This window comes from Microcella sp., assembly GCF_019739195.1.
Lineage (GTDB): Bacteria > Actinomycetota > Actinomycetes > Actinomycetales > Microbacteriaceae > Microcella.
This window is the reverse complement of the sequence record NZ_JAHHDS010000003.1, coordinates 907,923-1,361,785: the sequence shown is the minus strand read 5'-3', so window position 1 is coordinate 1,361,785 and position 453,863 is coordinate 907,923. Positions and strand designations below refer to the sequence as shown.

Genomic DNA, 453,863 nt, shown 5'->3' with positions numbered 1-453,863 from the left:
CGACGCCGGCATCGCCATCGCCACGGCGAAAGACGGCGAGAAGCTCACAAAGAAGATCTTCGGCGACAAGGTCGTGTGGGTGCCGTGGCGACGCCCCGGCTTCCAGCTCGGGCTCGACATCGCCGCCATCAAGGCCGCGAATCCGCAGGCGATCGGCTGCATCCTCGGCGGCCACGGCATTACGGCGTGGGCCGACACGAGTAAGCAGTGCGAGCAGAACAGCCGCTGGATCATCGACACCGCGCAGGCCTATCTCGACGCAAAGGGCAAGAAGGCGCCGTTCGGTCGCGCACGCAAGGGGTACGCAGCCTTGCCGACCGAGGAGCGCCGCGCGAAGGCGGCCGCCCTCGCGCCGACCATTCGTGGTCTCGCGAGCCACGACCGGCCTATGGTCGGCCACTTCAGCGACGACGCGCGGGTGCTCGACTTTCTCGCGAGCGCGAACGCTGCGAAACTCGCGCAGCTCGGCACGAGCTGCCCCGACCATTTCTTGCGCACCAAGGTCAAGCCGATGCTGCTCGACCTGCCGGCCGGCGCGAGTGTCGAGGCGAGCATCCAGCGCCTGAATGAACTGCACGAGGCGTATCGCGCCGACTACACCGCCTACTACGACAAGCACGCGACACCCGAATCGCCAGCCATCCGCGGCGCCGACCCGCTCGTCGTGCTCGTGCCGGGCGTGGGCATGTTCAGCTTCGGCGCGAACAAGCAGACGGCGCGCGTCGCCGGTGAGTTCTACCTCAACGCCATCAACGTCATGCGCGGCGCCGAATCGGTGAGCACCTACACCCCCATCAGTGACGCCGAGAAGTTCCGCATCGAATACTGGGCGCTCGAAGAGGCCAAACTGCAGCGCATGCCCAGCCCCAAGTCGCACGCCACGCGCGTCGCCTTCGTGACGGGTGCCGCGAGCGGCATCGGCAAGGCCATCGCCACGCGACTCGTCGCCGAGGGGGCGTGCGTCGTGATCGCCGACCTCGACCTCGAGAAGGCACAGGCGGCGGCGGCTGAGCTCGGCTCGACCGACGTCGCGATCGGCGTGCAGGTGAACGTCACCGATGAGGCTCAGGTCGAGCAGGGCATCCGGGATGCGGTGCTCGCGTTCGGCGGCATCGACCTCGTCGTCAACAACGCCGGGCTGTCGCTCAGCAAGCCGCTGCTCGAGACGACCGAGGCCGATTGGGATCTGCAGCACGACGTCATGGCCAAGGGCTCGTTCCTGGTCTCGAAGGCCGCCGCGCGCGTGCTCATCGACCAGGGGCTCGGCGGCGACGTCATCTACATCTCGAGCAAGAACTCGGTATTCGCCGGCCCCAACAACATCGCCTACTCGGCGACGAAGGCCGACCAGGCGCACCAGGTGCGACTGCTCGCGGTCGAGCTCGGCGAGCACGGCGTGAAGGTCAACGGCATCAACCCCGACGGGGTCGTGCGCGGTTCGGGCATCTTCGCTTCGGGTTGGGGAGCCAATCGCGCGAAGACGTACGGCATCGATGAAGAGAAGCTCGGTGAGTTCTACGCGCAGCGCACCATTCTCAAGCGCGAGGTGCTGCCCGATCACGTCGCCAATGCGGTCGCGGTGCTCACGGGCCCCGACCTCTCGCACACGACCGGCCTGCACATTCCCGTCGACGCGGGCGTCGCCGCGGCCTTCCTGCGCTGACCATGACTCTCGTGCATGTCGCGGCCGTCGACCTGGGAGCCACGAGCGGTCGCGTCATGCGCGCCGTCGTCGGGCCCGACCAGCTCGAACTCATCGAGGTCGCACGCTTTCCGAACGGACCGGTGCTGCGCGACGACGGGTATCACTGGGACATCGAAGCGCTGCGCGGCCACATTCTCGCGGGGCTGCGCCAGGCCTTCGCCGACGACCCCGCGATCACGTCGATCGGCATCGATTCGTGGGCGGTCGACTACGCACTCATGGCGGGTGACCGGATGCTCGCCGAGCCCTTTCACTACCGCGACGAGCGCACCGCGCGCGGTATCGCCGCCGTGCACGCGGTCGTGCCGCCCGACGAGCTCTACGCGGCCTCGGGCCTGCAGCACCTCTCGTTCAACACGGTCTTCCAGCTGGCAGCCGACGGAGAGGCGCTCGCCGAGGCTGACCGCTTCTTGCTCATCCCTGACCTTGTCGCCTTCTGGCTCACGGGCCGCGCGGTGGCCGAGTCGACCAATGCGTCGACCACGGCGCTGCTCGACCCGCGCACGCGCGAGTGGAACGACGCGCTCATCGGGCGCGTCGGCCTGCCGCGCCGCATCTTCCCCGAGCTCGTGAACCCGGGCGACGACCTGGGCGAGTTGACCACCACCATGTCCGCCGAACTGGCCGCGCCTGCCGGGGTGAGGGTCACGGCCGTCGGATCCCACGACACGGCGTCGGCCGTGGTGGGCGTACCGATGACGCGGCCCGATGCCGCCTACATCAGCTGCGGCACCTGGGGGCTCGTGGGGCTCGAGCTCGAGCATCCCGTGATCACCGATGCCAGCCGCGAGACGAACTTCACGAACGAAGGCGGCGTCGATGGCCGCGTACGGTTCTTGCACAACGTCATGGGCCTGTGGCTGCTCACCGAGACCATGCGCGCGTGGGAGGCCGAGGGTGAGCCGGTCGATCTCGCGCAGCTGCTGGCCGAGGCTGCTGCCCTCACCGAGCCTGTGCCCGTCTTCGACGCCAACGATCAGCGCTTCATGCCCCCCGGTGACATGCCCGCGCGCATCGCCGCGGTGCTGACCGAGAAGGGCGAGGTCGTGCCGTCGAGCCGCGCCGCCCTCGCCCGGTGCATTCTCGAGAGCCTCGCCGTCGCCTTCGCTGAAGCGGTGCGCGACGCTGGCCGGTTGGCTGATCGTGAGGTCGGAGTGATTCACCTCGTGGGCGGCGGATCGCTCAACACTCTGCTGTGCCAGCTCGTCGCCGATCGGGCTGGTCTGCCGGTGCTCGCGGGCCCCGTCGAGGCGACGGCGCTCGGCAACGTGCTCGTGCAAGCGCGCGCGCAGGGGCTCGGCGGGTCGCTCGAGCAGTTGCGCGCGCTGGTGGCACAGATCCACCCACCCCAGCGGTTCGAACCCCGCCACTGAGCACTACTGCGCCGTGTAGCCGCCGTCAACCAGGTGGTACGAACCGGTGATGAACGACGCGGCGTCGGAGGCGAGGAACGCGACGAGGTGCGCGACCTCCTCCGGCCGACCGAGTCGACCGATGGCGTGCTGCTGCTCAAGATGGCTGAGCGCGTCAGCGTCGAGGTTCGCCTCGACGAGCGGCGTCTGGATGAAGCCGGGCCCGACCGAGTTGACGCGCACGCCCTGCTGGGCGTACTCGAGCGCGGCGTTTTTTCGTCAGCCCGACAACGCCGTGCTTCGCGGCGACGTAGGCCGACGACTGAGCAAAGCCCACGCTGCCGAGAATTGACGCAATGTTGACGATCGAGCCGCCGCCGCAGTCGATCATCGCCGGCAGCTGAGCTTGCATGCCGTAGAGCACGGCGCTGAGGTTGATGTCGATGACCTTCTGCCACGAGTCGAGCGGGTAGTCGCCCGTGGTGGCCGAAGCCCCGCCGATGCCCGCGTTGTTGACGGCGATCTTGAGTGGTGCCGCGTTCGAGGCCATCTCCACGGCCCTTGTTGCCGTCGCCGGGTCGGAGACATCGCCCACGTGCGCGAGAGCTGTGCCCCCCGTGTCGGTGATTTCCTGCACCACGGTGTCGACGGCGTCAGAGTTCACGTCGCTCACGACGACCGCAGCGCCACTTTCAGCGAGCACGTGAGCGATCGCGCGGCCGATGCCCGATCCCGCTCCCGTCACGATCGCCGATCGTTCTGCCACGTCGTACTGTGCCATGTCATTCCCCTTCGTTCGAGCGGGCCGGTTCACTGCGCGTGCGTCGCGCCAGATGCCTTGCTCCTGCTTGCAGCAGTGAGCAGTTTCCCGGCCCCGTGACCAGCGACGTTATGCGGCGTGCGGCCATCGCGCACCCCCGTTGACAGCGAGGGGAACCGTGCTAGGGGCGGTCATGTCGTCAACCGCCTACGCTCGAGATCATGAACGTGTCATCGGCGATGGTTCGCCCCGGCATCGTGTTCGGCGTCGCCGCCCTCGTGCTCAACGAAGGCGCGACTGACGAGAACGCCCGCGAGGTCATCGCTGCCGCCGTCGACAGCGGGGCCGTCGCGCTGGACACCGCGCGAGCATACGCACGTGTCGATGATGACGGTGTCGGCGAGCGGCTGGCCGCCGAGGGACGCCGGCTGCGGCCCGGGATGCCGATCATCACGAAGGCGGGCCACTATCGAGCCGGTCCGTCGGCCTGGAGCAGCGATGGCACCGCCGAACGGATGCGCGCCGACGCCGCGCGCAGCGTCGAGCTGCTCGGCGGCCCGCTCGACCTTCTTCTGCTGCATCGCGCCGATCGCGCCGATGATCTCGAAGACTCGGTGCGCACGCTCGCCGCGCTGCGCGACGAAGGCGTGGCGAGGGCGATCGGACTCTCGAACGCCTCGGTCGAGGTGATCGACCGAGCTCTCGCGGTGGCGCCGATCGACGCGGTGCAGAACCGGCTGGGGCTCGGCGTCGATCCGTTCACCGAGTACCACCACTGCCTCGACGCCGGAATCGACTTCTTCGCCTACGCTCCATTCGGTGGCCCACGGGCCTCGCCACTGGCCACGCGCGTGCCGAAGGTGTGGATGCTCGCGGCGGCGCGCGGAGTGTCGGTGCACCGACTGGCCCTCGCCGCGGTGCTGGACGCGCTGCCGGGTCTGTGGCCGGTGATCGGCTCGACGAGGGTGGAGTCGGTGCGCGACGCGATGGTCGCGTCAACCGAAGAAGTCGACGACGAACTTCGGCAGGCCTTCGTCGACGACCTCGCGTCGCGCGGCGTTCCGGTGCCGAACTCGTAGTCTGACGGCATGGTCGCACTGCCGGCACGTCCCGCCCCGATCGTGACGCTCACGATCAACCCCGCGCTCGACGTGAGCACGATGACAGAAACAGTGCGCTCCGAGCACAAGATGCGCTGCGGCCCGAGCCGGGTCGACCCCGGCGGCGGGGGAGTCAACGTCAGCCGCGTGATCGATCGGCTCGGCGGCCACTCGACAGCGATCTACGCGGTCGGCGGCCCGACTGGCCAGGCCTATCGTCAGCTGCTCGAGGCCGAGGGCATCACGGGCAAGGCCATCGCGATCGCCGGATCGACGCGCGAGAATGTCACGGTCGACGAGACGTCGACCGGAAGACAGTTCCGGTTCGTGCTGCAGGGTCCTGAGTTGGCCGAGGCCGAGTGGCGGCGATGCCTCGACGCTACCGATGCCGCGATGCAATGGGGAGGCTACGTCGTGGCGAGCGGCTCGCTCGCGCCCGGCGTGCCCGACGACCTCTATGCCCGCGTCGCGCGTCGTGCACGCGAACTCGGAGTTCGCTGCATCGTCGACGCGTCAGGGCCATCGCTGGCCGCCGCGCTCGACGAGGGGGTCTACCTCGTCAAGCCCTCGGGCCGCGAACTGGGCGAGCTCGTCGGCGCTGAGCTCACCTCGATCGCCGACAAGACAGCGGCTGCTCAGCAGCTCGTCGCCGAGGGCAAAGCCGAGGTCGTCGCGCTCACTGTCGGGGGTGAGGGCGCCGTGCTCGTCACGGCCGACTCAGTCACGCACCTCGTGTCGCCCCCGATCACGGTGAAATCGACCGTCGGCGCCGGCGACAGCTTTCTCGCGGCGCTCGTGCTGCGGCTCGCGCAAGGGCACGACCTGGCCGCTGCGTTCAGAGCGGGCGTCGCCGCTGGGGCGGCGACCGCGACGACCGAGGCCACCGAGCTCTGCCATCGCGCCGACGTCGAGCGCTTCGAGGTGCAGCTCGCAGGCTGAGCAAGCCCCGAAACATCGCCGCAACACGCCCCGACTAGGCTGACGCAATGGCCGACCTCTTCGACGGGTACGCGGCGACCGCCGCCCGTGCGGGCTCGGCCGTCGCCTTCGACGAGATGTTCGCGGCCGACAGCGAGGTGCGGCTGCCGTACCGGCAGATTCACGCAGCACTCGCCCAGATGAGCACCGACGAGCTGCGCGGGCGCACCGAAGCGCTCGCCGATTCGTACCTCGCCCAAGGCGTCACATTCGATTTCGCGGGCGAAGAACGCCCCTTTCCATTGGATGCTGTTCCGCGCGTCATCGACCGCGCCGAGTGGAGCCACCTCGAGGCGGGAGTCTCGCAGCGCGTGCGAGCGCTCGAGGCCTTCCTCACCGACATCTACGGCGCACAGCGCTGCATCGCCGACGGGGTGATCCCCGCGCGGCTCATTTCGAGCTCGAGCCATTACCACCGCGAGGCCGCCGGCATCGAGAGTGCCAACGGTGTTCGCATTCAGGTGAGCGGCATCGATCTCATCCGCGACGAGAACGGCGTCTGGCGGGTGCTCGAAGATAACGTGCGCGTACCGAGCGGCGTGAGCTACGTCATCTCGAACCGGCGCGTCATGGCGCAGACGCTGCCCGAGCTGTTCGTGTCGATGCGCGTGCGCCCCGTGGGCGACTACCCGAATCAGCTGCTCAACGCGCTGCGAGCATCCGCCCCCTCGGGCGTCGACGAGCCGAACGTCGTCGTGCTCACACCCGGTGTCTACAACTCGGCCTACTTCGAGCACACGCTGCTCGCGCGGCTCATGGGCGTCGAGCTCGTCGAAGGCCGCGACCTGTACTGCTCGGGCGGGCGCGTCTTCATGCGCACGACGGCGGGGCCGCAGCGCGTCGACGTGATCTACCGCCGGGTCGACGACGAGTTTCTCGACCCACTGACCTTCCGCGCCGACTCGATGCTCGGCACGCCGGGCCTCATGCTCGCCGCTCGCCTGGGCAACGTCACCATCACCAACGCGGTCGGCAACGGTGTGGCCGACGACAAGCTCGTCTACACCTACCTGCCCGACCTCGTGCGCTACTTTCTCGACGAAGACCCGATCATTCCGAACGTCGACACCTGGCGGCTCGAAGACCCGGGCGCCCTCGAAGAAGTGCTCGACCGCCTGCACGAGCTCGTCGTCAAGCCCGTCGACGGCTCGGGCGGCAAGGGCCTCGTGGTCGGCCCCGCGGCCAGCCGCGATGAACTGGAGGCACTGCGCGGCCGGCTGCTCGCCGACCCGCGCGGGTGGATCGCTCAGCCCGTCGTGCAGCTCTCGACCATTCCGACCCTGGTCGATGAGGGCGTGCGCCCCCGGCACGCCGACCTGCGCCCGTTCGCCGTCAACGACGGCCGCGAGGTCTGGGTTTTGCCCGGTGGCCTCACGCGCGTCGCGCTGCCTGAAGGGCAGCTCGTCGTGAACTCGAGCCAGGGCGGCGGCTCGAAAGACACCTGGGTCGTGGGTCAGTTGCCCATGGTCGCCGACAGTCATGACGTGCAGGGCATCGTCGCCGAGCAGGCCACGGTGACCCAGTCGATTCCGATTATCTACGACGCCTCGGCGCACGTGCCCGACCACAACCCCGCCGACGACCCGCGTCGCGCGCAAGAGCAGCAGCAACAACAAATCAAGAAGAGCTTGCGCGCTGGAGCTGGGGCGAACGCATCGCGTTCGCGCGACGCCAGCGCCGACGAATCTGCGATTCGTCGGTCGTCACGTCAGGGAGGGGGATCGTCATGCTGAGCCGAATTGCCGAGAGCCTGTTCTGGATCGGGCGCTACGTCGAGCGCAGTGACGGCACCGCCCGCATCCTCGACGTGCACCTGCAGCTGCTCCTCGAAGACCCCTGGATCGACGAAGACACCGCCTGCCGTTCGCTGCTCAGCGTGATGGGCAGCGACGCCCAGCCCGACAACGCGCTCACGCGGGCCGACGTGCTGAACATTCTCGCCGTCGACCGTTCGCATCCCGCCTCGATCGCCTACTCGCTCGGCGCCGCACGCGAGAACGCCCGTCGCGCTCGCGAGGTCGTGAGCACCGAGCTGTGGGAGGTGCTCAACACCACCCGCGCGCGCATGCCGCGCAAGGTCGCGCCCGAGAAGGTGCACGAGTTCTTCGGCTGGGTGCGCGAGCGCTCGGCGCTTGCCGTGGGCATCGTCGAGTCGTCGACGAGCCGCGACGAGGCCTACTCGTTCTTCACGCTCGGGCGCTCGCTCGAGCGCGCTGACATGACCGCTCGACTGCTCGCGACCCGCTCGCTCACCGAGGCGAGCGGACCGTCGTGGACGACGATTCTGCGCAGCGTCGGCGCGTATGAGGCGTACCTTCGCACCTACCGTGGTGTGCCGAGCGCCAAGAACGCCGCCGAGTTCCTGCTGCTCGACCGGCTCTTCCCGCGCTCGATCCTCTTCGCCGTGACGCGCGCCGAGAAGAGTCTGCGCGACATCGAGCCGCGCAGCGACCGCGCCGGCATCGGCGACCTGGCGCTGCGCCAGCTCGGGCAGATTCGTAGCGAGCTCGAGTATCGGCCGATCGCCGACATTCTCGACGACCTGCAGCGCCACATGGATGCGGTGCAGTCGGCGACGAGCGCGACGAGCGAGGCCGTGCGTCAGCGCTACTTTCCGACCAACGCGGCGCCGAGCTGGGTGGCCGAGAAACTATGAACCGTCTGCGCGTTCGGCACATCACCGGCTTCCACTACGAGGGCGAGGTGACGGCGTCGTACAACGAGGCCCGCATGCTGCCCGCGAGTGGCGACGGGCAGCTCGTGCTGTTCTCGCACCTCGACATCAGCCCGACCTCGTCGCAGCACCACTACGTCGACTACTACGGCACGCGCGTCACCGCGTTCGAACAGCTGGCCCACCACCGCGAGCTGTCGCTCACCTCTGACTGCCTCGTCGAGTTGCGTGCGCGCCCCTCCACTGCAGGAACCGTGAGCTGGGATGCTCTCGCCGACCTCGTCGAGCGCACCGTGCAGAACGTCGAGAGCACGGTGCAGACCCGGCTCACGACCCCGCCCGACGAGGTGGCCGAGCGCGCTCGCGAGCTCGCGAGCGCGGCCTCCGACCCCGAGTCGGCGGCCCGCGCGATCTGCGACTTCATCCACAGCGAGGTTGAGTACATGCCCGGCGTGACGGGCGTGCACACCACGGCCGCCGAGGCCTGGCAGCACAAGCGCGGCGTGTGCCAAGACATCACGCACCTCGCGCTCGGAGCCCTGCGCACCGTGGGCATTCCCGCCCGCTACGTCAGCGGCTACCTGCACCCCGTGCCCGACGCCGAGATCGGCCAGACGGTCGCGGGCGAGTCGCACGCCTGGGTCGAGTGGTTCGACGGCGCCTGGCAGGGCTACGACCCCACCAACGCCATCGACATCGCCGACCGCCACGTCATCGTCGGCCGCGGCCGCGACTACCGCGACGTGCCGCCTCTGCGGGGCGTCTACGCCGGGCCGTCGAGTTCGAAGCTCTTCGTGACGGTCGAGATCACGCGCGAGGGCTAGCCCTAGGTCTTGCGCATCTCAGCCTCGACGATCGCGATCTCCTGCGTCGCCGTGTCGAGGTCGCGCATGCGCGCGTCGTAGTCCTCGCGCTCCCGGTCGTCGCCGTCGTAGCGCACGCGCAGTCGCCACCACGGTTCATCGGCCGGGGTGCGTCGAATGCGCAGATTGCGCGTGCTGCGCATCCATGCAACGGCGATGATCGCCGCGGTGAGGCCCGCGAGGGCTCCCACCCCCATGGCCCAGCGCGCGCCGAGCTCGTTGGCGACGAGCCCGAGCACGGGGGCGCCGATGGGGGTGCCGCCCATGAAGATGGTCAAGTAGAGCGCCATGACTCGACCACGGATGCTCGCTCGCGTCGTCGTCTGCACGTAGGCGTTGGCGCTGGTGATCATGGTCAGCGCGAAGAAACCGATCGGAATCAGCGCGAGGGCGAAAAGCTCGAACGTGGGCATCACTGCGGCGATCGCCATGAAGCCCGCGAAGCCCAGCGCGGCGAGCGTGATGACTCGCAGCCTCGGGCGTTCGCGTCGAGCTGTCATCAGCGCCCCCGCGACCGAGCCGATCGCGATGACCGACGACAGCAGCCCGAAGTCGGCGGCTCCGCGGTCGAACTCGATGCGCACCATCGTGGCGGTGAAGATCGCGAAGTTGAACCCGAAGGTGCCCACGACGAAGACCATCGCGAACACCACGACGAGATCGGCGCGCTGTGTCACGTAGCGGATGCCCGCTCGCAGCTGCCCGCGCCCGCGACCCTGCTTCTTCATCGGGTGCAGCTCGCCTGCGCGCAGCAGCCCGAGTGCCACGAGCATCGCGGCGAAGGTGACGACGTTGATCAATATCACCCAGCCCGCACCGACGAGCACGGTGAGCAGACCAGCCACAGCAGGTCCGATCAGGCGGGCCGTGTTGAACGATGCCGAGTTGAGGGCCACGGCATTGGGCAGTTCGGCCGTGCCGACGAGCTCGCCGACGAAGGTCTGGCGGGCCGGAGCGTCGATCGCCGTGGCGACGCCGAGGCCGAGGGCGAGCAGATAGACCATCCACAACTCGGCGACGCCCAGCACGATGATGAGCCCGAGCGCGAGGGCCAGCAGCGCCTGCGCGATCTGCGTCATGGCGAGCAGACGCCGACCCGGAATGCGGTCGGCGATGACGCCCGCGAAGGGGCCGATCACGAGAGCGGGCCCGAACTGCAGCGCCATCGTGACGCCCACGGCGGCGGCATCGTTCTCGGTGAGCTCGGTGAGCACGAACCAGTCTTGGGCCGTGCGTTGCATCCAGGTGCCGATGTTCGAGATCAGCGCCCCGGCGAACCAGATGCGGTAGTTCACGCCCGCCAGCGAGCGGAACATCGCGTTCACGCGTCAGCCAGGCGATCGAGAACCGGACGCGCTGCCTCGAGTGCTGCGCGCTCGGAGGCGGTCAGCTCTTCGAGTCGAGAGTGGAACCACTGCCGCCGCAGCCGCCGCGTCTCGGCGATCACGTGCTCGCCGGCCGGGGTCAGCGTGACGCGCACCTTGCGCGCGTCGTCGTCGCTCGGGTCGCGGCGCACGAAGCCGCTCGCCTCGAGGGCGTTGAGGGTGCGGTTCATCGAGGGCGCGCTCACGCGCTCCGCGGTGGCGAGCTCACCCGGCGTTGTGGCTCCGTCGGTGCGCAGGCGCCACAGCACACCCAGTTGCGTGTCGCTGATGCTCTCGCCGGCGCGCTCGGCTCGTATGCGGCGGGCGAGGCGCTGGATGACCATGCGCAGCTGCTCGTCGGCGTCAGTCTCTTCGTTCTCTTTGCTCACTATCGTTAGCATAGCTCATGAGCCTGGCGAACAACCTGTGTGCGACGAGCGCTCGCGCCTAGGATCGAGCGCAGGAGGCCACTACCCATGCCGAAGATCACCGCCGAGCGCCAGCACCGCACCTTCACCGACCAGCACGGTGTCGTCGTGCATTACTACGTGTGGGCGCCGGGCAAGCCGAAGGGCGTCGTGCAGCTTGCGCACGGAGTCGGCGAGCACGCGCTGCGCTACGAGCTACTCGCGCAAGATCTCGTCGCCGCCGGCTACGCGGTCTACGCCGACGACCACCGCGGCCACGGCGCCACGGGCGTCGAGTACTGGAAGGGCGACCTCAGCAAGATCGGCAAGCTCGGGGTGGGTGGCCTGCGCGCCACGCAACAGAACCTGCTTGAGCTCACCGCGCTGGCGAAGGCCGAGCATCCGACTGTTCCCTTCACGATGCTGGGCCATTCGTGGGGCTCGCTTATGGTGCAGAACCTGCTCAACGAGGGTCAGCACCCCTACGACGCCGTCGTGCTGACCGGCACGGCATTGCGCACTCCCTTCGACATGAACGGCGGCGACCTCAACGCGCGCCACAAGCACCTCGGCACCACGGGGGCCGAGTGGCTCAGCCGCGACCCTGCCGTCGCCGAAGCCTTCGTGGCCGACCCGCTCACCACTGATGCGAAGGTGTTGCAGCTGTTCGGCGTGCGCGACGGTCTGCGGCTCTACGGCACGCCGAAACGCGTGCAGCCGCCCGTTCCGCTGCTCATCATGGTCGGCGACGACGACCCGCTCGCCGGCGAGAAGAGCGCCAAGAAGCTCGCCGACGCCTACCTGCGCAAGGGCGAACTGACCGACGTCGAGCTCATCGTCTACCCCGGAGCCCGCCACGAGGTCTTCAACGAGACCAATCAGCAAGAGGTGCGCGACGACCTCATCGCGTGGCTCGACAGCCGCCTCTTCGCCTCCGACTGATCCGCAAGGCGCGAAACTCGCTCTCCGTCCCGCTGCCGAGTCCGCTCCGCTGCGGAGCCCTGCCGAAGGGGTGCCCCGCGCCATCCGCGCGCGCACAGCAATGACAGCCGCGGCGCTTCCACAACTACGGAAGGGGTGAAGAAAGTTCGCCCGTTCCGTAGTTGTGGAAGTCACGGGACGGTGCTGCGGCAGAGCCAGAGCCAGAGCCAGAGCCAGAGCCAGAGCCAAGCGACAACGTGAGCGCTACGGTCGATCCGGCAACGAGATCGCCGTCAGCACGATGACGCTCGGCTCGAGTGCCGTGACGCTGTGCACGCCGTTCGGGATGCGCGCGAGCGTTCCCTCGCCGACGTCGATCGAGCGGGTCGCGTCGGTCAGACGGATGCGACCGCGCACGACCTGCAGCACGGCCTCGCCCGGATTCTTGTGCTCGGGCAGCTCGCCGCCCTCGGCGAAGCCGATCGCCGTCACGCGCAGCTGCTCGTGATCGAGGTCGATCTTCTGGGCCGCGCGCCGCTGCGGGCTCTCGGCGGCTTTCGCGAGCAGAAAGTCGGCCAGCACGGCAAGTTCCATCGCGATCGGGTCCATCCCCGCACCCTACGCTGATGGGCATGAGTCGCGCCCTCGCCCCCTTCATCGACGTCGCCGAACTCGACCGGCTGCTGGCTGCACGCGCCGTGGTGATCGTCGACAGTCGCTGGTACCTCGACGGCCGCTCCGGTGCCGAGGCGCACGCCGCCGGGCACGTACCGGGCGCCGTCTTCGTCGACCTCGATCGCTCGCTCGCGGGCCCGCCCTCGGCCGACGCGGGCCGACACCCGCTGCCCGAACCCGATGTCTTCGCACGCGGCATGAGCGAGGCCGGTATCGGCGACGAGTCGATCGTCGTGGTCTACGACGACGCGGGGGGAGTGATCGCGGCGCGGCTCGTCTGGATGCTCCGGGCTCTCGGGCTCGAGGCCGCCGTGCTCGACGGGGGAGTCGACGCGTGGCAGCGAGCGCACCCGCAGGACGAGCTCGAGACAGGGCCGGTCGACCCGGTGCCAGCATCCTTCACCGAACGCTCGTGGCCCGCGCACCTGCTCGCGACGATCGACGAGACCCAGGCGGCGGCCGCGGAGGGCACCGCGCTCGTGCTCGATGCGCGCACCCTCGACCGCTACCGCGGCGAGACCGAGCCGGTGGATGCTCGCCCCGGGCACATTCCGGGTGCGGCGAGCCTCTCGTGCCGTGACAACGTGGCCGCCGACGGCACGCTGCTTGATGTCGACACTCTGCGCGGCCGCCTGGCGGCGATCGGTGCCGATGAGCGCCCGGTCATCAGCTACTGCGGTTCTGGGGTCACGGCGTGCCACACCCTATTGGTCGTCGAGCATGTCGGCCTCGCGCCCGGCCGGCTCTACCCGGGGTCGTGGTCGCAGTACGCAGCAGACCCGGCTCGGCCCGCAGCCACCGGCGAATAGGCTGACAGCATGCACGCTGAATTCAAGGTGCCGGGCGGCAAGCTCGTCGTCGTCGACCTCGAAGCGGTCGACGGTCGCATCAGCGGCTTCCGGCTCGCGGGCGACTTCTTCGTCGAGCCCGACGAGGCCATCGCGGCCATCGAGTCGGCCGTCAACGGGCTGCCCGTCGACACCGACGCCGCGACGATCGCACGCGCGGTGCGGGATGCTCTGCCCGACGGCGCCGTGCTGCTCGGCTTCAGCCCCGAAGCGGTCGCGACGACCGTGCGGCGCGCGCTCGCGAGTGCCACGAGCTTCGCCGACTACGACTGGCAGCTGCTGCGCGGCCCGGCGCTCGCTCCGCTACAGCAGATGGCCGTCGACCAGGTGCTGTCGGAAGAGGTCGGCGAGGGCCGACGCGGTGCGACCCTGCGCATCTGGGAGTGGAGCAGCCCAGCCGTCGTCATCGGCTCGTTCCAGAGCGTCAGGAACGAGGTCGATCACGACAACGCCCAGAAGTACGGCTTCGAGGTCGTGCGGCGCATCTCGGGCGGTGGGGCGATGTTCATCGAGCCTGCGTCGGCCATCACCTACTCGCTCTATGCGCCCATCGAGCTCGTGCAGGGCATGAGCTTCGCCGACTCGTACGCCTTTCTCGACGAGTGGGTGATTCAGGGGCTGCAGGGTCTCGGCATCGACGCGAGCTACCAGCCGCTCAACGACATCACGAGCCCGCTCGGCAAGATCGGCGGCGCCGCGCAGAAGCGCCTCGGCGCGGGTGCCGTGCTGCACCACGTGACCATGGCCTACGACATGGATGGCGCGCGTATGGCCGAGGTGCTGCGCATCGGCCGCGAGAAGCTCAGCGACAAAGGCATCGCGAGCGCCGCGAAGCGTGTCGACCCGCTCAAGTCGCAGACCGGTCTGCCGCGCGACGAGGTCATCGAGCGGCTCATCGCGACCTTCCGAGGGCAGTACGGGCTCACCGACTCCGCGCTCACCGACGACGAGCTCGCTCGAGCGCAGGCGCTCGCCGACAGCAAGTTCTCGACGCCCGAGTGGCTCAACCGGGTGCCGTGAGGCTGGTTCGGTGACGTCACGATCGCGAGCCCTCGCGCTCATTCTGCTGCTCGCCGGCGTGCTCGTCGGCGGCATCGTGCTGTCGGCGATCACGGGTCAGCTGGCCATCACGCCGACCGAGGTCGCGGGCTCGCTGCTGCGCGCGATCGGCATTGACACTGTGTGGGCGCCGACCGACCCCATCATCGAGAGCACGCTGTGGGTCGTGCGGTTTCCGCGCATTGTCATGGCGCTCGTCGTCGGAGCGGCGCTCGCCGTGGCCGGTGCCGTCATGCAGGCCATCTTCGGCAACCCGCTCGCTGAGCCGGGCGTCGTAGGCGTCTCGTCAGGAGCCGCTCTCGGGGCGGCGACGGCGATCGTGCTCGGCGCATCCGTTCTCGGCGGAGCAGGGGTCGCGCTCTTCGCCTTCCTCGGCGGACTCGTCGCGACACTGCTGGTCTACGCAGTGTCGCGGGCGGGAGGCCGCACCGAAGTCGTCACCCTGCTGCTCACCGGCATCGCGGTGAACGCGATCGCGCAGGCCGGCATCGCCTTCGTGCTGTTCGTCGCCGACACGGCGAGCCGCGAGCAGATCGTCTTCTGGCAGCTCGGCTCGCTCGGCGGCTCGCTGTGGTCACAGGTCGCGATCGTCGCGAGTGTCACGGTCATCGGCGTTCTGCTGTCGTTCGCGCTCGCCCGGCGCTACGACCTGCTGTCGCTCGGCGAGCGCAACGCGCGGCACCTCGGCGTCAACGTCGAGCAGCTGCGCCTCGTCTCGATCGTGCTCGTGGCGCTACTGACCGGCGTGGCCGTCGCCTTCACGGGCATCATCGCGTTCGTCGGGCTCGTCGTGCCGCACATCATCCGCATGATCATCGGGCCGGCGCACCGCGGGCTCATTCTGGCGAGCGCCGTCGGCGGCGGGGCGCTGCTCGTGCTCGCCGACCTCATGACGCGCACCCTCGTGTCGGGTGCCGAGCTGCCCATCGGCATGCTGACGTCGCTCGTCGGCGGGCCATTCTTCTTCTGGCTGCTCTACCGCCAGCGCCGCCGCAGCGGGGGGTGGGCATGAGCGCCGAACCCGGCACGGCCGTCGTCATCGCCCGCGGTCTGCGCGTGCGCCGCGACGAGCGCGAGATTCTCGCCGACATCGACCTCGAGGTGCGCACAGGCGAGGTGCTCGCGCTCGTCGGGCCCAACGGCGCCGGAAAGTCGACACTGCTCTCGGTGCTCAGCGGCGACCTGCAGCCGGCGGCCGGCACGGTCGAGCTCGACGGCCGCCCGATCGGCTCGTTTCGTCCGCTCGAGCTCGCCCGGCGCCGTGCCGTGCTCTCGCAGGCCAACGTCGTGAGCTTTCCGTTCCGCGTCATCGAGATCGTGCAGATGGGGCGCAGTCCCTGGATCCGCACCGCCGAGCTCGCCGACGACCAGCAGGCCGTGCTCGAAGCCATTCGGGCGACCGACATCGAGCACCTGCTCGGTCGCCGGTTCACGACGCTCAGCGGCGGCGAGCAAGCGCGCGTTTCGCTCGCGCGGGTGCTTGCTCAGCGCACGCCGGTCGTCTTTCTCGACGAGCCGACCGCCGCGCTCGACCTGCGGCACCAAGAAGACGTCATGCGCCTCGCGCGCGAGCTCGCCGGCCAAGGCCGCGCGGTCGTCGTCGTCGTGCACGACCTCTCGCTGGCGGGTGCCTACGCCGACCGCATCGCACTGCTCGACGGTGGGCGGCTCGACGCCGTCGGCACGCCGACCGAGGTCATGACGGCCGATCGAGTCGGGCGTGTCTACGGGCTCGACGTGCAGATTCACCGCCTGGGAGCATCCGACCGCCCCATCGTGCTGCCGCTGCGCGACTGAGCACGCCGACTGTGCCCGTCTCGCATGACGGTGCTCATCCCGGGCGGGCACGCTCTAGCGCCACGGGCACTCTCGGTAGGCTCGACGAATGATCGAGTGGTGGGGGTGGGTGCTCATCGTGCTCGGTGTCGGCGTGATGGGCACGATCGCCCAGCGTCGCGGGTGGATCGACCTGCGGGGTGACGCGTCGCGTCGCGGTGGCTCGGGCGGCGGGCTCGTCGGCATCGGCGATGAGGTCTTCAACCCCACGCGCCACGAAGCGTCGATCGAGCTCGACCGGCAGACCACCTTGCCCGCGCCCGCGCCGATTCCCGGCGACGGCGATCTCGGAGTGATCCAGACCGAGGGCGACCCGGATGCCGGTGACGGCTACGAAGGAACTATCCGCCTCTAACGCGCTCGCCCGCAATCGCTGTGCGAGGTGAGGGTGCTTAGCGCGTCGTGAGCTCGGCGTACTCGGGGTGGCGGCGCATCCAGGTGACGACGAAGCCGCAGACGGGCTGCACGCGGTCAGACGTCTCCTCGCGCAGGTGGTCGAGAATGACACGCACGACCTCGCCTCCGACGCCTTTGTTGCGCATCATGGGCGGCACTTCGGCGTGCAACAGCCTCAGCGTCGTGCCGGCGTGCTCGTAGATGATGAAACCCTGCAACTCGTCGCCCTCATAGACGGCGTAGCGGTCGGCATCGGGTTCGTGGCGAACGGTGAGACTCATGCGGGCACCCTACTCGGTCGACTTCTGCTCCCACCGAGGCGGCTCGGCTGCGGGCGGGGCAGGCTGCTGAGGCGGGGCGGGCGGCGCTGACCTGCGACCCGACAACAGCTTCCAGATCGCGAGCCCGGCACCTACAAGCACCGCGGCGTCGTCGGCGAGGCCGAGCGGCCCGAGCACGAGCTCGGGCAGAATGTCGATCGGAGACGCGCCGTAGGCGATCGCCCCCAGGGCGACCAGCACGGCAGAGAGAATCGCGCGGCCTCGGCTCATGCCACCACGCTACCTGTCAGGCGCTCGCGCGCACGACGACCTCGGTCGGCATGATGTGCCGGCGCGGCATCGTCTCGCCGTCGAGCAGGCCCAGCAAAATACGCGCCATACGCTCACCCTGCTCGACCGAAGGCTGCCGCACGGTCGTCAGCGGAATCTCGCTCGCGAGAGCGGCGGGCGAGTCGTCGAAGCCCATGACGGCGACTTGGTCGGGCACCGACAGGCCGCGTTCGCGCAGCACCGTCACGGTGCCCATCGCCATGAGGTCGCTCGCGACGAAGATCGCGTCGAGGTCGGGGTGGGCATCGAGCAGCTCGCGCGTCGCTCGAACGCCACCGGCCAGAGTGAAGTCGCCGCGCACGACGGCGGTCGACTCGAGCCCAGCATCCGTCAGTGCCTTCTGCCACCCCGCCAGTCGATCGATGCCGGCGGGCATGTCTGCCGGGCCGGCGACCGTGCCGATGCGCCGACGCCCGTGCTCGATGAGATAGCGCGTGCCGTCAGCCGCTGCGATGGCGTTGTCGACGTCGACGTAGTAGCTGTCGGTCGACTGGGGATCGAGCGGACGACCGCCGAAGACGACGGGGATGCTCGCGCCGAGCTCGGCGAGCAAGTGGTCGTCGGTGTGATGCGAGACGACGAGAGCGCCGTCGACGTTGCCGCCGAGCAGGTAGCCCACCGTCTTGTCGAACTGGGCACCCGAGCTCGCCAGGTGCAGATTGAGAACGTAGTGGTTTCGTCGAGCACCCTCGAGATGCCGTGCACGATCGCGGCGAAGTAGGGGTCGCCGAAGAAGCGCGTCGTGTCTTCGGGAATCACGAGGGCGATCGCCATCGAACGCCGGTTCGCGAGCGAGCGCGCCGCGCGATTCGGGGTGTAGTTGAGTTCGGCGATCGCGGCGTTGACGGCGGCGAGTGTCTCTTCGGTGACGCGCGGCGACCCGTTGACGACACGCGAGACCGTGGCACGCGAGACGCCAGCCCGCTCGGCGACCATCTCGAGGGTGGGAGCACTGCGAGCGGTCATGCTGCACCGCCGGTTGCCATGGTCTGAATCCTAGTCAGCGGTGGCAGAGAGGTCGCGCGCCGCGATGATGGCGCGATAGGTCTTGCCGCTCGTCTTCACCGTGCGCTGCTGGGTCTCGTAGTCGACCCGCACGAGGCCGAATCGCTTGTCGTAGCCCCAGGCCCACTCGAAGTTGTCCATGAGCGACCAGTAGAAGTAGCCCTTGACGTTCACTCCGGCGTCGATCGCATCGGCGACCGCGTCGAGGTGCGCAGCCAAGAAGTCGGCCCGCTCGACATCGTCGACTGAGCCGTCATCGGCGACCACATCGATGTAGGCGGCGCCGTTCTCGGTGACGTACAGCGTCACGCCGGCGGGCTTCGCATACTCGTCGTCGATGCGCGTGAGCAGGCGGGTGAGGCCTTCGGGCTGCACCTCCCAGCCCATGGCGGTCGTCGGCAGGCCGCGCGGGTGGGTGAAGATGCCATCACCGACCGGGAAGGGCGAAAGTTTTTGCCGCTCTGACGGGGCGGCGGTCGAGAGCGGAACGTCAGCCGGGGGCCGGGCGCTCACGGCGTTGCCGTGGTAGTAGTTGATGCCCAGCGCGTCGATCGGGGTCGAGATCACCGCGAGGTCGCCGTCGAGCACCGGCAGGCTCAGGCCCCGCTCGTCGAGGTCGGCGAGCAGGTCGGCCGGGTACTCGCCGCGGAAGATCGGGTCGAGGAAGAGCCGATTGTGCTGCGCGTCGATGCGTCGTGCTGCGTCGAGGTCGGCGGTGTCGCTCGGGTCGACCGGGTCGGGCACGGTCATGTTGAGGGTGATGCCGAGGCTGAGCGTCGAATCAAGCTCGCGCAGTCGCTGGGTCGCGAGACCGTGCCCCAGCAGCAGGTGGTGCGCAGCATCCATCGAGGCCTGCGGATCTTGCCGACCCGGCGCATGCTCACCGCTCAAGTAGCCGAGAAACGCCGAGCACCACGGTTCGTTGAGTGACGTCCAGTTCTCGACGCGGTCGCCGAGCACCGAGTGCACGTCGGCCGCGTAGTCGGCGAACCGCAGAGCCGTGTCGCGCGCGGGCCAGCCGCCGCGCTCTTCGAGGGCCTGCGGAAGATCCCAATGGTAGAGCGTCAGCCACGGCGTGATGCCGGCGGCCATCAACTCATCGACGAGTCGGCTGTAGAAGTCGAGCCCCGCGGCGTTGGCGGTGCGGCCGTCGGGCTGCACGCGCGCCCACGAGGTGCTGAAGCGGTAGACCTGCACGCCGAGATCGCTCATCAGGGTGACGTCGCCGCGGTATCGGTCGTAGTGCTCGCAGGCGCGCTCGCCGCTCTCGCCGCCGACGACGGCGCCCGGCACGCGGCTGAACTTATCCCAGATCGAGTCGGCGCGACCGTCTCGGTGCGTGGCTCCTTCGATCTGGTACGCCGCGGTCGCGACGCCGAACAGAAAGTCGGCCGGAACCGGGCGCGACGATGCGACCGTCGCAGGCGACGTGGTGGTGTGGGCGGTCATCCCTTGATAGCTCCCTGCATGATGCCGCTCACGAGGTGACGGCCGGCGACGACGAACAAGATCAACAGTGGGATCGTCGACAGGATAACCCCGGCCATCACGACCGAGTAGTCGACGAAGTAGTTGCTCTGCAGCAGCGAGAGCGCCACGGGCAGCGTCGGGTTCTGGCGGTCGAGAACGATGAAGGGCCAGAAGAAGTTGGTCCAGGTGGCGATGAAGATGAACAGCGCCAGCATCGCCGCAGCCGGTCGTGCCGCGGGCAGCGCGACCGACCAGAACGTGCGGATCATGCTCGCTCCGTCGACGCGCGCGGCCTCGATGAGCTCGTAGGGCAGCGCCTGCGCGAGGTACTGCGTCATCCAGAAAACGCCGAAGGCACTCACCACTGCGGGCAGAATGACGGCCCACAGAGTGCCGGCGAGCTGCAGCTGGCTCATCGCGATGAACAGCGGAACGACACCCAGCTGGGTCGGCACCGCCATGGTCGCAATGACGAAGATCAGCAGACCGTTGCGACCGCGGAATCGCAGCTTGGCGAACGCGAAACCCGCGAGCGTCGAGAACAAGACGACGGATGCTGAGACCACGGTCGAGACGATGATCGAGTTGCCGATCGCACGCCAGAAGTTGACGCTGTCATCGGCGAGCACCGAGATCGCGTTGTCGATGAAGTTGCCTCCTGGCCACCACACGATGTCTTGCTGCGTGATCGTGGTGGAGTCGCCCGAGCCGATGAGGAATGACCAGTAGATCGGAAACATCGAGCCGAGCATGATCGCCGTGAGAAAGCCGTAGGCCTTCCAGCCGGGGCGCTGGCCGTTGACGAGACCGCGGCGGCGGCGACCTGCGGGACGCCGCTCCAAGAGTCCGGTGCCGGTCATGATGCCTTCGCAATCGATCGGGTGATGGCCACGTTGAGCAGCCCCACAATGATGATGATGAGAAAGAGCAGCCAGGCGACCGCGGCGGCGCGGCCGAAGTTCAGCTGGCCCCAGCCGAGGTTGTAGAGGTAGATGGTGATCGTCATCCACTGGCTGCTGGCGCCGCCCTGACCGGTCTGGTCGTACAGGCGCGGCTCGTCGAAGATCTGCAGGCCGCCGATCGTCGAGGTGACGATGACAAAGATCAGAGTCGGGCGCAGCTGCGGAATCGTGATCGAGAAGAATTGCCGCACGATGCCTGCGCCGTCGATCATCGCGGCCTCGTAGTAGTCGCGCGGAATCGCTTGCATCGCCGCGAGCAGGATGAGGGCGGTGTAGCCGGTCCAGCGGAAGTTCACCATGGTGGCGATCGCGAAGTGGCTCGCGAGCACATCCGAGTGCCAGCCGATGGGGTCGATGCCGATCTGGCCCAGCAGGTTGTTGACGAGGCCGTACTGGTCGCCGAACATGTTGCTGAAGATGAGGGTGACCGCGACAGGGGCGACCACATACGGCAGCAGCACTCCCATGCGCCAGAAGGTCTTGGCGCGAATGTTGCGGTCGAGCACGGCGGCGATGAAGAGGGCGAGAGCGATCTGCGGCACGGCGGAGATGAGGAAGATCGAGAAGGTGTTGCGCAGCGCGATCCAGAACGGCGGGTTCGAGAGCACGAAGGCAAAGTTGTCGAAGCCGACGAAGTCGCCTTGGCCGCCGATGAGGTTCCACTCGTGCACCGAGACCCACGCCGTGTAGAGCAGCGGGAACAGGCCGGTGATGGCGAAGAGGATGAAGAAGGGCGAGATGTAGAGGTACGGCGAGACCTTGACGTCCCAGCGTGAGAGCGTCTGCGAGACGGCGATGCGCCGGACCGAGCGCTCCTTCTTCTTGATGGGCGCGGAGAGGCCCGTGTCAGGTGCCGACTGGGTCGCGGGCGCAGACTGCCCGGCCTCGGTTCGGGGGGCTGATCGCCCGGTGTCGGTCGTGGTCATGAGCGCTCCCGGCGGTGAGTAGAGCTAGACGAAGAGGGTGAGACGGAGACGGGGGCCGAGCGCGGTCGAGCGCGCGGCCCCCGTTCCTGTCAGGTGGTGGCTAGAGCGCGTTCACGTCAGCGACGAACAGCTCCCACGAGCTCTCGATGGTGTCGGTACCATCGACGTCGACGCGGGTCAGCGCGCGCTGCAGCGCATCGTTGATCGGGAAGTACTTCACGCTCTTGAAGGGCGCGACGCCGATCGCGTTCGAGCGGTCGATCAAGATCTGGCCGACCGGAGCGTTGTTGAAGTACTCGTTCGTCGCCGCCTGCAGCTCGGCCGACTCGTACGCCTCGACCTGGCTGGGGAACGTGCCAGCCGCAGCGAACGCAGACATCTGCTGCTCAGGGGCGGTGAGCCACGCGGCGAGCTTCGTCGCGGCCTCGATGTTGGCGCCCTGGGCGGGAACGGTCAGGTACGAACCGCCCCAGTTTCCGCCGCCGCCGGGGAAGACGTTGGCGACGTCCCAGCCGGTGACGTCGGGTGCGTTGCCCGAGATGACACCGAGCATCCAGCCGGGGCAGAGCATCGTCGCGAACGCGCCGTTGGCGAGACCTGCGAACCAGTCGTCGCTCCACTGGCCGAGGTGCGCCGACAGAGTCGAGCTGGCGTTGAGAACATCCGTGTAGATCGCCTCGACCTCGGGGTTCTCGGTGGCGATGACGGTGCCGTCAGCCTCTTCATAGGCGAACTCGACCTGGTTGATCATGCCCTGGTAGGTGGCACCGGCCGAGTCGAACCAGGCAGCGCCCGATGCGTCGACGTATTCCTGACCGACCTCGAAGTAGCGGTCCCAGTCGCCCTCCAGCAGAGAGGCAACCTCGTCGCGGTCGGTCGGCAGACCGGCGGCGGCGAACAGATCGGAGCGGTAGCAGACGGCCTCGGGGCCGATGTCGGTGCCGTACGCGACGAGGCGGCCATCGGCATCCGTCGCAGCGTCGGTCTTCCACTGCACCCAGCGGTCGGCGAGCTCGGGGTCGGAGAGGTCGGCGAGACGGTCGCTGTACTGCATCATCTCGGCGAACCAGTCGACCTCGACGGCTTCGACATCGGCCAGGCCGCTGCCGGCGCCCAGCTTCGTGAAGAAGTTGTCGCGAGCGTCGTTCGAGGTCGCCGCGCGGTTGTGCACGATCGTGACGCCGGGGTTCTCGGCTTCGTACTGCGCGAACATCTCGTCGGTGTAGCCGAAGTCGTTGAACGTGGCGACCGTGAGGGTGATGTCACCCCCCGCTTCAGGGGTCTCGGTCGAGCTGCTGCAGCCCGAGGCGATGAGGGCGAAGGCTGCGGCGCCGGCGAGTGCGGCGGCCGCTGTGCTGCGTCGTGAAAGATTCACGGTCACTCCTTCGTGTGCGTGGTGGGTTGAAGTGAGAGCGCTCTCATGCGGTGGTCGTGAGAGCGCTCTCACGTTGAGGGAACACTACGCAGGAGTGGTCTGGAATGTCAAAGAAATTTCCATATTGATGTGAAATAGCTGGTCAGAGGCTTCTCGCCGCGCAGGTGCTGCGGCATCAATCGAACGTCTGACGCCGCAAAGAGAACCGCTCTTCCGGGCTAGGCTCGTGCGGTGACCCGAAGAATCCGTCTGCGCGCCGTGGCCGCGATCGTGACGGTCCTCATGCTCGGCGGGTGCGCATCCCAACGCGAACCGATCCCGGTACCGACGACGCCCACCCCCACGCCGACGGTCACCCCGACGCCGACTCCCACGCCGACGCCGACCCCGACGTTCGACGCGACGCGCTACTCGATCGACGACCCCGCGTCGCTGTGGGTGGTCGTCAACAAACTGCGGCCGCTGAACCCGGAATCGTACGCGCCGGGCGACATCGTGCGCGTGCCCGTGCCCTACGCGAACGAGCCGTTCTTGCGACAGGAGGCCGCCGATGCGGTCGTCGCACTGTTCGCGGCCGCCGAAGCCGAGGCGGGGCTGCGCCTGCAGGCGCAGAGCGCCTACCGCAGCTACAACGTGCAAGTGCGGGTCTACAACGGCATCGTCGCGTCTCGCGGGCAGGCCTACGCCGATGTGCGCAGCGCACAGCCGGGCCACAGCGAGCACCAGACCGGACTCGCGATCGATATCAGCTCGCTGCCGGCGGTGTGCGCACTCGACCCGTGCTTCGGTGACACCGACCACGGCCGATGGTTGGCTGCCAACGCTCATCGCTTCGGATTCCACTTGCGCTACCAACCCGACATGACACCGATCACGGGCTACAGCTACGAGCCGTGGCACTTCCGCTACGTCGGCGTCGAGCTCGCGACCGAGCTGCACGAGACCGGCGTGCGCACGCTCGAAGAGTTCTTCGGGCTGCCGCCCGCCCCGACCTACGCGGGCTGAGCCGCCCTTGCCAGGTGGCGCCCGACGGGTCTAGCTTTCGCGCATGGACTACACGCGCAGCATCACTGTCGCAGGAGAACGCGAGGCGGTCGCGGCGCTCTTCGTCGACTATTCGACGTGGGCCGAGTGGCAACCCAGTCTGCTGTCGATCGAGGTGCTCGAGGGTGCGCCGCCCGCGCAGGGTGCCCGCTCGCGGCTCACCTTTCGTCGCGGCAAGAACGGCGCGATGGTGATGACCGAGACCGTCGAGCTCAGTGAGCTGCCCGAGAGGTGGAGTGTCGTCTACGAGGTCGCCGGCGTGCACAACATCTGCGAGACCCGATTCGAGAAGGTGGATGCTCGCACGACGCTCGTCGAGCAGCGCAACCTGTTCCGCTTCACCGGATTCATGCGCGTGGTCGGCCTGCTCTTCGCGCGCAGCTTCCCTGCCGAGACGCAGAAGTCGCTCGAGGCCTTTCGAGACTTCGCAGAGTCACGAGCAAAGTCGTAGCGCACGGGTTCGTCGACAGCATCGCGCGGCCCGGAATCGCTGGAGATACGACGTTATACTTCACCTATACCAGCGATCAGCGGCACGACAGGAGCACCCGTGGTCACGACTCCCGAGGGCTTCCTGGCTCAGCCGATTCTGACGTCGCCCGGCCAGCCGCTCAGAGTCGCCGTTTATTCGCGACTCTCCCTCGGCATTAGGTCGGGTGTTCTGCCGGCCGGCAGCATCCTGCCTCGTGAGACCGAGCTGGCCATCGTGCTCGGGGTGAGCCGCACCGTCGTGCGCGAGGCACTCATGCTTCTCGAGGAAGACGGTCACATCGTGACTCGACGCGGAATCGGGCGCTTCGTCGCCGATGCGCTGCCTCGCCCCGGGCTTGAGCGTCTGCAGTCAGTCGAAGCGCTACTGGGCGACCACGACCTCGAGGTGCAGGTGATTGCCTTCAACGTTCAAGAGCCCACCGACTTCGTCACCGACTACGTCGCCATCGAGCCGGGCGGTCAATCATGGTTTCGGGAGTCGGTGTTGTTGCGGGAAGGTCGGCCGCTTGCGCTCGTGCAGGAATACACGGCCGATGAGCCGCAACTGGCCGGGGTCAGCGCGGCGCTCGCCGCTGCGTTCCGCCGGGCACAACCCGACGGACAAACGCTCATTCGGTCGCTCATCGAGAGCCTCGGCGCAGATCTGGCGCCCGGGCTGTGCGTGCTAACTGCGAGCATCGCCGGACCCACGAGAGCTTCGCACCTCGGCATCAAGGCCAGTGACCCTGTGCTGCTACTGACCCAGACCGCGCTCGTCGGCGGCACTCCCGTCATTGTGGCGAAGTCTGCCTTCACGCCTGAGGCAGGCCACCTCTCCGTCGCGCAGAACGGCACGAGCCGCTAGAACGACGTGCTGAGCGAGACCGTCGACCTTAACGCCGCACGCGCCAGTTCCGCGTTGAATGCACCAGTGCAAGCACGGTCAGAGCGAGCGCAAGCGTTCCGCCGAGAGTGAAGGCGGCCTGCGGGCTCGCTGATTCCACGAGGGCACCGCTCGCCGCCGTCACGAGAGCTTGTCCGACGACGAGGCTGCTCTGCAGGGTGACGAGAACCGTGTTTGTGCGGTCGGCAGGCGCTGCGATGGCGCCCAGGCTGAAGAGCGCGACCAGTGATGCGCCGACGCCGCACCCCGAGACGAAGAGGGCGATGACGGTGATCACCAGGTCGCCGCTGAGCAGCAGCAGCGAGAGCCCGACGACCGAAAGCAGTGCTGCCGCGACCCATCGGCTTTCGAGGGTGACGCTGGCGGGAAGGGCGATCATGGCCAGTGCAGTGGCGATGGCTCCGACGCTCATGGCACCGTACAAAAGACCCGTCTGCTCGACGGCGCCGAGCTGCTCGAGCAGGCCGGTGAGGCCGGTGAGAGTGGCCCCGAAGATTCCTCCCACTGCGAGCATTGCGAGCACCAGTGTCACGAGCTCGGCAGTCAGGAGCGCTGAGATCGGCGTGGCCGGGGGGCGCAAACCTTTCGCGGCAGCGCTGCTGTCGAGGTCTGAGGTTGGCTCCGTCTGCGTCCGGCTCGCGGGCACCAGCCTCGCCGTCGGATGCACGGCGAAGAGGGGGATCACGGTCGCCGTCAGCACCACCGAGAGCACGAGGGGGGCCCATGGGGCGATCGCGGCGCTCGCCAGGCCCACGATCACGGGGCCGAGCACGAACGAGGCCTCGTCGGCCATCGACTCATAGCTCATCACGACAGAGCGAGCGCGTTCGCGCATCGCGACCGGCGCATCGCCCGCGGCCCCGAACAGACGCGCCCGCGAGAACGGAGCCACCTGCGGCGTGGTTGCCCCGAGCAGTGCCGCGCCGGCGATCAGCACGAACACAGAGACAGTGCTCTGCACCAGGAGCAGAAAGGTCAGAGCAATGACCACGCTGCAGGCCGCGAGTGTCAGCAAAACAGCCCGTTGGCCCAGTCTGTCGGCGAGGGCGCCTGACAATGGGCCGACGACGGCGGTGCCGAGTCCGGCGCTCGCCGCGAGCACTCCGGCGAGCGCGAGCGAACCCTGCTCGACAGCGGTGATCGTGAGTACTCCGACGATCATCATTGCGAAGGGCAGTCGGCCGACGAAGGCGAGCGGAAAATAGGGTCGCCCGACTGCTCGGCCCAGCATCCGGAATACGCGGGGGGTGGTCGACGGCACGGTCATGACGGTGCTCCGGTCACGATAAAGGAAGGACGGGGAGATGGCGGGGCAAAGCACGAGAGCGCCCGGTCGTGGAGGACGACCGGGCGCTCTCTGCATGCATCAGCCTCAGGGCGAGGAGGGCGAATCGACGACGAACTCTCCGTCGATGATGGCCTGCTGCAGAGCCTCAACCTCGGCGATCAGTGAGGCATCGAGCTTCGACTCCCACTCGTGGAATGGGGCGATGCCGACGCCGCCGTTCTCGAGCGTGCCCACGTAGGGGTCAGACGAGAAGCCGCCCTCGAATGCCGCCAGGGTGACCTCGCGCGTCGCGGTGGTGAGGTTCTTCATGACCGAGGTCAGCATGTAGGCGCTGTACTCGGGTGCGGTTACCACGGCGTCAGAGTTGACTCCGATGATGGCCGCGTTCGTGCCCTGCTCGTCGACTGCGTCGATCGAGGCGATGAAGAGGGTGCCAGCGACGGGCATGATGACATCGGCGCCCTGGTCGAGCAGGCCGAGCGTGATGTTCTTGGCCTGCAATTGGTCGTCGAAGCTGCCGACGAAGAGGCCGTTCTGCGCCTCGCGGTCCCAGCCGAGCAGCTGCACGTCAGTGCCGTGAACCTCGTTGTAGTGCTCGATGCCGATCTGGAATCCGTCCATGAAGACGGTGACCGAGGGGAAGGGCATTCCGCCGTAGGTTCCGACGACACCCGTGGTCGAGGCGCCTGCGGCGACATAGCCGGCGAGTGCCGCGGCCTGCGCGGTGTCGAAGAGCACCGGCTTCACGTTGTCGAGCACGAGCGGGCTGAAGTCGTCATTTGCGACAGCGCTGTCGATGAGGGCGAAGTTGACGTCTTCGTTGACAAGCGCGCTGTCACGTGTCGCGTTTGCCAGGGCGAAGCCCACCGTGACGATGAGGTCGCAGCCTTCGTCGACGAGCGTGCCGATGTTTCCTGAGTACTGATCCTCAGACGACGATTCGGCACCGCGGGCTTCGACGCCGATCTCGGCCGCAGCCTCTTGCACGCCGGTGAAGGTCAGCTCGTTGAAGTCGTTGTCGTCGAAACCGGTGAGGTCGCTCACTGCGCAGGGCAAGAAGTCGGGCGCTTCGGCCTCGTCGGTCGTGCCGGGCTCAGGAGCCGCGGCGCACGCGCTGAGGGCGAGCGCGATGAGGGCGGTGCCGCCGATGATGGCGAACCGGGTGCTGTTCTGGGTGCGTCGGTACATGGTGTGGTGCCTCCTCTGGTGCAGGCGTCGTTGGTGCGGGGAGGAACGGAAGAGTGGATGCTCTCCCGGTTGTATGAAGTTATACCTCATACCCTGTCGACTGACAACAGGTCATGCGAGGTCAGAAGCGCTCATTCGAGCCGAGCCCGAAGTCGCGCGCGATCAGCGTCGTCGACGAAGGCGGCTTCGACGCTCGTTCGGTCGAGAGCCTGCAGATCTTCGCCCGACCAGTCGAACTGGCGTTGCAGCAGCGCTCGTTCGTAGGCCAGGTCGGTGCCCGTCTGCATCGGATTGTCGTCACCCAGCACGAGAGGCACCCCCGCTCTGCGGAAGGCCGCCTCGGGGTGTTCGTCGAGGCTCGCAATGGCGCCCGTGTAGACGTTCGATGTCGGGCAGATCTCGACGATGACGCCGTGATCGGCGCACCAGGCGAGCACGTCAGGATCATCGACAATGTGTGCTCCGTGGCCGATGCGTGTGGCCCCGAGCAGCTCGACTGCCTGACGAGCTGCCGAAGCAGGGCCGGCTTCTGCCGCGTGGCACGTGATGCCGAGACCGGCTGCACGAGCGATCGAAAATGCCCCCTCGAAGGGTTCGAGCGCGGGGTAGAGCAGCTCGTCGCCAGCGAGATCAAACCCGACGACGCCCCTGCCGGCGGCGCGCGCCGCTGCATGCGCCACGACTTCGTTCGTCTCGGCGTCGTGATGTCGAAGTGCAGCCAGCACCAGACCCACGCTGATGCCGGTGGACTCGGCTGCCTCACGCAGGCCCTCGCATGCTGCACGCACGATGTCGTCGAGTGCGCGCTCGTCGTCGGCATGCGTCGCCGGCCCGAAGCGCAATTCGAGGTGGTCGTGCCCGGTGCCCGCGGCATCGATGACGGCCTCGCGAGCGATGCGTCTCACTGACTCTGTCGAGCGGAAGAACGGATACGTCGCGGCGACGCGCTGGAGGTACTGCGTGAGGGTGCCTGGTGCATCGAGCGCAATGGCACGCTCCCAGCCGTCCGCAGGTGCAGACAACCCCTCCGACGCCGCCAGTTCAGCGGCGGTGCTCGGCCGCACGCGACCCTCGAGATGGCTGTGCAGATTGATGAGCACGATCAGAGCTCCAGCCGCACCGCTGTCTCGAGCGCGGCCTCGATGCTGCGCATCCACCCCTCTTTGAGGGCTTCCTTGACGCCTGAGTAGAGGCTCGTGCCATCGATGAGATTGCTCGACGTCGAACAGATCATTCCTGACCTGACACCGCGCAATCGAGCGACGACGTAGAGGGCAGCGCTCTCCATCTCGACATTGAGCACGCCGAGCCGGTTGAGTTCGGCAATCCACTCAGGGGTCTCGGCGTAGAAGGCGTCATCGCTCGCGTTGATGCCCGAGTGCACCGCGGCAGGGGTGCCCGCCGTGAGTTCACGTGCCACCTCGGCCAGCGTGAGTGCGATCTGCAGATCGGGCACAGCGGGAAAGCCGTGGTGGGCATAGGCGGCGGTGGTGCCGTCGTTGCGCAGAGCACCTTCGCTCACGAGGAGGTCGCCCGGCTTGACCCCGGGTTGCAGACCCGCTGACGAGCCGACGCGGATGAACGAGGTGACGCCGACGCGAATCAGCTCTTCGACCGCGATCGCCGTCGACGGGCAGCCCATGCCCGTCGAGGTGGCCGTGATGTGACGACCCTTGTACCACCCGGTCATCGTCATGTGCTCGCGGTTGTGCGCCACGGTCTTCACATCGGTGAGAAACTCCGCGACGAGCGGAACGCGAAAGGGATCGCCGGGCAGCAGAGCGACGCTCGACACTTCTCCCGGGGCGATAGCGATGTGGTACTGGCGCTCACCGACGCCGGCGGCGTCCTTGTCGACGACTGCGGACTGCGACATGGGGTTCTCCTGACTGGGCGCACCGTCGCGCCAAGTAGGAGGTTATACCTCTTACCTCAACTCTGCCAAGCGGTCCACGATCAGCTCGACGATCGGGCGGGGGGTGGCGAGAATGAGCCGCACGTGGCCAGCACCCGCCGCACCGCACGCGCGCCCGTCGGTCACGGCAAGACCCGCACGCTCACGAATCGTCGTGGCGGGGTCGTCGCCCAAGCCGAGCCGAGACACGTCGAGCCAGGCGATGTAGCTGCCCTCGGGCATCCGATAGCCGACCTCGGGCAATCGCTCGGTCAGCAGCTCGCCCAGCAGGCGGCGGTTCGCGTCGTAGTAGGCGACCGTCGCGTCGAGCCAGTCGCGCCCGTCTCGGTAGGCAGCGGTGTTGGCGATCACCCCGAGCGTGCTCGCACCGTGGCCAGCCATGGGGCCGAGCGCCTGCCAGATCTGCTCGTCGGCGTCATTCGTGGTGATGAGCTGGGCAGCCTTCGTGCCGGGCAGGTTCCAGGCCTTCGAGGCGCTCGTCGTCGTGATGCTGTGCGCCGCCGCCGCGTCGCTCACGCTCGCGTACGGCACGTGCCGCGCGTCGCCGAACACGATCGGCGCGTGAACCTCGTCGGCGAACACCCGCGCACCGTGGGCTTCCACAACGTCGGAGAGGGAAACGAGCTCGGCTCTCGTGAACACACGACCGCCGGGGTTCAGCGGGTTGCACAGCACGACGAGTCCCGCTCCCGCAGCGAGCTCGCGGTCGATCGCCTCGAGGTCGAGCACTTCGCGCTGACCGTCGACGGCCAGGGGCACCTCGATGACGGCGCGGCCGTGCATGCCAGGCACCGTCAAAAACGGCATGTATGCCGGTGTCGGCACGATGACGGCCGAGCCCGGTCGGGAGTAGTGCACGATCGCGGCATCGAGTCCTGCGATGACGTCGCCGACAGCGTGCACGCGGCTCGGCGGCACGCGCCAGTCGAAGCGGTCGAGCATCCATTCAGAGGTCGCTCGACCGAGCTCGGCCCCGACCGGGCGCGGCAGGTAGCCCATGGTGCCCGCGTCAATCGCGGCGTGCAGAGCCTGGGTCACCGCGGGTGCGGTGCCGAGGTCGCTCTCGGCGACCCACGCGCCGATCGTTTTCGGGAAGTAACTCCACTTCATGCTGCCGCGGGCATGCAATTGCTCGACGGTGAGTGCGTCCCACTCGGCGAAGAGCGCCGCACGATCACCCTGCTCAGTCAAGGGCACCATCCACGATCGCCTTCGCCTCCTGCTGCACGAGCCGCAAGTGGTCATCGCCGGCGAACGACTCGGCGTAGATCTTGTAGACGTCTTCGGTGCCGCTCGGGCGCGCGGCGAACCACGCGCGCTCGGTCACGACCTTGACCCCGCCGACGGCCGCGCCGTTGCCGGGGGCCTCGCTCAGGCGAGCCGTGATGGGGTCGCCCGCGAGGGTCTCGGCCGTGATGGCTCCTCCATCGAGTTTGCCGAGCGCTGCCTTCTGCGCAGGCGTGGCAGGAGCATCCACGCGCTCGTAGACCGGAGAGCCGTAGCGCTCGGTGAGTCCGGCGTAGAGATCGGAGGGCGTCGATCCGGTGACGGCCGTGATCTCGGCGGCCAGCAGGGCCAGCAGAATGCCGTCTTTATCGGTCGTCCAGACGGTGCCGTCGCGGCGCACGAAGCTTGCCCCCGCGCTCTCTTCGCCGCCGAACGCGACTGAGCCGTCGATGAGGCCGGGCACGAACCACTTGAACCCCACCGGAACCTCCCACAGCCTGCGCCCGAGACCGGCGACGACGTGGTCGATCATCGTCGACGAGACGAGCGTCTTGCCGATCGCGGCCTCGGCGCGCCAGTCGGGGCGGTGGGTGACGAGGTATTCGATCGCGACGGCGAGGTAGTGGTTGGGGTTCATGAGCCCGGCGTCGGGCGTGACGATGCCGTGACGGTCGGCGTCGGCATCGTTGCCCGTCAGCAGGTCGAAGTCGTGGCGCCGCGCAAGCACGCTCGCCATCGCGCTGGGGCTCGACGGATCCATGCGAATCTTCTCGTCCCAGTCGAGCGTCATGAAGCCCCACTGCGGGTCGACGTTCGGGTTGACGACGGTGAGGTCGAGGCCGTGCTTCTCAGCGATGAGCGCCCAGTAGTTCACACTTGCGCCGCCCAGCGGGTCGGCTCCGATGCGTAGCCCGCTCGCGCGCACGGCGTCGAGGTCGAGGATGCTCGCAAGGTCGGCCACGTAGTGCTCGCGGTAGTCGTACCGCTCGGCCGTGAGCTGCGCCTGCCTGCGTACCTCGCGGTTGCCTCCGGCAATGATCGCGTTGGCGCGCGTGGCGATCCAGCCCGTGGCGTCGCTGTCGGCCGGGCCGCCGTGCGGCGGGTTGTACTTGAAGCCGCCGTCGCGCGGCGGGTTGTGGCTCGGGGTGATGACGATGCCGTCGGCTTTCGCGGTGGCGTCGCGGTTGTACCGGATGATCGCGTGGCTCAACGCTGGGGTCGGCACGTAGTCGTCGTGGGTGTCGATGAGCGCGGTGACATCGTTCGCGGCGAGCACCTCGAGGGCCGTCTGCATCGCGGGCGCGCTGAGAGCGTGCGTGTCGGCGCCGACGAACACCGGGCCGGTCGTGCCCTGCGCAGCGCGGTACCCGACGATGGCCTGCGTGATCGCGGCGATGTGGGTGTCGGTGAAGGCTCCGTCGAGGCTCGAGCCCCGGTGGCCGCTCGTGCCGAACACGACGCGCTGCGCAGGATCATCGAGGTCGGGCCCTCGATCGTCATAGGCCGACAGCAGTGCGCTCAGGTCGACGAGGTCGGCGGGCTGGGCGGGTGTTCCGGCGCGGCTCATGAGCCCATCCAACCACCGGGTCGACAGAGCGGGCAGGGTGGATGCGCGGCAATAGACTGCCGATCATGAGCGCGCACCCCGATCAGACCCCGGTGTACAGCTACCTGGGCCCGGCCGGAACCTTCACCTGGCACGCGCTCGCGCAGGTGCCCGAGGCCGAGGGTGCCGAGTGGCGCAGCGTCAGCAACGTGGGCGAGGCGCTCGACGATGTCATCGCGGGCCGCAGCGTCGGCGCCATGATCGCCGTCGAGAACTCGGTCGAGGGCGGAGTGAGCGCCACACAAGACGCCCTCGCGACGATCCCTGGCCTGCGCATCATCGGCGAGTACCTCGTGCCCGTGAACTTCGTGCTGGTGGCCCGGCCCGGGGTGACTCTCGCCGACGTGCGAGTGGTCGCCGCGCACCCGGTCGCCTACGCGCAGTGCCGTCGTTTTCTCGAGAGCGCGCTGCCGACCCACGGCCACATTCCTTCCGCCTCGAATGTCGCCGCGCCGCAGAGTCTGCTCGAGCTCGATTCGCCCGCGCAGGCCGCGATCGCGCCGCCGGGCATCACCGAGCTGCTCGACCTGGTCGAACTGGCCGACAGCATCGGCGACAACCCGAATGCGGTCACGCGCTTCGTGCTCGTCAGCCGCAGCCGCGAACTGCCGCCGCGCACCGGTGCCGACAAGACGAGCGTCATCGCCGAGCTGCCCGACGACGCCCCGGGCCGCCTGCTCGAGATGCTCGAGCAGTTCGCCACGCGCGGGGTGAACATGAGCCTGATCGAGTCGCGCCCCATCGGCGACGCGCTCGGCCGCTACCGCTTCGTCATCGATCTCGACGGCCACGTGCACGACGAGCGCGTCGCCGACGCCCTGCTCGGCCTGCGGCGTTTCAGCCCCAACGTCATCTTCCTCGGCTCGTATCCGAGAGCGGATGCCCGCCAAATCGAGGTCGTCTCGCAGTACGGCGACGACGTCTTCACGGATGCTCGCGACTGGTTGCGCGCCATTCTCAGCGGCGAGCCCGACGTGATCTGAGCGGCCAGGTCTTCGCAAAACGTAAGCCGTTGTCGGTGGTCGCCGGTAGCCCTATAAGTGGGGACCGCCTGGCCGGGTGCGAATCCTGAGTTTCTCCTTAGTCTTGAAACCTGGTCAAGATATGAGGAGTATGACGAATATGTCTCGCACCCCACCTCATCGCATTGATGCGAAGCGGGTGGGCGCTAGAGTCGGCGTTCAGGGTGGTCACGGTGTCACCTACTCGCCTGCCTACGCATCACCCTGGCCGATGATCGTCGGAGTCGCCGCGGTACTCGCGAGCGTGGGCCTCCTCTTCGTGGGTGTCTCGGTAGGCAAGCCGACAGTCCTTCTCCCTCCCTGGTTCGCCCTGACGCTGCCGCAGGCCGACGCTGCGTACTTGGGCTGGGTTGGCTATCTGCTGACACCGGTGATCCCGATTTGCGCGCTCGTCATTGATCGAGTTCTACAGGGCCGTGGTCTGTCGAATCCACAGTTCATTCCTCGACCGTGGTTCGGAACCACTCTGAAGCTTGCTGCCGCTCTCGGAATCGTTGTCTCGCTCTGGCACATCATCACCGTGGCGGTGCCCATCGTCGAATGGGTCCAGGAGTTCAGTTCATGACCGCGACCACTTGGCGCCGCGGGCGCATTCTTCACTCCGTGACGGCAGGGACGCTTCTTGCTGTCGCGTTAGCGGCCTGCGTCGGCCCGTCTGTCGAGAGCCCCACTGTGGAGCGTTCGGCGCCCCCGCCCCCCGTCACGGATGCTCCTCTGAACAATGAGGAGGCAGCTCTTCAGGACTTGCGCGGCTGCCTGGCGGTGAACAACGTTCTCAACGTCTTCTACCTGCTCGACGACTCGGGATCATTGGCTGACACAGATCGTGGTGAACTCAGACGACCCGTCCTTGCTGACAGCCTTCGATCCCTCTTGCAGTTGACGTCGGATGACAAGGTTTATTGGGCGGCCGGGAGCTTCAAGGACGTGTTCACCCCGCTATCTGATTGGTCAGTTCTCGAGTCTCCCGACGATGCCAACCGCTTGGCTGAGGTTATTCCGCCAACGGACGGGGGATGGACAAATTGGGAAGATGGCATCCGAGGTGCCAGTCAGAGTCTCGCGGCCCAACAGCAGGTGGCTCCCGGCTGTTCGATGTTGATCTGGTTCACCGACGGTGAAATCAACCTCGGCGATGGCGTGAATGGCGACAGGACCCTGGCGGCTTTCGATGCCTTGTGCACGGGAGTGGGCGGCGAACGTGGACTGCTGCAGCAGCTAAGGGGGCGCCAGGTCGTCGTGTTTGGGGTCTTCCTGAATCCCAATCCAGATTCGGCTGAACAGCTAGTAAGGGTGGTTGAGGGATCCGCCGAGGGAGGTGCCTGCGCGGAAATCTCTCCGACGGATGTTCGTGGTTCAGTTACCAAGGTCACTGAGGCGGGTGACTTGGCCGACGTGTTTGATCGACTGTCGATACTCGTCGCAGGTGGTTCGCCGAGCAGCATTTCAAACGATCTGAATGACGCGGGGGAGTTCGTCATCCCAAAGGGCGTCAGCAGGTTCATTCTCCGCTTCCCGGGCAACTCAACCTCGTGGTCCTTGGCGATGCCGAGCGGAGAGTTGCTAGCGCGGGGTGACCTCTCGAGTCCTGGCGGGGTCACGGTGACAGAGAGTTCCAATTCCACGAGTTCTGCAGTCGAGGTGTCGATCGATGCGGCATACGAAGACGACCCCGCACTCGGCACCTGGAAGGTCGTCGGGCATGAGGAAGGGAGCGCGTCGCTCTACCTTTTCAGCGATCTTCGTGTCGAGGTGGATCGACTGGGGGGAGGCAACCTTGGCGTGGTCAGTGGCGAAGGCGCTGTCATCACGGGAGCGATTCTCGACAGAGATGGAAACCCCGCCAACCTGAGTCTCTACGAGTACGACTGGATTATTCAGGAGCGGCTCGAGGATGAAGAGCGCCCAAGAGCGCTGCCCAATGAGATCTCGGGTGGTGAAGGCGCACAGTTCACCATCGACTTCGGCGCGACTTCGGCTCGACCCGGTGCGGAACCGGTCGTGGACATTTCGCTCGTGAATCTCCGCACTGTTGACGGCGCTGTTGCTCTTGACGGTCCGATCGCCTCGCTGCGATTGACCGTTCTGGATCCTGACCAGGTGCCTGCAGACCTCAGCATTCGCTTTGGCGGGCCCGCGGGTTCGGCGCGTGAACCTGCCCATGGAGAGATCCTGGCCAATCCGCCTGCGGACGGTGGGGTGGTGGACGTGATCGTTCGCGATGCTGCCCCACTCGCGATCCAAGACGAGTTCGGCCGAGAGTTCGCGATCGAGGAGCCCTCGACTGCTTGCGAAAGCGGGGGAAGCGTCTGTGGTCAGTTCGGCCCGGACCAGAATCCGGTCACTTTCACCTTCGGAATCGTGGAGGGTGAAGACCCGGAGTTCTCGGTCGTGAGAGGTGAGCTTCTCGTTGAACTCCAGGTGCCGGTCGATGAGACCAGCGGCCAGAACGTGCGGGTGATTCAGTCCGTGCCGTTCGAGTTGCAGACGGAACGGCGGATCAACCTCGGCTTGCTTATCGGGCTGCTCGCTCTTCTCCTCCTTGTCGGAATCGCTATCCCGGTGGCCCTCGCCTGGCTACTCAAGCGCGGTCTGGTGGGGCTCCAGCACGGTCGCCTCCTCCAGCGTGCCGAGTTCCCGGTGGTGATCAAAGACGGCACGGTCACGATGCCGGAAATTGACCTCTCCGATGAGGCGAGCCTTGCCAGCGCGTTCCGTAACCTGCCGCCGAACGAGCGAGTGCGGACCCACACAGACGCTCGACTCGGCGCCTTCGCCGTGCGGGTGCCCCTCAGCCCGCTGCAGCCAGCCTGGTTCAGCCTCATAGCCCCGGCCGGAACCCGGCTTATCGCCAAGCAGGGCGGTGTCGCACCGCGTCACCTATCGCCCAAGCTCGCCGAAGGGACTCTCGTGGCCGGCAATGGGGTGTTGTCGAGCGCGTGGGGTGTCGCCATCGATGAGCGCGAACTGCGGAGCCGTGGGGCTGACGGTGCTGTAGCCGGCGTCCTCGTCGTCTATCTCCAGCCTGTGCTCGGACAATCTGGCCAGTACGCGAAGCGGCTCCTGGAGATCATGACCCTGACGGACTGGCGCGCACGCGTTCGGGAACTCGCTCAGGCCATAGCGAGCAGTCAGCCGGAGTCCGCGGAGGGCCCGCCGTCAGTCTCCACTAACCCGGAGGAACCACGCAGCTCATCTCGACCATCCTCCGGCGGGGATGCTGCGCCGGAACCAACAAGCGGTCCACCCCGTCCGCCAGGACGGAGTGCGCCTTCTAGCCCGGCAGCTCCGACTCGGTCAGAGTCCCTTCCTCCCCGAACCCGGGGCAATGATTCGCCCCCGTCCATGCCCCGCCCCCCTGGGCGTTAGGTCGTCATCGCTCCACCCCGAAAGGCAGTCCATCCATGCTTCGTCCCTTCCTCCTCATCGGTGTCGGCGGTTCCGGCGGCAAGACCCTTCGTGGTCTCAAGTACCAGCTCGAACTCGTTCTGAGACAGAAGGGATGGAACGGTGGGCTTCCGCAGGCCTGGCAGTTCATCCACATCGACACCCCCATCGCGCAAGACGGCCAGGACTACCCGGCTCCGTTCCTGCCGGCAGAGCAGTACAAGGGTCTCGTCTCGGGCGGCATGAACTACGGGTCGGTGTATAACAGCGTCTCCCACGGCGGCAGCATTGCAGATGCTTTGCTCAACGACGTCAAGCGCCAGCTTCCTGACCCGACGCGGGTCCGGGTCGCGGTGGACAAGGGAGCCGGGCAGTATCGAGCGGTTGGTCGAACCGTTGTCTTGGCAGCCCCGCGAGAGGTCGAAGTCGCCGCTCGCGACGCGATCAGTCGCATGAACGACGCGACGGCACTTGGTGAGCTGCAAACCCTGGGGGAGAAGCTAAACGCGCGGTCTGATGGTGGACGGACGGCGAGCCCCACGGTGGTCGTGGTGTCGTCAATCGCGGGTGGTTCGGGTGCCGGCCAGTTCCTCGATGTCATAGAGATCGTCAAGTCAACGGTCAAGCAGTATCCCTGGTCGAATCAGTTCTTCTCGTTCCTCTACGCCCCCGATGTCTTCGACCAGCTGGATGTGACGACAGGAATGCCGGGCAACGCCTTGGCGGCCATCAGTGAGGCGATGAACGGGTTTTGGACGGAGACACCGTCGGAGGCCACCCTCGAGATGTTTCGGGCCAAGGGCATCGCCCCCGCCTACGGGACTGCAATGTCCCGAGTCGGAGCTGCGTATCCGTTCATCATTGGTCGCCGCAACTCCAAGGTCACCTTCGCGAACCAAGGCGAGGTCTACTCCGCGGTCGCGACGAGCCTGGCCGCCTGGATGACGGATGACCACATTCAGGACTCTATCGGCGCATACTCGACGGGCAACTGGCAGGCGCGAGTGAGCGCCTCGGTTCTGCCCGACACGACGCGACTCATGCGTCCCGCTGACCAGTCGCCTCCTTTCTCCACCCTCGGCTTCGGTCGCGTAACCCTTGGCCGTGAGCGATTCCTGGAGTACTCCGCGGAGCGCATCGCACGCTCAGTGGTCGACCGCATCCTGGAAGCTCACGTCGAAGAGGATCGCCAGTTTCTGCAACGCACCGAAGCGGAGTGGATCGACGTCAAGGCCGCGGAGGCCTACGAGGGCTTCATTCGCACACTGGAACTCAACGAAGAGACGGACGAGTTCAACGACGTCATCGACGCCCTGCGCGACAAGCAGGGTCTAGAAGAGCTCGTCACTCGCATCCGTGCGGCGGTAGAACAGCAGGTGACCGTCGGGCTCGATAAGAGCGGAGGCCTTGACCTCAACACCTGGGCAGAACGAATGGTTGCTTCCTTCCAGGGGCTGGTGGATTCCTACCTCGCACAGGACAACGGTAACCGGCAACGTCGACTCGACGAGTGGGTTGAGCGGATGCCAAGCCACATCGCTCGGACGGTCTCCTTATACGTCGCGGACTATGGTCTGCCCGTCGTCGTGGAGCTCCTGCGCCGACTGAGCCGCGACTTGGGGAGCGCTGCGGAGGGTCTTCGTGGTGAGAGCGGCAACTACCGCATGTGGTCGGAGCGGCTCGACTCGTTCGTCAGCGAAGACCTGCGAATGGCGCCGAATGCTTCATCCATTCGTCCTGAGCATCCTGCCGTGCAGAAGGCATTCCAGACTGTGGGTGATGGATTCGAGTGGGCTTCGGAAGCTCGGCTGCGCGAGTCGGGTGCGGCACTCATGGAGGAGATCCGCAAGGACGTTGTCGACCCTCTTCGCGCTCATCTGGCGGGGACCCACAAGCAGCTTCTCGAGCGGACCAGTGCAAAGCGGACCCTGGATGGTCGTGAGAACGATTTTGAGTTCTGGCCGCGCCGAAACGATTCGATCGTCCCCCGCAAGTTTGAGCCTGCTCCGAATGAGCGGTTGCTCGTCGAACACGCGGAATACCCTTCCGAGTTCGAGCGGCTGGTCACCGCGACGACACAACGCGAACGATTCTTGGACGCGATTCTTACGGTCATGTCGGAGGTTACGGTCGGCTTCGACGATCCGGCACTGTCTGCTGAGGAGCGCTGGTCGTTCGTGAGTGTGAGCCAGTCGTGGCAGCCGGCCACCTCCGCGGATCCGCGGCAACGGACGCAGGCGACCCGGAAGCCGAGGTTCGAGACTGAGGGGGATCCGGAGGCGTACCGTGACCGTTCCCGAAGCTGGATTCTCCGGGACGGCAAGCCATTCGGGGCCTACATTCGTGACACGCTCAACGCCTATCTCGACAAGGACAACTCCACCCCTGACGTCTATGCACGCCGCGTCGCTACCTTCCGCGAGCAGTTCACCGCTGCCCTGGGCGCGAGTGAACCCCTCGTCAAGCTGAACCCCACACTTCTCAGCGAGATCCACAACAAGTCGATTGATGAGCCCCCGCAGCTTGTCTTCGGCGCCATTCCCTTCGCCGAGGGGACGGACATGCACAGCCTGACGAAGGGAATCTTGGCCGCGCAGGGGCTCTGGAACGACAATATTTCGCCTGACTGGTTTGCCGATCAGCAGGTGGAGTCGATCGAGATCTTCGCGATGTCGGCTTTCCCATACCAGCCCGTCGTCATGGATTCGGTGATGGAGCCAATCGCTCGAACGTGGCTCGCCCAGAGTTCGACTATCGATAGTCGGGAAGCGTTTTGGAAGTTCAAGCGAGCACGCCTGCTTAGCGAGGCTGTGCCGGCGGATGCAGCCGTGCTCGCGTCCATGCTGCGGGGGTGGTATGTCGCGAAGGCGCTCGGCTGGCTCGAGCGCACGAGCATCGATTCCGCTCGAGGACCCGAGCTCAAGGTGTGGGACGCCTCCGCTCGGAAGCTTTCCGCCTTCCCGTACCCCTTGCTGCACCCCGGGATTGCGGAACCGCACGACTATCCGGGCGTTGTCATGGAGTCGCTGATGGTCGCGATGGTCGCCTGTAGCGCCCAGTCGTCTACCATTCCGTTGCGTCCCTATCAGGCGCTCATGGACTTGGGGGGGTCGGACAGAACCCTGTCGGACACGCTCCGGGACTGGCTGCAACTTGGTTCCCTCCCAGAAAAGTCGCCGGTTCCCGATCCCGCACGTGCGGGATCCACGGCCGGAACGCTCGAGGAGAGGCAGGAAGCGCTGCGTGCCTACCTTGACCAGGAACTGGCCGATTTCGGTGATCAGGTCATGCGTCAGGACCCCGACACGTCGGCATACGACTACCCCGTCAGTTGGGAGATTCGCGGTCAGATCGCGGATGCGATTCAGAGCGTTCGATCAGCGGTTCTGGTCACACGAACCGTCAACATCGGGACCTGATCGCTGTGGACTCAACCTTCTGGCCGTCGAGCACGGTCCCGATCGTTCTGCTTCCGGGCGGTGACCAGGGACAGCGGGTCTTGGCTCTGGCTCGTAATTGGGTTCAGTTGGGTCTCTTGGGCCCGGCCCTCTGGGTGGCGCCTGAGGATGTCACGCTCGAGCCCGGCGCACCTCCCATCATCTTCGCCCGGGTCATGCGCTTGGGGCCGAACCGTGAGCTTCTCGACCTGCGGCGCGACCTGTTCGAGGTCTTAGCTCGTGATGAGCTGCGCCAGGTTCGGGTGCTGAAGGTGCGGTCGACGACTCCGCGGCGAGAACTCGATAAGGCGCAGGATGCGATCGCGGAGTCACTGAATCGGTATGTCAAACACTCCGTCCCGTCCGCTGATCCGAACCAGAACATCTCCGACCAGCAACTTCTGCTCTCGGAGGCGACACTGATCTGTGCTCCGACCGAGTTTCAGGTTACGCAGCGCGTCGCCTGGGCGACAGACGATCCGGGCCTGATCGTCGTCGCCTCACCCGAAGACAGGTCGAGCCCGTGGTCGGGCGACGCGTTTGTTCGAGACAACGATCGATTCGTTGGCTTTTGTCTCATGCACATCGCAACGGTCGGCGGGCTCTGGAACGCTGCACCGGTCGGAACCTTCGACCTGTTTAGTCAAGAGGCCTCGATGTATCACAGCATCTGGGTGTCTCGCGTGTTTGTGAACGCCGTGCTGATGGACGGCTTTGCGAACCGCGTCGCCGCGGGGGTTCTCGCGGATGCCGGAGATGGCAACTCCGACATCGTCGACGCCCTGACCTCTGTTCCCCCTCCGGGAACGGCTTTTATCACCGATGAGCGGCGCAGCCACTACGTCGATCGAGTGGTTGAGGGCATCTTCCAGATCGACAAGGGGCGATTGGATTACTCTCCAGTCGCTGCGTACGAGACCCGCGCACGCGACCGGATGACCTTGCGGGGCCAGGCCGTTTCGTTCGCGTCCTTCGCGCTCGACAAAGTCGTCGCGATGCCGAAGTGGGCGATCCGGGCGATCGTCGGTCGAGTCTCTCGATCGGCAACGGAGACCTTCCACTCGTCCGAAGGTCTGGCCGTTGTCGGTTCAGATGTCGAGCAGTACGACATCCGTGATCGAAACCTCGTCGCACATCGCGACCGCGTGGCCGCAGAGGTCTCCGCTGCGCGCAGTTCCGCGGCAGCCTTTGATGAGATCGCGGCAATCCGCTCAACGCCGAGCCTCTGGGCTCGGCTCCGAGAGATGATGTTCGGAGTTCTGGATGGCTCTGCGGACCTCACGGAGATTGGCTTCACTCCGATCGAAGACAAGACCCCGATCTTCGCTCGCGTCAGCGACCTCGTGCAGCCTACGCATGATCGCTGGCGGTTTCCGAGCGATGACCGGCCCGACGATATTCCCCCCAGTGTGGGGCTCGAAGACCTGGAGTCGCTTGGTGCCGTTCGACAGGCAGTCATCCGGTGGGCCCAGTCTGCAGAGTCGCTGATCGCCGCCCGTGAAGCCGAGCGTCACGAGGCGATCGCCGATCGGGATTCTCTGCAATTGAGGTCAGAGGAACTCGCTGCTGTCTTGTTCGAGCACGAGTTGGTGGAGTTTGACGAGCACGGTTTGGCGGTCGTCATCAAGGGCAAGCGTGCGCCGAGCCCGAAGAAGGTCGACGGGGCAGTCGAAGAAGGAGCGCTGGATCTCGTCGCACTCAAGAGAGAGTTCAGTGAGTTGCCTGCTCGGCTTGCCGCCTCAGAGCGACGGATTACCGCTGCTGACCTTGTCGTAACGTCTGCTCACGACGAGCGACAGGCCCGACACGCCGTTCTTGCGAGCTTCGAACAGTGGATCGCTGGCCACGAGACGTCGATCTACGGTCGGATCGTTGCTGGCATGACTGAACGTCGTGAACGTGCGGCACAGGACCTCGCCTCGGCAGAGGATGCGCTCCAGAGCGTTGAGTTGCCGGAACCCGGTCGCTTGATCGCCTTGCGAAAGTCCTTCCATCGCCGTTTCGGAACTGGTTCGTTGATCACGGCGGGCTTCGTGCTCGTGTACTTCGCCGTCGATGCTCTCGTTCCGTCCTTGCGGAGGTTGAGCTGGTGGCCTGAAGCATGGCAGGTGATCGCGCTTGGCGCTGCTGCCATCGTCATTATTCTCATCGCCATCCTGCTTCAGTACTACCGACAGTGGTCACGAGTCGAGAGGCTGATCGTCGAGGTGGGAGACCGACTGGAGTGGGCGGCGAACGCGTCACGAAATGCTCGGCGCGAGCTTCGCCGATTGGAGGTGCTTCACCGGCAAGCCCAAGAGTGGCTTCAGCTTCTTGCCGATGCACTCCACCACCCCTGGGCCGTTCGTGAATCGTGGTTGGCGACCGATGCGCCGAGCATCGATCGCTCCCAGCTCCCGTATGCAATGAGACTCGCGATCGCCCGTGACGACGACCCCGTGACACTCGGGCGCATGAAGAGGGAAGCCTCCCGCGCTCTGATGGTCAAAGGATGGCGCGCTCGTGCGTTCTCACGACTCCTGGAAGAACTTCGGTCACGCCTCGGCTACGACGCCGCAACCCTGGGCATCGACAGCCTCGATGCAGACATGCCCCATGCGTCGAATCACTCGCGTCGAATCCTCATGGAGCACGCGAATGACCCTGAGCTTCTCCAGTCGCTTGCTCAGAGCTACTTGCGAGAGATCGTTGCTGAAGTGCAGGGAGTCTCTTTGAGTCACTCGAACCCTCGGGTGAGCCCCGTCGCCGCGGACCCTCTCGAGGGCGATGAGTCGAGTTCTGCACGCGACGCTCTGCGCCGAGAAGTCCCCGTCGAGTGGGACTCCTTCCTGCTCGATTCGGTTGCTGGTCGCTCGAACCCGGTCACTCCAATCGGGTCACTCGGCATTGCAGAGATGGCCCTGGCCGACGCGCATCACGAGAACGTGCGGAGCTACCTGCTCGTACCCGATCGGTTGAGCGGGGATGCCCAAGCCGCGGGCTCTCGATCCCCACTCGACGTCACGGCCTACACCGACTCCGACGTACGCGCACTCGACTTGGTGTTGCGGGTTGACGTGGCCGGGCCCATTCCCGTCACCGCTGCTCGTTTGTGGGAGAAAGCCAACAGCCGTCCTCGAACAGACGGTGGCGCCCGCGCCACGAGCGCGCGAGAGGGTCTGTGACGTCGCCGATGGGCTCAGGCCCCCCGCGCCCGCCGGGGCGCTCACGGCCGCCAGGCCCCGCCTCGCACAGCCCCTTCCCCCCGGGCCGCTCTGGCGAACCGCGTAGGTCCTGGTGGCACGGCCTGGGCTTTGTGCACGGCGTGGTACTGGGTGCGGCAGGAATGGCTGCCCTCGTCGCTCTCGTCGCACTTCTGGCGTGGGGCCTGTCGATAACGGGTCAGGCTGCGCCCATCGTGGTGGGTTCGATTTCTCCGGATCGTTCCGACCCGACGGGTCCGCCGGAGAGTGTCGCTCCTCCTGAGCGCCCTCCGACACCGGCGGCGCCTCCCTCTGAGTCAAGCGATGCCTCAGCGCTCTTGAGCGCCCTTGCGACTCTCGACGAACCCGCCGCGGGCAATGTAGTCGGGTACGACCGCACCCTGTTCGGACAGAGCTGGTACGACTCCGACCGCAATGGCTGTGACACCCGTAACGACATCCTGCGGCGGGACCTGAGCGACGTCATGATCAAGAGCGACTCGAATGGCTGCAAGGTGCTAAGGGGCGGCCTGATTGATCCATACTCCGGCGACGCCATGACCTTTGTGTCTGGGGCGGACACGTCTGTCTTGGTCCAGATCGACCACGTCGTGCCGCTCGCATGGGCCTGGGACAACGGCGCGAGCACCTGGACAACAGAGCAACGACAGGACTTCGCGAACGATCCTCTGAACCTCCTGGCGGTGAGCGGGCAAGCCAACCAGGAGAAATCGGCGTCGGGCCCCGCATCCTGGATGCCCCCGAACCGCGACGCGCACTGCGTGTACGTGACGATCTTCACCAAAGTGCTCGTTGAGTACCGTCTGTCGGTGCCGAGCGACGATCGCACAGTTCTCACCCAGGTGCTCAGCGGCTGCTAGCTATCAGCTGCGCGGCACACGCACCACGAGCGAGGCGGGCGCGACGCGCACGTCGATCGCCGTGACCTGCCCCATCTCTTCGCCGTCGATCTCGAAGTCTTCGGGGCCATCGAAGGCAAGAGTCATGTGGCGGCCCTGGAAGTAGCGCAAGGCGCGCACACGCTTGTCGGCGGCCATGATGCGCCGACCCACCTTGCTTCTCTGCAGCACGCCGTTCTCCCAGACCACGGCGTAGCTCACGCGCATCCACCCCCACAGATTGCGGGGGCGCATGGCGACGACATCGAGCAGGCCATCGTCGATCTGCGCTTCGGGCAGCAGCAGCACGCCGCCGGGCAGGGTGCCGCAGTTGCCGATGAGCAGCGTGTGCACGGTCGTCGAGCGCTCAGCACTGGCGTCGAGGGTGTAGCGCAGCCGCACGGCGTCGACGTCGCGGGCGATGCGGGCGACAGCTTCGACGTAGGCGAGCCAACCGACGCGCTTCTTGAGTTCGGGGTTGGTCGCACTAATCATCTTGGCGTCGAGACCGATGCCGATCATCACGACGAACGCATGCTTCTCTATCGTGCCATCAGCGCGTGTGATCTCAGCGATGCCGACGTCGATGGCCTGGTCGACACCCTCTGCGGCCATGCTCACGGCGTCGGTGAGTCGCCCGATGGGCACATCGAGGTTGCGGGCGAGCAGGTTACCGGTGCCTGACGGTACGAGAACCATCGGGATGCCCGAGTCGAGCAACCCTTCAGCGACAGCCCGCACGGTGCCGTCGCCACCGGCGGCGAGCACGGCGCTGACGCCCGCCTCGATCGCCTCGCGAGCACGGCCCTGACCCGGGTCGTCGACGCTTGTCTCGAGCCACAGCGAGGGTCGCCACCCTGCCGCCGCTTCCGCGTCGGCGATCGCCGACCGAAAGGCGCGCATGTCAACCTTCGTCGGGTTGACGATGATAGCGATGCGGTCGCGGTCAGCTGCGCGGTTCTCGCTGGTGGCCGCCGCAGCGGGGGTGCTCATGCGGTCAGAGTAGAGCATCGCGCCCTGAGAGCAGGGGGCTTGCGTTAACCAGTGCGTGCCAGACTAGAGGCGTGATCGACCCCCAGCTGCTGCGTGATGACCCCGACCTCGTTCGACGCTCGCAGCAGGCACGGCAGGCGAGCGTCGAGCTCGTCGACGACGCAATCGCCGCCGATGCTGAGCGCCGTGCCGCGATCACCGCTTTCGAGGCGCTGCGCGCCGAGCAGAACGCCTTCGGCAAGACCGTCGCGGCCGCACCGAAAGACGAGAAGGCCGCCCTTGTCGCGCAGGCGCAGCAGCTCGCCGCCGACGTGAAGGCTGCCCAAGCGGAGGCCGCCGAAGCCGAGGTTCGCTTCGAGCAGGTCGTCGGGAGCATCCAGAACGTCATCATCGACGGGGTTCCGGCAGGCGGCGAAGACGACTTCGTCACGCTGCGGGAGGTGGGCGAGAAGCCCGCGTTCGACTTCGCGCCGCGCGACCACGTCGAGCTGGGCGAGCTGCTGCGGGCCATCGACATCGAGCGGGGCGTGAAGGTCTCGGGTTCGCGCTTCTACTTCTTGACCGGCATCGGCGCTCGTTTCGAGCTCGCGCTCATGAACTACGCGCTCGACACGGCACTCGAGGCAGGGTTCACGCCGCTCATCACGCCCACGCTCGTCAAGCCCGAGATCATGCGCGGCACCGGATTCCTCGGTGCGCACGCCGACGAGATCTACTACCTCTCCGACGACGAGCTCTACCTCACCGGCACGAGCGAGGTGGCCCTCGCGGGGTACCACGCCGACGAGATTATCGACGTCTCGGCCGGCCCCCTTCGCTACGCCGGATGGTCGACCTGCTACCGGCGCGAAGCCGGTAGCTACGGCAGAGATACCCGCGGCATCATCCGCGTGCACCAGTTTCAGAAGCTCGAGATGTTCAGCTACATCGACCCGGCTGACGCCGAGGCTGAGCACGAGAGACTGCTGGCGCTGCAGGAGGGCATGCTGCAGAGCCTCGGCCTCGCCTACCGGGTCATCGACACGGCCGCGGGCGATCTCGGCTCGAGCGCCGCGCGCAAGTTCGACGTCGAGGCCTGGGTGCCGACGCAGGGCGCCTATCGAGAGCTGACGAGCACGAGCAACTGCACGACCTACCAGGCCCGTCGCCTCGAGACGCGGCACCGCGGCGAGAGCGGCAAGACGAGCCCCGTCGCGACCCTCAACGGCACCCTCGCGACGACGCGGTGGCTTGTCGCGCTGCTCGAGACGCATCAGCAGGCAGACGGCTCGGTCGTCGTGCCCGAGGTGCTGCGGCCCTACCTGCGAGGCCTCGAGACCATCGAGGTGCCGTCGTGACGAGCCCGCGCATGCTCATCGCTCTCGACATCGACGGCACGGTGCTGCACGAAGATGGCACGCTGCCCGACGAGGTGGTTGCCGAGGTGCACCGGGTGCGTGACGCAGGGCATGAGGTCATGCTCTCGACGGGCCGCTCGGTCGCGATGACGTTGCCCGTGCTCGACCGGCTCGACATCACGCCCGACTACGTCGTCGCCTCGAACGGCGCCATTCTTCTCAAGCGCGACCCCGATGCGCCCATGGGCTACCGACGTCACCACGTCGAGACCTTCGACCCCACTGAAGTGCTCACGCGCATCCGCCCGCATTTGCGCCACGCGAACTACGCCGTCGAAGACGAGACGGGCCTCTACCGGTACTCCGGTTGGTTCCCCGACGGTGCGCTCGGCGCCGTGAGCGAAGAAGTGCCGTTCGAAGAACTCTGCGCCGAGCCAGCCACGCGCGTCGTCGTTATCTCGCCCGGCCACGCCATGGAGGAGTTCCTCGCCGTCGTCGAGCTCATGGGCCTGCACCAGGTCAGCTACAACGTGGGCTGGACGGCCTGGCTCGACATCGCCCCCGACGGCGTCAACAAGTCGACCGCTCTCGAGCGGGTGCGCACAGCGCTCGACATCGCTGGTGAGAACGTCGTGTGCATCGGCGACGGGCGCAACGACATCGAGATGCTCTCGTGGGCTGTGCAGCACGGTGGGCGAGGCATCGCCATGGGGCAGGCGCCCGACGATGTCGTCGCGGTCGCGTCAGAAGTCACGGGCCGCGACACCGAGAACGGGCTCGCTCAGGCGCTCGCCACGATCTGAGACGGATGCTCGCTCTGAGTTGTGGGCAGATGCATAGCCACTGAGATCAGGGGTATCGAGTCGCTGTCGGTTACGATGGAAGACTGATATCCGAGGAGGGCTGTCCGAGCGGCCGATGGAGCCAGTCTTGAAAACTGGTGGGCAGAAATGTCTCGTGGGTTCGAATCCCACGCCCTCCGCTCGAGATGGCCTTCACGCACGCCTCAGGGGGACGACATGAGCGAACCGATCCGCGATCGGACAATCCGCTCTTTGCCGACCGCTCCCGTGCGCCACGGGCGCCTCAAGCGCTCTCGTGCGTGGTCGACAATTCTCGCCGTTCTCGGCGGAGCGATGGCTGTCGTGCTCGTGAGCGGCGTGTCGGTCGCGGCGATCACTGTCGCTCAGTTCAACGCCAATATCGACGTCGTCGACCTGGTGGCGGCCGAGGGTGAAGAGCCCCGGGTGATCCCGACCGTTGGCGAGTGGGAGGGCGGCTTCAACGTTCTGCTTGTCGGCATCGACAACGAGCCCGGCCAGTCAGATGGTGGCGCGCGACGAGGGGCGACCCTGAACGACGTCAACATTCTGGTGCACGTCGCAGAAGACCAGCAGTCGGCCGTCGCCGTCAGCATCCCCCGCGACATGGTCATTCCGATTCCGTCGTGCCCTGACCCCGAGGGCGGTCGCCCCTCAGGCGCCATGTCGGCCCAGCCGATCAACGTCGCCTGGTCGTACGGCGGGCTGAACTGCGTCGTACTCGCGGTCGAGAACTTGACCGGTCTGTCGATTCCCTACGCCGGTGCCATCTCGTTCGGTGGGGTCGCGCAGCTGTCGACCGCGGTCGGCGGCGTCGACGTCTGCGTCGACGGACCCATCAAAGACCGCTACACCGGCCTTGACCTGCCTGCGGCGGGAACGTACACGCTTGTCGGGCGAACTGCCCTGGCTTTCTTGCGCACCCGGTACGGCGTCGGCGACGGCAGCGACCTGGGCCGCATCAGCAACCAGCAGGTCTACCTGTCGTCGCTCATGCGCAAGGTGCAGAACGAGGGCGTTCTCACCGACTTCACGAAGCTGTACGGCATGGCTCAGGTCGCGACCTCGTCGATGCAGCTGTCGTCGAGCCTCGTCAGTCTCGACACGATGGTGTCGATGGCCCAGGCTTTGCGCAACGTGCCCATCGAGAACATCGTTTTCGTGCAGTACCCCACTCGGTATGGCACGGCAGAGCCGTTCCTCGGCAAGGTGCAGCCCCTGGCTCGACAGTCAGAGGCATTGTTCGAGCGCATCCGCAACGACGAACGCTTCGCCCTAGAAGAGGGCAACACCGGTGTCGGGTCGACACTCGACCCGAACGCGCCGGTGGCGGAGCCCACGCCCGAGCCGGAGCCGACCACGCCGCCGAAGACCGGCAAGGTCGAGCCGGAGGTCGAGCCGTCACTGCCGCCGATCGAGGTAGCGCCCCCGGCAGTGCTCGAAGGAGTGCAGGGTCAGACGGCGGCCGACTACACCTGCTCGGTCGCCAACTGAGTGCGCCGCGGCCTCGCGGCAGGCGACTATAGTAGGTACGGCTTCACCAGGAGACGTCGCATAGTCCGGTCGAGTGCACCACCCTGCTAAGGTGGAGACCCCGTTAAGGGGTCCGAGGGTTCAAATCCCTCCGTCTCCGCTCCACGCCCCGGCTTCTCGCTGGTAGGCTGGCAAGGTTGCTCCGGCAACCACCGCCGACTCAGGTCGGCATGCGCCCGTAGCTCAATGGATAGAGCATCTGACTACGGATCAGAAGGTTGGGAGTTCGAGTCTCTCCGGGCGCGCCACATCATCGAAAGTCGCCTGTTCACGTCACGGGTGCGCGGGCGACGCAGTCGTCGCATTACGAATGTGGCGATCGCGCGAGGCTTGCATCTCAAGGGTGAATTTGATTCTCTTTCTGCGAAACCATTCGCCCTATGTCCGGAGCGCCCCATGCGTGCCACCTTTCTTCACCCCAGTTCGATTCGCCGAGGGGGAGCGCTCATGTCGACGGCGTTGGTCCTGGCGCTCATCGCGGCCACGGGTGCCGTCGCGCCTAGTGCGCTCAGTGCACCGCGAAGCGACAAGGTCTCGATCTGCCACCGCACCAACTCTGTGACGAACCCTTACCGTCTCATCACCGTGAGCACCAACGCGGCGGGCGCGACGGGCAATGCGGGCCACATGAGCCACGACGAGCAATTTGGGGAACACCCCCTCTTTGACCCGGAGGTCGACTACCCCGCCAACCAAAAAGACTGGGGAGACATCATTCCGCCGGTGCTGCGCCGGAATGGAACCTGGACCGAAGGACTGAATTGGAGCCCGGCGGGACAAGCGATCCATGGGGGGACTGGCGAGTATGCCGAGCTGGGACTCTGCCGCCGTCTCTCGGCCAAAGAGTTCTACGACGGGGAAATGGAAGCGTGGCGCTCGGACAACCCCGGTGCCAGCACCGAAGACGAGCAGCGTGCCCAGCGCTCGATTCTCGCTGATCTCGATGAACAGAACTCTTTCGAAGACGCGGCAGTGAAAGCCGATCTGGGCATCGACTCGTTCAGCACGATCGACCCGGCGGCCATGCCTCCAGGCTTCAACGCTCTTCCGCGGGTTCCCCGGGGGCCTCGACCCCCGGCAGAGCTGCCGGGGAAGCGGGGTGCGCAGAAGATGGCCGTGCTGGTCTGGTTCGACACCAACCGCAACGGAGAAGTCGACGACGGCGAGCAGCCCGCGCCCAACATCGGCGTCTCGGTCGACCCGGTGGTCGACGCGGCACCCGCCGGATTCGGCCTCCCCTTGACGCTCGTGATGGCCACCGGTGACGACCTGACCACGGACGAAGACGGACTGGTCTACGTCGAAGAACTGGATGCGGGGCAGTGGTACGTGACGGTCGACGCGCCGGAAGGCAATGAGGTGACCTACGATTCCGAGGGGTCCGCAAGTGATGGCGAAGCACAGGTCGACGTGCCGCCAGATTCGGAGGGCTTCGCCTGGGCAGGGCTCGCGCCCACTGAGGATCCCATCGACGGCGGCACGGACGGCGGCACGGAAGGCGGCACGGACGGTGGCACTGACGGTGGTACCGAAGGTGGCACTGACGGCGGCACGGACGGTGGTACCGACGGCGGCACGGAGGACGGCACCCTCGCCTCGACCGGCTCGTCGGCGGTGGCTCCTCCACTGATGGCCCTCGCGGGAGCACTGCTGCTCGCGGGCCTCGCGCTCGTCGGTTTCCGAGGCGCGGCTTGGCGGCGCAGAGGCGCCCGGTAGCCTGAGGCGGTGAACTCCGCCCTGCAACTGTCAGACGAGGTGGCCGCGGCGCTCGCCGAGCACCGCCCCGTCGTCGCCCTCGAGTCGACCATCATCAGTCACGGGCTTCCGCGCCCGCGCAATCACGAGGCGGCGCTCGAGTTCGAGAGCATGCTGCGCGAGACCGGCGTGACGCCCGCTACCGTCGCCGTGCTCGACGGGGTGCCGCGCATCGGCCTCGACGCCGACGGAGTGCGGCGCATCGCCGACGACGACCTCGCCAAGGCGAGCGTGCGCGACCTGCCGATTCTCGCCGCGCGGGGGGCGAGCGGCGCGACGACCGTTGCGGCGACGGCGCATCTCGCCGCGATGGCGGGCATTCGCGTCTTCGCGACGGGCGGCCTCGGCGGCGTGCACCGAGGCGCGAGCGAGACCTTCGACGAGTCGGCCGACCTCTCGACCCTCGCTGTCACACCCATCACGGTCGTCTCGGCCGGGGTGAAGAGCGTGCTCGACATCGCGGCGACGCTCGAGCGCCTCGAAACCTACTCGGTGCCCGTCATCGGGCTCGGCACGACGGTGTTCCCGAGCTTCTGGCTGCGCGAGAGCGCCTACACACTCGACTGGGCGGTCGACAGCCCCGAGCAGGTGGCCGACGTCATGGCGGCGCACGACGCGCTCGGGCACGCCCAAGGCATCGTCGTGGCCAACCCGATTCCCGCAGAACAGGCGTGGCATCGCGACGAGCACGACCGCGTGCTGGCGACGGCCTTCGCCGAGGCCGAGGCACAGGGCATCCGTGGCAAGGCCGTCACTCCCTTCTTGCTCGGGCGCATCGTCGAGCTGAGCGAGGGCCGCAGTCTCGAGGTCAACCTCGACCTCGCACGCAACAACGTGCGCGTCGCCGGTCGCATCGCCGCGGCCTGGGCCGCTCGAGCCTGAGGCGGTGGCGGTGACCGGTTCGCGCGCCCTCGTCGTCGGCGACGTTATCGACGACATCATCGTGGTGCCTACCGGCCCGGTGCGGCCCGACACCGACACGACCGCGCGTATCTCGCGGCACGAGGGTGGCTCAGCGGCGAACACGGCGGCGTGGATGGCCCACCAGGGCGCCCCGGTCGACTTCGTGGGCTGTGTCGGGCCGGGCGACCGCGAGCGGCACGAGGCCGTGCTGCGCGACTGGGGTGTTCGATCGCAGTTGAGCGAGCATCCGTCGCTGACGACCGGCACGATCGTGATCGTCGTCGAGGGCGAGCAGCGCACGATGCTGACCGACCGTGGGGCTAACGCAGGGCTGCGCGTCGACGCGGTCACCGATGAGCTGCTCGCCGACGCGGGCGTGCTGCACCTCACGGGCTACAGCCTTGTTGACGCCTTCAGCGCCGACGACCTGGCGAGGCTCATCGATCGGGCGCACGCGCATGGAGTGCTGGTGTCTCTCGACCCGGGCTCAGCCGGCTTCATCGCCGACTACGGCATCGATGCGTTCAGAGCCGCCCTGCGGGGTATCGACGTTCTGCTGCCCAACCTCGCCGAAGGGCGCCTGCTGGCTGGGCTCACCGACGAGAACGTCCCCGCCGACGCGGGGCTGGCCGAGACCCTGCTCGACCTCGCACCGGCCGTCGTGCTCACGCACGGCGCGGGGGCCGTGGTTGTCGCGCGTCGGGGGGAGCCGACCGCGAGTATTGACGTCGAGGCTACAGAGGCCGTCGACCCCACCGGTGCGGGCGACGCCTTCACCGCGGGACTGCTGACGTCGCTTCTCGGCGGCGCCGACCTGGTCGAGGCCGCCCAAGCGGGCGTGCGCGTCGCGCGCCTCGCAATCACTCGGCCGGGGGCACGGCCTCCGCAGCGATGAGCGGAGGGCGCGGTGCCGTTGCCACGGCCCCCGCGCACGCGATGATGACGGCCGCGATGGCGGCGAGCTGTAGCGCGTCGAGAGCCTGCCCGAGTACGAGCAGGCCGGCCACGGCGGCGACCGCGGGGCCGAGGCTCGACAGCACGCCGAACACCCGCGTCGGCATGCGCTTGAGGGCGACGAACTCTAGGGCGTAGGGCACGGCCGAGGTCATCACCGCGATGCCGACGAACACGAGCAGCAGCAGAGGCTCGACGGCGACGGCAGCCGTCGCCGGGGCTGCTCCGAACGGCACGACGATGATCGCCGCCACGAGCATCGCCATGGCGAGCCCGTCGACTCCTCGCGCGCGCGGGCCGAGGCGGGCTGAGGCGACGATGTAGAGCGCCCAGAACACGGCGGCGCCGAGAGCGGCGAGTACACCGGCGAGCGCGAGAGAGCCGCCGCCCTCGCCACCGCTGAGCCAGAGCCCGACAATGCCGAGCGCCGCGAGACCGACCCAACTGAGGTCGCGCCAGCGCCGAGTGCCGGCGACCGCTACGGCGAGCGGGCCGAGCAACTCGATGGTGACGGCGACGCCGAGAGGGATGCTCGCGATGGCCTGATAGATCAGCAGGTTCATGCCGGCCAGACCGAGACCGAGCATCCCGACCCCGATCCACGTGCGCTGATCCCAGCCGCGCACCCGCGGACGCACGGCGACCAGCAGGATTGCGGCGGCGAGGCCGAGCCGTAGGGCGGCGGCGCCGAGCGGGCCCACTTCGCTGAAGAACGACCCCGCGATGGCGTTGCCGAACTGCACCGAGACGATGGCGAGCACTGCGAGCACTGCGGGGTGGATCACGGGGGAGGTGCGCACGTCAGCGAGTATGCCGCAGTGAGGGTTCAGAGCCTGCACCCCGCGGTGTCGACACGACAACGCCCCGCCCGGCTCACCCGAAGAGCCGTGCGGGGCGTCGTGCTCAACCGCGAACTAGTCGGACGAACCGACGCTCGCGGGGCTGTCGACCGAGGCGGGCGAGGCCGGCGATGCGGGGCTCGCGGGCGACGCCGGGCTCGGCGGGCTGGGCGGAGTCACGGGCGACGCGGCCGAGACCGGGCTGACCGGTGAGGGGCTGGAGTCGAGAGCGCTGCTCGTCGGCGACGGGCTCGGCGAGGTCGTGGGGTCGGGCGAGACGATGCTGTCGCTCGAGACCGAGAAGAGCAGGGCGTTGCCCTTGGTGTCGTCGTCACTCTCGCCGACCACGATGCCCGGAACAGAGAGGTTCGTCGCACCCGCCACGAGCGGCAGTGCGTTAGCTGTGGTGACCGCGCCAGCGGCAACGACACCGAGGCCGAGCGCCGAGGCTGCGCCGATGGCGATCCAGTTCTTGGCTTCCATGAGTGTTTCCTTTCGAGCTGTGGGGGAGTCGGGCGATGCGCCCGGTGCTCCGTCGATAACCACACTCTGTCGAGCCTGCATGAGATGACCAGGAGCAGTGCATGAGAGCACTCTCATCTTTGGCTCAGGCTTTCGCGGCCTTCACCGCTTCATAGGCGGCGAGCGCCTCGGCGCGAGACGCCTTCAGGTCGACGATCGGCTCGGGGTAGCCGGGGGTGCCCGCTTCGGGCACCCAGCGGTTCACGTAGACCCCGCGGGGGTCGAACTTCTCGGCCTGCAACACGGGGTTGAAGATGCGGAAGTACGGGGCGGCGTCGGCGCCCGAACCAGCGACCCACTGCCAACTCGCGGCGTTGCTGGCTTCGTCGGCATCGACCAGGGTGTCCCAGAACCACTCCTCACCCGTGCGCCAGTCGACGAGCAAGTTCTTCGTCAGGAACGAGGCGACGATCATGCGCACCCGGTTGTGCATGTAGCCGGTGGCCCACAGTTCGCGCATGCCCGCATCGACGATCGGGATGCCCGTCTGGCCGTGCCGCCACGCCTCGAGCTGGCCTGCATCGGGCTGGCCCCAGGGGAAGGCGTCGAATTCGCGCCGGAAGTTCTGGCGGCCGAGGTCGGGTCGAGCGAACAGAATCGCGTACGAGAACTCTCGCCAACCAATCTCGCTGAGAAACTTCGCTCGGTTCGCCGCCGCCTCGGCCGCGATCGACTGGTGCACGCGGGCCCACACCTCATGGGGGCTGAGCTCGCCGAACCGCAGGTGCGGGCTCAGCCGGCTCGTGGCCTCGACGCCGGGCTCGTCGCGCCGGTGGTAGAGCGGCAGGCCGTGCTCGATGAAGTGCTCGAGGCGCTCGTGCGCACCCGTGGAACCCGGGGTCCAGGTGGCGCGCAGCCCCTCAGCCCAGTCTGGCCGGGTGGGCAGCAGAGTCCAGTCGTCGAGCTCATCGCCGCCTACGGCGAGGCCGTCAATCGCCGTCGGCGCGGGCAGCGGCGGCCGCGGGTCGCCCGACGCGAGGCAGGCCCGCCAGAACGGCGTGAAGACCTTGTAGGGGTCACCGGAGCCCGAGGTGATGCGCCAGGGCTCGAAGAGCAGAGAACCCGCGAAGCTCGCCACCACGACGCCCTCATCGGTCAGGCGCGACTTGAGCGCAGCATCCACCTCGCGCATCGCGCCGTAGCGACGATTCCAGAAGACGGCGTCGGCGCCGGTCTCGCTGACCAGCGCGGGGATGACCGCCTCGGGCGCTCCGCGGCGCAGCGTCAGTGTTCCGCCGAGTGCGGCGAGATCGGCCGCGAGGGCCGTGAGGCTGCCGTGCAGCCACCAACGACTCGCGCCGCCGAGCGGCCGCGCGTCGGGTGATTGCTCTTCGAGCAGGTACACGACCACGACAGGTCCTCCGCGCTCGACCGCTGCGGTCAGGGCCGGGTTGTCACTGACACGCAGGTCGTCGCGCAGCCAGACGATGCTCGCATTCGTGCTCATGACTGCCACAGTACGGCGGGCGTCGGTACGATCACTGCGAGAAGCACTGTCTGTCACCACTAGGTCGCCCCCCATGTCTGATCCGCCCGCACGTCCCCCGAATGAGCCGACGCCGGCCTTCGGGCCGCTGCCCGAGTACGCGGTCGACGGTGACCCGCGCGCAGCGCAGTCACGCGAGGCCCTCGACCTGGCCGACTCGGCGGGCGTTCGCGTTCTCATGGCCGGCGGCGTTGCCTACGTGCAGCTGGGCCTGATCTCGCCCCGCCAGTCGCTGGCACTCTCGCTCATCGTCGACCCGGAGGGTGTCGATGCCCTGCTCACCGCGCTGGGTCGCGCAGGGTGGCAGCGCCTCCCCGGTGCCCCGGACCCGCTCCTGCCCGCGGCGGTCATCACGCTGCAGCACAGAGCGTCCGGTGCGCGACTCGACCTCTACCCGCTCATTCCGGGCTTCGTGCACCACCCCTCGTCGGTGTTCGCACAGCTTTGGGCGTGCGGCGGGCCGATTCGCGCGTTCGGCCGCGAGGTCATGGCGGTCGACCGCCTGAGCATGATGATGCTCGCCGTGCACAGTCGGCTGGGGCCGCGGTCGGGTGGGCCCGGTCTCGAGGAGTACACCGATTTCTTCTTCCAGCAGTTCGCCGTCGTGATCACCGACGACGAGCGTGAGCGACTGCCCCTACTGGTGCGCGCCGTCGGCGGCCAGGCCGTCATGCGCCCTTTCCTCGAGCGCCTCGGCCTGCCGTCGGGTCAGGCGCGCCTGCCCTCAGCCGCGTACACCGAAGCCCGGTTCGGCATGGCGGGGCTCGGCACGGCCGCGCGGGTGTTCATCGGGGTATGGGATGCGCCCGTGGGCCAGCGACGTCGCGTCGCGCGCGACACGCGGCGAGCATCCCGCTGGGTGGGGGCGCATTTGCTCACGGCCGCACCGGCGCTGATGCGACAGCTGCCGCAGGCGAGGCGAGCCCGCCGGTCCCGAGTCGAGCGAGCCCTCGCGGGCGGCTAATCAGCCTCAGTCGCGCAGTCGCTGACAGAGGTTCGTCAGTTCGGCAAGCTCGTCCGGGGTCAGGCGCGTACCGACCCGACGGGCAATCGCGTCGGCGTGGATCACGGCGACACGCTTGAAGAGCTCGTAGCCCTCGGGTCGCAGGGCGACGATCGTGCCTCGTGCGTCGGTGGCGTCGGGCAGCTTGTCGACGAGCTGGCGAGCGGCGAGGCGGTCGATGAGGCGGCTCACGCTGGGCTGGCTCAGCAAGAGGTGCGGAATCAGATCGCGGATGCGCATGCGACGTTCAGGCGCACGAGAGAGGTTGAACAGCACGTCGTACTCGGTGAACGAGATCTCGCTGGTCGGAAACTCGGCGCTCAACGTGCGCAGCACCGACACCTGAGCGCGGAAGAGCGCCTCCCAGGCGTCGACTGCCAGAGCCTTCTCGGTCATGCGATTACTCTACGTGCGCGCGTGAGCATGTGTCGGCACGGAGGTGGAGAGCCCATGTCCGAACATGGTGAAGGGCCGGTCGCCGAGGCGAGCGACCGGCCCTCTTCCCTTGCACCAAGAGTGTCCTGCAATCACATTCCGCGCCCCCCGCCACAGCAAACGGTTGACGCACTTGAAAGATATAACGGAAAGGTAACGCTGTCTAGTTACCAGTTCGTTATTTTTCAGAATCTTCGTGATCTATCGCCTTCTGCCAGCAGATCTCTACCCTGAGCGCATGACACGCCTCGTTCTCGCGTCGGCTTCGGCCCTGCTGCTCGCCGCTCTCGCCGGCTGCGCTCCCGCCGCTCCTGTCGATGAGCCCACGCCCGAGCCCACCGTTGCCGTCGTGACCCCCACGCCGACGGCAGAAGCCCCCACCGTTGTCGACGCGATCGTGCTCAGGGCAGAGAGCATCGAGATCGTGAGCGAGGGGCAGGTGCTCGACGAGCTCTCGGCACTCGACGTCGAGCAGACCGTCGACGGTCTCACCGACGTGTTCGGTGAGCCCGACTACGAAGCATTCCCGGCGAGCGAGTGCAGTCTCGAGTTCGAGCGGTGGATCTGGCTCGATGGCATCCGGCTCGACGCACCGACGACGGGCATCGGGGTCTTCAGCCTGCGCCTGTTCGCTGAATCTCTCACGGGGGCGGAGGGCCAGACGGTCGCTCTGCAGGGTCCGGGTGGCGAGCAGGTCGGCGATGACCTCTCGGCCTTCATCGCCTCGAGCAACCCGAGCTATGTCGAGACCTACGAGTCGAGCGACATCGTGCTGCTCGAGATCGGCTGGCTCGACTCGGGCTACACCGCCGGGGTCGCCGCCTTCGCCGACAGCGGCATCGTGCAGAACATGGGTCTGCCGATCGCGGTGAACAGCAACATCGACTGCTGAGCGGCCGGCGTCAGAAGAAGTCGGGGCTCGGCGTCGACGCGTAGCGGATCGACACGTCGGCGTGCCGGTCGAACCGGTACCCCGAGCCGCGCACGGTGCGCACGATGTCTTCGTAGCCGCCGAGCTTCGACCGCAGTCGGCGCACGTGCACATCGATGGTGCGCTCGTTCGGCACGTCGTCGTCGCCCTCGGCGCCGTCGGCCCATAGCGAGCCGATGAGCTCGGCACGCTCGATCGTGCGGCCCTCGCGCAGCACGAGGTACTGCAGCAGCTCGAACTCTTTGTAGGTGAGGGAGGCGCTCTCACCGTCGAGCAGTACCCGCTTGCGCGAGATGTCGATGACGACGCCGAGCGAGGGGGGCTCGGGCGGCGCCTCAGCCGTGCGGCGGTAGCGCGCGAGCGCGGCGGGGTCTTGCAGTGCGAGCCGCACGACCTCGACATCGCGACCTCCTGCACCGGTGGGGGCGAGAGCCACAGCGGCGTGGGTCTCCGACCCAGGAGCGAGCTCGGCGGTGACCTTCTTCAACTCGGTGACGAGCCGACCGAGGTCGATGCCGGCGGCGGCGGCCTTGGCCTCGTCGAAGCCGACGTAGAGCACGAAGCCACGGGCTTCCGTGCCCTCGGGCACGGCGCGCAAGCGCGGGGCGGCGGGTTCGAGCGCGGGCGGCGCGGGCGCGGCGGGCGGGGGAGCGGGGCGGGAGGAGAGAGAGGCGAGAGACATCGTCGAGACGCTTTCTGCAGAATCGAACGGCTCGTCGCCCGTCGGGGCGTCGGCGGTTCGGGATGTGGAGTCGAGGGTGCGCGCATCTCGAGCCGGAGCATCCGGCCCCGATGCGGGGAGGGCCCGCTCGTCGTTCTCACTCATCGTGAGACGAGGGTACGGCGAATCAGGGGCACTCGGGCGGGTGGGCAGCCGATCAAGCGCACATTCGACAGCACGCGTCAGCGCTCACCGGCATCATCATGCCGGCGGTCTCCGCAGCCTCAGAGGCGGTCAGGAGCTTCGCGGTGACGGTCATGCCGCTCAGTATTCCCGAGCGCGCTGTAGACCGTCAAGTCGATGCGGGGTCAGCCGACCGTGCCGTAGAGACGGTCTCCGGCGTCGCCGAGGCCCGGAACGATGTAGCCCTTCTCGTTGAGCTTCTCGTCGAGCGCGCCGAGCACGATCGTGACGTCGCGGCCCTCCGTGGCCTTCTCGATCATGGCGAGACCTTCGGGCGCGCCAAGCAGGCACACAGCCGTGACGTCGTCGGCTCCGCGCTGGAATAAGAACTCGATCGCGGCGAGCAGCGAGCCGCCGGTCGCGAGCATGGGGTCGAGCACGAAGCACTGCCGGCCCTCGAGGTGGTCGGGCAGCCGCTCGGCGTACACGCTCGGCTCGAGAGTGTCGTGGTCACGCACCATGCCGAGAAAGCCCACCTCGGCACTCGGCACGAGCTTCACCATGCCCTCAAGCATGCCGAGCCCCGCGCGCAGAATAGGCACGATGAGAGGTCGCGGCTCGCTGATCGCCAGCCCGACGGTCTCGGTCACAGGAGTCGTGATCGTCACCTCGTGCGTGCGCACGTGCCGGGTGGCCTCGTAGGCGAGCAGCGTCACGAGTTCTTCGGTGAGCGCCCGGAAGGTCGCCGAGGGGGTGTTCTGATCACGCAGCACTGTGAGCTTGTGGGTGATCAGAGGGTGGTCGGCAACGTGTACTCGCATAGGCTCAATCTAACGGAAGGGCGGGGCATGACCACGGTCTCTGACGGCGATCGGGCCGCGATGCACGCCGCCCTCGGCGAGGCTCGCGGCGCTCTGCTCTCGGGCGATGTGCCCGTCGGCGCTCTCGTGCTCGACGCCGCCGGCGCCGTCATCGGCCGGGGCCGCAACGAGCGTGAGAAGCACCGCGACCCGACCGCGCACGCCGAAGTGGTCGCGTTGCGCGAGGCGGCCGCCGCCATCGGCGACTGGCAGCTGAACGGATGCACGCTCGTCGTCACCCTCGAACCGTGCGTGCTGTGCGCCGGCGCCATCCTGGCCGCACGCATCGACCGAGTGGTCTTCGGCGCGTGGGACGCGAAGGCCGGCGCCGCGGGCAGCGTCGTCGACCTGCTGCGGGAGCGCCGGCTGCCCCACCGCGTCGCCGAAGTCGTCGGTGGTGTGGAGCAAGAAACGAGTGCGGCGCTGCTGCGCGAGTTCTTCGCTCAGCAGCGCCGCGACGGTGCTGTCAGTACCTAGCTCACCAGGCTCTCGTCACCAAGCTCTGCTCACCAAAACACCGCGAGGGCGGTGTTGATGAGGGCGAGCCCACCCGCGGTGTGGAAGAACGGCAGCAGTTCGCGGCCGCCGCCCCCCTCGGTCTTGCGCTGCTTGAGGAACCCGAGCAACGCGACCACGAACACGATGAGGGCGATCACGAGCTTGACGGCCACCTTGACGTGGTCGACCTCGAAGTCGAGCTGGGCGGCACGCATCTCGGCGAGGCCCACCAGAACCAGGCCGGTCACGAGCTGGGTGATCGCTCCGCCGAGCACGACCGGGAAGGCGTACTGGCCCTTCCACCGCGCCTGCAGCAGGAACGGGCCGATGATGGCCGCGAGGCCGACGAAGTGAGCGACGAGGAAGAACGAGCGCAGAACATCCATGAATTCCATGGAGTGACCCTCCCTGAGAGACGTAGTGGATCGCGCGCGAGTGCGCGGTCTTCTCAGGTTATCGGTCGTGCTGACCGCGCGAACCTAGTCGGCGCCGCGAATGACGAAGATGTCGGTGGGGGGGTTGGCGTCGTCGCGAGGTGCGGCGATCTCGGGCTCGAGAACGACGTCAACGACCTCGGGGGCCTCGGTGCGGATCGCGGCGCGAACTACGCCCGAGATGGCGACCACGTCGGCGACCGAGGTGCTGGGGCCGAAGCCGAGGCGAGCGATCACAACAGGCGCGCCGCTCGCGGCGGTGACGACGTCGACCGTGCCGACGCTCTGTACTCCCGGCGCTGCCAGCAGCACCTCACGAATCGTCGATGCGAGCATGTCTGCCTCCTCGGCCGTCAGTTCCCCGTGCTGCGACTGCTCTCCAACCTACACTCGTGGCATGACCGAAATGTTGCCCCGCATCGCGATCCTCGGCTCGGGCTCGATGGGAGGCGCGATTCTCGCCGGGCTCCGGCAGCCCGGCGTCTCGGTGGAGGGGCTGCGAGCGACGACGCGTTCTGACGCGACGGCCGCTGAGTTGCGGTCGCAGGGCATCGAAGCCCGTGGCGTCGAGCACGACGCAGACGCGAACGCCTGGGCGGTGACGGATGCCCGTCTCGTGCTGCTCGGCGTCAAACCCGCTCAGATCACCGGTCTTCTGGCCGAGATCGCGCCGAGTCTGCACCCGGAGGCACTCGTGGTCAGCGTGGCTGCCGGGGTCACGACCGAGGCGATGCAGGCGGTCGTGCCGAACGCCGTCGTGCGGGCCATGCCGAACACGCCGGCTCTCATCGGCCGCGGCGTCACCGGCATCAGCGGCGGCTCGCGCGCCACGACCGCGCATCTTGCACTCGCCGACGACCTGTTCCGCACCGTCGGAACGGTCGTCGAGCTACCGGAGTCGCAGATCGACGCGCTGTCGACCATTAGCGGTTCGGGCCCGGCCTACGTCTTCCTGCTCATCGAGGAGTTCACTCGCGCCGCCGAGGCGATGGGCTTCGACGACGACGTGGCCTCGCTGCTCGTGCAGCAGACGGTGCTCGGGGCAGCTCTGCTGCTCGAGTCGACAGGCGACGAGCCCGCTGAGCTGCGGCGGCGGGTGACGAGCCCGAAGGGCACGACCGAGCAGGCGATCGCCGTGCTGCAGCAGGCTGACCTCGCTGACCTGTTTACGCGCGCGGCTGAGGCCGCTCTGCAACGAGCAAGGCAACTGGCCGCCGAGTCATAGACGCCACATAGAAAGGTCATAGAGAACGGCCTCACGGTAGGGGCATCGACTCGCGAAGCATCGCGGGTCACCGACCGCGAGGGAGCATCCCCATGACCGATCAGAACACCACGCCGGTACCCGCCGACGACCCGACCCCGCCGACCAGCCAGGCCCCAGAGCCCGAGCGCTCGCGGGCACCTCGCGCGCTCGCCATCACCGGCATCGCTCTCGCCGGCGTGCTCGGCCTCGGCCTCGTCTTCGCCGCGGGTGTCGGCGTCGGCCGCCTGCTGCCCGACCACCGCGGGCCGATCACCGTCGAGGTGCGCGGCCCGGGAGGCGGGCAGGTGCAGGAGCGGGTCGAGCAGCGCATGGACGAGCGCATGGACGAGCGCGGCGAGCGTCGCGATGCTCGCTCCGACGAGCGTCGAGAGCTGTTCGAGCAGTGGCTCGAAGAGCAGGGCATCGACCCGAGCGCGCCCGTCGAGCCGAGCGAGTAGCGACCCGACCACCCGAGCCCGGCATCGACCGGCGAGCGTCTCGACTCAGTTGTCGAGCGAGGCGAACCGGTCGATGTCGCTCTCGGTGCCCGACACGATGATGAGATCGTGGTTCGAGACCACCGTGTGCTCGGTCGCATAGGTGAACGGCTTACCGGGGCTCTTCACGCCGACGACCGTGATGTTGTACTTCGTGCGCACTTGAGAATCGGTGAGCGAGAGGCCACGAATCGGCTTGGGCGGGTACATCTTGACGAGCACGAAGTCGTCGTCGAACTCGATGAAGTCGATCATGCGGCCCGACACCAGGTGTGCGACGCGCTCGCCAGCCTCGGCTTCGGGGTAGATCACGTGGTTCGCCCCGATGCGCGCGAGAATCTTGCCGTGCGACTGGCTGATCGCCTTCGACCAGATCTGCGGCACCTTGAGGTCGACGAGGTTTGCCGTGATGAGCACGCTCGACTCGATCGACGAGCCGGTCGCGACAACGGCGATGCTGAACTCGTCGGCGCCGATCTGGCGCAGAGCATCGAGTGATCGAGCGTCGGCCTGCACCGCGTGCGTGACGCGTTCAGCCCACTTCTGCACGAGGTTCGGGTCTTCATCGACGGCGAGCACTTCACGGCCAAGCCGCTGAAGCTGACCGGCGGTGGCGGCGCCGAAGCGGCCGAGCCCGATGACGAGAACGGGTGCGTCGTGGCGAATGCGCTCAACCAACGATGGGCCTCTCTTCTGCTCTGCGGAACAGTTGTCGCTTCTGACTCGCGGCCAAGGCCGCGGCGAGGGTCACTGTACCAACGCGCCCTGCCCACATCGTGGCTGCGAGCACGTACTTCGCCGAATCGGGCAAGTCGTTGCTCGTCAGGCCGGTCGAGAGCCCGCAGGTGGCAAAGGCCGAGATGACATCGAACAGCACGTAATCGAGTGGGGCCTTGGTGATGTGCAGGATGGTCACAGTCGAGATCGCCACGATCGTCGCGCCCCACAGCACGATGCTCACGGCGAGACGCAGCACGTCGTTCGGAATACGGCGATCGAAGGCTTCCATGTCGTCGACGCCGCGCGCTTCGGCGACGGCCGCGAAGAACAGCACGGCGAGCGTTGTGACCTTGATGCCGCCAGCGGTCGAGGCCGAGCCGCCGCCGACGAACATGAGCATGTCGAGCACGAGCAACGTTGAGCCGTTCATGGCGCCGATGTCGATGGTGCTCAGCCCGCCCGAGCGCGTCATGATCGACGTGAAGACGGCGGTCATCGGTCGCACGGCACCGTCTTGCCCGCCGAGCGTCGCCGTGTTCGCCCACTCAAGCAGAAGAATCGCGATCGCTCCGAGCACAATGAGAATGAGCGTGGTGACGAGCGTGATGCGGGCGTGGATGCTCAGCCGGGCCCGCGACCGCGCCCAGCGAGCGAGCGCGAAGATGACCGGAAACCCGATGGCGCCCAGAAACACGGCGATGGCGAGCACCGAGAGCATCCACGGGTCGGAGGCGAACTGCTCCATGCCGTCGGCGAAGGGCACGAAGCCCGTGTTGGTGAAGGCCGAGAGCGAGATGTAGAAGCCTTGCCACAGGGCCGTCCACACGTCGAAGCCCATGAGCAGCAGGCGGGGCACGACGAGCGCGGTGATGGCGAGCTCGATGATGATGGCGCTGAGCGCGACGGTCGCGAGCAGCGAGCCGATCTCGCCGAGCCGTACGGCCTGCGACTCAGAGACAGGGCCCGCATGACCTCGGGCCGGGTTGGTGTCGCTCGCCGCGATGAGCCTGGCCCGCAGCCCGATGCGGCGGGCGACCACGAGGCCGAGGATGCTCGCCATGGTCAGCACGCCGATGCCGCCGATCTGCATCGCGAGAATGATGACGACGTTGCCGAAGGGCGACCAGTAGGTCGACATGTCGACCGTGACGAGGCCTGTCACGCAGATGGCGGAGACGGCGGTGAAGACGGCATCGGCGAGGGGGGTGCTCGAGGCTTCGCCCGCGCGTGCGATGGGCAACGTCAGCAGCACGGTCGTGATGATGATGAGCCCCGTGAACACGAGGATCGCAAAGCGCGCCGGCGAGGCGGTGGCCGCTTCGGCGAGCGACTTCCACCCTCGCGCAAGCGGGCTCGTCGCCTCTTCGCGACGGTTGCCGCGAATGCGATTGCTCGTAGCCATCGACGCTCCTCACCGGCCCGCAGACCGCGTGTCATGGTACTCCCGGCCGAGGCTGACTAGCCTGGTGTCATGGCCGACATCTTCGACGTGATCGCCGACGCTACGCGACGCGAACTGCTGCAGCACCTGCTCGATGCTTCGCTCAGAGACGATACCGGCGCTGGCGAACTCAGCGTGGGTGAGCTCGTCGAGCGCATGGACGCGACGCAGCCCACCGTGTCGAAGCACCTCAAGGTGCTGCGCGACCACGGGCTGGTGACCGTGCGCGAAGAGGGCCAGCACCGCTACTACGCGGTCGACGCAGGCCCGCTCGAAGAGGTCGAAGACTGGGTCATCTCTTTCCTGAGCGCCGGGTTCGACCCGAACGATGACACTCAGTCGCCCGTCTTCGCGGCGTGGGCCGGCACCGAGGTGACGACCGCGGGCAGCACTGTCGGGCGGGTTGCCGCCGACGCCTCGCACCGCGCGCAGTCGGTCATTCACGGGGCGCAAGAGAAGTTGCACGACGTAGGCGAGGCCGTCACGAAGCGGCTCCCCTGGAAGCACAGCGACTGACCTCCCCCGTTCGCGAAAGTCAGCACTCGACCACGTTGACGGCGAGACCGGCAAGGCTCGTCTCCTTGTAGCGGTGGCTCATATCGGCGCCAGTCGATCGAAGCGTCTCAATTGCCACGTCGAGGCTTACAGAATGGCCACCGTTGCCGAGCAAGGCAAGCCGTGACGCGGTTCGCGCGGTCGCGGCGGCTATTCCATTGCGCTCGATGCACGGAATCTGCACGAGGCCGCCCACTGGGTCACACGTGAGCCCAAGATGGTGCTCCAGCGCGATCTCGGCTGCATTCTCGACCTGCTCGGGTGTGCCTCCGTGCAAGCTAGTGAGTCCAGCAGCCGCCATGGCACATGCCGACCCGACTTCTCCCTGACACCCCACTTCGGCACCAGAGATCGAGGCGTTGCGCTTGATGACGTGCCCCACCACCGTCGCAGTCAGCAGGTAGGTTCGAACGGATTCCGGCGCCAGCGGCCCCCACCTTCGCTGCACGTCCTTGAGCACGGCCGGCACGATACCGGCTGCACCGTTCGTCGGAGCCGTGACGACTCGAGAGCCGGCAGCGTTCTCCTCGTTCACGGCCATTGCATAGACCGTGAGCCACTCCTCCGAGTCGAGCGCGGCGCGTTCGTCAAGTACGGCACGAGCGTCGGCCGCCCTGCGGGGAACTTTCAGGCGACCGGGCAGCACCCCACTGGTAGCGAGTCCACGTTCGATCGACGCATCCATTGCGTTCCAAATCGACGCGAGTGCGGCATCTACTTCGGAGGGACTGAGGCCTCGTGCCACTTCATTGGCCATGGCGAGCTGCGTGATGGTCAGGCCTCTCTGTGCTGCGTGCGACAGCACGTCGTCGAAGCACCTCATCGGGAACACGACCGCCGTCTCAACCGAAGTGGAGGTTGTGGTTCCCGCTTCCCTGATGAAGCCGCCACCTACTGACAGAAATACCCGCTCATGCACGACTGTCGAGCCATCTCGGGCGGTGAGCCGCATGCAGTTCGGGTGTTCAGGGTGGCGCCATGCCGGCTCAAGACGGATGCTGCTCCGACCGATGAGCGCTCCGCCACCCTGTAGAGGAGACGTTGGATCGTCTGCGAGGCACTCCCACCGTGCGACCAGGGCCTCGGGATCGCACGTTTCGGGTTCGAGTCCATCCAGGCCGGCCAGCACGGCAGCGGGTGTGCCGTGCCCGACGCCCGTCGCGCCGAGCGAGCCGCCGAGCGTGCACTCGATGGTAATCGAGGTTCGAAGTAGACCATGGAGTTCTAGCTCGCTGCGAAAGCTCCGGGCAGCGCGCATCGGGCCGACAGTGTGAGAGCTGGATGGTCCGATGCCGATCGAGAACAAGTCGAGCGCTGACGTGTAATCGCCAGCCGGGCTCATGATTGCCCCGCCTGCAGTGTGCGGTGGTGCAGTGCGTCTGCCGCGAACGTCGAGGCGAGCACCTGGGCACCGAGAATCATGGTCTCAAGGGCCACCTCGCTCGCCGAGTGCTGTGCGAAGTCCGCAGTATGCGAGACGACGACATCGCCAGGAATCGCTAGGTACGCATGGAGTGTACGAACGGTATGCGAGACGTCACCCATGTCGGTCGAACCGCCCGGGTGCTGCTCGGCGCGGACGTCGCGGCCGAGGTGCGAGAGCTCGGCATCCCAGAACTGCGCGAGAATCGGATCCTGACGCAGCTCGCGGTAGGGAACTTCGGCATCCTCCACGGCTAGCGAGCATCCGGTGGCGATCGCGGCTCCCTCCAAGCAAGCGCGCAATCGCGATTGCAGGGCAGAGAGCTGCACGCCGCTCACAGAACGGGCCTCGACAGTCATGTGAGAACGGTCGGGAATGATGTTCGACTCAGTGCCGACACTCACCACGTTCGCGTTGAACCGCACGTCGGGCCCGGTCTGCTGGCGAAGCAAGCCGAATGCGACCGAAGCAATGGTGGCCGCATCGGAAGCGTTCACGCCTTCTTCAGGGCTCGCCGCAGCATGACTGGACCGCCCGCGGAACTCGACAGACCACCGAGCCACCGCAGACATCATTACGTACTCTGCTGATCGATCGTATGGTGCTGCCCATGGGTGCACCAGTCCCGTGACGTCGACGTCATCCCACGCTCCACGGTCGAGCAGCGCAATCTTGCCGCCCCCATGCTCTTCGGCCGGAGTGCCAAACAATGACACACGCACACCGAGCTCGCTCGCAAGCTCTCCTAGCGCGATAGCAGCGCCTATGCTCATCGCCGCGATCAGGTGGTGGCCGCATCCGTGCCCGATCTCTGGGAGTGCGTCATATTCTGCGCAGAGGGCGATGTGTCTACCCTCTCCAACACTTGCGCGCAGCGCCGTTTCCAGGCCGAGCCAACCCCGTTCGACGTGCCAGCCGCGTTGCTCGAGATAGTCAGCAATCAACCCGGACGCCCGACGTTCTTGGAAGGCGAGTTCTGGCTCCCGGTGAATGCTCAGACTCAATTCGCGGAGGTGCCGCTCCTCGCGACGGCAAGACGACGCGATCATCGCGCGGATGTCGTTCAGGTCACGGTTCATGGCTCTTGGCGACAGGCGGGAACTTCGGCCTTTTGTCCCGAGGAATGTGCTTCACGAGCGCGAGCGTAGTCGGGAGATGATTGCGCAAACTGGGCCTCGCAAGTTCTCGGGCACAGTAGGCAGGAATTCGCCCGTCGCGACTGAGAAGTTCGGTGGGACGCTGAAACCATGAGGAACACAATGAAGTGTGTGATCGAGCGTCACCCTCGGCCGATGCGCCGACGCGTGGCAGTCGTACTGCTCCGGGCACAGGCGCTGGTCGCCGCGATTGCCCTGGCAGTGACGATCTCTCCGTCAGCCGCGCACGCGGCGTCGGTCGAGACCACCGACACAATCAGTTCTACGATCGGGTCCACGAATGTGACCCCAACGTGGGGCCCGCAAACGCCGAAGATCGTCTACGACGGCAGCTGGTACTACACAGTCACGTTGGACGGCAGCGGCACGTCGTACCCCTGGCTCGCGCGCATCTGGAAGTCGAGCGATGGTGAGACTTGGACCCTTGCGCAGACACTCGGTTCACGCGTCTATCAAGCGCCCGGACTGATTCTCGATTCAGGCAACCGTCTCTGGCTGTATGTGCCGTGCTTCACCGGGGGCGAGTGCTACCCCGGTGTCACCACGCTCTCGGGCGGCTCGAATCAGTACGTCTACCTGCAGCGCTTGCAGTTCACCTCGAAGCTCGGTGACGGCTCGTTCAACTTCTCGAGTTGGAACGATCACTCCATCAGAACGACGACGGCCGAACGATATTATGGTGGCCTCGCGATCGACCCCAACCGTCGATACATCTACCACGCGTACTCGGTGAACGGATGGGGCCTGAAGTTCAGCACTTTCGACACGTGGAACAACACCGAGACGACCAGTTCGATCGCAACCCCCGGTTCGAGCCCACAAGAGGCCTACCTCTATCCACGAGTGCGGCCCGGAACAAGTGCCGGTGAGGTGTGGATGCTCTTCACCCAGAACTACGTCGGCATCTCGAGCACCTCGAACTTTGGTGTCCAGCTCTGGCGCAGCGCCGACGGCGGAGCCACGTGGAGCGCGTTCATGGTGGCCTCGTGTCCGTCGCCCGACGACGAGAACTGGTGTGATGCCGCTGACCTTGTCATCGACTCGAACAACGTGCCGCATGTTCTCTACTTCACGCTGACGAACGACGAACCGCACCTGTACTACTGGAAGGGATCAGCCGGCAGCGTTACGCTCACGGGCAGCCCGACCGACTTGGGGCCGTACGACAACCACTCGCAAATAGCGGGCGTCGGAACCGGTGAGAAGTTCGTGTTCGGCCACGAGTTCGCCGGAATGAGCAACGACCTGGTCATGCTGCGCGACAATTCGGGCGGCGGCTGGACCGACGAGTCGTTCGACATCTCGGGCTTCGGTGACATCTACTCGCCGAACCTGTTGCGCCCTGAGTCAGGCACCTTCCACTCCCAGGGGTCGGAAGTGTTTTCGATGATCATGGCGGCGTCGGCGAGCGGCACGAGCTCGCCCTACACAAGCCTGCTCTTCACGACGGTGGAGGTCGACTAACGAGAGCAGCAGGAGCGCTTGCGCGCTCGGTCGCGAGGCCCCGCCTCAGAGCCGAGCGTGCAAGCGCTCCGTCGTTTCGAGCAGCGGAGAGATCCACTCGTCGATTTGATCCGGGGCCACCGGCGAGAGTGCGTGCAGCGCGAAGTTGCCGTCGCGCTGTGCAGTGAGAAAGCCCGCTTCACGCAAGATCGCGAGGTGACGCGAGGCGCAAAACCGTGAGACCTCTGCCAGCTCGGCGACCTGCGTAATTGACAGGCACGCGCCAGGGTCGTGAGCATTGGCCGCGACGAAGAGCGACATGATGTGCAGGCGCTCGGCGTGGGCCAGGGCTCGGAAGACCGCGGGCAGCGGTGCCGGAGCATCCTTCGGATCAGCCGTCATCATCGTCGGCATCGGGTGGGGGCGACGGTGCCTAGAGCGCCGCGAACGCCTGCTCGACCGCGTCGAGCGCGTGCTCGACATCGGCGACGCTGTGGGCGGCCGACAAGAACCACAAGCCTCGCGGAACGATGTTGACCCCTCGGCTCAGCAATTCGCCGTGGAAGCGGCGTCCGAGCGGCAGATCGGTCTGGGCGAAGTCGCGGTAGTTGCGAACCGCGGGCTCTGAGGTGAAGTAGGTCTGGAACACCTGACCGGGCCCGTCGACGAGCACGTCGACCCCTGCCGCTTGAGCGCGCTCGCGGATGCCCTGCATCAACATGCCGCCGAGCGACTGCATGTGGGAGTAGACCTCATCGCGGTGATCACGTAGGTGCGTGAGTGTGGCGACCGTCGCGGCCATACCCACCGGGTTGCTGTTGAACGTGCCGGCGTGTGAGACCGTGCCGCCTGCGACCACCCCCATGACCTTCGCTGAGCCGGCAATAGCGGCCACAGGAATACCGCCCGCGATCGCCTTACCGAAGACGGCGAGGTCGGGCGTGACGCCGAAGTACTCTTGCGCGCCACCGGGCGCGAGGCGGAAGCCCGTGATGACTTCATCGAAGATCAGCACGATGCCGTACTCGTCGCACAATGCCCGCACGGCCTCGAGGAAGCCGGGGGCTGGAGAGATGCATCCGGTGTTGCAGAGCAGCGGCTCGAGCACGATCGCGGCGATGTCGTCGTGGTGCTTGACGAGCAGCGAGGTGAGCGCGCCCAGGTCGTTCCACGGCGCGATGACGAGATCGAAGCCTCCCGACATCTGCTGACCACCAGTACCGGGCACCACGTGCGGCGTATCGGCAGGGCCCGCGAGCTCGAGTGCAGGGTGCAGGCTGAAGAGGGCCGGGTCAAGCCAGCCGTGATAGTGACCCTCGAACTTCAAGACCTTCGAGCGACCCGTGTAGCCGCGAGCGATGCGCCACGCGCCGAGGGCGGCTTCAGACCCCACCGTGTTGAAGCGCACGAGCTCGGCGCAGGGCACGAGTTCGGCAACCAACTCGGCCGCATCGACTTCGAGGGCGTGCTGGCCTGCGTACGTTTGGCCGAGCGCGACTTGCGTCGACACGGCGTCAACGATCGCTGGCGCACTGTGGCCGAGCACGAGCGGCCCCTGGCCGAGCACAAAATCGACATAGTCGTGCCCGTCGACATCGGTGAGATGGCTGCCGCTGCCGTGACTCATGTACACGGGTAGGGGCATGCCTCGGCGAGCATCGCTCGACACTCCGCCGGCGAGCACCTGAGATGCGCGGGCGGCGAGGCTCGCGCCGATGGGAAAGTCGGACAACTTCAGTGCATTCACGTTCGCTCCTGTCAGACAAGCGGGTGCTGCTCGGTGCTGCCGAGCTGTTTCGCCCATCCTCAATCACATCATCCGGCGGGGGCCAGAGCAGCGGCACAGTGTGCAAGATGCGGTTCGGGGTGCGCACGTTTTGTCCTCTCCCGGCCACGAAACTGTCGCCTACTGTTATCGAAACCTCCAGCTGGGAGGTATCGAGCGAAAGGGTCATCGTGCTTAAGGTCGGCGTTATCGGAACCGGGATCATGGCGCGTCAGCACGCGCAGATCGTCGACGCCTACCACCGCAGTGAATTGCTGGCCTGGGGCAGCCGCGGCACTCCCACTGATCTGCCTGTCGAAGCGCCCGTCATGACAGCAGACGCCCTGCTTGCGCTTGACGAGCTCGACGCGGTCATCATCGCCACCCCGGACTTCGCGCACGCCGAACTTGCCGTTCGAGCAGCGGCCGCGGGCAAGCACGTGCTCATCGAGAAGCCGCTTGCCACGACCGCTGACGATGCGCGGCGTATCCGCGATGCCGCTCGTGATGCGGGCGTCGTGGCTACCACCCTCTTCAACCACCGCTGGGTCCCCGCCTACTCGCAAGCGCGTGCCTTGAGTCGCGACAGCCAGTTGGGTGCGCCCGTGCTCGCCTACGCGCGCAAGAACGACACCATCTACGTACCCACCGAGATGATCGACTGGGCCGACCGCACAACACCCTCGTTCTTTCTCTCGAGCCACGACCTCGACCTCGTGCTCTGGTGCTTTCAGGATCGAGTCGTCGAGGTGTATGCCACCGCCGTGTGGGGGGTGCTGCGCGATCGCGGAGTCGAGACTCCCGATGCGGTGCACGCCCAGCTCAAACTCGCGGGCGGCGGGGTCATCACCCTCGAGGCATGCTGGATCCTGCCAAACACCTTTCCGACGATGACTGACTCGTTCATCGAGCTCATTTTCACGGAGGGCACGATTCGACTCGATCGGGTCACAGAGCAGATCGAGATAGCGACGAACGATGCCTTTCGTTACCCCCGCAACCAGTTGCTCTCGAACATCGACGGCAAGCTCACCGGTTCGGTGGCAATGGCGATTCATGACTTCATCGACGCCGTCGTCGACGATCGACCCGCGCTCGTCACCGTGGACTCTTCGGTGCACGTCACAGAGGTGCTGGTCGCCATCGACGAGTCGTGCCGCACGGGTCAGCCCGTACGCATGATAGGCACCGCGTCATCCTAAAGACCAGGGCACATCTATCCCGTATTGCATCGAAAGGAGACACCGGTGTTTAGACCTTCTAAGCACGGCGCAATTGCTGTGAGCGTGGCCGCACTACTGGTTCTATCCGGCTGTGTCTTCGGCGGCGGGCCAGACGAACCATCTGGCTCGACCGGCGAAGAACTCAGTGGCAACGTGGAGATTGTCAGCTTCTACCCCGAGGGCACCTCTGAATACGACCGCATTGCCGGCCTCGCGGCAGAGTTCGAAGAGCTCAACCCCGGCGTCACCACCACCCTGACCTTCGGTGGCGGTCAAGACGTTCCGCAGATCCAAGCAAGGTGGACGGCGGGCGACCCGCCCGAGGTCAACCTCGGATTCCTTGAGGCAAACACCGAAACCGGTGGAGCCTACGTCGAGGCCGGGCAGGTGCTCTCACTGTCTGACGCCATGGCTCAAGAGCTACCGTCGTACGGTTCGACGTGGCAAGACGCCGTGCTGCCGGGCGTGCTGCCTCTGCTCACTGTGCCGGCTGACGGCAACGTGTACGGTGCTCCCGAGTCGGTGACCACGCTGCAGTTCTTCTACAACGAGGCGATCTTCGAGGAGTACGGCATCGAGGTTCCACAAACGATCGATGAACTCGTCACCGCTGCCGACACTCTGCGCGAGGCCGGTCAGACGCCGTTTACCGTAACAGGCACGTTCCTCGCCTACATGCAGATGTATTGGGACTACTTGGCCCTGCGTCACATCGGCTACGACAACGTACGCGCCGCCATGAACGGCGATGTCGAACTGGCCACGCTGCCGGGTGCGGCTGAGGCAGCAGCAGCCCTCGAAGACCTCACGCAAGAGGGCAACTTCGTCGACGGCTTCCGAGGCATCGACTTCACGTCGGCGCAGGTCAACTTCTTCCAGGGCAACGCCGCGATGATCCTCATGGGCTCGTGGTTGCTTGGTGAGATGGCCGACTCGATTCCTGAAGGCTTCGAAGTGGGCACCTTCCCCTTCCCCGCCGTTGATGGCGCGGCAGTCGACAGTTCTGGCATCTTCGGCTTCGTGAACACTTACGTCGTCGCCGCCGAGTCGGAGAACCCGGAGGCAGGCGTCGCTTTCCTCCAGTTCCTCGCCGACAAGGAGAACCAGATCGCCATGGTCGAAACCGCCAAGTCGATCTCGGCATACAGCGGTGTGCCCGCGCCGGAAGGCTTCGAAAGCGTGACAGCAGCGCTCGAGGAGGGAGCGACGTTCGCCCCCTCGTACATGGGCATCTTCGGTGACACCCCTGAAGTACAGGCGGCGTACCAAGAGCCGATCGCCAAGCTCTTCTTCAATGAGATCAGCGGCGAGCAGATGCTCGCCGAGATGTCAGAGAGGCTCCTGGCCGCGAACGGCTAGCACCAGACCTGCCGGCCCGGCCCGCCCTGGGGGCCGGGCCGGCAGCACCCCGACGAGACGCTGACGAGGAGACCGGAGAGCATGACGAAGAAACCCAGCAAGTACAGCTTGCTGGAGCGCCAGCGACGCAAACTGATCCTGCCGTTCCTGCTTCCCGCTCTGCTCGTCTACGGAACCTTCACGCTTTACCCTGCCGCCACGACCTTCGTCGTTTCAGCGCTCGACTGGAACGGAGTTACGGCACCCGAGTGGGTCGGCCCGGCCAACTATCTGCGACTCGGCGACGACGGTCTCTTCATGCGCAGCGTCGGCAACACAGTGCTGTTCACGGTGCTCGGCGCGCTCATCCTGTTTCCCGTCGCGATGTTCCTGGGCTACGTGACCCAGCGCATCCGCTTCGGCGGCGTCTACCGCTTCATGATCCTCGCGCCTATCGCGCTCTCGGTCACCACTGCCGCCCTCATGTGGAAGTTTCTCGTCGACCCCACCTTCGGGGCGATCCCTGAATTACTGAGGTTCGTGGGCCTCGACGATCTTGCGGGCTTCGAAGTGCTCGGCAGGCCGCAGACCGCGATGCTCATGGTGGTGCTCGTCTCGATCTGGCATGGCGTCGGCATCTGGATGCTCTACTTCTCGGCCGCGTATGCCCGAGTTCCCGAAGACGTGAAAGAGGCCGCGCGCCTCGACGGTGCCTCGGCGTGGCAAGTCTTTTGGCACATCGTCTGGCCGCTCATTTGGGAGGTCACTCGCACGCTGCTCATCCTCTGGGTGATTCAGGCCTTCCAGACCTTCACTTTCGTCATCGCCCTCACGAACGGCGGTCCGCTCGGTGCCACTGAAGTGGTCGGCACCTACCTGTACCGCGTTGCCTTTGGCTCACGCGAGTTTGGCTACGCGGGTGCGATCGCCGTCGCACTGTTCCTGACGATCCTCGTGCTGACGCTCGTCTCGCAACGGCTGACGCGTCGAGAGAGGACCACCTACTGATGTCGACCAACAGCCCCCTCGCCACCGCCGACTTCATCGCTCGCCAGCGACCGGTGCGCCGCAAGCCTGCTCGCACGACCGGCGGTCGCATCGGCCTGCACCTCGTGCTGGTGATGTACTGCTTGACGTCGGCTGCGGCGTTCGCGTGGACGGTGATGGTCTCGCTTAAGACCAACCCAGAGTTCTTCTCCACGAGCCCGTGGCAGCCCCCGAGCGAGCCGCAGTTCAGCAACTTTGCCGACGCGTGGAACGGCGCCAAGATCGGCCAGTTCTTCGTGAATAGCTTCTACGTGACGGCGGTGAGCGTGACGGTGAGTCTCATCATCGCGGCCATGGCCGCGTACGTTCTCGCGACCATCTCGTTCCGCGGCCGCGAGCTCACGCGACTCGTCTTCCTCTTCGGGCTCATGATGCCGCCGTTCCTCGTCATCATCCCGCTCTACGCACTCCTAGGAAACCTCGGCCTTCTCGGCTCACTCAACGGCCTCATCCTCGTGTACATCGCGATCCAGATTCCATTCAGCGTCTACTTGTTGACGAGCTTCTTCTCGTCGTTGCCTATGGAACTCGAAGAGGCCGCGGCGCTCGACGGAGCCAGCTCGTTCCGTACATTCTTCTCGGTGGTCGTGCCGCAGATGGTTCCGGCACTCGCGAGTGTCGCTCTGCTCAACACGCTGACAATCTGGAACGAGTTCTTCTTTGCGCTCGTGTTGCTCTCTGACCCCTCGGCGTGGACCATTCCGGTAGGTATTCTCGGTCTCTCGGTCAACGCCACCTATAGCGCGATGTGGGTGCAGCTCTTCGCCGGCCTCGTCATCACGATGATCCCGATGCTCATCCTCTTCTCGATCTTGCAAGAGCGCATCGCGAAGGGCGTCGCGATCGGGGGCATCAAGGGATGACATCGTTCGTCGCCGACTTCAGCGTCGTGGAGGAGATCGGGCTTGCTCGTGCTCACGAGCTCGTTCGACTCACCTTCCCCGTCGCGACTGCAGTCGCGCGCGAGCTCTCAGCTTTCGCGGCCGCCACCGCTGACGGCGCGCCATTGCCTGTGCAGCCGTTGGCAGCGAGTCGCGACAGCGACGGCTGGATTCGTGAGGCCGTCATCGCCGTGCCGGTGTCGGTGGGTGCTCGCGGTGCCACCGCTATCTCCGTCACAGCGCTCGACTCTGCGACGGCTCCCGACCACGGTGCCGCTGTCTCGACGACGGCGTTGACAGAGAAGGTCGTTCTTCATCACCCGCAGTTCAGTGTGTCGACGGGCGACTCGCTACTGGTCATCGAGGGCTCCGAGGTCGGCCGACGCACGGTGTCGTCGTCGATCGGGATGCCCGACGGCTCGAGCGCGTGGGCTCTCGTTGATCCCTCCACGGTCGTGGTGCACCACGAGGGGCCTCTTCTCGCCGAGCTCACCATCTCGGGTGACTTTGTCGACGAGTCACAGAGGCCGACGGGCTGGCGATTCCGCGCGAAGATCTCTGCGGCGGCGAGCCAGTCGACCGCGACGGTGCAGCTGCAACTCATCAATGCGTCGGGCTCGAGCGATGACGCAGAGCTAACGCACTGGGCTTTGCAGGTACAAGGCGAGCCGGTTTCGGAGCTCACCTGCGGTGCTTTCGATGCTGTGTATCGCGGTCAGGTTCCTGCCACGATTCGCGCGAACGGGGTCGGGCACGCTCGCGGAGTGTTTGCCGTCGCCCAACTCGAAGGAGGCACCGCCTGGCAGTTCGCGGGTGCCGATGACTACTGGTCTTCGTGGGAATGGTCAGAGCTGCAGGGCATCACGCCGACCAATTGGGTTTCTGCGCATTCTGAACACCCCATCACGGTGGCGGTGCAGCGCTTCACCGAGAATCATCCCGGCGAGATCCGCGTCGACCACGAAGGCGTGACCGTCGCGTTCTGGCCTGAAAGCGCGGCACCGCTCATCATGACCGAGGGGTCGGCGAAGACCATGACTGTCTCGGTGACCGCCGGCATCGACTCGACGGCGGGAGAGCGGCTCGACATGCCGCTTGTGCCCCACCCCGGCCTTGCCGCACGTCGATTTGACGTCTACGAGGTGCTCGCTCTCGACGCCGCCGCGCGCCCGATGCTCGAATCGCACATTCGCGAAGAACTATTCAGCTGGTACCAGTCAGGTCAGTCGCTCGGATTCCATGACTACGGCGACGGTGTGCAAGGAATCACCACGGGGCCGCGCACCGGATACAGCGCCAATAATGAGCACGACGCTCTGCTCGCTCTCGTGCTGCAGTACCTGCGCTCGGGCGAGCGCGCCTACTTCGAGTCGGCCAAGGCCTACGCCGATCACCTCATCGACATCGATCGCATTCACAGCAGCTCGCAGTTTGCTGCCGAGGTCGGGGGCTTGCGCGCCCACGGTCGCGCACACGTGCACCGTGTAGCCGCCCACACCGTGAACGGGCAGGTGCTCACAAGCATCGATACGGGCCACATGTGGACAGAGGGTCTCGTGCTGTTGGGCCAGCTCACGGGAGACGAGCGTTACCTCGAGGCCGCGCGCGGGGTCGGCGAGTGCATCCTGCGTCTGCACGAACTCGGCTGGACCAGACCGCAACCGGGCCCACGCAACGCAGGGTGGCCGTTGCTCGCTCTCTCCGCACTCGCACGACTCGATCACGAACCACGCGTCATCGCCGCGATTCGCGACATCAGCGAACTGGCCCTCAGCGCCCAGTCGGCCGACGGCCGGTGGCTCATGCGGCTTGGTCACTTGCGCGATTACTGCGCGTGGCAGAACGCGGTTCTCATCTCGGGGCTGTTGCGCGGCGCCGAAGTGACCGGCGACGCCGTAGCGCGCGACGGAGCAATCGCCGGTGCGCGTGCGCTCATCACGACCGGCCGTAATCCCGACGGCACCTTCGTGTTTCTCGGTCGATTCGACTACCGCTGGGCCAACCGGTCAGCCCTCATCAGAGAAGCTCTCGCGCTGGCGTGGGATCACGATGCTGACGACGACTACCTACGCGCGGGACTCGATGGCGGCGACCGCTGGTATCGTCCGCGCGGTTCGGGCCCGGCTCTCAGTAACGACATCGCCGAGTGGCGCGGGCACTTGCCCTTCCTCGAGCGCGCCCGCCGCGCCGGCCTGCTCGGGGACATGGCGGGGGGTGCGTCATGAGCCTGCGCATCGACTTGTGGGTCACGCTCGGAGCCTGGCCGACCGACGACCACGCTGCGTGGTCGACGGCCGACGTCGATCTCTATCTCGATGCCGTGAAAGCCGACGTCGTCGTAGCTCGGTCGAGCACCTCCGTGCTGTACAACGCGCCCGAGGGTAACGCGGCCATCGTGGCACTTGCGGCAGAGCATCCTCGCGTTCTGCCCTCGTTTGTGCTGACCCCGGAACACTGGGGGGCCACAGCAGAGCTCTCCGACCTCGGAGGTGATCTGGCCGCTGCGGGTGCTCGAGCGTTCTGGTTGAGCCCTGGGCGACACGGTTGGTCACTGACAGGTCGCGAATCCGACGGCCTGCCTGCGCTGCTGAGCGCAACTGGGCTACCCGTTCTCATCGAGCTCGACGACACCGATTGGAACTCGATCGATCAGCTCTGCTCGCGCGCACCCGACGTCGACGTCATCGTCACTGGTCTCGGCTATCGCACGATTCGACAGGCCTTCGCCGTCATGGATGCTCACCCGCGCGTGCACGTCGATCTCTCGTACCTCGCTTGCAGCGATGGCATCGAGCGGTTTGTGCGACGGTACGGTGCCGACCGTGTGGTCATGGCAACGGGAGCCCCGGCGAAAGACCACCGTGCACCGTGGTTCGTGCTCGAGCACTCTGACCTCAGCGACGACGAACGCCGACTGGTCGGTGGCGACACGGCCGCGCGATTGCTCGGACTTGACGACGTCAACTCCACGGTGCCGAGCGCTCCGACGCACCTGGCGCCAGCTATCGATTTCCACGCCCACATTGGAGCCTGGCCCTCGAGTTGGATGCCCGCGATAACTCACGAGGCAGTGCTGCATTCTGCCGCCCGCGTCGGCATCGTGCACAGCGTGATCTCGCACCTCGAGGGCATCTGGGTGGATGCTCGCCACGGCAACGAGCGAGCGATCGCCGCCGCACGGCAGCATCCCGAAGCGCTCTCGGTGCATCTCGTGGCTAACCCCCACTTTACCGACCACGCCGAGGTGCTGCGAGACCAGCTCGCCGATCCCGTCGTGCGCGGTATCAAAGTGCACCCCGACACTCACCTCTGCCCAATCGACGATGAACGATATGGGTGGATCTGGCAGCTTGCCGTCGAGACGAACACTCCCGTGCTCTCGCACGGCTTCGGAGGAAGTCCCTGGAGCGATCCGTCTCGATTCGGTGCGGTCGCAGAACGGTTCCCCGATCTACGCTTGGTCATCGGGCACTCGGGCGCCAACACCGACGGCTTTCGCGCCACGATCGATGTCGCGCAGCGACACCCTAATCTCATGGCAGAGATCTGCGGCTCGTGGTTGACCGGCCGGTGGTTGTCGACCCTCGTGCGAGAGCTCGGTGCCGAGCGAGTGCTCTTCGGCACCGACTCGTGCCTCATCGACCCGCGCTACAGCCGCGGCCGTGTCGAGTCTGCCGATCTATCGCAGCACGACCAGTACCTCGTGCTCGTCGGCAATGCCGCTCGACTGCTCGCTCTCTCCCCAACACCACCGACACCGACCACCTGACTCACCCCAATCTCGTCTCCACGGAAGGAACAACCATGCAACTCGCTCGCGTGCGCACCGACGCCGGCATCATTGCCGTCGCCAGGATCGCCGACGGAAACCTGGTGGCGCTCGCCGACACCGTGGCTGCTGACCAGAACGATTTGGTGAGCATTCTCAACACGGTCCCTCGTGCTCAGCTCGATGAGCGAGTGCGACAGGCAGAGGCCGCCGGCGATGTCGTTGCCCACGAAGACGACGCGCACTTCGAACTGCCCGTGCAAGACCCTCAAAAGCTCATCGGCATCTCGTTGAACTATGCCGCCCACGCGGCGGAAGGCAACCTCGAAGTACCGACCGAACCGGTCGTGTTCTTCTTGCCGCCGTCGTCGCTCGTGCCACACAACCACCCGGTGGCGTTGCCGCCCCAGTCGAAGCGCGTGGATTACGAAGTCGAGCTCGCAATCGTCATCGGCCGTTCGGCGCGCAACGTCACGGCCGAGCAGTGGCGCGATTACGTGGCAGGCTTCACGATCGTCAACGACATCACGGCGCGTGACCTGCAAATCGAGGCGATGGATCGCAACCACCCGTGGGATCTCACTAAGGCGTTCGACACCTTTTCGCCCTGTGGGCCATACCTCGCCACTGCCGACGCGATCGACGACCCCAGCAATCTCTCGCTCTCGCTGTCCATTGGCGACCGCGTGTTGCAGGACTCGAGCACAAAGCACATGGTGTTCGGCGTTGGCCGCCTCATTGAACTGCTGTCGTCAGTCATGACGCTCGAGCCGGGAGACATTATCGCGACCGGCACGCCCTCGGGCATCGGGCCGGTCGAGCACGGCGAGACCATGGCGGCGGCTGTGCAGGGAATCGGCGTTCTGCGCAATCAAGCGCTGCGCGCTTCCTGACTGATGCCGGGGCGAAAGACGGTGGCCGCCCCGGCATCACCCTTCGGGCAGGTCGAGTTCAGGTCGACCGATGCGCTCGCGATACTCCCGCGGCGAGAGGCCGGTCGACTTCTTGAACAACTCGCGGAACCTACGAGCTGAGCCGTAGCCAACACCGTGTGCGATGACCTCGATGGGCAGATCGGTCGTCTCAAGCAGTCGTCGACCGTGCTCAGTGCGAAGATTGGTGACGTATTTGAGGAAGGTCGTCTGCATCTCTCGCTGAAACAGGTGGCTGATGTAGAACGGGCTTGCGTGCACGGCCTTCGCGACGTCCGAGAGCTGCAACTCTGCAGAGGCGTAATTCTGACGCAGGTAAGTCTCGACGGCGTTCATGAGCGGTGAGCGTTCGTCACTCGAGTGTTTCGAGATGACGCGGCGCAAGTATGAGCTCAGCCACAAGGTGAGATACGAGAGATCGTGTGCCTCTAGCAAAATGCCTAGCTCGGTGAAAGCCTGACGCGAGTCTTCAAGGTTCTTGCGAACGCGGTCTTCGGCCTCACCGCCGATGTCAGCGGCGGCGAGTGAATTGTCGGCGACGAAGATCATCGCGGCCACCGTCGCTTGTCGTACGAGGTCAGGTGAGCTACCCGACGAGGCGCTCACAAACTCGATCCATCCAGTTGCGGCTTGTACGGCGCGTTCGGCGTCGGCGGTTCTGATGCACGCGAGCAACTCGCTCTGGAATCGGTCGCGTGCTCGCGACAAGGCGGCGAACTCCGCTTCGGAGGAGAACACCGGGTGGTCTTCATATACCGAGTTGCCCCCTTCGACGAGCTTGCGCTCCATCGCGCGGAAGGCGCTCTTGAGACTCATGTCGAACTTGCTTTCGCCCGAACGAGCTTTGCCGACGCCAGCCGTGACCGTCAGCAAAGAACCTGTCGAGGCGGGAACGACCGCTTCGATGAAGCTCGTGACGAGCTGCGACAACTCTTGAGCGTCATGGGAATGGAACGAGACGACCCACGCGTCGGGGTCGATGGGAATGACGACTGCCGCTTTAGGACCGGCGACTGCGTGCGCTACCGAGCGGACGACGGTATCGAATGCGTCGACGACGGCTCTGAGCTCGGCCTCACCTTGCTCGGCCCGCATTTGTTCGTAGTCGTCGAGATCGAGGGCGACGACTTGCACGAACTCAAATTCGTCGAGCCGACGCAGCACGCTCGTCGAAGAGGGGCCTAGCAATGAAGATGTCAGCACGGCGAACCTCTCGGGAGGGCACGGGTGCCTTGGATCATACCAACAGGAATCCTCGCCGATTCGGCTCAGCATGGGCTAAGGAACGCTTGAAGGAGAAGTGTGCAAGACGCGACTCCAGCAGCGCAGGATTCAGCATGGTGGCGGAGCGTGAAAGCCGCGAGTCTGGTCGAATATTGCGATCACCGATGAGCGGTGCGCGACCATGACCCGAGCGAGGGGATGCAGCTTCCTTGACCGTCTATCGAGACTTGTACGAGCGGCTGGCCGAATGGCGGCGGGAGATCTTGACGCGAATGGATCGACCATCCGAACTGCCGTTGTTGCCCCCAGTCACGCGCGTAAACCTCGCGCGAGAGTTCGGTGCGCGCACCTCGGTGTCGAGCTTTCTCGGCACACAGAACGTCGCAGAGGTTTCCTCGGTGTATGCGCGGCCTGAGCCGCACGAGACACAGTGGTTCGGAACGATTCCGTTCACCTACGAGAACCCCGAGCACCCCGTGCTGCGGTCGCTACGTGAGCGATACGACCTCGAAACAGTCGCGGGCGAGGGTAGCGATGTCGAGAAGGCACGACGGCTGCGCATTTGGCTGAAGTCGCTATGGCAACATGGCATCCCCGAGCGGATGCCCGAGTGGAACGCATCGCTCATCTTGCATCGGGCATCCACCGGCGTCGACCACTTCATTTGCATTCACTACTCGGTCTCGCTCGTGCAGTGCGCGCTGGCGCTCGGCATGCAGGCGCGCATGGTGAACCTTCACCGCGGCATCGCGGACTCGTACCGCATCGGCGATGAAGCCATCGCTGACCCGCCCGTCGACGAGCACGTCGTGGCCGAAGTGTGGTGCGAGGAGGCCGGCACGTGGGTGCTCATGGATGCCGACTTCGACTGCGATTACGAGATCGATGGTCGGCCGTGCTCCGCGTGGGACATTCACACCGCGTTCGCCACCGGGCGTCTCGACCAGCTCACGGTCAACCGTGGTCCTCGCTCTGCGGCCTTCGCGGCCACGGGTGAAGTGCGCACAGACGACGACTTCTTCTTCAGCACCGAGTTGCCGTCGTATTACGCCCACGTGTCGCTGCTCATGCGCAACGACTTCTTGACCGACCCGAGCGGACCGGTGCCGATTGCGCACCCTGTCGACGAGATTGCTACGCCGATATTGTGGCACCGAGGTTCAGACAACGCCCTCCAACCCCACCTCATGGGCCCAGTTGTCGTTGCGCAGCCCTTTACGAACGAGGCGCCTGTGCTCACAGACGGCAATTTGCGGACTGCATGGGCATCTGATGACTCTGGACGTGCACAGACCGCTTCGATACGTTTTCCGGGTCCTCGCGCCGTTGGTCAGATCGCGATCCACTGGGGCGAGCGAGGCGACTTCTATGAATCTAGCCAGGTGTTCCGAATCGAAGTGGAGTCGATTGACGGAGGCCGTGAAGTAGTTCTTCATGAAGCGGCAGGGCAAGAGAGGCCCTACACATTTGTGGAGTTCCCCGGCATGCTCGCCATCGGGATACACATCGTGCAGGCCGCAGGTGGCGGATCGCCTCGATACCCGAACAGGCTATGGCTTCGTCAGCTCGAAGTCTTCGGTCCAAACGCAGCCGTGTAAACGCAGTCCTGAAATCCCACGACTCCTTTGAGATGTCTGCCGATCTGTTCCTCGACGAGCGTGGAGAACAACCAGGCGTTGAGTCCGTAGGTGATGCACTGCCCTTCTGACCTAGCAACATGGTGAATCGGTGAATCGGTGAATCGGTGAATCGCGGGTCCGACGACGTCGTGGCCCTGATGGGTGACAAAGCGCGTCTTTACACGAGTCACACCAGCCCCTACCCTGAACGGCAGGCACTCGCGCCACACCGGCGTGCCGCCCCCGATGCCCGAAGGACCCCGTGACTATGACTCGCGACCTGTCTGATGTGCGGTTTCTCACCGTCGCCGAAGTGGCCGACATGATGCGCGTGTCGACCATGACGGTCTACCGCATGGTCCACGCGGGCGATCTGCCCGCCATCCGCTTCGGGCGCAGCTTTCGCATCCCTGAGTCGGCGGTCGCCGCGGCCATCGAGACGCCCATCGCCGACGTCGGCTAGACTCGCTCGGTACTAGACACGGTCCTGAACGGGCCGTTGCTCCCGTTCAGTCGACGATCAGAGGATTTTCTATGGGTTCAGTCATCAAGAAGCGTCGCAAGCGTATGGCGAAGAAGAAGCACCGCAAGCTGCTGCGCAAGACGCGTCACCAGCGTCGCAACAAGAAGTAGGGCATCCGCCCCGAAAGCGCTCGACCTCTCGGTCGGGCGCTTTTGTCATGCTGGGGATGCTCAGGGGCGGTCGCGCATGACCGGCCAGCCGCGCGCCGCTGCGTAGCGGGCCAGCGCGGCATCGGGGTTCACGACCTGCTGATGCCCGACGAGCTCGAGCAGGGGAATATCGTTGCGCGAGTCGCTGTACGCCCAGCAGTCTGAAAGCCTCACGCCCTTTTCGCCTGCGATGCGCCCGGCCGCGTCGGCTTTGTGCCCGGCGTGCATGACGGGGCCGAGCAGGGCCCCCGTGAACACGCCGTCGACGCTCTCGATCTGGGTGCCGATGGCTCCGGTGAGCCCGAGGCGTTCGGCGATCACCCGTGCGCACGCTTCGGGGGTGGCGGTGATGAGCCACACCTCGTGCCCCTGCGCGAGGTGCTCATGGGCACGCGCGACGACAGAGGGGTGCAGCAGCGAGTGCAGGTGTTTGTCGTAGGTCTCGACCGCGATGGCTTCGAGCTCGAGCACCGAGTGCCCGGCGACGAGTTCGAGTGCCCGATCGCGCACGGCCAGCTGGTGTCGGTAGTTCTCGCCGACCGACGTGAAGCGGGCCTGCTGCCAGGCGAATCGGGCCAGGTCGCGCCAGCCGAGATGCCCGCGCTGCCACGCGACGCGCCCCAGGTGGTACACGCTTGCGCCGCGCATGAGCGTGTTGTCGACGTCGAAGAACGCGATGACGGGCCGGTCGGCGCGCGCGAGCGCAGCGGAGCCGGCGCCATCGTCGGGGGTAGACATCCTGACAAGCATAGGCAGGTGTCTAGGGTGGTCGTGTGCCCCCGACGACCGTGACCCTGCTGAGCAAGCCGGGCTGCCATTTGTGCGACGACGCTCGCGAGATCGTGCATGCCGTGATCGCCGAGTTCGCGGACGCCGAGCTCGTCGAGAAGTCGATTCTCGACGACCCGCAGCTGCACGCCCGATACTGGGACGAGATTCCGGTCGTGCTCATCGATGACGACGTGCACACCATCTATCGGGTCGATGTCGACCGACTGCGAGCGGCGCTCGCCGAGAGGAGCCGCTGATGTGCGGTCGCTACGCCAACACCAAGAGCGGTGACGAGCTCGGTGCCTACTTCGAGGCCGACGAGGTCGACGATGTGGCCATGCCGCCGAGCTGGAACATCGCGCCGACGCAGCAGGTGCCGGTCGTCGTCGACCGAGTGCCGAAAGACGATCCCGACGGGATGCCCTCCCGCTTGGTCACCTCGGCGCGCTGGTCGCTCGTGCCGCGGTGGGCGACCGAGCTCACCTCGAAGTACCCCACGTTCAACGCGCGCAGTGAGACGGTCACCGAGAAGAGCACGTTTAAGAACGCCGTCGTCCGTTCGCGCGCGATCCTGCCCGCCGACGGCTACTACGAGTGGCACACAGTCGGTACGACCAAGACTCCGCACTACATCACCGACCCCGAAGCCGGTGAGCTCGCGTTCGCCGGGCTCTACTCGTGGTGGCGTGCTCCTGTTGCCGAGGGTGCCGAGCCGGGGCCGTGGGTACTCACGGCGACGATGCTGACGCGGGCGGCGCACGGACCCGCGGCCAGCATCCACGACCGGGCTCCGGTCATGCTGCCGCGCGAGGTGTGGGATGAATGGCTCGACCCGACGGTCGAGGGTGATCAGTCGCTTGTCGACATGATTGTGGCCGAGAGTGAGACGGTGCTCGAGCGGCTCGAGTTTCACCCGGTCGCGCCCCTGCGGGGCGACGGACCGCAGCTGATCGAGCCTGTCTAGCAGCTGCCCCAGAGGCCCAGGCGGGCATCCTGTGCCGCGCGCTCAGCGGCTTGCAGCTCGTTCCAGTAGCGGTCGTTCGGCTCGAACAGCACGGCGCGCGCGAAGCCTTGCGCGACGAGCTCGAGGTTGATCGAGGTGCCGTCGGTCGCGAAGAGGTAGAGCAGCTCGCGGTCGTACTGGTCGCGCGGGTCGCGGTCGTAGGTGTAGCCGAGCGTGCTGCCCGGTGGGGCGAACGCGGCGAGAGCGGCTTCGGCCTCGGGCCCGAAGCACTCGACCTCGGGGTAGACCTCGGGTGTGTCGATGCCGATCAGCCGCACGCGCAGCTCGCGGCCGTCGACTTCGAGCCTCAGCGTGTCGCCGTCGGTCACCGAGACGACGGTGCCCGTGCCGTCGGTCTGCGCGAGTGCCGGGGGAGTCGTGCTCTCGTTTTCGCCCTGCAGGCACCCGTCGACCCCGGCAACGAGGCCGATGATGAGCGCGGCCGCACTGAGTCGACGCGGCCACCGGTGCATGCTGTGAGGCTACCCGGCGACCCCTGACACCGCGCCTCGACCGGCCTACACTGGCGGCACGGCGAAGGAGCAGCCATGGCGACGAAGCAGTCAGACAGTATCGATCCACGATTCGACCCAGCCTTTCAGCGCGGCGGGTCGGGCTCGGCACCGGCACCGCGCGCCGACGTGCCGCTCGCCGCTCCGGTGCTCGACGACGGTGTCGCCGTCGCGGGCGCTCGCACGGTGCGTGACGGTCTTCCCTCCGCTCGCCGCGACCCCCTCGCCTTCGACGCCGTCAGTCCCGATGAGCGACACTTCGAGATCATCGTCGCCGGCAACCCGTGGTTGCGTGCCCTGTGGCTTGTCGGCGGGGTCACGACCCTACTCGGCTTCGTGCTCACCTTCTATGCCGAGTTCGCGTTCAGCGTGCCACCTGCATCGGGCATCTACGACCCGAGCGTGTACATCGTGCCGAGGGTGGCCGAGGCGATTGCGCTGCCGCTCGTGATCGCGGGCGTCGTCGCGCTCGTCGCGGCCACGACTCTGCGGCTCGTCGCCTGGCGGCCGAGCGGCGCCCGGGTCGTCGAGACCGATCAAGTCGGCAGCTAGCGCTGGCAGCTCGGGCAGAACCACGTGATGCGCTCGGTCAGCACGTCATCACCGAGAAGACCGCGACGGATGCGCGTGCCGCAGCGTCGGCACGGCTTGCCGTCGCGGTGCGCAACCCAGAGACGCTCGCCCCGCCGTGTGTTGCCCGTCGTGGTGCGCTCGTCGCGATCGCGGTTGGCGCGAATCAGACGCACACCAAGATCGAGGGCCGCCTCGACGTCGACGTCGCCGACCGGGGTCTCGGGCAGCACTCCGCGCAAGAAGAGCAGCTCGTTGCGGTAGTCGTTGCCGAAGCCGGCCACGTTGCGCTGGTCGAGCAATGCGAGCCCGATGGCCCGCGCTGGGTCTGCGGTGAGCCGGTTCAGCGCTTCATCGCGATCGAAGTCGGGGCCGAGAGGGTCAGGACCGAGGTAGCCGACGACCTCGTCCTCCGCGTCGCGTGCAACGAGATCGAGCTCGCCGAGCGCGAAGCCCACGACCTGCCACGGCGCACCCTCGGCCGCTGTCGTCTCGAGCACCATGCGGGCCTCGAACGCCGGGCGGCGCCAGCGCTCGCCGAGCCTCATCACGTGCCACGCGCCCTCCATCTTGAGGTGAGAGTGCACGGTGACGTCGCCGATGCGCATGAGCAGGTGCTTGCCGCGGGCGACGATCTCGTCGACGCGCTCGCCGCTGAGGTCGGCGGTCGCGAAGCGCGGCACGCGCACGTCGCTGCGCAGCACGGTCTGCCCCGCGAGCGCGGAGTGCAGTCGTGCGGCTGCGCGGTGAACGGTGTCGCCTTCAGGCACGTCAGCCCCCTCAGATTCTGATGCGCAGGCCCTGCGGGGTGGCGACGAACCCCGCGGCCTGCAGTGCCTCGGCGAGCGGCGTGCCGAACGCGCTCGCGCCGTTGACGCGCTCGACCCGCAGTGATCGCAACCGGGCGCGCACGACGGCGGCCAGCTCGGCGGCCGCGGGTTCGAGCACCGCAGGCTCATCGGTGAAGGTGAGCACGCTCTTACCGCCGCGCTCGAGGTAGAGAGCCAGGTGCCCGTCGACGAGAACCACGAGCGCACCCGCTTTGCGGCCGGGCCTGTGCGCTGTCGACCCCGCGGCCGCGTCGGGCAGGCTCGCGGGCCACGGCAGCGCGGCGCCGTAGGGGTTCGCGGGGTCGGTCGCGGCGAGCACGAGAGGTGCGAGGGCGGGGGCCGCATCCGCGTCGCGCGAGAAGGTGCGCACCCGGTCGACGGTGGCGGGCGTCGCGAACTGGGCCGCGCCGAGACCCTCGACGACGTAGCCGCGCCGCACCGAGCCCGCTTCTTCCATGCGGGCGAGCACTGAGTAGGCGAGCGCGAAGCCGCCGCGCAGCCCCTCGGCCTGCACGGCGCCCCGCGTCACGACGCCGTGCCGGTCGAGCATGCGGTCGACCGCGAACGCGGTGCGCCGTGTCGCGTCGGCCTCGCGGTCGGGCAGCAACGACCAGCGGCCCGCGGCGGTCGGCGGGCCCGCAGCGGCGACGGATGCTGGCCGCGCGTAGCCCCGATACCCGCGCGTGCGCGGCGCGGGCCTGCGGGTTGCCGAGCTCCCGCCGAGCGTCGCCCGCAGCGGAGCGAGCGTGTCGTTCGTGAGGTGCCCTGCCCACACCAGCTGCCATAGCTCGGCGACGACCGCGGCGTCGTCGCCCCCGCTCTCGCCGACTGCGGCGGCGAGTTGCCGGTAGAAGTAGCCTCCGCCGCCCGCGAGGGCGTCGAGCATGCGCTGCTGGCGGTCGGTGAGCTCGATGTCGTCGGGTTCGGGCAGGCTCAGGGGCGCCGCTCCGGCAAGGTGCAGACTCACCCAGCCGTCGCTGCCTGGCAAGCTGCCGCCGCCGGCCCAGACGACCTCGCCGCTCGCGCAGAGCTCGTCGAGCCACGCGGGTGAGTAGTCGTGCACGCGGCTCGGCAGCACGAGGGTCTCCCACGTGCTCGCGGGCAGCGCGGCCCCTTGCAGTTGCTCGATCGACTGCAGCACGCCATCGATGCCCTGTAGCGCCGGCCGTCGAGACGCGGTGCCGGGGCCGGCCGAACCCACATGCTGCCAGGTGGGCAGGAATCGACCGAGGGTTCCGTGACTGACGGGCTCGATCTCTTTGCGCAGTGCCGCGAGGCTGCGTGAGCGCAGGCGCCGTAGCACCTCGGCGTCGACCCACTCGGTGCCCGAGGCGCCTGGGCGAAACTCGCCTTCGATGATGCGCCGATCGGCGGCGAGCCTGCGCAGGGCATCCGTCGCCACCGCGATGCCGACGCCGTAGCGCGTCGCCGCGTCGCTCGCGGCGAAGGGCGTGTGCGTGCGGGCGTAGCGCGCCATGAGGTCGCCGATCGGGTCGGGCACGGGGTCGAGGAAGGCGCTCGGCACGCCGTGCGGAATCGGGGTGCCGAGCGCATCGCGCAGGCGTGCGGCGTCTTCGACGACGGCCCAGCGCGCATCGCCCGCGATGGTCGCGGCGAACACCCGATTGGTACGGGCGAGCTGCTCGAGCGCGGTGGTCACATCGACCTCGTCGAGCGTGCGGTCGTCGACCTCGGCGACCGAGAGCGGACCCAGGATGCGCAGCAGGTCGACGACGCCCTCGAGGTCGCGCGCGCGGCGATCGGGCGCGAGGCGCTGCATTTCGGCCTCGGTCTGCTCGATGACGGCGGGGTCGAGCACCTCGCGTAGCTCGGCGCGACCGAGAAGCTCGGCGAGCAGTGCGGGGTCGATGCTGAGCGCTGCGGCGCGGCGCTCGGCGAGCGGGCTGTCGCCCTCGTAGAGAAACGCCGCGACGTAGCCGAACAACAGGCTGCGTGCGAAGGGCGAGGGCAGGTCGGTCTCGACTTCGATGATGCGGATGCTGCGCTGGGCGATGCTCGCGGCGACCTCGATGAGCGACGGCAGGTCGTAGACGTCGCTCAGCACCTCGCGCACCGTCTCGAGAATGATCGGAAAGTCGGCAAACTCGCGCGCGACCTCGAGCAACTGGCTCGCGCGCTGGCGCTGCTGCCAGAGCGGACTGCGTCGCCCGGGGTCGCGGCGCGGCAGCAGCAGGGCGCGCGCCGCGCACTCGCGGAACCGCGAGGCGAAGACCGCCGACCCGCCGACCTCTGCCGTGACCAGGTCGTGCAGTTCATCGGCCTCGAAGAGGAACAGCTCGGCCCCGGGCGGCTGCGCCTCGGTGTCGGGCAGCCGCACGACGATGCCGTCATCGGCGGCGATCGCGGCGCCGTCGTAGCCGTGCCGCTCGCGGATGCGCGCCGAGATCGCGAGCGCCCAGGGCGCGTGCACGGCGAGGCCGTAGGGCGAGTGCAGCACGACGCGCCAGTCGCCGAGCTCGTCACGGAACCGCTCGATGATGAGCGTCTGCTCGCTGGGCACCTGCCCGGTGGCTGCGGCCTGCTCGGTCAAGAGCGCCTCGAGGTTCGCGACCGCGCGATCGTCGAGGCCAGCTGCGGCGAGGCGCTCGCGGCGGGCATCCGTCGATGCGGCCGCGAGTTCGCGCGTCGTGCGCCCGACCGCGCGGCCGAGCTCGGCGGGGCGACCGAGCCCGTCGCCCTTCCAGAACGGCACTTTGCCGGGCTGCCCGTAGGCGGGGGTCACGATCACTTGGTCGTGCGTGATCTCGTGAATGCGCCAGCTCGTCGTGCCGAGCGCGAAGACGTCGCCGACGCGAGACTCGTAGACCATCTCTTCGTCGAGCTCGCCGACGCGGCGGCCGACGCCCTCGCCCGCGATGAAGACGCCGAACAGGCCGCGATCAGGAATCGTGCCGCCGCTCGTCACCGCAAGTCGCTGTGCGCCCGGCCGACCGGTGAGTGTACCCGCGACGCGGTCCCACACGATGCGCGGCCGCAGTTCACTGAAACGGTCGCTCGGGTACCGGCCGCTCAGCAGATCGAGCACGGCGTCGAAAGCGCTGCGGGGCAGGGTCGAGAAGGGCGCGGCGCGGCGCACCTGGTCGAACCATTCTTCGACGTCGCAGGGCTCGAGGGCCACGTGCGCGACGGTCTGTTGCGCGAGCACGTCGAGCGGGTTCGAGAGCACGTGCAGCTCTTCGATGAGGCCCGCGGTCATGCGCTCGCTCGTGACCGTGGCGTGCAGCACGTCGAGTCGGTGCTTGGGCACGAGCACGCCGCGGCTGATCTCGCCGACCTGGTGCCCGGCGCGGCCGACGCGCTGCAGGCCGCTCGCGACGCTCGGCGGCGCCTCGACCTGTATGACGAGGTCGACGGCGCCCATGTCGATGCCGAGCTCGAGACTGCTCGTCGCCACGACGCAGCGCAGTCGGCCGGTCTTGAGAGCCTCTTCGATCTCGCCGCGCTGCTCTTTGCTGACCGAGCCGTGGTGGGCTCGGGCCAAGAGCGGTTCGGCGCCCCCCGTTGAGCCGGCTTGGGCCATCACAGTGGCAGGGACCCCGCGCTCGGGCAGGTCGAGGCCGAGGCGAAGGGAGTAGATCTCGTTGAGTCGCGCCGTCAACCGCTCGGCGAGCCGCCGCGAGTTCGCGAACACGATCGTCGAGCGGTGCTCGAGCACCCGGTCGACGATGCTCTCTTCGACGTGCGGCCAGATCGACGGCGCCTGCGGCGCACCCGAGGTCTCGGTCGGGTCGTCGCCGCCGATCACGGGCGGCTGCGTCATGTCGTCGACGGGCACGACGACGCTCAGGTCGAAGGTCTTCGCCGCCGGCGGCTGCACGATCGTCACGGGGCGACCGCCGCCCAGGTAGCGCGCAACCTCCTCCGGCGGTCGTACCGTGGCCGAGAGTCCGATCCGCTGAGCAGGGCGAGCCAGGCGGGCATCGAGCCGCTCGAGGGTGAGCGCCAGGTGCGCGCCGCGCTTCGTGCCGGCGACGGCGTGCACCTCGTCGATGATGACGGTCGTCACCCCCTCGAGCGTCTCGCGGGCGCTCGCCGTGAGCATGAGGTAGAGGCTCTCGGGAGTGGTGATGAGAATGTCGGGCGGCGACTTCTGCAGCGCGCGGCGGTCGGCGCTCGGGGTGTCTCCGCTGCGCACACCGACCGTGATGGTCGGGGCGGTGCCCCCGAGACGCAGCGCGGTCTGGGTGATGCCGATGAGCGGTGATCGCAGGTTGCGCTCGACGTCGACGCCGAGCGCCTTGAGCGGGCTGATGTAGAGCACGCGGGTGCGGTGACGGGCGTCGTCGGGCGGCGGCTCGGCCGCGAGCCGGTCAATCGACCACAAGAACGCGGCGAGAGTCTTGCCCGAGCCGGTCGGCGCGATGACGAGCGCGTCACCGCCGGTCGAGATGGCATTCCAGGCTCCGAGCTGCGCGGGTGTCGGGGCGGGGAACGCCCCCGAGAACCACTCGCGCGTGGCGGGCGCGAACCGCCCCAGCACGTCGTCGGCAGCCGGTTCGATCATCCGCCCATTCTGGCCCTGCCCGCTGACAGCCCGCCCGCGGTCAGGCGTATTGAGCGCGCATGAACGTCAGCACGTCCGCGAGCTCGGGCTCACTCACCGAGTGCCCGACACCCTCGTAAATGCGCTCGGTGAGGGTGACGTGGTGGGGCAGCCACCGCTGGGTCGCCTCGACGAACGAGTCGGGAATCACCGTGTCGTGCGTGCCCCGCCCCCAGAACACCGGCGGTGCGAGCTCGGCCAGCCGTGCGTCGGCCGGCGCTTCGCCGGGCACGACGAAACCCGCGAGCGAGACGGCGAACGCGAAGCGCTCGGGCGCGTGCCGCATGAGGTGGATGCTCATCGCCCCGCCCTGCGAAAACCCCAGCAATCCGACAGAGGTCGCGCGCACCCCGTCGAGCCAGTGCAGAAGGCCGCGCGCGGCGGCGTCGGCGCCCTCGGATCTGCTCTCGTTCGTCGCGCCGTTCAACTCATACCAGGCGTAGCCAGGGCCCGCGCGAAGGGGCGCGCGCACCGAGGCGATGACGGGCTGCAGGGGCAGGTGCGGCGCGAGCCCGAACAGATCGCCCTCGTGCGAGCCGTAGCCGTGCAGCAGCACGAGCAGCGGGCGATCGGCGCGTTCGGCTTCGGCAGCCGACCACAGCACAGCGCTCTCATCGATCAACTGCATGAAGCTCATGGCTCCATCGTGTCAGGTGCGCCCGCGAGGCCGCCGAACGGGTCAGAATGGGGCATGGCCTCTGTGCGCACTCCTGACCCGAACCCGGGCTGGCTTTCTGACGACGAGCTCGAGCAGATTCGGCAGCGACTGCCCCTCGTCTACGTCGAAGCGATTCCGGTGCGCGTCGACGGCATGGGCTCGGTGACCGAGGTGGGGGTTCTGCTGCGCGTCAACGACGCGGGTAGCATCACGCGCACCCTCGTGAGCGGCCGGGTGATGTACGGCGAGACGCTGCGCGACGCGCTCTTTCGCCACCTCGAGAAAGACCTCGGGCCCATGGCCTTCCCGCAGCTTCCGGCCTCGCCCACGCCTTTCTCCGTGGCCGAGTACTTCCCGTTCCCGAGCCCGACGCGGTTCAGCGACGATCGGCAGCACGCGGTCGCCCTCGCCTACGTGGTGCCCGTCACGGGCACCTGCGAGCCGCGGCAGGATGCGCTCGAGCTCACCTGGATGACGCCCGACGAAGCGGCATCGCAGCGCGTGGCAGATGAGCTCGAGGGCGGCCGGGGCGCACTCTTGCGCGCGGGCCTCGCGTCGGTCGGTGTGCTGCCCTAGCGGGCACCTCTGTGCCCCAAAAGTGAAGGTTCGTACCCCCCGAAGTGGGACACGAATGCCCCCCTGCCGGGGTACGCGCGCGTCGAATCCTGCGAGATAGGTTGAACGTGGTTCGCTTAGTGGCGAGCCGTCTTCACGTCTTCGGAACAGTGCCCCCGTCACGCGTCTCCGGAGTCACCCGGGGGGGAAACGCACACCATGACTACGTCTTCATCACGCCGCACGCGCCGACTGCTGCCGGGTATCGCGGCACTCGCGCTCGTCACGCTCTTCACGCCCTTCATTGCGTTCCAGCCCGCCGTGGCTGCCGAAGGCGACCCTGACGAGCCCGTACTCATCCAGTTCGAAAAAGACGCAATTCCCGCTGCACCGACAGCAGTCGCCGCCGGCGGAACCATCACGTACCAGTTCACGATCAACTGCTCGTCGCTCGAAACCGACTGCCTCGATCTGACCCTCGCCGACACGATTCCCGCTCCGCTCGTGTTGCAGTCGGTCACCATGGCGACGCAAAACCCGCCGATCGACATCCAGATCTCGGGCAACGACTTCACCGTCGAGGTCATCGACGAGTTGGGGGGCGGCTTCACCGGCATGCAGGCCGGTACGGGCATCCAGCTCAATGCCACCGCGACCGTTCCTGCCGACCTCTCGGCCGATTTCGACGGCGAGCTGCTCGACAACACCGCACAGGTGACAGTGACGAACCGAGCCGATCTCACGCTCGACCCGCCGCGGCCGAACCTCGTCGAATCGAGCGCGCAGGTGCTGCTCACGGTGCCGCGCGTGCTCGGCTCTGACACCACCAAGACCGTGACGCCCGAATCGAGCCCTGCGGCCCTCGGCCGCGCGGCCGAGTTCGCGCTGGGCGCGACCAATACGAGCAACGGCTCGGTCGACGAGCTGGTCATTCAAGAGCCCGCCGACACCTCGTCGACGATTCTTGACTACATCGAAATCACGGGTCTGAGCGATCTTGATCTGCCCGCCGGCGCCGACCGCGTGCGCATCGACTGGTTTGACGGCACCGACTGGAACACCGGCACGGCGGCCGCGACGGCCGCGCTACCGGTCGGCGTCGACACCGCCGACATCCGCGGAATCCGCATCGCCTTCTCGTCGAGCACGGGCCGCGTCGACCGCGGCGCAGTGGGTGGCATCACGATCGAGGGCGAGCTGACGTCGACGGCCGCCGCACTCGTATCGACCCTGACCCTCACCAACACCGCGAGCTCGTGGGTGCGCTTCGACGCGACGACAACGACGCCTGAGCCCGCCGCCGACACCATCCGTCTCGACCCCTCGAGCGTTTCGCCTATCGCGACGAAGCTCTTCGAGAACCCCTACGTCGTCGGCGGCGCGCTCGAGCGCGCCACCATCGGCGGCCAGAACGGCGGCGACTTCGCGCTCAAAGAGCTCACGCTGACCGAACCGGCGCCCGGCACGACCTCCCTCGCCGACCAGGGCCTGAGCTTCGACAGCTGGATCACTGCTGACATCGAGTGGCCCGTGAGCGCGACGAGCGCCGAGGTGAGCTACTGGTACGAGGGCGACGCAGACTTCAGCGCGCCGATCGTCACCACGACCGTCGACACCCTTCCGGCACCCACGGATGCTGCGCTCGTGCAGAGCATCCGCGTCAGGTTCCTCAGCACCGCACCCGGGGGCATGACGCCCGGTCAGTACGCTTCGTTGCCGTTCCTCGTGCTCACCGACCCGGTCGTGAGCGATGTCACCACCACGAACCAGGTGCGCGTCGATGTCGTCGCACTCGACGACCAGACGGCATCGGCCGTCGCCTCCGACGACCTCACGCGCCGCACTTCGCGCGTGAACACGCTCGTCGAGAAGAGCATTACGCCCGACACGATCTACGGCATTGCCGGCGCGACGACTCTCATCTCGCTGCCGAGCAGCATCACGCCCTTGCCGGCCACGGCGGTCGACCCCACCTCATCGACCGTGGGCTCGGTCTCGCTCGTCATCACCGACCCGGTCGACACGGGCACCGACGACTTCTACAACTACTTCGACCTCACCGACATCGTCGCAACGGCCGTGCCCGCCAACACGACCCTCACGGTCGAGTACTTCGACGGTGCCACCTGGAACGCGCTGCCCGGTGCCGCCGGGCTCGTCGGCCCGACCTTCCTGACCACTGTCGTCGATCCGGCGCTGCGCCCTGACATCGAGGGTGTGCGCTTCACGTACCAGCACGCCAACTACGACACGGTCGGCACTCTGCTCAACCCGGGTTTCAGCGTGCAGCCGAACCTGCGGTTCGCTCTGCGCGACGAGTTGCGTGACGGCACCGGCGAGGCCGCGTCACCGACGCGCGTCGACACGATCGAGATTGACAACACCGTGCAGTCGCGGGTCTCGAACCCCGTCGCGACGCCCTCTGAGGCCACCGACGAGGCAGACGCGCCGATCGAGTTGTTGCCGACCGATGACGGCAGCGGCACGGGCACGGGCAACATCTCGGCGATTGCCAAGAACTGGCAGCCGGTCGCGAGCACGGGCTTTGAGGCCGTGAACGCGCGCAGCGCCGACCAGGCGACGGCGCGCATCACATGGGGTACCGCTGGCACCTTCTTCGACTCGGTCGTGCTCTCTGACACCGCGAGCGACCCGGCGACGACGCCGGTCGCCGACACCGTTTTCGAAGCCTTCGATCTGGTGCGCATCCCCGCGATCACGAGCGGCATGGATGCTCTGCTGACCTTCGACCGCGTCGTCGCCGTCGAGCTCTACGTGCCTGGTTCGGGCTGGGTCGGGGCAGCGGGCGACCCTTGCCCCGCGGCCTGCGACGGAACCTTCCCCGGCTACACCCTCAGCGACGCCGAGAGCGCGGCCGCGACCGGCGTGCGCCTGATCGTCGAGGAGAGCCCGACCCGATCGTCGCGCGTGGGAACCAATCCCGCAGCGCCGCCAGTCGGCTCGGGCGTCGCCCCCTCAATGGGTCTCGACCGCCGCTTCGACCTCGTCTTCGAGGTGCGCGACGTGCGTCGCTCCGACACCGACGTCGCGGTGCTGGGCTCGACCCGCGAGGCGCTCTACAACACGGGCGCTTTCGGTGTTGTCGACAACACCGTGCGTTTCGACGGGCGTGACACCGACGCGAACGTGCTGCTCACGCGCACCGCAGGCGACACGATTCTGATCTTCGACCAGCCGCTGACGATCGAGGTCACGAAGAGCTGGGTCGACGGCCCGCTCGGCACCCCGCCCGACGGTACGCCGCAGGCTCTCTACCCGCGCGCTCGCATGACGATCGACGCCGAGAACACCTCAGTCTCGCGAGTCGACGAGCTCTCGATACTCGACCCCGTCGCCGGCACCGACCCCTTCGAGTCGGTCAACCTCTACGACATCGTGTCGCTCACCGTGCCGAGCGGCGCCACCGACACGGTCGTGGTGCTTGAGCGCGAGTCGGGAGCGTTCGACTCGTACACCCGCACTGCCGCGCTCGCGCTCACCTCGACGCAGCTCGCCGACGTCGTCGGCATCGAGGTCGTGCACACGGGCCGCATCGCGGTCGAGGGCACGACCCGCCTCGTCGTCGACACTCAGTTGCGAGAAGATCTGCGCAGCACGCCCGGCACACGCGTCGACGGCGTCAACAGCGATGTTGTCGCAAACACCGTGCGCGCCACCATCACCGACCCGGGCGGACTCTCCGAGCCGCCCGTCGGTGAGACGGTCAACACTCTCACCGCTCAGGCCAGCGCGCAGGTGCGTGTCGAAGACCTGTCGTACGGTGTGACGGCCACCAAGGGCATCCAGGCCGACACGACGGCGACGCCGACCGTTCCCGCCACTCAGTTCGACGGTAACTCGCGCGTCGCGACGATCACGCTGACGGGTCAGCCCTCAGGCAACGTGCGGTCGACCGACATGGTCTTCGAAGACCTCTCGCCCTCGTTCTGGAATGCCTACAACTTCAACGGCTTCGGTTCGCATTCGTTCGCGAGCCCGCTCAACCGCGTCAAGGTCGACGTGCTCGTCGGAGTCGACTACGTGCTCGGCGGGCCCGACGGCATCTCCGTCGAGTGCAACGGCTCGGCCGTGCTCGACGCGTGCTGGGTCGAGGGCGCGTTCGGCTCGACTCTCGCTCTGCCGACGCTGCCGCCCGGCGCGACCACCGCCGACATCCGCGGCATCCGCTTCCACTACACCCGGTCTGACGGTGCCGCGTGGGAGCGCCCGTACAACCCTCTTCAGACGGTGCGCTTCACGGTGACGCGCCGCGACCTGCTCGTCGAGCCGAGCACCGAACCGGTTCCGTCGACGCTCTACATCTACACGGCCCCCGCACCGGGCGAGTCGCAGATCGGCGTCTTCACGAACGACGTCACGGTGACCTCGTGGGCCGATAACAGCCCGGATGCTCCGCTCTGGCAGGCGACTGACGACGACACCCGGCAGATTCTCTTCCAGCACCGCCCGGCCGAGGTGCGCGTCGTCAAGACGCCGTTCGGGCCGCTGACGCTCGGCGCACCAATCCCCTACGAGATCGAGGTGCGTAACCTCGGCACGGGTCAAGACAAAGACCTGGCCGAGCTGCAGATCGTCGATCTGATTCCCGTCGACGCCACCGGGCCGATGCTCGTGCTCGGCACCGACCCCGAGACGAACACGACGTTCGACCCCGAAGACCTCATCACCCTCACGGTGGTCAACGCATCGGGCCAGCCGGTGACCGCGCCGTCGTTCACGGCTGCGCTGGGGGCGAGCGGCCCGGGTGGCCAGCCCCTCACGATCACACCTGACCCAGCATTCGTGCTGCAGAAGGGATGGACCCTGACGATCGACGCACCACTGCTGTTCCGCCAGTTCCTCGAGGCGGGCTCGGTCGACTCGGGCTTCGTGCTCAACAGCGCCATCGTGACGAGCGACCAAGAGTTCGACCGTTGCGAGTACTCGACCAACGGCGTGCTCGAGCTCGACCCGCAATTGCAGGTCGAGAGCTGCACGGCGACGACCAAGGTGTGGGCTCTCCCGAGCGCTCCCATGAACATCGTCAAGGGCGTCAAGGGTGTCGAGGCCGGTCCGCTCGACGAGGCTGGCCTGCCCGTGATCAATCCCGACACCGGTGAGCCGTTCGACGACCTCGGCATCATCCGCACGGTCAACAACGGTGTCGACTGCAGCGACCCGACTCTCGCCGTCAACGGCGAGGAGTACTACCGGTACCCCTGTGTGCCGATCACGCGCCCGGGTGGCACCGAGGAATGGGTCGGCAACTTCTTCAACGCCGGTAACGTGCGCGTGTTCGAGATCGTGTCGATCGACGTTCTCCCGCGTGAGAACGACCGCGGCGTCATCATCAACGATGCCCGCAGCTCGCGTTGGGCGCCGACTCTGACCGAGCGCCCGCGCCTGGTCGGCTGGCCCGACGAAGCCCTGACGGTCTACTACACCGACCGCCTGAACCTGGCTACGCCCGCCTGCAACGGCGCCGACATCCAGTTCGAGCTCGGCATGACGCCGAGCTCTGACCCGCCCATGGTCGAGCAGTACTGGCCGTGCATCACCAGTGGCTCGCCCGGCGGGCTGCCTGATCGCTCGAACGCGACGACCGGCTGGCAGGTCATGCCCGCCGTGCCCGACGCCGCGCTGCTCGAGAGCGTCATCGCGCTCAAGTTCGTCATCGACCTGACGGTCGGCGTCGACGTCGCCGACCAGGGTCTCGTGCCCGGTGACGACGTGTCGATCGTCTACCGCTCCGAGACGGCGCGCGAGCCCGTGCTGCGCGAGACGAACGCCAACCTTGCCCGCGACTCGATCGCGTACAACTCGATCGCAGGGGCCGCGCGCGGCCGCGACGGCGACAACGACCTGCCCTACCGGTTCGTCACTGAGCCCCGCAAGGTCGGAGTGGCGCTCGCCACCGGTGCGATCGATCTCGCCAAGATCGTCGACGGCGGCGCTGCCGCCTTCGCTCCGGGTGACTTCGACATCGAGGTTGCCTGCTCCGTCGACGGAGTGCCCATCTCGCTGCTCGACAGCACCGGTGCGAACCGTTCGCCGTTCACCATCACCGGCAATGCCGCGTCGACGCGCATCCTCGGTATTCCGTTGTATGCCGAGTGCGACATCAGCGAGGTCGGCACGACGGGTGCCACGACGACGACGGCGCTGCCCGACACGGTCACGGTGCGGTCACTCGACTACAGCCCGTCGACCGTGTTCAACCCTCGCCCCGCCTTCGCCGAGCGCGACCCCATCGAGTTGAGCGAGGTGACCAACACCTACGAGCTCGCCAGCCTGACCGTGTCGAAGTCTGTGAACATGAACGGTGCGCTCAACGCTGCGGGGCTGCCGGTCATGCAGACCGACTTCCGGTTCAGCATCGCGTGCACCTTCGATCGCGGCAACGGAGCCCAGGCGATCACTGTGGCCCCGTCGACCTTTGTGCTCAACGACGGCCAGTCGCGCACCTTCACTGGGCTTCCCGCCGGTGCCGTATGCACCGTGATCGAGACGCAGGCCAGGGGCGCCACGGTGACCAAGACCATCACCACCGGCGGGTCGTCATCGCAACCGAACGCGACAACGGCAGTCGTCACCCTCTCGCCCGACACCGAGCTCGGTGCTTCCACCAACGCGGTCGCCTACACGAACAGCATTCCGGTCGGTTCACTGACCGTGAACAAGGTGCTCACCGGAGCCGGCGCGGCGCAGTACGGTACCGGCACCTTCACTGTGCTCGTGAACTGCACCCGCACTGCCGCGACGACCGTGCTGCCGCCCGGGGCGGTCTCGCCCTCGGTCTGGTACGGATCGTTCACGTTGAGCGTCGCCAGCGGTCTCAGCCGCACGATCAACAACATCCCTGTGGGCTCCAACTGCACGGTGACCGAAACCGGCAGTGCAGGAGCAACAGAGGTGATCACACAGGGCGGCGTCAACGTCACCGCCTCGCCGACGCAATCGCGCTCGGTCACCAACCGCTTCGCCTTGGCGTCGATCACCGTCGGCAAGACCGTGCTCACCGACGCGGTCGACGCTGAAGGGCAGCCGGTCTACCCCGTAGACCCGTTCTCGTTCGAGGTGGACTGCACCTTCCAGGGTGCGACGGTGCTCGCCGCCGGGTTCAGCGCCTCACCGATGGAATTCGAGCTGCGGCACGACGAGACTCGCACCCTCACGGGTCTTCCCGCAGGTGCCTCCTGCACGGTCACCGAGACGGAGGATCACGAGGCCGATTCGACGTCGATCTCTCGCACGGTCGGCGCGACGTCGACCTCGATCGACGGCACGATCACGACGATCGACTCTCTCGCCGAAGACGGACCCAGCGCGGCCGCGCGCAACAGTGCGCAGTTCACCAATCGCTACGGCGTCACGAGCTTCACGATCTCGAAAGACGTCATCGGAGGCGGTGGCACGCAGTTCGCTCCCGCGACCTTCACCGCCAACGTGGTCTGCACCGAGCCGACCGTCGGCACCTCGTTCGACGGTGACGTCATTGTGCCGGCGAATGGTTTCGTGACGATCGAGAACCTCGTCGACGGCTCAACCTGCACGGTGTTCGAAGTCGATGTGCCCGCAACGGGCGCCGACGCGCACCGCATCGTCGACTCTGAGGGCGAGTTGATCACAGGAGAAGACATCGTGGTCACCACCGCGGCGCCCGGCTCGGTCACTCTCGAGAATTACTACCTCACGGGCGAGCTCGAGGTCACCAAGACCGTGCTCGGCGCGGGCGCGACCTACGGCGACGGACCCTTCGAGGTCACACTGGTCTGCGAGCGCGACGGCATCGCGGTCGACATCGCGGGCGGCGCGACCCGCGAGCTGCTCGCCGACGGCACAGCGAGCTACACGCTGCTGCCCTCGGGAGCCGAGTGCACTCTCACCGAGACTGACCCGGCAGGGGCGACGTCGAGTCGCATCCTCGATGAGAACGGTGCCGAGCTCACCGCCGATGTGGCGACGGGCGTCACCTTCACGGTGACGGTCGACGAGACGCAGCTGGTCGACGACCAGCCTCAGCCCGCCCTCGAGGTCGAGAACACCTTCGAGCTGGCCGGTCTTTCGGTCACCAAGTCTGTCTCGAGCGAAGCGGTCGACGCCGACGGTGCGGCGATCGACTACGGTCCCTTCCCGGTCTCGGTCGCCTGCACGTTCGAAGGCGACGCCGTCTTCGGTACCGGCTACAACGTCGACTCCCCGATGCAGCGCGATCTCGCCGATGGCGAGACCTGGTCGCTCGCCGGGCTGCCCGACGGCGCCGACTGCACCATCACCGAGACAGACACGATGGATGCGGCTGACACGCGAGTCGTCACCGCCGTCAATGGCGGCAGTTCAACGACGTTCCTCGGCGACTCCGCCATCGTGACGCTCGGTACGGTGACGACGGCAGAGATCGAGAACGACTACACGGTCGGCTCGATCGAGCTCGCCAAGTCGGTCGTCGGGGAGGGTGCCTCCGAATGGGCGGATGCTCCCTTCGAGATTGACGTGACGTGCGTGCTCGACGACAGCACCGGCGAGCGCACCGTCTTCAGCGACTCGTTCACGTTCGTGCAGGGTGATGACCCGGTGACGATCGAGAACCTCGCGACGGGCGCGCTGTGCACGATTACCGAGACCGCGTTCGGCGGAGCATCGTCGACGACGGTGACCATTGACGGCAGCAGCGTCGACGGCCTGAGCGCCGATGTCGTGGTGGCCGACGAACTGATCGAAGCCACCGTGACGAACACCTTCGCCCTCGGCGAGGTGCAGGTCGAAAAGCTGCGCGACGGTGACGGCGCTGCCACGTGGGGTGCCGGCCCGTTCGAGGTCGAGCTCACCTGCGTGCGCGACGTCGACGGCGTCGAGCAGTCGGTTGAGGTGCCTGGCGGTGCACTGCGCGAACTCACGTCGGAGGGCTTCTACCGGGCGACCTACACCGACCTGCCTCTCGATGCGGTGTGCTCGCTCGTCGAGACCCGCACGGCAGGAGCGACGAGCACGAGCGTCGACGTCGACGAGGTGACGGTGTCGGCTGAGCCGGTGGACTTCACCGTGACGAACACGTTCGACGTGGGCGCCGTCGAGGTCGAGAAGACCTTTGCGGGCGATGGCACTGGCATCTTCGTCGAGGGTCCGTTCGAGGCGACGCTCGCGTGCACGCTCGAGATCGACGGCGTGGTGACCGAGCTCGAGATTCCCGGCGGAGCCACTCGAGAGCTCACCGAGCTCAACGGCTACCGCAACGGCTGGGATCAGATTCCGGCGGGCGCCGAGTGCGCCGTCACCGAGTCGCGCACGGGCGGCGCGACGCGCAGCGACACCACCGACGGTGAGTTCTCGGTCGCGGCTGGAGAGACCCACACGGTCCGCATCGAGAACACGTTCTTGCTTGCGGCGTTCTCGATCACAAAAGACGTGACCGGGCCTTTCGCAAACGAGGCGCGCGACGCGGTGTTCCTCATCGAGACCTCCTGCATGTGGGATCGCGACGGAGTGCTTGTTCCGCTGCTGCCGAGCGGTTGGCCGATCGTCAACGACGACCTGGGCGGCACCGACGAGGTCGACGCGGAAGACGATCGCGATGTCGCGCCACCGACGACGGTGACCTCCGAAATTCGCGACGGCACGACGGTCATGTTCGAAAACCTTCCGGCGAACTCCGTGTGCTCGATCACGGAGGTCGACAGCGGCGGGGCGTCGGGGCAGTTGGTCTGGCTCGGCGGCGTGCTGCAGCTCGGCGACCTGACGCTCGCCGACGGCCTCAATGACTCGACCTTGTCGAACGTGTTCATGATCACGCTCGCCGAGACCGGCGTGGTCGTCGAGATCATGCTGTGGCTCTGGGTGATCGCGGCACTGCTCTTCGGCGGCCTGGTCATGATGACCATTGCTCGCCGACGGGCCGCAGCTCACTAGGCCCTCTGACGCTCGGCGCGAAGGCGCAGAGACGGCCGGGCCCCGGAGGAGCGGATGCTCTTCCGGGGCCCGTGAGCCGTGCTCGGTGCTGCTGGGGCGCGGGTCAGCGTCCGCGGCGTTGGCCGCCGGTCGAGTTCGACCGCACGACCTGGCCGACGCGGATTCCGCCTGACGAGCCGCCGCTGGGTGCCGAAGCGCGGCGCGAGCCCTGACGGGCGCGCGCGGGTGCCGCGCTCGGGGCGTCGGTGCTGCGAGCGGCCGGTGCGGCGCCGCTCGACGCGGTGCGCGTCGGGGCGACGTCGGTGCGGCGCTGGCTCGAGCGCTGGCCGCCCTGCGACGAGCGCTGTCCGCTGCGTTGGCCACCCTGACCGCCCTGGCCTGAGCGGTTGGCGCGCTTGCGCTGAGCGTTGGCGCCTTGCGAGCTGCCGCCGCCCTCGGGCTGGCGCTTGAGCACGGCCGGAAGCTCGTGCTCGGCGACGCGTGGGGCGACGTCGCCGATGAGGCGCGTCACGGCCGGCGAGGTCGCGGTGACCTGCTGGGGCTGCACGCGAATCGAGGCCTTGCGCAGCAGGTCGGCGGTGTCGCGGCGCTGCTCGGGCAGCACGAGCGTCACGACGTCGCCTGCGGCTCCCGCGCGAGCGGTGCGCCCCGAGCGGTGCAGGTATGCCTTGTGCTCGGTGGGCGGGTCGACGTGGATGACGAGCTCGATGTCATCGACGTGAACACCTCGTGCCGCGACATCCGTCGCCACGAGCACGCGCACGCTACCGTCGCCGAACGCAGCGAGGTTGCGGTCACGCGCCGGCTGCGAGAGGTTGCCATGCAGGTCGACGGCGGGAATGCCGTCGGCCGTGAGCTGCTTCGCGAGCTTCTTGGCGGTGTGCTTGGTGCGCATGAACAGGATGCGACGGCCGCTGCCCGAGGCGAGCGCGGTGATCATGCGCTTCTTCTCGTCGGTGCCCGAGAGCTCGAAGACGTGGTGCGTCATGTCGGCGACGGGCGAGTTCGCCTCATCGACCGAGTGCGTGATGGGGTCGTGCAAGAACTGCTTCACAAGCTTGTCGACCCCGTTGTCGAGGGTCGCGCTGAACAGCATGCGCTGACCGCGCACGGGCGTGGCCTTCAAGATGCGGGTGACGCCCGGCAAGAAGCCGAGGTCGGCCATGTGGTCGGCCTCGTCGAGCACGGTGACCTCGACAGAGTCGAGCGAAACAAAGCCCTGCTTCATGAGGTCTTCGAGGCGGCCGGGCGCTGCGACGACGATGTCGACGCCGCGTTGCAGCTGTTGCACCTGCTTGCCCTGCGAGACGCCGCCGAAGATCGTCATGGCGCGCAGGCCGTAGGCTTCGGCCATCGGCTCGATCACGGCGAGAATCTGCGTAGCGAGCTCACGGGTCGGCGCGAGCACGAGGCCGAGCGGCTTCATGGGGCGACGGGCCGGGCCTGTGCGCATGCCGAGGCGCGCGACCATCGGAATCGAGAAGGCCAGGGTCTTGCCCGAGCCCGTCTTGCCGCGGCCGAGCACGTCGCGACCCGCGAGGGTGTCGGCGAGCGTGTCGACCTGAATCGGAAAGGCCTCGGTCTTGCCCTGAGCCTCGAGAACCTCGACGAGCGGATAGGGAACGCCAAGCGCGCTGAAGGTGGTGGTGGAAGAACTGCTGGTCATTCTGGTGGTGCCTTTCGAACAGGGGTGATCCCCGGCATCCGCGACCGAGTGGTCAGGATGCGGTGGGTGCGCCTGGGTTCAGTAACCCCGTGCGCGCCATCAGGAATCGAAGTGGCGACGGCGGCAATGGCCGACATCGTTCGCCGTGAGAAAGTATCGAACCGTCTGGATGCGCGAGTCGGTGCGCGTGCAGCGGGAAGAGGAAGCGTTCTACGACGCAGGAGAGCTGAGAACAGTTCTGCCTATGGCTCCACCGTAGCAGGTCGCCCCGACGGCATGGCTGCGCGAAGCGACGCGCGCGAGAATAGAGACATGAGCGACGAAGCGCGTGACCGGTGGAATGAGCGGTACCTGGCACGGCCGCGCGTGTGGAGCAGCTCACCGAACCCTGTGCTGGTCGACGAGGTCTCGAGCCTCGCGACAGGGCGTGCGCTCGACATCGGGTGCGGAGAGGGGGCTGATGCCCTCTGGCTGGCGGAGCGCGGGTGGCAGGTGCTCGGCATCGACGTGTCTGACGTGGCGATCGACCGGGCCCGCGATGAAGCGCACTCGCGCATGGTGTCGGGAGGGCTAGGGCTCGCGGGCAGCGCGGAGTTCCGGCGTGCCGACCTGCGCGAGTGGGTGCCCGAGCGTCGCGCCTTCGACCTCGTCATCGCTTTCTTCGTGCACCTGCCGGTCGACGAGCGCGACCTTGTCTTCGCGCGGCTTGCAGACGCGGTCGCGCCGGGCGGCACTCTGCTGCTCGTGGGACACGCAGTGAGCGACGCGACATCGGGAGTGGGGCGACCCGCTGCTCATCTGCTCGTCGACGAATCCGATCTGCTGCCCTATGCCGCGGGGTTCACGACCGCTGAGGCCAGCACGCGCGCTCGAGAGGTCGACGGCCCCAGCGAGACGGCGCCGATCACGGTGCACGACATTGCGCTGGTCGCGCGGCGCTGACCACGGCATCGTCTGACGACCGGCCTCAGAGCGTGAGCCGTCCGTCGCCGTAGCGCTCGCCGACGGGGATCTCGACCTCGATGACGTTGCCGGGTGGCGCGAGGGGACACGCCCAGGTTTCGTCGTAGGCGCATGACGGGTTGTAGGCGAAGTTGACGTCGAGCACGAGTGACCACGGCGCTCGGCCTCCGCCGAGGTCGGCGCCCTTGACGGTGTCGAGCAGGTAGCGCCCACCGCCGTAGGTACCGCCGGGCATGCGCGAGAGGGCGTCGCGCACGGGCACGAACAGTCCGCCGCCGTAGGAGGCGAGCCGCCAGACGTCGAGCGAGCCGACGCCGGGCACCTCGACGAGCCCGAGCCGCTCGAACGGCACGACCCCGTCGGTGCCGGTCTCGACGTCGATGCGCGCTGGCTCAGCATCCTGAATCACGCACTCGAACCGCCACGCCGGGTCGTAAGGCTTGACGCGTAGCCCCGTGAACGACTCGCGGTCGGCGGGTAGCAGCGGCGAGGCGGGGTGGTGGGCGAAGAGCTCGTCGCGCGTGCGCCGCCAGTGGTCGTGCGCGGCAGGCAGGTCGGTCGCGGAACGCAGTTCGGCATAGAGCGCGGCCGTGCGGCGCCGCCAGTCGGCGACGGCGAGGGCGCTCACGGCGCGGTCTGGGGTGCTGGATGCTGCGCTCACGACGCGCCATCCCGTGGGCTCGGCGTTCCGAACTGCACGGCCCACCCCGGCGCGAGCCGTCGCAGCTTCTGCGCGCGCAGCTGCCAGAAGATCCAGAACCCCAGCCACGCGAACGGCGTCAGCACGCCGGCGCCGACATCGAGGGCATCGCGAAATCGCGTGCGGGCATCCGGCGCGGAGGGGTCGGGGCTGATCGCCATGCGGTGATGCCAGCTGGTGACGACGCTCATCGCCCCACCTAGAGGGCCGCCTTCATCGTGCACGATGCGGGTGCCGTCTGCGCGGGTCTCATCGCGCAGCCGGATGAGCTGAGTGCCCATCGGCAGCACTCCGAGCAGACGCAGCCGAACCCGGTGCTCGGTGTCAGCCCAGCGCTCGGGAAACCCAACGGGCTCGAGCGAGTCGGCCTTCGTGAAGGGCCCCGACACGGCGCGGAACACGGCGGGGGAGTGCACGGCCTCCCACGCCGCATCGGGCGGGCAGTCGAGCAGCAGATCGAGTCTCACGCGCATGCGCTCAGTCTGCGGCACGTCGATACGATCGACCTGTGACCGGCCCGCACGACGACGACAGCCCCGACGCCCAGCACCGCTACCAGGTGCGGTTCGACGTCGGTCTCGACGGCGCTCGCCGCATCGGCGCCAGCGCCCACCTGCTCGTCTGGTGCGATGGTCTCGCGACCGAACCCGTGCCGACGGATGCCCTTCCACCGCACCTCGAGATCATCGATGCTCGGTGCGGTGCTGCGGCGTCGATCGCCCAGCGCCTGCTCGCGCTTCAGGCTGCACGCGGCGAGCGCACGATGGTCGCGGTCGTCGCGGCGGGGGCGCCCGTGGAGGCTCCGGAGGGCATCCCCGTCGAAGACCACTTGCTCGCGGGTGCCGTGATCGACGCGCTCGGCGCGGTCGGCATCGATGCCACGAGCCCCGAGGCCGCCGTCGCGGCGGCGGGGTACCAGGGCCTGCGCGGCGCCGTCGCCCACATGCTCAGCGCGTCGGTCGGAGGGCGGATACTCGCTCTCAGCGACGGACCCGAGGCGGTGGCGGCGGCCCGGGCGCGCTGGGAATCGACCGAACTCGTGGTGCTGCGGGAATTCGACCTGCCAGCCTGAGGTTGTGCACAGCACATCGACCGTCTCGACCGCAGGAGGACCCATGAAGGCTCACGTCAACGGCACCGTCATCGCCGAGGCCGCAGAAGACGACCTCATCAAGATTGAGGGCAACTGGTACTTTCCGCCGTCGAGCATCGTCGAGGGCTTTCTCTCGCAGAGCCCGACGCCCTACACCTGCCCCTGGAAGGGCGAGTGCCAGTACTTCACCGTCACGGTCGACGGCCAGGCGCTGCAAGACCGCGCCTGGAGCTACCCGACCCCCTACGCGAGCGGCATCGAGCGCGTCGGCAAAGACTTCTCGAACTACGTTGCGTTCTGGAAAGAAGTCACCGTCAGCGAGTGACTCACCCGCGCGCGGTGCGAACGCCAGGCAGAAGACCAGCCTGATCGCGCCACGTGATGATGTGTGCGCGGCTGAACCCGCGCGAGCATCGACCGCATGAAACATCTGTTCTCGGGCGGCGAAACCGCACGAACTCGTGACCTCTCGGGCACGAGCCGCGCCAGCGCGCCCGGTCGTCAGCGATCGGGCCGTCGTGCGTTGTGCCGCCGACGTAGCCGAGATCGCGCGCGATGCGCCGCCATTCGGCCCCGTGCCCCGTGCCCGGCCCGGCGAGTGCGTGCGCGACTTCGTGCAGCAGCGTCTGGTGAATGGCGTCGTCGTCGAACCGCTCGGCCAAGTGACGCGAGACCGAGATGCGCTTGCGCCCGAAGTCGCACAACCCCGCTCGGCGCGTGGCGCGGTCGAAAGCGAAGCTCCACGACTCGTCGAGGTGCAGCGCGATGAGGGCTTCAGCCCAGTGCCGCACCCGGTTCAGCTCGCTCACGCCCACGATGGTAGGCGGTGCCACCGACAATGGACGCGACCGCTCACCCGCGCGGCGTGAGCGATACAGCGATGAGCCGGTCGTCGTCGGCGCCCGGGCGGCCGTTGGCGTCGGTGTTGCTCGTCACGATGAGCAGTCGGTCGTCGTCCACCCCGACGGCGTCGCGAATGCGACCGAGCTCGCGCACGAAGAATGCCGTGCTCGAGCCGGGGGTATCGATGTCGATTGCCCACAGCCGCTGCCCGCGCAGCGCCGCCAAGAACAGTGTGTCGCCCACGATGCCGAGCCCGCTGGGGCTCGCCTCGCTCGTCGCCCACTGCTGCACCGGGTCGGTGAATCCCGAGCGGCCGCCGATGCCCTCAACCACGGGCCAGCCGTAGTTCGCGCCCGGCTCGATTCGGTTCAGCTCATCCCACGTGTTCTGACCGAACTCGGCCGCCCACAGCTGCCCGGTGCGGTCGAACACGAGGCCCTGGGGGTTGCGATGCCCGAGCGAATAGACGTGCGAGTCGGCGAAAGGATTGTCGGCGGGCACGGCACCGTCGGGCGAGAGCCGCAGAATCTTGCCCGCGAGCGAGCTGCGATCTTGCGCGCGCTCAGTCTGCTGCGCATCGCCCGTGGTCGCGTAGAGCATCCCGTCAGGACCGAACGCGAGTCGACCGCCATTGTGCGTTCGCGCTTTCGGGATGCCCGCGAGCAGCACCTCGACACCGCCGAGGCCGTACGTTCCGGGTGCACCGGTGAGCGGCATGCGCACGATGCGGTTGTCGTTCGCAGCGGTGAGGTAGGCGTAGAGGTACGGAGTTTCGGTGTCGCGCGCGGCGATGCCCAGCAGCCCGCCCTCGCCGCCGGGCACGACTCCAGGCACGCTGCCGACCACGCGCACGGCGCCATCGGGCAGGAGTTCGAGCACGCGGCCAGTGTCACGTTCGCTCATGAGCGTCGAGCCCGTGGGCAGCGGCGCGATCGACCACGGCGTGCGCAGCCCGGTCACGAGCACCTCGAGCTCGCCGGTGGGCGATACCGTGCCGAGCGGCGCGGGGGGCTCGGTGGGCTCGCTGAGGGGTGGGCGCGGTTCAGATGTTCCGACTCCCGTGGGGGTGCGCGACCCCTCGGTCGCCACGCAGCCGCTCACGGTGAGCGCGGCCGCCACGACGAGGGCGAGCGAGCGATTCAACGGTCGACCCATGAGTCCTCCCCAGACGGACGGTGACCCCCATTCTGGGAGCGGCCCCTGTGCGCCCGGTGAACATTGACAGGTCTACTCTGTACAGTCAGGGACAATCTGAGGAAAGGTCGGCCGTGAGCATCTACGACGCGTTGGGGGGCGAACCCACCATCAGGGCCGTCGTCGACGACCTCGCCGATCGTCTTGCGGCCGATGATCTGCTCGGCCCGCTCTTCGACGGCGTCGACCACGAGGCGCTGCAGCGACACCGCGTCAGCTACCTCGCGGCGGTGCTCGGGGGGCCCGAGCAATACCTCGGGCAGAGCATGCGCGATGCACACCGGCCCTTCCGGCTCACCGATGCGCACATGGAGCGCTTCTTGCAGCTGGCGCGCGAAGCACTCGATGCCGCCGGCATCGCGCCCGAGGCCGCACGAGCGATGCTCGACCTGCTCGACCGGCTGCGGCCCGTGATCGTCGACCCGAACGCGGTCGGCGAGGTCAGTCGCCCCGCTTCTGAGTCGTGAACAGTCCGAGTGACGGTGAGGGCGAGGGCACGGCGGTCTGATCGCTGACGACGGATGCGCCTGCGATCCAGCGCGTCAGGTCGGCGCCTGCGGTGACCGTGGCCGGGTGAGGTCCCCGCGCCATGAGGCGGGGCATCCACTCGAGCGGCAGCTGCGAGGCAGAACCGATCAACACGACGTTGCCGAAGCGGCGCCCCTTCAGAACTCCCGTTTCGGCGAGAGCGGCAACATCGGGCAGAACGAGCTGCAGCGTCGCCGCCTGACCGCGGGCGAACGCGAGCCCCGGCCCGTCGGCAATATTCACGGCGATGATGCCGTCGGGCGCGAGAAATACCGCGAGCTCTCGATAGAACTCGACGCTCGTGACGTGGGCCGGAATACGGGCGCCGGCGAACACATCGACCACGATGAGGTCGACAGCGCCGTGCAGGGCGGCGGGCAGGCGCGCGAGCAGAGCGCGAGCATCCCCGTAGCGAACCCGGATGCCCGACTGGCGGGGCAGCGGCAGGTGCTCGCGCACGAACGTCACGAGTTGCTCGTCGAGCTCGAGCACCTGCTGGCGCGAGCCCGGCCGGGTGGCGTGTACGTAGCGCGGCAGAGTGAGCGCGCCGCCGCCGAGGTGCAATGCCGTGAGCGGCTGCCCGGGCTCGCCCCACTCGTCGATCACGTGTCCGATGCGCTGCACGTACTCGAAGAACAGGCGCGAGGGGTCATCGAGGTCGACGTGCGACTGGGGCGTGCCGTCGACGATGAGCGTGTAGCTGCCGTCGGCCCACCGGTCGGGCTCGATGACGGCCGACATGCCGTTCGCGAGTCGCAACTGCACGGCACCCGTCATGCTCGACAGCGTGCCATATCGAGCGCCCGTGCCGGCAACGCGCGAGGCGTTCAGAGGCCAAGCTGGGCGGTTATAGCGCAGCGATCCGAATTGGTCAAGAATCTGACTGGACACAGCACGGCGAGCGCGCCTAGTATTGAGGTTTGCGCTCCCATGTCTGATCGGCCGTCAAATAGCGGACGTCGATCGTGCCCCGAGTATAGCGGCGGGGTGGATTCCTCCATGAGAAGAATCCCCACGGGTTTCGGCGCGTTCACTCGACCGCACTCACCTGTCGACGATCGACAGAATCCGGGCCTCGACGCCCACGGAGGTTAGTTCCTTGGCTGCTGCTCGCACCGCTAAGACCCAGTCCCTCAAGAACGGCCGCACCGCATCGCGCGTGTCGTTCGCCAAGATCAGCGACACGCTGACTGTGCCCGACCTTCTGGCGCTGCAGACCGAGAGCTTCAACTGGCTCGTCGGCGGCGACGGATGGAAGGCGCGACTCGAAGAGGCGCAGGCCGCCGGCCGCACCGACGTGCCGTCGCGGAGCGGCCTCGACGAGATCTTCGAAGAGATCTCGCCGATCGAAGACCTCGGCGAGACCATGCAGCTCTCGTTCACGAACCCCTACCTCGAAGAGCAGAAGTACTCGATCGACGAGTGCAAAGAGCGCGGCAAGACCTACGCCGCGCCGCTCTACGTCGAGGCCGAGTTCATGAACCACATGACGGGCGAGATCAAGACCCAGACGGTCTTCATGGGCGACTTCCCGCTCATGACCGAGAAGGGCACCTTCATCATCAACGGCACCGAGCGCGTCGTCGTGTCGCAGCTCGTGCGCTCGCCCGGTGTCTACTTCGAGCGTCAGCTCGAGAAGACGACCGACAAAGATGTCTACACCGCCCGCATCATCCCCAGCCGCGGTGCCTGGCTCGAGTTCGAGATCGACAAGCGCGACCAGGTCGGCGTGCGCATCGACCGCAAGCGCAAGCAGTCGGTCACGGTGTTCCTCAAGGCCCTCGGCCTGACCACCGAAGAGATCCGCGAGAAGTTCGCCGGGGTCGACTCGATCGAGCAGACGCTCGACAAAGACCCGATCCTCACCAAAGAAGACGCGCTCAAAGACATCTACCGCAAGCTGCGCCCGGGCGAGCAGGTTGCCGCCGAGGCCGCGCGTGCGCTGCTCGACAACTTCTACTTCAACCCCAAGCGTTACGACCTGGCGAAGGTGGGCCGCTACAAGCTCAACCGCAAGCTCGGTCTCGACGCGCCGCTGAGCGACTCGGTGCTGAGCGTCGACGACATCGTCGCGACCATCCGCTACATGGTGTCGCTGCACGAGAACAAGACGACCATGCCCGGCGTTCGCGCGGGCAAGCCGGTCGACCTGCGTCTCGATGTCGACGACATCGACCACTTCGGCAACCGTCGCATCCGCGCCGTCGGCGAGCTCATCCAGAACCAGGTGCGCACCGGCCTCAGCCGCATGGAGCGCGTGGTGCGCGAGCGCATGACGACGCAAGACATCGAGGCGATCACGCCGCAGACCCTGATCAACGTACGACCCGTCGTCGCCGCGATCAAAGAGTTCTTCGGCACCTCGCAGCTGAGCCAGTTCATGGACCAGAACAACCCGCTCGCGGGCCTCACCCACAAGCGCCGTCTGAGCGCCCTCGGCCCGGGCGGCCTCTCCCGTGAAAGGGCGGGCGTCGAGGTGCGCGACGTGCACCCCAGCCACTACGGCCGCATGTGCCCGATCGAGACGCCGGAAGGCCCGAACATCGGTCTCATCGGCTCGCTCGCGTCGTTCGCGCGCATCAACTCGTTCGGCTTCATCGAGACGCCGTACCGCCGCGTCGCCAAGGGCAAGGTCAGCTCGACGATCGACTACCTCACCGCCAGCGAAGAAGACGACCACGTCGTCGCGCAGGCCGGTGCGCCGCTCAACAATGACGGCTCGTTCGCCGACGATCGCGTGCTCGTGCGTCGCAAGGGTGGCGAGGTCGAGCTCGTTCCTGCCGAGCAGGTCGACTACATGGATGTCTCGCCGCGTCAGATGGTCTCGGTCGCGACGTCGCTCATCCCGTTCCTCGAGCACGACGATGCCAACCGCGCGCTCATGGGCGCCAACATGCAGCGTCAGGCCGTGCCGCTGCTCCGTTCCGAGTCGCCGCTCGTCGGCACCGGCATGGAGAGCTATGCGGCCGTCGATGCTGGCGACGTCATCACCGCGACGGCTGCTGGCGTCGTCGCTTCGGTCTCGGCCGACTCGGTCACCGTGCAGCTCGACGAGGGCGGAACGCAAGACTACGTTCTGCGCAAGTTCGACCGCTCGAACCAGGGCACGAACTACAACCACCGCGTCGTCGTTAGTGCGGGTGACCGCATCGAGGTCGGCGAGGTCATCGCCGATGGCCCCGCGACCGAGAACGGTGAGCTCGCGCTCGGCAAGAACCTGCTCGTCGCGTTCATGTCGTGGGAGGGCCACAACTTCGAAGACGCGATCATCCTGAGCCAGAACCTCGTGAAAGACGACACGATGTCGTCGATCCACATCGAGGAATATGAAGTGGATGCTCGCGACACGAAGCTCGGAAAAGAAGAGATCACCCGCGATCTGCCGAACGTCAGTCCCGAGCTGCTCGCCGATCTCGACGAGCGCGGCATCATCCGCATCGGTGCCGAGGTTCGCCCCGGCGACATCCTCGTCGGCAAGGTCACGCCGAAGGGCGAGACCGAGCTCAGCGCCGAAGAGCGTCTGCTGCGCGCGATCTTCAACGAGAAGTCGCGAGAGGTGCGCGACACCTCGCTCAAGGTTCCCCACGGCGAGCAGGGCACGATCATCGGCGTCAAGGTGTTCGACGCGCAAGACGGTGACGACGAGCTCGGCTCGGGCGTCAACCAGCGCGTGGTCGTCTACATCGCCCAGAAGCGCAAGATCTCCGAGGGCGACAAGCTCGCCGGCCGCCACGGCAACAAGGGCGTTATCTCGAAGATCCTGCCCGTCGAAGACATGCCCTTCCTCGAAGACGGCACGCCTGTCGACATCGTGCTCAACCCGCTGGGCGTTCCCGGTCGCATGAACTTCGGCCAGGTGCTCGAGATCCACATGGGCTGGGCGGCATCGCGCGGCTGGAAGATCGAGGGCAACCCGGCGTGGGCCGAGGGTATTCCGGCGAACGCTCGCGAGGCGGCACCCGGCACCAAGATCGCCACGCCGGTGTTCGATGGTGCTCGTGAAGACGAGATCGCCGGTCTGCTCGACTCGACCCTGCCTAACCGCGACGGCGTGCGCATGATCGACTCGAGCGGAAAGGCGCGCCTGTTCGACGGCCGCTCGGGCGAGCCGTTCCCCGACCCGATCTCGGTCGGCTACATGTACATCCTCAAGCTCCACCACCTCGTCGACGACAAGATCCACGCGCGCTCGACGGGCCCCTACTCGATGATCACGCAGCAGCCCCTGGGCGGTAAGGCCCAGTTCGGCGGCCAGCGGTTCGGCGAGATGGAGGTGTGGGCCCTCGAGGCGTACGGTGCGGCCTACGCGCTGCAAGAGCTGCTGACGATCAAGTCCGACGACATTCTTGGCCGCGTCAAGGTGTACGAGGCGATCGTCAAGGGCGAGAACATCCAGGAGCCCGGTATTCCCGAGAGCTTCAAGGTGCTCATCAAAGAGATGCAGTCGCTCTGCCTGAACGTCGAGGTGCTCTCGGCCGACGGCACGCCCGTCAGCCTGAAAGACACCGATGACGAGGTCTTCCGCGCTGCCGAAGAACTGGGCATCAACATCTCCACCCGCTTCGAGTCCTCGTCGATCGACGAGATCTGAGCCGGCCGGTATTCACGAGACACTGACGAGACGTTAGAGAAGAGAAGAACTAGTGCTCGACGCAACAACTTTCGACTACCTCCAGATCGGTCTGGCAACGGCGGACGACATCCGCAAGTGGTCGCACGGCGAGGTCAAGAAGCCTGAGACCATCAACTACCGCACGCTGAAGCCGGAGAAGGACGGCCTCTTCGGTGAGCAGATCTTTGGGCCCTCCCGCGACTGGGAGTGCTCGTGCGGCAAGTACAAGCGGGTGCGCTTCAAGGGCATCGTCTGCGAGCGCTGCGGCGTCGAGGTCACGAAGTCGTCGGTGCGCCGTGAGCGCATGGGCCACATCGAGCTCGCCGCTCCGGTGACGCACATCTGGTACTTCAAGGGTGTGCCCAGCCGCCTCGGCTACCTGCTCGACATGGCGCCGAAAGACCTCGAGAAGGTCATCTACTTCGCCGCGTACATGGTCATCTCGGTCGACGAAGACGGCCGTCACGCCGACCTGCCCGGTCTCGAGAACGAGATGCGTCTCGAGATCAAGACCCTCGAAGGCCAGCGCGACAGCGGCATCGCCGCCCGCATGCAGAAGCTTGAGACCGAGCTCGCCGAGCTCGAGGCCGAAGGCGCCAAGGCTGACCAGAAGCGCAAGGTCAAGGACGCCGGCGAGAAAGAGATGGCCCAGCTGCGCAAGTCGTTCGACGAGCAGATCGGGCAGCTCGAGCGCGTGTGGGAAGACTTCCGCACCCTCAAGGTCGGCGACCTCAAGCCGGAAGACGGCGTCTTCCAAGAGCTGCAAGACCGCTACGGGCTCTACTTCGAGGCGCACATGGGTGCCGAGGCGATCAAGAAGCGCCTCGAGGCCTTCGACCTCGCCGCCGAGAGCGAGCTGCTGCACGAGCAGATCGCTGGCGGCAAGGGCCAGAAGAAGATCCGCGCGATCAAGCGACTGAAGGTCGTCAACTCGTTCCTGCAGACGGGCAACTCGCCTGCGGCGATGGTGCTGGATGTCGTGCCGGTGATTCCGCCGGAGCTGCGCCCGATGGTGCAGCTCGACGGTGGCCGCTTCGCGACCTCCGACCTGAACGACCTCTACCGTCGCGTGATCAACCGCAACAACCGCCTGCGTCGCCTGCTCGACCTCGGGGCTCCCGAGATCATCGTGAACAACGAGAAGCGCATGCTGCAAGAGGCCGTTGACGCACTGTTCGACAACGGTCGCCGCGGTCGCCCCGTGACGGGCACGGGCAACCGCGCGCTCAAGTCACTCAGCGACATGCTCAAGGGCAAGCAGGGCCGGTTCCGCCAGAACCTGCTCGGCAAGCGCGTCGACTACTCGGGCCGCTCGGTCATCGTGGTCGGCCCGCAGCTCAAGCTGCACCAGTGCGGTCTGCCCAAGCTCATGGCGCTCGAGCTCTTCAAGCCGTTCGTCATCAAGCGCCTCATCGACCTGGGCCACGCTCAGAACATCAAGAGCGCCAAGCGCATGGTCGAGCGGTCGCGGCCGCAGGTGTGGGACGTGCTCGAGGAGATCATCCGCGAGCGCCCCGTTCTGCTGAACCGTGCCCCGACCCTGCACCGTCTCGGCATCCAGGCGTTCGAGCCGCAACTCGTCGAGGGCAAGGCCATCCAGCTGCACCCGCTCGTCTGCGCGGCGTTCAACGCCGACTTCGACGGCGACCAGATGGCCGTGCACCTTCCGCTCTCGGTCGAGGCTCAGGCCGAAGCCCGCATCCTCATGCTCGCGTCGAACAACATCCTCAAGCCGTCTGACGGCCGCCCGGTGACGGTTCCCACGCAAGACATGATCATCGGTCTGCACCACCTCACGACCGTGCGCGAAGGCGCTGCGGGCGAGGGCCGGGCGTTCTCGTCGGTCTCCGAGGCGATCATGGCCATGGATCAGGGTTCGCTGCACCTCAACGCGCCCGCGCGCATCCGTCTGCTCGGCGAGAAGTTCGCTGACGGTCGCGAACTGCGCGAGACCACGCTGGGCCGCGCGCTCTTCAACGAGCTGCTGCCGGCGGACTACCCGTTCGTCGACGACGTGGCCGACAAGGGCACTATCTCGCAGATCGTCAACGATCTGGCCGAGCGGTACCCGAAGACGATCGTTGCTGCGACGCTCGACAAGGTGAAAGACGCCGGCTTCTACTGGGCCACCCGCTCGGGTGTCACCGTGGCGCTGAGCGACGTCGTCACCCCGCCGAAGAAGAAGCAGATCGTCGCGGAGTACGAGAAGAAGGCCGCGAAGATCCAGGCCCAGTTCGACAAGGGCCTCACGACCGATGACGAGCGTCGTCGCGAGCTCGTCGAGTTGTGGACCGAAGGCACCAAGGCGGTCAACGACGAGATGCGGGCGAACTTCCCGGTCGACAACACGATCAACCGCATGGTGACCTCGGGCGCCCGAGGCAACTGGCTGCAGGTCGGCAACATCGCCGGTATGCGCGGCCTGGTGTCGAACCCGCGCGGTGAGATCATCGCTCGACCGATTATCAACTCGTACCGCGAGGGCCTGTCGGTGGCCGAGTACTTCATCGCCACCCACGGTGCCCGCAAGGGTCTCGCCGACACCGCACTGCGCACCGCCGACTCGGGCTACCTCACCCGTCGTCTGGTCGACGTGGCGCAAGACGTCATCATTCGTGAAGACGACTGCGGCACCGGCAAGGGCCTCGACTTCCCGATCGCTCACGAGGTCGACGGCGGATGGGTTCGCGACGACAACGTCGAGAACCTGGTGTTCGCGCGCACGCTCGCGGCCGACGCGGTCAGCGCTGCTGGCGAGGTCGTCGCGCAGGCTGGCGCCGATGTCGGCGACGTGCTCATCGACCAGTTGGTCGAGGCGGGCGTCAGCGAGATCAAGGTGCGCTCGGTGCTCACGTGCGAGTCGGCGGTCGGCGTCTGCGCCGCCTGCTACGGCCGCTCGCTGGCCACTGGCACGCGAGTCGACCTGGGCGAGGCCGTCGGCATCATCGCGGCCCAGTCGATCGGCGAGCCCGGCACGCAGCTCACCATGCGCACCTTCCACACGGGCGGCTCGGCCTCGGCTGACGACATCACGCAGGGTCTGCCCCGCGTGACTGAGCTCTTCGAGGCTCGTACCCCGAAGAGCGCGAGCCCCATCGCCGAGAGCGCCGGTCGCATCTCGATCGACGACTCCGGTGCTCAGCTCAAGATCGTGCTCACGCCCGACAACGGTGACGACGAGGTGGCCTACGCCGTCTCGCGCCGCTCGAACCTGCTCGTCGAAGACGGTCAGCACGTCGAGCTGGGTCAGCAGATCTTCGAGGGTCCGGTCGACCCGAAAGAGGTTCTGCGGGTCAAGGGCGTGCGCGCCGTGCAGCAGCACCTCGTCGAGGGTGTGCAGGGCGTCTACCGCTCGCAGGGTGTGCCGATTCACGACAAGCACATCGAGGTCATCGTGCGGCAGATGCTGCGCAAGGTCACCGTCGTCGACCACGGCGAGACCGACCTGCTGCCGGGCGAGCTCGTCGACCGCTCGAAGTACAACACGCTGAACCGTGCCGCGCTCTCCGAGGGCAAGAAGACCGCCTCGGCGCGTCAAGAGGTCATGGGCATCACCAAGGCCTCGCTCGCGACCGAGTCGTGGCTCTCGGCGGCGTCGTTCCAGGAGACGACCCGTGTGCTCACTGAAGCCGCCATGCAGGGCAAGCGCGACCCGCTGCTCGGCCTGAAGGAGAACGTGATCATCGGAAAGCTGATCCCGGCCGGCACCGGTCTGCCGAACTACCGCAACGTGTCGGTCGAGGCGACGGAGGAGGCGAAGGCCGAGCGGTACCCCAACCGCATCTTCGCCGACGACTCGAGCTTCACCGAGGCCGACCTGTCGTTCGTCGACTTCGACTCGTTCTCGAGCGACGACGTCACTCCGGGCACGTACAACTAGCGGTACTCACACCGAGAGGCTCTCGAGCCTGAGTGCGCCCGCGGAACCTCGGTTCCGCGGGCGCACTCGTTCGGGGGGGCACCTACGTCGGCGAGTGTGAGGTTGAATAGACCTCATGAACCAGACTGCGGCAGAGACCCGCGCTCGCGCGATCGCACGGGGCCGCGAGCTGATACGCGAGAGGCTCGACCAGGGCTTCACCCTCGTCGAGCTCATCGTCGTGACGCTCATCATCGGCATCCTGGCGGCGATCGCCGTTCCGGTGTTCCTTTCCACGCTCGAGCAGGCCCGCACCAGCGCGCTCCAGGCGGCCATGGCGACCACACGGCTCGAGTTCGCCTTGGCGCTCGTCGAGCGGGGAGCACTGCCCGAGGGCGCAGAGCGGGCAGCGATCCTCGCCTCTCACGGAGATCCGGAGATCTCCCTCGACGTGACTGCGACCGGCACGGAGTTCTGCCTGGGCGGTCGGCATGCGCTCGTCGGCGAACCGTGGGCCAGCACGCAGACAGTCGTGCCCACACGGGGCGCCTCGTGCGGCGCGGGCGGCGCCATTGTGCTTCCCTAGACCGAACCCGAGCGCACGCCGGTACGAATGACATGCAGACCCGGCCGGGGCGCTGTGGTTGATGTTAACAATGTGACTGGTGTGGACTACCCCCGAATGCGGGACTATTGTCGCCAGTACGGCGTGTCATACCTTTGCGGTCAGGCAGTCCGTGCAAGCGACCCCGTGGGGGCGTCTGCATCCAGGGGGGAGGGTTTGCCGTGGTTTCCGTCAGTGAAGTGCTCATCATCCGTGGGCTGCTGCCTATTGAGACACTCGACAAGGTTCGTGACGAGGGCGACGACGTCGTCGTCGGCGACTTCATCGAGCGCGGACTCGTCACGCCATCACAGGTCGCATCGGCCAAAGCCGAGGTCGCCGGGCTTTCTTTCGTCGAACTCGCCGAGTACCCCGTCGATCGCGCCGCGGTCGCTCTCGTGCCCGCGCAACTGTGCCGGCGTCACAACGTGCTGCCCATCCACGCCACCGCCACGACCATCACCCTCGCCATGGTCGAGCCGGGCGACGTGCTCGCCATGGACGACGTTCGTGCGATCGCCCGGATGCACGTGGTCGCGGTCGTCGCCGAGAAAAGCGACCTGCTGGCCGCGATCAACCGCTTCCACCGCGCCGACAACGAGCTCAGCGACCTGACCACCGCGATCGAAGAAGAGTCGGCGCCGTCGACGACCGATGAGGTCGCGCTACGTGATGCCGATCCCGACGACGCGCCGATCGTGCGGTTCGTGAACCTCATCATCGGTCAGGCGATCCAAGACCTCGCCTCTGACATCCACATCGAGCCCGGTGAGTTCGAGATGCGCGTGCGATACCGCATCGACGGCGTGCTGCACGACGTGCAGAAGGCTCCCAAGAACATTCAGAACGGCGTCATCTCGCGTCTGAAGATCATGAGCGACATCAACATCGCCGAGCGGCGTCGACCGCAAGACGGCCGCATGTCGGTGCAGCACGGCGGGCAGGTGATCGACCTGCGTGTCGCGACGCTGCCCACGGTCTGGGGCGAGAAAGTCGTCATGCGTATTCTCGACAACAACGCGACGCGCAAAGACATCGGCGACCTCGGCATGCTCGAGCGCAATCTGACGGTCTACCGCAACTCGTATTCGAAGCCGTACGGCATGATTCTTGTCACCGGGCCGACGGGTTCGGGAAAGTCGACCACGCTCTACACGACGCTGCACGCGGTCGCTCGACCCGAGATCAACGTCATCACGGTCGAAGACCCGGTCGAATACCGCATGGAGGGCATCAACCAGGTGCAGGTGAACCCTAAGGCGGGCCTCACCTTCGCGAGTGCGCTGCGTAGCATCCTCCGCTCCGACCCCGACGTCGTGCTCATCGGTGAGATCCGCGACCAAGAGACGGCGCAGATCGCCATCGAAGCGTCGCTCACCGGCCACCTCGTGCTCTCGACACTGCACACCAACGACGCGCCGAGCGCCATCACGCGTCTCATCGAGATGGACATCGAGCCCTTCCTCGTCGGTTCGGCGCTCGACTGCGTCGTCGCCCAGCGACTTGCCCGCAAGCTCTGCGACCGCTGCAAGCAGTTGCAGGAGTACGAGGTCGAGCACCTCGACAACCTGGGGTTCGGGCGCCGAGAAGACGAGTTCAGCCCCCGGCTCTACCACGCGGTCGGGTGCTCTGCCTGCTCGGGCACCGGCTACCGCGGCCGGCTTGCACTGCACGAGGTGATGATGGTGACCGAAGAGATCGAGCGGCTCGCCGTGGCTCGTGCATCGAGCGTCGAGATCATGCACACCGCCACAGCCCAGGGCATGCTCACGCTGCGGCAAGACGGGTGGGCGAAGGTTCGTGCCGGGCTCACCTCGATCGAAGAGGTTCTGCGCGTCGTCGCGTGACGATCTGCACCCGTCCTTGCATCTCGCACTCACGAGGGAGACATCATGACCGACACCACGGGCTTCAGCGCCGAGCCGAATGTGGCTCCAGCCTCGCAGGGCCGACGGGTCTGGTCGGTGACGGCCGACGTGAGCGCACCAGTCGGCTCGGCAACCGCTGCTCCGCCCGCTGGTACTCCGGTCGTGCCTTCCGAGTTCTCGCCGTTGCCCGAGCTCGCGGTCGGTGCTCCGCACCTCGCACCTCCGCCGCCCGTCGGGCAGCCCGTCGCGGCTCCCGCTCCGGCGGCCGTCGCGAGTTTGCCCGCGCCAGTCTCCGCGCCCCCGGTCGGTCTCGCGGCTCCCGCACCGACGTCGAACGCCGCGATCGTGGATGCTCCGCCTCCCGCTGGAGCCGTCATCTCAGCCGCGCCCCCGCAGGTGGCCTCCGGCACCGTGCTCGCGGGCATCCACCCTCTGCTGCTCGAGGCCCTCGACGACGTGATCGCGCGCGGTGCATCTGATCTGCACGTCGCGGGGGGCGCACCGCCCATGGTGCGACTCGACGGTGAGCTCAAGCCCGTCACCAACGCGGGCGTCTGGACCCGCGATGACGTCACCCAGATTCTCGAGAGCGTCATGAACGATCGGCAGCGCGAGGCCTTCAGCCACGAGTGGGAGCTCGACTTCGCCATCAGCCCGCGCGGCGCCGAGCGCTTCCGCGTCAACTACTACAAAGACCGCGACGCCATGGCCGGCGCCTTCCGTCTGATCCCCACTGAGATCAAGTCGCTCAAGCAGCTAGGAGTGCCCGGGGTCGTCTCGAAATTCGCCACGCTGCCGCGCGGCCTCGTGCTCGTCACGGGCCCGACGGGGTCGGGCAAGTCGACGACGCTCGCCGCCCTCATCGACCTCGTCAACAAGTCGCGCGCCGACCACATCGTCACGATCGAAGACCCGATCGAGTTCGTGCACCAAAATCAGCGCGCGCTCGTCAATCAGCGCGAGGTCGGCAGCGATACTCACTCGTTCGCCGACGCGCTCAAGCGTGTGCTGCGGCAAGACCCCGATGTCATTCTCATCGGCGAGCTGCGCGACCTCGAGACCGTCTCGACGGCACTCACCGCGGCAGAGACCGGCCACCTCGTGTTCGCGACCCTGCACACGCAGTCGGCCGCGCAGACCATCGACCGCATCATCGACGTCTTCCCACCGCACCAGCAGAGCCAGGTGAGGTCGCAGCTGGCACTCACGCTGCAGGGCGTCGTCTGTCAGACACTGCTGCCGAGGGCGACGGGCCAGGGTCGCATCATCGCCACCGAGATCATGATGACCACGGGTGCCATCGCCAACCTCATTCGCGAGGGCAAGACCTACCAGATCACTTCGGCGCTGCAGGCGGGTCGCGAATCGGGCATGCACACAATGGACCAGCACCTCGCCGACCTCGTCAACAGCCACATGGTGACCCACGAGGCCGCGCAGTCGAAGATGCAAGACCCTGAGAACTTCAACCGCCTCGTGCACCGCACGGGCGCAGGAGGCGACGGCGCCGCGAGCGCTCCGTTCGCCGATGGATTCGGAGGACACCGCTAGTGGCCAGCGCTCTCACCTACGCCTACACCGGCCGCGATTCCAGCGGCAAGCTCGTGAAGGGCCGGGTTGATGCTGCGGGCGAGGCCTCGGTCGTCTCGCGACTGCGCACGATGGGCATCGCGCCCGTTTCGATTCAGCAGGTCACCGGCGGAACCGGACTCAATCGCGACATCTCGATGGGCGGTCTGTTCGACAAGAAGGTGACGATCAAGGATCTCGCCGTCATGAGCCGCCAGCTCGCGACGATGATCGGCGCCGGCCTGCCACTGCTCAAGTCGCTCACGATTCTCGCCGATCAGTCAGAGAACCCGAAACTCGCCTCGACGCTCGACGAGGTGCGGGGCGCGGTCGAAGAGGGCAGCACATTCTCTGACGGGCTCGCCAAGCATCCGCGCATCTTCCCGCCGATCTTCGTCAACCTCGTGCGTGCCGGCGAGGTCGGCGGTTTTCTCGAGACCTCGCTCGAGTCGGTCGCCAAGAACTACGAGAAAGAGGTCGAACTCAAGGCGACGATCAAGTCGGCGCTCACCTACCCCGTGGTCGTGCTCATCATGGCGCTGCTCGCCGTGGTCGGCATGATCCTCTTCATCGTGCCGGTGTTCGACGACCTCTTCAACGACCTCGGGGGAGAGCTGCCGCTGCCGACGAAGATTCTCGTGAGCATCTCGCAGAACATGATCTGGCTCGGGCCACTCGTTGTCGTCGGCTCGATCGTCGGCGCCATCTGGTGGCGCGCGAACCGGCAGACCCCGAAGTTCCGGTCGGTCTGGGAGCCCATGCTGCTCAAGATGCCGGTCTTCGGCGATCTCTTCAAGAAAATCGCCATTGCGCGATTCACCCGCAACTTCGGCACCATGATCGGCTCAGGTGTTCCGATTCTGCAGGCGCTCTCGATCATCGGCTCGACCTCGGGCAACTGGCAGATCGAGCAGGCCGTGCAGTCGGTGCAAGACTCGGTGAGGCAGGGCCGCACGATCGCTGCGCCGCTCGCGCTGCAACCGATCTTTCCGAGCATGGTCACGCAGATGATCGCCGTCGGTGAAGACTCTGGTGCCCTCGAGACCATGCTCGAGAAGATCTCCGACTTCTACGACAGCGAAGTGCAGAGCACCACCGAAGCACTCACCTCGCTCATCGAGCCGCTCATGATCGCCTTCCTGGGCGTCATTCTCGGCGGCATGATCGTGGCGCTCTACCTGCCGATTTTCGACATCTTCAACCAGATCTAGTCGCCACGCCGAGGTGCCCCCCGCACTGGGGATGCCGCCGCGTGAACCACCAATGCACACTTACTCGTGGGGGGCCGGTTTCATGTTCCGTGGGGGGCCCACCTATCAACCTTCACTTGATGGGAAAGGAAACGGACACATGTCCATTCGCACTGCACTCGAGAACCGTCTCGACCGCATCGAGAAGAACGACAAGGGCTTCACCCTGATCGAGCTGCTCGTTGTCGTCATCATCATCGGCATCCTTGCCGCGATCGCCGTTCCGGTCTTCCTGGGCCAGCAGGGCCAGGCACAGGACTCGGCTGCCATCTCCGACCTCGCCACCGCGAAGGTCGCCTACGTGAGCTCGCTCGTCGAGAACCCCGAAGGCGACGCTGACGCGGCCGCTCTCGCCGCTCTCGGCATGCCCGCGACCGTCACGGTCGCCACGGCCGGTCGTGAGTTCTGCCTCGAGCGGACCAGCGACAACGGCGATGTGGTCTTCAGCGTCGACAGCGGCACTGATGGGCCCGCCGCGGGCGAGTGCCCGGCAGGCTAGGCCTGGAGAACAGCACTCTCTGACGACAGGTGGGGTCGCCCTCTCGGCGCCCCCACCTGTTGTCCTTGGCTTTGAGTTGTGAGACCAAGCCGACAAGTTAACAAGCAAATTTCGCATCACACGATCGGGGGGATCATGACGATGGAGCGCAACCGCTCTCGCCGTGATGACGCGCGCGCTTCGCGCCTCTCCGACACCTCGACAGACGCCGGCATCGGCCTCATCGAGATCATCATCTCCATGTTCCTCATCTCACTGCTCGCGATCGCCTTCATCCCCGTGATCGTCTCGGCGCTGCGCGCATCCGAGCTCAACTCGAGCGCCGCGACCGCGACACGCCTGGTCTCGCAGGCTGTCGATGCAGCTCGCTCGCGCGGCGCGGCCGATTGCGCCGCCGCCCAGCTACTCAACGCCGTCACCGAAGAGGTCGACGCCCAGGGCGTCACCATTCGCGTCACCACGACTGTTCCGCCGGTCGGCACGTGCGTTGACGGCAGCGCGATGACCGTTACGGTCGTCGCCGTCGACGACGCCGACGACTCGCTGTTGGCGGATGCCCGCACTCAGATTCTGCTGGTGAGCACGCCATGACGCCCCGGCTGCGCCGAAACGACGCGGGGTTCTCGCTCATCGAGCTGCTCGTCGCCATGGGCCTCTTCGGCATCATCATCACGATCGTCGGCAGCGTCATCATCAGCGCGATCACGGCCGACCGCACGGTGCGCGAGGTGACGGGCTCGACGACCGACGGCCAGCTCGTCGTCAACATCGTCGAAGAGACCGTGCGCAACTCGACGGCCGTCTCGGTCACGACCGCGGCCGATGGTGTCTCCACTTTCGCGACGGCCCGTACGACAGCGGGCGGTACTGCGCGCTGCCAGGCGTGGTTCTACGATGACGAAGTGGGCGCAGTCTTCGAACTGTCGAGTTCGACGGCGGTGACGGCACCGAACCCTGGGGCCGTCGGCACCGAATGGATTCAGGTCAGTGCGGGGATCACGCCTCTTGACGACGGCGCGGGTGCTCCGGTGCCCGTCTTCGCGCTCGCCGGCACCCGTGGACTCTCCGTCAGCTTCTCGGTCGACGGGGGTTCCGGCACTAGTTCGCTTTTCATCACGACCACTACCGGTCGTGCACCGCAATCGAATGTGAGTCCGCAATGCTTCTGACATCGCCTCTCCGCCGCTCTGGAACGCGCTCTGACGATCGCGGCAACGCCATGATCGCCGTCATCGGCCTGCTGGCCGTGACCTCGATGATCACGATGACCGTCACCGGTGCCACCGTGCAGGCCCTCAGCTACACCTCGCTCACCCGAGCGGGAGTGCAGTCGAACGCCGCGGCCGAGGCCGGCGTTGACGCGATGCTCGCTCAGCTCTTCGCCGATGCTTGCCCGGCGACCGGTGAGCTCACCGCGACGCAGGGCTCTGTCGACCCGAGCCTGGCCGGCCCCGCTGCCGACGAGCTGTTCTTCGTCGCCACGGTCGCACAACGCATCAGCACGTCGGCGAGTTGGACTCCGGGTTGCCCGGCAGAAGCCACCACGCAGATTCGCATTCAGTCGACCGGCTTCGCTGCGGACCTGGGCGTTGCCGAATCGGCGTCAGCCGGCGACGCCTCTGCTGTTCAGGCTGTCTACGAATGGACTCCGGGGGCCAACTCTGCCGCTGTGACCGGTGCCGCCGTCTTCAGCTACGGCGTTCCTGGGCTCTCGAACAGCCTCGAGTTGTTGTCGTTCAACGGCAACCAGGCGAACGTTATTGTGGCCGAGGGCAACATCGTGTGCAGCAACAGCGTCTATGTCGAGGGTGACATCGTCGCGGCGAACGGCAACATCTCGCTCAACAATACGTGCGGAGCTGGAGGCAATGTCTGGGCTTCAGGCACTGTCACGCTTCAGGGCAACAAGACCATCGGCGGTGATGTCATCGCGGCAGGTCCGGGAACCACGACCATCGACCCCAGCACGACGATCAATGGCGGCGTATACGCCCGCGGCGAGATCGACAGCTGGGGCCAGCGCTGCTCGACCGGCGCGACCGGCTGGGATGCCGCGGGCGATGCCTGCTCGGTCGCCCGCAACACCGGTGCCGACCCTGTGTTCTACAACCGTGCCGATGTCGTCGCTCCGACGCCGCCAGTGTGGGTCGACGTCAACTATGTCGCCAGCGACTGGCAGGGCCGTGGGTGGAACGTGGTGAACTACACCGGACCGTGCACCATCGACAACCGAACCGCGAGCGACAGTCGCGTCGTTGCTTTCAGCAACTACACGACCCCGACGGTCATCGACATGCGCAGCTGCGGCACCGTGATCTTCTCGTCGAGCGCCAAGCTCGACCTCACGATGCGCACAGACTTGACGTTCATCGTTCCGCACAACGTGAACCTTGAGAACTTCTCCGTATTCTCGCAAGGCAACCTCGACCGGGCACTGCGATTCATCACGCCCGATACCGTCGGGAACGGAGTTCCGACAACGACAGGCTGCGGCCGCTTCGACATCAACAACCGCAACGTTGTGCAAGACTCCATCGCCATTCTCATCTACAGCCCGTGCACCATTCAGAACAGCAATCAGCTCACCTGGCGCGGACAGTACTACGGCGGTCGCGTCACCTTTTCGAACAATAGTGAACTGACCTACGTACCCATCGGTATTCCTGGCTTCGATTTGGGCAATGGCGCAGGCGGGCCCGGCGGCGGGGGTGCCGCTGGCGGCACGCCGACGGCTGGCGCGCCTGGCGCGCTGATCGAGTACACCGACATCGACGTTCCGGCCTGACCGGGTCGCCGTGACCATCATCGTGCCGGCGATCGCCGGCGTGCTCGGTGCCGCCATCGGGTCGTTCCTGAATGTCGTCATCTACCGGGTGCCGGCCGGGATCTCGGTCGTGCACCCGCCGAGCGCATGCCCGTCATGCTCCGCACGCGTGCGGCCCTATGACAACATCCCGATCGTGTCGTGGGTCGTGCTGCGCGGGCGCTGCCGCGATTGCGCGGCCCCGTTCTCGGGGCGCTACGCGCTCGTCGAACTGGTCACGGCTCTCGCGTTCGCGGGAATCGCGGCGTGGCAGCTTCCGACCCTGCTCGCCGCGCCCTCGACGGCGTTGACGGCCTCCGGTGCTGTGGTCATGCTCGCCCTGCTCTACTTCGCCGCGATCTCGATCGCGCTGGCGGCCATCGATCTCGACACCCACCGCTTACCGAACGTCATCGTGCTTCCCTCGTACGCGGTGTTCGCCGCTTTGCTGGGTGCGGCCGCGATTGCGACGGGCGATCTCGAGGGCGCCGCGCGCGCAGCCGCCGGCGCGGGCATCCTCTTCGGGGGCTATCTGCTGCTCGCGCTCATCTCGCCTCGAGGCATGGGCATGGGCGATGTCAAGCTCGCTGGCGTCATCGGCCTCGTGCTCGGATGGTTCGGGTGGTCGGCGCTCGTCGTCGGCACGCTCGCAGCTTTTCTGCTCGGAGCGCTGGTAGGGGTCGCGCTCATCGTGGCACGGCGGGCGAGTCGCAGCACAGGAATACCCTTCGGGCCGTGGATGCTGGGAGGAGCCTGGGTAGGAATTCTGCTGGGTGAGCCGATCGCGCGGGGATACCTCGCGCTGTTCGGCCTGGAGTAAGGGGGCGCACATGGTGAACGGGGTAGTGGGTGTCGACATCGGCAGCTCGTCTCTGCGAGCCGTCGAGATCGACGACGCGGCGAAGGCGAGGCCGACGCTGCTGCGCGTTCACGAAGTGCCTCTTCCCGAGGGCTCGGTGAAGCGCGGCGAGATTCTCGAGGTGCACACTGTCGCATCGGCGTTCAAACGCCTGTGGGCCGCCGGCGGGTTCAAGACCAAAGACATCGCGCTCGGCATCGGCGGGCAGAGCGTCATCGTGCGTGATCTCGCGGTGCCTCGCATGCCGCTCGCGCAGATCAAAGAGTCGCTGCCGTTTCAGGTGCAAGACCTCTTGCCTGTGCCGGTCAACGACGCCGTTCTCGACTACTACCCGATCGGCGAGGGCCAGAACGAGTCGGGGGCCGTGGTCAACGGCCTGCTCGTCGCCGCCTTCAAGCAAGCGGTCACAACGAACGTGACCGCGGCCACCATGGCGGGACTCAACCCGGTCAGTATGGATCTGCTGCCGTTCGCGATGACGCGAATGCACACGGTCTCGAGCCCGACCAAAGGTTTTGCAGTACACATGAACATCGGCGCCAATGCGACGTCGATCGTGATCGTGCAGGCCGGTGTGCCCCTCTTCGTGCGCATCGTTCCCGCCGGGGGTGACGACGCCACCCGCGCGCTCATGGCGCGGCTCTCGATTCCGCGAGAGCGGGCCGAGTTGCTCAAGCGCGAACTCGGGCTGACGACGGCGGGCAGCACCGACGAAGAACGCGTGGCCGCTGAGGTGATTCACGAATCGACGAGCGAGCTGCTCACGGCGGTGCGCAACACCTTGGCCTATTTCGCAGGTGTGCGCACGGGAGTGGTCTTCGACCATCTCTCGGTCGCGGGCGGCGCCACCCGCATGCGCGGGTTCGCGAGCGCGTTGGCCGAGTCGACGCGCATCTCGGTCGTGCCGGTGAACCCGACAGCTGGAGTTGCGGTTGCGCGCGGCCTGCGCGGCGCCGAGAGCGATGATCAGATGCAGGCCTGGGTTACGGCCATCGGCCTCGCGGTGGGGAGCGCAGCATGAGCCGCCGCGACAGCCGTGAGACGGGCGCGCTCGTCTACGGGGGAGTGCCACGCGCTCACCTCATGCCGCCCGAGGTGGCGCTGCAGAAGAAAGAGCGCGGTCGTCGACGCGGTCTCATCACGGCGGTCGTCGCCGTGCTCGCCCTCACGGTAGCGGGCGTCGTGGGCTCGTTCTTGGTCGCCGCCAATGCTGAGGCGCAGCTCGCCGCAGAGCGTCGCACCACCGAGCAACTTCTCGCTTCGCAACTCGAATTCACCGAGGTCACCCTCGTACTCGGCCAGCTGCAGTCAATCGCTGACGTACGGGGTGAGCTCGCCAGCGTCGAAGTGCTGTGGCGCGACGCACTGCAGCCCTATCTGAGCGTGCTCAGCGACGAGGAAGCCGTCGATTCACTTGCCTTCTCGTCCGACTCACCGGCCGAGCCGCCGCTCGGCATCACTGGTCCGCTGCGTTCTCCGCGCGTGGCCACCGTCACGATGGTGGTGCTTACTGCTGAACTGCCCGTGCCGTACGTGTGGTATCGCGAGTGGGAGCTCATCGACACGTACGCCGACGCGAGCATTGACTCGATCGTTCGAACTCAACGAGGCTACGAGACGACCGTCACCATCAACCTCAATGACGTCGCACTCTCGAACCGGTTCTCAGAAGAAGAGGTGACCGAATGACGACGGCATCGACACGCATCTGGACCTTTGCGACCGCGATTGTCATCATCATCGTGATCGCCCTCGGGTGGTTCCTTGGCATCTCGCCAAAACTCGCAGACACTGCCCGGTTCGACGCAGACCGGCAGAGCGTCGTCGCACAGAATGATGTGGCTCGAGCGACCCTCGCCCAATTGCAGGCAGACTTCGAGCAGATAGACACCCTGTTGCTTGAGCTGGAGGAGCTGCGGGCGGAGTTCCCGACCGACGCCGCCTACGACGACGCAGTCGAAGAGCTTCTCACGACGATGCTCTCGGCAGGGCTAAGTCTCGAGAACATCGCGCTCAACGAACCCGCTCCAACATCTGCCGGGGTTCTGGAGGACGGCGACGAGCCGCCTGCTCCAGAGGTCGACGGCGACGGAGTCCTGCCGACGGGATCGCTTCTGCGGATCTCGGTCTCGGTCACGGTCCGCGGAGAGCTCGCGCGAATCTTGTCGTACATCCAGGCACTTCAAGAGTCTGCGCGCTTCGCCATCGTGTCGACGGGCAACTACGGCCAAGATGCCGCGGGAGTCGGGGAGATGACGTTCTCGATGATCATCTACGCGGTGAGCGGCGAAGACCTGCTCGATGTGCAGCCGGAGCCCGAGCCGGAGCCCGAGCCAGAGCCGAGCGCGTCGCCGACACCGGAGGCGACAGACCCGGCCGGCACGCAGCCGTCGGCCGAGCCGACCCCCTCTCCGTAGCGTCAGAACTGCGGTGTCGGGATGCTCGGAGCGGGCATCCCGACACCGCATCTTGGTAGGGTGGCGCGTTCGTATTCCCTGTGAAAGGACGCGTCATGGCCACCCAGTCTTCCTCCGAGCCCACCGACGATCAGACGACGGAGCCCGCGGCGACACCTGCTGAGTCGCCTGCCGAGGCCCAGGCCGAGCCGACGGCCGTGGCCGCTGACGAGTCGACCGAAGTGACGAGCCCGAGCCCCGCGCCGACGACCGAGGTCGTCGAACCGGTGGCCGTTCCCGCTGCGGAGACGACCCCCGCGGCACCCGCTCAGCCGACCGTGGTGTTCGTGCAGGCACCCCAGCCCCCGAAAAAGCGCGGTGCTCGTGGCGTCGGCGCGCTGGTCGCACTTCTGGGTGCCGCACTGTTCGCCGTCGCCTACGCCATGCTCGTGCTGCTGATCGCAGTCATCGGGTCGCCCGCCGGCCTCGCTCCCGCGCTGCAGTACCTCTCGTCGGTCACGTTCTACTTGCCGGTGATCATCTTCTTCTTGTCGTACCTGCTGCTCGTCATCATCGTGAATCGCGGCGGCTGGTGGGCGCATGTGCTCGGTGGCTTCATCGTGGCCATCGTCGTGTGGGTCGGCTTCGTCGGCGCCGCCCTCATCTCGGCGAGCGCGATCGGCGCCTCGGCGGCCGAGGTCAACAGCATCGTGCTGCAGCAGCTCACGAATCCGCTCGGATTCGCCGCCGCGATCGCCGCGCGTGAAGTACCGATCTGGGTCGGCGGGCTGGTGTCGAAGCGAGGCAGAACCGCTCGGGCGCGCAACGCCGAGGCTCGCACCGCCTACGAGCAAGAGCTGGCCGAGCACCGGGCCACTCTGAACTCCAACACTGCCGTTTGACCACATCACTCCAGAGGTCTACCCTTAGCAGTGTGTGTGCTTTGGCGCACGCCTGTGTCGTGCCGTGAGAGCGGAACTCCAGGCGGCTGACGCGCACGCAGAGGGTCACTGACGCATCGAACGCTCCGGCGGGCGGGCACACACCCCCACGGCATATTCGTCACCCGGCGAGCACCTTCGTCGGGCCGGACGGATTCGCGTGAGCCTGACCGCACTCAGCAGTGCAGTCAGGGACTTTCCAACCGCAACCGCTGTCACCGTGCAGCACAGTCAAGGAGCAGTTTTGCCCACTATTCAACAGCTGGTCCGCAAGGGCCGCTCGCCGAAGGTCTCGAAGACCAAGGCGCCGGCCCTCAAGGCCAACCCTCAGCAGCGCGGCGTCTGCACGCGCGTCTACACGACGACCCCGAAGAAGCCGAACTCGGCTCTGCGCAAGGTCGCTCGCGTCAAGCTCAGCAACGGCACCGAGGTCACCGCCTACATTCCCGGCGAGGGCCACAACCTGCAGGAGCACTCGATGGTGCTCGTGCGCGGCGGTCGTGTGAAAGACCTTCCGGGCGTGCGCTACAAGATCGTGCGCGGCGCCCTCGACACTCAGGCGGTCAAGAACCGTAAGCAAGCGCGCAGCCGCTACGGAGCGAAGATGGACAAGAAGTAATGCCTCGTAAAGGTCCAGCACCCAAGCGCCCCGTCGTCGCAGATCCGGTCTACGGCGCGCCGATCGTCAGCCAGCTCGTCAACAAGATTCTTCTTGACGGCAAGAAGGGCCTCGCCGAGCGCATCGTCTACGGTGCCCTCGAAGGCGTGAGCGCCAAGAACGGTCAAGATGCCGTCGCGACGCTCAAGAAGGCCCTCGACAACGTGCGACCCACCCTCGAGGTGCGTTCGCGTCGTGTCGGTGGCTCGACCTACCAGGTGCCCGTCGAGGTCAAGCCGCACCGCGCGAACACCCTCGCGCTGCGCTGGCTGACTTCGTATGCCAAGGCTCGTCGCGAGAAGACGATGACCGAGCGCCTCATGAACGAGATTCTCGACGCCTCGAACGGCCTCGGTGCCGCGGTCAAGCGTCGTGAAGACACGCACAAGATGGCTGAGTCGAACAAAGCCTTCGCGCACTACCGCTGGTAAACCGAAGGTTTGCCAGCCGGGCTGAGCGCGCAGCGGGGCCATTTCTGGCCCCGCTGCGAAGGCCGGGTGGCGGCCCGTCCCGGGCCGACACGGTGTAAAGCCATCACATTGACGAAATACTGAAAGTAAGGACATCCCTGTGGCACAGGACGTGCTCACCGACCTGAACAAGGTCCGCAACATCGGCATCATGGCGCACATTGACGCCGGCAAGACGACCACCACCGAGCGCATTTTGTTCTACACGGGCATCACGCACAAGATCGGTGAGGTGCACGACGGCGCCGCCACGATGGACTGGATGGCGCAAGAGCAAGAGCGCGGCATCACGATCACCTCGGCTGCCACGACCTGCTTCTGGAACAAGCACCAGATCAACATCATCGACACCCCCGGCCACGTCGACTTCACGGTCGAGGTCGAGCGCTCGCTGCGCGTGCTCGATGGCGCTGTCGCCGTCTTCGACGGCAAGGAAGGCGTCGAGCCCCAGTCAGAGACCGTGTGGCGCCAGGCCGACAAGTACGACGTGCCGCGCATCTGCTTCGTCAACAAGATGGACAAGCTCGGTGCCGACTTCTACTTCACCGTAGACACGATCGTGAAGCGCCTCGGCGCCAAGCCCCTCGTCATTCAGCTGCCGATCGGCTTCGAAAACACCTTCGAGGGTGTCGTCGACCTCGTCGAGATGCGCGCGCTCACGTGGCGCGGCGACTCGAAGGGTGACGTCGAGATGGGCGCGAAGTACGAGATCGAGCCGATTCCGGCCGACCTCGTCGACAAGGCCAACGAGTACCGCCAGGCGCTGCTCGAAACCGTCGCCGAGTCTGACGACGTGCTGCTCGAGAAGTTCTTCGGCGGCGAAGAGCTCACGGTCGCCGAGATCAAGGGCGCCATCCGCAAGATGACGGTCGCCTCGGAGATCTACCCGGTGCTCTGCGGCTCGGCGTTCAAGAACCGCGGCGTGCAGCCCATGCTCGACGCCGTGGTCGACTACCTGCCGAGCCCGCTCGACGTGCCGGCGACCGTTGCGCACGACCCGCGCGACGAAGAGGTCGAGATCATCCGCAAGCCTGACTCGACCGAGCCCTTCGCGGCGCTCGCGTTCAAGGTCGCGGTGCACCCGTTCTTCGGTCGCCTCACCTACGTGCGCGTCTACTCGGGCAAGATCGACTCGGGCGCTCAGATCATCAACTCCACCAAGGGCAAGAAAGAGCGCATCGGCAAGATCTTCCAGATGCACGCCAACAAGGAGAACCCTGTCGACTCGGTCACCGCGGGCCACATCTACGCGGTCATCGGCCTCAAAGACACGACGACGGGCGACACGCTCAGCGACATCCAGCAGCAGGTCGTGCTCGAGTCGATGACGTTCCCCGAGCCCGTGATCGAGGTCGCGATCGAGCCGAAGACCAAGGCCGACCAGGAGAAGCTCGGCACGGCCATCCAGAAGCTCGCCGAAGAAGACCCGACGTTCCGCACCGAGCAGAACATCGAGACCGGCCAGACCGTCATCAAGGGCATGGGCGAGCTGCACCTCGACATTCTCGTCGACCGCATGAAGCGCGAGTTCAACGTCGAGGCCAACGTCGGCAAGCCCCAGGTGGCCTACCGCGAGACGATCAAGCGCACGATCGAGAAGTACGACTACACCCACAAGAAGCAGACGGGTGGCTCCGGTCAGTTCGCAAAGATCCAGATCAGCCTCGAGCCTCTCGAGGTCACGCCCGAGACGAGCTACGAGTTCGTCAACTCTGTCACCGGTGGCCGCGTTCCGCGCGAGTACATCCCCTCGGTCGACGCGGGCATCCAAGACGCGATGCAGGTCGGCGTGCTCGCCGGCTTCCCGACGGTGGGCGTCAAGGCGACGCTCCTCGACGGTGCAGCGCACGACGTCGACTCCTCGGAGATGGCGTTCAAGATCGCCGGGTCGATGGCCTTCAAGGAGGCCGCTCGCAAGGCGAACCCCGTGCTCCTCGAGCCGCTCATGGCGGTCGAGGTGCGCACCCCCGAGGAGTACATGGGCGACGTCATCGGCGACCTGAACTCCCGTCGCGGCCAGATCCAGTCGATGGAGGACGCAACGGGTGTCAAGGTCGTTCGCGCCCTCGTGCCGCTGTCGGAGATGTTCGGGTACGTCGGAGACCTGCGGTCGAAGACCTCCGGGCGCGCCGTCTACTCGATGACGTTCGACAGCTACGCGGAGGTCCCGAAGGCCGTCGCCGACGAGATCGTCCAGAAGAACAAGGGCGAGTAATCGCCCGACCTGCGAGGGCTCGCCGAGCCTGAGTACGATACATACACACCAAATCGCGCGGTGTCTGAAACCCGGATGCTGAGCAAACAAGTCCTGAGGAGGACCCACAGTGGCTAAGGCCAAGTTCGAGCGGACCAAGCCGCACGTCAACATCGGAACCATCGGTCACGTCGACCACGGCAAGACCACGCTCACCGCCGCCATCTCGAAGGTGCTTGCAGACAAGTACCCCTCGGCGACCAACGTGCAGCGTGACTTCGCGTCGATCGACTCGGCTCCGGAAGAGCGTCAGCGCGGCATCACCATCAACATCTCGCACGTCGAGTACGAGACGCCGAAGCGTCACTACGCGCACGTCGATGCCCCCGGCCACGCCGACTACATCAAGAACATGATCACCGGTGCTGCGCAGATGGACGGCGCGATCCTCGTGGTCGCGGCGACCGACGGCCCGATGGCCCAGACCCGTGAGCACGTGCTGCTCGCCAAGCAGGTCGGCGTGCCGTACCTCATGGTGGCGCTCAACAAGAGCGACATGGTCGACGACGAAGAGATTCTCGAGCTCGTCGAGATCGAGGTTCGCGAGCTGCTCTCGAGCCAGGGCTTCGACGGCGACAACGCTCCCGTCATCCAGGTCTCGGGCCTCAAGGCGCTCGAGGGCGACGAGAAGTGGACCGAGTCGATCCTCAAGCTCATGGAAGCTGTCGACGAGTCGATCCCCGACCCGGTGCGCGACAAGGACAAGCCGTTCCTCATGCCCATCGAAGACGTCTTCACCATCACCGGCCGTGGCACGGTCGTGACGGGTCGCGCCGAGCGCGGCACCCTCGCGATCAACTCCGAGGTCGAGATCGTCGGCATCCGCCCGACGCAGAAGACCATCGTCACGGGTATCGAGATGTTCCACAAGCAGCTCGACGAGGCGTGGGCCGGCGAGAACTGTGGCCTCCTGCTCCGCGGCACCAAGCGCGAAGACGTCGAGCGCGGCCAGGTCGTCGTGAAGCCGGGTTCGGTGACCCCTCACACGAACTTCGAGGGCACCGCGTACATCCTCTCGAAGGACGAGGGTGGCCGTCACAACCCCTTCTACACGAACTACCGCCCGCAGTTCTACTTCCGCACCACCGACGTCACCGGCGTCATCACGCTGCCTGAGGGCACCGAGATGGTCATGCCCGGCGACACCACCGACATGGTCGTTGAGCTGATCCAGCCCATCGCCATGGAGGAGGGCCTCGGCTTCGCCATTCGTGAGGGTGGCCGCACCGTCGGCGCCGGAACGGTGACGAAGGTTCTCAAGTAGAACTTCTGCACTGCTCGTGAGCGGGGTCGCACCTTTGGGTGCGGCCCCGCTTCGTCGTTGTGGGCCCGGCGCCGGCGTGATCAGAGGGCCCGCCACAGCTGGCGCGGTGCCAGTACGCTCGTCGCACGTGTCAGGCAGACGAGGCAGAGAGACGAGGCAGACATGGCGTTGAGAGTCGTGCGCGAGGTGCTCGTGCTGGTCGGCTCGACCGTGCTGGTCTTCGCGCTAGTGGTGCTCGTGATCTATGGCGCGTTCGCGTCGCTCGAGTTCGGTGAGCTGCTCAGCGTCGTGCCCGAGTTCGTGTTCGGCTTCGCCGGCCCCGGGCTCGCCCTCTGGGCGGCGCTCGTCGCAGTTGGCGCGGCCCTGCTGAGACACCGCGGGCCGTGGTGGCGCATCGGCGCGCATGCGCTGTCGGCCTTCATCGCCGGAATCGCGAACGTGGCGATCGTGGTCGCTCTCGGCGAGGCGTCGGATGCTCAGGGCGGGTTCGTCGGAGCCCTCGGGCTGCTCGGCTCGGCCCTTTTCGTGCCGCTCGCCATGCTGGCGACGCCGATCGTCGTGCTCCTGCTCGACCGCGGTCGGCCGACTGCGCCGGCGCCGCTCTCGACTACGAGCGACCCTGCAGACGCGCGCTGAGCGCGGCCGCGGCGGAGCGCACAGCGTCGGCGAGAGCATCCACTTCCGGGGCGGCGACGGCCTCGGCGCGGTAGGTGAGGCCGAGCGCGGCAGCCGGGTAGCCGGTGCGGTCGATGCCGGTCGCGGCGACCGAGGCGTAGCCCGCGGTGATCTCGCCGTCTTCTGACGCGAGGCCGCTCTCTCGCGCTTGCGCGAGGATGCGGTCGAGCTCAGACAGGGTGCGGGGGCCGACGCCGCGGCGCGTGATGAGGGCGTCGCGGTGGGGGAAGAGCGCACGCACCTGCGGCGCGGGCAGCGCTGCGAGCATGGCGCGACCCGTGGCGGTGAGGTGCGCCGGCAGCCGCACACCGACGCGCACGACCGTCGTCGGTGCGCGCGCCGCTGAGGCCTGGCCGACATACGAGACGTCGCCGCCGGCCAGTACGGCGAGCTGTGCGACGACCGGCACGGGTGACTCGCGCACCAGTCGGTCGAGCAGCGGGCCGCCGAGGCGCGCAAGCCTGCTGGCGCTGAGCACCGAGCCGCCGATCTCGGCGACGAGGGCGCCGAGGCCGTAGGCCCGGGCCTCGGGGTAGTGCACGACGAACCCTTCGTCTTGCAGCACGCGCAGCAGCTGGTAGACGCTCGACCGCGGCAGCTGCAGCTCGCGCGCGAGAGTCGAGGCGGGCACGGGGTCGTTGTGGTGCGCGAGCAGCGTCACGATGCGCAGAGCCGCGCGGGCGGCGGGAACGTCGGGCACGAGCATCCCCTATCTGTCTGATATGTCAGACAGATTATCGCGTCAGGCCGATGCGCGCCGGAAGCGCAGCGCGTTCACTGGGGTCATGCAGATCACGCTCGGCCGTCGCCCCCTCAGTCTCGACGAGGTCGTCGCCGTCGCCCGCGGCGGAGCGACGGTCGTCATCGACACTGAAGCGCTCGCCGCGATGTCCGCCAGCCGGGCAATCGTCGAGGGCCTCGCCGACGACGTCGAACCGCACTACGGGGTCTCGACGGGGTTCGGAGCGCTCGCGACAACGCACATCCCGGTCGCCAAGCGCGCCGAGCTGCAGCGCTCGCTCGTGCGCTCGCACGCGGCGAGCAGCGGCCCCGAAGTCGAGCGCGAAGTCGTGCGCGGCACGATGTTGCTGCGCCTGCAGACCCTGACGACTGCCCGCACGGGCGCCCGCCCCGTCGTCGCCGAGACCTACGTCGCGCTGCTCAATGCCGGCATCACGCCCATCGTGGGCGAGTACGGCAGCCTCGGTTGCTCAGGCGACCTCGCTCCGCTCGCGCACTGCGCGCTCGCCGTCATGGGGGAAGGGGAGGTGCGCGATGCCGCCGGCACCCTGATGCCCGCCGCTCAGGCCCTCGCGGCCGCCGGCATCGAGCCAGTCGAGCTGCGCGAGAAAGAGGGCCTCGCCCTCATCAACGGCACCGACGGCATGCTCGGGATGCTCGCTCTGGCCCTCGCCGACCTCGACCGCCTCGTGGCCACCGCCGACCTCGCCGCGAGCATGAGCGTCGAGGCTCTGCTCGGCACCGATCGCCCCTTCGCCTCGGATCTGCACAACCTGCGCCCCCACCCGGGTCAGGCGACCAGTGCCGAGAACATGCGCGCCGTGCTGAGCGGCTCGGCCGTGGTGAAGAGCCACCAGACCGATGCCTGCACGCGCGTGCAAGACGCCTATTCCTTGCGCTGCGCACCACAGGTGCACGGCGCCGTGCGCGACACGATGGCGCACGCGGCGATGGTGGCGAACCGTGAGCTCGCGAGCGCGATCGACAACCCCGTCGTGACGCTCGACGGCCGTGTCGAGTCGAACGGCAACTTCCACGGCGCTCCGCTCGGCTACGTGCTCGACTTTCTCGCGATCGCCGTCGCCGACCTCGCGAGCATGAGCGAGCGCCGCACCGACCGCTTTCTCGACGCGAGCCGCAACCAGGGGCTGCCCCCGTTTCTCGCCCACGACCCGGGTGTCGACTCGGGGCACATGATCGCGCAGTACACGCAGGCAGGCATCGTGAGCGAGCTCAAGCGGCTCGCCGTGCCGGCGAGTGTCGACTCGATCCCCTCGAGCGCGATGCAAGAAGACCACGTGGCGATGGGCTGGTCGGCCGCCCGCAAGCTGCGCCGCTCGATCGACGGACTCACGCGCGTCGTCGCGATCGAACTGCTGACGGCCGCGCGGGGGCTCGACCTACGCACGGCCGCGCTCGGCGTCGACGCAGCCCCGGCCACGGCCGCCGTCGTGAGCGCACTGCGCGAGCACGTCGCCGGCCCCGGCCCCGACCGCTACCTCGCCCCCGAGATCGAGCATGCCGTGCGGCTCACGCACGACGGCACGCTGCTGGCCGCCGCCCGCGCGGTCACCCCCATCGTCTAGACCCGCCGACAGGAGAACAGCCATGACCCTCACCGACGCCACGAGCATGAGCGCAGCATCCGGCGCAGCGCCAGCACCCAGCGGCCCCCGCCCTGTGCGCGCGCACCGCGGAACCCAGTTGCACACCCTCGGCTGGCAGCAGGAGGGCGCCCTGCGCATGCTGCAGAACAACCTCGACCCCGCGGTGGCCGAGCACCCCGACGAGCTCGTCGTCTACGGCGGCACGGGCAAGGCGGCGCGCGACTGGGCGAGCTTCGACGCGCTGACCCGCACGCTCGCCACGCTCAAGGGTGATGAGACGATGCTCGTGCAGTCGGGCCGCCCGGTCGGAGTCATGCAGACGCACGAGTGGGCCCCGCGCGTGCTGCTCGCCAACTCGAACCTCGTGGGCGACTGGGCCAACTGGGACGAGTTTCGGCGTCTCGAAGCCCTCGGCCTCACGATGTACGGCCAGATGACGGCCGGCTCGTGGATCTACATCGGCACGCAGGGCATTCTGCAGGGCACCTTCGAGACCTTCGCCGCAGTCGCCACGCAAAGGTTCGGAGGAACTCTTGCCGGCACGATCACCCTCACGGGCGGACTCGGCGGCATGGGCGGCGCGCAACCGCTCGCCGTGACCATGAACGACGGCGTCGCGATCTGCGTCGACGTCGACCCCAGCCGCATTGCCCGGCGGCTTGAGCACCGCTACCTCGACAAGCAGGCCGATTCGCTCGAACACGCGCTCGAACTCGCGGTGCAGGCACGGGATGCCCGGCGCGGGCTCTCGATCGGTGTGCTCGGCAACGCGGCCGAAGTCTTTCCGCGCCTGCTCGCCATGGGCGCCCCGATCGACATCGTCACCGACCAGACCAGTGCCCACGATCCGCTCGCCTACCTGCCGCTGGAGCACTCGGTCGACGAGTGGCACACCGCCCGCGAGCGCGACCCCATCGGCTTCGCGGCCGCCGCCCGGGCGTCGATGGCGCTGCAGGTTGAGGCGATGGTCGGGTTCCAGCGTGCAGGCTCCGAAGTCTTCGACTACGGCAACAACATCCGCACTGAGGCGAAAGCCGCGGGGTACGCCGACGCGTTCTCGTTCCCCGGCTTCGTGCCCGCCTACATCCGCCCGCTCTTCGCGCAGGGCAAGGGTCCGTTCCGCTGGGCGGCGCTCAGCGGCGACCCGGCAGATATCGCTGCGACCGACCGTGCGGTGCTCGAGATGTTCCCCGAGAACGAGAGCCTGCAGCGCTGGATTCCGATGGCGCAGCAGCGCGTGCACTACCAGGGCCTGCCCGCGCGTATCTGTTGGCTCGGCTACGGCGAGCGCGATCGCGCGGGTGAGCGCTTCAACGACATGGTCGCATCGGGCGAGCTCAGTGCCCCCGTTGCGATCGGCCGCGACCACCTTGACTCTGGGTCGGTCGCGAGCCCGTACCGCGAAACCGAGTCGATGAAAGACGGCTCAGACGCGATTGCCGACTGGCCGCTGCTCAACGCCCTCGTCAACACGGCGAGCGGAGCGACGTGGGTGTCGATTCACCACGGCGGGGGAGTCGGCATCGGCCGCTCGATCCACGCTGGCCAGGTGGTCGTCGCCGACGGCACGGCGCTCGCCGGAGAGAAGGTGCAGCGCGTGCTCACGAACGACCCCGGCATGGGCGTGATTCGCCACATCGATGCGGGTTACACCGAGGGCGAGCCGATCGTCGAGCAGTTCGGCGTGCGCATTCCGATGCGCGAGGGCGGCGCCGAGTGAGCCTGTACGGCACGAGTGTGCCCGACCCGGGCGGGAACACTCGCGCGCAACAGGCACACCAGCTCGCACACGACCCGCTCTGGCCCCGCGCGGGCGACTGGCCAGTGTGGACGCCGGGCTCGCGGGCGGACGCTGTCGTGGTGGGCATCCCGACCTGGCGCACCTCACTATCGCCGGGCCAGGCGCACACGACGCCCGCCGCGATTCGGGATGCTCTCCGGTACTACTCCGCCGACGCACTCGCACGGCCTGACGGTTCGAGCGTGACGGTGCGTGACGCTGGTGATGTGCCCGAGCCCGACGGCGCCGGTGAGGCGGCCGCGACCGCGCGGGTTGCCGAGCTCGCGAGCACAGCATCCCTCGTGATCGTTCTCGGCGGCGACAACGCTGCCACCGTGCCGGCCGCCCTCGGAGCCTGGGGCGCGGGCATCGCGACCGCGGGCCTCGTCACGCTGGATGCCCACCACGACCTGCGCGACGGCACCACCAACGGCTCGCCCGTGCGGCGGCTGCTCGAGGCCGGGCTCGCGGGCGAGCGGGTCAGCCAGCTCGGCATCGAACCACTCGCGAACTCACGGGCCTACGCGGCGCGAGCTGCCGAGCACGGCATCTCCGTCGTCACCCGCGCAGAACTGCTGCGCACCCCGATCGAGGCCGCGATGTCGACAGCGCTCGATCGCGCGGCCTCGGCGGGCGGCCCCGTGCACGTCGACCTCGACCTCGACGTGTGCGACCGCAGCGTCGCGCCGGGCTGCCCGGCGAGCGTGCCCGGCGGCCTCAGCGCGATCGAGCTGCGCACGGCGGCGCGGCTCGCGGGCGCGCATCCCGCAGTGACGAGCATCGACCTCGCCGAGCTCGACGCCGCACGCGACACTGCCGACCAGCGCACCGTGCGCCTCGCCGCACTGTGCGTGCTCGAAGCGCTCGCGGGGCTGGCGAGCCGCCCGATGATCCCGAGCGCGGCAGGATGACACCATGAGCGCCGCGACCAGCACCGTCATCACGAACATCGGCCAGCTCGTCACCCTCGACCCCGCCGACCCCGAGCGGCCGATCCGCACGGGGGCCTCTCTCGTGATCGCTGACGGCCACGTGGCGTGGATGGGCGACACGGTCGATGCCCCCGCTGCCGACACCCGCATCGACGCCGACGGCGCGGCGGTCATCCCGGGCTTCGTCGACAGTCACAACCACCTCGTCTTCGCGGGCGATCGCGTCGACGAGTTCGAGGCGCGCATGGCTGGCCGCCCTTACACGGCGGGGGGAATCCGCACGACTGTCGCCGCCACCCGCGCCGCGAGCGACGTCGAGCTGCGCGCTCGACTCGCGCACCTCATCGCCCAGGCGCACGCTCAGGGCACGACGACGCTCGAGATCAAGAGTGGCTACGGGTTGACGGTTGCCGACGAGGCGCGATGTCTGCGGCTCGCCCGCGAGGTCACCCCCGAGACCACCTTTCTCGGTGCGCACGTCGTGCCGGCCGAGTTTGCCGACGAGCGCGAGACCTACGTCGACCTCGTGTGCGGCGACATGCTCGCGGCGTGCGCACCGCACTCACGCTTCATCGACGTCTTCATCGACTCGGGGGCGTTCACCGTCGACGAGGCGCGGAGCATTCTGCAGGCGGGGCGGGATGCTGGCCTCGAGCTTCGTGTGCACGCCGGCCAGCTCGCGCCCGACGCAGGAGTCGCCCTCGCGGTCGAGCTCGGCGCCGCGAGCGTCGATCACTGCACCTTCCTCGCCGACGACGATGTGGAGCTGCTCGCGGCAAGTGCCCGCGACGGCGCTGGCACCGTCGCGACCCTGCTGCCACTAGTCGAGTTCTCGACGAGGCAGCCGTATCCGGATGCCCGCCGTCTGCTCGACGCGGGCGTCGCCGTGGCGCTCGCGAGCGACTGCAACCCGGGGTCGAACTTCTCGAGCAGCATGCCCCTCGCGATCGCCCTGGCCGTGCGCGAGCTCGGCATGACGCCCCTCGAGGCGCTCGACGCCGCGACGCGCGGGGGCGCACGCGCGCTGCGCCGCACCGATGTCGGGCACCTGGGGCTCGGCGCGCGGGGCGACGCGGTCATCCTCGATGCGCCCGACTATCGCCACCTCGCCTCCCGGCCAGGCGTTCCTCTCGTACGGCGGGTGATTCTCGCCGGGGCGATCACGATCGATCGACCCGGGCCTTTCGGCCTCTCGCCGGCATGACAGCGCACCGGTAGGCTCTGGCCACGCGACCGGCAGACCGTGTCACGTCGACTCATCGAAAGGCTGGTCATGGTCCGTCGCATCGTGCTCGAGATCATTCTCATCATCGGCATCGCGATCGCGCTCGCGTGGCTGGTGCTCGCGGCCTTCGCGCTGACCGATAGCGCCGACCCCGTCGGCACGCTCGTCGATCAGACCCCCCGCGTGCTGTTCGGTCTGCTGGGCATCGCGCTCGGACTGTGGACCGTGCTCCTCGTCATCGGGGCGATCGTGCAACGCCGCCGCGCGGTCGGCTGGCGCATCGGCACGCACATCGTGTCGCTGATCGCGGCGCTCGTCGTCAACATCGGCGTGCTGACGGTCGTCAGTGTCGTCTCGGGCGGCGGGCAGGGTGAAGACTGGGGAATTCTGGTCGTCGCGATTGCCGTGGCGGCCGGTGGCCTGCTGATGGTGGCAGGAGTCATCTCGGTGCTGCTCGTCGAGCTCGTCATTCTGCGGCCGAAGAAGGCAATGGAAGCTGCTGCGACGGGCCCGGAGACCGCCGAGTAGGTCGATTTCGCGCCCCACCGGCGTGTCGCGCGTCAGCGCGACACGCCCGGGTTGCAGCAGGTCGCGCGCTGTGGCAGACTCTTCAAGTTCCACACGCCGCGTTTTCGTGCGCGGCTCACTGCCAGGCAGTGCATAGGACGAGCGTCGCACCGAGTGATCGGTAGCGGGTCGTGATGAGCCTAGGCCGCGGGCAGCAGAACACAGCTCACACCCCCTGCACCCTCTCCAAGGGAAACCTTGTGTGCGGATGCCGTGCGTTGCGAGGGCGACACGCCCGAGCGCGGGGGTCGGTGTGAGCAGGCGACAAGCAAGCGTTCGTTTGACAGAAGAACAGTGGTGCGACAGCGATTGCGCTCCGCGTGAGGTGCGCCCGTCAGGGGTGCATCACGTCTAAGAAGGAAGAGAGTTGAGCATGGCGGGACAGAAGATCCGCATCCGGCTTAAGTCGTATGACCACGCTGGTCTCGACGCATCGGCGCGCAAGATCGTCGACACGGTGACCCGTGCCGGCGCCACGGTCGTGGGCCCCGTGCCCCTGCCGACGGAGAAGAACGTCATTGCCGTCATCCGGTCGCCCCACAAGTACAAAGACAGCCGCGAGCACTTCGAGAAGCGCACGCACAAGCGTCTCATCGACATCATCGATCCGACGCCGAAGGCGGTCGACTCGCTCATGCGCCTCGACCTGCCCGCCGACGTCAACATCGAGATCAAGCTCTAAGGAACCCGGATATGTCTGCAATCAAGACGACCAAGGGTCTGCTGGGCACGAAGCTCGGCATGACGCAGGTGTGGGACGCGAACAACAAGCTCGTGCCCGTCACCGTGGTGGAGATCGCCCCGAACGTGGTGACGCAGGTGCGCACCCCCGAGATCGACGGCTACGCCGCCGTGCAGATCGCCTACGGCGCCATCGACCCGCGCAAGGTCACCAAGCCCCTCACCGGCCACTTCGAGAAGGCCGGCAGCACGCCGCGCCGCCACCTCACCGAGGTGCGCACGGCTGACGCCGCCGAGTACACGCCGGGCCAGCTGCTCGCTGTCGACATCTTCGAGGCCGGCCAGCTGGTCGACGTCGTCGGCACGAGCAAGGGCAAGGGCTTCGCCGGTGTCATGAAGCGCCACAACTTCAAGGGCGTCTCGGCGTCGCACGGTTCGCACCGCAACCACCGCAAGCCGGGCTCGATCGGCGCTTCGTCGACCCCCAGCCGTGTCTTCAAGGGCATGCGCATGGCGGGCCGCATGGGTGGCGACCGCGTCACGGTCATGAACTTGACGGTCCACTCCGTCGACCTCGAGAAGGGTCTGCTGCTCGTCAAGGGCGCGGTTCCCGGTGCTCGCGGTCGTCTCGTATTCGTCCGCAACGCCGTGAAGGGAGCGTAATCGCCATGGCTACCTCGCTCGACGTTCTCGACGCCGCCGGCAAGAAGACCGGCTCGGTCGACCTGCCCGCCGCCGTCTTCGACGTTCAGACCAATGTTCCGCTACTGCACCAGGTCGTCGTCGCGCAGCTCGCTGCCGCACGCCAGGGCACTCACTCGACCAAGGGTCGTGGCGAGGTCTCGGGTGCCGGCCGCAAGCCGTTCAAGCAGAAGGGCACCGGTCGCGCTCGTCAGGGCTCGATCCGCGCGCCCCAGATGACCGGTGGTGGCATCGTGCACGGCCCGACGCCGCGCAGCTACGCCCAGCGCACCCCCAAGAAGATGATCGCCGCGGCACTGCTGGGTGCGATCTCCGACCGGGCTCGCGGCGAGCGGCTGCACGTGGTCGAGTCGTTCGGCACCGACGTGCCCTCGACGAAGGCCGCAGCATCCGTCATCGCTCTGCTCACCACGGGCCGCAACGTGCTCGTCGTGATCGAGCGCGACGACGAGGTCAACCTCAAGAGCGTGCGCAACCTCAAGAACCTGCACGTCATCACCCCCGACCAGCTCAACGCGTACGACGTGCTGGTCAGCGACGACATCGTGTTCACGAAGGCCGCCTTCGATTCGTTCGTGGAGTCGAAGACCAAGAAGGAAGAGGTCAGCGCATGAGCATCCACGCTGCCGCTCAGAACAAAGACCCCCGCGACATCATCATCGCGCCGGTCGTGAGCGAGAAGAGCTACGCGCTCATCGACGATGGCAAGTACACCTTCATCGTCGACCCGCGGTCGAACAAGACCGAGATCAAGCTCGCCATCGAGAAGATCTTCAACGTCAAGGTCGCCACGGTGAACACGCTCAATCGCACGGGCAAGACCCGCCGCACCCGCTTCGGCACCGGCAAGCGCAAAGACACCAAGCGCGCCATCGTCACGCTGAAGTCGGGCTCCATCGACATCTTCACGGCCGTCGGCTAGGCACGAAGGAATAACGACAATGGCTATTCGCAAGTACAAGCCCACGACCCCGGGTCGCCGCGGCTCCTCGGTCGCAGATTTCGCCGAGATCACGCGCTCGACCCCTGAGAAGTCGCTGCTGAAGCCGCTGCCCAAGACGGGTGGTCGCAACAACTCCGGCCGCATCACGACGCGTCACATCGGTGGTGGCCACAAGCGCCAGTACCGCATGATCGACTTCCGTCGCAACGACAAAGACGGCGTCAACGCCAAGGTCGCGCACATCGAGTACGACCCGAACCGCACGGCGCGCATCGCACTGCTGCACTTCGTCGACGGCACCAAGCGCTACATCCTGGCGCCCAACAAGCTGTCGCAGGGCGACATCGTCGAGTCGGGCCCTTCGGCCGACATCAAGCCCGGCAACAACCTGCCGCTGCGCAACATTCCGGTCGGCACGGTCGTGCACGCGATCGAGCTGCGCCCCGGTGGCGGCGCGAAGATGGCGCGCTCGGCTGGCACCTCGGTGCGACTCGTCGCGAAAGACGGCCCCTACGCCCAGCTGCGTCTGCCCTCGGGCGAGATCCGCAACGTTGACGCGCGCTGCCGCGCGACCGTCGGCGAGGTCGGCAACGCCGAGCAGTCGAACATCAACTGGGGCAAGGCCGGACGCATGCGCTGGAAGGGCGTGCGCCCGACGGTTCGCGGTGTCGCGATGAACCCGATCGACCACCCGCACGGTGGTGGTGAGGGCAAGACCAGCGGTGGTCGTCACCCGGTGAGCCCTTGGGGCCAGTCGGAAGGCCGCACTCGTCGCCCGAAGAAAGAGAGCGACAAGCTCATCGTCCGCCGCCGCACCGTTGGCAAGAAGCGCTAGTAGGAGTCGAGAACTATGCCTCGCAGTCTCAAGAAGGGTCCGTTCGTCGACGACCACCTGCTCAAAAAGGTGTTCGCGCAGAACGAGGCCAACAGCAAGAACGTCATCAAGACCTGGTCGCGCCGGTCGATGATCGTGCCGGCCATGCTCGGCCACACGATCGCCGTGCACGACGGACGCAAGCACATTCCCGTGTTCGTGACCGAGACCATGGTCGGGCACAAGCTCGGCGAGTTCGCGCCCACCCGCACCTTCCGCGGTCACGAGAAGGACGACAAGAAGGGTCGTCGCCGGTAACCCGGCGGCGTGAAGAGGAGTACAGACATGGTGGAGTCGATCGCCCGTGTGCGACACATCCGCGTGACGCCTCAGAAGGCTCGTCGCGTCGTCGACCTGATCCGCGGCAAGCAGGCCCTTGAGGCCCTGGCCATTTTGAAGTTCGCGCCGCAGGGCGCGAGTGAGCCCGTCTACAAGCTCGTCGCTGCGGCCATTGCCAACGCGCGAGTCAAGGCCGATGCGGCGAACACCTTCCTCGACGAGCAAGACCTCTACGTGTCTCGCGCCTTCGTCGATGAGGGAACGACCCTGAAGCGGTTCCAGCCGCGCGCTCAGGGCCGTGCGTTCCGCATCAACAAGCGCACCAGCCACATCACCGTCGTGCTCGCCACGCCGGACGAGCTGGTTGCCGCGGGCTCGAGCACCGGCAAGAAGAAGGCGAGCAAGTAGTCATGGGCCAGAAAGTCAACCCGTACGGTTTCCGTCTCGGAATCACCACCGACCACGTGTCGCGCTGGTTCTCTGACAGCACCAAGCCCGGTCAGCGCTACGCCGACTACGTGGCGGAAGACGTCAAGATCCGCCGCATGCTCACCACGAGCCTCGACCGCGCCGGCGTCGCCCGCATCGAGATCGAGCGCACGCGCGACCGCGTCCGCGTCGACATTCACACCGCCCGCCCGGGCATCGTGATCGGTCGTCGTGGTGCCGAGGCCGAGCGCATCCGCGCCGACCTCGAGAAGCTCACCGCCAAGCAGATCCAGCTCAACATCCTCGAGGTCAAGAACCCCGAGGCCGAGGCTCAGCTGGTCGCCCAGGGCATCGCCGAGCAGCTCAGCGCCCGCGTCGCCTTCCGTCGCGCGATGCGCAAGGGCCTGCAGGGCGCGCAGCGTGCCGGCGCGAAGGGCGTGCGCATCCAGGTCTCCGGCCGCCTCGGCGGTGCTGAGATGAGCCGCTCCGAGTTCTACCGCGAAGGTCGAGTTCCGCTGCACACGCTGCGCGCGAACATCGACTACGGCTTCTACGAGGCCAAGACCACCTTCGGCCGCATCGGTGTGAAGGTCTGGATCTACAAGGGCGACATCACCAACAAAGAACTCGCTCGCGAGCAGGCTTCACAGAAGTCGACGCGCCCCGAGCGACGTGACTCTGACCGCGGCCCGCGTCGCGATGGCGGCCGACCGGCCACCACCAAGGCGCCCGCCACGGCCGGAGCGGAAGGCTAAGGACAATGCTGATTCCCCGCAAGGTCAAGTTCCGCAAGCAGCACCACCCCAAGCGGAGTGGTCACGCGACCGGAGGCACCGAAGTCTCGTTCGGCGAGTTCGGCATCCAGGCCCTGACTCCCGCGTACGTGACGAACCGGCAGATCGAGTCCGCTCGTATCGCCATGACGCGCCACATCAAGCGTGGCGGCAAGGTGTGGATCAACATCTACCCCGACCGCCCGCTCACCAAGAAGCCCGCTGAGACCCGCATGGGTTCGGGTAAGGGCTCGCCCGAGTGGTGGGTCGCCAACGTCAAGCCGGGTCGCGTCCTCTTCGAGGTCGCGGGTGTCGACGAGCAGCTCGCTCGCGAGGCCATGACCCGTGCCATTCACAAGCTGCCCCTCAAGGCACGCATCATCAAGCGCGAGGGAGGCGACGCGTAATGGCGATCGGATCGAAAGAGCTGGCACCTGTCGAGCTCGACACCTTTGAAGACGAGCGTCTCGTCGACGAGCTGAAGAAGGCGAAGGAAGAACTCTTCAACCTGCGCTTCCAGGCCGCGACGGGTCAGCTCGAGAGCCACGGACGCCTTCGTGCGGTGAAGCGCGACATCGCGCGCATCTACACGATCATCCGTGAGCGCGAGCTCGGCATTCGTGCGACCCCGGCTCCGGTCGAGGTTCCCGAGAAGCCGGCGAAGAAGACTGCCAAGGCAAAGACCGAGGCCGCGGACAAAGCGGCTGCAGACGACGCAGCTTCGGACAACACCGAGGAGAAGAACTGATGGCGACGACTGAGAAGAAGACCACCGACGCCGGTCACGAGTCGGCTGCCCACGACGTTCGCGATGCTGACGCTCGCGGCTACCGCAAGGTGCGCCGCGGCTACGTGACGAGCGACAAGATGGAGAAGACCATCACTGTCGAGGTCGAAGACCGCGTCAAGCACCCGCTGTACGGCAAGGTCATCCGCCGCACCTCGAAGGTCAAGGCGCACGATGAGCAGAACGCCGCCGGTATCGGCGACCTCGTGCTCATCTCCGAGACCCGCCCCCTGTCCGCCACGAAGCGCTGGCGCCTCGTCGAGATTCTCGAGAAGGCCAAGTAGGCCTTCGCCTGCTTGACCACTAGGAGTAAGAAATGCTTCAGCAAGAATCCAGAGTCAAGGTTGCCGACAACACCGGCGCCAAAGAGCTCTTGACGATTCGCGTTCTCGGCGGCTCCGGCCGTCGCTACGCCGGTCTGGGCGATGTCATCGTCGCGACCGTCAAAGACGCGATCCCCGGCGGCAACGTCAAGAAGGGCGACGTCGTCAAGGCCGTCATCGTGCGCACCGTCAAGCAGACGCGTCGCTCCGACGGCTCGTACATCAAGTTCGACGAGAACGCCGCCGTCATCCTCAAGGCCGATGGCGACCCTCGTGGTACCCGTATCTTCGGGCCGGTCGGCCGTGAGCTTCGCGACAAGAAGTTCATGAAGATCGTCTCGCTCGCACCGGAGGTGCTCTAACTCATGGCCAACATCAAAAAGGGCGACCTCGTGCAGGTGATCACGGGCGCGACCGAAGACCGCGGCGGAGACCGCGGCAAGCAGGGTCGTGTCATCGAGGTCATCGCCGAGAAGAACCGCGTCATCGTCGAGGGCGTCAACTACGTCACCAAGCACGTGCGCGTCGGCCAGACGCAGCGCGGCACAAAGACCGGCGGCATCGAGACGCAAGAGGCTCCGATCCACATCTCGAACGTGGCGCTCGTCGACCCCAAGACCAAGAAGCCCACGCGCGTCGGTTTCCGCGAGGAGACCGTCGAGAAGAACGGCGTCAAGAAGACCGTGCGCGTGCGGTACGCCAAGAAGTCAGGTGAGAAGTTCTGATGACTGATACTGCAACCGCGCCTGGCAAAATCCAGCCGCGCCTCAAGCAGAAGTACCGCGCCGAGATCACAAAGGCTCTCACCGAGCAGTTCGGGTACACCAACCCGCACCAGGTGCCCGGGCTCGTGAAGATCGTCGTGAACACCGGTGTCGGTGAGGCCGCTCGCGACTCCAAGGTGATCGATGGGGCCATCAAAGACCTGACGGCCATCACGGGTCAGAAGCCCCAGGTCACGAAGGCGCGCAAGTCGATCGCACAGTTCAAGCTGCGCGAGGGCATGCCCATCGGTGCGCACGTCACGCTGCGTGGCGACCGCGCCTGGGAGTTCATGGACCGCCTGATCACCCTCGCCCTGCCTCGCATCCGCGACTTCCGCGGGCTGAGCGAGAAGCAGTTCGACGGCAACGGCAACTACACCTTCGGTATCCAGGAGCAGAGCGTGTTCCACGAGATCGACCAGGACAAGATCGACCGCGTGCGCGGCTTCGACATCACTGTCGTGACGACGGCGAAGACGGACGACGAGGGTCGCGCTCTGCTGCGCGCGCTCGGCTTCCCCTTCCGGTCGTCAGAGACTGCTCAGTAACATCCCATCCGGCCCAGCAGGGCCACGATCGCCTAGGTCGGCCCCGGTGTACCGGGAGTCGAAACCGGACGAGAATAGGAACAACGCATCATGACGATGACAGATCCGGTCGCAGACATGCTGACCAGACTGCGGAACGCCAACTCGGCGTTCCACGAGACGGTGTCGCTCCCCAGCTCGAAGCTGAAGACGCACATCGCCGAGATCCTCAAGCGCGAGGGCTACATCGCTGAGTGGGCCGTCGCTGACGCCCGCGTCGGCTCAACCCTTACGCTCTCGCTGAAGTACGGCCCGAACCGCGAGCGGTCGATCGCCGGCATCAAGCGCGTCTCCAAGCCCGGCTTGCGCGTCTACGCGAAGTCGACCGAGATCCCCACCGTTCTCGGTGGCCTCGGCGTGGCGATCCTGTCGACTTCCTCCGGTCTGCTGACCGACCGTGAGGCGATGAAGAAGGGCGTGGGTGGGGAAGTCCTCGCCTACGTGTGGTAACCCGCCATGTCACGAATCGGACGCATGCCCATCGACATCCCCGGTGGTGTCGAGGTGAAGATCGACGGCCAGGCCGTCACCGTCAAGGGCCCGAAGGGTGAGCTCGCGCTCACTGTCGCGAGCCCCATCGAGGTGGCCATCGAGGAGAACCAGGTCGTCGTGACCCGCCCCGATGACGAGCGCAACTCGCGCTCGCTGCACGGCCTCACCCGCACACTCATCGCCAACCAGATCATCGGCGTCACTCAGGGCTACTCCAAGGGCCTCGAGGTCGTCGGCACCGGTTACCGCGTGCAGGCCAAGGGCGAGGGCGTCGAGTTCGCGCTCGGCTTCTCGCACCCCGTCACCGTGAACCCGCCTGCGGGCATCACCTTCACGGTCGAGGGCAACAACAAGCTGACCGTCAGCGGCATCGACAAGCAGGCCGTCGGCGAGGTCGCGGCCAACATTCGCAAGATTCGCAAGCCCGAGCCCTACAAGGGCAAGGGTGTGCGGTACGCCGGCGAGATCGTACGCCGCAAGGCCGGAAAGAGTGGTAAGTAACCATGGCTCTCGGAACTAGAGGAAAGAGCAAGACGGCCGCCAAGGGCCGCCGTCACGCCCGTCTGCGCAAGCGCATCACGGGAACGACCGATCGTCCGCGCCTCGTGGTCACCCGTTCGGCGCGCCACGTCTTCGTTCAGATCGTCGACGACAGCAAGGGTCACACCCTGGCGAGCGCGTCGACGATGGAAGACGACCTGCGCACGTTCGACGGAGACAAGACGGCCAAGGCCCGCAAGGTGGGCGAACTGCTCGCCGAGCGCGCGAAGAAGGCCGGAGTGGCAGACGTGGTGTTCGACCGCGGAGGCAACCGATACGCCGGTCGCGTCGCAGCGATCGCCGATGGAGCGCGAGAGGGCGGACTCAACCTGTGAGCGAGATCGAGAAGGAGCAGCCCGTGGCGGCAGAAGCCCCCGTGGAGACGGCAGCGTCGTCAGAGCCGAGCACCGAGCCTCGCGAGGCGCGTCGTGGCGGGCGTGAGCGCAGCCCGAACCGCGACCGCGGCCAGCGCGATGCCGAGAAGAGCCAGTTCCTCGAGCGCGTCGTCACGATCAACCGCGTGTCGAAGGTCGTGAAGGGTGGTCGTCGCTTCAGCTTCACCGCCCTCGTGGTCGTCGGCGACGGCAACGGCATGGTCGGTGTCGGCTACGGCAAGGCGCGCGAAGTGCCCACCGCCATCTCGAAGGGCGTCGAAGAGGCGAAGAAGAACTTCTTCCGCGTGCCTCGCGTCGCTCAGACGATTCCGCACCCGGTGCAGGGCGAGGCCGCAGCCGGCGTCGTGCTGCTGCGCCCCGCCGCGGCCGGTACCGGTGTTATCGCCGGTGGCCCGGTTCGCGCCGTGCTCGAGTGCGCCGGCATCCACGACGTGCTGAGCAAGTCGCTCGGCTCGTCGAACACGATCAACATCGTCCACGCCACGGTGGCAGCGCTGCAGCAGCTCGAAGAGCCGCGCGCCGTCGCCGCCCGTCGCGGACTCGAGTTCGAAGATGTCGCTCCGGCGCGTCTCGTGCGCGCCGAGGCACTCGCTGCCGAAGCCGCATCCGGAAAGGGTGGTGCGTGATGGCTGCGCAGCTCAAAGTGACCCAGATCAAGTCCGTGATCAGCGAGAAGCAGAACCAGCGCGACACGCTGCGCAGCCTGGGTCTCAAGCGCATCGGCGACATCGTCGTGCGTGAAGACACCCCGGCCAATCGCGGCTACGTTCGCACGGTCGCCCACCTGGTGACTGTCGAGGAGATTGACTAATGGCAGAAGAGAAGAAGCCCGCCGCCGACAAGGCGCCGGCCAAGAAGCCCGCGGCTGCGAAGCCTGCGGCTGAGAAGAAGGCTCCCGCCAAGGCACCTGCGAAGGCTGCTGCTGACAAGGCTCCGGCTAAGGCGGCTGCTGACAAGGCTCCCGCGACGAAGGCTCCGGCCAAGGCTGCGGCCGCGAAGGCGCCTGCGAAGGCTGCTGCTGACAAGGCTCCGGCCAAGGCTGCTGCTGACAAGGCGCCCGCGACCAAGGCTCCGGCGAAGACTCCGGCCAAGGCCGCACCCGCGAAGAAGGCCGCGTCGGCAGACGTCGCGCGCCCTCAGGTGCTCAAAGTGCACCACCTTCGCCCGGCTGCCGGGTCGAAGAAGGAGCGCACCCGCGTGGGTCGTGGTGAAGGCTCGAAGGGCAAGACCGCCGGTCGTGGCACCAAGGGCACCAAGGCCCGCTACCAGGTCAAGCCCGGCTTCGAGGGCGGCAACCTCAACTCGGTGATGCGCGCGCCCAAGCTGCGCGGATTCACGAACCCGTTCCGGGTCGAGTACCAGGTCGTCAACCTCGACGCGCTCGCCGCCCTGTACCCCAAGGGGGGCGATGTCACGATCAGCGACCTCGTCGCCAAGGGTGCCGTGCGCAAGAACGAGAAGGTCAAGGTTCTTGGGCAGGGAGACATTGCGGTTAAGCTCAATGTGACCGTCGACAAGGTCTCGCGCTCTGCCGAGCAGAAGATCGTCGCTGCCGGCGGTTCGATCCAGTAGGTGATGGGTGGCCCTTCGGGGCCACCCTCACCTGCGGGTCCGGCCCACTCGGGCCACAGCATCCGTTCGCCGCCGGGCGGTCGGATGCTCATGGTTTTTCTACGGGAGGTCTCGTGTTCAGAGCTATCGGGCGGATCTTCCGCACGCCCGACCTGCGCCGCAAGATTGGCTTCACCCTCGGGATCGTCGCCCTCTTCCGTCTGGGTTCATTCATTCCTGCGCCGTTCGTCGACTTTCAGAACGTGCAGATCTGCCTCGCCGGCAATCAGGGTGCGACGGGGCTCTATCAGCTCGTCAACCTGTTCAGCGGCGGCGCCTTGCTGCAGCTCTCGATCTTCGCGCTCGGCATCATGCCGTACATCACGGCGTCGATCATCACCCAGCTGCTGCGCGTCGTCATCCCCCACTTCGACACCCTGCACAAAGAGGGTCAGGCGGGCCAGGCGAAGCTCACGCAGTACACCCGCTACATGACGATCGCTCTCGCGGTGCTGCAGTCGACCACCCTCATCACGGTCGCTCGCGCCGGTGCGCTCTTCCCCACCACGAGCGGTGTTCCGCAGTGCAGCGACCTCATCACGAACGACGCCTGGTACGCCATTCTGCTCATGGTTATCACCATGACGGCCGGCACCGGACTCATCATGTGGCTGGGCGAGCTCGTCACCGAGCGCGGCATCGGCAACGGCATGTCGCTGCTGATCTTCGTCTCGATCGCTGCGACGTTCCCGTCGGCGTTGTGGGCCATCGCGGTCTCTCAGGGCTTCGAGATCTTCCTGCTCGTGCTCGCGCTTGGCCTGCTCGTCATGGGCGCCGTCGTGTTCGTCGAGCAGTCGCAGCGGCGCATTCCCGTGCAGTACGCCAAGCGCATGGTGGGCCGCCGCACCTACGGAGGCAACAACACCTACATTCCGATCAAGGTCAACATGGCGGGCGTCGTGCCGGTCATCTTCGCCTCGTCGTTGCTGTACCTGCCCGCGCTCATCGCGCAGTTCAACCAGCCGGCCGCGGGCGAGACCGCCCCTGAGTGGGTTGTCTGGATTCAGAACAACCTGGTCTCAGGCGACAACCCGATCTACATGGTCGTGTACTTCTTGCTCATCGTCGGCTTCACGTACTTCTACGTCGCGATCACCTTCAACCCTGAAGAGGTCGCCGACAACATGAAGAAGTACGGCGGCTTCATCCCGGGTATTCGCGCGGGTCGCCCGACGGCCGAGTACCTCGACTACGTGCTGACCAGGGTCACCCTGCCGGGGTCGCTCTACCTCGGTCTCGTGGCGCTGATTCCGCTCATCGCCTTCGCCGCTGTCGGAGCGAACCAGAACTTCCCGTTCGGTGGTGCGAGCATCCTCATCATCGTGGGCGTCGGCCTCGAGACGGTGAAGCAGATCGACGCGCAGTTGCAGCAGCGGCACTACGAGGGCCTGCTGCGATGAGCGCCCGCCTGCTGCTGATCGGCCCGCCCGGTGCGGGCAAGGGCACGCAGGCGCAGCGTCTCTCAGAGGCGCTGGGCGTGCCGGCCATCTCGACGGGCGACATCTTCCGTGAGCACTTGCGCAACGAGACCGAGCTGGGCCTCAAGGCGAAGGCCTACATGGATGCCGGCGATAACGTGCCCGACAGCCTCACGAACGATCTCGTGCGTGACCGGCTCTCGCAGCCCGATGCCGCCGAGGGCTTCCTTCTCGACGGCTACCCCCGCACGACCGACCAGGTGCGCGCGCTCGATGAGTTCCTCGCCCAGCACGACACGTCGATGGATGCTGTGGTCGAGCTCGTCGCGGAGCCCGATATCGTCGTCGAGCGACTGAAGAAGCGTGCTCTCGACCAGGGCAGGGCCGACGACGACGAGGCCGTGGTGCGCCACCGCCTCGAGGTGTACGCCCGCCAGACGGCGCCGCTCATCGACGTGTACGACCAGCGCGGCCTGCTCGCCAAGGTCGATGGCATCGGCGAGATCGCCGAGGTCACCGCGCGCATTGAGCACGAGCTCGCCGCGCGCGGCATCCTGTTCACCGCCTGACGTGCTGAGCGCTCGCTGCTGCGGTCTCGACTTGCTCTGCGAGCCCGATATCACCTAAGCTCGACCTTTGGTGCTTTCGGCACGCCTTCGGCGTGTCATCGTCGTCTCCGCCGTGCAGACGGGGCGATCGTCTGGGGCACCGTGTCATCCGCACGACCGGTACGAATCACACTTATAGCGACGAAGAGGCAATGGCCAAAAAAGACGGTGTCATCGAGATCGAAGGCTCGGTGGTCGAAGCGCTGCCCAACGCGATGTTCCGCGTCGAGCTGACCAACGGCCACAAGGTTCTCGCCCACATCTCGGGCAAGATGCGCCAGCACTACATCCGCATCCTTCCTGAGGACCGCGTGATCGTCGAGCTGAGCCCGTACGACCTGACCCGTGGCCGCATCGTCTACCGCTATAAGTGACGGTTCGACCGCATAAGGAACGGCCCGGGGATCCACCCGGCGCACGAGGCCAGCGAGAGAAAGCACAACCATGAAGGTCAACCCCAGCGTCAAGCCCATTTGCGACAAGTGCAAGGTGATCCGCCGTCACGGCAACGTGATGGTCATCTGCGAGAACCCGCGGCACAAGCAACGCCAGGGCTAGGGCTCACGCCCCCACGAAGCCACAACTAAATACGAACACCAGGCAGTTCCAGATTCCGCCACGGCGGAGGACACCCAGGGCGGGAGGCCCCGGCACCGGAACTGCTCCACACCTCTCACCCACCTGAAGGAGCCATCATGGCCCGTCTTGCCGGAGTCGACATTCCGCGCGACAAGCGCGTGGAAGTCGCCCTGACCTACATCTACGGAGTCGGACGCACGCGTTCGCTGCAGACCCTCTCTGCCACCGGGATCGACCCGAACGTGCGGGTCAAAGACCTCACCGACGACCAGCTCGTCGCACTGCGTGACCACATCGAAGGCACGTTCAAGGTCGAGGGTGACCTGCGCCGTGAGGTCGCCGCCGACATTCGCCGCAAGGTCGAGATCGGCTCGTACGAGGGCATCCGCCACCGCCGCGGTCTGCCTGTGCGCGGTCAGCGCACCAAGACCAATGCGCGCACCCGCAAGGGCCCGAAGCGCACCGTCGCCGGCAAGAAGAAGGCGCGCTAACCGCGGCCCCGCCGCCTCCGCGCAATTCGACAGGTTTAGGAGAACACCATGGCAGCACCCAAGACGGCCGCGCGCAAGCCCCGCCGCAAAGAAAAGAAGAGCATCGCCGTCGGCCAGGCTCACATCAAGTCGACCTTCAACAACACGATCGTGTCGATCACCGACCCGAGCGGCGCCGTCATCAGCTGGGCATCGTCCGGCCAGGTCGGCTTCAAGGGCTCACGCAAGTCGACCCCGTTCGCCGCTCAGCTCGCCGCCGAGTCGGCAGCGCGTCAGGCGCAAGAGCACGGCATGAAGAAGGTCGACGTCTTCGTCAAGGGCCCCGGCTCCGGGCGCGAGACGGCGATCCGCTCACTGCAGGCCGCCGGCCTCGAGGTCGGCTCGATCAGCGACGTGACGCCGCAGGCGCACAACGGCTGCCGGCCGCCCAAGCGTCGCCGCGTCTAGCCCCTCTGTGATTCCTATGAAGCGGTTCATAGGAATCACGCTGGCGTGCGCCGTGGGGCGCACGCCATCCAGAACCGCAGTAGTTCTTAAATAACTCAACACACTCGACGAGCCAGCCACTCGTCGCGCCACAAGTGTCATATGGCGGACACTTTGCCGAAAGGAATCAACAGTGCTCATCGCACAACGTCCCACTCTGACCGAGGAGAGCGTCTCCGAGTTCCGGTCCCGCTTCATCATCGAGCCGCTGGAGCCCGGCTTCGGCTACACGCTCGGCAACTCGCTGCGTCGCACCCTGCTCTCGTCGATTCCCGGCGCTGCCGTGACGAGCATCCGCATCGATGGCGTGCTGCACGAGTTCAGCACCATTCCCGGTGTGAAAGAAGACGTCACCGAGATCATCTTGAACATCAAGAACCTCGTGGTCTCGAGCGAGCACGACGAGCCGATCACCGCCTACCTGCGCAAGCAGGGCGCGGGTGAGGTCACCGCCGCCGACATCTCGGCGCCGGCCGGTGTTGAGATTCACAACCCCGAGCTCGTCATCGCGACGCTCAACGACAGTGCCAAGTTCGAGCTCGAGCTCACGATCGAGCGCGGTCGCGGCTACGTCAGCGCCACCCAGAACCGCAGCGAGTTCAGCGAAGCCGGCCAGGTTCCGGTCGACTCGATCTACTCGCCCGTGCTCAAGGTGACCTACCGCGTCGAGGCGACTCGTGCCGGTGAGCGCACCGACTTCGACCGTCTCGTGGTCGACGTCGAGTCGAAGCCCGCCATCACCCCGCGCGACGCGATCGCATCGGCCGGCCGCACGCTCGTCGAGCTGTTCGGTCTCGCCCGCGAGCTGAACACGCAAGCCGAGGGCATCGAGATCGGCCCCGCGCCGGTCGACGCCGTGCTCTCGACCGAGCTCTCGATGCCGATCGAAGACCTCGACCTCTCGGTGCGCAGCTACAACTGCCTCAAGCGCGAGGGCATCAACACCGTGAGCGAGCTCGTCGCGCTCTCGGAGACCCAGCTGATGAACATCCGCAACTTCGGCCAGAAGTCGGTCGACGAGGTCAAGGACAAGCTCGTCGAGATGGGCCTCTCGCTCAAGGACGCGGTTCCCGGGTTCGACGGCGCTCACTTCTACGGCGGCTACGACGACGAGAAAAGCAACTAGGCGCTGCGGCGCTTCGTTCTCGCCCCTTCCCGTCACTGATACGAAAGAACACACACCATGCCTCAGCCCACGAAGGGACCCCGCCTCGGCGGCGGCCCCGCCCACGAGCGCCTGCTTCTCGCGAACCTCGCGACGGCACTCTTCACGCACAAGCGCATCACCACGACCGAGACGAAGGCCAAGCGCCTGCGTCCACTCGCTGAGCGCCTCATCACCTTCGCCAAGCGCGGCGACCTGCACGCCCGCCGTCGCGTGATGACGATCATTCGCGACAAGAGCGCCGTGCACGAGCTCTTCACCGAGATCGCGCCGCTCATGGCCGAGCGCGAGGGCGGCTACACCCGCATCACAAAGGTCGGCTACCGCAAGGGCGACAACGCCCCCATGGCCGTGATCGAGCTCGTTCTCGAGCCCGTGAACCCCAAGCCCAAGAGCGCGAAGAAGACCGCGGCTGCTGCCGCGGCCGCGGCGCCCGCCGAGAAGCCCGTCGTCGACGAGGTCGTCGCTGACGACGCGGCGGCTGACGAGGTCGTTGTCGACGAGGTAGTGACCGACGAGGCCCCCGCCGACGAGACGGTCGACGAGGCGCCCGCGGCCGACGTCGCCGACGAAGCGCCCGCCGACGAGGCCGCTGACGAGGCGCCTGTCGACGAGGCTGAGGCGAAGTAGCCAGCTCGAATCACGATCGCGTCACGGCCCCCGCTCGAGAGAGCGGGGGCCGTACGCTTTTCTGCGTGACCGATGAGAAGCCCGAGCTGCGCGACCGCGTACCGGCGCCCGACAACATCGCACTGCCCGAGGGGCCGGAGGGCATCCACTGGCGGTCGCTGACCACAGACGACGCCGCGACGCTCACCGACCTCGCCGAGCGCATCAGTGCCCGCGATCACCCGACCTGGAGCGAGTCGCTCGACGAGCTCGACGAAGAGCTCGGCCACTCGTGGGTCGAGCCCGCTCGCGATGGCGTGCTGGCGCTCGACGCCGACGGTCGCGCTGTGGCGTGGGGGCTCGTGACTTCGCCTCCCGATCCTGAGACGGTCATGCGGGTCTTCCTCTCTGGCGGAGTCGATCCCGCGCACCGCGGGCGCGGCATCGGTCGGCGGCTGCTCGCCTGGCAGCACGCCCGAGCGCAGCAACTGCTCTCGCAGAGTTCGAGCACCCTGCCCGCCTGGGTCATGAGCTACGCCGCCGACCTGGCGCCCGAGCACGGAAGACTGCTGCAGCGAGTTGGCTTCGAGCCCGCGCGCTACTTCACGACGCTCGAGTGCCCGCTCGGGCAGCAGGCACCCTCCGTCGCGCTGCCGGAGGGCGTGACGGTCGAGCCGTTCTCTGCAGTGCTGAGCGAAGCGGTGCGCGCGGCGAAGAACGCCTCGTTCGCCGACCACTGGGGCAGCCAGCCGACGAGCCGCGAAGGGTGGGAGTCGATGCAGACGCTACCGAGCTTCAGGCCCGAGCTGTGCCGCATCGCCCGCGTCGGCGACGCGGTGGTCGGGTTCGTGATCACCGAGATCAACGAAGACGACTGGGAACGCCAGGGTGCCCGCAGCGCCTATATCGGGCTCGTCGGCACCGTGCGCGAGTGGCGCGGGCGTGGCCTGGCGAGCGCCCTGCTCGCCGACGTGCTGCAGGCATACCTTGCGGCCGATCTCGAACTGGCCGTGCTCGACGTCGACACCGAGAACCCCACGGGAGCCCTCGGCGTTTACACCCGCCTCGGGTTCGTGCCCACGGCTCGAGACGTCGCCTACCGCGTCGTCTACTGACCTCGTCGCGTCAACGCGGACGCCACAGCTCGGGATTCTCGTCGTAGTCGATCAGTTCGGGCAGCGAGGCAAGGTAGAGCAGCGCGCTCTCGACGGCGCTGGCGTAGACCCGACCACCGGCTGACCCGGGGTGTACCTGGTCGCGCGCGAGCAGGTTCAACTGCGGTGCGATCGCGCGGCGCCAGTCAGCGACGACGACATCGCGGTAGTCGGCCGCGAAGGCGAACAGGTGACTGTTGACGACAGGAATCCAGTCGCGCGGCGCCTGGGCACTGACGAGCACGAGCTGCCGGTCGGGCCCGATGATCGACCGCACCTCGGCCAAGGTCGACGGATCGATCGACCCGTTGGTGCCGAGGTGCAGGATGACGATCGGGCGCAGCGCGTCGCGAGCCGCGAGCGACCGCACGATCTCGGGCGCCTGCCGCATCTGCCGCGAGACGACCGCGTCGATGGCGATGCCCGGCCACCGAGCCTGCAGCTGGGGGGCCGCCGCGAGCATGACCGAGTCTCCGATCGCGACGATCTGGTCGCCTGTCGCCAGCTTCGCGGCCGTGCCGTCGACCGGCGCGCGCTCTGACAGCGGGATGCGCAGAGGCTGCGCCGCGGCGGCGTCGAGAGCGGCCTGCCCGGCGGCGATGAAGGCGGCGGCCTCAGATTGCGCGGGTGCGCGCACCACCGCGGTCGCTGTGCCGGCGACCAATCCGGCGAGAGCGAGCCCGCTCGCCACGACCGTGACCACGCGACGGGGCCTCGGCCAGGTCGCGACGATGGCGCGCACGCGGCGCTGGCGCACGGGCTGCTCGAGCAGTCGGTAGCTCAGAGCGGCGAGGCCGATCGAGATGACGAGCGCGCCGAGCCCGAGCAGCCAGGCCTGTGGCCCCCCGCGGTCGACGAAGGGCAGGGCTGCTCCGAGCAGCATGAGCACGGGCCAGTGCCACAGGTAGAGCCCGTACGAGCGTTCGCCGAGCCAGCGGGGGAGCGGAGCATCCAGCACCGTCGCCGCTGACCCGCGCGGGTGCTCGGCGCTCACGATCAGTACGCCGGTGAGCAACACCGCAGCCACGAGCCCGCCCTGGTAGGTGGCGACCGAGTCGATCGACAGCACGACGCTCAAGGCCACCAGACCCAGCACGGAGAGCAGGGCGGCCGCATCGGCGGCCCAGCGGGGCACCCGCGTGACGGATGCCCGTTTCGCGATAGGCTCGCGGGCCACAGCCAGTCCGGCCCCGAGTAGCAGCCCGAAGCCGTGCGTGAGCGTCGAGTAGTACGCCGCCGAGGCGGGGGCCGGATCGATCGCGGGATCACCGGCGAGCAGCGCCATCGCTGCGGCAGACGCGACCGCGAGCGCGACCGGCAACGCGACGCGCAGGTGCCGCAGAGGCAGGGCGAGCAGAGCGATGACCGCCAGGGGCCACAGCAGGTAGAACTGCTCTTCGACCGCGAGCGACCAGAAGTGCCGGAAGAGCTCGGGGCTGGTCTGATCGAGGTAGGTCGAGCCGTTCGCAATCGACCACCAGTTGCTGCTGAAGGTGAGGGCTCCGGCGAGCTGCCAGCCGATGCCGACGAGAATGTCGCCGCCGATCAGGGCCGCCACGCTTGCCGAGAGCCCGACCACGACGATCAGGGCTGGCAGCAGCCGCCGGGCGCGCCTGGCCCAGAACCGGCGCAGCCTGACGCGACCCTCGAGACGATGCTCGGCGATGAGGAGCGCGGTGATGAGGTACCCGCTCACGACGAGGAAGATGTCGACGCCGAGAAACCCTCCCGGAGCGAGACCCGGAAACAGGTGGTACGCCAGCACGAGCGTGATCGCGAGCGCTCGCAGGCCGTCGAGACCCGCAAGCCGGGTGCCGTTCGCGGGGCTTGTGCTGATCGCAGACATCGTGAGAACAGTCTCTCGCGTTAGCGAGGAGGTGCGGATGCGCCGCTCTAGGATGATCGGTTGTGGAAACGGTGCGCCTGCGACTCGATGTCGCGTACGACGGCGCGGCTTTTTCGGGCTGGGGGCGGCAGCCGCGACTGCGCACGGTGCAGGGTGAGCTCGAACAAGCGGTCGCCACTCTGCTGCGCCACCCCGAGCACGAGGTGCGCCTGGTCGTGGCCGGCCGGACCGACGCGGGCGTGCACGCGATCGGTCAAGTCGCTCACATCGACCTCAGTGCTGACCAGTGGCGGGCGCTCGCGGCGTCGAGGCGGGCCGGCTCGGTCGAGGAGTCGCTCACCAGGAGGCTCAACGGCCTCATCAGCCGGCACGGGGCCGATGTCGTGGTCACCGGCGTCGCGCTAGCACCCGAGGGCTTCGACGCGCGCTTCTCGGCGCTCTGGCGCCGCTATCAGTACCGGGTCGCGGATGCCCGCAGCCTCCGTGATCCGCGTCGTCGCGGGCACACCCTCTGGCACACGGCCGACCTCGACCTCGAGGCCATGGATGCCGCGAGCCGAAGCCTCACGGGCCTTCATGACTTCGGGGCGTTCTGCCGGCCGCGCGAAGGCGCCACGACCATTCGCACGCTGCTCGACTACGGCTGGTCACGAGATTCCGACGGCGTGCTCATCGCCGACGTGCGGGCGGACGCGTTCTGCCACTCGATGGTGCGCGCACTCGTCGGCTCGGCCATCGAGGTCGGCAAGCACGAGCTGGGGCTCGACCAGCTGCACGCCGTGCTCGAGGGGGCGAGGCGCGAGAACGGTTTCTCGGTGGTCGCGGCGCGGGGCCTCACACTGATGGAGGTCGGCTACCCGCCCGACGACGAGCTCGCGGCACGGGCCGAGCTCACGCGCGCGCGTCGGGAACGCGCGGGGCGCTCGGCCGAGCCCTCAGATTGACCGACCGGCCTCGCGTGCACTAGTGTCGACCCTTGGTGTCCGTCGCCGACGGGCATCCGGTTGAGCCCTCCACCTCGGCGTTCCGCACGATCCGTGCGAGAACTCCTCCCGGAGCGGGATTCACGAACTACTCGACACGAAAGCCGTGATTGTGACGCGCACTTTCAGCCCCACGCCCGCTGACGTTCAGCACAACTGGGTCGTCATCGATGCCAACGATGTCGTCCTGGGCCGTCTCGCCAGCCACGCCGCCGCCCTGCTGCGGGGCAAGCACAAGCCCACCTTCGCCCAGCACATGGACATGGGCGACTTCGTCATCATCATCAACGCCGAGAAGGTCGCGTTGACGGGGTCGAAGCTCACTCAGAAGAAGGCCTACCGCCACTCCGGCTACCCGGGCGGACTCACGGCCACGACCTACTCCGAACTGCTGGAGAAGAACCCCGTGCGCGCCGTCGAGAAGGCCATTCGAGGCATGCTGCCGAAGAACTCGCTGGGCCGCGCCCAGATCAAGAAGCTCAAGGTCTATGCGGGTGCCGAGCACCCTCACGCTGCGCAGCAGCCGACGACCTACACCCTCGACCAGGTCGCTCAGTAGCGACCGCGCAGACGCTAAAGGACACGCATCGTGGCAGACGTTACGAACACTGACGAAACGAACATCGACGAGGTTGCTCCCGAGTCGTACACCACCGAGTCGGCTGCGCCCGTCGAGACGGCCGCGCCCCGCGCCGTGCTCTCGGTCGGCGGCCAGGCCGTCGGTCGACGCAAGCAGGCGATCGCCCGCGTGCGCATCACTCCCGGCGCTGGCACCTACTCGGTCAACGGGCGCACGCTCGAGCAGTACTTTCCGAACAAGCTGCACCAGCAGCTCATCAACGACCCCTTCACGGTTCTGCAGCTCGGCGGCGCGTACGACGTGATCGCCCGCATCACCGGCGGTGGCCCCTCGGGCCAGGCTGGTGCGCTGCGCCTCGCGATCGCCCGCGCGCTCAACGAGATTGACCGCGAGAACAACCGCGCCATCCTCAAGAAGGCCGGCTTCCTCACGCGCGACGCGCGCGTGATCGAGCGCAAGAAGGCCGGTCTCAAGAAGGCGCGCAAGGCTCCTCAGTACTCGAAGCGCTAGTCGCCCGGGTTCTGGTCGAACGCGATGGGTCGACTTTTCGGCACTGACGGGGTTCGAGGGCTGGCCAACGGTGATCTCACCGCTGACCTCGCCCTCGGGCTCTCGCAGGCAGCCGCGCTCGTGCTCACCTCCGGTCGGCACGCTGAAGAGTTGCGCGCAGCGGGCAAGAGGCCCACGGCGATCGTCGCCCGCGATCCGCGGGTCTCAGGGCAATTCCTCACGGCAGCAGTCTCGGCCGGGCTCGCGAGCTCGGGCATCGACGTGCTCGATGCGGGTGTCATTCCGACTCCGGCGGCGGCCTTTCTCGTCGGCGACATCGGTGCCGACTTCGGCGTCATGATCTCGGCGTCGCACAACCCGGCTCCTGACAACGGCATTAAGTTCTTCTCGTACGGCGGCACGAAGCTGCCCGACGCCGTCGAAGATCGCATCGAAGACGCGCTCGCGGGCGAGAAGCTCGCACCGACCGGTGCCGGCGTAGGCCGCATTCAACGCTTCGCCGACGCCGAAGACCGCTACGTGCTGCACCTGCTGGGCACCCTCGACGTCTCGCTCGAAGGGCTGCATGTCGTCATCGACTGCGCACACGGAGCCGCGGCCGGCATCTCGCCGCGCGTCTTCGCCGATGCTGGCGCTCGCGTGACCGTGATCGGCAGCGACCCCGATGGGCTCAACATCAACGATGGCGTGGGCTCGACGCATCTCGACCCGCTGCGCGCGGCGGTCGTCGAGCTCGGCGCCGATCTGGGCATCGCTCACGACGGCGACGCTGACCGGTGCCTGGCGGTGGATGCTCACGGCAACATCATCGACGGCGACCAGATCATGGCCATCATCGCCCTGTCGATGCACGCGCGCGGGGCTCTCGTCGACGACACGCTCGTCGCCACCGTGATGAGCAACCTCGGCCTCAAGCGCGCGATGCAGCACCACGGCATCCGCATGATCGAGACCAAGGTCGGCGACCGCTACGTGCTCGAGGCGCTCGCCGAGCACGAGCTCAGTCTCGGCGGCGAGCAGTCGGGGCACATCATCTTCAGCGAGCACGCGACGACCGGCGACGGCATTCTGACCGGCCTGCAGATCGCGGCCGAGATGGCTCGCACGAAGAAAACGGTGGCCGAGCTGGCCGGTGTCATGACCGTGTTCCCGCAGGTGCTCATCAACGTGCGCGGCGTCGATCGCGCAGCGCTCGAAGGCCACGAGGTCGTCGCTGAGGCGGTCGCGGCCGAAGAGGCGGCACTGGGTGACAGCGGTCGCGTGCTGTTGCGGGCGAGCGGCACCGAGCCGATGGTGCGCGTCATGGTCGAGGCGGCCGATCAGGCGACAGCAGAAGCGGTGGCTGAACGCCTCGCCGCTGTCGTGCGCGAGCAGCTCGCGGTCTAAACGACCTTCGGCGTCGCGATGACCTCGACGTGGGTCATGGTGAGCATCGCGTCGTCGTGCTGCGCCCACTCGCGCCACGCCTCGCTGATGGTTTGCAGCTCTGCCTGCGTCGCATGCCCGCCGTCGAGGGCGTCGCGCGCGAACGACGAGTGCAGCACTCGCTCAGCCCACGCTCCACCCCACCAAGCCCGGTCGACCTCGTCGCTGAAGAGCCAGACGGTCGCCGTGGTCTCGACGGCATCGAGCCTGGCGGCGTGCGCCCAGGCCTTGAGATGTCGACCCGCGTCGGGCTCGCCCCCATTGCCCCGGTGCACGCGCTGATAGAGGTCGAGCCAGAGCGCGAGACCGGGCAGCAGCGGAAACCAGCTCGTCACGGCGTAGTCGACCTCGCGCGCGGCGATCGTGCCTCCCGGCGCGGTGACCCGCGCCATCTCGCGCAGCATCGCGACGGGGTCGGCGACGTGCTGCAACGTCTGATGGGTGTGCGTGATGTCGAACGCGCCGTCGTCGAAGGGCAGCGCGAAGGCATCGCCCTGCACGAACGTCGCGGTCGAGCCGACCTCGACCGCGTGCGAATGGGCCGCCGCGATCGCGTCGGGTGCGGCGTCGAGACCGACCACACGCCCGGGAGAGAGCCGTTCGGCGAACTCGGCCGTGATCGTGCCGGGCCCGCACCCCACATCGAGCAGAGATCGACCGGCGACGAGGTGCGGCTCGAGGTACGCGGCCGAGTTGGCGATCGTGCGCCAGCGATGCACCGAGAGCACGCTCGCGTGGTGACCGTGGGTGTACTTCGCGGAGTCGGCCGAGGCCGAGTCAGGTGTCTCAGCCATCAGATCTTGCGCAGCAGGATCGTCTCGACGCTGTGGTCGCTCGCCTTGCGCAGCACGAGCGACGCGCGCGCCTTCGTCGGCAGGATGTTCTCGATGAGGTTCGGCTCGTTGATCTCGCGCCAGATCTCCCGTGCCTTAGCCCGCGCCTCATCAGGGGCGAGCGCGGCGTAGCGGTGAAAGTAGCTGCGCGGGTCGGTGAAGGCGCCGCGCTGCAGAGCCATAAAGCGGTCTTCGTACCACTGCGCGATATCGCTCGTGCGAGCATCCACATAGATCGTGAAGTCGAACAGATCGCTCACCGCGAGCGATGCGCCCGGCCCCGGCGGCTGCAGCACGTTGAGGCCTTCGACAATGAGGATGTCGGGGCGGCGCACGATGATCTCGGCACCGGGCACACGGTCGTAGGTGAGGTGGCTGTAGACGGGCGCCCGCACTTCATCGGCGCCCGCCTTGACCCGGGCGACGAAGCGCAGCAGCGAGCGGCGATCGTACGATTCAGGAAAACCCTTGCGGTGCAGGATGCCCCGTCGTGCGAGTTCGGGGGTCGGCAGCAGAAAGCCGTCGGTCGTCACGCGCTCGACGCGCGGAGTGTCTTCCCACCGCGACAGCAGCTCGCGCAGCAGGCGGGCGATCGTCGACTTGCCGACCGCGACCGAGCCCGCGACGCCGATGACGAAGGGGGTGTGCTGCCCGGGCTCGCGCAAGAAGCTGCGGGTCGCCGCGTGCAGGTCGCGAGCGCCGACGGCGTAGAGGCTGAGCAGTCGGCTCAGCGGAACGTAGACCTCGGCGACCTCGCGCATGTCGAGCGAGTCGCCCAGGCCGCGCAACTGCACCAGCTCGGTCTCACGAAGCGGTTGCGGCGTCTCGGGGGCGAGCGCGGCCCAGCGCCGCCGGTCGATCTCGTCGAACGGGCTCGTCTCGCGCGCGAGGGTGTCGCGCGGTGCGCTCGGCTCGGCCATCGCCCCCACAGTACCCCCGCGGGGCATCCCTTGTTCCTGACCGGCCCGCCGGGGCGCGAGCCCTAGAATGGTCGGCTATGTGCGGAATCGTGGGGTATGTCGGAACCCGGGGCAGCGTCGAGGTGCTGCTGGGCGGTCTCAAGCGACTCGAGTATCGGGGTTACGACTCGGCGGGTGTCGCCGTCATCGACGACGCCGGGCACCTCGATACGCGTAAGCACGCGGGCAAGCTCGGCATTCTGAGCGCCGATCTCGATGCGTCGCCGCTCACCGACGGCCAGACCGGTATCGGTCACACGCGCTGGGCGACCCACGGCGGGCCCACCGACGAGAACGCCCACCCGCACCTCGGCGACGGGGGCAAGCTCGCGCTCATTCACAACGGCATCATCGAGAACTTCTCCGAGCTCAAGACCGAGCTGCTCGCGAGTGGGCACGAGTTCAGCTCTGAGACCGACAGCGAAGTCGCCGCACTGCTCGTGGGCGACGCGTTCCGCGAGACGGGCGACCTGACCACGGCGATGCTGCAGGTCGTCAACCGTCTCGAGGGCGCTTTCACCCTGCTCGCCGTGCACGCCGACCAACCCCACGTCGTCGTCGGCGCTCGCCGAAACTCGCCACTCGTGATCGGGCTCGGCGAGGGCGAGAATTTTCTCGGCAGCGACGTCGCCGCCTTCGTCGAGTACACACACCGCGCGATGGAGATCGGGCAGGACCAGCTCGTCACCATCCGCCCCGACAGTGTTGACGTCGTCGACTTCGCCGGTCAGCCGGTCACCCCGAGCACCTTCGAGGTGAACTGGGATGCCTCGGCCGCCGAGAAGGGCGGCTGGTCGAGCTTCATGGCGAAAGAGATCAGCGAAGAGCCCGAGGCTGTCGCGAAGACCATTCTCGGCCGTGTGCACGACGGTCTCGTCGACCTGCCCGAGGTCGTCGCCCTCGGCGAGGGCGCGCTCGCGAGCATCGACCGGGTCGTCATCATCGCGTGCGGCACCGCCGCCTATGCGGGAATGGTCGGCAAGTACGCCATCGAGAAGTGGGCGCGCGTACCCGTCGATGTCGAGCTCGCGCACGAGTTCCGCTACCGGGAGCCGGTGCTGTCGCCGAACACCCTCGTGGTCTCGATTAGCCAGTCGGGCGAGACCATGGACACGCTCATGGCGGTCAAGTACGCGAAAGAGCAGGGCGCCCGCACCCTGTCGATCTGCAACACCCAGGGTGCGACGATTCCGCGCGAGTCTGACGCCGTGGTCTACACGCACGCCGGCCCCGAGGTCGCGGTCGCCTCGACCAAGGCCTTCGTCGCGCAGATCACCGCGATCTACCTGCTGGGCCTGCAACTGGGCCAGGTGCGCGGCACCCTCAGCCCCGAGCAGGCTCGCGAGCTCGTCGTCGAGCTGCAGGCCGTGCCGGAGAAGCTCGCGTCGGTGCTCGCAACGGGAGAGCGCATCGCCGAGCTCGCGCACTGGATGGCCGACACCCGCTCGGTGCTCTTCCTGGGCCGCCACGTCGGCTACCCGGTAGCCCTCGAGGGCGCGCTCAAGCTCAAAGAGCTCGCCTATATTCACGCAGAGGGCTTCGCCGCCGGAGAACTCAAGCACGGGCCGATCGCCCTCATCGAGCCCGGGCAGGTGGTGTTCGTGATCGTGCCGAGCCCGCGTGACCCAAGCTCGCTGCACGCGAAGGTCGTCTCGAACATCCAAGAGATCAGGGCTCGCGGAGCCCGGGTCATCGCGATCGCTGAAGAGGGCGACGTCGCGGTGCTGCCGCACGCCGACGAGGTGATTCGCATTCCGCTCGCCTCACCGTTCTTCGAGCCGCTGCTCGCGGTCGTGCCCCTGCATATCTTCGGCATGGAGCTTGCTGCGGCGAAGGGTCTCGACGTCGACCAGCCGCGCAACCTCGCCAAGTCGGTCACGGTCGAGTAGTCGCACGACGAGAGGGCGGTCGAGGCGCATGGCGATCGTGGGCGTGGGAGTCGACATCGTCGACCTCGCTCGGTTCGAGCGCGCGCTCGACCGCACGCCGCGCCTGCGCGACCGCCTGTTCACGACGGACGAGGCCTCGCTGCCGTTGCGGTCGCTCGCGAGCCGGTTCGCGGCGAAAGAGGCCTTACTGAAGGCCCTGGGCGACACGGTTGGCGCACGATGGCACGACATGCGCATCGTGAGCGATGCCGAGGGCAACCCCGACCTCGTCGTGACCGGGCGGGTCGCCGACATCGTCGCGGCGCGCGGCATCGCCTCGCTGCACGTCTCGCTCTCGCACGACGCGGGGGTCGCGATCGCCTTCGTGGTGGCCGAATCATGAGCTCACCGCTGCGCGAAGCACGCATCTCTGCCGCGGCGATCGGCGCGAACGCCGCACTGCTGCGGCAGCGCGTCGCGACGCGGCACGCCATGGCGGTCGTCAAGGCCGATGGCTACGGCCACGGCGCCATCACGGTGGCGCATGCGGTGCTCGATGCAGGCTTCGACCACCTCGGCGTCGCCGATCTCGACGAAGCATTCGAGTTGCGCGCGGCCGGCATCGACGCTCCCGTGCTCGCGTGGCTGCACGGGCCGGTGATCGATGCGGCTGCTGCTGCCGAGGCCGGCATCGCGATCGGGCTGAGCTCGCTCGCGCAGCTCGAGCAGGTCGCCCGCGCAGGGCACCGTACGGCGGTGCACCTCAAGGTCGACACGGGTCTGAGCCGCAACGGCGTGGCCGAGGCCGACTGGGGCCCGGTCGTCGAGCGGCTCGCGGCGGCGGTCGCCGACGGCAGTGTGCGCCTCGAGGGCGTCTTCAGCCATCTCTCGAACACGTCGGCCGACGACGATCGGGCGCAGATCACCGCCTTCGAGCGATTTCTGGATGCTGTGCGCAGCGTCGGGCTCGACCCGGGCATCCGTCATCTCGCCGCGTCGGCGGGTGCTCTCGACCACCCGGCCGCGCGCTATGACATGGTGCGTTTCGGCATCGCCCTGTACGGCATCGCTCCCGAGCCGCACCTGCGCGGTGTGGTGCCGCTGCGGCCCGCCATGCGGCTGAGTTCTGAGGTCGTCGGGGTCAAGCGTGTGCCGGCCGGCAGCGGGGTCTCGTACGGCTACCGGCATCGCACGAGCGCGGCGACGACGCTCGCGCTCGTGCCGCTGGGCTACGCCGACGGCGTGCCGCGGGCGGCCGTCGACGCGCCCGTGCGCATCGGTGATGCCCTGCTACGCGTCGTGGGTCGCATCGCCATGGACCAGCTCGTCGTCGACGCCGGCGATGCCCCCGTCGCGGTCGGCGACCGCGCGGTGCTGTGGGGCGACCCCGCGCAGGGCGACCCTCACGTCGATGAGTGGGCCGATGCGGCCGGCACCATCGCCTATGAGCTCGTGACGCGTCTCGGCCGACGTGTGCACCGCACTCTCGGTTGATGCCCATGACCATCACTCTCACAATCACCGACCCCGAGTCGATGGCCCGCCTCGGCGCGGCGATCGCTGCCGGCCTCACGGCGGGCGACGTCGTGCTGCTCACGGGCGAGCTCGGCGCCGGCAAGACGACCTTGACCCGCGGTCTCGGTGACGCGCTCGGAGTGCGAGGCACGGTCACGAGCCCGACCTTCGTGCTCGCCCGCACCCATCCGCGCGCCGAGGGTGCACCACTCGTGCACGTCGACGCCTACCGGCTCAGCGGAGCCGAAGAGCTCGACGATCTCGATCTCGACTTCGAGAAGTCGATCGTGGTCGTCGAGTGGGGTGCCGGGCTCATCGAGCACCTCGTCGACGAGTGGCTCGCCGTGACGATCGCGCGACCGACGGGCGCGACCGCGCACGCGGTCGGGGAAGCGACCGAGCCCATCGAGCCCCGCACGGTCACGATCGAGGGCGTCGGCCCGCGCTGGAGCGACCTAGGCTGGCTGCATGCTGCTGGCGATTGACACTTCGGCGGGCACCGCCGTCGCGCTCGTCGCCGACGATGGCCGCGTGCTCGCCGAGCGCTCGACCGCCGACACCCGCCGGCATGCCGAGGTCATCGGCCCCTTTCTCGCCGAGGTGCTCGCGGCCGAGGGCTCGACGCCGCTGACGGGAGTCGTCACGGGCATCGGCCCAGGGCCCTATACGGGGCTGCGCGTCGGCATCGCGGCCGCGCGGGCGGTCGCGTTCGCGCGCGGAATCCCGCTGCATGCCGTGCCCAGCCACGATGCTGTCGCGCTCTCGCTCGTCGAGGGCGGAGTGGCGGCGGGCCGCTTCAGCATCGTGACGGATGCGCGTCGTCGCGAAGTGGCCGTGACCATATACAGCGCGGCGCTTCCGCTGCCGCGCGAGATCGAGCCCGCGCACCTGGTGCCGCGCATCGACTGGGTGCCCGAGGAGGGCGTTGCGGCCTACGAGGTGACCGAGATTCCCGCCGCTCCGCTCGCCCACGCAGCTCTCGCGCGCATGGCTGCCGGTGTCGCGCCGCTCTCGCCGCGGCCGCTCTACCTGCGCCAGCCCGACGTCACGCTCTCGACGCCCAAGCGGGTGAGCTGATGAACGACGTCGTCATCCGCGATGCCGACCTCGGCGACCTCAACGCCATCATGCGACTCGAGACAGAGACCTTCGCGACCGACGCCTGGAGCCGCGACGTCATGGCCGCCGAGCTCGCCTCGCCGAGCACGCAGTACCTGGTCGCCGAGTCGGGCGGCGTGCTCGTGGGCTATGCCGGTCTGAGCGCACCGGCGGGGTCTGAGCAGGCCGACATTCAGACCATCGCGGTCGACCCGACCCACCGACGGCTCGGCATTGGCCGTGTGCTGCTGCGGCAACTGCTGGCACTGGCGCAGTCGCGCGGGGTTGTCGACGTGCTACTCGAAGTGCGGGCCGACAACCCGGGCGCCCAGCGGCTCTACGAGCTCAACGGCTTCACCGCGATCGCCGTGCGCCCCCGGTATTACCAGCCCGACGACGTCGACGCCATCGTTATGCGGTTCGAGGTGGGGTCATGAGTGTTGTCGTGCTCGGCATCGAGACGAGCTGCGACGAGACGGGCATCGGCATCGTGCGGGGCACGACGCTGCTCGCCAATGTCATCTCATCGTCGATGGACGAGCACGCGCGGTTCGGCGGCGTCGTGCCCGAGGTCGCCGCGCGCGCCCATCTCGAGGCGATCGAGCCCGCGCTGCGCCAGGCGCTCGCCGAGGCTGAGGTGACGCTCGCCGAGATCGATGCCATCGCCGTCACGAGCGGCCCCGGCCTCTCGGGCGCCCTCATGGTCGGGGTGGGCGCGGCGAAAGCGCTCGCGGTGGCTCTCGACAAGCCCTTCTACGCGGTGAATCACCTCGTCGGTCACGTCGGCGCCGATGTGCTGCGTGCTGAAGGCGAAGGCGAGATCGAGCTGCCCACGATCGCGCTCTTGGTGTCGGGCGGCCACACGTCGCTGCTGCTCGTGCGCGACCTCACGAGCGATGTCGAGCTGCTCGGCGAGACGATCGACGACGCCGCGGGCGAAGCCTTCGACAAGGTCGCGCGGCTGCTCGGTCTGCCGTACCCCGGCGGGCCGCACATCGACCGGGTGGCATCCGAGGGCGACCCTGCCGCCGTGCGGTTTCCCCGCGGGCTCACTCTGCCGAAAGATCTTGAGCGGCACCGCTATGACTTCTCGTTCTCGGGCCTCAAGACCGCCGTCGCCCGGCACGTGGAGAAACTGCGGGATGCGGGCGAGCCGGTGCCGGTGGCCGACATCGCCGCCTCGTTTCGCGAAGCGGTCGCCGATGTGCTCACTGCGAAAGCCGTTGCAGCCTGCCGCGACCTCGACGTGCCCCGACTGCTGCTTGGAGGGGGAGTCGCGGCGAATGCGCGGGTGCGAGCCCTCGCCGCCGAGCGATGCGCCGCCGAGGGCGTAGCGTTGCGCATCCCGCCCCTGTCGCTCTGCACCGACAACGGCGCCATGATCGCCGCACTCGCTGCGCAGCTCATCGCTTCGGGCCACCCGCCGTCGCCGCTCGACGTGAGCGCCGACTCGACCCTGCCGGTCACGATCATTCAGGCGTGAGCGCTCTGAACTCCCCGTGGTGAGTCGTTGACACCCTGGGGTGACGCTGAAACGATAGGGGCCGTGCCCGCTCGGGCGCAGCCCTCAGCCGTACTGGAGAGAATTCATGTCTGACGTCACCCCGCCGCCCCCCGCACCGGAGCCCACGCCCTACGCCTCGGCCCCCGCCGGCCCCAAGACGAACACCATGGCGATCATCTCGCTCGTGCTCGCGTTCTTCATCTCCCTCGGCGCGGTCATCACCGGCCACATCGCCCTGGGCCAGATCAAGCGCACGGGCGAGGGTGGGCGCGGCCTTGCGATCGCCGGCTTGATCCTCGGCTACCTCGGCCTGCTCGTCGGCCTGCTCGTCATCATCTTCTGGGCGAGCATCTTCGGCATCGCTGCATCGACGGGCAACCTGACCGTCAACTAGACGATCGGTCTCTCGGGCCCGCACTCACGGTGAAACCGGAGTGCGGGCCCGTATCCTTTCAGCGACCCACCGATCGTCCTCGACCCGAACGGCATGCCCACGATGACCGACGACACCGCAGCTCGCCCCACCAACCGCCTGGCACCGGTCGCGCTCATCCTCGCCATCCTCGTTCCGATCGCGGGGGCAGTGCTCGGCCACCTCACGTTGCGGCAGATCGCGCAGACCGGCGAGCCCGGTCGCGGCATGGCGCTCGCGGCGACGATCATCGGCTGGGTCGGCACGGTCGCCTGGTTCGTGTTTTGGGGCGTGTTCCTCTCAACCCTCCGGGGGCTCACGGCCTGAGCCAAGGGCCGGTCGATACGCTGGGGGCAGCATCGGGGTGCATCGACGCCCCGCCGCCCGCGTGAGATAAAGGAGTTCTTGTGGCCCGATCGACTGTTCCTCCGCCCCCGCCGGCTCCTGACGGCGAGGCTGGCGCCCCGGTTCCCGGAACCGCGGCCGCGAAGCCCGCCGCAGCGGCGAAGTCGGCGGCCGCGAAGGCCCCTGCCGCCAAGAAGGCCCCCGCTGCCCAGAAGGCTCCCGCTGCCCAGAAGCCGGCAACGTCACCGAAGGCCCCGACGACGACTGCCGCCGCGAAGGCCGATTCGCCTGCTGGTGCTCCCGCGGTCGCCCCGCCGCCCGCCGCCGGCATGGCAGCGGTCGAGCCCGCCCGACCGAACCCCTATGCGGCACCGCCGGTCGCCCCGCCGCCCGGCGTCGTGCCCAGCCCCTACGCGGGCGCTCCCGCTGCTCAGCCGTCGACGCTGAGCGTGCTGTCGCTCGTCTTCGGCGTCATCGGGCTCGTGCTCTCGCTCTTCCTCGTCGGGCTTCTGCCGGCGATCGCGGGAGTGATTCTTGGGCACATCGCGCTCAAGCGCGAGCCGCACGCGCGCGGCATGGCCGTCGGCGGTCTTGTCACCGGCTACGTCGGCGTCGCCATCTCGGTGCTCTGGGCGCTCATCATTCTCGTGCCGCTGCTGCTGGTGTGGATCGCGGTCGGTGCGGTCGGGGTCACCGGCGGTCTCACCGGGGGCTTCTAGCGGCCACGAGCGCGATCGACCGCGCGATCAGTCGCAGCGTTCGGCGAGCAGCGCCGTGCGGGTGCCCGCGATGCGGGTGAGCACCAGCACGGCAGAGGCATCACCGCGCAGCTTGAGGCGCGGGCGCAACTTCGCCGGGTCGATGTCGATGCCCCGCTTCTTGATCTCGAGCGTGCCGATGCCACGGGCGGCGAGTTCACGCGCGAGCAGCTTCTCGTCGAGCGGAAAGCGTTCGAGCACGCGGAACGCTCGGGCGAACGGCGTCGGCTCGAGCCGGTCGGCGGTGATGTAGGCGATGGTCTCGTCGAGCATCCGCCCCCCGAGGCTGCGCGCGAGATCACCGATCAACCGGGCGCGGATGACGGCCCTGTCGGGCTCGTAGAGGTAGTCGCCAAGCTCGCCGACCTCGACGTCGGCAGAATCGGCCTCGGCCCGTAGTTCGGCGGGCGGCTGGTCGCCGCGCAGCACGAGCGCGGCCCGCGCCACCCCGGGTCGGGCCAAGACACCCGACCAGAGCACGAGCTCGACGACGTCGCCGTCGACCGAGATCCACAGCGCTTCGAGCCCGGCGGGCAACAGGTCGCGATGCATGCCAGGAGCGAGCTTGATGCCCGCCGGTCGCTGGGCGGCGAGGGCGAGCGCCTGATCGAGGCTCGGTGACCAGTCGTCGGGCGAGGTGAGCCGTGAGACCCCGTCGCGCCGTGCAGGGTCGAGCCAGATGCCGTCGATGCCGTCGAGTGACTGTTCGAGAGCGTCGCCGTGCACGACGCGCGCCGAGTCCCACGGCGCAAGGTTGTAGGCGGCGATCGCGGCCGTGACCTCGTCGCGCTCGACGGCCGTGACCCGCAGGTCGATCGCCGCCATCGCCATGGCGTCGCCGCCGATGCCGCAGCCGAGGTCGGCGATGTGCTCGAGACCGGCTGCCGAGAAGCGACCAGCGTGAAGGGCTGCGACCGTGAGCCGCGACGCTTGCTCGAGGCCGTCGGGCGTGAAGAGCATCCGCTCGGCGAACGGGCCGAACTTGGCGACCGCGCGGCGACGCAGCCGGTACTGCGTCAGCACGGCGGCGACCCTGGCGGCCGGATGCCCGGCGCGACGCAGGCGCGAGACGAGTGCCACGGCGCCGCTCAGGTCGTCGCTCGGCTCGAGGCTGTCGAGCAGCTGCAGCGCCTCGGGCGTGAGCAGTTCGCGCAGTTCGCTCGCATCCATCCCCCGATGATGCCACCTGCCGTGCTGACCGTCGTTGGCACTCGGATTGCGTGAGTGCTAACCGCTTGGGTACAGTAGACCTGGCACTCGCACGTCGAGTGTGCCAACCCCCTCATCGTCGTAAGAAAGAAGAGGTCAACCGTGTCGGTCAGCATCAAGCCGCTCGAAGATCGCATCGTCATCAAGCAGGTCGAGGCAGAGCAGACCACTGCGTCGGGTCTCGTCATCCCCGACACCGCCAAAGAGAAGCCGCAGGAGGGCGAGGTCGTCGCCGTGGGCCCCGGCCGCATCGACGACAACGGCAACCGCGTGCCGATCGATGTCGCCGTCGGCGACCGCGTGCTGTACTCGAAGTACGGCGGCACCGAGGTCAAGTACGGCGGCGACGAGTTTCTCGTGCTGTCGGCGCGCGACGTTCTCGCGGTCGTCGTCCGCTAGTCGACCCGCAGCTCGTCGAACCCCCGGCTCGCCTCTGGCGAGACCGGGGGTTCGTGCGTTGCTGACGGTGAAGAGCGCCCTCCGCGCGCGGCTACAGTGAGCCTGTGCCAGAGAACCGTCTATCGTCGTCGGGGCTCGCGCTCGCCGTCTCGGCCTACGGCCTCTGGGGCTTCCTGCCGATCTATTTTCTGCTGCTGAGCCCCAGCGGCGCGCTCGAGATCGTGGCCTGGCGCGTGGTGCTCTCGCTTGTCTTCTGCCTCGTGCTGCTACTGCTCACGCGCGCGTTTCCGGCCTTCGCCGCGCTGCTGCGTGACCGGCGCATCATGCTGCTGAGCCTCGTGGCCGGCATCCTCATCGCCATCAACTGGCTCGTCTACGTCTATGCATCGACCAACGGCTTCGTCGTCGAGGCTGCTCTCGGCTACTTCATCAATCCGATCGTCTCGATAGCGCTCGGCGTGCTCTTCTTGCGCGAGCGGCTGCGCATCGGCCAGTGGGTGGCCGTGGGCATCAGTGTCGTGGCCGTGCTGGTGCTCGCGATTGGCTACGGCCAGCCGCCCTACATCTCGCTCGCCCTCGCGTTCTCGTTCGGGCTCTACGGCTTTCTCAAGAACCGCATGGGCGGCCGGGTGTCGGCAGTCGGCGGTCTCACTCTCGAGACCGCGTGGCTCGTGCCCGCCGCGATCGGCGCGCTGGTCTGGGTGCAGCTCGCCGGGGGAGGCATCACCGCGGGGCAGGAGGGGCTCGCGCACGGCGTGCTGCTGAGTCTTGCCGGGGTGGTCACGGCCGTGCCGCTGCTGCTCTTCGCCGCCGCCGCTCGACGGCTGCCGCTCAGCGTCATGGGGTTCATTCAGTACTTCGCTCCGCTGCTGCAGTTCGTCTTCGGCGTCGCCGTGCTGCAAGAGCCCATGCCGCTCGAGCGCTGGATCGGCTTCGCACTGGTCTGGCTGGCCCTCATCGTGCTGAGCACCGAGGCCGTCGTGCAGCGCCGCCGGGCGATTCGCGAGCGTCGTGCCGTGCCGCTCGACACCGTACCGGTGCAGACGGTCTAGCCGCGCTCAGTCGAGATCGCGCAGGGCGGCGTCGAGCTCGGTCGCGAACCGATCGACGTCGGCGCGCGAGAACGGCAGCGGAGGGCGCAACTTGAGTGCTGCGTTGTCGCGCCCCGATGCACTGATCAGAATGCGCCTCTCGCGCAGCGCGCTCACGATCGCCACTGCAGCCTGCGCGTCGGGGGCACCCGTCTCGCGATCGACGACATCGACGGCAAGATAGAGCCCCTGCCCCCGCGCGGCTCGCAGGCGATCGTGTTGCTGCACGAGCTCGCTCAGACGCGCGAGCAACTCGGCGCCGATGGTGGCCGCATGCTCGGGCAGGTTCTCGTCGTGCAGCACCTGCCACGTGGCGCGGGCAGCGGCGACCGAGACGGGCGTGCCCGCGAAAGTGTTGAAGTAGCGCACCCGCTCGCCGAAGGCACTCATGAGCTCGCGCCGAGCGACGAGTGCGGCGACGGGCAGCCCGTTGGCCATGGGCTTGCCGATCGTGACGAGATCGGGCGTCAGGTCGTGGTGCCGATAACCCCACAGTCCCGGCTCGCCGCTGCGCTGGCCGAGTCGTCCGAAGCCGGGTTGCACCTCATCGGCGATGAGCACTCCGCCCGCGGCGTGCACGAGCCTCTGCACCTCGGCCAGGGCCGAGCGCGTGCCGGGCGAGGGCGCGAGAAACCCGTCGCTCGCAAACGCCGTGTCGACGATGAGCGCGGCGACACCGTGGCCCGCGGCCCGCAGCTCGGCGATCGCGGTGCGGGCATCCGCCACCATGACGGCACCGTCGTCGACCGGAGGCCGCACGGTGCGCACCCACGGCGCGAGCGAGTCGGTGCCTCCGAGCGAAGGCGAGATCGCCGCGATCTCGGTCGTGACGCCGTGGTACGCGTTCTCAGTGACGACGATGCCGCGGTGCCCGGTGGCCTGCTTCGCGACGCGCAGGGCCAGGTCGTTGGCCTCGGAGCCGGTGCAGACGAGCGTGAGGGTGTCGAGCCCGTGGGTGAATGAGTCGAGCAGCAGCTCGGCGTAGTCGATGAGACCCTCGTGCAGGTAGCGCGTGTGAGTGTTGAGCAAGGCAGCTTGCTCGGCGATGGCGGCCGTCACGCGCGGGTGCGAGTGCCCCACCGAGGGCACGTTGTTGTAGACATCGAGATACTCGTCGCCGTCGCGCGTGTAGAGCTTGGTGCCGCTGCCGCGCACGAACTCGATCGGGTGGTCGTAGAACAGCCGGTAGCCGGGCGAGAGCACCGCCTCGCGCCGGTCGACCAGTGCGCGGGTGCGCGGGTCGAGGGCCGCTCGGTGCTCGGGTCTGAAGTAGGTGGCAGGGCCGATCATGGGCTCGTTCTCGATCATGCGGGGGCTCCGATCGTGCTCGGGATGCTCGCACTGAGCTCGCGAAGATCTCGAGCGATGGCGCTCAGGTTGCGGCTCGCGTAGTCCGCGGCGGCCGGGTTCGCGGCGGCGATCGCCGAATTCAGGATTCCACGCTGGGCGAGGCGCAGCAGCACCAGCTCGGGCAGCAGCGCGCGCTCGTCATCGGTGAGCGGCTGCACGGCCGCAAAGCCGGCGACGTAGGCCTTCGCGGCGCCCCACGGTTCGACCGTCGACGGCGCTCGACCCCGCGCGTACGAGGCGGCGACGGCGAGATCGGCGACGCGCGGGGTGCGCGTCATGTCGCCGAAGTCGAGCACGCCCGTCACCGCGAAGGGCTCAGCAGACACCAGCACGTTGTCGCCATGGAGGTCGTTGTGGGCGAGCACGGCGGGGAGGGTGTCGAGGCGCGGCAGCACCGTACGACGCGCGCCGTCGAGCACCCGAAGAACGTCGTTTCGCAGCGGCCCGTCGGCCAGGTCGTCGGCGCGCGGGGCGTAGAGCTCGAACTGCGTGAGATTCCACGCTGTCTCAGACCCCGTGAGCGTGGGGTCGGCGTCTCCGATGGAGGCGACCGCCGAGGCGAAGCGGGCGTGGAAGCTTCCGAGTGCATGCAGGTCTGCGAGCGAGCGAGTGCGCGCACCGAGCAGCTCGCCGTCGAGATAGCTGAGCACGCGCACCGATCGCGCTTGGCCGGCATCGTCGATCACCCGGTGCACGAGCTCTCCATCGAGGCCGGGCAGCACGCGCTGCACCGGCAGGTCGGCGTGGTCATGCCACAGAGTCTCGAGCACCGTGACCTGATCGAGCAGCGAACGGGGGTCGTCGAGGGGGTGGGCGAACTTCGCGACGAGGGAGCCGCGCTCGGTGTCGACGCAGAAGCTGTCGTCGCGTTCGGTCGCCAAGCGCTCGATATGCGCCGCTGCGATCCCGTGGCTCGTCGCCAGCAGGGCCGCCGCGCTCGCCTCGCTCAGGCGCGAGAACGCTGCGGTCAGTTGACGGGGCGACGGCGCGGTCACCGCTTCAGCCTAGAGCGAGAGAGATAGGGTGCCCCCGTATCGTCGGTCAGCAGCAAGGAGCAGCCTCATGATGCGTTTGCCGGTTGTCGCCGCCGCGTGCGTCGTTGTGCCGATGCTGCTGGCCGGGTGCGCCGAGCCGCGCCCGCTGCCGACTCCCACGCCGAAAGCGACCGAGAGCGTCGGTCCTACGGGCGATGGCGTGCTGCGCATCGGTGCCCTGCTGTCGATGAGTGGCGATGTCTCGAGCATCAGCGCCGGCATGATCGCCGCCATCGAGGTCGCCGTGCGCGATGTCAACACGGCCGGCGGAGTGCTCGGCACCCAGGTCGAGACCTTCTATCGCGACGCGGGCGCAGCGGACGACGAGAGGCTCGAGTCGGGCTTCGCCGACCTTGTCGCCCGCGGCGTCGATGTCGTCATCGGCCCCGCCTCGCCCGTGCTGCTCGAACGGCTGCTGCCGTTGGCTGACGAGGCTGGCGTCGCCGTGATCGCGACGGCCGCCGCGAGCCCGACGGCACGCTCGGCCGAGCCCGGTGGCTCTCTGCTGCGCACCGTTCCCGCCGTCGATCGCGAAGTGGTGGCGATCATGCAGTCGGTTGTCGACGGCGGTGTCGAGACGGTCGCGCTCGTCGCGGGGTCGGATGCTCAGGGCCAGTCGGTCGTCGACGCGGCCCGCGCGGCGCTCGCCGGGTCGTCGACCGTGCTTGCCGCGGTGGAGCGCGCCGACGCCGCCTCGAGCACCGCGCGGCTGTCGTTCAGCGTTGCAGCGGGCGAGCCCGATGCGGTCGTGCTGGCGACAACAGGCCTCGCGAGCGCTCAGGTCGCCGAACTCGTCGCCGCGATCGTGCAGCGCGGAGTGCCGGGCGACCGGCTCTGGTTCACCTCCGCGACGACTGCCGATTACTCGGCATCGCTCGAGGCGGGAGTGCTCGAGGGCGCTGCCGGAGTGCGCACGGGGGCTGAGGTCGATGAGCAGCTCACCGCACGTCTGCTGCAGTCAGACCCCCGACTGCGGGTGCTGCGCTTCGCCCCGGAGACCTACGACGCCGTCGTGCTGGCTGCCCTCGCGGCGACGGTCGCCGACGATGACGGAGGCTCGTCGATCGGCCGCGCCGTCGCCGAGGTGACGGGTGGTGAGGTCGTCTGCACCAGCGCAGGCCAGTGCTTTGACGCTCTGCTCAACGGCCGCACGATCAACTACGACGGGCTTTCGGGCGAGCTGGGACTTGATGACGCGGGCGATGTCGTCTCCGCCACCCTGAGTCTGCTGCGCTACGACGCCGACAACCGACCGCAGCCGGAGGGCGCGGTCACGCTCGGCGAGTAGACGCGCGCGCGAGAGCAACGGAATTCGTCGTGCACTGCCGGGCCTAAGCACGGAAATCGTCGCGAGAGAGTCACCCACCGCGCATTTCCGGGTGTTACAGGGATGTAACCCGAATGAGTTGTGAATGGAGTCTGGGCACCGTACGGTGGCAAGACGGCCGTGCTTCTGCGCGGCCTCTTCCTGAACACCTTTCAACGCAAGGAGCAACATGAGCGTATTCACTTCCGGCTCAGGCCGCCGCTCTCGTTCTCTCTCGTCCATCCTCGGTGGCATTGCCATCGTGGGTGCCAGCGCACTCGTTCTGAGTGCCTGCGCGACGGCAGAGCCCGAAGAGCCGGCCGGTCCCGCCGAGCAGCTGACCCTCAAGATCGGCACCATCCTCCCGCAGAGTGGCGCGCTGGCGTTCCTCGGCCCGCCGGAGGAGGCAGGCGTTGCTCTTGCCGTGCAAGAGATCAACGAAGCCGACCTCGGCATCACGGTTGAGGCCATCTACCGCGACTCGGGTGACACCACGACCGACACCGCCACCGTCTCGGTGACCGACCTCCTTTCGCAGGACGTCACGGCCATCGTCGGCGCAGCGTCGTCGGGCGTCTCGTTCACCGTGATCGACCAGATCACCGGTGCGGGCGTTGTGCACTTCTCGCCGGCGAACACCTCGCCTGACTTCACGAACTACGACGATGGTGGCCTCTACTGGCGCACCGCCCCCAGCGACCTGCTGCAGGGCGAGGTGCTCGGCAACCTGATCGCCGAAGACGGCGCTGCCACGCTTGGCATGCTCGTTCTCAACGACGCCTACGGCACCGGCCTCGCGGCCGCGCTCGGCGCGACGTTCGAGGCTGCCGGTGGCGAGGTTGTCGCCGAGGAGCTGTTCAACGAGGGTGACACGAGCTTCGACGCTCAGGTCTCCGCGCTGACCGCAGCCGCTCCTGACGCGATCGCCGTCATCACCTTCGACCAGGCAAAGGTCGTCGTGCCCGCACTCGTGGGCGCCGGCTACCCCGGAAGCCAGCTGTACTTCGTCGATGGCAACCTCGCGAACTACACCGAGGACTTCGAGCCCGGCCTCGTCGAGGGCGCCAAGGGCACGCTGCCCGGCCCGGCACTGGCAGACGGTTTCCGTGACCGCCTGCTCGAGGTCGACCCCGACCTGACCGAGTTCGCGTACTCGGCCGAGTCGTACGACACGGTCATCCTGCTCGCGCTCGCGGCTCTCGCCGCCGGCTCGACTGAGGGCGTCGACATCGCGTCGAAGCTCCAGGAGGTCTCGGGTGGTTCCGGCGATGGTGAGAAGGCGACCGACTTCGCGTCGGCCGCGCAGATCATCCTCGACGGCGGCGTTGTCGACTACGACGGTCCTTCGGGCCCGATCACGTTCGACGAGAACGGCGACCCCACTGAGGCGACCATCGGCATCTACCAGTACGCTGCCGACAACACCTTCAGCCGCATCAACTAGTCACGACTAGCTGCAGCTGAGAGGGGCCCCGACTTCGGTCGGGGCCCCTTCTTCGTGCGCCCGGCGTGCGGCGAGCATCCCCGCACCGACGATGACGGCCCCGCCGAGCATCCCGCACCGCCGACGACGACGGCCCCGCCGAGCCGAGTGGCTCTGCGGGGCCGTGTGCGCCGTTCTGCGGGCTTCTATTCCTGCCCGAGGGTTCCGAGGTACAGACCGATGACCTTGGGGTCGTTGAGCAGCTCACGGCCCGTGCCGGTATAGGCATCGGTGCCCTGGTCGAGCACATAGCCCCGATCGCAGATCTGCAGGCAGCGGCGGGCGTTCTGCTCGACCATGATGGTCGTGACGCCCGCCTTGTTGATCTCTTTCACGCGCAAGAACGCCTCGTCTTGCCGCACCGGCGAGAGGCCGGCGCTCGGCTCGTCGAGCAGGATGACCTCGGGGCTCATCATGAGCGCGCGGCTCATCGCCACCATCTGTCGCTCTCCGCCCGAGAGCGAGCCAGCGCGCTGACCGAGACGCTTGCCGAGCTCGGGGAAGATGCTCACGACGAACGCGAGGCGATCGGTGAGCTCTTTCGGCTTCTGGAAGAGCCCCATCTCGAGGTTCTCTTGAATGGTGAGGGTCGGGAAGACGTTGTTCGTCTGCGGCACGAAGCCGACGCCCTTGGCGACGAGCTTGTTGGCCTTCATGTTGGTGATGTCGTCGCCGTAGAGCGAGATGGTGCCTTGACGCACCTTCACCAGGCCGAAGATCGACTTCAGCAGCGTCGACTTGCCAGCGCCGTTAGGGCCAATGATGCCAATGAGCTCGCCGTCATAGGCCGTGAGCGAGCACTCTTCGAGAATGTTGATGCCCGGCAGATAGCCCGCAGTGACATTGTCGACGTGCACGACGACGTCGCGCGTCTCGTTCGTCACGGCGGCCTCAGTGCTTGTGTTCGTCGGCGTCGTCATCGGCCAGCTCCTTGATCGCAGAAATCACTCCGGTGTCGAGATCGCCCAGGTCTGAGTCGTGGTGCGAGCCCAAGTAGGCGTCGATCACCGCGGGGTTCGCCATGACTTCGTGCGGGTCGCCTTCGGCCACCACCTTGCCCTCGGCCATCACGACGACCCAGTCGGCGATGTGACGCACCATGTGCATGTCGTGCTCGACGAAGAGCACGGTCATGCCCTCGGTCTTGAGGTTGAGAATGTGGTCGAGCAACGACTGGGTCAGCGCCGGGTTCACGCCGGCCATCGGCTCGTCGAGCATGACCAACGTCGGTTGGCTCATGAGGGCCCTGGCCATCTCGAGCAGCTTGCGCTGCCCGCCCGAGAGCCCGGCCGCGTAGTCGTTCTTCTTCTCGTCGAGTTTGAAGCGCGCGAGCAGCTCGAGCGCACGCGCCTCGATCTCGGCCTCTTGCTTGCGCCAGAACCACGGGAACAGCGCGCGGGCGAGGTTCTCGCCGCTCTGGCCCTTTGCTCCGAGCTTCATGTTGTCGAGCACGGTCAGCAGGCCGAGGGCCTTGGTGAGCTGGAAGGTGCGCACCTGGCCCTTGCGGGCCACCTTGAAGGCGGGGATGCCCGAGATGCCCTGCCCGTCGAACGTCCACTCGCCCGTGTCGGGCTTGTCGAAGCCCGTCAGCAGGTTGAAGAGCGTGGTCTTACCGGCGCCGTTCGGGCCGATGAGGGCCGTGATCGCGCCGCGCGGAATCTCGAGGTGCTCGACATCGACCGCCGTCAAGCCGCCGAAACTGCGCTTGATGTGGTCGGCGACGATGATGGGATCGACCTTCTTGACACCGGGAGCTGCCTCACCGACGTGCAGGTCGACTGACTTGATCGGGGCGCCGTTGGCGCCAGCGCTACTTGACAAAGGCCAGCTCCTTCTTGTTCCCGAAGATTCCTTGTGGTCTATAGATGACTATCAGCATGATCGCGACGCCCACCAGGATGAAGCGAAGCTGACCAGCCTGAACGTTCGACAGGAACGGCAGCCATCCGACCTCGACCGCGCGAGCGATGAAGCCCGAGAAGAACGACAGCAGCACCCAGAAGATGACCGAGCCGATGATCGGGCCGAAAACCGTTGCGGCACCGCCCAGCAACAAGATCGCGTAGATGAAGAACGTCAGCGACGTCTGGTAGTTCGAGGGCACCACGGCGCGAGGCAGGATGAAGATCATGCCGGCCAGGGCGCCGAACACGCCGCCGATGACCAGCGACTGCATCTTGTAGAAGTAGACGTTCTTGCCGAGCGCGCGCACAGCATCCTCGTCTTCACGAATGCCCTTGATGACACGGCCCCAGGGGCTCTTGAACAGGCGCCACGTGATGAAAGCAGCGAGGGCGACGAGGCCCCAGCCGAAGATACGCACCCACCAGTCGTACTCGTTGTAGACCCACGGGCCGAAGCCGTAGGTGCCCTCGGGAATCGGGTTGAGCGCGGCGAACCCGCCCTTGTAGCCCTGCAGGCCGTTGGCAGAGCCCGTCACGTCGACGAACGTGTTGGTCGTGAACAGCAGCCGCACGATCTCCGCCGCCGCAATCGTCACGATCGCGAGGTAATCGGCCCGCAACCGCAGCGTGGGTATGCCGAGAATCAGGGCGAAGACGATGGAGGCCACCACGCCGGTGAGGATCGCGGCCCAGACCGGCCATCCGAAGGTCAGCGTGGCAATGGCGAAGCCGTACGCGCCCAGCGCCATGAAGCCCGCCTGACCGAAGTTCAGCAGGCCCGTGAAGCCGAAGTGAATCGCCAGCCCGAGTGCGGCGAGCGCGTAGGCAGCCGTCGTCGGAGAAATGATCTCCTGCGCGGCGTTGGAGAAGAGAAGGATCCAGTCGATCATGGTCAGCCCCTAGCCGATTCGTTCTTTGCGTCCGAGGATGCCCTGAGGCCGCACGAGCAGCACCAGGATGAGAATCACCAGCGCTCCGACGTACTTCATGTCGGAGGGAATGATGAGGGTCGACAGCTCGACGAACATGCCCACAATGAGCGCGCCGACGAGGGCGCCGAAGGCCGTGCCGAGACCGCCGAGCGTGACGGCGGCGAAGGTCAGCAGCAAGATCTGGAACCCCATGTCCCAGCTCACACCGGGGCGGAAGTACGCCCAGAGGATGCCCGAGAGGCCGGCGAGCGCGCCCGCCATGACCCAGACGATGCGAATCACCCGGTCGACGTCGATGCCGCTCGCGGCCGCGAGCGACGGGTTGTCGCTCACTGCGCGGGTCGCCTTGCCGATGCGCGTGCGCAGCAGGAAGTAGCCGACGGCGAGAAGCACGATGACACTGAGCACCATGCTGCCGACGTCGATCCATGACAGGCCGAAGACACCGATCGAGAAGGTCGTGTCTGTCGCGCCCGGCAGCTGTTGCGTGTCGCCGCCGACGAAGAGCTGGTAGACGTAGCGCACCGCGAGTGAGAGACCGATCGAGACGATCATCATCGGGATCAGGCCGACGCCTCGGCGTCTCAAGGGTTTCCAGAGCGCCGCATCGTTCACCCAGCCGAACGCGGCACTGAGCGCGATGGCGATCGGAATGGCGAGCCAAATGGGTATGCCGAACCCGATCGAGAAGAGCAGGGCCATGAGCCCGCCGAAGGTTACGAGTTCGGCGTGCGCGAAGTTGCTGAGGCCCGTCGTGCCGAAGACGAGCGAGAGGCCGATCGCGGCGAGGGCGAGCAGTAGGCCGAAGTTGAGGCCGTTGAAGATGCGCTCGATGACCTGGTCGAACAGGCTGACGGTGTTGCGCTCGCCCTGCCCGATGAAGAAGTTGGCGATCGCGACACCCGACTGGCCCACGTTGATCGTGCGCACGTTGGGCTGCTCGAGGTCTTCATCGATGACCGCGATGCCCTCGGGCAGTGTGTCTTCGTTGAGCGTGACGGTGTACTCACCCCGCTCGGGAACGCCCACGGCCCAGCGGCCGTCGTCGCCCGAGACGACCTCGACGCGGAAGCCTTGCCCGTCAACGACGAGCTGCACGTCGGCAAGAGGCTCGTCGGCGAGTTCGACGAGGCCGCTGATGCGGTTGTCGTACTCGTCGAGGCCGATCTCTTCGGCGGCAGCCGGTGAGACGGCCGAGAAGGTGAGGGCGGCCACAATGGTCGCGAAGAGCACCGCGGAGAACCGTCGGGATGCGTGTCGAGTACTTGGTCTGCTAGCAGCGTGTGCCACGAAACCTCCAGGTTGTTTCGGGTCAGGGCGGGTGGGGCCCAGCGGGCCAGCAGGCCCGATTCGTCCACGGTGACGATACGGCGCGATTGTTGCCGAGGTGTTTCCGGCGACGACCGATACCGCTCAGCCATTATGGCCACGGAATACGTTTCGACCTAACTCGCTTAGAATCGAGTACCGGTCTTCAGTGTGGCATTCCGGTTCATCTGCACCACCTTTCGCGCGTGCTTTCCAGCACCCCGGACGCAAAGGACGTCATGGACCAGCCCGACCCCTTCGGCTTCATCGGTCTCACCTACGACGACGTGATGCTGCTCCCTGCGCACACCGACGTCATTCCCAGCGAGGCCGACACGACCTCGCAGCTGACCCGCCGTATCCGGGTTCACGCGCCCCTCATCTCGGCCGCGATGGATACCGTGACCGAGGCCCGCATGGCGATCGCCATGGCGCGGCAGGGCGGCTTGGGCATTCTGCACCGCAACCTCTCGATCGACGAGCAGGCACAGCAAGTCGACAAGGTCAAGCGCTCCGAATCGGGCATGATCACGAATCCGGTCACCACCACGCCTGACGCGACCGTCGCCGAAGTGGATGCTCTCTGCGGGCAGTTCCGCGTCTCCGGTCTTCCCGTCGTCGAGGGCGACGGCTTGCTCGTCGGCATCATCACCAACCGTGACATGCGCTTCGTCTCGCGATTCGAAGCCGACTCCACCCTCGTGCGCGATGTGATGACGAAGGCTCCGCTCATCACCGGGCCCGTCGGCATCAATCAAGACGACGTGCTCGCGATCTTCGCCCAGCACAAGATCGAGAAGCTGCCCCTCGTCGATGACGCCGGGCGCCTGCACGGCCTGATCACCGTCAAAGACTTCGACAAGAGCGAGCAGTACCCCAACGCCACAAAAGATGCCGAGGGACGCCTGCGGGTCGGGGCCGCCATCGGCTTCTTCGGCGACGCGTGGGATCGAGCCGGGCAGCTGCGCGACGCCGGCATCGACGTGCTCGTGGTCGACACGGCCAACGGTGACAGCCGCGGCGTGCTCGAGATCATCGCGCGGCTGAAGGCCGACCCAGCTTTCGCGCACATCGACGTCATCGGCGGCAACGTCGCGACTCGCACCGGAGCCCAGGCGCTCATCGACGCGGGCGCCGACGCTGTCAAGGTCGGGGTTGGCCCTGGCTCGATCTGCACCACGCGCGTCGTCGCCGGCGTGGGCGTTCCTCAGATCACCGCGGTGTATGAGGCCTCGCTCGCGGCCCGCCCGGCCGGAGTGCCCGTCATCGCCGATGGCGGTCTGCAGTATTCGGGCGACATCGCCAAAGCCCTCGTCGCTGGCGCCGACACCGTGATGCTCGGCTCGCTGCTCGCGGGCACCGACGAGAGCCCTGGCGACCTGATCTTCGTCAACGGCAAGCAGTTCAAGTCATACCGCGGCATGGGCTCACTCGGGGCGCTGCAGACGCGCGGCACCAAGACCTCGTACTCGCGCGACCGTTACTTTCAGGCCGACGTGCCGAGCGACGAGCAGCTCATCGCCGAGGGCATCGAGGGCCAGGTGCCCTACCGCGGGCCCGTCTCGTCGGTCGTCTACCAGCTGCTCGGCGGCCTGCGGCAGTCGATGTTCTACACCGGCGGTCGCACGATCGACGAGCTGAAGAACCGCGGCAAGTTCGTGCGCATCACGGCTGCCGGGCTCAAAGAGTCGCACCCGCACGACATCCAGATGGTCGTCGAGGCGCCCAACTACCGCCGCTAGCCCGTGCCCGGGCGGCGTTGCCGCACGCGCGGCCCGGCGCGAGCATCCGTCGTCGCTTCGCACGAGTTGCGACACTTCGCACTGCCTGACATGTGCGAGGTGTCGCAAAGGGTGCGACGTACGGGCGCGCGTCCCTCAGGAGGTGCTCGAGGGTGGGTGCTGTGCACACTCGGCCGCCTCACGCGCGCAGTGGCCGGTGGGCGGGGCATTGTCACGGCATGACCGACATCATCGCCGACGCTCTCGCTCACGCCATCGTCGTCGCCGAGGTCGACGATCCGTCCCGCGCCCGGTGGCTACAACGAGCGACTAGGCACGGCGAGGTCGTGCGGCTTGTTCGAGGCATCTACGTGCCGCGCGAGGTGATCGAGCGCCTCGACCCCGGAGATCGCGAGCTGTTGCGCGCTGTTGCCGCCGCCACTCGAGGGCGCGTACGACAACCGCTGTGCGGCATCTCCGCAGCGCGGGTCTGGGGCGTGCCGATCCTTGAAGACCAGTTCTCTCCGGAGGTGATTGCGCTGGGGTGGGATGACCGCGCTACCCGTCGAGCCTCCGATCTGAGGTACTGGGCCACACCAGACGACGGGTACCGCATCGTCGAACATCGAGGGGCACGTGTCACTGATCTGCCGCGCACGATCGCCGAACTTGGTGTGCGTTCGTCTTTCGCACGCACTGTCGCGGCGATCGACTGGGCGATCAGAGTGCGGCGGCGCGGCGGCGCGGCTGCGACGACTCTCGAGGAGATACGAGCGGCGGCGGATGCGCTCGCCCTGGTGCGCGGCAGGGCTCGTCTCGAGCGCGCACTCGCGTTCGCTGACGGGCGGTCGGAGTCGCCGGGCGAGTCGTGGATGCGCACGCTCATCCATCAGCTCGGCTTCGAAGTTCCCGACCTGCAACACGAGTATCGGCTCGCCGACGGGCGGCGCTTCCGCTCCGACTTTCGGTGGCCGTCGATTCACCTCGCGGGTGAGTTCGACGGGCGCCTCAAGTACCGAGCGGGCGAAGCGTGGGGTGGTCGCACCGCAGAGCAGGTCGTCATCGAGGAGAAGGAACGCGAGGATGCGATTCGGGCGACAGGAGACGGGATGCTCCGCTGTGTGCGCGACGATCTGCGAGATCCGCGCCGCCTGAGGCACAAGCTGGAGGCTGCCGACGTGCCTCGGCGGGCGCCACGTGCGCGCTTCGCACCGGAAGCGACAGTTCGTACGAGTTGAACCGTGCGAACTGTCGCATTCAGTGCGAAAAGCGGCGCACGGGTAGGGGTCGGGCACCGCGGTGCTCGGCGGCGGCGGCGATGGAGGCGGCGGCGACGATGGAGGCGGCCACGGCGACGCGGCGGCGGGCGACGGGCGGCTACGGGGCCGCGGGCGTGGTCGGCACGCGGGCCCCGGTCTCGTGCGAGCGGATCACCGCGTGCGCGAGCTCGAGCGCACGGCGACCCGCCGACGCGGGGATCGGCGGGGGTGAGCCCGCGCGCAGGGCTGCGAGCACAGCATCCAGATGCCGGTCGGCAGTGCGCTCGAACGACCGTGCCTCGTCGTCGAAGTAGCCCGGCCGCCACACCCGCTCGGTCTCGTCGCCGACCGACTGCAGGGTCAGCGCCCGCACGGTGTCGTGGATGACCGCGCGACCCGCCGTGCCGTTGAGCTCCACGCGCTGGGTGTCGGGGTAGGCGTACGACGAGTCGTACGAGCCGAGCATGGTGCCGACGGCTCCCGAGGCGAATTCGAGGGCGATGGCCACCGTGCTGAACGCGCCGTAGGTCATCGTCGTCATCTGCGCGGCGACTGAGACAATCGGCCCGCACAGGTGCTCGAGCGTGTCGAAGCCGTGGCACTGCGTCTCGATGAGGTTGGCGTGCGGCGACGGCCCCCGGTTGGCCTCGCCGCCGAAGCGCCAGGTCGCGAACACGAGCTCGCCGAGCTCGCCGGCCTGCACCGCCGCCCGCGCCCGCTGCACGGGTTCGGCGTAGCGGTGGTTGAAGTTGATGCCGAAGAAGATGTCGCCGGCTGCCTCGAGCAACTGATCGGCCTCTGCGAGGTCGAAGACGAGCGGCTTCTCGACGAGCAGCGGCACACCCGCGCGCAGCAGCTCGAGCGTCGGAGCGAAGTGCTCTTCGTTGGGCAGGCTGACGGTGACGAGGTCGGGATGCTCGGTCTCGAGCATGCGCGCGATCGAGGTGTAGGCGCGCGTGCCGTACTCGGCCGCGCGCGCCTCGGTGCGATCGGGGGTGCGACCCACGATGCCCACGAGCTCGGTGTCGACCCGCTCGGTGATCATGCGCGCGTGCTGGGCGCCCCAGCCGCCGGCTCCGACGACGGCGACCCGCAGCGGTGCGTCGTCGCGCGACCCGGGTCGTTCGATGCTGAGCGCGCTGCCTGTCACGGTGACTCCTCTGTCAGCGGCGATCGAGTGCCGCCGTTCGCCACGCTACAACCCTGCCCGCCGATAGAGTGGGCGAGTGATGGAGATCGAGATCGGGCGGGCCAAACGCGGGCGCAGGGCGTACTCGTTCGACGACATTGCGGTGGTGCCGAGTCGGCGCACCCGCGACCCCGAAGTCGTGTCGCTCCACTGGAGCATCGACGCGCTCACCTTCGAGATTCCGGTGATCGCAGCGCCGATGGACTCGGTGGTGAGCCCGCAGACCGCGATCGAGATCGGGCGACTCGGCGGCCTCGGCGTGCTCGACCTCGAAGGCCTCTGGACCCGCTACGACGATGCCGAGGCGAAGCTCGAGCGCATTCGCGAACTCGCCGACGACGGCGCAACGGCCGAGATGCAGCGCATCTACGCAGAGCCGATCAAGCCCGAGCTCATCGCCACCCGACTCTCAGAGATTCGTGCTGCGGGCGTGCCCGTCGCCGCGGCACTCAGCCCGCAGCGCACGCAAGAGCACCACCAGGCCGTGATCGACGCGGGGGTCGACCTGTTCGTGATCCGCGGCACGACGGTGAGTGCCGAGCACGTCAGCAACACGGTCGAGCCCCTCAACTTGAAGAAGTTCATCTACGAGCTCGACGTGCCCGTCATGGTGGGCGGCGCCGCGACCTACACGGCTGCCCTGCACCTCATGCGCACGGGTGCGGCCGGGGTGCTCGTCGGGTTCGGCGGCGGGGCTGCGTCGACGACGCGGCTCAGCCTGGGCATCCACGCCCCGATGGCGACCGCGGTCAGCGACGTCGCCGCCGCACGTCGTGACTACCTCGACGAGTCGGGAGGGCGCTATGTGCACGTCATCGCCGACGGCGGCCTCGGCACGAGCGGCGACATCGTCAAGGCGGTCGCCATGGGCGCGGACGCCGTCATGCTGGGTACCGCGCTTGCGCGGGCGACGGATGCTCCGGGCGGCGGGTGGCACTGGGGGCCCGAGGCGCATCACCCCGAGCTTCCGCGCGGCCGCCGCGTGCACGTCGGCCAGTTCGCACCGCTTCAGCAGCTGCTGTTCGGGCCGAGCGCGACGGCCGACGGCCAGGCGAATCTCATGGGCGCTCTGCGACGATCGATGGCGACGACCGGCTACTCAGATCTCAAAGAGTTTCAGCGGGTCGATGTGGTCGTCGCCCCCTATACGGCGGGTCGCTAGCGCCCCGGTTGCCCCCACCCTCAGGAGGATTCATGGCTCGCACGGTCACCCGTTCATCGAAGCTCGGCCCCGAAGAGCGCTCGGCGGCCATCGAACGGCTGAAGGCCAAAGAGCTCGACGTGCTCGTGGTCGGCGGCGGCATCGTCGGCACGGGGGCTGCGCTCGACGCCGTGACCCGGGGCCTCAGCACGGGCATGCTCGAGCAGCGCGACTGGGGCAGCGGCACCTCGAGCCGGTCGTCGAAGCTCGTGCACGGAGGAATCCGGTACCTCGAGCAGCTCGACTTCAGGCTCGTGCGCGAGGCGCTCATCGAGCGCGGGCTGCTGCTGCAGCGGCTCGCCCCGCACCTCGTCAAGCCGGTCAAGTTCTTGTACCCGCTGACGAAGCCGATCATCGAGCGGGCCTACATCGGTGCGGGCATGGCCCTCTACGACGTGTTCAGCTACACCGGCGGGCGCCCGCCGGGGGTGCCGCACCACCGTCACCTCTCGAAGCGCCAGGTGCTCAAGGCGGCGCCGAGCCTCGCCGACGACGCGTTCACGGGCGGCCTCACGTACTACGACGCTCAGGTCGACGATGCGCGCTACGTGTCGACGCTCGCGCGCACGGCCTCTTTCTATGGTGCCCACGTGGCGAGTCGGGTGCGGGTCGAAGGCTTCATCAAGGTCGGCGAGCGCGTCGTCGGCGTGAAGGCGCACGACCTCGAAACCGGCGAGCACTTCGAGGTCAAGGCTCGTCAGGTGGTCAACGCCACGGGCGTCTGGACCGACGACACGCAGGCGATGGTCGGCGAGCGCGGTCAATTCAAGGTGCGGGCATCCAAGGGCATTCACCTCGTCGTGCCGCGCGATCGCTTCCAGTCGACCGTCGGCCTTCTGCTGCGCACCGAGAAGAGCGTGCTGTTCGTGATTCCGTGGGGACGCCACTGGCTCATCGGCACGACCGACACCGACTGGAACCTTGACAAAGCGCACCCGGCCGCCACCGCCGCCGACATCGACTACGTTCTCTCGACGGTCAACGAGGTGCTGCGCGTCAAGCTCACGCGCGAAGACGTCGAAGGCGTGTTCGCGGGGCTGCGTCCGCTGCTCTCAGGTGAGTCGGACGAGACTTCGAAGCTCAGCCGCGAGCACATTGTCGCGCACACCGTTCCGGGCCTCGTCGTCGTGGCAGGCGGCAAGTGGACGACCTACCGCATCATGGCGAAAGATGCGATCGACGAGGCCACGGCGGCGCTCGACGGCACGATCGCGCCGTGCGTGACCGAGCACATCTCGCTGCTCGGCGCCGAAGGCTACCAGGCTGCGTGGAACAAGCGCCGCAAGATCGCCCGCGCCTTCGGCGTGCACACTGTGCGCATTGAGCACCTGCTCAACCGCTACGGCGTCATGACTGACGAGCTGCTCGAGCTCATCATGGCGCGACCCGAGCTGCAGGAACCGCTGCCGGGCGCTGACGACTACATCGGTGCTGAGGTCGTCTACGCGGCGACACACGAGGGCGCACTGCACATCGAAGACGTGCTCGCACGCCGCACCCGTATCTCGATCGAGGCATGGGATCGCGGCGTCGCGGCCGCGCCGGTGGTCGCCGAGCTGATGGCCGCCGAATTGGGGTGGGATGCTGAGCGCACGCAGTGGGAGATCGACCACTATCTGCGCCGCGTGGCCGCTGAGATTGCGAGCCAGGAGCAGCCCGATGACGTGAGCGCCGACCGCGTGCGGCTCGAGGCGCCCGATGTCGTCGCCTCGACGCGCCCCTGAACGCCTTCACAGGGTGACTTCGCGAGGAATTGTTGTGAATGTCGGTGTTGTCGCTTAGCCTGACGGAAGTTCAGGAGCGACGACGTTTCGCTTTCTCTCCTGAGTGAACGATACCTACCCGACGACAGCCAACCCGAACCCGCGGCTGTCAGCCCCCTTGGAGAAGACACCCGTGACCCGAACACGCCCCTTCGGCGTGCGCGCGCTCAGCAGCATCGCTGCTCTGTCGCTCGCCGCCACCGGCTTGGCTGTCATCGCAGCCAGCCCCGCAGCAGCAGCGCCCGCCGTCGTTTACGACTCGATTCCCGACCCGATGCCGCCCGCCTACTCGAGCCTGGGCTTCCAGGCCACGAGCACGAGCGCGTTCGGCGACTACATCCAGCTGGGCGGTGGCAACCGCATCATCACCGAGGTGACGGTCGGCCTCACCAACTGGTCCTGCGAGAACTGGGAGTCGGGAGCAAATCCCTGCGTGACCACGCCAGGTTCAAGCTTTGATCACCCCATCACGCTCTCGCTCTACGAGGTCGACAACTCAGGGGCGACCCCTGCCGTGGGCGACCTCATCACGACGGTCACCGAAGACAAGACCATTCCGTTCCGTCCGTCGGCGAACGCCGAAGAGTGCGGTGACAACCGCTGGTACAGCGACGTCACGGAGACCTGCTACAACGGCTTCAACACGTCGGTCACCTTTGACGGGCTCAACGAGCTGGTCAGCAACGACGTGATCGTCTCGATCGCCTACAACACGCAGTCGTACGGTGCCGCTCCGTTGGGCGTGAACGGCCCCTACAACTCGCTCAATGTGAGCCTCGTCAACGCGGCTCCGTCTGTCGGCGCGGTCGAGACCTACGACGAGATGTTCTGGGATTCCACCTACCTCGGCCGCACCCCGGGCCTGACCATCGACACAGGCTGGGCCAGCTTCTTCGGGCTCGCGCTCGAGATCACGGCTGACAGTGTTCCCGCGATCGACCCGCTGAACGAGGTCACCGTCTTCGAGCGCGACGTGAAGCCGAACGAGACGTCAGAGACCTACACCGAATGGCACGAGGGCCAGACGAGCGACCGCTCGACCGTTTTCGCGGATGGTCTGCACCTCGGCATCGGAGGTCCGTCGACGGTGATCAAGGGCACAGATCTCAGCGACCCTGCTGCGGTCACGATCACTCGCGACGACCTGCGCACACTCATCGAGCGTGCAAGCGTTGAGGTCGTCAGCGGAACGGTCACGTACCAGGTTCCGGTCTTCTTCGGCAACCCGCTCGCGCCGAGCTTCACGACCCTCCGGTCGACCAGCCTGAGCGCAGGCAGCAACTCGTTCTCGCAGGCCGACACGTGGGCGACCACGCGGCCCTTCGGTGACTACGTCGCGCAAGAGGAGGACTCACTCGGTGAGCTCATCGACGCACTGTTTGCCGCTGCCTCGGCAGCCGGTGGCGGCGTCGCACTCGGCGGTTACGGCGTTCAGGCTGACAGCCTGGCCGTCGTCGAGAGCATCGTCTGGGACGACACGCGCTACACGTTCTTCCAGCCCGTGATCGAGGCGTGCGTGCCGACGCTCGGCACCGAGGTGACCAACCTCGCGCTCGGAGGCTGGGACTTCTCGCAGACCCGCACACAGGGCACGAACGTTTTCACCGACGACGGACTGATCGTCAGCACGTTCGGCGATGCGGGAAGTCCTGACCAGCGCAAGGCGGCCGGCTACGTGCCGATCGACATCGCGCTAAGCGAGGTCGGCAGCGTCGAGCTTGACATCGCTGACGGCTTCACCGGTGTGCGCCCGAGCCTGCAGTTGGGCTTCGATGCCGACGGCAACGGAACCCGCGACGCCTACCTCGTCGGCGAGCCATGGGTGTACGGCGGCGGCGATTGGACCACCGAGGTCAACGGTGACTGGGCAGACGCCGGTTTCTGGGTGACGGGATCGAACGCGTTCGGCATGCCGGGCGGCTTCGGCTACCCCGGGTTCGGCACTCTCGACGAGTGGTTGATCGCCAACCCTGAGGCGAAGATCACCGAGTACGGCTACAGCCTGGGTTCGGGAGTGACCGGTTCGGCGACCATCGAGTCGATTACCGTCGGGTGCGTCACGACCCCGTTCGGCTTTGACCTCGAGACGCTGCCGGCGCCGACGACTGAGCGTCTCTTCGGTGCAGACCGCTACGCCACCGCCGTCGAGGTGTCAGCGTCGGTCTTCGCCGACGGTGAGCCCGACACGGTCTTCATCGCGACCGGTGAGCAGTTCGCTGACGCACTCAGCGCCGCGCCCGCCGCGGCGAGCGTCAATGCGCCGCTGCTGCTCGTGCCGGCCAACGCACTGCCTGCCGTCGTGAGCGCCGAGCTCGAGCGGCTGAGCCCGTCGACCGTCGTCATCGTCGGTGGCACGGGCGTGGTCTCTACCGCGGTCGAGAATGCCATCGAAGCGCTCACGTTCACCCCGACGGTGCAGCGCGTCGCCGGCATCGATCGCTACGCGACCTCGAGGGCGATCGCTGAGGAGTTCTTCACCTCGGCGCTCAACGCGTTCGTGGCGACCGGACTCGAGTTCCCCGACGCGCTCGCCGCAGGACCCGCGGCGGCAGAGCTCAACGGCCCGGTGGTGCTCGTACCCGGCAATCAGGCCGCGGTCGACGCCGCGACCCTGTCGGTGCTGAATGGTCTCGGCACCGAGACCGTCTACATCGCCGGCGGAATCGGGGTGGTCACCCAGAGCATCGAAGATCAGCTCGAGGCACTCTCATCGGTCACGGTCAACCGCCTCTCCGGGGTCGATCGCTACGCCACAGCGGTAGAGATCAATGACGCGATCTTCACGACCGAGTCGGTCGCCTACCTCGCGACAGGGCTGATCTTCGCTGACGCACTCGGCGGCGGAACGGCCGCGGCGAATCAGGGCGCTCCGCTCTACATCTCGCCGGCGGACTGCATGCTGCCCGATGTGCTGGCGACGATCGTGAGTCAAGGCATCTCGACGATCTACGTGCTCGGCGGTCCTTCCGTGCTGAGCCTCGACGTCGAGAACCTCGTGCTCTGCAGCGTCGACTAGCGCGAGCGACGTAGCGAGCGGGGTCCCTCTCAGGAGGGGCCCCGCTCGTGCTTTGTAGACTGAGAGCGTCGCGCGGCGCTTGCCCCGACACCCTCGCCAGGAGAAACCGCCATGACGTCGACCGCTGCGCCGGGCTTCTGGCAGATCGCCCGGCGGCCGCGCTGGATCGCCGCGCTCGCGCTCGCCTTCGGCGTCGCGGCCGCGTTTGCCGCACTCGGCCAGTGGCAGCTCGAGCGCTCGCTCGAGACGGCCATCGTCGACGAGCGCGACACCGAGACTCCCGTGCCGCTCAACTCGATCGCCGAGCCGCAGACGGTCATGACGACCGAGGCCAGTGGCCGCGTCGTCACGGTGTCGGGCACCTGGGTCGACGGCGACGAGGTCGTCGTGACCGGGCGCCTGAGCGGAGCCGGCGATGCTGGCGGGGCAGACTCCGGTGCGGAGGGCGAGCCGGGTGACTGGGTGCTGCGGCACCTCGTGACCGAGAACGGCGCGAGTCTCGCCGTGGCTGCGGGATTCGTGGAGCCCGGGGCGAGCATCCCGAACCTGCCGAGCGGTGCGCAGGATCTGACCGGCCGGTACGTTCCGAGCGAGTCGCCGCAAGTGAGCGACTTCGAAGCGGGTGAGCGCTCGACGATCGCTGTTGCTGAGCTGATCAACCTCTGGAGCGACGTCGACACCGTGTACTCCGGGTACCTCGTGCTCGAGACGCCGCCGCCGGGTCTCGAGGCGATCGCCGCCCCTCCACCGACGGCCGACGTGTCGCTCAACCTGCTCAACCTCTTCTACGCGATCGAGTGGGTCATCTTCGGAGGCTTCGCGGTCTACCTGTGGTGGCGTCTCGTGAAGGATGAGCAGGAGAAGCTCGGGCTCGCCGCGGCAGGGTCGTCACCCGAGCCGAGCCCTCAGCCCGCGCCCATAGACTGAGGTCATGGCGATCGGCCCTCAGCCCCGGGATATTCCCCTCATCACGCGCACCGTCTCGATCTTCAAGGTCTCGTCGATCGTCACCGGCATCTTTCTGCTCGGCCTCGTTGTCATGATGGTGACGCGGTACGGGTTCGGTCGAGACATTGAGCTGGGCGGCGAGAGCGGATTCCTCGCTCTGACCCCGATCGATACGCTCACGGGCTTCAACGTGTCGATCTTCCTGCTCACGGTGCACGGCTGGCTCTACGTGCTCTACCTCGCGTGCAACTTCGTGCTGTGGCGCGTCGTCTACCTCGGGTCGGTGCCGTGGGCGTTCTTGCGCTTCCTGTGGATCGCCATGGGGGGCATCGTGCCGTTCTTGTCGTTCTACTTCGAACGGCAGGTTCCCCGTGAGGTCGCGCAGATCGTCGCCGCGATCGAAGCCCGGCACGTGAGCTCGGAGGCCACCGCATGAGCGATACCGACCAGCGCCCCGTGCTCGTCGTCGACTTCGGCGCGCAGTACGCCCAGTTGATCGCGCGTCGCGTGCGCGAGGCCAACGTCTACAGCGAGATCGTGCCCCACACCATCACGGCGGCTGAGGTCGCAGCGCTCAACCCCGCCGGCATCGTGTTGAGCGGCGGCCCTTCGAGCGTCTACGAACCGGGTTCTCCGAGTCTCGACCCCGGCATCCTGCAGCTGGGAGTGCCCGTCATGGGCATCTGCTACGGCTTTCAGGTCATGGCGCAGCAGCTCGGTGGCGAGGTCGCGAAGACCGGCCGCCGCGAGTACGGCGCGACCACGATGACCGTTCACGGCGACGGCGGTGCTTTGCTCGCTGGCCAGCCCGAGAGCCAGACCACGTGGATGAGCCACGGCGACTCGGTCGCGAAGGCGCCCGAGGGCTTCGCGGTGCTGGCGAGCACTGACGACACCCCGGTCGCGGCTTTCGCGAGTGACGAGCGCCGGCTCTATGGCGTGCAGTGGCACCCCGAGGTCAAGCACTCAGAGTTTGGCCAGCGCGTGCTCGAGAACTTCTTGCACCATGCGGCGGGGATCGCCGCCGACTGGAACAGCGGCAGCGTCATTGCCGAGCAGGTCGAGCGCATCCGCGCGCAGGTCGGTGACGCGCGCGTCATCTGCGGGCTCTCGGGCGGTGTCGACAGCGCCGTGGCGGCTGCCCTCGTGCACGAAGCGGTCGGCGATCAGCTCGTCTGCGTCTTCGTCGATCATGGTCTGCTGCGCGCCGACGAGCGTCGCCAGGTCGAGGAAGACTACGTAGCCGCGACGGGCATCCGTCTCGTGACCGTGGATGCTCGCGAGCAGTTTCTTGACGCGCTCACGGGTGTCACCGACCCCGAGACAAAGCGCAAGATTATCGGCCGCGAGTTCATCCGCACCTTCGAGAACGCGGCCGAGGCGCTCGTGCTCGAGGCGCAGGGCGAGGGCGAGGCGGTGAAGTATCTCGTGCAGGGCACGCTGTACCCCGACGTTGTCGAGTCGGGCGGCGGTACCGGCACGGCCAACATCAAGAGCCACCACAACGTCGGCGGGCTGCCCGACGACCTCGAGTTCGAGCTCGTCGAGCCGTTGCGCACGCTCTTCAAAGACGAGGTGCGCGCTATCGGCCGCGAGCTGGGGCTGCCCGAGCCGATCGTGGCACGGCAGCCGTTCCCCGGCCCCGGGCTGGGCATCCGCATCATCGGCGAGGTGACGCAGGAGCGCCTCGACCTGTTGCGCGAGGCCGACGCGATCGTGCGCGCCGAGCTCACCGCAGCCGGGCTCGACACCGAGATCTGGCAGTGCCCGGTCGTGCTGCTCGCCGACGTGCGCTCAGTGGGAGTGCAAGGCGATGGGCGCACCTATGGCCACCCGATCGTGCTGCGGCCCGTGTCGTCAGAAGACGCGATGACGGCCGATTGGACCCGTGTGCCCTCCGACGTGCTCGCCCGCATCTCGAACCGCATCACGAATGAGGTCGACGGTGTGAACCGGGTCGTGCTGGACGTCACGTCGAAGCCCCCCGGAACGATTGAATGGGAATAGCAACGCGCTTTGCGAGGCCCTTTCGGGCCTCGCAGCGTTGCTATTCCAGCGGCCGTCTCGGCCGCGATCTCTTGAGCGCCGAGCAACCTGAACGCCTCTACTGAGCAACCGGTTGCCGTCTCGGCGCTCGGGTCACCTAAGCCCCCGGCAGCCGACCTGCCGCGGACGCAGTGTGCCTCCCGCGGCACATGCCGCGAGCGGCACACAGCCTTAGCGGCACATCTCGCACCTTGAGCGGCGGCGGGGGCGGCCTGATCGGTGAGCGTGTGGAGGGTAACGGTCGCATTGAGTCTGGGCCGGTGGAGCAGTCGTGGCACTAGGTAGCGACCACGCAACACGACCCGCACCAACGAGAAAGGGCCGCCCCGAAGGGCGGCCCCATCCTGAATCGGATGCTCGATGCGAGCTGTCGACTACTCGCCGCGCAGAATGGCGAGCAGGCGAAGGATCTCGAGGTACAGCCAGATGACCGTGACCATGATGCCGAAGGCGGCCTGCCAGCCCCAGACGGCCGGCGCGCCGCGCTGAACCCCGGTCTTGATCGACTCGAAGTCGAGCACGAGCGAGTACGCCGCGAGCAGGATCACGAGAATTCCGAGCCAGAAGCCCAGCGGCATGCCGAGGAAGATCGTGTCGCGCAGACCGAACATGCTCTCGGTCACGCCGAAGATCATGAGGCCGAAGTTGATGAGCGAGAAGGCCGCGTAGCCGATGATCGCCACCATGAAGATCTTCGTCGCGCGCTTCGTGGCTCGGATCTTGCCGCTCGCGAAGAGCGCGAGCGTGATGCCGACGACCGCGAACGTGCCGAGCACGGCCTGCACCACGATGCCGTCCCACATGGTGTTGTACAGCATCGAAATGCCGCCCACGAAGACACCCTGCACCGCGGCGTAGGCGAGAACGAGGGGCGGCGACGGCTGCTTCTTGAAGATGTTGACGAGCGCGAGCACGAAGCCGATAATCGCGGCCGGGATCGTCAGTGCGGGAATGATCCAGCCCACGGCAGCGCCAGCCAGCAGCACCACGAACGCGATCACGGTCTTGACGATCGTGTTCTCGTACGTCATGCGGTCCATCTGCTCGGGCGTCGCCGACGAGCGGGCGTACAGCTCGTCGAGCTGCTGCGCCGAGGGCTCCTGGGTCCACTGAATCGCCTTGGTGGCGCTCTGCGTGAAGGCAGGGGAGTTCGAGAATGCGGGGTTGGAAGTGGCCATGGCGAGAAGTCTAGAGAATCTCGCCCCGAAAATGCTCTGCAGACCCTATGTCGATGCCGCGACAGGGATGCGTCGTGCCGGCCGTGCCAATGCCCACGCCCACCACGCAGAGCCGACGAGCACAATCCCCGAGATCGCCAGCGAGAGCAGCATGCCGTCGTACTCGCCGAACAGCCCGACGGCGGCGACGCCGTTGAGCAGCACGGGGCCGAGCGCCAGGTAGCTGCGCGCCGGTCGGTGACGCACGATGAGCCAGAAGATGAACGGAACGGTGAGAGTCCAGACCGACTGCGGCCCCGTCAGCAAAAGCCACACGACGAGCGTGCTCGGCAGCAGGGGCACGAGCCGCCTCCATGCCGTCGCCGGCATGATCAGCCAGCCGATGACATGCGCGGTCGACCCGATGATGAGCGGTATCAGGTCTTCGGTGCGGGCAGCCTGCAGGTGCACGAGCCCGCCCGCAATGAGCACGAGCCCGCCGTTCACCCGCCCCCGGTAGGTGCCCCACCGCAGCGGCAGCCGAGCTGCAGGTTCGACCCAGGCAAGTGCGGTCATCCGTTCAGCACGCGCCAGACGACCACGCCGATGACGATCGCTCCGACGAGCCAGACGTAGCCCAGCCCGACCGCGATCCACGCGATGACGGCTCCGCGCTCGGTGCCGCGCGATCGACCGATCTGCGCCGCGGCGATGTGCCCGAACAGCGCGGCGAGCGGGCTGAGCATGACGGCGAGGATGAGGGAGGCGACGGCGAGCGTATTGAGCTTCGGCCGCGGGCGCGCCACCGGCGGCGCCTCGTGCGGCAGGCCCGCGTACGGCATGGGCTCGAACCGCGGTTCGAACTCATCCGTGCGGGCCTCGTCTGCGGGGGCGCTCATGCTCTGACGGTATCGCGTAGCGTGGTCGCCGTGAGTGAGCCCGCTGCCGCGTCGTCAGCGCATCCGGATGCGCGCCCGCTCGTCATCGCCCACCGCGGCGCCAGCGGCTATCGCCCCGAGCACACCGAGTCGGCGTATCGGCTCGCGCTCGCGCTGGGGGCCGAGGCGATCGAGCCCGATGTGGTCGCGACGCGCGACGGCGAGCTTGTGCTGCGGCACGAGAACGAGATCTCGGGCACGACCGATGTCGCCGATCACACCGAGTTCGCCGACCGGCGCACGACGCGCGAGATCGACGGTGAGCGCATCACGGGCTGGTTCACCGAAGACTTCACCTGGGCCGAGCTGAGCACGCTGCGGGCTCGAGAGCGGCTGCCGCAGGTGCGTCCGGCGTCGGCGCGGTTCGACGGGCGCTTCGGCCTGCTGCGCCTGCGCGACCTGCAGCGGCTCATCGACGAGGCACCGCCCGCCCCGGGCACGGGTCGACCGGTGCGCCTCGTCGTCGAGGTGAAGCACGCCACCTACTTCGCCGGGCGCGGCCTGCCACTCGATGAGCTCGTCGAGGCCGAGCTGCGCGGCTGGGGCCAGCGGGGCCAGCTCGTCGTCGAGGCATTCGAACAGACCGTGCTCGGGCAGCTACGGGCCCGCGGCCTGCCCGCCGAGTACGTCTACCTGCTCGAGAAGTCGGGCAGCGCGGCCGACCTCGTCGCGCGCCACGGAGCGGCGGCGATCTCCTATGCCGGCCAACTCACCGACGCCGGGTTGGGGCGCATCGCCGCCGCAGGCATCGACGGGGTGAGCGTCGACACGGCGCTACTCGTGAAGGCCGAGCCGCGGGGCGCAGGCCAGCCCGGCTCGCCCTGGACGCCCGTCGGCAACGGCATCGCAGCATCCGACCTCGTCGATCGTGCGCGCGCCGCGGGGCTCGCGACGTACACCTGGACCCTCCGCGCCGAGAACCGCTTCCTGCCCGCCCCCTGCCGCATCGGCGCGAGCGCGGCCGCGCCCGGCGACTGGATGACGTTCTTCCAGGCCGTCATGCGCACGGGGCTCGACGGCGTCTTCGCCGATCAGCCCGACCTCGCGCTCGAGGCCCGCGCCGCGCTCTGAGTGCCCGCGGCGACGGATGCTCGCAGCAAGCCCGTCGGCGGCCAGACCTAGACTGGGGCGGTCATGAGCACCCCTGCCAGCGCCTCTCTCGCCGATGCTGATCCGCTGCTCGACGGGCTGAACCCGCAGCAGCGCACGGCCGTGCTCAGCCGCTCGAAGGCGCTGCTCATCGTCGCGGGCGCGGGGTCGGGCAAGACCGCCGTGCTGACGCGGCGCGTCGCTCGGCTCATTCGCGATCGCGAGCTCTGGCCGAGCCAGATTCTCGCCATCACCTTCACCAACAAGGCGGCGGCCGAGATGCGCGAACGCGTCGAACTGCTCGTCGGCCGCGAAGCAGCCCAGGGCATGTGGATCTCGACGTTCCACTCGGCCTGCGTGCGCATTCTGCGCCGCGAGGCCGAGCAGTTCGGGTTCGGCGCGGCCTTCACGATCTACGACTCGGCCGACTCGCGCGCGCTCATCAAGCGCCTCGTGAAAGACATGCAGGCCGACACCTTGGGCTTCACGGTGAGCGGGGTCGCGGGCAAGATCTCGCGGCTCAAGAACGAGCTCATCGATGCCGAGGGCTACAGCCGCCAGCTCAACCCGAACGACCCGACCGAGGTCATGTTCCTCGAGCTGTTCCGCCGCTACAGCGCCGAGCTGCGCCGGGCGAACGCGTTCGACTTCGATGACCTCATCGCGCAGACGGTCTACCTCTTCCGGGCGTTCCCGAAAGTCGCGGCGCTCTACCAGCGCAGGTTCCGTCACATTCTCATCGACGAGTACCAAGACACGAACCACGCGCAGTACGCGCTCATCCGCGAGCTCACCCGCCCGGTCGAGCCGCAGCACGTACCGGCCGATACGCGCGTCGAGCTGGAACCCGACGGCGGCATATCCGCGGCCAGCCTCACGGTCGTGGGCGATTCCGACCAGTCGATCTACGCCTTCCGGGGTGCCGACATTCGCAACATCGTCGAGTTCGAACGCGACTTCAGTGGCGCCGAGGTCGTGCTGCTCGAGCAGAATTACCGCTCGACGCAGACGATTCTCGATGCCGCCAACGCGGTCATCGCGAACAACTTCGACCGCATCGCGAAGAACCTCTTCACCGCCGTCGGCGCGGGCGACAAGATCGTCGGCTTCACCGGGTACAGCCAGCACGATGAAGCTCAGTTCGTCGCCGATGAGATTCAGACCCTGCACGAGGCCGGAACCCCCTACAGCCAGATCGCGGTGTTCTACCGAACCAACGCTCAGACGCGAGCGCTCGAAGAGATCTTCATCCGCTCTGCCATTCCGTACCGAGTGCTCGGCGGCACGAAGTTCTACGAGCGGGCCGAGATCAAAGACATGATGGCGTATCTCATCGCCGTCGCGAACCCGGCCGACGGCCTCGCGATGCGGCGCATCCTGAACACCCCGAAGCGCGGCATCGGGCCCGCGACCGAGACGGCGCTCGCCAACCATGCCGACGAGCTCGGCGGCACGATGCACGACGCGCTGCGCGACGCCGCCGCCCTGGGCCTCGGGCCCAAGGTGACGGGCGCGATTCTCGATCTCGCAGGCCTGCTCGACGAGGTCTCAGAGAAGATCGAGACGATGCCGGTGCCGGATGCCCTCACGACGATCATCGAGCGCACGAAGTATCTCGAGCTCTTGCGCGGCAGCCGCGACCCGCAAGACGAGGCGCGCGCCGAGAACGTCGAAGAGCTCGTGGCAGTCACTCGCGAGTTTCAGAAGAACAACCCCGAGGGTCGACTGATCGACTTTCTCACCGAGGTGGCGCTCGTCGCCGCGGCCGACGACCTCGACGACTCGAGCGGCACGGTCTCGCTCATGACGCTGCACACCGCGAAGGGGCTCGAGTACGACGCTGTCTTCATCACCGGGGTCGAAGAGAACCTGCTGCCGCACCAGATGAGCGCTGCTGAGCCGGGTGGCCCCGCCGAAGAGCGGCGGCTCTTCTACGTGGGCATCACGCGCGCGCGCAAGAAGCTGCACCTGAGCCTGGCGATGACGCGGTCGACCTTCGGCGACACGACCGTCTCGAGCCCGAGCCGATACCTGCAAGAGATTCCGACCGAGCTCATCGACTGGCGCGACTCGCCCGGCATGGGCACGCGCTCAACCACCCGCAGCATCGGTGCGGGTCGTGACCGGTTCAGCTACGGAACCTCGCTGCCGGCGGGCAAGCCCAAGACCGAGTGGGCGAACCGCGTCACGGCGACCGTGCGCGACAACGGCGACCTCACGCTCGCGGTCGGCGACCGCATCCGCCACGTCGACTTCGGCGACGGCAGTGTGAGCGCCGTCACGGGCGTCGGGCCCAAGAGCATCGCCGAAGTGCAGTTCGACACGGCCGGGCGCAAGCGCCTGCTCGTCAAGATCAGTCCGATCGAAAAGCTGTAGCTTTTCGACTGCCTATCTGTTCAATGCACCTCCGCATTGAACCCGATCGAACGGCTGTAGCCGTTCGAGCCCGTTTATCTGTTCGACGCTCGTTCGCGTCGAACCCGATCGAAAAGCTCTGAGCCCATTGGTGCGCCGCCGCTCCTGCGGCGCACGACGCTCCGCGCGCCGCACATGCCGCCGCGCTGCGCGGCCCGCGCCAGGGATAATGGGGGCATCAGCCGACAAGGGGAGTCGCGATGGACATCACAGTGGTGCACCACCCGTTCGGGGTAGCGGAGGTGGGTGTCGCTGGCCGCCTCAACATGGTCACGGCCGCGCGACTGCGCGAGGCCATCCAGGGCGCCGTCGACGACCACCACCCGAACGTCGCGGTCGACATGTCCCGCGTCGTCTTCCTCGACTCGTCGGGTCTCGGCGCGCTCATCGCGAGCCTCAAGGCCGTGCGGGCCTCAGGCGGAGACCTGCGGCTTGTGAGACCTGCCGAGCAGGCTCAGCTCGTGCTCGAGCTCACGAACATGGGCTCGGTGCTCGCGAGCTTCGACTCGGTCGATGCCGCCTTCCCGCATGACTGAACTCGTCTCTCGCACAGTGCGGCTCAGCAGCCCTCCTGACTCGGTCGACACCGTGCAAGATCTGCTCGCGACGATCTGGGCGCAAACACCCGGGCTCGACGACGCTGACCGCATGGCGGCCGAGCTGGCCATCGTCGAGCTGGCGGCGAACGTCATCGAGCACGCTAACGGGGGCGGCGACATCGCCTTCTCGCTCTCGATCGTGGTGTTCGAGGACCGCATCGAGGCCACCGTGACCGACAGCGGCTCTGTCGAGCGGGTGAATCTCGACGATCGCGCCATGCCCGAGTCGATGGCCGAGCGCGGGCGAGGGCTTCCTCTTATGCAGATGCTCAGCGACAGTGTCGAGCACCACCGCGTGGAGGGGTCGAATCACTGGACGGTCGTGCGGGCTCGACGCGCATCGAGCCCGCGTGCTCGGCGTTCGATGCCGTCGATCTCGATCGCCGGAGTCATCGACGAGATGGCTCGTCAACGCGCTCTCGACGACATGGGCATTCTCGACACGCCTCCCGAAGAGCGCTTCGATCGTGTGACGCGCCTCGCCGCGCAACTGTTCGGGGTCGAGTCGGCGGCCGTGAACATGATCGATCATGACCGTCAGTGGTCCAAGTCGCTGACGGGTCTCGGCTCAGAGGAGATTGCCCGCAGCGAGTCGATGTGCACGATCACTGTGCAGTCTGACGAGGCGCTCGTGGTGCCCGACCTCCTTGCTGATGAGCGCTTCGCTGCCAAGGCGAATCCTGACACTCTGAGGTTCTACGCGGGCTTTCCGCTCTACGCGCCCGGCGGCGAGCGCATCGGCGCGTTCTGCGTCTACGACTCGCAGCCGCGCCACTTCTCGGCGCGCGAGACTGAGATGCTGCGCGACCTCGCTGCGTGGGTGCAGCAAGAGCTGACGGTGAGCCAAGAGCTCAGCCGAGCATCCGAAGTGCAGCAGGGCCTGCTGCCGCAGAAGCTGCTGAGCATGCCGGGGTGGCAGATCGCGGGTGTCTGCATTCCCGCGCGAGCCGTCGGGGGCGACTTCTATGACTGGTACCCGGTGGGCGAAGGGGCGGCTTTCACGCTCGCCGATGCCATGGGCAAGGGCATCGCGGCGTCGATCATCGCCGCGACGGTGCGCGCAGTGCTGAGGTCGGCTGCCCGGTTCGCCGATGTGGTCGGCGCGGTCGACGCGGCCTCGGCGGCGCTCTCGATCGATCTCGACAACGCCGGCGTTTTCGTCACGGCTTTTCACGCGCGCCTCGACATGGATTCGGGCACGCTGACCTACGTGGATGCCGGCCACGGCCTCTCGATCGTGTCGCGCGCCGACGGCTCATCGCAGCGGCTCACGTCGACCGCGCCGCCCCTGGGCGTCGACCCCGAGACAGAGTGGACGCAGCAGACGGTCGATCTCGACCCGGGCGACACCCTCATCGTCGTGAGCGACGGTGTGCTCGACCTCTATGACGGCACGCTCGCCTCGCTCGACAACCTCGTGGCGCTGGCGATGCTCTCGCGGGATCCGTGGGAGATCATCGAGGCGATCCGCGCCCGCGCTCGCGGTTTCTCCGCCGACGATGTGACCGTGCTGATCGTGCGGCGCGACGACGCCGGTTGAGGGCGGGGTCGACTTGGTCGCCGGTCGAGGCCTTTGCTGGGCGGCGGTAGAGTAGAGCCTGCGATTTCTCTCGACATCGAGAGATCGATCGCATCAGCCCTTTTTTCGCACGCGGATGGGACGAACAGCGTGGATCTTTTCGAGTATCAGGCCCGAGACCTCTTCGAGAAGCACGGTGTTCCCGTGCTGCAGGGCATCATCGCCGACACCCCTGAAGAGGCGAGGGCGGCAGCCGAGTCGATCGGCGGCGTGACCGTCGTCAAGGCGCAGGTCAAGGTGGGCGGCCGCGGCAAGGCCGGCGGCGTGAAGGTCGCCAAGACCGCGGATGACGCCGAGGCAGCAGCCCGCGACATTCTCGGCCTCGACATCAAGGGCCACGTCGTCAAGCGCGTCATGGTCGCGCAGGGAGCCGACATCAAGGAGGAGTACTACTTCTCGGTGCTGCTCGATCGCGCCAATCGCAACTACCTGGCGCTGTGCAGCTTCGAGGGCGGCATGGAGATCGAACAGCTCGCCGAAGAGCGCCCCGAGGCGCTCGCGCGCATCGCGGTCGACCCCGGTGTCGGCATCACGCTCGAGAAAGCCCGCGAGATCGCGGTCGCCGCGAAGTTTCCGGCCGAGCTCGTCGACAAGGTCGCCCCCGTCTTCGTGACGCTCTACGACGTGTACGTGAAAGAAGACGCGACGCTCGTCGAGGTCAACCCGCTCGTGCTCACGGGCGCCGGCGACATCGTGGCGCTCGACGGCAAGGTCAGCATCGATGAGAACGCCGCATTCCGTCAGCCGGGTCACGAGGCTCTGGAAGACAAGGATGCTGCTGACCCGCTCGAGGCGAAGGCCAAGCAGCACGATCTCAACTACGTGAAGCTCGACGGCGAGGTCGGCGTCATCGGCAACGGCGCCGGGCTCGTCATGTCGACGCTCGACGTCGTCGCCTACGCGGGTGAGGCTCACGGCGGCGTCAAGCCGGCGAACTTCCTCGACATCGGCGGTGGAGCCTCGGCCGAGGTCATGGCCGCGGGCCTCGACGTCATTCTCGGCGACCCGCAGGTCAAGAGCGTGTTCGTCAACGTCTTCGGCGGCATCACGGCGTGCGACGCGGTGGCCAACGGCATCGTTGCGGCGCTCGAGATGCTCGGCGACACGGCGACCAAGCCGCTCGTCGTGAGGCTCGACGGCAACAACGTCGAAGAGGGCCGCCGCATTCTCGCGGCCGCCAACCACCCGCTCGTGACGCTCGCGAGCTCCATGGACGAGGGCGCCGACAAGGCTGCTGAACTGGCTGCGAAGTAAGGGATACGCGAACAATGTCGATCTTCCTCAACAAGGATTCGAAAGTCATCGTGCAGGGCATCACGGGCGGTGAGGGCACGAAGCACACCGCCCTCATGCTCAAGGCTGGCACGCAGGTCGTCGGCGGTGTCAACGCCCGCAAGGCCGGCACGACCGTGACCCACACCGCGGCCGATGGCTCGACCGTCGAGCTTCCCGTCTTCGCCACCGTCGCCGAGGCCATGTCGGCCACGGGCGCCGACGTCTCGATCGCCTTTGTGCCGCCGGCGTTCTCGAAAGACGCCGCGTTCGAGGCGATCGACGCGGGCATCCCGCTGCTCGTCATCATCACCGAGGGCATCCCCGTGCTCGACACCGCCGAGATCTGGGCGCACGCTCAGGCGAAGGGCAACGCCACGCGCATCATCGGCCCGAACTGCCCCGGCATCATCACGCCGGGCGAGGCGTTGGTCGGCATCACGCCCGCCAACATCACGGGCAAGGGCCCCATCGGCCTCGTGTCGAAGTCGGGCACGCTGACCTACCAGATGATGTACGAGCTGCGCGATCTGGGCTTCTCGACCGCGATCGGCATTGGCGGCGACCCCATCATCGGCACGACGCACATCGATGCTCTCGCGGCCTTTGAGGCCGATCCGGAGACGAAGGCGATCGTCATGATCGGCGAGATCGGCGGCGACGCCGAAGAGCGCGCGGCCGACTTCATCAAGTCCAACGTCACGAAGCCTGTAGTCGGATACGTCGCTGGCTTCACGGCTCCTGAGGGCAAGACCATGGGTCACGCTGGCGCGATCGTCAGTGGCTCGGCGGGCACCGCCCAAGCGAAGAAGGAGGCCCTCGAGGCCGCCGGAGTCAAGGTCGGCAAGACGCCGAGCGAGACGGCAGCGCTCATGCGTGAGGTCATCGCGGCGCTTTAGCCGTAACGAAGAACGACGGCCCTGCCGCTCCCCTGGATGGGGCGGCAGGGCCGTCGCCGTGTGCGGCGCGCGACGAGCGTGTATCGCGCCCCGCACGCTCTATGCGCGATCGCTCCAGGCTGCGTACGGCTCGTCGCGCTCGTACTCCCGCAACGGTCGACGGTCAGGTGCACGGCGGTACCCGTCGCGATGCACGGCGCTCACCGTGCCCGCGATCGCTCCCACCGCGAGAGTGAGGAGAAGGATCAGCGAGGTCATGGCTGAAAATCTATGGTCGCCAAGACTGAGCCACGAGTGGCAGAAATGACACAGTTCAGTGATTTCATGCCATCCTGGTGCGGGAGGTGGTGTCGCCATGCTCACGTCCGTGGTCGCTTTGGCGATTCCCGGGGTAGCGCCATTCGAGTTCGGCGTTCTGTGCGAGGTGTTCGGACTCGATCGCACGGCCATGGGTGGCCCGGCCTTCGACTTCTGCGTCGCCACCGCCGAACCGGGCCCCGTGCCGACGAGCATGGGCTTCGACATCGTTGTCGAGAACGATCTCTCAGTCGCGGCGCACGCCGACCTCATCGCGGTCTCCGCACGCAGCATCGGGCCCGTCGACGAGCGGTATCTCAAGGTCATCAGAGCGGCAGAAGCTCGCGGTGCGTGGGTGCTGAGCGTCTGCAGCGGCTCGTTCGTACTCGGAGAGTCGGGCATTCTCGATGGCCGACGCAGCGCCACGCACTGGATGTACGCCGATGAGATGCAACGCGCATACCCTCGCACCACGGTCGATGCTGATGTGCTCTTCGTCGAAGACCGACGGGTCATCACAGGGGCGGGCACGGCTGCCGGCATTGATGCCTGCCTGCACCTCGTGCGGCGCGAGCTCGGTGCCGCGGCGGCAACAGTCATCGCTCGCCGCATGGTCGTGCCGCCGCAGCGCGATGGCGGACAGAGCCAGTACATCGCCCCGCCTCCTCGCCACGCAGACGAGTCTCCGTTCAGCCGACTGACCGAATGGATGCTCGATCATCTCGACGACGAGCTCACGGTAGACCAACTCGCCCGTCAGGCCCACATGTCGAGCAGAACCTTCTCGCGCCGTTTTCGCTCAGAACTCGGCACGAGCCCCGCGGCGTGGCTCAACCGGCAGCGCACCCTGCGCGCGCAGCACCTGCTCGAGCAGAGTCAGCACTCGGTCGACGAGATCGCGCGGCTCTGCGGCTTCGGCACGGCGTCAGTGCTGCGACACCACTTCCTGCGCACGCTGCACACCACGCCACGCGATTACCGTCGAGCGTTCGGAGCACACGCCGTCGATGAGGGCGAGCGCACTCGAGCGTCGTAGCGACGGCTATTCGCGGCGCTCGTGCCGCACCGGCAGCACATGCGCGGGCGGAGCATCGCCCACGGGCGGGAACTGGCACGTGAAGCGACCCTCGTACCCGAAGAGGAAGCCGAAAGCGCGGTTGCGTACCTCGAGCCGGATGACGAACTCGCCGGTGTCGTCGTCGAACGACTCGTGCAGGTCGGCGCGGCCCGAGAACAGCATCGGAAAGCGGAACGCGAGGGGCCCGGCGTAGAAGCGCTGAGCATCTGATCGCAAGCGCAGCGAGCCGTCGGGCTCTGCGGTCAGCTCGAGGTCGACCGCGAGGTGCTGGTGGGTTCCGAGGTAGTCGACGACGCGCCCGTTCTGACCGAGGATCATCGTTGCGTCGAATCGCCCGGGCTTGCCGGGTCGGTCGGGGTAGGCGAAGGTGCGCACGAAGGTCACCGTCTCGCGCCCGAACGGGTCGACGTACGGGTAGTTCTCGACCGTGAACGGCACCTCATCGCCGGGGTAGGGGGCCAGGATGTTGCGGATGCGCCCGATGTGCATGAACGGAACCGTCCACCACGGCCCGCGCCTGATGCGCGTCATGACGCCGCGCCCGACGCACGCGTAGCCGCCTGCGAGGCTCACGCCGAAGCGGCGCTGCAGCATCGGATGCAGGCGGTCGAAGTCGCCACCCATGGCGGTGGCGAACATGCTGCGCGCGGTGCCGGTCGACGTCACGGTGCGTCCAGGGTCGCGAGCGAGGCGGGGGCGTCGGCCATCGCGGTCGGCCTCCCGATGCTCCAGAGGCAGTCGGATGCTCGCGGTCGGTCGCGCGCCCCCGGCAGCGCCATCTTCCACAGCGGCCAGCGCTCGGGCGGCTCATCGGCCTCGGCCCACCGGCGCAGGCGCGCGAAGCTCGCGGCGGTCATCCACGCCACGAGTCGCCGCACGACGAACCTGTCGAGCAGGGCGCCCCAGCCTGGTTCGTAGTCGTAGCCGGTGATGAACCGCACCCCGCCGTCGACGGGCTCGTAGCGCCAGTAGCCGCGGCCATCGCGCAGGGGCGAGAGCCTATCGGTCGTCGTGAATCGCAGGGCCGAGGTGCGGGCGCCGTCTGAGCCCTCGCGCGAGCCGAGCGAGATGCCCGTGCCTCGAATCGTGCGCACCAGCAGGCGGCGCTCGTACGTGAACCGCCACAGGCCGTCGCCGCCCTGCTCGGTGGGCACGATGCGGCTGAAGCGGGCATCCCACCGCGCATGTAGCTCGGGGTCTTGCGTGAGCTTCCACACCCTCTCCAGGTCCGCGTCGATGAGTGCCTCAACGCGGATCGAACGATTGCTCACGGGCTCAGTGTGTCACGCGCATGCGTTCACGCTGATGCTGCGCACCAGGCCTTCTCGACACCCCTCGCGCAGGGGTCCCGCATTCGGGGGGTGTCGTTCGCAGAGCGAACTCCTCCCGTTGTGAACACGATTCAAGGCCAATACCGTGGCGTGACCTGAACTCGCTTCGCCGACTGGGCGAAGTGCGGTCGTGGAGCGCTGCTCACGAGCGATCGGCGTACATCAACGGAGAGAGAATCCCATGGCGTCGACCCCCCGGCCTTTCCTGTCTCTTGTCCGCCCGGTTCGCCCTCTCGCAGCCTTACTCGCTGTGCTTATCGGAGTCTCGCTCATCGCACCCGCCGCGACGGCTCCTGCGTGGGCTAGCTCTGGCTCGATCACGAGTGTCGCGCCCGATCAGGGCACGACCTTGGGCGGCACAGCCATCGAGATCGTCGGTACGGGCTTCGGTGACAGTGGCACTCCAGTTGTGACGATCGGCGGCAACCCCGCCACATCAGTCGTGCGGCACAGCGACACGCTCGTCACCGCCGTGACACCCGCGGGCAGTGCCGGAGCAGCGACCGTGGCTGTAACTCCTCAAGGCGGCGAGCCGATCACGCGCGTCGGAGCCTTCGAATACCGCTCGAGCTTCGCCGCGCCCACCATCACGACCGTCGCTCCGAGTGAGGGCTCTGCGCCCGGCGGCGAGCTCGTCACGATCGGTGGTTCGGGTCTCTACGCCGTCACCCACGTGCGCTTCGGCTCGGTCGAGATCGATCACTGGTCGTTCGTCGATCGCGGCGCGAACGGCAGCTCGATCACGATCCGTGCGCCCCAGCGTGCACCGGGCACTGTCGATGTCGCCGTCGTCACCTCGACCCAGGTCGTGCAGCGCGACGACGCCTACCGCTACCTCCAGCCCACCGTGACCTCCATGACTCCGACCTCGGGCCCCGAGACCGGTGGCACGCGCGTGACCATCACGGGTGCGGGCTTCGGCGTCACCGGCACGCCGAGCGTGACGATCGGTGGTGTTTCGGCAACCGCGATCACACGGGTCTCGAGCACGAGCATCCAGGCCACCACTCCCTCGGGCGTCGTCGGCAGCGCCCCCGTTGTCGTGCGCATCACGGCCGTGAGCCCCGCGCTGACGGCCACCGGTTCGCTGAACTACACCTACGCGGCGGTGCCGACCGCCCCCACGATCACCGCGGTCACCCCGAACCGCGGCCCCCTCGCCGGTGGCGAGAACGTCACCATCACGGGAACGAACTTCACCCCTTCCACTACGGTGACCTTCGGCGACAACGCTGCGGCCGTGCAGTCGGTGGTGGCGGGCGGCACCTCGATGGTCGTGCGCGTGCCTGCGGGCGCCGCCGCCGCCGCGGTGTCGGTGCGCGTCACGAACGCAGCGGGCGCAGCGACTCTGCCGCGCGGGTACACCTATGCGGCAGTGCCCTCGATCTCGTCCGTCTCGCCGAGCACGGTGCTGATCAACGGCGGAGGGCTCATCACCGTGGCGGGCTCGGGTTTCGGTGCGAGCGGCACCCCCGTGGTGACCGTGGGCGGCCGGCCTGCGACGTGCGTGGTGCGCACGAGCGACACCCAGCTCACCGCGGTTGCGCCTGATGGCTTTGCCGGGCCGGCCACCGTCACGGTGGCGCCTGACACACGGGGCGGCACAGCCACCCTGACCAACGCCGTCACCTATGCCGCGGCCACCACGACACCGACCATCTCGTCGATCTCGCCCTCGAGCGGCATCACCGCCGGCGGCACAAGCGTCACGATCAGCGGCACGGGCTTCGGCAGCACGACACCGGTGGTGCGCTTCGGCACTGCGTGCGCAGCGGCGATCATCTCGCACAGCCCCACGAGCATTGTCGCCGTCGCGCCTCCCGGCACGCTCGGCGCCGCCGACCTCAGCGTGACCATGCAGACCGGCCGAGTCGTCTCGACCGATGGTTTCACCTACACCGCGCCCCCCACCTTCTCAGCCGTCTCGCCCAACTGGGGCTACTCGGCCGGGGACGCCTCCGTGACCATCGTCGGTCGCGGCTTCGGCGAGGGTACCCCTGCCGTGACGTTCGACGGTGTGCCTGCGACCGTCACGAGCAGCACCGACGAGTTCATCTACGTGACCGTTCCGCCCGGCACCGTCGGTGCTGCCGATGTCGTCGTGACGCCGCAGGGCGGCACGCCCCTGCCCAAGCTCAACGCCTTCACCTATCGTGCGGCGCTCGTGCAGTCGCTGCTGCCCGAGGCGGGTCCCGAGAGCGGCGGCACCACGGTGACGATCACCGGTGAAGGCTTCGGCTCGGGAACGCCGAGCGTGACGTTTGGCGGGGTGCCCGCGACGAGCCTCCAGTTGCAGTCCAGCACGCGCATCACGGTCGTGACTCCCGCGGGAACAGGAGCCGCCGACGTGCGCGTGACGCCCGCGCAGGGCTCCGGAAACGGTGTGCTGAGCGCCGGCTACCGGTACGTGCCCGAGATTCGCACCCCCATCATCACGTCGTCGCTGCCGGTGCGCGCACCGCAGTCGGGCGGCACCCTCGTCACCGTGCTCGGCGAGCACTTTCTCGGCAGCAACGATGTGGCGGCAAGCGTCTGGTTCGAGCGTGGCGGAGTGGTGTACGCCGTCAGCGACCTCACCGTCGTCGATCAAGGACGCGTGACTTTCCGTACCCCTGCGCTGGCGTCGGGCGTCTACCAGTTGCGGGTCACGACGAACGAGGGCTTCGCGCTTCTCAACTACGCCCTCACCGTGCCCTACCCGCCGGTGATCGACAGCTGCAGTGCTGTCTCGCCGCGCTACCTCTACCTCGATGAGAACCCCGGAGACGTGACCGTCACGGGTACAGGTTTCGGCGATGGCACGCCCGTCGTGACGATCGGTGGCGTCATCGCCGAGGTCGTCAGCAGCACCGACACCTCGGTGCGCTTCGAGGTGCCTCCGTCGCTCGCACCGGGCAACCCGACCGTCGTCGTCTACCCGTCGACGGGCGCGGGGGCCTTCGAGATCGCCTCATGCCTCACTGCCTACGCGACGCTCACGATCGACCCTGACGACACGACCATCAACTACGGCGACCCGACCCCGGTCTTCACGTCGACGACGAGCGGACTGCGGGGCGGCGACACCATCGCCTCGGTGCGCTACATCTTCTCGGGCGAGTACTACTACTCGACGACGCCTCCGACTCGCGCCGGGGTGTACACGATCACCGTCGACGACGTGACCCTCGACCCGGGCCGTCGCGCCGACTACTCGCTCGAGCGTCTTTCCGGCACCTTCACGATCATCGGTCAGTCGGCCACGGTGCGCACGACGATCGCCGACCGCGTCTACGGTTCGACCGAGTCGATCACGACCACGGCGACGGGTCTCATCGAGGGCGACGAGCTGCACGGCGTCGAACTGGTCTACCAGGGCACTCTGCGCTCGGGCAGTTCTTTCGGTCCCACTCTCGCGGCGCCGACCGGTGCCGGTGACTACACCGTGACCCCGCGCAACGCCGATGTGGGCGAGAACACCGACAACTACGACTTCCTCTACATCGGAGACAGCTTCCGCATCGACCCGCGCCCGATCACGATCACGATCGACGACGTGCAGAAGCAGTACGGCCAGGTCGACCCCGAGTTCACCTACCAGATCACGACCGGCTCACTCGTCGAGGGAGACGTGCTCGAAGACCTGCTCGTTCGGGATGCAGGAGAGGATGTGCGCCCGGCGAACCTCGGCTACCGCATCACGGGTGACGCCGATGCAGGACCGAACTACCTCATGACCATTGTCGATGGCCGACTCTTCATCACTCCCAAGCCCATCTCTGTGAGCGTCGCCGATGCGGTGAAGTACTACGGCGATGACGACCCGCAGTTCACGGTCATCGCGCAGGGCCTCGTCGGCGATGACGAGCTCGAACTCACCATCTCTCGCGACCCGGGCGAAGACGTCGCGTTCTACGACATTCACGCCGACGGCGAGAGCCCCACGCTCAACTACGAGATCGTCGAGACCGAGTCGGGCCAGTTGCGCATCGACCCGCGACCGATCACGGTCGGCATCAACGACCTCACCCTCACGTACGGTGACCCGATCACGGGCTGGTCGCCTCGAGTGCTCGCGGGGTCGCTCGCGTTCAGCGACACCCTGGGCACGGTGACGGTCGAACTGCCCGAGGCGACCGCGACCCCGCGCGACGCTGGTGACTACACCGGCACCGCGACGGCAGTGCAGATCGTGGGCGGCAACGCCGCGAACTACGACATCACCTATGGCACTGGCCTGCTCACGATCGATCCGAAGCACGTGTTCGTGCAGGTCGGTTCCGCAGAGATCGCCTATCTCGACCCTGAAGCCGAGATCGGCGTGACGGCAACCGGGCTCTTGCCGGGGCATGATGTGATCGGCGCCACGTTCCTCTACAGCGAGGGCGAGGGCGAGTCGAGTGCAGCGCAACCTACCGCGGTGGGCGAGTATGCGATCGAGCTCGACTGGATCGACTTCGGCACTGCTGCCGGAAACTACGACGTATCGAGCACTGGCGGCTCGTTCACGATCACGCGCCGTGCCCTGCAGGTGTCGGTCGCTGACGCCAGCAAGACCTATGGCCAGGTCGACCCCCAACCGGTGGTATCGCTCGCGGGCGACTCGATCGAGGTCGAGCTGTCTGGCGACGATCGCGATGCTGTCGAGGCCTCGGTCTCGCGCGCGGCAGGCGACTATGTCGGTTCGTACGACTACCTGGTGGATGCTGATGCCGAGTCGAACTTCGTCATCGAGATCATCGACGACGGTGCTCTGACCATCACGCCCAAGGCCATCTCGGTCACTGCCGAGGCTGCCACGAAGGTGTACGGCGACGCCGACCCGACGTTCGTCGCGGTCTCGAACGACCTCGTGGGCGACGACGAGCTGACGGGCACTCTCACTCGTGCCACGGGCGAATCGGTGGGCGCCTACCCGGTGCAGCAGGGCACGGTCGACAACGAGCGCAACCCGAACTACACGATCACGTTCACCGACGGTGAGTTCGAGATCACGCAGCGCGCCATCACCGTCGCCGTGGTCGACGACGTGATCACCTACGGCGACGACGTGCCCGCGTTCACCATCGAGGTCGTCTCGGGCGCCCTGCTCGAGGGGCACACGCTCAACGGTGCTGCGACCGCGCTGTCTCCCGAGATCTCGGGCCGCGCGGCAGTCGGCAGCTACACGGTGACGCCCTCAGAGCTTGCGCTCACCGGAGGCGCCGTCGCGAATTACGCCGTCACCTACCAGGCGGGCACCCTCGAGGTGCAGCAGCGCGAGCTCACCGTGACGGTAGAAGACCAGACCATCGGCTTCGGCGAACCTGTCGCTGCTGTCACGATCGTTTCTACTGGCCTGCAGGCCCCCGACGTCGTTTCTGACTTTTCGGTGCAGTTCCGCGGTATCGAGGGCACTGAGTACGGGCCGAGCACCACCGCGCCCGAAGCTGCCGGCACGTACGCGATCGAGCTCGTCGATATCGAGGTGGGCGCTGAGACCGCCAACTACTCCATCACCGCTGTCGACGGCACTCTCACCATCGAACCTGGGCCGCTCGTCATCATCGTGAATGATGCCAGCAAGGTCTACGGAGACAGCGACCCGCAGTTCACCGTTGACTCGAGCGCCGTGACGGGTATCTCTGAATCTGACGTGGCGGCCATCGAGGCGGCGCTCGTGCGCGTCGAGGGTGAGAACGTCGGCGAGTACGCGATCTCGATCGAAGCGGATGCTGCACTCAACTACGAGGTCGAACTCAGCAATGAGGCACCGACTCCGGTGTTGCGCATCACCGCGAGGCCCATCGTCGTCACGATCGACAATGCAGAGAAGCAGGTCGGCGACAACGACCCGTTTGAGTTCACCTACTCGGTCGACGACCTTGTCTCTGGCGACTCGCTTTCGGGTGCTCCTGAGCGCACGGGTACAGAGGTCCGCGGCACGCACCCGATCACCGCAGGCACGCTCGACGCCGGTACGAACTACACCATGACCGTCAACCCGGGCACCTTCACGATCACCACGCGGTCGATCACGGTCGCGGTCGGTGACGAGTCGATCGCCTACGGCGACAGTCTGCCCACGTGGCAACTCGAGGTCGTCTCGGGCAGCCTGCGCGACGGTGACGACATCGTCGACGCTCTCATCGACTTCGAAGGCGAGGGCGGTGGGCGTCTCGCGCACGGCACCTATACGGCGACGCCGTCGTCGCTCGAGTTCTCGGGCACCGGTACGAGCGAGGAAATTGCCGCCGACTACGTCATCGAGTACGAATCGGGCACGCTCACGGTGACGCCGCGCGAGATCACGATCGCGATCAACGACGCAGTCAAGATCTATGGTGACGCCGACCCCGCGTTCACGGTCGACGACAGTGCGTTGCTCGATGGTGACTCGCTGACGGGTGCTGCTCAGCGCGACGAGGGCGAAGCGGTGGGTGATTACACCATCGGCTCGGGCACCCTCAGCGCTGGTGAGAACTACGACGTCACGTGGACCACGGGCACGCTGACCATCAACCAACGCGCGATCACGATCACGGCCACCGACCGCGAAAAGGTCTACGGAGAGGCCGACCCGGCGCTGACCTGGAGCCTCACCGACGGCACGATCGTCGAGGGAGACACCCTGGAGGGGCTGCTGCAGCGCGCTCGGGGTGACGACGTCATCGACGGCGGCTACGCAATCACGGGCGTCGACGGCGCCGAACCGAACTACGACACCACCGTCATTCCCGGCACCTTCACCATCACGCCCGCGACCATCTCGATCGCGATCGACAACGCCGAGAAGGAGTTCGGCACCGACGACCCGACCTTCACGTACGAGGTCACGGGACTCCTCGACGGCGACACGCTCTCGGGTGCTCCCTCGCGCGATGAAGGTGAAGGCCGCGGAACGTGGACGATTCGCGTCGGCACTCTCGACGCGGGCGACAACTACGCGATCGGCACGGTCACGAACGGCACGCTGACGATCACGCCTCGCGCGATCGTCGTGGGGGTGCTCGACCGCGAGATCGACTACGGCCAGGCCGATGGCGCATTCACGCCGACCATCATCGAAGGCGGGCCGCTCGTCGGCGACGATGACCTCACGAGCATCGTCGCGACCGTCGAGTCGGCGGCAAGCCCTCGGCCGGTGGGCACCTACGACGTCAGCACGAGCGACGCGGTGATCGCCAATGGCGACGCTGCTGACTACGCGATCGAGTACCGTTCGGGCACCCTCACGGTGAGCCAGCTCGCGATCACGATTTCGATTGCTGACGCAGAGAAGCAGTACCTCGCCTCCGACCCCAGCATTGACATCGACGACAGCGCGCTGCTCGAGGGCGACGCGCTGAGCGGTGCTGCTACCCGCGAGGAAGGTGAGTTGGTCGGCGAGTACGACTACACGCAAGGCACCTTGGATGCTGGTCTCAACTACGCCGTGACCTGGCAGTTCGGCGCGCTCACGATTGTGCAGTTGCCCGTCGTCATCGACATTGCCGATGACAGCAAGGTCTACGGCGAGGGCGATCCTTCGAGTTTCGACTTCACGGCGCCCGAGGGAGTCGCGCTTTCTGCGGGCGACCTTGAGGCAATTGCAGCCCTGATCGGGCGCGAGAGCGGCGACGATGCCGGCGACTACGCACTGCAGCTGTCGGGCAGCGACGCGGGCAACGTGACCGTCACGGGCGATACCGCGACCTTCACGATCGACCCGAAGCCCATCACGGTATCGGCCGTGGCTGACTCGAAGATCTACGGCGACGATGATCCTGCACTGCAGGCTCAGTCGGCCGGGCTCGTCGGCAGTGATGAGTTGGCGGGAACCCCGAGTCGCGCTGCGGGCGAGGGTGTCGGTGGCTACCTCATCACGCAGGGCACGGTCGAGACCGCGTCGAACCCCAACTACGTCATCACCTGGAGCTCTGAGGCTGAACTGACCATTGAGCAGCGGCCTCTCGAGCTGACGATTGATGATGGCGACAAGGTCTACGGCGAACCAGACCCGAGCTTCACGACGCAGATCACCAGCGGCTCGCTCGTGGGTACTGATGCGATCACGGGTTCGCCGGTGCGTGAAGTCGGTGCCGATGTCGACGACTACGTGATCGCCCGTGGCACGGTCGCCGTGTCGGCAAACTACGATCTCACCGTCGTTTCGGGCACCTTCACGATCACCTCTCGCCCGATCTCGATCGACATCGAGGATGCCGAAAAAGAGTTCGGCGACGATGAGCCCGAGAGCTTCGCGTGGAGCATCGGCGAGGGCACGCTCGTGGGCGGCGACGAGATCATGGGAGCACCTGACCGCGCGGCCGGCGAGAACCGTGGCGAGTACGCGATCGGGCTCGGCTCGCTCAGCGCAGGCTCGAACTACGCGCTGTCGACTGATGGCGGTACGTTCACGATCACTCCGCGCGCCGTCACAGTGACAGTGCTCGACGCCGAGAAGGTCTTCGGCGAGGACGACCCAGAGTTCGAGTTCGAGATCACCGTCGGCAGCCTGCTCGACGAGTCCGATGCGGCGATCGTCGCGGGCGAGCTCGGTCGCGATGACACGAGCGACGACGTCGGCGAGTACGAGGTGACGGCCCAGCCGAGCCCGGTCGCGAACTACGTCGTCACCGCGGTGCCCGGCACTCTTACGATCTCGAAGCGACCGGTGACGGTCACACCCGATGACGTCTCGAAGACCTACGGCGAGAGCGATCCGTCGTTGACGTTCTCGGTCTCCAACGGTGTCGAGGGCGAGCCCGTGCTCGGAACGCTGTCGCGGGCTGAGGGCGAGAACGTGGGCGGCTACGCGATCACGGGAGGCACCGTCGCGAACGCTCTCAACCCGAACTACACGGTGACGGTTGCGACGGGCTCTGAGCTCACGATCGAAGCTCGACCCGTCACGGTCACGGTCGGCGGCACGGGCAAGACCTACGGCGATGCCGACCCCGACTCGCTCGGTGCCGTCATCACCGATGGTTCACTCGTGGGCGAAGACCTGCTCGAGGGCGCTCCACAGCGCGCACCGGGTGAAGACGCCGGCACCTACGTGGTGACGCGCGGCACGCTTGACCTGGGTGCGAACTACGAGCTCACCGTGGTCGATGGCACCTTCACGATCGCCCAGCGCACGCTGACGCTCGCGCTGGGCTTCTCGATCTCGGCCTACGGCGAGCCGATCGCTCCCGCGGTGCCGAGCGTGAGCGGCCTGCAGTTCGACGATGCGATCGTCGGGCAGGTCGAGACCTTCGACGGCAGCACCGTCGTTTCGACCGAACCGGGCATGAGCATCCGCTCGATCCAGTCGGTGACGACCGCACCCGGAGCATCGAGCAATTACGTGCTCGACGTCTCTGTCGGCACTCACATCATCGCGGGACCCACAGCGTTGCGTATCGACCCCGCTGAGGGGCTGACGTCGGGCGGTCTTCCGTTCACGATCACGGGCAGCGGGTTCGGCGCCGAGGCGCCGGAGGTTCTCTTCGACGGCGTTCCTGCGACAGAGGTCGTGCTCGAGGGTCACGACCGCATCAGCGGCCTGACCCCGGCGCACGACGCGGCGACGGTCGATGTGACGGTGGTGACGGGCGCGGGCGAGACCGTGCTCACGCAGGCGTACACCTACGTCGAGCCGATTCCCGGTCCGGTCGTGCTCAGCATGTCGCCCGGCTTCGGCCCGGTCGATGGCGGCACCGAGATCACGGTCACGGGAGCCCACCTGGTCGGCAGCGACGGCGAGCCCGCCGAGGTGCTGCTCGATGGTGTTCCCGTAGCCGACGTGCGTGTCGCTGACGACGGTGAGTCGCTCATCGCTGTAACCGCGCCGGCCCCGGAAGGCCCGCGCGACGTCGACATCATGACCTATGACGGCGGCACGACCTTCTTCGACGGCTTCACCTACGTGCCCGGCCCCGCAGCGACGCTCGACGGCACGCTATGGCTCGACCTCAATGGAGACGGTGTGCTCGACGCCGATGAGCCGGGCCTTCCCGGTGTCGGACTCAGCCTGGTGCCTGTGGAGATCGGCCCCTCGAGCGACTCGGTGAGCTTCGAGTCAGCCGATGCCGTCGCCGCCATGGTGACGAGCGACGCGAACGGCGAGTACTCGTTCGGTGAGGTGCCCTTCGGCACCTACCAGCTCGTCGTGCAGCTGCCGGCAGGCACCACGATGACGGCCGGCCCGGGAATCGGTGGTGTCTCTGAGCTCATCACCGTCGATGACACGACGACCGATCTCGCGATCGGCCTCGCGGGCGACGAGTCGCTGACCATCACGGTGACGATGGCCGACGGCGAGCCCGTGCCGGGCGCCACGGTCGAGGCGCGCTGGTCGGGCGTCGACGGTCTCTGCGACACGGCCGACGACCTCGTGCTGGTGGCCGACACCGACATCGAGGGTCAGGTGCGGTTCACGGGAGTTCCGGCCGGGCTCTGGTGCGTCACCGCGTCGGCGACCGGGTGGCAGCCGCAGCGGGCTGAGGTCGAAACCGGGGGCGGTGCCGACGCGACTCTCTCGATCGTCCTGGGTTCGAGGCTGGCGGCGACGGGCGCGGAGCCTGCGGGCGTGATCGGTCTCGCGATCGCGCTGCTGCTCGGCGGGGCCCTGGCCATCGCGGCTGGCGGCCGACGCCGCCTCGCGCAGCGGTGAGGCGCCGTCGGCGGGTCACCCCCCGCCGACGGCGCATCGCCCCGCCCTAGACTGGCGCTGCGATGAAGAAGCTCATCTCCAACCCCGAGAGCGTGGTCGTCGACGCCTTGCGCGGCATGGCGGCAGCGCATCCCGAGCTGAGCGTCGATCTCGAGCGGCGCATCGTCTACCGCGCCCAACCGAAAGAGCACGGCACGGTCGCGATCGTGAGCGGCGGCGGGTCGGGTCACGAACCCCTGCACGCCGGTTTCGTGGGGTTCGGGATGCTCGACGCGGCCTGCGCCGGCGCCGTGTTCACCTCTCCCACTCCCGACCAGGTGCTCGCCGCCACCCGCGCGGTCGACCGCGGCGCGGGCGTGCTGCACATCGTCAAGAATTACACCGGCGACGTGCTCAATTTCGAGATGGCGGCCGAGCTTGCGGCCGAGGCCCGCATCGAGGTGCGCACCGTCGTCGTGGCCGATGATGTCGCCGTGACCGACTCGCTCTACACCGCGGGTCGCCGAGGCACGGGTGCGACCGTGCTGCTCGAGCGCATCGTGGGTGCGGCCGCCGAGCAGGGGTTCGACCTCGACGAGGTGCACGCTCTCGCCGAGCGTGTCGCCAGTGCTGGCCGGTCGATGGGCATCGCGCTGAGCGGCGCCACGGTTCCGGCCGCGGGGCGCCCGACCTTCACGCTTGGCGACGACGAGATCGAGTGGGGCGTGGGCATTCACGGCGAGTCGGGGCGCGAGCGACAGCCGATGGCTCCGGCGCCTGAGCTCGCGGCTCGACTCGTTCAGCCGCTCGTCGACGACGGACTCGGCACCGGCGACGCGATCGTCATGCTCAGCGGCCTGGGAGCGACGCCGCTCATCGAGCTCTACGGCATGCTCGCCGCCGTTGCGCCGCTGCTCGAGCAGCACGGCGTGCGCCCCGTGCGGGTGCTCGTCGGCGACTACATCACGTCGCTCGACATGGCCGGCTGCCTGCTCACCGTGCTGCCGGTCGACGCCGAGCTGCTGTCGTATTGGGATTCGCCTGTCGACACTCCGGCGCTGCGGTGGGGTCGATCATGACCCTCACCGTGTGCGCCACGAACGACTGGCTGCGCCGCTTCGCGCAGTCGGTCGACGACAACGCGCAGCTGCTGACCGACCTCGATGCCGCGATCGGCGACGCCGACCACGGCAGCAATATGCGTCGAGGCATGCTCGCCGTGGTCGAGCAGCTTGAGAACGAGCCTGCGTCGCAGATCGATGGCGCCCTGCGAGCCGCCGGCATGACGCTCATCAGCACGGTCGGCGGCGCGAGCGGAGTGCTCTACGGCACCTTCCTGCTGCGCATGGCGACCGCGCTCGCCGATCGTGCGACGGCGACGGGGCCCGAGGTGATCGCCGCGCTGCATGCCGGTCTCGAGGGCGTGCGCACGCGCGGCCATGCCGAGCTCGGCGACAAGACCATGGTCGACGTGCTCGCACCTGTGATCGATGCTCTGGATGCCGCCGTCGAGTCGGGCGCCTCGCTCGCCGACGCAGCATCCACGGCCGCAATCGCGGCGCAGGCCGCGCGCGACGCCACCACGGGCCTCGTCGCCCGCAAGGGCCGCGCCAGCTACTTGGGTGAACGCAGCGCCGGCCACGTCGACCCCGGCGCCGCCTCGACGGCCCTGCTCTTCGCGGCGCTCGCGGGCGCGCTGGCTGAGACCGCGGCGGTCGAGGCATGACCGGCGTCGCTGCGTCGCCGCCTCGCGTAGGCCTCGTGCTCGTCTCGCACAGCCCCGCGCTCGCGGCAGCGGCCCGACAGCTCGCCCTCGAGTTCGTCGGGGGCCCCGCGCCGCGCATCGCGATCGCTGCGGGTCGAGCCGACGGTGCCACCGGCACAAACGCGACGCGAGTCGCGGCGGCGATCAGTGAGGCCTCGCAGGGCGTCGGCGTCGTCGTGCTCACCGATCTGGGGTCAGCCGTGCTCGCCGCCGACATGGCGCTTGAGTTGCTCAACGGGCGCATCGACGCGCGCGTCGTGCCCGCGCCCTTCATCGAGGGGCTGCTCGCCGCGGTGGTGCGCGCGAGCGCGGGCGACGATGTCGACACGGTGGCGCGCGAGGCGAGCGCGGCCCTTGACCCGAAACGCGCGCTGCTGGTCGGCGACGACGACACCATCGCACCCTCAGAGGCATCGCCCGTGCCCGAGCGGCCCGAGTCGGTGAACGTCGTGACGGTGCGCAACGAGGGCGGCCTGCACGCTCGGCCCGCGGCTGAGATCGCGGCGCTCGCGGCGGGTTTCAGTGCAGACATCACGCTGACGGTCGCGGGTCGGCCTGCAGCCCCGGCGCGCAGCATGCTGAGCATCTCGATGCTCGTCGCGGGGCCGGGCACGATCATGAGCATCACCGCGGCCGGCGACGATGCGCGCGAAGCCGTCGACGCGATCAGCACTCTCATCGAGAGCGGATTCGGCGAGGCGATCGTCGGCGTCGACGGCCCAGCGGCGACCGTCATCGAGCCGCAGCACGCGGCCGAGAGTGGCGCGCTCGGCGTCAGCGCCGGTCGCATCGTGGGGCCCGTCGCCGTACTCGTGCACCGCATCGATGAGCCCAGCGCGACGGCGATTTTGGCCCCGCCCGCGCGTCGAGCGGCCGCCGACATCGTGGTCGACGCGATGACCGCGACCGCCTCTGCCTACCGGCGCCGGGCGCTCAAGGTCGACGGGCACCGGCGTGAGGTGCTCAACGCTACGGCGGCGCTCGCCGAAGACCCTCTGCTCATCGACACGGCCACCTCGGCCGTGCGCGAACGCGGTCTCACGCCCGAGCGCGCCGTCTGGGAGGCCGTAGGCCGGGCCGCTAGCGAGTACCGCGCGGCGGGGGGAGACCTGGCTGACCGCGTCACCGACCTCATCGATGTGCGCGACCGCGTGATCGCCGAACTGACCGGCACCGAGCCGCCCGGGCTGCCCGAGCGCGACGCGCCCTACGTGCTCGTCGCCGACGACCTCGCCCCCGCCGATACCGTGACGCTCGACCCGACGCGCTGCCTCGCGCTCGTGACCGAGCAGGGCGGGCCCACCTCGCACACCGCGATCATCGCGCGCGAGCTCGGCCTGCCGGCCGTCGTCGGGGTCGCCGGAGCTACCGCGATCGCCGACGGAACTCTCGTGCTCGTCGACGGCGACACGGGCGAGGTCATCGTGCAGCCCGACGCGGCCGCGCAGGCGACGGCGACGGGCGTCATCACGACGGCGCCGTTCATCGGCCCGGGGCAGACGGCCGACGGGCACCGTGTCGTGCTGAGCGCCAACGTCGGGGCCCCGCGCGAGATCGCGCGCGCGGTCGAGCGCGGTGCTGAGGGCGCCGGACTCTTCCGCACCGAGTTCTGCTTCCTCGACCGGGCCGATGAGCCGAGCGTCGACGAGCAGGTCGAGGCCTATCGGGAGGTGTTCGCGGCGTTCCCCGGGCAGCGCGTGGTCGTGCGCACGCTCGATGCAGGCAGCGACAAGCCCCTACCGTTTCTGACGCCCATCGTCGAGCCGAACCCCGTGCTCGGTCTGCGCGGGGTGCGCACGGCTATTCGCGACCCCGAGGTGCTCGAGCGTCAGTTGCGCTCGATCGCCGAGGCGGCTGCGCTCGAGAGCGCTGACGTCGCGGTCATGGCGCCGATGATCGCCACGCTCGGCGAGACGCGCGAGTTCGCGGCCCGCGCCCGTGGAGCGGGCATCGCGAGCGTCGGCATCATGCTCGAGACTCCCGCTGCCGCCATGACGGCCGCCGAGCTGTGCACCGTCGTCGACTTCGTGAGCGTCGGCACCAACGATCTGTCGCAGTACACGATGGCTGCCGACCGCATGTCGGCGGCCCTCGCGCCCCTCGCGAACCCGTGGCAGCCCGCGCTGCTGCGCATGATCCGGCTCGTCGGCGAGGCGACTTCCGCCTCCGACACCCCGATGGGGCTGTGCGGCGAGGCTGCGGCCGACCCCGACTTCGCCGCGGTGCTCGTGGGGCTCGGGGCGACGAGCCTGTCGATGGCCGCGCGCGCGATACCCACGGTGGGCGCGCGGCTTGCCGACGTCACGCTCGAGCAGTGCCGGGCTGCGGCAGCAGCGGCGTGCGCGGCCCCCGACCCCGAGGCCGCGCATGCTGCGGCGCGGGCGAGCCTCGGCTGAGCATCCGGCCAGTAGGCTCGCGAGCGCCATGACCCGCCGCCTGACCGCCCTCTACAGTGCCCTCGAGGCGCTGCTGATCGTGGGGCTCGGAATCGCGGTTCCGCTGAGCATTCTCACCGTCATGTGGGCGGCGCAGTACGGATTCCAGATCGACTGGGTCGACTTCTGGCGCGCGGCCGTCATCATCTGGATGCTCGGCCACGGCGTCACCGTCACCCTGCAGCTCGACCCCGAGACGGCGCTCGCGCTCGACGTCGTGGGCGTCGGCGACCCCATCGTCGTGACGCTCGCGCTCAGCGGCTTCGCGCTCGTCACCGCCCTCGCCGGAGTCGCGCTCGGGCGCCGCTTGCGCGAGCAGCCGCACCGCATTCTCGGCGAGCTCGTCGCGATCGGCGGGGTGACGGTGCTCTCGGCGCTCGTGATGCTCAGTGCCGCGCATCCCGCCGCCCTGCCGTCGCGGTGGCAAGCCATTCTCTTTCCGGCTCTCGTCTACGGGCTCGGCGTCGCGATCGGCTCGATGGGCGCGACCAACCCGGCGCGCGTACGTCTGCGCCAGCTGATCGCCGACGGGCCGCAGCCGCTCACGGCCGCCGCGGGTGGCGCTCTGCGCGCGGGGCTCGGCACCGTCGCGACCGTCATGGCCGCAGCCGCGCTGCTCACGACCGTCGCGCTCGTGCTTGGCTATGGCCAGGTGATCGCGCTCTACGAGAGCGTGCAGGCGGGAGTGCTCGGCGGTGTCGCGCTGACGGCGGCGCAGCTTGCCCTGCTGCCGACCCTCGTCATCTGGGCGGCGTCGTGGCTGATTGGTCCAGGCTTCGCGATCGGCGCGGGTTCGAGCGTGAGCCCCATCGCGGTATCGCTCGGTCCGCTGCCGGCCGTGCCCGTGCTGGGCGCTCTGCCCGTGGAGCCGTCGCCGCTCGGCTTCGCGACCCTGCTCGTGCCCGTGCTTGCCGCCTTCGTGGCCGGCATCGCTGTGCGGCCGCGCCTCGTAGCGCACCTCGGCGACGCGTCGTTCGCCGCCTGGGCCGTCGCGACGGCGGTCATCGCCGCGGTCGTCGCGGGTCTCGCGGCCGCCTTTCTCGCCTTCGTCGCGGCGGGGTCAGCCGGGCCTGGGCGCCTCGCGGTCGTCGGCCCCGACCCGGTCGCCATCGGGTGGTGGATGCTCGCCGAGACCCTCATCGGCGTCGCCCTCGGCCTGCTGGCCGGCGGTGCGCGAGCGCCTCGGCCCGTAGCCCCCGCGCGCACCCGATAACCTGGGCACGTGCTGAGGGTCGTCGTGCTGATCTCGGGCGGCGGGTCGAACCTGCGGGCTCTGCTCGACGAGTGCCGCGACGCCGAGTATCCCGCGCACGTTGTCGCGGTCGGAGCCGACCGCGACGCAGATGGCCTCGCCCACGCCGAGGCTTTCGGCATTCCCTCGTTCACCGTGCCCTACTCGTCGTACCCCTCGCGCGAAGCGTGGGGCGATGAGCTGCTCGCGACAATCGAAGAGTGGCAGCCCGACCTCGTCGTGCTGAGCGGACTCATGCGCCTGCTGCCTCCCGCGGTCGTCGAGGCTCTCGCACCGCGCATCATCAACACGCACCCTGCCTACCTGCCCGAGTTTCCTGGCGCCCACGGCGTGCGCGACGCGCTCGCCGCGGAGGTCGCGCAGACCGGGGCGAGTGTCATCGTCGTCGACACCGGGGTCGACACGGGCCCCGTGCTCGCCCAAGAGCGCGTGCCCGTGCTGCCCGGCGACACCGAGCACAGCCTGCACGAACGCATCAAGCCCGTCGAGCGGCGCCTGCTCATCGACGTCGTGCGCGGCATCGCTGACGGGTCGATCGAGCTCGGCGCAGCATCCACCCCCTGAAATCCTCTGGAGACCACCATGGCCGGCCCCGCCCACGACCCCGCTGATTACCGCTTCCGCGACGCGATTCCCGTGCGGCGCGCACTCGTGAGCGTGAGCGACAAGACCGGACTGCTCGAGCTGGCGTCGGCGCTCGCCGGTGCGGGCGTCGAGATCGTGTCGACTGGCTCGACGGCGGCGACGATCGCGGCGGCGGGGCATCCGGTGACGGAGGTCGCGCAGGTGACCGGGTTCGCCGAGACCCTTGACGGACGCGTCAAGACGCTGCACCCGAAGGTGCACGCGGGCATTCTCGCCGACCTGCGGCTCGAGGCGCACGAGGCCCAGTTGGCCGACCTAGGTGTCTCGCCCTTCGACCTCGTGATCGTCAACCTCTATCCGTTTGTTGAGACGGTTGCATCAGGTGCCGAGGGTGACGCGGTGATCGAGCAGATCGACATCGGCGGGCCCGCGATGGTGCGCGCCGCCGCCAAGAACCATGCCAACGTCGCGATCATCGTCGACCCGGCCGACTACGTCATGGTGACGAAGGCCCTCACGCTCGGCGGCACGACGCTGCTGCAGCGGCAGCGCTTCGCGGCCAAGGCCTTCGCGCACACGGCCGCCTACGACACCGCGGTCGCCGGCTGGTTCGCCGAGAACCTCGGCGTGCGGGGCGAGCACCTGGCGGCCGACGGCAGCCCCTCGACGATCGACGTGCACGCGACGCTGCAGCAGGTGCTGCGCTACGGCGAGAACAGCCACCAGCCCGCGGCGCTCTACCGCATCGACGGCCTGCACGGCATCGCGCAGGCGACCCAGCTGCACGGCAAAGAGATGTCGTACAACAATTTTGTGGATGCTGACGCCGCCGTGCGCGCCGCCTACGACCACGACGCTGCCGCCGTCGCGATCATCAAGCACGCGAACCCGTGCGGCATCGCTATCGGGTCGTCGATCGCCTCGGCGCATGCGGCCGCCCACGCCTGCGACCCCGTTTCGGCCTTTGGGGGAGTGATCGCCGCCAACCGCGTCATCACGCGCGAGGCCGCCGAGTCGATCGCGCCGATCTTTACCGAGGTCGTCGTGGCGCCGGGTTTCGATGAGGATGCTCTCGCGGTGCTGCGCGAGAAGAAGAACATCCGGCTGCTGAAGCTGCCCGACGGCTTCGCGCTGCCGGAGGTCGAGCTGCGCCCCGTGAGCGGGGGGCTGCTGCGGCAGCAGGCCGACCACCACTTTGCACCGGTGAGCGACTGGCAGCTCGTCTCCGGCCCCGCCGCGTCGGCGGAGCAGCTGGCCGACCTAGAGTTCGCCTGGCGCGCGTGCCGCGCCGTGAAGTCGAATGCGATTCTGCTGGCGTCGGGCGGGGCATCCGTCGGTGTCGGAATGGGGCAGGTCAACCGTGTCGACTCGTGCCACCTGGCTGTCTCGCGCGCGGGCGATCGTGCGCGCGGCTCGGTCGCGGCGTCAGACGCGTTCTTCCCGTTCGCCGACGGCCTCCAAGTTCTCATCGACGCGGGCGTCGCGGCGGTCGTTCAGCCGGGCGGCTCCGTGCGCGACGAAGAGGTGATCGCGGCGGCCCAGGCGGCCGGCGTGACGATGTACCTCACGGGCGAGCGGCACTTCTTCCACTAGTCGGATCGCCACCCGACGCATTCCGCCGCGGTGTCACAAATCACGGAACTTCGTGGACGGGTGGCGGCGCCTTGGCGCCACGACAAGGGCCGGATCGCCTCAATTCCGTGAAGTGTGACGTGCCTCGGCGCTAGCTTGGTGCGTAGGACGACCCTCACTCGCCGCCGGCTCCGCTGGCGTCCGATATAGGCAGGAAAAAGGATGACATTGCCCCTTGTACTCGCGATTATGGGGATCTTCTGTATAGGCGTTCTCGTTCCCCTGGTGCCGTACGTCTTCAGTGGCGAACGACATCTCGGGATCCCGAGGCTAGGCAGGACGGGCAAGAATGGCTTTCGGGCGCTGTTTCTCGTCGTAGGGACAGGCTTCATCGGGGCAGGTCTCTGGCTGGCCTGGATCTAGCAGCCCGCCGCGACTGACTCGAGCATCTGAATGCAATAGCGGTCCTACTTCGGCACGAACCCCTGCTCCAGGGTGGCAGTAGCGTTGAGGGCATGACGCCCCTCGCTCGCCGCCTGCTCGACTCTGCCCTCGCCGCGCTCGCGGTCGCCCTCGTCACGCACCTCGTGACGATCGTGCTCTACTCGGCGATCAACGGGGCGACGCTTGAGATTCTCGTGCAACTCAACGGCATCTTCGGGTTCTCGTCTCTGCTGCTTTTCCTCTTCTTGACGATCGTCGGCACGGCGTCCGTCTTCGATCACTGGAGCGTCACGCTGCTCGTCGCCCTCGTCGCGGCCTTCGTCGCCTCGTGGCTCGGCTCGCTCATCGCCCTCGTCGCCTCGGGCAACGCGATCTCGGGTGAGCTCATCGACTATTTGTGGGTGAGCGTCTTCGGCTTCAACCTGCTCTTCCAGGTTGTCGCCGTATTGGCGGTGCTCACGATCGGCCGACGGGTGATCCGGATGCGTGCCGCGAGCCGCCCGCCCCGCCGAGTCGCGCTCGTGCGCATGCCCTCCACGCGACTCGCCGAGGGTGAACTCACGCACCAGCAGCGCGTGCCGGTCGACGCCGACCTTGCCGACCAGCAGTGGGAGGCCTACGTCGAAGCCCTGCGCGCCGAGGGCTTCACGATCGTCGATGTGCCGCCCGCCGACGAGCTGCCCGACTCGGTGTTCGTCGAAGACACACTCGTGATCATCGGCGGTACAGCGGTGGTGACGAGGGCGGGAGCTGAATCGCGCCGGGCCGAGATCGACGCAGCCGAGCAGACCGCCCGCGAGCAGGGATTGCGCATCGAGCGCATCGTCGAGCCCGGCACCCTTGAGGGTGGCGACGTGCTCGCGATCGGCACGACCCTCTACGTCGGCCGCGGCGGGCGCACGAACGCCGAAGGCATCCGGCAGCTGCGGGTTATCGCCGGTCGGCTGGGCCACGAAGTCGTCGCCGTGCCCGTGTCGAAGGTGCTGCACCTCAAGAGCGCGGTGACTGCGCTGCCCGACGGAACAGTGATCGGGCATCCGTCGACCGTCGATGACGTGTCGATGTGGCGGTCGTTCCTGCCCATGCCCGAAGCCGAGGGTGGCCATGTCGTCGTGCTGAGCGACGACGCCGTGCTGATGGCGGCTTCGGCGCCCGCGAGTGCAGAGCTCGTGCGGTCGCTCGGCTACCGGGTCGTGACCGTCGACATCTCAGAGTTCGAGAAGCTCGAGGGCTGCGTCACGTGCCTGAGCGTGTTGGTGAGATAACGCCCGCATCACGATCGCTGCTCACGTCGACAAAGGTATGACCTGAGCCTTAGGCTGAAAGGCTCTGCTCAGCCACCCTGGGCAGCACCTCTTCACCTGCCACCACCCACCCGCGACCGCCACGAGCGGCCGCGTCGTATCGAGGACTCACCGTGTCGACGACCACACCAGATCAGCCCAGGCTGAGCACCTTCAGGGCGATCGCCCGCATCTACCCCTACGCGAAACCCGCGATGCCGTGGATCTACGCGGGCATGGGCGCGGCGCTGGCAGCGGGCGTTGTGACGCTCGTGATTCCGATCGTGTTGCAGGGTCTTGTTGACGGCCCGCTCGCCACGGGCGATCCCGGGCAGATCTGGCCCGCCGCACTGATCGTGCTCGTGCTCGGCGTACTCGAGGCCGTGTTCATCATGCTGCGCCGCCTGTTCGTACTGACCCCCGGCACCCACATCGAGGCGCGCATGCGCAATGGGCTCTACGCCCAGCTGCAAGACCTGCCCGTCGCCTTCCACGACCGCTGGCAGTCGGGGCAGTTGCTGAGCCGCGCCGTGAGCGACTTGAACCTCATCCGCCGCTGGTTGTCGTTCGGTTTCGTGTTGCTCATCGTCAACTCGATCACGATCGTCATCGGCTTCATTGTGCTCATCAACTGGAGCCTCTGGCTTGGCCTGCTCTTCCTCGTCATGAGCATCCCGCTGTGGATCTACGGCTACCTCTTCGAGAACAAGTACTCGGTCATCGCGCGACGCGCGCAAGACCAGCAGGGCGACCTCGCGACGGCGGTCGAAGAGAGCGTGCACGGCATCCGCGTCTTGAAGGCGTTCGGGCGCGGCAAGCACTCGCTGCTGAAGTTCGCCGACCAGGCCGAGCTGCTGCGCGGCACCGAGATCGAGAAGGCCAAGGCGATCGCGGGCATCTGGTTCTGGCTGCTGCTCATTCCCGATGTTGCTTTCGCCCTCTGCCTGCTCGGCGGCGTCGCGCTCGCGGCGAACGGCGAGCTGACCGTCGGCGAGCTTTTCGCGTTCTTCGCGACCGCGACCGTGCTGCGGTTCCCGATCGAGTCGATCGGCTTCTTGCTCTCGATGACCTTCGACGCCCGCACGGCGACCGACCGCTTCTTCGAGGTCATGGACGAGATCAACACGATCACCGACCCCGAAGAGCCGGCCACGATCGCCGCGCCCACCGGGCGACTCACGTTCGAGAACGTCGTCTTTCGGTATCAGGATGCTGCCGCCGACACCCCCGGAACCCTCAACGGCATCGACCTCACCCTCGAGCCCGGCGAGACCATGGCTCTGGTCGGCATCACCGGTAGCGGCAAGACGACCATGACGGCGCTCGCCACGCGGCTCTACGACGTGACCGAAGGTCGAGTGCTGCTCGACGGCGTCGACATTCGTGACCTGACGCGCGAAGAGCTGCGCCGGCACATCGCGATGGCGTTCGAAGACGCGACGCTGTTCTCGGCGAGCGTGCGCGACAACGTGCTGCTCGGTCGGCCCGAGCTCACCGAGAGCGACGAGCCCGCCGACGCCGCCGAGGCCGAGCGCGTGCTCGCCGAAGCTCTCGACATCGCGCAAGCCGACTTCGTGCACAGCCTGCCGAACGGTGTCGACACGACCGTGGGCGAGGAGGGCCTGAGCCTGTCGGGCGGCCAGCGTCAGCGGCTCGCGCTCGCGCGCGCTGTCGCAGCGAACCCCGCCGTGCTCGTGCTCGACGACCCGCTCAGCGCGCTCGATGTCGACACCGAAGCCCTTGTCGAGGCAGCCCTGCGCCGCGTGCTCGCGACGACCACGGGCCTCATCGTCGCGCACCGCCCCTCGACCGTGCAGATGGCCGACCGCGTCGCGCTGCTGCAAGAGGGCCGCATCACCGACGTCGGCACGCACAGCGAGCTGCTCAAGCGCAACGAGCACTACCGCTACGTGCTCTCGTCGCTCGAAGACGAAGAGCTGGCCGCGGCTGAACGTGTCGACCGCGAGCTCAAGCTCGCGGAGGAAGAGGGCCGACGGCGCGATGCCATCGACCGCGAGAGCAGAGTCATCGACAACGAAGGCGAGGTGACCCGATGAGCGTCACAGGAGTAGAGGGCGAAGAGCGCGACGACTTCTCGCGCGCCGAGTCGAAGCAGATTCGCGCGAGGTCGCTGCAGTTGCTCGGTTCGCTCGTGCGCCCCCTGCGGTGGCGCATCGTGGGCACGATGGTCGTGCTCGTGATCTCGATCGCCCTGCAGGTCGCGGGCCCCGCGCTCATCGCGCTCGGCATCAATACGGGCCTGCCTGCGCTACTCGAACAGAACGACTGGATGCCAGTGGCTCTGATCGTGGGGGCCTACGTCTTCACGGGCATCGTGGGCGCGGCTCTCGCGGCCGCGTTCCAGGTGATCAGCGCGCGCTTGAGCCAGGCGATTCTGCTCGACCTGCGCAAGCGCGTCTTCTTGCACACGCAGCGTTTGTCACTCGAGTTCCACGAGTCGTACACCTCGGGTCGCATCATCGCGCGCCAGACGAGCGACCTCGACTCCATTCGCGAGCTGCTCGACTCGGGGCTCACGCAACTGGTCTCGGGCATCCTCTACATGGGGTTCACGGCGGCGGCGCTCGTCATTCTCGACCCCGTGTCGGGCATCGTGCTCGCTGTCTCGCTCATTCCGCTGCTGCTGCTCACGCGGTGGTTCCAGGTGCGCTCGCAGACCCTGTTCCGGCAGACCCGCGTGGCGTCGGCGCGCCTCATCGTGCACTTCGTCGAGACCATGACGGGCATCCGAGCGGTGAAGGCGTTCCGCAAAGAGCCCCGCAACGCGCGCCAGTTCGCCGGCCACGTCGAGGACTACCGCGACGCGAACGCGCGCGTGATCCGCCTGTTCGGCATCTTCGACCCCGGTCTCGTGCTCATCGGCAACGTGACCGTCGCTGCGGTGCTCGTGGTCGGCGCCTTCCGCGTGGTCGACGGCGCGCTGCTCATCGGCTCGCTGCTCGCGATCGTGCTCTACACGCGCCGGTTCTTCGACCCGGCCGAAGAGATGGCGATGTTCTACAACTCGTACCAGTCGGCCGCTGCCGCGCTCGAGAAGATCTCGGGCGTGCTGGAGGAGAAGCCCGGTGTGCCCGACCCGACGACGCCGATCGACCTGTGGAAGGCGCGCGGCACCGTGCACTTCGACCAGGTGAAGTTCTCGTACAACGAGGACGCGGTCGTGCTGCCCGACCTCGAGCTCACGATTCCTGCGGGGCAGACCATCGCGCTCGTCGGCACGACGGGTGCGGGCAAGTCGACGCTCGCCAAGCTCATCGCCCGGTTCTACGACCCGAGCGAGGGCGCGGTGACGCTCGACGGCGTCGACCTGCGCAAGCTGCACCCGAAAGACCTGCGGCGCGCGATCGTCATGGTCACGCAAGAGGCCTACCTGTTCTCGGGCACGGTCGCCGACAACATCGCGCTCGGCAACCCTGAGGCGAGCCGCGACGAGATCGTGGCCGCGGCGAAGGCGGTCGGAGCGCACGACTTCATCGAGTCTTTGCCGAACGGCTACGAGACCGACGTCAACAAGCGCGGCGGTCGCGTCTCGGCAGGGCAGCGGCAGCTGATCTCGTTCGCGCGGGCGTTCTTGGCCGACCCCGTCGTGCTGATTCTCGATGAAGCGACCGCCTCGCTCGATATTCCGAGCGAGCGCCTCGTGCAACTCGGCCTGCAGACCCTGCTCGCCGACCGCACGGCGGTCATCATCGCGCACCGGCTCTCGACCGTCGCGATCGCCGACCGGGTGCTCGTGATGGAGCACGGCCGCGTCGTCGAAGACGGCACACCTGCCGAGCTCATCGCGGGCACGGGCAAGTTCGCCCAGCTGCACGCGGCCTGGCGCGACTCGCTCGTGTAGCGCGGCCGCCTGGCGCGAGTCGCTCGTGTAGCTCGCCGGGAGCGTCTGCGCGCCGGGCGTGCACCGTCGGGCAGGTTGGGCGAGCCCGTGCCTCACAACTCAGACTGTTTGCGACACCTCGTACGGAAGGGTGCGTGCGAAGTGTCGCAAACAGTGCGAGAACGTGCGAGGTGAGTCACGCGCGTACGCGCGGGTTCACCGGGGCTGGGTAGGGTTCGCCGTGTGACCGATCGACCTGAGGATGCTCACCCTGGGCCCGACGACGCGCTCGAGCCCGGCGACGAGCTAGGCGCGGCCGCTCGGCAGGGCGACGACACCGCTGCCGCGCCTCACGGTGACGACTCGGCCTCCACTCCCCGCGGGTCGGCGCTCGAGGTGCTCGGCCAGTTCACGGTGCTCGGCCTCACCTCGTTTGGCGGACCCGTGGCGCACCTCGGCTACTTCCGCGAGCGACTCGTCGTGCGGCGGCGCTGGATCAGCGAGCAGGGCTACGCCGACCTCGTCGCTCTCGCGCAGTTCTTGCCGGGGCCGGCGTCGAGTCAGGTCGGGTTTGCGCTCGGGCTGCAAAGAGCGGGCATCCTGGGCGGGCTCGCCGCCTTCGCGGCGTTCACCCTGCCGAGTGCGGTGCTGCTCGTGCTTGCGGCACTCGGGGCTCCGTTGCTCGACGGCGCGCTCGCCGAAGGGCTCATCGCCGGCCTCAAGGTGGTCGCCGTCGCGGTCGTGGCGCATGCCGTCTGGGGCATGGCTCGCGCGCTGACGCCCGACGTGCGCCGCGCCACGATCGCGATCGTGGCGGGCCTGATCGTGCTGCTCGTCGGCACCGGGTGGGCCACCCTGGTCGCCATCGCTCTCGGGGCCGTGGCGGGCCTGCTGCTGTGCCGTGCGGCGGTGTCGGCGGCGCCCGCGAGGCTCAGCATCCCGATCTCGCGCACCGCTGGCGCGATCTGTCTCGGCGTCTTCGCCCTGCTACTCGTCGGTCTGCCGTTGCTGGCGGTGCTCGTGCCGAGTCAGCCGCTCGCCGTCGCCGACGGGTTTTTCCGCGCCGGCGCCCTCGTCTTCGGCGGCGGGCACGTCGTGCTGCCGCTGCTCGAGACCGCGGTCGTCGAGCCGGGGTGGGTGAGCGCGTCGCAGTTCTTGGCCGGCTATGGCGCCGCGCAGGCCGTGCCGGGCCCACTCTTCACCTTCGCGGCCTTCTTGGGTGCCTCGATCGCACCCGGCGCGCAAGGTGTACTGCTCGCCGTTGTCGCGCTCGTCGCGATCTTCGTGCCGGGCCTGCTGCTCATCGCGGGCGTGCTGCCGTTCTGGGGAGCGCTGCAGGGTCGGCCCGCGGTGCAGGCCCTCGTGCGCGGAGCCAACGCGGCCGTCGTCGGGGTGCTCGCTGCGGCGCTCTACGACCCCGTCATGACGAGCGCGCTTGTTGACGCGCCCACGGTCGCTCTGGCGGTGCTGTGCACCGTGCTGCTCATTGTCGCGCGCCTGCCCGCATGGGTGATCGTCATCATCGGCGCCGGGGGCGGGATGCTCCTCGTAGCGTTCTGAGAGGGCTCAGCGGTCGACGGCGCCGACGTGCAGGGCGACCACGCCGTATCCGGGAACCTCAGCCGTGAAGCGGCCCGACCCGTTGACCTCGATCACGGTGCCCGACACGGCCTCGATGTAACGGCCCGGAGCGAGCGAGGTGTCGAACGTCGCCTCGGTGCTTGTTGCGCCCGCGTTGAACGCGACGAAGCCGAACGCGCCGCGCCCGAAGCCCGTGACGGCGCGCAGCGCGCGATCGTCGTCGGCGCCAAACTCGATCGCGTCGGTCAGGGGAGCGTCGCCGACCGCCGAGCGGAAGGCGAGCATCCCCTTCACGACGTCCCAGCGCTGCGGGCAGACCCACTCGCCGGGCTCATAGCGCGGCTGCGGCGCGGTGGCGGCCCCCTCGCACGATGCGTCGAGCACCGCACCCGATTCGTCGAGTGGCGGCCCCGCGTCTCGACCCACGAAGGCATAGCCGCTCGAGAGCTGGGGCGTGCCGTAGGGGTGCGCGAGCAGGAAGGCGATCGCGAGAGCGTACTGCTCGCCGTCGACGTACGAAAGGGTCTCGCCGTTGCGCTCGGTGTCGTGGTTGTCGACGAAACTGATGGCCTGCTCGCTCGGGATCGACCCGCCCTCGGGGCCGAAGATGACGTCGGGGTTGAGCTTGCCGCTCTCGACCATGCTCGTGAGCGTGCGGGCCTGCAGAAACTCCCAGACGTGGCCATTGCCGAGGTACTGCTCGGGCGTGATGGGCTCGCCCTGGCCGCGGATGACCTCTTGGTAGATGCGCGTGCCTTCGGGCAGCCCCGCGACGATCGCGGCAATGTCGACCGGCGGCATGTGCTTGGCCGCGTCGATGCGGAACCCCGCGACCCCGAGCGACAGCAGGTCGTCGAGGTAGGCGCGCAGGCGCTCTTGCACGCGCGGCTCGCCCGTGCGCAGGTCGGCGAGGTTGACGAGCTCGCAGGTCTGCACCTCGGCCTCGTCGCGGTAGTCGATGATGTCGCCCGTCGGCGACTCGGTGCACTGGTGAAAGTCGTCGGGCCCCCAGAGGCCGGGGTACTCGTAGTGTTCGTAGGCGCTGCCCGCCCAGCCGGCGCCCGGCGTGCCGAGCCCGGTCATGTGGTTGATGACCGCATCCGCCACGATGTCGACCTCGTGCTCAGCGCAGGTCGCCACCATGGAGGCGAACTCGTCGCGCGTGCCGAGCCGCGACTCGATGAGGTAGCTCACGGGCTGGTAGTGCACCCACCATTCGTCGCGCACGACGTGCTCTTGCGGCGGGCTCGTGAGCACCCAGTCGATGCCGAGCTCACCCAGCGCCGGGCACTCCTCAGCGATGGCATCCCACGTGTACTGGAACAGCAGGATGCCCGCATCGCGCGACCCTGCAGCCTCGGGCGGCTCGGCCGCGGGCGTGCAGCCCGCCATCACGAGCAGGGCCGCCGCGGCGGTCGCGGCGAGCAGTGTGCGGCGCATCCCGGCCCCCTTCGTCGCGCGCCCGCTGAGTGCAAGCGCTTGCACGACTCTAGCGCGGCGACGCGGCAGAGCGAAGCGCCCGTGGCGCGGACCGCCAACGGGCGCTGCGTCGCGCCCCCTACTTGCGCAGGCTCGCGGTGTTCTCGGCGATCGCGACGAGGGCCACATTGACCTCGACGATCATGCGCGCGAGCACGATCGCGACGAGAGTGGCGATCGGCACGAGCACGAGAGCGCCCAGAATCGTCAGGATGCCCGAGATCGGTTGCGCGTTGACCGGACCAGTCATGAGCCCGACGCCCGTGACCACGATGCTGAAGAAGGCGACGAGACCGGCGAGCACGATGCTGACGAGCAAGATGGCGTAGATGAAGCCCGCGATGCGGCGGGTGATGAAGGTCGTGAACCTGAAGTCGACCAGGGCCTTGAAGAAACCCGGCACGGCGCTGACGTCGAGCGAAAGCGTCTGATCGGCGCGGGCTGCCGCCGGAGCGTCAGCGTCGGGGGAGGCTTTTGCCGCGGCAGGAGCCGCCTTCGGCTTGCGGGCGTTCGAGGCGGGGGCGGGCGAGTCGGTCACGAGAACCTCCGGAGTTCAGGATGCGCGGCGCTCGCCGCACCAGGGCACAGTATCGCCGCCACCGGTCGGGCGCTACGACCGGGCGCTACTCGATGCTGGCGCGTCGCGCCACGGTACCCATCGGGCCGTGGCGAGGTCGAGCCGATAGTCGAGCACGTCACCCGTGAGGCCACGCATGCCGCCGGTCGCGCGCAGCGGCGTGTCCTCGGCCCGGTAGTGCTCGAATGCAGCGCGTTCGTGCCCGGCGGGCGGGCGGCCGTCGGCCCGCACCACGCGCCACCAGGGCACACTCGAGCCCTCGGTCGCCATGACCCGCCCGACCGCGCGGGCACCGCGCGACCCGAGCTCAGTGGCGACATCGCCGTATGTCATGACGCGACCACGCGGAATCTCGGCAACGACGAGCAACACCGCGCCAGCGAAGTCGAGCGACGGCGGCGGGGCCGAGTGGTCAGACGGTTGGCGCACGGAGGGCATACCGAAGGCGCCTCTCAGACGTCGAGAGCACCGATCTTCTCGCCAAATTCGGTCTCGCCGGTCTCGACGAAGCCGATGCGCCGGAAGAACTCGCCGGGCCCTTCTTCGCCCGGCTCCCAGATGACGGTGACAGTGCTGAATCCGCGGGCGCGCGCCTCGTCGGCGAGTGCGTGCACGGCGAACTTGCCCACGCCGCGGCCCTGCGAGCTGGCGTCGACGTTGATGCGCCAGATGCAGCTGCGAAACTCTTCGCGCGGGTGCTCGGAGTCGAAATTGCCCCGCACGAAGCCCACGACATCGTCGCCGTCGAGCACGACGCGCGCCCACGTCGTCGTCGGATTCACATAGGCATCGGCCTCGGCGTACGACACCGGCGTGACGAATTGCTCTTGCCCCGGGCGCAGAGTGAGCCCGTTCGCCGCGACGATCGTCTTGGCCGACAGCTCTTCTAGTCTCAAGTCACCCATGCCCCCAGGGTAGACGCAACCACCGAGAGCGGGCACGTCTATATATCTCGATGTCGAGACATCGGCCCGAAACGCTAGGCTGAAAGACGACACTGCAGCAACCGAGGCAAGGAGCACTACGTGGAGAAGATCAAGGTCGACGGCACGGTCGTCGAACTCGACGGCGACGAGATGACGCGCATCATCTGGCAGTTCATCAAAGACCGCCTGATTCACCCCTACCTCGATCTGACGCTCGAGTACTACGACCTCGGCATCGAGCACCGCGACGCCACCGACGACCAGGTGACGATCGACGCGGCGCACGCCATCATCAAGCACGGTGTCGGCGTCAAGTGCGCCACGATCACCCCCGACGAGGCTCGCGTTGAAGAGTTCGGCCTCAAGAAAATGTGGAAGAGCCCGAACGGCACCATTCGCAACATCATCGGCGGCGTCATCTTCCGCGAGCCCATCGTGATCTCGAACATTCCGCGCCTCGTGCCCGGCTGGAACAAGCCCATCATCATCGGCCGCCACGCTTTCGGCGACCAGTACCGCGCCACCGACTTCCGCTTCGAGGGCCAGGGCACACTCACGGTCGAGTTCACGCCCGAAGACGGCTCCGAGCCGATGAAGTTCGAGGTCTACCAGTCGCCCGGCAGCGGTGTGGCCCAGGTGCAGTACAACCTCGACGAGTCGATTCGCGACTTCGCGCGCGCCTCGCTCAACTACGGCTTGGCCCGTAACTACCCCGTGTACCTCTCCACGAAGAACACGATCCTCAAGGCCTACGACGGCCGCTTCAAGGATCTGTTTGAAGAGGTGTTCGAGGCCGAGTTCAAGGCGCAGTTCGAGGCCGCCGGCATCACCTACGAGCACCGCCTCATCGACGACATGGTCGCGTCGGCCATGAAGTGGGAGGGCGGCTACGTCTGGGCCTGCAAGAACTACGACGGCGACGTGCAGAGCGACACTGTGGCGCAGGGCTTCGGCTCGCTCGGCCTCATGACGAGCGTGCTCACGAGCCCCGACGGCCAGGTCGTCGAGGCCGAGGCCGCTCACGGTACGGTCACGCGCCACTACCGCATGCACCAGCAGGGTAAGCCGACGTCGACGAACCCGATCGCTTCGATCTTCGCGTGGACCCGCGGCCTCATGCACCGCGGCAAGCTCGACGGCAACCAGGCGCTCATCACCTTCGCCGAGACCCTCGAAGACGTCGTGATCACGACGGTCGAGAGCGGCAAGATGACGAAAGACCTCGCGATTCTCATCAGCCCCGAGCAGTCGTACCTGACGACGGAAGACTTCTTGGCTGCGCTCGACGAGAACCTGCAGTCGCGACTGGCCTGACACCAGAGACTCAGTGAGTGGATGCCCGGGGCTGCGTGCCTCGGGCATCCGTCGTCTCGGGGCGGTTGCGAAAATATACCCCCGGGGGTATTCTGAGGGCACGCGTCGATCGACGCCCTCATCGTCGGAAGGAACTCCCATGTGCTCACCCGCCCGTTGCGCCTCGTGCGGCAAGATCACCTGGACCGGTTGCGGCCAGCACATCGAGCAGGCGCTCGACGGCGTCGCGCAGGCCGATCGCTGCAGCTGCTGACCTCGTGACCGATCGCGCCGAGCGCATCGCCGCCGCACGTGCGGCCGCCTTCGATGCGCTCGCCGCGGCGACGGGCGATGCTTCGCTGTGCACACTGTCGCGAGAGCGGCTGCCTGCCGCGAAATACCACGAAGGCGCCGTCGCAGCACTGGGTGATGCGCAGCGGGCGGAGCGAGCCGAGTTGCCGATTCCTGACGCGCACACCTGGGGTTCGCAGTGGGCGCGTCATATCGAGCACGATGCCTCGTGGAAGGCATATGTGGTCGGCGGGCGCGAGGCACTCGCCGCCCTGTAGCGCGCACACGGCACGATCGAGGCCGTCTGGCACTGGCGGTTGCCCCTGAATCGCGCTAGACCGGGCCTGTGACGCGAATCAGTTCGGCAGTGCGCCGCTTTCCGCTTGTTGCCGTGACCGTGGTCATCGGCGCGACAGCTGGCGCACTCGCCCTCTCGGGGTTCGAGCCTGCCGCGCGCTGGCTCGTCTCGCTCTACGCACTGGGCATTGCGGCCATGGAAGCCGTCAGCATGGTGCGTGGGCTGCTTGCGAAGCAGTTCGGCCTCGACATTCTCGCCGTCACGGCCATCGTGAGCACGGTCGTGGTGGGGGAGTACTGGGCGAGCCTGATCATCGTGTTCATGCTCGCCGGTGGCGAGGCCCTCGAGGTGGCCGCCGCGGGTCGTGCGCAGCGCGAGTTGCGGGCGCTGCTCGATCGGGTGCCGCAGCAGGCGCATCGCATCGAAGACGACGGCTCGGTGGCCGACATTGCCGTCGATCTGGTGCGCGTCGGCGACCGGCTGCTCGTTCGGCCCGCCGAGATTCTGCCCGTCGACGGCGAGCTGGCCAGCGGCCTGGGCAGCCTCGATGAGTCGTCGCTCACCGGTGAGAGCCTGCCGGTCGACAAAGAGGTCGGCGATGCGGTGCTGAGCGGTTCGGTCAACGGCCCGGCCGCCATCGAGATCGTGGCGACTGCCGTCGCTGCTGATTCGCAATACCAGCGCATCGTCGAGCTCGTGCGCGAGGCCTCCTCCAGCAAGGCGCCCCTCGTGCGGCTCGCCGACCGCTACGCCCTGCCGTTCACCGGCGTCTCGCTCGCGATCGCGGGAGTCGCCTGGGCGGTGAGCGGTGACCCGGTGAGGTTCGCCGAGGTGCTCGTCGTCGCCACGCCCTGCCCGTTGCTCATCGCCGCCCCCGTCGCGTTCATGGGCGGCATGAGCAGCGCCGCGAAGCGCGGCATCGTGATGAAGAGCGCGGCCTCGCTCGAGAAGCTCGCTCGCGTGCGCACGGTGGCCTTCGACAAGACCGGCACCCTCACCCAAGGGCGCCCTGCCGTCGTCGGCGTGCACCCTCGGCCCGGCTTCGACGAGCGCGAGCTGCTGCACCTCATGGGCTCGGCCGAGCAGTACTCGTCGCACGTGCTCGCCGCGTCGATCCAGCAAGCCGCGCTCGATCGCGCCGGCGCCCTCAGCCCGTCGACCGACGCGCGTGAGGTGGCGACCTTCGGAGTCGAGGCGACCGTCGACGGTCGCCGCGTGCGGGTCGGCAAGCCCGCGTTCGTCGCCGAGCACGCTGCCGACCTCCAGGTGCACACCGCCGAGAGCGGCGCCGCTGTTGTCTATGCGGCGGTCGACGGCCGCTTCGCCGGTGTCATCGTGCTGCGGGATGCCGTGCGCGACGATGCCGCCGACACTCTCGTCGCCCTGCGCGCGCTCGGAGCCGAGCGCATCCTCATGGTCACCGGTGATGTCGCTGCCACCGCCGGGCCGATCGCCGAGAGCCTCGGCATCACCGAGCTGCACAGCGAATGCCTGCCCGATGACAAATTGCGGATCATCCGCGAGGCGCAGCTGCGCCCGGTCGTCATGGTCGGCGATGGAGTCAACGACGCCCCGGTGCTCGCCGTCAGCGACGTCGGCATCGCCATGGGCGCCAAGGGCTCGACGGCGGCGAGCGAGTCGGCCGACGTCGTGATCCTGCTCGACGACATCGCCCGCGTCGCCCGCGCCGTGGCGATCGGTCACCGCACGGTGCGCATCGCGTTGCAGAGCATCTGGCTCGGCATCATCATCTCGATCGGCCTCATGCTCGTCGCCGCGGCGGGACTGCTGCCCGCCGTCGTCGGCGCCACCCTGCAGGAGGCGGTCGACCTCGTCGCCATTCTCGGGGCGCTGCGCGCGGTGCGGGCAGGGGTGGCGCCCGTGCCGGGGCTGGATGCGCCGCCCACGGCCGCACGAACGCCAACGGGCCCCGAACCCGAGGGTTCGAGGCCCGCGCGGCGCGCGTCGAGGTCGAGCTAGGCCGAGACCTCCTGGCGCTCGTTCGAGGTCGCGACTTCGATCTTGCGCGGCTTGGCCTTCTCGAGCACCGGGATCATGACGCTCAGCACGCCGTTCTCGTAGTGCGCCGAGATCTGCTCGGTGTCGATGTCTTTGCCCAGCGTGAGCTGTCGCAGGAAGGTTCCGGCGGCGCGCTCCCGCGCGAGCCACTGCACGCCGTCGAGCGAGCGCGGCGTGCGCTCGGCGCGGATCGTGAGCAGCTGGCCGTCGACGTCGACGTCGACCGAACCGGGGTCGATGCCCGGCAGGTCGGCGGTCAGCACGTAGTGGTCGGCGTCGCGGTAGAGATCCATCGGCATCACGCGCGGGCTCTCGCGGCGGTCGAGCAGGTTCGCGGCGACGCGGTCGAGCTCGCGGAACGGGTCGAAGATCATGCTCATCGTGTCGTTCTCCTTCACGTCGCCCGCCGAGGCGGGCCGAGGTTTCGAGAGTTGAGCCGGGGTGACTCAACTACGACGATATTAGCACTCGACACATGAGAGTGCCAGAGGTTCGCGCAGGGCGAAAGACCTGGTGAGACCTCGTTCTGGGTTGTTCAGTACCCGGCGAAGTAGTCGGTCTGCACGCGCTTCGCACCTGCGCGGCGCAGTGCTGAACGTGCGGCGGCGACGACCGAGGGAGGGCCGGAGACGTAGGCACGGCGCGACGCGAGGTCGGGCACGGCCTCGCGCAGAGCATCCGTCGTCAGCTCGTCGCGCGTGAGCGTGACAAGGCGCGCACCCGCAGCCTCGATCGTGTCGCGGTAGAGCACCTCGTCGGGGTTCGACGGCACCACGACCACGACGATGTCGCGTTGCTCGCCGCGCGCGACGAGACTCGCGAGCTGACTCGCGAAGGGTGTCACGCCGATGCCGCCCGCGAGCAGCAGCAGTGGGATGCTCGCATCGCGCGGCAGCACGAAGTCGCCGGCGATCTGGGTGGCGGCGATGCGAGTGCCGGGCTCGAGACTCGCGAGCGCGGCCTTGAACGAGCTGCCGCCCTCGGGAGTGCGGATGCCAATGGCCAGACGCGGCTCGCTCTCCGCGACCGCGCGCTCGGGTGCCGAGGCGATCGAGAAGGTGCGGCGCAGACCCCGGATGTCGGCCTTGTGAGGCAGATGCAGCTCGAGATACTGCCCGGCGTCGAATCGCACGGGGCGCGAGGGCTCGAAGAGCCACTCGGTGGCAGCGGGCGACAGGGGCCTCTGCTCGAGCACGCGCACCGAGAACCCGCTGCGGCGCGAGGCCGCGAACGCGACGATGTTGCCGACGACGAGCGCGAGCTCGGGCGAGGTGTAGATCGGTCCGAACCCGAAGGGCACCGAGAAGGCGACCGCGACGACCGCGGCGGTGAGCCAGCGCTGCCAGTCGCGAGGCGGCAGGGTCTGCGGCTCGCTGAGCATGAACCCCGCGAGAAACACGACGGGGAACAGCTGCAGCACCGTAGCGACAGCGCCCAGTGGTGCGGTGCCCGTCAGCACCAGCCGTGCGCCGATGATGACGATCGTGAGGGCGATGAACACGAGCCCCACATCGAGTCGTCGAGTCCGGTCGAGCAAAAGCAGAGCACCAACGGCGACGGCGGGCAGCAGGGCAGGCGTCGCGATCCACCAGAACCCGACGCCCTGGCCGAGGTAGTAGCCGATAATGCCCGCGATGAGCACGCCCGTCGCCGCGGGGTTCAGCAGGTGCCGGCCGCGCCACACGATGAGGTACTTCGAGAGCGCTGCGAGCACCGCGGCGCCGGCGGCGGCGATGAGCCCCGTGGTCGTGAGGCTCGGCTGCACGATGCAGGTGATGATGAGCGCCGTGATCACGCTCGACTCGCGGTGCGGCACGACCCGGGCGAGGCGGGCGGCGACCTCGTTGGCACCGAGGGTCGCGACGAGCACGACGCCGAGCGTGCCGAGAATCGCGTAGGGGTCGGGTCCGATCGCTCCGAGAAACGCGAACAGCACGGCCTGCACAAGCACGATCGCGAGGGTGATCGTCGCCAGGCGGTACATGCTCACGCGGCCGGTCAGTGCATCCACTCGTGCCCTCATGCGAACAGCTCCCCTCGAAAGCCGGCGCTCGCCTCGAGGCCGGTGTGCGTGCTCAGTCGAACCCACTCGAACGCGAACGCCTCGCAGAGACGCGCCGGTTCGACGAAAAACAGTGCTGTCGCGAGACCGTCGGCGAGCAACGCGCTGTCGGCGACGACCCACGTGGCGACGACGCCGTCGGCCACCGGTCGCCCCGTGACGGCGTCGACGATGTGGTGCAGGCCCTCGCCCCACGCGCGCCGATTGATCGCCGAGCCGCACAGCGCGGCATCGGTCACCTCGGCGACACCGACCGCCTTCGTCGGGTCGGCCGGGTGCTCGAGTGCGATGCGGATGCTGCGCTCGCCCCGCACGCGCACGTCACCGCTCGCATCGACGAGCGTCTCGGTCACGCCGCGGGCCGCGAGCAGGTCGCCGATGAGGTCGACGAGGTAGCCCTTGCCGGCAGCGCCCACGTCGAGCTGCACGGGGGCCACAGTGTCGAGCACGAGGCCGTCTGCCGTCTTCCGCAGCGCGATCGAGTCTGCCCAGCTGGGGGCGGGCAGGGCGTCGCCCGCGGGGCTGAGGCGGTACGCGGCGTCGTAGCCGAGCCGCTCGAGTGAGGCACCGACGAGGGGGCTCACGCGGGCATCCGTCATCGCGTGCAACTGCTCGTAGAGCGCGAACAGGGGTGCGGCGTCGGCGGGCAGGCGCCATGACCCCGGCGCGCGGGCGATGCGCGACACGAGCGAGTCGTCGCGAAAACGCGACCAGTCGAGGTCGAACTGCTCGATGCGCGCCATCACAGCTTCGAGGTCGTCGTGCGCGAGCGGAGCGCCGAGCGAGCTCGTCGGGGTTTCCGCTGTACCGACCCCGATGCGCCAGGGCACGCCGATCGCGTTGAAGTTGCTCGGCTCGACGGTGCTCGGTCGGGCCTCAGCCCTCGACGGCATCCGCCTTGATGGCGTTGAGTGCCTCGCGGAATCCGTTGCTCGTGAGCGACGAGCCGGCCACGACCGTCACATCGAGGGTGTCGATGTCTTGACCGATGACGAGGTCGCCTATGCCATCGGCGAACTGGCCCTGATAGTTGGCAGTCGTCGGGTTGTTGGGGTTGATCGTGATCTCGACGTCGGTGACGATGTCGTTCGCGAGCTCGAGCACGACGATGATGTTCTCGCTGCCGTTAGGCGACTGGTACGTGCCGTTGGCTTGAAAGCTGCCGTCGCGGTAGCTCGCGTCGACGGGGGCTTCGGCCTCGGCCGCCGTCGAGCAGGCGGTGAGGGTGGAGAGCAGTGCTGCGGCTGCGCCCAGCGGCGCGGCGGCTCGGGCCATGGTGGTGCGATTCACGGGTACTCCTGATGTCGGTCTGCGGTGCGCGATGCAAAGCGGGCCGGGCGAGAGCACCCAGCGTTCAGTCATTCAACGGTCAGAATGTCGCTTCTCGTTGGGTATTCGCTGTGTTCAGGCACGCGGTTTGCTCCACGCGGGGGAGGAAAGGACTTGCGGAATGTTTGTTCGTAAGGTGTACTAACAAACGTGACAATGGATGTCGACGGTTGGGAACCGCGCCGCGCACTGCGCCCGCGAGCCAAGGTGCTGCCTGAGCAGGCCCGTGCCCACAACCGTTCGCTGGTGCTGCAGACGCTGTACCGCTCCGGCCCGCTGAGCCGGGCCGACCTCGCGCGCGAGACCGGGTTGACTCGTGTCACGGTCGGCGATCTCGTCGGTGAGCTCATCAGAGAGTCGCTCGCCCTCGAGCTGGGCACGCGCGTCGACGGCCACCGCCCCGGCAAGCCAGCCACGCTGCTCGACCTCAATCGCGACGGCCATCGCATCGTCGGTCTCGATCTCGGCGACACCGACGTTTTCCGCGGCGCCGTGCTCGATCTCGACGGCACGATTCTTCATCGCCATGAGGTGGATGCTCGCTCGCTGACCGGCGCCGCCGCGACCCGCGCGGTGCACGAGTTGGCAGCCGCGCTCGTCGCCCTCGCCGACCGGCCGCTGCTCGGCATCGGCATCGGCAGCCCGGGCGTCGTCGACCGCACCGGCACGGTGCTCAGCGCGCCCAACCGCGGGTGGCGCGATGAGCCCCTGCAGCGCGAGCTTGCCGCGGCGCTCGGAGCGCCCGTCATCGTGGCCAACGACGCGAACGCCGCAGCGCTCGCCGAGTTCGGCTTCGGCGGGGCCTCGCGCGACCTCATGCTCGTCATGGTGGGCTACGGCGTCGGTGCAGGACTGCTGCTCGACGGCACGCCGTTGCACGGCCCGCGCTCGGCGGCGGGCGAGATCGGGCACGTCGTCGTCGGCACCGATGGCGGCGAGCCGTGCGCGTGCGGCAAGCACGGCTGCCTCGAGACCTGGCTCGCCGTACCCCGCCTGCTCGCCCGCATCGCCGCCGGCGAACCGCGCGATGAGGTGCTGCGCCAAGCAGGCGAGCGTCTCGGCATCGCCCTCGCCCCTGTCGTGGGGGCCCTCGACCTCAGCGAGGTGGTGCTCTCGGGCCCCGCCGAGCTGCTGGAAGGACCGCTCGCCCAGGCGACGGTCGACACCCTCCGTCAGCGCACCATGGAGCAGTTCCATGGCGCACTGACGGTGCGCATGACCGCGCTCGGGGCCGACATCGTGATGCGCGGCAGCGCTGTCATGGTGCTCTCCGCGCGACTAGGGGTCTCGTAGCCGCGAAGCCCCCGCATCACCGGACACCGGCACCAGCCGGAGACCATCGCCCTAGGAAAGGAACACAGCATGAGGAAGCTCAGCATCGTCGCGCTCGGCGCGGCGGCGGCCGTCGCCCTCGCCGGCTGCGCCGCGGAGGCCCCCGAGGCCACCACCGGCGCAGAGATCCGTGTGTGGCTCGTCGGCACCGACACCCCCCAAGAAGCTCGCGACTACCTGGTCGAGACCTTTGAGGCAGAGAACCCCGGCAATACCCTGGTCATCGAAGAGCAGGCGTGGGGCGGCCTCGTCGACAAGCTCACGACGAGCCTCTCGGGCAGCGACAGCCCCGACGTCGTCGAGGTCGGCAACACCCAGGCGGCGGCCTTCACCAGCGCCGGCGCGTTCCTCGACCTCACCGGCGACTTCGAGGCGCTCGGCGGCGACGACCTGCTGCCCGGCTTCGTCGAGGCCGGCACCTACGACGGTACGTTCTACGCGGCGCCCTACTACTCGGGTGCTCGCGTGGTGTTCTATGACACCGCGATGTACGACGCCCTCGGACTCAGCGTGCCGACCACGCTCGAGGAGTACGTGGCGAACGGCCAGGCGATCGCCGAGGCGAACGCCGGTGTCTCAGGCATCTACTTCCCGGGTCAAGACTGGTACAACGCTCTGCCCTACGTGTGGGAGCAGGGCGGCGAGATCGCCACGTTCGAGAACGGGGAGTGGGTTGCCGGCTTCTCGAGCCCCGAGTCGATCGCCGGTCTCGAGATGGTGCAAGAGGTCATGACGACCGCCTCGGTCGCCCCGAAAGACGGCAACGAGGCCGAAGCGCAGGTGCCGTTCTGTGCCGGTGAGGTCGGGCACCTGAGTGCTCCGAGCTGGTTCAAGTGGAGCATCCTGGCCCCGGCCGACGCCGACGCGCCCGGCTGCCCCGAAAAGGAGGCCACCCTCGGCGTCTTCGCGCTTCCCGGCCTCGACGGCGGACCCGCGCAGGTCTTCGCCGGCGGCTCGAACATCGCCGTCTCGGCGAACTCGGCTCACCCCGAGCTCGCGAAGAAGGCGCTCGCCATTCTGCTGAGCGCCGAGTACCAGTCGATCATGGGCGGCGCAGGCCTCGTGCCCGCGCTCGTCTCGCTCGGCGACACGATCGGCACCGACGCGACCGCTCAGGCGATCTCGGCGGCGGCGAGCAACGCCAAGCTGACCCCCGCCTCGCCCGCCTGGGCAGAGGTCGAGGCGGCCGGCGTGCTGCAGGACTTCTTCGTGCAGATCGCGCAGGGCGGCGACGTCGCTGAACTCGCGGCCGAGGTGGATGCCCGCATCACGGAGATCCTGAACTAAGCAGAGCCGCTGCACCCGCAGTGCATCGACCCGGTGGTGGCCAGTAGCCGCTGGCCACCACCGGACGGTGACCATCGCCCTAGGACGGTGACGGCACCCTCTCAGTCTAGAAGGAGACCCCCCTCATGGCCCTGGCACCCCCCGCCGTCGGCTCTCGCCGACGCCGCCGCGGAGCCCTCGCCCCCGCCATGCTGCTCGTGCCCACCGGGGTCGTGCTGCTCGCGATCATCGGCTGGCCGCTGCTGCAGCTGATCATCATCTCGTTTCAGGAATACGGTCGAGCCCAGGTCTTCGGCCGCCCGCCCGAGTGGGTGGGCCTGCAGAACTACATCGACGTTCTGACCGACTCGTTCTTCTGGGAAGTACTCGGGCGCAGCATCCTCTTCGCCGCTGCGAACGTCGTGCTGACGATGGTGCTCGGCACCCTCGTCGCGCTGCTCATGATGCGCCTGCACAAGTTCTTCCGCCTGCTCGTCTCGGTCGGGCTGCTACTCGCCTGGGCGATGCCGGCACTCACCGCCGTGGTCGTCTGGGGGTGGATGTTCGACACCCAGTACGGCGTCATCAACTACGTTCTCAGTCAGCTGCCGGGCGTCGATCTCATCGGCCACTCGTGGCTCATCGAGCCGCTCAGCTTCTTCGCCGTCGCGACCATGATCATCACCTGGCAGAGCGTGCCCTTCGTGGCGTTCACCATCTACGCGGGTCTCACGCAAGTGCCTGACGAGGTGCTCGAAGCCGCGCAGCTCGACGGCGCCGGTGCGGTGAGCCGCTTCCGGCTCATTGTCTTTCCGTACCTCAAGTCGATCTTTCTCGTCGTCACGATCCTTCAGGTCATCTGGGATCTGCGGGTGTTCACCCAGATCTACGCCCTGCAGGGCATCGGGGGCATCCGTGAGCAGACGTCGACGATCGGCGTCTACATCTTCCAAACCTCACTCGGCACGGGCGACTTCGGGGCGGGCGGTGCCATTGCGGTCATCCTCGTCATCGTGATGATGACGATCTCGATCTACTACGTGAAGAAGTCGATTCAAGAGGAGTCACTGTGACCGCCGTCATCGCGCGCCCCGCGCCCGCTCCGGCCGTGCGCCCGGCTCGCGGCGACGGTCCGCGACGCCCCATCAGCCCCGCGCGCCTCAAGCGCCAGCTGTGGACCATCGTGCTCAGCGCGATCGCCGTCGTCGTCTTTCTCGTGAGCGTCTTTCCGGTCTACTGGATGGTCAACACGAGCCTGCTGCCCAACAACCTCATCCGGGGCCCGGTGCCGCACTTCTGGCCCGACGAGCTGACCTTCCGCAACTACGAGCTCGTGCTCTTCGGCGACACCCGCGCGCCCTTCCTGCCGGCGCTCGGCAACTCGCTCGCGGTCACGCTGCTGACGGTCATGGTCGCGCTGCTGTTCGCCTTCTTGGCGGCGCTCGCCGTCACGCGCTTCCGCTTCCGCGGCCGCAAGGCGTTCATTCTCACCATCCTGGTCATCCAGATGATTCCCGGCGAGGCGATGATCGTCTCGACCTTCCGGGTGCTCGACGGCTGGCAGCTGCTCAACACGATCGCGGGGCTCACCCTCGTGTACGTCGCCACCGTGCTGCCGTTCACCATCTGGACTCTGCGCGGCTTTGTGAACGGCGTGCCGATCGAGCTCGAAGAGGCGGCGATGATCGACGGCTGCACGCGCACGCAGGCGTTCTGGAAGGTCACCTTCCCCTTGCTCGCCCCGGGCCTGGTGGCCACCGGCGTCTTCGCGTTCATCCAGGCCTGGAACGAGTTCTTGCTCGCCCTCGTCGTCATGAGCCGCCCCGAGATGATGACGCTGCCGGTCTGGCTGCGCACCTTCCAGCAGGCGACGCAGACGACGAACTGGGCGGCGATCATGGCGGGCTCGACGCTCATGGCCATCCCCGTCATCATCTTCTTCCTCATCGTGCAGGGGCGCATGACGAGCGGTCTGGTCGCCGGGGCGGTGAAGGGATGACCGCTCTCAGCGTTGTGCAGGCCCGACGCCTCGCGTCCGCGACCCTGCTGCCCGGCTTCGAGGGCACGACTCTGCCCGAGTGGCTCGCCGACCGGCTGAGATCGGGCCTCGCGGGTGTCTGCCTCTTCGGCGGCAACATCGTGTCGCGTGCGCAGCTCGCCGAGCTCGTCGCGTCGATTCGCGCTGCGAGCCCGCGCGCCATCATCGCGATCGACGAAGAGGGCGGCGATGTCACGCGGCTCTACTACGACGTCGGCTCGCCCTACCCGGGCAACGCGGTGCTCGGCCGGCTCGATGACGAGCAGGTCACCGAGCATGTCGCGCGCATTGTCGGCTGGGAGCTGCGGCGCGTCGGCATCGATCTCGACCTCGCGCCCGACGCCGACGTCAACTCCAACCCGCGCAACCCGGTCATCGGCACCCGCTCGTTCGGGGCCGACCCGCACCTCGTCGCGCGCCACACAGCGGCCTGGGTACGCGGGCTGCAGTCAACGGGCGTCGCCGCGTGCGTCAAGCACTTTCCTGGGCACGGTGACACCGAGCTCGACTCGCACCTCGCCCTGCCGGTCGTGCGCGGTGCGATCGAGCAGCTGCGTGAGCGCGAGCTCGTACCGTTTGCGGCGGCGGTCTCAGCCGGAACCCGCACGGTCATGACCTCGCACATTCTGCTGCCCGATGTCGACCCCGATCACGTCGCGACCTTCTCAAACCGGGTGCTGCAGGGCCTGCTGCGCGACGAGCTCGGCTTCGGAGGCGTCGTCGTCTCCGACGCGCTCGACATGGCGGGCGCGAGCGCCGAGTCGGGCATTCCGCTCGCCGCGGCACGTGCTCTCGCGGGCGGCAGTGACCTGCTCTGCATCGGCACCGACAACACTGATGAGCAGCTCGACGAGATCGAGACGGCCGTTGCCGACGCGGTCGCTTCGGGTGCGCTGACGGATGCCCGACTCGCCGACGCCGCCGCTCGAGTTGCCGCCCTCGCAACCGAGTCGGCCGAGCTCGCCGCGCAGTTGCCCGTGCCCGAGTGGGTGACTCTCGACGATGAGCCGCAGTTCGACCCCGCGCTGCTGCGCAGCGCCATCGACGTGCTGCCGAGCACGATCGTCGCACCCGATCGCGTGCTCGTCGTGCTGCAGACGGTCGCCAACATCGCCGTGGGCGTCGCACCGTGGGGCCCGCAAGCGGCGGGAGCAGAGGTGCTCGTCGTCACCGAGGCCGAGGGTGCCGAGGCCGTGGTGCACAGCCTGCCGGAGGGTGCGCAGGCGGTCATCGTGGGTCAGGGCATCCACCGTCATGACTGGACCCGCGCGGTGGCCGAGCGCGTTCGCGCCGAGCGGCCGGGCACGATCGTCGTCGAGATGGGCTGGCCCGATGCCTCAGCGCTCGCCGCTGATCTCACGACCTGGGGCGCGTCACGGGCGATGGGCGGCGCGCTGGTCGAGCGGCTCGCCGAGCTCGAAGGCGATGTGGCATGACCGCGGTGGGCCCCACGCTGCGGGTGGGCATCGACATCGGCGGCACGAAGACGCACGGCGTCGTGATCGATGAAGCTGGCACGATCGTCGAGCATTGGCGCAGTGCCACCGGTTTCGGGCCGCATGAGGTCGTCGCGGCCGCTGTCACGGCCGTCGAGCGGCTCGCAGAGCAGCGTGGCGTTCAGGCATCGACCTTCACATCGGTCGGCATCGGCATTCCGGGCCGCGTCGACAGCCGGGCCGGTCACGTCGCGCACGCCGTCAACCTCGGCCTCGACGACCTCGACCTCGGCTCGCAGCTTGAGGCGATGCTCGGGCGCTCGGTCAGGGTCGAAAACGATGTCAATGCGGCGGCGCTCGGCGCGCACCACCTGCTGGTGCCGAGCGAGTCGCGCTCGATGGCCTACTTGAATCTCGGCACGGGCCTGGCCGCGGGCCTCGTGCTCGACGGAACCTTGTGGCGAGGCGCGCGCGGTGTCGCCGGCGAGATCGGGCACATTCCGGTCGACCCGCGTGGCGAGCTCTGCGCGTGTGGGCAGCGAGGCTGCCTCGAGACCCTCGCCTCGGGCTCGGCTCTCGCGCGGCTCTGGCCTGAAGGATTCGTCGACGGGCGGCCGCCGCTCGCGCGCGAGCTCTTCGCCTCCGCTGAGTCCGGTGCCCCGGCGGCGCGGCGAGCCGCCGATCGCATCATCGAGAACATCGCCGCGGCCGTGCGCATCCTGGTGCTCACGGTCGACGTCGACGCGGTCGTCATCGGGGGAGGCCTGAGCTCTCTCGGTGCGCCGCTGCTCGGCGGGGTGCGCGCTCGGCTCTCGGCTGACGCGCGCACCTCGCCGTTCCTCGCCTCGCTCGACCTCGGCGAGCGCATCCTGCTTGTGCCCGACGGCGTCGATGTCGCCGCGGTGGGCGCCGCCCTCGTGGGGGCGGCTGGCGTTGCGGCGCCTCTGCAGCCGAGCCCCGCGCTGCCGCGATTCGCTCCCGTCGCGCCCGAGGTGCCGGTGTGACCGAGGTCGTCATCGTCGACTCGCCGGCGCGGGCCGGCCAGCTCGTCGCCGACGAGATCGTCGCGCTCGTGCAGCGCAGAAGCGACGCCGTGCTCGGGCTCGCCACCGGGTCCACCCCTCTGCCCGTGTACGAGGCGCTGCGGCCGCACGCGGCCCTGCTGCGCGACGTGCGCGGATTCGCGCTCGATGAGTACGTGGGGCTGGCGGCAGGGCATCCGCAGTCGTATCGTTCGGTGATCGAGCGCGAGGTGATCAACCCTCTCGGGCTCGACTCGGCGCGGGTTCGGGTGCCGGGCGATGACGACGGCCCGATCGAGATGGCGGGAGACCGCTACGAGGCGGCGCTCGAGGCTGCCGGAGGCGTCGACCTGCAACTGCTCGGCATCGGCGCGACGGGGCACATCGGGTTCAACGAGCCAGGCTCGTCGTTCGCCTCGCGCACGCGCGTCAAGACTCTCACCGAGCAGACCCGGCGCGACAACGCTCGCTTCTTCGACGCGGTCGACGACGTGCCGCTGCACTGCATCACGCAGGGGCTCGGCACCATTCTCGCCGCGCGGCACCTCGTGCTTCTGGCGTTCGGGGCCGCCAAGGCCGAGGCGCTCGCGGCCGCAGTCGAAGGGCCCGTGAGCTCGTCGCTGCCCGGCTCTGCCATCCAGTTGCACGGTCATGTGACGGTCGTCGTCGACGAGGCTGCGGCGTCGCACCTGCGGTTCGCCGACTACTACCGGCACTCGTGGAGGCACAAGCCGGCCTGGCAGGGGCTCTGAGCGCTGGTCCTGCGACTACTCCGTCGGTTCGGCGTGCAGCTCGACGTCGGCCTCGGTGACCCGCCAGTCGACGAACCGCACGCTGAAGCCCGCTCGCATTGGCGCGCACAGCATCGGCCCGATCAGGGCAGTCTCGTGCGGAAAGCGGGCGACGCGCACGAGCCGCCATGACGGGTCGTGCGATGCGCGGGCCCGGATCACGACGGCGTCGGCGATGCGGGATGCCCGCACGGTCACCGTCGTTCCGACCCAGTCATCGACACGACCGGTCGACCAGTCGCTCGCACCGACGGTGACGACGGCGCCGAGCTGCTGGTGCCCATCGCTGTGCTCGACCCCGGCTTTGATCCAGTGCGCCTCATCAGCCCAGATCATCAGCCCGGCCTGATCGAACTCACCGGTGAAACCCGTGAGGTCGAAGTCGACCTCGACAGCGGTGTCGAGGGGCCACTCGGTGAGCAGCGCGTGGCCGTTGTCATGGCGAAAGCTGTAGGCGGTGTCGCGCCACCAGTCGCTGCCCTCGACGGCCTCGACGATGAGCGCGCCGCCAGCATCGGGCGCCGCCGCTACAGGCTCGCGCGACCAACGTGCCTGCTCGGCCCATCGCTGCAGGCCGTTCACCGTGCGACCTCCGCACCTGCCGCCCAAACCTGCTTGACCTGCCAGTCGGCGTCGAGCACGACGAGGTCGGCCGCGTAGCCCGGCGCGAGTCGGCCCCACTCGTGCTCGCGGCCGAGCACGCACGCGGGCGTGAGCGTGAGGGCCTCGATCGCGGCCGTCTCGGTGACACCCGCGACGGTCACGGCGGTGCGTAGCGCGGCGTCTTGCGTGAGCGTCGAGCCCGCGATCGTCTCGGTGCCCGAGAGGTGGGCGATGCCGCCGCGCACGTCGACGTTGAGCGAGCCGAGTTGGTAGTAGCCGTCGTCGCCACCCGCGGCCGCCATGGCGTCGGTGACGAGCACCACCCGGTGCGGGGCCGCCCGAAACGTCATCTGCACGACCGAGGGGTGCACGTGTACGCCGTCGACGACGAGTTCGAGCGAGACACGGTCATCATCGAAGGCGGCGGCGATCGGCCCGGGGTCGCGGTGGTGGATGCCCGGCATCGCGTTGAACACGTGCGTCACGAGCGTCGCGCCCGCGTCGAAAGCCTCGCGCGCAACCTTCTCGTCGGCTTCGGTGTGGCCGACCGCGACGACGACGCCGGCCGCGACGAAGCGTCGGATGGCGTCGATGGCGCCGGGCAACTCGGGCGCGATCGTGACCTGGCGAATGGCCCCGCGCCCGGCCTCGAGCAGCCGGTCGACGATCTCGGGGTCGGGTTCGCTCAAGAACTCCGGCGAGTGCGCCCCGCGTCGGCCAATCGCGAGGAAAGGGCCTTCGAGATGCGAACCGACGATGAGCGGGTCGGTCTCGGCGAGCGACGCGACGAGCTTGAGCGAGGCCTGCACGTCGGCCATCGGGTTGGCGACGAGCGAGATCACCGACCGGGTGGTGCCGTGCGCACGGTGCACGGCGAGCGCCGCGGCGATCTCGTCGGCGCCGTTGTCGAACGCCGCGCCCCCGCCGCCGTGACCGTGCAGGTCGATGAACCCGGGCGTCAGGGTGCGGCCGCTGAGGTCGACGGTGTTCGTGGCGATTGGTGGAGCATCCACGCCCGTCTGCCCGGTCGCGGTGATGCGATCGCCGTCGACGAGTACCCAGCCGTCGCGGCGGCCATCAGCATCGAGCAGGCTCGCTGCGGTGAAGAGAGTGGTCACGGGCTGCCCTTCGGGTCGGGGGAGCGGAACGGCCTAGCGGAAGATGATGGTGCGCTGCCCGTCGAGCAGCACGCGGTCTTCGGCGAACCAGCGCACCGCCTGGCTCAGGGTGCGGCTCTCTTCGTCGCGGCCGATGACGACGAGTTCTTCAGGAGACCGGGAGTGGTCGACGCGCACGACGTTCTGCTCGATGATCGGGCCCTCATCGAGATCGCTCGTGACGAAGTGCGCCGTGGCACCGATGAGCTTGACGCCGCGGGCGTGCGCGCGCTTGTAGGGGTTCGCACCCTTGAAGCCGGGCAAAAACGAGTGGTGAATGTTGATGGCCCGGCCCTCGAGGGCGGCGCATAGCTCGGGCGAGAAGATCTGCATGTAGCGCGCGAGCACGACCAGCTCGATGTCGTGCTGCTCGACGACCTCGAGAATGCGCTGCTCGAACGCCGCCTTCTCGTCGGGGTTGGTCACGGCGCGCGACTCGAAGGGCACGTCGTAGAACGCAGCGAGCTCGGCGAGGTCGGGGTGGTTGCCGAGCACGAGCGGAATCTCGATGGGCAGGTGGCCGCTGCGCTGACGGAAGAGCAGGTCGTTGAGGCAGTGGGCGGCCTTCGATACGAGCACGAGCGTGCGCAACGGGCGCCCGACCGCGTCGATGCGGCACTGCATGCCGTAGCGCTCGATGACCGGCTCGAGGGCGGCACGCAGCTCGTCGTGGTCGGTCGTGGTCTCGGTCTGCAGGCGAAGGAAGAAGCGGCCCGAGTCGAGGCTCGAGAACTGCTGCAGCTCGGTGATGTTGCCCTCGGCCTCGACGATCGCGCCCGTGACGGCATGCACGATGCCGGGGCGGTCGTCGCAGACGATCGTCACGATCCAGTGGTGGGGGGTGGCACTCACAACGTTCAGCCTATTCGCGCTCGGTCGCCTCGTCGCGCGCGACTACGCTGAGCGCGTGCGCCTGCCCTGGTTTCCGCTGTCGCTGCTCTCGGCGGGCATCTTCGTCGCGGTCACGAGCGAGTTTCTGCCGATCGGCCTTCTGCCGCAGCTGACCGCAGAGCTCGGCATCACCGAGCCTCAGGTGGGCTTGCTCATCACGGTCTTCGCGGCCACCGTCGTCGTCGCGACCGCGCCGCTCACGCAGCTCACGCAGCGTGTGCAGCGCAAGCGCCTGCTCATTGGGCTGCTCGTCGTCTTCGCCGTCGCGAACCTGCTGGCGGCTCTCGCACCGAGCTACGCCGTGCTGCTCGTGGCCCGCGTCGTCGGCGGCGCGGCGCACGGGGTGTTCTGGGCCGTCGTCACGCCCTACGCCGCCCGGCTCGTCGCCCCCGAGCGTCTCGCGAGTGCGGTCGCGATCGCGACCGCGGGCGGCACGGTCGCGAGCGTCGCGGGGCTTCCGCTTGGCACTTTGCTGGGTGCGGCAGTCGGCTGGCGGGTCTCGTTCGCCGTCATCGCCGCACTCGTCGTGGTCATCGCTGCGCTCATCATCGCCGTGCTGCCACCGGTCGAGCATCGGGTAGCCGATGCGCCTCGAGCCGCACGATTCTCGTCCGTGCGCGACGCGACCTTCGTGCCGGTCATGGTGCTGTGCGCCACGGTTGTGCTCGTCACGCTGGGCCACGCCACGTTCTACACCTACATCGCGGCCTGGGTTATCGACGTCGCGGGCTTCGGCGAGACCGATGTCGCGGGCGTGCTGCTGCTGTTCGGCGCGGCGGGAGCCATCGGGGTCGCCGTCGCTGGCGTGCTCGGCGACCGCTACCCGCGCGCGCTGCTGCCCGTGCTGCTGAGCGGCGTGGTCGCCTCTGTCGCCGGAGTCTGGCTCGTCTCTGACTCGCCTATCGCGGTCGTCGTGCTGCTCACCCTGTGGAGCGCGTTCCTCGGCGGGGTGCCGATCATCTTTCAGGCGCGCCTGCTGCAGACAGCATCCCTGGCCCTGCGCGATATTGCGGCGGCCTGGATCACGGTGTCGTTCAATATCGGCATCGGCGGCGGTGCGTTCCTGGGCGGGCTCGTGATCGGGGCATGGTCGGTCGAAGCGTTGCCGATCGTCACGGTCGTCTGCCTGCTCGTGGCTCTCGCGCTCGGGTCGACGGTGGGCGTGCTCGCGCGGCGGGCGAACACCGCCGATCAGATCTCGACAGAGTCCGCCGCCTCCTGAGCCACGTCCTCGTCGTCGACGGGCCACACGTACTCGTCGATGACCACGACAAGAGCGACGATGCCGTTGACGATCCACGTGAGCATGAGCGGTGTCATGCCGGTAATCAGGGGTGCGGAGAGCCAGAGCACGGTCAGGGCCGCCATGCCGAGCAGGTGCGAGCGCAACCACGGTCGACCGATCGACCGCTTGAAGAGCAGGTTGCCGAGCAAGTAGAGGGCCGCAGCCGCGATGATGATCGACTGCGTCGCGACGTCGAGCGGGTCATCCGGATGCGCCAGCACGAGATCGTCGCCGACTGCGAGCAGCACGACCCCGCCGACGAGGATCATGTGCAGATAGGTGTACGTCAGGCGCGCGATACGTCCGGTCTGCTCGGCGCGACTGATGAATCGACTGCCGTGCTCTGCCCCGTGGCTGAAGTAGAGCAGCCAGAAGAGGATCGTACCCACGAAGGCGGCGAGCAGCGCGAGCACCGACGAGGTCGTGATCTCGGCCCGACTGAACAGAGTTCCCGTGACGATGATCGACTCGCCGAGCGCGAGGATCATGAACAGCCCGGCGCGCTCGGCTATGTGGGCGCCCTGCACCGCCCAGCTCTCGATCGGCGCGGCCTTGATGCCTGGCACCCAGTAGCGCACAGTGGGGGCCGCGAGCTCGATCGCGAGGGCAGCGCCCCACAGGGCGAGCTGGGCGTCACCGCCGATGACGGCGCCCGCCACCCAGAACGGTGCCGCGTAGACGAACCAGATGGCGATGCGGGTCAGGTTGAGCGCCCCGGCGGTGTCACCCACGCGGCGGAAGCTCACGATCACGAAGAGCGTGCGGCCGACCTGCATGACGATGTAGGCGATCACGAATTGCAGACCTCGGTCGGCGAACGCTTCAGGAATCGCCGTGCTCAGCACGAGCCCGACGAGCATCAGCGCGATGAGCATCCACCGCACGGGGCCCTTCTCCGGGTTCATCCAGTTCGTGACCCACGTCGTGTAGACCCATACCCACCACACGGCGATGAGCATGACGAGCGTCTCGACGGCGCCGCGCAGCGTGACGTGCTCGATGAGGTGGTGGGCGAGCTGCGTCACCGCGAAGACGAACACGAGATCGAAGAACAGCTCGATGAAGGCGACGCGGTCGGAGCCGGGGCCTCGTGAGCGGAAAAGTCGAACGACGGGGAGGTGGGCGGTCACGGGCGCTCCTGTCGGCTGATCGTGGCGATAGCCTAGATGCGGATGCCCGGCTCGGGGTCCCCGTGATCGTCAGCGGCGTTGCGCTGACCGCGAAAGCCGTTTCTTCGTCTCATGAACTCTCCTGACCGCCCTTTTCCCTGGGTGGGCCTCATCACCCTGGCCATTGCCATCTTCGTGCTCGTGACGAGCGAGTTCTTGCCGACAGGTCTCTTGCCTGTCATGGCGAGCGACCTCGACGTCACTGAGTCGCAGATCGGCCTGCTCATCACGATCTTCGCCGGCACGGTCGTCGTCGCGACGGCGCCGCTCGCCGCGCTGACCCGGCACTACTCGCGCAAGAGCCTGCTGCTCGTCGTGCTGGCCATTTTCTCGCTCGCGAACGTGCTCGCCGCGATCGCGCCGAGCTACGAGATGCTCGTCGGCGCGCGGGTGCTCGGCGGTCTTGCGCACGGACTCTTCTGGGCCGTGGCCGGCGCGTACGCGGCGCACCTCGTGCCCCGCCATCAGCTCGCGCGCGCGGTCGCCGTGACGAGCGCGGGCGGCACGACGGCATTTGTGCTCGGCGTGCCCCTCGGCACGGCGCTCGGCTTCGCGCTCGGCTGGCGCGCGGCCTTCGGAGTGATCGCCGCTCTGGTGGTCGTGATCGGCGTGCTCGTCATCTTCTTCTTGCCCGCGGTCGATCACCGCGTCTCGCTCGCGACGGGCGAGATCCGCCTGCCAGTGCACCGCGACCCGACGATGCCCTCGGTGCTCTTCGTCTGCCTGCTCGTGGTGATCATCCTCACCGGGCACAACGTCTTCTACACCTACATCGCCCCCTTCGTGCTCGACACCGCGGGCTTCCCGCCCGAGTCGCTCAGCGTGCTGCTGTTCTTGTATGGCGGCGCGGGGGCCATCGGCCTCGTGCTCGCCGGCGTGGTCGGCGGTCGGTATCCGCGCGGCGGCCTGTACGGGATGCTCGCGACCGTCATGCTGGCCGTCAGCGTGCTCGCCCTCTTCGCCGGAGTGCCGCTCGTGGTCGTGATCGCCTTCGTCGTCTGGGGCGCGGCCTTCGGCGGGCTGCCTGCGCTGCTGCAGACGCGCTTGCTGCAGGTCGCCTCCCCCAACGTGCGCGACGTGGGTGCGGCCCTGCTGACGACGTCGTTCAACATCGGCATCGGTGGAGGAGCCGCGATCGGCGCCGGCTTCTTCGCCCTCGCCGGCACGACCTGGCTGCCCTGGGTCGAGGCCGGGGCCCTCGGGCTCGCCATCGTCGCGCTGCTCATCATGGAGTCGCGGCGTCGCGCGCGCGGCGTGCCGCTCAGCACTCGCCCCATCAAGGTCGTCGAGGCCGAGTCGCCCTGAAGTTCGGGCCTACCGTTCAGCCGTCGACGCGACGATTCCAGTAGCCAGGGTGCCGTCGCTCGTGAGCCACGGCGACAATCACCACGTTGTCGTCGTGCACGAAGTAGACGATCCGGTAAGGAAAACCTGAGACCCGGCGGCTTCGGACAACGGTCGATCGTCGGTGGCCCGTGAGTTCGGGCCACGCATCGGGACTCCAGATGACGTCGTCAACTGCCTGAGCAACCTCGGCTTCGAACTTTTCGCCGAGTCCCGTTTGTTGTTGCTCATAGAAGCGAACGGCTTCAAGAAACTCTGTGACTGCCTCCGGATGCAGCTGTGCGCGCCGGGTCACCCACGCACGTCGTCGAGAACCGCGCGAGCCTTCGTGCGCGTTGTCTCGAAGGGTTCCAACTCAACTGCTCCGGTGAGTACCGCTTCGATTCGGAGGCCGATCTCAGTGTTCCAGGCAGCGTCAACGTCGGCCTTGCTGGTTGTAGACACCTCGTCTGCCCGGGATCGCATGGCGCGATTCTACGGCCTACCTCAGACGAAGCAGAGGAACGAGGCAATCTGTGGAAGCAAGAAGTCCGTCCAAAAGTTGTGGAGCCCTCAGCACGTGCCCCTTGTATGGTGCACTCATGTCGAGTGCTGGACGTGAACTGGACTACCTGAACCGCGAGCACAGCCCACCCCACCCGGGCGAGTTCCTCGCGGCCGTGTATCTCGAGCCGTTCGGAGTGAGCGGGCGCGAGCTCGCAGCGCAGCTTGACGTCTCGCCTTCCACCTTGAGCCGAGTGCTCAAGGGTACGAGCCGCGTGACCCCTGAGATGGCGCTGCGACTCTCGAAGGCCGTCGGCCGCAGCGCCGAGAGCTGGCTTGTGATGCAGGATGCTCACGACCTGTGGGTCGCGCGCCAGACCCTCGACCTCGGACGGGTACAGGCGCTCGACATAGCGAGAGCTTCGTGATCGCTTCTCTGCCTCCAGGTCGCTCGTCGACAGTGGCGTTGTATGCGCTCGTGATCGGAACCATCGGTGGGGGAGCAAGCGCAGCCGCTCAGGTGGCGAATGCTGAGGGGTGGGTACTTGTCGTCATCAGCTTCCTTGCGTTCCCGTTCGTTGGGGTTTCCGTGGCTATCGGCTCCTTTGTCGCCGTGATCACTGGTTACCTGTGGGTCAACCTCGTGAGCACGATCGTGACCGGCCTGGTTCTTTTCGTCTACTTCGCGGCGGTCGCCGCAGCTCAGGCCTACGCATGGACCAGATTGACCGCTCGGCGCGGCCGCGATGCCGCCATTACTCGCGATTCACGGGGGCAGGTGCAAGCCGAGCGCACTGAGAGTCACTGATTCGGACGTTCGCTGCGGCGCGATGCGTTTGGCGAGCATCCCGAACCGACCTGTGAACCACGCACCTGCCGACGCCGCGCGGTAGACTGACCCCTGTCGCGACTGGCGTTCAGATGGGTCACCATCAGGAAGCGACCGACACGGTGAGGGGCCGTACGCCTGGGCCCCGCAGCAGACCACAGCCGGCTGCGCCCGGCAGACCATGAAGGAGCCCCCGTGTCCGACAGCCTCCCCAGTTCGTTCAACGACGCCCTCGTCGACGTCGACCCCGAGATTGCCGCGGTGCTCGATCAAGAGCTCAGCCGCCAGCGCCACACCCTCGAGATGATCGCGAGCGAGAACTTCGTGCCGCGCGCGATTCTCGAAGCCCAGGGCTCGGTGCTCACCAACAAGTACGCCGAGGGCTACCCCGGCAAGCGGTACTACGGCGGCTGCGAGTTCGTCGACATCGCCGAGAACCTCGCGATCGAGCGCGCCAAGAGCCTGTTCGGCGCCGAGTTCGCGAACGTGCAGCCGCACTCAGGCGCCTCGGCCAGCGCGGCCGTGCTGCACGCGCTCGCCGCGCCCGGCGACACGATCCTCGGCCTCGAGCTCGCCCACGGCGGCCACCTCACGCACGGCATGAAGCTCAACTTTTCGGGCAAGGTCTACAACGCCACGAGCTACGGCGTCGACCCTGAGACGATGCTCGTCGACATGGATGTCGTGCGCGCCAAGGCCCTCGAGGTCAAGCCGACGGTCATCATCGCCGGCTGGTCGGCCTACTCGCGCCAGCTCGACTTCGCGGCCTTCCGCGCCATCGCCGACGAGGTCGGTGCGAAGCTGTGGGTCGACATGGCCCACTTCGCCGGGCTCGTCGCCGCCGGCCTGCACCCCTCGCCGCTGCCCCACGCGCACGTGGTCAGCTCGACCGTGCACAAGACCCTCGCGGGCCCGCGCTCGGGCATTATTCTCAGCAACGACGAGTCGCTGTTCAAGAAGCTCAACTCGGCCGTCTTCCCCGGCCAGCAGGGCGGGCCGCTCATGCACGTCATCGCCGCGAAGGCTGTGGCGTTCAAGCTCGCCGCGACCCCAGAGTTCGTCGAGCGCCAGGAGCGCACCATCCGCGGCGCCCAAATTCTCGCCGATCGGCTGACGCAGGACGACGCGATCGCCGCGGGCGTCAACGTTCTGACGGGAGGCACGGATGTTCACCTCGCGCTCGTCGACCTGCGCGAGTCGCCCCTGAACGGGCTCGAAGCCGAAGACGTGTTGCACTCGGTGGGCATCACCGTGAACCGCAACGGCGTGCCCTTCGACCCGCGCCCGCCGATGGTCACGAGTGGAGTGCGCATCGGCACCCCCGCGCTCGCGACGCGCGGGTTCGCCGACACCGAGTTCACCGAGGTCGCCGACATCATCGCGCACGCGCTCATGCCGAACCCCGATGTGGCGGCGCTGCGCGGGCGCGTTGAGGCGCTCACCGAGGCGTTCCCCCTCTACCCGGGGCTGTAGGCGTGAGTGCTTCGACCGCACAGCGGCTCGACGGCACCGCGACCGCCGCGGCGATCAAGGCCGAACTCACCGAGCGCGTGACGGCGCTGCGCGAGCGGGGCATCGTTCCGGGCCTCGCGACCGTGCTCGTCGGGGACGACCCGGGCTCACAGTGGTACGTCGCCGGTAAGCACAAAGACTGCGCAGAGGTCGGCATCGCGTCGATCCGCCGCGATCTGCCCGACACGACGACGCAGGCCGAGCTCGAATCCGTCATCGACGAGTTGAACGCCGACCCGGCGGTGACGGGCTTCATCGTGCAGCTGCCGCTGCCAAAGCACCTCGACACCGACGCGATTCTCGAGCGCGTGCATCCCGACAAAGATGCCGACGGGCTGCACCCCACGAATCTGGGCCGCCTTGTGCTACGGGTCGACCGTGAGATCGACACGCCCTTGCCGTGCACGCCGCGCGGTGTGATCGAGCTCGTCGAGCGGCACGGGCTGTCGTGGGCGGGCAAAGATGTGGTGGTCATTGGCCGCGGCGTCACGGTCGGGCGGGCAATCGGCTCGCTACTCACGCGACGCGAGTACAACGCGACCGTGACGCTCACGCACACCGGCACGACCGATCTCGCGTCGCACCTGCGTCGCGCCGACGTCATCGTCGCTGCCGCAGGCGTACCCGGCATCGTGCGAGCCGCCGACGTGAAGCCCGGCGCGATCGTTCTCGACGTGGGAGTCTCGCGGCTCGTCGACCCCGACACGGGGGTCTCGCGCATCGCGGGCGACGTGGCCGACGATGTCGCGACCGTCGCCTCGTGGATCTCGCCCAACCCCGGCGGCGTCGGCCCCATGACGCGCGCGCTGCTGCTCGCCAACGTCGTCGAGACCGCGGAGCGCGCTTCCCGCTAGACCGGCACGGGGTGCGGCCGCTACCCTGGTCACGTGGAGCTGTAAGCAGTCGATCGTCCCGCGCCCGAGGCTGAGCCCGGCGGGAATCCTGCGAACCCCGGCGGTGCCCCTTGTCTACAACCCTGTCTTCCGGCGACCGTGCGCCCCTCATCGCGCGCGGCGTCACCCGAATTCTTGACGGCCGCGCCGTGCTGCGCGACGTCGACCTCGTCGTGCCCGCGGGCGCACGCGTCGGCCTGATCGGCGAGAACGGCGCGGGCAAGTCGACCCTGCTGCGCCTGCTCGCGGGGGTCGACGAGCCCGACGGTGGCGAGATCGCGCGCCCCGTGCGGCTTGGCTGGCTGCCGCAAGAGGTGCCGTTCGAGGCGCGGATGCCCGTCTCGAGCATCCTCGAGGCGGCCGAAGCCCCCTTGCTCGACCTCGAACTACGACTCGAAGCGGCGGCGGCAGGGCTCGATAGCGACCCCGCGGCGGCCGAAGTGTATGCCGCCGCTCTCGACGAGGCCGAGCGGGTCGAGCTGTGGAGCCGTGACGCGCGCCGCGACGCCCTGCTCGACGCGTTCGGGGTGGCGAGCATCCCGCTGCCGACTCCGCTCGGTGAGATCTCGGGAGGCCAGCGCAGTCGGCTCGCGCTCGCGGCACTGCTGCTGAGCCGCCCCGACGCGCTCGTGCTCGACGAGCCGAGCAACCACCTGGACGATCGGGCGGTCGAGTCGCTGCGTGAGCACCTGCTCGGCTGGCACGGGCCAGTGCTGCTCGCGAGCCACGACCGCGCCCTGCTCGACGAGGTTGCTACGGAGCTCGTCGACCTCGACCCGAGCCGTCGTGCCGCGACCGGCGAGAACGGGGGAGGGCAGGCGGTGCGCTACGGCGGCGGCTTCACTGACTACCTGGCCGAGAAGGCGCGCGAGCACGGGCGCTGGGCGCGCACCTACGAGCTCGAGCAGCGAGAGCTCGTGCAGTTGCGCCAGACCGTGCAGGTCACCGCTCGCGAGCTCGGCAACCCCGACCGTAGGGTGCGCGACAACGACAAGTTCGTGCGCAACTTCAAGCAGGCATCCATCGAGGTCGCTATCAGCCGGCGCGTGCGCGACGCAGAGCGACGGCTCGACGAGCTCGAGCGCGACCAGCTCACGCCGCCGCCCGAGCCGCTGCGTTTCGCGGGGCTGCCTCCGGGCATCGCCGCGCTCGAGACCGATGATCCGCTCGTCGCGATCGAGCACGCCGCGGTCGACCGCCGACTCGCGCCCGTGACGCTCGCGCTGCGGGCCGGAGACCGGATGCTCATAACCGGCCCGAACGGAGCGGGCAAGTCGACGCTGCTCGGGGTGCTCGCGGCGAGCATCCCGCCCGATGCCGGCAGGCGCACGGCACGGCCCCGCGTGCGCGTGGGAGTGCTCGCGCAAGACACGCGCTTGGCTGAGCCGCACCGCACCCCGCGCGAACTGTATGCGGCGGCGCTCGGTGAGGGGCGGGCCTCCGCGGTGCCGCTCGCGACCCTGGGGCTGCTCGGCGAGCGCGACCTCGATCGTCCGGCCGGAACGCTCTCGGTCGGGCAGCAGCGCCGGGTCGAGCTCGCGCTCGTGCTCGGGCGACCGCCGCACGTGCTGCTGCTCGACGAGCCCACGAACCACCTCTCGCTGCGGCTCGCGACCGAGCTCGAAGACGCGCTGGGCACGCACCCCGGCGCGGTCGTCGTGGCGAGCCACGACCGCTGGCTGCGCCGCCGCTGGTCGGGCGCCGAGCTCGCGCTGGGCGCGGTCAGCGGTGCCCGGTGACGAGACGCAGGCGCACGGGCTGGCCGGGGCGCAGCTGGGCGAGCAGGTCGAGCGAGGAGTCGACCACGACGGCGATGACGGGGTAGCCGCCCGTCACCGGATGATCCGGCCCCAGCACGGTCGGCGCACCGTCGGGTGAGACCTGGATGCTCCCGCGCAGCATTCCTTCGCTCGCCAGTTCTGCGCCCACGCGGTCGGGCACTCGGTCGAGTGCGGGCCCTTCGAGGCGCACTCCCGTGCGGTCGCTGCGGGCCGAGGTCGTCCAGTCGCTCGCGGTGAGCAGCCCGTGGGCCTCGGCGGTGAACCACTCGTGGCGCGGACCGGGGCGCACCCCGAGCTCGACGACGCCGTCGGTGGGGGGATCGACCGGCACGAGGTCGGCCACCGGCACGGACGTGGCGGGTTCGGGGCCGAGCGGCAGCACATCGCCCGCGCGCAGCGGCTCGGGGCCCAGGCCGGCGAGCGTGTCGCGCGAGCGCGAGCCGAGCACCGCCGGCACGGCGAGCCCGCCGCGCAGGGCGACCGTCGACCGCAGGCCGTGCGCCAGGGGGCCGAGGTGCAGCTCGGCATCAGCATCCGTTCGTTTCGCCGTGTGGGGCTCGACGACGCGGCGCACCCCGTCGGCGGTGACCAGCGCGGCGTCGCTCCATGCTCCGGTCACCGCGAACCACGTGCCCGCCGGCAGTGCCAGCCGCAGCCCGCCAAGCAGGCACTCGATCGCGGCGTCGTGCTCGTCGTTGCCGACCAGCCGGTTCGCGAGCCGGTGAGCTGCCCGATCGAAGGCACCCGAGGCGCTCACACCGAGCGACGCGAGGCCGGGGCGCCCGAGGTCGTGCACGAGCGCGAGAGGCCCGGGGTCGACGACCCGCACGGCGGTCACCCGTGCACCGCCTCAAAGCGCACGCGCGTGCCGGGCGTGACGAGGGCGGGGGAGTCTCGCTCGGCATCCCACAGCGACACGGCCGTGCGGCCGATCAGCTGCCACCCACCTGGTGACTCGCGCGGGTAGATGCCGCAGTATTCGGCGGCGAGGGCGACCGATCCCGGCGGCACCGCCGCCCGCGAGGTCGCGCGGCGCGGCAGGGCGGGCAGGTCTGCGTCAACGGGCGTCAGGTAACCGAAACCCGGGGTGAAGCCGATGAACGCGCACACCCACTCGGTGGCGGCGTGCCGCGCTGCCACGGCGTCGAGCGAGCATCCCCACACCTCGGCGACGACGGCGAGATCATCTCCGTCGTAGCTCACCGGCACCGTGATCATCGAGCCTGACGACGGCACACGTGACTCCGCGTCGGCGGGCAGGTGCGCCGTCAGCCACTGCTCGGTCGCGCCGAGCCCGGTCACGATCGGATCGATGCGCACGAGCACCGTGCGCGCGCCCGGCACGAGTTCGACGATGCCAGCGTGAGCGGCAGCGCTCCAGGTCATCTGCGCAGCGAGTGCGCACTCGAGAGTGTCGAACTCGGCGAGCAGCGCGCGGTCACCGCAGGGCAGCAGCCTCATGCGAACGCGGTGACCTCGACGCCCGCCGCGTCGAGGGCTGCTCGCACACTGCGCGCGAGTTCGACGGCGCCGGGGGTGTCGCCGTGCACGCAGAGCGAGTCGACGCGCGCAGAGATCTCGGTGCCGTCGAGGGCGATCACGACACCCTCAGTGGCGATGCGCACAGCGCGCTCGGCGACCTCGGCCGGGTCGGTGAGCACGGCGCCGTCGAGCGACCGCGGGGCGAGGGTGCCGTCGGCGAGGTAGCCGCGATCGGCGAAGGCTTCGCGCACGAACCGCACGCCGGCCCGATCGCACGCGGCAGCGATCGCCGAGCCGGGCAGACCGAGCACGGGCAGGTCGAGCGCTCGGGCGACGTCAGCGACGACCTCGGCGACCTCGAGATCGACCGCGATGCGGTTGTAGAGCGCGCCGTGCGGCTTCACGTAGGCGACGCGCCCGCCCGCATGCGCGGTGACGCCGCTGAGCGCTGCGACCTGGTACAGCAGGTCGGCGTGCAGTTGTTCGGCAGGCACTTCCATGTCGCGCCGACCGAATCCGGCCAGGTCTCGATACGAGGGATGCGCGCCGATCGCGACGCCGTGCAGCACCGCGGTGCGGCTCGCCGCGAGCATGGCCGAGGGATCGCCGGCATGGAACCCGCACGCGAGGTTGGCGCTGGTCACGAGCGGCAGCATCGCGGCGTCGTCGCCCATCGTCCACGCACCGAACGACTCGCCGAGGTCGCTATTGAGGTCGACGGTCGGCATGACGAGAGCCTACGCCCGCGTCTCTGCCCGCAACATCGACGGTGGCCCCCAGACGCGAACTGTGCGCCGTCGTCCCACCGGGTGATAATACGAGAAGACCCCAGCATTCGCCGGGAACCCGAACCCACGTGCGTCGCATCGTCACGGTTCACGCTAAAGAGTTGATGAGAGGGGGCAGCGCATGCCGCTCGGCCTGCCGCCGCACCTCGCTACGCGCACGACGAGCACCGCGGTTGCTCGAGCCGGCCACGCTGCGGCCGCCGTCTGCCTCATCGGCGTCGGAATCATCGTCGTCTCGATTCAGGCCTATCTGCCCGAGTTCGTGGTCTGGCCCGCGCTTCTGGTGCTTGTGCCCATGATCGTGCTGCTCGCCCTGCTCGAGCGCGCGCCGTCGACGTTCATCGCGGCGAGCTATCTCATCATCGGCGGGCTGTGCGTGTTCTGGTACACGCTCATCGCCTCGATTCAACTCGACACCCCGGTCGCCAACGACGACTACACGATCGTGCTGCTCAAGGTCGCGCTCATTCTGGTCATCGGTGCGGGCCCGCGGCTCGGGGCCTCGATGGTGTGGACCACCGCGGGGTTCGTCATCGGCGAGCTCGCGTCGTTTGTCGCTTTGCTCGTGCTCGGGTCACCTTGGCGCCTCAGCGTGACCACGATCGTCGTGTGGTTCATCGTCGTGGGGCTGCTGGCAGTGCTGCGCATCGACCTACTCACCTCGCGCGACTCGCAGATCGAGCTGTATCGCGCCGCGCGCGACGAGATGCTTGCCGACGTGCGCCGCACCTTCGAGGCCCGCGCGACGGCGCTGTTGCACGACACCGTGCTCAACCAGCTCGCCGTCATCACGACGACCCAGCGCGCGCTGTCGCCCGTCGTGCGAGCCGGAATTCGCGCCGACCTCGCGCTCATCGTGGGGCAGGAGTGGTTCGATGTGGGCGAGCAGGCGGTGCGCGCCGCCGGCGAGAGGTCGCAGCGGCTGCGGGCCGCGATCGACGAGGCCGCAGCGGGCGTGGTCACCGTCGCGCTCACGGCGGACGAGGGCGTGCTCGATGTGCTCGACGGCGAAGCCTTCGACGAATTCAGCCGCGCTATCGCGCAGTGCGTCGCCAATGTTCGGCGCCACGCAGACACCGACACGGCCGACGTCGTGCTGGGTGGCAGCGACACCGAGGTGTCGGCCATGGTTATTGACGACGGCCGAGGCTTCGTGCTCGACGAGCGCACCGACGGGCGGCTCGGTGTCGGCACGAGCATTGTCGGCCGGCTCGAGACCATCGGCGGCTCTGCCGTGGTGTGGTCGCAGCCCGGAAAGGGAACGTCGGTGTTGTTGCGAGTGCCGGTGCGGATTCCGGGCGACGACGAGGGTGCATCGTGATCGTCGAGCGGGTGCCGGTGGTCGCGGCCCTCGCGCCGGCAGAAGCAACGCTCGAGCGACTGGATCCGCTCTCGGCGGCAGCCGCACGGCCAGTGACGATAGGTGCCGCGATTCTCGCGCTCGCGATGCCGCTCGTCGCCGTGGCGACCCGGTGGTCAGAGGTCGTCGCACCCGCCTGGCTCGCCGTCTCGCTGCTCGCGCTCATCGCCGCGGTGTGGCTCATGCTCGATCGCTCGCGCCTCTCGCGTCCGGTCTGGCGTGCGCCATCGGCGCAACTGCTGCAGCTGCTGCTCATCGTCATGATCGTCACGAGCATGCTGTCGACCCTGCAGGCTAACCCAGTCGTGCGCGCTGACTGGGCGCCGCTCGTCACCGGCATCGTGCTCATTGCGCTCACCCCCTACCGGCCGGCTCGCGAGATCGCGCTGTGGGCCGTCGTGCACACGCTGATCTGCGCAATGCTCGGCATGATGCAGGCGCCGTGGGCGGTGACCGACGTGCCGACCCTGACCTACGCCGTCACCGGTTCGCTACCGGTGGCAGCGCTCGGGTTCGCGGCGGCCGCTTACGCGCGCTCTCTCAACGGATCGATCGCGCGGTGGCAGCAGCGCGCGTGGGCTGCAGCCCAAGAGACTGCGGCCCATCAGCGAGGCAGTGTCGCGCGCTCGGTGCAGCAGCAGCGCATCACGACGCTCAATCGCGAGGCGGTGCCCTACCTCAGTCGAGTCGTCGACGCCGACGAGCTCACCGACGACGATCGCGCCGAGGCGCGACGGCTTGCACGCAGCATTAGAGCGCTGCTCGTGGCCGACGTTGAGCGGGGGTGGGCGTCGACGCTGCTCGACGACCTCGTCGGGCGGCATCCGCACCTCAACATCGTGGCGCGCGCTGATGATCCCGACGACCTCGGCGGCGCGGCGACCCTCGAGCAGCGCACGCTGCTGCGCGCGATCGGCGAGCTCAGCATCCGTCGACTGGCCGCGACCGAGCTCGACCTGCGGCTGCGCTCTGACGAGGGGCGGCTTCAGGTGCAGTGGCTCATCGCCACGCCGAAGCCGACCGTCGATGCGCTGCGCGACCTGCGGGGCGTCATCGAGCTCGTGCGCGGGGTCACCGAGCGCTCAACTGCAGACCGACGAGAAGGCCGAATCGCTCTAGAGTTTGAGTATGGATTCTGACGCGCGCCCGGTCTCTCGGGTTCGCCTCGCGATACTCGACGACCACGAACTGCTGCTCGACAGCCTCGCCAGCTGGATCGCCACGCACGCACTCGATTTCGAGCTCGTACTGACGGCGCCGACCTGGTTCGAGCTCGTGCAGAGCGACCAGTTTCCGACCGACCTCGTGCTGCTCGACTTCCAGCTGCAAGAGCCGGTGTCGATCGAGGCGCGCGTGCGCACGTGCCGCGCCGCGGGCGCAAAGGTCATTGTGCTCACGAGCCTTGACACCGCCGAGGCGCGCGATCGGGCGTTCGAGGCCGGAGCCTCGGCCTTCCTGTCGAAGGCCATGCCGCTCGGCGAGGTCATGGAGGCGGCGCGTCGCGTCATGGGCATGGAGCTCACGGGCGAGCCCGTGCGCGACTGGCGGCCCCTTCCCATGGGGGCGCAGCATCCGGCTCGACCGAAGCTCTCGGTCAGCGAGAAAGAAGCACTGTCGCTCTATGCGAACGGCAGCAGCATGAGCGAAGTGGCGGCGCAGATGAATGTGCAGTACGAGACGGCGAAGACCTACCTGAGACGCGTGCGCGAGAAGTACGCGAAAGCGGGTCGCCCGTCGAGCACGAAGGCCGAGCTCATGCGCCGCGCGGCAGAAGACGGGTATCTGCTCTGATGGCGAAGCTCTACTTTCGCTACGGGGCCATGAACAGCGGCAAGAGCACGTCGCTGCTGCAGGCCGCCTACAACTACGAAGAGCGCTCGCAGACCGTCGTGCTCGCCAAGCCGCGCATCGACACCAAGGGTGACCAGACCATCGTGTCGCGGCTCGGCGTCACGCGGCCCGTCGATTTCACGATCGACGTCGATGACGACGTCTACACGCGCTTTCAAGCCCATCGTGCGGCGATCGTGCGGCAGACCGGCACCGACGTGTCGTGCCTGCTCGTCGACGAGGCGCAGTTTCTCAGCATGCAGCAGGTCGACGATCTGCTGCGCATCGCGATTCGAGAAGACGTGCCCGTGCTCGCCTACGGCATCCGCACCGACTTCCAGACCGTCGCGTTCCCCGGCAGCCGTCGACTGCTCGAAGTCGCGCACTCGCTCGAAGAACTCAAGACCATCTGCCGCTGCGGCCGCAAGGCGATCTTCAACGCGCGATCGGTCGACGGCGTGTTCATCTTCGACGGCGACCAGGTGGCCATCGACGGCGTCGACGTCACCTACGAGAGCCTGTGCGGCGCCTGCTACCTCGATGAGTCGGGCGGTTCGCTTGCGTCGGGGTGGCGCGCGCCGGTAGGGCTGGATGCTGCGCTCGAGCAGGGCCCCGACGCTGACTTCAGCTGATCCGCGGCCTGCTGCGTCGCTCGAGAAACAGCAATCGGGACCGCCCGTAGGCGATCCCGATCACACGAGTCGGGGTAACAGGATTTGAACCTGCGGCCTCGTCGTCCCGAACGACGCGCGCTACCAAGCTGCGCCATACCCCGGTGCCGCCCTGAGCGAGTCAGGGCAACCCGTCAAGAATAGCCGATGTCGTCGGCCACGAGCGTCACGAGCACGGCCTCGGGCGGGCAGGCCAAGCGGATCGGTGCGTAGATCGAGGTTCCGATGCCTGCTGAGACGTTCAGGTACGAGGCCTTGTGCGCGTGGTGCCACACCGACAGTGAGCGAGCGCGGTCTCGCGGCAAGTCGCAATTGGTGATGATCGCGCCGAAGCCTGGCAGGCACACCTGACCACCATGCGTGTGGCCGGCGAAGATCACGTCGGTGTTCTGTGTCGTGAAAGCGTTGAGCACCCGCTGGTACGGTGCGTGCGTGACGCCGATCATGACGGCAGGGTCATCGGTGTCGTCGTCATCGAGCTCGCGCAGCGCGTCGACGAGAGCCGGCAGTCGGTCGAGGCGATCCCAGCCGCGGTGCGCATCGTTCGTGCCCATGAACTCGAGGATCGAGCCGTTGATCGTGAGTTGGCCCACCTTGTTGTTGAGGTCGATCCAGCCGAGACGGTCGCGCAGCAGGGCCTCGAGCGCCTCGGTATCCAGGCGCTCCGCCGTGGCGGTCTCTCCCTTCGACGGGCCGGCCAGGTAGGCGAAGGGGTTCTTCGGCGTGGGGGCAAAGTAGTCGTTCGACCCGTGCACGAAGACTCCCGGCACCGAGTCGAAAATGCTGAGGGCCTCGGCGAGGGCCGGAAGAGCATCCGCATGCCCCAGATTGTCGCCGGTGTTCACGACGAGGTGGGGTTTCAGGTTCGCCAGTGAGCGCACCCACTGCACCTTGTCGCGCTGCCAGGGGGCGAGGTGCAGGTCGCTGAGATGCAGCACCCTGATGGGGTCTGCGCCCGGAGAGAGCACGGGGACGACTTCGCGCCGCACTCGGTACGCGCGGCGCTCGATCGCGATGCCGTACACGGCCGCGGCCGCCGCCATCCCGAGGGAGGCGGCGGCCGCGATGCGCACTGCTCGCGTCACGAGCAGTCGAGTCGTGCCACCGTCAGCGAGATGCCCGTCTCGTACTTGACCTTCGAGCCGCCCGAGGGGCTCTGCTGGGTCACGATGCCGTCGAGTTCGGGGTCACCGCCCTCTTCCTCCGGCGGAATCTCGGCGCAGACTTCGCCCAGGTTCGTGAAGCCGGCGTCGTTGAGAGTGCTGATCGCCGTGTCGATGTCGAGACCCACCACGCTGGGCAGATTGATGAGGTTGCCGCGGCTGATAGTGACTTTGACCGTCATGCCGCGCGCGAGAAGCGTGCCCGGGGCGTAGTTGGCGCCCGCGACGACACCCTCAGGCAGCGCCGAGTCGACCTGACCGCCGACCTCGAAGCGGAAACCGAGACCCTCGAGCAGGGCTTTCGCCTGCTCTTGCGTCTGGCCGGCGAGGTCGGGCATTTGCACACCTGAGCCGGTCTGCAGTCGTGCCGGGGGCGCCGGGAAGGCTGCTCCTCCGTAGACGGCGTTGGCCGCGGCCATGACGGGCCGGAAGATCTCGTGCCGCAGCGCAGATCCGCTCGGGTAGCGCAGCATCGAGACGCGGCCCGTGACATTGCCCACCCAGACAGCCGTGGCGACTTCGGTGGTCGTGCCGACCATCCAGGTCTGGTTGTACGAGTCGGTCGAGCCGGTCTTGCCGATGATCGGCACGCCGTCGCCGATGCGCGAGCGCGTGGCCGTGCCGCCTGTGATGACGGAGGCCATGGGAGCCGCTGCTGCGGCGGCAACCTCGGCCGTGATGGCCCGGCGGCAGTCGGGCTGCTGGCCCTCGAGCTCGTTGCCATCGCGGTCGACGAAACGGTCGACGGCGATGGGCTCGCAGTAGATGCCTCCGTTGCCGATCGCGGCGAAGGCAGAGGCCATCGTCAGCGGAGCGATCTCGTTCGTACCGAGAATGGCCGAGGGGTTGGTCTGCAGCGGGTTGCCGTCGGCACGGTGCACGCCCAGCGACTCAGCGGCTCCGCGGATGGCGCACTGGTCGAGCTGCTCACCGATCGAGGCGTAGGCCGAGTTGACTGAGTTGACCGTGGCGTTGAAGACACTCATTGCAGTGCCGCCACCGCCGCCGGAGTTCTTGAACTCCCACTTGCCGCCCCACGGTCCGCCGCCGTCGTCGCAGGTGTCGAGGAAGGCAGCCTGGTTGAGCTCGAAGCGCGACGCATCGACGATCTCGTTGAGGCCGCGGCCTTCCTGCAGCCACGCCACCAGGCCGAAGATCTTGTAGGTCGAGCCGGTCTGGAACCCGCTCGAGCCGCCATATTCGCGATCGGTGGCGTAGTTGATCGCCGTCACATTGGGGTTGGCCGCTCCTTCGAGCGAGTCGTCGAAGGGGCGGTTCTGCGCCATGGTGAGAATACGGCCGGTCTTAGCCTCTACCGAGGTCGCCACGCTTCCGATGTCGAGGATTGTGCTGGTCGTGGGAACAACCCCACGAAGGCGGTCTTGCGTGACGACCTGGAGCTGGAGGTTCATCGTCGTGTAGACGTCGTAGCCACCGAGCTTCCAGTTGTCGAGCCGCTCTTGTTCGGTTTCGCCCAGCGACTCGAAGTTCTTGACGTTCTTGACGATGTAGTCGCAGAACTGCTTGGCGTAGTTGCCTGCCGCGATGCAACCGTTGCGGGGAGCAGTCGGCGTCACGAAGTTTTCGTCCACCGGCGTGTTGAGCGCTTCGCGCATCTCGGCATCGGTGATGAAGCCTTCGGCACCCATCGACCGCAAGATCACGTCGCGGCGCGCTTGGTTCGCTTCGTAGTTGTCGGGGCTGCCGAGCGAACGCGCTCCGGGCTGCTGCACGATCGCGACGAGACTCGCCGCCTGAGCGATGGTGACGTCACTCGCCGGAATGCCAAAGTACTGCTGAGACGCGGCTTGAATGCCGTAGGTGTTGCCACCGAATCCGGCGATGTTCAAGTAGGCGAGAAGAATCTCGTCTTTCGTATATTCCTTCTCGAGGCCGATCGCGAGCTTGGCCTCTTTGAGCTTGCGCTCGAGGCTCTGCTCTTGCGCTTGAGCAATGAGAGCATCGCGTTCTTCGATCGTGTCGGCCTTGAGGGCTTCGGTGATGAAGATGTTCTTGACGAGCTGCATCGTCAGTGTCGAGGCACCCGACTCGATGCCGCCCGACGTCAGGTTGCCGAGGCCAGCACGAATGATCGACTGCATGTCGACGCCGCCGTGGTCGTAGAACCGTCGGTCTTCGCCGGCGAGTGTTGCGTCTTTGATGTACTGAGACACGGCATCCCACTCGACCTCTTCGCGGTTCTCAGCGAAGACGGTGGCGATTTGCGTGTAGCCGTCGTCGGGGTTGTTGCTGTTCGCCGCGTAGATCGCGTTGCGCTGCGTCTGCTCATTGATACGGATGTACTCGGGCAGACCCTCGAAGATGCCGATGGTGTTGCTCGCCGCCATTCCGGTGACGGCGAGGGCCGGGGTGACCATGACGGTCACGAGAACGCCGGCGAGTGCGCTGAGGCCGAGCATGCCGGCGATCGCGCCGATGACTCCTGAGGCCTTCTGATTCTGGGCAGACATATGATCAAGGGTACGCCACCGACCTTATGATCACGCTGAATGGACCGCGCCATGACCCAATGGGAGTACCTCACGACTCCGCTCATGATCCACACGACCCAGGCGATCCTCAACAATTGGGGGTCAGAGGGCTGGGAGCTCGTGCAGGTCGTGCCCGGGCCCGAGGGCGGGCTCGTCGCGTACCTGAAGCGACCGATCGCCGGGGAGGCCCGATCATGAGCCGCATTGACGATCGTCTGGCCGAGCTTGGCATCAGCATCCCGCAGGTCACCAAGCCCGTTGCCGCCTACGTGCCGGCCGTTGTCAGCGGGCACCTCGTCTTCACGGCCGGGCAGCTGCCCTTCGTCGACGGCGCGCTGCCCGCGACGGGCAAGGTTGGGGCCGAGGTCAGCGCCGAGGAGGCCGCTGGCTACGCCCGCACGGCGGTGCTCAACGCCTTGGCCGCCGCCGAGAGCGTCATCGGCTCACTCGACCGCGTCACGCGGGTCGTCAAGGCCGTCGTCTTCGTCGCGTCGACCACCGACTTCTCGGGCCAGCCCGGCGTCGCGAACGGTGCATCGACGGTGCTCGGCGAGATCTTCGGCGACGAGGTCGGCACGCACGCGCGCAGCGCGGTGGGCGTCGCGGTGCTGCCGCTCGACGCTCCTGTTGAAGTCGAGCTTGTGCTCGAATTTGCATAGTCTCGAGTTCGCCTAGCTCGACCACCCGCACAACTCTCACGCTTTCGGGCACCTCGCACGCTTCGACGCGTACGAGGTGCCCGAATCAGCGCGAGGCGCTACTGCATCGTGTCGCTGATGATGCGGATCACACTCGTGTCGGTGAGCGTCGTCGTGTCGCCGACCTCGCGACCCTCGGCCACGTCTTGCAGCAGGCGGCGCATGATCTTGCCCGAGCGGGTCTTGGGCAGTTCGGCGACCACGAACACCTGACGCGGTCGGGCGATCGCACCAATCTGCTGCGACACGTGCGCGCGCAGCAGGTCGCTCGCCTCGGTCGCCGTGACTGTGCCCTCTTTGCGCGACTTGAGAATGACGAAGGCCACAACTGCCTGGCCGGTGGTCTCGTCGTTCGCGCCGACCACCGCGGCCTCGGCCACCAGGTCGTGCGAGACGAGCGCCGACTCGATCTCCATGGTCGAGAGACGGTGGCCCGACACGTTCATGACGTCGTCGACACGGCCGAGCAGCCAGACGTCGCCGTCTTCGTCGAGGTGCGCGCCGTCGCCGGCGAAGTAGAGCGGACCGTTCGGCGCATCGGCGAACTTCGACCAGTAGGTCTCGCGAAAGCGCTCGGGGTCGCCCCAGATGCCGCGCAGCATGCTCGGCCAGGGTTCGGTGACGACGAGTAGCCCGCCCGCCTCCTTGCCGACGTGCACTCCGTCGTCATCGAGCACGTCGACGCTGATGCCCGGAATCGGCACCTGAGCCGAGCCCGGTTTCGTAGTGGTGACACCGGGTAGGGCGCTGATCATGATGCCGCCGGTCTCGGTCTGCCACCAGGTGTCGACGATAGGAGTTCGGCCGCTGCCGATGATCTCGCGATACCAGACCCAGGCCTCGGGGTTGATGGGTTCGCCGACCGAGCCGAGAACCCGCAGGCTCGAGAGGTTGAACTCTTGGGGCACATCCCGGCCGATCTTCATGAACGAGCGGATCGCCGTCGGGGCCGTGTAAAAGATCGAGACCTTGTACTTCTGGATGATCTCCCACCAGCGCCCCGCGTGCGGGGTGTCGGGCGTTCCCTCGTAGATGACCTGCGTGGCGCCGTTGGCGAGGGGGGCGTAGACGACGTAGCTGTGGCCCGTGATCCACCCGACGTCGGCCGTGCACCAGTACACGTCGGTCTCAGGGTGCAGGTCGAAGACGTTCTTGTGCGTGAAGGCTGTCTGCGTCAGGTAGCCGCCCGAGGTGTGCAGAATGCCCTTGGGCTTACCGGTCGTGCCCGAGGTGTAGAGGATGAAGAGCGGGTTCTCGGCGGGGAACGCCTGCGCCTCGTGCTCGTCGCTCGCGGCAGCCATCTCGTCGTGCCACCAGAGGTCGCGGTCGTCGACCCAGGGCACGACGTTCTCGCCGCGGCGCACGACGAGCACATGCTCGACCGTCGCGGCGTTGGTCGTGAGGGCCTCGTCGACCGTGGTCTTGAGTGGAAAGACCTTGCCCTTGCGCCAGCCGCCGTCGGCGGTGATGACGAGCTTGGCATTAGCATCCTCGATACGGGCCCGCAGCGACTCGGCGCTGAAGCCGCCGAACACGACCGAGTGCACAGCGCCCAGCCGGGCGATCGCCAGCATCGCGATGATGGCTTCGGGTATCTGCGGCATGTAGAGGGCCACGCGGTCGCCCTGGCAGATGCCGAGCTTCGTGAGCACGTTCGCGGCACGCTTGACCTCGCGCGTGAGCTCTGCGTAGGTAAGGCTGCGTGAGTCACCCGGCTCGCCTTCCCAGTGCAGGGCGATCCGGTCGCCGTTGCCGGCGAGCACGTGGCGGTCGAGGCAGTTGTAGGCCACGTTGAGCTCGCCGTCGCCGAACCAGCGCGCGAACGGCGCATTCGACCAATCGAGCGTTTCGGTAAAGGGTTTGTGCCAGTGCAGTTCGCGCGCTTGCTTCGCCCAAAAGGCGAGCCGGTCAGCCCGTGCCTCGTCATAGAGTTCGGGGCCGGCGACGGCGTTCGCGGTGAAGGCCGGGTCGGGGGCGAAGCGGCGGTTTTCGTGCAGGAGGCTGTCGATCGAGGTCGTGGACATCATCATCCTTGGTCGATGTGAAGCGGACTGGCCTGGTCTGCCGCGTTCGGAACGGGGAACACGGGTGAGTCTAGAGGCCACCATCATCCTGGTGCCGTTGGGGCCTCGAATGAGCACCGAAGAGCCCCTGACCGGTCTATTCCACCCCCGTTCGGGGCACAAAAACCTGAGTCCTCCCTATGGAGGACAAAACGGGGGGCGAAAATGTCTTGACCTGTCGGTGCAGCGCCCTACACTGATAGTCGTCAGCAGCAAGCCTGACGTTCGCAACGCGATCGATTCCCCCCAATCCCGTGTTGCTGTGGCGGCGCCCAATTCCCCCCAATGTGGGCGCCGCCCAACTTTTCGCAAAGGCCCCTCCTCACCGAGGGGCCTTTGTCGTTGATTGCACGGATGCTCGTCGCGGCCCGCGCGCCCGACGCAGCTCGGGCATCCTCGGGCCGTGCAGCCCTTTCTGCCGCGCGACCCGCGCGTGCCGCCACCCGTCTCCGACGGCGACACGCAATCGACCAGCCGGGCCAGTGTCGGACAGGTCAGGGGTGAGCGCGTCTTCACGGCGGTCGTGCGTGCCGCGCTCGGCGTGCTCGCCGCGCCCGCGGCCGACCCGTGCACCACTGACGTCTTTCTCGCACCCGACGGCACGGTGTGGAGCGATCGCGGCACAGGTGCCGAGCGCGTTCCGGGCCTGCGGCTCGAGCCGGCGGCCGCGCGCGACCTCGCGGTCGGCCTCATCAACGCGGGTGGCAGGCACGTCGACGAGGCCACCCCCTGCACCGATGTGCGACTCGGAGAGGGCATGCGCGTGCACGTCGCGCTGCCGCCGATCTCGTGGGCCGGCACGGCAGTGTCGGTGCGGCTTCCGCGCGTGCAGCGCGTCACTCTGGGCGCGAGCGGCGTCGACGAGGCGACGATCGGCGCGCTCACCGCCGCGCTCGTCGAGCGCCGCACCGTGCTCTTCACGGGGGCGACCGGCAGTGGCAAGACCACTCTGCTCGCCGCGTGGCTCAGCGAAGCCGACCCGACCGATCGCATCGTGATCATTGAAGATGTCGCCGAGGCCCCACTCGCGCACCCGCACGTCGTCGCCCTCGAGTGCCGCCAGCCGAACATGGAGGGCGCGGGCGGGGTCGACCTCGCACAGCTCGTGCGCGAGGCGCTGCGGATGCGACCCGACCGGCTCGTGGTGGGCGAGTGCCGCGGCGCCGAGATCCGCGAGTTTCTCGCCGCACTCAACACGGGGCATCGCGGGGGCGCAGGAACGTTGCACGCCAATTCGCTCACCGACGTCGCCGCACGGCTTGAGGCGGTCGGCATGATCGCGGGCCTGAGCCCCGAAGCCCTGGCGCGCCAGGCCCTGAGCGGCATCGATCTGGTCGTGCATCTCGAGCGCGAGCGCGACGGCTCTCGTCGGGCAAGCCTCGGCCGGTTCGCACTCGACGCCCGTGAGCGTCTTGCCGTGGTCGAGACGACATGAGCAGCCCCGGCGAGCTGGCGCAGCACCTGCAGCGTCTCGCGGTGCTCGTCGCTGCCGGTCTGAGTCCGCCGGCGGCGTGGTCGTACGTCGCCGACGCCGCTTCCCCGGCTGACCCGGTGCTCTCTAGCGTGTCGAGGGCGGCTTCGGAGGGTGTCAACGTGGCGACGGCGATCGAGCAGGCGACCGGTGCAGGGGCGAGCGACAGCGCGTGGCGTGCGCTCGGCGCGGCGTGGCGCGTCGCCACGATCTGCGGGGCACCGCTCGCGGCAGCGCTGCGAGCGTTCGCTGAGGCTCTGCGCGATCGCGAGGCCGCGCGGCGCGACATCGAGGTGGCACTGGCCGGCCCGCGAGCGACCGCGCGCATCGTCATGCTGCTGCCCCTCATCGCCGTGCTTCTGGGCCTGCTCATGGGCGTCGATCTCGTGGCGACTCTGTCGACTCCGATCGGTGCCGCCTGCATCGCGGCAGGCGGTCTGCTGATCGTGGCGGCGCGACGCTGGATGCGGCGGCTGCTGCGCGCCGCCGAGCCGCTCGAGTCGAGCGACGGGCTCGCGCTCGATCTGCTCGCGGTCGCCGCGTTCGGAGGGGGCTCGCCCGAGTCGGCCGCAGAGCTCGTGACGGCCGAGCTCGAGCGGGCCGCTCTGCCCGTCGACTCGGGTCGCCTTGACGCACTGGTCGGGCTGTCGAGGCGGGCCGGCGCTCCGCTCGGCGAGCTCGCGCGCACCGAGGCCGCCGAGGTGCGCGCCCGTGAGCGCGCCGACGCGCGCGCCGGGGCCGAACGGCTCGCCGTGCGGCTCATGCTGCCGCTCGGCGTGTGCGTGCTGCCGAGTTTCTTGATGCTCGGCGTCGTGCCCATGCTGCTCGGCCTGCTCTCCTCCACAGCGCGCGTGTTCTGACGTCGCCGTGACGTCGGCGACTCGGCGGCGCGACAGCACCCTGACCTCGGTCAGACTGCTGGGGTTCGTGCCGCTGAACCGCCCTTGAGGGCCGACCGAACGGACGACACCATGACCACGAAGACGCCACCGCCCACCACCCCGGCGACGCCCCTGTGCTCGACACCGCACAGCGCAGCGCTACGGCGCCGACTGGCCGTGCGCTGGAGCGACGATCGTGGTGCCGCCACGGCCGAGTACGCGATCGCCACGATGGCGGCGGTCGGCTTCGCGAGCCTGCTCGTCGTCATCATGCAGAGCGACGAAGTGCGCGGCATTCTCACCGACATGGTGCGCACGGCCCTCACGGTCGGCGGGTGATCACGGCCCACGACCATCGTGAACGGGGGGCGGTCACGGCAGAGGTCGCGGTCGCCCTCCCGGTCATCGTGCTCGTTCTCGCGGCCTGTCTGGGCGGGCTCGGGCTGGCCGCAGCCCATCTCCGGGCCCACGACGCAGCCGCCGACGCCGCGCGACTGCTGGGCCGGGGCGAATCGATCGCGGCGGCCCAGCAGCATGTGGCGCGCACGGCGCCGAGCGCTCGCCTCTCTGTGTCGCGACCGAGCGGGCTCGTCTGCGCGAGCGTGCAGCTTGAGCAGCGGGTCATGCTCGTTCCGATCGTGCTGACGGCTTCATCGTGCGCCCTCGACGGCGGGCGGTGATGACATGCACGGGGTTCGCGCTGCCGTCGACCGGCATGACACCGGTGCGGGCAGCGCACTCGTCATCGGCATGATCGCTGTCGTCTCGATCGCGGGCGCCACGCTGCTCGGCGCAGGGCACGCACTCGTGCGCGGCCAGCAGGTCGCGGCGGCGGCCGATGCCGCGGCGCTCGCCGCGGCAGACGTGCAACTGGGGTGGGCGCCCGGCGACCCGTGCGCGGTCGCCGAGCGCGTGGCCGCGGCTCACGACGTGCGACTGTCGGCCTGCGCCGCCGAGGGTCTGAGCATCGTCGTGCGGGTCGAGACGGGCATCCTCGGTCTCACCGTTTCGCGGTCGGCACGCGCGGGGCCGCCGGATGGCTGGCGATAACGATCAGCGAAAGGGTGTGTATGGTGTGCCTGATTGCGGCACTCTGCTTCGGCACGTGCCGCGACATCGACCGGGGTGCGGAGAGAATCCCCCCGGGCGCACCGTCACGACAGTAAAGAGGAACCCCGTGTCAGCAGCCAAGAAGCTCGTCATCGTCGAGTCGCCCGCCAAGGCGAAGACGATTGGCAAGTACCTCGGTGACGACTACGAGGTGCAGGCCTCCGTCGGGCATATTCGCGATCTCGTCGAGCCCAAGAACCTTCCGGCAGAGCTCAAGAAGGGGCCGCTCGGCAAGTTCTCGATCGACGTCGACAACGACTTCGAGCCCTACTACGTGGTCTCTGACTCGAAGAAGAAGACCGTCGCCGACCTCAAACGCGCGCTGAAAGATGCCGACGAGCTCTGGCTCGCCACCGATGAAGACCGCGAGGGTGAGGCCATCGCGTGGCACCTGCTCGAGGTGCTGAAGCCCAAGGTGCCGGTCAAGCGCATGGTCTTTCACGAGATCACGAAAGAGGCCATCCAGCGGGCCGTCGACGGCACGCGCGATCTCGACACCGCCCTCGTCGACGCGCAAGAGACACGCCGCATTCTCGACCGCCTCTACGGCTACGAAGTCAGCCCCGTGCTGTGGCGCAAGGTCGGCCCCGGTCTGAGCGCCGGTCGCGTGCAGTCTGCTGCCACCCGGCTTGTCGTCGACCGCGAGCGAGAGCGCCTCGCATTCGTCACGGCGAACTACTGGGATCTCGATACGACCCTGAGCCCCGCCGATGCGAGCACCCCGTTCACCGCGCGCCTCAACCGACTCGACGGCAAAAAGGTGGCGACAGGCCGTGACTTCACCGATCGCGGCGAGCTCAAGGGCGCCGACACGGTGGCGCTCGATGAAGCCGTGACGACCACGCTCGCCGAGGCTCTGCGCGACCCCGCACTCGCCGTGACCGTCACGGGCGTCGAGTCAAAGCCCTACACGCGTCGGCCGGCTGCACCGTTCACGACCTCGACGCTGCAGCAAGAGGCGGGCCGCAAGCTGCGCTTCACCGCCCGCCAGACCATGTCTGTGGCGCAGTCGCTCTACGAGAACGGCTACATCACCTATATGCGCACCGACTCGACGACGCTCTCGCAGCAGGCCATCGAGGCCGCGCGCACACAGGCCGCCGCGCTCTACGGCGCCGACAGCGTGCCCGAGCAGCCCCGGGTCTACGCGAGCAAGTCGAAGAACGCGCAAGAGGCTCACGAGGCCGTGCGCCCGGCTGGCGACGTGTTCCGAACGCCGAGCGAGCTCGAGGGCGTGCTGCGCGGCAATGACTGGAAGCTCTACGACCTCATCTGGAAGCGCACGGTCGCGAGCCAGATGGCCGATGCCCGCGGCCAGACCGCGTCGGTGACGATCGCGGCGGGGCCGACCCCCGCATCCGCCACCCCTGCCGGCGTCGTCGCCGAGTTCGCGGCGAGCGGCACCGTCATCACCTTCCGCGGATTCTTGGCCGCCTACGAAGAGAGCAACGACGACGAGCGCGAAGCGACCGAGAAGTCGGAGCCCGCGGAGGCGAAGCTGCCGCCGCTCACCGTCGGCCAGCAGCTGAGCGTCGTCGACGTCGAGGCGAAGGGCCATGACACGAGCCCGCCCGCACGCTACACCGAGGCGAGCCTCGTGAAGGCCCTCGAAGAGCGCGGCATCGGCCGACCGAGCACCTACGCGGCGATCATCTCGACGATCATCGACCGCGGCTACGTCACCCCGCGCGGCACGGCGCTCGTGCCCAACTGGGTCGCATTCTCGGTCGTGCGGCTGCTGGAAGAGAACTTCGCCGACCTCGTCGAGTACGACTTCACGGCCGAGATGGAGGCCGACCTCGACCGCATCGCCAACGGCGAGGCCGACCGCACCGAGTGGCTGAAGGGCTTCTACTTTGGCGACGACCACCAGCCCGGTCTGCGCCCCGTCGTCGACAACCTCGGCGAGATCGATGCCAAGGCCCTGAACTCGGTGACGATCACCGACACCATCACGCTGCGGGTCGGCAAGTACGGCCCGTATCTCGAGGTCGTCGAAGACGGCTCTGAGACGCCGCGGCGCGTGAGCCTGCCGACCGAGATGGCGCCCGATGAGCTCACGCCCACTCGAGCGCAAGAACTCATCGACGCACCCGTCGCGGGCGACCGTGTTCTTGGCGTGAACCCTGAGACCGGCAAGCAGGTCGTGGCGAAAGACGGGCGCTTCGGCCCCTACGTGACCGAGCTCGACCCCGAGCCGGAGATCTCGCCGGAGGAAGCCGCTGCGATCGCTGCCGCCGAGGCGGCAGCGGCCGCCGCCGCAGCCGAGCCCGTCGTCGACCCCGCGACCGGTGAGGTGATCGAGGCGAAGCCGAAGCGCAAGGCACCGGCCAAGAAGAAGCCCGCGGGCGAGAAGCCGCGCACTGCGTCGCTGTTCAAGAGCATGGACCCGGCGACCGTCGACCTCGAGACTGCGCTCATGCTGCTGAGCCTGCCGCGCGTTGTCGGCACCGATCCCGAATCGAGTGAACCCATCACGGCGCAGAACGGGCGGTACGGGCCCTACCTGAAGAAGGGCACCGACACGCGCTCGCTCGACACCGAAGAGCAGATTCTCGAGATCGACCTCGACGGTGCGCTCGCCAAGTTCGCCGAGCCGAAGTACGGAGCCCGCAAAGCGTCGAGCGCATTGAAAGAGTTCGAGGCCGACCCCGTGAGCGGCAAGCCGATCAAGCTCAAAGACGGCCGGTTCGGCCCCTATGTGACCGACGGCGAGACCAACGCGACCGTGCCGCGCGGTGAAGACCCGATGGAGATCGATTTCGATCGCGCCGTCGAGCTCATCGCCGACAAGCGCGCCAAGGGTCCGGCCAAGAAGCCGGTCAAGCGCGCCGCGAGCGCGGGCGCCAAGAAGGCTCCCGCGAAGCGCGCCGCGAAGAAGTGACTATGCCTGGTCTCTTCATCACCCTCGAAGGTGGCGACGGCTCGGGCAAGACCACGCAGATGGATGCGCTCGCAGAGTGGCTGCAGCAGCAAGGGCGCCTGGTGGTGCAGACGCGAGAGCCGGGTGGCACCGACCTCGGTGTCGAAGTGCGCGAGATCGTGCTGCACAGCCGGGGCGACGTCACCCCGCGGGCCGAAGCGCTGCTCTACGCCGCCGACCGGGCGCACCACGTGGCAAGCATCGTGCGGCCCGCCCTCGAGCGCGGCGAGGTCGTGATCCAAGACCGCTACCTCGACTCGTCGGTCGCCTACCAGGGCGCCGGTCGCGTGCTTGACCCCGCCGAGGTGCGCGAACTCTCGCTGTGGGCAACCGAGGGTCTGCTACCCCACCTGACGGTGCTGCTCGACCTCGACCCCGCCGTCGGCCGCGAGCGCCTCGAGGCGAGCCGCACGCGCTACGACCGCCTCGAATCGGCACCCGACGACTTCCACGAGCGCGTGCGGCAGGCCTACCTCGCTCTCGCCGCCGCCGAGCCCGAGCGGTTTCTGGTGCTCGATGCGACGCGGCCGGTCGACGAACTGCAGCAGAGCATCCGCGATCGCGTGTCGCACCTGCTCGGCTAGGGTGACCGCATGAGCGCCTGGGACGAGCTGACCGGTCAGCAGGCCGCGATCGCCTCGTTGCGCGAAGCTGCGGCCGACCCGCAGGCGATGACGCACTCCTGGCTCATCACCGGCCCGCCCGGCTCCGGGCGGTCGAACCTGGCGTTCGCCTTCGCGACGACGCTGCTGCAGGGCACCACGACGGGCACGGAGGCAGCGCATACGGCAGCGCTCGTCGCGGCGCGCACTCACCCCGATCTCGCCGTTCTCGCGACCGACCGGGTCATCATCGCCATCGAAGAGGTGCGCAGGCTCGTCTCGCAGAGCCAGTTCTCGCCGAGCATCGCGCCCTACCGCGTCATCGTCATTGAAGACGCCGACCGCATGACAGAGCGCACCTCGAACGTGCTGCTCAAGGCGCTCGAAGAGCCGCCGCCGCGCACCGTGTGGATTCTCTGCGCTCCGAGTGCCGCCGACCTGATTCCGACCATCAGGTCGCGGGTGCGCACCGTGCGACTGCGCGTGCCGAGCGTCGCCGAGGTGGCCGAACTGCTCGTACAGCGCGACGGCATCGACCCGGTGCTCGCCGAGCGCGCCGCGCGCGAATCGCAGACCCACATCGGCATGGCGCTGCGCCTGGCGACTGACGAGGATGCCCGCTCGCGCCGCGCGCGCACCCTGACGCTCGCTCTCGGGGTGCAGAGCGTGAGCGGCGCAGTGCTCGCCGCCGAGCAGCTCGTGGCGATCGCGGCCGACGATGCCAAGGCGTTCACGGCCGAGCGCGAAGAAGAAGAGCGCGCCGCAGCGCTGCGGTCGCTCGGGGTCGAGCCCGGGGGGCCCGTGCCCGCCGCGCTGCGGGCGAGCCTCAAAGCGCTCGAAGAAGACCAGAAGCGTCGAGCAACGAGATCGGTGCGCGACGGCATCGACCGTGCGCTTGTCGACCTGATGTCACTGCACCGCGACGTGCTGCTGCTGCAGCTCGGGGCGGGCCTCGAGCTCGTCAACGAGGCGATTCGCGGCGAGCTCGAGGTGGCGGCGCGCGATCGCTCACCTGAGCTCTCGCTCGAGGCCCTCGACGCCATCGCCGTCGCGCGCAGGCGCATCGAGGGCAACACCCCTCCGCTGCTCGCCCTCGAGGCCATGCTCATCACCGCGAGCGGTCGGGTGCCGGCGCTAGGCTCCCATTCGTGACCCGAACTTCGACCCGAAAGGCAAGCTCGCGGCGCGTGCTCGCCGCCTCGATGCTGCTCGTGCCCGCCCTGCTTCTGAGCGGCTGCGTGCCCTCCTGGCTGCAGGGCCTCGTGTCGGGTGGCACTGTCTCGACGCCGACCGGCGAAGAGGTCGCCGACGACGTGCGCCCCTACTACCAACAGGTGCTCACCTGGACGGGCTGCGGCGGCGGCGCCGAGTGCGCGACTGCCGTCGCGCCGCTCGACTGGAACAACCCGGGCGAAGGCGATGACATCGAGCTCGCCCTTGTGCGTCACGCTGCGACCGGCGGCACGCCGCAGGGCTCGCTGTTCATCAACCCGGGCGGCCCCGGGGCCTCGGGCTTCGACTTCGTGCGCGACAGCGTGGATTTCGCGGTGAGCGCCGAGTTGCGCGAGCAGTTCGACATTGTCGGCTGGGACCCCCGCGGTGTCGGCCGGTCGAGCGCCGTCACCTGCTACACCGACCCGGCCGACCTCGACGAGTTCATCTTCGGAATTCCAGAGGCAGAGTTCGGCACCCCTGAATGGGGGGCTGAGGTCATCGCCGGCTCGATCGACTTCGCCGAAGCCTGCGCCGAGAACACCGGCCCCCTGTTGGGTTTTGTCGACACCAACAGCACTGTGCGCGACCTCGACATGCTGCGCGCCGTCGTGGGCGATGAGCAGCTCAACTTCTTCGGCTACTCGTACGGCACCGACATCGGCGCCCGATACGCCGACCGGTTCGCCGACAAGGTCGGACGCCTCGTGCTCGACGGGGCGACCGACCCGACGACGACGACCTTCGAGGTGGTTCTCGCGCAGTCCGAGGGCTTCGAGAACGCGCTCAGGGCCTACCTTCTGGGGTGCCCCGACCTCGGCTCCTGCCCCTTCCCGGGCAGCGTCGACGAGAGCCTCACCCTCATTCGCGAGCTCTACGAGAGGCTGGGAGAGGAGCCGATCGAGGCCGCCGACGGCCGCTTCTTCGACGGCGCGGTGCTCGACATCGCCATCGCGACGGCGCTCTACGACGAGGGTTCGTGGTCGTTCTTGAGCCAGATGTTCACCGAGCTGCGCACGGGTGTGGTCGAGACCGGGTTCTTGCTTGCCGACTTCTACTACGGCCGCGAGAACGGCGAATACATCGACAACTCGCTCGAAGCCTTCATCGCCATCAACTGCCTCGACTACCCGGTCGAGACCGACCGCGCGGTCATCGCCGAGCAAAACGCGCAGATTCGTGCCGTCGCGCCGACCACTGCTGGCGAGGGCAACCCGCTCGGCGACGTGCTGTGCGCCAACTGGCCGCACCAGTTCGAGGGCGAGCTGCGGCCCGTGAGCGGTGCGGGCGCTGCGCCGATTCTCGTCATCGGCACGACCGGCGACCCGGCGACCCCCTACATCTGGGCCGAAGCGCTCGCCGAGCAGCTCGAGAGCGGCGTGCTGCTCACCTGGGTCGGCGAGGGCCACATCGCCTACGACGAGGGCGACCCCTGCATCAACGACCTCGTCGACGCCTACTTCATCACGGGTGCCGTGCCGGTAGACGGGCTCGTGTGCGACCCCGACGGCCCGTAATGAGCGGGCAGCAGATGCCGGTCACGTCGGCCGAGGACGATGCGATGTCGAGCGACTTATCGGATGTGGCGACAGTGAGGTCTGAGCAGCGACGTGCGAGCATCCCGTTCGCGATCGCGGCGATCGTGCTGGCGGTGTTGCCGCTGGGGATGCTCGTGGTGCCGTTGCCGGGGGCCGGACTCATCGGTGCCGCAGTGATCGGCGCCGCCGTCGCGCTCGCGATCGTCGCCGTGGTGCGGACGACGGGTGGTTCGGGAGCGCGCTTGCTGGGCGTGGTGGCGCTGTCGTTGGCGATCGCGACGGGAACCTTGTCGACTGCGGTGGGTGTGGCCACGGGCGCGGTCGGCGTGTCAGAAGCGGTGGCCGACTTCTCTGCAGACACGCCGATCGACGTCACCGAGGTGCTCGGAATCGAGCCGGATGCGTCTGTGCTCGACGACGACGAGGTGCCGTTTGCGGAGTTGACCGTGGGCATGTGCGTGAACGACGCCGACCTTGGAGACTTTTTGTGGGGGCTGCCCGTTGTCGACTGCGACGAACCACACGACAGCGAGATCTATGAGATCGTCGATTTGCCCGCCGGTGACTACCCCGGTGACGACACCGTCTACGCCTTAAGTGACGAGCTTTGCTTCCAGGCGTTTGAGGCCTACGTGGGCCTGCCCTATGACGAGTCCGAGCTCTACTTCTTGTTTTACTCGCCCGACAAGCGCTCGTGGGGGGTTGACGACCGTGCTGTGGTCTGCACGCTGTATGACCCCGACGGCCAAATCGAGGGATCGGCGCGCGGGTCGCAACGCTGAGCCCTTGTGTTGCGTGCCCGGTGGCCGGGAAGCGGCACGAGGCGCGTACAGTACCCTCGGCCGCACGCAGCAAGCGTGCGGATCGGCTAAGCTTTCTCACCGTGCCACGGCTTGCCGTGAGCGCCGCCTTAGCTCAGTCGGCAGAGCGTCTCACTCGTAATGAGAAGGTCGTGGGTTCGATTCCCACAGGCGGCTCCGTGACCCACTTTCCTCTACCGGGGTTCTTCCTGGTGCGCTGACGCTGGCGCGTCACGGGGTTCGATTCCCACAGGCGGCTCCACCTCATTGCCTCGACGCGACGCGCATGACTGCCGGCTTGCGGAACGCAAAACCTTCGGGCTCGGCAGCCTCGATGACGTTCAGCCGCCCGAGCCGATCCCACAGCGCCGTGATCGCTCCCGTCGTCTGAGCGCGAGCCAGGTGGAGCCCCAGGCACGCGTGCACGCCGAACGAGAACGACAGCGAGCGCGAGGCGTTCGGGCGGGTGAGGTCGAAGCTCAGCGGGTCGTCGAAGTGCGCGGGGTCGCGGTTGGCGGCGAGAACGCTTACGCCGACGAACTCGCGCGCAGGCACCTGCACACCAGCGATCGTGACGGCTGCGGCCGTCCAGCGCTCGATGAACGAGACGGGCGGAATGAGGCGCCGGGCTTCCTCCTGCGCTCCGGCGAGCAGCGAGCGGTCATCCATCGCCGCCGATTCCTGGTCGGGATGCTGGGCCAGCAGGTACAGCGTGTTCATCACTGACGCCTGAATCGTCTCGATGGCGCCGAACAGCACCACGCGCAACTGCGCGGCGAGTTCGTCGTCAGAGAGCCCGTGGGAGGCGTCGTTGGCGACCTGCGAAGTGAGGGAATGACCGGGGGAGCGGCGCGCCGCGGCGAGCTCGCCGAGCAGCAGCCCCGTCAGCTCGGCGCGGGCCGCGTCGGCACGTCGCATCGGCTCAGGGTCGCCCGAATACTCCATGGCGCCGGCGAAGTCGCTGTAGAAGCCGTCGATTCGCTCGGTGTCATGCAACGAGAGGCCGAGCAGCTCGCCCGCCATGAGCACGGCGAACGGCGAGGCGAAGCGCGCCCCCAGATCGAACGGCTCGCCGGCTGCCGCGCCGGGGCCGAGCTCGTCGATCAGTCGATGGGCAAGAGCGGCGATGCGCTCGCCGTACCGCAGCTCGATGTCGCGGTTGCGAAAAGGCGCCTCGAAGGGCCGCCGTTGCGCATCATGCGACTCGCCGTCGCTGGTGAGCATCATGGGCCCGAGCGAGTTGCGCACCATGTTCTGCTCGACCTCGACGGTCATGGCGGCGGCGGGGCTCAGCACCTCGCGCGCGGCGTCGCGGCTCGTGACGAGCCAGCCGCCCAGAGCGGGCATCCACGTCACAGGCTCGTGCTCGCGAACCTCATCGAGCACGTGCTCGCGGCCGGCGAGCGTGAGGTCGTCGAGCGTGAGCGCGGCGCCTCGCGGAAACTGCTCGCGTCGAGAGACGTCGACCTCGTCGGCGACCGGTGCCTGCGCGATGACCATGCGAACTCCTTCGTACGCGAACGATCTCAGGCTAGGGGCGGGGCAAGCGTGGCGCAACGACAGCGCGACAATCGGGCGGTGGGCGCGGGTGTGCAGGCATGGATCCGTTGCGTTGACCCTCACCAGCGGCGGCCATAGGCTGTGAGGGCTGCTCACACGCCAGCCGGCTGAGAGGCTGTTGCCTTGAGGTTCCGGCGAGCAGCACGTGTCTGAGGAACACTCCATTTGGCTACAGCGGTTCGAATCCGTATAGGCGTGTCCGCGCCGGCTCTCTTCGGAGAAGATTCATGTAGGCCCTGCGGTTGCATCATCGGTTCGCCGGCGAGAGCGGCCCCGCCTTCGTGAGGACGCCGGACGCGGGCACGTCACTGAGCAAGCGAGGTCACCATGTCATTCAGCTTCATCGGGGGAAACGCCGGCGTGGTCACTCACGGTCGGTGGGTCGAGGTTGCTCCGTGGGCGCAAGCCGTCGTCATTCGAGACGGAGTGCACACCTCGACCGAGGGCCCTGGTCGCCACCGTCGACGCCGGCGTTCGAGATGGCACGTGCTCGACTTGCGGCCTCAACTGTTGACGATGCCGACGCAAGAGGTGCTCACCGCCGATGGCGTGCAGGTTCGACTCTCGCTCGTGGCCACTGCACAGATTATTGATCCCGTGGCGTGGCTGTTCTCGTCCGTTGCTCCGTTCGAGGCGATCTATGCAGCCCTGCAGGTTGCGCTACGTGATCGTGTCGCGGCGCTGGAGCTCGCGGCGATTTCACGCAGCAGGAGCACCTTGCTCGACGGTGTCGATGCCGAGCTCGAGCCGGCGGTCGCGTCGTTGGGGGCAGCAGTCACGGGGATCACCCTGAAAGACATCACGTTGCCCGCGGAAGTGCGCGAAGCGATCGCCGAGACTGCGCTCGCGAGGCAGCGAGGAATGGCAGAGCTTGAACGAGCTCGCACTGAAGCTGCGGCATTCAGAAGCTTGGCGAACACCGCCAAGCTTCTGGCTGAAAACCCTGCACTCATGGAGCTTCGAACTCTTCAGGCGGCAACAGAGGGAGCCAACATCGTGATTCATCGCGATGGAGTCGCGCGACAGGACTGACGCCTCAGCGCCAGCGCAGGTGTTGGGGCGTGGGATGCTGGGCGCAATGAACACGAACCCCGGCACGCGCGGCCTGACGGCGATCGCGATCGTGGCCACGATCGTCGCCGGCGTGCTGGTCGCCACTCAGCACCGCATCAACGGCGAGTTGGGCCAGCGGCTCGACGACGGCTTCACGGCTGCCCTCATCTCATTCGGCAGCGGCTGGCTGATTCTCATGGCGATCCTCGCCGTGTCGCCGAAGGGCCGCGAGGGGTTCCGGCGGTTGAGCACCGAGGTGCGCGCGCGCCGGGTCGCGCCGTGGCTGCTGCTCGGAGGGCTGGGTGGGGCTCTGCTCGTGCTCTCGCAGGGCCTCGTCGCGGGCGTCGTCGGCGTTGCGATCTTCGGCGTCGCGACGGTCACCGGTCAGACGATCAGCGGCATGGTCGCCGATGCGACCGGATTCGCGGGTGGTCGTCGCACGCCCGTCACCGTGAGCCGCGCGACTGGCGCGACGCTGACCCTCATCGCCGTCGTCGTCGCCGTGGCGCCCCGACTCGAGACCGACGTGCCGCTCGCGGCGATCATCCTGCCCCTCATCGCCGGCATCGGCATCGGACTGCAGCAGGCCGTCAACGGCCGCGTGCGCACCGAATCAGGTTCGGCTCTGGCGGCGACGACCCTCAACTTCACGGTCGGCACGGCGGCGCTCGTCGTCGTGACGGTCGTGCATCTGGCGATCTCCGGGCTGCCTGAGACTCCGCCGAGCAACCCGTGGCTCTACCTGGGCGGCGCGGTCGGCGCGATCTTCATCGCGGTGCAGGTCGTGACCGTCACCCGCATCGGCGTGCTCGTGCTGGGCCTGTGCCTGGTCGCCGGCCAGCTCGCGGGCGCACTCGTCTACGACCTCGTTCTGCCCATCGGAGTGCCGACAACGGCGGCCACGGCGACCGCGGTCGCACTCACGCTCGTCGGCGTGACGATCGCTTCTCTGCCGCCGCGGCGGGCTACTCGCCCTCGGCCGGAGTGAAGTCGAGCGCGAGCGAGTTCATGCAGTACCGGTCGCCCGTGGGGGTGCCGAAGCCGTCGGGAAAGACGTGGCCGAGGTGCGAGCCGCAGTTAGCGCAGCGCACCTCGGTGCGCACCATACCGAGCGAGGTGTCGTCGATGAGCTCGACCGCTTCGGGGCGCACCGACTCGTAGAAGCTGGGCCACCCGCAGCCCGAGTCGAACTTCGTGCCCGCCACGAAGAGCTCGGCGTTGCAGGCGCCGCAGGTGTAGATGCCCGACCGGCTCTCGTCGAGCAACTCGCCCGTCCAGGCTCGCTCGGTGCCCGCCTGGCGCAGCACCTGGTAGCGCTCTTCGCCGAGCTCAGCCCGCCACTCGTCTTCGGTCTTCTCGACCGCGTACGCCTTGCCGCTGGTTGCCGGGTTCTCTGCCGTGCTCACGTCTGCCTCGCTCCTCGCCCTCGCCGGGCGGTCATCTCACCCCATTAAACTCGCAACCGTGACCGACTCTTCCCCGATCTGCCGAACCTGGGGTCAGTTGAGTCTCGATGAGTTCTTCGAGATCGCCCGATTGCGCACCGAGATCTTCTATCTCGAGCAGCGCATCGACGACATCGAACTCGACGACTTCGACCGTGCGGCGTCGACCGAGCACTGGTACATCGTCGACGATTCGGGGCCTGCAGCATATCTGCGGGTGCTGATTCACGACGCCCCGCAGTTCGGTGATCGGGATGCTCGCCGCATCATCGGCCGCGTCGCCACCCGCGCCGACCGCCGGCGCGAGGGTCTCTCGCGGCGGCTGCTCGACGCCGTCATCCAGCGTCACGGAACCGAGCCGATGGCCCTGCACGCGCAGGTCGCGGTGCGGCAGGTCTACGCGGTCGTGGGGTTTGAGCCCTACGGCGACGAGTACGACGAGGCGGGCATCCGGCACATTGGCATGTACCGCGCTCCCAGCGATAGCGCATCGTGATCGCTTAGGTTAGCCTTACCTAGCCCGTGCAACTTAGGGTCACCTAACTTCCGTTTACTGTCTCTTGGAGCCTGCATTGCTCACTCTCTCCCGCCCCTCACGCCTGCGTGCGGGCGCCGTCGCCACCGCGATCATCACGGCCATGGCCGTCATGGGATCCTCCGTCTCCGCGCTCGCCGTGGACGGCGAGCCCCTGCCGGAGACTGCGGTGGAGGTCGTCGAGAGCACGGTTGATCTCGACGCCTCGGCTGACGCGTTCGGCGCGCCCGTGGAGCCGACAGCCGAGATCGACGCTGCGCAGGTCGAACCGACGCCCGTCGCCGAGCCTGTCGCCGACGCGATCACCGCCGTGCCGATGGTGTCGGTGTCGAAGACTGATGGTCTGGTCGATGGCGAGACTGTGACGGTGTCGGGGGAGAACTTCTCGCCCGTGGCGCCGTCGACGAACGGCACGCGTCCGCCGCTGGCCGGTCAGTTCGGTGGCGTGTATGTGGTGTTCGGCTCTTATGCCGAGACGTGGAAGCCGAGCGAGGGTGCCTCGAGTGCGAGCCGCAAGGCCGCTCCGGGTCAGACCCGCTGGGTGGTGAACCCCGAGAACCTCGTGCAGATCGGGGGTTCTGCCGCGGGTGCGGTCGCGATTGAGTCGGATGGTTCGTTTGAGGTTCAGTTGACGGTGACAGAGGAGTTCACCGGTATGCTGGAGAACGGCAACCTGGGCATCTTCACCTTCTCGGGCTCGGGTGCGGTGTATGCGCCGTTCGAGACCGAGACCTTCGTGAGCTTCGCCGAGCCCGCCCCGACGGTGTCGGTGTCGAAGACTGATGGTCTGGTCGATGGCGAGACCGTGACGGTGTCGGGGGAGAACTTCTCGCCCGTGGCGCCGTCGACGAACGGCACGCGTCCGCCGCTGGCCGGTCAGTTCGGTGGCGTGTATGTGGTGTTCGGCTCTTATGCCGAGACGTGGAAGCCGAGCGAGGGTGCGACGAGCGCGGCGCGCAAGGCTGCCCCCGCGCAGACCCGTTGGGTCGTGAACCCGGCGAACGTGGCGCAGCTCGGCGGCTCTGCTGCCGGTGCGGTCGCGATCGAGGAGGACGGTTCGTTTGAGGTCGAACTCACAGTCACCGATGACTTCGAGGGAATGCTCGAGAACGGCAACCTCGGCATCTACACCTTCTCGGGCTCGGGTGCGGTGTATGCGCCGTTCGAGACCGAGACCTTCCTGAGGTTCGCAGGGCCGGTCGACTCGACCGTGACGTTGACCGCCGACCCGGCCGCGTTCCTCGTCGGAGCGTCGACGACGCTGAGCGCGATCGTGCAGCCGGCCGTCGAGGGCTCAGTCGAGTTCTTCGATGGCGAGCGCTCGCTCGGTGTCGTGGGGGTCGATCGTGAGACGGGAGTCGCGACGCTCACCTACGCCGACGCCCCGCAGGGCCCACGTTCGCTGCGTGCCGTCTTCACTCCGGCCGACCTCGACGTTGCGACGGGAGCAGAGGGGGCGGTGATCGTGACCGTCAGCGCTCCGATCGTCATGGCTCCGACGAGCTCGGGTTCGCTCCGCTGGGGCGTCAAGCAGTCGTTCCGCACCTACGTGACGGGGCCGATCGCGCAGGGAACGATCGGCGTCGCGGGAGCCGGCAGCGACGGCGCGATCGTGGTCTTCCCGCAGTCGTCGCCTGCCGCCGCGACCGACGTCGTGCAGTACGGCGGTTCGGTGCGTTACCTCGGCCACAACGGCGCGCTCGACGTGACGATCGCCTCGCCGACCGTGCGCCTGGTCTCGAACACGCGCGCAGATCTCGTGGCCACCGTGAACGGCAGCCGTGTGACGCTGGCGACGCTCGCGCTCGCGACGGGTGCGCGGAGCGTGCTGCCCGACGGCGCGGTGCGCTACGCCGGAGTGGCCGCGACCCTGACGGCAGCAGGCGCTCCCGCGTTCAGCTTCGGCGGCACCGCCTTCTACCCGGCTGGCACTGCGCTCGACCCGGTGACCTTCACGATCGGCGCGCCTTCGAGCGCAGGGGGCGGCACCCGCATCGTCGGGGCTTTCACCGGCTCGAGCATCCCGACCGCGCCGCCGGCCACGACGGGCGCTGAGCTCATTGCGGCTGACGCAGGTGCGCTCGAGCCCGGTCAGCGCATCACGCTCACGGCGGCCGGCTTCGCCCCAGGTGAGTCAGACATCGCGGTCGTCGCCTACAGCGACCCGATCGTGCTGAGCGAATCGGTCACCGCCGACGCCGACGGTGTCGCGACCTGGACAGGCACGTTGCCGGCAGACCTCATCGGCGTACACACGCTCACGATGCAGGGCAGCGTCGACCGCGGCATCGTCGTGACGATCCGCGAGCTGGCCCAGTCGGTCTCGCTCACCGGAGCGTGCGTGATTCAGGATGCTCGCCTCCAGTGGGGCTTCAAGGAGGCCTTCCGCGCCTACGTGAGCGGGTCGATCGCCAACGGCGAGTGGCAGGTGTTCGACGGAGCAGAGTATGAGACGCCGAGCTTCGCCTTCGCCGGCGACGGCGCGCTGGATTCGAGCACCGGCGAGGGAGAGCTGGTGTTCTCCGGCGGTATCCGCTTCACCGGGCACGGCGGAATTCTCGACACCTCAGTGTCGAACCCCCGCGTCATCGTGCTCGACGCCGACACCGCCCAGCTCGTGCTCGACGTGGTCGGCACGACGCAAGAGGGTGTCGCGGTCGAGGCCGAGGGCGTCGTGTTCGCCGACCTCGACCTGAGCGCAGCCGCTCGGTCGGCCGACGACGGTCTGCTCACGATCGAGGGTGCACTGGCGACGCTCACCGCGACAGGAGCGGAAGCCTTCGGCACCTACCCGGCCGGCGAGCCGCTCGACCCCGTGACGATCACCGGTTCGCTCGCCGACGACTGCGGCGAGGTCGTCATCGCCGAGCCCGAGGCAGGCGAGGTCGCACCGAGCGAGGGCGGAATTCCGCTCTGGGTGTGGGGCATCATCATCGCCCTGCTACTCGCGGTCATCGCTCTGACGGTCGCGCTCGTGCGACGCCGGGCTGCAGCCGAGTAACGCACGACAGTGAGGAGCGGGTCTGCGTCAGCGGACCCGCCCCTCGTCACGCGCGGCTAGCTGCCGGGCGCGTAGATCGCGCGCGCGAGAGCGTCGAGCACGGCGGGCGTGCGCGGGCCGAAGCTGAGCACCTCGCCGTCGGCCATGTCGACGAAGCGGCGGTTCTCGCCAGCCCGCGTGAGACCCACCGCCGGCTTCTCGGCGATGAGGGCGTCGATGCCACCGACGCTCTCGAGCCCGCCCGTCATCACGAGAATGAGGTCGGGGTTGGCGGCAACGAGGGCCTCGTCAGTCATGGGTCGCAGGCCCTGCCAGCCGATCTCACCCGCGACGTCGATGCCGCCGACGGCCTCGATGAGCTCATCGGCCCCCGACTCTTCGCCGAAGAGGTAGTAGATGCCCGAGGTGCCGCGCAAGTAGAGGAACAGAATGCGCACGCGATCGGCCGGGTCGGCTGGGCGGATCGCCTCAATCTCGGCGACGACAGCGGCGAGTTCCGACTCGAGGCGCTCGGCGAGCAGTTCGCCGGTCTCGGGTGATCCGAGTGCTGCCGCGACCTGGCGGCCGAGCTCGCCGGGTGCGGCGAGCCCCGGCTCAGCATCCACGTAGACGACGGTGATGCCGGCCTCGCGCAGTTGCAGCACCACGTCGGTTGGGCCGACGGTGCCGTCGGTGATGACGAGCGTCGGTCGTAGCGCGAGAACCGCCTCGCTGCTGATCGCGTGGCCGCTACTCGTCACGACCGGCAGGTCGGCTGCCTCGGCGAAGGTCGTCGAGATGTCTCGGCCGATGACCTCATCGCCGAACCCGAGCGCGAAGACTGTCGCGGCGATCGAACCGGCGATGTCGAGCGGCAGAATGCGGCTCGTGTCAGACACCATCACCTCCCGATCGCCCGCGAGGTCGCGCGAGACAACGGTGGTCGGCAGGCTTTGCACCGGCGAGTCGGTGACCGGCACGATCGAGGCGGAGTCGAGCAGTGCGGTTGAGGGGCCGACGTGGTCGCGCGGGTTCTCCAGCACTGCGAGCTCGCTGAGCGGAACGCGCGGCCCCGCACTCGTCGGCTCGATCGCGGGCGGTGCCGACGTCACGGCGCATCCGGCGAGCAGGGCGACCAGGGCGAGGCCCATGGCAGCACTGCGGCCTCGGCGCTGCGACGTGCTCACGATCGGCGTCGAACGACGCGGGGTGAGGGTCATGGGGCTCCGGAGACGCAACGGGTCGGGCAACGGTGGTTAGGCAAGCCTAACCCGCTGGGCTGAACGACGAGTGGGCACAGACTGTGCGCCCACCCGGGTAGAGGGCGCTCGCACCAGCCTGCCGCGCTTGCCGCGAGCCGCCCAGAGTCGAAGGTCCTGGCGCTCTACCCTGGTGCCACGATGGATGCCCGCTCAGACCCCCTCGACGATCGCGCGCAGCGCGTGCTCGAGTTCGAGCGCGACTGGTGGGGGCACAGCGGGGCGAAAGAGCAGAGTATCCGCCGCGAGTTCGGATGGAGCGCGGCCCGCTACTATCAGGTGCTGAACGCCGTGATCGACACCGAGGTCGCCGTGCGCTACGACCCGGTCTTCGTCGGTCGCCTGCGTGCGGTGCGCGACGATCGCGCCCAGCAGCGCCGCACCAGGCGCCCGGGCTTCACGGGCGCCGCCTGAGCGGCCGCCCCCCACCACCCCGCCTGAAAGGCACTGCACCGATGGCCGAGTTCGCACCCGATCGCTTCGACGAGATACCTGCTGAGCTGGGTCGCGTCGGTGCTCACCGCGCCCCCCGTCGTCGCGGCCGTGTGGTGATCGCCATCGCGTGGGCCGCGCTCGCGAGCGGGGTGCTCGTCGTGGCAGGTCTGTGGGGCCTCTCGCTCATCACTGATCGAGTCACCTTCGAGATTCCTGGCTTCGACACCGCCGAGCCGATGCCGACCCCGACCGAGTCGGCCTCGCCAACCCCGCCGAGCGTCGAGCCGATCACCGACCCCGCACTCGCCGAACTGCCGGCGGGGTTCACGATCACGATTCTCAACGGTGCGGGGGTCGACGGTCTGGGCGCCACAGCACGTGATCTGCTCACGGCACCCGGGTGGCCGGTCGGCACCGTCACCTCAGCCGGTCAAGACGACCTCACCGAGACCGTCGTGTTCTACTCCGACCCGGCGCTCGAGGGGGTCGCGCTCGGCATGGCCGTGCTACTCGGCACGGGCGACATCGAGCTCTCTGACGCGTTCCCCGGCGCCCCCATCACGATCACACTCGGCGCCGATTTCGCCGAGCTCGCGCCCTAGCGGCAGCGCGTGATTTCGACGCCGTTACGCGCGCGTAACGACTGCTCGACGGTGCGCTCCGCGGCCTGGTGAGCCGCCGATCGCGCGGGTATTCTCGCGGCATTCCCGCGACACGAGGAGCTTCACCATGCCCACAGGAACCGTCAAGTGGTTCAACGCCGAGAAAGGCTTCGGCTTCATTACGCTCGAGGGCGGCGACGGCGACGTCTTCGTGCACTACAGCTCGATCGACATGCCCGGCTACAAGGTGCTCGACGAGGGCCAGGTCGTGACGTTCGAGATCGGCACGGGCACCAAGGGGCCGCAAGCCGAGGGCGTGCGGGTCGCCTGAGCGGGCATCCGCGGCTCTCCTGCCCCGACGGATGCTCGCTGCGGCGCACCGTCGCCGCAGCGCCGCACGGCTCAGGCCGCGCACTAGAGTGACCCTCATGAGCAGGCGACTGCGTCGTGGTGCGGCGCTCTCTTCAGGAGGGCTGCTGCTCGCGTTGCTCGTCGCCTGCACCGCTGAGGCACCGATGCCGACGCCCACGCCGACACCCTCGTTCGTGTCGAGCTACGAAGCACCGCCGCCCTTCGACCTCGCGCCACTCACGGGCGAAGTCGTGCCCGTCGACTCGGCCATCGCTCCGGCCTTCGCCGCCAAGATCGACAACCACCCCGACGCCCGCCCGCAGGTGGGGCTCGATCGCGCTGACGTCGTGTGGGAGATTCTCGTCGAGGGCGGGCTCACTCGTTACATCGCCGTCTGGCAGTCCGACATTCCCGATGAGATCGGGCCGATCCGGTCGGTGCGGCCCGTCGACCCCTCCATCGTGGCACCGCAGGGCGGCATCATCGCGTACTCGGGAGGCCAGTACCGCTTCGTCGTTGCGATGCAACAGGCACCCGTCTACAACGCGATCCACGGGCAGCGCGACACGGAGGATTTCATGTTCCGCGGCGACAACGCTCCGGCGCCGCACAACGTGATCGTGCGCGCTTCGCAGCTCGCTGCCTCGCAGAGCGCTCTGCCTGCACCGCCGCAGCAGTTCCCGTTCTCCGAGAGCCTGGCGGCCGCGACGGCGACGAAAGAGGGCACGGCGACGACGCGCATCGACCTCAGGTTCGGCAGCGCGTCGACTCCGGCGTGGGTCTGGAGCGCCGACACGCAGACGTTCATCCGGTATATGACGGGCGGCTCGCCCGACCGCGCTGCAGGGGGCGCGCAGCTCAGTGCGGTCAATGTCGTGTCACTGCGGGTACCGGTGCAAGTGATCCAGAGCATCCCGACCGTCGACCTCATCGGCCGAGGCGAGGCCTGGGTCTCGACCGGCGGCGCGACCGTCGCGGCCACCTGGTCGAAGTCATCGCTGACCGATCAGATCCGCATTGTCGATGCGAACGGGGTCGCCGTTCGACTGGCGCCCGGCAACACCTGGGTCGAGCTCGTGCCGCTCGCCGGCTCCGTCTCGTTCACGCGCCCCGCTTCGTAGTCGCTCTGGCTTGCACTCGCCCCCAGCGAGTGCCAGAATCAGTTAGCACTCACGCTCTGTGAGTGCCAAGAGCTACCGTACGTTCAGCGTCCGGGAGGGACGAGAGACACATGGCTAAGATCATCGCTTTTGACGAAGAGGCCCGTCGCGGCCTCGAGCGCGGCCTCAACATTCTGGCCGACGCCGTGAAGGTGACGCTGGGACCCCGGGGTCGCAACGTCGTCCTCGAGAAGAAGTGGGGCGCCCCCACGATCACCAACGACGGCGTCTCCATCGCCAAAGAGATCGAGCTCGACGACCCGTTCGAGAAGATCGGCGCGGAGCTCGTCAAAGAGGTCGCTAAGAAGACTGACGACGTCGCCGGCGACGGCACGACTACGTCGGTCGTTCTCGCTCAGGCGCTCGTGCGCGAAGGCCTGCGCAACGTCGCGGCCGGCGCCGACCCCATCAGCCTCAAGCGCGGTATCGAGAAGGCCACCCAGGCCGTCTCTGACCAGCTGCTGAAGAACGCCAAAGAGGTCGAGACCAAAGAAGAGATCGCCGCGACCGCGAGCATCTCTGCCGCCGACCCCGAGATCGGCGCGCTCATCGCCGAGGCCATCGACAAGGTGGGCAAAGAGGGCGTCGTCACCGTCGAAGAGTCGAACACCTTCGGTACCGAGCTCGAGCTCACCGAGGGCATGCGCTTCGACAAGGGCTACTTGTCGGCATACTTCGTCACCGACCCCGAGCGTCAGGAAGCGGTCTTCGAAGACCCGTACGTCTTGATCGTCAACGGCAAGATCTCGGCAATCAAAGACCTGCTGCCGGTCGTCGACAAGGTGATCCAGAGCGGCAAGCAGCTGCTCATCATCGCCGAAGACGTCGAGGGCGAGGCCCTGGCCACGCTCGTCGTCAACAAGATTCGCGGCATCTTCAAGTCGGTCGCCGTCAAGGCCCCCGGCTTCGGCGACCGCCGCAAGGCCATGCTGCAGGACATCGCGATTCTCACCGGTGGCCAGGTCATCAGCGAAGAGGTCGGTCTCAAGCTTGAGAACGCGACGCTCGATCTGCTCGGTCGCGCACGCAAGGTCGTCATCACCAAGGACGAGACCACGATTGTTGAAGGTGCCGGCGACGCCGACGCCATCGCGGGTCGCGTGAAGCAGATTCGCTCGGAGATCGAGAACACCGACTCGGACTACGACCGCGAGAAGCTGCAGGAGCGCCTCGCCAAGCTCGCTGGCGGCGTCGCCGTCATCAAGGCGGGCGCGGCCACCGAGGTTGAGCTCAAAGAGCGCAAGCACCGCATCGAAGACGCCGTGCGCAACGCCAAGGCGGCCGTCGAAGAGGGCATCGTCGCCGGTGGTGGCGTCGCGCTGATTCAGGCCGGCAAGATGGCGTTCGAGTCGAAGGCGCTCACCGACCTCGTCGGTGACGAGGCCACCGGCGCGAACATCGTCAAGGTCGCTATCGACGCCCCGCTCAAGCAGATCGCTCTCAACGCCGGCCTCGAGCCCGGCGTGGTGGCCGACAAGGTGCGCCACCTCGAGGTCGGTCACGGCCTCAACGCGGCCACGGGCGAGTACGTCGACATGCTCGGTGCAGGCATCGCCGACCCGGTGAAGGTCACGCGCTCGGCGCTGCTTAACGCAGCCTCGATCGCGGGTCTGTTCCTCACCACCGAGGCCGTCGTCGCCGACAAGCCCGAGAAGAACCCCGCGCCGATGGGCGACCCGAGCGGCGGCATGGATTTCTAAGTCCTCCACCGCTGGTCTACGCCGAAGGGCGGCTCCCCCCATGGGGAGCCGCCCTTTCGCGTTGCTCGATCGACGCGGCCGTGCGATGTCGAACCCGCGCACGAGTGTGCTCGCTCTCGGCACGCGTGTCGTGTCGAGCGAACACAGTCGCCGTTGAGGGGCACACGTGTGCCGCCTTCGCTGCAGGTGAGCCAGACGGCGGCAGCTCAGGCGGCGATGCGGCGCTCGCCGAGCTGCTCGAAGATGCGCGTGTTGTAGTCGTACGCCCGCAGCACTTCGTCAACGACACGCTCTTGCTCGCCCGGCGACCACTCTGCGGCGTCGAGCTGTGCGCGGTACGCGTCTTTGAACGCGGCGGGGTCTGCGATCTGGTCGAACAGGTAGAAGCCGATGCCGTTGGTCTCGAAGCCGAACTGGCGCGCGATGAGTCGGCCGATGTGCAGGCCGCCCGAGAGGTCGCCGAGGTAGCGCGTGTAGTGGTGCGCGATGTAGCCCGCGGGCCAGTCGGCGGCGACCTCGCGAATGCGCGCTGCGTACTCGACGGTCGCCGGTACGAGAGTGAGACGCTCGCGCCAGTCGTCTCCGATCAGAAACTGCAGGTCGGCCTCGAGTGCGGGCAGGCGGGTGAGAGCGGTCGAGAGAAAGGGCTCGACGAGCGGCTCGTCGCGCATGGCTGGCTCTGCCCCTTCGAGGGCCTCGTAAATCGCCCAGTGCTGCGAGACGAGGGCTACGTAGTCGTCGCGGCTCGCCTCACCTTTCAGCAGGTCACCCATGAACGAGGCGCCTTCGCTGCTTCGATGGCTCGCCGAACTGCGTTCGCGCACCATTCGGGAGAAGGGGATGACCTCGGCTGAGGCGCTGGGGCTGGTGGTCATGGTTGACGTCTCCTGGAAGGTTAGGGTCGCCTAACCTTACCGAACGTCCTCGGCCGAATCCAGAGTCGGCCCGCGGCACCTTCAGTCAGTCGTGCGGTCGCGGTTCGATGCCCAGCTCAGTACAGGCCCGGTCGTACAGCACGACGATCTCGCGGCGAATCTCGGCGCGCTCGGTGATCGCGCCTGACCACTCGACGCGTAGGGCAGTCTCGCCCTTCGTCGCACCGCTCTCGCCTGCTGCAGCGACCGTGTAGACCCAGTGCCCGGCGTGGCCGTCGACAGCGACCATGCGAGCCATCGTCGCACTGCGATCGCCGAAAGCTCGAGCGATCAGCAGATTGTCGTCGGCGTGGTCGTCGTTCATGTGGTGCAGCACGGCAGAGACGATCGCGGGTTCGAAAGAGAAGGCAGAAGAGCTCACCACCTCACCCTACGGGCGCGCCCCGCCGGGCCGTGCTCAGCGCAAGAACATGCGGGCGGCCTGCTGTTCGACCTCGGCGTAGCCGTGCCCGGCGTGACCGAGTGCCTCGTTGAGAGCGGTGAGCGTCTGCTCGACGCGCTGGTAGGCGGCGGTCCACTCGCCGAGGAGCGAGTGGAAGGCCGTGGCGGCCGCGCCGCTCCAAGTGCCCTGCAGGCCCGAGAGGTTGGCCTGCAGCCCGGCAGCCTCGGCCTGCAGCCGCCCGATCGAGCCGCGCGTCGCTGCCGTGGCCGTGAGTACGGCGTCGCTGTCGACCTGGTATCGCGTCATGAGGGTCTCCTTCCGGCACCGGGGCACTCGCCCGATCGCCGGGGGCACCCTACGAGGCGGAGGCGGCGCCCGCCGTGGTGAGCGGCTCGGCGGGGGCATCCTTTGCAGCGACCGCGCTGGGGAGGAGCGGAAGCGATACGCGGAATGTCGCGCCGCCACCCGGGGTGTCGAGCACCTCGACCCGGCCGTTGTGCAGAGCCACGATCGAGGCGACGATCGCAAGCCCGAGCCCTGAGCCTCCCGTGTCGCGGGTGCGCGACGAATCGGCGCGGAAGAACCGCTCGAAGATGCGCTCTTGCAGCTGCGGTGGAATGCCGTCGCCGTGGTCGACGACCGCGATCGATGCCAGCCCCGCGTCGTGATCGACGCCGACCACAAGCTCGATGGGCGTGCCGTCGGGCGAGAAGCGCAGCGCATTGCCGATGAGGTTCGTGATGACCTGACGAATCTTGTTCTCTTCGGCGAGCACGAGCGCCGCGACCTCTGTGGGGGCCGTGACCGCGAGCGGCTCGGGGGTTGCGACAGGTGCCGAGGCGCGGCGTGAACGGCGGCCGCGCAACCGAGCGAACGCCGAACCGGCGAGCGTGGGGGCTACGAGCGGCGGGGTCGGGATGCTCGGGGCCTCGTGATGCGTGAGCGCAGCATCCGTTGCCGGGGTCTCGGTGGTGGGAATCTCAATGACGACCGTGACCTCGCGATCGGGCGCGCCCGCTCGGGCGTCGAGGGCTGCGTCGCGTGCGAGGGGCACGAGGTCGACCGGAGCCGGTTCGAGGGGCCGCGATTCGTCGAGCCGCGCGAGCTCGAGCAGGTCGCTCACGAGCGCGCTCATGCGAATCGCCTCTTTCTCGATGCGCTCCATCGCTTGGCCGACCTGCTCGTCTCCCGTCAGTGCGCCCATGCGGTACAGCTCGGCATAGCCGCGCACCGAGACCAGGGGAGTGCGTAGCTCGTGGCTCGCATCGCCGACGAAGCGGCGCATTTGCGAGATCGTGGCCGCGCGGTCGGCGAAGGCGCGGTCGATGCGGCTGAGCATGGCGTTGAGCGAGCCGCTCAAGCGCCCGACCTCGGTGTTGGGGGTCGCCCCGCTGAGGCGCTGGCTGAAGTCGCCCCCAGCGAACCGGGCGGCCGTGGCCTCGACGTCGCGCAGAGGCCGGAAGGTCGAGGTGACCAGCAGGCGCGTGAGTGCGGCGCTCAAGATGACGACGACGAGGCCGAAGCCGAGAAAGATCGAGGCGAACGAACCGATGATCGCGTTGGCGTCGGCGAGGTCGGCGCCGATGATGAGGGTGGCCTGCTGAGAGGCACCCGAGTCGCCCTCGGTCACCCTGAGGGGGAAGGTCGCGACGCGCCACTGGGTCGTGCGGTCGGCGCTCGTCAGGGTGATGCCGCCCTCGAGGTTCGAGACGTAGGCGAGGGTCAGGCGCGAGACATCGGGCGCCTGCGCGCGATTGGCCATCGTGATGTTGTCGTCGATGAGCACGCCGTCGGCGTCGACCGCGCCGAAGTAGAACGGGTTCGAGAAGATCGACGGCGTGAGCTGGTCGAACGAGTCGAACTCGTCGACGGCGAACGTTCCCGGTAGCTCATCGGCCGCCTGCCGCAACTGCCGGTCGACCTCGTCGACAAGCGTGCGCTGCAGCACGGTGAGCGTGCCGACACCGACCACGAGCAGCCCGACCGTCACCACGAACACCGTGACGCCGGTGATCTTCGAGCGGAGGGAGATCGACTCCCACCACTGGGTCAACTGCTCATGCATGAGGTGCCAAGGCTAGAGCTTGGCGGCCTTGAGCATGTAGCCGAAACCGCGCTTCGTCTGAATGAGCGGCTCGTCGGTGTGCGGGTCGAGCTTGCGGCGCAGGTATGAGATGTAACTCTCGACGATGCCGGCGTCGCCGTTGAAGTCGTACTCCCACACGTGGTCGAGAATCTGCGCCTTCGACAGCACGCGGTTGGGGTTGAGCATGAGGTATCGCAGCAGCTTGAACTCAGTGGGGCTGAGCTCGATCACCTCGTCGCCGACCGTGACCTCGTGCGTGTCCTGGTCCATCGTGAGGCCGCCAGCGCGAATGATCGCGTCGTCTTCTTCTTGCATGGTGCGACGCAGAATGGCCTTGATGCGCGCGACGATCTCGTCGAGGCTGAACGGCTTGGTGACGTAGTCGTCACCGCCGACTGTGAGACCCATGATCTTGTCGTCGGTGTCGTCTTTCGCCGTGAGGAAGAGGATGGGGCTCGTGTACCCGCTCGACCGCAGCCGCTTGGTGACGCCGAAGCCGTTGATGTCGGGCAGCATCACGTCGAGGATGATGAGGTCGGGCTCTTCTTCGAGCACCGCCGAGATGGCCTGCGCTCCGTTGCCGACGGCGCGCACGGCAAAGCCGGCGAAGCGAAGGCTCGTGGTGAGCAGGTCGCGAATGTTGGGTTCGTCGTCAACGATGAGAATCTTGGGTCCGTCAGCCATGAGAGCATTCTCTGGGCTTTTGGTGAAAGTTTCCTGAACGCCGTCGCCCTGTCGCGATGTCGGCGCTCGGCACTACGGTTCAGGCATGCAGATCGTGTTGATTGCGGGATTCTGGCTCGACGGCGATTCGTGGGGCGAGGTGACGCCCACACTGATGGCAGCGGGCCACACCGTGCACACTCCGACCCTTCCCGGCAAGCGCCCGGGCGACACCGACCTGGCAGGCATCGGCTTGCGTGATCATGTGGATGCTGTGATCGCCTACGTCGACGCGCTCGACGGCGGCGATGGTGCCGATGACGACGGCCCCGGCTCGGTCGTGCTCGTCGGGCACTCGGGTGGCGGCACGATCGCATGGGCCGTCGCCGATGCCCGCCCGAGCCGCATCGAGCGCGTCGTCTTCGTCGACGCGATACCCATGCCGGCCGGCACGTGCATCAACGACGAGCTGCCGGTGGAGGGCGACGGCGTGCCGTTGCCCGACTGGTCGCTCTTCGAGCCCGAAGACCTCACCGATCTCGATGACGAGCTGCGCGAGCGGTTTCGCGCGATCGCGAAGCCTGAGCCGGTGGGCGTCGCGCACGAGCCGACGCGTCTCGACGACGACGCGCGGTTCTCGGTGCCGGTGACGGTCATCGCGTGCGAGTTCCCCGCCGACCTCATTCGCCAGGCCATCGCGAACGAGCGCGAGTGGGCGGGCGAGCTGGCGGCTATGCGGCAGCTCGAGATCATCGAGCTACCCACCGGCCACTGGCCGCAGTTCACGAAACCGGTCGAGCTCGGCGCGAGCATCCTGACCGCGATCGGCGGCTAGCAGCGCGGCCGAGCGTTTCGCGCTAGTCGGGCAGTAGACCCGCGTCGCGAGCGCGCCGAACGGCTCCCGCGCGCGACGAGACGCCGAGCTTCGCGTAGATCGACCGGGCGTGGGCACGAGCCGTGTGGTACGAGATCGAGAGCGACTGCGCGATCGTGCTGATCGACGCATCGCCGTCGAGCTCTACGAGCACGTCGAGCTCTCGCTGCGACAGCGGCGTGGGGCTAGCGTTGAGCGCCGCAACACGAGTCATGAGCTCGGCGAACCGTTCGGGCGACTCGTCGTCGAGCACCTCAAGAAGCGCGGCCCGCACGACGGGAGGGTGCCGCCAGACGGTATCGGCGCGAACAGGGTGGCGACCACGAGCGCCGAGCTCGTCAAGGCCGGCCAGGGTGTCGTCGGCCTCACGCACGACGTCGGCCGTCGGCGGATAGATCTCTGAGAGCACGGCGGTTTCGAGCAACACCGTGCGCGCCCGCGGGGTGAGCCCGCGCACAAGCTCGTCACGAACGTAGTGACGAACATGGTCGAGCGCGTCGGCCCCTCGCGAAACCGCGCCGACTGCGGCGGCCCAGCCACCGGTTTGCTCGAGCGTCTCTGTCGAGCGCTCGGCTCCGACCGCATCGATCACTTCCTCTTCGTCGAAAGCGAGCTCATTCGGGCCGATCTCGACGACACCGTGATGCAGTCGCAATCGTGAGAGCAGCAGCGGCATCGGCGCGTCGGTCGCGATCACGAACCGCACACTCTCTGGCAGCAGCTCGATCGCGGCCCCGATCATGCCCAGCACGCTCGGCTCACTGAGCACCTGCACCTCATCGAGCATGATGACGAGGGGCACGCCGGGCCGGCGGCGCGCCGAGCCCTCGACAGCAGCCGAGAAGGTCGCCAGATCGGCGCCGCTCGCGTGATCGTCGAGCGACCACTGTAGTTGCGGCAGCACCGGCAAGGCCGCCTCGGCAATGGCCGTGCGCAACGCGCTCGGGTGATTGTGCTCGATGCGCCAGGTGATCGGCAACGTTTCAGCGAGCGGCTCGAGGTCGAGCAACCACTGGCGCAGCAGAGTGCTCTTGCCCGAGCCCAGCGGCGCGCACACGATGGTGACCCTGGCCTGCAGCACCTCAGCGGCCCGCGCGCCGAGTGCGCGTCGGTAGATCGCGGTCATGCAGCGGCCTCTCTCTGGCGTCACCCCGATCGAGCTGCGGCGGGTATCTCTCACTCTAAGCAATCGCACGCCGAGAGGTGAGTAATACCTCATTCGGGCGATGTGCCCCTGTGCCCCTGTGCCTAGCGTCAACAGAGACTGCGCGGTGCCGCCGCAGCTCGTGACTCTTGCTCCCGACACGCACGAAAGATGGACATGCCCACAACGACTCTTGCCCCGTTGCCCGATACCGCCCGCCCACCCGGTCGAGCACGACGCGCCCTCGCCGTGCTGGTCGCACTGGTCTTGGGCGTCGGTGCTCCGCTGGCCGTCGTCGCGCCCGCACACGCCGACACGATTGCGACGGTCGACTTCGACGACCTCAGCGGCTGGACAGTCAACTTCTGGTCCGCGTCGGGCGGCAACGCCATCGCGTCGCGAGGGCCAGGCGGCGGTGGATCGATCTCGACCACGGCGAACTTCAGCGGTTTCGAGAACATTGAGGTGAGCATCCGATATCGGGTCGAGAACCTGGCAGCCGGGCATGTCTTCTTCTTCAACTACAACCCCGGTGGCACTCCGTTCACTCCGCTGAATCGCACGACCGACACTGCCGGGTTCGTGACCGAGACCTACCCCCTCGATGCCTCGGTGAATAACGATGCGAGCGTCACGCTCAACTTCGGAAACGTCACGCCCTCACCCGACCCCATGCCGATCATCGAGGTCGACAGCATGACAATCACCGGCGACCCGATCGATACAACTGACCCGACGATCACGGTCGTCGGCCCCGCCGACGGCTCGACCATTCCTATTCCCGCCTCGACCGACTACGAGGTCGAGGTCGCTGACAATGCCACGGCGGCTGGCGATATTGATGTCGAATACTCGTTCCACTACGACGGCGACAGCTTCACCGAGACCCCCACCGTCGGCGTGGGCGGTGCGCGTTCGGCCACCATCGCGCCGAACATCTTCGACGTGCAGTTCGGCCTTGTTCAGGGCGAGGTCTTCGAGTGGCGCATCACCGCGACCGACGACGAGAGCAACGTAGGGTCCACCTCGGTGTTCCTCGTTTTCGGCGACCCCGAAGGCCCAGAGTTGACGGTGACGTCTCTCGATGACGGAGTTCGCGGCACCGCCTACTCGATGGCCATCTCATCGTACGGAACGCCGCCGATCACCTACGGTGCCCTCAACCTGCCCGACGGTCTGACGATCAGCCCGTCGACGGGCACGATTTCAGGCACCCCGACCGAGGCCGGCACCTTCTCGGTGACGATCACAGCGACCAACGACGTCGACTCTGACGACGTGACGCTCGACCTGTTCATCGCCGATCCACCGACGATCACGACGACGACGCTGGTCGATGGTCTCGTCGGCACGCCCTACACCGCGTCCATCGCCGCGACGGGCGACCCGACATTGGCGTATTCGGCGACGGGCCTCCCGCCGGGCATCACGCTCGACCCCAGCACCGGCGAACTCTCCGGAACACCGACGGCCTCTGGCTCGTACACCCCCGAGTTCACCGTGACGAACGACTCAGGCAGTGATGTCGAGACCATCAGCATCGACATCGACGAGGCCCCGTCGATCACCTCGGGTTCACCCCCGAGCGGTGTCGTTGGCTCTGCCTACAGTCACACTGTCACCGCTGGTGGCAGCCCCGCAGCGACGTTCTCGGTGACCGGCAGCCTTCCACCTGGTCTGAGCCTCGACCCGACATCGGGCCTGATCGATGGTTCGCCCACGACCGCTGGCTCCTTCACGTTCACGATCATCGCGACCAACGGCGTCGGCGCTGATGACACGGCCGAGTACACGGTCGAGATTGAGCCCGCCCCCGCGGCTCCGGCCTTCACGAACGGAATTGCTGACGACGGTGTTGTCGGCGAGTCGTACTCGTTCGAGTTCACCGCGACTGGCTACCCCGCAGCGACGTTCTCGGTCAGCGGTGGTTCGCTTCCTCCAGGACTCGACCTCGATGAGACAACGGGTGACCTGACGGGCGCTCCGACCGCGGCGGGAGTGTTCACGTTCACGGTGGAGGCCTCGAATGGTGTCGGCAGCCCGGCGACTCTACCGGTCTCGATCGAGGTGCTGGAAGCACCTGAGATCGGCACGGCCCTCCCGCCAACAGCAACCGTCGGCGTGCCGTACAGCTTCATGATCCCCGTCACCGGCACGGCGCCGTTCTTCTTCACCCTCGTCATCGGCGCACTGCCCGCAGGTCTCGAGCTCAATGAGACGACGGGCGAGATCTCGGGTACCCCGACCGAGACCTCGACCACCTCGGCACTGATCGCCGTCTCGAACGACACCAGAATCGAAGACAGCGTGGAGTTCGTCTTCGTCGTGTCGCCCGCTGCAGAGCCCGAGCCAGAGGCGGGCGACCTCGCCGCCACACTGCCGGTCACGGGCGCTGATCCCGCAGGTGCGGCCGCTATCGCCCTGCTGCTCATCACCCTCGGGGCAGTCGTTCGACTGTCACGTCGAACGGCGTAGAAGGTAGCCGCCCAGCGTCGTCGGGTCGCTGGGCGGTGCTGCGTCGCTCAGGCGGCCTTCGCGATCTGGTCAGCGTCAAGAATCGTGTAGCTGTAGCCCTGCTCGGCGAGAAAGCGCTGGCGGTTCTGCGCGAAGTCTTGATCGACGGTGTCGCGCGCGACAAGCGTGTAGAAACTCGCCGGAATACCGCTCTGCTTCGGCCGCAGCAGGCGCCCGAGGCGCTGCGCCTCTTCTTGCCGTGAGCCGAACGAACCCGACACCTGTATCGCGACCGTGGCCTCGGGTAGGTCGATCGAGAAGTTGGCGACCTTCGAGACGACGAGCACCGGTGTGCGGCCATCCCGAAACTCTTGATAGAGCCGTTCGCGCTCGTCGACCGAGGTCGCTCCGGTCAGCTGGGGCACGCCGAGCGCTTCGGCGAGCTCGTCGATCTGGTCGAGATACTGCCCGATGATGAGGATGCGCTCGCCGTCGTGCTGCTTCACCAGACGCTTCACGACCCCGAGCTTGGCTGGTGCTGTCGCCGCGAGCCGGTATCGCTGATCGTCAGCGCTCGCCGCATACTCGAGGCGCTCGCTCGCGGGCAGGTCGATGCGCACCTCGAAGCAACTGGCCGGCGAGATGTAGCCCTGCGCCTCGATCTCTTTCCACGGAGCATCGAAGCGCTTAGGGCCGATGAGGCTGAAGACGTCGCCCTCTCGACCGTCTTCGCGCACGAGCGTCGCCGTGAGGCCCAGACGACGGCGGGCCTGCAGCTCGGCCGTGAGCTTGAAGACGGGCGCCGGCAGCAGGTGCACCTCGTCGTAGATGATGAGCCCCCAGTCGAGGGCATCGAGCAGAGCGAGGTGGGCGTACTCGCCCTTTCGCTTGGCGGTGAGAATTTGGTAGGTCGCGATCGTGACCGGCTTGACCTCTTTCACCTGGCCCGAGTACTCGCCGATCTCGTCTTCAGTGAGGCTCGTGCGGGCGAGCAGCTCGGCTCGCCACTGCCGCGCCGAGACGGTGTTGGTCACCAGAATGAGGGTGGTCGTGTCGGCCTCGGCCATGGCTCCGGCGCCCACGAGGGTCTTGCCAGCGCCGCAGGGCAGCACCACGACGCCCGAACCGCCGACGAAGAACTGGTCGATCGCCTGCTGCTGGTAGGGCCGCAGACCCCATTCGCTCGTGTCAAGGTCGATCTCGTGCGGGGTGCCGGGTGTGTAGCCCGCAAGGTCTTCGGCCGGCCAGCCGATCTTCACGAGCTCTTGCTTGATCTGACCGCGTGCCCACGGTGCAAGCTCGAAGGCTGCGTGGTCGATGCGCCGCGTGAGCAACGGGGCCACCTTCTTATTGGCGGCGATCTCAGTGAGCACCGCAGCATCCGTCGACCGCAGCACGAGTGTGCCCTCGTCGTTGCGCACGATGATCAGACGGCCGTAGCGACCGACCGTCTCGGTGATGTCGGTCGACACCGACTGCGGCACCGGAAACTTGGCGTAGCGGTCGAGAACAGCGAGCATTTCGTCGGCTTCGTGGCCGGCGGCACGCGCGTTCCAGAGCCCGAGTCGGGTGATGCGATAGGTGTGCACGTGCTCGGGCGCGCGCTCGAGCTCGGCGAACACCGCGAGGGCGTGGCGCGCCTCGTCGGCCCTCGGGTTGGCGACCTCGAGCAGCACCGTGCGGTCGCTCTGAACGATGAGGGGCCCGTCGGGATTCATAACGGGCCAGTCTAGGCGGCGCGGCTGAGAGCCCCTGTTCGCAACTCAGGCTGAGGGTGCCACGGTGACCGGTTCATCCGACACATATGCCGTCTCAGCCTGAGTTGCGAACGCGCAGAGCGCGACTACTCGAGAGGTTCGAGGGCGGTGATGCTCTTCACCGGCAGAGTGCGCTCGATGTCGGCCGCCTTGTCGCGACCTCGCACTCGTCCGGCGGCGATGCCCGTCGGCTCGAGGTCGAACGAGCGCTCGCTGCCGTCGGGCAGCGTCACCGTCGCGCGCACCGAGAGTTTGCCGCGCAGGGCAAGCTCCCACTGTCGGGCCACCCAGGCACCGTCGCCGTCGATGCCGACCGTCGAGCCGCTGCGGATGCGCTCGACCGCCGCCGCCACGCTCGTGTCGACGGCGGGTGTCGTCGGGCGCGTGCGGGCGCGGCCAGGTCGTTCGGGGGTCGCGGTGCCCTCCTCAGAGGCGGCGGGGTAACGTGCGTCGATGAGGGTCCAGAGCACCACAGCCGCATCGTGGCGGCTGATGAGCCTGAACGCTCCTGCGCGACGCAGTGCGAGAGGCGCTGTTGCCGCATCGACGAGCATGGCCTCGAGCAGCACGGGGTCATCGCTGCGCACCCCGGTGCGCGCGCCGAGCTCGGCGGCCTCGTCATGCTCGAGGCTGCCGACGCGAACGGCACCGTATCGGCGGGCGGTCTCGTCGATGAGGTAAGCGAGCGGCTGCGGAACCCCGGTGAGCGAGATTGCCGACAGGAAGCCGGTGAGCGTCGTGGCCGTCTCGCCGATCGCGATCGCGCGGGTGACACTCTCGGCCGTGATGCGATAGCGCCCGGCGAGCGAGCTGCTCTCGACGTCGGCCACTCGGCGCAGTCGCTCGTCGAGCTCGCCCTTGAGCGGCCCCGGCGACACGATCGTCAGGTCGTGCTGCAGGTAGACCTGATCGACCTCGGGCGGCACGAGCGGCGCCAGCACGGCGGCCGCGCTCGACGAATCGGCGGTGACGAGCGCTCGACCGATGCTGCTGGCTCGCCCCGCCACGGCGATGCCGAGCCGCTCTGCCTGCACACCGCGCCGGCGCAGGCGCTCGCGCAGCGGCTCAGAGCCCGCCGGGAAGAGCCAGGTCGTCGCGGTGATCAGTGCCGCCCCCCAGTCTGCATCGACCTGGTCACGCAGCAGTTCTGCCACCTCGGCAGGCAGTGACGCGTGCCACGATCGGGCCAGGTGCGCCCAGCGCTCGGTCGGCCCGCGGCGACGCCACTCGTCTCCGGAGTCGGTAGATCGGCACGTGCCGTCGAGCTCGTCGACAAGACCGGCGAGCGCTGCCAGGTCGACCAGGGCGGTGACCTCGTCGGTCTCGCACCCCGCCGCCGCCGCCAGGCGCTTGGCGTCAGGTAGCGCGAGACCGCCTCGCGCCAGCAGCCGCCCGGGCACATCGCCCAAAGCGAGCACCACCTCGGTGACCGCCACCGTCGTGGTGAAGGCACTCTCGGCCGCAGTGCGGTCGAGAGCGGTGCGCGCGGCCGCGTCCAGTTCGGCGGGCATCGGCAGCGCGGCTGCCGACCGCAGCTCGTCGAGACTCGGCAGGCCGCGCGCAGGCCACGCGGCGAGTTCGGCGGTCACAGCCGGCCAGACCGTCACCCGCGCGTCGGCGAGGTCGGCGAGCAGGGCATCCGTCGCCGGAGCGAGATCGAGCGCCACCTGCTCGGTCGTGCGGTCGAGGCGGGCGGCTAGATCGGTGAGCGCCGCGCCCTCGTCGAGCTGCGCGGCGGTAGCGAGAACGGTGAGCGAGGAGCGGGTCAGCGAGGCCAGCGCGAGCGCGATCGCGGCCGGGTCGAGCAGCGCCTCAGCGAGATCGAACACATCACGTAGCGTGCTCGGCGTGATCGAGCGCTCGCGAATCACGCGGGCGACGCGCTCATCGTCGAGATCGCGCAATCGCGCGGCAAGCGCGAGAGAGGCGGCGCTAGTTGCCGGCATCCTTCGCGGCTCGCCCCCGGCGCACAGCGCTGACGACGAGCAGCGCGATGATCAGCACGAAGCCGATCGGCAGGCCGATGAGCGGCATGATCGTGACGATCGGCCAGATACCGGTCGCGAACTCTTCGCGCCCGAGGCCCGCGCCGGTTGCGGCGATCAGAGCGACAAAGCTCGCCAGACTCACCAGAATGACCGCGGCGACCATGTAGGCCAGCACGCGCTCGAGGCGGTTGCTCATGACGAACGATTCTTCGGGCACGACACCAGGATAGGCGGCGGGGCGGCGTGCGACCTACCCCGCGTGCTGGGGCCAGGCGTTCGCGAGCATCTGGGCCCCGTCGGCAGGTGCAGACCGGTACCCTTGAGACTCACGACGACTCGCAAGGAGAGCGCATGCCTACCGGCAAGGTCAAGTTCTACGACCAGGAGAAGGGCTTCGGCTTCATCGCATCCGATGAGGGCGATGAGGTCTTTCTGCACGCCTCGGCGCTGCCCGAAGGTGCGGTCGTCAAGGCAGGCACGAAGCTCGAGTTCGGCATCGCTGATGGCAAGCGCGGCGCGCAGGCGCTCTCGGTGCGCATCCTCGACGCCAAGCCCTCACTCGCTCGGGCGAACCGCAAGTCGGCCGACGACATGTCGATCATCGTCGAAGACCTCGTCAAGTTGCTCGACGGCATCGGTGCGAACCTCAAGCGCGGGCGCTACCCCGAAGGTGAGCACGGCAAGAAGATCGCGGCCATGCTGCGCCGCGTCGCCGACGAACTGGACGCGTAGCCCTCGTGGCGCGCGTCTCGAAGAAAGCCGCCGCTGTCGATGCTGCGGTGACGGATGCTGCTGCCGACGGCGCCGCATCCGCCACGACTGACGCTGCGGTGCTCGAGCCCATCGCTCGCCAGGCGCTGGGCGAGATCACTCGCCCCGCCAACGTCGGAGCCTTGCGCGACGTCGTCGTCGCCGACGATGTCGCCACCGTGCGTTTCTCGACGACTCAGGGCGGCTACCCCGGGTGGTACTGGACCGTCGCCGTCGCCGTGAACCCCGGCATGCAGCCGAGCGTGCTCGAGACCGAGCTGATTCCGGCGGAGGGCGCTCTCACGGCACCGGACTGGGTGCCGTGGGCCGACCGGCTCGACGACTACCTCGCTCAGCAGGCGCACGAGCGCGAGCTCGCGGGCGAGACTGACGACGACGACGATGACGATGACGACGACGACGAGCACGACGACGACGCTCACGACGACGACGCCGACGAGGCGATCGACGAGCACGACGTGCACGGCGACGACGGCGATGATGTCTTCGACGGCGTCGACATCGACCTGCACCTCGACGACGACACGCTCACCGAGAAGTAGCCGCAGCGCCGCGACGCGCGGCACCTGCGACTAGAGGCGGGTGCGGCGTTGGCGCAGCGAGACGAGCAGCCCCGCGAGACCGAGCACGAGCCCGACGGCGATCGTGGCGAGCACGCGGGCCGGGTCGAACGAGACGGGTGCAGAGAGCATCCCGACCACGACGGTCGCGCCGATGATCCAGCCGCCGATGCCGATCGCGAAGGCGAGTGCATCGTTGGTGACAGCGGGCTCGGGCTGCGGGCGGCGCTCGTCGTGCGGAACGTAGAGCCTCATGCGCTCCAGTGTGGCAGTCGCATCGCCGTAGGGCGAGCGAGACTCAGCCGGCGAGTGACTCGAGCACGTGGTCGATGCTGCGCGTGAGCTGTCGCACGTCGTCGGGGTCGATCGCCACGAAGGTGGCGATGCGCAACTGGTTGCGGCCGAGCTTGCGGTAGGGCTCGGTGTCGACGATGCCGTTGGCGCGAAGCACCGCGGCGACCCGCGCCGCGTCGACCGAGTCGTCGAAGTCGATCGTCACGACGACCTGAGAACGGTGCGCGGGGTCGGCGACGAACGGAGTCGCCAGTGCATGCGCCGACGCCCACTCGTAGAGGTGCGATGAGCTCTCGGCCGTGCGGGCGTGCGCCCAGGCGAGGCCGCCCGACTCGTTCATCCAGCGCAGCTGGCTGTCGAGCAACACGAGCGTTGCGAGCGCAGGAGTGTTGAGCGTCTGGTTGAGGCGCGAGTTGTCGATCGCCGCGGTGAGCGAGAGGAACGGCGGGATGTAGCGGTCGGTCGCGTCGATCGTGAACGCCCGCTCGATCGCCGCGGGGCTCATGAGGGCGAACCACAGTCCGCCGTCGCCGGCGAAGTTCTTCTGCGGGGCGAAGTAGTAGACGTCGGTCTCGGCCACGTCGAGATCGATGCCCCCGGCCGCGCTCGTGGCGTCGACGAGCGTGAGCGCGTCTGGTGCGGAGCCGATGCGGCGCACGGGGGCCATGACGCCCGTCGATGTCTCGTTGTGCGGGTAGGCGTAGACGTCGACGCCGTCGACGGGCTCGAGCACCCCGCGGGTGCCGCCGGGGGTCTGCACGACGTGCGGCGCCGAGAGCCAGGGCGCTGAAGCCGAGACGACGAACTTCGACCCGAACTCGCCGAAGTCGAGGTGCGCGCTGCGGCGCGAGATAAGCCCGGCCGCGGCGACATCCCAGAAGGCGGTCGATCCGCCGTTGCCGAGCACGACCTCGTAGCCCTCGGGCAGTCGGAAGAGCTCAGTGAGACCGGCGCGCACGCTGCCCACGAGGTTCTTCACGGGTGCTTGGCGATGCGATGTGCCCAGGATGCTCGCAGCGGCTAGCAGGTCAGCCAGTTGCTCGTTCCGCACCTTTGAGGGTCCGCATCCGAAGCGCCCGTCGGCGGGAAGCAGCTCGGCGGGGATCGTGATGTCGGCCATGCCCTCCATCGTACTGAGCGCGTGACGCCCGTTCGGCTCGGTCGTTTAGGCTAGGCAAGCCTGACCTGCCGAGTCGCGTGCAGGCCCGCTGCGATGAGAGAGGACGCACATGACCGACCTCGTCGACACCACCGAGATGTACCTGCGCACGATTCTCGACCTCGAAGAAGAGCAGATCGTGCCCTTGCGCGCCCGCATCAGCGAGCGCCTCGGGCATTCGGGCCCCACCGTCTCGCAGACGATCTCGCGCATGGAGCGCGACGGCCTGGTGAGAGTCGAGGGCGATCGGCACCTCGAGCTCACCGACGACGGTCGCACCAAGGCGATCTCGGTGATGCGAAAGCACCGACTGGCCGAACGGCTGCTCGCCGACGTCATCGGGCTCGACTGGGCGTTCGTGCACGACGAGGCGTGCCGGTGGGAGCACGTCATGAGCGAGCAGGTCGAACGCCGCATCATGGCCCTGCTCGGCGAGCCCACCGAGTCGCCCTACGGCAACCCGATTCCGGGGCTCGAGCACATCGGCGGCTCGGCCGCGAACGACTTTCTCGACGGCGTCATCTCGCTCACGCACGCGGCAGCCGCCGGCGTGCGCGAGGGCACGATCCGCCGGTTGGCGGAGCCCGCCCAGGTCGACCCCGACCTGCTGCACCAGCTGCGCGAAGCGGGAGTCGTGCCCGGGGCGCACGCGAGGCTGCGCCCGGAGCCCAACGGGTACGTCAGCGTCGAGGTCGTCGGGCGCGACGAGGGCATCGACCTGCCCGCCGAGATCGCGCAGCACATCTACGTCGCCGAGTGAGGATTCACCACTACATGCTGTGGTGGCGCGTCGGTTTGTAACCGTTCCGTTATCTCACGTACACTCGACCAGTTGCCGGTCACACCCAACCGATCGGCAGCTCTGACGCAGAACGCTTCGCACGCCCGTCTTCTGCACTCAGACCGTGGACAACACGAAATCAGACGGGCCGTCGATCATCACCGATCATGCGTCAGCGGCGAAGCGCAGGAGGCAACACCTTTGACACACGATACGAACCTCGAGCTGGTCGAGTCACGCCGCTCACGCCGCACGGCCGTCGCCACAACCGCTCGTGCTCAGGCAACCGCAGCGCCTCGCGCACCGCGGTCGAAGGCCTGGAAGCGCACCGCTCTCAACATGGGGGCCATGACCGCGGCAACGGCGATCGTCGCCACTCTGGCGCTGCCGGGCACCTCGCTGCAGCCCGCCGCCAACGCGGAGTCGAATCAGACCGCTGAGGCCATCGCCGAACTGCAGGCCACCTCTTCGCAAGAGATCGAGCTGGCCTCGACCGAGCCCGTCGTCGTCGACGCGAGCCGCGGTGAGTTCACCGCGACCGACCCCGCAGCCTTGCGCCGTGCGCAGCTCGCTGCCCAGCGCGCCGCTGCTGCCGCCGCCTGGTCGGGCCCGCGCGTCAGCGACTTCTTGGCCAACCCGCCGTATCCCAACTTCAGCCTCGACCAGGTTGTGCAGGTGGCGCTGCAGTATCAGGGCGTGCCTTACCGCTACGGCGGCAGCACTCCGGCCGGCTTCGACTGCTCGGGCTTCGTGCAGTACGTCTACGCCCAGTTCGGTGTGTCGCTGCCCCGCACGGTGAGCGCCCAAGACCGCGCAGGCACGCGCATCTCGCGCGCCGACGCCCGCCCCGGCGACATCGTGATCATGAACGGCCACAACGGCATCTACATGGGCAACGGCACCTTCATCGACTCGCCCCGCGCGGGTGGCGTCGTGAGCGTGCGCCCGATCTGGACCGACAACTACTGGATCGTGCGCGTCGGCATCTGACGAGCATCCGTCGCCCTGGCCGCAGGGTGAACGACCGGTGAATCGGCGCGCCTCTCAGTGAGAGCGCGCCGATTCTGGGTTAGCCTTACATTCTCGGTGCCATACGGCGCACGAGAGGAGAGGCCATGAGTGGGCGGAACGACATCCAAACCGTGGATGCGCGCGCCGTCTTTCGCATAGCCGTCGCCGTTCGCTGGATCGCGCCCTGTCGTGGTTCTGCGGTACTGAGCACTGTCGTCTAACGGCAGTGCTTTTTTTGTGCCCGAAAGGGTGCACGACGACCCTCGCACCGTGAGGCACTGAGAACCGAAGGAACGCCCGCAGGCCATGCGGGCCCGTTCGACAGGAGCCCCCAGCATGCGCACACTCGTTCTCAACGCCGGCTACGAGCCGCTCGCCGTCGTGTCGTTCCGCCGAGCGCTCGTGCTCGTCATGAATGAGAAGGCGACGATTCTCGCGACGGATGGCGAGCATCCCGTCTTCGGCATCGAGGGAACGTGGGATCGCCCGAGCGTCATCGTGCTGCGGCGCTATGTGCGCATTCCGCACAGCCGCCAGGTTCCGCTCACGCGACGCGGGGTGCTGCGCCGCGACGGCAACCGCTGTGCCTACTGCGGCGGCTTTGCGTCAACGATCGACCACGTCATGCCGCGCTCGCGCGGGGGAGCCGACACGTGGGAGAATCTCGTGGCCTGCTGCCTGAAGTGCAACAACCTCAAGAGCGACCGCACACCCGCTGAGATGCGCTGGAAGCTGCGGGTCACACCGAAGGCGCCGCACGGCACGGCCTGGCTCGTGCGCGGCATCGAACGACCGCTGCCCGACTGGAACGAGTACTTGGCGCCGCTCGCCGCGTAGACAGGGCGGATGCGAGATCGTGGCGACGGATGCTCGCCGCGCGACTGCCGTGGATGCAGGTTTCCGCTGACGCAGTGTGCCTCGCGTGGCATGTGCCGCATGAGGCACACTGCCCCGGGCGGGCCCCGCTACAGCTTCGAGATCACGAGTTCGGCGAGCTCGACCGCCTGATCGCGCAAGACGGCCGAGTCGCCCGACTCGGCTTCGATGAGCACCTCGACGAGCGTGTCGCCGGTGCAGAGACGAAGCTCGCCTTCGGCCCCTGAACTGCCGGAGAACTGCCACCAGGCTTGGTCGCTCAGGCCGGCCACGACCTCGAGGTCGCTGCCGATCGCGAGCGGCTCGAGGCACGCGAAGCCCGCGGCGAAGTCGTCGGCATCCGAGATGCGCAGTTGCACCTCGACGCTCTCGGCTTCCCACGTACAGGAGTCGGCGTTCCACGTGACCTCGTTCTCGGTGACGTTCACAGTGCCGATGCGGCCGTCGCCGAGCCCGGCGCCGAACACCGCCTCGAGCTCGGCGGCGTCGGCCGCACCGCACGGCAGCTCGACGGCGGCGGGCGGCGAGGCCGCTTCGTCCGACGACTCGATGGTGTCGGGTGACTCGGGCGCTTCGGTCGAGTCTGCGCTGCACGCGGCGAGTACGGGCAGCACGGTGAGCAGCGCGAGGGCGAGCCAGGGGCGGTTGCGCGTTGTGGTCATTGCGTGTTCTCCGGTTTCAGGTGGTGCTGCTGGATGAGAGACCTCGTCAGTCGCGCAGGGTGATTGTCATGAGAAGCCGCAGCCGCTCATTCTCGGCTGTGACTGTGTACCGACCGGTGCTGCGCAACTCGCTCAGCAGCACGCTGGTCTCCACAGTGATGGTGTCGCCGCCGGGGGCGTCACGGTCGCAGTCGGCGAAGCCGTCGGCATCAGCATCCAGATCGAGTCCGAGCCCGTCTCGCATCGTCAACGTGGCGGTGATCGGCACGACGTCAGGTAGCTCTACGCCGATCGTGCTCGTTCCGTCGAGATCGGTGACGATAGCGCCGAATGCGCACCGGTCGCCCCACGGGCCTGTGCGGAGAAACCGGTGGCCCCCGATCTCGATGAACGTCGGGTAGACCATGCTCGTGCCTCGTCCGTCGTCATCGATCAGAGTCAGCCGGTAGCTCACATTGAAGGCCTCTGTCGTGCCCGGAATGTCGAGGTAGCTCCACCAGATCGACCCTGAGGTGGTCGGGCCGTAGGCAGCCGAGACACCTTCGTCGTCGATGAGGTCGACGTGAATGCTGTAGGTCGCGCCTCGACACGGGTTCGCGAAGCTGACGAGCGAGTCGCCCAGGTTCTCCCACCGGCCCTCGACAACGGTGACCGTCTCGGGCAGAAAGCAGTCGCCGAGCAGGGTCGCGCGGTAGTTCACAGGGCGGTCGCTGCGCAGGTCGAATTCAACACGCCTGCCGCTCGCGTCGTTGACGTAACGGGGCACGGCCGTGCGGTCGAACTGCGGCTCATAGAGCAAGAACGGCACACCTTCGGCCTCGACAATCGGGCCCATGCTCCACGATTCGGCGCCGTTGCGCGCACCGTGCTCCCAGTCGACCCGCAAGTGCACCGTGCCGCCCGACACCGAGCTCGTGGGCGGATCGCAGTCGCCGAACGAAGACCCGCACAGTCCACTCGGCACGGGCACGAGCGGCAGCGCGATCGTGTAGTAGCTGCGTTCGGGAAGCGTGTCGCAGAAACCTGCGCAGCGCTGGAAGCCGAGCGGGAGCCCCGCGGAGGTCCACTTCACACCGTCGGCGACTCGGGCGCCCGCGCGCACGATGAGGTGACCGGTGTTGTAGTAGTTGAAGCCGTCGAGATTCACGCCGGCACACAGCGGTGGAATATCCGGATCGTCATACCGCTCAGGTGCGAACGGCACCGTGATGCCGCGCGCGGCGCAGGCACCTCCACCGCGCGGCCCCAGCACGACGGTGACCTCGCTCAGCCGTGCACTCGGCCGCACGGTGGTGTTGATCCAGGTCACGCGCGGCACGGTGTAGTCGGGGGCCTGCACGACCGAGGAATAGGTGTAGTCGGCGACTTCCCAATTCCAGCTCGGTCGCGAGTCGTCGTAGCTGCTCAGACACACGAGAGCGTTGCGCCCCTCCGGCACGTAGAAGGCTCCCGAGGTGCGCTCGGTGAACTGATTCGAGAACCCGTTGCGCGCGAGCCACTCTGTATCGCTGCGCTGAGTCACAGGTTCGCCCACCAGCCGCAATGGGGCGCCGGTCTCTACGGTTGAGCAGTCATAGTCGTAGTCGTCATCGTGCAGCACGCCGCGCAGCAGCATCGTCTCGCCATAGCGGTGCATGGCGCTCACGACAATCATGTTGTCGCCGACGGGCACGATGCGAGCGGGCGGTCGACCGAGGTTGACCCGCAGCGACACCGTGATGGTGCGCTCGAGAAGCTCGCCACCAGGGGTCTCGGCGACCACTCTTACCTCGTACCGCGCGTTGGGGTCGAGCCCGTCGAGCACGATGCAGTGCTTGAGCACGAGGGCCGGGTCGCCTTCGCTGGGCAGGTCGGCCTCGAAGAGGGCGACCTGCGACTCGGGGGTGAAGAGCGACAGCTCGCGAGCATCCGCCCGGTTGCCTTGAGGCCAGTAGGTGATCGTCACGGTCGCGGGCTGGTTGGTGCCGATGCCGAGCCGCAGCTCTCCGTCAACAAGCTCGAAGGGGTCGCACACGAGCTGGTCGCGTACCGAGGTGTCGCCGATCGACGGGCTCGGCGTGACGGTGAGCTGCAATGGCGGAAGACCGGTCAACGACAGGATGCGCGAGCGCAGCCCCTCAGGGCACGACTCGCTCGGCGCACCGGGCAGCGCGCACGGGTCTCCGCCGGTGAAGAGTGGCACGATGCCGGGCACCGAAGCGGGATCATCCGCCGCCATGACGGTGTCGACCGCCGCGAGAGTCTCAGCGTCGATGAGGTCGGCGATCGAGGTCGGGTCGGCACCGATCGGCGTACCCTCGTCGTCGACGTCGACCGCAGGTACGGTTTCACTGCCGAGGTAGGGGCTCACGTCGTCGGTCTCGGGATCGCCGTCGAGGTCGAGCGGCGGTGCCTCGTCGCCAAAGCCGACCGGCGCGATGAACGGTACGGTCTCGGTTGCGGCTTCGGACACGGCCGTCGCGACCGGAGCGGGTTCGCTCTCGGGCGCGCCTCCGACGAGCACGAACGCGATGAGGGCACTCGCGGTGCCCACGGCGATCGCCGTGATGCCGGCGAGCACGGGCAGTAGCCACTTCGGAATAGTCATGGTCAGTCCAGGCTGTTCAAGGTGATGGCGATGACAGCGGGTGCGCTCTGGTTGCCGGCGGCGTCTTTCGCTCTGAAGGTGAAGGTCACCGTGCCGTTGGGGGCGAGCGGAATGGGACGGGCATAGACCAGCCGCCACTCGTTGCCGACCTTGGTGAGGGTGGCGCTGCCCGAGCGGGCTCCTGACCAGCTAGCGCTGACGCTCGTCACGGCGACATTGTCTGAGGCGAGGATCGTGAAGGTCGCGGTCTCGTCTTGGTACAGGTCGTTGTCAGAGACCCACGATTGCAGAATCGATGGCGCAGTCGTGTCGCTGGGCGGCGGTGGCGGCGCGGGGGGCCCGGGTTGAGGGGCGGGGCCGGGTTCGATTGTCGGTGCTGGGGCTTCGGTCGGCTCGGGCACCACGGCTTCGCCGGTTGCTTGCGCGCACCCTGCGACGGGCAGCGAGGCGAGGTCGGCCTGGTCGGGTTCGACGACGACGACCGCAGTCGGCAGCCAGACAGTGGTGGCCCAGTCGGCCGAGCTGCGCACGGCGACGTGACTCGAGTCGTCGCTGCGGGCGATGATGAGCACGTGCTCGCCGGCGAGGAACTCTGCGGCTCCGGCCGCGCCGGGGCAGTAGCCGGCCGAGACCGTGCCGGAGTCGAGCGTGATGGCGGCGCTCGCCGAGGTGTCGCCGGGCGCGAAGAGCGCCGCGCTGCCGCCGATGCCGGCGCCGACGACCAGAGCGGATGCGCCGAGAATGCCGAGAGTGCCGAGCAATCCGGGGCCCGCGCTCCAACCCGGTGCGGTGGCGGTCGCGACCGCCGTGCCGGTGTCGCCGGCAGCGACCCGCGAGCGGATCGCGTCGGCCACGCCGTCGGAGGCGCCGGGCTCTGAGATGCGGGCGAACGAGTCGCGCAGCATCCCGTCGATGTTGCTGAGGTCGGTGTCGTTGGTGTCAGCCACGGTGGTCCTCCTTTCTGAGCTTCATCGCGAGCGTTTGTCGAGCGCGGAAGAGCTGGGTCTCGACAGTGCCGCTACTGACGCCGAGGGCTTCGGCGATCGTGTTGACCGAGTGGTCGAGCAAGTAGTGCAGCACGGCTGCTTCACGCTGCTTCGGGGGCAGCGCGGTGAGCGCGCGCTTGACGTCGATGTCAAAGCTGCTCAGTGCGTCGTCGCCTGCTTCGTCGACGAGGCCGACTTTGGCGAGCGCTCGTTGCTCGGCGTCGCGCGAGCGGTAGGCATCGCGCAGGCGGTTGCTGGCGACGACGGTGATCCAGGCGGCGAGGTTCTGGATCTCGCGGTTCGGAGGCTTGGCGAGGTAGCCGACGATCGCGTCTTGCACCGCGTCGGGCGCGTCTTGGCGGTTGCCGGTGATGAGCCCGACTGCGGCGACGACCTGCGGGTACTCGGTCGCGACGAAACTCTCCATGTCGACTGCGATCGTCTGCGTCACGGTCACCCTCCCATCACCACTACGACGTGCGGGAGGCGTGGAAGGTTGACACGCTTCCGAACTTTCTCGTCACAGCATGCTCTCTGCGGGCTCGCAGGGGAAGAGCGAGGTTTCGTCTCGTTGGGGCGGGTGATTGCCGGTGGAGAAATGTACGAGGCCTTACCTAGCGTAACTTTGGCTTGACATTACTTTGTTCTTACATTTGAATGAGGCGTACACGGCACCGGTCGTGCAGATCTCCCCCCACCACACGAAGGAAGAACCGCAATGCGTAGATCACGAGGCAAGGTCGCCGTCGGACTCGCAGCGCTCATGGCGCTGACGGTGTTGTCGGCCTGCAGCAGCACTCCCAGCGAGACCCCGGAAGAGGCCCCCCAGAGCGACGTCACGCTGACGGTATCTCGTTGGGCTGGCCCCCAGGCCGACGCGCAGCAGCAACTGCTCGATCAGTACAGTGAAGAAACGGGTGTCACAATTCGTTTCGACGCTATCGACTTCGGGCAGCTCAAGCAGAAGCAAACCCTCAACATGTCGACCGCGACGGGCGAGTACGACCTCATCTACGTGCCGGAGGCATGGGTTGGCGAGTACACCGAGGCAGGGTTCCTGACCGATCTCACAGGCTTCGTGGCCGATGAGGATTTGACTGGTGCGGACTGGAACTACGGTGACTTCAACCAGGGTGGTCTCGACGTCTACTCGCGCGATGGCTCCCTCTTCGCGTTGCCCTACTTCGTTCAGACCCCCCTCGTGGTCTTCGACGAGGTCGCCCTTGAGGCTGCTGGCTTTGATGCCCCAGCGACCTGGGATGAGATTCTCGAGGTAGCGAAGCACTTCAAGGAAGAAGGCACGGGAATCGCCCTCCCATTCCGCCAAGGTTCGGCGATCGTCAACATCATGGCGGTGCTGCTTGCCGGCAACGACGCCGACTTCTTCGACAGCAACGGCGCACTCGACTTGACCAACCCCAAGGTCGTCGAGACGGTGGCATTCATCGAAGAGCTCAGCCTCTACGGGCTGGCCGGTAGCAATGGCTGGCACTGGGATGAGACCACCAAAGCCATCCAGTTCGGTCAAGCCCCGATCGGCATTACGACATCGGGCCTCTTCACGGCGCTCGAAGACCCGGCTGAGTCGAACGTGGCGGGCCAGCTCGGCTATGCCCCGATTCCGTTTGCAGAAGAGCCCGCTGGTTTGCTCCAGGCCTGGGGGTGGGCAGTTCCTGCCGACTCCGAGAATCCGGAGGAAGCGTTCAAGCTCGGCGCATGGTTGACCAGCCAGGTTGCGCTGAAAGAGATGGGCACGATTGACCCCTCGTTCATCAGCTTCCGCGAGTCGCTGTACACCGACGCGGATCTGACCGCCAATGCTCCGTGGCTGCCCACGGTGCAGGAAGCGCTCGCGAAGGGTGTCACTGTGCCGCTTCAGCCCAATGCGCCGGCGCTCATCGACGCGCTAAGCGTCGCACTGTCGGGAGTCGTGACCAACGGCGACGATCCGGGTGCGGTTCTCCAGGGCGTGCAGGACACCCTGGCTTCGCAGTTCGAATAGCCGGATCATGAACGATGTGGGCGGGGCCGCACGCCCCGCCCACATCCGGCCGTCGTTCCGCTTCTGACAAGGAAAGCCCTCCTCATGTCTCACTCCTCCCCAGAGGCGCAGCCTCATCCTCGGCGACCGAAAAGCGCCTACGCTCGCAGAGACCTTCGTCTGGCAGTGTTCCTGATCCTGCCCGCCGCACTGACGATCTGCATCGTGATGATCGTGCCCCTCGGGTTCGCACTTATCGCGAGCACCTTCGACTACAGCCTGGGTCAAGAAGACAAGGCAGCCTTTGTCTTCCTCGACAACTACGTCATGTTCTTCTCAGACCCGGTCGCCTTGAGGTCGCTGGTCAACACTGTGATCTTCACAGTGCTGTCGCTCTCACTGTGCATGGGCATGGGGGTGGGCATTTCGGTGCTTCTCAAGAGCCTGACTCCGCGAACCGGAAACCTGCTTCGCGCCCTCTTCGCCATGCCGCTGCTGATCTCGCCGATCATCGTGAGTCTCATTTGGCGGTACATGTATGACCCGACATACGGTCTGATCTACTACCTCTTGGGCCTCGTCGGCTTGCAGGACTTCGGTGGACTGACCGACTCCACGACCGCGCTGTTCAGCATCGTTCTCACTGATGTGTGGCACGCCGTGCCCTTCATCATCCTGGTGTCTTCTGCGGGTCTCACGATGATTCCGGAAGAACTCTACGAGGCGGCTCGTATTGACGGCGCCGGCGCTATCCGCACTCTCTTCAGCGTGACTCTCCCGCTGCTCGCCAAGACCCTTGTTGTGCTGATCCTGATCCGTGGCACTGACGCGTTCAGGGTGTTCGACCTCATCTATGGGCTGACGGGCGGTGGGCCGGCCAATTCGACAACGTCGTTGAGCATCTACGCCTACAAGCAGGCCTACGAGAACAACGAGATGGGATTCGCCATGGCGGTCGCCGTCATCACGCTTCTGGGACTCGTCATTCTCTTTGGTCCCTTGATGCGGAACTCGGCGCGCGGAAAGGACGACTGACCATGGCGAAGCGTCGACTCAAGCTGTTGGGCACCTGGGCGATTCTCATCGCCTTCTTGCTCTGGACCGTCGTCCCGATCCTGCTCATCATCGTCAACTCGTTCAAATCGGCGAAAGACATCTTCACGGATACTCCCAAGATCTTCTTCACGCCGACTCTCGACAACTACGCCAACGCCTTCACCAAGAGCGACTTCGGACTGTACTTTGCGAACAGCACGATTGTGGCCCTCGCTTCCACCGTGATAGTGATCGGACTCGCGACCTTTGCGTCCTATGCGCTGACAAGCTTTCAGCTGCGATATGCCAACACGATCGCGAACGGGTTCCTTCTCGGAAAGCTCGTGCCCGTGATCTCGATGCTGTTGCCGATCTTCGTGATCATCAACGCGATCGGCCTTCGAGGCTCGCTCATCGGGCCCGTGTTCGCGCACGTCGCGCTCAACCTTCCCTTCGCCGTGTGGCTGCTTATGGGATTCTTCCGAGACGTGCCGCGAGAGCTTGAGCAGGCAGCTCTCATCGACGGCTGCACAAGAATGCAGGCTTTCTGGCGGGTGTTCCTTCCGGTAGTGCTGCCCGGCATCGCGGCGGTGTTCATCTTGAGCATGCAGTACTCGTGGAACGAGCTGTTGTTCTCACTGCAACTCACCACTCTTGAGACATACACGCTGCCGGTCGGCATTGCCAGCTTCGTCGGCGCAATCTCGGTCGACTGGGGTCTCAGTAGCGCGGCAGCCACCGTCACCATGGTTCCGATGATCATCATCGGTTTCTTCGTGCAGAAGTACATTGCCGAAGGTACTACCAGCGGGGCGGTGAAGGGGTGAAACGCGCACCGCACTATGACGTACTGACGATTGGTCGAGTCGGTGTCGACCTCTACCCGCTGCAAGACAACGTGGGGCTGGAGGATGTCGAAACCTTCGGAAAGCACCTTGGCGGGAGTGCCACCAACGTCGCGGTCGCTGCCGCCCGCCACGGCCGCGCAAGCGCGGTGATCACAGGCGTCGGAGAGGATCCTTTTGGTCGATTCGTGGTGAAGGAGATCGACCGACTCGGAGTAGACAACCGGTTCGTCAACGTCGTGCCGAACCTCCATACCCCCGTCACGTTCTGCGAGATCTTCCCACCCGATCACTTTCCGATCTACTTCTACCGCGAACCGACTGCCCCCGATCTCATGATTCGCGCAGACTCGCTCGACCTGGATGCAATCCGATCGAGCACGATCTTCTGGACCACCGTGACGGGTCTCAGCCGTGAGCCGAGCCGTGCGGCGCACTTCGCAGCGTGGGAGGCCCGCGGTCGCGTTGCGCATACCGTGCTCGATCTCGACTATCGCGCGATGTTCTGGGCAGAGCCGGCCGAGGCTCACGCACAGGTGGCGTCCGCGCTCGAGCACGTGACTGTGGCCGTGGGAAATCGTGAGGAGTGCGAGATCGCCGTCGGAGAAACTGACCCGCATCGCGCTGCGGATGCTCTTCTCGCCCACGGCGTCAGCCTCGCGATCGTCAAGCTGGGCCCGAGGGGGGTGCTCGCGAAGACTGCAACAGAAAGTGTTGAGGTCGCGCCGTACAAGGTCCGTGTTGTCAATGGGCTAGGCGCAGGTGATGGCTTTGGGGGAGCACTCTGCCACGGATTGCTCAGTGAGTGGTCCCTTGAGCGAACGGTGCGATTCGCCAACGCGGCTGGTGCGATAGTCGCGGGCCGCAGGGAGTGTTCCACGGCCATGCCGACGTCGGCAGAGGTCGATGAGCTAATCGAGACGGGCAGCACGCGATGACGAACGATGTATTCGAAGCGGTTCGCCACGCGAGAGCCTTTGATCCGGATGCCATCCGCCGCGCCTTGCTCGAGAGAACTCGACGCCCTCTCCTTGTCGGCGACAACCGACTGTTCATCCTCGCCGCTGATCATCCTGCGCGGGGGTCTCTGGGGGTTCGCGAAGACGAAATGGCGATGGCCGATAGGTACAACTTGCTCGGTCGACTTGCTGAGGCTCTCCAGAATCCCCGAGTCGATGGCTTTCTCGGCACTGCCGACCTCGTCGAGGACCTTGCTCTGATGGGTGTGCTGGAAAACAAGATCGTTGTGGGTTCGACGAACCGCGGCGGTCTCAAGTCAGCTGTGTTTGAGATGGATGATCGGTTCACTGCCTACAACATCGACACAATTCGTGATCTTCGGCTCGACTTCGCCAAGCTTCTTGTCCGGATCAACCTCGATGATGCAGGTTCTGTGCACACGCTCGATGCTGCCGCTGAGATCGTGGCACGCGCTGTCGAGGCCAGGCTCCCGATCATGATCGAACCGTTCATGAGTGAATGGATTGATGGTTCGATCAAGAATGATTTGAGCACTGACGCCGTCATCAAGTCGGTTGCCATCGCTTCCGCCCTCGGTGCAAGCTCTGCCTACACCTGGCTCAAGCTCCCCGTGGTGCCTGACATGGAGCGGGTCATGAAAGCGACGACGCTTCCGACACTGCTACTGGGCGGAGACCCCGCCTTGGCCCCCCATGAGATCTATGAGTCGTGGGAGCAATCATTGTCGCTTCCCGGTGTGCACGGTCTCGTCGTGGGGCGAACCCTGCTGTACCCAGAAGACGGTGATGTCGTTGGCGCTGTCGAGCGGGCGGCCCGACTTGTCCACGGTGCGCGCTGACGGGGATGAAGTCGATGCTGGCCCGCCTACTTCTCGACGAGAGTGACCTCGAACGAATAGAGATCGGGGCGGTACGAGTGCTCGCCGTACTCCACGGCGTGACCCGACTGGTCGTAGAGGGTACGAGACATCACCAGCACGGGCGACCCGTTCTTCTGGGCGAACAGATCGGCTTCTTCTTTCGTGGCTGCGCGAGCTCCGATGGTCTGCCGTGCGACCCGCATCGTGGTTCCTCGAGATCGCATGAGTTGATACAGGCCGTGCTTCTCGAACTGTTCTGCCGTGAGGTCGAGGAAGACCGGCGGCAGGAAGTTCTCGAGGAGGGCGAACGGGATTCCGTCGGTGTAGCGCAATCGCTTAATGTGCAGAACCTCTGTGTCGGCAGGGAGAGTGAGCGACTCGAGAACCTCGGCCGGAGGCACTGTCGCTTCGTGCAGCAGAACCTTCGTGGTCGGCGACCGGTGAGAAAGGCTGAGGTCGTCATACAGGCTCGTGAGCTCCACGCTTCGGGTGAGTCGCCCGCGTACAACTTGTGTTCCGACTCCGCGCCGCCGGACGAGAAGTCCTTGGTCGACGAGCTCCTGAATGGCACGGCGAATTGTGGGGCGCGAGATCGACAAGTTTTCGGCCAGTTTGACTTCGTTTTCGATCCTCGACCCGGGCGGAAGCTCGCCGCTCTCGATCGCCGACTGCATGCGGCGCGCGATTTGGTAGTACAGCGGGATCGGACCGGACCGGTCGAGATCCATGAACAGTTCCTCAGTGGAGATCGGCATGTGTTCTCTCCCGTAAATGAAACGGTAACTCCCGTACGAACAATGATAGGACAAAAAAACATGGTGACGAAAAGCATTTCGGTATTGCGTGATCCCGATCTCACGAGGAGTGTGCCGCATGAGTGAACCGACAACAATGACAGCCGTGGTCAAGGTTGCTCTCGGGGCAGACAACGTCCTCGTGCAGCAGGTTGCTGTTCCTGTCGCGCCTCCTGGTTTTGCGCGAGTACGAGTCGCCGCAACGGGGATATGCGGAACCGACATCCATGTCGCCCATGACGAGTACGCATTTGAAGCGCCCGTGATCATGGGGCACGAGATTCTCGGCGTAGTCGACTCGGTGGGTGATCCCGCGGATGCGGCCGCGGTCGGCCAGCGGGTTGCCTGTGAGACCTACTATTCTTCCTGCGGCACGTGTCAATGGTGCCGCGCTGGTCGTCGGAATCTGTGTCCGCGACGACGTTCTCTGGGGTCTTTTGAGAATGGCGGGTTTGCTCGCTATGTCGTGATGCCCATGGTCAACCTTCACCCGCTGCCTGATGTACTCGGCGAGCTGGATGGCGTGTTGGCTGAACCGCTCGCCTGCGTTGCGCAGTGTCTGCTTGACCCTGCCATTGTCAATGCTGGCGATCGAGTGCTTGTCACCGGTCCGGGCGCTATGGGCCAGCTCGCGGCACAGGTCGCGCGCTCGCAAGGCGGGCACGTCACGATCGCCGGTCTCGAGAAAGATGCCGATCGACTCGCTGTTGCCGCTTCGCTGGGCATCGAGACGACGACCCTGACGCCAGAGGAGGAGAGCTTCGATGTCGTCATTGAGTGCTCGGGGAGCGCGCCGGGCGCCGCCACCGCGCTCCGCGCCGCGAAACGTGGTGCGAAGTATGTGCAGGTCGGCATCTTTGGACGCGACATCTCGCTGCCGTTCGACCTTGTTCTCTATAAGGAACTCGCGGTCTCCAGCGGTTTTGCGTCAACCGCAACGTCGTGGGGTCGCGCGATCGCCCTTATCGAGCAGGGGCTTGTCACCTTGGGGCCTCTAGTGACTCGCAGAGTCTCCATTGACGACTTCTCGATCGCTTTCGCTTCCGCCGCCTCTGGAGAAGGAATCAAGACGGTCGTGATCCCGTCGTGACGGTGCCATCGCGAGTAATCCGCTCGACCGGGGCATTCGTGGAGGGGAAGACGGCGAGGGTGATCCAGCTTGACGAACTGTCGCCTGGTGCAAGCGTGAGGTGCTGACCGCGGTCTATCGCCCCCGCAAGGCCGTCGAATGGCCACGATCGTTGTGGCTCGAGACCGAGCATTCTCGCGCGGCCATACCAGGGGAAGCCAGGATCACCGTTCTGAAGCCAGAGCCAGAGGTGGGGAAAGGCGGCGAGATCCCATGACAGCCCGATCCCGGGTCGTGGGTGCGAGAGGGGTGGGCGAAGAGCCACCCACCCTTCGTCGAGATCGGTGACGTAGGTCAACCTGACCTGTTCCTGCTCGGGAACGACCGACAGATCTTCGGTGCCACCTTCGAGACGCGCGAGAGAAGGCCACTGACCGTTCAGGTCAGCGAGGGGGCCGGGAGTGGCAGGTTCGACGATGACACGGGGATGGCCTGAGATGTCGATTCGTGACCCCTCAATGGCAGGGAAGGTGGGGTGGTGTCCCCAGATGAAGGGAACATCTCGGGCGCCGATGTTTGTGACGGTCTCTTCGATAAGAAGTGCGGGTCTCTCGCTCGACACTCTGATGGTGCGTGTCAGCTCGAGCGGCAACCGTGCCACTGCGCGCAACACGCAGGCGTCTGTGGATACCGACACCACAGACAGACGAGCCAGAGCGATGTCGCCGTGGAACGAGACCGGAACTCCTTCGATCACACTCTCGGCGCCAGCGTTCGGAAAGAGTACTTGCCAGCCGGCATGGTACCTCGAGAGAAAGTCGAGCTCGGTCGAGCCGTAACTAGGCCCGTCGTCTGCAGAGAGAGGTGCCTCCCAATCGTGCCACGCCAGTAAATTCGGAGAGCCGGGCGATGTCACCGATCGAATTTCTCCCCCTCGATTCGGATCAAGCGTGACGTCGAGATGCGGAGAGCGTAGCGTGATCACGAACTGCGCCGGTGGCCCACTGACCCGTTCAGTGTCAGCCCGCCGTCAACGAGCAACGTCTGCCCGGTGACATAGCGCGCTCCTGACGAAGCCATCATCACGATGCTGTCGGCGATCTCTTCTGGTGACGCGATGTGGGCGAGTGGTATCCGATCGTTGTAGGTCTGCCGCACCTCGCTGGTGTAGCTCGCCGCGTTCAGAGGGGTCTCTGTGGCGCCAGGGGCAACCGAGTTAACCGTCACTCCGGTGGGACCCAACTCGACGGCGAGGGCTCTTGTGAGACCACCGATGCCTCCCTTAGCGGTCACGTAGGCGGTCATGTCTGTCGGAGGGAGCGGATCAACAGCAGAACTCAGGTTGATGATCGTGCCGTGGCCCGCGGGAACCATATGCCGCGCAGCGGCGCGAGCACCACGGATGTAGCCGAAGAGGTTGACCTCGAGGAGGGCGTGCCAGTCATCGTCAGACATCGCAAGAAAAGGTTCGACGAGAAGCTGAGCAGCGTTGTTGACCCAGACGTCGATTCCGCCCCATCGTCGCGCGACCTCGTCGGCGAGGGCATCGACGTCGCTCGTCGAGCTCGTATCACCCACGACCACGCACGCTTCAGAGCCTCGCCCTGTGATCTCTCGCTCGAGGTCAGTCGTGACCTCGGCATCGGTACCTCGGTGCATGCCGGCAACCCGGTAACCCTGGTCGGCGAATGCCAGCGCCGCAGCGCGGCCGATGCCGCGGGATACGCCAGTGATGACGACGGTGCGCGGTCGGGGGTTGGTCATGGGCTCCTCCTGGGCTAATATGTAATGACATTCTGACCACATGAACACCACAATGTCTAGTCGAGAGGGACACCACCCATGACTTCGTTCTCTCACCTCCGTGCCGCCATTGTGGGAACCGGCTTCATCGGAACGGTGCACCGGGAGGCATTGCGTCGCCTAGGAATCGACGTCATCGGAGTTCTGGGTTCGTCGCCGTCCCGCTCCAAGGAAAAGAGCGCGGAGTGGGGTGTTGCCCGCGCCTATTTCGACTATGACGAAGTGCTCACGGACGAGTCGGTTGATGTCGTGCACATCACCTCGCCCAACGACCAGCACTTCGAACACGCGCGTGGCGCACTGACCGCAGGCAAGCACGTGGTGTGCGAAAAGCCGCTCGCCATGAATTCATCGCAGACTGCTGAGCTCGCTGAGCTTGCTGCATCGACAGGACTCGTGGGGGCCGTGAACTTCAACGTTCGCTTCTACCCGCAGGTGCACGAAATGCGTGAGCGAGTGGCGAACGGCAGCGTCGGGAAGCCGTACCTCATCACAGGGTCGTACTTTCAAGACTGGCTGCTCTACGACACCGATTGGAACTGGCGGGTAGAGGCTGCTCGAGGCGGCGACCTGCGTGTCGTGGGTGATGTCGGCTCGCACTGGTTCGACTTGGCAACCTTCGTCACCGGTCAGCGCATTGTCGAGGTGATGGCAGATCTCACGACCTTCATTCCCCAACGACGGCGGCCCACGGGCGAGGTGGCCACGTTCGGCTCTGCGACCGGTCCTACGGTCGACTACGACGTTGGCTCGGAAGACGCGGGGAGCATCCTTCTGCGTTTTGCCGGTGGCGCACGAGGCGTCGTCTCGGTCTCGCAAGTAAGCGCGGGCCGCAAGAACGCGATCTCGTTCGAGCTCAACGGGTCGTCCGCCTCAGTGGCGTGGCGCGGCGAACGGCCGGAAGAACTCTGGATCGGTCATCGCTCCGAGCCGAACCAGGTTCTGTTGCGAGACCCCTCTCTGCTCTCTGCCAGTGCCGCGGCGATTTCGGGCCTGCCCGGTGGGCACGCCGAAGGTTTCGAGAACGGATTCAAAGCTCTGTACGCGGCGGTGTATACCGACATCGCTGCGGGGGCCCCTTCGGCTGCACCCCGGTACGCGACGTTCGCTGACGGGCACTACGAATCGCTCATCGTCGAGGCCGTGGGGCGCAGCGCCCGCACATCATCATGGGCCACCGTCGGAGACGGGTCGGCGCCACTACAAGGAAGAGGAGACACACCATGAAACTGGGACTCTTGACCGCAGCTTTTCCGACGCTGAGCCTAGACGAGGTATCAACCTGGGCTGGCGCGAACGGTTTCGAAACAGTCGAGGTCGCCGTGTGGCCGAAGAGCGGAGGCGCCGCGCGGCGCTACGCAGGTACAGCCCATATCGACGTCGACACACTCGATCAAGCGGGCGCTGATCGAATCGTTGACGACTTGGCCGCGAAGGGGCTCTCGATCTCGGCGCTGGCGTACTACCCCAACCCCCTCTCAGCAGACGCTGCTGAGGCGGCTGCTGCTTTTGAACACTTGAAGACCGTGGTGCGGGCGGCGAGACTTCTGCGGGTGCCGACGGTGGGCACCTTCGCCGGCCGTGACAAGCACACGTCACTCGACGAGAATTACGACCGCTTCGCACAGGTGTGGCCAGAGATGGTTCACTACGCGGGCGATCACGGCGTGCGCATTGCGATCGAGAACTGCCCCATGATCTTCAGTGGAGATGAGTGGCCAGGAGGCAACAACATCGCCTTCAGCCCCGCGAACTGGCGACGCATGTTCGAGATCATTCCGGACGAGAACTTCGGGCTGAACTTCGACCCATCGCACTTGGTGTGGCAGTTCATCGATGCTCCGAAAGCCGTTCACGAGTTCGGAGAGCGAATCTTCCATGTGCACGCGAAAGACCTGGAGGTGCGCCGCGAGGGGCTGTACGAACACGGGATCATGAGCGCCGGCGTCGGATGGCAGGTGCCTCGACTCTGTGGTCTCGGCGAGGTCAATTGGGGCGCTTTTTTCGGGGCTCTTTACGCCGTGGGGTACGACTACGTCGCGTCAGTGGAACATGAGGATCGAGCGTTCGAAGGGTCAGTGGAAATCGTACAACGCGGGTTCGCGATCGCACGTGACAACCTGAGGCCCTTCGTCCACTAATGGGCGCTGCCCTTCGATACGGGGTGATCGGCACGGCTGCGTGGTCTCGCGCCGTTCATCTGCCCGCTGCCTCGGCGAGTTCCAGGGTGCGCTTCGTGGGGGCACTGGGCCGCGATCGCGATCGAACCCTGTCTGCCGTCGGCACCATGGGAGAGGCGTTCTTCGACCTCGACAGCTTCCTCGATGCTGTCGATATCGTGGGTCTTGCCGTGCCGCCAGATGCTCAAGTGTCGCTCGCGACGGCAGCGATCGAGGCGGGCAAGCACGTCTTGCTCGAGAAGCCCGTCAGTCTGAACGTGGACGATGCCACCCGCTTGGCTGAGCTCGCGAGGGCGCGTTCGACCCACTCGATCGTCTTCTTCACTCATCGACTCTTGCCGGATCACGCTGCCTGGTCAGCTCGCGCTCGCGCAGTCGGTTCATGGACCCTCGGCGTGATCGAGAGCTACTCTTCGTTGCTCGTCGACTCACGCCAGGGTTTTCACAGCTCAGCCTGGCGCCACGAGCACGGGGCGTTGTGGGATGTCGGGCCGCACGCTGTCGCTCAACTGTGCGGCACTCTCGGACTCGTGGAGAGCGTGTTTGCTCGGCGCGGCAACGGAGACTTCGTCTCGCTCGTGCTGGAACACGCGACGGGGGCGGTGGGCACGATCTCGGTGGCGGCCGACATTGCCGATGCACCACACACTGGCGCCCTCCGCTTACTTGGCGCCTCGGGAGCCACGTGTGCGCCCGTGATCGACGACTGGATCGCCTCGGCACAGATCGCCTACGGGACCGCCGTGAACCAGCTCTGCGACCAGATCGACAAGGGCAGCGCTCCCCACGAGTGCGACCTCGTCTTCGGCGCACACGTCACGCGTGTTCTCGCCGCTGCCGAGCGGTCGATCCTGAGCGGCCGCATCGAGACGCCCTAGAGAGAGTTGATGATGGAGCGCGCGTTGCCCGCAAGGATCGCGTCGCGCTCGGCATCTGTGATGCGCGCCTGTTCCACCGAGCGAATGACCTCGGCCGGATCAAAGAACGGGGCATCGCTACCGAACACCACTCGGGCGGCCCCCACTTCGCGAACAAAGAACTCGGTGGTCGCGGGATCAGCCTGGTAGGCGATGTCGACAAGAACGTTGGGCGTGGCGAGCACGGCCTCCACCGCCTGCTTCTTCTGATCGTCGCTGAACACCGGGTGGCCCATGATGAACGTCAGCGTGGGGTATCGAGCGGCGACGGCGGCGATGGCGCTTGGGCTCGCTTTGGCATCCGGGGTGGAGTGCACCAGAATCAAACCCCGTCGCTCGCCCACCGCGTCTAGCAGTGAGGCGAACGCTGGTGAAACGACCGTGAAGCCCTCGAAAGTGGCGTGGAAAGCCAGGCCCTTGAGGCCCAGCTCGTCGAATGCACGATGCACTTCTGCCACTGCCACTGGCCCGTGGCGAACCTCGACACTCGCGAGCCCGACGGGAAACAGATCGGGGTGAGCGACCACCGTCGCGGCGATCTCGTCGTTGGCCCTTCGGGTGTCTGTGACGCCCTCTGACTGAAGCCCACCTGCAGCTACAGACAAGATTGCCTGGGCGATGCCGGTGCTCGACATCAGTGCGATCGACTCAGCAACGCTCTGGCCTATGCCCGAGGTGATGGTTCGCCCGACGTGCGTGTGAACATCAATGATCGAGCGCTCCACGGTCATGACCCGATCGGGAGCTTGCGCCCCTGCCTGCCTGACTCGTAGGCGGCGTCGAGAATCAGCTGGGTCTTCAGACCGAAGCGTGCATCGCTGCGCACAGGAGTGTCATTGAGGCACGCGTCGACGAAGTGTTGATGTTCGGGCACCCACGGGCTCTCTTCGCCATTGATGTGCATCGAGAATTCGCGATGGTCGGCAGCTTGAACCGGCAGCTTTGGGCTGATCCAGCCGTTGCCCAGCAGGGTGTTCGTCGCCGAGGGCTCGCTCGTAAACACTCGAAAAGTTGGCCGCGCGGCTGCGTCCCACTGCACGGTGCCCTTCGTGCCGTAGACGGCCCACTGGTCTTTGAACGCCATGGTGGCACCGCCCGGCTCTTGCAGCCGGTTCGAACCCGAGATCTCGAGAATGGCTTTGTCTGTGCGAATCACGATCACGGCCGTGTCTTCGACGTCGATGTCGGCGGTGAGGGCGCCATACTCGGCGTAGACGCTCTGCACTTCTGGGTTTCCGAGCAGATAGAGAGCGTTAGAAACATGGTGCACGTTGCCGTCGAGCATGATGCCGCCACCTGCGAGTGCGGGATCGAAGCGCCAACTGGTTGTGACGTCGGGCGTGTGCCACGCCATGATCGCTTTGAACAAGAATGGCTCGCCGATTAGCCCCGCCTCGATGATCTCTCGGGCACGCTCGACAGGGGGCAGGAAGAGCTCGAAGAACGAGACCATCAACTTGAGGCCGCGCTCGTCTGCGAGCGCGAGTGCGGCACGTGCCTCGTCGACGGTAGCCGTCATCGGCTTCTGCACAAGAACGTGCTTGCCGGCCTCGAGTGCCTGAATGATGAGGGGGCCGTGCGATTTGGACGACGTCGAAATCACCACTGCGTCGACATCTGTGCGGGCGAGAACTGCGGCCAGGTCGGTCGAATGAGTCTCGAAACCGAACCGCTCTTTGAAGCGGAGGGCAGCTGCCTCGTCGAGATCAACGCTTGCGATGAGCTTGGCATCGGGAACTTTAGTGAGTGCAAACGCGTGGCTGCGAGCGATTCCGCCGCAACCAACCATCGCGATGCCGAGCGTTGTGGGCATGGTGGGGGAGTCCTTTCACCGACTGTCCTCGACGTCACGGGCTACTTGCCCATGACATCTCTATAATGACAGTATGTTCGCACATAGTCCGAACGAGCGTCAAACCTGTGTCGCTCTCACGAGGAGTGGAGGAACACCCGCATGACCGCCTCCACACTGACGCGACTGTCATGTGTGCTCTTCGACCTTGACGGTACCCTCGTTGATTCAGCACCTGGCATCACCGAGTGCCTGGCAGACACGATCCGGCACTCGGGCGGTCCATCGATGACTTCCGAGACTTTGCGACGCTACGTGGGCCCGCCGATTGACGAGACCCTGCTCGCACTGACGTCACTGCCTCGGGCTGACCTGCCGATGGCAATCAGCCACTATCGCAGCGCGTATCTCGAGCGCGGCATTCACAACAGCGTCGTGTTCCCCGGAATCCACGCTCTCCTGACGATGCTGCGGGAGTGTGGAGTGACCCTTGCAGTCGCGACGTCGAAGCGCGAAGACCATGCTCTTGCGATGCTGAAGATGCACTCGCTCGACACCTACTTCGCAGTCGTGAGCGGGGCCAACATCGACGACAGTGGAGCCAGCAAGCCCGCGGTCATCGCGGCGGCACTCGCACAGCTCGCCGGTGATGCGAAAGCCCCACTGATGATCGGTGATCGTTCGTTCGACATGGCTGGCGCTCGAGCCATGAACATCCCCGCCCTCTACGCGGAATGGGGGTATGGAACACCCGAGGAATCAGAAGGCGCCGCACTCAGCGCACGGGACCCCCACCACGCGAGCGCCCTCCTCCACGACTACTGCGCCCCATCGGCCAGACAGAGAAACGGAGCATCATGACTGACTTTCCGACCACACTCCCGACTGCCCGCACCTACCCTTTACGCGGTGGCCCCGTCTTGCGCTGGGGCATTCTCGCACCGGGTGATATCGCGAAAGACTTCACCCGCGCTCTGCACTCGCACACCGACCAGCGCGTCGAGGCAGTGGCCTCGCGTTCCCTGGAGCGTGCTCAAGCATTCGCCGCTCAGCACGGAATCGCGCGTGCCTACGGCGAGCATGCGCACCTCGTCAATGATGCTGACGTTGACATCGTGTATGTGGCGTCGCCGCACAGCGAGCACAAGAGACTGGCGCTTCTGGCGATCGCTGCGGGCAAGCATGTTCTGATCGAGAAGCCGATCGGAGTAACGGCGCACGACGCTCAAGAGATCCACGAAGCAGCTCGTGCTCAGCGTGTGTTTGTCATGGAGGGGATGTGGTCGCGGTATCTGCCGCAGACCGACGTCATGCTGCAGCTCGTGGCCGACGGAGTGCTGGGGGACATTCGACTCATCAGCGCCGACTTCGCGACCATTGCCCCGACTGATCCCCACGGGCGCAACTACAACCCTGACTTGGCAGGTGGGTCGCTTCTCGACCTCGGCATCTACCCGCTGTGGTTCAGTCAACTCTTCTTGGGAGCACCCGATCGGGTGACGACGTTCGGCAGCCTCACCTCCACGGGTGTGGATGCCCAGACTGTCGTAGTGCTGCAATTCGAGAGCGGGGCGCAATCCGTGCTCACCACGAGTCTGCTGCACTTCAGCCCAGAGCGGGCCAGTGTGAGCGGCACGAAAGCACGCATCGAAGTGAATCCGTGGTTCGTCGTGCCAGCCGGCTTCGAACTCATCGCACCGGGCAAAGGCGACAAGCGCCTGTCTTTCGTGAACGACACCGGTCTCGAGTTTCGCGATGGCATGGCGTGGGAGGCCGCTGCGGTGGCGCAGCACATCGCCGATGGGCTCACGGAGTCACCGCTGCACCCTCTCGACTTCAGTGTCGAGGTCATGCAGACGATGGATGCCGTGCGCCGACAGGTGGGCACGCTCGAGTGACGATTGACGAGAGGCTGCACCCCGACCGGCTCTTCCCGGCCGAAGAGCGAACGCGCGCCGTTGCGCGAGAGTTGCACGAGTTGGTCGCGGAGAAGCCGATCGTCTCGCCGCACGGCCATGTCGACCCTCGCCTGCTGCTTGACGATCTCGCCTACACCGACCCGGCGACCCTCTTGGTGTCGTCAGATCACTACGTGACGCGACTGCTACACGCCGCGGGCGTGCCACTGACCGAGCTTCTCGGCGACGTTGACCCCCGCACGGTGTGGCGTCTCTTCTGCGAGCACTGGCATCTGTTCCACGGCACGGCATCCGGTTTCTGGTTGAGGGAGACGCTCGGTACGGTGCTCGGGCAGCGCGGTGCCCCCACTGCCGACACGTACGACGAACTCGTCGACGTGCTCGCCTCGCCCCGCCTCAGACCGCGCGCCCTTTTCGAATCGTTCGCCATTGACGTCTTGGCTACGACTGACGACCCGCTCGATGACCTTGCCGTTCACGACGCGCTTCGAGCCGACCCGACCTTCCCTGGCCGAGTCATACCTACCTTTCGCCCTGACGCGTATCTCGACCCGGCACTGTCGGGTTGGAGTGATCGTGTCGACCAGCTCGGTGCGCGCGACTACGACGGCTACCTCGCGAAACTGCGGGAGCGCAGGGAGTACTTCATCGAGCATGGTGCCGTTTCCGCCGACTTTGGCGTTGTTCAGCCAGCGGCACTCGAACTCGATCGAGGCGCAGCGACCGCCCTGTTCGAACGAGCCCGGAGCGGCCGCCTTGACGGCGGCGAGGCTGAGACTTTTCGGGCGCACATGCTCTTCGAATCTGCGCGGATGTCGGTCGACGACGGTCTAGTGATGACCGTGCACGCGGGGGTTCGCCGCAATCATCACACTGAGACGACTGCTCGATTCGGCCCGGACACGGGGCACGACATTCCCGTAGACACCTCGTTCACCGACAACGTGAGACCGCTCATGGAGCGCTTCGGCACCGCCGAAGGCTTTCACCTCGTGCTGTTCGCGGTAGATGAGTCTGTATGGTCACGCGAACTCGCACCCCTGGCTGGCTTCTATCCCTCGGTGTATATCGGAGCACCGTGGTGGTTCTTGGATGCCCCAGATTCCATCGCGCGATTCAGGGCGGCCACCACAGAGACAGCGGGGTTCTATCGAGGCTCGGGATTCATCGATGACACGAGGGCCTTCCTGTCGGTTGCCGCGCGTCACGCCATGTCTCGCCGCATCGACTCGGCGTATCTTGCTCGACTCGTGGTGGAGGGGCGCATCAGTCTCGCCGAAGCAACTCGGGTGGCGACAGATCTTGTCGGGAGCATCCCGAGACAGGCATTCAAACTATGACGGGGCTCAGTCGGGCAGTCGCGGGAAAGCCCGTCGCGCCCGTTCGGATAGTGCACCTCGGCCTCGGCGCGTTTCATCGTGCCCACCAGGCGTGGTACACCGGCGCCGTGAGCGACGACTGGGGTATCGCAGCGTTCACGGGGCGCAGCTCGGAGGCGGCCGAGGTGCTCACGCGACAAGACGGCCTCTACACGCTCGTTGAGCGCGGTCGTGATTCAGACACGTCCACCGTCGTGTCGAGCATCGCGGAAGCCGTCGACGGCGCGCGGGTAGACCGACTGGTGCAACTCATCGAGGCCGAGAGCACCGCACTGGTCACGCTCACGGTGACGGAAGCGGGTTATCGTCTACTGGCCGACGGCCAGCCCGACGAGGGCGATCCGGTGATGGCGGCCGATCTTGCCGGAGAGCCGCCTCGGTCGCCTCTCGGTCGCCTCGTGCTCGCCCTCGAAGCGCGACGGCGCCAGGGCGCGCCCATCGCCATCGTGCCGTGCGACAACCTTCCTGCCAATGGCGCGTTCGTGCGAGCAGGGATGCTCGCCCTCGCCGAGCGCAGAGACTCTGGCCTGGCAACGTGGATCGACCAGAACGTGTCGTTCGTCTCGACCAGCGTCGATCGCATCACCCCGCGCCTTGCGCCCGCTGACCGTGACATCGCCGAACGCCTGGGAGTCTGGACTGACGAGGCACCTGTCATCACCGAGCCGTTCACCGACTGGATTCTGAGTGGCACTTTTCCGGCCGGCAGACCCGACTGGGAGGCAGCGGGAGCGAGTTTTGTGAGCCACATCACGCCCTTCGAGCACCGCAAACTGTGGCTTCTGAACGGGGCGCACTCTTTGCTGGCGTATCTCGGAACGATGCGAGGCTTCGACGTGGTCTCCAATGCGATCTCAGATCCGATCTGCCGCACGAGCGTCCTGCAGTTCTGGTGGGAGGCACGGAGAACGCTCAGCGACGAGTCTCTGGGTGTAGACGAGTACTGCGCAGCGCTCCTGCGCAGATTTGAGAACGCCCGCATTCGCCACGAGCTCGCGCAGATCGCGACCGATGGTGCGACCAAGTTGAGGCTGCGGGTCGTACCGACGGCGCGTGCTGAACGGAGTGCCGGACGAGATGCTCCCGGTTCGGTGACGGTCATCGCCGCGTGGATCGCGACCATTCGCTCCGGTCGATACGGAGCCGACTCCGAGGGCGTGGCCATCACTGCGGCCGCGGGCGATGTGCGCGCCCTCGTCAGAATCCTCGATTCAGACCTTGCAGACGATTCCGCTCTCATCACGGCCGTCACCCTCGAACTCTCATCCCTACTGAAGGAGTCACCATGATCATCCAGAAGGCCGACGTCATCGTCACGAGCCCTGATCGCAACTTCGTCACCCTTCGCCTCGAGACAGACGACGGGCTCGTCGGTCTCGGCGATGCGACGGTCAATGGCCGAGAGTTGGCGGTGGTCAGCTACTTGCGCGACCACGTCGTGCAACTGCTCATCGGCAGAGACGCGAGTCGCATCGAAGACACCTGGCAGTTTCTCTACCGTTCGGCGTATTGGCGCCGAGGCCCGATCACGATGGCGTCGATTGCCGCAGTCGACATGGCGTTGTGGGACATCAAGGGCAAGGCCGCAGGAATGCCCGTCTATCAGTTGCTCGGCGGTGCCTCTCGCACAGGGCTGCTGACCTACGGGCACGCGTCGGGGCGCGACAACGATGAACTTTTCGACAGCGTGAGAGAGCATCAAGAGCTGGGCTACAAGGCGATTCGGATCCAAGCGGCGGTGCCAGGCTTGAAGTCGATCTACGGCATTGCCTCCAATGTCACCTTCACCGCCAACACGGGCGTGCGTTATGACCATGAGCCGGCTCAGCGTGGCGCGCTCCCGGCCGAAGAAGACTGGGACACTCGCTCGTATCTGCGTCACATACCCACCGTTTTCGAGGCGGTGAGAAGTGAGTTCGGCCCGCAGTTGCCGCTGCTGCACGACGGCCACCACCGCATGACGCCGATTCAAGCGGCGCGACTCGGAAAATCACTCGAGCCGTACGATCTGTTCTGGCTCGAAGACGTCACCCCGGCAGAGAACCCCGAAGCCTTGCGACTGGTGAGGCAGCACACCACTACTCCGCTCGCCATCGGGGAGATCTTCAACACCGTCTGGGACTTCCAACAAATCATTCGAGAGCAACTCATCGATTATGTGCGTGGCGCCGTGACCCACATGGGCGGCATCACCCACCTCAAGAAGACTCTCGACTATGCCGCCCAGTATCAGATCAAGTCGGGCATGCACGGGCCGACCGACATTTCACCGGTCGGAATGGCCGCGGCCATGCACCTGGGTATGGCGATTCACAACTTCGGGATTCAGGAGTACATGAAGCACGGTGCCAGGACGGACGCCACTTTTCAGCAGTCGTTCACATTCGTTGACGGGATGCTCCATCCAGGCGAAGCTGCCGGTCTAGGCGTCGAGCTCAACCTCGATGAGGCGGGCAAATACCCCTATGAGCAGGCTTACCTGCCCTACAACCGGCTTGCCGACGGCACGGTGCACGACTGGTGAGCATCGTGATCGTGATGGGGGTGGCGGGCAGCGGCAAGTCGACAGTCGCCGCGCTCCTCGCGGAGCGCCTTGCTGTTCCGTACCTTGACGCCGACTCTCTGCATTCCGTTGACAGTGTGCAGAAGATGGCGCACGGAGAACCGCTGAGCGATGACGACCGGTGGCCGTGGCTAGACCGCGTTGCCGATGCGGTGGAATCGGCTCGCGGCACGGGCGGAATCGTAGTCGCATGCTCTGCGTTACGAGTGGCGTACCGCGATGCGATTCGTCGCGGTCGTAGCGACGTGTTCTTCGCCCACCTGGCAGCGCCCGCCAGCCTCATTGCCGACAGGCTGAGTGCTCGACCTGACCATTACATGCCCGCGTCGCTGCTGGAAAGCCAACTCGCTACGCTCGAAGCGCTCACTGAGCAAGAGCGAGGCGCACAGCTCGACGCATCCCAGACCCCTGAGGAGATCGTGGACGAGATCGAGCGAGAGATTACTTTGTGAGCATGCGGCTGCTCATCGGGACGTACACGGAGGTTCACGATCACGTGGAGGGCCACGCGGAGGGAGTCCTTGTCGCCGACTACGACGAGCACGCCGCCTCGCTCGATTCGTGGCGCACCGTTGCCGCGCGCAGTCCGTCATGGCTGGCACTGTCGCCCACGACCTCGCGTGTCTATGCCGTGGTCGAAGCTGGAGGCTCAGACCGCGGTGAAGTCGCCATGTTCTCTCGCGAGGGTGACTCACTGGAGCTCGCGCAGGTCGAGCCTTCGGGCGGCACCGCGCCAGCCCATCTCGCTCTAGACCCGGCGGGGACCTTCCTGGCTGTTGCCAATTACGCGGACGGCGTCGTGTCGGTGTTCGCGGTGCAGGCCGACGGACGACTGGGCCCCGCGACCGACGTCGTGCAGCACACGGGCTCGAGCGTGCACCCGATTCGTCAGGTGAGCCCACACCCTCACCATGTCTGCTTCGATGTCGTCACAGGCGAGCTTCTGGTGACCGATCTCGGGCTCGATGCGATCGTCAGATACTCGATCGACGATGCCGGACAACTGACACGGCAGGGGCGCACTGATCTGCCACCGGGGTCGGGCCCGCGGCACACCCTTGCTCACCCCGATGGCCAGCACCTTCTCGTCATCAGTGAACTCGAGAACACCGTCACCGTGCTCACCCGTCGGGGCACAGGGTTCGAGGTGGTGTCGACCGTCTCCACGCTTCCGGAGGACGCCACCGGGCCATCGTTCGCGAGCGCTCTCGTCATCACCAGGACAGGCGACGTCGTCTACGCCGCTAATCGAGGTCACGACAGCATCGCCGTCTTCGCCTGGGATGCCGGATCAGCAACTCTCGCACTCGAGCAGTGCTGTTCAAGCCGGGGCACGACACCGCGCGACATTGCACTGTCGCCCGACGAGACGCTGCTACTGGCGGCCAACCAAGACTCAGATTCGGTCGTCACTTTTTCACGCGATGCTCAGGGGCTACTCACCTTTCGTGAGAGCGCCACGATCCCGACGCCCGTTTGCTTGGTATTCGACACCGGGCGCAGCTGAACTCGGTAGCGCTTACTCGGAGGTTTCGCCGAGCATCTGCCGCAGCGCCTCGATCTGCCGACTGACGAAGTCGCGCGAGACGGCAGCCTTCGGCTCGGAGGCGTCGAAGCCGTGGTACGCGCCGGGGATCACGTGCAGCTCGCACGGCACGCCCGCTTCGGTGAGACGCCGCGCATATTCGAGGTCTTCGTCGTGGAAGAGATCGAGCGTGCCGACACCGATCCACGCGGGAGGCAGGCCGCTCAGGTCGGCGCGGCGCGCGGGCACCGCGCGATCGAGAGAGGCAGAGTCGAGGGGCGTAGCCTCGGGGCCGTTCGTGCCCGCGCCAAGGTACATGCCCCAGCCGAGACGGTTGCTGCGTCCGTTCCAGAGTCGGAGCATGCCGGGGTGGGCGGCCGCGGATTCGTCGGTGCGGTCATCCAGCATCGGGTACGCCAGCACCTGCCCGGCCAGCGCGATCTCGCCACGGTCGAGGGCGAGCAGGGCCACGGATGCGGCGAGCCCGCCTCCGGCGCTCTCGCCGATCACGGCGATGCGGTTCGGGTCGACGTCGGGCTGCGCGGCCAACCACTGCAGTGCGGCGTAGGCATCGTCGAGCGGAGTCGGGTAGGGGTGCTCGGGCGGCATGCGGTAGTCGACGCTCGCGGCCACGGCTCCGAGCTCATCGGCGAGACGTCGGCACAGTGGGTCGCCCTGCGTGGCCGAGCCGATGATGAGGCCCCCGCCGTGCAGGTGGAGCACGGCCGGGCGGCGTTCGCCAGCATCCGTCGCATCGGCAGACGTGGGGCGCTGCACTCGCACGGTGGCGCCGTCGCTCAGGTCGATCAGCTCGCCCCCCTTGGGCGGGCGCCCGCGGCCGATGCGTGTGAAGGCTCGCAGCAACCGGCGGTTGCCCCGTGTGGCCGAGGTGCCGGGCATGAACCGTGCGCGCGTGAGGTCGGGGTGGAAGGCGGGGGAGTCGACGTTGACCATGCCCCGACTCTAGGTCGCCGCGAGGGCCTCGCGCTCGCTACGGTGACCTCATGTCGGTGAGCCGCTTCGAAGCCCCCTTGACCGGAGGGCACCCCAATTCGCTCGGCAACACGGTCAGCGTCGTCGACGAGGTGCTCGCCGATCACTCACTGCTGCCCGAGCTTGTGGCCTGCTACCGCAGCGACGACGCCGTCGTGCGGCTGCGCGTCTCGAGCGCCGTCAAGCGCGTGGCGCAGCAGCGGCCCGAGTGGGTGGCCGCGCACCTCGACGACCTGCTCGGCTGGGTCGCCGAGATCAATCAGGCTTCGACCAAGTGGACGCTCTCGACGCTCTTCGTGCTGCTCGATGCGCACATGACCCTTCGACAGCGCGAACAGGCCATCGTCCTCATGCAGGCGAACCTGCACTACGACGACTGGATCGTGCAGAACACCACCGCCGAATCACTCGCCCACTTCGCCCGCCAGCGGCCTGAGCTCGCGGCCTGGCTCGTGCCCGAGCTGCTGACCCTCACGGATAGTCGGCACAAGTCGGTGGCGGGTCGCGCCCGCAAACTACTGGCGCGACTCGGCGGCTAGGGACGGAGCGCCGAATACACTGGATGCACCGCCTCTGTAGCTCAATGGAAGAGCAGTTCCGTCCTAAGGAAAGGGTTGGGGGTTCGAGTCCCTCCAGGGGCACTTCTGCGCACGCCGTGACCGTTGACCAGATCGTGCGCCTACTCTCGAGTCATGGCTTCGACCAAGCACGTCTCTGTCACCGACTTTCTCGGTGAACTCGACGACGACCGGCGCGACCAGGTGCTCGCACTGCGCGAGATCATCACCTCGCTCGACGCGCCACTCAGTGAGCACATCAAGTGGAACGCTCCGAGCTATGTGCTCGACGGTGAAGATCGACTCACGATGAACCTTCGCAACAAAGAGGGTGCCGTGAAACTCGTGCTGCACATGGGTGCGGTTCGACCGGAAAACAAGAAGGGGCAGCCCGTTCTGGCCGACGACGGGGGCATCGTCGAGTGGGCGTCAGACATTCGCGGGCTCATCACGTTCGCCGGGGTCGACGACATTCGCGAGAACCAAGCGGTGCTACGCCGAGTTCTCGTGGGGTGGCTAGCGCTCGACCACCGGGCTCCCGCGGTCTGAGCGACCCGCAGCCGCGCGGCATCAGCCGTCGAGACTCGCGTCGATCTCGGCTCGGCGCGCGAGCACGAGGGCGTCGAAGGCCTCGCGCGGCAGTGGATGAGCATCCGTGAAGGCGACCGCGCCTTTCGAGCGCTTCAGGCCGCCGAGCAGGTGCGCCGAGTCGTCGATGACGGCGGGGCTGAAAGGGTAGACCGAGTAGCCAGCGGCCGTGACCGCGACGGCGATGAGCGGCCGACCACGGTAGCGGAGCGCGGGCATGCCGTACGAGCTGCCCTCGGTGGCAGAGGGCTCGAGCTCGAGCGCGCGAGCGTGCCAGCCGGCGAGCACGTCATGCCCAGGCGGGGCGAGCGCGGCGATCGCGTCGGTCACCGGGCGCTCAGAGGTCATGGGCCGAGTGTGGCATGAGCCGGGTCATCAGCCGAGCATCACCTTCGTGGGGTCGGCGGGGTCGACGCGCACCAGAGTCGTCTTGCCGGGCTGCCAGTTGCCGAGCGCGGCCGCGGCGATCATCTGCCGGTGCACGACCTCGTACGGCTCGCGGCCGTCGATCGTCACGGTGAGGCTGATGTCGTAGATGGGGGTGTCGCCGAACCGCTGGCCCGTGTCGACGATGGCGGTCACTGTGCCCGATCCGCGCACGGCCGCATTGTAGGCGGCCGCGTTCTGGAAGGGGTTGAACCCCGGGGCGCCGGCGGTCGCTCCCGACACCCCGGCAGCGGCATCCCGAAACTGCGCCGCCTGCTCGGCAGCGTCGGCGGCCATCGCGATGCTCTCGCTTAGTCCGGGTCTCGGATTCTTGGCGGCGGCATCCATGAGCCGCCCCATGTCGTCGAGAATGCCCACGGCTACATGAACGGCTTGTCGCCGAACGCCACGTTGTTCTTGTCGGCCGGGTCGATGCGGCCCGGCATGGTGGTGCCGTCTGCGTAGCCCGAGAGGGTGCTCGGCGGAATGATCTGCTTCAGCTGCACCGAGTAGGCCTCGCCGCCCTCAGGCGTCACCGTGAGGTTCAAGATGTAGGTGGCGTTGCCCGCGACCGACTCGCCCGTGTCGACCTTGCTGTCAATCGTGAGGGTGGCGGGCGAGCCGACGCCCAGGATGCGGTTCTGCTCGTGGCCCTGCGCTTCTAGCGCGGCGCGGTCGGCGCTGAGCCCGGCAAGATCGTTTGCCGCCGGGTCGGCGGTGCCGCCGGCGTAGCCGGAGTTCTTGAGAATCTCGTCGGCTGCCGCTTGCGCGTCTGCTGCCTGCTTCGCCCAGTCGCCGCCGGCGCCCATACCCGGCAGGTTGTCGAAAGCGCCCATGAAGTGACCTCCTCGTGACGGGAGCCGTCGACGTCGGCGGCCTGGGCGCGAGCATAGTGACGGCAAGATTCGGCGGCAAGAGCCGCGCATGCGAAGCGCGCGCGTAAAGATATGATGAATACATTCGAGAGACGCGCAGGGTCGCGACGTTCTCGGGCCCCTTCAACAGATCGGCGTGTCGGTGCAGAGGTTGAGCGGTGGCCGCCGCGGGGGCCTGCTCCTTGCTCTTCTCTTGTCGGTTGCCATGGCGACCGGGCTCGTCGTCGCCACCGGATCGCTGCTCGACCATCGCGCCGACGAAGGAGTGCAGGGCGAGTTCGCCGGCCTCTCGGGCGATGATCGGGCCCTGCGACTCTCCCTGCCGCTCGCGGCCGATGCGGTGGAGCAGGATGCTGTGGTGCGCGCCGCGATCGCCGACGACTTCGCGCGCGCCACGGCCGGCATCTCGATCGATCGCAGCGTCGAAGGTCGGATGGAGCTGACGCTCGAGGGCGACGACTCATTCAGCGGCCCGATCGAAGCCTTGAGTGTGCCTGACATCGAAGCCCGCGCTGACCTCGTTGCCGGCACCTGGTCGGGCGCATCCGGCATCACGATGCAGGCCGATGCGGCGGCGGCACTCGGCATCAAGCCCGGCGCCATCGTCGCGCTGAACGGCGAACCGTTCGAGATGACCGGCACCTGGCGCGTGCGCGATGCACTCGACCCGCGCTGGACCGACTCGGTGCTCGTGACGCACGGTGCGGCGCGCGAGCGGGCGGCCGTGGTGCTCATCGACGAAGCAGTGCTGGGCCGACTCGCGGCTGAACCGCAAGCAACATGGAGCGTGGTGCCCGACAGTCGCGCGCTCACTGTCGCCGACCTGTCGACGATGCCGCGAGCATGGTCGTTGCTCTCGGGCTCGTTGCGTGAGGGCCTGGGGGCGGTCGAGGGCCTCGAGCGTCGTGGCGGCTTCGTCGACACGGCTCGAGAGATCGAGGTGAGTGTGCTCGGGCTCGCCGCTGTCGAGCCGGTGGTACTGGTGCTCATCGCCGTGCTCGCGCTCGCGACCCTCGCCCGACTCACGCGACTGCTGGCCCTCGACCGCGAGACAGAGTGGAGGCTGCGGTGGTCGCGCGGTGCGTCGGTTGGTGCGCTCTCGGCATCGGCATCGATCGAGGCCATGGTGATCGGAGTGGTCGGCGCGGCCATCGGCGCCACGGGCGCGGTGTGGCTGCTGATCGTCGACGGCGTGCCGGTCGACATGCTGCCCTGGGCAGAAGCAGCGACAGTGGGCACCATTTCTTGCCTGACGGCCGTGGTCTTCGCCGCCGTGGCCTCATGGCAGCTCGTGCGCCGATTCGACGCCGACCGCGGGGCGTTGTCGATGCGTGGCACGCGCACAGCCGGCCTCGGCATCGTCATCTTGGTCTCGGCCGCGGCTGCCGTCTCGACCTGGCAGCTGCTGCTGTACGGCTCGCCGCTCATTCCCGACGCTGGAGGCCAGCTGTCGGTCGATCCGGTTCCCGTCGCAGCGCCGGCACTGCTGCTGATCGCGAGCGTGCTCGTTGTCTCCGTGATCGCACCGGTCGTCGGCCGAGTGCTCGACAACAGGCGGCGCGGGTCGACGGTCATCGGCGCTCTCGCCGTCACGAACATCGCCCGACGCCCCGATGTGGCGACCGCATCGGTGGTCATGTCAGCGATCGCGGTGTCGGTGATCGTGTTCGCCGCCGCGTACGCAGGCACCTGGGTGCTCGCTTTCGACCGCAGCGCCCAGTCGCGTGCGGGTTCAGATCTCTCGGCGATCGTGCCAGACGGCATCTCGACTGTGGGCATCGACGCCGTCGGCGACCTCTCCGGCGTCGATGGAATAGCTCCGCTTCACGTCGAGAGCATTCAGATCGGCGGCGAGCTGGCGACGCTCGTGGCGGTGGCTCCGGATGCTCTCGCCGCTCTCGTCGCACCCTCGACGGTGGGCGACCCGAGCGCGCTGGCCGAACAGCTCCGCGTCGAATCGCCCGAGCCGGTGCTGCCCGAGGGCAGCGAGCGGCTGGAACTCACCGTCGCCGTGTCGGGCTTCACTGTGACGCCCACGATCACGCTGCAGTTGGCAGACGCCTTCGGGGTGGTGCGCGAGGTTGCCGTGCCGATCGACCCCGACCGTGCCGATTCGGCCGGTTCGGTTGTCTACGCAGTCGATCTGCCCCCGGGGGTGGTGAGCGCGCCGGGGCCGTTGCGCGTCGTGGCGATCGACGCAGCGATCGCAGACGCTGCGTTGCCGTTCGGCGTCGTCGGCGTCTGGGAACTGCTCTCGCTCAACTCGACGGGGGCCGCAGGCTCGAGCGACATCGAGATCGAATTCTTCTGGTCGCCGTTGTCTGCGGGCCCGCGGTTCGACCAGCCTCTGTCGAGCCCCGAAGCACGAGGCTTCGTCGTCGAGTCGAGCGGGCGCACCGTGCGGCTCGCTCCGCGACTGCTGATCGGCGACCCTCCGCCCATCGTGCTCTCGCAATCGTTGGCCGAGAGTACGGCCACGACGGTCGGAGACGTCATCAGCCTGCGCAGCGTCGGCATTGCGGGGCCCTTCACTGCCCGAGTCATTGCGGTGATCGACGCGGTGCCGAGTGCTCCCGAGCCCTTGGCGCTGCTGATCGACCTCGCGCTCGTGCGTAGCCTTCAATACACCGCCACCGAACCGGTGCCACCCGTGCGCCAACTCTGGATCTCGACCGACAACCCTTCGGCCACCGCCGAGGCGGCTCGGGCGCTGTTGCCCGCCGGCAGTCGCTTCAATGACGCGACCGAGCAGCCGCTGCGCTCTGCGCTCGGGGCTGCCGTGGTCGCGCTCTGGTTGACGGCGGCAGGCAGCGCCGTGCTCGCTCTTGTCGTCATCGGGGCGTCGGTGCGGGCGCAGCACCGCAGTCGACGGCCCGAGGTCGCCGTGCTGCGGGCTCTGGGGCTCAGAGCGTGGCGGCAAGGGGCGCTCCGCTTGAGCGAAAATGTTCTCGCCACCACCATCGGTGTGCTGGGAGGGGTGGTTGCCGGGGCGGCCACCGTCTCGCTTGCTGTCGTGCCATTCGCCCGGTCTGCGCTGCCTGCTGATGTACCGCTTGCGGCGACGCCGCTCGCGGTCGATGGCTCGACCGGAGCCATCGGCATCGCGGGCCTGGTGCTCGGGCTTGCCGTTGTTGCTCTCGGTGCAGCCCTGCGGGTCTCGCGCGACGCTCGGTCGGCCAACGCTGCGGAGTTCGACCGATGACGCGGTCGCACGTCGGTGCCGTGGGGTTGCTGCAACGTCATCTCGTGGGCGGTGGAGCCGTATCGGTGTTGTTGCCCGTGCTCGTTCTGATCTCGGTGCTCAGCATCGCGCTCGCACCTCGCGCGCTCTCGCAGGTGTCAACGGCCGAGCTTCAGCACCAGCTCACCCGTGCGTCGCCACTGATTCTCGACTTCGTCGGCACAGGTCGGCTCGGGGTCCCCTTTCAGGAATCCCGGCTCGGTGTCGACTACCTCACGGGCTCGACCCAGTCGTCGATGCAGGCGTTGCGCGACACCCTGCCGCAGCCCTTGCTCGACGCAACGGCGCCGACGAACTGGATCGTGCAGACGCCCGTCGACCCAGCGAGCCTCAGCGCACCGGTCGACGCGAGGCCGCGCGCCGACGAGGTCACATTGTCGCTCACCATCGATCTGCAGTGGCAGCAGAGAGTCACCGTCATCGCTGGCGCGCTGCCGACCGGCTGGAACGGGCCGGATGCCCTCGACCCCGACACGTCGGTTCGCACCACCGCGCCCATAGAAGTGGCGATCTCGAAGGCATCCGCTGCCGCCATTGGTGTCGGCGTCGGTGACGTCGTCGGCTTCACGCCGGCGCCGCTCACGATCGCGGCCATCTACGTGCCACGCGATCTGGCAGACGACTACTGGGTCCACACGGCTGAGCTTGCCGTGCCCCAAGTGCTGCGCGGAGAGCAAGCCGAGACCATTGTGCGCACCTCGGTCTACCTCGCACCGGAGTCGTTCCCGGCGCTCGCCCAAGAGTTCTCGGTCGGCAGCCTTCGCGCGTGGATTCCGGTGAACCCTCTCGCCATCACGCATCCGGATGCGGATGCCATCGTCGAGCAATCGCGCCAGGTGCTCATCCGCGACGCGGCGCTGAACTATGGGGGAGTCCTCGACTTCCGAAGCAGCCTGCCCGATCTCGTGGAGTCGTCGAGCATGCGCATCGCCGCCATGTCGGCGCTCATCGCGCTCAGCGTGTCAGGGCTTGCAGGCGTGCTCATCGCGGTCTTCGCGCTCGGGGTGCGCGCTGTGCTGGGCCGCCGGGATGCCGCGCTTCGACTCGCTGCCGCTCGCGGAGCCGGCGAACTGCAGCTGCGCGGTGCGATGGTGCTCGAGTCTCTGCTGCTCTCCGTACCGGCGGCGCTGCTGGGGGTCGCGATCGCCGTCGTCGTGATTCCTGACGACAGGGGACTTGTGCCCGCGCTGCTCCCCGCGACGGTCGCCCTCGTGCCCGCTGTGCTCGTCGGTGCGCTCACGAACGCGCGCCCCCTCGCGCGGCGTCGGCGCGAAGTGATGACGGCTCGGGCGTCGCGAGCGCGGGTGATCGCTGAACTCGGCGTCGTCGGGTTGGCGGCGCTCGCCCTCCTGCTGTTGTCGCGACGCGGTCTGGCCGGGCCCAGCACCGTCGTGGGCATCGACCCGCTGCTGAGCGCCACGCCGCTGTTGCTCGCGGTCGTCGCGTGCCTGGCGGCGCTGCGTCTCTACCCCCTCGTGCTGAGTGCGATGCAGCGGTCGGTGCGTCGTCGGGGCGGTGCGACGGCGGTATTCGGCGCCTCACGCGCGCAGCGGGATCCCGCACTGGGCTTCGCGCCCGCCCTGGCGCTCATCGTCGGGGTGTCGATCGTGGTGTTCTCGACGGTCATGATCAGCACGGTGCAGAGCGCCCTGGTTCAGCGTGCGGCCGAAGAGGTCGGTGCCGACGTGCGCGTACAGGCTGCGTCGATTGATGACGACACGCTCGACGCGCTACTCGAGCTCGAGGGCGTCACGGCTGCCGTCAGCGTCGCGACGACCATCGAGGTGCCCTTCGTGGTCGGCGACAACGACAGGGTTGTGCGCGTCGTCGTCGCCGACACTGCTGCGCTGGCGGCCGTGCGCGACGACCTGCCTGAGCTGCCCGCGGCCGATCAGCGCATCCCTGTGGTGCTCTCGGCCGATCGCTCTCTCGTCGAAAGCGGCACCTCGGCGATTCTCGGCGATGCCTCGGTCGTCATCGTCGAAATCGTCGATGGCGTTGACCTGCCCGGCATCGGGCGCGACTGGATTCTCGTCGACATCGAGTCGGCCGATGAGCTCGGAGTCGACTTCCCTGCGGCCAGCCTCGCCCTGCTGACCGTCGACGATGCTGAACGCTCAGCAGATGTGGCCGCTCTGGCTCTCGACATCGTCGACCGTGCTCAGCCCGAGAGCGGAGTCGCGACCGCTCGTGCCGGTGATATCACGACCGCCGCAGCAGAGGCGCGCACGCCCACCGTCGAAGGCCTTGAGATCGCCCTCGTGATCGCTGCCGTCGCCTCGCTGGGCCTCATGCTCGTGGCGATCGTGCTCGCCACCGCATCCGTCGCCGCCTCGCGCAATCGACTGCTCGGCGTGCTGCGCGTCATCGGCATGTCGTCGTCGCAGTTGAGGCGGGTGCAGGCGTGGGAGCTCGGGCCCTTGGCAGGCGTGGCCCTCGCGGTCGGCACCGTGCTCGGACTCACCCTGCCTGCACTCATCACGTCGGTGCTCGACCTGCGAGCCTTCGTGGGGGGCACCGCGGTGGTGTCGGCCGTCATCGAGCCGTCTGCCGTTCTGCTCGTGCTCGCCGTTTTCGTCGCGATCGTCGTGGTCGCCTCGTTCATCGCACTCGCCCTGGGTCGCCGTCTCGCGCCCGCTGGAATACTCACGATGGGAGTCTCATCATGATGCACATCGACTGCGCCGATCTCGTGCGCATCTTCTCGGCCGAGGGCGTCGAGGTGCAGGCCTTGCAAGGGCTCACACTCGGGGTCGACCGGGGCGAGCTGACTGCGATCGTCGGAGCCTCGGGGTCGGGTAAGTCGACCCTGCTCTCGATCTTGTCGGGGCTCGACCGCCCGACGGCAGGCAGGGCGAACGTCGCCGGGCACGATCTGCTGACCATGACAGCGCGCGAGCGAACGCTGTTTCGTCGGCACACGATCGGGTTCGTGTGGCAGCAGACCGCGCGCAACCTGCATCCGTACCTGACGGCGGGCGAGAACATCGCGCAGTCGCTCGCGATCGGCGGACGGCGCCGGTCGCGACGATCCGCGCGCATCGGCGAGCTGCTGGAGGTGCTCGACATCGGCGAGCTGCGCGACCGTCGGCCCGGCGCCATGTCGGGCGGTCAGCAGCAGCGCGTCGCGATCGCCGTCGCCCTCGCGAACGAGCCCGACGTGCTGTTCGCCGACGAGCCCACGGGCTCGCTCGACGATGCGAACTCTCAGCGGGTGTTCGACGCGCTGCGCGACGTCAACGAGCGCCTCGGCGTCACGGTGCTGATCGTGACGCACGACTCTGAGGTCTCGTCGCACGTGCGCCGCACCGTGCAGATTCGCGACGGCCGCACCTCGACCGAGGTGCTGCGCAGCACGCGCATCGACGAGCACGGGGCCGAGCAGCTGCACGCGCGCGAGTACGCCGTGCTCGACCGCGTCGGCCGGATGCAGTTGCCGCAGGACTACATCGCGCGACTGGCGATGCGCGATCGCGTGCGGCTCGAGCTCGAAGAAGACCACGTTCAAGTGCACCGCGCTGAGTCGGAGGACGAGCGATGACCGGGCGCCACGCGATTGTGCGCGAGGCCGTCGTGCAGTGCGCGAACCTCGGTCGTCACTACGGCTCGGGCGTGAGCCGCGTCGATGCTCTCGTCGATGCCAACCTCGAAATCTCGGCGGGAGAGCTCGTCGTGCTGCGTGGACCATCAGGCTCGGGCAAGACGACGCTGCTCAATCTGCTCGGTGGTCTCGATGCGCCGTCTGCCGGTCAGGCGTGGATCGGAGACCGCGAGATCACCGCGGCCGCCGAAGCAGAACTCGTCGACGTGCGTCGGCACGAGATCGGCTACATCTTCCAAACCTTCGCCCTGCTTCCCGTGCTGTCGGCGGCCGAGAACATCGATCTGCCCTTGCGCATCGCCGGCGTGCCGCCGCGCGAGCGCGACGAGCGGGTGCGCGAGCTGCTCTCACACGTCGGCCTCGCCGATCACCCCAACCAGCGCCCCGACGAGCTCTCGGGCGGGCAGCAGCAGCGTCTCGGCATCGCCCGGGCGCTCGCCAACCGGCCCCGGCTGCTCATCGCGGACGAGCCGACCGGTCAGCTCGACAGTGTCAACGCCGAGGCGATGATGTCTCTCATCGCCTCACTCGTGCACGACCAGGGCGTCGCGGCGATCGTGTCGACTCACGACCCGCGCATGGCTGCGCACGCCGATCGCGTGATCGAGATTCGCGACGGCCGACTCACACCGGCGAATGCGACCCATCGCGACGACGACGACTGACCTCGGCGCGCGAGTTAGCGGCCGCCGCCGCCTCCACCCCCGCCGCCTCCGCCCGAGAAACCTCCGCCGAACGAGCCGCCCGAGAACGAGCCGCCGCCGCTGCCCGACCACGACGAGCTCGAAGCGGGCGCGGTTGTCGTGGCGGACATCCCGCGCACCGCGCTCGTGAACAGGGCCACCTCGAAGCCGGAGCGTCCGACGAACCAGTCGGGAGCCTCATCGAGGGCGGCGACGCGCAGCTCGAGTTCGTGCATCCACTGGTCTTCGACGCCCCAGACGACCGCCCAGGGCAGCAGCTTCTCGTAGAGCTTGACGAGCTCGAGGTTGTTGCCCACGTCGATGCGCTCGGCGCCGCTGGGGCTCTGCAGCACGCGCAAGCGCTCTTCTTCAGCGACCGTGAGGTACAGCTTCATGCCGTCGAGATAGTCCTTCGCCTCGCGACCCTTCTCGGTGAGCTGCAGGGGGCGGATGGCGAGCCCGGCGGCGATGAAGGTCGCGAAGAACGCCCCCATGATCGAGAAGAACGCCAACGGACTGACGTTGAGGAACAGCCCTGCCGAGACGACCACGAGGGCGACGCCCACGAAGATCAGCACGATCTGCAGCGCCATCATGAGCGCCCCGAACCCGCGCCCGGTCGGCTTGCGCTTGAACCCCTCTGGCACGAGAGAGGAGTTGGCCGCGCTCGACAGCGCGTTGAGTGCCGTGGCGAGGCCAGAGTCGTACTCGCCGTACTCCTTGAGCTCACCGGCCACTCGATTGCTGCCGAAGATGGCATCGAGCAGAGCGAGATCGAGCGCATCCGCGTGCTGATTGGTCAGGAACTGCAGCGTGTACGGCGCGTCGCCATCGTCGACCGAGTAGGCCAGGATGCGCAGATTCTTGCGCACAGCGAGGCGCACGACGGCGGCCGGAATGCCCGAGGCGGATCGCCCGACCAGCTGCGCCGACTGCAGAATGTCGATTCCGTCAGGTTCGGAGTACTGCGGAATGATGACGCCGCGCCCCTTCGCCCCGCTGCCCGCGCGCACCCGCGACACGATCGAGGCGATCAGAGCCGCGAGACTTGCGGCACCGACGCCGCCCGAGAGCAGGTGCATCCACCACGGAACCTCTTGCGGCTCGGGCGGGGGAGTCGGCTCGGGGGTCAGGAAGGTGCCCGGCTCGAAGCCGATCGCCACCGTGACGGTCTCGCCGGGGGCGAGGTCGGTCGAGCTTGCCGTGAACGTGCTGCCGTCGGCCTCGATCGTGCACAGCTCGTCTTCTCCGAACGCGCCGACGTAGCACGCCGTGTTGCCTGTGAGCGCTTCGGCGACGTCGGGTGCGAGGGTCACGGTCGCGCTCACGCGGCCGAAGGGCTGTTGCCAGCCGGTGCCGTTGACATCCCAGTAGAACTCGTCAGAGGCGGTGTCGTCGAATGAGCGCACGACGTTCTGCTGCGTGTAGGTGATGACGTAGGTCTGCACGCCGCGCACAAACTCGTCGGTGCCGAGGGCGAGCTCGACAAAGCCGCCCGTGCCGTACGACTCGTAGTAGACCGGCGTGCCGTTCTGGTCGGTAACTGACTCGACGACGGTGTTGAGGGGTACTCCGTCGTAATCGTCGGGGATCGCCCGGATGATGCCGCGGTTCTGGTCGAAGTCAGGAAACCTCGCGACGATCGTCTCAACGACCCGCAGAGTGGCGGTGCCATCGGCCTCGCGGCTCAACGTGTAGTCGGCGTCGAACGAGTCGAACGTGAAGTCGCTCGTGTCGGCGAGAGCAGCGGAGGGCGCGAGTCCGAGCGCGAACCCGGCGGCGAGCAGCGCAGTGAGGGCGAGCCGAGCGGGTGTGCGCATGCGGGCAACCCTAGCGAGCATCCGTCGTCAGGATTCAGGGTCGTACATGAACTCGCGCACCTCTTGCGGGCAGCGGCACGCTGCGGCGACGCGACGCGCCCACTCGACCGCCTCCGCGCGCGTCGGCACCTCGATGATCGTGTGTCCGCCGTCGAGCCTGTCGAAGGCGGAGTAGCGCGGGCCGTCCACCGTGCCGTCGGCGGCCACGGCGACGGGCTGAACGTCTTCGTTGATGCCGCCGCCGAACACGTAGACGCCCGCCGCCTTCATGTCGCGCACGACCTGGTGCGACTCTTCGACGACCTGATCCCACTCGCCGTCGGGTACGTCCATGACGCCGCTGGGAAAGGAGATCAGATACTTCGTCATGAGGGGACTTTAGGCTCTAGCCCCCCTGTAGCGCGATACCCAGACTGGACTGCGCGCAAGCAGATTCCCTTGCAGAGGTGGCGGTCGTCTGATGTCAGAAGCAACCCAACCCATCGAGAGTGCCCGACCCCCGCGTCGCGGGGGCTGGCTCGCCATGATCGTGATCGGCGGCATCATCACGGCGCTCGCCGGCCCGCAACTCGTGGCCTCGGCTGCCCTCGCGACGATAGTCGCCGTAGGAAGCAGCGACGGCTTCGTGGCCGCGCCCACTGCACGCATCTCGACGTCATCGTCGGCGATCATCACGCCCCCGATCGACATTGAAGGAAACGCGATTCCCGAGATCCGATTCGCCGTGACTGCTGGCCGTGATGGCGACGACCCCGTCTTCGTCGGCATCGGACCCTCGGATGCTGTGGCCGAGTACCTCGACGGCGTCGCGGTCGCCGAACTCGACGGACTGCGCGGCAACCCGCCCCGCATCCAGCTCGATGAGATCTCGGGCACCACTCTTGCCGAGTCGCCCGACGCGCAGTCGTTCTGGGTCGCTTCTGAGAGCGGGGCAGGAGCTCAGACCATCACCTGGGTGCTCGAGCCCGGCGATTGGACCCTCGTCATCATGAATGCCGACGGCTCACCCGACATCGAGACGAGCCTGCGTATCGGCGTCGAAGCGCCCTGGGCGGCGCCCGTCGCCGCGGCTTTCGCGATCTCGTCGGCCGTCATGCTGCTCATCGGCCTCGCGCTGCTGGTCTCCGGCCTGTTCGGCTGGGGCCGCGGACGCAGCCTCGACACCTCGCCGATGACCGGGCCGTATCCGGTCGCGGTCACGGGCCACCTCGACCCCGGCCTCTCGCGCTGGCTGTGGCTCGTGAAGTGGATTCTCGTGATTCCGCACTACCTCGTGCTCAGTGTGCTGTGGGTGGGCTTCGGGGCGGCGACGTTCATCGCCTTCTTCGGCATCCTGTTCACGGGCCGCTACCCGCGCGCGCTGTTCCCGTTCACGACGGCGGTGCTGCGCTACACCTGGCGTGTTGCGTTCTACGCCTACTCGGCCCTCGGCACCGACCGCTACCCGCCGTTCAGTCTCGAGCGCACCGACTACCCGGCCGACGTCGAGGTCGCGTACCCCGAGCGCCTGAACAACGGGCTCGTGCTCGTCAAGGGCTGGCTGCTCGCGATTCCGCACCTCGCGATCGTCGGCATCTTCCTCAGCGGCGCTTCCTCGGCGGCGGGCTGGATGGGCGGTCACGGCTGGTCGGCTGGCGGCTCTGCGTCGCTGCTGAGCCTGCTCGTGCTCGTCGCGGCGGTGATTCTGCTCTTCACGGGCGCGTACCGGCGGCCGCTCTTCGACCTCATCCTCGGCCTCAACCGCTGGGCGCTGAGGGTCGCGGCCTATGTCTCGCTCATGCGCGACGAGTACCCGCCGTTCCGCCTCGACCAGGGGCCGATCGAGCCCGCGTCGCCTGATGCTGAGCCCTCGGCTCTCGTCGAGATCTAGAAAGAAGGATGCTGTGCGCGCCATCGTCGTCTACGAGAGTCTGTGGGGCAACACCGAGCAAGTCGCGCGAGCCATCGCCGACGGCCTCGAAGCGATCGCGCCCGTCGAGCTGGTGTCGGCCGACGCTGCCCCCACGCAGTTGGAGGCCTACGACCTCGTGGTCGTGGGTGGTCCGACCCACGCCTTCTCGATGAGCAGGCCGTCGACACGCGAGACGGCCGTGCAGACTCAGAATGCGCCGCGCGTCGTCGAGCGCGGCATTCGCGAATGGCTCGACGACGTGACGGCGGTCTTCCATCCGATCACCGCCGTCACGTTCGACACCAAGGTCGAATCGCCTCGACTGCCGGGCTCGGCCGCCAAGGCCGCACGACATGACCTGCGAGCTCGCGGATTCGATGTGAGCATCTCATCCGAGACGTTCCGCGTGCACGGCTATGAGGGCCCGCTCGTCGACGGCGAGCTCGCTCGTGCCGAGCAGTGGGGTCGCACCCTGGCGTCGACGGTCGTCGCGCACTAGCCAGCGCGCGCATCGACGACGAGCTCGAGCCGCAGCCACCGGGCGAGCGCCTGCAGCTCGGCGTCGACGGCGTCGCGCAGCTCGGTGTCGAAGGGCTCATCTTCGGTGACCCCGTGCACCGTGAGGGTGCCCGCGCGGCGGTCGGCGCGAGCATCCACCGACCCGACGAAGCGGTCGTGGTGCAGTATCGGCAGCGCGAACGGACCACGGCGACGCAGGCGCTCGGGCTTGTACATCTCGATTCCGTAGTCGAAGTCGAAGAGTCGCAGCTGCCGCTGCTTGTCGGTCATGAGCCGGTCAAACGGAGACAGTAGCGCGGTGCGGCCCTCGAACGGCCGGTCGAGCTGCGCGGGGTCGACGCGCCAGCGCCCCGGCACGCCTTCGATCGTCGCGGGCTCGCCCACGGGCACGACGCCGTGCAGCTCGTGGGGTGAGACCGCGATGCTGTCGCGCATGATGCCGCACGCCGCCAGCAGGTGCTCGCTACGGATGCGCGCGGCCTCGTCGCGCGGCACCTCGACGGAAGGCGGCAGCACGTTCGTCGCGAGATCCCACACGCGCGACCGCCCGGCACGACCGACGACGGCGAGCTCGCCGGCGCCGTGCAGGCACTCGAGCATCTGGGTGACATTGCGGTCATTGGTCCAGCCCGTCGAGGGCCACGGGGCGACCGCTTCGTCGGGGATGTCGGCCGACGTGAGCGGCCCCAGATCGCCGATGCGGTCGAGGATGCTCTGCCGAAAGTCGGCGTTCGCCTCGACCCACGCACGCGCACCCGAGCGGTCGAGCCACGTGCGCATGCCCGCGGTGAAGAGACCCACGTGGCTGATCGGGCGGAGCATCCACAGCCTCTCCCACACGCGACCACTCGCGAGCGCGCGCTCGGCGTCGCCGGGCCGCACCGCCTCGCCCAAGCGCGAGTAGAGCACGTGGTCAGCCGCGGGCATCACGATGTTCGTCAGCTCGACGCGCACCATGGCGAGGCCGTGCACGACGCTGTCGATCGAGTCGACCTCGGCCGGGCCGTCGAGCATTGCCGCGCGCACGGCGATGCGGCGCGCCTCATCGCGGCGCAGGTGCAGTGCGGCGGTCACGCCTGCAGAGTATCGGCGCGTTACAACACAGGCCTTCTGCATGTCAACGGTGTGTTGCGATTCTCTGCCCGCACCTAGCGTGGTCGGCGACGCACGAACAGTGCTCGCATGACAACCACGCACGAACGGAGAGGAATCATGGAATCGCCACGAACGCGCGCCACGACGACCACCGCCACCGGGCGCGCCACCACCACCAACGATCACGTCGCCGCTGACCCGGTGTTCGCGGGAGTACCCCCGCGTTCGTCCGCCATCTCCTGGGGCGCCGTCTTCGCCGGCGTTGTGACCTTCATCGCCGTCACGGTGCTGCTGTCGCTCGTCACGGCAGGCATCGGACTCGGTGGAGCCGGTGTCGCTGCTGGCATCTGGAGCATCATCGCGACCGTGATCGCGCTCTTCGCGGCCGGCTGGGTCGCCGGGGCCCTCGCTCTGCGCAGCGGTCTGCTGCACGGCTTCCTCACGTGGGCGACCTCGCTTGTCGCCGGCCTCGCCCTGACGTTCTTCGTCGGAGCCAGCGCGCTTGGCGCGGTCGGCGGGGCCGTGAGCAACGCCGCCGATGACGTCTTCACGACCACCGACATCGAGCAGCTCATCGAGGACATCAACTCGGGCGAGTTCACCGACGAGGAAACGGTCGACGAGGCCTCAGACACTGCACAGGCGAGTGCATGGTGGAGCTTCGCAGGCCTGCTGATCGGTGCAGGTATCGCCACCCTCGGTGGTGCGGCCGGCGTTCGTACCGTGGTGACCCGCGACACGGACTCAGGAGCACACGCAGCGACCACAACTCGCTGACTCGATCGCCCTCCGCTCGGTGGCGTCCAGAGAGCATCTGGACGCCGCCGAGTCTTGTTGCGTTCTTCCCTTTAGAGTGGATGCACCGCCTCTGTAGCTCAATGGAAGAGCAGTTCCGTCCTAAGGAAAGGGTTGGGGGTTCGAGTTCCTCCAGGGGCACCACGAGTCGTTTGCGGAAATAGGGGATTTCGTTTGCGGAAATCCGTGTCGATCGGAACGCTCGGCGCTCACGACCGAAGGATCGCTCGTGAAAGCATGTGAGCATGTCCTACGACCTCGCCGTCTACACGTCGCGCGCCGCTTCGACTGAAGAGCTTCGCACGCTGATTGCGAAGTCAACCGGGCTTGCTGTGGAAGAAGGCACAGATCGATCGTTCACAGTCGTTCGTGGTGTGCGACGCCGCTATTGCTTCACGATCGACGGACCAGTTGTGGTCGAGGCCGAGGATGTTCCCGAAGATGTAGCCGCGTTAGTTCTCGGCGCGCGATTCCTCTACTCGATCAGCGTCGAGGGAACTATTGAGTCTGAGATACCGCACGCAACACGCTTTGCCCGCAGACTCGCTGAAGTTCTCGACGGAGCTTCTTCAGATCAGCAGTCGGGTGAGGTGTGGTCCCGCTCACGTTCTCGCATGATTCAGAAGCCGGAGAGGCATTCACGTGTCGAGGTGCTCAAGCTCCGTTGGGTTTGCCTTCGCGATGAAATGAAGCCCGATGCGGCTTCCATCTTTCTTGACACGGCTCGGCATATTCTGCCCGAAGCCTTGCCGCGACGATTCGGCGAGTACGAGCCGTTCCAGGGCAAACTCGCCCTGGACGGCGAGGGGGGCTTCCGCCGCGCATGGGAAGAGTCCATCTTGTCGCTGCACACGTCGGGCACGGTGCCGTGCCTGGGAGGGTACCTGAGCGCGGGGCCCTCCGCGCTTCGCCCAGATGCGTTCTGGTCGCTTTCGCTCGACTTCCTTGCGGAACCGATAGAAGATGCGAGGTGGCAGGTCGCTATCCGGCACCTCTTCACGGCGCTTGCGGACCAGCTGCCGGCCTTCTACGCGTCTGCTGAGGTGACCGGCGGCAACATCTGGACCGGGCGTTCGATCTGGGTCGACGGAGAGACGGAGTGGGGGATCAACCCAAAGGCGCGAGAGGGATGGACAGGACTACCGCCGTTGCCGACCTGGTGGACGTGGTTGGGGCACCCCTACGAACAGTACTTTCCGTTTCTCCCGGTTGACCGGATTAGCTCGACTGCCCGCGGAGTGTTGTACGAGGGCTCAAGCGAACCCAGCGGCCCGAGCCAACTCCCTCACTTGAGCGAGTGGCTACCCGCAGACCTATTCTCGAATCTCGCTCCGAACCCTCATTCTGTGAGGCCAGCACCGCTCCTTCACGCTGTCACGATTCCGACCGTACTGCGGGAGCGCGGCGGCTGATTGAGGTCGTCGTCATCCTGAAGTCGTTCACCTACATGACGGGGACTGTCTACGTCAGCTCATGTTCAAGCCGAAGTGCCACCGATGCTGACCAACCGGTGGCATTCGCTCACATTGGAACTTCAAGCTGAGCCGATGGGATCAGCCCCAAACTCAGTTCCGGAAATGCCGTCCGCTTGCCTGCATCTGGCTAGCGTCTTAGTCATTCCGCAAACGCCCCACCACGCAGCGGCAACTACGAGCCGCTCCCGCTCCACAGCCGAAGGCTGCAGTGGCGAGCGGCGTGCACGAAGTCGCGGTCGGTGCTGAGTAGTTCGAGGTCGTGAGCGATGCACAGTTGCGCGATGAGGGCGTCGATGGTGCCGAGCTGCACTCCGGCGCGGCGGCACGCGTTGCGCAGGTCGGCCGCCGCGATGTGGTCGTCGCGCGTCGGCTGCACGGCAGGGAGCCCGCCGAAGCGTCGGCGAATCTCGGTCTGGGTGCGCTCCGGCAAGAATCCTTGAAGAAGCTCCTGCACGATGAGACCTGTCGTCACCACTAGGTCTGATTCGAGCGCCTGCGTCAGCCCCGCAACCGCGGGGTTGTTCGGCGGCACGTCGCGACGTAGCGCGAGCGACCACACGCTCGTGTCGACGAGCACGGTCATGCGCGCGTGCGTTCCGCCTTGTAGTCGAACGAGTCGTCCCACTCCAGGGTGCCGACGAGGTCGAGCAGGCCGAGCTGTTCACGCCGGGCGATGAACTCCCGCAGCGCCAGTGTCACGGCTGCCTTCTTGGTCTTCTCACCGCTCACCGCGAGGGCGCGCTCAAGCAGCTCGGGATCGAGTGCCAGATTCGTTGCCATCGCCGCCTCCTTACACACGACTCTACACAGAACCTGCTGGCGGTACTGCGCGAAGGCGTAGCCGCCTTGGTGCACAGGCCGCGCATTCGCAGGAGTCGAACGGATGCGGGCCAGGGATGACGACCGCGCGAGGCAGTTCGTCCGCGAGCGGGTATGTCGCGAAGGTGTACATCGGCCCCGTCGAGGCCCAACACTCACGGTCAGACACCTGAATGCCCAGGAGCCGAACCCCTCGGCAACTCAGCCACTCCTCGACAACCTTGACGCGAGCCCAGTCGAAACCTTCGGGGTACCCCGATGCATCGGCGACGTGGTAGCCGAGTGCAACGAATCGAGTGTCGTACTTCGGCAAATCTTCGTTGTTGTCGGGTATTGCGCGGTCGATCAAGTCGAGCGCGGCGGCGTCGAAGCCTCCCGAGAACGAGGGAATCACAGTGCAAATGTCTGTGACGCGCAAGTCGGCGTCGAGGCAGACCATGCGGAGCGCGCCCGGTTCACGTCGCTCGGCGAACAAGAGAACGTGCAGGTCGTAGCCGGCTTCGATGATCATGCGCCGAACCTAGGGGTGTGCCAGTGCGCTCCTCGCCGGTGGCTTCAGTGCCGTGGAGTTCCGGCACCGCGGTGCAACTGGGGACGACTCGGCACCGGCGGCACGCCACACCAGACAGTGGCGCGAGCCCTGCCCGACCCGGAAGATGGGCGGGTGACGACCGCCCGCGCTGCAGCGCAACCCGTTCCCTATCTGTTGCGGGTGCAGTCGTTCGATCGCGAGCGCGTCGAGTTCTTGCCCAGCGCTGATGCGGTCTTCGTCTTCCGCCGCGGCGATGCGGGCACAGATGCCGTGGCGATCCTGCCCGGCGCATCGGTCGTGACGCTGGATGACGTGGTCGACGTCTGGTCGCTTGCGCCGACGGTCGTGAAGGCGATGCTCGGCCCGCCGGCGGCGTTGCGCGGCGCAGTGCTGCGCGCATCCGATCACCCCGCCCTGCGTCTGTTCGCCCAGGCGACGGATGCTCGCGCCGCGATCGCGCTGCTGCACGACCTCCGCTCGGCACTGACGGTGACGCCCGACGAGGCCGAGTTCGAGCGCATCTGGCGGGCACAACTCGCTCGGGCTCTACGCCGACGGGTCGCACTATGCGCGGGCGAGTCGTGAGCTCACCGGCTACCCGCCCACTCATTGGCGAAACGTGTCGCTTCCGTTCTATGGCGGCACCACGGCGCACACCTACGGTGGAGGGGACGCGCACAGCGAGCGCTGACAACACCGAAGGAGCGATCGTGGCATTGGGACCCAAGGCGATGGGCGAGGCGATCATCGCGAACCTCAAGCGCAAGTCAGGGCAAGACCTCGCCGAGTGGCAGGCCGTGTTGGCGGATGAGGGCATCGACGACCGTACCGCCGCCGAGGCGCGACTCATCGAGCACGGCCTCGGAAAGTTCCAGGCGATGACGGTGGCCGAGGTGACGTTCGCGCAAGACCGGTACCGGTCGACCGATGCACTCGTCGACGACCTCTTTCGCCGCTTTCCCGACCAGCGGCCGTTGTTCGACCGCGCCGTCGAGCTGGGCGATGCGAGCGGGCTGCGCCTGCAGCCCTGTCGCGGCTACGCGCCGCTGTATCGGGATGGCCGCATCGCGATCTCGTTCAAGCCCACTGCTCGCGGTCTCTACGCGGCACTCATTCTGCGCGACGCCGCCGACTGGCCCGAGCGCCAGCCGCACAAAGCTTCGCTCGGCGGCAGCACGCGCCTCACCGACGGCGTGTACCTCTCGTCGTCGTCTCACATCGATCGACTGATGAAGGAGGTTGCGCCGTGATCGACCACGTGCTGCAGTGGCTGCTGGTCACGGTCGTGTTGGTGCTGCTCAACGGTGTTTCGCAGCAAGTGCCGTGGGGCATCGGTTCGGCTCGCCAGTATCGGCAGTCGGCGTCAGGGGAATCGGCTCGGGCCGACGAGCCGAAGGTGGTCGACGTCAGCAGCACCCCGGTCGTCACCGCCGAGTTTGATGAGCGTATGGCCGCTCAGGTGAGCACCCTCACGACCGATCGCACCTTCTCGTGGATTATCAGCAAGCCCCTCAGCTACTACCGACCGGGCCGCTATCTCGCGATCGAGGTGTTCACCCAGGCACTTGTCGCTGCCGCGATCGTCGGCCTCGTAGCCATGGTCGACGACGCCATTGCTCTCATCGTCATCGCCGTCGCGGCCCTCGCCACTACCGTCGCGGTGTACGGGCAACTCACGAACTGGTGGGGGCTCACCCTGCGGTACGCGGTCGGGGTCAGTGTCACGCTCATCGTCTCGTGGGTTGCCGCGGCGGCATTGATCTCACTGATCTGGTGACGGCCGCAAGGCCTTGCGTCGCGTGGGGAACCTTGCGACCGTCAAGGGAGTCTCCGCGAGCGAGACAAGTGAGGCAAGGGGTGTATGGCGGCGTTTCTCGCCGAGGTGGCAGCACAGGCCGGATGGGCGATACCCGTCGCGGCTGTGCTCTGGTTCATCACCCGCCGACTGACCACCGTCGAGTGTTCGACTGAGTCGGCAGCCGCGTCTGTCGAGAGGGTCGAGCGACCAGCATGGCAACGGGCGCTCGGCCTTGTCGCGGCAGCCGCACTCGTTCTAGCGTTCACGATCGCTCTCGGGTGGCTCATCACACGAGTGCTGGCCCCCGTTCGCGAACTCGACATCGCGATCATGGCGTGGTTCGGGGCGCATCGAACTGAGGCTGCGACGGTCGTCGCGTTCGCCGTCGACCAGATCGGCAATACGCCCGGCATCATCGCCATGGTGATCATCGCCGCCGCGGTGGCTCATGCGATGTCGCGGCGGTGGGCGCCAGCGCTCGTCATCGTCGTCGCGGCTGCGGGGGAGACGTCGATTTTTCTGCTTGCCCAACTGGCGATCAGCCGAGCGCGGCCCGACATCGAGCGATTGGCGGGTGAGCCCGCGACGTCGTCGTTTCCGTCTGGACATGTCGCGGCGACCATCGTCACCTACGGCTGCATCGCCCTGCTGGCGATGTCGTGGACTCTGCATCCGCTGCGCGTCGTCGCCGTTGTCATCGCAATCACGCTCGGGCTGGCGATGGCCTGGGTGCGCTTGTACCAGGGGATGCACTTTCCGAGCGACGTGCTCGCAAGCTTCGTCTTCGCGTCGCTGTGGCTCGCCGCGTGCTGGTGGGCCTTCCGCCCCGGTGCGAGAGGAGAGAGGGTGCGTGGCCGACGAGCGACTCAGTCACAGGAGTGACCTCGCCTTCGTCGATACCAGCCCAGTGGATCGTTGTCGAGGTCTTCCTCGACTCTCGAGAAGCTCTTACCGTAGTGCGGCATCGCGCCACTGTGCGCACCGATTGAGGGGAGCAGGTCATGCCGACGGAGAACGACGACCGTCACCACGACGACGAGAGCACCGACGAGAAAGCGCCGGTCAAGCACTACTGGCGATTCGCCGCGATGGTGCTGTCGGGCACGGTCGTGATGTACGCGACGATGTATGCCGGCACCTGGGAGTGGAGTCACGTGCGCTTCAGTGAGAGCCGTGTCTTCATGGCCTTGACGATGGGCGGCACGATGGGCCTCGTCATGCTCGCGTGGATGCTACACATGTATCGCAGTACGCGCGCCAACATCGTGGTCGTGCTCGTGAGCGTGCTCGCGCTCGGCGGGGGCATCGCACTCGACCGTAGTCAGGTTTCGGTCGACGACTCTGACTATCTGAGTGCCATGATTCCGCACCACTCGCTTGCGATCACGCGCTCGGAACGCGCTGGCCTCACCGACGTTCGCGTGTGCGAACTCGCGGTCGAGATCAGCGAGGCGCAACGGCGCGAGATTCTCGAGATGGAGTGGCTCATCGACGACATCGCCCGCAATGGGGAAGCGACGACAATCGATGACGCGGATGCTCGCCCCGTGCCGCCCTTCGATCGACCGGCGTTGCGCGACTGCGGCAGTGAAGCGGAGTGAGGGTGACCGCGGGATTATGCCCCGCTCAGATGCGTCATGCAAGGGGCTGACGGAAGACCGAGGTTTGGGCCACGGTGAAGGGATGAGAAAGCTCTACTACTCTGGCGGATCCATCATCATCAGCGACCAGGTGTGCAAGGCGGTGCTGCGTTACGCCCGTGCGTTGTCGCACCACAATACTTCTGACCTGATCATTCTGCCGGCGTTCACCGAAGAGTTCGGCAAGGGTGTCGCACACATTCTGATCGGACCAGCAAGCCAGATTCTTTCGGTGCCGACCGCCGACCTCGACATCGATCTGGCCGACTCGCGCATGGTCGAGATTCTCGAGTCGCGCACGAAAGAGCTCGATCCCGATCGCCCGGAGTGGAGCGAAGACGTCGCCGACGTCATGGACCTCGACCAGTACGACTGGGGAATGTGACCGCTGGCCGCGGGCTACCGCAGCCGCCAGGGCGCGATCACGTGGAGGAGCGGGAAGGCTGACGCACCGAGCAGCACCCAGCTGAGCACCTCATCCGACTCGCGCAGCAGCACGCCGCCGATGAGCAGCGCCGCGAAGAGGATCGCCGAGGTGGTGCGGCGTTGACTCGCGTCGAGTACGCGCAGTCGCTGCTCGACTTCGGGGCTGCGCACGGCGAGCTCGCCGCGGTCGATGCGCGTGGCGAGAGCATCCACCCGCTGGGGCAATCGGGCGAGAGCTGAGACGATCGCGAGCGCCTCGCGACCGACCGAGCGCACCGTGGATGCTCCGCCGCCGTTGAGCAGAGTGCGGGCGAAGGGGTCGACGGCGTCCCACATGTTGAAGTCGCGGTTGAGGGCGCTCGTCACGCCCGAGATGAGCGAGATGGTGCGCACGAGCAGCAAGAAGCTCTCGGGCAGCTGGAACGGCAGGGCGCGCAGCAACTCACTGAACTGTAGGGCGAACTGCTCGAGTTCCCGCGGATCGATGCGGGTGAGCTCGGCGACGCCCATTCCGCCGAAGCGGTCGAAGAGGGCAGTGATGGCGCGCTCGAGCTCGACCGTGTCGGCCGAGGGCAGTAGCACGCCGAGGCGCTGCGTCGCCACGACCCAGCCGCGCGCATCGCGCGAGGCCACGGCGAAGATGAACTGCTGCAGGCCGGCCTTGAGCTCGTCGGTGATCTCGCCCATCATGCCGAAGTCGATGTACGTGAGGGCGAAGCCGTGCTCGGCATCGGGCGTGACGAAAATGTTGCCGGGGTGCGGGTCGGCGTGGAAGAAGCCGGCGACGAAGATCTGCTCGAAGGTCGCGCGCGCCAGCTCTGCAGCGACGGCGTTGGGATCGATGCCCGCCGCCTGCAGGCCCGCAACATCGGTGATCTTGATCGCGGTGACATCGCTCAGCGTCAGCACGCGGCGCGCGCTGCGCTCCCAGACGACGACCGGGGTGCCGACGCGCGGGTCGTCGGCGAAGTCGCGCGCGAACCGCTCGACGTTGATCGCCTCGTGCACATAGTCGATCTCTTCGAGGCTCGTCGTCGCGAACTCTTCGACGAGCGCGGGGGCGTCGGCACGGCGGTTGATGAGTTTCACGCGTGACGCCCAGCGGCCGACACGGCGCAGTGCCGCGAGGTCGACCTCGACGACGGGCTCGATGCCGGGGCGCAGCACCTTGATGACGACACTCTCGAAGCCCTCGTCGGCCGCAAGGCCGGGTGAGAGCCGAGCGCGGTGCGCCTGGCCGAGCGAGGCTGCGGCGATCGGCACGGGCTCGATGTGCGCGAAGGCCCGCTCAAGCGGCATGCCGAGTTCGCGCTCGAGCTGCTCGACGATGCGCGCGAAGTTTTCGGGCGCGACCTCGTCTTGCAGCCCCTCGAGCTCGCGGGTGATCTCAGGAGGCAAGATGTCGAGGCGCGACGACATGAACTGCCCGACCTTGATCATGAGCCCGCCGAGATCGACGGCGAGGTCGTGAAACCGCCGGGCGAGCTTCTGCAGGCGACGGATGCGCCCCTTCGCCGCGAATCGCGCCAAGCCGAACCGCGGCAGCACGAGCTCGAACCACCAGGCCTGCGCAAAGGCGCGCGCGGCGAAGCGCATGATGCGGCGGTAGCGCGCCTTCAGCGCCGGGTCGTTCGTCGGAGCGCGGTTCACGCCCTCATTCGGCACGACTCAGTCTTCAGCGAGGATGGCGTAGAGCGCCTTGCGCGTCTGGTCGAGCAGCGCCGCGGCGCGCTCTTGCTGCTCGCGCGTGCCGCTCTGGGTGACCTGCGCGGCGGCCTGCGCGAGCTTGGCTCCGGCGCGCGGCACGGCCGAGGTGCGCTCGTTCCAGTGGTCGTTCCAGCGTCCGCTCATGCGGTCGGTGAAGTCGCTCATGCTCCAGTCGGGGCGGCTCCAAGCCTCGTGCTCGCTGTCGTGCGCTTCGGCGGCAGCAGCGGCGGCCTCGCGGCCCGCGTCGGTGAGCGTGTAGACCGTGCGCTCGCCGTCGTGCCGCGTGCTGACGAGACCCTCATCAGTGAGCAGCTGCAGCATCGGGTAGACCTCGCTCGCGGCGGGCATCCACGAACCGCCACTGGCGGCGGTGATCGCCTGCATGACCTGGTGGCCATTCTTCGCGTCGTGGGCGAGCGCGGCGAGAATCGCGGTGCGCAGATCGCCGTGGGCGGTAGCGCCCCGCGACCCGTTGCGAGGCGTGAACGCGTCGCGGAGGTTCTCGACGGCCTCTCGAAGGTCGAAGCCGTTGGAGGAGGACGAGCTGCGCATAGCGGTTCCCTTCACGCGATGGCGGGGGAGCGTCGAACGGCGTCCTCTCCGCAGACTCAGCGTAGAACGGTCACCTGGATGCACGCCGACCCTGCACTCGGCGCAGGCTGATCGTTTTCTGGGCCGACGGCGCAGGTCAGGGCTTCGCGGCGGCGCTCGAGTCGGCGAGTTTGCCGCGCAAGAAGAGCAGCGGCAGCAGCCAGCCGCCGAGCGCCGTGATGAGCCAGACGATGAGGCTCGCGAGCACCCACGTGTCGATGCCGCTCAGCGTGATGCCGCCCGGAAAGAGGCTCGCGAGCAGTAGCGCCACGAACGTCGAGACCAGCCCGATGCCGCCGAGCACGGCGGGTGCGTACTTGCGCGCCATGTTCACGATGAAGGGGGTCAAGATACTCTGCGCGATCGCGAACACCGCTACAGCGATGATGAACCCCGAGGCCGAGAGCCCGAACCCGGGCAGCAGCAACGAGGCGACGAACAGCGCGAGGGCGGCCGTGCCGACGTAGATGGCCAGGCGGATGAGGAAGCGGATCACGGGCTGCGCCTTTCGTTGCGGAGCGAATTGGGCTCACCGTATACCCGGCGGGCCGTCGCCACATAGAGGCGAACGGCCCACCGCCGGCAGATGCGCTCAGCTGCCGAACGCCGCGTCGTAGACAGCGCGCAACTCGGCGGTATCGGCACCGCTGAGCCCGCATCCGGTGACGGTGCCGTCGGTGGCGACCACGAGCACGGTGTCGCCCGCCGCGAACGGCACGAGCGAGAAGTCACTCGTCAGTTCATCGACCTGCGGCACGGTCACTCGGTCGGCGACCTCGCCTGCGAAGCGCTCGGTCACCTCGAACGTCACGACATCGCCCTCGACAGTCAGCACGCGTGCGGCGAAGGCTTGTTCCTGGTCGAGCAGCCCCTCCGGGGTCACTGCCAGGCAGCTGCCGCTTGCGAGTCCGCCACCCTCGGGCAGCGCGAGCTGTTCGACGCTGGGGGTGCCGCCCAGCATGAGCGGCACGGCGATCGCCACCGCCGCAGCGGCCGCGGTGCCGGCGATCGCGATCGGCACCCAGATGCGCATCGCGGGGCTGCGGCGAACGTCGGCGGTCGGTGCGAGGGGGGTCTGGTCGGTCATGAGCTGCTCCATCCTGTGGTCGAGCCACGTCGGCGGGAGGGGAGCGAGGTCGCGTGCGGGGTCGGCGTTGGCCAGCTGCTCGCGCAGCAGGCGGTCATCGTCGCGCATCGGTGCTCCCTTCCTCTGTCTCGACATGTCCGGCAGGCGGCGCCGATGTCAGCAGTTCGGTCTTCAGTCTCGCCTTTGCCCGGCTCAACCTGAGGGCGGCGGCGTTCGCACTGATGCCGAGCACGGTCGCCAGCTGCGGAGTCTCGAGGCCTTCCCACGCCCAGAGGCGCAGCAGCTCGGCATCGTCGCGGCGCAGCTGCGCGAGGGCATCCCGCACCGCGTCAGAGCCGCTCTCGTCGGCCGAGAACTCGACGACGGCTGCAGGCGGGTCGAGCGCGATGATCTTGGCGGTCAACCGGCCGCGGCGTCGCTCGGCGCGCTGCGCGTTGGCGAGCAGGTTGCGCGCGACGACGAAGGCCCACGGCACGGCCTCGTCACCAGCCGGCACGTCATCGAGGCGCCGCCAGCAGACGAGCATCGTCTCGCTGAGCACATCGTCGGCGGTCGCGGCGTCGGTGCGACGTGCCAGATAACGCCGCACGGGCTCGAGAATCTGCTCGGCGAGCGTGCGGAAGCGCTGCTCGCGCTCGGCGTCGGTCACGGTGCTCACACTGCACCATGTCCGGCAGCGTCGTCGAGATGTCAGCCGGCAGAAACCCGTGCTCAGTTCACAGCCTCGAAGCCTGGTATCGCAGTGCTGAGCATGGCTACGCTGAGCGCGAGCGAAGGAGCCGCCATGGCCACTGCAGACGAGTACGAGCGCCTCGGACCGATCGACTACGTCGTCATCGAGTTCCCTGACGGAAAGGTCACGGGGGCGGGCTTCCGCCGCATTGTCGAACTGTCGGATGCTGCGCGCATCCTCGTGCTCGACATCGAGTTCCTCACCAAGGGCAGCGATGGTGAGGTCGTGACGACTCCCGCCCACGACCTCGGCGAGATCGACGGCGTTGACATGGCGTTCTTCGACGGTGCCGCCTCGTACCTGCTCGACGACGACGACATTCACGAGATCGGCGAGGCGATGTCGCCGGGCGCGGTCGCCGTCGTCGTCATCTACGAAGAGTTGTCGATGATCTCGGCGCTCGCCGCCTGGCAGAACGAGGGCGCCGTCTTGCTCGCCGAAGGACCGATCGAGGTCGAGGCGCTGGTCGCCGCGATCGATGAGACTGAGAAGGACTGACCATGAGACTGCTTCGCACTGCCACCCACGCCGCCGTCGCCAGTTCGGTGCACGGCAAGGTTCAGCGTCGCCAGCACGCGAAGTGGGCGCAGGCCACGGCTGCAGCTCCGGCGGCCGCCGCAGCTCCGGCCCCCGCGCCCGCGGCCGCGCCTGCTGGGCCAGCGAACGACATGAGCGCAACTCTCGAGCAGCTCAAGCAGTTGGGCGAGCTGCGCGATGCGGGCATCCTCACCCCTGAAGAGTTCGAGGCAAAGAAGGCCGTCATACTCGGCTGAGCGGTCGTGCGGTGCTTGAACCGCACCCGTACGTGCGGCCTAGGTGTTGAGTAGTACGAACAGCAGGGTCGTGCCGCTCACCGTGAGCCCGACGAGGCCGAGGATGAGCACCCAGGTGAGAACCTTCATGTTGCGCACGCGGCCCATGAAGCCGACGGGGCGCTCATCGTGATCTGACATGGTGCGAGCCTACTGCCGGGCGAGACCGTTTCAGGTGCTCAGCGCAGCTCAGCCAGCGCCGAGATCAGTTCGCCGACCGTGTGCCCCGCATTCGACGGATGCCGGAGCGGCGCCGTCGGAACCACCGAGTAGTGGTTGCGCCGGCCCCGGCGTTCGCGCTCGAGGTAGCCGGTGGCCGCGAGATCGCCGAGGATCGTGACGGTCGACCGCGTCGAGATGCCGATCTCGTCGGCGAGCTGCTGCACCGTGGCATCGGGATTCTTCGCAACCTCGAGCAACACGTGCGCATGGTGGGTCAGGAAGGTCCACGACGACATGCACTCAGTGTGCCAGGCGCCGCGGAAGAGACGGAACAGTTCTCAGCGAGCGATGAGAACGTCGAGCGCCATGCCCGGGCACGCGAACCGCTCGAAGGCATCGAGATCGTCGCCGCGAATCGTGTCACCGGTCGCGCGCGCGGGGCTCGTCGAGAGCAGCACCCGCCCCACGCCGTTGACGATCGAGATGTCGCCGCCGAACGCTGCGAGGCGTGGCGTGAGATCGCGTTCGACCCGATCGATGAGCAGGTCGAGAGCGACGGCGCCGACGAACACCTCGTTGATGTGCACGGGCGCGGCCACGGTGATCGTGTATTCGTCGCTGCAGAGGTAGTCGACATACGGACCGGCGACGTGCGGCTCACCGGTTTCGTGCGGTACGCGGTACCACTCAAGCTCGCTGTAGTCGATGTGCTCTTTGTTGACCGACTGCGCGGCCAGCACGAGCTGTGCCCGCTCGGGCCCCTGCCACCAGGCGAGGTGGCTGTTCGCGTCGGCCAGCCAGTCGAGCGCCGCGATGAAGCCCGATCCGTAGACGGGCAGGTCGACGGTGTCGAAGAGCCGCAGGGCCGAGGGCTCGACGAGCTCGTCGAGGCGGTCGGTCGTGAGCGGAGCATCCGCTCGAGCCGCATTGATTTCGGCGGCCAGCTTCTCGCGCCAGTCAGCCAGCGCATCGATGGCGCGGGCGAAGTACTCGGTCACGAGCTCGACCGGATGCTCGGCGGCGGTGCTCGACGCGGGCGTCATGGGGTGGATACTCACGGTCAGCTCCTTTCGGGGCGGGTCGGTGTGGCCGGCGCCGGCGGAGCCGGCACGGTCGCGACGGGGGCGGTCATGGTGGCTCCGTGTCGTTCACGGTAGGCGATGAGCCAGTCGATCATGAAGCGAGTGCCGTCGCGCAGAGCAGAGGTCGCGGCCCCCGCGTCTCCTGCGCCGACGGCGCCCAGCACCTCGAGCAAGTGGTCGCGGTTCGTGCTGCGGCTGGAGGCATCGGTATCGATGAGGGCGAGCAGCGGGGAGAACTCGCCCTGCAGCTTCATCTGCTCGCGCGTGAGGCGCGCCGACTGGCTGAGGGCTGCAAGCTCGATGACGGCATCGTCTGAAGCGCGCCGCCACGCTGCGAGGTCGTGGTCGTCGACGCGCTCTAGCCGTGCGCGGATGCTGGCGATCTCACTGGGGTCGGCTCGGCGAGCGGCAAGGTCGACGCAGGCCGAGGTGATCGCGAGGTAGTGCTGGCCGGCGTCGCGCAGGCTGACGCGAGAGCTGTCGAGCAGTGCACGGGTCGCGAACTGCACCGGGTCGGCGCTGTCGGCGACGAAGCTGCCGCCATTGCGCCCGCGGCGCGTGACGATCAGGCCGCGCTCGCGCAGCACGAGCAGCGCCTCGCGCGCCGTGGCGGGCGCCACGCCCATGGCCGCGGCGAGCTCGGGCTCGGCCGGCAGTCGCTCGCCGGCCGAGAGCACCCCACCCATGATCGCCTCGGCGATGCGGCGCTCGACCAGGGCGGCACGGCCCTCGTCGCCAATCGGCTGGAAGACGGCGCTGTGCAGCCGCGTCGGGCGACCCGATCGGGGCGGCGCACTGCGGAGGCTCATGGGCTCATTCTGGGGCACCGACCTGTGATCGATACTCGGCCGTTACGCGATCGAAACAAAAGATATGAAACTATACGTTTACAGTTATCGCACCGACCACAACGATGTCTCGGAGGAGTGCCGCCGCAATGTCAGACCTTTCCGCGTCGACCACGTACGGCGCCGTCACACCCGATGAGGGTCAGGGAGCCGTGCACCTGACCGACGTCACCAAGCGCTTCGGCGACACTGTCGCGGTCGACAGCCTCAACCTGACCGTCGAGTCGGGCGAGTTCTTCTCGATGCTCGGCCCCTCGGGCTCGGGCAAGACAACGGTGCTGCGCCTCATCGCCGGCTTCGAAGAGACCAGCGGCGGATCGATCACGATCGCCGGCGCCGACGTCACTCACGCGGCCCCCTTCGATCGCACGGTCAACACCGTCTTCCAGGACTACGCGCTCTTCCCGCACATGACCATCGCCGACAACGTGGGCTACGGCCTGCGCGTGCGCAAGGTCGACAAGGCTGAGCAGCGTCAGCGTGTCAGCGAAGCCCTCGCCCAGGTGCGGCTGAGCGAGCACGCCGACCGCTTGCCGCACCAGCTCTCGGGCGGCCAGCGGCAGCGCATCGCCCTGGCGCGCGCCCTGATTCTGCAGCCGCGCGTGCTGCTGCTCGACGAGCCGCTCGGTGCGCTCGACAAGCAACTGCGCGAGCAGATGCAGATCGAGCTCAAGCAGATTCAGCGCGAGGTCGGCATCACCTTCATCTTCGTGACCCACGACCAAGAAGAGGCGCTGACGCTCAGCGACCGCATCGCGGTCTTCAACAACGGTCGCGTCGAGCAGGTCGGCACGCCGCGCGAGGTCTACGAGTACCCGCAGACGGCCTTCGTGGCCGGCTTCTTGGGCCTCTCGAACCTCATCGACGCTGCCCACGCCGAACGACTGACGGGCGTGCCGAAGGCGATGAGCGTGCGCCCCGAACGTGTTCGACTGGTGGATGCTCGCACCGAGCCCGCCGCCCACGAGACCTGCGTCGACGGCACGATCGTCGAGACCGTCTACACCGGCCCAACCACGCGGTACATCGTCGACACCGTCGACGGGCTGCGCGTCGTCGCCGAGCGGCACAACGATCACGCGCCCGACGACACGGCGCCCTACCACCGCGGCGACATCGTGCGGGCGGTCTGGGTGACCGAGCACGCCGCCGTCGTGCCCTGACCCACGCACCAACACCCCGCAACACCCCTATCCCAAGGAGAAACCATGAGAAAGCAGTTGATGGCCCTCTCGGCCATGACCGCGGCCGCAGCCCTGCTGCTGGCCGGGTGCGCCACCCCGACCGGCACAGACGGTTCGGGCGAGCTCGTCTTTGATGTTCCTGATGTGCCCATGCTCGAGGCGCTCGGCGACGCCGAGGGCTCGGTCGACATCGTCGCCTGGTCGGGCTTCGTCGAGCCGGCCTGGGCCGACACCTTCACCGAAGAGACCGGATGCGTCGTCAACCGTCGCGTGGCGGGCACCAGCGACGAGATGGTTCAACTCATGCGCACCGGCGACTACGACCTCGTGTCGGCCTCGGGTGACGCGAGCCTGCGCCTCATCGTTGGCGGCGATGTCGCCCCGATCAACCGCGAACTCCTCCCGAACTTCGGCGACGAGATCGTTCCAGGCATGCAGGGTCAGCTGTACGACACGATCAACGGCAAGGTTTACGGCGTTCCGATCGGCCGCGGCGCGAACATCCTGCAGTACAACGCCGACGTCGTCACCGAGACGCCGACCAGCTGGGACATCGTGTGGGAGGCCGACAGCCCCTACGCCGGCCAGATCACAGCGTACGACGCTCCGATCTACATCGCCGACGCCGCGGTGTACCTCATGTACCACCAGCCCGAGCTCGGCATCACCAACCCCTATGCGCTCGACGAGACCCAGCTCGCTGCGGCTGTCGACCTGCTGAAGCAGCAGAACGAGATCGTGGCCGAGTACTGGGCCGACCCCGTCGCACAGATCACCTCGTTCCTCGGCGGCACGACCGTCGCGGGCACCTCGTGGGAGATTCTGCGCAAGCTGACGGCCGACGACCGCATGCAGGGCACGCTGCCGCAGGAGGGCTCGACCGGCTGGTCTGACGCGTGGATGATCTCGAGCGAGTCTGACTCGCCGAACTGCGCGTACCTCTGGATGGATTACACCAGCCAGGCCGACGTCAACGGTGCCATCGCCATGAACTTCGGCATGGCTCCCGCCAACGGCGCGTTTTGCGAGACGAGCGACGAAGCTGCTGCTCACTGTGAAGAGTTCAACGCTCTCAACGAGGAGTACTTCGAGAACGTCTGGTACTGGACCACCCCGATCGAGCAGTGCATCGACGGCCGCACCGAGGTGCAGTGCACCTCGTTCCAGGACTGGACCAACGCCTGGGCAACCGTCAAGGGCTAGCTCTTGACCGCGGTGGGGCGAGGCTGACCGTCTCGCCCCACCGCACCACCTCGATCTGAATCTCTGCCACGAAGGATGACCGTGACCGCGATCTCGACCTCGGCGACGACGTCACCGGCACCGCGACCGGTGCCGACGAGCAAGCCCGTCTCGACGCTGCTCTACCGGCACCGCTGGATGCGACTCGTCGGTCTGCTGAGCCTCCCGCTGACCTGGCTCGTCGGCCTCTACATTGTGTCGCTCGCACTGCTGCTCGTCACGGCCTTCTGGTACATCGACTCGTTCACCTCAAAGGTGATTCCGGGCTTCACTCTTGACAACTTCATTCTCGTGTTCAGCGAACCTGCCTACATCAACACCTCCCTGCGCACGCTCGGCATCGCCCTGTCGGTCACTCTGCTGAGCGCGCTCTTCGCGATTCCGCTCGGCATCTTCATGGCTAAGCTCGCCTCGCCGTGGGTGCGGGCCGTGCTCGCCGTGGCCATCACGCTGCCGCTCTGGGCGGGCTATCTCGTCAAGATTCTCGCGATGCGCATCACTTTCACCGAAGAGGGTCTCTTCAATTGGCTGATGGCGCCGTTCGGCATCAGCGGGCCCGGCTTCAGCATCCCGACTGTGATTCTCACCCTGACCTATCTCTGGTTCCCGTACATGGCGCTGCCGGTCTACACGGCCATTCGTCAGATACCGGTAAACCTCTTCGACGCCTCTGCAGACCTCGGCGCTCGAGGGTTCACGACGATCCGCACCGTCGTGCTGCCCCTGCTCTGGCCCGCCCTCATCGCCGGCAGCGTCTTCACCTTTTCGCTCAGCCTCGGCGACTACATCGTCGCTCGCTTCGTGGGCGGCGCAAACGCGCAGATGATCGGCAGCATCATCGCCTCGAACATCAACTTGAACCCACCCGTCGCGGCAGCGTTCTCGGTCATCCCGATCGCCTTCGTCGTCATCTACCTGCTGGTCACGCGGCGCACCGGCGCCCTCGAGAGAATGTGACGCGCTCATGCTGAGACTCACCCGGCCCGCGAAAGTCGCCTTCGGCGCAATCGTCGCGATCGTGCTCGTCTTTATGTACACGCCGCTCTTCCTCGTCATCATCAACTCGTTCAACGTGGCGCCGATCGCCAACTGGCCGATCAGCGGTTTCACGTTCGACTGGTGGGTGCGCGCCTTTCAGAACGAGGCGCTCTGGGCGGCGGTGCGCAACTCGGTGATCGTCGCGACGGGCGCCATGGTGATCGCCCTCGTGCTCGGCACCCTGGCGGCCTTCGCTCTGCAGCGCTACGACTTCTTCGGCAAGAGCACGGTGAACCTGCTCATCGTGCTGCCGATCGCCCTGCCGGGCGTGGTCACCGGCGTGGCCTTCAGCAACTCGTTCAACAACGTGCTTGAGCCCATCGGTATTCAGGTGGGCTATTTCGGCATGATCATCGCGCACGCCACGTTCTGCATCGTCATGGTCTTCAACAACGTGTTCGCGCGGTTGCGGCGCATGAACCCGAGCATGCAAGAGGCCTCGATGGACCTCGGAGCGAGCCTGTGGCAGACCTTTCGGCTCGTCACGTTTCCGCAGTTTCGTACCGCGTTTGTAGCCGGCGGCCTGCTCGCCTTCGCGCTGAGCTTCGACGAGATTGTCGTGACGATCTTCACGGCCCCCGCTGGTGTCGACACGCTGCCACTCTGGATGTTCAACCAGATGGCGCGCCCCAATGAGGCGACGCAGGTCAACGTGATCGCGACCGTGCTCATTCTGCTGTCGTTCATTCCGGTCTACGTCTCGCAGCGCCTCTCACGGGCCGAAGAAGACGAGCGCTAGCCGCGGCGCAGCAGGGCACGGAGGCCCGCGACGGGGTGTCCGTTCGCGAACGCGACCACAGCATCCACCGTCTTCCACGAGACGCGACCCTGCGACATCTGGGCGAGCCCGCGCAGGGGCAGCTCGGCGACGGTGCGCTCGATGAGCTCTCGTGACGCGGGGTCGTCCTTGTCGTCGTCGCTCACGGGCATCATGCGCGCGATGGCGGCCGCGAGCGCACGACCGGTGAGCGTGTGAGCGATGTCACCGACCGTCGACTCTCGTGTGAAGGGCTTCGCGGGTCGGGGTGCGGGAATCGTTCGGCCGAGCCGATGCGCCCACTGCTCGTCGGTTGCGGCGATCGCGGCAGTGTGCGGCGGCTCGACAGAGTCGAGGGCGTCGCCATCGACCCGCACCTCGACCACCGACTCGATCTGCTCGCTCGACCGCGCGACCTCGAAGGTGACGCTGCCGCGCGGCAGCGCCCAGTCGCGCGCCCGCGCATCCCAGAAGCGCAGAGCGTCAGCGGCGACCTCGATCGCGACGGCGCGGGTCTCGCCGGGCTCGAGTGAGCTGCGTGCGAAGCCGACGAGCTCACGACGGGGCCGCAGTACGACGCCCGAGCGGTCGTGTGCGTAGACCTGCACGAGCTCATGGCGGGTGCGGTCGCCCGTGTTGGTCACGGCGACCGAGATGGTCACGCTGCCGCCCGCGGCGACGGATGCTGAGCTCGCGCTCGCCGCCCCCCACTCGCTCGAGCCGTAGCCGAGGCCGTGCCCGAACGCGAACGCCGGGGCGACCCCGACGGTGGTCGCATGCCGGTACCCGACGAAAAGCCCCTCGCGATAGTGCACCTGCGCGAGGCCGCCCGGAAAGTAGGGGTCTGCCGCGACGTCGCTCTGGGCCGCGGGCCACGTCTCGGCGAGGCGCCCGGCCGGCTCGACGACCCCGAGGAGCGCGTCGGCGAGGGCTCCGCCGCTCGCCTGGCCCCCTAGGTAGCTCAGCACGATGGCGGCGACGCCGTCGCGCCACGGCAGCAGCACGGGGGCGCCGACGCTCAGCGCGACGACTGTGCGCGGATTCACCGCGGCGACCGCCTCGACGAGGGCGTCGTGCTGCGCCGGAAGTGCCAGCGTCTCGCGGTCGAAGCCCTCGCTCTCGGCAATGCCGGGCAGCCCGACCATGACGATGGCAACGTCGGCGTCGCGCGCGATCTCAACCGCCTCGGCTGCGAGCATCGGAGTCAGGGCTGAGCGCACGGGCTCGTAGCCGGGAGAGTAGGTCACCTCGAACCCCGCGGCCTCGAGCGCCTCGCGCGCGGTCGTCAATCGCGTCGGCGTCACGAGCGAGCTGCCGCTGCCCTGGTAGCGCGGCGCCTCGGCGAACGCGCCGATGAGCGCGACGCGGGTGCCGGGCGTGAGAGGCAGAATCCCGTCGTTCGTGAGCACGACCGAGCTCGACGCCGCCGCGCGGCGCGCGAGCGCGTCATGCGACTCGAGCAGCTCGGCCATCGTCGGCGCGGGCTCGGCAGCAGCATCCTGAGCCTGCACCGCGAGGTCGATCACCCGCTGCGCCGAGAGCGCGACGTGCGCGGGGTCGAGCGTGCCGTCGGCGAGCGCGGCGCGCAGCGCGGGTTCGGTACCGGCGCCGCCGGGCATCTCGAGATCCATGCCCGCAGTGACGGCCGCAGGTCGGTTCGCCGTGGCACCCCAGTCGCTCACGACGACCCCGTCGAAGCCCCACTGCTCGCGCAGAATGTCGCTCAGCAGCCAGCGAGCTTCGGTCGCGTGGTCGCCGTTGATGCGGTTGTAGGCGGCCATGACCATGCGCGGCGCGCTGTGCCGCACCGCGTGCTCGAAGCCCCGCAGGTAGAGCTCGCGCAGTGTGCGCTCGTCGACGATCGCGTCGATCACGAAGCGCCGGTGCTCTTGATTGTTGACGGCGAAGTGCTTGAGGCACGCCCCGACGCCCGTGCTCTGGATGCCCGCCACCGCACTCGCCGCCAAGCGCCCGCTCAGCAGCGGGTCTTCGCTGTAGTACTCGAAGTTGCGGCCGCACAGGGGGTGCCGCTTGATGTTGATGCCAGGGCCGAGCACGACGCCGACACCGAGGGCGCGTGCCTCACGGCCGACCGCCTCGCCGACCTCGTGCACGAGCTGCTCGTTCCAGCTGCTCGCGAGCGTCGCCGCCGGTGGAAAGCACGTCGAAGCCACACTGCTCGCGAGACCCAAGTGGTCGGTCGCCTCGAGCTGAGCGCGCAGCCCGTGTGGCCCGTCAGCGAGCATCGCGCTCGGGATGCTGTGCTCAGGCAGTGCGCGCGTGCGCCAGAAATCGGCACCTGAGAGCAGCGAGAGTTGCTCGTCGACGGTGAGATCAGAGGCGTCAGCAGCACGGCGTTCGTTCACGAGGTCGAGGCTATGTCATGCCCCGGGCCGACTCGTCGTACGCTGTGCTCGGCACACCAGCCGCCGGTGCAACGAGGCCCGGGGTCGCGGGTGCCGTGAGAGGAACCCGCGATGTCGACGACGTCACCCGAGCCCGCCGTCGTTGAGTCGATCGTGACCGAGCGTGTGCGCATCCAGGGGCCGCTGCGCAGTCTGCTGCTGTGGTTCATGCCCGGCACGCTCGGCATCTTCATCTTGTGGGGCGCCATTCCGACCGTGCTGCTGCCGTTGCAGGTCGAGCAGCTCGACCCTGTGAACAAAGTTGCCAACCTGGCGATCGTCACGACGATCGGCGCACTCGCCGCGATGATCATGCAGCCCGTCGCCGGCACGATCAGCGACCGCACGCGCAGCCGCTTCGGCAGCCGAGCGCCCTACATCGTGGGCGGCGCCCTGTTCGGCGGGCTCGCACTCGTCGCACTCGGGCTGTCGAGCAGCATTCTCATGGTCGCCCTGTGCTGGACCCTCGTGCAGCTCTCGTTCAACGTCGTGCAGGGCCCCTTCTCGGCGATGCTGCCCGATCGCGTGCCCGAGTCGGTGCGCGGCAGTTTCGCCGCCATGATCGGTGCGATGACGATGGTCGGGTCGCTCGGCGGCGTGATTCTCGCCTCCGTGCTCTCGGGCAGCATTCCTGGGGCCTACCTCACCCTTGCCGGCCTCTCGGTCGTGCTGCTGACGCTGTTCGCCGTGTTCACCGGTCCGCGTGACAACCGCGGTGAACCGCGACCGCCCTTCCGCCTGCGCGACTTCGCCATGACCTTCTGGGTCAACCCGATCGCGCACCCCGACTTCTTCTGGGCGTTTACCGGTCGACTGCTGCTCTACACGGGCTACTTCTTGATCGTCGCCTATCAGTTGTATCTGCTGCAGGACTACATCGGGCTCGGCGACGAAGCGGTCGCACTTCTGCCGCTCGTCTCGGCCGCCGCATTGCCGACGCTCGTGCTGGCGATCATCATTTCTGGTCCGTGGTCCGATCGCGTCGGGCGCCGCAAGCCCTTCGTCGTGGCCTCGGCACTGATTGTCGGCCTGGCGCAGGTGGTGCCATGGATCTGGCCGACGTTCGAGGGCATGATCGTCTTCGCGCTCATCTCAGGCTTCGGTTTCGGTGCGTTCCAGGCCGGCGACACCGCGCTCGTCTCGCAAGTGCTGCCCGACTCGCATGCGCACGCGAAAGACCTCGGCGTCGTCAACATCGCCGCCACGCTGCCGCAGACCGTCGCGCCCGCGCTCGCGGGTGCGGTCGTGCTGACCTTCGGATTTGCGGGGCTGTTTCCGGCGGCGATCGTCTTGAGTGTGTTGGGCGCTCTCGCTGTGCTGCCGATTCGCTCGGTGCGGTAAGGCATTCGGCGCCCGGCCCGTCGGCCGCCGAATGTCGAGTCACATATCGAGATCGATGCTCGTGATCCACGGGCCACCCGTGCCACTCGATTCGAAGGCCGCGGAGCCGTGACGAACCATGACCGGGGTCGCGGCCGTGACCAGCACGTCGTACTGGTCACCATGCCGGCCGATGATGTGCACGAAACCTCCGCCGTCGTGCACAGCCGAGACGACCGCCTTGATGAGGTCATCTACCTCAACATCATCTGCGAGCGGAATGTGCTGATGGTTGATCGTCAGGATCGTGGAACTCGTCATCAAGCAGGCCTCCTCGGTAGGCCTTCACGCTACGCCCGCACCCTCGCGCAGAACCAGGCCTTGCGCTTACCGTCTTCAGCGACTACACCGATCGAAGCTGCGGCGCTCGCGGGTCACTCCACTGAGGCCACTGGGGGGTCGTCGGTGATGTGCACTCCGCCCGTAGCAGACGAGAGGATGAGCGATTCGATCCACTCACGGTTGATCTGAGGTGCGCGCGAACCCGAGTAGGTGATGTGCACCGGCACGCCGTTGTCGATCCACAGCGCGTGGCGCCCGCCACCGCCCTCGACGGGCACCGCCCACGACAAAAAGAAGTTCTCAGAGCGTCGAAGCTTGGTGCTGATGACGATCTGCAGATGCGCGAGCATCCGGTCGTCGAACGAAAACTCTTCGTTTTGGTAGCGCAGTATCCCCATGCCGTTCCCCTCACGACGTATTCAGTGACCGCCCAGCGGCAGTGGCGAGCGTAGCGCATTCTGACCCCCATTCGGGGGGTACTACATGTGCAATAGCACGCATGCTGGTGCCGTGACAAGGGGTGGGTGCGCATCTTCGGCCTGTGCTTAGGTGTTGCGGGCCTTGAGGTGCAGGGCCGCAGTATCTACTCGACTGGGAGGTCGACATGGGCATCATTGGATGGATCATTCTCGGACTGATTGCCGGAGCGATCGCGAAGGCGATTCTGCCGGGTCGTCAGGGCGGCGGCTGGATCATCACCCTCGTGCTCGGCGTGGTCGGCGCACTGCTCGGCGGCTTTATCGGCAGCCAGATCTTTGGCGTCGGCATCGAGGGCTTCTTCGATCTCAGCACCTGGTTGCTGGCCATCGGTGGCTCGATCCTCGTGCTGCTGATCTACGGTCTCGTCACGCGGGGCTCGCGTTCGGCGGCATAGTCCACCACGCAACACGAGGGGCCGATGCCAGTCATGGCATCGGCCCCTCGTCGTGTGCGCTGTCGGGTCAGTCGTCGTCGTCGTCGAGACCTGCACTGTGCTCGGGGTCGCTCGTGTCGATGAGCCCGATGGAGACGCCGGGGTGAATCAGCAGATCGGCCACCTGCAGCTGGCCGCGGCCATGGTTCACCCGCAGCCATCCGGCTGAACCCGTGGCGAGAATCTCTTCGATCTCGACCTTGAGGTCGCTCGCGTGCTTCGGAACGATGTATTCCTGACCGCCGTAGTGGATGTTCGTGCGCATCATGACTCCTCTCCGTTGGCGTCAGCGCTGGGTTCCGGAATCAAATGCAAACCAGCGGGCGTGTTCGCCAAGAGCATGAGCTCGTCGATCCATGCGCGGTTGATGGCAGGAGGGCGGCTGCCGAAAAACTTGAAGGCGACCGGAATCGTCGGGTGCATCCAGATCACACTGCGACCGTTACCGATCGAGGCATCATCTTTCCAGCTGAAGTAGAAAGCCTCGTTGCGACGCAGCTTCGCACCCATCACAATCTGCAGGTGCGCGAGCGTGCGGTCGTCGAAGTCCGCTGACAGCGTCGAGTCGTACGTCAGTGTTCCCATGTATCCCCCTTGCCATCTGACCCGAAGAGGGCCGCTGCAGTTCGTCATTATGCCAGGGCGCGATACCACCTCGCTCGCTAGGCTCCCACCATGACTTGGCGCATGCCCGCAGAGACAGCTCCGCACGACCGCATCTGGATGGCCTTCCCTCGTGAGGGGGAGGTCATGGGAGACAGCTCGGCGGCTCGAGAGGCGACGTACGCGGCTTGGGTCTCCGTCGCCCACGCCATTCTTCCCTTCGAGCCGGTGACGATGGTCGTCGACCCGAGCGAGCGAGACCGCGCGCGCCGCATGCTGAGCGCCGAGATCGACATTGTCGAGGCGCCGCTCGACGACTTCTGGATGCGCGACATCGGCCCGACCTTCGTCATCGACGACGAGACCGGTGAGCTCGGGGGCATCGACTGGGTGTTCAACGCCTGGGGCGACCAGGGCGGCGACTTCGCGCGGGACGCGCTCATCGCCGAGTTCGTTCTCGCGCAGGCGGCGGTCACTCGCGTGCCGAGTCTGCTCGTGAACGAGGGTGGTGCCATTCACGTCGACGGCGAGGGCACCGTCATGGTCACCGAGACGGTGCAACTCGACCCGGGCCGCAACCGCTACGCCACGAAAGAGCGTGTCGAGGCCGAGCTCGCTCGCACTCTGGGCACGACGCACACGATCTGGCTGCCGCGCGGCCTCACACGCGACTACGAGCCGCTCGGCACGCGCGGGCACGTCGACATGATCGCGACCTTTGCCGCGCCCGGCACCGTGCTCGTGCACGAGCAGCCCGCCGAGTCGCACCCCGACCACGCAGTGATGCGCGAGGTGCGCGCGGTGCTCGAGCAGGCGACCGATGCGGCGGGCCGCAGTCTGACGCTCATCGACCTGCCCGCGCCGGCGCAACTGACCGACGACGAGGGCTTCGTCGACTGGAACTACGTCAACCACCTGACCGTCAACGGCGGCGTCATCGCCTGTGGCTACGACGACCCGGTGGCGGATGCTCGCGCACGCGAGCTGCTGGGCGCCGCGTACCCCGGCCGCGAGGTCGTGACGGTCGACGCCCGCGAGATTCTCGCCCGCGGCGGCGGTATCCACTGCATCACGCAGCAGCAGCCTTCAGTTCGCGGCGCGGATGCGCGCGGCGCGGGGAGCGCCGCGTGACGAGAGGAGCACCTCGACACATCCCTCTCGTCGAGACGGACATCGCAACCTTGGCCGCGGCGCTCGCCGCGGGCGAGACCACGGCCGTCGAGCTCGTGCAGGGCTACCTCGAGCGCATCGCGGCCTATGACCGCGAGCCGTCGAGTGACGGCACGCGGCCTGCCCTCAATGCCGTGATTGTCGACAACCCCGAGGCGCTCGACGAAGCCCGGGCGAGCGACGCGCGGCGAGCATCCGGAGTCGCGCTCGGCCCGCTCGACGGCATTCCCTACATCGCGAAAGACAGCTACATGGTGCGCGGGCTGACGGTCGCGAGCGGCTCACCCGCCTTTGCTGACCTCGTCGCCCAGCACGACGCCTTCACGGTCGAGCGGCTGCGGGCGGCCGGTGCGATCTGCCTGGGGCTGACGAACATGCCGCCCATGGCCAACGGCGGCATGCAGCGCGGGCTCTACGGCCGGGCCGAGAGCCCCTACAACCCTGCGTATCTTGCGGCGCCGTTCGGCTCGGGCTCGTCGAACGGGTCGGGCGCTGGCCTCGCGGCCTCGCTTGCGGCGTTCGCCCTCGCCGAAGAGACCTGGTCGAGCGGCCGCGGGCCAGCGAGCAACAACGGCCTCTGCTGCTACACGCCGAGCTGGGGCGTCATCTCGGTGCGCGGCAATTGGTCACTCGTGCCGACGATGGACGTCGTCGTGCCCTACACGCGCACGATGGCCGAGCTGCTGCTCGTGCTCGATGCGGTCGTAGCCGACGACCATCAGACCCGGGGAGACTTCTGGCGCGTTCAGCCGTGGCTACGCATCCCACCGTCATCGGCGCTCCGGCCGGAGTCGTACCCCGCCCTCGCCGACCCGGCCGCCCTGCGCGGTGCGCGCCTGGGTGTACCAAAGCTCTACATCGGCGACACCGCGAACGACGACCCGATCGAGACGCGGCCCTCGGTCATCGCCCAGTGGCTGAAGGCGCGCGCTGATCTCGAAGCCGCCGGGGTGACCGTCGTTGAGGTCGACCTGCCGGTCGTGACGAACTACGAGAGCAGGGGGCGGGCGGATGATCGCTCGATGGTCGCGCGCGGGCTGGTTCCGCCTCACTTCGCCGACCACGAGCTCTACGAGCTGAGCATGTGGGGGTGGAGTGAGTTCTTGCGCGCAAACGGCGACCCCGCGCTGCACGAGCTAGCCGACGTGGACCCAGACCTGATCTTTCCGACCCCGCCCGGCTCGCTGCCCGGGCGCTACGACGACCACCTCAGCCGCTTCGCGCCCGAGGATGTGCCGCTCGAGGACTACGTGCATCGGGCGCGGGCGACCGGCGTGCCCGAGCTCGAGAGCATCCCTGACCTCGCCGAGGGAGTGCGAGGCCTCGACGCGACCCGACGTCTCGACTGGGATGACTGGCTCGCGGCTGAGGCACTCGACGCGATCGTCTTCCCCGCCGTCGCCGACATCGGCCCGGCCGACGCTGACGTGAACCCCGCGAGCGCCGAACTCGCGTGGCGCAACGGCACCTGGGTTGCGAACGGCAACCTCGTGTGGCGGCACCTCGGTATTCCGACCGTGCAGGTGCCGATGGGCATGCTCGACGACATCGCGATGCCCATCGGTCTGACGTTCGCGGGTCGCGGCTGGGATGACGCGCGGCTGCTCGCCTTCGGTGCGGCGTTCGAAGCCTCGGCGCAGCGACCGGGCTCGGCACTCGGCAGCACACGCGTGCCGCCGCCGCTCACGCCCGAGCTACCGCTGTCGGGCTAGCTTCTTCTGCGCCGCGGTGGCGTCGCTCGCCGCGATCGTCGCCACCTTCTCGAGCCACGCGCTGCGCTGAGCGGGGCTCGAGCCGCGCACGGGCCCGAAGCGTGTTGCCGTCACGCGCGCGAAACCGCTGAAACGCAGCACCCGGCCGCGCACGTGGCGCACGGTCGTGTCGCCGACCAGTTGCAGGTACCACATCGGCGAGTCGGTCGTGATGATGACGCGAGCGGAGCGGCCGGCGAGCAGGCCTGTCACGAGGCCGCCCTTGCGATACCGGAACGCCCAGCCCGGCAGGAAGGTGCGATCGATGAATCCCTTGAGCACCGCCGGAATCGAGCCCCACCAGACGGGGGCGGCGATGACCACGTGGTCGGCAGCCGCGATGAGCTCTTGGGCGCGGGCGATGTCGGGCTCGGGCTGCTGTTCTCCCTGATAGCCGAGGCGCAGGTTCGGGTCGAACGCGAGGTCGCGCACGGCGAGCACCGTCGCGTCGCCGTGCGCTTCGGCATAGCGTCGCGCGAGGCTCGCGGTGAGCGAGTCGGGGTTGGGGTGGCCGTCGATGACGAGGGCGGTCATGGGAGTTCTCCACTTCGGCGAGACAATCTAGACAGTGTCCACATTCTGGACAGTGTCAATATCGCGTACAATCTTGCGCATGTCAAGATCAGCGGCGCCGTACCATCACGGCAACCTCGCCGAGGCGCTCGAGACCGCTGCTCGAGAGCTTCTCGAGAGGCACAGCGCCGCCGAGCTGAGCCTGCGCGAGGTCGCGAGACAGGCGGGTGTCAGCCACAACGCGCCGTACCACCACTACGGTGACCGGGCGAGTCTGCTGAAGTCGCTCGCCGCCCGAGCGATGGCCGAGCTCGTCGAGGCGCAGCAGCAGGCCGCCGATGCCGGCGGCGATGCCCGGGGTCGACTGCTCGCGGTCGGTCTCGCCTACGTCGATTACGCGGTCGAGCACTCGCACGCCTTCGCGCTCATCTACGACCCCGAGGTCTGTGTGCCCGGTGACCCTAGCTCGACGATGGCCGAGCTCATCGACGCGAACCACACCCTCCTCGCCCAGCTCGTCGCCGAGCTCTGGCCTCAGGCTGACGAAGCGGGGCAGGCCGCCCACGCCGCGGCGCTTTGGTCGACGGTGCACGGCCTCGCCCAGCTGGTGACGGCGGGTCACCTGCCTCGCGAGGCCGTCACCCCAGCGCTCGCCACACTGAGTACGACCGCACCGGCATGACTAGGCTCGCGGCATGACTGCCGAGGGGTCGAGCCCCGAGAACACCCGCGCGATCGACGAAGGAGTCGTCACCGACTTCTCGACCCGCATGAGCTACGGCTCGTACCTCGCGCTCGATGAGCTGCTGCAACTGCAGCGCCCGATCAGCGAGCCCGAGCATCACGACGAGATGCTGTTCATCATCCAGCACCAGACCAGCGAGCTCTGGATGAAGCTGCTGCTGCACGAGGCCCGTGCCGCCCGGCAGTGCCTCATCGACGACGACCTCGGCGGTGCCCTCAAACGCGTTGCGCGCATCAAGCACATTCAAGAGGCGCTCATCCAGCAGTGGAGCGTGCTCGCGACGCTCACGCCCACCGAGTACGCCGAGTTCCGCGGCTTTCTCGCCAACTCTTCGGGCTTCCAGTCGCATCAGTACCGCGCGATCGAGTTCATCCTCGGCAACAAGCACGCGGGCATGCTGGCGGTCTTCGAGAGCGACCCTGCCGCGCACGCCGTGCTCGACGAGCTACTGCACGAGCCGAGCCTGTACGACGAGTTCTTGCGGCACCTGGCGCGGCAGGGCATCCCGATTCCTGACAGCGTGCTCGAGCGCGACGTGACCAAGGCGCACGTCTTCACGTCCGAGCTCGTTCCGGTCTTCGTCGAGATCTACGAGGGTGCGCACGGCGCCGACGAGTCGAACTGGCGCGTCTACGAGGCGTGTGAAGAGCTCGTCGACCTCGAAGACAATTTTCAGCTCTGGCGGTTTCGGCACTTGCGCACCGTGCGCCGCACGATCGGCTTCAAGCGCGGCACGGGCGGCTCGGCGGGCGTCGACTTCTTGCAGCGCGCGCTCGACCTCACGTTCTTTCCCGAGCTCTACGCGGTGCGCACCGAGATTGGTCAGCAGTGACCCCGAAGGCCATGGATGCTCCGCCCGCCGTCTTCCGCGTCGCCGACGCCTGGCGCGGTGAGTGGATGGGCCCGAGCGTGTTCCGTCGTGGCGGGTCGACGCTGCACTACGTCGGGCCAGCGGACGCGAACACGAGCGCGATCGACCTGCCGGGCGTTCTGCTGCCCGGCTTCACCGACCACCACGTTCATCTGCAGCTGCACCCGGCCGATGTGCTTGAGCCGCTTGCCACCGGCGGACTTTCGCGAGTGATCGATCTGGGCGGCGACCCCGACGTGCTCGCCGTGCTCGCCGAGCCCGACCCCTTTGCCGCGGCACTCGAGTTCGCGGGTGCCTTTCTCACTGCGCCCGGCGGGTACCCCAGCGATCGGGCGTGGGCGCCCGCACGCTCTGTGCGCGAGATCGCCTCGGCCGACGACGCCGAACTCGCGGTGGCCGAGCAGCTGACGGCAGGAGCATCCCGTATCAAGATCGCGCTGCATGCTGACGCGGGCCCGGTCTGGAGCGACGAACTGCTCGCCGAGGTCATCGCCGAGGCGCGTGCCGCTGGGCTGCCGGTTGTCGCCCACGTCGAGGGCGCAGGTCAGGCCGCTCGTGCGATCGCGGCGAAAGTCGAGTTGCTCGCCCACGCGCCTTTCAGCGAGGTGCTGCCTGAGTCGCTCATCGCCCAGGCCGTTGGGCAAGGGCAGCGTTGGGTGTCAACTCTTGCGATTCACGAGCCGCCCGAGCGTGACATCGCGATCGCCAACGTGCGCGCCTTCCGTGGCGCGGGCGGTGAGCTGCTCTACGGCAGCGACCTCGGCAACGGCGAGCAGCCCCTCGGCCTGAACCCGGCCGAGCTCGAGGCGCTCGCCGAGGCCGGGCTCGACGAGACGGCCGTGCTGCGAGCGCTCGTCGGCGGGTTCGGTCGAGGCCGATGGAAGAAGCGCCTGACCTGGATGCCCGCACGCCCGACCTCAATCCTCGACCTCGCCGCCGCAGTGTCGGTGAGCGTCGGCGACGTTGAGTCGCTCGCCGGCTGACCGGTCGCCGTCCTCTCAGTAGCTATGGCAAGAACCGCACGTCGCTCTCGCAGAAGACCGTGGCCGCAGCCTCGGTCGCGGTGCATGCGCCGTCGATGAGCTGGCGGTCTCCGAGCGGTTCCGGCAACTCGATGAGGTGTTCGACCTGATCATTGCCAGGGCAGTTCGCTACCCCGGTCTGCACAGGGCTCACGGTGAAGGTGATGACGATCTCAGCCGCTGTCACTGCTACGCCAAGGGTGTTGACGTCGCCGGTCACCCCGCTGTTGCAGCCCAGTCGGGTCACCAAGGCCGTGACAGTGGTCGAGTCTGCGTCGATGCGCTGCCCCGGCGCCAGTTCCCACAGGGCAGTGGCCCCTTCGACCGCAGTAGTGGTGGTCGGCACAACGTCGCGAGGTGCGGACTCATCGACGGGGGCGATGAACCCGCATCCCGCCAGCGCGACGAGGCTCGTGCCCAGCATCGGGAGGGGCAGAAGTCGAGTCACGGAGTCTCCAGACCTTCGGCGAAGCTCGCCACACGGTTCAGTGTTCGCCATGAGCATCCAGCCGCTGACAGGCTTCCACAACTTCGGAGTGGTTCCCCTTCCGAAGTTGTGGAAGGAGCCGAGGCCTGAAGGTCAGCTCTGCACGACCGGGGCACCCCAGCCGTCGTAGTCGCCGCGGTGCGCCGTCACGACGCCGAAGACCTCTTCGACCATGCGGTCGGCCGTCTCGACGTCGACCGTCGCCATCTTCGTCACACGCAGCGTGCCGCGGAAGATCATGCGCCGGGTGACCGTCGCCGCGTAACCGAGCTTCTCGAGGGCGGCACCGGCTGCGTGAGCATCCTTAATTGCCGAAAAATTCGCGAAGTGCTCGACCTCGCGAGGGGCGTCGACGTCGTCGCGCATCTTGATGCGTTGCGAGTACTGCTCGACGTTGCAGGTCAGGTGCGTCTGCATATCAGCCACTCGCGCGATGGTAGACCAGTATGGAGCCATCCGCATATCCCGCGGCCCGCATGCACCGCCACAAGCAGTGCCTCTTGGAGGATCCTCATGTCAAACCCCGCCCCGCTGCCCGACTTCACGCACGAGCGCGCCACGACCGTCACGGGCGGTCGCTCAGGTCTGCGCATCACTGCCGCCCTGCACTCGAGCGCCCTCGGCCCAGCCCTCGGCGGCTGCCGGCTCTGGACCTACGACCACTGGGCCGACGGCGTCGCCGACGCCCTGCGGCTTGCGCAGGCCATGACGATGAAGAACGCGCTCGCCGACATCGGCGCGGGCGGCGGCAAGGCGGTCATCGCGTTGAGCCCGGGCGACGTTCTCGACGAAGGCCGGCGACGGGATGCTCTTCTCGACCTTGGAGACCTCGTCGAGTCGTTCGACGGTGCGTACATCACAACCGAAGATGTGGGCGTGACCGAGCACGACATGGCCGTCGTGCGCGAGCAGACTCGGCATGTCGTCGGCCTGCCCGCGGCGGATGGCGGCGCCGGTGAGCCGGCGGCCGGCACCGCCCTCGGCGTCTTCGTCTCGATCGAGCAGGTGCTGCTCTCGCTCTTCGGCTCGGCTGACATCACCGGGCGCTCATTCGTGATCGCGGGGCTCGGGCAGGTGGGCTCGCGGCTCGCGCGCCGACTTGCCGACGCGGGCGCGGTGCTCACCGTGACTGACATCAACCCGAGCGCGCTCGCGATCGCCGATCAGCTCGGCGCGACCTGGATCGAGGCCGCCGACGCGGTGACCGCACCCGCCGACGTGTTCGTGCCGGCGGGTCTCGGCGGAATCCTCACCGCACCCGTCATCGAGCAACTTCCTGTGCGCGCTGTCTGCGGGCCGGCCAACAACCCGCTTGCCGAGCGCAGTGGGGCCGACGCGCTCGCCGCGAGGGGCATCCTCTACGCCCCCGACTACGTCGTCAACGCCGGGGGAGTCATCCATCTCGCGTTGACGGGCCGCGGCGACAGCCCGGCAGACGTCGAGCAGCGCATCCGCGCCATCGGCGGCACGCTCAGCGACGTGCTCGGCCTCGCCGCTCTCGAAGGCATCACGCCGCTCGACGCCGCCGACCGCATCGCTCACGCCCGCGTCGCCGCCGCTCGCGCATGAGCGAGATCGACGACTACATCGCCGCGGCGCCCGAGGTTGTTCGTGAGCGGCTTGTAGCCGTGCGGGAGACTCTGCTGCGGTGCGTTGAGGGAGGCACCGAGGCGTTCCGGTACGGGATGCCCTCCGTAATGATCGACGCACGCCATGGCCTGCACTACGCGACGTGGAAGAAGCACCTCGCGCTCTACCCGATCTACCGAGGCGATGAGGCCTTCGAGGCTGTCGTCGGGCCGTTCCGCGCGAAGACCGACTCGGTGCACTTTCCGCACGCGAAGCCGCTGCCGCTCGACGTCATCGAGCTCATCGCCGAGGTCCTCAACGCTCGCCGGTGATCCCCAGGCTGTGAAGTCAACCCCCTGACGGTCGGTCGCGCCTCGCCATAACGTGGCCGCACACCGATCGAGAGGGAGACCACTATGGCTACCGTCAGTTCGACCATTGACGTCAATGCACCTATTTCCACGGTCTACAACCAGTGGACGCAGTTCGAGACCTTCCCGCAGTTCATGTCGGGGGTCGAGTCGATCGTGCAGACATCAGACACCGAGACTGCGTGGAAAGTCTCGATCGCCGGTGTCGAGCGAGAGTTCGACGCCGAGATTGTCGAGCAGCATCCCGACGAGCGCATCGCGTGGAAGTCGACCGTCGGTGAGGAGCACTCGGGCGTCGTGACGTTCCACCGGCTCAGCGACGACCTGACCCGCGTCGCCTTGCAGTTGACCTGGGAGCCCACCGGATTCGTCGAGAAAGCTGGCGCCCTGCTGCAGGTCGACGACATTCAGATCGATCGCGACCTCAAGAAGTTCAAAGAGCTCGTGGAGTCGAATGGATTCGAGACCGGGGCCTGGCGCGGCGACGTCGACCGCGCCCCTGACGCCACCGGACGCTGACCGTCTTGCCCCACCATCGCCTCGTCTGCCCCGAATAAGGTTGCAGACGAGAGGGGTGGGGCATGGCTCGACGCGGTGTGCTCGACGGCGTCGACTCACGTGCCGCTACCGACGAACTGCTCGGGGGTCTGCGGCGAGGCGGTTTCGGGGGCCGCGCGCTCGGGGCGTTCGTTGCCGACGCGACGTTGCGCAGCATCCGCGAGGCCCGCAAGCGGCCTATCGCGCTCGCCGAAGCGACGGCAGTGCACGTCGGCATGGCGGCGCTCGCGCATCCGCACGGCCGGGTCTGGATCGCCACGAGCTGGCTCATGACCGTGACACATCTTGGGATGCTCGAGCATCGCACCTCGATGGGCCTGCCCAATCTGCTCACGATCGCGCGGGCGAATCTGCCGGCAGCCGAGGCGCGACTCGGGTCGGTCCAGATCGTGGCGCTGGCCCTTGTCACCGATTTCGTCGACGGCAAGCTCGCACGTCGCACGGGCACGGTCACCCGGTTCGGTACCCAGGGCGACTACCTCGCGGATGCCGCGCTCTGGACCTGGTTCACGGTGAAGCACGAGCCCAGCCGGGGGTGGCAACTCGCGACCCTCGCCGCGTGGGCGATCCCGGTCGCTGGGCTGACCATCGCGAGCTTCGCGAAAGGAGGCATGGTCGACGTGCCGCGCTCACGCTGGCTGCGCCCGGCCGCCGCGATCGAAGTGCTCATCGGGGCGCGAGTGCTCGCACGAATCGTCGGCAGACGACGACCCGGCTGAATCGCTCGCGCAGCTCGGCCTCTCTCGCCAGCGGTGCGTGCATGAAGGCCGTGACCGGCGTCGAAAGTCCGTCGGGAGTCGTGAACCCGTCGTCCGGCTCGTTCCAGTGCTTGTAGACGTGCAGATAGTGCGCTTCGTCCCGCATGCCTTGCGACTGATACCAGCGGATGGCAGGTTCGTCATCGCGGGTCCAGGCGTCGAGCGTCGTCACGGTGCTCGGTAACTCAGCGATCGCCTTCTGCACCAGTGCCGTGGCGATGCCGCGCCGCGAATGGTCCGGATGAACGGCTATCGAGTCGATCGTGGCCAAAGACTCGTCGATCTCGACGTCGATGAGCCCGACGACGATGCCGTGATCGACCGCGACGAGTTCGACGCTTAGGCCGTCGAACGTCGTCTTTGATGTCTTCACATCGTCGTAGTAGGCCGTCTCGAAGAACGACAGGAGTCGGCATCGAAGCCAACTGGTTTCGTCTGACGCCTCGTAGCGTCGAATTGTCACCATCTAGATCAGGGGCTTCGGGCGCCGCGCGAGCTGCACGGCCAGCACGAGGCACAGCACGGTCGTCGCGGCGATGAACACGATGCCGGCAGTACCGATGCCCGATTGTGCGATGTGGATGAGATTCAACGCAAGGCTCCAGAGTCCTGCCGCGATGGCAACCCACGCCCGCCGCACGCGCGGGATCGCGAGAATGCCGAGCGCGCTGACGATCACGATCATGTTGCCTGCAATTCGCAAGGGCTCGACCTGATCCGTGACCACGTGCAGCACGACGTCGATCACATTCAGCAGAAGAAGAATGCCGGTCACGATAAACATGGCGCCACGCTAGCGCGCGAGCTAGAGACCGCCTACAACGACGCGAGCACGAGGGCGCCTGACGCGACGATGAGGCCCGTGATTTGCCAGCGCGTCATGAGTTCGCGCAAGAAGACGCGACCGATGATGGCGGTGAAGATCGGCGCGGCCGGGGCGAGAATCGCGAGCAGCACGAGGTCGCCCGCCTGCAGCGCGAGCACGAGGAAGAGGTTGCCGAGAATGTCGGCGGCACCGGCGGCGACCGGAATGAGCACGTGCCGACCTCTGAAGTGCATGGCGACAGAGCGGCCGCCCTCTCGGGAGAGCATCCGTGCCAACAGCAGCATCGCCACGATCGTGATGCTGATGCGGGCGGCGAACACGGGCCAGAAGCCGTCGGCCTCGGGCGCGAAGTTGATCGAGACCACGAAGACCGAAAACAGCAGGGCCGCGATGAACGCGAGCAGCGGGCCGCGCAGGCTCGGGCGCTTGCCATCGACGGGCGGACGATACGTGACCAGCAGAATCGCGAGCACACAGAGAACGAGGCCGACCGCGCGCAGCGGGGTCATGGCATCGCCCGAGAGTAACCCGACGATCGTGAGCACAGCCGTGGTGACGACGGCGATGATCGCGCCCGCGATGCCGACCGGTCCGATCGCGTAGGCGCGGTAGGCGAGCGGCAGGCCGACGCCGGCGGACGCGCCCGCCAAAAGCCCGAGGCCGATGCCGGTCGCGCTCGGGGTGCCGGGCATGACGACCGCGATCACGAGCGAGACGACGATCGTCGTGAAGCCCGCGATGGTCACGACGATCGGAACCGGCAGTCGACGCGCGGCAACCCCGCCCAGCACGTTGCTCGCCGAAACGAACACCGCATTGATGAGCACGAGAATGACAGCCATGACCGAACTTTCGACGAGAAGGGTGGCCGCCGAACGAGATCGGGAGACGCCGTGCTCAGCCTAGTCAGCGCGCCCTGTACGGTTGCGCGAGTGAGCACCCTCGACGCGACCTTCGACATTCTGCAGTGCCCGAGCTGCGGCGAGCCCTTGTCGCCGGCCGACGACGGGGCCACGTGCTCCAACCGCCACCACTTCGATCGCGCGCGCCAGGGCTACCTCAGCCTGCGTGCCGCGCACAAGGGCAAGGGTGCGCCCGCGAGCGGAGACACCCCCGAGATGCTCGAGGCCCGCGAGCGCTTTCAGGCCGAAGGCTTTCACGATGAGATCGCGGCAGCAGTGCTCGCGGCCGTGCCGGCGGACGCGCGCGGCTGGCTTGCCGACCTCGGTGGCGGCACCGGCTGGTACGCCGCCCAGATTCTGGATGCTCGCCCCGACCTGCACGCGATCGTGCTCGACGCCTCGGCGCCGGCCGTGCGCATCGCCGCTCGCGCCCACGACCGCCTGGCCGCGGTGAGCGCCGACGTCTGGAGCGGCATCCCGCTGCGCGACGGCCACGTCGATGTCGCCCTGCGCATCTTCGCCCCGGGCAGCGCTGACGAAGTGCGTCGCATCCTCGCGCCCGGCGGCACCGCGATCTTCGTTGTGCCGCACGGCGACCACCAGCGCGAGCTCGGGCACGGCCTGAAACTCATGAAAGTGCCGGCGGGCAAGGCAGAAGAGGTTGCGGCGAGCATCCCAGACGCAACGCTCGTGAGCTCGGTCGAGGTGCGACAGCGCGTGCAGCTGACGGTCGAGCAGGCCCTCGATGCCGTGTTCATGGGGCCCAACGCGTTCCACCAGGATCGCGCGAAGGTCGCCGCTGTGCTCGAGGGCTGGAAGGCCCCGATCAGCGTGACCCTCGCCGTGACCGTGGTGGCACTGCGGGTCGACTAACGGGGGTTAGCCCCACCGTGGTTCGTGGGTGGGCCGGATGCCGCGCGCGACCGTCGATGGCGAGGCTGGAGTAACCCCGGCGCGCCGTGCGCCGTGGCAGTCTGACCTCAGGAGAACACCATGACGACCACCCCCTCGACCGCCGCGACTCCCGTCGCCGACAGTTGGAGCTACGGCTCCCTCTGGCGCCGAGTGCCTCGCGCGCTCGGCTACCTGATTCCGACGTTCCTCATCGCGATCGCGGTGAGCGCGGCGCTCACGTCGCTGCTCTCGGGTGCGGTCAGCCTTCTCGTCTTCATCGTCGGCATCTACCTCGTGGCTCTGACGCTGCTACTCGCCCGATACGCCGGCCAGTTCGAGATTGTGCGACTGCGGCTCTCGGGCGAGTCGCCCATTGCACAGCCGGTGTGGCCGAGCGACCCGACGATGGTGTGGTGGAAGCGCTGGCTGCGCCCGCTCGCCAACGGCCGCTACTGGCTGAGCCTGCTGCACGGGGCCGTCATCGCACCGATCATCGCGACGCTGAGCTTTGTGGTGCTGACGATCTGGTTCTCGTTCATCGCGGTTGCCGTGGCGCTGCCGATCCGGCTCGCTATCGTCGGCCCAGAGTTGTGGGCCATTGACTCGACCGACCCCGACTGGGTGATCGCGAACGGTTGGCTGGAGCGCGTGGCGCCGACCCTGGCTGTGGTCGCGATCGTGCTCGGCGTCATCGCTCTCGTCACCCTGCCCTACGTGCTGCGCGGCATGACCTGGCTGCACGCGGCGATCGCCCGCCCGTTCCTGGGGCGCTTCACGAACGAGCAGCTCGAGCAACAGGTGTCGAACCTGTTTACCTCGCGCCAGGCGGCGGTCGCCGCCGAGGGCTCGGCCCTGAGCCGCATCGAGCGCGACATTCACGATGGCCCGCAGCAGCGACTGATCCGCCTGCAGATGGACCTCGCCGCGGCCGAGCGCCGCCTCGCCGACGGCACCGCCGACCCGGCGGAGGCGACATCGCTGATTCAGGATGCTCGCCGTCAGGCGCAAGACGCACTCGACGAGCTGCGCAACCTGTCGCGGGGCTTCGCGCCGCCGCTGCTGCTCGACCGCGGACTCTTCGCGGCCCTCGAGTCGCTCGCGACCCGCTCGAGCATCCCCGTGACGCTCGAGACCGAGCTCGGCGCGACGGCGAACCTGCCCGACGAGGTGGCGCGTAACGCCTACTTCGTGGCGAGCGAGCTCATCGCCAACGCGGCGAAGCACTCGCAAGCCGGTGGCATCACGCTGAGTGTCACGACCGCCGACGGCGCGCTCGTCGTCGCCGTGACAGACGACGGCGTGGGCGGAGCGGTCGAGAAGGCCGGGCACGGCCTCGTCGGGCTGCGCGACCGTGCGGCCGGCATGGGCGGCGACTTCACGCTCTCGAGCCCCGAGGGCGGCCCGACCTCGGTCACGGTGACGCTGCCGCTCGCGGGCGTGGGCGCAGCATCCACCACCGCCGGCACTGCGCCGGAAGCCTAGGCTGAACGCCATGCCAGCCCTTCGCGTCGCCGTCGCCGATGATTCGGTGCTGCTGCGCGAAGGGCTGGTGCGCGTGCTCGGCGATGCGGGGCTCGAGGTGGTCGGAGCCTTCGGCGACGCCGAGTCGCTGCTCGCCGCGCTGCCGGCTCTCGAGCCCGACGCGGTCGTGCTCGATGTGCGCATGCCGCCGACCTTTCGCGATGAGGGTGTGCGCGCCGCGATCGAGCTGCGCCGGCGGCACCCTGACGTCGCCATTCTTCTGCTCTCGCAGTACGTCGAGGTGGCGTACGCGCAAGAACTGCTCGCGGCAGGCACGGGCGGCATCGGCTACCTGCTGAAAGACCGCGTCATCTCGCTCGACGAGGTGCGGGATGCCCTCGAGCGTGTCGCCGCCGGCGGCACCGTGCTCGACCCCGAGGTCATCACGCAGCTCATGGCCCGGCGCGTTGACCCGCTCGCCGCGTTGACGGCCCGCGAGCGCGAGGTGCTCGAACTCATGGCGCAGGGTCGCACCAATGCGGCCATCGCCGCCGCACTCTTCATCGGAGTCGGCGCCGTCGAGAAGCACATCTCGGCAATCTTCGCCAAGCTCGGGCTCGACGCAGCCGACGGCGACCACCGCCGCGTGCTCGCGGTGCTCGCCTGGCTGCAAGCTCAGTAGCGGGCGAGCACCTCGGCGTCGCGCGCGTGCGTGAGCGCGCGGCGTGCGGCATCGAGCGCGTCGACGGGGTCGGTGTCGATGAGGGCGGCGGATGCTCGCAGCTCGTCTTCTGCCTCCGCCAGCCGCGCGCGCGCACCGGCAGAGCCGCTCGAGCCGAGCGCCTCGCGGGCCACAGCCAGCTGCGCCTCGGTCTGCACCCGCGCGGCGAGGTACGCCTCGCGCGCATGCGCGAGTCGTTGGGCCTGCGTGCGCGACGAGGCGAGCGCCACCTCGACGGCGTCCATCGCCGTGCGCAGGTCGTCGAGCTGCTCGAGCGGGTCGGCCGCCGCGGCTTTCGCCGCCTCGACGGCTCGATCGAGCTCTGCCACGGCCTCGGTGATCGCCGCACCCGAGTCGCCGTCGGGCGCAGTAGCTGCGGCTTCGAGAGCTTCGGTGCGAACGACGCGGGCGTCGTCGCGCAGCTGCTGCAGAGCATCGGCCGCGTCGTCGAGTCGTTCGGCCACGGCGTCGACGGCGTCGAGCGCCTCGTCGGCCGCGAACAGCATGCGCTCGGCTTCGGCGATCGTCTGCATGACGCTGCTCGCAAGAGCCGTGCTGCCCGGTGCCGCCTCCGCTGCCAAGCTCTCGGCACGGTCGAGTGATCGCATGGCGCGCTCGGGGGCGTCGACGGCGGGGCCGAGAGCGCTGCGGGAGTGCTGCTCGAGCAGGGCATCCCGCTGCCGGGTCGTCACGGTGAGGCGGGCACGGGCGTCGGCGACGCGAGTGCGCACCCGCTCGAGTCGGTCGGGCGCCGTTGATTCGAGCGAGCGGCGCTCGCGGAAGCTCGCGGCCTGCTCGCCGAGGGTGCGCTCGATGCGGTCGGCGAGCATCACGATGCGGGCCGCGCGCTCGCGATTGGCAAGGCCCGCGCCCGGCTCGTCGTCGATGAGCCGGTGCAGCCGGAAGATCTCGTCGCGGTCGGTGCGCGCCTGCCGCACGGCGTCGCGGTACTCGGCCGCGGCCTTCTCGCCGAACTGGGCGATCGCGAACTCGACGTCGCTCTCGCCCTCGCCGATGCGGTCGTCAGCGCGCACAAGCGCTGAGCCCGCGCGGCGCCGCACGTCGCCCGAAACCTGCGCGGGCCGCGAGCGGCGGCGCGAGACGATGACGATGCCGCCGACGAGCACGGCGGCCACGACGACCAGCAGCGTGACCCCGCCGGTGACCAGAGCCGAGACCAACCCGCCCACGAGTTCCACGACCCGATTCTAGGTGCGCCGCCCTGTTCCTAACTCAGGCTGTAACGACAGAAGTGACGGTCTATGCCGACACTCGGGTGGCTACAGCCTGAGTTACGAACGGAGCGGGCAGATCTACGGCAGACCGCCCGGAATGCCCGGAATTCCGGCAGACCAGCCGTAGGGTGGCCGCGTGTGGCGTGCCGACCGATACGACGATCATGAGATCGACGCCGACGACGTCAGCGGGGCGAACCCCCTGCAGCCCTCGTCGGTGCGGTTCGACGACCCTCGGGTCGTGCCCATGAACGTCGCCTCTCCCATCTGGGATCGCTGGCGCACCGAGCTCGCCACGGTCGGCGGCTCGAGCACCCTGCTGCACTTCACGGACGACCCACGCGGCCGCATCGAGCTCGGCACGAGCCACCCCGGCGGTCTCGCGCGCTTCATCGCCGGCAGTCCTACCCTGCTCAGCAATCTGGTGCGCGACGATGTCGCCCTCAAGCAGGCGCGCGTCGCGGCCGAGCGCATCGCCGACGCCGGGGTCGAACTCGCGAGCGCGCGCGGCATCGACGCCGTGCAACTCGGCATTGGCCTCGTCTCATGGCGCGTCGACGGTGTCGATCACTGCGCCCCGCTGCTGCTGCGCCCCCTGCGCCTGCGCCGTCGGGGTCGGGATGTCGAGCTCACGCTCACCGGAACCGTCGCCGTCAATCCGGCGCTGGCCCGCGCGCTCGCCGAGCAGTTCTCGGTGCACCTCGATGAGGCTGCCTTCGTCGCCCTCGCCCACGACGGCGACGCCTTCAAGCCGAACCCGCCGCTTGACCGCCTGCGGGGCCTGACCGCGCACCTGCAGGGCATCACGATCAGCCCGCGGCTCGTCGTCAGCACCTTCGCCGAAGTCGGCCCGCAGCTGGTGGCGGATGCGCACGACCTCGCTCATCCGGTGCTCGATGCCCTCGCGGGCAACACGAGCGCGCGCTGGGCTGTCAGCGAGAGTCAGTCGCCAGTCGAGGCCGTGCCCGCCGACGAGCGCCCGCCCGAGACCGACCTGCTGCTGCTCGACGCCGATGCCGAGCAAGAGCACGTCATCGCGTCCATCGCGGCCGGCAACTCGCTCGTCGTCAAGACGCTGCCCGGCACGGGCGCGACCCAGACCGTGGTTAATGCGCTCGGCGCCCTCGTGGCCCAGAACAAGCGCGTGCTCGTCGTGAGCCCGCGCCGCGCGAGCCTGCGCACGATCGCGCAGCGCTTCGGCGACATCGGGCTGCCCGGCATCGCGGTGACGGCCCGCAGTCTGCGCCGCGACGTGATTCGCGCGATCAGCCGCAACGAGAAGGCGCAGCGGCCGCGCGTCGCCGACGTCAACGAGGCGCTCACTCGCTTGCGCTCGGTGCTCATCGATTACCGCGAAGCGCTCTCGCGCCCCGACGACGAGCTGGGCATCAGCGTCATCGACTGCGTCACCGAGCTCAGCCGACTGGCCCTGCTGCCCACCCCGCCGACGACGCGCGCTCGCCTGAGCCGTGCCGCGGTCGAGCTGCTCGCCGCCGACCGTCGGCAGGCCGCCGAGACCATGGTGCAGGCCGCCGAGCTCGGGCAGTTCAGCTACGGCCCGGGCGATTCGCCCTGGTACGGCGCCTCGTTCCGCACCGGCGATGAAGCCATTGCGGCGCAGCAACTCGCGCGCCGCCTGCATCACGAGAGTGTGCCGCGCCTCGTCGAGCGCGGCCGTGCGCTCATCGGCGCGACTCCGATGCGACCGTTCGAGACGCTCGCCGAGCTCGGTGTCTACCTGCGGCTGCTCGCCGACCTGCGCGACACGCTCGACCGCTTCCAGCCCGCCGTCTTCGACCGCTCGCTGAGCGAGCTCATCGCGGCCACGGCTCCGCGCCGCGAGTCGTCGAGCATGCCCGCCGCCACGCGCCGTCGCCTCAAGGGGCTCGCCAAGGAGTACTTGCGGCCGGGCGTCAGCGTGAGCGACCTGCACGAGGCCCTCACTCGCATTCAGCAGCAGCGCGTGCTCTGGCAGCGCTTCGTGCCGAGCGGCATCACGCCGACCGTGCCCGTCGGCATCGCCGATGTCGCCGTCGCCTTCCAGCAGGTCGAGCTCGATCTCGCGGCTCTGGATGCTCCGCTCGGGCACCACAGCCGTGACCAGCAGCTCGCGCACCGGCCTCTCGCCGAGCTGCACGCGTTGCTCGAGGGTCTCGCGGCCGAGAGCGATGTGCTCGCCAACCTGCAGGAGCGCACGACGCTGCTGAATCGGCTCGAGCAGTTCGACGTCGGCCCGCTGCTGGGCGACCTCGCTGCACGGCACGTCGCACGCGAGCAGGTTGCCGCCGAGCTCGAGCTCGCCTGGTGGCGCTCAGCGCTCGACAGTCTGCTGCAGCACGATCGCGCCCTGCTCGGCGCCGAGCCCGACGTGCTCGAGCGGCTCGAGGCCGACTTCAGGCTCGTCGACGAGGCGCACGCCGCCGGTGCGGCGCAACTGCTCGCGTGGCAGCTCGCCGAGAACTGGTCGATCGGCATCACCGACTGGCCCGACGAGGCCGAAGCGCTTCGCTCCGCGCTCAAGTCGGGGCACCTCAGCTCGGCGACCCTTCAGCGCGACGCGCCGCACCTCAGCCGACCGATCGCGCCGGTGTGGCTCGCCTCGCCCTACGACGTGCACCTCATCAGCGACGACATCGCTTTCGACACCGTGCTGCTGCTCGACGCGGGCGCCGTCACGGTGGCCGAGGTCGCGAACTCGGTGCGCCGCGGCCGTCAGGTCGTCGCGATCGGTGACCCGGTCACGCAGGCTCCTGCGCCCTTCCGCATCGCGGTCGGCGACGCGATCGACGACGGCGACGTGGATGCCCGGCACGCTGGCTCTGCCCTCTTCCAGCTGAGCGAGCTGCTGCCCGCGGTATCCCTCACGCGCTCGTACCGCGCCGGGGGCGAAGACCTCGCCGAGCTCGTGAACCGGAGGTTCTACGCGGGCCGCATCGAGTCGCTGCCCTGGGCCGGATCCTTTCTCGGGCATCCGTCGATCGCGGTCGACTACCTCGATGGCGGCCACGGCATGCCCGATGACGACACGGGAGCGATCGAGAGCGTCGACGTCGAGGTGCGCCGCACGGTCGACCTCGTCATCGAGCACGCCACGGCGCGGCCGCACGAGTCGCTCATGGTCGTCACCGCGAGCGCGAAGCATGCCTCGCGCGTGCACACCGCTGTGCTCGAGGCCGTCACGCACCGCCCTGACTTGCACGATGTACTGCTCGGTGACCGCACCGAGCCCTTCGCGGTGCTGACGATCGAGCAGTCGGTGGCGCAGGCTCGCGACCGCGTAATCTTCTCGATCGGCTTCGGCCGTACGCCGCACGGCCGCGTGCTGAGCGAGTTCGGCTCGCTCGGCCGACCCGGCGGCGACCGCTTGCTCGCCGTCGCCATGACGCGCGCACGGCGGTTCGTGCGCATCGTCAGCTGCATCCGCCCCGGCGACCTCGACGACGACCGGCTCTCGCACGGCGCCCGTGCACTCGCCGACCTGCTCACCGATATCGAGGCGCGCCGCACGGCCGACGAACTGCCCGACGACAGCGACCCGATGCTTATCGACCTCGCCCATCGCCTCGAGGCGCGCGGCATGACCGTTGCTCTCGGGCACCGCGGCAAGCTGCCGCTCGTTGCGAGTCGCGGCGGCTATTGCGTCGCGGTGGAGACGGATGCTGCGCTCAGCCCGCTCTCACTGCGAGAGTCGCTGCGCCTGCGCCCCGACCTCATGCGGCGCCTCGGTTGGCACTACGCACGCGTGCACGTGTTCGAGCTCTTCAGTGACCCCGAGGCCGTGGCCGACCGCGTCTACGCACTCGCGGGTGGCGTGCCTTCGGGCGCAGTGTCGTCGGGAACCCCGACCGAAGAGCTCGCCATCGTTCGCTGACCGGGCGCGAGGGTACGGGTTTCGCGTGGTCGTTCGTGTCGTATCGCCCCGGTGGATGGTGGCGACACGCTCATCTCACGGGGGAAACGCCGCGCTCGGCGGCGTTTCCCGGGCTGGAGCGACAGTAGGAACCGGCTAGCTCGAATGGTGCCACCTACGCCTACTCTTGGAGGCATGACAGAGACGGATGCGGGGCGCGCCCCGGGCGGCAAGCGCCGCGGTGCCCGTCGAGTGACGACGGCCCCGCCCGCCGGATCGGATCCCGCCCCGAGCCCCGAGCCCGAGCGGCACGGCTTCGACGAGAACGACGACCGCCTCCGCGCTGAGAAGCCGCCGCACTACTGAGCGAGAGCTGTGGGGTTACTGCGCGGGCGGTGCCGCGTCGCGCTTCGCGAGCAGGTCGCGAATCTCGGCGAGCAGCTCGAGCTCAGTCGGCGGAACAGCGTCGTCGACCGCGGGCTCACCGGCCTTGCGGCGCTCTTCGGCCTGTCGCTTGAGGTGGTTGATGGGCATGACGAGCGCAAAGTAGACGACCGCGGCCACGATGATGAAGTTGAGTAGCGCGCCGATGACTGCACCGAAGTACAGGATCGACTCGCCGCCTGAGACGGTCGGAATCGCGACGGGGAGCGCCTGAGCGAGCGACTCCGCATTGAACAGCGCCCCGATGAGCGGGTTGATGACGGCCGTCACGATGGCGGTGACGACCGCGGTGAACGCCGCACCGATGACGACCGCGACCGCGAGGTCGATGACGTTGCCGCGAAGAATGAACTCTCTGAAACCCTTGAGCATGCACCGATGCTAACGGGCCTGTTGCTAGCTGGCGGCGGTGGCCTTCGCAGGGGTGCTCGTGCTCGACGAGGTTTCAGCCTTTTTGGTGGCCGGAGCGCTGCTGGAGTCGGAGCCCTTCGACTCAGACGAGCCCGTACCGCCCTCGCTCTTCTTCGACCCGCCCGCACCCGCGCGGCTGTCGGTGCGGTAGAAACCCGAGCCGTTGAAGGTCACGCCGACCGCCGAGAACACCTTGCGCAGCCGGCCATCGCAGCTCGGGCACACCGTGAGCGAGTCGTCGGTGAAAGCTTGCGAGATGTCGAACGCAGTCGAGCAGTCGGTGCAGCGGTACGAGTACGTGGGCATGGAAGAACCTCCACCCTCCAGAATACGGCGCGGAGGAGCATCCACTGACCGCGCCTACGGACCCCCGCTAGTCAGCGAAGCGGGTGATCGCGCTGGGGGTGACCACGCCGTCGACCGACTGGTCGTGCGGCTCGCGCGGCAGCTCGTCAACCACCTCGTTGTCGAAGACGACGGCGAAGACAGGCGGGCGGCGATCCATCGAGCCGAGTGTCTTGTCGAAGTAGCCGCGCCCCCAGCCCATGCGCATGCCCCCGCGATCGACCGCCGCGGCTGGCACGAGAATCAACCCGACATCATTGATCGCGATCGGGCCGAGCACGTCGGTCGTCGGCACGGGCATGCCGAGCGCGTCGAGCGACTCGTCGAGCTCGCGATCGTAGGTCGCCCACTCGAGCAGCCCGTCGTCGCGCGAGATCGGCAGCAGCACGCGGATTCCATGGTCGGCGGCCCAGTGCAAGAACGGGCGCGTCTGCGGTTCGTCGGGCGTCGCGAGGTAGCACGACAGCGAGCGCGGCCCGAGCGTCGAGGTCAGCGCAATGAGCTGTGTGGTGAGCGATTCGGTGGCCGCATCGCGCTCGTGCTGCGAGCGGATGCGTCGTCGCTCGCGCAGTTCGGCCCGCAGCGCGCGCTTAGCGGCGATGGCGTGTCCGTCGGGCTCGGAAGGCATACCGCCCATGCTAGAGGCGCGCTGTCAAGGCCGCGCCGTGGTTTCGGTGCTTCGTTACGCTGACACCATGACTGCGAGAATCACCAAGGCCGTGATCCCTGCTGCGGGACTCGGAACGCGCTTCCTGCCCGCCACCAAAGCCATGCCCAAAGAGATGTTGCCCGTGGTTGACAAGCCCGCCATCCAGTACGTCGTCGAAGAGGCGGTCGCGTCGGGCCTCACCGACGTGCTCATGATCACCGGTCGCAATAAGACCGCGCTCGAGAATCACTTCGACCGCGTCGGTGAGCTCGAGGCCACGCTTGAGCGCAAGGGCGACACTGCGAAGCTCGCCAAGGTCGAGTACTCGACCGACCTCGCCGACATGCACTACGTGCGCCAGGGCGACCCCCTCGGTCTCGGCCACGCGGTGCTGCGTGCCCATATGCACGTTGGCCGTCAGCCGTTCGCCGTGCTGCTCGGTGACGACATCATCGACCCGCGCGACCCGCTGCTCGATCGCATGATCGACGTGCACGAGCAGAAGAACACGAGCGTCATCGCCCTGCTCGAGGTCGACCCTGCACAGGCGCACCTGTACGGCATCGCCACGATCGAAGAGACTGACGACCCCGACGTGGTGCGCGTGCTCGACCTCGTCGAGAAGCCCGAGCCGGGCACGGCGCCGTCGAACCTGGCGATCATCGGCCGCTATGTGCTTAAGCCCGAGATCTTCGACGTTCTCGAGCGCACCTCTCCCGGCAAGGGCGGCGAGATTCAATTGACGGATGCTCTTCTCGAGCTCGCCGGAAACGCTGAAGCCGGTGGCGTCTACGGTGTGGTGTTCCGCGGCCGCCGGTATGACACGGGCGACCGTCTCGACTACATCAAGGCGATCGTGCAGCTCGCCGTCGAGCGCGACGACCTCGGGCCCGAATTGCGCCCGTGGCTGAGAGAATTCAGCGCCCGCTTAGACTGAGGCGTGGCATCGATCATCCCCACGCTGCGCGATGGCGCGACGGTGCTGCGTCCGATTCGAGTTCGCGATGCTCGCGAGCTTGAGCGTGAACTGCTCGCGAGCCGCGCCTGGTTGCGGCCGTGGGAGGCCACCAGCCCGTCGGCCCCGATGAACTGGGACACGAAGGGCAGCATCCGCTCGCTGCTCGCCGGGGCACGCGCCGGCACCGGTCTGCCCTTCGTCATCGAGACCGACGGCCGACTGGCCGGTCAGCTCAACGTGAGCGGCATGACGTATGGCTCGCTCGCCTCGGCGACGATCGGTTACTGGGTCGGGGCAGGCTTCGCGGGCCGTGGGCTCACGCCCGCCGCGGTCGCGCTCGCGACCGACCACGTGTTCTTCACGACCGGTCTGCACCGCATGGAGATCTGCATCCGGCCCGAGAACACCCCCTCGCTGCGCGTCGTTGAAAAGCTGGGCTTTCGCTACGAGGGGTTGCGCCGCCGCTACATCCACATCAACGGCGACTGGCGCGACCACTTCTGCTTCGGCCTCACCGTCGAAGAGGTGCCCCAGGGCGTGCTGCAGCGCTGGAAGTCGGGCCGAGTCGACCCGACCGCAGCCGAGGTGCCCGAGGTCGACCGCATCGCCGCCCGGCACAGCATCCCATTGCCGCCTCCCCGCTGATGCAACCGACGATGGTCGGGCATCCTGTGCCCACGGTGCTCGAAGACGTCGTGACGGCGCTCTGGTTTCTCGAGGGCGCGGGGCTGCGGCGCTTCGAGAAAGTTTTGCCGAACCCTCGCCCGCACCTGATCGTCAATCTGTCTGGTCCGTATCGACAGCTGCAGCGCGGCGGACGAGAGACGGGGATCGAACTCACGGGGCCTTTTCTTGCGGGAGTGCAGACCGAGTACCTGATCAATGAGAATCCGGAGCGGTTGCGGATGCTCGTCGCAGAATTCTCGGCAGACGGCATCGGCGCACTCGCTGAACTCCCTGTCGGCTCGCTCGTCGACGCCGTCGTACCTGGCGAGATCGTCCTGCCGGGCGTGACCAGCGTGGTCGAGCTGGCCCATGACGGCGCCGACGCGGAAGCACTGCTAGGCGCTCTCGCCGAGCTGCTCGAGCGACGCTTCCGCCCGAAGGCGATCGACCCGCTCGTGAGGGCCGCGCGAACTGCATTCGAGGCAGATCCGGCACGCGAAGTGGCACACGTAGCGCACGAGCTTGGTCTGACCAGCCGTGCGCTCTCGGGGCGGTTCACCCGTCGGTGCGGACTCGGACCCAAGCGATTCGCCGACGTCGCACGGTTCTCGGCGCTACTGGCGAGCCTGAGTGTCCGCGATCCGCTGCCGCCCTGGTCGGAGCTCGTCGCGGAGCACGGATACTACGACCAGTCGCACGGCATCCACGCCTTCACGCGCTTCGCAGGTACGAGCCCTCAGCGCTTCGTTGAAGGCCTGCGCGAGCACGGCCTCGAGTTCGCCAGCTTCGTCCCCCTCGACGATGTGCCGGTAGCGCGAGAGCGGTAACTTTCTCCAATTCGGGACATCTGGCCGGCACCTACAGTCTTCTCGCGGAAGCCGCAGGGCGCGGCTCCAGCGAAAGGAGCTACGCATGACGGACATCGCTATCAACCCCATTGCGGTCGGCCTCGCAGCGCTCGCGATGTTCGTGCTCGGCGGCCTGTGGTTCGGACTGCTGGTGGCCAAGCCGTGGCAGAGACTCACTGAACTGAGCGACGAGCAGCTGAAGTCGGGATCATTGCGTGTGTTCGGCGGGTCGGCCATCCTCTCCGTCGTGATCGCGCTCAGCCTCTCAGCCTTCATCGGCACCTTGGGCGCCATCGGCGGACTGCTCGCCGGCTTCGTGGCAGGGCTGACCTTCGCCGCCGCACCCCTCGTTGTGGTCGGGCTCTTCGAGCGGCGACGCGGCATGCTACTTGTGATCGATGCCGTCTACCTCGTCTTCGTCTTCGCCATCATGGGACTTATCATCGGCGCAGTGCAGGCCGCGTGATCGAGCGATCGGAGACGTGGAGGCTGATATGGACGACGCAACGAAAAAGCTCATTGAGTCGCTGCCAGAGAAGACCGGCAGGTCGCTTGAGCAGTGGTCAAGCATCCTCGACCGGACGGGGCTCGAGAAGCACGGGCAGTTGCTCGCCCACCTCAAGTCAGCGCACGGCGTGACACATGGCTTCGCCAACTCGATCGCCTTGCTGCATCGGGAGCGTGGAATCGAGCGCACCGACGACGACCTGGTCGATGGGCAGTACGCGGGCGCAAAGGCGGGGCTACGGCCGCTGCACGATCGGCTCGTCGAGATCGCACTGTCGCTCGGCGGCGATGTCGAGATCGCCCCCAAGCGCACCTCGGTCTCGTTGCGCCGCCGCAAGCAGTTTGCTCTCATCGAACCAGCGAGCGCTCAGCGCATCGCCCTGGGCCTCAATCTCGGAGACGCTCCGGCGAGCGAGCGCCTCCTTGCCGTGAAGGGCATGTGTACGCACCGGGTCGATGTGCGCACGCTCGACGACATCGACGATGAGCTCGTCAACTGGCTGCGGGGCGCCTACGAGCTCGGCTAGAGCGAGACGAACGGAATCGACACCGTCAGTGCGAGACCGCCAGCAAAGATGGCGGTGCTCACGCCGATGAGCGCGTACTGCGCACGACGGCTCTTGAGCACGGCCGCGACACCGAGCAAGAACAGCGACACGGCGAAGAGCACGGTGTTGAGCGTGAGCCGGTCGCCGTAGGTGTTCGCCTCGTCACCGTTCAGCGTGGCCTCGGCGGCTTCGTCGTTGAGCACGTTCCAGGTGCCGAACAGGCTCTCGAGGTAGGCGTCGTCGTTCTGCGGGGGAGTGTAGAAGTCGGGGTCGGCCTCGTTCTCGGCGTCGGCCCACGCGATGGCCGCAGCGAGCTCGTCTGACACAGAGACGAAGCTCAGCAGCTCGTGCTTCTCGCTGGCGAGCTGCGCGATGACGGGGTCAGTCGCCGATATCTCAACCTCGAGCTCGAGAAGGCGGGCGAGCGTCGCGGAGTCTTGCACGTACTGCTGGTTGCCTTCGAGGTAAGCCGACTCGGCTTCGGCGGTGAGGCGAGTCGACTGCGCGTAGAACGAGTCCATCTTCGAGCCGTAGAGCGCGGCTTGGAACGAAGCGTAGGCCGTCACGACCGACACGATGCCGAGCATGATGACGATCATGAGCTCGACGTTGCCGAACAGGCTCGAGATACGGCGCGGTTCGGTGGTGACGGTCTCGGGGGCGGGGCTCGACGACACGGGTCTCCTCGGCATGGCGATAGGGGGGCGAACACGCCGCGGGTCTGCAGACACTCCGCTGGCCTCCGGTGACGACCGGCTCTCGAATCGTACCGTTACGACATGCTCGAGACCGGCGGTGGCACAGCGATCCTCATCGCTCTCGCGGCCGCGCTCTGGCTGCTCTATCTCGTGCCCATGTGGCGCCGTCGCGCAGAGTACCTCGCGACCGAGCGCAACGCCGTGCGACTGCAGCAGACCCTGCGCATCATGGCGCAGACCGCCGAGGTTCCCGCCGAAGTGCGCGCCGAGCTGACGGCCCGCGATGTCGCGGCGCAACAGCGCACTCTGGCCGCGCGACAGCGTGAAGAACTGGCGATCGCGCGTGCCCGCGAGGCTGCGGCGCAGCGGGCGTTGCGGGCGCGGCTCTCTGAGTCGGCGCCCGGCCTCATGGCCGAAGTGGATGCTGCACGTCTCGGTCAGCGTCGTTTGCGACGCTCGCGTGCCGTCACCTCGTTGCTGACCCTGCTCTCGATCGTCGGCATCGTCGTGGCGCTCGTCTCGGGCGCGTGGGCCTGGGCGGGCTTCGCTGCGTTCGTCGCCATCAGCGGCGTGACGCTGCTCAGCGGACTCGCTCGCGCACAGCGTCGTCGCACCGCCCCCGTCGCTGGCGTCGCCGCCTCGCAGTTCGTCGACCTCGCGCCGCCCGTGCGCCGTGCGCCTCCGGCCGTGCGTCGCGAGTGGACACCTGTGCCTCTGCCGAAGCCGAGCTACCTCAGTGCGCCGGTCGTGCCGGCCGGGGCTGCCGCTCCTGCGCTCGACCACGCGGCGGCGCTCGCTGCGGCTGCCGCCGAAGCCGAGCGGGCGCAGCGCGTTGCGGCCGCAGCATCCGACGCCGCCGCAGCCACGATTGCTGCCCGCGCGACTTCCACAACTTCGGAGTGGGCTTCCACAACTTCGGAGGGGGAGTCGCGCGAGGTCGAGCGCCCTGCCGCGAGCCGCTTCGACCGCATGGGCCTCGTCGACCAGTTGCCGACCCGCCCGCCCGACCTCGATGAGGTGCTGCGCCGCCGGCGCGCGGCCAGCTGATCGGGCAAGTCAGGACCTAAGCCCCTGATACCCCTCGGGGTATCAGGAATAGCGTGGCCTCGCCGGCGAAGCCGCCGGGGAATCGAGGCACTTCTCATGGCCACCGTCGTCGTTCTCGGAGCCGGAGTCTCCGGCCACACCGCCGCTCTCACTCTGCGCCGCAAGCTCGGCCGCGACCACCGCGTCGTCGTAGTCTCGCCCAACTCGAAGTGGAACTGGATTCCCTCGAACATCTGGGTCGGGGTCGACCGTATGCCGAGCAAGCGCGTCGTCTTTCCGCTCGCTCCCGTCTACAAGCGCAAGGGCGTCGACTTTAGGCAGGCGAAGGCCGTCGCGATCCGCCCGGAGGGAGACGACGTCAGCGCCCAGGGCGCGGTCGACATCGTCTACACCCAGGAGGGCCGTGAAGGCCAGACCGAGCGCGTGCGCTACGACTACCTCATCAACGCCACCGGCCCGCAGTTGAACTTCGAAGCCACCCCCGGGCTCGGCCCCGACATGGGTCACACGGTCTCGGTCTGCACTCCCGCTCACGCCGAGCACGCTGCGCACGAACTGGCCGCCGTGATCGCGAAGCTCAAGGCCGGCGAGCGCCAGACTCTCGTCATCGGTGTCGGTCATGGCACGTGCACCTGCGAGGGCGCGGCGTTCGAGTACGCCTTCAATGTCGAGCACGAGCTGCGTCGCGCCGGAGTGCGCGACCTCGCCGATGTCGTCTACCTCACCAACGAGGTCGAGTTGGGCGACTTCGGAGTCGGAGGCATGGTCTTCGACAAGAAAGGTCAGCGAATGACGAGCGAAGAGTGGATGCTCTCGCTCTTCCGCGAGCGCGGCGTCAAGGCCATCACCGAGGCGGCCGTCGACTCGATCGAACCGGGATTCATCCGGTACCGCCAGCTCGACGGCGAGATGGCCGAGCTGCCCTACGACTTCGCGATGCTGCTGCCGCCGTTCAAGGGCGTGCACCTTGAAGCGTACGATCGGCGCGGAGAGAGCATCCGCGAAGCCCTGTTCGCACCGAGCGGTTTCATGAAAGTCGACGCCGACTACTCGCAGAAGCCCTTCGCCGAGTGGAGCGGCGATGACTGGCCGCGCACGTATCAGGTGCCGGGCCACCCGAACGTCTTCGCCATCGGCATAGCTTTCGCTCCGCCGCACCAGATCACTGAGCCGCGCTACACGCCGCAGGGCATCGCGATCGCGCCGGCCCCGCCCCGCACGGGCATGCCCTCGGGAGCCATGGGTAAAGCGGTCGCGCTGAGCATCGTCGACATGATCACGGCAGGCGACACCGTCGCGACGCACACGGCCTCGATGGCCGATCTGCCCGCGGCGTGCATCGCATCGATGGGCGTCAGCTACACGAACGGATCCGCCGCGGCGATGACGATGACACCGATCGTGCCCGATGTGAAGCGACACCCCGAGGGGGCCGGGCGCGAGCTAGGCGCCACCACGGGCGAAGTCGGGCTCGCGGCGCACTGGGTCAAGCGGCTGCTGCACAGCGCCTTCCTCTACAAGGCCAAGGCGTACCCGTTCTGGTACCTCATTCCGGAATGACGACGTCGCCGACGACCGCTCGACAGGAGCCCATCATGGCCACACCACTGAGCACTCCGCTCACGACGCAGCAGCGCATCGACGCGGCACCGCTACCGTCCGAGCGCGAACTGCGCCGACGACGCAACCCGTTTCTGCAGTTGTGGCCGTTCTTGCGGCTCAACGTGTCGATGTTCATGCTCGCCCGGCGGCAACACGACTGAGACTGCGGGTCGCCGGTCTGCCATGCTGGTCGGCGTGCGACCGCCTCTGTGCGACGTCTGCGGTGCTGACGTCGACCCCGCCGACTCGGCGTCGCTCGTGTCGTGCGTGCGCGCGGCCGACGCGCGTGAGTCGGGCGACCTGCCAGGGCATCCCGCTCACCAGCTGTGGCTGTGCGAGGCGCACCGCGACGAGGGTGCGGCGCTCGGCTTGAGCCGCACGGCCGCTCAGGTGGTCGCGGCGCTGCGCGAGCATCCCGAACCGGAATCTGGCGGTAGAGACGAACCGGCGCTGTCTCTGCACGATGCCGTCGCAGTGCTTCGCCGTTCGCTCGACCGGTTGGCCGGCGAGCACGGTGTCGCCGACGTCGAGCGCGAGCGCTCGGAGGCGCGCGAGTGGACTCCGATGGATCACGTCGAGCCGCCCTGGTGCCCCTACATCGACCGACGGCGGTTACGCGTCGCGCGCGACGGCGTCGAACTCGAGCTGGCCGAAGAGTATGCGCACTGGAACGACGACGAGCTCGCGCGGGCCTCGGCGACCCTGAGTCTGCGGGCACCAGCAGGCGCATTCTCGCTGTCGGCGCACACGCAGGGCTCGGGTGACGAGCAACGCGTGCGTGAGGTGATCGTGACGGGGGATGCTCCGCCGTGGCTGCTCGACGCGTTCAAGGCGCCCCACCCGCGGTGATATGGTGGTGACGCTCTACGGGCCTGTGGCGCAGTTGGTAGCGCGCCTCGTTCGCATCGAGGAGGTCAGGGGTTCGAATCCCCTCAGGTCCACCATTCCACCGTCACGAAACGGGCCGTCCGGCGCGTGTGTCGGGCGGCCCGTTTCTGTGTGATGGCCCTCAGGCAGACACCGTTTCTCGAGGGCGAGCCGCCGCAAGCGCGGGCACTCCGCGGATCAGTAGCGAGAGCATGATCGAGAACTCGCCGACGGTGGCAGGAATCACGAGCAGGTCGGCGACGGTGGTCGACTCGGGAGCCAGCGTCACGAGCACGATGCTCGCGATGTAGCCGATGCCGCCGACGATGAGCACCCAGCCGATCCAGCGCCAGGCGAAGCCCGACTGGAGTACAAGCAGTCCCATCGGGATCAGCCAGGCTCCGAAGAAGACGACGCCCGCGGCCCAGAAGCCCTCAGAGAGAACGATGAGCAGGCTGACCTGCACTGCCGCGTCGCCCGTGCCGCTCTCGGCGAGCTGGATGGCGGTGCTGAGCGAGGCGGCGCTGCCCAGAATCGCGACCGCGTTCATGAGACCCAGGGTCGCGAGCGCACCGGCGGCGAAGGCGTTCACCCCGCGGAAGAGCTTGAAGAACCACAGGGCGGTCAGCACCTGCGTCACGACGATGCCGAGTTCGAGCAGCAGGCCGACGCGCGCAAGGGGCAGATTGCCGGCAAGTGCCTCGAGCACGGCGGCGCTGTCGCCAGTGACGAAGACCTGCGGCCGGATGAGCAGAAAGCCGAGCATCCCGGTGAGGGCCAAGCCGAGATAGAACGCGCCGGTGAGGCGGGCGGTGCGGGAGAGGGGGTGCATGAGTGCTCCGATCGGTGAGGGGTGCCCGTGACTCGCGCACCTTATGGTGTAAGGTAGCCATACATCGTAAGGTGGCGCAAGATGGAGGGGGTCGAGAGGATGCCGTGGCGACTGCAGAACGGAAGCCGGTCACGCGCGATCGGGTGCTCGAAGCAGCGATGTCGATCGCTGACGCTGAAGGGCTGCCGGCCGTGAGCATGCGCCGCGTGGCGACAGAGCTGCAGGTGGAGGCGATGTCGCTGTACCACCACGTCGCGAACAAAGACGCCCTGCTCGACGGACTAGTCGAGCGCGTCGTGACCGAGGCACTCGAGGAGTCGTCGGCGGCCGCCGAACGCGCGAACTCGGCGCAAGACGATTGGCGAGCGGATGTTCGTACCCGCAGCCTCGCCGCCCGTCGCGTGATGCTGCGACACCCCTGGGCGCCCGCTCTCATCACGTCGCGCAGCACGATTCCGTTGGCGGTGCAGTCGATGTTCGAGGCGGTGCTCGCCGCGATGATCCGCGGTGGAGTCTCCTATCGCACGGCGCACCGCGGGTTGCACGCGCTCAGCAGCATGGTGCTCGGCTTCGCGCAAGAGCCCTTCAGCTCATCGGAGGGCGACCCGAGCATGGAGGGCGTCGAGATGACCGATGATCTCGTAGCGCAATTTGCCGAGCAGTTTCCGTACACCTCGGCCATGGTCGCCGCCGAACTGCATGCCGACAGCGACCCGACGCTGGGATGGTGCGACTCGCAGACAGAGTTCGAGTTCACGCTCGGCCTGCTGCTCGACGGCCTGGATCGGGCCGCGAAGACAGGAGAGTGACCGATGCCGATGCCGCGATGGTGGGCGCGCATGAACAAGTACACGTTCAACCCGCGCGAGCTGAAGAAAGGCGTGAGGCCCGCGATCATTCACCTCGGGCGCGTCTCGGGTCGCGAGTATCAGACGCCGCTCGACGCGTTCCGGGTCGACGGCGGGTACCTCTTCGTGCCCGTCTACGGCGTGCAGTCGGACTGGGTGCGCAACGTGCTGGCGGCCGGTTCAGCCCGGCTGCGGGTCGATGGCGGCGAGGTGACGCTCACGAAGCCGCGCCTCATCGACTCAGCCGCGGCCTTCGCGTTGCTGCCGGAGGGCACCGAGCGACCGCCGAAGTGGCTCAAGCTCGAGCAGTACCTGCTGACCGACCTGGAGTCGTCTTGTAGCTGAGCTGCACCATGCCGTTGTCGAAGCGCTTCTCGCGCGTGAGGGTCAGGTCGACGTGCACACCGTCGGGCAGCGCTCGCATGCCGCCCCCCACGATGACGGGGCAGATGAGCAACTCGACGACGTCGATGAGCCTGAGACGAAACGCCTCGGCCGCCAGAGTGGGCCCCTCGATCGTCACGTCGCCCTCTGCCTCGTCGAGTGCGCGTGCGATCGCCTCACGAGTGAGCTCAGGCTCGAGGCGCGTGCGAGTCGTCGTCACCGCCGTCAGCGTGCGCGAGAACACGACTTTGTCGGCTCGCTTCCACAGTTCGGCGAAGTTCGCCGACTCTGGCGAACCCTCGGCCCAGCTCGGGTCGGTCTCCCAGCCCGCCATCGTCTCGTACATGCGGCGCCCGTAGAGGAAGGTGCTGACCGACTCGGCGTCGTCAATGAGCGAGGCGACGACAGGCTCGTCGGGGAACGCCCAGTCGAAGCCGCCACCGGCATCGGTGTTGTAGCCGTCGAGCGAGGAGGCGACCGAGTAGATCAGGCGCGACATCTCAGTGCTCACTCGCGAGGAAGGACCGCAGCGACTCCAGCAGCTCGATCGTGCCGGCTTCGCGCTGCTCTCCGGTGTCGAAACCATCGAGGTGGATGCCGTGCTCAGCATGAGTGAGGCGCGTGCCGCCCGGCACAACCTCGAACTCGTAGCTCGCCACCGAGGTCGAGATGTGCGTGCCGTCGATCCACATGTTGTAGGTCGTGACGATGCGCTCGTGCTCAACAATGCTCGTGTACACGGCTTCGTAGCGCGAGTGCGGGCCGTCGTGAAAGGTGCCTTCGGCGACGTCGCACCCGCCGATTCGAAAGTCGAAGCGCCACTCGCCGATCGCCCACGAGTCGTCTTCGCCGAACCACCGTTTCTTGAGCGACTCGATGGCGAAGGCATTCCAGACGTCGGCGATGGGGGAGGGGTACTCGCGCGTCAGGGTGAACCCGGCGTGGGCGAGGCTGCGCTCGCGGGGTACTGCCGTCAGAGGTGCATCGGTCATGGGTGTGCTCACTCTCTCGTGAAGGTGACGTGAGTGACGCCGCTCGGTGCTGCGACAGAGCTCACGTGGTAGCCGCGCTCGAACGCGCGGAGGTCATCCCACAATCGAATGCCACGTCCGAGCAGAATCGGCGTGATCGCGACATGCAGTTCGTCGACCAGGCCCGCCGTGAGAAACGGGATCAGGCTCGTCGGTCCGCCTCCGATGCGCACATCGGCGCCGGCAGCGGCCTCGGTGGCCATCGCGAGGGCCTCTGTCGGCGAGGCGCTGATGAAGTGGAACGTTGTGCCGCCCCGCATCTCGAGCGGCGGCTGTTCGCGATGCGTGAGCACGAAGACGGGGTAGCCGAACGGCGGGGTGTCGCCCCACCAGCCGTGCCAGTCGGAGTCGTCGGGGTGGGCGTGAAGTCCGAACTTGCCCGCCCCCATGATCTCGGCACCGATGCCCTCGAAGTACTGCTGCGCGAAGTCGTCGTCGACGCCCGTGGTGCCCGCACCGGTCGTGTCGCCGAACACCCGTTCGCGAAAGGTCTTCGTGGCGGCATAGTGCTCGGTGAGTCGACCCCAGTCATCGCCGAATGGGTTCTCGGGGGTCTGATCGGTCGTCGTGGCGAAGCCATCGAGCGAGATCATGAGATCGGCGCGAACGCGGGTCATGGTGCCTCCTTCGTGAGGGCAGATCGGGCGAGGTGCACGCCGAGCCGGTCGGCCTGGCGTTCGGCGGGGGTGCGTTGCTCGCCGAGCCAGAGGTGCAGAGCGTCGAAAGCGCCGGGGCGCAAGCTCGCTGTGCGCACGCGGCCGACCTTCTGTGTGGTGATGATGCCGGCGGCCTCGAGTACGCCGAGGTGCTGCAGAAACGAGGGCAGTGCCATGTCGAAAGGTTCGGCCAGTTCGGTGACGGTGCCCGGAGCCCTCGCGAGCCGCTCGACCAGTGCCCGACGCGTCGGGTCGGCGAGGGCGCGGAGCACCGACGCGACATCGTCCGAATAGTTAGGCACAGACCTTAGTATTATCGCGAGCCACTCACCTGTCAAGGGCGTATGGCCATCGCTCACGACGGAGCACAGGTCTACGCTCGCCGCATGACGATCGAACCGCGCGTGCTGCAGTGGATGCTCGACACCGACCCGGCCTTGCGCTGGCAGGTCGAGCGCGACCTGCTCGATGAGCCCGAGGCCGTGTGGCAGGCGACTCGCGCCCGGGTGGAGACCGAGGGCATGGGCGCCGAGCTGCTCTCGCACCAAGACCCCGACGGCCAGTGGGCGGGCGGCGCTTACTTTCCGGCTGACTTCGACTGGAACGGCGAGGAAGCGAAGCACGGCCAGCCGTGGACGGCCACGACGTGGAGCCTCAACACCCTGCGCGAGTGGGGCCTCGATGCCGCGGCGCTCGCCGGCACTGCCGACAAGCTCGCCGCGAACTCACGCTGGGAGTACGACGACCTGCCCTACTGGGGCGGTGAGGTCGACGCCTGCATCAACGGCTTCACCCTCGCCAACGGCGCGTGGCTCGGCGCCGATGTCGAGGGCATCGCGACGTGGTTCGCCGAGCACACAATGCCCGACGGCGGCTGGAACTGCGAGTGGGTCGAGGGCTCGACGCGCTCGAGCTTCCACTCGACGCTCAACTCGCTCAAGGGCATCCTCGACTGGGAAGAACGCACGGGCGACACCCGCCTTCGTGAAGTGCGTCACGCGGCCGAGGAGTACCTGCTCAGTCGACGGATGCTCTACCGAGCCTCGACCGGCGAGCACGTCGGCCCGTGGGTCGAGTCGTTCGGCTACCCGTTCCGCCACGTCTACACGGCACTCAACGCGCTCGACTACCTGAGACGAGCGTCACTGCTCGAGGGCACGCCGCCCGACGAGCGAGCATCCGACGCCATCGGGATCATTCGCGACGCCCAGCAGCCCGACGGGCAGCCTTTTCCAGGAACGTGGATGCAGCAGCGGCACTACGAGGGCCGCGAGTGGTTTCCCCTCGACGTGCCCGTCGGCGAGCCCTCCCCGTGGCTAACGTTTTTCGCGTTACGCGTGCTGCGCTGGTGGGATGAAGCGTCGTTCTGATCAGCCCTCGTCGTGGCCGTAGGCGGTCAGGCCCTGCTCGATGAGGATGAGGGCTTGCTGCTGCGCGGCGTTGAGCATGTCGTCGGCGTGGTCGGTGAGTAGCGCTGTCGCCTTGGTCAGGTCGAGGTCGGCGATCTCGAGTCGCAGGTCACGCACGAGTGGTCCGAACGAGGTCACCAGCTCTTCGACTAACGCAGCGATCTCGTCGTCTGACGCGTCGGGCTGCAGCGCGGCGAACCGCTCGGTGAACGCCTTCGAGGCGTCGGCGATCGAGGGGTCAGTGAACCGCGCGTAGAGGGCTGTGATCGCCTTGGCACCGCCGGGACCCGCCAAGTGGCTCAGCAGGATGGTCTGTTCGCGATCGAATCGGGCGATCTCGCTCGTCGACGCGCTGGCCGCCAGAAGCGCCGCGTACGGGGCGAGTTCACTCGGCAGATCGGGGGCGGCGTTCCACCGTCGAAGCTCGGCGATCGTCGCGCGCCGCGCTTCGAGCCGCTCAATCTGCGCGGCGACCTCGCGGTCGAGTTCGTCGAGCATGGCGCTCGCGTCGTCGCCGGGGGCGTCGAGAATCTCGGCGAGACCCTGCAGCGGCAGGCCGAGGCTCGCGAGTCGGGAGATGCGCAGGATGCGCACGAGGTGGTGAACGTCGTACTCGCGGTAGCCGTTGACCGAGCGAGGTGGTTCGTCGAGGATGCCGAGCTGGTGGTAGTGCCGCAGTGCGCGCACGGTGACTCCCGCCAGCGTTGCGAGTTCACTGCTGCGCATCGGGGTCGACCTCTCCGGGGTTGCTCGGTTCCGCATCCAGCGTACGGAGCGATCGTGAGGCCAGCCCCACGATCAGAGCGACGATCCACAGTGACGCGATGGCGGCGGCCGCGAGTTCGAGCGATGCGTACTCGACGAGCAGAGCGGCAGCCATGATGCCCGCGGGCGCCGAGAGAGTCATGATGGCGTTTTGCGAGCTCAGAACTCGCCCGCGCACCAGTTCGGGAATGCGCTCGATCAGCAGCACGCCCAGCACACTGTTCAGAACACCGCTCGCAGCACCGACCACCACCGCCCCGCTGAAGACGACGGCGGGCGATGGCAGCCAGGCGATGAGGGCGAAGCCCACCGTCGTGCCGACGAGTCCTGTCGCGAACCAGAGACGCCGCGAGACTCGAGCGCCGAGGGCCGCAAAGACGCCAGCGCCGACGAGCATGCCGGCCGCCAACGCGGTGAGCACGAAGCCGAGCAACCCGGGCTGCTCGATGACGGTGAAATAGACCGGAAGCACGAGGGCCTGCAGCGCCGCGAGAACAGTGATGGCGAGGAGGGTGATGATCGTGACAGCGACGAGAAATCGGCTGCTCGCGAGCGCGTGCCAGCCGGTGCGCAACTGCTGCCAGCTCGACCCGGCGGGCGTAACAGGCTCGTTGTCGCCGATGCGACCGACGCGGTGGGGGATGAGCAGTGTGATGAGGGCGGCCGCGAACGACGTGCCCGCGGTGATCCAGAGCACTGCCGACCCGTCGAGCGCGGTGATGAGCACGCCAGCGAGCGCGGGCCCGATGAGCATGGCCACGGCGCCGAGCGCCTCGCGCAGCCCGATGAGGCGCTCTGCCGAGACGCCGCTGTGCCGAACCACCGCGGGCAACAGCGTCTCTCGGGCGGTCATGCCGGGTACATCACCGAGAGAGCCGATGATGCCGAAGAGCACGAACCAGCCGATGCTGAGCCCACTGACTATGTCGACGATCGGCAGTGCGGCGATCGCCCCCGCAGAGATCAGGTCGGTGACGACGGACGACGTGCGGCGGTTGATGCGGTCGATGACGACACCCATGACGAGGCCGGTCATGACGGCGGGAAGAGCTGTCGCTGCGGCCACCACTCCGGCGCCGAGCGCGCTGCCGGTGGTCAGCAACACGATCAGCGGCAACGCGACCGCGGCGATCGAGTTGCCGAGCAACGAGAGAAAATACGACGAGAGGTAGGCGATCGGAGTGAGGCGCATGACCTCATCCAAAACTATGACGTTGCGTCGGGGTCAAGCCTCGCGGCGAGATGATCACCCAGGTCGTCGCGAGTCGGTGATGCACACCAGAATGAGCGCATGACCACCACGCCGCACCCCGCCGACACCCACGACATCATCCGCGTCGAGGGGGCGAACGAGAACAACCTCAAGAACGTGAGCGTCGACCTGCCGAAGCGTCGGCTGACAGTGTTCACGGGCGTCTCGGGCTCCGGCAAGTCGAGTCTCGTGTTCGGCACGATCGCCGCCGAGTCGCAGCGCATGATCAACGAGACCTACAGCTCGTTCGTGCAGGGCTTCATGCCGACCCTTGCGCGCCCCGAGGTCGACAGCCTCGACGGCCTCACGACGGCGATCATCGTCGATCAAGAGCGCATGGGCGCCAACTCGCGCTCGACCGTCGGCACGGCCACTGACGCCAACGCGATGCTGCGCATCCTGTTCTCTCGGCTCGGTCAGCCCTACGTCGGCTCACCAAATGCCTTCTCGTTCAACATTCCGTCCAGCCAGACGAGCGGCACGCGCACGAGCAGCACCGGCACGACGACCGTTATCGAGAACGAGATCTACCTCGGCGGCATGTGCCCTCGGTGCGAGGGCATGGGGCGCGTCAACGATATCGACCTCACGCAGCTCTTCGACGAGTCGAAGTCGCTACTCGACGGCGCGCTGACGATTCCCGGCTACACGGTCGACGGCTGGATGGTGCGCATCTTCACCGCTTCGGGCTTTTTCGACCCGGCCAAGCCGATTCGAGACTTTACTGACGCCGAGCGCAACGACTTTCTCTACAAAGACCCCGTCAAGGTGAAGATCGACAACATCAACATGACCTACGAGGGCCTCGTGCCCAAGATTCAGAAATCGATGCTGTCGAAAGACGTGGATGCGCTGCAACCGCACATCCGCGCCTTCGTCGAGCGCGCGGTCACGTTCACGCTGTGCCCCGAGTGCGGCGGCACGCGGCTCAACGCGGGCGCGCGATCGTCGACGATTGCTGGGATCAGCATCGCTGACGCCTGCGCCATGCAGATCAGCGACCTCGCCGAGTGGGCCGCCTCGCTCGACGAGCCCTTCGTCGCGCCGCTGCTCGCGAACCTGCGGCGCCTGCTCGACTCGTTTGTGAACATCGGCCTCGGGTACCTCTCGCTCGATCGGCCCTCGGGCACGCTCTCGGGGGGCGAGGCGCAGCGCACCAAGATGATCCGGCACCTCGGGTCGTCGCTGACCGATGTCACCTACGTCTTCGACGAACCGACGGTCGGCCTGCACCCGCACGACATCCAGCGCATGAACGAGCTGCTGCTGCGCCTGCGCGACAAGGGAAACACGGTGCTCGTCGTCGAGCACAAGCCCGAGACGATCGTCATCGCCGACCACGTCGTCGACCTTGGCCCCGGTGCCGGAACCGCCGGCGGCGAGATCGTCTTCGAAGGCACCATCGAGGGGCTGCGGGCAAGCGGCACTCTCACGGGCAAGCACCTCGATGACCGCGCGCAGCTGAAGAGCTCGGTGCGAGCATCCACCGCCGTCCTCGAGGTGCGCGGCGCGAACTCGCACAACCTGCAGAATGTCGACGTCGACATCCCGCTCGGAGTGCTCGTCGTCGTGACCGGCGTCGCGGGTTCGGGCAAGAGCTCACTCATCCACGGGTCGGTCGCCACGCGCGACGGTGTCGTCTCGATCGACCAGGGCGCCATCCGCGGTTCGCGGCGCAGCAACCCCGCCACCTACACAGGGCTCCTCGACCCCATTCGCACCGCCTTCGCCAAGGCCAACGGCGTCAAGCCCGCGCTGTTCAGCGCTAACTCTGAAGGCGCATGCCCGACCTGCAACGGAAACGGTCTGATCTTCACCGACCTCGGACCCATGGCCACCGTGTCGACCGTGTGTGAAGAGTGCGAGGGTCGGCGCTTTCAAGCGAGCGTGCTCGAGTACACGCTGGGCGGCAGGAACATTAGCGAGGTGCTCACCATGCCCGTCTCGGAGGCCGAGCAGTTCTTCGCCTCCGGCGATGCGAAGCTGCCGGCCGCGCACGCCATTCTCGACCGATTGGTGGATGTCGGGCTCGGCTACCTGAAGCTCGGCCAGCCGCTCACGACGCTGTCGGGCGGCGAGCGGCAGCGCCTCAAGCTCGCGACCCAGATGGCCGACAAGGGGTCGATCTACGTTCTCGATGAGCCGACGACGGGTCTGCACCTCGCCGACGTCGAGAACCTGCTCGGGCTGCTCGACCGGCTCGTCGACAGCGGCAAGTCGGTGATCGTCATCGAGCACCACCAGGCCGTCATGGCGCACGCCGACTGGATCATCGACCTCGGCCCGGGCGCCGGCCACGACGGCGGCCGCATCGTGTTCGAGGGCACGCCCGCCGACCTCGTTGCGGCGACGTCGACCCTGACGGGCGAGCACCTCGCCGACTACGTCGGCGCTTCGTAAAACATGGGCCCCGGTCACGCACACGGGGTGAGCGACGATCGAGAGATTCTCGCCGCTGGTAGCGTCGACGGGTGAGCCCGCGCCCCAGACCGAGAACCCGGTGCGGGCGCGCATGATGCTCGTCAAGCGCGTGCGCAGTCGTGTGCGGCTCCTCGCGGCTGTCGCGCTCGTCGTCGCCCTCGCGGCGGCATTGACAGCGGGCCTGACTGCGCTGGCGCAGAGCACGGTCATCGACGGCGTAGCGGCCGCCGTCACCGAGGCGCGCGGTGGCGACGCTGTCGTGCGAGTGTCGATCCGCTGGGCGGGGCAGAGCGGTGGAAGCGTTGCGGATGCGGAGCGCGCCGCCGACGAGCAAGATGCGGCAGTGCGGGAGGCGCTTGCGAGCGTGATGCCCGAAGCGGCCCTCGAGGCGCAGCCGAGCATCCGGAGCGAACCCCTCGCAGTCGAGGGTCGTGACGCCTCACTCGTGCTCGTGAGCGATGAGCGCCTTCTCGACCGGGTCGAGATCGTCGAGGGCGTGTGGCCTTCGGGCATCGACGAGGCCGCCGTGCACAGCGCGGCCGCTGATGCGCTCGGCATCGGAATTGGTGATGACCTGCCGCTACCGGGGGCGGACGATCTATCGGTCAACGTCACCGTGACGGCGTTGTGGCTGCCGCTCGACGGTGGCGACCCGGCATGGGCCGGAGAACCGCTCGCCGAGCGCGGGGTCGATGGTCTTGCGGCCGGCCCGCTCGTGGTCGATGAGCAATTGTGGCGCACCCTCTCGACACGGCCGATTGCGCAATGGATCTCGGTGCTCGACCCCGCCGCTGCGACCCCAGCCGTGCTCGACGAGCTCGCGACCGGTCTGCCGGCACTGGGTCGAACGATCGACGACGACCCCCGCAGTCGGGGCTCAGGCGTCGTCGTCGACGGTGGGCTCGCCTCCACCGTTGCCGAGCTGCAGCGCGCCGCAGCCGGGGTCGCGGCGATTCTCCCTGTCGCGCTCGCGCTCGTCGTGCTCGCTGCCCTCACGACACTGCTGGAGCTACAGAGGCTGCTCAGCGCCGTGCGAAGCGACGAGACGACACTGATGCGGTCGCGCGGTGCGTCGGCGCGGCGCCTGACGGCCAACGCAGCCGTCGAGGCTCTCATCATTGCGCTGCCCTCCGCGATAGTCGGTGCGCTCGTGGGCGCGGCGCTCGCGCTCGGCGCACAGTTAGGCTCGCTCGAGCTGGTCGCCAGTGCGCCTGGGCCCCTCGTTGTGTCGACGATCGGCTGCGCGGTCATCATCACGATCGCGACCGTGCTGCTCGGCGCGGGCGTGGCGTCCCGTCGATCTCGCCTCGCCTTGCGCCGTGACACGCTCGCCGATTCAGGTCGGCAGACTCGGGTCGTGAGCGCCGCAGCACTGCTGCTCAGCCTGATCGCCGCCGGTGTAGCGGTGAGCCAGTTCGTGCTCTATCGCGGGCCAGTGGTGCCCACGGCAGACGGGGGAGCAGCAGTGGATCCCGTCGCCGCGCTTGCTCCTGTGCTCGTGCTCGTCGCCGGGGCGCTGCTCGCGGTCGTGCTCGTCGAACCGCTCGCACGACTCGTCTCACGCGTGGCCGCCCGCAGCGATCGCCTGGTGCCCGTGCTCATTGCTCGATCGGTTGCCCGGTCGACGGCGATCGTCACAACACCCGTGCTGCTCATCGGGCTCGCTGTCGGCGGCCTCGTCGTCGCCGCAGCTGTCGACACGACCACGAGATCATCCGAGCTCTCCGCTCGCGAGCTCGCACTCGGTGCGCCGCTCGTTGTGAGCGGCGGCGTGCTCGATGCCCCGGTGAGGGCCGACCTCGGTGCCGCGGGGGGAGTGGCCGACTTTGCCGGGGTCTCCTGGACGGGTGCCCCCGTCGCGATCGCTGAGCTCTTGCTCGCCGATGCGCCGGGCACTCTCGTCGCGATCGACGCGCGCGCGCTTCCGCAGATCGTCGCGACCGCCGGCGGAGCCGTCGAGCGTGACCGCCTCGCCGCCGCGATCGAGAGCCCACCGCTCCCGAGCGTTGATGTGCCGGCCACAGCGACGAGCCTTCGCCTCGATGGCGACGTCAGTGCGCGGGTATCCTTCTGGGTCGCAGACGTGCGGGGCGGCGTGCTCCGCGTCGCCTCCGACGATCAGGGCGTCGCCGAGCTGCCCGAGCTCGGTGGGCCCTGGCGGGTGCTCGCACTCGATGTCATCCCGAATGCGAGCGCACGCCAACTCGATGTCGTGCTCAACGGCATCGTCGTCGCGGAGGGCGATGCTGAACGCATCATCGACTTTTCGGAGCCATGGAACGCACGGCCCGGTGTGCTCCCCGGTTTCTCGGGCGAGGTGCTCGTCCGCGACGACGGCCGTAGCGGCTTCATCGCGAGCGTCGACCGGGTCGACCCGGGCGCCGTGCGTGTGACCCCCGACCCTGCCGAGTTGCAGCTGGGCGTGACCGCGGCCGCCGCCGATCGTTTCGGCGCTGTCGTCGGCGACAGCATCACGGTGGGCGTGGCCGGATCTGGGCGCGAGATCGAGGGAGCCATCGCCGACATCGTTCGCGCTGTGCCCGGCGCCGAGACGACCGCCGCCGTCGCGGTCGACCTGGCCGCCGCCGCCCAGTCGCAGCTCGCCGAATCGGCAAGCCCCCTGAGCATCACTGAGGTGTGGTTGACGCCCGCCGATGGTGCGGTGCTCGACCAAGCATCGCAACTGGCATCGGCGGCTGAGCTGCGCAGGCGTGCGCCGAGCGGGTCGTCGGTCGATGCGACGTCGGATGCTGCCGCCGGTGCCCTCGCAGAGGGCGCGCGCGTCGCACTCTGGACTGCGGCGTTCGGCGCGCTGCTGCTGGCTGTCGTCGCTGCTGCGATCGTCTCCCGCGCCATTGGCGGGGTGCGCGAGGTCGACGTCGTCGTCTTGCGAGCGATCGGAGTGGGCTCGCAGGTTCAGGCCCGTGCGCGAGGCGCGGAGTTCGTCGGGGTGCTCGTCGCAGCGACGATCGCCGGGCTCATCATCGGATCCGCGACGTCGGCGCTGCTCGTTGGCGACCTCGCTCGCGCACTGCTCGTCGATGCGCCTGCCGCTCTCGTGCTGACCGCAACCGTCGCGCCGGCGCTCGCTGCTGCGGGTGGCCTGCTGCTGCTGCTCGTGATCGTCGCCCTCGGATCAGGCGCCTCGAGCCATGCGGAGCATCAGGCTCGCGCGCTCTCGGCGCGGGAGGTGATGCGATGAGCGCAACTCGTCGCATCCTCGTCGGCCAGGTGCGTTCCGCCGGCACAACGCTCGTGCTGCTCGCGGCGCTCGTCGGCCTTGCTGCATCGCTTGCGGTTGCGGTGCCGCTCGCGCTCGCCGACGCAACCTCGCACGAGCTGCGTTCCGCCATCTCCGAACTGAGCGAGGAACGACGCGACCCGAGCGGTCTGATCAACGATCTCACCGTCGTCGACCTGCCGATCTTCAGCACCGCGCCGGCGACGAAAGAGTCGGCATACGGCAGCCTCTTCGATGCGCTCAGTGACGTTCGCGAGTCTCAGCCTGAGCCGTTGCGCTCCGCGCTCGGCGACGCAGAGGTTGTCATCATCGGCGACGCCGTGCCGGTTCGCGCCGAGAGCGCCGACGCCGATGCTCCGATCTTCGTCATCCGCTCGATCGTCGATCCTCTGCTTGACGAGCGCGTCCGCGTGGTCGAGGGGCGACTCGCCGAGCCATGGGTGCCGAGCGCTGTTCCGCTGCCGTCGGGGTCGTTGTTCGCGCCCGCACCGAACCCTGAGCCTCCGACTCCCGTCGAATTGGTGCTCACGATCGATGGCGCGGAGGCGCTGCGCTGGTCGATTGGGGAACGCCGCATCGACCCTGTTTCAGAGATCGATCTCGTGCTCGTCGGAATCGTCGACCCCATCGACGCCGACGCGGCGTACTGGCGCGGTATTCCTGGAGCCCCTCAGGCGGAACGCTTCGACGACGGCAACCAGCAGCCGCGCGAAACCGCCGCAGCCTTCGTGAATCCCCTGAGCGTGGGTGCGCCGACGGCGTTCGGGCCGATCTCAGTGTGGTACCCGCTCGATGTCACGCAGCTCGACGCCACCACGATCGACCGTTTTCTGCCTCAGTTGCGCTCCTTCCTCTCGACCGGTCTTGAGATTCCGCTCGCCTTCGAGGGCGCGACGCAGACGACCTCCGCCTCGCTGACCTCAGAGATTCCCGACGCCGCGGATGCCGTGCTCGATCGTGCCTCCGTCACGACTGCCGTTCTGGCTCTCCTGCTCTCCGGCCCCCTCGGAGCGCTCGCCGTCGTGCTGCTGCTCGCCACGCGGTCGACGATCGACCGCCGGCGGTCGGTGCTGGCGCTGCAGTTGGCCCGGGGCGCTTCGCGCGGTCGACTGCGGCTGGCGGTCGTGCGCGACGCGCTCGCTGTCACCATGCCCGCCGCACTCGTCGGAGCCGGCACGGGGGTAGCCCTCGCGCTTGCCGTCACCGGGCAGACCCCGTCCGCGGCGTTCGCGATCGTGCTGTCTCCGCCGGTGCCCGCCGTGCTCGTGCTCATCGCACTGCTGCCGGGTGCGATGCTCGCGGCTCTGTTGCCGCGCGCTGCCGATCTGCGCGAACGCCGTACCGATCTCGCGGCACCCGATCGACTGCGCACGCTCATCGAGCTCGTCTTCGTCGCTCTCGCTGCGCTCTCGGTTTGGCTCGTGCTGCAGCGCGGCATCGTCACTTCGGCCGCCGAAGTCGGCGTCGATCCGCTGCTCGTCGCCATGCCACTGCTGTTGGCACTGGCCACGAGCTCGCTGACCGTGCGCATGTACCCCGTCGTCGTTTCTGCAGGGCAGCGCGCCATGGCTCGGGTGGGGAGCGCGATCTCCGTCATCGGCGCTCGCCGCGCATCGCGGGACCGTGCCGCGGGCGTGCCCGTCGTCGTCGCGACGGTGATCGCGGCGTCGGTTGCCGTTTCATCGTTGTCACTGCTCGCCGTGCTCGACACCGGGCTCGACACCGCTGCGCGCGACCGACTCGGTGCTGCCGTGCGCGTCACCGGGCCTGCGGTGGGGCCAGACTTCGTCGCCGCGCTTCGCGCCCTGCCCGAGTCATCGGCAACCGGCGGCATCCAGATCGTGGGGCCCGTCGTGCTCGGCATCGAGGGCGTGCGCGAGAATGCGACCATCGTGACGATCGATGAGACCACCGCTCGATTGCGTGACGATGCTCCGGTCGACTGGCCGTCCGCGTCCGCGACCACGGAGGGCGCACCTGTTCCCGTGATGCTCAGCACCGATCTGTTGCCGGGCGTCGACGGGCTTCCGTCACCGGATGCTGCCATCTACGTTGACGGCGTGCCTGTCACCGTCGTCGCGACCGGCCGCAGGGCAACGGGATACGGTGCGCCGAGCTCGTGGGTGCTGGTCGGTGAAGCCGATGCAGCACGGTTCACGAGTAGCCCCGGCGTCAACGCCGTGCTCGTCGAGCCTTCGCCGGGGGTGAGCCCTGCGCAGCTCGCAGGAGCGATCACGGAAGTCGCTGACAGTGAGGCACGCGTGTCGATCGCGCAAGCAGAGGCGGCTGACGAGCGCGCCGTACCGCTGACGGCAGCCCTTCGCCTGAGCATGCTCGGCGCGGCGATGCTTGCGGCCGCCCTGGCGATCGTCACGCTCGTGATCGCCTCGACCGTCGGACGGCCTCGACGCCAGCGCGTGCAGTCGCTGGCCCTCGTGCTCGGCGTGCCGCGCTCATCGTCGCTCGTCGCGTGGGAGCTCGCGCCCCCCTCGATTCTCGGCACGATCGTCGGCGGCCTCGTCGGCGTCGCGCTCGTGCCGCTCGCCACGGCGGCCATCGATCTTCGATTCGTGACGGGCGCCGCCGACCCAGTCGAGGCATCCGTCGACATCGCTCTCGTCGTGGGCGTCGTCGGCGCTCTCCTTCTCGGAATCGTCGCGGTCATCGCCCTCGCGACGGCGCTCGACCGACGGCCTCCCCTCATCACGGCCCTGCGAACGGAGTCACCATGACCGAACCGCACATTCTCTGCACTGATCTGGTGCGCATCTTCATCGCGCAAGGCGTTGAGGTGCAGGCCCTGCAGGGCCTCAGTCTGCGCGTCGAGGCCGGTGAGCTCACTGCCGTCGTCGGCGCGAGCGGGTCAGGCAAGTCGACTCTGCTGACGATCCTGTCGGGGTTGGATGCTCCGACCGCGGGTGGGGCGAGAGTGGCCGGCCATGATCTGCTCACCATGAGTGAGCGAGAGCGCGTGCTGTATCGCCGGCACACCGTGGGCTTCATCTGGCAGCAGACGAGTCGCAACCTGGTGCCCTATCTGAGCGCAGCCGACAACGTCGAGCTGGTGCTGTCGATCGGGGGTCGGCCGCGCCGCGAGCGGGCTGCGCGCACGTCGCAGCTGCTCGAACTCGTCGGCGTCGCCGCGCTCGCCGACCGACTGCCCGTCGAGTTGTCGGGCGGGCAGCAGCAGCGTGTCGCGATGGCGGTGGCGCTCGCCAACGCGCCAGCGGTGCTGCTTGCCGATGAGCCGACGGGCGAGCTCGACGAAGCCAGCACGGCCGATGTGCTCGAGGCGATGCGCGCCGTGAACAGCGAACTGGGGGTGACGACGCTCATCGTCACCCATGACGCGAGCGTGTCGCAGCACGTGCGGCGCACCGTGCAGATTCGTGACGGGCGAACCGCGACCGAGACACTGCGGCGCGAAGCCGACGACACGGGTGCCCTGCATGCGGAGGAGTTCGCAGTGCTCGACAAGGTCGGCCGGCTGCAGCTGCCCCAAGACTACGTCGACGCCCTCGGACTCACGGAGCGCGTTCGCCTGACGCTGCAGCCCGAGCACGTCGAGGTGCGGCGCGGTGTCGACCCCCCGGCGCCGACGTCGACTGACGAGGAGGCATCATGACGGCCGTGCTGCGCACCGAGGGCCTGACCCGTGTCTTCGGCACGGGTGACCGGGCCGTGACGGCCCTCGACAGCGTCGACCTGAGTCTTGACGAAGGCGAGCTCGTGGTGCTGCGGGGCCCTTCCGGTTCGGGAAAGACGACGCTGCTCACGCTGCTCGGTGGGCTCGATGCTCCGACCGCCGGAAGAGTGGTCATCGACGGCACCGCGCTCGACTCGCTCAGTGAACGAGAAGCCGCCGACGTGCGCGCCCGCCACATCGGCTACGTCTTTCAGAGCTTCGGGCTCATCCCCGTGCTCTCGGCGGCAGAGAACGTCGAGATTCCCCTGCGCGTGCTGCGCACCCCCGCTGTCGAGCGGGACTCTCGGGTGGTCGACCTGCTCGATCGCGTCGGGCTCGGTGCACACAGCGAGCAGCGGCCCTATGAGCTTTCTGGAGGTCAGCAGCAGCGGGTGGGGATCGCGCGCGCACTCGCGAACAGGCCGCGGATCCTGCTCGCCGACGAGCCCACCGGACAACTCGACAGCGGCACGGGCGCAGCGATGATGAAGCTCATTGTGTCGGTCGTGCGCACCGAGGGGGTGGCGGCGCTGGTCTCGACTCACGATCCTGCCGTGGCCGCACTCGCCGACCGCATGCTGGAGCTTCATGATGGTCGGCTCACGCGCCGCGGGCGGCACGCTGCGCAGTAGCAGTTCGGCGTGCCGACGCCTGGTCGCGACGCCGTCGCACTGGGCTTCTAGGCGGCTCGACCGACGAGCGGCTCGCCCGTCACGGTGAGCAGCGTGAGCTCGGGGTTCGTCGTCGCGATCGAGCGGGCGCGCCACGGGGTCGAGACGAGGGCGAGTACGACACCGTCGCCACGGCGCGCGATCTCGCACTCGCGCTGTCGGTCGAGCGCTGGTGCCGACGCTTCGTCGGTGAGGTAGACCATTTCGTAGTTCAAGGGTTCGAGAATGACGCGGCACGAGAACTCGAGCTCCATGCGCTGGGCGAAGACCTCGAACTGCAGGGGGCCGACAGCGCCGAGTACCGGATGCTGTTCCCCGCGTCGCTCTGACCGCAGCACCTGCAGCACGCCCTCTTGCTCGAGCGACTCGACACCCTTGCGAAACTGCTTGTACTTCGAGAGGTCGGCGGCTCGCACGACGCTGAAGTGCTCGGGTACAAAGCGCGGCAGCTCAGGAAACTGCACGGCGTTGCCCAGATAGACCGTGTCGCCTGGGCGCAGCATGGTCGCGTTGACGAGCCCGACGACGTCGCCCGGCCAGGCTTCTTCGACCGTCGCGCGCTCGCTGCCGAAGAGCTGCTGAGCGTACTTCGTCGTGACAGTGCGGCCCGAGCGGGCGTTGGTCACGGTCATGCCGCGTTCGAAGCGGCCCGAGCACACCCGCAAGAACGCGATGCGGTCGCGGTGCGCCGAGTCGAGGCCGGCCTGCACCTTGAAGACATAGCCCGAGAAATCGTCGTCGACGGCACGAGCCGTCTCGTCGACCGCGCGGCGCGCCACGGCACCGGGAGCCTCGGCCGCGACGAGGTCGAGCAACATGTGAATACCGATGTTGTGCACGGCGGCGCCAAAAACCAGGGGTGTGGTCTCGCGAGCCAGAAAGCGCGCGGTGTCGTGCACGTGGTTGTCGAGGGCGAGCAGTTCGACTTCTTCGCGCGCCGTGTGCCAGGCGGCGCCGTGCTCGTCTGCGGCGCGATCGGGCTCGAGCTCGGTCCAGTGCGACACCGTCGCGCCGCCGCTCGAGCGCTCGAACCGCTGCATCGTGCCGCTCTCGACGTCGAGCAGCCCCTCGAAGTAGCCGGCGTCGCCCACGGGCCACGTGATGGGCGTCGGCAGCAGGCCGGTGCGCTCGCGAATCTCGTCGACGAGCTCGAGCGCTTCCTTGCCCGGGCGATCCCACTTGTTGACCATTGTGATGATGGGCACGTTCCAGCGTCGGCACACCTCGAAGAGCTTCATGGTCTGGGCCTCGAGGCCCTTGGCGGCATCGATGAGCATGATCGCCGCATCCACCGCCGACAGCACGCGGTAGGTGTCTTCAGAGAAGTCGGAGTGGCCCGGGGTGTCGACGAGGTTGATGACGACGTCGCGATAGTCGAATTGGATGGATGCGCTACTGATCGAGATGCCGCGCTGCTGCTCGATCTGCATGAAGTCAGAGACAGTGGTCGAGCGCCCGCGCTTGCCGTGCACAGCGCCGGCCGTGCCGATCGCCTGGGCGTGCAGCAGCAGGGCCTCGGTCAGCGTCGACTTGCCGGCGTCGGGGTGCGAGATGACGGCGATGGTGCGGCGACGCGACGCTTCGTGAGCGACGTCGAGCGGTTCGCTCATCGTTTCCTCCGGCTGTGTCGACTCGTGCGCAAACCTTGATTCTACGGGGCCCAACCGTTTGCTTCTCCCGCGCGGGCTTGCGTTCCACGCGACCCGCGGCAGGCGTACGCTGTGCGATGACCACGCACGACGACCTCAGGAGGCTCTCATGGCAGGCAAGGCAGTGCAGCAGGCGGCTCCGCTCGGGTTCTTCGGCCTGCTCGCCTACATCGGCGCGGCGATCTACTTCATCGGCCAGAGCGACGGCAGCTTCTGGGGAGTCATTGTGGGCCTGCTGCAGGCGATCGTCTGGCCCGCCTACGCGGTCTATGGCGGCTTGAGCGCGCTCGCCGTCTGACCGTTCTGCCGAGCCGACAGTACGAGCGGCTCCACACAGTACACGCCAGCGTGTACTGTGAAGCCATGACCGACACGATGCAGCTTGACGCGATCCTGCGCATCGGTCGAGCCCTGGCCGACCCGACCCGGTCGCGCATTCTGTTGCGCCTGCTCGACGGCAGCGCCTACCCGGCTGACCTTGTCGACCACCTCGACATCAGCAAGCAGAGCGCGTCGAACCACCTGGCCTGCCTGCGCGACTGCGGCATCGTCGTGGCCGAGCCCGAAGGCCGTCGCATGCGCTACGAGATCGCCGACGCGCGACTCGCGCACGCCCTGCGTGACCTACTAGGTGTGGTGCTCGCCGTCGACGACTCTGCCGAGTGCGTGCCGACCGCGATCGACGATTGCTGCGAGCCGGCATGACCGCCCTCAGTACCCGCGAAGGTTCGGCGGCCAACCCCGAGCGCACGGCGCTACTTCGTCGCCGCGTTCGCCTGCTCGTCGCGTTTACGATCGGCTACAACCTCATCGAGGGCATCATCGCGCTCGTCGCCGGCGCTGCCGCCGACTCGGCGGCGCTCATCGCCTTCGGGCTCGACTCAGGCGTCGAAGTGCTCTCGGCCGCGGCGGTCGCCTGGCAGTTCTCGCGGTTTGACCCCGAACGGTACGAGAAGCCGACGCTGCGCGTCATCGCGTTCGCCTTCTTCGCCCTCGCTGCTTACACGATCATCAGCTCGACCCTGTCGCTCATAGGGTCAGCAGACCCCCAGCCCAGCGCGGTCGGCATCGCGCTCGCGAGCATCAGCGTTGTCGTCATGCCGGCCGTGTCGATCATCCAGCGCCGCACGGGGCGCGCCCTCGGCTCGGCCACTGTCGTCGCCGACTCGAAGCAGACCCTCATCTGCTCGTTGCTGTCAGGCGCGGTGCTGCTCGGCCTCGTCGCTAACGCCCTGTTCGGGTGGGGCTGGGCCGATGCCGTGGCCGCGCTCGTCATCGGAGCGTTCGCGATTCGCGAAGGTGTCGAGGCCTGGAATGGCGACACCTGCGCCAGGCCCATCGGCGAGCTGATAGAGTCGCGCGGTGAACCGGGCGACGCGGGCACAGACGACTGCTGTTGAGCCTGGCCGCGCTCAGTGCGCGAAGAGCACTTTGAGCACCACGACGATGGCGCTCAGCAAAGCCAGCGCCAGGCCGCCTGAGAGCGTGCGCCAGGTCGGCTGACGGCCGCTCATCCGCTCGACGATGAACCCAATGAGGGCCAGTCGCCCAACCACCCACACCGCGGCGATCAACTGCGCGAGTTGCGTCGGAACGATGTCAAAGGTGGCAATGAAGAGGATCGCTGCGGGCACGACGCCCGACACGAGAATCGGCAGGGCATCGCGAATCTCGTGGGCCATGTGCGGCCGGTGCTCTCCGCGCCTGCGCCCGAGCTGCTGGCCCACGTCGTGGGCCAGAATGTGCGCGCTGTAGGTCGTGAGTGCTGTCACCGTGACGAGCAGAGCAGCCTCGCCGCCGACGATCGACTTGCCGGTGGCGATGACAATGGCCGTGAGCACCAGGATGTTGCCGTAGACGTAGGCCGCGAGGCGCACGCGTAGCCGTTCGATGCTGAGCTGCTCGCCCGGCCGCGCGATCATCCACGCGGGCATGCGGGGCGTCGACACCGTCGCTGGCTCGTCGGCAGACACTGCACGACCTCTAGAGCGAGTAGTCGACCACGGCGCGGTCGCTGATGACGCTCGCGATGAAGGCCGCGGCTTCCTTGTGCGCGGGGTGCACCTGGTAGGCCTCGAGGGCCGCGTTGTCGTCGTGCTCTGAGACGAGAGCGACATCCCAGTGGCCGTCGACGAGACCGAGATCGCGGTCGACCCGAATGCTCTGGATGCCCGCAATCTGCGTCTCAAGGGCTTCGAGCCGCTCGGCGATGCCGTGAGCGTCGTCGCGGCGCTGCGCCTCGTCATCGGCGGCGAGTCTGAAGAGCACGATGTGGCGAATCATGCCTTCACTCTAGAGGGCGCGCGACGGCCCGCCGAGGGCTAGATTCAGCGCATGGAGTCACGCTTCGCCACGCCGACACAGATGCGCGAGTCGGTGTTCTTCGACGGCGCCGAGGCACCCGCCCGGTACAGCCGGTTCTGGATGCTGCTCGTGCTCTCGGCGATCATCGCGTCGGCAGGAGTCGTGGCCGACTCGACGGCCGCTGTGATTGGCGCGATGATCGTCGCGCCCTTGCTCGGGCCCATTCAGGGCACCATGCTCGCGACGGTGCTCGGCGACCGTCGCAACCTCGTGCGCTCACTGCTGCTGGTCGTGGCCGGGGCCGCTGTGGCGATCGCGATCGGCTTCGTCATCGGGCTACTCGTCGCCGGCGACGTCGTGGCGGCGACGAACTCGCAGGTTGCCGGTCGCGTGAGTCCTCGGCTCATCGACCTGCTCGCCGCCCTCGGCACAGGGGTCGTCGGCTCGGTCGCACTCGTGCGGCGCGACATCTCTGACACTCTGCCCGGCGTGGCCATCGCCATCTCGCTCGTGCCGCCGCTCACGGTGGTGGGCCTCACGCTCGAATCGGGTGCCGTCGGCGAAGCACTCGGTGCTCTGCTGCTGTTCGTCACGAACGTCGTCGCGATCATCGCCACGGGCATCGTCGTGATGTCGATTTACGGCGTCAACAAGCTCGCCGCCATCGGCGCGACCGAGGGCACGCACCGCGCGAGCCTACGCAAACCCGTTGCCCTGCTCGCCGTCATGCTGGTCATCATCGGTCTGCCCCTGACGCTCACGAGCGTGCAGATCGGCTCGAAGGCGATCATCGAGGCCGCTGTGCACCAAGAAGTCGACGCGTGGCTCGCCAACACCGAGTGGAGGCTGGAAGGCATCGATTTCACGGGCACCGAAGTCACCGTGACAGCAGAGGGCCCGTTGCCGTTGCCCGACACCAACGACCTCGAGGCGCTGCTCGTCGCGCGCGGAGTCGACGCCGATCTGGTCACTGTCGTGCTCATTCCCGTCTACGAGGTTGAGCTCGGTGGCTGAGCTGCGTCAGCGCCGCATCGGCCTGCTCGGCGGCATGAGCTGGCAGAGCTCGGCGCTCTACTATTCGCTGCTCAACGAGCTCGTCGCCGAGCGGCTCGGCGGCGTGCACTCGGCCGACCTCGTGATGGTCTCGGTCGACTTCGCCGACATCGAGCGGCTGCAGTCGGCGGGGGAGTGGGAGCGCGCCGGTGAGCTTCTCGCCCGCGAGGCGCAGGCTCTTGAGGCGGCGGGCGCTGAAGCGATCGTGCTCTGCACCAACACCATGCACCTGGTCGTGCCGGCGATGGAGGCCGCGGTGAGCATCCCGCTGATTCATCTGGGCGATGTGACGGCGCGTGCGGTGCGCGATGAGGGTCTCGATCGGGTCGGGATGCTCGGAACCCGCTTCACCATGCAGCAGCCCTTCATGCGAGAGCGCATAGCGTCGCACGGCCTCGAGGTGCTGGTGCCCGACGACGACGATCAGGCCGTCGTGCACCGCGTGATCTACGACGAGCTCGTGCTGGGTGAGGTCTCTGATGTCTCGCGGGCGCAGTACCTCGCGATTATCGAGCGGCTTGTCGCCCGCGGCTCGCAGGGCATCGTGCTCGGCTGCACCGAGATCGAGCTGCTGGTCGAGCAGCAGCACGTCGCGGTGCCGCTGTTCCCGACAACGCGGCTGCACGCCGAGGCTGCCGTCGACTGGATGCTCGCGCCGTCTCGCCCCTCCGAATAGGTCGCGAGGGCGCTTTCGTCAACCCCCTGCAAGGCTGGCGACGGCGACGTTATCGTGCCCTGCATGACCATGTCGCAGACTTTCGGAGACAGCACGATTTCGTTCTTGGCCGAGGGCTACCGTTTCGGCCAGAGACGTTTCGATCGCCTAGGGGTTGACGCGTTTCGCACTCGCGTTGCGCTCAGACCTGCGACTGTTTTGAGGGGGCCGAGCGCTGCACGGTTCTTCTACAGCGACGACAACTTCACACGAGCCGGGGCGATGCCGCCGACGACGAAGCGCCTGCTGCAAGACGAGGGCAGTGTGCAGTCTCTCGACGAGCACGAGCACCGCCACCGCAAGAGCCTGTTCTTGCCGTTGACAGACCCCGCAACGGTCGAGACCGCGCGAGCGATCTTGCGCGAGGAGTGGCGTCGCGCTGCGGTGCAGTGGTCAGATCAGGCAGAAGTCATGCTGATGGACGAACTGCCCGTGGTGTTCACGCGGGTTGCCTGCCGATGGGCCGGTGTCGAGGTGTCTCCCGAGCGCCTTGAGCCCCTCGCGGCCGAGTTGAACAGCATGATTCACTACGCGGGCGCAGCGGGGCCGGCCATGTGGGCTTCACTGGCGCGACGACGTGTGACTGAGGAATGGGCGGCCGCGCTGATAGCGGACGTACGGCGAGGGGTCGTCACGCCGCCGCCGGAGTCGATGCTCGAGCGCATTGCCGACTTCGTCGACGCCGACGGTCAGCGACTCGACCTCGACGTCGCTGCCGTCGAGCTCATCAACGTGCTTCGTCCGACGGTCGCCGTAGCGCGATTCGTCGTGTGGGCCGCGTGGGCACTCGCTCATGCACCGCAGTGGCGACCGCGCGTGGTGGCGAGCGACGAGGTCAGTCGCGCCGTCGCTCAAGAAGTCCGGCGGTTCGCTCCGTTCTTTCCCGCGGTCGCCGGTCGCGCGTCACGCACCCTGGAGTGGCAGAGCCACACGTTCGAGGAGGGGGCGTGGGTGCTGCTCGACATCTTCGCCACGAACCGCGACCCGTCAGTGTGGGCGCGACCCGATTCTTTCGACCCGGGCCGCTTCATGGGTGACGAACCCGACCCGAACGCGCTCGTCCCCCAGGGTGCTGGAGACGTTGCGGAAGGGCATCGGTGCCCCGGAGAAGACGCGACGGTCGCCCTGCTCGACGAGGCGATTCAATTGCTTGAGCGCGACACCGACTACACGGTGCCCGAGCAACATCTCGGGGTGCGCATGAGTCGTTTGCCGGCGCAGCCGCGCAGCGGCATGGTCATCCGCGACGTGACGACCGTCGACGTCGGTGCGAGATCCCTCTCATGAGCAGGTAAGCGCCCACGCCGGCGCAGAGGGCAGAGCTGACGACGATCACGGTGTTCCAGATCGCAAACCCCCCGGCCTCGTCGCTCGGGCTGGGTCGACCGAAGAAGAAGACGATTCCCGCGAGGCCGACCGCCAGCAGGATGCCGCCGAGGACCGTGTGGCTCGTGCCTGTGTCGGGGTCGGGCGCGACCGACTCGTCGGCCGCCGACAGCTCGCCATCGCGATTGCTGGGGTTGGTGTTCTCGTTCATGCATTGATGCAACGCGAGCAACGCGCTGGTTGTCGACCCCTTGACCGCGCGGGGCGCATCGTGCCAGGCAGACGCGTCGCCGTGGCACGGCCTACCCTGGAGGGGTGACCGCCGCGCCCATGACCGATGCCGAGATCGCGCGTCTCCGCGCGCGTTTCCCGATCTTGGCGCGCGAGGTCAATGGGCACCCGCTGAACTACCTCGACTCGGCCGCGACCGCGCAGAAGCCCGACGTCGTGATCGCGGCCGAAAGTGCCTTCTATCGCGAGTCGAACGCGGCCGTGCATCGCGGAGCCCACACGCTCGCGGGCGAGGCGACGGAGCTCTACGAGGATGCCCGCCAGACCGTCGCAGGCTTCCTCGGCGTCGACGAGAACGAGGTCGTGTTCACGAGCCACGCGACCGAGGCGCTCAACCTCGTCGCCTACGCCCTGGGCAATGCCAGCATCGGCCGCGGAGCAGGGAGCGCGGCCCCCGAGTTCGCGCTCGGCCCGGGCGACGAGATCGTCGTCACCGAGCTCGAGCACCACGCCAACTTGATTCCGTGGCAAGAGCTCGCGGCGCGCACCGGGGCGACTCTGCGATTCATTCCCGTTCGTGTCAGCGAGGGCCTCGACGTCGGCGCGCTCGACCTCGAAGCGGCCGCGCACATCATCGGCGAGCGCACGCGCGTGCTCGCGATCACTCACGTGTCGAACGTCACGGGGGCGGTGACACCGCTCGACGTGCTCGTGCCCCTGGCCCGTGCGGCCGGGGCGCTCACCGTGCTCGACGCCTGCCAGTCGGCACCGCACTTGCCCCTGCGGCCGCGTGAGCTCGACGTCGACATCGCCGTTTTCAGCGGCCACAAGCTCTACGGCCCTACGGGCATCGGCGTGCTGTACGGACGCGCTGACCTTCTGGATGCACTGCCTCCCTTCCTCTACGGCGGCTCGATGATCACGACGGTCACGATGGAAAAGGCCGAGTATCTGCCCTCGCCGCAGCGCTTCGAACCCGGCACACCGCGCATCGCGCAGGCGGTCGGGCTCGCGGCGGCCATCCGCTTCGTGCAAGAGATCGGCATGGAGCGCATCGCCGCGACCGAGCACGTGCTCGGTCAGCGACTGCTCGCTGGCCTCGCGACCGTGCCCGGCATCCGCGTGCTCGGCGCGAGCGCTGAGCGCGTCGCGCTCGCGAGCATCGTCGTCGACGGCGTGCACGCGCACGACGCCGGGCAGGTGCTCGACGAGGTCGGCATTGCGGCGCGCGTCGGCCACCACTGCGCGCAGCCGCTGCACCGGCGCTTCGGCGTCACGGCGAGCCTGCGCCTCAGCGCCGGGGTGCACACGACCGCGGCTGAGCTCGATCGGGCGATCGAGGCTGTCGCGAGCATCCGCCCGTTCTTCGGTCTCAGTGAGGGGGAGCAGCCGTGAGCGGACTCGAGCAGCTCTATCAGCAGATCATCCTCGACCACTCGAAGCACCCGCACGGCGTCGGGCTCGAGGTGGGCGAGGAGACAAGCCACCAACGCAACCCGGTGTGCGGCGACGAGATCACGCTCGCCTTGCGGTGGGATGCCGCCGGTGAGCGCATCGAGTCGGTCGCCTGGGAGGGCGCGGGATGCTCGATCTCGCAGGCGAGCGCCTCGCTGCTGGCCACCCTCGCTCAGGAGTCGGTCGATGAGGGCGCCTCGTGGACCACGGCGGAACTGACGGCGCTCATCGACGAGTTTCGCGAGGCACTGCGCTCGCGCGGGGCGATTCCGCTCGACGAAGAGCGCTTCGGCGACGCTGCCGCCCTCAGCGGAGTCTCGAAGTTCGTTGCGCGCGTCAAGTGCGCGATGCTCGCGTGGGTCGCGGCCGAAGACCTGCTGCAGCGTCGCCCCTAGGCGCGCCCACCGCGCGCACCCACCCCCAGATCTGGGGCAAAGTGGCGCTTACGAGCGAGGGTTTCGTCGATATGGGGTTAATCTGGGGCCGACGCGCAGCTAGATCGGGTCGAGCACCCAGACCGGAATCTGGCGGGCGGTCTTCTGCTGGTACTGCTCGTAGTCGGGCCAGACCGCGCACGCCCGAGCCCACCAGATCGCACGCTCGTCGCCCTCGACGAGCCGCGCGCGGTAGTCGCGCTTCGAGGCCATGTCGTGCAACTCGCACAGCGACTCGGCCAGCAGGTTGTGGTGCCACACGGGGTTCTCGGGCGCTCCGCCCTTCGACGCGATGACGGCGTACGAGCCCTCGTGCTCGACGCGCATGAGCGCGGTCTTGCGCAGCTTGCCCGTCTTGGCACCGAGAGTCGTGAGCACGATGATCTTTCGGCCGCGCAAGTCATTGCCCTCGGCGCCGTTCGTGCGCTCGTAGAGCTCGGCCTGCTCACGGGCCCAGGCAGATGTGCTCGGTGCGTACTCTCCGGTCAGCGGCATGAGTCGAGGCTAGCGTGTGGGTGCAGCGGCCAGCAGGGCGCCCACCACGCGGTCGAGCTGCGCATCGAGGTCGCCCCAGACGAAGCCGCGCTGGCTCGACCGCAGGGTCACGATGCCGTGCATGGCCACCCACAGGTCGGTCGCCACGGCCAGGGCGTCGGCGCGGTCGCCGAGCGCGATCGACACCGGATCGAGCAGCGCCGCGAACACCTCTTCGCCCGGCGAGCCCTCGAAGGTGAAGCCCAGGTGGTCGGCGTCGGGCCCGAACAGGGCCGCATAGACGCCCGGATACTCGAGGCCGTACGCGACGTAGGCCCCCGTTCGCGCACGCACGATCGCGATCGCGGCGATCGTCTCGTCGTCGGCCGAGCCGGAGGGCCGCGCGTCCTGCAGCGCTTGCGCGAGCCCGCCGAACCGCCGGGCAACGACAGCGCTGAGCAGCTGCTCCTTCGTCGAGAAGTGCGCGTAGATGGCCGGGGCGGTGATGCCGACTTCGCGCGCGATGGCGCGCAAGCTCAGGCGAGCGGCCGAGCCGGCGTCGGCGAGCAGGGCGTCGGCGGCGTCGACGATGTCGTCGCGCAGGCGCCCGCCCTCTCCGGGGCGATTGCGAGCGCGCGGAGCGGGGGTCGCAGAACTCATGCTTGACACTCTAGTAAACAACTGTTTATATATCTCGTGTTTACAACCGTTTACTCACCACGAGAGGTCGTCATGTCATCCGTCACCGCACGAGAGCACCGCATCCCCACCGACGTCGGTGAACTGGCCGTGCTCGAGCTCGGTCACCCCGACGCCCCGGTTCTCGTGCTGCGGCACGGCATCTTCCTCGACCGCGAACTGTGGCGCCCGATCGGCGAGCGGTACGCGTCCACTCACAGGGTCGTGCTCATCGACGCCCCGGGGCACGGCGCGAGCGGCGACCCCGGCCGCGAGTACTCGGTGCAGGATGATGCTCGCGCAAGCATCCAGATCATGAATGCCCTCGGTATAGAGCGGGCGACCCTGATCGGCCACTCGTGGGGTGGAATGTCGTCGCTGCGGGTCGCGCTCGACCACCCCGATCGCGTCGTGGCGCTCGGGCTCGTCAACACCCCGCTCGCGCCGCGCACGGCCGCCGAGCGTCGCCGCTACCGCACCCTCGTCGCCCTGCTCATGGCGATCGGAGCACCGCGCTGGTACGGCCGGCAGATCGTCGCCGCCCTGTTCGACCCGGCCGCGCGCGGTAGCGAGATCGCCCTGCGCATGATCGAGCAGGTGCGAACGGCCAATCGTCGCGTCCTCGCGCGGGCCATGCGGGCCGTGCTCGTGAACCCCGACGACGTGAGCGACCGGTTGGGCGAGCTTCGCATTCCCCTGCTCGCCGTCGCCGGGCGCGACGACTACGTGCTCGATGCGGCCGCAGCGGCGATGCTCGCCGAGAGGGTGCCGCAGGCGCGCATCGAGCACGTTCCGGGAGACCACGTCACTCCGGTCGAGCAGCCTTCGGCGCTCGCAGCCCTGCTCGATGAGCTCGTCGCCCGACGCTGATCAGAGACGCGCTTGGCGTGTCGCGGCCCGGCGGCGTAGTGTCGGCGCTCGAACGTACGTTCGACTGATCCCCATCAGCTGAGCGCCGGGCCGGAGTGCGCGCGACCTGTGAAGGCGAGACTGCCGTGCCGGCCCCTGCTCACCGTACTTTCCCCTCCGACGACCCCGATCCGCTCGCGATGCTGTGGGCAGACGAGCAGGGGCGCCCGCTGCGCCTCGTCTGGGCGGGCACCCGATGGCGAGTCTCCGATCACCCGACCGTCATCACCGAGCCGGTTTCGTGGTGGCGTCGTCTCGATGTGGATGCTCGAGCCCTCGAGCTCGCCCCTCGCAGCTGCACCGGCTGGCGGTTTCAGGCCACGGCCGACGACGGGCGCAGCTGCGTGTTCGACGTGCGCGACGAGGGCGACCCGGCGCGCTGGTTCGTCGTGAAGGTCTACGAGTAGCCGTCAGCCGCGCTCGATGAGCTGCGCGAGCTGCTCGATGAAAGCGGCGAAGTCGGAGGAGTCGCGCACGAGCTCGGCGACGTCACGACGACTCGCGAAGACCTCGATGAACTGATCGAACAGCGGTTGGAATCGTGCTCGGCCTTCCGCCGAGAAGGCGATGAAGGCGATGACTGAGACGCGGGCATCCCCCCACGCGATCGGCGCCGGCGAGAGGGCAATGGCGATCGCGGTGCGTTCGGCGGTGAGCCCCATGGCGTGGGGCACGGCAAGGGTCTCGGTGAAGGCTGTCGACGACATGCGCTCGCGCTCGAGTGCGGCGGCGACGTAGGCCTCGTCGATGACGTCGGCGTCGACGAGAGCGGCGCCGAGCCCGCGGATGATCGACTCGGGGTCGTCGCCGGGCGGCGCAGTGAAGAACAATCGCTCATCGAAGTACTCGAGTAGCTCATCAGTGATGCGCGCGCGCCGCCGTTGACGTCGCACCCGCGAAGCCGCGGCGCGGATCGCGTCGATGTCGTCATCGGTGAGGAACGGTTGCACGACGACGACTCCGTCGCGCGCCGAGGTCGTCGGAATCGTCGAGATGACGAGATCGCTCGTGAGCTCACGCGGGTCGACGTCGGTGCGGGTCACCACGAACTCAACGCTCACTTCGCCGCCGAGCTCGCGCTCGATGCGCGTGCGCAGAATCGTGTGCAGGTCGTAGTAGCTCGGGCACACGATCGTGCACGAGACGCGCTCTTCGCGGCGCGACACCCGCTCGAGGTGCGAGCCGAGGTGGAGGGCGATGTACGAGATCTCATCGTCGTCGACCGTGATGCCGCGCTCTCTCTGCACGATCGACGCGATGTAGACAGCGATGTCGAAGATGAGCGGGTACGAGCTCTTGATCGAGCGTGTGAGGGGGTTGCGGGTGTGCGCGTTCTCGCGCGCCCGCGCCACGAGGTTGCCGAGGTGGATCGCGAGTCGCGTGATGAACGCCTCGTCGCGGAAGTCGACGACATATTCCTCAAGCACGAGGTCGACAATGCGCCGTACCGTCGCGACGTCGTCCTCGTCGACGACCGTCTCACCCGCCGGGCCGTTGCCGGGCGCGATGACGCGCGTGATGAGCAGTCGGGCCAGGTAGTCGGTGTCGGCGAGAGTGAGAGCGACCTCGAAGTGCTCGGTCGTGAGCCGCTCGAGAATCTGCACGATCGGCAGGTGCCGCTCGGGCACCGTCGTCGTCGCTGCGTCAGGCAGGTGCTGGTCACGGCGGGCGCGGTCGACGGCGATGGCCACATGCAGAATCACCGCGTCGATGCCGTACTCGTTGATGAAGAAGCCGGCCCCGTCGAGCGCCTCGATGAGCTCGGTCTTGAAAGCCCCGAGACCGGCGAGCGCGAACTCGCTCTCGATCGCATCGAGGTCGAGCATTCCCTGCGTGCTCTCGCTCTGCACGAGGCTGCTGAGCAACCGCCGGCGTGCACCCTCGCTGCCCGTGAGTCGCACGACGCTGCCGCGCCGCTCTAGCGAGGCGCTCGCACCCTCGACGAGAGCCTTGACCTTGCGCAGATCAGCCTCGATCGTCGACTCGCTCACGAAGAGGCTGTCAGCGAGCTCGTGCACGTCGATGCCGAGCTGCGACTCGGTGAGCCGCCGCACCAAGTGGTGCACGCGGTCTTGCGGAGTCTCGGCCGAACCGCCGCTGCGCTCGCGGCTCTCGTCGAGAAAGTCGGCGTACTGCTCGCGATTCAGGCGATAGCCCGCCGTCGAGGCGGCGACGATGGCGCGGGGATGCGCGGCCGACTTCGCGGCCGCGACGTAGCTGCGCACCGAGCGCGTCGTCACCCCGAGCTGCTCGGCGAGCTCGGTCGCCGTGACCCAGTCGTCTGCCTGGAACAGCAGTTCGAGCATCCGCCCGTATTTGTCGGCCATGGTGCTTGTCACTGTAGACGAGGGCGCGACACACCCGACTTTCCGCAGGGTCGGAAGCAGGTCTAGTGGAACGCGGTCGGGCGCTCGCGCAGAGTGGTCATCACCACCGTTCCGCCCGCACGCCCCGTGGCTCGCCCACGACTCCGCAGTTGACCGCAAGGAGGCGATCATGACCCGCACCGTCGCGATCGTCTGCGCTGCCGGAGTCGCGAGCACCTTTCTCGCCAGGGCCCTGCGTGAGCAGCTCGCGCAGCACGAGCTCGACTGGAGCGTCGAGCCGCTCGCCGTTGATCAACTGCCCTCGCGCGCAGCCGAGCTGTCGATCGTGCTGGTCGGCCACCACCTCGCCGCTCACTTCGTCGCCGTGCGCGATGGCCTCGCCGAGACCGGCGTGCCGGCCCACCTGCTCGACTCTGACGACCACGCAAGCGCCGCCCGTCAGGCTCTGGCACTGCTGCTCGCCCACGATTCCCGCTCGACTGTTTCTTCGCCGCTCGACTCGTAGAAAGAAGCTCCTCATGGCTGAACGCACTCTCACCGTCGCATCGGCGCACGGCCTGCACGCCCGCCCCGCCGCTCTCTTCGTGAAGGCGGTCACCGACTCGGGGTGCACGGTCGAACTGCAGAAGGGCGAGCGCACGATTAATGCCGCGAGCATTCTGGGCGTCGTCTCGCTCGGCATCGAGCACGGCGACGAGGTCTTGCTGCGCGTCGACGGCGAGAACGCCGACACCGTGCTCGACTCACTCGCGGCCTTCCTCGAGAAAGACCACGACGCATGAGCGGTACTGGCACTCGAGGCTCGGTGATCCGCGGCGTCGGCATCGGCCGGGCGACCACGGTCGGACCCGTGCTGCGCATGCCTGAGCCCGTGGCCGACCCTGTCGACACCCCGAGCGAGCTCGAGCCTGCCGCCGAGTTCGCTCGGGCATCCGCTTCGCTCGCCGCGACGGCCGCGCAATTGCGCGAGCGGGGCGAGAAAGCGGGCGGCACCGCGGCCGAGGTGCTGGATGCTCTCGCGATGATGGCCGAAGACCCAGCCCTCGCGGCAGACGTGCAGCACCGCACCGACGATGGCTCCACGGCCGAGTTCGCCGTGCACGCCGCGATGGCGACCTTTCGCGACATGCTCTTAGGGCTGGGGGGCTACCTCGGCGAGCGCGCTGGCGATCTCGACGATGTGGCGCGTCGCGCGATCGCCCACCTGCAGGGGCTGCCCGCACCGGGCGTGCCCGACTCGCCGACACCGTTCGTGCTTGTCGCGCGCGACTTGGCCCCGGCCGACACCGCGACGCTCGACCTCGACCTCGTGCTCGCTCTCGTGACGACCGACGGGGGCCCGACGTCGCACACGGCGATTCTCGCCCGCGAGAAGGGCATCACGGCCGTCGTCGGTGCTGCCGAGGCGAGCACGCTGCGCGACGGCGACACCGTGCTCGTCGACGCCGAGAACGGCACTGTCGAGCGTGACCCCGCGCAAGAGCGCATCGACCTCGCGCTGCAGCGCACCCAGACGCTCGAGGCGATTCGCGCTCAGAGTTCGGGCCCCGGCCGCCTCGCCGACGGCCACGCCTTGCCGTTGCTCGCCAACATTGGCTCGGTCGATTCGGCTCGTGAAGCGGCTGCTCGCGGCGCCGAAGGCGTCGGCCTCTTCCGCACCGAGGTGCTCTTTCTCGGCGCCGAGAAGGCCCCGAGCGTCGACGAGCAGGCGGCCACTTATCGCGAGGTGTTCAGCCACTTCGCCGGCCAGAAGGTCGTCGTGCGCGTTCTCGACGCCGGTGCGGACAAGCCCCTCGCGTTTCTCACCGACTCGGGTGAGGAGAACCCGGCGCTCGGCCGTCGCGGGCTCCGAGCGCTCGCGGCGCACGAAGAGGTGCTGCGCGACCAGCTCACAGCGCTCGCGCAGGCGACGGCTGACTCCGAGGCCCTGGTGCAGGTCATGGCGCCCATGGTGTCGACGCCTGCAGAAGCGCAGTACTTCTGCGACCTTGCGCACGAGCTCGGCATCGAGGTCGCGGGCGTCATGGTCGAGGTGCCCTCGTGCGCCATCCTCGCCGACCACGTCGCGCCGCGCGTCGACTTCATGAGCATCGGCACCAATGACCTCACGCAGTACGTCTTCGCTGCCGACCGCCTGCTGGGCACGGTCGCGAACCTGCAGAACCCGTGGCACCCCGCGGTGCTGCGACTCATCGAGCAGGTCGGCACCGCCGGCCGCGAGCACGACGTGCCGGTCGGCATCTGCGGCGAGGCCGCGGCCGACCCGCTGCTGGCCGTCGTGCTCGTGGGCCTCGGCGCCACGAGTCTCTCGATGTCATCCTCCGCGATCGCCGACGTGCGGGCCGAACTGGCCCTGCACTCCCTCGACGACGCCCGCAGACTCGCCGCACTCGCCGTGTCGGCCGAGAGCGCCGAAGCCGCCCGCCAGGCGGTGCTCGACGCACCCACCACCCATCCCTAACCAACAGCATCACCCCTCACAACAAGGAGCGACACCCATGACGACGACGTCAGCACCTCGCACGAGCGCGAGGGTCCGGGTCCAACGATTCGGAACCTTCCTCAGCGGGATGATCATGCCCAACATCGCGGCCTTCATCGCGTGGGGCTTCATCACCGCCTTCTTCATTCCGACCGGCTGGACCCCGAACGCGACCCTCGAAGCCCTCGTCGGCCCGATGATCGTGTACTTGCTGCCGCTGCTCATTGCCAACACCGCGGGCCGCATGGTCTACGGCACGCGCGGTGGCGTGGTGGCCTCGATCGCGACCATGGGCGTCATCGTCGGTACAACGATCCCGATGTTCCTCGGCGCCATGATCGTGGGTCCGCTCGCGGCCTGGCTCATGAAGAAGGTCGACAACCTCTGGGCCGGCAAGATTCGCGCCGGCTTCGAGATGCTCGTCGACAACTTCTCGGCCGGAATCCTCGGCTTCGGTCTCGCGCTCGGTGCCTTCTTCGGCATCGCGCCCGTCGTCACCGTGCTGAGCGACGCGCTCGGTGCCGGTGCGAAGTTCCTCACCGAGACCGGACTTCTGCCGCTCGCGAGCCTCGTCATCGAGCCCGGCAAGGTGCTCTTCTTGAACAACGCCATCAACCAGGGCGTGCTGACCCCGTTGGGCATTCAAGAGGCCGCCGACACCGGCAAGTCGATCCTCTTCCTGCTCGAGGCCAACCCCGGCCCCGGCCTCGGCCTGCTGCTCGCCTTCACCTTCTTCGGTGTCGGCATTGCTCGCGCCACCGCACCGGGCGCCATCATCATCCACTTCCTCGGTGGCATTCACGAGATCTACTTCCCGTACGTTCTCATGAAGCCGCTGCTCATCGTCGCGATGATCGCCGGTGGCATGACGGGCATCACGACGAACCTGATCTTCGAGTCGGGTCTGCGCGCTCCGGCGTCACCGGGCAGCATCTTCGCCATCCTCATTCAGACGGCGAGCGACAGCTACGTGGGCGTCATCCTCTCGGTCATCCTGTCGGCAGCCGCGTCCTTCCTGGTCGCCGCGGTCATCCTGCGGGCGAGCCGCAAGCGCGACCTCGAGGCCCTCGAGTCGGGTGCGGATGGCTTCACCAACGCGGTGTCGCAGAACGCCACGCTCAAGGGTGGCGAGAGCCGCGTGGGCGACCTGCTCGGCACGACGTCGACGGCTACGAAGATCTCAACCGTGGTCTTCGCCTGCGACGCCGGCATGGGTTCGAGCGCCATGGGAGCCACCGTGCTGCGCAAGATGCTCAAAGATGCGGGAGTCGAGGGTGTGACGGTCACGAACAAGGCCATCACGAACCTCGACGAGACGGCAGACTTGGTGATCACCCACCAAGACCTGACGGCTCGGGCGCAGAGTCAAGCGCCGCACGCAGAGCACGTCTCGGTCGAGAACTTCATGAACAGCCCGCAGTACGGCATGGTCGTGGAGCACATCAAGGCTCAGCAGAGCTGATCGAGTTCGAGTAGCGAAAGGCCAGGGATTCCCGTGACCACCACCGTATTGACCACCGACCGCATCGTTCTGAGCGGCACCGCGCGCACGCGAGACGAGGCGATCGCCGAAGCGGCCCGCCTGCTCGAGGCTGCGGGCGCCGTGACGAGCGACTACGAAGCGGCGATGCGGCAGCGGGAATCCCTGGTCTCGACCTTCATGGGCAACGGCCTCGCGATTCCGCACGGCACCAACGAGGCGAAAGAGGCGATTCTCGCCTCGGCCTTGACGATCGTGCGGTACGACGAGCCCATCGACTGGGACGGCAACCCCGTTCGGGTCGTGGCCGCCATCGCGGGCAAAGACGGCGGCCACATGGCTGTGCTGTCGTCGCTCGCGCTGGTCTTCAGCGACGACTCGGCCGTCGAGCAGCTGCTCGCGGCCGAGTCGCCGCAGCAGGTGCTCGACCTGCTGGGCGACGTCAACGACGCAGCATGACCGCCGTTCACTTCGGCGCGGGCAACATCGGCCGCGGCTTCATCGGCCTGCTGCTGCACGAGGCCGGTCACGACCTCGTCTTCGTCGACGTGAACGCCCCCCTGATCGCGGACATCCAGGCCGCCGACAGCTACCGGGTCATCGAGATAGGCCCGGGCGGCCGCCAGCACACCGTCACGGGCTTCACCGCGATCGACAGCGCGGCCGACCGGGCCGCAGCCGTCACCGCGGTCGCGACGGCCGACATCGCCACAACCGCGGTCGGCCCGACCGTACTGCGCTTCATCGCCCCGGTCATCGCCGACGCCCTGCGGGTTCGGTCGACGGATGCTGATCCCCTGATCGTCATGGCCTGCGAGAACGCCCTCCAGGCCACTGACCTGCTCCGCACCGAGATCGCCGCGCAGCTGGCCGATGCGCCCGAGGTGCTCGAGCGCGCGATCTTCGCCAACACCGCCGTCGATCGCATCGTGCCGACAGCCGACCCTGCCGATGGCCTCGACGTGCGCGTCGAGCCCTTCTGCGAGTGGGCGATCGAAGTGGGGCCCTTCGGTGATGCCATTCCGAGCATCCCGGGTGCGCACTTCGTCGACAACCTCGCCCCCTCGATCGAGCGCAAGCTCTTCACTGTCAACACGGGGCACGCGACCTGCGCCTACTTCGGCCGCGCCGCCGGGCACGAATTCGTGCACGAGGC

439 protein-coding genes, 8 tRNA genes, 2 pseudogenes and 1 riboswitch (2 of these 450 cut by a window edge) are annotated in these 453,863 nt (G+C 67.7%); of the genes and pseudogenes, 295 read left to right on the top strand and 154 right to left on the bottom strand.

Translation table 11 applies throughout. The annotated features are described in order from the left end of the window. Both KL788_RS08370 and KL788_RS08365 read left to right on the top strand, forming a co-directional pair. A protein-coding gene (locus tag KL788_RS08370) for a bifunctional aldolase/short-chain dehydrogenase (RefSeq protein WP_293170302.1) crosses the window boundary here: on the top strand, window positions 1–1,663 show its 3' portion. Its footprint begins 371 nt before the window's first position; only the last 1,663 of its 2,034 coding nucleotides appear in the window; the start codon falls outside the window, past its left edge; its stop codon occupies window positions 1,661–1,663. A 2-nt stretch (window positions 1,664–1,665) separates the two neighbouring features. Continuing rightward, window positions 1,666–3,078, top strand: a complete 1,413-nt coding sequence (locus tag KL788_RS08365) for a rhamnulokinase (protein ID WP_293170300.1) — start codon at window positions 1,666–1,668, stop codon at window positions 3,076–3,078. A gap of 3 nt (window positions 3,079–3,081) precedes the next feature. Here the strand turns inward: KL788_RS08365 and KL788_RS08360 are convergent. Beyond that, window positions 3,082–3,838, bottom strand: a pseudogene (locus KL788_RS08360) (SDR family NAD(P)-dependent oxidoreductase). A gap of 200 nt (window positions 3,839–4,038) precedes the next feature. On the opposite strand from KL788_RS08360, the gene KL788_RS08355 reads away from it, so the two are divergent. From KL788_RS08355 to KL788_RS08335, 5 genes are read left to right on the top strand one after another with little or no spacing between them, the layout of a single operon-like run. Continuing rightward, on the top strand, window positions 4,039–4,896 hold the full coding sequence (locus tag KL788_RS08355; protein WP_293170298.1) for an aldo/keto reductase: 858 nt from the start codon (window positions 4,039–4,041) through the stop codon (window positions 4,894–4,896). A 9-nt stretch (window positions 4,897–4,905) separates the two neighbouring features. Next, window positions 4,906–5,856 (top strand): 1-phosphofructokinase family hexose kinase, encoded by a 951-nt coding sequence (locus tag KL788_RS08350; protein ID WP_293170296.1) that lies wholly within the window; start codon window positions 4,906–4,908, stop codon window positions 5,854–5,856. Window positions 5,857–5,903: 47 nt separating this feature from the next. Then, window positions 5,904–7,628, top strand: coding sequence for a circularly permuted type 2 ATP-grasp protein (locus KL788_RS08345; protein ID WP_293170295.1), 1,725 nt, complete (start codon window positions 5,904–5,906; stop codon window positions 7,626–7,628). Beyond that, window positions 7,622–8,551 (top strand): alpha-E domain-containing protein, encoded by a 930-nt coding sequence (locus KL788_RS08340; protein WP_293170293.1) that lies wholly within the window; start codon window positions 7,622–7,624, stop codon window positions 8,549–8,551. Before KL788_RS08345 ends, KL788_RS08340 begins: the two co-directional genes overlap by 7 nt. After that, window positions 8,548–9,393: a transglutaminase family protein gene (locus KL788_RS08335; protein ID WP_293170291.1), complete on the top strand. Its 846-nt coding sequence runs from the start codon at window positions 8,548–8,550 to the stop codon at window positions 9,391–9,393. Before KL788_RS08340 ends, KL788_RS08335 begins: the two co-directional genes overlap by 4 nt. 2 nt (window positions 9,394–9,395) lie before the next feature. Here the strand turns inward: KL788_RS08335 and KL788_RS08330 are convergent, their stop codons facing one another. Both KL788_RS08330 and KL788_RS08325 read right to left on the bottom strand, forming a co-directional pair. After that, complete coding sequence (locus KL788_RS08330) at window positions 9,396–10,748, bottom strand: MFS transporter (protein ID WP_293173261.1); 1,353 nt, start codon at window positions 10,746–10,748, stop codon at window positions 9,396–9,398. 5 nt (window positions 10,749–10,753) lie between these two features. Continuing rightward, entirely contained in the window at window positions 10,754–11,185 is a 432-nt protein-coding gene (locus tag KL788_RS08325) for a MarR family winged helix-turn-helix transcriptional regulator (RefSeq protein WP_293170289.1), read from the bottom strand. A gap of 87 nt (window positions 11,186–11,272) precedes the next feature. Between KL788_RS08325 and KL788_RS08320 the strand changes: the two genes are divergently transcribed. Beyond that, window positions 11,273–12,145, top strand: a complete 873-nt coding sequence (locus tag KL788_RS08320; protein WP_293170287.1) for an alpha/beta fold hydrolase — start codon at window positions 11,273–11,275, stop codon at window positions 12,143–12,145. A gap of 243 nt (window positions 12,146–12,388) precedes the next feature. Here KL788_RS08320 and KL788_RS08315 read toward each other — a convergent pair whose 3' ends face one another. After that, the gene (locus tag KL788_RS08315) at window positions 12,389–12,733 is read right to left on the bottom strand and encodes a LuxR family transcriptional regulator (RefSeq protein WP_293170285.1); all 345 of its coding nucleotides are present in this window, start codon (window positions 12,731–12,733) and stop codon (window positions 12,389–12,391) included. A 23-nt stretch (window positions 12,734–12,756) separates the two neighbouring features. Between KL788_RS08315 and KL788_RS08310 the strand changes: the two genes are divergently transcribed. From KL788_RS08310 to KL788_RS08290, 5 genes are all read left to right on the top strand, one after another. After that, window positions 12,757–13,608 carry a sulfurtransferase gene (locus KL788_RS08310; protein WP_293170283.1) on the top strand — a complete coding sequence of 284 codons (852 nt, stop codon included), beginning with the start codon at window positions 12,757–12,759 and terminating at the stop codon, window positions 13,606–13,608. A 9-nt stretch (window positions 13,609–13,617) separates the two neighbouring features. Next, entirely contained in the window at window positions 13,618–14,667 is a 1,050-nt protein-coding gene (locus tag KL788_RS08305; RefSeq protein ID WP_293170281.1) for a lipoate--protein ligase family protein, read from the top strand. Between the two features lie 10 nt (window positions 14,668–14,677). Beyond that, window positions 14,678–15,718 carry a FecCD family ABC transporter permease gene (locus tag KL788_RS08300; protein ID WP_293170279.1) on the top strand — a complete coding sequence of 347 codons (1,041 nt, stop codon included), beginning with the start codon at window positions 14,678–14,680 and terminating at the stop codon, window positions 15,716–15,718. Then, window positions 15,715–16,503, top strand: coding sequence for a heme ABC transporter ATP-binding protein (locus KL788_RS08295; RefSeq protein WP_293170277.1), 789 nt, complete (start codon window positions 15,715–15,717; stop codon window positions 16,501–16,503). The genes KL788_RS08300 and KL788_RS08295 overlap by 4 nt, the downstream gene beginning before the upstream one ends. An 88-nt stretch (window positions 16,504–16,591) precedes the next feature. Further along, window positions 16,592–16,897 carry a hypothetical protein gene (locus KL788_RS08290; RefSeq protein ID WP_293170275.1) on the top strand — a complete coding sequence of 102 codons (306 nt, stop codon included), beginning with the start codon at window positions 16,592–16,594 and terminating at the stop codon, window positions 16,895–16,897. A 37-nt stretch (window positions 16,898–16,934) separates the two neighbouring features. Here the strand turns inward: KL788_RS08290 and KL788_RS08285 are convergent, their stop codons facing one another. The 8 genes and pseudogenes from KL788_RS08285 to KL788_RS08255 form a co-directional block, all read right to left on the bottom strand. Beyond that, window positions 16,935–17,219, bottom strand: a complete 285-nt coding sequence (locus tag KL788_RS08285) for a GNAT family N-acetyltransferase (protein ID WP_293170273.1) — start codon at window positions 17,217–17,219, stop codon at window positions 16,935–16,937. Between the two features lie 9 nt (window positions 17,220–17,228). Beyond that, on the bottom strand, window positions 17,229–17,489 hold the full coding sequence (locus KL788_RS08280; RefSeq protein ID WP_293170271.1) for a DUF1232 domain-containing protein: 261 nt from the start codon (window positions 17,487–17,489) through the stop codon (window positions 17,229–17,231). A 16-nt stretch (window positions 17,490–17,505) separates the two neighbouring features. Beyond that, complete coding sequence (locus KL788_RS08275; protein WP_367120430.1) at window positions 17,506–18,168, bottom strand: LacI family DNA-binding transcriptional regulator; 663 nt, start codon at window positions 18,166–18,168, stop codon at window positions 17,506–17,508. Window positions 18,169–18,416: 248 nt separating this feature from the next. Continuing rightward, a pseudogene (locus KL788_RS14105) lies at window positions 18,417–18,485 on the bottom strand (LacI family DNA-binding transcriptional regulator); the annotation flags it as partial. 60 nt (window positions 18,486–18,545) lie between these two features. After that, the gene (locus KL788_RS08270) at window positions 18,546–20,003 is read right to left on the bottom strand and encodes a GH1 family beta-glucosidase (protein ID WP_293170269.1); all 1,458 of its coding nucleotides are present in this window, start codon (window positions 20,001–20,003) and stop codon (window positions 18,546–18,548) included. Beyond that, the gene (locus tag KL788_RS08265; protein ID WP_293170267.1) at window positions 20,000–20,884 is read right to left on the bottom strand and encodes a carbohydrate ABC transporter permease; all 885 of its coding nucleotides are present in this window, start codon (window positions 20,882–20,884) and stop codon (window positions 20,000–20,002) included. Before KL788_RS08265 ends, KL788_RS08270 begins: the two co-directional genes overlap by 4 nt. Further along, entirely contained in the window at window positions 20,881–21,912 is a 1,032-nt protein-coding gene (locus tag KL788_RS08260) for a carbohydrate ABC transporter permease (protein WP_293170265.1), read from the bottom strand. Before KL788_RS08260 ends, KL788_RS08265 begins: the two co-directional genes overlap by 4 nt. A 100-nt stretch (window positions 21,913–22,012) precedes the next feature. Beyond that, the gene (locus tag KL788_RS08255) at window positions 22,013–23,287 is read right to left on the bottom strand and encodes an ABC transporter substrate-binding protein (RefSeq protein ID WP_293170263.1); all 1,275 of its coding nucleotides are present in this window, start codon (window positions 23,285–23,287) and stop codon (window positions 22,013–22,015) included. A 231-nt stretch (window positions 23,288–23,518) separates the two neighbouring features. Here KL788_RS08255 and KL788_RS08250 point away from each other — a divergent pair, with 231 nt between their 5' ends. The 3 genes from KL788_RS08250 to KL788_RS08240 all read left to right on the top strand — a co-directional run bounded on the left by KL788_RS08250 (window position 23,519) and on the right by KL788_RS08240 (window position 25,667). Next, window positions 23,519–24,292, top strand: a complete 774-nt coding sequence (locus KL788_RS08250) for a M15 family metallopeptidase (RefSeq protein ID WP_293170261.1) — start codon at window positions 23,519–23,521, stop codon at window positions 24,290–24,292. Window positions 24,293–24,335: 43 nt separating this feature from the next. Continuing rightward, a complete protein-coding gene (locus KL788_RS08245; RefSeq protein WP_293170259.1) occupies window positions 24,336–24,782 on the top strand; it encodes an SRPBCC family protein in 447 nt (148 codons plus the stop codon). Between the two features lie 99 nt (window positions 24,783–24,881). Continuing rightward, entirely contained in the window at window positions 24,882–25,667 is a 786-nt protein-coding gene (locus KL788_RS08240) for a GntR family transcriptional regulator (protein ID WP_293170257.1), read from the top strand. A gap of 28 nt (window positions 25,668–25,695) precedes the next feature. Here KL788_RS08240 and KL788_RS08235 read toward each other — a convergent pair whose 3' ends face one another. From KL788_RS08235 to pgm, 6 genes are all read right to left on the bottom strand, one after another. Continuing rightward, on the bottom strand, window positions 25,696–26,967 hold the full coding sequence (locus KL788_RS08235) for an MFS transporter (protein WP_293170255.1): 1,272 nt from the start codon (window positions 26,965–26,967) through the stop codon (window positions 25,696–25,698). A 111-nt stretch (window positions 26,968–27,078) separates the two neighbouring features. Continuing rightward, window positions 27,079–28,182: a BMP family lipoprotein gene (locus KL788_RS08230; protein ID WP_293170253.1), complete on the bottom strand. Its 1,104-nt coding sequence runs from the start codon at window positions 28,180–28,182 to the stop codon at window positions 27,079–27,081. Window positions 28,183–28,313: 131 nt separating this feature from the next. Then, window positions 28,314–29,282, bottom strand: coding sequence for an adenosine deaminase (gene add / locus KL788_RS08225; RefSeq protein WP_293170251.1), 969 nt, complete (start codon window positions 29,280–29,282; stop codon window positions 28,314–28,316). A gap of 2 nt (window positions 29,283–29,284) precedes the next feature. Further along, window positions 29,285–30,058: a nucleoside phosphorylase gene (locus KL788_RS08220; RefSeq protein WP_293170249.1), complete on the bottom strand. Its 774-nt coding sequence runs from the start codon at window positions 30,056–30,058 to the stop codon at window positions 29,285–29,287. A 51-nt stretch (window positions 30,059–30,109) separates the two neighbouring features. Beyond that, window positions 30,110–31,297, bottom strand: a complete 1,188-nt coding sequence (locus tag KL788_RS08215; protein WP_293170247.1) for a MalY/PatB family protein — start codon at window positions 31,295–31,297, stop codon at window positions 30,110–30,112. Next, window positions 31,281–32,891 carry a phosphoglucomutase (alpha-D-glucose-1,6-bisphosphate-dependent) gene (gene pgm, locus KL788_RS08210; RefSeq protein ID WP_293170245.1) on the bottom strand — a complete coding sequence of 537 codons (1,611 nt, stop codon included), beginning with the start codon at window positions 32,889–32,891 and terminating at the stop codon, window positions 31,281–31,283. The genes KL788_RS08215 and pgm overlap by 17 nt, the downstream gene beginning before the upstream one ends. Window positions 32,892–32,956: 65 nt before the next feature. On the opposite strand from pgm, the gene pheA reads away from it, so the two are divergent. The 6 genes from pheA (at window position 32,957) to KL788_RS08180 (ending at window position 44,839) form a co-directional block, all read left to right on the top strand. Further along, on the top strand, window positions 32,957–33,913 hold the full coding sequence (gene pheA, locus KL788_RS08205) for a prephenate dehydratase (protein WP_293170243.1): 957 nt from the start codon (window positions 32,957–32,959) through the stop codon (window positions 33,911–33,913). 250 nt (window positions 33,914–34,163) lie between these two features. Further along, on the top strand, window positions 34,164–34,517 hold the full coding sequence (locus KL788_RS08200) for a hypothetical protein (RefSeq protein WP_293170241.1): 354 nt from the start codon (window positions 34,164–34,166) through the stop codon (window positions 34,515–34,517). After that, entirely contained in the window at window positions 34,514–37,321 is a 2,808-nt protein-coding gene (locus KL788_RS08195) for a vWA domain-containing protein (protein WP_293170239.1), read from the top strand. The genes KL788_RS08200 and KL788_RS08195 overlap by 4 nt, the downstream gene beginning before the upstream one ends. Before the next feature lie 35 nt (window positions 37,322–37,356). Then, window positions 37,357–40,758, top strand: coding sequence for a tubulin-like doman-containing protein (locus KL788_RS08190; RefSeq protein ID WP_293170237.1), 3,402 nt, complete (start codon window positions 37,357–37,359; stop codon window positions 40,756–40,758). A gap of 596 nt (window positions 40,759–41,354) precedes the next feature. After that, a complete protein-coding gene (locus KL788_RS08185; protein ID WP_293170235.1) occupies window positions 41,355–43,940 on the top strand; it encodes a hypothetical protein in 2,586 nt (861 codons plus the stop codon). 356 nt (window positions 43,941–44,296) lie between these two features. After that, the gene (locus KL788_RS08180; RefSeq protein ID WP_293170233.1) at window positions 44,297–44,839 is read left to right on the top strand and encodes an HNH endonuclease family protein; all 543 of its coding nucleotides are present in this window, start codon (window positions 44,297–44,299) and stop codon (window positions 44,837–44,839) included. 3 nt (window positions 44,840–44,842) lie between these two features. On the opposite strand, the gene KL788_RS08175 is transcribed toward KL788_RS08180, so the two are convergent. Further along, window positions 44,843–45,850 (bottom strand): diacylglycerol/lipid kinase family protein, encoded by a 1,008-nt coding sequence (locus KL788_RS08175; protein ID WP_293170231.1) that lies wholly within the window; start codon window positions 45,848–45,850, stop codon window positions 44,843–44,845. A gap of 71 nt (window positions 45,851–45,921) precedes the next feature. On the opposite strand from KL788_RS08175, the gene serS reads away from it, so the two are divergent. From serS to KL788_RS08130, 9 genes are all read left to right on the top strand, one after another. Then, window positions 45,922–47,187, top strand: a complete 1,266-nt coding sequence (serS, locus tag KL788_RS08170) for a serine--tRNA ligase (protein ID WP_293170229.1) — start codon at window positions 45,922–45,924, stop codon at window positions 47,185–47,187. Next, a complete protein-coding gene (locus KL788_RS08165) occupies window positions 47,184–47,990 on the top strand; it encodes an HAD family hydrolase (RefSeq protein WP_367120429.1) in 807 nt (268 codons plus the stop codon). Before serS ends, KL788_RS08165 begins: the two co-directional genes overlap by 4 nt. A gap of 94 nt (window positions 47,991–48,084) precedes the next feature. Further along, window positions 48,085–48,169: transfer RNA gene (locus tag KL788_RS08160), tRNA-Ser, on the top strand. A 37-nt stretch (window positions 48,170–48,206) separates the two neighbouring features. Continuing rightward, a complete protein-coding gene (locus tag KL788_RS08155; protein WP_293170227.1) occupies window positions 48,207–49,502 on the top strand; it encodes an LCP family protein in 1,296 nt (431 codons plus the stop codon). A 49-nt stretch (window positions 49,503–49,551) separates the two neighbouring features. Further along, window positions 49,552–49,641: transfer RNA gene (locus tag KL788_RS08150), tRNA-Ser, on the top strand. A 72-nt stretch (window positions 49,642–49,713) separates the two neighbouring features. After that, window positions 49,714–49,789, top strand: a tRNA-Arg gene (locus tag KL788_RS08145). Window positions 49,790–49,988: 199 nt separating this feature from the next. After that, a complete protein-coding gene (locus KL788_RS08140) occupies window positions 49,989–51,257 on the top strand; it encodes an SdrD B-like domain-containing protein (protein WP_293170225.1) in 1,269 nt (422 codons plus the stop codon). A gap of 9 nt (window positions 51,258–51,266) precedes the next feature. Further along, entirely contained in the window at window positions 51,267–52,178 is a 912-nt protein-coding gene (locus tag KL788_RS08135; RefSeq protein ID WP_293170223.1) for a pseudouridine-5'-phosphate glycosidase, read from the top strand. Window positions 52,179–52,188: 10 nt separating this feature from the next. Further along, on the top strand, window positions 52,189–53,094 hold the full coding sequence (locus tag KL788_RS08130) for a carbohydrate kinase family protein (RefSeq protein ID WP_293170221.1): 906 nt from the start codon (window positions 52,189–52,191) through the stop codon (window positions 53,092–53,094). On the opposite strand, the gene KL788_RS08125 is transcribed toward KL788_RS08130, so the two are convergent. The 3 genes from KL788_RS08125 to KL788_RS08115 form a co-directional block, all read right to left on the bottom strand. Further along, the gene (locus KL788_RS08125) at window positions 53,060–53,953 is read right to left on the bottom strand and encodes an EamA family transporter (protein WP_293170219.1); all 894 of its coding nucleotides are present in this window, start codon (window positions 53,951–53,953) and stop codon (window positions 53,060–53,062) included. The two genes, KL788_RS08130 and KL788_RS08125, sit on opposite strands and share 35 nt — an antisense overlap. Window positions 53,954–54,067: 114 nt before the next feature. After that, entirely contained in the window at window positions 54,068–54,475 is a 408-nt protein-coding gene (locus KL788_RS08120; RefSeq protein ID WP_293170217.1) for a hypothetical protein, read from the bottom strand. Between the two features lie 124 nt (window positions 54,476–54,599). Next, the gene (locus KL788_RS08115) at window positions 54,600–55,961 is read right to left on the bottom strand and encodes a cryptochrome/photolyase family protein (protein WP_293170215.1); all 1,362 of its coding nucleotides are present in this window, start codon (window positions 55,959–55,961) and stop codon (window positions 54,600–54,602) included. A gap of 73 nt (window positions 55,962–56,034) precedes the next feature. Here KL788_RS08115 and KL788_RS08110 point away from each other — a divergent pair, with 73 nt between their 5' ends. Then, entirely contained in the window at window positions 56,035–56,964 is a 930-nt protein-coding gene (locus tag KL788_RS08110) for a hypothetical protein (protein WP_293170213.1), read from the top strand. 6 nt (window positions 56,965–56,970) lie between these two features. Here KL788_RS08110 and KL788_RS08105 read toward each other — a convergent pair whose 3' ends face one another. Further along, window positions 56,971–57,399: a MarR family winged helix-turn-helix transcriptional regulator gene (locus KL788_RS08105; RefSeq protein WP_293170211.1), complete on the bottom strand. Its 429-nt coding sequence runs from the start codon at window positions 57,397–57,399 to the stop codon at window positions 56,971–56,973. Between the two features lie 277 nt (window positions 57,400–57,676). Here KL788_RS08105 and KL788_RS08100 point away from each other — a divergent pair, with 277 nt between their 5' ends. Continuing rightward, window positions 57,677–58,330 carry a hypothetical protein gene (locus KL788_RS08100; protein WP_293170209.1) on the top strand — a complete coding sequence of 218 codons (654 nt, stop codon included), beginning with the start codon at window positions 57,677–57,679 and terminating at the stop codon, window positions 58,328–58,330. A 10-nt stretch (window positions 58,331–58,340) separates the two neighbouring features. Here the strand turns inward: KL788_RS08100 and KL788_RS08095 are convergent, their stop codons facing one another. Beyond that, on the bottom strand, window positions 58,341–59,051 hold the full coding sequence (locus KL788_RS08095) for a winged helix-turn-helix domain-containing protein (RefSeq protein WP_293173255.1): 711 nt from the start codon (window positions 59,049–59,051) through the stop codon (window positions 58,341–58,343). Window positions 59,052–59,398: 347 nt separating this feature from the next. Next, a complete protein-coding gene (upp, locus tag KL788_RS08090) occupies window positions 59,399–60,034 on the bottom strand; it encodes a uracil phosphoribosyltransferase (protein ID WP_293170207.1) in 636 nt (211 codons plus the stop codon). A 27-nt stretch (window positions 60,035–60,061) separates the two neighbouring features. Here upp and KL788_RS08085 point away from each other — a divergent pair, with 27 nt between their 5' ends. Further along, window positions 60,062–60,550: a nucleoside deaminase gene (locus tag KL788_RS08085; protein ID WP_428846114.1), complete on the top strand. Its 489-nt coding sequence runs from the start codon at window positions 60,062–60,064 to the stop codon at window positions 60,548–60,550. Window positions 60,551–60,579: 29 nt separating this feature from the next. On the opposite strand, the gene KL788_RS08080 is transcribed toward KL788_RS08085, so the two are convergent. Both KL788_RS08080 and KL788_RS08075 read right to left on the bottom strand, forming a co-directional pair. Beyond that, window positions 60,580–60,966 (bottom strand): hypothetical protein, encoded by a 387-nt coding sequence (locus KL788_RS08080; protein WP_293170205.1) that lies wholly within the window; start codon window positions 60,964–60,966, stop codon window positions 60,580–60,582. An 84-nt stretch (window positions 60,967–61,050) separates the two neighbouring features. Then, window positions 61,051–61,341 (bottom strand): hypothetical protein, encoded by a 291-nt coding sequence (locus KL788_RS08075; RefSeq protein WP_293170203.1) that lies wholly within the window; start codon window positions 61,339–61,341, stop codon window positions 61,051–61,053. A 61-nt stretch (window positions 61,342–61,402) separates the two neighbouring features. Between KL788_RS08075 and proC the strand changes: the two genes are divergently transcribed. Together proC and KL788_RS08065 are read left to right on the top strand one after the other, a co-directional pair. Next, window positions 61,403–62,230: a pyrroline-5-carboxylate reductase gene (gene proC / locus KL788_RS08070; RefSeq protein ID WP_293170201.1), complete on the top strand. Its 828-nt coding sequence runs from the start codon at window positions 61,403–61,405 to the stop codon at window positions 62,228–62,230. Window positions 62,231–62,322: 92 nt separating this feature from the next. Continuing rightward, the gene (locus tag KL788_RS08065) at window positions 62,323–62,709 is read left to right on the top strand and encodes a hypothetical protein (protein ID WP_293170199.1); all 387 of its coding nucleotides are present in this window, start codon (window positions 62,323–62,325) and stop codon (window positions 62,707–62,709) included. A 45-nt stretch (window positions 62,710–62,754) separates the two neighbouring features. Here KL788_RS08065 and KL788_RS08060 read toward each other — a convergent pair whose 3' ends face one another. Together KL788_RS08060 and KL788_RS08055 are read right to left on the bottom strand one after the other, a co-directional pair. Next, window positions 62,755–63,426: a potassium channel family protein gene (locus KL788_RS08060; protein ID WP_293170197.1), complete on the bottom strand. Its 672-nt coding sequence runs from the start codon at window positions 63,424–63,426 to the stop codon at window positions 62,755–62,757. Then, the gene (locus KL788_RS08055) at window positions 63,419–64,870 is read right to left on the bottom strand and encodes a TrkH family potassium uptake protein (RefSeq protein WP_293170195.1); all 1,452 of its coding nucleotides are present in this window, start codon (window positions 64,868–64,870) and stop codon (window positions 63,419–63,421) included. The genes KL788_RS08060 and KL788_RS08055 overlap by 8 nt, the downstream gene beginning before the upstream one ends. A gap of 69 nt (window positions 64,871–64,939) precedes the next feature. Here KL788_RS08055 and KL788_RS08050 point away from each other — a divergent pair, with 69 nt between their 5' ends. Beyond that, entirely contained in the window at window positions 64,940–65,425 is a 486-nt protein-coding gene (locus KL788_RS08050; RefSeq protein WP_293170193.1) for an ArsR/SmtB family transcription factor, read from the top strand. Between the two features lie 19 nt (window positions 65,426–65,444). Here KL788_RS08050 and KL788_RS08045 read toward each other — a convergent pair whose 3' ends face one another. Together KL788_RS08045 and KL788_RS08040 are read right to left on the bottom strand one after the other, a co-directional pair. Further along, complete coding sequence (locus KL788_RS08045; protein WP_293170191.1) at window positions 65,445–66,806, bottom strand: L-serine ammonia-lyase; 1,362 nt, start codon at window positions 66,804–66,806, stop codon at window positions 65,445–65,447. After that, window positions 66,803–67,966: an amidohydrolase gene (locus KL788_RS08040; protein ID WP_293170189.1), complete on the bottom strand. Its 1,164-nt coding sequence runs from the start codon at window positions 67,964–67,966 to the stop codon at window positions 66,803–66,805. The genes KL788_RS08045 and KL788_RS08040 overlap by 4 nt, the downstream gene beginning before the upstream one ends. 213 nt (window positions 67,967–68,179) lie before the next feature. On the opposite strand from KL788_RS08040, the gene KL788_RS08035 reads away from it, so the two are divergent. Continuing rightward, complete coding sequence (locus KL788_RS08035; RefSeq protein WP_293170187.1) at window positions 68,180–69,508, top strand: hypothetical protein; 1,329 nt, start codon at window positions 68,180–68,182, stop codon at window positions 69,506–69,508. A 45-nt stretch (window positions 69,509–69,553) separates the two neighbouring features. Here the strand turns inward: KL788_RS08035 and KL788_RS08030 are convergent, their stop codons facing one another. Both KL788_RS08030 and KL788_RS08025 read right to left on the bottom strand, forming a co-directional pair. Beyond that, window positions 69,554–69,901 (bottom strand): ArsR/SmtB family transcription factor, encoded by a 348-nt coding sequence (locus KL788_RS08030; protein ID WP_293170185.1) that lies wholly within the window; start codon window positions 69,899–69,901, stop codon window positions 69,554–69,556. A 19-nt stretch (window positions 69,902–69,920) separates the two neighbouring features. Continuing rightward, complete coding sequence (locus KL788_RS08025) at window positions 69,921–71,234, bottom strand: aspartate aminotransferase family protein (RefSeq protein ID WP_293170183.1); 1,314 nt, start codon at window positions 71,232–71,234, stop codon at window positions 69,921–69,923. A gap of 209 nt (window positions 71,235–71,443) precedes the next feature. On the opposite strand from KL788_RS08025, the gene KL788_RS08020 reads away from it, so the two are divergent. The 7 genes from KL788_RS08020 (at window position 71,444) to KL788_RS07990 (ending at window position 80,403) form a co-directional block, all read left to right on the top strand. After that, window positions 71,444–72,454, top strand: a complete 1,011-nt coding sequence (locus tag KL788_RS08020) for a Gfo/Idh/MocA family protein (RefSeq protein ID WP_293170181.1) — start codon at window positions 71,444–71,446, stop codon at window positions 72,452–72,454. A gap of 174 nt (window positions 72,455–72,628) precedes the next feature. Continuing rightward, entirely contained in the window at window positions 72,629–73,834 is a 1,206-nt protein-coding gene (locus KL788_RS08015) for an ABC transporter substrate-binding protein (RefSeq protein ID WP_293170179.1), read from the top strand. Window positions 73,835–73,915: 81 nt separating this feature from the next. Further along, window positions 73,916–74,821 carry a carbohydrate ABC transporter permease gene (locus tag KL788_RS08010; RefSeq protein WP_293170177.1) on the top strand — a complete coding sequence of 302 codons (906 nt, stop codon included), beginning with the start codon at window positions 73,916–73,918 and terminating at the stop codon, window positions 74,819–74,821. Next, window positions 74,821–75,723, top strand: a complete 903-nt coding sequence (locus tag KL788_RS08005; RefSeq protein WP_293170175.1) for a carbohydrate ABC transporter permease — start codon at window positions 74,821–74,823, stop codon at window positions 75,721–75,723. Before KL788_RS08010 ends, KL788_RS08005 begins: the two co-directional genes overlap by 1 nt. After that, window positions 75,720–77,966, top strand: a complete 2,247-nt coding sequence (locus KL788_RS08000; RefSeq protein ID WP_293170173.1) for a hypothetical protein — start codon at window positions 75,720–75,722, stop codon at window positions 77,964–77,966. The genes KL788_RS08005 and KL788_RS08000 overlap by 4 nt, the downstream gene beginning before the upstream one ends. Continuing rightward, complete coding sequence (locus tag KL788_RS07995; RefSeq protein ID WP_293170171.1) at window positions 77,963–79,510, top strand: amidohydrolase family protein; 1,548 nt, start codon at window positions 77,963–77,965, stop codon at window positions 79,508–79,510. The genes KL788_RS08000 and KL788_RS07995 overlap by 4 nt, the downstream gene beginning before the upstream one ends. Before the next feature lie 35 nt (window positions 79,511–79,545). After that, window positions 79,546–80,403, top strand: a complete 858-nt coding sequence (locus KL788_RS07990) for a fumarylacetoacetate hydrolase family protein (protein WP_293170169.1) — start codon at window positions 79,546–79,548, stop codon at window positions 80,401–80,403. A 36-nt stretch (window positions 80,404–80,439) separates the two neighbouring features. On the opposite strand, the gene KL788_RS07985 is transcribed toward KL788_RS07990, so the two are convergent. Beyond that, on the bottom strand, window positions 80,440–81,645 hold the full coding sequence (locus tag KL788_RS07985; RefSeq protein ID WP_293170167.1) for a helix-turn-helix domain-containing protein: 1,206 nt from the start codon (window positions 81,643–81,645) through the stop codon (window positions 80,440–80,442). Window positions 81,646–81,938: 293 nt separating this feature from the next. Between KL788_RS07985 and KL788_RS07980 the strand changes: the two genes are divergently transcribed. The 3 genes from KL788_RS07980 to KL788_RS07970 all read left to right on the top strand — a co-directional run bounded on the left by KL788_RS07980 (window position 81,939) and on the right by KL788_RS07970 (window position 83,918). After that, window positions 81,939–83,264 (top strand): transglutaminase-like domain-containing protein, encoded by a 1,326-nt coding sequence (locus KL788_RS07980; RefSeq protein WP_293170165.1) that lies wholly within the window; start codon window positions 81,939–81,941, stop codon window positions 83,262–83,264. A 289-nt stretch (window positions 83,265–83,553) separates the two neighbouring features. Then, the gene (locus KL788_RS07975) at window positions 83,554–83,748 is read left to right on the top strand and encodes a helix-turn-helix domain-containing protein (RefSeq protein WP_293170163.1); all 195 of its coding nucleotides are present in this window, start codon (window positions 83,554–83,556) and stop codon (window positions 83,746–83,748) included. Window positions 83,749–83,819: 71 nt separating this feature from the next. Beyond that, window positions 83,820–83,918, top strand: coding sequence for a 30S ribosomal protein bS22 (locus KL788_RS07970; RefSeq protein WP_003792170.1), 99 nt, complete (start codon window positions 83,820–83,822; stop codon window positions 83,916–83,918). Window positions 83,919–83,978: 60 nt separating this feature from the next. Here the strand turns inward: KL788_RS07970 and KL788_RS07965 are convergent, their stop codons facing one another. Next, window positions 83,979–84,695, bottom strand: coding sequence for an HAD family hydrolase (locus tag KL788_RS07965; RefSeq protein WP_293170161.1), 717 nt, complete (start codon window positions 84,693–84,695; stop codon window positions 83,979–83,981). 35 nt (window positions 84,696–84,730) lie between these two features. Here KL788_RS07965 and KL788_RS07960 point away from each other — a divergent pair, with 35 nt between their 5' ends. Together KL788_RS07960 and KL788_RS07955 are read left to right on the top strand one after the other, a co-directional pair. Continuing rightward, window positions 84,731–84,985: a glutaredoxin family protein gene (locus KL788_RS07960; RefSeq protein WP_293170159.1), complete on the top strand. Its 255-nt coding sequence runs from the start codon at window positions 84,731–84,733 to the stop codon at window positions 84,983–84,985. After that, window positions 84,985–85,692, top strand: coding sequence for an SOS response-associated peptidase (locus tag KL788_RS07955; RefSeq protein ID WP_293170157.1), 708 nt, complete (start codon window positions 84,985–84,987; stop codon window positions 85,690–85,692). The genes KL788_RS07960 and KL788_RS07955 overlap by 1 nt, the downstream gene beginning before the upstream one ends. Here the strand turns inward: KL788_RS07955 and KL788_RS07950 are convergent. After that, the gene (locus tag KL788_RS07950) at window positions 85,689–86,204 is read right to left on the bottom strand and encodes a thermonuclease family protein (RefSeq protein ID WP_293170155.1); all 516 of its coding nucleotides are present in this window, start codon (window positions 86,202–86,204) and stop codon (window positions 85,689–85,691) included. The two genes, KL788_RS07955 and KL788_RS07950, sit on opposite strands and share 4 nt — an antisense overlap. A gap of 75 nt (window positions 86,205–86,279) precedes the next feature. Between KL788_RS07950 and KL788_RS07945 the strand changes: the two genes are divergently transcribed. After that, window positions 86,280–86,795 carry a hypothetical protein gene (locus KL788_RS07945; RefSeq protein ID WP_293170153.1) on the top strand — a complete coding sequence of 172 codons (516 nt, stop codon included), beginning with the start codon at window positions 86,280–86,282 and terminating at the stop codon, window positions 86,793–86,795. On the opposite strand, the gene KL788_RS07940 is transcribed toward KL788_RS07945, so the two are convergent. From KL788_RS07940 to KL788_RS07930, 3 genes are read right to left on the bottom strand one after another with little or no spacing between them, the layout of a single operon-like run. After that, a complete protein-coding gene (locus KL788_RS07940; RefSeq protein ID WP_293170151.1) occupies window positions 86,792–87,583 on the bottom strand; it encodes a DNA-formamidopyrimidine glycosylase family protein in 792 nt (263 codons plus the stop codon). The genes KL788_RS07945 and KL788_RS07940 overlap by 4 nt on opposite strands. Window positions 87,584–87,593: 10 nt before the next feature. Further along, on the bottom strand, window positions 87,594–92,168 hold the full coding sequence (locus KL788_RS07935) for an ATP-dependent helicase (protein ID WP_293170149.1): 4,575 nt from the start codon (window positions 92,166–92,168) through the stop codon (window positions 87,594–87,596). Between the two features lie 40 nt (window positions 92,169–92,208). Beyond that, window positions 92,209–92,844, bottom strand: coding sequence for an alpha/beta hydrolase (locus tag KL788_RS07930; protein WP_293170147.1), 636 nt, complete (start codon window positions 92,842–92,844; stop codon window positions 92,209–92,211). Between the two features lie 54 nt (window positions 92,845–92,898). Between KL788_RS07930 and KL788_RS07925 the strand changes: the two genes are divergently transcribed. Next, window positions 92,899–93,441 carry an NUDIX hydrolase family protein gene (locus KL788_RS07925; protein ID WP_293170145.1) on the top strand — a complete coding sequence of 181 codons (543 nt, stop codon included), beginning with the start codon at window positions 92,899–92,901 and terminating at the stop codon, window positions 93,439–93,441. A gap of 198 nt (window positions 93,442–93,639) precedes the next feature. Further along, a complete protein-coding gene (locus KL788_RS07920; RefSeq protein WP_293170143.1) occupies window positions 93,640–103,326 on the top strand; it encodes a DUF5979 domain-containing protein in 9,687 nt (3,228 codons plus the stop codon). A 103-nt stretch (window positions 103,327–103,429) separates the two neighbouring features. Here KL788_RS07920 and KL788_RS07915 read toward each other — a convergent pair whose 3' ends face one another. Further along, window positions 103,430–104,992 carry a DEAD/DEAH box helicase gene (locus tag KL788_RS07915; protein WP_293170142.1) on the bottom strand — a complete coding sequence of 521 codons (1,563 nt, stop codon included), beginning with the start codon at window positions 104,990–104,992 and terminating at the stop codon, window positions 103,430–103,432. A gap of 312 nt (window positions 104,993–105,304) precedes the next feature. Here KL788_RS07915 and KL788_RS07910 point away from each other — a divergent pair, with 312 nt between their 5' ends. Continuing rightward, window positions 105,305–105,934: a class I SAM-dependent methyltransferase gene (locus tag KL788_RS07910; protein WP_293170140.1), complete on the top strand. Its 630-nt coding sequence runs from the start codon at window positions 105,305–105,307 to the stop codon at window positions 105,932–105,934. 25 nt (window positions 105,935–105,959) lie between these two features. Here the strand turns inward: KL788_RS07910 and KL788_RS07905 are convergent, their stop codons facing one another. Together KL788_RS07905 and KL788_RS07900 are read right to left on the bottom strand one after the other, a co-directional pair. Next, a complete protein-coding gene (locus KL788_RS07905; protein WP_293170138.1) occupies window positions 105,960–106,616 on the bottom strand; it encodes a DUF1684 domain-containing protein in 657 nt (218 codons plus the stop codon). Continuing rightward, window positions 106,613–107,128 (bottom strand): hypothetical protein, encoded by a 516-nt coding sequence (locus KL788_RS07900; RefSeq protein WP_293170136.1) that lies wholly within the window; start codon window positions 107,126–107,128, stop codon window positions 106,613–106,615. Before KL788_RS07900 ends, KL788_RS07905 begins: the two co-directional genes overlap by 4 nt. A gap of 35 nt (window positions 107,129–107,163) precedes the next feature. Here KL788_RS07900 and KL788_RS07895 point away from each other — a divergent pair, with 35 nt between their 5' ends. After that, entirely contained in the window at window positions 107,164–107,727 is a 564-nt protein-coding gene (locus KL788_RS07895) for a hypothetical protein (protein WP_293170134.1), read from the top strand. 43 nt (window positions 107,728–107,770) lie between these two features. Next, entirely contained in the window at window positions 107,771–108,073 is a 303-nt protein-coding gene (locus KL788_RS07890; protein ID WP_293170132.1) for a DUF427 domain-containing protein, read from the top strand. A gap of 1 nt (window position 108,074) precedes the next feature. Here the strand turns inward: KL788_RS07890 and KL788_RS07885 are convergent, their stop codons facing one another. Together KL788_RS07885 and KL788_RS07880 are read right to left on the bottom strand one after the other, a co-directional pair. Further along, window positions 108,075–108,557: a SprT-like domain-containing protein gene (locus tag KL788_RS07885; RefSeq protein WP_293170130.1), complete on the bottom strand. Its 483-nt coding sequence runs from the start codon at window positions 108,555–108,557 to the stop codon at window positions 108,075–108,077. A 43-nt stretch (window positions 108,558–108,600) separates the two neighbouring features. Beyond that, window positions 108,601–109,746: a PQQ-dependent sugar dehydrogenase gene (locus KL788_RS07880; RefSeq protein ID WP_293170128.1), complete on the bottom strand. Its 1,146-nt coding sequence runs from the start codon at window positions 109,744–109,746 to the stop codon at window positions 108,601–108,603. Window positions 109,747–109,859: 113 nt separating this feature from the next. On the opposite strand from KL788_RS07880, the gene KL788_RS07875 reads away from it, so the two are divergent. Then, window positions 109,860–110,252 carry a group I truncated hemoglobin gene (locus tag KL788_RS07875; protein ID WP_293170126.1) on the top strand — a complete coding sequence of 131 codons (393 nt, stop codon included), beginning with the start codon at window positions 109,860–109,862 and terminating at the stop codon, window positions 110,250–110,252. On the opposite strand, the gene KL788_RS07870 is transcribed toward KL788_RS07875, so the two are convergent. After that, a complete protein-coding gene (locus KL788_RS07870; RefSeq protein ID WP_293170124.1) occupies window positions 110,227–111,090 on the bottom strand; it encodes a spermidine synthase in 864 nt (287 codons plus the stop codon). The two genes, KL788_RS07875 and KL788_RS07870, sit on opposite strands and share 26 nt — an antisense overlap. A gap of 322 nt (window positions 111,091–111,412) precedes the next feature. Between KL788_RS07870 and rpoB the strand changes: the two genes are divergently transcribed. From rpoB to KL788_RS07770, 20 genes are all read left to right on the top strand, one after another. Further along, entirely contained in the window at window positions 111,413–114,904 is a 3,492-nt protein-coding gene (gene rpoB / locus KL788_RS07865) for a DNA-directed RNA polymerase subunit beta (protein ID WP_293170122.1), read from the top strand. 52 nt (window positions 114,905–114,956) lie between these two features. Beyond that, complete coding sequence (gene rpoC, locus KL788_RS07860) at window positions 114,957–118,805, top strand: DNA-directed RNA polymerase subunit beta' (protein WP_293170120.1); 3,849 nt, start codon at window positions 114,957–114,959, stop codon at window positions 118,803–118,805. 115 nt (window positions 118,806–118,920) lie between these two features. Next, window positions 118,921–119,370, top strand: coding sequence for a type II secretion system protein (locus tag KL788_RS07855; protein ID WP_293170118.1), 450 nt, complete (start codon window positions 118,921–118,923; stop codon window positions 119,368–119,370). A 200-nt stretch (window positions 119,371–119,570) separates the two neighbouring features. Next, the gene (locus KL788_RS07850) at window positions 119,571–121,235 is read left to right on the top strand and encodes a GspE/PulE family protein (RefSeq protein ID WP_293170116.1); all 1,665 of its coding nucleotides are present in this window, start codon (window positions 119,571–119,573) and stop codon (window positions 121,233–121,235) included. A 45-nt stretch (window positions 121,236–121,280) separates the two neighbouring features. Further along, window positions 121,281–122,807: a type IV pilus twitching motility protein PilT gene (locus tag KL788_RS07845; protein ID WP_293170114.1), complete on the top strand. Its 1,527-nt coding sequence runs from the start codon at window positions 121,281–121,283 to the stop codon at window positions 122,805–122,807. Further along, a complete protein-coding gene (locus tag KL788_RS07840) occupies window positions 122,807–124,036 on the top strand; it encodes a type II secretion system F family protein (RefSeq protein ID WP_293170112.1) in 1,230 nt (409 codons plus the stop codon). Before KL788_RS07845 ends, KL788_RS07840 begins: the two co-directional genes overlap by 1 nt. Before the next feature lie 139 nt (window positions 124,037–124,175). Next, a complete protein-coding gene (locus tag KL788_RS07835) occupies window positions 124,176–124,574 on the top strand; it encodes a type IV pilin protein (RefSeq protein ID WP_293170110.1) in 399 nt (132 codons plus the stop codon). Window positions 124,575–124,709: 135 nt separating this feature from the next. Then, complete coding sequence (locus KL788_RS07830; protein ID WP_293170108.1) at window positions 124,710–125,165, top strand: type IV pilus modification PilV family protein; 456 nt, start codon at window positions 124,710–124,712, stop codon at window positions 125,163–125,165. Then, window positions 125,162–125,743, top strand: coding sequence for a prepilin-type N-terminal cleavage/methylation domain-containing protein (locus tag KL788_RS07825; RefSeq protein WP_293170106.1), 582 nt, complete (start codon window positions 125,162–125,164; stop codon window positions 125,741–125,743). The genes KL788_RS07830 and KL788_RS07825 overlap by 4 nt, the downstream gene beginning before the upstream one ends. After that, window positions 125,734–127,359 (top strand): hypothetical protein, encoded by a 1,626-nt coding sequence (locus tag KL788_RS07820; protein WP_293170104.1) that lies wholly within the window; start codon window positions 125,734–125,736, stop codon window positions 127,357–127,359. Before KL788_RS07825 ends, KL788_RS07820 begins: the two co-directional genes overlap by 10 nt. 10 nt (window positions 127,360–127,369) lie before the next feature. Then, window positions 127,370–128,197 (top strand): prepilin peptidase, encoded by an 828-nt coding sequence (locus KL788_RS07815; protein WP_293170102.1) that lies wholly within the window; start codon window positions 127,370–127,372, stop codon window positions 128,195–128,197. 10 nt (window positions 128,198–128,207) lie between these two features. Further along, window positions 128,208–129,257: a type IV pilus assembly protein PilM gene (gene pilM / locus KL788_RS07810; protein WP_293170100.1), complete on the top strand. Its 1,050-nt coding sequence runs from the start codon at window positions 128,208–128,210 to the stop codon at window positions 129,255–129,257. Continuing rightward, complete coding sequence (locus KL788_RS07805; protein WP_293170098.1) at window positions 129,254–129,925, top strand: hypothetical protein; 672 nt, start codon at window positions 129,254–129,256, stop codon at window positions 129,923–129,925. Before pilM ends, KL788_RS07805 begins: the two co-directional genes overlap by 4 nt. Further along, complete coding sequence (locus KL788_RS07800) at window positions 129,922–130,653, top strand: hypothetical protein (RefSeq protein WP_293170096.1); 732 nt, start codon at window positions 129,922–129,924, stop codon at window positions 130,651–130,653. Before KL788_RS07805 ends, KL788_RS07800 begins: the two co-directional genes overlap by 4 nt. A 95-nt stretch (window positions 130,654–130,748) precedes the next feature. Next, the gene (locus tag KL788_RS07795) at window positions 130,749–131,534 is read left to right on the top strand and encodes a hypothetical protein (protein WP_293170094.1); all 786 of its coding nucleotides are present in this window, start codon (window positions 130,749–130,751) and stop codon (window positions 131,532–131,534) included. A gap of 283 nt (window positions 131,535–131,817) precedes the next feature. Continuing rightward, window positions 131,818–132,192, top strand: a complete 375-nt coding sequence (rpsL, locus tag KL788_RS07790) for a 30S ribosomal protein S12 (RefSeq protein ID WP_293170092.1) — start codon at window positions 131,818–131,820, stop codon at window positions 132,190–132,192. Beyond that, entirely contained in the window at window positions 132,192–132,662 is a 471-nt protein-coding gene (gene rpsG, locus KL788_RS07785; protein WP_293170090.1) for a 30S ribosomal protein S7, read from the top strand. Before rpsL ends, rpsG begins: the two co-directional genes overlap by 1 nt. Window positions 132,663–132,801: 139 nt before the next feature. Beyond that, window positions 132,802–134,916: an elongation factor G gene (gene fusA, locus KL788_RS07780; RefSeq protein ID WP_293170088.1), complete on the top strand. Its 2,115-nt coding sequence runs from the start codon at window positions 132,802–132,804 to the stop codon at window positions 134,914–134,916. A gap of 109 nt (window positions 134,917–135,025) precedes the next feature. After that, entirely contained in the window at window positions 135,026–136,219 is a 1,194-nt protein-coding gene (tuf, locus tag KL788_RS07775; RefSeq protein ID WP_293170086.1) for an elongation factor Tu, read from the top strand. A 162-nt stretch (window positions 136,220–136,381) separates the two neighbouring features. Continuing rightward, on the top strand, window positions 136,382–136,855 hold the full coding sequence (locus KL788_RS07770) for a hypothetical protein (protein WP_293170085.1): 474 nt from the start codon (window positions 136,382–136,384) through the stop codon (window positions 136,853–136,855). On the opposite strand, the gene KL788_RS07765 is transcribed toward KL788_RS07770, so the two are convergent. Continuing rightward, window positions 136,827–137,594 carry an IclR family transcriptional regulator gene (locus KL788_RS07765; RefSeq protein ID WP_293170083.1) on the bottom strand — a complete coding sequence of 256 codons (768 nt, stop codon included), beginning with the start codon at window positions 137,592–137,594 and terminating at the stop codon, window positions 136,827–136,829. The genes KL788_RS07770 and KL788_RS07765 overlap by 29 nt on opposite strands. A gap of 85 nt (window positions 137,595–137,679) precedes the next feature. Between KL788_RS07765 and hutH the strand changes: the two genes are divergently transcribed. The 34 genes from hutH to KL788_RS07595 all read left to right on the top strand — a co-directional run bounded on the left by hutH (window position 137,680) and on the right by KL788_RS07595 (window position 160,397). Continuing rightward, a complete protein-coding gene (gene hutH, locus KL788_RS07760) occupies window positions 137,680–139,221 on the top strand; it encodes a histidine ammonia-lyase (protein WP_293170081.1) in 1,542 nt (513 codons plus the stop codon). A gap of 46 nt (window positions 139,222–139,267) precedes the next feature. Next, a complete protein-coding gene (gene hutU / locus KL788_RS07755; RefSeq protein ID WP_293173249.1) occupies window positions 139,268–140,962 on the top strand; it encodes a urocanate hydratase in 1,695 nt (564 codons plus the stop codon). 17 nt (window positions 140,963–140,979) lie between these two features. Next, complete coding sequence (locus tag KL788_RS07750) at window positions 140,980–141,933, top strand: arginase family protein (protein ID WP_428846132.1); 954 nt, start codon at window positions 140,980–140,982, stop codon at window positions 141,931–141,933. Between the two features lie 4 nt (window positions 141,934–141,937). Continuing rightward, window positions 141,938–143,158, top strand: coding sequence for an imidazolonepropionase (gene hutI, locus KL788_RS07745; protein ID WP_293170079.1), 1,221 nt, complete (start codon window positions 141,938–141,940; stop codon window positions 143,156–143,158). Window positions 143,159–143,227: 69 nt separating this feature from the next. Next, the gene (locus tag KL788_RS07740) at window positions 143,228–143,707 is read left to right on the top strand and encodes a hypothetical protein (protein ID WP_293170077.1); all 480 of its coding nucleotides are present in this window, start codon (window positions 143,228–143,230) and stop codon (window positions 143,705–143,707) included. A 412-nt stretch (window positions 143,708–144,119) separates the two neighbouring features. Continuing rightward, window positions 144,120–144,428, top strand: a complete 309-nt coding sequence (rpsJ, locus tag KL788_RS07735) for a 30S ribosomal protein S10 (protein ID WP_047561503.1) — start codon at window positions 144,120–144,122, stop codon at window positions 144,426–144,428. Between the two features lie 11 nt (window positions 144,429–144,439). After that, a complete protein-coding gene (gene rplC / locus KL788_RS07730; RefSeq protein ID WP_293170074.1) occupies window positions 144,440–145,090 on the top strand; it encodes a 50S ribosomal protein L3 in 651 nt (216 codons plus the stop codon). A 5-nt stretch (window positions 145,091–145,095) separates the two neighbouring features. Further along, entirely contained in the window at window positions 145,096–145,743 is a 648-nt protein-coding gene (rplD, locus tag KL788_RS07725; RefSeq protein WP_293170072.1) for a 50S ribosomal protein L4, read from the top strand. Beyond that, window positions 145,740–146,051, top strand: a complete 312-nt coding sequence (gene rplW / locus KL788_RS07720; protein ID WP_293170070.1) for a 50S ribosomal protein L23 — start codon at window positions 145,740–145,742, stop codon at window positions 146,049–146,051. The genes rplD and rplW overlap by 4 nt, the downstream gene beginning before the upstream one ends. A 19-nt stretch (window positions 146,052–146,070) precedes the next feature. Then, entirely contained in the window at window positions 146,071–146,907 is an 837-nt protein-coding gene (gene rplB, locus KL788_RS07715; RefSeq protein ID WP_293170068.1) for a 50S ribosomal protein L2, read from the top strand. A gap of 15 nt (window positions 146,908–146,922) precedes the next feature. Further along, on the top strand, window positions 146,923–147,204 hold the full coding sequence (rpsS, locus tag KL788_RS07710) for a 30S ribosomal protein S19 (RefSeq protein ID WP_293170066.1): 282 nt from the start codon (window positions 146,923–146,925) through the stop codon (window positions 147,202–147,204). A gap of 27 nt (window positions 147,205–147,231) precedes the next feature. Continuing rightward, entirely contained in the window at window positions 147,232–147,633 is a 402-nt protein-coding gene (rplV, locus tag KL788_RS07705; protein WP_255158203.1) for a 50S ribosomal protein L22, read from the top strand. A 2-nt stretch (window positions 147,634–147,635) separates the two neighbouring features. Beyond that, window positions 147,636–148,409, top strand: a complete 774-nt coding sequence (gene rpsC / locus KL788_RS07700; protein ID WP_293170062.1) for a 30S ribosomal protein S3 — start codon at window positions 147,636–147,638, stop codon at window positions 148,407–148,409. Window positions 148,410–148,414: 5 nt separating this feature from the next. After that, window positions 148,415–148,834, top strand: coding sequence for a 50S ribosomal protein L16 (rplP, locus tag KL788_RS07695; RefSeq protein WP_293170060.1), 420 nt, complete (start codon window positions 148,415–148,417; stop codon window positions 148,832–148,834). Next, on the top strand, window positions 148,834–149,175 hold the full coding sequence (gene rpmC, locus KL788_RS07690; protein WP_293170058.1) for a 50S ribosomal protein L29: 342 nt from the start codon (window positions 148,834–148,836) through the stop codon (window positions 149,173–149,175). The genes rplP and rpmC overlap by 1 nt, the downstream gene beginning before the upstream one ends. After that, window positions 149,175–149,498, top strand: coding sequence for a 30S ribosomal protein S17 (rpsQ, locus tag KL788_RS07685; protein WP_293170056.1), 324 nt, complete (start codon window positions 149,175–149,177; stop codon window positions 149,496–149,498). Before rpmC ends, rpsQ begins: the two co-directional genes overlap by 1 nt. Before the next feature lie 32 nt (window positions 149,499–149,530). Continuing rightward, window positions 149,531–149,899, top strand: coding sequence for a 50S ribosomal protein L14 (rplN, locus tag KL788_RS07680; RefSeq protein WP_293170054.1), 369 nt, complete (start codon window positions 149,531–149,533; stop codon window positions 149,897–149,899). A gap of 3 nt (window positions 149,900–149,902) precedes the next feature. Next, window positions 149,903–150,262 carry a 50S ribosomal protein L24 gene (gene rplX / locus KL788_RS07675; RefSeq protein WP_293170052.1) on the top strand — a complete coding sequence of 120 codons (360 nt, stop codon included), beginning with the start codon at window positions 149,903–149,905 and terminating at the stop codon, window positions 150,260–150,262. Next, window positions 150,262–150,849: a 50S ribosomal protein L5 gene (gene rplE, locus KL788_RS07670; protein ID WP_293170050.1), complete on the top strand. Its 588-nt coding sequence runs from the start codon at window positions 150,262–150,264 to the stop codon at window positions 150,847–150,849. The genes rplX and rplE overlap by 1 nt, the downstream gene beginning before the upstream one ends. A gap of 90 nt (window positions 150,850–150,939) precedes the next feature. Then, complete coding sequence (gene rpsH / locus KL788_RS07665; protein WP_293170048.1) at window positions 150,940–151,338, top strand: 30S ribosomal protein S8; 399 nt, start codon at window positions 150,940–150,942, stop codon at window positions 151,336–151,338. Window positions 151,339–151,344: 6 nt separating this feature from the next. Then, window positions 151,345–151,881, top strand: coding sequence for a 50S ribosomal protein L6 (gene rplF / locus KL788_RS07660; protein ID WP_293170046.1), 537 nt, complete (start codon window positions 151,345–151,347; stop codon window positions 151,879–151,881). A gap of 2 nt (window positions 151,882–151,883) precedes the next feature. Then, complete coding sequence (gene rplR, locus KL788_RS07655; protein ID WP_293170044.1) at window positions 151,884–152,255, top strand: 50S ribosomal protein L18; 372 nt, start codon at window positions 151,884–151,886, stop codon at window positions 152,253–152,255. A gap of 23 nt (window positions 152,256–152,278) precedes the next feature. Further along, a complete protein-coding gene (rpsE, locus tag KL788_RS07650) occupies window positions 152,279–152,941 on the top strand; it encodes a 30S ribosomal protein S5 (protein ID WP_293170042.1) in 663 nt (220 codons plus the stop codon). After that, the gene (gene rpmD, locus KL788_RS07645) at window positions 152,941–153,126 is read left to right on the top strand and encodes a 50S ribosomal protein L30 (RefSeq protein WP_293170040.1); all 186 of its coding nucleotides are present in this window, start codon (window positions 152,941–152,943) and stop codon (window positions 153,124–153,126) included. The genes rpsE and rpmD overlap by 1 nt, the downstream gene beginning before the upstream one ends. Then, the gene (gene rplO / locus KL788_RS07640) at window positions 153,126–153,887 is read left to right on the top strand and encodes a 50S ribosomal protein L15 (RefSeq protein ID WP_293170038.1); all 762 of its coding nucleotides are present in this window, start codon (window positions 153,126–153,128) and stop codon (window positions 153,885–153,887) included. Before rpmD ends, rplO begins: the two co-directional genes overlap by 1 nt. A 113-nt stretch (window positions 153,888–154,000) precedes the next feature. Next, entirely contained in the window at window positions 154,001–155,326 is a 1,326-nt protein-coding gene (secY, locus tag KL788_RS07635; RefSeq protein WP_293170036.1) for a preprotein translocase subunit SecY, read from the top strand. Continuing rightward, entirely contained in the window at window positions 155,323–155,913 is a 591-nt protein-coding gene (locus KL788_RS07630) for an adenylate kinase (RefSeq protein ID WP_293170034.1), read from the top strand. The genes secY and KL788_RS07630 overlap by 4 nt, the downstream gene beginning before the upstream one ends. 191 nt (window positions 155,914–156,104) lie before the next feature. After that, window positions 156,105–156,326 carry a translation initiation factor IF-1 gene (gene infA, locus KL788_RS07625; protein WP_021759551.1) on the top strand — a complete coding sequence of 74 codons (222 nt, stop codon included), beginning with the start codon at window positions 156,105–156,107 and terminating at the stop codon, window positions 156,324–156,326. A gap of 70 nt (window positions 156,327–156,396) precedes the next feature. Continuing rightward, the gene (gene rpmJ / locus KL788_RS07620; protein WP_047561540.1) at window positions 156,397–156,510 is read left to right on the top strand and encodes a 50S ribosomal protein L36; all 114 of its coding nucleotides are present in this window, start codon (window positions 156,397–156,399) and stop codon (window positions 156,508–156,510) included. 137 nt (window positions 156,511–156,647) lie between these two features. Next, the gene (gene rpsM / locus KL788_RS07615) at window positions 156,648–157,022 is read left to right on the top strand and encodes a 30S ribosomal protein S13 (protein ID WP_293170013.1); all 375 of its coding nucleotides are present in this window, start codon (window positions 156,648–156,650) and stop codon (window positions 157,020–157,022) included. Between the two features lie 48 nt (window positions 157,023–157,070). After that, window positions 157,071–157,469 (top strand): 30S ribosomal protein S11, encoded by a 399-nt coding sequence (gene rpsK / locus KL788_RS07610; protein WP_293170011.1) that lies wholly within the window; start codon window positions 157,071–157,073, stop codon window positions 157,467–157,469. A gap of 172 nt (window positions 157,470–157,641) precedes the next feature. Beyond that, window positions 157,642–158,634, top strand: a complete 993-nt coding sequence (locus tag KL788_RS07605; protein WP_293170009.1) for a DNA-directed RNA polymerase subunit alpha — start codon at window positions 157,642–157,644, stop codon at window positions 158,632–158,634. A 57-nt stretch (window positions 158,635–158,691) separates the two neighbouring features. Continuing rightward, a complete protein-coding gene (gene rplQ / locus KL788_RS07600; RefSeq protein WP_293170007.1) occupies window positions 158,692–159,303 on the top strand; it encodes a 50S ribosomal protein L17 in 612 nt (203 codons plus the stop codon). Window positions 159,304–159,368: 65 nt separating this feature from the next. Continuing rightward, the gene (locus tag KL788_RS07595; RefSeq protein WP_293170006.1) at window positions 159,369–160,397 is read left to right on the top strand and encodes a GNAT family N-acetyltransferase; all 1,029 of its coding nucleotides are present in this window, start codon (window positions 159,369–159,371) and stop codon (window positions 160,395–160,397) included. Between the two features lie 10 nt (window positions 160,398–160,407). On the opposite strand, the gene KL788_RS07590 is transcribed toward KL788_RS07595, so the two are convergent. Continuing rightward, complete coding sequence (locus KL788_RS07590) at window positions 160,408–162,282, bottom strand: acyltransferase family protein (protein ID WP_293170004.1); 1,875 nt, start codon at window positions 162,280–162,282, stop codon at window positions 160,408–160,410. 71 nt (window positions 162,283–162,353) lie between these two features. On the opposite strand from KL788_RS07590, the gene truA reads away from it, so the two are divergent. The 4 genes from truA (at window position 162,354) to glmM (ending at window position 165,741) form a co-directional block, all read left to right on the top strand. Continuing rightward, window positions 162,354–163,226: a tRNA pseudouridine(38-40) synthase TruA gene (gene truA / locus KL788_RS07585; RefSeq protein WP_293173243.1), complete on the top strand. Its 873-nt coding sequence runs from the start codon at window positions 162,354–162,356 to the stop codon at window positions 163,224–163,226. Between the two features lie 151 nt (window positions 163,227–163,377). Continuing rightward, window positions 163,378–163,824: a 50S ribosomal protein L13 gene (gene rplM, locus KL788_RS07580; RefSeq protein ID WP_293170002.1), complete on the top strand. Its 447-nt coding sequence runs from the start codon at window positions 163,378–163,380 to the stop codon at window positions 163,822–163,824. 30 nt (window positions 163,825–163,854) lie between these two features. After that, on the top strand, window positions 163,855–164,355 hold the full coding sequence (rpsI, locus tag KL788_RS07575; RefSeq protein WP_293170000.1) for a 30S ribosomal protein S9: 501 nt from the start codon (window positions 163,855–163,857) through the stop codon (window positions 164,353–164,355). 24 nt (window positions 164,356–164,379) lie between these two features. Further along, on the top strand, window positions 164,380–165,741 hold the full coding sequence (gene glmM, locus KL788_RS07570; protein WP_293169998.1) for a phosphoglucosamine mutase: 1,362 nt from the start codon (window positions 164,380–164,382) through the stop codon (window positions 165,739–165,741). Here glmM and KL788_RS07565 read toward each other — a convergent pair. Continuing rightward, window positions 165,738–166,574 (bottom strand): methyltransferase domain-containing protein, encoded by an 837-nt coding sequence (locus KL788_RS07565; RefSeq protein ID WP_293169996.1) that lies wholly within the window; start codon window positions 166,572–166,574, stop codon window positions 165,738–165,740. The genes glmM and KL788_RS07565 overlap by 4 nt on opposite strands. Continuing rightward, entirely contained in the window at window positions 166,574–167,533 is a 960-nt protein-coding gene (gene coaA, locus KL788_RS07560) for a type I pantothenate kinase (RefSeq protein ID WP_293169994.1), read from the bottom strand. Before coaA ends, KL788_RS07565 begins: the two co-directional genes overlap by 1 nt. Before the next feature lie 77 nt (window positions 167,534–167,610). Between coaA and glmS the strand changes: the two genes are divergently transcribed. The 10 genes from glmS (at window position 167,611) to KL788_RS07510 (ending at window position 175,033) form a co-directional block, all read left to right on the top strand. Then, window positions 167,611–169,461: a glutamine--fructose-6-phosphate transaminase (isomerizing) gene (glmS, locus tag KL788_RS07555; RefSeq protein WP_293169992.1), complete on the top strand. Its 1,851-nt coding sequence runs from the start codon at window positions 167,611–167,613 to the stop codon at window positions 169,459–169,461. A 28-nt stretch (window positions 169,462–169,489) separates the two neighbouring features. Continuing rightward, window positions 169,490–169,843: a holo-ACP synthase gene (locus KL788_RS07550; protein WP_293169990.1), complete on the top strand. Its 354-nt coding sequence runs from the start codon at window positions 169,490–169,492 to the stop codon at window positions 169,841–169,843. Then, on the top strand, window positions 169,840–170,934 hold the full coding sequence (gene alr, locus KL788_RS07545; RefSeq protein WP_293169988.1) for an alanine racemase: 1,095 nt from the start codon (window positions 169,840–169,842) through the stop codon (window positions 170,932–170,934). Before KL788_RS07550 ends, alr begins: the two co-directional genes overlap by 4 nt. Window positions 170,935–170,939: 5 nt before the next feature. Continuing rightward, the gene (gene tsaE, locus KL788_RS07540; RefSeq protein WP_293169986.1) at window positions 170,940–171,440 is read left to right on the top strand and encodes a tRNA (adenosine(37)-N6)-threonylcarbamoyltransferase complex ATPase subunit type 1 TsaE; all 501 of its coding nucleotides are present in this window, start codon (window positions 170,940–170,942) and stop codon (window positions 171,438–171,440) included. Continuing rightward, window positions 171,424–172,032 (top strand): tRNA (adenosine(37)-N6)-threonylcarbamoyltransferase complex dimerization subunit type 1 TsaB, encoded by a 609-nt coding sequence (gene tsaB / locus KL788_RS07535; RefSeq protein WP_293169984.1) that lies wholly within the window; start codon window positions 171,424–171,426, stop codon window positions 172,030–172,032. Before tsaE ends, tsaB begins: the two co-directional genes overlap by 17 nt. Beyond that, a complete protein-coding gene (rimI, locus tag KL788_RS07530; protein ID WP_293169982.1) occupies window positions 172,032–172,490 on the top strand; it encodes a ribosomal protein S18-alanine N-acetyltransferase in 459 nt (152 codons plus the stop codon). Before tsaB ends, rimI begins: the two co-directional genes overlap by 1 nt. After that, window positions 172,487–173,536, top strand: coding sequence for a tRNA (adenosine(37)-N6)-threonylcarbamoyltransferase complex transferase subunit TsaD (gene tsaD / locus KL788_RS07525; protein WP_293169980.1), 1,050 nt, complete (start codon window positions 172,487–172,489; stop codon window positions 173,534–173,536). Before rimI ends, tsaD begins: the two co-directional genes overlap by 4 nt. Before the next feature lie 106 nt (window positions 173,537–173,642). After that, complete coding sequence (locus KL788_RS07520) at window positions 173,643–173,951, top strand: DUF4190 domain-containing protein (protein ID WP_293169978.1); 309 nt, start codon at window positions 173,643–173,645, stop codon at window positions 173,949–173,951. A gap of 93 nt (window positions 173,952–174,044) precedes the next feature. Further along, a complete protein-coding gene (locus KL788_RS07515) occupies window positions 174,045–174,296 on the top strand; it encodes a DUF4190 domain-containing protein (protein ID WP_293169976.1) in 252 nt (83 codons plus the stop codon). Window positions 174,297–174,376: 80 nt separating this feature from the next. Beyond that, window positions 174,377–175,033, top strand: coding sequence for a DUF4190 domain-containing protein (locus KL788_RS07510; RefSeq protein ID WP_293169975.1), 657 nt, complete (start codon window positions 174,377–174,379; stop codon window positions 175,031–175,033). A 27-nt stretch (window positions 175,034–175,060) separates the two neighbouring features. On the opposite strand, the gene KL788_RS07505 is transcribed toward KL788_RS07510, so the two are convergent. After that, on the bottom strand, window positions 175,061–176,242 hold the full coding sequence (locus tag KL788_RS07505) for a class I SAM-dependent methyltransferase (protein ID WP_293169973.1): 1,182 nt from the start codon (window positions 176,240–176,242) through the stop codon (window positions 175,061–175,063). A gap of 141 nt (window positions 176,243–176,383) precedes the next feature. On the opposite strand from KL788_RS07505, the gene groES reads away from it, so the two are divergent. Further along, complete coding sequence (gene groES / locus KL788_RS07500; protein ID WP_293169971.1) at window positions 176,384–176,680, top strand: co-chaperone GroES; 297 nt, start codon at window positions 176,384–176,386, stop codon at window positions 176,678–176,680. Window positions 176,681–176,784: 104 nt separating this feature from the next. Continuing rightward, on the top strand, window positions 176,785–177,732 hold the full coding sequence (gene rarD / locus KL788_RS07495; protein WP_293169969.1) for an EamA family transporter RarD: 948 nt from the start codon (window positions 176,785–176,787) through the stop codon (window positions 177,730–177,732). A gap of 6 nt (window positions 177,733–177,738) precedes the next feature. Here the strand turns inward: rarD and KL788_RS07490 are convergent, their stop codons facing one another. Beyond that, window positions 177,739–179,079, bottom strand: a complete 1,341-nt coding sequence (locus KL788_RS07490; protein ID WP_293169967.1) for an aspartate aminotransferase family protein — start codon at window positions 179,077–179,079, stop codon at window positions 177,739–177,741. Then, window positions 179,076–180,116, bottom strand: coding sequence for a phosphotransferase (locus KL788_RS07485; protein ID WP_293169965.1), 1,041 nt, complete (start codon window positions 180,114–180,116; stop codon window positions 179,076–179,078). The genes KL788_RS07490 and KL788_RS07485 overlap by 4 nt, the downstream gene beginning before the upstream one ends. A 67-nt stretch (window positions 180,117–180,183) precedes the next feature. Between KL788_RS07485 and KL788_RS07480 the strand changes: the two genes are divergently transcribed. After that, entirely contained in the window at window positions 180,184–181,443 is a 1,260-nt protein-coding gene (locus KL788_RS07480; RefSeq protein WP_293169963.1) for an ABC transporter substrate-binding protein, read from the top strand. Between the two features lie 208 nt (window positions 181,444–181,651). Continuing rightward, complete coding sequence (locus tag KL788_RS07475) at window positions 181,652–182,905, top strand: ABC transporter substrate-binding protein (protein WP_293169961.1); 1,254 nt, start codon at window positions 181,652–181,654, stop codon at window positions 182,903–182,905. Window positions 182,906–183,090: 185 nt separating this feature from the next. Here the strand turns inward: KL788_RS07475 and KL788_RS07470 are convergent, their stop codons facing one another. From KL788_RS07470 to KL788_RS07455, 4 genes are read right to left on the bottom strand one after another with little or no spacing between them, the layout of a single operon-like run. Further along, window positions 183,091–183,864 (bottom strand): ABC transporter ATP-binding protein, encoded by a 774-nt coding sequence (locus KL788_RS07470; RefSeq protein WP_293169959.1) that lies wholly within the window; start codon window positions 183,862–183,864, stop codon window positions 183,091–183,093. Further along, window positions 183,836–184,765 carry an ABC transporter ATP-binding protein gene (locus KL788_RS07465; protein ID WP_293169957.1) on the bottom strand — a complete coding sequence of 310 codons (930 nt, stop codon included), beginning with the start codon at window positions 184,763–184,765 and terminating at the stop codon, window positions 183,836–183,838. Before KL788_RS07465 ends, KL788_RS07470 begins: the two co-directional genes overlap by 29 nt. Beyond that, complete coding sequence (locus KL788_RS07460) at window positions 184,755–185,735, bottom strand: branched-chain amino acid ABC transporter permease (RefSeq protein ID WP_293173240.1); 981 nt, start codon at window positions 185,733–185,735, stop codon at window positions 184,755–184,757. The genes KL788_RS07465 and KL788_RS07460 overlap by 11 nt, the downstream gene beginning before the upstream one ends. A 12-nt stretch (window positions 185,736–185,747) precedes the next feature. Beyond that, entirely contained in the window at window positions 185,748–187,013 is a 1,266-nt protein-coding gene (locus KL788_RS07455) for a branched-chain amino acid ABC transporter permease (RefSeq protein ID WP_293169955.1), read from the bottom strand. 314 nt (window positions 187,014–187,327) lie between these two features. Between KL788_RS07455 and guaB the strand changes: the two genes are divergently transcribed. After that, window positions 187,328–188,830, top strand: coding sequence for an IMP dehydrogenase (gene guaB, locus KL788_RS07450; RefSeq protein WP_293173237.1), 1,503 nt, complete (start codon window positions 187,328–187,330; stop codon window positions 188,828–188,830). A 218-nt stretch (window positions 188,831–189,048) separates the two neighbouring features. Beyond that, window positions 189,049–190,047: a hypothetical protein gene (locus KL788_RS07445; RefSeq protein ID WP_293169953.1), complete on the top strand. Its 999-nt coding sequence runs from the start codon at window positions 189,049–189,051 to the stop codon at window positions 190,045–190,047. Window positions 190,048–190,186: 139 nt separating this feature from the next. Here KL788_RS07445 and KL788_RS07440 read toward each other — a convergent pair whose 3' ends face one another. Then, window positions 190,187–191,218, bottom strand: coding sequence for a Gfo/Idh/MocA family protein (locus tag KL788_RS07440; protein WP_293169951.1), 1,032 nt, complete (start codon window positions 191,216–191,218; stop codon window positions 190,187–190,189). A gap of 79 nt (window positions 191,219–191,297) precedes the next feature. Between KL788_RS07440 and KL788_RS07435 the strand changes: the two genes are divergently transcribed. The 6 genes from KL788_RS07435 (at window position 191,298) to guaA (ending at window position 200,192) form a co-directional block, all read left to right on the top strand. Then, window positions 191,298–192,419: a GuaB3 family IMP dehydrogenase-related protein gene (locus tag KL788_RS07435; protein WP_293173234.1), complete on the top strand. Its 1,122-nt coding sequence runs from the start codon at window positions 191,298–191,300 to the stop codon at window positions 192,417–192,419. A gap of 32 nt (window positions 192,420–192,451) precedes the next feature. Further along, window positions 192,452–194,182: a glycerol-3-phosphate dehydrogenase/oxidase gene (locus KL788_RS07430; RefSeq protein WP_293169949.1), complete on the top strand. Its 1,731-nt coding sequence runs from the start codon at window positions 192,452–192,454 to the stop codon at window positions 194,180–194,182. 172 nt (window positions 194,183–194,354) lie between these two features. Continuing rightward, the gene (locus tag KL788_RS07425) at window positions 194,355–197,237 is read left to right on the top strand and encodes a cell wall-binding repeat-containing protein (RefSeq protein WP_293169947.1); all 2,883 of its coding nucleotides are present in this window, start codon (window positions 194,355–194,357) and stop codon (window positions 197,235–197,237) included. A 111-nt stretch (window positions 197,238–197,348) separates the two neighbouring features. Beyond that, window positions 197,349–198,164, top strand: a complete 816-nt coding sequence (locus KL788_RS07420; protein WP_293169945.1) for an SURF1 family protein — start codon at window positions 197,349–197,351, stop codon at window positions 198,162–198,164. Between the two features lie 4 nt (window positions 198,165–198,168). After that, window positions 198,169–198,621 (top strand): DUF3817 domain-containing protein, encoded by a 453-nt coding sequence (locus tag KL788_RS07415; protein ID WP_293169943.1) that lies wholly within the window; start codon window positions 198,169–198,171, stop codon window positions 198,619–198,621. Then, window positions 198,618–200,192 (top strand): glutamine-hydrolyzing GMP synthase, encoded by a 1,575-nt coding sequence (gene guaA, locus KL788_RS07410; RefSeq protein ID WP_293169941.1) that lies wholly within the window; start codon window positions 198,618–198,620, stop codon window positions 200,190–200,192. The genes KL788_RS07415 and guaA overlap by 4 nt, the downstream gene beginning before the upstream one ends. Before the next feature lie 413 nt (window positions 200,193–200,605). On the opposite strand, the gene KL788_RS07405 is transcribed toward guaA, so the two are convergent. The 3 genes from KL788_RS07405 to KL788_RS07395 are packed head-to-tail and all read right to left on the bottom strand — an operon-like array spanning window position 200,606 to window position 202,287. After that, entirely contained in the window at window positions 200,606–201,409 is an 804-nt protein-coding gene (locus KL788_RS07405; protein WP_293169939.1) for a Bax inhibitor-1/YccA family protein, read from the bottom strand. A gap of 45 nt (window positions 201,410–201,454) precedes the next feature. Beyond that, window positions 201,455–201,964 (bottom strand): hypothetical protein, encoded by a 510-nt coding sequence (locus KL788_RS07400; protein ID WP_293169937.1) that lies wholly within the window; start codon window positions 201,962–201,964, stop codon window positions 201,455–201,457. Next, on the bottom strand, window positions 201,961–202,287 hold the full coding sequence (locus tag KL788_RS07395; RefSeq protein WP_293169935.1) for a DUF4190 domain-containing protein: 327 nt from the start codon (window positions 202,285–202,287) through the stop codon (window positions 201,961–201,963). The genes KL788_RS07400 and KL788_RS07395 overlap by 4 nt, the downstream gene beginning before the upstream one ends. 30 nt (window positions 202,288–202,317) lie before the next feature. On the opposite strand from KL788_RS07395, the gene KL788_RS07390 reads away from it, so the two are divergent. The 6 genes from KL788_RS07390 to sucD all read left to right on the top strand — a co-directional run bounded on the left by KL788_RS07390 (window position 202,318) and on the right by sucD (window position 210,179). Continuing rightward, on the top strand, window positions 202,318–203,397 hold the full coding sequence (locus tag KL788_RS07390; RefSeq protein WP_293169933.1) for a glycerophosphodiester phosphodiesterase family protein: 1,080 nt from the start codon (window positions 202,318–202,320) through the stop codon (window positions 203,395–203,397). Window positions 203,398–203,460: 63 nt separating this feature from the next. Continuing rightward, window positions 203,461–205,791, top strand: coding sequence for an ATP-dependent helicase (locus KL788_RS07385; RefSeq protein ID WP_293169931.1), 2,331 nt, complete (start codon window positions 203,461–203,463; stop codon window positions 205,789–205,791). Between the two features lie 239 nt (window positions 205,792–206,030). Continuing rightward, window positions 206,031–206,366, top strand: coding sequence for an STAS domain-containing protein (locus tag KL788_RS07380; RefSeq protein ID WP_293169929.1), 336 nt, complete (start codon window positions 206,031–206,033; stop codon window positions 206,364–206,366). Next, window positions 206,359–207,969, top strand: a complete 1,611-nt coding sequence (locus KL788_RS07375; protein ID WP_293169927.1) for a SpoIIE family protein phosphatase — start codon at window positions 206,359–206,361, stop codon at window positions 207,967–207,969. The genes KL788_RS07380 and KL788_RS07375 overlap by 8 nt, the downstream gene beginning before the upstream one ends. Window positions 207,970–208,098: 129 nt before the next feature. Continuing rightward, a complete protein-coding gene (sucC, locus tag KL788_RS07370; RefSeq protein WP_293169925.1) occupies window positions 208,099–209,262 on the top strand; it encodes an ADP-forming succinate--CoA ligase subunit beta in 1,164 nt (387 codons plus the stop codon). A 14-nt stretch (window positions 209,263–209,276) separates the two neighbouring features. Next, complete coding sequence (gene sucD / locus KL788_RS07365; RefSeq protein WP_293169923.1) at window positions 209,277–210,179, top strand: succinate--CoA ligase subunit alpha; 903 nt, start codon at window positions 209,277–209,279, stop codon at window positions 210,177–210,179. A gap of 99 nt (window positions 210,180–210,278) precedes the next feature. Here sucD and KL788_RS07360 read toward each other — a convergent pair whose 3' ends face one another. Continuing rightward, entirely contained in the window at window positions 210,279–210,437 is a 159-nt protein-coding gene (locus tag KL788_RS07360) for a hypothetical protein (protein WP_293169921.1), read from the bottom strand. A 97-nt stretch (window positions 210,438–210,534) separates the two neighbouring features. Here KL788_RS07360 and KL788_RS07355 point away from each other — a divergent pair, with 97 nt between their 5' ends. Continuing rightward, the gene (locus KL788_RS07355; RefSeq protein WP_293169919.1) at window positions 210,535–211,512 is read left to right on the top strand and encodes a GlxA family transcriptional regulator; all 978 of its coding nucleotides are present in this window, start codon (window positions 210,535–210,537) and stop codon (window positions 211,510–211,512) included. A 6-nt stretch (window positions 211,513–211,518) separates the two neighbouring features. Here the strand turns inward: KL788_RS07355 and KL788_RS07350 are convergent, their stop codons facing one another. Both KL788_RS07350 and KL788_RS07345 read right to left on the bottom strand, forming a co-directional pair. Further along, window positions 211,519–212,220 (bottom strand): DUF4166 domain-containing protein, encoded by a 702-nt coding sequence (locus KL788_RS07350; RefSeq protein ID WP_293169917.1) that lies wholly within the window; start codon window positions 212,218–212,220, stop codon window positions 211,519–211,521. Then, window positions 212,217–212,825, bottom strand: coding sequence for an SRPBCC family protein (locus KL788_RS07345; protein WP_293169916.1), 609 nt, complete (start codon window positions 212,823–212,825; stop codon window positions 212,217–212,219). The genes KL788_RS07350 and KL788_RS07345 overlap by 4 nt, the downstream gene beginning before the upstream one ends. A gap of 310 nt (window positions 212,826–213,135) precedes the next feature. On the opposite strand from KL788_RS07345, the gene KL788_RS07340 reads away from it, so the two are divergent. The 11 genes from KL788_RS07340 to chrA all read left to right on the top strand — a co-directional run bounded on the left by KL788_RS07340 (window position 213,136) and on the right by chrA (window position 238,198). Beyond that, window positions 213,136–223,482: an MBG domain-containing protein gene (locus tag KL788_RS07340; protein ID WP_293169914.1), complete on the top strand. Its 10,347-nt coding sequence runs from the start codon at window positions 213,136–213,138 to the stop codon at window positions 223,480–223,482. Between the two features lie 62 nt (window positions 223,483–223,544). Then, window positions 223,545–224,540: a dihydroxyacetone kinase subunit DhaK gene (gene dhaK, locus KL788_RS07335; RefSeq protein WP_293169912.1), complete on the top strand. Its 996-nt coding sequence runs from the start codon at window positions 223,545–223,547 to the stop codon at window positions 224,538–224,540. Further along, a complete protein-coding gene (gene dhaL / locus KL788_RS07330) occupies window positions 224,537–225,187 on the top strand; it encodes a dihydroxyacetone kinase subunit DhaL (RefSeq protein WP_293169910.1) in 651 nt (216 codons plus the stop codon). The genes dhaK and dhaL overlap by 4 nt, the downstream gene beginning before the upstream one ends. Continuing rightward, entirely contained in the window at window positions 225,184–227,622 is a 2,439-nt protein-coding gene (ptsP, locus tag KL788_RS07325; RefSeq protein WP_293169908.1) for a phosphoenolpyruvate--protein phosphotransferase, read from the top strand. Before dhaL ends, ptsP (KL788_RS07325) begins: the two co-directional genes overlap by 4 nt. Before the next feature lie 28 nt (window positions 227,623–227,650). Next, entirely contained in the window at window positions 227,651–228,874 is a 1,224-nt protein-coding gene (locus KL788_RS07320; RefSeq protein WP_293169906.1) for a cell division protein PerM, read from the top strand. A 9-nt stretch (window positions 228,875–228,883) separates the two neighbouring features. Beyond that, window positions 228,884–229,477, top strand: a complete 594-nt coding sequence (gene purN, locus KL788_RS07315; protein WP_293169904.1) for a phosphoribosylglycinamide formyltransferase — start codon at window positions 228,884–228,886, stop codon at window positions 229,475–229,477. An 18-nt stretch (window positions 229,478–229,495) separates the two neighbouring features. Then, window positions 229,496–231,091 carry a bifunctional phosphoribosylaminoimidazolecarboxamide formyltransferase/IMP cyclohydrolase gene (purH, locus tag KL788_RS07310; RefSeq protein ID WP_293169902.1) on the top strand — a complete coding sequence of 532 codons (1,596 nt, stop codon included), beginning with the start codon at window positions 229,496–229,498 and terminating at the stop codon, window positions 231,089–231,091. A gap of 494 nt (window positions 231,092–231,585) precedes the next feature. After that, window positions 231,586–232,779, top strand: a complete 1,194-nt coding sequence (gene ddaH, locus KL788_RS07305) for a dimethylargininase (RefSeq protein ID WP_293169900.1) — start codon at window positions 231,586–231,588, stop codon at window positions 232,777–232,779. 152 nt (window positions 232,780–232,931) lie between these two features. Then, entirely contained in the window at window positions 232,932–234,854 is a 1,923-nt protein-coding gene (locus tag KL788_RS07300; protein WP_428846113.1) for an ABC transporter ATP-binding protein, read from the top strand. Continuing rightward, the gene (locus tag KL788_RS07295) at window positions 234,851–236,659 is read left to right on the top strand and encodes an ABC transporter ATP-binding protein (RefSeq protein ID WP_293169898.1); all 1,809 of its coding nucleotides are present in this window, start codon (window positions 234,851–234,853) and stop codon (window positions 236,657–236,659) included. The genes KL788_RS07300 and KL788_RS07295 overlap by 4 nt, the downstream gene beginning before the upstream one ends. A gap of 222 nt (window positions 236,660–236,881) precedes the next feature. Next, window positions 236,882–238,198 (top strand): chromate efflux transporter, encoded by a 1,317-nt coding sequence (gene chrA, locus KL788_RS07290; protein ID WP_293169896.1) that lies wholly within the window; start codon window positions 236,882–236,884, stop codon window positions 238,196–238,198. Window positions 238,199–238,204: 6 nt separating this feature from the next. Here the strand turns inward: chrA and KL788_RS07285 are convergent, their stop codons facing one another. From KL788_RS07285 to KL788_RS07270, 4 genes are all read right to left on the bottom strand, one after another. Next, complete coding sequence (locus tag KL788_RS07285; protein ID WP_293169894.1) at window positions 238,205–239,659, bottom strand: alpha-amylase; 1,455 nt, start codon at window positions 239,657–239,659, stop codon at window positions 238,205–238,207. 118 nt (window positions 239,660–239,777) lie between these two features. Beyond that, a complete protein-coding gene (locus KL788_RS07280) occupies window positions 239,778–240,236 on the bottom strand; it encodes a DUF4282 domain-containing protein (RefSeq protein ID WP_293169892.1) in 459 nt (152 codons plus the stop codon). A gap of 72 nt (window positions 240,237–240,308) precedes the next feature. Continuing rightward, the gene (locus KL788_RS07275) at window positions 240,309–240,713 is read right to left on the bottom strand and encodes an MGMT family protein (protein ID WP_293169891.1); all 405 of its coding nucleotides are present in this window, start codon (window positions 240,711–240,713) and stop codon (window positions 240,309–240,311) included. 14 nt (window positions 240,714–240,727) lie between these two features. Further along, window positions 240,728–241,180 (bottom strand): GNAT family N-acetyltransferase, encoded by a 453-nt coding sequence (locus KL788_RS07270; RefSeq protein WP_293169889.1) that lies wholly within the window; start codon window positions 241,178–241,180, stop codon window positions 240,728–240,730. 120 nt (window positions 241,181–241,300) lie between these two features. Between KL788_RS07270 and KL788_RS07265 the strand changes: the two genes are divergently transcribed. The 3 genes from KL788_RS07265 to KL788_RS07255 all read left to right on the top strand — a co-directional run bounded on the left by KL788_RS07265 (window position 241,301) and on the right by KL788_RS07255 (window position 245,063). Further along, complete coding sequence (locus KL788_RS07265) at window positions 241,301–242,515, top strand: NADP-dependent isocitrate dehydrogenase (RefSeq protein WP_293169887.1); 1,215 nt, start codon at window positions 241,301–241,303, stop codon at window positions 242,513–242,515. A gap of 257 nt (window positions 242,516–242,772) precedes the next feature. Beyond that, window positions 242,773–243,063: a hypothetical protein gene (locus tag KL788_RS07260; protein ID WP_293169885.1), complete on the top strand. Its 291-nt coding sequence runs from the start codon at window positions 242,773–242,775 to the stop codon at window positions 243,061–243,063. Window positions 243,064–243,131: 68 nt separating this feature from the next. Then, window positions 243,132–245,063, top strand: coding sequence for a heavy metal translocating P-type ATPase (locus tag KL788_RS07255; protein ID WP_293169883.1), 1,932 nt, complete (start codon window positions 243,132–243,134; stop codon window positions 245,061–245,063). On the opposite strand, the gene KL788_RS07250 is transcribed toward KL788_RS07255, so the two are convergent. The 4 genes from KL788_RS07250 to KL788_RS07235 form a co-directional block, all read right to left on the bottom strand. Beyond that, a complete protein-coding gene (locus KL788_RS07250) occupies window positions 245,060–245,482 on the bottom strand; it encodes an Hsp20/alpha crystallin family protein (RefSeq protein WP_293169881.1) in 423 nt (140 codons plus the stop codon). The genes KL788_RS07255 and KL788_RS07250 overlap by 4 nt on opposite strands. Window positions 245,483–245,637: 155 nt before the next feature. Beyond that, the gene (locus KL788_RS07245) at window positions 245,638–247,113 is read right to left on the bottom strand and encodes a ferredoxin--NADP reductase (RefSeq protein ID WP_293169879.1); all 1,476 of its coding nucleotides are present in this window, start codon (window positions 247,111–247,113) and stop codon (window positions 245,638–245,640) included. Window positions 247,114–247,121: 8 nt separating this feature from the next. Next, on the bottom strand, window positions 247,122–248,057 hold the full coding sequence (locus tag KL788_RS07240) for an FAD:protein FMN transferase (protein ID WP_293169877.1): 936 nt from the start codon (window positions 248,055–248,057) through the stop codon (window positions 247,122–247,124). Continuing rightward, window positions 248,041–248,454, bottom strand: a complete 414-nt coding sequence (locus KL788_RS07235; protein WP_293169875.1) for a hypothetical protein — start codon at window positions 248,452–248,454, stop codon at window positions 248,041–248,043. The genes KL788_RS07240 and KL788_RS07235 overlap by 17 nt, the downstream gene beginning before the upstream one ends. A 195-nt stretch (window positions 248,455–248,649) precedes the next feature. On the opposite strand from KL788_RS07235, the gene KL788_RS07230 reads away from it, so the two are divergent. The 7 genes from KL788_RS07230 to KL788_RS07200 all read left to right on the top strand — a co-directional run bounded on the left by KL788_RS07230 (window position 248,650) and on the right by KL788_RS07200 (window position 256,339). Beyond that, the gene (locus KL788_RS07230; protein ID WP_293169873.1) at window positions 248,650–249,786 is read left to right on the top strand and encodes an ROK family transcriptional regulator; all 1,137 of its coding nucleotides are present in this window, start codon (window positions 248,650–248,652) and stop codon (window positions 249,784–249,786) included. Between the two features lie 69 nt (window positions 249,787–249,855). Then, window positions 249,856–251,112 carry an extracellular solute-binding protein gene (locus KL788_RS07225; protein WP_293169871.1) on the top strand — a complete coding sequence of 419 codons (1,257 nt, stop codon included), beginning with the start codon at window positions 249,856–249,858 and terminating at the stop codon, window positions 251,110–251,112. A gap of 125 nt (window positions 251,113–251,237) precedes the next feature. Next, complete coding sequence (locus KL788_RS07220) at window positions 251,238–252,164, top strand: carbohydrate ABC transporter permease (protein ID WP_293169869.1); 927 nt, start codon at window positions 251,238–251,240, stop codon at window positions 252,162–252,164. Beyond that, window positions 252,161–253,090: a carbohydrate ABC transporter permease gene (locus tag KL788_RS07215; RefSeq protein WP_428846112.1), complete on the top strand. Its 930-nt coding sequence runs from the start codon at window positions 252,161–252,163 to the stop codon at window positions 253,088–253,090. The genes KL788_RS07220 and KL788_RS07215 overlap by 4 nt, the downstream gene beginning before the upstream one ends. Then, on the top strand, window positions 253,087–254,565 hold the full coding sequence (gene nagZ / locus KL788_RS07210; protein ID WP_293169867.1) for a beta-N-acetylhexosaminidase: 1,479 nt from the start codon (window positions 253,087–253,089) through the stop codon (window positions 254,563–254,565). Before KL788_RS07215 ends, nagZ begins: the two co-directional genes overlap by 4 nt. Continuing rightward, window positions 254,562–255,569 (top strand): ROK family protein, encoded by a 1,008-nt coding sequence (locus tag KL788_RS07205; protein WP_293169866.1) that lies wholly within the window; start codon window positions 254,562–254,564, stop codon window positions 255,567–255,569. Before nagZ ends, KL788_RS07205 begins: the two co-directional genes overlap by 4 nt. Continuing rightward, a complete protein-coding gene (locus KL788_RS07200; RefSeq protein ID WP_293169864.1) occupies window positions 255,566–256,339 on the top strand; it encodes a glucosamine-6-phosphate deaminase in 774 nt (257 codons plus the stop codon). Before KL788_RS07205 ends, KL788_RS07200 begins: the two co-directional genes overlap by 4 nt. Window positions 256,340–256,354: 15 nt before the next feature. Here KL788_RS07200 and KL788_RS07195 read toward each other — a convergent pair whose 3' ends face one another. Genes KL788_RS07195 through purU form a run of 3 tightly spaced genes read right to left on the bottom strand, consistent with a single transcriptional unit; the run spans window position 256,355 to window position 258,990 of the window. Next, a complete protein-coding gene (locus KL788_RS07195; RefSeq protein WP_293169862.1) occupies window positions 256,355–256,960 on the bottom strand; it encodes a DUF1349 domain-containing protein in 606 nt (201 codons plus the stop codon). After that, entirely contained in the window at window positions 256,957–258,099 is a 1,143-nt protein-coding gene (gene nagA / locus KL788_RS07190) for an N-acetylglucosamine-6-phosphate deacetylase (protein ID WP_293169860.1), read from the bottom strand. The genes KL788_RS07195 and nagA overlap by 4 nt, the downstream gene beginning before the upstream one ends. A gap of 33 nt (window positions 258,100–258,132) precedes the next feature. Further along, entirely contained in the window at window positions 258,133–258,990 is an 858-nt protein-coding gene (gene purU / locus KL788_RS07185) for a formyltetrahydrofolate deformylase (RefSeq protein ID WP_293169858.1), read from the bottom strand. Here purU and KL788_RS07180 point away from each other — a divergent pair. Continuing rightward, on the top strand, window positions 258,980–260,251 hold the full coding sequence (locus KL788_RS07180; protein WP_293169856.1) for an MFS transporter: 1,272 nt from the start codon (window positions 258,980–258,982) through the stop codon (window positions 260,249–260,251). The two genes, purU and KL788_RS07180, sit on opposite strands and share 11 nt — an antisense overlap. On the opposite strand, the gene KL788_RS07175 is transcribed toward KL788_RS07180, so the two are convergent. Then, window positions 260,221–261,444, bottom strand: a complete 1,224-nt coding sequence (locus tag KL788_RS07175; protein ID WP_293169854.1) for a low temperature requirement protein A — start codon at window positions 261,442–261,444, stop codon at window positions 260,221–260,223. The genes KL788_RS07180 and KL788_RS07175 overlap by 31 nt on opposite strands. A 111-nt stretch (window positions 261,445–261,555) precedes the next feature. Between KL788_RS07175 and KL788_RS07170 the strand changes: the two genes are divergently transcribed. Next, complete coding sequence (locus KL788_RS07170; protein WP_293169852.1) at window positions 261,556–262,788, top strand: MFS transporter; 1,233 nt, start codon at window positions 261,556–261,558, stop codon at window positions 262,786–262,788. 16 nt (window positions 262,789–262,804) lie between these two features. On the opposite strand, the gene KL788_RS07165 is transcribed toward KL788_RS07170, so the two are convergent. After that, entirely contained in the window at window positions 262,805–263,122 is a 318-nt protein-coding gene (locus KL788_RS07165) for a type II toxin-antitoxin system RelE/ParE family toxin (protein WP_293169850.1), read from the bottom strand. Window positions 263,123–263,276: 154 nt separating this feature from the next. On the opposite strand from KL788_RS07165, the gene KL788_RS07160 reads away from it, so the two are divergent. The 5 genes from KL788_RS07160 (at window position 263,277) to KL788_RS07140 (ending at window position 268,283) form a co-directional block, all read left to right on the top strand. Further along, window positions 263,277–263,738, top strand: coding sequence for a HigA family addiction module antitoxin (locus KL788_RS07160; protein WP_367120441.1), 462 nt, complete (start codon window positions 263,277–263,279; stop codon window positions 263,736–263,738). A 50-nt stretch (window positions 263,739–263,788) separates the two neighbouring features. Then, window positions 263,789–264,118: a hypothetical protein gene (locus tag KL788_RS07155; RefSeq protein ID WP_293169846.1), complete on the top strand. Its 330-nt coding sequence runs from the start codon at window positions 263,789–263,791 to the stop codon at window positions 264,116–264,118. 88 nt (window positions 264,119–264,206) lie between these two features. Further along, window positions 264,207–264,290: riboswitch (ZMP/ZTP riboswitch) on the top strand. Window positions 264,291–264,334: 44 nt separating this feature from the next. Further along, the gene (gene glyA, locus KL788_RS07150; protein WP_293169844.1) at window positions 264,335–265,612 is read left to right on the top strand and encodes a serine hydroxymethyltransferase; all 1,278 of its coding nucleotides are present in this window, start codon (window positions 264,335–264,337) and stop codon (window positions 265,610–265,612) included. Between the two features lie 2 nt (window positions 265,613–265,614). Next, window positions 265,615–266,505, top strand: a complete 891-nt coding sequence (locus KL788_RS07145) for a bifunctional methylenetetrahydrofolate dehydrogenase/methenyltetrahydrofolate cyclohydrolase (RefSeq protein ID WP_293169842.1) — start codon at window positions 265,615–265,617, stop codon at window positions 266,503–266,505. Between the two features lie 110 nt (window positions 266,506–266,615). Then, complete coding sequence (locus tag KL788_RS07140; protein ID WP_293169840.1) at window positions 266,616–268,283, top strand: ABC-F family ATP-binding cassette domain-containing protein; 1,668 nt, start codon at window positions 266,616–266,618, stop codon at window positions 268,281–268,283. Here KL788_RS07140 and KL788_RS07135 read toward each other — a convergent pair. From KL788_RS07135 to KL788_RS07125, 3 genes are read right to left on the bottom strand one after another with little or no spacing between them, the layout of a single operon-like run. Continuing rightward, entirely contained in the window at window positions 268,267–269,163 is an 897-nt protein-coding gene (locus KL788_RS07135) for a biotin-dependent carboxyltransferase family protein (RefSeq protein ID WP_293169838.1), read from the bottom strand. The genes KL788_RS07140 and KL788_RS07135 overlap by 17 nt on opposite strands. Further along, the gene (locus tag KL788_RS07130) at window positions 269,160–269,786 is read right to left on the bottom strand and encodes a 5-oxoprolinase subunit B family protein (RefSeq protein WP_293169836.1); all 627 of its coding nucleotides are present in this window, start codon (window positions 269,784–269,786) and stop codon (window positions 269,160–269,162) included. Before KL788_RS07130 ends, KL788_RS07135 begins: the two co-directional genes overlap by 4 nt. Beyond that, entirely contained in the window at window positions 269,783–270,535 is a 753-nt protein-coding gene (locus KL788_RS07125) for a LamB/YcsF family protein (RefSeq protein ID WP_293169834.1), read from the bottom strand. Before KL788_RS07125 ends, KL788_RS07130 begins: the two co-directional genes overlap by 4 nt. A gap of 181 nt (window positions 270,536–270,716) precedes the next feature. Here KL788_RS07125 and KL788_RS07120 point away from each other — a divergent pair, with 181 nt between their 5' ends. Genes KL788_RS07120 through KL788_RS07105 form a run of 4 tightly spaced genes read left to right on the top strand, consistent with a single transcriptional unit; the run spans window position 270,717 to window position 274,417 of the window. Then, window positions 270,717–271,916 carry a sensor histidine kinase gene (locus tag KL788_RS07120; RefSeq protein ID WP_293169832.1) on the top strand — a complete coding sequence of 400 codons (1,200 nt, stop codon included), beginning with the start codon at window positions 270,717–270,719 and terminating at the stop codon, window positions 271,914–271,916. Continuing rightward, window positions 271,913–273,094, top strand: coding sequence for a hypothetical protein (locus KL788_RS07115; protein ID WP_293169830.1), 1,182 nt, complete (start codon window positions 271,913–271,915; stop codon window positions 273,092–273,094). The genes KL788_RS07120 and KL788_RS07115 overlap by 4 nt, the downstream gene beginning before the upstream one ends. Beyond that, a complete protein-coding gene (locus KL788_RS07110; RefSeq protein WP_293169828.1) occupies window positions 273,084–273,746 on the top strand; it encodes a response regulator in 663 nt (220 codons plus the stop codon). The genes KL788_RS07115 and KL788_RS07110 overlap by 11 nt, the downstream gene beginning before the upstream one ends. Beyond that, the gene (locus tag KL788_RS07105; RefSeq protein ID WP_293169826.1) at window positions 273,746–274,417 is read left to right on the top strand and encodes a thymidine kinase; all 672 of its coding nucleotides are present in this window, start codon (window positions 273,746–273,748) and stop codon (window positions 274,415–274,417) included. The genes KL788_RS07110 and KL788_RS07105 overlap by 1 nt, the downstream gene beginning before the upstream one ends. A 69-nt stretch (window positions 274,418–274,486) precedes the next feature. Here KL788_RS07105 and KL788_RS07100 read toward each other — a convergent pair. The 3 genes from KL788_RS07100 to KL788_RS07090 form a co-directional block, all read right to left on the bottom strand. Beyond that, window positions 274,487–274,560, bottom strand: a tRNA-Pro gene (locus KL788_RS07100). 30 nt (window positions 274,561–274,590) lie between these two features. Continuing rightward, a complete protein-coding gene (locus KL788_RS07095) occupies window positions 274,591–275,541 on the bottom strand; it encodes a metallophosphoesterase (protein WP_293169824.1) in 951 nt (316 codons plus the stop codon). Beyond that, on the bottom strand, window positions 275,538–278,090 hold the full coding sequence (locus KL788_RS07090) for a transglycosylase domain-containing protein (protein WP_293169822.1): 2,553 nt from the start codon (window positions 278,088–278,090) through the stop codon (window positions 275,538–275,540). The genes KL788_RS07095 and KL788_RS07090 overlap by 4 nt, the downstream gene beginning before the upstream one ends. 39 nt (window positions 278,091–278,129) lie before the next feature. Here KL788_RS07090 and KL788_RS07085 point away from each other — a divergent pair, with 39 nt between their 5' ends. Then, window positions 278,130–278,309 carry a DUF4177 domain-containing protein gene (locus KL788_RS07085; RefSeq protein ID WP_293169820.1) on the top strand — a complete coding sequence of 60 codons (180 nt, stop codon included), beginning with the start codon at window positions 278,130–278,132 and terminating at the stop codon, window positions 278,307–278,309. Next, entirely contained in the window at window positions 278,306–278,770 is a 465-nt protein-coding gene (locus KL788_RS07080; RefSeq protein ID WP_293169818.1) for a RidA family protein, read from the top strand. Before KL788_RS07085 ends, KL788_RS07080 begins: the two co-directional genes overlap by 4 nt. Window positions 278,771–278,868: 98 nt before the next feature. Here KL788_RS07080 and acs read toward each other — a convergent pair whose 3' ends face one another. After that, entirely contained in the window at window positions 278,869–280,833 is a 1,965-nt protein-coding gene (acs, locus tag KL788_RS07075; RefSeq protein WP_293169817.1) for an acetate--CoA ligase, read from the bottom strand. 442 nt (window positions 280,834–281,275) lie between these two features. Here acs and KL788_RS07070 point away from each other — a divergent pair, with 442 nt between their 5' ends. From KL788_RS07070 to KL788_RS07020, 11 genes are all read left to right on the top strand, one after another. Next, the gene (locus KL788_RS07070) at window positions 281,276–282,307 is read left to right on the top strand and encodes a CpaF family protein (protein WP_293169815.1); all 1,032 of its coding nucleotides are present in this window, start codon (window positions 281,276–281,278) and stop codon (window positions 282,305–282,307) included. Further along, the gene (locus KL788_RS07065) at window positions 282,304–283,203 is read left to right on the top strand and encodes a type II secretion system F family protein (protein WP_293169813.1); all 900 of its coding nucleotides are present in this window, start codon (window positions 282,304–282,306) and stop codon (window positions 283,201–283,203) included. The genes KL788_RS07070 and KL788_RS07065 overlap by 4 nt, the downstream gene beginning before the upstream one ends. A 111-nt stretch (window positions 283,204–283,314) precedes the next feature. After that, window positions 283,315–283,563 (top strand): DUF4244 domain-containing protein, encoded by a 249-nt coding sequence (locus KL788_RS07060; protein WP_293169811.1) that lies wholly within the window; start codon window positions 283,315–283,317, stop codon window positions 283,561–283,563. Further along, complete coding sequence (locus KL788_RS07055; protein WP_293169809.1) at window positions 283,560–283,904, top strand: TadE family type IV pilus minor pilin; 345 nt, start codon at window positions 283,560–283,562, stop codon at window positions 283,902–283,904. Before KL788_RS07060 ends, KL788_RS07055 begins: the two co-directional genes overlap by 4 nt. 4 nt (window positions 283,905–283,908) lie before the next feature. Further along, complete coding sequence (locus tag KL788_RS07050) at window positions 283,909–284,274, top strand: Rv3654c family TadE-like protein (protein ID WP_293169807.1); 366 nt, start codon at window positions 283,909–283,911, stop codon at window positions 284,272–284,274. A gap of 127 nt (window positions 284,275–284,401) precedes the next feature. After that, window positions 284,402–287,218 (top strand): type I DNA topoisomerase, encoded by a 2,817-nt coding sequence (gene topA / locus KL788_RS07045; protein ID WP_293169805.1) that lies wholly within the window; start codon window positions 284,402–284,404, stop codon window positions 287,216–287,218. A gap of 2 nt (window positions 287,219–287,220) precedes the next feature. Continuing rightward, a complete protein-coding gene (tmk, locus tag KL788_RS07040; RefSeq protein WP_293169803.1) occupies window positions 287,221–287,841 on the top strand; it encodes a dTMP kinase in 621 nt (206 codons plus the stop codon). A 9-nt stretch (window positions 287,842–287,850) separates the two neighbouring features. Next, window positions 287,851–289,011 carry a DNA polymerase III subunit delta' gene (locus tag KL788_RS07035; RefSeq protein ID WP_293169801.1) on the top strand — a complete coding sequence of 387 codons (1,161 nt, stop codon included), beginning with the start codon at window positions 287,851–287,853 and terminating at the stop codon, window positions 289,009–289,011. After that, window positions 289,008–290,588 (top strand): alpha/beta hydrolase, encoded by a 1,581-nt coding sequence (locus KL788_RS07030; RefSeq protein WP_293169799.1) that lies wholly within the window; start codon window positions 289,008–289,010, stop codon window positions 290,586–290,588. The genes KL788_RS07035 and KL788_RS07030 overlap by 4 nt, the downstream gene beginning before the upstream one ends. Window positions 290,589–290,632: 44 nt before the next feature. Then, window positions 290,633–291,391, top strand: a complete 759-nt coding sequence (locus KL788_RS07025) for a septum formation family protein (RefSeq protein WP_293169798.1) — start codon at window positions 290,633–290,635, stop codon at window positions 291,389–291,391. Window positions 291,392–291,513: 122 nt separating this feature from the next. After that, window positions 291,514–291,586, top strand: a tRNA-Thr gene (locus KL788_RS07020). A gap of 87 nt (window positions 291,587–291,673) precedes the next feature. On the opposite strand, the gene KL788_RS07015 is transcribed toward KL788_RS07020, so the two are convergent. Continuing rightward, the gene (locus KL788_RS07015; RefSeq protein WP_293169796.1) at window positions 291,674–292,909 is read right to left on the bottom strand and encodes a cytochrome P450; all 1,236 of its coding nucleotides are present in this window, start codon (window positions 292,907–292,909) and stop codon (window positions 291,674–291,676) included. A 387-nt stretch (window positions 292,910–293,296) separates the two neighbouring features. On the opposite strand from KL788_RS07015, the gene KL788_RS07010 reads away from it, so the two are divergent. Beyond that, entirely contained in the window at window positions 293,297–294,001 is a 705-nt protein-coding gene (locus KL788_RS07010) for a slipin family protein (RefSeq protein ID WP_293169794.1), read from the top strand. Window positions 294,002–294,047: 46 nt separating this feature from the next. Further along, window positions 294,048–295,010, top strand: coding sequence for a DMT family transporter (locus KL788_RS07005; RefSeq protein ID WP_293169792.1), 963 nt, complete (start codon window positions 294,048–294,050; stop codon window positions 295,008–295,010). Here KL788_RS07005 and msrB read toward each other — a convergent pair. Then, window positions 294,988–295,428, bottom strand: a complete 441-nt coding sequence (gene msrB / locus KL788_RS07000) for a peptide-methionine (R)-S-oxide reductase MsrB (protein WP_293169790.1) — start codon at window positions 295,426–295,428, stop codon at window positions 294,988–294,990. The genes KL788_RS07005 and msrB overlap by 23 nt on opposite strands. Before the next feature lie 58 nt (window positions 295,429–295,486). On the opposite strand from msrB, the gene KL788_RS06995 reads away from it, so the two are divergent. Beyond that, window positions 295,487–295,963, top strand: a complete 477-nt coding sequence (locus tag KL788_RS06995; protein ID WP_293169788.1) for a GNAT family N-acetyltransferase — start codon at window positions 295,487–295,489, stop codon at window positions 295,961–295,963. 76 nt (window positions 295,964–296,039) lie between these two features. Next, entirely contained in the window at window positions 296,040–299,003 is a 2,964-nt protein-coding gene (locus KL788_RS06990) for an HtaA domain-containing protein (protein ID WP_293169786.1), read from the top strand. 56 nt (window positions 299,004–299,059) lie between these two features. Here KL788_RS06990 and KL788_RS06985 read toward each other — a convergent pair whose 3' ends face one another. After that, on the bottom strand, window positions 299,060–300,202 hold the full coding sequence (locus KL788_RS06985; RefSeq protein ID WP_293169784.1) for a heme/hemin ABC transporter substrate-binding protein: 1,143 nt from the start codon (window positions 300,200–300,202) through the stop codon (window positions 299,060–299,062). Window positions 300,203–300,382: 180 nt separating this feature from the next. Between KL788_RS06985 and KL788_RS06980 the strand changes: the two genes are divergently transcribed. The 5 genes from KL788_RS06980 (at window position 300,383) to groL (ending at window position 304,489) form a co-directional block, all read left to right on the top strand. Then, window positions 300,383–300,655, top strand: a complete 273-nt coding sequence (locus tag KL788_RS06980; protein WP_293169782.1) for a DUF3263 domain-containing protein — start codon at window positions 300,383–300,385, stop codon at window positions 300,653–300,655. Window positions 300,656–300,696: 41 nt separating this feature from the next. Further along, entirely contained in the window at window positions 300,697–301,278 is a 582-nt protein-coding gene (locus KL788_RS06975; protein ID WP_293169780.1) for a LytR C-terminal domain-containing protein, read from the top strand. A gap of 127 nt (window positions 301,279–301,405) precedes the next feature. Next, complete coding sequence (locus KL788_RS06970) at window positions 301,406–301,609, top strand: cold-shock protein (protein WP_293169778.1); 204 nt, start codon at window positions 301,406–301,408, stop codon at window positions 301,607–301,609. 97 nt (window positions 301,610–301,706) lie between these two features. Next, the gene (locus tag KL788_RS06965) at window positions 301,707–302,750 is read left to right on the top strand and encodes a DUF3048 domain-containing protein (RefSeq protein ID WP_293169776.1); all 1,044 of its coding nucleotides are present in this window, start codon (window positions 301,707–301,709) and stop codon (window positions 302,748–302,750) included. A gap of 110 nt (window positions 302,751–302,860) precedes the next feature. Further along, on the top strand, window positions 302,861–304,489 hold the full coding sequence (gene groL, locus KL788_RS06960) for a chaperonin GroEL (RefSeq protein ID WP_293169774.1): 1,629 nt from the start codon (window positions 302,861–302,863) through the stop codon (window positions 304,487–304,489). 206 nt (window positions 304,490–304,695) lie between these two features. Here groL and KL788_RS06955 read toward each other — a convergent pair whose 3' ends face one another. From KL788_RS06955 to KL788_RS06935, 5 genes are all read right to left on the bottom strand, one after another. After that, window positions 304,696–305,364, bottom strand: coding sequence for a heme oxygenase (biliverdin-producing) (locus KL788_RS06955; protein WP_293169772.1), 669 nt, complete (start codon window positions 305,362–305,364; stop codon window positions 304,696–304,698). Window positions 305,365–305,449: 85 nt separating this feature from the next. Next, on the bottom strand, window positions 305,450–305,785 hold the full coding sequence (locus tag KL788_RS06950; protein WP_293169770.1) for a DUF2470 domain-containing protein: 336 nt from the start codon (window positions 305,783–305,785) through the stop codon (window positions 305,450–305,452). Window positions 305,786–305,821: 36 nt separating this feature from the next. Then, window positions 305,822–306,112 carry a WXG100 family type VII secretion target gene (locus KL788_RS06945; protein WP_293169768.1) on the bottom strand — a complete coding sequence of 97 codons (291 nt, stop codon included), beginning with the start codon at window positions 306,110–306,112 and terminating at the stop codon, window positions 305,822–305,824. Window positions 306,113–306,161: 49 nt separating this feature from the next. Next, window positions 306,162–307,871, bottom strand: a complete 1,710-nt coding sequence (locus KL788_RS06940; protein ID WP_293169766.1) for a sensor histidine kinase — start codon at window positions 307,869–307,871, stop codon at window positions 306,162–306,164. A gap of 12 nt (window positions 307,872–307,883) precedes the next feature. After that, window positions 307,884–308,576 carry a response regulator transcription factor gene (locus tag KL788_RS06935; RefSeq protein ID WP_293169764.1) on the bottom strand — a complete coding sequence of 231 codons (693 nt, stop codon included), beginning with the start codon at window positions 308,574–308,576 and terminating at the stop codon, window positions 307,884–307,886. A gap of 85 nt (window positions 308,577–308,661) precedes the next feature. On the opposite strand from KL788_RS06935, the gene KL788_RS06930 reads away from it, so the two are divergent. Further along, window positions 308,662–309,390, top strand: coding sequence for an alpha/beta fold hydrolase (locus KL788_RS06930; protein WP_293169762.1), 729 nt, complete (start codon window positions 308,662–308,664; stop codon window positions 309,388–309,390). A gap of 22 nt (window positions 309,391–309,412) precedes the next feature. Here KL788_RS06930 and KL788_RS06925 read toward each other — a convergent pair whose 3' ends face one another. Continuing rightward, window positions 309,413–310,555, bottom strand: coding sequence for a helix-turn-helix transcriptional regulator (locus KL788_RS06925; RefSeq protein ID WP_293169760.1), 1,143 nt, complete (start codon window positions 310,553–310,555; stop codon window positions 309,413–309,415). 189 nt (window positions 310,556–310,744) lie between these two features. On the opposite strand from KL788_RS06925, the gene KL788_RS06920 reads away from it, so the two are divergent. Next, entirely contained in the window at window positions 310,745–313,048 is a 2,304-nt protein-coding gene (locus tag KL788_RS06920) for an Ig domain-containing protein (protein WP_293169758.1), read from the top strand. 47 nt (window positions 313,049–313,095) lie between these two features. Here the strand turns inward: KL788_RS06920 and KL788_RS06915 are convergent, their stop codons facing one another. From KL788_RS06915 to KL788_RS06905, 3 genes are all read right to left on the bottom strand, one after another. Beyond that, complete coding sequence (locus KL788_RS06915) at window positions 313,096–314,745, bottom strand: DNA repair helicase XPB (protein WP_293169756.1); 1,650 nt, start codon at window positions 314,743–314,745, stop codon at window positions 313,096–313,098. 125 nt (window positions 314,746–314,870) lie between these two features. Next, window positions 314,871–316,730, bottom strand: a complete 1,860-nt coding sequence (locus KL788_RS06910) for a helicase-associated domain-containing protein (protein WP_293169754.1) — start codon at window positions 316,728–316,730, stop codon at window positions 314,871–314,873. After that, window positions 316,717–316,989: a multidrug ABC transporter ATPase gene (locus KL788_RS06905; protein WP_293169752.1), complete on the bottom strand. Its 273-nt coding sequence runs from the start codon at window positions 316,987–316,989 to the stop codon at window positions 316,717–316,719. Before KL788_RS06905 ends, KL788_RS06910 begins: the two co-directional genes overlap by 14 nt. Before the next feature lie 134 nt (window positions 316,990–317,123). Here KL788_RS06905 and KL788_RS06900 point away from each other — a divergent pair, with 134 nt between their 5' ends. Then, window positions 317,124–317,504: a cold-shock protein gene (locus KL788_RS06900; protein ID WP_293169750.1), complete on the top strand. Its 381-nt coding sequence runs from the start codon at window positions 317,124–317,126 to the stop codon at window positions 317,502–317,504. A 5-nt stretch (window positions 317,505–317,509) separates the two neighbouring features. Next, window positions 317,510–318,085 (top strand): DUF3027 domain-containing protein, encoded by a 576-nt coding sequence (locus KL788_RS06895; RefSeq protein WP_293169748.1) that lies wholly within the window; start codon window positions 317,510–317,512, stop codon window positions 318,083–318,085. Between the two features lie 30 nt (window positions 318,086–318,115). Here the strand turns inward: KL788_RS06895 and KL788_RS06890 are convergent, their stop codons facing one another. Both KL788_RS06890 and serC read right to left on the bottom strand, forming a co-directional pair. Then, window positions 318,116–318,358 (bottom strand): hypothetical protein, encoded by a 243-nt coding sequence (locus KL788_RS06890; RefSeq protein ID WP_293169746.1) that lies wholly within the window; start codon window positions 318,356–318,358, stop codon window positions 318,116–318,118. Between the two features lie 43 nt (window positions 318,359–318,401). After that, window positions 318,402–319,517 carry a phosphoserine transaminase gene (gene serC, locus KL788_RS06885; protein ID WP_293169744.1) on the bottom strand — a complete coding sequence of 372 codons (1,116 nt, stop codon included), beginning with the start codon at window positions 319,515–319,517 and terminating at the stop codon, window positions 318,402–318,404. A gap of 109 nt (window positions 319,518–319,626) precedes the next feature. Between serC and KL788_RS06880 the strand changes: the two genes are divergently transcribed. From KL788_RS06880 to KL788_RS06870, 3 genes are all read left to right on the top strand, one after another. Further along, window positions 319,627–320,316: a metal-dependent transcriptional regulator gene (locus KL788_RS06880; RefSeq protein ID WP_293169742.1), complete on the top strand. Its 690-nt coding sequence runs from the start codon at window positions 319,627–319,629 to the stop codon at window positions 320,314–320,316. A gap of 369 nt (window positions 320,317–320,685) precedes the next feature. Then, a complete protein-coding gene (locus tag KL788_RS06875) occupies window positions 320,686–321,327 on the top strand; it encodes a C40 family peptidase (RefSeq protein ID WP_293169740.1) in 642 nt (213 codons plus the stop codon). A 357-nt stretch (window positions 321,328–321,684) separates the two neighbouring features. Beyond that, complete coding sequence (locus KL788_RS06870) at window positions 321,685–322,185, top strand: HNH endonuclease (RefSeq protein WP_293169738.1); 501 nt, start codon at window positions 321,685–321,687, stop codon at window positions 322,183–322,185. Between the two features lie 128 nt (window positions 322,186–322,313). On the opposite strand, the gene KL788_RS06865 is transcribed toward KL788_RS06870, so the two are convergent. Genes KL788_RS06865 through KL788_RS06850 form a run of 4 tightly spaced genes read right to left on the bottom strand, consistent with a single transcriptional unit; the run spans window position 322,314 to window position 326,910 of the window. Then, window positions 322,314–322,886, bottom strand: coding sequence for a hypothetical protein (locus KL788_RS06865; protein WP_293169736.1), 573 nt, complete (start codon window positions 322,884–322,886; stop codon window positions 322,314–322,316). Between the two features lie 46 nt (window positions 322,887–322,932). Next, on the bottom strand, window positions 322,933–325,473 hold the full coding sequence (locus KL788_RS06860; protein WP_293169734.1) for a hypothetical protein: 2,541 nt from the start codon (window positions 325,471–325,473) through the stop codon (window positions 322,933–322,935). A 2-nt stretch (window positions 325,474–325,475) separates the two neighbouring features. Beyond that, window positions 325,476–326,420 (bottom strand): hypothetical protein, encoded by a 945-nt coding sequence (locus KL788_RS06855; RefSeq protein ID WP_293169732.1) that lies wholly within the window; start codon window positions 326,418–326,420, stop codon window positions 325,476–325,478. Continuing rightward, on the bottom strand, window positions 326,413–326,910 hold the full coding sequence (locus KL788_RS06850) for an RNA polymerase sigma factor (RefSeq protein ID WP_293169730.1): 498 nt from the start codon (window positions 326,908–326,910) through the stop codon (window positions 326,413–326,415). Before KL788_RS06850 ends, KL788_RS06855 begins: the two co-directional genes overlap by 8 nt. 312 nt (window positions 326,911–327,222) lie before the next feature. On the opposite strand from KL788_RS06850, the gene KL788_RS06845 reads away from it, so the two are divergent. The 5 genes from KL788_RS06845 to KL788_RS06825 all read left to right on the top strand — a co-directional run bounded on the left by KL788_RS06845 (window position 327,223) and on the right by KL788_RS06825 (window position 332,139). Further along, entirely contained in the window at window positions 327,223–328,461 is a 1,239-nt protein-coding gene (locus tag KL788_RS06845; protein WP_293169728.1) for an ABC transporter substrate-binding protein, read from the top strand. 207 nt (window positions 328,462–328,668) lie between these two features. Continuing rightward, window positions 328,669–329,475 carry a carbohydrate ABC transporter permease gene (locus tag KL788_RS06840; protein WP_293173225.1) on the top strand — a complete coding sequence of 269 codons (807 nt, stop codon included), beginning with the start codon at window positions 328,669–328,671 and terminating at the stop codon, window positions 329,473–329,475. Between the two features lie 2 nt (window positions 329,476–329,477). Next, window positions 329,478–330,302 (top strand): carbohydrate ABC transporter permease, encoded by an 825-nt coding sequence (locus KL788_RS06835; protein ID WP_293169726.1) that lies wholly within the window; start codon window positions 329,478–329,480, stop codon window positions 330,300–330,302. After that, entirely contained in the window at window positions 330,299–331,258 is a 960-nt protein-coding gene (gene iolC / locus KL788_RS06830; RefSeq protein WP_293169724.1) for a 5-dehydro-2-deoxygluconokinase, read from the top strand. The genes KL788_RS06835 and iolC overlap by 4 nt, the downstream gene beginning before the upstream one ends. After that, a complete protein-coding gene (locus KL788_RS06825; protein WP_293169722.1) occupies window positions 331,255–332,139 on the top strand; it encodes a Cgl0159 family (beta/alpha)8-fold protein in 885 nt (294 codons plus the stop codon). The genes iolC and KL788_RS06825 overlap by 4 nt, the downstream gene beginning before the upstream one ends. A gap of 26 nt (window positions 332,140–332,165) precedes the next feature. On the opposite strand, the gene KL788_RS06820 is transcribed toward KL788_RS06825, so the two are convergent. Then, window positions 332,166–332,915 carry a GntR family transcriptional regulator gene (locus tag KL788_RS06820; protein ID WP_293173222.1) on the bottom strand — a complete coding sequence of 250 codons (750 nt, stop codon included), beginning with the start codon at window positions 332,913–332,915 and terminating at the stop codon, window positions 332,166–332,168. A gap of 118 nt (window positions 332,916–333,033) precedes the next feature. Between KL788_RS06820 and KL788_RS06815 the strand changes: the two genes are divergently transcribed. Beyond that, entirely contained in the window at window positions 333,034–334,044 is a 1,011-nt protein-coding gene (locus tag KL788_RS06815; protein ID WP_293169720.1) for a zinc-dependent alcohol dehydrogenase, read from the top strand. Window positions 334,045–335,004: 960 nt separating this feature from the next. Here KL788_RS06815 and KL788_RS06810 read toward each other — a convergent pair. After that, window positions 335,005–335,787, bottom strand: coding sequence for an SDR family NAD(P)-dependent oxidoreductase (locus KL788_RS06810; RefSeq protein WP_293169718.1), 783 nt, complete (start codon window positions 335,785–335,787; stop codon window positions 335,005–335,007). 78 nt (window positions 335,788–335,865) lie between these two features. Here KL788_RS06810 and KL788_RS06805 point away from each other — a divergent pair, with 78 nt between their 5' ends. From KL788_RS06805 to KL788_RS06795, 3 genes are read left to right on the top strand one after another with little or no spacing between them, the layout of a single operon-like run. Further along, complete coding sequence (locus KL788_RS06805; protein WP_293169716.1) at window positions 335,866–337,053, top strand: Gfo/Idh/MocA family protein; 1,188 nt, start codon at window positions 335,866–335,868, stop codon at window positions 337,051–337,053. Continuing rightward, window positions 336,996–337,967 carry a sugar phosphate isomerase/epimerase family protein gene (locus KL788_RS06800; RefSeq protein ID WP_293169714.1) on the top strand — a complete coding sequence of 324 codons (972 nt, stop codon included), beginning with the start codon at window positions 336,996–336,998 and terminating at the stop codon, window positions 337,965–337,967. Before KL788_RS06805 ends, KL788_RS06800 begins: the two co-directional genes overlap by 58 nt. Continuing rightward, a complete protein-coding gene (locus KL788_RS06795) occupies window positions 337,967–338,884 on the top strand; it encodes a Gfo/Idh/MocA family protein (RefSeq protein ID WP_293169712.1) in 918 nt (305 codons plus the stop codon). Before KL788_RS06800 ends, KL788_RS06795 begins: the two co-directional genes overlap by 1 nt. Here KL788_RS06795 and KL788_RS06790 read toward each other — a convergent pair. Both KL788_RS06790 and KL788_RS06785 read right to left on the bottom strand, forming a co-directional pair. After that, complete coding sequence (locus KL788_RS06790; protein WP_293169710.1) at window positions 338,881–339,654, bottom strand: amidohydrolase family protein; 774 nt, start codon at window positions 339,652–339,654, stop codon at window positions 338,881–338,883. The genes KL788_RS06795 and KL788_RS06790 overlap by 4 nt on opposite strands. Beyond that, window positions 339,651–340,736: a Gfo/Idh/MocA family protein gene (locus KL788_RS06785; RefSeq protein ID WP_293169708.1), complete on the bottom strand. Its 1,086-nt coding sequence runs from the start codon at window positions 340,734–340,736 to the stop codon at window positions 339,651–339,653. Before KL788_RS06785 ends, KL788_RS06790 begins: the two co-directional genes overlap by 4 nt. 141 nt (window positions 340,737–340,877) lie before the next feature. Between KL788_RS06785 and KL788_RS06780 the strand changes: the two genes are divergently transcribed. From KL788_RS06780 to KL788_RS06750, 7 genes are read left to right on the top strand one after another with little or no spacing between them, the layout of a single operon-like run. Next, window positions 340,878–341,576 carry an HAD hydrolase-like protein gene (locus KL788_RS06780; protein ID WP_293169706.1) on the top strand — a complete coding sequence of 233 codons (699 nt, stop codon included), beginning with the start codon at window positions 340,878–340,880 and terminating at the stop codon, window positions 341,574–341,576. Further along, window positions 341,573–342,613, top strand: a complete 1,041-nt coding sequence (locus KL788_RS06775) for a Gfo/Idh/MocA family protein (protein WP_293169704.1) — start codon at window positions 341,573–341,575, stop codon at window positions 342,611–342,613. Before KL788_RS06780 ends, KL788_RS06775 begins: the two co-directional genes overlap by 4 nt. After that, window positions 342,610–343,974 (top strand): glucuronate isomerase, encoded by a 1,365-nt coding sequence (gene uxaC, locus KL788_RS06770; protein ID WP_293169702.1) that lies wholly within the window; start codon window positions 342,610–342,612, stop codon window positions 343,972–343,974. The genes KL788_RS06775 and uxaC overlap by 4 nt, the downstream gene beginning before the upstream one ends. After that, window positions 343,971–345,302, top strand: a complete 1,332-nt coding sequence (locus KL788_RS06765; RefSeq protein WP_293169700.1) for a mannitol dehydrogenase family protein — start codon at window positions 343,971–343,973, stop codon at window positions 345,300–345,302. Before uxaC ends, KL788_RS06765 begins: the two co-directional genes overlap by 4 nt. Further along, window positions 345,299–346,537, top strand: a complete 1,239-nt coding sequence (gene manD / locus KL788_RS06760) for a D-mannonate dehydratase ManD (protein ID WP_293169698.1) — start codon at window positions 345,299–345,301, stop codon at window positions 346,535–346,537. Before KL788_RS06765 ends, manD begins: the two co-directional genes overlap by 4 nt. Beyond that, a complete protein-coding gene (locus KL788_RS06755; protein ID WP_293169696.1) occupies window positions 346,534–347,028 on the top strand; it encodes a gluconokinase in 495 nt (164 codons plus the stop codon). The genes manD and KL788_RS06755 overlap by 4 nt, the downstream gene beginning before the upstream one ends. 2 nt (window positions 347,029–347,030) lie before the next feature. Then, the gene (locus KL788_RS06750) at window positions 347,031–348,083 is read left to right on the top strand and encodes a lactonase family protein (RefSeq protein WP_293169694.1); all 1,053 of its coding nucleotides are present in this window, start codon (window positions 347,031–347,033) and stop codon (window positions 348,081–348,083) included. Between the two features lie 12 nt (window positions 348,084–348,095). Here KL788_RS06750 and KL788_RS06745 read toward each other — a convergent pair whose 3' ends face one another. Beyond that, window positions 348,096–349,055 (bottom strand): alpha/beta hydrolase, encoded by a 960-nt coding sequence (locus tag KL788_RS06745; protein WP_293169692.1) that lies wholly within the window; start codon window positions 349,053–349,055, stop codon window positions 348,096–348,098. 50 nt (window positions 349,056–349,105) lie between these two features. Between KL788_RS06745 and KL788_RS06740 the strand changes: the two genes are divergently transcribed. The 3 genes from KL788_RS06740 (at window position 349,106) to KL788_RS06730 (ending at window position 350,200) form a co-directional block, all read left to right on the top strand. Next, window positions 349,106–349,633, top strand: a complete 528-nt coding sequence (locus KL788_RS06740; protein WP_293169690.1) for a hypothetical protein — start codon at window positions 349,106–349,108, stop codon at window positions 349,631–349,633. A gap of 30 nt (window positions 349,634–349,663) precedes the next feature. Continuing rightward, window positions 349,664–349,735, top strand: a tRNA-Arg gene (locus KL788_RS06735). A gap of 51 nt (window positions 349,736–349,786) precedes the next feature. Next, a complete protein-coding gene (locus KL788_RS06730) occupies window positions 349,787–350,200 on the top strand; it encodes a DUF1801 domain-containing protein (protein WP_293169688.1) in 414 nt (137 codons plus the stop codon). Between the two features lie 21 nt (window positions 350,201–350,221). Here the strand turns inward: KL788_RS06730 and KL788_RS06725 are convergent, their stop codons facing one another. The 3 genes from KL788_RS06725 to KL788_RS06715 are packed head-to-tail and all read right to left on the bottom strand — an operon-like array spanning window position 350,222 to window position 351,501. After that, entirely contained in the window at window positions 350,222–350,587 is a 366-nt protein-coding gene (locus KL788_RS06725) for an iron chaperone (RefSeq protein WP_293169686.1), read from the bottom strand. 27 nt (window positions 350,588–350,614) lie between these two features. Next, the gene (locus KL788_RS06720) at window positions 350,615–351,043 is read right to left on the bottom strand and encodes a hypothetical protein (RefSeq protein WP_293169684.1); all 429 of its coding nucleotides are present in this window, start codon (window positions 351,041–351,043) and stop codon (window positions 350,615–350,617) included. Window positions 351,044–351,045: 2 nt separating this feature from the next. Then, window positions 351,046–351,501 carry a hypothetical protein gene (locus KL788_RS06715; protein WP_293169682.1) on the bottom strand — a complete coding sequence of 152 codons (456 nt, stop codon included), beginning with the start codon at window positions 351,499–351,501 and terminating at the stop codon, window positions 351,046–351,048. Between the two features lie 244 nt (window positions 351,502–351,745). Here KL788_RS06715 and KL788_RS06710 point away from each other — a divergent pair, with 244 nt between their 5' ends. From KL788_RS06710 to KL788_RS06695, 4 genes are read left to right on the top strand one after another with little or no spacing between them, the layout of a single operon-like run. Next, the gene (locus KL788_RS06710; RefSeq protein ID WP_293169681.1) at window positions 351,746–354,742 is read left to right on the top strand and encodes an FtsX-like permease family protein; all 2,997 of its coding nucleotides are present in this window, start codon (window positions 351,746–351,748) and stop codon (window positions 354,740–354,742) included. After that, window positions 354,739–357,450, top strand: a complete 2,712-nt coding sequence (locus tag KL788_RS06705; RefSeq protein ID WP_293169680.1) for an FtsX-like permease family protein — start codon at window positions 354,739–354,741, stop codon at window positions 357,448–357,450. Before KL788_RS06710 ends, KL788_RS06705 begins: the two co-directional genes overlap by 4 nt. Continuing rightward, a complete protein-coding gene (locus KL788_RS06700; RefSeq protein ID WP_293169679.1) occupies window positions 357,447–358,322 on the top strand; it encodes an ABC transporter ATP-binding protein in 876 nt (291 codons plus the stop codon). Before KL788_RS06705 ends, KL788_RS06700 begins: the two co-directional genes overlap by 4 nt. Then, complete coding sequence (locus KL788_RS06695) at window positions 358,319–359,047, top strand: ABC transporter ATP-binding protein (RefSeq protein WP_293169678.1); 729 nt, start codon at window positions 358,319–358,321, stop codon at window positions 359,045–359,047. Before KL788_RS06700 ends, KL788_RS06695 begins: the two co-directional genes overlap by 4 nt. A gap of 14 nt (window positions 359,048–359,061) precedes the next feature. Here the strand turns inward: KL788_RS06695 and KL788_RS06690 are convergent, their stop codons facing one another. Both KL788_RS06690 and KL788_RS06685 read right to left on the bottom strand, forming a co-directional pair. Beyond that, window positions 359,062–360,885 carry a DUF2207 domain-containing protein gene (locus tag KL788_RS06690; protein ID WP_293169676.1) on the bottom strand — a complete coding sequence of 608 codons (1,824 nt, stop codon included), beginning with the start codon at window positions 360,883–360,885 and terminating at the stop codon, window positions 359,062–359,064. A gap of 27 nt (window positions 360,886–360,912) precedes the next feature. Beyond that, window positions 360,913–361,254 (bottom strand): YciI family protein, encoded by a 342-nt coding sequence (locus KL788_RS06685; protein ID WP_293169674.1) that lies wholly within the window; start codon window positions 361,252–361,254, stop codon window positions 360,913–360,915. A gap of 91 nt (window positions 361,255–361,345) precedes the next feature. Here KL788_RS06685 and KL788_RS06680 point away from each other — a divergent pair, with 91 nt between their 5' ends. Next, on the top strand, window positions 361,346–362,755 hold the full coding sequence (locus KL788_RS06680; RefSeq protein WP_293169672.1) for a DUF4389 domain-containing protein: 1,410 nt from the start codon (window positions 361,346–361,348) through the stop codon (window positions 362,753–362,755). A gap of 13 nt (window positions 362,756–362,768) precedes the next feature. After that, window positions 362,769–363,275: a flavodoxin family protein gene (locus KL788_RS06675; protein WP_293169670.1), complete on the top strand. Its 507-nt coding sequence runs from the start codon at window positions 362,769–362,771 to the stop codon at window positions 363,273–363,275. On the opposite strand, the gene KL788_RS06670 is transcribed toward KL788_RS06675, so the two are convergent. Then, window positions 363,272–364,369 (bottom strand): DNA glycosylase AlkZ-like family protein, encoded by a 1,098-nt coding sequence (locus tag KL788_RS06670; protein WP_293169668.1) that lies wholly within the window; start codon window positions 364,367–364,369, stop codon window positions 363,272–363,274. The genes KL788_RS06675 and KL788_RS06670 overlap by 4 nt on opposite strands. Before the next feature lie 138 nt (window positions 364,370–364,507). On the opposite strand from KL788_RS06670, the gene KL788_RS06665 reads away from it, so the two are divergent. The 3 genes from KL788_RS06665 (at window position 364,508) to KL788_RS06655 (ending at window position 366,597) form a co-directional block, all read left to right on the top strand. After that, window positions 364,508–365,167 (top strand): hypothetical protein, encoded by a 660-nt coding sequence (locus KL788_RS06665; protein ID WP_293169666.1) that lies wholly within the window; start codon window positions 364,508–364,510, stop codon window positions 365,165–365,167. A gap of 87 nt (window positions 365,168–365,254) precedes the next feature. Further along, window positions 365,255–365,329 (top strand) — tRNA-Arg (locus tag KL788_RS06660). A 101-nt stretch (window positions 365,330–365,430) separates the two neighbouring features. After that, window positions 365,431–366,597 carry a hypothetical protein gene (locus KL788_RS06655; protein ID WP_293169664.1) on the top strand — a complete coding sequence of 389 codons (1,167 nt, stop codon included), beginning with the start codon at window positions 365,431–365,433 and terminating at the stop codon, window positions 366,595–366,597. 235 nt (window positions 366,598–366,832) lie between these two features. Here KL788_RS06655 and vapC read toward each other — a convergent pair whose 3' ends face one another. From vapC to KL788_RS06640, 3 genes are read right to left on the bottom strand one after another with little or no spacing between them, the layout of a single operon-like run. Continuing rightward, window positions 366,833–367,243: a type II toxin-antitoxin system VapC family toxin gene (gene vapC / locus KL788_RS06650; RefSeq protein WP_293169662.1), complete on the bottom strand. Its 411-nt coding sequence runs from the start codon at window positions 367,241–367,243 to the stop codon at window positions 366,833–366,835. Beyond that, a complete protein-coding gene (locus tag KL788_RS06645; protein WP_293169660.1) occupies window positions 367,240–367,440 on the bottom strand; it encodes a type II toxin-antitoxin system VapB family antitoxin in 201 nt (66 codons plus the stop codon). The genes vapC and KL788_RS06645 overlap by 4 nt, the downstream gene beginning before the upstream one ends. Before the next feature lie 22 nt (window positions 367,441–367,462). Continuing rightward, entirely contained in the window at window positions 367,463–367,990 is a 528-nt protein-coding gene (locus KL788_RS06640) for a hypothetical protein (protein ID WP_293169658.1), read from the bottom strand. Window positions 367,991–368,143: 153 nt separating this feature from the next. Here KL788_RS06640 and KL788_RS06635 point away from each other — a divergent pair, with 153 nt between their 5' ends. The 6 genes from KL788_RS06635 to KL788_RS06610 all read left to right on the top strand — a co-directional run bounded on the left by KL788_RS06635 (window position 368,144) and on the right by KL788_RS06610 (window position 371,834). After that, window positions 368,144–368,596, top strand: coding sequence for a hypothetical protein (locus tag KL788_RS06635; protein WP_293169656.1), 453 nt, complete (start codon window positions 368,144–368,146; stop codon window positions 368,594–368,596). Window positions 368,597–368,721: 125 nt separating this feature from the next. Further along, window positions 368,722–369,261: a hypothetical protein gene (locus KL788_RS06630; protein WP_293169654.1), complete on the top strand. Its 540-nt coding sequence runs from the start codon at window positions 368,722–368,724 to the stop codon at window positions 369,259–369,261. Then, complete coding sequence (locus KL788_RS06625; protein ID WP_293169652.1) at window positions 369,258–369,788, top strand: hypothetical protein; 531 nt, start codon at window positions 369,258–369,260, stop codon at window positions 369,786–369,788. The genes KL788_RS06630 and KL788_RS06625 overlap by 4 nt, the downstream gene beginning before the upstream one ends. Before the next feature lie 84 nt (window positions 369,789–369,872). Next, entirely contained in the window at window positions 369,873–370,691 is an 819-nt protein-coding gene (locus KL788_RS06620; RefSeq protein ID WP_293169650.1) for a phosphatase PAP2 family protein, read from the top strand. Window positions 370,692–370,810: 119 nt separating this feature from the next. Continuing rightward, window positions 370,811–371,410, top strand: coding sequence for a DUF305 domain-containing protein (locus KL788_RS06615; protein WP_293169648.1), 600 nt, complete (start codon window positions 370,811–370,813; stop codon window positions 371,408–371,410). An 82-nt stretch (window positions 371,411–371,492) separates the two neighbouring features. Then, window positions 371,493–371,834: a hypothetical protein gene (locus KL788_RS06610; protein WP_293169646.1), complete on the top strand. Its 342-nt coding sequence runs from the start codon at window positions 371,493–371,495 to the stop codon at window positions 371,832–371,834. A gap of 14 nt (window positions 371,835–371,848) precedes the next feature. Here the strand turns inward: KL788_RS06610 and KL788_RS06605 are convergent, their stop codons facing one another. From KL788_RS06605 to KL788_RS06585, 5 genes are all read right to left on the bottom strand, one after another. Further along, window positions 371,849–373,471 (bottom strand): ABC1 kinase family protein, encoded by a 1,623-nt coding sequence (locus KL788_RS06605; RefSeq protein ID WP_293173219.1) that lies wholly within the window; start codon window positions 373,469–373,471, stop codon window positions 371,849–371,851. Window positions 373,472–373,543: 72 nt separating this feature from the next. Beyond that, window positions 373,544–374,134, bottom strand: coding sequence for a PadR family transcriptional regulator (locus KL788_RS06600; RefSeq protein ID WP_293169644.1), 591 nt, complete (start codon window positions 374,132–374,134; stop codon window positions 373,544–373,546). A gap of 136 nt (window positions 374,135–374,270) precedes the next feature. Next, window positions 374,271–374,669: a phage holin family protein gene (locus KL788_RS06595; RefSeq protein WP_293169642.1), complete on the bottom strand. Its 399-nt coding sequence runs from the start codon at window positions 374,667–374,669 to the stop codon at window positions 374,271–374,273. Between the two features lie 96 nt (window positions 374,670–374,765). Continuing rightward, on the bottom strand, window positions 374,766–375,368 hold the full coding sequence (locus tag KL788_RS06590; RefSeq protein ID WP_293169640.1) for a hypothetical protein: 603 nt from the start codon (window positions 375,366–375,368) through the stop codon (window positions 374,766–374,768). Then, entirely contained in the window at window positions 375,355–375,909 is a 555-nt protein-coding gene (locus KL788_RS06585) for an RNA polymerase sigma factor (RefSeq protein WP_293169638.1), read from the bottom strand. Before KL788_RS06585 ends, KL788_RS06590 begins: the two co-directional genes overlap by 14 nt. Before the next feature lie 135 nt (window positions 375,910–376,044). Between KL788_RS06585 and KL788_RS06580 the strand changes: the two genes are divergently transcribed. Both KL788_RS06580 and KL788_RS06575 read left to right on the top strand, forming a co-directional pair. Next, a complete protein-coding gene (locus KL788_RS06580) occupies window positions 376,045–376,491 on the top strand; it encodes a DUF6325 family protein (protein WP_293169636.1) in 447 nt (148 codons plus the stop codon). A 2-nt stretch (window positions 376,492–376,493) separates the two neighbouring features. Further along, complete coding sequence (locus KL788_RS06575) at window positions 376,494–376,766, top strand: SHOCT domain-containing protein (protein WP_293169634.1); 273 nt, start codon at window positions 376,494–376,496, stop codon at window positions 376,764–376,766. 39 nt (window positions 376,767–376,805) lie between these two features. On the opposite strand, the gene KL788_RS06570 is transcribed toward KL788_RS06575, so the two are convergent. Genes KL788_RS06570 through KL788_RS06555 form a run of 4 tightly spaced genes read right to left on the bottom strand, consistent with a single transcriptional unit; the run spans window position 376,806 to window position 378,858 of the window. Further along, window positions 376,806–376,946 (bottom strand): hypothetical protein, encoded by a 141-nt coding sequence (locus KL788_RS06570; protein WP_293169632.1) that lies wholly within the window; start codon window positions 376,944–376,946, stop codon window positions 376,806–376,808. Between the two features lie 38 nt (window positions 376,947–376,984). After that, window positions 376,985–377,263, bottom strand: coding sequence for a helix-turn-helix transcriptional regulator (locus KL788_RS06565; protein WP_293169630.1), 279 nt, complete (start codon window positions 377,261–377,263; stop codon window positions 376,985–376,987). Window positions 377,264–377,305: 42 nt separating this feature from the next. Continuing rightward, entirely contained in the window at window positions 377,306–378,025 is a 720-nt protein-coding gene (locus tag KL788_RS06560; protein WP_293169628.1) for a cache domain-containing protein, read from the bottom strand. Window positions 378,026–378,027: 2 nt separating this feature from the next. Further along, window positions 378,028–378,858 carry a FadR/GntR family transcriptional regulator gene (locus KL788_RS06555; protein WP_293169626.1) on the bottom strand — a complete coding sequence of 277 codons (831 nt, stop codon included), beginning with the start codon at window positions 378,856–378,858 and terminating at the stop codon, window positions 378,028–378,030. Window positions 378,859–378,986: 128 nt separating this feature from the next. Here KL788_RS06555 and KL788_RS06550 point away from each other — a divergent pair, with 128 nt between their 5' ends. The 4 genes from KL788_RS06550 (at window position 378,987) to KL788_RS06535 (ending at window position 383,100) form a co-directional block, all read left to right on the top strand. Further along, on the top strand, window positions 378,987–380,060 hold the full coding sequence (locus tag KL788_RS06550; RefSeq protein ID WP_293169624.1) for an ABC transporter ATP-binding protein: 1,074 nt from the start codon (window positions 378,987–378,989) through the stop codon (window positions 380,058–380,060). Window positions 380,061–380,105: 45 nt separating this feature from the next. Continuing rightward, window positions 380,106–381,284 carry an ABC transporter substrate-binding protein gene (locus tag KL788_RS06545; RefSeq protein ID WP_293169622.1) on the top strand — a complete coding sequence of 393 codons (1,179 nt, stop codon included), beginning with the start codon at window positions 380,106–380,108 and terminating at the stop codon, window positions 381,282–381,284. 81 nt (window positions 381,285–381,365) lie between these two features. Continuing rightward, window positions 381,366–382,280 carry an ABC transporter permease gene (locus tag KL788_RS06540; RefSeq protein ID WP_293169620.1) on the top strand — a complete coding sequence of 305 codons (915 nt, stop codon included), beginning with the start codon at window positions 381,366–381,368 and terminating at the stop codon, window positions 382,278–382,280. Window positions 382,281–382,287: 7 nt separating this feature from the next. Further along, window positions 382,288–383,100, top strand: coding sequence for an ABC transporter permease (locus KL788_RS06535; RefSeq protein ID WP_293169618.1), 813 nt, complete (start codon window positions 382,288–382,290; stop codon window positions 383,098–383,100). Here the strand turns inward: KL788_RS06535 and KL788_RS06530 are convergent. Then, a complete protein-coding gene (locus KL788_RS06530) occupies window positions 383,097–385,484 on the bottom strand; it encodes a glycoside hydrolase family 3 C-terminal domain-containing protein (RefSeq protein ID WP_293169616.1) in 2,388 nt (795 codons plus the stop codon). The genes KL788_RS06535 and KL788_RS06530 overlap by 4 nt on opposite strands. Before the next feature lie 111 nt (window positions 385,485–385,595). Between KL788_RS06530 and KL788_RS06525 the strand changes: the two genes are divergently transcribed. Continuing rightward, the gene (locus KL788_RS06525; RefSeq protein ID WP_293169614.1) at window positions 385,596–386,864 is read left to right on the top strand and encodes an MFS transporter; all 1,269 of its coding nucleotides are present in this window, start codon (window positions 385,596–385,598) and stop codon (window positions 386,862–386,864) included. 39 nt (window positions 386,865–386,903) lie between these two features. On the opposite strand, the gene KL788_RS06520 is transcribed toward KL788_RS06525, so the two are convergent. Continuing rightward, window positions 386,904–387,164 carry a hypothetical protein gene (locus KL788_RS06520; protein WP_293169612.1) on the bottom strand — a complete coding sequence of 87 codons (261 nt, stop codon included), beginning with the start codon at window positions 387,162–387,164 and terminating at the stop codon, window positions 386,904–386,906. Window positions 387,165–387,277: 113 nt separating this feature from the next. Further along, entirely contained in the window at window positions 387,278–387,583 is a 306-nt protein-coding gene (locus KL788_RS06515) for a hypothetical protein (RefSeq protein ID WP_293169610.1), read from the bottom strand. A 206-nt stretch (window positions 387,584–387,789) separates the two neighbouring features. Between KL788_RS06515 and KL788_RS06510 the strand changes: the two genes are divergently transcribed. Continuing rightward, a complete protein-coding gene (locus KL788_RS06510) occupies window positions 387,790–388,059 on the top strand; it encodes a GlsB/YeaQ/YmgE family stress response membrane protein (protein WP_293169608.1) in 270 nt (89 codons plus the stop codon). 67 nt (window positions 388,060–388,126) lie between these two features. Here the strand turns inward: KL788_RS06510 and KL788_RS06505 are convergent, their stop codons facing one another. Both KL788_RS06505 and KL788_RS06500 read right to left on the bottom strand, forming a co-directional pair. After that, a complete protein-coding gene (locus KL788_RS06505) occupies window positions 388,127–388,366 on the bottom strand; it encodes a hypothetical protein (protein WP_293169607.1) in 240 nt (79 codons plus the stop codon). After that, window positions 388,363–388,683 (bottom strand): ATP-dependent DNA ligase, encoded by a 321-nt coding sequence (locus KL788_RS06500; protein WP_293169605.1) that lies wholly within the window; start codon window positions 388,681–388,683, stop codon window positions 388,363–388,365. Before KL788_RS06500 ends, KL788_RS06505 begins: the two co-directional genes overlap by 4 nt. A 90-nt stretch (window positions 388,684–388,773) precedes the next feature. On the opposite strand from KL788_RS06500, the gene KL788_RS06495 reads away from it, so the two are divergent. Both KL788_RS06495 and KL788_RS06490 read left to right on the top strand, forming a co-directional pair. Beyond that, entirely contained in the window at window positions 388,774–389,832 is a 1,059-nt protein-coding gene (locus tag KL788_RS06495; protein ID WP_293169603.1) for an agmatine deiminase family protein, read from the top strand. Then, the gene (locus tag KL788_RS06490; RefSeq protein ID WP_293169601.1) at window positions 389,829–391,583 is read left to right on the top strand and encodes an amidase; all 1,755 of its coding nucleotides are present in this window, start codon (window positions 389,829–389,831) and stop codon (window positions 391,581–391,583) included. The genes KL788_RS06495 and KL788_RS06490 overlap by 4 nt, the downstream gene beginning before the upstream one ends. Here KL788_RS06490 and KL788_RS06485 read toward each other — a convergent pair. Further along, window positions 391,566–392,156: an NAD(P)H-dependent oxidoreductase gene (locus tag KL788_RS06485; RefSeq protein ID WP_293169599.1), complete on the bottom strand. Its 591-nt coding sequence runs from the start codon at window positions 392,154–392,156 to the stop codon at window positions 391,566–391,568. The two genes, KL788_RS06490 and KL788_RS06485, sit on opposite strands and share 18 nt — an antisense overlap. 79 nt (window positions 392,157–392,235) lie before the next feature. Here KL788_RS06485 and KL788_RS06480 point away from each other — a divergent pair, with 79 nt between their 5' ends. Genes KL788_RS06480 through KL788_RS06470 form a run of 3 tightly spaced genes read left to right on the top strand, consistent with a single transcriptional unit; the run spans window position 392,236 to window position 394,734 of the window. Further along, on the top strand, window positions 392,236–392,817 hold the full coding sequence (locus KL788_RS06480) for a TetR/AcrR family transcriptional regulator (protein WP_293169597.1): 582 nt from the start codon (window positions 392,236–392,238) through the stop codon (window positions 392,815–392,817). A gap of 13 nt (window positions 392,818–392,830) precedes the next feature. Next, window positions 392,831–393,712 (top strand): tryptophan 2,3-dioxygenase, encoded by an 882-nt coding sequence (locus KL788_RS06475; protein ID WP_293169595.1) that lies wholly within the window; start codon window positions 392,831–392,833, stop codon window positions 393,710–393,712. Next, window positions 393,709–394,734 carry an amidohydrolase family protein gene (locus tag KL788_RS06470; protein WP_293169593.1) on the top strand — a complete coding sequence of 342 codons (1,026 nt, stop codon included), beginning with the start codon at window positions 393,709–393,711 and terminating at the stop codon, window positions 394,732–394,734. Before KL788_RS06475 ends, KL788_RS06470 begins: the two co-directional genes overlap by 4 nt. 22 nt (window positions 394,735–394,756) lie before the next feature. Here the strand turns inward: KL788_RS06470 and KL788_RS06465 are convergent, their stop codons facing one another. Then, complete coding sequence (locus KL788_RS06465) at window positions 394,757–395,221, bottom strand: hypothetical protein (protein ID WP_293169591.1); 465 nt, start codon at window positions 395,219–395,221, stop codon at window positions 394,757–394,759. Window positions 395,222–395,353: 132 nt separating this feature from the next. Then, a complete protein-coding gene (locus KL788_RS06460) occupies window positions 395,354–395,677 on the bottom strand; it encodes a ribonuclease E inhibitor RraB (RefSeq protein WP_293173216.1) in 324 nt (107 codons plus the stop codon). A gap of 96 nt (window positions 395,678–395,773) precedes the next feature. On the opposite strand from KL788_RS06460, the gene KL788_RS06455 reads away from it, so the two are divergent. From KL788_RS06455 to KL788_RS06440, 4 genes are all read left to right on the top strand, one after another. Then, entirely contained in the window at window positions 395,774–396,829 is a 1,056-nt protein-coding gene (locus KL788_RS06455; protein WP_293169589.1) for a Glu/Leu/Phe/Val dehydrogenase family protein, read from the top strand. Beyond that, window positions 396,826–397,161 (top strand): iron chaperone, encoded by a 336-nt coding sequence (locus KL788_RS06450; RefSeq protein ID WP_293169587.1) that lies wholly within the window; start codon window positions 396,826–396,828, stop codon window positions 397,159–397,161. The genes KL788_RS06455 and KL788_RS06450 overlap by 4 nt, the downstream gene beginning before the upstream one ends. An 84-nt stretch (window positions 397,162–397,245) precedes the next feature. Then, entirely contained in the window at window positions 397,246–397,719 is a 474-nt protein-coding gene (locus KL788_RS06445) for an SRPBCC family protein (RefSeq protein WP_293169585.1), read from the top strand. Window positions 397,720–397,781: 62 nt separating this feature from the next. Further along, complete coding sequence (locus KL788_RS06440) at window positions 397,782–398,477, top strand: CDP-alcohol phosphatidyltransferase family protein (protein ID WP_293169583.1); 696 nt, start codon at window positions 397,782–397,784, stop codon at window positions 398,475–398,477. On the opposite strand, the gene KL788_RS06435 is transcribed toward KL788_RS06440, so the two are convergent. The 3 genes from KL788_RS06435 to KL788_RS06425 are packed head-to-tail and all read right to left on the bottom strand — an operon-like array spanning window position 398,425 to window position 400,184. Then, window positions 398,425–398,982 carry a GNAT family N-acetyltransferase gene (locus KL788_RS06435; protein WP_293169581.1) on the bottom strand — a complete coding sequence of 186 codons (558 nt, stop codon included), beginning with the start codon at window positions 398,980–398,982 and terminating at the stop codon, window positions 398,425–398,427. The two genes, KL788_RS06440 and KL788_RS06435, sit on opposite strands and share 53 nt — an antisense overlap. Then, window positions 398,983–399,300 (bottom strand): hypothetical protein, encoded by a 318-nt coding sequence (locus KL788_RS06430; RefSeq protein WP_293169579.1) that lies wholly within the window; start codon window positions 399,298–399,300, stop codon window positions 398,983–398,985. 32 nt (window positions 399,301–399,332) lie between these two features. Next, window positions 399,333–400,184 carry a DMT family transporter gene (locus tag KL788_RS06425; RefSeq protein WP_293169577.1) on the bottom strand — a complete coding sequence of 284 codons (852 nt, stop codon included), beginning with the start codon at window positions 400,182–400,184 and terminating at the stop codon, window positions 399,333–399,335. Between the two features lie 90 nt (window positions 400,185–400,274). Between KL788_RS06425 and KL788_RS06420 the strand changes: the two genes are divergently transcribed. From KL788_RS06420 to KL788_RS06410, 3 genes are all read left to right on the top strand, one after another. After that, entirely contained in the window at window positions 400,275–401,117 is an 843-nt protein-coding gene (locus KL788_RS06420; RefSeq protein ID WP_293169575.1) for a putative RNA methyltransferase, read from the top strand. A 120-nt stretch (window positions 401,118–401,237) separates the two neighbouring features. Further along, window positions 401,238–402,620, top strand: coding sequence for a sensor histidine kinase (locus KL788_RS06415; protein WP_293169573.1), 1,383 nt, complete (start codon window positions 401,238–401,240; stop codon window positions 402,618–402,620). Window positions 402,621–402,630: 10 nt separating this feature from the next. Further along, complete coding sequence (locus tag KL788_RS06410) at window positions 402,631–403,281, top strand: response regulator transcription factor (protein ID WP_293169571.1); 651 nt, start codon at window positions 402,631–402,633, stop codon at window positions 403,279–403,281. Here KL788_RS06410 and KL788_RS06405 read toward each other — a convergent pair. Beyond that, the gene (locus KL788_RS06405; RefSeq protein ID WP_293169569.1) at window positions 403,275–404,519 is read right to left on the bottom strand and encodes a hypothetical protein; all 1,245 of its coding nucleotides are present in this window, start codon (window positions 404,517–404,519) and stop codon (window positions 403,275–403,277) included. The genes KL788_RS06410 and KL788_RS06405 overlap by 7 nt on opposite strands. Before the next feature lie 172 nt (window positions 404,520–404,691). Here KL788_RS06405 and KL788_RS06400 point away from each other — a divergent pair, with 172 nt between their 5' ends. Next, the gene (locus tag KL788_RS06400; protein ID WP_293169567.1) at window positions 404,692–408,426 is read left to right on the top strand and encodes an AAA family ATPase; all 3,735 of its coding nucleotides are present in this window, start codon (window positions 404,692–404,694) and stop codon (window positions 408,424–408,426) included. Window positions 408,427–408,600: 174 nt separating this feature from the next. Next, window positions 408,601–408,771, top strand: coding sequence for a hypothetical protein (locus tag KL788_RS06395; RefSeq protein WP_293169565.1), 171 nt, complete (start codon window positions 408,601–408,603; stop codon window positions 408,769–408,771). A 15-nt stretch (window positions 408,772–408,786) separates the two neighbouring features. Here the strand turns inward: KL788_RS06395 and mscL are convergent, their stop codons facing one another. The 3 genes from mscL to KL788_RS06380 all read right to left on the bottom strand — a co-directional run bounded on the left by mscL (window position 408,787) and on the right by KL788_RS06380 (window position 410,233). After that, complete coding sequence (gene mscL / locus KL788_RS06390) at window positions 408,787–409,221, bottom strand: large conductance mechanosensitive channel protein MscL (protein WP_293169563.1); 435 nt, start codon at window positions 409,219–409,221, stop codon at window positions 408,787–408,789. A 24-nt stretch (window positions 409,222–409,245) separates the two neighbouring features. Further along, a complete protein-coding gene (locus KL788_RS06385; protein ID WP_293169561.1) occupies window positions 409,246–409,566 on the bottom strand; it encodes an FmdB family zinc ribbon protein in 321 nt (106 codons plus the stop codon). 67 nt (window positions 409,567–409,633) lie between these two features. Beyond that, a complete protein-coding gene (locus tag KL788_RS06380; protein WP_293169559.1) occupies window positions 409,634–410,233 on the bottom strand; it encodes a 5-formyltetrahydrofolate cyclo-ligase in 600 nt (199 codons plus the stop codon). Between the two features lie 67 nt (window positions 410,234–410,300). On the opposite strand from KL788_RS06380, the gene galU reads away from it, so the two are divergent. The 5 genes from galU to KL788_RS06355 all read left to right on the top strand — a co-directional run bounded on the left by galU (window position 410,301) and on the right by KL788_RS06355 (window position 413,760). Next, window positions 410,301–411,191 carry a UTP--glucose-1-phosphate uridylyltransferase GalU gene (gene galU, locus KL788_RS06375; RefSeq protein WP_293169557.1) on the top strand — a complete coding sequence of 297 codons (891 nt, stop codon included), beginning with the start codon at window positions 410,301–410,303 and terminating at the stop codon, window positions 411,189–411,191. 3 nt (window positions 411,192–411,194) lie between these two features. Continuing rightward, window positions 411,195–411,857, top strand: coding sequence for a GNAT family N-acetyltransferase (locus KL788_RS06370; protein WP_293169555.1), 663 nt, complete (start codon window positions 411,195–411,197; stop codon window positions 411,855–411,857). 11 nt (window positions 411,858–411,868) lie between these two features. Further along, window positions 411,869–412,705, top strand: coding sequence for a helix-turn-helix domain-containing protein (locus KL788_RS06365; RefSeq protein WP_293169553.1), 837 nt, complete (start codon window positions 411,869–411,871; stop codon window positions 412,703–412,705). Window positions 412,706–412,790: 85 nt separating this feature from the next. After that, on the top strand, window positions 412,791–413,192 hold the full coding sequence (locus tag KL788_RS06360) for a DUF1761 domain-containing protein (RefSeq protein WP_293169551.1): 402 nt from the start codon (window positions 412,791–412,793) through the stop codon (window positions 413,190–413,192). A gap of 28 nt (window positions 413,193–413,220) precedes the next feature. After that, a complete protein-coding gene (locus tag KL788_RS06355; protein WP_293169549.1) occupies window positions 413,221–413,760 on the top strand; it encodes a DUF5655 domain-containing protein in 540 nt (179 codons plus the stop codon). Here KL788_RS06355 and KL788_RS06350 read toward each other — a convergent pair. After that, window positions 413,757–414,458: a hypothetical protein gene (locus KL788_RS06350; RefSeq protein ID WP_293169547.1), complete on the bottom strand. Its 702-nt coding sequence runs from the start codon at window positions 414,456–414,458 to the stop codon at window positions 413,757–413,759. The genes KL788_RS06355 and KL788_RS06350 overlap by 4 nt on opposite strands. A gap of 102 nt (window positions 414,459–414,560) precedes the next feature. Between KL788_RS06350 and KL788_RS06345 the strand changes: the two genes are divergently transcribed. From KL788_RS06345 to KL788_RS06325, 5 genes are all read left to right on the top strand, one after another. Beyond that, a complete protein-coding gene (locus KL788_RS06345; RefSeq protein WP_293169545.1) occupies window positions 414,561–415,526 on the top strand; it encodes a hypothetical protein in 966 nt (321 codons plus the stop codon). A 96-nt stretch (window positions 415,527–415,622) separates the two neighbouring features. Further along, entirely contained in the window at window positions 415,623–417,086 is a 1,464-nt protein-coding gene (locus tag KL788_RS06340) for an NAD(P)/FAD-dependent oxidoreductase (RefSeq protein WP_293169543.1), read from the top strand. 35 nt (window positions 417,087–417,121) lie between these two features. Continuing rightward, window positions 417,122–417,289, top strand: coding sequence for a hypothetical protein (locus KL788_RS06335; RefSeq protein WP_293169541.1), 168 nt, complete (start codon window positions 417,122–417,124; stop codon window positions 417,287–417,289). Between the two features lie 34 nt (window positions 417,290–417,323). Further along, window positions 417,324–417,977 (top strand): hypothetical protein, encoded by a 654-nt coding sequence (locus KL788_RS06330; protein ID WP_293169539.1) that lies wholly within the window; start codon window positions 417,324–417,326, stop codon window positions 417,975–417,977. 19 nt (window positions 417,978–417,996) lie between these two features. Further along, window positions 417,997–418,072: transfer RNA gene (locus KL788_RS06325), tRNA-Ala, on the top strand. 65 nt (window positions 418,073–418,137) lie between these two features. Here KL788_RS06325 and KL788_RS06320 read toward each other — a convergent pair. Beyond that, window positions 418,138–418,827, bottom strand: a complete 690-nt coding sequence (locus tag KL788_RS06320; protein WP_293169537.1) for a DUF4386 domain-containing protein — start codon at window positions 418,825–418,827, stop codon at window positions 418,138–418,140. Between the two features lie 104 nt (window positions 418,828–418,931). Between KL788_RS06320 and KL788_RS06315 the strand changes: the two genes are divergently transcribed. Together KL788_RS06315 and KL788_RS06310 are read left to right on the top strand one after the other, a co-directional pair. Next, window positions 418,932–419,636, top strand: a complete 705-nt coding sequence (locus KL788_RS06315; protein WP_293169535.1) for a TetR/AcrR family transcriptional regulator — start codon at window positions 418,932–418,934, stop codon at window positions 419,634–419,636. A gap of 3 nt (window positions 419,637–419,639) precedes the next feature. After that, window positions 419,640–420,020, top strand: a complete 381-nt coding sequence (locus tag KL788_RS06310) for a nitroreductase family deazaflavin-dependent oxidoreductase (RefSeq protein ID WP_293169533.1) — start codon at window positions 419,640–419,642, stop codon at window positions 420,018–420,020. Here KL788_RS06310 and KL788_RS06305 read toward each other — a convergent pair. The 4 genes from KL788_RS06305 to KL788_RS06290 are packed head-to-tail and all read right to left on the bottom strand — an operon-like array spanning window position 419,971 to window position 422,048. Beyond that, window positions 419,971–420,558 carry a dihydrofolate reductase family protein gene (locus KL788_RS06305; RefSeq protein ID WP_293169531.1) on the bottom strand — a complete coding sequence of 196 codons (588 nt, stop codon included), beginning with the start codon at window positions 420,556–420,558 and terminating at the stop codon, window positions 419,971–419,973. The two genes, KL788_RS06310 and KL788_RS06305, sit on opposite strands and share 50 nt — an antisense overlap. A gap of 1 nt (window position 420,559) precedes the next feature. Next, window positions 420,560–421,051 carry an SRPBCC domain-containing protein gene (locus tag KL788_RS06300; protein WP_293169529.1) on the bottom strand — a complete coding sequence of 164 codons (492 nt, stop codon included), beginning with the start codon at window positions 421,049–421,051 and terminating at the stop codon, window positions 420,560–420,562. Between the two features lie 8 nt (window positions 421,052–421,059). Continuing rightward, the gene (locus KL788_RS06295; protein ID WP_293169527.1) at window positions 421,060–421,707 is read right to left on the bottom strand and encodes a dihydrofolate reductase family protein; all 648 of its coding nucleotides are present in this window, start codon (window positions 421,705–421,707) and stop codon (window positions 421,060–421,062) included. Further along, complete coding sequence (locus KL788_RS06290) at window positions 421,704–422,048, bottom strand: ArsR/SmtB family transcription factor (RefSeq protein WP_293169525.1); 345 nt, start codon at window positions 422,046–422,048, stop codon at window positions 421,704–421,706. Before KL788_RS06290 ends, KL788_RS06295 begins: the two co-directional genes overlap by 4 nt. Window positions 422,049–422,132: 84 nt before the next feature. Here KL788_RS06290 and KL788_RS06285 point away from each other — a divergent pair, with 84 nt between their 5' ends. Beyond that, window positions 422,133–423,116, top strand: coding sequence for a squalene cyclase (locus KL788_RS06285; protein ID WP_293169523.1), 984 nt, complete (start codon window positions 422,133–422,135; stop codon window positions 423,114–423,116). Here KL788_RS06285 and KL788_RS06280 read toward each other — a convergent pair whose 3' ends face one another. Beyond that, complete coding sequence (locus KL788_RS06280; protein ID WP_293169521.1) at window positions 423,117–423,881, bottom strand: MerR family transcriptional regulator; 765 nt, start codon at window positions 423,879–423,881, stop codon at window positions 423,117–423,119. Continuing rightward, entirely contained in the window at window positions 423,868–425,112 is a 1,245-nt protein-coding gene (locus tag KL788_RS06275) for an MFS transporter (RefSeq protein ID WP_293169519.1), read from the bottom strand. The genes KL788_RS06280 and KL788_RS06275 overlap by 14 nt, the downstream gene beginning before the upstream one ends. A gap of 99 nt (window positions 425,113–425,211) precedes the next feature. On the opposite strand from KL788_RS06275, the gene KL788_RS06270 reads away from it, so the two are divergent. From KL788_RS06270 to KL788_RS06250, 5 genes are all read left to right on the top strand, one after another. Then, on the top strand, window positions 425,212–427,572 hold the full coding sequence (locus KL788_RS06270) for an excinuclease ABC subunit UvrA (RefSeq protein ID WP_293169517.1): 2,361 nt from the start codon (window positions 425,212–425,214) through the stop codon (window positions 427,570–427,572). Window positions 427,573–427,684: 112 nt separating this feature from the next. Beyond that, window positions 427,685–430,795 (top strand): ABC transporter permease, encoded by a 3,111-nt coding sequence (locus tag KL788_RS06265; protein ID WP_293169515.1) that lies wholly within the window; start codon window positions 427,685–427,687, stop codon window positions 430,793–430,795. Next, complete coding sequence (locus KL788_RS06260; RefSeq protein WP_293169513.1) at window positions 430,792–433,566, top strand: FtsX-like permease family protein; 2,775 nt, start codon at window positions 430,792–430,794, stop codon at window positions 433,564–433,566. The genes KL788_RS06265 and KL788_RS06260 overlap by 4 nt, the downstream gene beginning before the upstream one ends. Continuing rightward, window positions 433,563–434,459, top strand: coding sequence for an ABC transporter ATP-binding protein (locus tag KL788_RS06255; RefSeq protein ID WP_293169511.1), 897 nt, complete (start codon window positions 433,563–433,565; stop codon window positions 434,457–434,459). The genes KL788_RS06260 and KL788_RS06255 overlap by 4 nt, the downstream gene beginning before the upstream one ends. Continuing rightward, a complete protein-coding gene (locus KL788_RS06250; protein WP_293169509.1) occupies window positions 434,456–435,151 on the top strand; it encodes an ABC transporter ATP-binding protein in 696 nt (231 codons plus the stop codon). Before KL788_RS06255 ends, KL788_RS06250 begins: the two co-directional genes overlap by 4 nt. 47 nt (window positions 435,152–435,198) lie before the next feature. Here the strand turns inward: KL788_RS06250 and KL788_RS06245 are convergent, their stop codons facing one another. Continuing rightward, a complete protein-coding gene (locus KL788_RS06245) occupies window positions 435,199–436,800 on the bottom strand; it encodes a peptide chain release factor 3 (protein WP_293169505.1) in 1,602 nt (533 codons plus the stop codon). 148 nt (window positions 436,801–436,948) lie between these two features. Between KL788_RS06245 and KL788_RS06240 the strand changes: the two genes are divergently transcribed. From KL788_RS06240 to KL788_RS06230, 3 genes are all read left to right on the top strand, one after another. Continuing rightward, window positions 436,949–437,137: a hypothetical protein gene (locus KL788_RS06240; protein WP_293169504.1), complete on the top strand. Its 189-nt coding sequence runs from the start codon at window positions 436,949–436,951 to the stop codon at window positions 437,135–437,137. A 65-nt stretch (window positions 437,138–437,202) separates the two neighbouring features. Further along, a complete protein-coding gene (cmtR, locus tag KL788_RS06235) occupies window positions 437,203–437,544 on the top strand; it encodes a Cd(II)/Pb(II)-sensing metalloregulatory transcriptional regulator CmtR (RefSeq protein ID WP_293169503.1) in 342 nt (113 codons plus the stop codon). Continuing rightward, on the top strand, window positions 437,541–438,239 hold the full coding sequence (locus tag KL788_RS06230; RefSeq protein ID WP_293169502.1) for a cation transporter: 699 nt from the start codon (window positions 437,541–437,543) through the stop codon (window positions 438,237–438,239). The genes cmtR and KL788_RS06230 overlap by 4 nt, the downstream gene beginning before the upstream one ends. A gap of 12 nt (window positions 438,240–438,251) precedes the next feature. On the opposite strand, the gene KL788_RS06225 is transcribed toward KL788_RS06230, so the two are convergent. Beyond that, window positions 438,252–438,812: a hypothetical protein gene (locus KL788_RS06225; protein WP_293169501.1), complete on the bottom strand. Its 561-nt coding sequence runs from the start codon at window positions 438,810–438,812 to the stop codon at window positions 438,252–438,254. Between the two features lie 10 nt (window positions 438,813–438,822). Then, a complete protein-coding gene (locus KL788_RS06220) occupies window positions 438,823–439,122 on the bottom strand; it encodes a Dabb family protein (protein ID WP_293169500.1) in 300 nt (99 codons plus the stop codon). A gap of 51 nt (window positions 439,123–439,173) precedes the next feature. Here KL788_RS06220 and KL788_RS06215 point away from each other — a divergent pair, with 51 nt between their 5' ends. The 3 genes from KL788_RS06215 to KL788_RS06205 all read left to right on the top strand — a co-directional run bounded on the left by KL788_RS06215 (window position 439,174) and on the right by KL788_RS06205 (window position 442,198). Next, window positions 439,174–440,157, top strand: coding sequence for a DUF389 domain-containing protein (locus KL788_RS06215; RefSeq protein WP_293169499.1), 984 nt, complete (start codon window positions 439,174–439,176; stop codon window positions 440,155–440,157). Further along, on the top strand, window positions 440,150–440,872 hold the full coding sequence (locus KL788_RS06210; protein ID WP_293169498.1) for an aspartate/glutamate racemase family protein: 723 nt from the start codon (window positions 440,150–440,152) through the stop codon (window positions 440,870–440,872). Before KL788_RS06215 ends, KL788_RS06210 begins: the two co-directional genes overlap by 8 nt. 63 nt (window positions 440,873–440,935) lie before the next feature. Beyond that, window positions 440,936–442,198 carry a cytochrome P450 gene (locus tag KL788_RS06205; protein WP_293169497.1) on the top strand — a complete coding sequence of 421 codons (1,263 nt, stop codon included), beginning with the start codon at window positions 440,936–440,938 and terminating at the stop codon, window positions 442,196–442,198. Here the strand turns inward: KL788_RS06205 and KL788_RS06200 are convergent. Further along, window positions 442,149–442,448 (bottom strand): hypothetical protein, encoded by a 300-nt coding sequence (locus KL788_RS06200; protein ID WP_293169496.1) that lies wholly within the window; start codon window positions 442,446–442,448, stop codon window positions 442,149–442,151. The genes KL788_RS06205 and KL788_RS06200 overlap by 50 nt on opposite strands. A gap of 119 nt (window positions 442,449–442,567) precedes the next feature. On the opposite strand from KL788_RS06200, the gene KL788_RS06195 reads away from it, so the two are divergent. Together KL788_RS06195 and sufU are read left to right on the top strand one after the other, a co-directional pair. After that, entirely contained in the window at window positions 442,568–443,863 is a 1,296-nt protein-coding gene (locus KL788_RS06195) for a SufS family cysteine desulfurase (RefSeq protein WP_293173213.1), read from the top strand. Beyond that, window positions 443,860–444,318, top strand: coding sequence for a Fe-S cluster assembly sulfur transfer protein SufU (sufU, locus tag KL788_RS06190; protein ID WP_293169495.1), 459 nt, complete (start codon window positions 443,860–443,862; stop codon window positions 444,316–444,318). The genes KL788_RS06195 and sufU overlap by 4 nt, the downstream gene beginning before the upstream one ends. Window positions 444,319–444,417: 99 nt before the next feature. Here sufU and KL788_RS06185 read toward each other — a convergent pair whose 3' ends face one another. Together KL788_RS06185 and KL788_RS06180 are read right to left on the bottom strand one after the other, a co-directional pair. Continuing rightward, the gene (locus tag KL788_RS06185) at window positions 444,418–444,852 is read right to left on the bottom strand and encodes a nitroreductase family deazaflavin-dependent oxidoreductase (RefSeq protein ID WP_293169494.1); all 435 of its coding nucleotides are present in this window, start codon (window positions 444,850–444,852) and stop codon (window positions 444,418–444,420) included. A 9-nt stretch (window positions 444,853–444,861) separates the two neighbouring features. Next, on the bottom strand, window positions 444,862–445,491 hold the full coding sequence (locus tag KL788_RS06180) for a TetR/AcrR family transcriptional regulator (RefSeq protein WP_293169493.1): 630 nt from the start codon (window positions 445,489–445,491) through the stop codon (window positions 444,862–444,864). 72 nt (window positions 445,492–445,563) lie between these two features. Here KL788_RS06180 and KL788_RS06175 point away from each other — a divergent pair, with 72 nt between their 5' ends. Together KL788_RS06175 and KL788_RS06170 are read left to right on the top strand one after the other, a co-directional pair. After that, window positions 445,564–446,379 carry an alpha/beta fold hydrolase gene (locus KL788_RS06175; protein WP_293169491.1) on the top strand — a complete coding sequence of 272 codons (816 nt, stop codon included), beginning with the start codon at window positions 445,564–445,566 and terminating at the stop codon, window positions 446,377–446,379. Window positions 446,380–446,504: 125 nt separating this feature from the next. Further along, the gene (locus tag KL788_RS06170; protein ID WP_293169490.1) at window positions 446,505–446,825 is read left to right on the top strand and encodes a hypothetical protein; all 321 of its coding nucleotides are present in this window, start codon (window positions 446,505–446,507) and stop codon (window positions 446,823–446,825) included. Window positions 446,826–446,828: 3 nt separating this feature from the next. Here the strand turns inward: KL788_RS06170 and KL788_RS06165 are convergent, their stop codons facing one another. Continuing rightward, window positions 446,829–448,745 carry a BglG family transcription antiterminator gene (locus KL788_RS06165; protein WP_293169489.1) on the bottom strand — a complete coding sequence of 639 codons (1,917 nt, stop codon included), beginning with the start codon at window positions 448,743–448,745 and terminating at the stop codon, window positions 446,829–446,831. A 169-nt stretch (window positions 448,746–448,914) separates the two neighbouring features. Here KL788_RS06165 and KL788_RS06160 point away from each other — a divergent pair, with 169 nt between their 5' ends. The 6 genes in view from KL788_RS06160 to KL788_RS06135 are tightly spaced (at most 37 nt apart) and all read left to right on the top strand, a layout consistent with a single transcriptional unit that may run on beyond the window. Then, window positions 448,915–449,250 carry a hypothetical protein gene (locus KL788_RS06160; RefSeq protein ID WP_293169487.1) on the top strand — a complete coding sequence of 112 codons (336 nt, stop codon included), beginning with the start codon at window positions 448,915–448,917 and terminating at the stop codon, window positions 449,248–449,250. Between the two features lie 13 nt (window positions 449,251–449,263). Further along, the gene (locus KL788_RS06155; protein WP_293169485.1) at window positions 449,264–449,527 is read left to right on the top strand and encodes an HPr family phosphocarrier protein; all 264 of its coding nucleotides are present in this window, start codon (window positions 449,264–449,266) and stop codon (window positions 449,525–449,527) included. Further along, window positions 449,524–451,206: a phosphoenolpyruvate--protein phosphotransferase gene (gene ptsP / locus KL788_RS06150; RefSeq protein ID WP_293169483.1), complete on the top strand. Its 1,683-nt coding sequence runs from the start codon at window positions 449,524–449,526 to the stop codon at window positions 451,204–451,206. Before KL788_RS06155 ends, ptsP (KL788_RS06150) begins: the two co-directional genes overlap by 4 nt. Before the next feature lie 37 nt (window positions 451,207–451,243). Next, window positions 451,244–452,689 (top strand): PTS mannitol transporter subunit IICB, encoded by a 1,446-nt coding sequence (locus KL788_RS06145; RefSeq protein WP_293169481.1) that lies wholly within the window; start codon window positions 451,244–451,246, stop codon window positions 452,687–452,689. A gap of 33 nt (window positions 452,690–452,722) precedes the next feature. Continuing rightward, window positions 452,723–453,166, top strand: a complete 444-nt coding sequence (locus tag KL788_RS06140; RefSeq protein WP_293169479.1) for a PTS sugar transporter subunit IIA — start codon at window positions 452,723–452,725, stop codon at window positions 453,164–453,166. Continuing rightward, window positions 453,163–453,863, top strand: partial view of a mannitol-1-phosphate 5-dehydrogenase gene (locus KL788_RS06135; RefSeq protein ID WP_293169477.1) — the 5' portion only. It continues 439 nt past the right edge of the window; 701 of the gene's 1,140 nt are visible here — the first part of the coding sequence; it begins with the start codon at window positions 453,163–453,165; its stop codon lies beyond the right edge, outside the window. Before KL788_RS06140 ends, KL788_RS06135 begins: the two co-directional genes overlap by 4 nt.

What these genes read in the sequence shown, in the direction of transcription:
- KL788_RS08080 (WP_293170205.1), bottom strand. Translation starts at nt 60,966, where the DNA reads ATGGAATTCATGGATGTTCTGCGCTCGTTCTTCCTCGTCGCTCACTTC.
- KL788_RS06825 (WP_293169722.1), top strand. Translation starts at nt 331,255, where the DNA reads ATGACGAACGATGTATTCGAAGCGGTTCGCCACGCGAGAGCCTTTGAT.
- KL788_RS06570 (WP_293169632.1), bottom strand. Translation starts at nt 376,946, where the DNA reads ATGTCAGATCACGATGAGCGCCCCGTCGGCTTCATGGGCCGCGTGCGC.
- guaB (WP_293173237.1), top strand. Translation starts at nt 187,328, where the DNA reads ATGGACCAGCCCGACCCCTTCGGCTTCATCGGTCTCACCTACGACGAC.
- KL788_RS06385 (WP_293169561.1), bottom strand. Translation starts at nt 409,566, where the DNA reads ATGCCCACGTACTCGTACCGCTGCACCGACTGCTCGACTGCGTTCGAC.
- KL788_RS06365 (WP_293169553.1), top strand. Translation starts at nt 411,869, where the DNA reads ATGGTCGGGCATCCTGTGCCCACGGTGCTCGAAGACGTCGTGACGGCG.
- KL788_RS06980 (WP_293169782.1), top strand. Translation starts at nt 300,383, where the DNA reads ATGGATGCCCGCTCAGACCCCCTCGACGATCGCGCGCAGCGCGTGCTC.
- KL788_RS08005 (WP_293170175.1), top strand. Translation starts at nt 74,821, where the DNA reads ATGTCGACCAACAGCCCCCTCGCCACCGCCGACTTCATCGCTCGCCAG.
- KL788_RS06415 (WP_293169573.1), top strand. Translation starts at nt 401,238, where the DNA reads ATGACGACCACCCCCTCGACCGCCGCGACTCCCGTCGCCGACAGTTGG.
- KL788_RS07090 (WP_293169822.1), bottom strand. Translation starts at nt 278,090, where the DNA reads ATGTCTGCCCAGAATCAGAAGGCCTCAGGAGTCATCGGCGCGATCGCC.
- KL788_RS06395 (WP_293169565.1), top strand. Translation starts at nt 408,601, where the DNA reads ATGACAGAGACGGATGCGGGGCGCGCCCCGGGCGGCAAGCGCCGCGGT.
- KL788_RS06480 (WP_293169597.1), top strand. Translation starts at nt 392,236, where the DNA reads ATGTCAAGATCAGCGGCGCCGTACCATCACGGCAACCTCGCCGAGGCG.
- KL788_RS06935 (WP_293169764.1), bottom strand. Translation starts at nt 308,576, where the DNA reads ATGGCTGACGGACCCAAGATTCTCATCGTTGACGACGAACCCAACATT.
- KL788_RS06875 (WP_293169740.1), top strand. Translation starts at nt 320,686, where the DNA reads ATGACCGCGGCAACGGCGATCGTCGCCACTCTGGCGCTGCCGGGCACC.
- KL788_RS06335 (WP_293169541.1), top strand. Translation starts at nt 417,122, where the DNA reads ATGGCCACACCACTGAGCACTCCGCTCACGACGCAGCAGCGCATCGAC.
- KL788_RS07825 (WP_293170106.1), top strand. Translation starts at nt 125,162, where the DNA reads ATGACGCCCCGGCTGCGCCGAAACGACGCGGGGTTCTCGCTCATCGAG.
- KL788_RS06775 (WP_293169704.1), top strand. Translation starts at nt 341,573, where the DNA reads ATGACTGACTTTCCGACCACACTCCCGACTGCCCGCACCTACCCTTTA.
- KL788_RS07225 (WP_293169871.1), top strand. Translation starts at nt 249,856, where the DNA reads ATGAGGAAGCTCAGCATCGTCGCGCTCGGCGCGGCGGCGGCCGTCGCC.
- KL788_RS06910 (WP_293169754.1), bottom strand. Translation starts at nt 316,730, where the DNA reads ATGCCGGCAACTAGCGCCGCCTCTCTCGCGCTTGCCGCGCGATTGCGC.
- KL788_RS07355 (WP_293169919.1), top strand. Translation starts at nt 210,535, where the DNA reads ATGCTCACGTCCGTGGTCGCTTTGGCGATTCCCGGGGTAGCGCCATTC.
- rplD (WP_293170072.1), top strand. Translation starts at nt 145,096, where the DNA reads ATGGCTACCTCGCTCGACGTTCTCGACGCCGCCGGCAAGAAGACCGGC.
- KL788_RS08110 (WP_293170213.1), top strand. Translation starts at nt 56,035, where the DNA reads ATGTCTGATCCGCCCGCACGTCCCCCGAATGAGCCGACGCCGGCCTTC.
- hutU (WP_293173249.1), top strand. Translation starts at nt 139,268, where the DNA reads ATGAGCGCAGCATCCGGCGCAGCGCCAGCACCCAGCGGCCCCCGCCCT.
- KL788_RS08075 (WP_293170203.1), bottom strand. Translation starts at nt 61,341, where the DNA reads ATGCTCGCATCGACGATTCGTGAGGTGCTGCTGGCAGCGCCGGGAGTA.
- KL788_RS06565 (WP_293169630.1), bottom strand. Translation starts at nt 377,263, where the DNA reads ATGTCGTCGTGGACCTTCCTGACCCACCATGCGCACGTGTTGCTCGAG.
- KL788_RS06945 (WP_293169768.1), bottom strand. Translation starts at nt 306,112, where the DNA reads ATGACGCGATACCAGGTCGACAGCGACGCCGTACTCACGGCCACGGCA.
- KL788_RS07470 (WP_293169959.1), bottom strand. Translation starts at nt 183,864, where the DNA reads ATGACGACGCCGACGAACACAAGCACTGAGGCCGCCGTGACGAACGAG.
- KL788_RS06215 (WP_293169499.1), top strand. Translation starts at nt 439,174, where the DNA reads ATGGAGTCACGCTTCGCCACGCCGACACAGATGCGCGAGTCGGTGTTC.
- pgm (WP_293170245.1), bottom strand. Translation starts at nt 32,891, where the DNA reads ATGAGCCGCGCCGGAACACCCGCCCAGCCCGCCGACCTCGTCGACCTG.
- KL788_RS08065 (WP_293170199.1), top strand. Translation starts at nt 62,323, where the DNA reads ATGACCGATCAGAACACCACGCCGGTACCCGCCGACGACCCGACCCCG.
- KL788_RS07880 (WP_293170128.1), bottom strand. Translation starts at nt 109,746, where the DNA reads ATGGGTCGACCGTTGAATCGCTCGCTCGCCCTCGTCGTGGCGGCCGCG.
- KL788_RS07520 (WP_293169978.1), top strand. Translation starts at nt 173,643, where the DNA reads ATGTCTGACGTCACCCCGCCGCCCCCCGCACCGGAGCCCACGCCCTAC.
- KL788_RS08350 (WP_293170296.1), top strand. Translation starts at nt 4,906, where the DNA reads ATGGTCGCACTGCCGGCACGTCCCGCCCCGATCGTGACGCTCACGATC.
- KL788_RS07805 (WP_293170098.1), top strand. Translation starts at nt 129,254, where the DNA reads ATGAGCCGCCGCGACAGCCGTGAGACGGGCGCGCTCGTCTACGGGGGA.
- rplP (WP_293170060.1), top strand. Translation starts at nt 148,415, where the DNA reads ATGCTGATTCCCCGCAAGGTCAAGTTCCGCAAGCAGCACCACCCCAAG.
- KL788_RS08340 (WP_293170293.1), top strand. Translation starts at nt 7,622, where the DNA reads ATGCTGAGCCGAATTGCCGAGAGCCTGTTCTGGATCGGGCGCTACGTC.
- galU (WP_293169557.1), top strand. Translation starts at nt 410,301, where the DNA reads ATGACTGCGAGAATCACCAAGGCCGTGATCCCTGCTGCGGGACTCGGA.
- KL788_RS06255 (WP_293169511.1), top strand. Translation starts at nt 433,563, where the DNA reads ATGACCGAACCGCACATTCTCTGCACTGATCTGGTGCGCATCTTCATC.
- KL788_RS06205 (WP_293169497.1), top strand. Translation starts at nt 440,936, where the DNA reads ATGACCATGTCGCAGACTTTCGGAGACAGCACGATTTCGTTCTTGGCC.
- KL788_RS06535 (WP_293169618.1), top strand. Translation starts at nt 382,288, where the DNA reads ATGCTGAGACTCACCCGGCCCGCGAAAGTCGCCTTCGGCGCAATCGTC.
- KL788_RS08215 (WP_293170247.1), bottom strand. Translation starts at nt 31,297, where the DNA reads ATGGTGCCCTTGACTGAGCAGGGTGATCGTGCGGCGCTCTTCGCCGAG.
- KL788_RS07945 (WP_293170153.1), top strand. Translation starts at nt 86,280, where the DNA reads ATGGCGACGAAGCAGTCAGACAGTATCGATCCACGATTCGACCCAGCC.
- KL788_RS08330 (WP_293173261.1), bottom strand. Translation starts at nt 10,748, where the DNA reads ATGTTCCGCTCGCTGGCGGGCGTGAACTACCGCATCTGGTTCGCCGGG.
- KL788_RS06580 (WP_293169636.1), top strand. Translation starts at nt 376,045, where the DNA reads ATGGCCACTGCAGACGAGTACGAGCGCCTCGGACCGATCGACTACGTC.
- KL788_RS07295 (WP_293169898.1), top strand. Translation starts at nt 234,851, where the DNA reads ATGAGCGTCACAGGAGTAGAGGGCGAAGAGCGCGACGACTTCTCGCGC.
- KL788_RS06505 (WP_293169607.1), bottom strand. Translation starts at nt 388,366, where the DNA reads ATGATGCGCACGAACATCCACTACGGCGGTCAGGAATACATCGTTCCG.
- KL788_RS06425 (WP_293169577.1), bottom strand. Translation starts at nt 400,184, where the DNA reads ATGGCTGTCATTCTCGTGCTCATCAATGCGGTGTTCGTTTCGGCGAGC.
- KL788_RS06270 (WP_293169517.1), top strand. Translation starts at nt 425,212, where the DNA reads ATGACCACCACGCCGCACCCCGCCGACACCCACGACATCATCCGCGTC.
- KL788_RS07870 (WP_293170124.1), bottom strand. Translation starts at nt 111,090, where the DNA reads ATGACGGGTGCCGTGCAGTTGCGACTCGCGAACGGCATGTCGGCCGTC.
- nagZ (WP_293169867.1), top strand. Translation starts at nt 253,087, where the DNA reads ATGACCGCTCTCAGCGTTGTGCAGGCCCGACGCCTCGCGTCCGCGACC.
- coaA (WP_293169994.1), bottom strand. Translation starts at nt 167,533, where the DNA reads ATGGCCGAGCCGAGCGCACCGCGCGACACCCTCGCGCGCGAGACGAGC.
- KL788_RS06195 (WP_293173213.1), top strand. Translation starts at nt 442,568, where the DNA reads ATGACCGATGCCGAGATCGCGCGTCTCCGCGCGCGTTTCCCGATCTTG.
- KL788_RS06440 (WP_293169583.1), top strand. Translation starts at nt 397,782, where the DNA reads ATGGCTCGACGCGGTGTGCTCGACGGCGTCGACTCACGTGCCGCTACC.
- KL788_RS08120 (WP_293170217.1), bottom strand. Translation starts at nt 54,475, where the DNA reads ATGGAAGCCAAGAACTGGATCGCCATCGGCGCAGCCTCGGCGCTCGGC.
- KL788_RS08155 (WP_293170227.1), top strand. Translation starts at nt 48,207, where the DNA reads ATGAGCGAACCGATCCGCGATCGGACAATCCGCTCTTTGCCGACCGCT.
- KL788_RS07890 (WP_293170132.1), top strand. Translation starts at nt 107,771, where the DNA reads ATGAAGGCTCACGTCAACGGCACCGTCATCGCCGAGGCCGCAGAAGAC.
- KL788_RS07740 (WP_293170077.1), top strand. Translation starts at nt 143,228, where the DNA reads ATGGTCCGTCGCATCGTGCTCGAGATCATTCTCATCATCGGCATCGCG.
- KL788_RS07930 (WP_293170147.1), bottom strand. Translation starts at nt 92,844, where the DNA reads ATGAGCTTCATGCAGTTGATCGATGAGAGCGCTGTGCTGTGGTCGGCT.
- rpmC (WP_293170058.1), top strand. Translation starts at nt 148,834, where the DNA reads ATGGCGATCGGATCGAAAGAGCTGGCACCTGTCGAGCTCGACACCTTT.
- rpsJ (WP_047561503.1), top strand. Translation starts at nt 144,120, where the DNA reads ATGGCGGGACAGAAGATCCGCATCCGGCTTAAGTCGTATGACCACGCT.
- KL788_RS06705 (WP_293169680.1), top strand. Translation starts at nt 354,739, where the DNA reads ATGACGCGGTCGCACGTCGGTGCCGTGGGGTTGCTGCAACGTCATCTC.
- tmk (WP_293169803.1), top strand. Translation starts at nt 287,221, where the DNA reads ATGCCTGGTCTCTTCATCACCCTCGAAGGTGGCGACGGCTCGGGCAAG.
- KL788_RS07795 (WP_293170094.1), top strand. Translation starts at nt 130,749, where the DNA reads ATGGCCACCCAGTCTTCCTCCGAGCCCACCGACGATCAGACGACGGAG.
- KL788_RS07480 (WP_293169963.1), top strand. Translation starts at nt 180,184, where the DNA reads ATGATGCGTTTGCCGGTTGTCGCCGCCGCGTGCGTCGTTGTGCCGATG.
- KL788_RS08355 (WP_293170298.1), top strand. Translation starts at nt 4,039, where the DNA reads ATGAACGTGTCATCGGCGATGGTTCGCCCCGGCATCGTGTTCGGCGTC.
- KL788_RS06815 (WP_293169720.1), top strand. Translation starts at nt 333,034, where the DNA reads ATGAGTGAACCGACAACAATGACAGCCGTGGTCAAGGTTGCTCTCGGG.
- KL788_RS06750 (WP_293169694.1), top strand. Translation starts at nt 347,031, where the DNA reads ATGCGGCTGCTCATCGGGACGTACACGGAGGTTCACGATCACGTGGAG.
- KL788_RS08335 (WP_293170291.1), top strand. Translation starts at nt 8,548, where the DNA reads ATGAACCGTCTGCGCGTTCGGCACATCACCGGCTTCCACTACGAGGGC.
- KL788_RS07035 (WP_293169801.1), top strand. Translation starts at nt 287,851, where the DNA reads ATGAGCGCCTGGGACGAGCTGACCGGTCAGCAGGCCGCGATCGCCTCG.
- KL788_RS07050 (WP_293169807.1), top strand. Translation starts at nt 283,909, where the DNA reads ATGCACGGGGTTCGCGCTGCCGTCGACCGGCATGACACCGGTGCGGGC.
- KL788_RS07770 (WP_293170085.1), top strand. Translation starts at nt 136,382, where the DNA reads ATGGCGTTGAGAGTCGTGCGCGAGGTGCTCGTGCTGGTCGGCTCGACC.
- rpsS (WP_293170066.1), top strand. Translation starts at nt 146,923, where the DNA reads ATGCCTCGCAGTCTCAAGAAGGGTCCGTTCGTCGACGACCACCTGCTC.
- KL788_RS08195 (WP_293170239.1), top strand. Translation starts at nt 34,514, where the DNA reads ATGACCGCGACCACTTGGCGCCGCGGGCGCATTCTTCACTCCGTGACG.
- KL788_RS07420 (WP_293169945.1), top strand. Translation starts at nt 197,349, where the DNA reads ATGACGTCGACCGCTGCGCCGGGCTTCTGGCAGATCGCCCGGCGGCCG.
- KL788_RS08045 (WP_293170191.1), bottom strand. Translation starts at nt 66,806, where the DNA reads ATGAGCCCGGCTGGCGATTACACGTCAGCGCTCGACTTGTTCTCGATC.
- rpsM (WP_293170013.1), top strand. Translation starts at nt 156,648, where the DNA reads ATGGCCCGTCTTGCCGGAGTCGACATTCCGCGCGACAAGCGCGTGGAA.
- KL788_RS08010 (WP_293170177.1), top strand. Translation starts at nt 73,916, where the DNA reads ATGACGAAGAAACCCAGCAAGTACAGCTTGCTGGAGCGCCAGCGACGC.
- KL788_RS06455 (WP_293169589.1), top strand. Translation starts at nt 395,774, where the DNA reads ATGTCAAACCCCGCCCCGCTGCCCGACTTCACGCACGAGCGCGCCACG.
- tsaE (WP_293169986.1), top strand. Translation starts at nt 170,940, where the DNA reads ATGACCATCACTCTCACAATCACCGACCCCGAGTCGATGGCCCGCCTC.
- KL788_RS07435 (WP_293173234.1), top strand. Translation starts at nt 191,298, where the DNA reads ATGGAGATCGAGATCGGGCGGGCCAAACGCGGGCGCAGGGCGTACTCG.
- KL788_RS07385 (WP_293169931.1), top strand. Translation starts at nt 203,461, where the DNA reads ATGAGCACCCCTGCCAGCGCCTCTCTCGCCGATGCTGATCCGCTGCTC.
- KL788_RS06145 (WP_293169481.1), top strand. Translation starts at nt 451,244, where the DNA reads ATGACGACGACGTCAGCACCTCGCACGAGCGCGAGGGTCCGGGTCCAA.
- hutH (WP_293170081.1), top strand. Translation starts at nt 137,680, where the DNA reads ATGCAGATCACGCTCGGCCGTCGCCCCCTCAGTCTCGACGAGGTCGTC.
- KL788_RS06475 (WP_293169595.1), top strand. Translation starts at nt 392,831, where the DNA reads ATGACTGCCGAGGGGTCGAGCCCCGAGAACACCCGCGCGATCGACGAA.
- rplB (WP_293170068.1), top strand. Translation starts at nt 146,071, where the DNA reads ATGGCTATTCGCAAGTACAAGCCCACGACCCCGGGTCGCCGCGGCTCC.
- KL788_RS06600 (WP_293169644.1), bottom strand. Translation starts at nt 374,134, where the DNA reads ATGCGCAGCTCGTCCTCCTCCAACGGCTTCGACCTTCGAGAGGCCGTC.
- ptsP (WP_293169908.1), top strand. Translation starts at nt 225,184, where the DNA reads ATGACCGGCGTCGCTGCGTCGCCGCCTCGCGTAGGCCTCGTGCTCGTC.
- KL788_RS08365 (WP_293170300.1), top strand. Translation starts at nt 1,666, where the DNA reads ATGACTCTCGTGCATGTCGCGGCCGTCGACCTGGGAGCCACGAGCGGT.
- KL788_RS06185 (WP_293169494.1), bottom strand. Translation starts at nt 444,852, where the DNA reads ATGCCGCTGACCGGAGAGTACGCACCGAGCACATCTGCCTGGGCCCGT.
- KL788_RS08115 (WP_293170215.1), bottom strand. Translation starts at nt 55,961, where the DNA reads ATGAGCACGAATGCGAGCATCGTCTGGCTGCGCGACGACCTGCGTGTC.
- KL788_RS07990 (WP_293170169.1), top strand. Translation starts at nt 79,546, where the DNA reads ATGCAACTCGCTCGCGTGCGCACCGACGCCGGCATCATTGCCGTCGCC.
- KL788_RS06745 (WP_293169692.1), bottom strand. Translation starts at nt 349,055, where the DNA reads ATGGTCAACGTCGACTCCCCCGCCTTCCACCCCGACCTCACGCGCGCA.
- KL788_RS07270 (WP_293169889.1), bottom strand. Translation starts at nt 241,180, where the DNA reads ATGGGTGACTTGAGACTAGAAGAGCTGTCGGCCAAGACGATCGTCGCG.
- KL788_RS07995 (WP_293170171.1), top strand. Translation starts at nt 77,963, where the DNA reads ATGAGCCTGCGCATCGACTTGTGGGTCACGCTCGGAGCCTGGCCGACC.
- KL788_RS06200 (WP_293169496.1), bottom strand. Translation starts at nt 442,448, where the DNA reads ATGAACGAGAACACCAACCCCAGCAATCGCGATGGCGAGCTGTCGGCG.
- KL788_RS07010 (WP_293169794.1), top strand. Translation starts at nt 293,297, where the DNA reads ATGTCATTCAGCTTCATCGGGGGAAACGCCGGCGTGGTCACTCACGGT.
- KL788_RS08035 (WP_293170187.1), top strand. Translation starts at nt 68,180, where the DNA reads ATGCGCCGACGCGTGGCAGTCGTACTGCTCCGGGCACAGGCGCTGGTC.
- tsaB (WP_293169984.1), top strand. Translation starts at nt 171,424, where the DNA reads ATGCTGCTGGCGATTGACACTTCGGCGGGCACCGCCGTCGCGCTCGTC.
- hutI (WP_293170079.1), top strand. Translation starts at nt 141,938, where the DNA reads ATGAGCGCCGCGACCAGCACCGTCATCACGAACATCGGCCAGCTCGTC.
- guaA (WP_293169941.1), top strand. Translation starts at nt 198,618, where the DNA reads ATGAGCGATACCGACCAGCGCCCCGTGCTCGTCGTCGACTTCGGCGCG.
- KL788_RS07910 (WP_293170140.1), top strand. Translation starts at nt 105,305, where the DNA reads ATGAGCGACGAAGCGCGTGACCGGTGGAATGAGCGGTACCTGGCACGG.
- KL788_RS06810 (WP_293169718.1), bottom strand. Translation starts at nt 335,787, where the DNA reads ATGACCAACCCCCGACCGCGCACCGTCGTCATCACTGGCGTATCCCGC.
- KL788_RS07130 (WP_293169836.1), bottom strand. Translation starts at nt 269,786, where the DNA reads ATGAGGCTGCTGCCCTGCGGTGACCGCGCGCTGCTCGCCGAGTTCGAC.
- KL788_RS08315 (WP_293170285.1), bottom strand. Translation starts at nt 12,733, where the DNA reads ATGGACCCGATCGCGATGGAACTTGCCGTGCTGGCCGACTTTCTGCTC.
- KL788_RS06805 (WP_293169716.1), top strand. Translation starts at nt 335,866, where the DNA reads ATGACTTCGTTCTCTCACCTCCGTGCCGCCATTGTGGGAACCGGCTTC.
- KL788_RS06360 (WP_293169551.1), top strand. Translation starts at nt 412,791, where the DNA reads ATGACGGACATCGCTATCAACCCCATTGCGGTCGGCCTCGCAGCGCTC.
- KL788_RS07375 (WP_293169927.1), top strand. Translation starts at nt 206,359, where the DNA reads ATGACTGAACTCGTCTCTCGCACAGTGCGGCTCAGCAGCCCTCCTGAC.
- KL788_RS06160 (WP_293169487.1), top strand. Translation starts at nt 448,915, where the DNA reads ATGACCCGCACCGTCGCGATCGTCTGCGCTGCCGGAGTCGCGAGCACC.
- KL788_RS06450 (WP_293169587.1), top strand. Translation starts at nt 396,826, where the DNA reads ATGAGCGAGATCGACGACTACATCGCCGCGGCGCCCGAGGTTGTTCGT.
- upp (WP_293170207.1), bottom strand. Translation starts at nt 60,034, where the DNA reads ATGCGAGTACACGTTGCCGACCACCCTCTGATCACCCACAAGCTCACA.
- alr (WP_293169988.1), top strand. Translation starts at nt 169,840, where the DNA reads ATGAGCTCACCGCTGCGCGAAGCACGCATCTCTGCCGCGGCGATCGGC.
- KL788_RS06695 (WP_293169678.1), top strand. Translation starts at nt 358,319, where the DNA reads ATGACCGGGCGCCACGCGATTGTGCGCGAGGCCGTCGTGCAGTGCGCG.
- KL788_RS07230 (WP_293169873.1), top strand. Translation starts at nt 248,650, where the DNA reads ATGGATGTCGACGGTTGGGAACCGCGCCGCGCACTGCGCCCGCGAGCC.
- KL788_RS06790 (WP_293169710.1), bottom strand. Translation starts at nt 339,654, where the DNA reads ATGACCGTGGAGCGCTCGATCATTGATGTTCACACGCACGTCGGGCGA.
- KL788_RS06900 (WP_293169750.1), top strand. Translation starts at nt 317,124, where the DNA reads ATGCCTACCGGCAAGGTCAAGTTCTACGACCAGGAGAAGGGCTTCGGC.
- KL788_RS08245 (WP_293170259.1), top strand. Translation starts at nt 24,336, where the DNA reads ATGGACTACACGCGCAGCATCACTGTCGCAGGAGAACGCGAGGCGGTC.
- KL788_RS07405 (WP_293169939.1), bottom strand. Translation starts at nt 201,409, where the DNA reads ATGGCCACTTCCAACCCCGCATTCTCGAACTCCCCTGCCTTCACGCAG.
- KL788_RS06275 (WP_293169519.1), bottom strand. Translation starts at nt 425,112, where the DNA reads ATGCGCCTCACTCCGATCGCCTACCTCTCGTCGTATTTTCTCTCGTTG.
- KL788_RS07950 (WP_293170155.1), bottom strand. Translation starts at nt 86,204, where the DNA reads ATGCACCGGTGGCCGCGTCGACTCAGTGCGGCCGCGCTCATCATCGGC.
- KL788_RS08030 (WP_293170185.1), bottom strand. Translation starts at nt 69,901, where the DNA reads ATGCCGACGATGATGACGGCTGATCCGAAGGATGCTCCGGCACCGCTG.
- KL788_RS06985 (WP_293169784.1), bottom strand. Translation starts at nt 300,202, where the DNA reads ATGACCCTCACCCCGCGTCGTTCGACGCCGATCGTGAGCACGTCGCAG.
- purH (WP_293169902.1), top strand. Translation starts at nt 229,496, where the DNA reads ATGGCCGGCCCCGCCCACGACCCCGCTGATTACCGCTTCCGCGACGCG.
- KL788_RS08295 (WP_293170277.1), top strand. Translation starts at nt 15,715, where the DNA reads ATGAGCGCCGAACCCGGCACGGCCGTCGTCATCGCCCGCGGTCTGCGC.
- vapC (WP_293169662.1), bottom strand. Translation starts at nt 367,243, where the DNA reads ATGACCGTGCTCGTCGACACGAGCGTGTGGTCGCTCGCGCTACGTCGC.
- rpsH (WP_293170048.1), top strand. Translation starts at nt 150,940, where the DNA reads ATGACGATGACAGATCCGGTCGCAGACATGCTGACCAGACTGCGGAAC.
- KL788_RS07320 (WP_293169906.1), top strand. Translation starts at nt 227,651, where the DNA reads ATGACCCGCCGCCTGACCGCCCTCTACAGTGCCCTCGAGGCGCTGCTG.
- KL788_RS08085 (WP_428846114.1), top strand. Translation starts at nt 60,062, where the DNA reads ATGACCACGGTCTCTGACGGCGATCGGGCCGCGATGCACGCCGCCCTC.
- KL788_RS07965 (WP_293170161.1), bottom strand. Translation starts at nt 84,695, where the DNA reads ATGTCTACCCCCGACGATGGCGCCGGCTCCGCTGCGCTCGCGCGCGCC.
- KL788_RS06175 (WP_293169491.1), top strand. Translation starts at nt 445,564, where the DNA reads ATGTCATCCGTCACCGCACGAGAGCACCGCATCCCCACCGACGTCGGT.
- KL788_RS08175 (WP_293170231.1), bottom strand. Translation starts at nt 45,850, where the DNA reads ATGAGCACCCCCGCTGCGGCGGCCACCAGCGAGAACCGCGCAGCTGAC.
- KL788_RS07550 (WP_293169990.1), top strand. Translation starts at nt 169,490, where the DNA reads ATGGCGATCGTGGGCGTGGGAGTCGACATCGTCGACCTCGCTCGGTTC.
- KL788_RS06930 (WP_293169762.1), top strand. Translation starts at nt 308,662, where the DNA reads ATGCAGATCGTGTTGATTGCGGGATTCTGGCTCGACGGCGATTCGTGG.
- KL788_RS08140 (WP_293170225.1), top strand. Translation starts at nt 49,989, where the DNA reads ATGTCGACGGCGTTGGTCCTGGCGCTCATCGCGGCCACGGGTGCCGTC.
- KL788_RS07970 (WP_003792170.1), top strand. Translation starts at nt 83,820, where the DNA reads ATGGGTTCAGTCATCAAGAAGCGTCGCAAGCGTATGGCGAAGAAGAAG.
- rplE (WP_293170050.1), top strand. Translation starts at nt 150,262, where the DNA reads ATGACTGATACTGCAACCGCGCCTGGCAAAATCCAGCCGCGCCTCAAG.
- KL788_RS07395 (WP_293169935.1), bottom strand. Translation starts at nt 202,287, where the DNA reads ATGAGCGCCCCCGCAGACGAGGCCCGCACGGATGAGTTCGAACCGCGG.
- KL788_RS07590 (WP_293170004.1), bottom strand. Translation starts at nt 162,282, where the DNA reads ATGTCTGCGATCAGCACAAGCCCCGCGAACGGCACCCGGCTTGCGGGT.
- rpmD (WP_293170040.1), top strand. Translation starts at nt 152,941, where the DNA reads ATGGCTGCGCAGCTCAAAGTGACCCAGATCAAGTCCGTGATCAGCGAG.
- KL788_RS06655 (WP_293169664.1), top strand. Translation starts at nt 365,431, where the DNA reads ATGTCCTACGACCTCGCCGTCTACACGTCGCGCGCCGCTTCGACTGAA.
- rimI (WP_293169982.1), top strand. Translation starts at nt 172,032, where the DNA reads ATGAACGACGTCGTCATCCGCGATGCCGACCTCGGCGACCTCAACGCC.
- rplC (WP_293170074.1), top strand. Translation starts at nt 144,440, where the DNA reads ATGTCTGCAATCAAGACGACCAAGGGTCTGCTGGGCACGAAGCTCGGC.
- KL788_RS08265 (WP_293170267.1), bottom strand. Translation starts at nt 20,884, where the DNA reads ATGACCGGCACCGGACTCTTGGAGCGGCGTCCCGCAGGTCGCCGCCGC.
- KL788_RS07855 (WP_293170118.1), top strand. Translation starts at nt 118,921, where the DNA reads ATGAACCAGACTGCGGCAGAGACCCGCGCTCGCGCGATCGCACGGGGC.
- KL788_RS07380 (WP_293169929.1), top strand. Translation starts at nt 206,031, where the DNA reads ATGGACATCACAGTGGTGCACCACCCGTTCGGGGTAGCGGAGGTGGGT.
- KL788_RS07170 (WP_293169852.1), top strand. Translation starts at nt 261,556, where the DNA reads ATGAACTCTCCTGACCGCCCTTTTCCCTGGGTGGGCCTCATCACCCTG.
- KL788_RS06955 (WP_293169772.1), bottom strand. Translation starts at nt 305,364, where the DNA reads ATGACCACCAGCCCCAGCGCCTCAGCCGAGGTCATCCCCTTCTCCCGA.
- KL788_RS06250 (WP_293169509.1), top strand. Translation starts at nt 434,456, where the DNA reads ATGACGGCCGTGCTGCGCACCGAGGGCCTGACCCGTGTCTTCGGCACG.
- KL788_RS08270 (WP_293170269.1), bottom strand. Translation starts at nt 20,003, where the DNA reads ATGACCGCCCACACCACCACGTCGCCTGCGACGGTCGCATCGTCGCGC.
- KL788_RS06180 (WP_293169493.1), bottom strand. Translation starts at nt 445,491, where the DNA reads ATGAGTTCTGCGACCCCCGCTCCGCGCGCTCGCAATCGCCCCGGAGAG.
- KL788_RS06240 (WP_293169504.1), top strand. Translation starts at nt 436,949, where the DNA reads ATGGCAGGCAAGGCAGTGCAGCAGGCGGCTCCGCTCGGGTTCTTCGGC.
- KL788_RS07125 (WP_293169834.1), bottom strand. Translation starts at nt 270,535, where the DNA reads ATGCCGACCGTCGACCTCAATAGCGACCTCGGCGAGTCGTTCGGTGCG.
- KL788_RS06310 (WP_293169533.1), top strand. Translation starts at nt 419,640, where the DNA reads ATGCCGATGCCGCGATGGTGGGCGCGCATGAACAAGTACACGTTCAAC.
- KL788_RS07285 (WP_293169894.1), bottom strand. Translation starts at nt 239,659, where the DNA reads ATGCGCCGCACACTGCTCGCCGCGACCGCCGCGGCGGCCCTGCTCGTG.
- KL788_RS07080 (WP_293169818.1), top strand. Translation starts at nt 278,306, where the DNA reads ATGAGCCGCATTGACGATCGTCTGGCCGAGCTTGGCATCAGCATCCCG.
- KL788_RS07105 (WP_293169826.1), top strand. Translation starts at nt 273,746, where the DNA reads ATGGCGAAGCTCTACTTTCGCTACGGGGCCATGAACAGCGGCAAGAGC.
- KL788_RS06550 (WP_293169624.1), top strand. Translation starts at nt 378,987, where the DNA reads ATGTCAGACCTTTCCGCGTCGACCACGTACGGCGCCGTCACACCCGAT.
- KL788_RS06845 (WP_293169728.1), top strand. Translation starts at nt 327,223, where the DNA reads ATGGCGCTGACGGTGTTGTCGGCCTGCAGCAGCACTCCCAGCGAGACC.
- KL788_RS06765 (WP_293169700.1), top strand. Translation starts at nt 343,971, where the DNA reads ATGACGGGGCTCAGTCGGGCAGTCGCGGGAAAGCCCGTCGCGCCCGTT.
- KL788_RS06800 (WP_293169714.1), top strand. Translation starts at nt 336,996, where the DNA reads ATGGGCCACCGTCGGAGACGGGTCGGCGCCACTACAAGGAAGAGGAGA.
- KL788_RS06500 (WP_293169605.1), bottom strand. Translation starts at nt 388,683, where the DNA reads ATGGGAACACTGACGTACGACTCGACGCTGTCAGCGGACTTCGACGAC.
- KL788_RS06880 (WP_293169742.1), top strand. Translation starts at nt 319,627, where the DNA reads ATGACCGACCTCGTCGACACCACCGAGATGTACCTGCGCACGATTCTC.
- KL788_RS08230 (WP_293170253.1), bottom strand. Translation starts at nt 28,182, where the DNA reads ATGTACCGACGCACCCAGAACAGCACCCGGTTCGCCATCATCGGCGGC.
- KL788_RS06715 (WP_293169682.1), bottom strand. Translation starts at nt 351,501, where the DNA reads ATGGGCGCTTTCGACAACCTGCCGGGTATGGGCGCCGGCGGCGACTGG.
- KL788_RS06785 (WP_293169708.1), bottom strand. Translation starts at nt 340,736, where the DNA reads ATGCCCACAACGCTCGGCATCGCGATGGTTGGTTGCGGCGGAATCGCT.
- KL788_RS06345 (WP_293169545.1), top strand. Translation starts at nt 414,561, where the DNA reads ATGCTCGAGACCGGCGGTGGCACAGCGATCCTCATCGCTCTCGCGGCC.
- ptsP (WP_293169483.1), top strand. Translation starts at nt 449,524, where the DNA reads ATGAGCGGTACTGGCACTCGAGGCTCGGTGATCCGCGGCGTCGGCATC.
- KL788_RS06965 (WP_293169776.1), top strand. Translation starts at nt 301,707, where the DNA reads ATGAGCAGGCGACTGCGTCGTGGTGCGGCGCTCTCTTCAGGAGGGCTG.
- KL788_RS06645 (WP_293169660.1), bottom strand. Translation starts at nt 367,440, where the DNA reads ATGGCAACGAATCTGGCACTCGATCCCGAGCTGCTTGAGCGCGCCCTC.
- KL788_RS08105 (WP_293170211.1), bottom strand. Translation starts at nt 57,399, where the DNA reads ATGACCGAGAAGGCTCTGGCAGTCGACGCCTGGGAGGCGCTCTTCCGC.
- KL788_RS08345 (WP_293170295.1), top strand. Translation starts at nt 5,904, where the DNA reads ATGGCCGACCTCTTCGACGGGTACGCGGCGACCGCCGCCCGTGCGGGC.
- KL788_RS07920 (WP_293170143.1), top strand. Translation starts at nt 93,640, where the DNA reads ATGACTACGTCTTCATCACGCCGCACGCGCCGACTGCTGCCGGGTATC.
- rplR (WP_293170044.1), top strand. Translation starts at nt 151,884, where the DNA reads ATGGCTCTCGGAACTAGAGGAAAGAGCAAGACGGCCGCCAAGGGCCGC.
- KL788_RS07360 (WP_293169921.1), bottom strand. Translation starts at nt 210,437, where the DNA reads ATGACCTCGCTGATCCTTCTCCTCACTCTCGCGGTGGGAGCGATCGCG.
- KL788_RS08100 (WP_293170209.1), top strand. Translation starts at nt 57,677, where the DNA reads ATGACACGCCTCGTTCTCGCGTCGGCTTCGGCCCTGCTGCTCGCCGCT.
- KL788_RS07275 (WP_293169891.1), bottom strand. Translation starts at nt 240,713, where the DNA reads ATGCCCTCCGTGCGCCAACCGTCTGACCACTCGGCCCCGCCGCCGTCG.
- cmtR (WP_293169503.1), top strand. Translation starts at nt 437,203, where the DNA reads ATGACCGACACGATGCAGCTTGACGCGATCCTGCGCATCGGTCGAGCC.
- KL788_RS06300 (WP_293169529.1), bottom strand. Translation starts at nt 421,051, where the DNA reads ATGACCGATGCACCTCTGACGGCAGTACCCCGCGAGCGCAGCCTCGCC.
- glmS (WP_293169992.1), top strand. Translation starts at nt 167,611, where the DNA reads ATGTGCGGAATCGTGGGGTATGTCGGAACCCGGGGCAGCGTCGAGGTG.
- KL788_RS06860 (WP_293169734.1), bottom strand. Translation starts at nt 325,473, where the DNA reads ATGACTATTCCGAAGTGGCTACTGCCCGTGCTCGCCGGCATCACGGCG.
- KL788_RS06555 (WP_293169626.1), bottom strand. Translation starts at nt 378,858, where the DNA reads ATGAGCCTCCGCAGTGCGCCGCCCCGATCGGGTCGCCCGACGCGGCTG.
- acs (WP_293169817.1), bottom strand. Translation starts at nt 280,833, where the DNA reads ATGTCCACGACCTCGATCGACAGCCTCCTGCACGAAAACCGCCGCTTC.
- rplX (WP_293170052.1), top strand. Translation starts at nt 149,903, where the DNA reads ATGGCCAACATCAAAAAGGGCGACCTCGTGCAGGTGATCACGGGCGCG.
- rpmJ (WP_047561540.1), top strand. Translation starts at nt 156,397, where the DNA reads ATGAAGGTCAACCCCAGCGTCAAGCCCATTTGCGACAAGTGCAAGGTG.
- KL788_RS06590 (WP_293169640.1), bottom strand. Translation starts at nt 375,368, where the DNA reads ATGCGCGACGATGACCGCCTGCTGCGCGAGCAGCTGGCCAACGCCGAC.
- KL788_RS06265 (WP_293169515.1), top strand. Translation starts at nt 427,685, where the DNA reads ATGATGCTCGTCAAGCGCGTGCGCAGTCGTGTGCGGCTCCTCGCGGCT.
- KL788_RS07110 (WP_293169828.1), top strand. Translation starts at nt 273,084, where the DNA reads ATGGATTCTGACGCGCGCCCGGTCTCTCGGGTTCGCCTCGCGATACTC.
- KL788_RS08290 (WP_293170275.1), top strand. Translation starts at nt 16,592, where the DNA reads ATGATCGAGTGGTGGGGGTGGGTGCTCATCGTGCTCGGTGTCGGCGTG.
- ddaH (WP_293169900.1), top strand. Translation starts at nt 231,586, where the DNA reads ATGACGCCCCTCGCTCGCCGCCTGCTCGACTCTGCCCTCGCCGCGCTC.
- KL788_RS08095 (WP_293173255.1), bottom strand. Translation starts at nt 59,051, where the DNA reads ATGTCTCTCGCCTCTCTCTCCTCCCGCCCCGCTCCCCCGCCCGCCGCG.
- KL788_RS07975 (WP_293170163.1), top strand. Translation starts at nt 83,554, where the DNA reads ATGACTCGCGACCTGTCTGATGTGCGGTTTCTCACCGTCGCCGAAGTG.
- KL788_RS06870 (WP_293169738.1), top strand. Translation starts at nt 321,685, where the DNA reads ATGCGCACACTCGTTCTCAACGCCGGCTACGAGCCGCTCGCCGTCGTG.
- KL788_RS07490 (WP_293169967.1), bottom strand. Translation starts at nt 179,079, where the DNA reads ATGATCGAGAACGAGCCCATGATCGGCCCTGCCACCTACTTCAGACCC.
- KL788_RS06545 (WP_293169622.1), top strand. Translation starts at nt 380,106, where the DNA reads ATGAGAAAGCAGTTGATGGCCCTCTCGGCCATGACCGCGGCCGCAGCC.
- KL788_RS06435 (WP_293169581.1), bottom strand. Translation starts at nt 398,982, where the DNA reads ATGGTGACAATTCGACGCTACGAGGCGTCAGACGAAACCAGTTGGCTT.
- KL788_RS06515 (WP_293169610.1), bottom strand. Translation starts at nt 387,583, where the DNA reads ATGGGGATACTGCGCTACCAAAACGAAGAGTTTTCGTTCGACGACCGG.
- KL788_RS08055 (WP_293170195.1), bottom strand. Translation starts at nt 64,870, where the DNA reads ATGGCTACGAGCAATCGCATTCGCGGCAACCGTCGCGAAGAGGCGACG.
- KL788_RS06890 (WP_293169746.1), bottom strand. Translation starts at nt 318,358, where the DNA reads ATGAGGCTCTACGTTCCGCACGACGAGCGCCGCCCGCAGCCCGAGCCC.
- dhaL (WP_293169910.1), top strand. Translation starts at nt 224,537, where the DNA reads ATGACCCTCACCGTGTGCGCCACGAACGACTGGCTGCGCCGCTTCGCG.
- KL788_RS06380 (WP_293169559.1), bottom strand. Translation starts at nt 410,233, where the DNA reads ATGCCTTCCGAGCCCGACGGACACGCCATCGCCGCTAAGCGCGCGCTG.
- KL788_RS08040 (WP_293170189.1), bottom strand. Translation starts at nt 67,966, where the DNA reads ATGAACCGTGACCTGAACGACATCCGCGCGATGATCGCGTCGTCTTGC.
- KL788_RS06615 (WP_293169648.1), top strand. Translation starts at nt 370,811, where the DNA reads ATGCCGACGGAGAACGACGACCGTCACCACGACGACGAGAGCACCGAC.
- KL788_RS07845 (WP_293170114.1), top strand. Translation starts at nt 121,281, where the DNA reads ATGACCGACACCACGGGCTTCAGCGCCGAGCCGAATGTGGCTCCAGCC.
- KL788_RS08305 (WP_293170281.1), top strand. Translation starts at nt 13,618, where the DNA reads ATGCACGCTGAATTCAAGGTGCCGGGCGGCAAGCTCGTCGTCGTCGAC.
- mscL (WP_293169563.1), bottom strand. Translation starts at nt 409,221, where the DNA reads ATGCTCAAGGGTTTCAGAGAGTTCATTCTTCGCGGCAACGTCATCGAC.
- KL788_RS06725 (WP_293169686.1), bottom strand. Translation starts at nt 350,587, where the DNA reads ATGACCTCTGAGCGCCCGGTGACCGACGCGATCGCCGCGCTCGCCCCG.
- rplF (WP_293170046.1), top strand. Translation starts at nt 151,345, where the DNA reads ATGTCACGAATCGGACGCATGCCCATCGACATCCCCGGTGGTGTCGAG.
- KL788_RS07475 (WP_293169961.1), top strand. Translation starts at nt 181,652, where the DNA reads ATGAGCGTATTCACTTCCGGCTCAGGCCGCCGCTCTCGTTCTCTCTCG.
- KL788_RS06680 (WP_293169672.1), top strand. Translation starts at nt 361,346, where the DNA reads ATGTCAGAAGCAACCCAACCCATCGAGAGTGCCCGACCCCCGCGTCGC.
- rpsC (WP_293170062.1), top strand. Translation starts at nt 147,636, where the DNA reads ATGGGCCAGAAAGTCAACCCGTACGGTTTCCGTCTCGGAATCACCACC.
- KL788_RS06820 (WP_293173222.1), bottom strand. Translation starts at nt 332,915, where the DNA reads ATGCCGATCTCCACTGAGGAACTGTTCATGGATCTCGACCGGTCCGGT.
- KL788_RS06260 (WP_293169513.1), top strand. Translation starts at nt 430,792, where the DNA reads ATGAGCGCAACTCGTCGCATCCTCGTCGGCCAGGTGCGTTCCGCCGGC.
- KL788_RS06155 (WP_293169485.1), top strand. Translation starts at nt 449,264, where the DNA reads ATGGCTGAACGCACTCTCACCGTCGCATCGGCGCACGGCCTGCACGCC.
- KL788_RS06620 (WP_293169650.1), top strand. Translation starts at nt 369,873, where the DNA reads ATGGCGGCGTTTCTCGCCGAGGTGGCAGCACAGGCCGGATGGGCGATA.
- glmM (WP_293169998.1), top strand. Translation starts at nt 164,380, where the DNA reads ATGGGTCGACTTTTCGGCACTGACGGGGTTCGAGGGCTGGCCAACGGT.
- KL788_RS06865 (WP_293169736.1), bottom strand. Translation starts at nt 322,886, where the DNA reads ATGACCACAACGCGCAACCGCCCCTGGCTCGCCCTCGCGCTGCTCACC.
- KL788_RS07820 (WP_293170104.1), top strand. Translation starts at nt 125,734, where the DNA reads ATGCTTCTGACATCGCCTCTCCGCCGCTCTGGAACGCGCTCTGACGAT.
- KL788_RS07220 (WP_293169869.1), top strand. Translation starts at nt 251,238, where the DNA reads ATGGCCCTGGCACCCCCCGCCGTCGGCTCTCGCCGACGCCGCCGCGGA.
- groL (WP_293169774.1), top strand. Translation starts at nt 302,861, where the DNA reads ATGGCTAAGATCATCGCTTTTGACGAAGAGGCCCGTCGCGGCCTCGAG.
- KL788_RS06710 (WP_293169681.1), top strand. Translation starts at nt 351,746, where the DNA reads ATGGCGACCGGGCTCGTCGTCGCCACCGGATCGCTGCTCGACCATCGC.
- KL788_RS06485 (WP_293169599.1), bottom strand. Translation starts at nt 392,156, where the DNA reads ATGACCGCCCTCGTCATCGACGGCCACCCCAACCCCGACTCGCTCACC.
- KL788_RS06340 (WP_293169543.1), top strand. Translation starts at nt 415,623, where the DNA reads ATGGCCACCGTCGTCGTTCTCGGAGCCGGAGTCTCCGGCCACACCGCC.
- KL788_RS06605 (WP_293173219.1), bottom strand. Translation starts at nt 373,471, where the DNA reads ATGCGCTTCGCCGCGCGCGCCTTTGCGCAGGCCTGGTGGTTCGAGCTC.
- KL788_RS08185 (WP_293170235.1), top strand. Translation starts at nt 41,355, where the DNA reads ATGCACATCGCAACGGTCGGCGGGCTCTGGAACGCTGCACCGGTCGGA.
- KL788_RS07445 (WP_293169953.1), top strand. Translation starts at nt 189,049, where the DNA reads ATGACCGACATCATCGCCGACGCTCTCGCTCACGCCATCGTCGTCGCC.
- KL788_RS07935 (WP_293170149.1), bottom strand. Translation starts at nt 92,168, where the DNA reads ATGATCGAACCGGCTGCCGACGACGTGCTGGGGCGGTTCGCGCCCGCC.
- KL788_RS06920 (WP_293169758.1), top strand. Translation starts at nt 310,745, where the DNA reads ATGGACATGCCCACAACGACTCTTGCCCCGTTGCCCGATACCGCCCGC.
- KL788_RS06305 (WP_293169531.1), bottom strand. Translation starts at nt 420,558, where the DNA reads ATGTCGCGCCTGATCTACTCGGTCGCCTCCTCGCTCGACGGCTACAAC.
- KL788_RS07415 (WP_293169943.1), top strand. Translation starts at nt 198,169, where the DNA reads ATGGCGATCGGCCCTCAGCCCCGGGATATTCCCCTCATCACGCGCACC.
- KL788_RS06495 (WP_293169603.1), top strand. Translation starts at nt 388,774, where the DNA reads ATGACTTGGCGCATGCCCGCAGAGACAGCTCCGCACGACCGCATCTGG.
- proC (WP_293170201.1), top strand. Translation starts at nt 61,403, where the DNA reads ATGACCGAAATGTTGCCCCGCATCGCGATCCTCGGCTCGGGCTCGATG.
- KL788_RS06835 (WP_293169726.1), top strand. Translation starts at nt 329,478, where the DNA reads ATGGCGAAGCGTCGACTCAAGCTGTTGGGCACCTGGGCGATTCTCATC.
- rpsK (WP_293170011.1), top strand. Translation starts at nt 157,071, where the DNA reads ATGGCAGCACCCAAGACGGCCGCGCGCAAGCCCCGCCGCAAAGAAAAG.
- pilM (WP_293170100.1), top strand. Translation starts at nt 128,208, where the DNA reads ATGGTGAACGGGGTAGTGGGTGTCGACATCGGCAGCTCGTCTCTGCGA.
- KL788_RS06355 (WP_293169549.1), top strand. Translation starts at nt 413,221, where the DNA reads ATGGACGACGCAACGAAAAAGCTCATTGAGTCGCTGCCAGAGAAGACC.
- rplN (WP_293170054.1), top strand. Translation starts at nt 149,531, where the DNA reads ATGCTTCAGCAAGAATCCAGAGTCAAGGTTGCCGACAACACCGGCGCC.
- KL788_RS07835 (WP_293170110.1), top strand. Translation starts at nt 124,176, where the DNA reads ATGTCCATTCGCACTGCACTCGAGAACCGTCTCGACCGCATCGAGAAG.
- KL788_RS06510 (WP_293169608.1), top strand. Translation starts at nt 387,790, where the DNA reads ATGGGCATCATTGGATGGATCATTCTCGGACTGATTGCCGGAGCGATC.
- KL788_RS06460 (WP_293173216.1), bottom strand. Translation starts at nt 395,677, where the DNA reads ATGCAGACGCACCTGACCTGCAACGTCGAGCAGTACTCGCAACGCATC.
- KL788_RS08220 (WP_293170249.1), bottom strand. Translation starts at nt 30,058, where the DNA reads ATGTCGCAGTCCGCAGTCGTCGACAAGGACGCCGCCGGCGTCGGTGAG.
- KL788_RS08190 (WP_293170237.1), top strand. Translation starts at nt 37,357, where the DNA reads ATGCTTCGTCCCTTCCTCCTCATCGGTGTCGGCGGTTCCGGCGGCAAG.
- KL788_RS07240 (WP_293169877.1), bottom strand. Translation starts at nt 248,057, where the DNA reads ATGCCGTCGAGGGCTGAGGCCCGACCGAGCACCGTCGAGCCGAGCAAC.
- KL788_RS06925 (WP_293169760.1), bottom strand. Translation starts at nt 310,555, where the DNA reads ATGACCGCGATCTACCGACGCGCACTCGGCGCGCGGGCCGCTGAGGTG.
- KL788_RS07205 (WP_293169866.1), top strand. Translation starts at nt 254,562, where the DNA reads ATGACCGCGGTGGGCCCCACGCTGCGGGTGGGCATCGACATCGGCGGC.
- KL788_RS08280 (WP_293170271.1), bottom strand. Translation starts at nt 17,489, where the DNA reads ATGAGCCGAGGCCGCGCGATTCTCTCTGCCGTGCTGGTCGCCCTGGGG.
- KL788_RS06665 (WP_293169666.1), top strand. Translation starts at nt 364,508, where the DNA reads ATGGAATCGCCACGAACGCGCGCCACGACGACCACCGCCACCGGGCGC.
- KL788_RS06975 (WP_293169780.1), top strand. Translation starts at nt 300,697, where the DNA reads ATGGCCGAGTTCGCACCCGATCGCTTCGACGAGATACCTGCTGAGCTG.
- KL788_RS07830 (WP_293170108.1), top strand. Translation starts at nt 124,710, where the DNA reads ATGACGATGGAGCGCAACCGCTCTCGCCGTGATGACGCGCGCGCTTCG.
- rpsQ (WP_293170056.1), top strand. Translation starts at nt 149,175, where the DNA reads ATGGCGACGACTGAGAAGAAGACCACCGACGCCGGTCACGAGTCGGCT.
- KL788_RS06320 (WP_293169537.1), bottom strand. Translation starts at nt 418,827, where the DNA reads ATGCACCCCCTCTCCCGCACCGCCCGCCTCACCGGCGCGTTCTATCTC.
- KL788_RS07400 (WP_293169937.1), bottom strand. Translation starts at nt 201,964, where the DNA reads ATGACCGCACTTGCCTGGGTCGAACCTGCAGCTCGGCTGCCGCTGCGG.
- infA (WP_021759551.1), top strand. Translation starts at nt 156,105, where the DNA reads ATGGCCAAAAAAGACGGTGTCATCGAGATCGAAGGCTCGGTGGTCGAA.
- rplV (WP_255158203.1), top strand. Translation starts at nt 147,232, where the DNA reads ATGGTGGAGTCGATCGCCCGTGTGCGACACATCCGCGTGACGCCTCAG.
- KL788_RS06220 (WP_293169500.1), bottom strand. Translation starts at nt 439,122, where the DNA reads ATGATTCGCCACATCGTGCTCTTCAGACTCGCCGCCGATGACGAGGCG.
- KL788_RS08285 (WP_293170273.1), bottom strand. Translation starts at nt 17,219, where the DNA reads ATGAGTCTCACCGTTCGCCACGAACCCGATGCCGACCGCTACGCCGTC.
- KL788_RS07120 (WP_293169832.1), top strand. Translation starts at nt 270,717, where the DNA reads ATGCCGCTCGGCCTGCCGCCGCACCTCGCTACGCGCACGACGAGCACC.
- pheA (WP_293170243.1), top strand. Translation starts at nt 32,957, where the DNA reads ATGAGCGCGCACCCCGATCAGACCCCGGTGTACAGCTACCTGGGCCCG.
- KL788_RS07060 (WP_293169811.1), top strand. Translation starts at nt 283,315, where the DNA reads ATGACCACGAAGACGCCACCGCCCACCACCCCGGCGACGCCCCTGTGC.
- KL788_RS06525 (WP_293169614.1), top strand. Translation starts at nt 385,596, where the DNA reads ATGTCGACGACGTCACCCGAGCCCGCCGTCGTTGAGTCGATCGTGACC.
- sucD (WP_293169923.1), top strand. Translation starts at nt 209,277, where the DNA reads ATGTCGATCTTCCTCAACAAGGATTCGAAAGTCATCGTGCAGGGCATC.
- KL788_RS08260 (WP_293170265.1), bottom strand. Translation starts at nt 21,912, where the DNA reads ATGACCACGACCGACACCGGGCGATCAGCCCCCCGAACCGAGGCCGGG.
- KL788_RS07005 (WP_293169792.1), top strand. Translation starts at nt 294,048, where the DNA reads ATGAACACGAACCCCGGCACGCGCGGCCTGACGGCGATCGCGATCGTG.
- KL788_RS07015 (WP_293169796.1), bottom strand. Translation starts at nt 292,909, where the DNA reads ATGGTCATCGCGCAGGCACCGGTCGCCGACGAGGTCGACGTCTCTCGA.
- dhaK (WP_293169912.1), top strand. Translation starts at nt 223,545, where the DNA reads ATGAAGAAGCTCATCTCCAACCCCGAGAGCGTGGTCGTCGACGCCTTG.
- KL788_RS07630 (WP_293170034.1), top strand. Translation starts at nt 155,323, where the DNA reads ATGAGCGCCCGCCTGCTGCTGATCGGCCCGCCCGGTGCGGGCAAGGGC.
- KL788_RS06740 (WP_293169690.1), top strand. Translation starts at nt 349,106, where the DNA reads ATGTCGGTGAGCCGCTTCGAAGCCCCCTTGACCGGAGGGCACCCCAAT.
- KL788_RS07515 (WP_293169976.1), top strand. Translation starts at nt 174,045, where the DNA reads ATGCCCACGATGACCGACGACACCGCAGCTCGCCCCACCAACCGCCTG.
- KL788_RS07505 (WP_293169973.1), bottom strand. Translation starts at nt 176,242, where the DNA reads ATGGATGCGAGCGAACTGCGCGAACTGCTCACGCCCGAGGCGCTGCAG.
- KL788_RS07915 (WP_293170142.1), bottom strand. Translation starts at nt 104,992, where the DNA reads ATGACCAGCAGTTCTTCCACCACCACCTTCAGCGCGCTTGGCGTTCCC.
- KL788_RS06700 (WP_293169679.1), top strand. Translation starts at nt 357,447, where the DNA reads ATGATGCACATCGACTGCGCCGATCTCGTGCGCATCTTCTCGGCCGAG.
- manD (WP_293169698.1), top strand. Translation starts at nt 345,299, where the DNA reads ATGATCATCCAGAAGGCCGACGTCATCGTCACGAGCCCTGATCGCAAC.
- KL788_RS06840 (WP_293173225.1), top strand. Translation starts at nt 328,669, where the DNA reads ATGATCGTGCCCCTCGGGTTCGCACTTATCGCGAGCACCTTCGACTAC.
- KL788_RS06230 (WP_293169502.1), top strand. Translation starts at nt 437,541, where the DNA reads ATGACCGCCCTCAGTACCCGCGAAGGTTCGGCGGCCAACCCCGAGCGC.
- KL788_RS06280 (WP_293169521.1), bottom strand. Translation starts at nt 423,881, where the DNA reads ATGCGCAGCAGTGAACTCGCAACGCTGGCGGGAGTCACCGTGCGCGCA.
- KL788_RS06445 (WP_293169585.1), top strand. Translation starts at nt 397,246, where the DNA reads ATGGCTACCGTCAGTTCGACCATTGACGTCAATGCACCTATTTCCACG.
- KL788_RS08050 (WP_293170193.1), top strand. Translation starts at nt 64,940, where the DNA reads ATGGCCGACATCTTCGACGTGATCGCCGACGCTACGCGACGCGAACTG.
- KL788_RS06165 (WP_293169489.1), bottom strand. Translation starts at nt 448,745, where the DNA reads ATGGCCGACAAATACGGGCGGATGCTCGAACTGCTGTTCCAGGCAGAC.
- KL788_RS07430 (WP_293169949.1), top strand. Translation starts at nt 192,452, where the DNA reads ATGGCTCGCACGGTCACCCGTTCATCGAAGCTCGGCCCCGAAGAGCGC.
- KL788_RS07955 (WP_293170157.1), top strand. Translation starts at nt 84,985, where the DNA reads ATGTGCGGTCGCTACGCCAACACCAAGAGCGGTGACGAGCTCGGTGCC.
- KL788_RS08000 (WP_293170173.1), top strand. Translation starts at nt 75,720, where the DNA reads ATGACATCGTTCGTCGCCGACTTCAGCGTCGTGGAGGAGATCGGGCTT.
- KL788_RS07025 (WP_293169798.1), top strand. Translation starts at nt 290,633, where the DNA reads ATGTCGAGCGACTTATCGGATGTGGCGACAGTGAGGTCTGAGCAGCGA.
- KL788_RS06940 (WP_293169766.1), bottom strand. Translation starts at nt 307,871, where the DNA reads ATGCATGAGCAGTTGACCCAGTGGTGGGAGTCGATCTCCCTCCGCTCG.
- KL788_RS06410 (WP_293169571.1), top strand. Translation starts at nt 402,631, where the DNA reads ATGCCAGCCCTTCGCGTCGCCGTCGCCGATGATTCGGTGCTGCTGCGC.
- serC (WP_293169744.1), bottom strand. Translation starts at nt 319,517, where the DNA reads ATGGCCGACATCACGATCCCCGCCGAGCTGCTTCCCGCCGACGGGCGC.
- KL788_RS06780 (WP_293169706.1), top strand. Translation starts at nt 340,878, where the DNA reads ATGACCGCCTCCACACTGACGCGACTGTCATGTGTGCTCTTCGACCTT.
- KL788_RS06610 (WP_293169646.1), top strand. Translation starts at nt 371,493, where the DNA reads ATGAGAAAGCTCTACTACTCTGGCGGATCCATCATCATCAGCGACCAG.
- rplO (WP_293170038.1), top strand. Translation starts at nt 153,126, where the DNA reads ATGGCAGAAGAGAAGAAGCCCGCCGCCGACAAGGCGCCGGCCAAGAAG.
- KL788_RS06690 (WP_293169676.1), bottom strand. Translation starts at nt 360,885, where the DNA reads ATGCGCACACCCGCTCGGCTCGCCCTCACTGCGCTGCTCGCCGCCGGG.
- KL788_RS07565 (WP_293169996.1), bottom strand. Translation starts at nt 166,574, where the DNA reads ATGGCTGAGACACCTGACTCGGCCTCGGCCGACTCCGCGAAGTACACC.
- KL788_RS07800 (WP_293170096.1), top strand. Translation starts at nt 129,922, where the DNA reads ATGACGACGGCATCGACACGCATCTGGACCTTTGCGACCGCGATTGTC.
- KL788_RS06520 (WP_293169612.1), bottom strand. Translation starts at nt 387,164, where the DNA reads ATGACGAGTTCCACGATCCTGACGATCAACCATCAGCACATTCCGCTC.
- KL788_RS08320 (WP_293170287.1), top strand. Translation starts at nt 11,273, where the DNA reads ATGCCGAAGATCACCGCCGAGCGCCAGCACCGCACCTTCACCGACCAG.
- KL788_RS07980 (WP_293170165.1), top strand. Translation starts at nt 81,939, where the DNA reads ATGGATCGACCATCCGAACTGCCGTTGTTGCCCCCAGTCACGCGCGTA.
- KL788_RS06285 (WP_293169523.1), top strand. Translation starts at nt 422,133, where the DNA reads ATGACGATCGAACCGCGCGTGCTGCAGTGGATGCTCGACACCGACCCG.
- KL788_RS07925 (WP_293170145.1), top strand. Translation starts at nt 92,899, where the DNA reads ATGGCCTCTGTGCGCACTCCTGACCCGAACCCGGGCTGGCTTTCTGAC.
- KL788_RS07250 (WP_293169881.1), bottom strand. Translation starts at nt 245,482, where the DNA reads ATGAGCATGATCTTCGACCCGTTCCGCGAGCTCGACCGCGTCGCCGCG.
- KL788_RS06685 (WP_293169674.1), bottom strand. Translation starts at nt 361,254, where the DNA reads ATGACGAAGTATCTGATCTCCTTTCCCAGCGGCGTCATGGACGTACCC.
- KL788_RS06430 (WP_293169579.1), bottom strand. Translation starts at nt 399,300, where the DNA reads ATGTTTATCGTGACCGGCATTCTTCTTCTGCTGAATGTGATCGACGTC.
- KL788_RS06640 (WP_293169658.1), bottom strand. Translation starts at nt 367,990, where the DNA reads ATGATCATCGAAGCCGGCTACGACCTGCACGTTCTCTTGTTCGCCGAG.
- rplQ (WP_293170007.1), top strand. Translation starts at nt 158,692, where the DNA reads ATGCCTCAGCCCACGAAGGGACCCCGCCTCGGCGGCGGCCCCGCCCAC.
- KL788_RS08310 (WP_293170283.1), top strand. Translation starts at nt 12,757, where the DNA reads ATGAGTCGCGCCCTCGCCCCCTTCATCGACGTCGCCGAACTCGACCGG.
- KL788_RS06730 (WP_293169688.1), top strand. Translation starts at nt 349,787, where the DNA reads ATGGCTTCGACCAAGCACGTCTCTGTCACCGACTTTCTCGGTGAACTC.
- KL788_RS06575 (WP_293169634.1), top strand. Translation starts at nt 376,494, where the DNA reads ATGAGACTGCTTCGCACTGCCACCCACGCCGCCGTCGCCAGTTCGGTG.
- KL788_RS08200 (WP_293170241.1), top strand. Translation starts at nt 34,164, where the DNA reads ATGATCGTCGGAGTCGCCGCGGTACTCGCGAGCGTGGGCCTCCTCTTC.
- KL788_RS06915 (WP_293169756.1), bottom strand. Translation starts at nt 314,745, where the DNA reads ATGAATCCCGACGGGCCCCTCATCGTTCAGAGCGACCGCACGGTGCTG.
- KL788_RS06295 (WP_293169527.1), bottom strand. Translation starts at nt 421,707, where the DNA reads ATGACCCGCGTTCGCGCCGATCTCATGATCTCGCTCGATGGCTTCGCC.
- KL788_RS07065 (WP_293169813.1), top strand. Translation starts at nt 282,304, where the DNA reads ATGAGCAGCCCCGGCGAGCTGGCGCAGCACCTGCAGCGTCTCGCGGTG.
- KL788_RS06245 (WP_293169505.1), bottom strand. Translation starts at nt 436,800, where the DNA reads ATGAGCGAACCGCTCGACGTCGCTCACGAAGCGTCGCGTCGCCGCACC.
- KL788_RS07900 (WP_293170136.1), bottom strand. Translation starts at nt 107,128, where the DNA reads ATGCGCGTGAGACTCGATCTGCTGCTCGACTGCCCGCCCGATGCGGCG.
- tsaD (WP_293169980.1), top strand. Translation starts at nt 172,487, where the DNA reads ATGAGTGTTGTCGTGCTCGGCATCGAGACGAGCTGCGACGAGACGGGC.
- KL788_RS07085 (WP_293169820.1), top strand. Translation starts at nt 278,130, where the DNA reads ATGGACCGCGCCATGACCCAATGGGAGTACCTCACGACTCCGCTCATG.
- rpsG (WP_293170090.1), top strand. Translation starts at nt 132,192, where the DNA reads ATGCCTCGTAAAGGTCCAGCACCCAAGCGCCCCGTCGTCGCAGATCCG.
- KL788_RS06795 (WP_293169712.1), top strand. Translation starts at nt 337,967, where the DNA reads ATGGGCGCTGCCCTTCGATACGGGGTGATCGGCACGGCTGCGTGGTCT.
- KL788_RS06970 (WP_293169778.1), top strand. Translation starts at nt 301,406, where the DNA reads ATGCCCACAGGAACCGTCAAGTGGTTCAACGCCGAGAAAGGCTTCGGC.
- rplW (WP_293170070.1), top strand. Translation starts at nt 145,740, where the DNA reads ATGAGCATCCACGCTGCCGCTCAGAACAAAGACCCCCGCGACATCATC.